Annotated in this window: 398 protein-coding genes, 12 tRNA genes, 1 other RNA gene and 3 pseudogenes; 183 read left to right on the top strand and 231 right to left on the bottom strand. The window is 72.8% G+C overall.

Annotated features, from left to right (window positions below; all coding sequences use genetic code 11):
- Positions 1 to 154: 154 nt before the first annotated feature.
- The 7 genes from ACVGV0_RS02070 to ACVGV0_RS02040 form a co-directional block, all read right to left on the bottom strand.
- Positions 155 to 1,804, bottom strand: coding sequence for an AMP-binding protein (locus ACVGV0_RS02070; protein WP_459158150.1), 1,650 nt, complete (start codon positions 1,802 to 1,804; stop codon positions 155 to 157).
- A gap of 185 nt (positions 1,805 to 1,989) precedes the next feature.
- A complete protein-coding gene (locus ACVGV0_RS02065; protein WP_459158149.1) occupies positions 1,990 to 2,382 on the bottom strand; it encodes a YccF domain-containing protein in 393 nt (130 codons plus the stop codon).
- Between the two features lie 30 nt (positions 2,383 to 2,412).
- Complete coding sequence (locus ACVGV0_RS02060; RefSeq protein WP_459159894.1) at positions 2,413 to 3,177, bottom strand: HAD-IIA family hydrolase; 765 nt, start codon at positions 3,175 to 3,177, stop codon at positions 2,413 to 2,415.
- A 22-nt stretch (positions 3,178 to 3,199) separates the two neighbouring features.
- Positions 3,200 to 4,300: a sulfate/molybdate ABC transporter ATP-binding protein gene (locus ACVGV0_RS02055; protein ID WP_459158148.1), complete on the bottom strand. Its 1,101-nt coding sequence runs from the start codon at positions 4,298 to 4,300 to the stop codon at positions 3,200 to 3,202.
- Entirely contained in the window at positions 4,297 to 5,112 is an 816-nt protein-coding gene (locus ACVGV0_RS02050; protein WP_459159893.1) for an ABC transporter permease, read from the bottom strand. Before ACVGV0_RS02050 ends, ACVGV0_RS02055 begins: the two co-directional genes overlap by 4 nt.
- Before the next feature lie 13 nt (positions 5,113 to 5,125).
- On the bottom strand, positions 5,126 to 5,908 hold the full coding sequence (gene modA, locus ACVGV0_RS02045) for a molybdate ABC transporter substrate-binding protein (RefSeq protein ID WP_459158147.1): 783 nt from the start codon (positions 5,906 to 5,908) through the stop codon (positions 5,126 to 5,128).
- Positions 5,905 to 6,297 carry a TOBE domain-containing protein gene (locus tag ACVGV0_RS02040; protein WP_459158146.1) on the bottom strand — a complete coding sequence of 131 codons (393 nt, stop codon included), beginning with the start codon at positions 6,295 to 6,297 and terminating at the stop codon, positions 5,905 to 5,907. The genes modA and ACVGV0_RS02040 overlap by 4 nt, the downstream gene beginning before the upstream one ends.
- Positions 6,298 to 6,435: 138 nt before the next feature.
- Here ACVGV0_RS02040 and moaA point away from each other — a divergent pair, with 138 nt between their 5' ends.
- The 3 genes from moaA to ACVGV0_RS02025 all read left to right on the top strand — a co-directional run bounded on the left by moaA (position 6,436) and on the right by ACVGV0_RS02025 (position 10,031).
- The gene (gene moaA, locus ACVGV0_RS02035; RefSeq protein WP_459158145.1) at positions 6,436 to 7,494 is read left to right on the top strand and encodes a GTP 3',8-cyclase MoaA; all 1,059 of its coding nucleotides are present in this window, start codon (positions 6,436 to 6,438) and stop codon (positions 7,492 to 7,494) included.
- A 4-nt stretch (positions 7,495 to 7,498) separates the two neighbouring features.
- A complete protein-coding gene (locus ACVGV0_RS02030) occupies positions 7,499 to 7,999 on the top strand; it encodes a MoaD/ThiS family protein (RefSeq protein ID WP_459158144.1) in 501 nt (166 codons plus the stop codon).
- A gap of 1,408 nt (positions 8,000 to 9,407) precedes the next feature.
- Positions 9,408 to 10,031: a transglycosylase family protein gene (locus ACVGV0_RS02025; protein WP_459158143.1), complete on the top strand. Its 624-nt coding sequence runs from the start codon at positions 9,408 to 9,410 to the stop codon at positions 10,029 to 10,031.
- A gap of 216 nt (positions 10,032 to 10,247) precedes the next feature.
- Here the strand turns inward: ACVGV0_RS02025 and ACVGV0_RS02020 are convergent, their stop codons facing one another.
- The 4 genes from ACVGV0_RS02020 to ACVGV0_RS02005 form a co-directional block, all read right to left on the bottom strand.
- Positions 10,248 to 11,267, bottom strand: a complete 1,020-nt coding sequence (locus ACVGV0_RS02020; RefSeq protein WP_459158142.1) for a molybdenum cofactor synthesis domain-containing protein — start codon at positions 11,265 to 11,267, stop codon at positions 10,248 to 10,250.
- Positions 11,268 to 11,416: 149 nt separating this feature from the next.
- Positions 11,417 to 11,908, bottom strand: a complete 492-nt coding sequence (moaC, locus tag ACVGV0_RS02015; protein ID WP_459158141.1) for a cyclic pyranopterin monophosphate synthase MoaC — start codon at positions 11,906 to 11,908, stop codon at positions 11,417 to 11,419.
- Between the two features lie 502 nt (positions 11,909 to 12,410).
- The gene (locus tag ACVGV0_RS02010) at positions 12,411 to 13,865 is read right to left on the bottom strand and encodes a malic enzyme-like NAD(P)-binding protein (protein ID WP_459158140.1); all 1,455 of its coding nucleotides are present in this window, start codon (positions 13,863 to 13,865) and stop codon (positions 12,411 to 12,413) included.
- A 174-nt stretch (positions 13,866 to 14,039) separates the two neighbouring features.
- Positions 14,040 to 14,216 (bottom strand): hypothetical protein, encoded by a 177-nt coding sequence (locus tag ACVGV0_RS02005; RefSeq protein WP_459158139.1) that lies wholly within the window; start codon positions 14,214 to 14,216, stop codon positions 14,040 to 14,042.
- A gap of 261 nt (positions 14,217 to 14,477) precedes the next feature.
- On the opposite strand from ACVGV0_RS02005, the gene ACVGV0_RS02000 reads away from it, so the two are divergent.
- Positions 14,478 to 16,727 (top strand): helicase-associated domain-containing protein, encoded by a 2,250-nt coding sequence (locus ACVGV0_RS02000; protein ID WP_459158138.1) that lies wholly within the window; start codon positions 14,478 to 14,480, stop codon positions 16,725 to 16,727.
- 81 nt (positions 16,728 to 16,808) lie between these two features.
- On the opposite strand, the gene ACVGV0_RS01995 is transcribed toward ACVGV0_RS02000, so the two are convergent.
- The 5 genes from ACVGV0_RS01995 to ACVGV0_RS01975 form a co-directional block, all read right to left on the bottom strand.
- Positions 16,809 to 17,018 carry a dodecin gene (locus ACVGV0_RS01995; RefSeq protein ID WP_459158137.1) on the bottom strand — a complete coding sequence of 70 codons (210 nt, stop codon included), beginning with the start codon at positions 17,016 to 17,018 and terminating at the stop codon, positions 16,809 to 16,811.
- A 176-nt stretch (positions 17,019 to 17,194) separates the two neighbouring features.
- Positions 17,195 to 17,824, bottom strand: coding sequence for a GTP-binding protein (locus ACVGV0_RS01990; protein ID WP_459158136.1), 630 nt, complete (start codon positions 17,822 to 17,824; stop codon positions 17,195 to 17,197).
- Positions 17,805 to 18,548 (bottom strand): DUF742 domain-containing protein, encoded by a 744-nt coding sequence (locus ACVGV0_RS01985; protein ID WP_459158135.1) that lies wholly within the window; start codon positions 18,546 to 18,548, stop codon positions 17,805 to 17,807. The genes ACVGV0_RS01990 and ACVGV0_RS01985 overlap by 20 nt, the downstream gene beginning before the upstream one ends.
- A gap of 33 nt (positions 18,549 to 18,581) precedes the next feature.
- Positions 18,582 to 18,989: a roadblock/LC7 domain-containing protein gene (locus ACVGV0_RS01980; RefSeq protein ID WP_459159892.1), complete on the bottom strand. Its 408-nt coding sequence runs from the start codon at positions 18,987 to 18,989 to the stop codon at positions 18,582 to 18,584.
- Positions 18,990 to 19,009: 20 nt separating this feature from the next.
- Positions 19,010 to 22,519 carry a sensor histidine kinase gene (locus tag ACVGV0_RS01975; protein ID WP_459158134.1) on the bottom strand — a complete coding sequence of 1,170 codons (3,510 nt, stop codon included), beginning with the start codon at positions 22,517 to 22,519 and terminating at the stop codon, positions 19,010 to 19,012.
- Positions 22,520 to 23,201: 682 nt separating this feature from the next.
- Between ACVGV0_RS01975 and ACVGV0_RS01970 the strand changes: the two genes are divergently transcribed.
- The 4 genes from ACVGV0_RS01970 (at position 23,202) to ACVGV0_RS01955 (ending at position 26,679) form a co-directional block, all read left to right on the top strand.
- Positions 23,202 to 24,221 carry an ABC transporter substrate-binding protein gene (locus ACVGV0_RS01970; protein ID WP_459158133.1) on the top strand — a complete coding sequence of 340 codons (1,020 nt, stop codon included), beginning with the start codon at positions 23,202 to 23,204 and terminating at the stop codon, positions 24,219 to 24,221.
- Positions 24,222 to 24,223: 2 nt separating this feature from the next.
- Positions 24,224 to 24,991 (top strand): ABC transporter permease, encoded by a 768-nt coding sequence (locus ACVGV0_RS01965; RefSeq protein WP_459158132.1) that lies wholly within the window; start codon positions 24,224 to 24,226, stop codon positions 24,989 to 24,991.
- An 83-nt stretch (positions 24,992 to 25,074) separates the two neighbouring features.
- The gene (locus tag ACVGV0_RS01960; protein ID WP_459159891.1) at positions 25,075 to 25,851 is read left to right on the top strand and encodes an ABC transporter permease; all 777 of its coding nucleotides are present in this window, start codon (positions 25,075 to 25,077) and stop codon (positions 25,849 to 25,851) included.
- A 36-nt stretch (positions 25,852 to 25,887) separates the two neighbouring features.
- On the top strand, positions 25,888 to 26,679 hold the full coding sequence (locus tag ACVGV0_RS01955; protein WP_459158131.1) for an ABC transporter ATP-binding protein: 792 nt from the start codon (positions 25,888 to 25,890) through the stop codon (positions 26,677 to 26,679).
- 330 nt (positions 26,680 to 27,009) lie between these two features.
- Here the strand turns inward: ACVGV0_RS01955 and mdlC are convergent, their stop codons facing one another.
- Together mdlC and ACVGV0_RS01945 are read right to left on the bottom strand one after the other, a co-directional pair.
- The gene (gene mdlC, locus ACVGV0_RS01950; protein ID WP_459158130.1) at positions 27,010 to 28,605 is read right to left on the bottom strand and encodes a benzoylformate decarboxylase; all 1,596 of its coding nucleotides are present in this window, start codon (positions 28,603 to 28,605) and stop codon (positions 27,010 to 27,012) included.
- Between the two features lie 159 nt (positions 28,606 to 28,764).
- Positions 28,765 to 29,466, bottom strand: a complete 702-nt coding sequence (locus ACVGV0_RS01945) for an LppU/SCO3897 family protein (RefSeq protein WP_459158129.1) — start codon at positions 29,464 to 29,466, stop codon at positions 28,765 to 28,767.
- A 223-nt stretch (positions 29,467 to 29,689) separates the two neighbouring features.
- Here ACVGV0_RS01945 and ACVGV0_RS01940 point away from each other — a divergent pair, with 223 nt between their 5' ends.
- From ACVGV0_RS01940 to ACVGV0_RS01925, 4 genes are all read left to right on the top strand, one after another.
- Positions 29,690 to 31,351, top strand: coding sequence for a DNA repair helicase XPB (locus ACVGV0_RS01940; RefSeq protein ID WP_459159890.1), 1,662 nt, complete (start codon positions 29,690 to 29,692; stop codon positions 31,349 to 31,351).
- Between the two features lie 116 nt (positions 31,352 to 31,467).
- Positions 31,468 to 32,061, top strand: a complete 594-nt coding sequence (locus ACVGV0_RS01935) for a suppressor of fused domain protein (RefSeq protein WP_459158128.1) — start codon at positions 31,468 to 31,470, stop codon at positions 32,059 to 32,061.
- Between the two features lie 165 nt (positions 32,062 to 32,226).
- Positions 32,227 to 32,508, top strand: a complete 282-nt coding sequence (locus ACVGV0_RS01930; RefSeq protein ID WP_459158127.1) for a hypothetical protein — start codon at positions 32,227 to 32,229, stop codon at positions 32,506 to 32,508.
- 94 nt (positions 32,509 to 32,602) lie between these two features.
- Entirely contained in the window at positions 32,603 to 33,598 is a 996-nt protein-coding gene (locus ACVGV0_RS01925; RefSeq protein WP_459158126.1) for an o-succinylbenzoate synthase, read from the top strand.
- Positions 33,599 to 33,666: 68 nt separating this feature from the next.
- On the opposite strand, the gene ACVGV0_RS01920 is transcribed toward ACVGV0_RS01925, so the two are convergent.
- The 7 genes from ACVGV0_RS01920 to ACVGV0_RS01890 form a co-directional block, all read right to left on the bottom strand.
- A complete protein-coding gene (locus tag ACVGV0_RS01920; protein WP_459158125.1) occupies positions 33,667 to 34,551 on the bottom strand; it encodes an SRPBCC family protein in 885 nt (294 codons plus the stop codon).
- A 220-nt stretch (positions 34,552 to 34,771) separates the two neighbouring features.
- A complete protein-coding gene (locus ACVGV0_RS01915; RefSeq protein WP_459158124.1) occupies positions 34,772 to 35,626 on the bottom strand; it encodes an FAD binding domain-containing protein in 855 nt (284 codons plus the stop codon).
- Positions 35,623 to 37,995, bottom strand: coding sequence for a xanthine dehydrogenase family protein molybdopterin-binding subunit (locus tag ACVGV0_RS01910; protein ID WP_459158123.1), 2,373 nt, complete (start codon positions 37,993 to 37,995; stop codon positions 35,623 to 35,625). The genes ACVGV0_RS01915 and ACVGV0_RS01910 overlap by 4 nt, the downstream gene beginning before the upstream one ends.
- A complete protein-coding gene (locus tag ACVGV0_RS01905) occupies positions 37,992 to 38,561 on the bottom strand; it encodes a (2Fe-2S)-binding protein (protein ID WP_459158122.1) in 570 nt (189 codons plus the stop codon). Before ACVGV0_RS01905 ends, ACVGV0_RS01910 begins: the two co-directional genes overlap by 4 nt.
- A gap of 424 nt (positions 38,562 to 38,985) precedes the next feature.
- The gene (locus ACVGV0_RS01900) at positions 38,986 to 40,101 is read right to left on the bottom strand and encodes an XdhC family protein (protein WP_459158121.1); all 1,116 of its coding nucleotides are present in this window, start codon (positions 40,099 to 40,101) and stop codon (positions 38,986 to 38,988) included.
- Positions 40,102 to 40,172: 71 nt separating this feature from the next.
- A complete protein-coding gene (locus tag ACVGV0_RS01895; protein WP_459159889.1) occupies positions 40,173 to 41,300 on the bottom strand; it encodes a vWA domain-containing protein in 1,128 nt (375 codons plus the stop codon).
- Between the two features lie 178 nt (positions 41,301 to 41,478).
- On the bottom strand, positions 41,479 to 42,366 hold the full coding sequence (locus ACVGV0_RS01890) for an AAA family ATPase (protein WP_459158120.1): 888 nt from the start codon (positions 42,364 to 42,366) through the stop codon (positions 41,479 to 41,481).
- 134 nt (positions 42,367 to 42,500) lie between these two features.
- On the opposite strand from ACVGV0_RS01890, the gene ACVGV0_RS01885 reads away from it, so the two are divergent.
- Positions 42,501 to 43,058, top strand: a complete 558-nt coding sequence (locus ACVGV0_RS01885; protein ID WP_459158119.1) for a suppressor of fused domain protein — start codon at positions 42,501 to 42,503, stop codon at positions 43,056 to 43,058.
- An 853-nt stretch (positions 43,059 to 43,911) separates the two neighbouring features.
- On the opposite strand, the gene ACVGV0_RS01880 is transcribed toward ACVGV0_RS01885, so the two are convergent.
- Entirely contained in the window at positions 43,912 to 44,112 is a 201-nt protein-coding gene (locus ACVGV0_RS01880) for a MerR family DNA-binding transcriptional regulator (RefSeq protein ID WP_459158118.1), read from the bottom strand.
- Positions 44,113 to 44,219: 107 nt separating this feature from the next.
- Here ACVGV0_RS01880 and ACVGV0_RS01875 point away from each other — a divergent pair, with 107 nt between their 5' ends.
- A complete protein-coding gene (locus ACVGV0_RS01875) occupies positions 44,220 to 44,423 on the top strand; it encodes a hypothetical protein (RefSeq protein WP_459158117.1) in 204 nt (67 codons plus the stop codon).
- A 139-nt stretch (positions 44,424 to 44,562) separates the two neighbouring features.
- Here the strand turns inward: ACVGV0_RS01875 and ACVGV0_RS01870 are convergent, their stop codons facing one another.
- Positions 44,563 to 45,138 (bottom strand): DUF3558 domain-containing protein, encoded by a 576-nt coding sequence (locus ACVGV0_RS01870; protein WP_459158116.1) that lies wholly within the window; start codon positions 45,136 to 45,138, stop codon positions 44,563 to 44,565.
- Positions 45,139 to 45,146: 8 nt separating this feature from the next.
- Positions 45,147 to 45,287, bottom strand: a complete 141-nt coding sequence (locus ACVGV0_RS01865) for a hypothetical protein (RefSeq protein WP_459158115.1) — start codon at positions 45,285 to 45,287, stop codon at positions 45,147 to 45,149.
- Positions 45,288 to 45,395: 108 nt separating this feature from the next.
- On the opposite strand from ACVGV0_RS01865, the gene ACVGV0_RS01860 reads away from it, so the two are divergent.
- Positions 45,396 to 46,493, top strand: a complete 1,098-nt coding sequence (locus ACVGV0_RS01860) for an IS630 family transposase (RefSeq protein WP_459158114.1) — start codon at positions 45,396 to 45,398, stop codon at positions 46,491 to 46,493.
- Here the strand turns inward: ACVGV0_RS01860 and ACVGV0_RS01855 are convergent.
- Positions 46,472 to 46,828: a hypothetical protein gene (locus ACVGV0_RS01855; RefSeq protein ID WP_459158113.1), complete on the bottom strand. Its 357-nt coding sequence runs from the start codon at positions 46,826 to 46,828 to the stop codon at positions 46,472 to 46,474. The two genes, ACVGV0_RS01860 and ACVGV0_RS01855, sit on opposite strands and share 22 nt — an antisense overlap.
- 333 nt (positions 46,829 to 47,161) lie before the next feature.
- On the opposite strand from ACVGV0_RS01855, the gene ACVGV0_RS01850 reads away from it, so the two are divergent.
- From ACVGV0_RS01850 to ACVGV0_RS01830, 5 genes are all read left to right on the top strand, one after another.
- Positions 47,162 to 47,533: a type VII secretion target gene (locus ACVGV0_RS01850; protein ID WP_459158112.1), complete on the top strand. Its 372-nt coding sequence runs from the start codon at positions 47,162 to 47,164 to the stop codon at positions 47,531 to 47,533.
- The gene (locus tag ACVGV0_RS01845; RefSeq protein ID WP_459158111.1) at positions 47,533 to 48,462 is read left to right on the top strand and encodes a hypothetical protein; all 930 of its coding nucleotides are present in this window, start codon (positions 47,533 to 47,535) and stop codon (positions 48,460 to 48,462) included. Before ACVGV0_RS01850 ends, ACVGV0_RS01845 begins: the two co-directional genes overlap by 1 nt.
- A gap of 14 nt (positions 48,463 to 48,476) precedes the next feature.
- Positions 48,477 to 48,965 carry a hypothetical protein gene (locus ACVGV0_RS01840; RefSeq protein WP_459158110.1) on the top strand — a complete coding sequence of 163 codons (489 nt, stop codon included), beginning with the start codon at positions 48,477 to 48,479 and terminating at the stop codon, positions 48,963 to 48,965.
- A complete protein-coding gene (locus tag ACVGV0_RS01835; protein ID WP_459158109.1) occupies positions 48,962 to 49,489 on the top strand; it encodes a DUF3558 family protein in 528 nt (175 codons plus the stop codon). Before ACVGV0_RS01840 ends, ACVGV0_RS01835 begins: the two co-directional genes overlap by 4 nt.
- A 310-nt stretch (positions 49,490 to 49,799) precedes the next feature.
- A complete protein-coding gene (locus ACVGV0_RS01830; protein ID WP_459158108.1) occupies positions 49,800 to 50,096 on the top strand; it encodes a PspC domain-containing protein in 297 nt (98 codons plus the stop codon).
- Positions 50,097 to 50,341: 245 nt separating this feature from the next.
- Here the strand turns inward: ACVGV0_RS01830 and ACVGV0_RS01825 are convergent, their stop codons facing one another.
- The 4 genes from ACVGV0_RS01825 to ACVGV0_RS01810 form a co-directional block, all read right to left on the bottom strand.
- Positions 50,342 to 52,369, bottom strand: a complete 2,028-nt coding sequence (locus tag ACVGV0_RS01825) for a beta-N-acetylhexosaminidase family protein (protein ID WP_459158107.1) — start codon at positions 52,367 to 52,369, stop codon at positions 50,342 to 50,344.
- A 190-nt stretch (positions 52,370 to 52,559) separates the two neighbouring features.
- Positions 52,560 to 54,218, bottom strand: coding sequence for a chaperonin GroEL (groL, locus tag ACVGV0_RS01820; protein WP_459158106.1), 1,659 nt, complete (start codon positions 54,216 to 54,218; stop codon positions 52,560 to 52,562).
- Positions 54,219 to 54,505: 287 nt separating this feature from the next.
- The gene (locus ACVGV0_RS01815) at positions 54,506 to 55,675 is read right to left on the bottom strand and encodes a serine/threonine-protein kinase (RefSeq protein ID WP_459158105.1); all 1,170 of its coding nucleotides are present in this window, start codon (positions 55,673 to 55,675) and stop codon (positions 54,506 to 54,508) included.
- 308 nt (positions 55,676 to 55,983) lie between these two features.
- Positions 55,984 to 56,187 (bottom strand): cold-shock protein, encoded by a 204-nt coding sequence (locus tag ACVGV0_RS01810; protein ID WP_459158104.1) that lies wholly within the window; start codon positions 56,185 to 56,187, stop codon positions 55,984 to 55,986.
- A gap of 300 nt (positions 56,188 to 56,487) precedes the next feature.
- On the opposite strand from ACVGV0_RS01810, the gene moeA reads away from it, so the two are divergent.
- The 5 genes from moeA (at position 56,488) to ACVGV0_RS01785 (ending at position 64,398) form a co-directional block, all read left to right on the top strand.
- Positions 56,488 to 57,726 (top strand): molybdopterin molybdotransferase MoeA, encoded by a 1,239-nt coding sequence (moeA, locus tag ACVGV0_RS01805; protein ID WP_459158103.1) that lies wholly within the window; start codon positions 56,488 to 56,490, stop codon positions 57,724 to 57,726.
- An 82-nt stretch (positions 57,727 to 57,808) separates the two neighbouring features.
- Positions 57,809 to 59,851: a M48 family metallopeptidase gene (locus tag ACVGV0_RS01800; RefSeq protein WP_459158102.1), complete on the top strand. Its 2,043-nt coding sequence runs from the start codon at positions 57,809 to 57,811 to the stop codon at positions 59,849 to 59,851.
- Between the two features lie 528 nt (positions 59,852 to 60,379).
- Positions 60,380 to 61,132: a phosphatidylserine decarboxylase gene (locus ACVGV0_RS01795; RefSeq protein WP_459158101.1), complete on the top strand. Its 753-nt coding sequence runs from the start codon at positions 60,380 to 60,382 to the stop codon at positions 61,130 to 61,132.
- Positions 61,129 to 62,082, top strand: coding sequence for a CDP-alcohol phosphatidyltransferase family protein (locus ACVGV0_RS01790; RefSeq protein ID WP_459158100.1), 954 nt, complete (start codon positions 61,129 to 61,131; stop codon positions 62,080 to 62,082). Before ACVGV0_RS01795 ends, ACVGV0_RS01790 begins: the two co-directional genes overlap by 4 nt.
- Positions 62,083 to 62,091: 9 nt before the next feature.
- Positions 62,092 to 64,398 (top strand): AAA family ATPase, encoded by a 2,307-nt coding sequence (locus ACVGV0_RS01785; RefSeq protein WP_459158099.1) that lies wholly within the window; start codon positions 62,092 to 62,094, stop codon positions 64,396 to 64,398.
- Positions 64,399 to 64,431: 33 nt separating this feature from the next.
- Here ACVGV0_RS01785 and ACVGV0_RS01780 read toward each other — a convergent pair whose 3' ends face one another.
- Together ACVGV0_RS01780 and ACVGV0_RS01775 are read right to left on the bottom strand one after the other, a co-directional pair.
- Entirely contained in the window at positions 64,432 to 65,082 is a 651-nt protein-coding gene (locus tag ACVGV0_RS01780) for a LytR C-terminal domain-containing protein (protein ID WP_459158098.1), read from the bottom strand.
- A complete protein-coding gene (locus tag ACVGV0_RS01775; RefSeq protein WP_459158097.1) occupies positions 65,079 to 65,540 on the bottom strand; it encodes a DUF3263 domain-containing protein in 462 nt (153 codons plus the stop codon). The genes ACVGV0_RS01780 and ACVGV0_RS01775 overlap by 4 nt, the downstream gene beginning before the upstream one ends.
- A 187-nt stretch (positions 65,541 to 65,727) precedes the next feature.
- Between ACVGV0_RS01775 and ACVGV0_RS01770 the strand changes: the two genes are divergently transcribed.
- From ACVGV0_RS01770 to ACVGV0_RS01755, 4 genes are all read left to right on the top strand, one after another.
- Positions 65,728 to 66,300, top strand: coding sequence for a peptide deformylase (locus tag ACVGV0_RS01770; RefSeq protein WP_459158096.1), 573 nt, complete (start codon positions 65,728 to 65,730; stop codon positions 66,298 to 66,300).
- A 563-nt stretch (positions 66,301 to 66,863) separates the two neighbouring features.
- On the top strand, positions 66,864 to 68,474 hold the full coding sequence (gene thiC, locus ACVGV0_RS01765) for a phosphomethylpyrimidine synthase ThiC (protein ID WP_459158095.1): 1,611 nt from the start codon (positions 66,864 to 66,866) through the stop codon (positions 68,472 to 68,474).
- A gap of 641 nt (positions 68,475 to 69,115) precedes the next feature.
- Positions 69,116 to 70,051, top strand: a complete 936-nt coding sequence (gene thiD, locus ACVGV0_RS01760) for a bifunctional hydroxymethylpyrimidine kinase/phosphomethylpyrimidine kinase (RefSeq protein WP_459159888.1) — start codon at positions 69,116 to 69,118, stop codon at positions 70,049 to 70,051.
- A 181-nt stretch (positions 70,052 to 70,232) separates the two neighbouring features.
- Entirely contained in the window at positions 70,233 to 72,230 is a 1,998-nt protein-coding gene (locus ACVGV0_RS01755; RefSeq protein ID WP_459158094.1) for an FUSC family protein, read from the top strand.
- Between the two features lie 4 nt (positions 72,231 to 72,234).
- On the opposite strand, the gene thiG is transcribed toward ACVGV0_RS01755, so the two are convergent.
- From thiG to thiO, 3 genes are read right to left on the bottom strand one after another with little or no spacing between them, the layout of a single operon-like run.
- Positions 72,235 to 72,999 (bottom strand): thiazole synthase, encoded by a 765-nt coding sequence (gene thiG, locus ACVGV0_RS01750; RefSeq protein WP_459158093.1) that lies wholly within the window; start codon positions 72,997 to 72,999, stop codon positions 72,235 to 72,237.
- A gap of 2 nt (positions 73,000 to 73,001) precedes the next feature.
- Positions 73,002 to 73,202, bottom strand: a complete 201-nt coding sequence (gene thiS / locus ACVGV0_RS01745) for a sulfur carrier protein ThiS (RefSeq protein ID WP_459158092.1) — start codon at positions 73,200 to 73,202, stop codon at positions 73,002 to 73,004.
- Complete coding sequence (gene thiO, locus ACVGV0_RS01740; RefSeq protein WP_459158091.1) at positions 73,190 to 74,314, bottom strand: glycine oxidase ThiO; 1,125 nt, start codon at positions 74,312 to 74,314, stop codon at positions 73,190 to 73,192. The genes thiS and thiO overlap by 13 nt, the downstream gene beginning before the upstream one ends.
- Positions 74,315 to 74,494: 180 nt before the next feature.
- On the opposite strand from thiO, the gene thiE reads away from it, so the two are divergent.
- Positions 74,495 to 75,169 carry a thiamine phosphate synthase gene (thiE, locus tag ACVGV0_RS01735; RefSeq protein WP_459158090.1) on the top strand — a complete coding sequence of 225 codons (675 nt, stop codon included), beginning with the start codon at positions 74,495 to 74,497 and terminating at the stop codon, positions 75,167 to 75,169.
- 4 nt (positions 75,170 to 75,173) lie between these two features.
- Here thiE and ACVGV0_RS01730 read toward each other — a convergent pair whose 3' ends face one another.
- Together ACVGV0_RS01730 and ACVGV0_RS01725 are read right to left on the bottom strand one after the other, a co-directional pair.
- A complete protein-coding gene (locus ACVGV0_RS01730; RefSeq protein WP_459158089.1) occupies positions 75,174 to 76,850 on the bottom strand; it encodes a hypothetical protein in 1,677 nt (558 codons plus the stop codon).
- A 358-nt stretch (positions 76,851 to 77,208) separates the two neighbouring features.
- Positions 77,209 to 77,964, bottom strand: coding sequence for a GntR family transcriptional regulator (locus tag ACVGV0_RS01725; protein WP_459158088.1), 756 nt, complete (start codon positions 77,962 to 77,964; stop codon positions 77,209 to 77,211).
- 173 nt (positions 77,965 to 78,137) lie between these two features.
- On the opposite strand from ACVGV0_RS01725, the gene ACVGV0_RS01720 reads away from it, so the two are divergent.
- Together ACVGV0_RS01720 and ACVGV0_RS01715 are read left to right on the top strand one after the other, a co-directional pair.
- Positions 78,138 to 79,187 carry an SIS domain-containing protein gene (locus ACVGV0_RS01720; protein WP_459158087.1) on the top strand — a complete coding sequence of 350 codons (1,050 nt, stop codon included), beginning with the start codon at positions 78,138 to 78,140 and terminating at the stop codon, positions 79,185 to 79,187.
- 149 nt (positions 79,188 to 79,336) lie between these two features.
- The gene (locus ACVGV0_RS01715; protein ID WP_459158086.1) at positions 79,337 to 80,338 is read left to right on the top strand and encodes an N-acetylglucosamine kinase; all 1,002 of its coding nucleotides are present in this window, start codon (positions 79,337 to 79,339) and stop codon (positions 80,336 to 80,338) included.
- A gap of 107 nt (positions 80,339 to 80,445) precedes the next feature.
- Here the strand turns inward: ACVGV0_RS01715 and ACVGV0_RS01710 are convergent, their stop codons facing one another.
- The 3 genes from ACVGV0_RS01710 to ACVGV0_RS01700 all read right to left on the bottom strand — a co-directional run bounded on the left by ACVGV0_RS01710 (position 80,446) and on the right by ACVGV0_RS01700 (position 82,278).
- Positions 80,446 to 81,111: a DUF3159 domain-containing protein gene (locus tag ACVGV0_RS01710; protein WP_459158085.1), complete on the bottom strand. Its 666-nt coding sequence runs from the start codon at positions 81,109 to 81,111 to the stop codon at positions 80,446 to 80,448.
- Between the two features lie 134 nt (positions 81,112 to 81,245).
- Complete coding sequence (locus ACVGV0_RS01705) at positions 81,246 to 81,983, bottom strand: ESX secretion-associated protein EspG (protein ID WP_459158084.1); 738 nt, start codon at positions 81,981 to 81,983, stop codon at positions 81,246 to 81,248.
- 34 nt (positions 81,984 to 82,017) lie between these two features.
- Positions 82,018 to 82,278, bottom strand: a complete 261-nt coding sequence (locus ACVGV0_RS01700) for a hypothetical protein (protein WP_459158083.1) — start codon at positions 82,276 to 82,278, stop codon at positions 82,018 to 82,020.
- Between the two features lie 2,152 nt (positions 82,279 to 84,430).
- On the opposite strand from ACVGV0_RS01700, the gene ACVGV0_RS01695 reads away from it, so the two are divergent.
- Positions 84,431 to 85,291: an SGNH/GDSL hydrolase family protein gene (locus ACVGV0_RS01695; protein ID WP_459158082.1), complete on the top strand. Its 861-nt coding sequence runs from the start codon at positions 84,431 to 84,433 to the stop codon at positions 85,289 to 85,291.
- Positions 85,292 to 85,616: 325 nt separating this feature from the next.
- Here the strand turns inward: ACVGV0_RS01695 and ACVGV0_RS01690 are convergent, their stop codons facing one another.
- A complete protein-coding gene (locus ACVGV0_RS01690) occupies positions 85,617 to 88,490 on the bottom strand; it encodes an AfsR/SARP family transcriptional regulator (protein WP_459158081.1) in 2,874 nt (957 codons plus the stop codon).
- 317 nt (positions 88,491 to 88,807) lie between these two features.
- On the opposite strand from ACVGV0_RS01690, the gene ACVGV0_RS01685 reads away from it, so the two are divergent.
- Both ACVGV0_RS01685 and ACVGV0_RS01680 read left to right on the top strand, forming a co-directional pair.
- Positions 88,808 to 89,842 (top strand): ADP-ribosylglycohydrolase family protein, encoded by a 1,035-nt coding sequence (locus ACVGV0_RS01685; RefSeq protein ID WP_459158080.1) that lies wholly within the window; start codon positions 88,808 to 88,810, stop codon positions 89,840 to 89,842.
- Between the two features lie 153 nt (positions 89,843 to 89,995).
- Complete coding sequence (locus ACVGV0_RS01680; protein ID WP_459158079.1) at positions 89,996 to 91,084, top strand: hypothetical protein; 1,089 nt, start codon at positions 89,996 to 89,998, stop codon at positions 91,082 to 91,084.
- Between the two features lie 322 nt (positions 91,085 to 91,406).
- Here ACVGV0_RS01680 and ACVGV0_RS01675 read toward each other — a convergent pair whose 3' ends face one another.
- The 4 genes from ACVGV0_RS01675 to ACVGV0_RS01660 all read right to left on the bottom strand — a co-directional run bounded on the left by ACVGV0_RS01675 (position 91,407) and on the right by ACVGV0_RS01660 (position 94,271).
- Positions 91,407 to 92,495: a phosphotransferase gene (locus ACVGV0_RS01675; protein ID WP_459158078.1), complete on the bottom strand. Its 1,089-nt coding sequence runs from the start codon at positions 92,493 to 92,495 to the stop codon at positions 91,407 to 91,409.
- 637 nt (positions 92,496 to 93,132) lie between these two features.
- A complete protein-coding gene (locus ACVGV0_RS01670; RefSeq protein ID WP_459158077.1) occupies positions 93,133 to 93,456 on the bottom strand; it encodes a DUF3099 domain-containing protein in 324 nt (107 codons plus the stop codon).
- Positions 93,457 to 93,718: 262 nt separating this feature from the next.
- A complete protein-coding gene (locus ACVGV0_RS01665; RefSeq protein WP_459158076.1) occupies positions 93,719 to 93,922 on the bottom strand; it encodes a DUF1059 domain-containing protein in 204 nt (67 codons plus the stop codon).
- Between the two features lie 276 nt (positions 93,923 to 94,198).
- Positions 94,199 to 94,271 (bottom strand) — tRNA-Thr (locus tag ACVGV0_RS01660).
- Between the two features lie 291 nt (positions 94,272 to 94,562).
- Here ACVGV0_RS01660 and ACVGV0_RS01655 point away from each other — a divergent pair.
- From ACVGV0_RS01655 to ACVGV0_RS01620, 8 genes are all read left to right on the top strand, one after another.
- Positions 94,563 to 96,023, top strand: a complete 1,461-nt coding sequence (locus ACVGV0_RS01655) for a threonine/serine exporter family protein (RefSeq protein WP_459158075.1) — start codon at positions 94,563 to 94,565, stop codon at positions 96,021 to 96,023.
- Positions 96,024 to 96,136: 113 nt separating this feature from the next.
- Positions 96,137 to 97,576: an alpha,alpha-trehalose-phosphate synthase (UDP-forming) gene (locus ACVGV0_RS01650; RefSeq protein ID WP_459158074.1), complete on the top strand. Its 1,440-nt coding sequence runs from the start codon at positions 96,137 to 96,139 to the stop codon at positions 97,574 to 97,576.
- 192 nt (positions 97,577 to 97,768) lie between these two features.
- Positions 97,769 to 100,318, top strand: a complete 2,550-nt coding sequence (otsB, locus tag ACVGV0_RS01645) for a trehalose-phosphatase (protein ID WP_459158073.1) — start codon at positions 97,769 to 97,771, stop codon at positions 100,316 to 100,318.
- A gap of 278 nt (positions 100,319 to 100,596) precedes the next feature.
- Positions 100,597 to 101,220, top strand: coding sequence for a DUF4178 domain-containing protein (locus ACVGV0_RS01640; protein ID WP_459158072.1), 624 nt, complete (start codon positions 100,597 to 100,599; stop codon positions 101,218 to 101,220).
- Between the two features lie 3 nt (positions 101,221 to 101,223).
- Positions 101,224 to 101,658, top strand: a complete 435-nt coding sequence (locus ACVGV0_RS01635; RefSeq protein ID WP_459158071.1) for a DUF4247 domain-containing protein — start codon at positions 101,224 to 101,226, stop codon at positions 101,656 to 101,658.
- Entirely contained in the window at positions 101,655 to 102,863 is a 1,209-nt protein-coding gene (locus ACVGV0_RS01630) for a hypothetical protein (protein WP_459158070.1), read from the top strand. The genes ACVGV0_RS01635 and ACVGV0_RS01630 overlap by 4 nt, the downstream gene beginning before the upstream one ends.
- A 42-nt stretch (positions 102,864 to 102,905) precedes the next feature.
- Entirely contained in the window at positions 102,906 to 103,328 is a 423-nt protein-coding gene (locus ACVGV0_RS01625; protein ID WP_459158069.1) for a DUF350 domain-containing protein, read from the top strand.
- 3 nt (positions 103,329 to 103,331) lie between these two features.
- Positions 103,332 to 104,987, top strand: a complete 1,656-nt coding sequence (locus ACVGV0_RS01620; RefSeq protein ID WP_459158068.1) for a polyamine aminopropyltransferase — start codon at positions 103,332 to 103,334, stop codon at positions 104,985 to 104,987.
- A 92-nt stretch (positions 104,988 to 105,079) separates the two neighbouring features.
- Here the strand turns inward: ACVGV0_RS01620 and ACVGV0_RS01615 are convergent, their stop codons facing one another.
- Positions 105,080 to 106,180 carry a LacI family DNA-binding transcriptional regulator gene (locus ACVGV0_RS01615; RefSeq protein WP_459158067.1) on the bottom strand — a complete coding sequence of 367 codons (1,101 nt, stop codon included), beginning with the start codon at positions 106,178 to 106,180 and terminating at the stop codon, positions 105,080 to 105,082.
- Positions 106,181 to 106,368: 188 nt separating this feature from the next.
- Between ACVGV0_RS01615 and ACVGV0_RS01610 the strand changes: the two genes are divergently transcribed.
- The 9 genes from ACVGV0_RS01610 to ACVGV0_RS01570 all read left to right on the top strand — a co-directional run bounded on the left by ACVGV0_RS01610 (position 106,369) and on the right by ACVGV0_RS01570 (position 115,627).
- Positions 106,369 to 107,469, top strand: coding sequence for an ABC transporter ATP-binding protein (locus ACVGV0_RS01610; RefSeq protein WP_459158066.1), 1,101 nt, complete (start codon positions 106,369 to 106,371; stop codon positions 107,467 to 107,469).
- A 374-nt stretch (positions 107,470 to 107,843) separates the two neighbouring features.
- Positions 107,844 to 108,935 (top strand): metal ABC transporter solute-binding protein, Zn/Mn family, encoded by a 1,092-nt coding sequence (locus ACVGV0_RS01605; protein ID WP_459158065.1) that lies wholly within the window; start codon positions 107,844 to 107,846, stop codon positions 108,933 to 108,935.
- A gap of 41 nt (positions 108,936 to 108,976) precedes the next feature.
- Positions 108,977 to 109,846: a metal ABC transporter ATP-binding protein gene (locus ACVGV0_RS01600; protein WP_459158064.1), complete on the top strand. Its 870-nt coding sequence runs from the start codon at positions 108,977 to 108,979 to the stop codon at positions 109,844 to 109,846.
- 26 nt (positions 109,847 to 109,872) lie between these two features.
- The gene (locus tag ACVGV0_RS01595) at positions 109,873 to 110,712 is read left to right on the top strand and encodes a metal ABC transporter permease (RefSeq protein WP_459159887.1); all 840 of its coding nucleotides are present in this window, start codon (positions 109,873 to 109,875) and stop codon (positions 110,710 to 110,712) included.
- 124 nt (positions 110,713 to 110,836) lie between these two features.
- Positions 110,837 to 111,028, top strand: a complete 192-nt coding sequence (locus tag ACVGV0_RS01590; RefSeq protein ID WP_459158063.1) for a PspC domain-containing protein — start codon at positions 110,837 to 110,839, stop codon at positions 111,026 to 111,028.
- A 442-nt stretch (positions 111,029 to 111,470) separates the two neighbouring features.
- The gene (locus tag ACVGV0_RS01585; protein WP_459158062.1) at positions 111,471 to 111,950 is read left to right on the top strand and encodes a GtrA family protein; all 480 of its coding nucleotides are present in this window, start codon (positions 111,471 to 111,473) and stop codon (positions 111,948 to 111,950) included.
- Between the two features lie 167 nt (positions 111,951 to 112,117).
- A complete protein-coding gene (locus ACVGV0_RS01580) occupies positions 112,118 to 113,041 on the top strand; it encodes a LysR family transcriptional regulator (RefSeq protein ID WP_459158061.1) in 924 nt (307 codons plus the stop codon).
- A 192-nt stretch (positions 113,042 to 113,233) separates the two neighbouring features.
- A complete protein-coding gene (locus ACVGV0_RS01575) occupies positions 113,234 to 114,283 on the top strand; it encodes an MBL fold metallo-hydrolase (protein WP_459158060.1) in 1,050 nt (349 codons plus the stop codon).
- Between the two features lie 9 nt (positions 114,284 to 114,292).
- Entirely contained in the window at positions 114,293 to 115,627 is a 1,335-nt protein-coding gene (locus tag ACVGV0_RS01570) for an MFS transporter (RefSeq protein ID WP_459158059.1), read from the top strand.
- Between the two features lie 203 nt (positions 115,628 to 115,830).
- On the opposite strand, the gene rlmB is transcribed toward ACVGV0_RS01570, so the two are convergent.
- From rlmB to ACVGV0_RS01540, 6 genes are all read right to left on the bottom strand, one after another.
- Entirely contained in the window at positions 115,831 to 116,787 is a 957-nt protein-coding gene (gene rlmB / locus ACVGV0_RS01565; protein ID WP_459158058.1) for a 23S rRNA (guanosine(2251)-2'-O)-methyltransferase RlmB, read from the bottom strand.
- Between the two features lie 3 nt (positions 116,788 to 116,790).
- Entirely contained in the window at positions 116,791 to 118,179 is a 1,389-nt protein-coding gene (cysS, locus tag ACVGV0_RS01560) for a cysteine--tRNA ligase (RefSeq protein WP_459158057.1), read from the bottom strand.
- A 525-nt stretch (positions 118,180 to 118,704) separates the two neighbouring features.
- Positions 118,705 to 119,385 (bottom strand): HAD family hydrolase, encoded by a 681-nt coding sequence (locus ACVGV0_RS01555; RefSeq protein ID WP_459158056.1) that lies wholly within the window; start codon positions 119,383 to 119,385, stop codon positions 118,705 to 118,707.
- 77 nt (positions 119,386 to 119,462) lie between these two features.
- Positions 119,463 to 119,933, bottom strand: coding sequence for a 2-C-methyl-D-erythritol 2,4-cyclodiphosphate synthase (ispF, locus tag ACVGV0_RS01550; protein WP_459159886.1), 471 nt, complete (start codon positions 119,931 to 119,933; stop codon positions 119,463 to 119,465).
- Between the two features lie 67 nt (positions 119,934 to 120,000).
- Positions 120,001 to 120,690 (bottom strand): 2-C-methyl-D-erythritol 4-phosphate cytidylyltransferase, encoded by a 690-nt coding sequence (ispD, locus tag ACVGV0_RS01545; RefSeq protein ID WP_459158055.1) that lies wholly within the window; start codon positions 120,688 to 120,690, stop codon positions 120,001 to 120,003.
- A 19-nt stretch (positions 120,691 to 120,709) separates the two neighbouring features.
- Positions 120,710 to 121,198, bottom strand: a complete 489-nt coding sequence (locus ACVGV0_RS01540; protein ID WP_459158054.1) for a CarD family transcriptional regulator — start codon at positions 121,196 to 121,198, stop codon at positions 120,710 to 120,712.
- A gap of 523 nt (positions 121,199 to 121,721) precedes the next feature.
- Between ACVGV0_RS01540 and ACVGV0_RS01535 the strand changes: the two genes are divergently transcribed.
- From ACVGV0_RS01535 to ACVGV0_RS01500, 8 genes are all read left to right on the top strand, one after another.
- A complete protein-coding gene (locus ACVGV0_RS01535) occupies positions 121,722 to 122,312 on the top strand; it encodes a copper chaperone PCu(A)C (RefSeq protein ID WP_459158053.1) in 591 nt (196 codons plus the stop codon).
- Positions 122,313 to 122,361: 49 nt separating this feature from the next.
- Entirely contained in the window at positions 122,362 to 123,762 is a 1,401-nt protein-coding gene (gene radA / locus ACVGV0_RS01530; protein WP_459158052.1) for a DNA repair protein RadA, read from the top strand.
- A gap of 22 nt (positions 123,763 to 123,784) precedes the next feature.
- Positions 123,785 to 124,288 (top strand): beta-class carbonic anhydrase, encoded by a 504-nt coding sequence (locus ACVGV0_RS01525; protein WP_459158051.1) that lies wholly within the window; start codon positions 123,785 to 123,787, stop codon positions 124,286 to 124,288.
- 74 nt (positions 124,289 to 124,362) lie between these two features.
- On the top strand, positions 124,363 to 125,184 hold the full coding sequence (locus ACVGV0_RS01520) for an HhH-GPD family protein (protein ID WP_459159885.1): 822 nt from the start codon (positions 124,363 to 124,365) through the stop codon (positions 125,182 to 125,184).
- Between the two features lie 26 nt (positions 125,185 to 125,210).
- Complete coding sequence (locus ACVGV0_RS01515; RefSeq protein WP_459158050.1) at positions 125,211 to 125,717, top strand: 2'-5' RNA ligase family protein; 507 nt, start codon at positions 125,211 to 125,213, stop codon at positions 125,715 to 125,717.
- A gap of 403 nt (positions 125,718 to 126,120) precedes the next feature.
- Positions 126,121 to 126,867, top strand: a complete 747-nt coding sequence (locus tag ACVGV0_RS01510) for an ATP-binding cassette domain-containing protein (protein WP_459158049.1) — start codon at positions 126,121 to 126,123, stop codon at positions 126,865 to 126,867.
- Positions 126,864 to 128,804 (top strand): YhgE/Pip family protein, encoded by a 1,941-nt coding sequence (locus ACVGV0_RS01505; protein WP_459158048.1) that lies wholly within the window; start codon positions 126,864 to 126,866, stop codon positions 128,802 to 128,804. Before ACVGV0_RS01510 ends, ACVGV0_RS01505 begins: the two co-directional genes overlap by 4 nt.
- A gap of 189 nt (positions 128,805 to 128,993) precedes the next feature.
- Positions 128,994 to 129,314 carry an antibiotic biosynthesis monooxygenase family protein gene (locus ACVGV0_RS01500; RefSeq protein ID WP_459158047.1) on the top strand — a complete coding sequence of 107 codons (321 nt, stop codon included), beginning with the start codon at positions 128,994 to 128,996 and terminating at the stop codon, positions 129,312 to 129,314.
- Positions 129,315 to 129,320: 6 nt separating this feature from the next.
- Here the strand turns inward: ACVGV0_RS01500 and ACVGV0_RS01495 are convergent, their stop codons facing one another.
- The gene (locus ACVGV0_RS01495; protein ID WP_459158046.1) at positions 129,321 to 130,358 is read right to left on the bottom strand and encodes an endonuclease/exonuclease/phosphatase family protein; all 1,038 of its coding nucleotides are present in this window, start codon (positions 130,356 to 130,358) and stop codon (positions 129,321 to 129,323) included.
- A gap of 167 nt (positions 130,359 to 130,525) precedes the next feature.
- Here ACVGV0_RS01495 and ACVGV0_RS01490 point away from each other — a divergent pair, with 167 nt between their 5' ends.
- Positions 130,526 to 131,500, top strand: a complete 975-nt coding sequence (locus ACVGV0_RS01490) for an ATP-binding cassette domain-containing protein (RefSeq protein WP_459158045.1) — start codon at positions 130,526 to 130,528, stop codon at positions 131,498 to 131,500.
- Positions 131,497 to 132,324, top strand: a complete 828-nt coding sequence (locus tag ACVGV0_RS01485; protein ID WP_459158044.1) for an ABC transporter permease — start codon at positions 131,497 to 131,499, stop codon at positions 132,322 to 132,324. Before ACVGV0_RS01490 ends, ACVGV0_RS01485 begins: the two co-directional genes overlap by 4 nt.
- A 348-nt stretch (positions 132,325 to 132,672) precedes the next feature.
- On the opposite strand, the gene ACVGV0_RS01480 is transcribed toward ACVGV0_RS01485, so the two are convergent.
- The gene (locus tag ACVGV0_RS01480) at positions 132,673 to 134,220 is read right to left on the bottom strand and encodes an SLC13 family permease (protein WP_459158043.1); all 1,548 of its coding nucleotides are present in this window, start codon (positions 134,218 to 134,220) and stop codon (positions 132,673 to 132,675) included.
- 298 nt (positions 134,221 to 134,518) lie between these two features.
- Here ACVGV0_RS01480 and ACVGV0_RS01475 point away from each other — a divergent pair, with 298 nt between their 5' ends.
- The gene (locus ACVGV0_RS01475; protein ID WP_459158042.1) at positions 134,519 to 135,280 is read left to right on the top strand and encodes a DedA family protein; all 762 of its coding nucleotides are present in this window, start codon (positions 134,519 to 134,521) and stop codon (positions 135,278 to 135,280) included.
- Positions 135,281 to 135,350: 70 nt separating this feature from the next.
- On the opposite strand, the gene ACVGV0_RS01470 is transcribed toward ACVGV0_RS01475, so the two are convergent.
- From ACVGV0_RS01470 to tilS, 22 genes are all read right to left on the bottom strand, one after another.
- Complete coding sequence (locus tag ACVGV0_RS01470; RefSeq protein ID WP_459158041.1) at positions 135,351 to 135,728, bottom strand: type II toxin-antitoxin system death-on-curing family toxin; 378 nt, start codon at positions 135,726 to 135,728, stop codon at positions 135,351 to 135,353.
- A complete protein-coding gene (locus tag ACVGV0_RS01465; protein ID WP_459158040.1) occupies positions 135,725 to 135,928 on the bottom strand; it encodes a DUF6290 family protein in 204 nt (67 codons plus the stop codon). The genes ACVGV0_RS01470 and ACVGV0_RS01465 overlap by 4 nt, the downstream gene beginning before the upstream one ends.
- Positions 135,929 to 136,205: 277 nt before the next feature.
- Complete coding sequence (locus ACVGV0_RS01460; RefSeq protein ID WP_459158039.1) at positions 136,206 to 138,770, bottom strand: ATP-dependent Clp protease ATP-binding subunit; 2,565 nt, start codon at positions 138,768 to 138,770, stop codon at positions 136,206 to 136,208.
- A gap of 451 nt (positions 138,771 to 139,221) precedes the next feature.
- A complete protein-coding gene (locus ACVGV0_RS01455) occupies positions 139,222 to 140,055 on the bottom strand; it encodes an ABC transporter ATP-binding protein (RefSeq protein ID WP_459158038.1) in 834 nt (277 codons plus the stop codon).
- Positions 140,056 to 140,063: 8 nt separating this feature from the next.
- Positions 140,064 to 141,143 (bottom strand): FecCD family ABC transporter permease, encoded by a 1,080-nt coding sequence (locus ACVGV0_RS01450; RefSeq protein ID WP_459159884.1) that lies wholly within the window; start codon positions 141,141 to 141,143, stop codon positions 140,064 to 140,066.
- A gap of 5 nt (positions 141,144 to 141,148) precedes the next feature.
- Positions 141,149 to 142,270, bottom strand: coding sequence for a FecCD family ABC transporter permease (locus ACVGV0_RS01445; RefSeq protein ID WP_459158037.1), 1,122 nt, complete (start codon positions 142,268 to 142,270; stop codon positions 141,149 to 141,151).
- Between the two features lie 650 nt (positions 142,271 to 142,920).
- Positions 142,921 to 143,280, bottom strand: a complete 360-nt coding sequence (locus ACVGV0_RS01440) for a histone-like nucleoid-structuring protein Lsr2 (protein WP_459158036.1) — start codon at positions 143,278 to 143,280, stop codon at positions 142,921 to 142,923.
- A gap of 537 nt (positions 143,281 to 143,817) precedes the next feature.
- Positions 143,818 to 145,272: a lysine--tRNA ligase gene (gene lysS / locus ACVGV0_RS01435; RefSeq protein WP_459159883.1), complete on the bottom strand. Its 1,455-nt coding sequence runs from the start codon at positions 145,270 to 145,272 to the stop codon at positions 143,818 to 143,820.
- A gap of 179 nt (positions 145,273 to 145,451) precedes the next feature.
- Complete coding sequence (locus tag ACVGV0_RS01430; protein WP_459158035.1) at positions 145,452 to 146,345, bottom strand: type III pantothenate kinase; 894 nt, start codon at positions 146,343 to 146,345, stop codon at positions 145,452 to 145,454.
- A 93-nt stretch (positions 146,346 to 146,438) separates the two neighbouring features.
- Entirely contained in the window at positions 146,439 to 146,957 is a 519-nt protein-coding gene (panD, locus tag ACVGV0_RS01425) for an aspartate 1-decarboxylase (RefSeq protein ID WP_459158034.1), read from the bottom strand.
- Positions 146,958 to 146,988: 31 nt separating this feature from the next.
- Positions 146,989 to 147,888, bottom strand: a complete 900-nt coding sequence (gene panC / locus ACVGV0_RS01420; protein ID WP_459158033.1) for a pantoate--beta-alanine ligase — start codon at positions 147,886 to 147,888, stop codon at positions 146,989 to 146,991.
- A gap of 45 nt (positions 147,889 to 147,933) precedes the next feature.
- The gene (locus ACVGV0_RS01415) at positions 147,934 to 148,869 is read right to left on the bottom strand and encodes a Rossmann-like and DUF2520 domain-containing protein (protein WP_459158032.1); all 936 of its coding nucleotides are present in this window, start codon (positions 148,867 to 148,869) and stop codon (positions 147,934 to 147,936) included.
- A 122-nt stretch (positions 148,870 to 148,991) separates the two neighbouring features.
- On the bottom strand, positions 148,992 to 150,326 hold the full coding sequence (locus ACVGV0_RS01410; RefSeq protein WP_459158031.1) for a PrsW family intramembrane metalloprotease: 1,335 nt from the start codon (positions 150,324 to 150,326) through the stop codon (positions 148,992 to 148,994).
- A 147-nt stretch (positions 150,327 to 150,473) separates the two neighbouring features.
- Complete coding sequence (locus ACVGV0_RS01405; RefSeq protein WP_459158030.1) at positions 150,474 to 151,652, bottom strand: DUF6779 domain-containing protein; 1,179 nt, start codon at positions 151,650 to 151,652, stop codon at positions 150,474 to 150,476.
- A 135-nt stretch (positions 151,653 to 151,787) separates the two neighbouring features.
- Positions 151,788 to 152,297, bottom strand: a complete 510-nt coding sequence (locus ACVGV0_RS01400) for a DUF3180 domain-containing protein (protein ID WP_459158029.1) — start codon at positions 152,295 to 152,297, stop codon at positions 151,788 to 151,790.
- Between the two features lie 216 nt (positions 152,298 to 152,513).
- Positions 152,514 to 153,008, bottom strand: a complete 495-nt coding sequence (gene folK, locus ACVGV0_RS01395) for a 2-amino-4-hydroxy-6-hydroxymethyldihydropteridine diphosphokinase (RefSeq protein WP_459158028.1) — start codon at positions 153,006 to 153,008, stop codon at positions 152,514 to 152,516.
- 13 nt (positions 153,009 to 153,021) lie between these two features.
- Positions 153,022 to 153,408 (bottom strand): dihydroneopterin aldolase, encoded by a 387-nt coding sequence (gene folB, locus ACVGV0_RS01390; RefSeq protein ID WP_459158027.1) that lies wholly within the window; start codon positions 153,406 to 153,408, stop codon positions 153,022 to 153,024.
- 100 nt (positions 153,409 to 153,508) lie between these two features.
- Positions 153,509 to 154,351: a dihydropteroate synthase gene (folP, locus tag ACVGV0_RS01385; protein ID WP_459158026.1), complete on the bottom strand. Its 843-nt coding sequence runs from the start codon at positions 154,349 to 154,351 to the stop codon at positions 153,509 to 153,511.
- Between the two features lies 1 nt (position 154,352).
- Positions 154,353 to 154,973, bottom strand: coding sequence for a GTP cyclohydrolase I FolE (gene folE, locus ACVGV0_RS01380; RefSeq protein ID WP_459159882.1), 621 nt, complete (start codon positions 154,971 to 154,973; stop codon positions 154,353 to 154,355).
- A 122-nt stretch (positions 154,974 to 155,095) separates the two neighbouring features.
- Positions 155,096 to 157,486 carry an ATP-dependent zinc metalloprotease FtsH gene (gene ftsH / locus ACVGV0_RS01375; RefSeq protein WP_459158025.1) on the bottom strand — a complete coding sequence of 797 codons (2,391 nt, stop codon included), beginning with the start codon at positions 157,484 to 157,486 and terminating at the stop codon, positions 155,096 to 155,098.
- A 253-nt stretch (positions 157,487 to 157,739) separates the two neighbouring features.
- The gene (gene hpt / locus ACVGV0_RS01370; protein ID WP_459158024.1) at positions 157,740 to 158,294 is read right to left on the bottom strand and encodes a hypoxanthine phosphoribosyltransferase; all 555 of its coding nucleotides are present in this window, start codon (positions 158,292 to 158,294) and stop codon (positions 157,740 to 157,742) included.
- Between the two features lie 80 nt (positions 158,295 to 158,374).
- The gene (gene tilS / locus ACVGV0_RS01365) at positions 158,375 to 159,364 is read right to left on the bottom strand and encodes a tRNA lysidine(34) synthetase TilS (RefSeq protein ID WP_459158023.1); all 990 of its coding nucleotides are present in this window, start codon (positions 159,362 to 159,364) and stop codon (positions 158,375 to 158,377) included.
- A 664-nt stretch (positions 159,365 to 160,028) separates the two neighbouring features.
- Here tilS and ACVGV0_RS01360 point away from each other — a divergent pair.
- A complete protein-coding gene (locus ACVGV0_RS01360) occupies positions 160,029 to 160,403 on the top strand; it encodes a hypothetical protein (RefSeq protein WP_459158022.1) in 375 nt (124 codons plus the stop codon).
- Positions 160,404 to 160,441: 38 nt separating this feature from the next.
- Here ACVGV0_RS01360 and ACVGV0_RS01355 read toward each other — a convergent pair whose 3' ends face one another.
- Both ACVGV0_RS01355 and dacB read right to left on the bottom strand, forming a co-directional pair.
- On the bottom strand, positions 160,442 to 161,500 hold the full coding sequence (locus ACVGV0_RS01355; protein ID WP_459159881.1) for a zinc-dependent metalloprotease: 1,059 nt from the start codon (positions 161,498 to 161,500) through the stop codon (positions 160,442 to 160,444).
- A gap of 97 nt (positions 161,501 to 161,597) precedes the next feature.
- Positions 161,598 to 164,081 (bottom strand): D-alanyl-D-alanine carboxypeptidase/D-alanyl-D-alanine endopeptidase, encoded by a 2,484-nt coding sequence (gene dacB / locus ACVGV0_RS01350; protein ID WP_459158021.1) that lies wholly within the window; start codon positions 164,079 to 164,081, stop codon positions 161,598 to 161,600.
- Between the two features lie 148 nt (positions 164,082 to 164,229).
- Here dacB and ACVGV0_RS01345 point away from each other — a divergent pair, with 148 nt between their 5' ends.
- Positions 164,230 to 164,721 (top strand): inorganic diphosphatase, encoded by a 492-nt coding sequence (locus ACVGV0_RS01345; protein WP_459158020.1) that lies wholly within the window; start codon positions 164,230 to 164,232, stop codon positions 164,719 to 164,721.
- 105 nt (positions 164,722 to 164,826) lie between these two features.
- Here ACVGV0_RS01345 and ACVGV0_RS01340 read toward each other — a convergent pair whose 3' ends face one another.
- The 3 genes from ACVGV0_RS01340 to ACVGV0_RS01330 form a co-directional block, all read right to left on the bottom strand.
- A complete protein-coding gene (locus ACVGV0_RS01340) occupies positions 164,827 to 165,819 on the bottom strand; it encodes a hypothetical protein (RefSeq protein ID WP_459158019.1) in 993 nt (330 codons plus the stop codon).
- Positions 165,820 to 166,046: 227 nt separating this feature from the next.
- The gene (locus ACVGV0_RS01335; RefSeq protein WP_459158018.1) at positions 166,047 to 166,850 is read right to left on the bottom strand and encodes an SLATT domain-containing protein; all 804 of its coding nucleotides are present in this window, start codon (positions 166,848 to 166,850) and stop codon (positions 166,047 to 166,049) included.
- Between the two features lie 631 nt (positions 166,851 to 167,481).
- On the bottom strand, positions 167,482 to 167,760 hold the full coding sequence (locus ACVGV0_RS01330; RefSeq protein ID WP_459158017.1) for a hypothetical protein: 279 nt from the start codon (positions 167,758 to 167,760) through the stop codon (positions 167,482 to 167,484).
- A gap of 470 nt (positions 167,761 to 168,230) precedes the next feature.
- On the opposite strand from ACVGV0_RS01330, the gene ACVGV0_RS01325 reads away from it, so the two are divergent.
- From ACVGV0_RS01325 to ACVGV0_RS01310, 4 genes are read left to right on the top strand one after another with little or no spacing between them, the layout of a single operon-like run.
- Positions 168,231 to 168,680 (top strand): YbaB/EbfC family nucleoid-associated protein, encoded by a 450-nt coding sequence (locus ACVGV0_RS01325; RefSeq protein WP_459158016.1) that lies wholly within the window; start codon positions 168,231 to 168,233, stop codon positions 168,678 to 168,680.
- A gap of 3 nt (positions 168,681 to 168,683) precedes the next feature.
- Positions 168,684 to 168,998: a type VII secretion target gene (locus tag ACVGV0_RS01320; protein WP_459158015.1), complete on the top strand. Its 315-nt coding sequence runs from the start codon at positions 168,684 to 168,686 to the stop codon at positions 168,996 to 168,998.
- Between the two features lies 1 nt (position 168,999).
- The gene (locus tag ACVGV0_RS01315) at positions 169,000 to 170,112 is read left to right on the top strand and encodes a WXG100 family type VII secretion target (protein ID WP_459158014.1); all 1,113 of its coding nucleotides are present in this window, start codon (positions 169,000 to 169,002) and stop codon (positions 170,110 to 170,112) included.
- Entirely contained in the window at positions 170,109 to 170,786 is a 678-nt protein-coding gene (locus ACVGV0_RS01310) for a hypothetical protein (RefSeq protein ID WP_459158013.1), read from the top strand. The genes ACVGV0_RS01315 and ACVGV0_RS01310 overlap by 4 nt, the downstream gene beginning before the upstream one ends.
- A gap of 336 nt (positions 170,787 to 171,122) precedes the next feature.
- Here ACVGV0_RS01310 and ACVGV0_RS01305 read toward each other — a convergent pair.
- Positions 171,123 to 171,196: transfer RNA gene (locus tag ACVGV0_RS01305), tRNA-Thr, on the bottom strand.
- A 132-nt stretch (positions 171,197 to 171,328) separates the two neighbouring features.
- Between ACVGV0_RS01305 and ACVGV0_RS01300 the strand changes: the two genes are divergently transcribed.
- Entirely contained in the window at positions 171,329 to 172,996 is a 1,668-nt protein-coding gene (locus ACVGV0_RS01300; RefSeq protein ID WP_459158012.1) for a hypothetical protein, read from the top strand.
- A 211-nt stretch (positions 172,997 to 173,207) separates the two neighbouring features.
- Here ACVGV0_RS01300 and ACVGV0_RS01295 read toward each other — a convergent pair whose 3' ends face one another.
- The 3 genes from ACVGV0_RS01295 to ACVGV0_RS01285 all read right to left on the bottom strand — a co-directional run bounded on the left by ACVGV0_RS01295 (position 173,208) and on the right by ACVGV0_RS01285 (position 180,283).
- Positions 173,208 to 174,425, bottom strand: a complete 1,218-nt coding sequence (locus ACVGV0_RS01295; RefSeq protein ID WP_459158011.1) for a DNA polymerase III subunit delta' — start codon at positions 174,423 to 174,425, stop codon at positions 173,208 to 173,210.
- A 59-nt stretch (positions 174,426 to 174,484) separates the two neighbouring features.
- On the bottom strand, positions 174,485 to 177,400 hold the full coding sequence (gene topA, locus ACVGV0_RS01290; protein ID WP_459158010.1) for a type I DNA topoisomerase: 2,916 nt from the start codon (positions 177,398 to 177,400) through the stop codon (positions 174,485 to 174,487).
- A 585-nt stretch (positions 177,401 to 177,985) separates the two neighbouring features.
- Complete coding sequence (locus tag ACVGV0_RS01285; RefSeq protein ID WP_459159880.1) at positions 177,986 to 180,283, bottom strand: sodium-translocating pyrophosphatase; 2,298 nt, start codon at positions 180,281 to 180,283, stop codon at positions 177,986 to 177,988.
- A gap of 546 nt (positions 180,284 to 180,829) precedes the next feature.
- Here ACVGV0_RS01285 and ACVGV0_RS01280 point away from each other — a divergent pair.
- Positions 180,830 to 183,319, top strand: coding sequence for a DEAD/DEAH box helicase (locus ACVGV0_RS01280; protein ID WP_459158009.1), 2,490 nt, complete (start codon positions 180,830 to 180,832; stop codon positions 183,317 to 183,319).
- A 137-nt stretch (positions 183,320 to 183,456) separates the two neighbouring features.
- Here ACVGV0_RS01280 and ACVGV0_RS01275 read toward each other — a convergent pair whose 3' ends face one another.
- From ACVGV0_RS01275 to ssd, 8 genes are all read right to left on the bottom strand, one after another.
- Positions 183,457 to 184,155 carry a bifunctional DNA primase/polymerase gene (locus ACVGV0_RS01275; protein WP_459158008.1) on the bottom strand — a complete coding sequence of 233 codons (699 nt, stop codon included), beginning with the start codon at positions 184,153 to 184,155 and terminating at the stop codon, positions 183,457 to 183,459.
- 266 nt (positions 184,156 to 184,421) lie between these two features.
- Positions 184,422 to 184,895, bottom strand: coding sequence for an Rv3654c family TadE-like protein (locus ACVGV0_RS01270; protein WP_459158007.1), 474 nt, complete (start codon positions 184,893 to 184,895; stop codon positions 184,422 to 184,424).
- 142 nt (positions 184,896 to 185,037) lie between these two features.
- Positions 185,038 to 185,397, bottom strand: coding sequence for a TadE family type IV pilus minor pilin (locus tag ACVGV0_RS01265; RefSeq protein ID WP_459158006.1), 360 nt, complete (start codon positions 185,395 to 185,397; stop codon positions 185,038 to 185,040).
- Positions 185,394 to 185,705 carry a DUF4244 domain-containing protein gene (locus ACVGV0_RS01260; protein WP_459158005.1) on the bottom strand — a complete coding sequence of 104 codons (312 nt, stop codon included), beginning with the start codon at positions 185,703 to 185,705 and terminating at the stop codon, positions 185,394 to 185,396. Before ACVGV0_RS01260 ends, ACVGV0_RS01265 begins: the two co-directional genes overlap by 4 nt.
- Positions 185,706 to 185,747: 42 nt before the next feature.
- Positions 185,748 to 186,458, bottom strand: coding sequence for a type II secretion system F family protein (locus tag ACVGV0_RS01255; protein WP_459158004.1), 711 nt, complete (start codon positions 186,456 to 186,458; stop codon positions 185,748 to 185,750).
- Positions 186,455 to 187,303, bottom strand: a complete 849-nt coding sequence (locus ACVGV0_RS01250) for a type II secretion system F family protein (protein WP_459158003.1) — start codon at positions 187,301 to 187,303, stop codon at positions 186,455 to 186,457. Before ACVGV0_RS01250 ends, ACVGV0_RS01255 begins: the two co-directional genes overlap by 4 nt.
- The gene (locus ACVGV0_RS01245; RefSeq protein ID WP_459158002.1) at positions 187,297 to 188,544 is read right to left on the bottom strand and encodes a TadA family conjugal transfer-associated ATPase; all 1,248 of its coding nucleotides are present in this window, start codon (positions 188,542 to 188,544) and stop codon (positions 187,297 to 187,299) included. Before ACVGV0_RS01245 ends, ACVGV0_RS01250 begins: the two co-directional genes overlap by 7 nt.
- A gap of 221 nt (positions 188,545 to 188,765) precedes the next feature.
- A complete protein-coding gene (gene ssd / locus ACVGV0_RS01240) occupies positions 188,766 to 189,872 on the bottom strand; it encodes a septum site-determining protein Ssd (protein ID WP_459158001.1) in 1,107 nt (368 codons plus the stop codon).
- A gap of 273 nt (positions 189,873 to 190,145) precedes the next feature.
- On the opposite strand from ssd, the gene ACVGV0_RS01235 reads away from it, so the two are divergent.
- From ACVGV0_RS01235 to ACVGV0_RS01215, 5 genes are all read left to right on the top strand, one after another.
- Positions 190,146 to 190,973: an HAD-IB family hydrolase gene (locus ACVGV0_RS01235; protein WP_459158000.1), complete on the top strand. Its 828-nt coding sequence runs from the start codon at positions 190,146 to 190,148 to the stop codon at positions 190,971 to 190,973.
- 827 nt (positions 190,974 to 191,800) lie between these two features.
- A complete protein-coding gene (locus ACVGV0_RS01230; RefSeq protein ID WP_459157999.1) occupies positions 191,801 to 193,570 on the top strand; it encodes a glycoside hydrolase family 3 protein in 1,770 nt (589 codons plus the stop codon).
- A gap of 5 nt (positions 193,571 to 193,575) precedes the next feature.
- Positions 193,576 to 194,811, top strand: a complete 1,236-nt coding sequence (locus ACVGV0_RS01225) for an exo-beta-N-acetylmuramidase NamZ family protein (protein ID WP_459159879.1) — start codon at positions 193,576 to 193,578, stop codon at positions 194,809 to 194,811.
- Between the two features lie 9 nt (positions 194,812 to 194,820).
- On the top strand, positions 194,821 to 196,545 hold the full coding sequence (locus ACVGV0_RS01220) for a serine hydrolase domain-containing protein (RefSeq protein ID WP_459157998.1): 1,725 nt from the start codon (positions 194,821 to 194,823) through the stop codon (positions 196,543 to 196,545).
- A gap of 107 nt (positions 196,546 to 196,652) precedes the next feature.
- On the top strand, positions 196,653 to 197,567 hold the full coding sequence (locus tag ACVGV0_RS01215) for an N-acetylmuramic acid 6-phosphate etherase (protein ID WP_459157997.1): 915 nt from the start codon (positions 196,653 to 196,655) through the stop codon (positions 197,565 to 197,567).
- 15 nt (positions 197,568 to 197,582) lie between these two features.
- Here ACVGV0_RS01215 and ACVGV0_RS01210 read toward each other — a convergent pair whose 3' ends face one another.
- Positions 197,583 to 198,536 carry a nucleoside hydrolase gene (locus ACVGV0_RS01210; RefSeq protein ID WP_459157996.1) on the bottom strand — a complete coding sequence of 318 codons (954 nt, stop codon included), beginning with the start codon at positions 198,534 to 198,536 and terminating at the stop codon, positions 197,583 to 197,585.
- Positions 198,537 to 198,707: 171 nt separating this feature from the next.
- The gene (locus tag ACVGV0_RS01205) at positions 198,708 to 199,451 is read right to left on the bottom strand and encodes a Fic family protein (RefSeq protein WP_459157995.1); all 744 of its coding nucleotides are present in this window, start codon (positions 199,449 to 199,451) and stop codon (positions 198,708 to 198,710) included.
- Between the two features lie 342 nt (positions 199,452 to 199,793).
- Here ACVGV0_RS01205 and acs point away from each other — a divergent pair, with 342 nt between their 5' ends.
- The 3 genes and pseudogenes from acs to ACVGV0_RS01190 all read left to right on the top strand — a co-directional run bounded on the left by acs (position 199,794) and on the right by ACVGV0_RS01190 (position 204,416).
- On the top strand, positions 199,794 to 201,779 hold the full coding sequence (acs, locus tag ACVGV0_RS01200) for an acetate--CoA ligase (RefSeq protein WP_459157994.1): 1,986 nt from the start codon (positions 199,794 to 199,796) through the stop codon (positions 201,777 to 201,779).
- A 621-nt stretch (positions 201,780 to 202,400) separates the two neighbouring features.
- Positions 202,401 to 203,627, top strand: a pseudogene (gene nhaA / locus ACVGV0_RS01195) (Na+/H+ antiporter NhaA); the annotation flags it as partial.
- Positions 203,628 to 203,903: 276 nt separating this feature from the next.
- Positions 203,904 to 204,416, top strand: a complete 513-nt coding sequence (locus ACVGV0_RS01190) for a phage holin family protein (RefSeq protein WP_459157993.1) — start codon at positions 203,904 to 203,906, stop codon at positions 204,414 to 204,416.
- Between the two features lie 219 nt (positions 204,417 to 204,635).
- Here the strand turns inward: ACVGV0_RS01190 and ACVGV0_RS01185 are convergent, their stop codons facing one another.
- The 4 genes from ACVGV0_RS01185 to nth all read right to left on the bottom strand — a co-directional run bounded on the left by ACVGV0_RS01185 (position 204,636) and on the right by nth (position 208,232).
- Positions 204,636 to 205,823, bottom strand: a complete 1,188-nt coding sequence (locus ACVGV0_RS01185) for a MarP family serine protease (RefSeq protein WP_459157992.1) — start codon at positions 205,821 to 205,823, stop codon at positions 204,636 to 204,638.
- 107 nt (positions 205,824 to 205,930) lie between these two features.
- Positions 205,931 to 206,647 (bottom strand): NUDIX hydrolase, encoded by a 717-nt coding sequence (locus tag ACVGV0_RS01180; RefSeq protein ID WP_459157991.1) that lies wholly within the window; start codon positions 206,645 to 206,647, stop codon positions 205,931 to 205,933.
- A 161-nt stretch (positions 206,648 to 206,808) separates the two neighbouring features.
- Entirely contained in the window at positions 206,809 to 207,480 is a 672-nt protein-coding gene (locus ACVGV0_RS01175; RefSeq protein WP_459157990.1) for a TlpA family protein disulfide reductase, read from the bottom strand.
- Complete coding sequence (nth, locus tag ACVGV0_RS01170; protein WP_459159878.1) at positions 207,477 to 208,232, bottom strand: endonuclease III; 756 nt, start codon at positions 208,230 to 208,232, stop codon at positions 207,477 to 207,479. Before nth ends, ACVGV0_RS01175 begins: the two co-directional genes overlap by 4 nt.
- A gap of 222 nt (positions 208,233 to 208,454) precedes the next feature.
- On the opposite strand from nth, the gene ACVGV0_RS01165 reads away from it, so the two are divergent.
- On the top strand, positions 208,455 to 208,709 hold the full coding sequence (locus ACVGV0_RS01165) for a hypothetical protein (RefSeq protein WP_459157989.1): 255 nt from the start codon (positions 208,455 to 208,457) through the stop codon (positions 208,707 to 208,709).
- A 93-nt stretch (positions 208,710 to 208,802) separates the two neighbouring features.
- Positions 208,803 to 209,477, top strand: coding sequence for a Crp/Fnr family transcriptional regulator (locus tag ACVGV0_RS01160; RefSeq protein ID WP_184725400.1), 675 nt, complete (start codon positions 208,803 to 208,805; stop codon positions 209,475 to 209,477).
- A gap of 917 nt (positions 209,478 to 210,394) precedes the next feature.
- Here ACVGV0_RS01160 and ACVGV0_RS01155 read toward each other — a convergent pair.
- From ACVGV0_RS01155 to ACVGV0_RS01130, 6 genes are all read right to left on the bottom strand, one after another.
- Entirely contained in the window at positions 210,395 to 211,201 is an 807-nt protein-coding gene (locus tag ACVGV0_RS01155; protein WP_459157988.1) for an MBL fold metallo-hydrolase, read from the bottom strand.
- Positions 211,202 to 211,249: 48 nt separating this feature from the next.
- Complete coding sequence (locus tag ACVGV0_RS01150) at positions 211,250 to 212,212, bottom strand: NUDIX hydrolase (RefSeq protein ID WP_459157987.1); 963 nt, start codon at positions 212,210 to 212,212, stop codon at positions 211,250 to 211,252.
- A gap of 74 nt (positions 212,213 to 212,286) precedes the next feature.
- Positions 212,287 to 213,660, bottom strand: a complete 1,374-nt coding sequence (locus ACVGV0_RS01145; RefSeq protein WP_459157986.1) for a hypothetical protein — start codon at positions 213,658 to 213,660, stop codon at positions 212,287 to 212,289.
- A gap of 44 nt (positions 213,661 to 213,704) precedes the next feature.
- Positions 213,705 to 214,400 (bottom strand): hypothetical protein, encoded by a 696-nt coding sequence (locus tag ACVGV0_RS01140; RefSeq protein ID WP_459157985.1) that lies wholly within the window; start codon positions 214,398 to 214,400, stop codon positions 213,705 to 213,707.
- Between the two features lie 294 nt (positions 214,401 to 214,694).
- Positions 214,695 to 215,153 carry a RidA family protein gene (locus ACVGV0_RS01135; RefSeq protein ID WP_459157984.1) on the bottom strand — a complete coding sequence of 153 codons (459 nt, stop codon included), beginning with the start codon at positions 215,151 to 215,153 and terminating at the stop codon, positions 214,695 to 214,697.
- A gap of 3 nt (positions 215,154 to 215,156) precedes the next feature.
- Complete coding sequence (locus tag ACVGV0_RS01130) at positions 215,157 to 215,315, bottom strand: DUF4177 domain-containing protein (RefSeq protein WP_152528303.1); 159 nt, start codon at positions 215,313 to 215,315, stop codon at positions 215,157 to 215,159.
- Between the two features lie 353 nt (positions 215,316 to 215,668).
- Between ACVGV0_RS01130 and ACVGV0_RS01125 the strand changes: the two genes are divergently transcribed.
- Together ACVGV0_RS01125 and ACVGV0_RS01120 are read left to right on the top strand one after the other, a co-directional pair.
- On the top strand, positions 215,669 to 216,670 hold the full coding sequence (locus ACVGV0_RS01125; protein WP_459157983.1) for an ArsA-related P-loop ATPase: 1,002 nt from the start codon (positions 215,669 to 215,671) through the stop codon (positions 216,668 to 216,670).
- 16 nt (positions 216,671 to 216,686) lie between these two features.
- Positions 216,687 to 217,823 (top strand): ArsA family ATPase, encoded by a 1,137-nt coding sequence (locus tag ACVGV0_RS01120; RefSeq protein WP_459157982.1) that lies wholly within the window; start codon positions 216,687 to 216,689, stop codon positions 217,821 to 217,823.
- A gap of 19 nt (positions 217,824 to 217,842) precedes the next feature.
- Here ACVGV0_RS01120 and ACVGV0_RS01115 read toward each other — a convergent pair whose 3' ends face one another.
- Entirely contained in the window at positions 217,843 to 218,157 is a 315-nt protein-coding gene (locus ACVGV0_RS01115) for a WhiB family transcriptional regulator (RefSeq protein WP_459157981.1), read from the bottom strand.
- Between the two features lie 261 nt (positions 218,158 to 218,418).
- Here ACVGV0_RS01115 and ACVGV0_RS01110 point away from each other — a divergent pair, with 261 nt between their 5' ends.
- On the top strand, positions 218,419 to 220,737 hold the full coding sequence (locus ACVGV0_RS01110) for a transglycosylase domain-containing protein (protein ID WP_459157980.1): 2,319 nt from the start codon (positions 218,419 to 218,421) through the stop codon (positions 220,735 to 220,737).
- 9 nt (positions 220,738 to 220,746) lie between these two features.
- Here ACVGV0_RS01110 and ACVGV0_RS01105 read toward each other — a convergent pair whose 3' ends face one another.
- Positions 220,747 to 221,217: a GatB/YqeY domain-containing protein gene (locus tag ACVGV0_RS01105; RefSeq protein WP_459157979.1), complete on the bottom strand. Its 471-nt coding sequence runs from the start codon at positions 221,215 to 221,217 to the stop codon at positions 220,747 to 220,749.
- 116 nt (positions 221,218 to 221,333) lie between these two features.
- Here ACVGV0_RS01105 and ACVGV0_RS01100 point away from each other — a divergent pair, with 116 nt between their 5' ends.
- From ACVGV0_RS01100 to ACVGV0_RS01090, 3 genes are all read left to right on the top strand, one after another.
- Positions 221,334 to 222,221 carry a metallophosphoesterase gene (locus tag ACVGV0_RS01100; protein ID WP_459159877.1) on the top strand — a complete coding sequence of 296 codons (888 nt, stop codon included), beginning with the start codon at positions 221,334 to 221,336 and terminating at the stop codon, positions 222,219 to 222,221.
- 242 nt (positions 222,222 to 222,463) lie between these two features.
- Positions 222,464 to 222,537 (top strand) — tRNA-Pro (locus tag ACVGV0_RS01095).
- Positions 222,538 to 222,714: 177 nt separating this feature from the next.
- Positions 222,715 to 224,559, top strand: coding sequence for a prolyl oligopeptidase family serine peptidase (locus ACVGV0_RS01090; RefSeq protein ID WP_459157978.1), 1,845 nt, complete (start codon positions 222,715 to 222,717; stop codon positions 224,557 to 224,559).
- Between the two features lie 200 nt (positions 224,560 to 224,759).
- Here the strand turns inward: ACVGV0_RS01090 and ACVGV0_RS01085 are convergent, their stop codons facing one another.
- Positions 224,760 to 224,945 (bottom strand): hypothetical protein, encoded by a 186-nt coding sequence (locus tag ACVGV0_RS01085; RefSeq protein ID WP_459157977.1) that lies wholly within the window; start codon positions 224,943 to 224,945, stop codon positions 224,760 to 224,762.
- Positions 224,946 to 225,551: 606 nt separating this feature from the next.
- Between ACVGV0_RS01085 and ACVGV0_RS01080 the strand changes: the two genes are divergently transcribed.
- A complete protein-coding gene (locus ACVGV0_RS01080; RefSeq protein WP_459157976.1) occupies positions 225,552 to 226,616 on the top strand; it encodes an NADH:flavin oxidoreductase/NADH oxidase in 1,065 nt (354 codons plus the stop codon).
- A 28-nt stretch (positions 226,617 to 226,644) separates the two neighbouring features.
- Here the strand turns inward: ACVGV0_RS01080 and ACVGV0_RS01075 are convergent, their stop codons facing one another.
- Positions 226,645 to 227,139 (bottom strand): Dps family protein, encoded by a 495-nt coding sequence (locus ACVGV0_RS01075; protein WP_459157975.1) that lies wholly within the window; start codon positions 227,137 to 227,139, stop codon positions 226,645 to 226,647.
- A gap of 213 nt (positions 227,140 to 227,352) precedes the next feature.
- Positions 227,353 to 227,910, bottom strand: coding sequence for an NADPH-dependent FMN reductase (locus tag ACVGV0_RS01070; protein WP_459157974.1), 558 nt, complete (start codon positions 227,908 to 227,910; stop codon positions 227,353 to 227,355).
- 163 nt (positions 227,911 to 228,073) lie between these two features.
- Between ACVGV0_RS01070 and ACVGV0_RS01065 the strand changes: the two genes are divergently transcribed.
- On the top strand, positions 228,074 to 229,150 hold the full coding sequence (locus tag ACVGV0_RS01065) for an alpha/beta hydrolase (RefSeq protein ID WP_459157973.1): 1,077 nt from the start codon (positions 228,074 to 228,076) through the stop codon (positions 229,148 to 229,150).
- Positions 229,151 to 229,298: 148 nt separating this feature from the next.
- On the opposite strand, the gene ACVGV0_RS01060 is transcribed toward ACVGV0_RS01065, so the two are convergent.
- A complete protein-coding gene (locus tag ACVGV0_RS01060) occupies positions 229,299 to 231,890 on the bottom strand; it encodes a helix-turn-helix transcriptional regulator (protein ID WP_459157972.1) in 2,592 nt (863 codons plus the stop codon).
- Between the two features lie 40 nt (positions 231,891 to 231,930).
- On the bottom strand, positions 231,931 to 233,361 hold the full coding sequence (locus tag ACVGV0_RS01055) for an Hsp70 family protein (RefSeq protein ID WP_459157971.1): 1,431 nt from the start codon (positions 233,359 to 233,361) through the stop codon (positions 231,931 to 231,933).
- A 326-nt stretch (positions 233,362 to 233,687) separates the two neighbouring features.
- On the opposite strand from ACVGV0_RS01055, the gene ACVGV0_RS01050 reads away from it, so the two are divergent.
- From ACVGV0_RS01050 to ACVGV0_RS01040, 3 genes are all read left to right on the top strand, one after another.
- Positions 233,688 to 235,937, top strand: coding sequence for an IniB N-terminal domain-containing protein (locus tag ACVGV0_RS01050; RefSeq protein WP_459157970.1), 2,250 nt, complete (start codon positions 233,688 to 233,690; stop codon positions 235,935 to 235,937).
- Between the two features lie 140 nt (positions 235,938 to 236,077).
- Positions 236,078 to 237,889: a dynamin family protein gene (locus ACVGV0_RS01045; RefSeq protein ID WP_459157969.1), complete on the top strand. Its 1,812-nt coding sequence runs from the start codon at positions 236,078 to 236,080 to the stop codon at positions 237,887 to 237,889.
- Entirely contained in the window at positions 237,886 to 239,343 is a 1,458-nt protein-coding gene (locus tag ACVGV0_RS01040) for a dynamin family protein (RefSeq protein ID WP_459157968.1), read from the top strand. The genes ACVGV0_RS01045 and ACVGV0_RS01040 overlap by 4 nt, the downstream gene beginning before the upstream one ends.
- Before the next feature lie 289 nt (positions 239,344 to 239,632).
- On the opposite strand, the gene ACVGV0_RS01035 is transcribed toward ACVGV0_RS01040, so the two are convergent.
- The 8 genes from ACVGV0_RS01035 to ACVGV0_RS01000 all read right to left on the bottom strand — a co-directional run bounded on the left by ACVGV0_RS01035 (position 239,633) and on the right by ACVGV0_RS01000 (position 251,502).
- Positions 239,633 to 241,087, bottom strand: coding sequence for a catalase (locus tag ACVGV0_RS01035; protein WP_459159876.1), 1,455 nt, complete (start codon positions 241,085 to 241,087; stop codon positions 239,633 to 239,635).
- On the bottom strand, positions 241,081 to 241,575 hold the full coding sequence (locus tag ACVGV0_RS01030; RefSeq protein ID WP_459157967.1) for a Fur family transcriptional regulator: 495 nt from the start codon (positions 241,573 to 241,575) through the stop codon (positions 241,081 to 241,083). The genes ACVGV0_RS01035 and ACVGV0_RS01030 overlap by 7 nt, the downstream gene beginning before the upstream one ends.
- Positions 241,576 to 241,841: 266 nt before the next feature.
- Positions 241,842 to 243,287, bottom strand: coding sequence for a GntP family permease (locus ACVGV0_RS01025; protein WP_459157966.1), 1,446 nt, complete (start codon positions 243,285 to 243,287; stop codon positions 241,842 to 241,844).
- A gap of 266 nt (positions 243,288 to 243,553) precedes the next feature.
- Positions 243,554 to 245,005, bottom strand: a complete 1,452-nt coding sequence (locus ACVGV0_RS01020; RefSeq protein ID WP_459157965.1) for a GntP family permease — start codon at positions 245,003 to 245,005, stop codon at positions 243,554 to 243,556.
- Positions 245,006 to 245,119: 114 nt separating this feature from the next.
- Positions 245,120 to 246,607: a gluconokinase gene (locus tag ACVGV0_RS01015; RefSeq protein WP_459157964.1), complete on the bottom strand. Its 1,488-nt coding sequence runs from the start codon at positions 246,605 to 246,607 to the stop codon at positions 245,120 to 245,122.
- Between the two features lie 210 nt (positions 246,608 to 246,817).
- Positions 246,818 to 248,866 (bottom strand): OPT family oligopeptide transporter, encoded by a 2,049-nt coding sequence (locus tag ACVGV0_RS01010; protein WP_459157963.1) that lies wholly within the window; start codon positions 248,864 to 248,866, stop codon positions 246,818 to 246,820.
- A gap of 315 nt (positions 248,867 to 249,181) precedes the next feature.
- Positions 249,182 to 250,237: an aspartate-semialdehyde dehydrogenase gene (locus ACVGV0_RS01005; protein WP_459157962.1), complete on the bottom strand. Its 1,056-nt coding sequence runs from the start codon at positions 250,235 to 250,237 to the stop codon at positions 249,182 to 249,184.
- Positions 250,237 to 251,502 carry an aspartate kinase gene (locus ACVGV0_RS01000; protein ID WP_459157961.1) on the bottom strand — a complete coding sequence of 422 codons (1,266 nt, stop codon included), beginning with the start codon at positions 251,500 to 251,502 and terminating at the stop codon, positions 250,237 to 250,239. Before ACVGV0_RS01000 ends, ACVGV0_RS01005 begins: the two co-directional genes overlap by 1 nt.
- Before the next feature lie 303 nt (positions 251,503 to 251,805).
- Between ACVGV0_RS01000 and ACVGV0_RS00995 the strand changes: the two genes are divergently transcribed.
- Both ACVGV0_RS00995 and ACVGV0_RS00990 read left to right on the top strand, forming a co-directional pair.
- On the top strand, positions 251,806 to 253,047 hold the full coding sequence (locus tag ACVGV0_RS00995; protein ID WP_459157960.1) for a mannosyltransferase family protein: 1,242 nt from the start codon (positions 251,806 to 251,808) through the stop codon (positions 253,045 to 253,047).
- A 267-nt stretch (positions 253,048 to 253,314) separates the two neighbouring features.
- Complete coding sequence (locus ACVGV0_RS00990; protein WP_459157959.1) at positions 253,315 to 253,938, top strand: nitroreductase family protein; 624 nt, start codon at positions 253,315 to 253,317, stop codon at positions 253,936 to 253,938.
- Between the two features lie 201 nt (positions 253,939 to 254,139).
- Here the strand turns inward: ACVGV0_RS00990 and ACVGV0_RS00985 are convergent, their stop codons facing one another.
- Complete coding sequence (locus ACVGV0_RS00985) at positions 254,140 to 254,490, bottom strand: hypothetical protein (RefSeq protein ID WP_459157958.1); 351 nt, start codon at positions 254,488 to 254,490, stop codon at positions 254,140 to 254,142.
- Between the two features lie 294 nt (positions 254,491 to 254,784).
- Between ACVGV0_RS00985 and ACVGV0_RS00980 the strand changes: the two genes are divergently transcribed.
- The 5 genes from ACVGV0_RS00980 (at position 254,785) to ACVGV0_RS00960 (ending at position 257,505) form a co-directional block, all read left to right on the top strand.
- Positions 254,785 to 255,180 (top strand): SAV_915 family protein, encoded by a 396-nt coding sequence (locus ACVGV0_RS00980; protein ID WP_459157957.1) that lies wholly within the window; start codon positions 254,785 to 254,787, stop codon positions 255,178 to 255,180.
- 10 nt (positions 255,181 to 255,190) lie between these two features.
- Positions 255,191 to 255,472 carry a hypothetical protein gene (locus ACVGV0_RS00975; protein ID WP_459157956.1) on the top strand — a complete coding sequence of 94 codons (282 nt, stop codon included), beginning with the start codon at positions 255,191 to 255,193 and terminating at the stop codon, positions 255,470 to 255,472.
- 8 nt (positions 255,473 to 255,480) lie between these two features.
- The gene (locus ACVGV0_RS00970) at positions 255,481 to 255,789 is read left to right on the top strand and encodes a WXG100 family type VII secretion target (protein ID WP_459157955.1); all 309 of its coding nucleotides are present in this window, start codon (positions 255,481 to 255,483) and stop codon (positions 255,787 to 255,789) included.
- A gap of 115 nt (positions 255,790 to 255,904) precedes the next feature.
- Entirely contained in the window at positions 255,905 to 256,630 is a 726-nt protein-coding gene (locus tag ACVGV0_RS00965; RefSeq protein ID WP_459157954.1) for a hypothetical protein, read from the top strand.
- 11 nt (positions 256,631 to 256,641) lie between these two features.
- A complete protein-coding gene (locus ACVGV0_RS00960) occupies positions 256,642 to 257,505 on the top strand; it encodes a hypothetical protein (RefSeq protein ID WP_459157953.1) in 864 nt (287 codons plus the stop codon).
- Between the two features lie 130 nt (positions 257,506 to 257,635).
- On the opposite strand, the gene ACVGV0_RS00955 is transcribed toward ACVGV0_RS00960, so the two are convergent.
- Both ACVGV0_RS00955 and ACVGV0_RS00950 read right to left on the bottom strand, forming a co-directional pair.
- A complete protein-coding gene (locus ACVGV0_RS00955; RefSeq protein WP_459157952.1) occupies positions 257,636 to 257,830 on the bottom strand; it encodes a DUF397 domain-containing protein in 195 nt (64 codons plus the stop codon).
- On the bottom strand, positions 257,827 to 258,675 hold the full coding sequence (locus ACVGV0_RS00950) for a helix-turn-helix domain-containing protein (RefSeq protein ID WP_459157951.1): 849 nt from the start codon (positions 258,673 to 258,675) through the stop codon (positions 257,827 to 257,829). The genes ACVGV0_RS00955 and ACVGV0_RS00950 overlap by 4 nt, the downstream gene beginning before the upstream one ends.
- A gap of 125 nt (positions 258,676 to 258,800) precedes the next feature.
- Between ACVGV0_RS00950 and ACVGV0_RS00945 the strand changes: the two genes are divergently transcribed.
- The 3 genes from ACVGV0_RS00945 to leuA all read left to right on the top strand — a co-directional run bounded on the left by ACVGV0_RS00945 (position 258,801) and on the right by leuA (position 262,380).
- A complete protein-coding gene (locus tag ACVGV0_RS00945; protein WP_459157950.1) occupies positions 258,801 to 259,121 on the top strand; it encodes a zinc finger protein in 321 nt (106 codons plus the stop codon).
- Positions 259,118 to 259,498 (top strand): hypothetical protein, encoded by a 381-nt coding sequence (locus ACVGV0_RS00940; protein WP_459157949.1) that lies wholly within the window; start codon positions 259,118 to 259,120, stop codon positions 259,496 to 259,498. The genes ACVGV0_RS00945 and ACVGV0_RS00940 overlap by 4 nt, the downstream gene beginning before the upstream one ends.
- 1,091 nt (positions 259,499 to 260,589) lie before the next feature.
- Complete coding sequence (gene leuA, locus ACVGV0_RS00935; RefSeq protein WP_459157948.1) at positions 260,590 to 262,380, top strand: 2-isopropylmalate synthase; 1,791 nt, start codon at positions 260,590 to 260,592, stop codon at positions 262,378 to 262,380.
- A 165-nt stretch (positions 262,381 to 262,545) separates the two neighbouring features.
- On the opposite strand, the gene ACVGV0_RS00930 is transcribed toward leuA, so the two are convergent.
- The 7 genes from ACVGV0_RS00930 to ACVGV0_RS00900 all read right to left on the bottom strand — a co-directional run bounded on the left by ACVGV0_RS00930 (position 262,546) and on the right by ACVGV0_RS00900 (position 267,231).
- Entirely contained in the window at positions 262,546 to 263,598 is a 1,053-nt protein-coding gene (locus ACVGV0_RS00930; protein WP_459157947.1) for an LLM class flavin-dependent oxidoreductase, read from the bottom strand.
- Entirely contained in the window at positions 263,598 to 264,095 is a 498-nt protein-coding gene (locus ACVGV0_RS00925) for an SRPBCC family protein (protein WP_459157946.1), read from the bottom strand. Before ACVGV0_RS00925 ends, ACVGV0_RS00930 begins: the two co-directional genes overlap by 1 nt.
- A gap of 57 nt (positions 264,096 to 264,152) precedes the next feature.
- Complete coding sequence (locus tag ACVGV0_RS00920; protein ID WP_459157945.1) at positions 264,153 to 264,653, bottom strand: winged helix-turn-helix transcriptional regulator; 501 nt, start codon at positions 264,651 to 264,653, stop codon at positions 264,153 to 264,155.
- A 210-nt stretch (positions 264,654 to 264,863) separates the two neighbouring features.
- On the bottom strand, positions 264,864 to 265,760 hold the full coding sequence (locus ACVGV0_RS00915) for a LysR family transcriptional regulator (protein ID WP_459157944.1): 897 nt from the start codon (positions 265,758 to 265,760) through the stop codon (positions 264,864 to 264,866).
- Between the two features lie 59 nt (positions 265,761 to 265,819).
- Positions 265,820 to 266,011 (bottom strand): hypothetical protein, encoded by a 192-nt coding sequence (locus tag ACVGV0_RS00910; RefSeq protein WP_459157943.1) that lies wholly within the window; start codon positions 266,009 to 266,011, stop codon positions 265,820 to 265,822.
- 202 nt (positions 266,012 to 266,213) lie between these two features.
- On the bottom strand, positions 266,214 to 266,813 hold the full coding sequence (recR, locus tag ACVGV0_RS00905) for a recombination mediator RecR (RefSeq protein ID WP_459157942.1): 600 nt from the start codon (positions 266,811 to 266,813) through the stop codon (positions 266,214 to 266,216).
- Positions 266,814 to 266,832: 19 nt separating this feature from the next.
- Positions 266,833 to 267,231, bottom strand: coding sequence for a YbaB/EbfC family nucleoid-associated protein (locus tag ACVGV0_RS00900; RefSeq protein WP_459157941.1), 399 nt, complete (start codon positions 267,229 to 267,231; stop codon positions 266,833 to 266,835).
- Between the two features lie 145 nt (positions 267,232 to 267,376).
- On the opposite strand from ACVGV0_RS00900, the gene ACVGV0_RS00895 reads away from it, so the two are divergent.
- A complete protein-coding gene (locus ACVGV0_RS00895) occupies positions 267,377 to 269,239 on the top strand; it encodes a S9 family peptidase (RefSeq protein ID WP_459157940.1) in 1,863 nt (620 codons plus the stop codon).
- Between the two features lie 8 nt (positions 269,240 to 269,247).
- Here the strand turns inward: ACVGV0_RS00895 and ACVGV0_RS00890 are convergent, their stop codons facing one another.
- Positions 269,248 to 270,744 carry a GAF domain-containing protein gene (locus tag ACVGV0_RS00890; protein WP_459157939.1) on the bottom strand — a complete coding sequence of 499 codons (1,497 nt, stop codon included), beginning with the start codon at positions 270,742 to 270,744 and terminating at the stop codon, positions 269,248 to 269,250.
- Between the two features lie 270 nt (positions 270,745 to 271,014).
- Between ACVGV0_RS00890 and exaC the strand changes: the two genes are divergently transcribed.
- Complete coding sequence (gene exaC, locus ACVGV0_RS00885) at positions 271,015 to 272,538, top strand: acetaldehyde dehydrogenase ExaC (RefSeq protein WP_459157938.1); 1,524 nt, start codon at positions 271,015 to 271,017, stop codon at positions 272,536 to 272,538.
- Complete coding sequence (locus tag ACVGV0_RS00880) at positions 272,538 to 272,915, top strand: DUF779 domain-containing protein (RefSeq protein WP_459157937.1); 378 nt, start codon at positions 272,538 to 272,540, stop codon at positions 272,913 to 272,915. The genes exaC and ACVGV0_RS00880 overlap by 1 nt, the downstream gene beginning before the upstream one ends.
- Before the next feature lie 157 nt (positions 272,916 to 273,072).
- On the opposite strand, the gene ACVGV0_RS00875 is transcribed toward ACVGV0_RS00880, so the two are convergent.
- From ACVGV0_RS00875 to ACVGV0_RS00855, 5 genes are all read right to left on the bottom strand, one after another.
- A tRNA-Ser gene (locus ACVGV0_RS00875) sits at positions 273,073 to 273,158 on the bottom strand.
- Between the two features lie 219 nt (positions 273,159 to 273,377).
- Positions 273,378 to 273,872 carry a DUF6346 domain-containing protein gene (locus tag ACVGV0_RS00870; RefSeq protein ID WP_459157936.1) on the bottom strand — a complete coding sequence of 165 codons (495 nt, stop codon included), beginning with the start codon at positions 273,870 to 273,872 and terminating at the stop codon, positions 273,378 to 273,380.
- Positions 273,873 to 273,931: 59 nt separating this feature from the next.
- On the bottom strand, positions 273,932 to 274,867 hold the full coding sequence (locus ACVGV0_RS00865; protein WP_459157935.1) for a WXG100 family type VII secretion target: 936 nt from the start codon (positions 274,865 to 274,867) through the stop codon (positions 273,932 to 273,934).
- Positions 274,860 to 275,201, bottom strand: a complete 342-nt coding sequence (locus ACVGV0_RS00860) for a type VII secretion target (protein WP_459157934.1) — start codon at positions 275,199 to 275,201, stop codon at positions 274,860 to 274,862. The genes ACVGV0_RS00865 and ACVGV0_RS00860 overlap by 8 nt, the downstream gene beginning before the upstream one ends.
- Positions 275,201 to 275,650, bottom strand: a complete 450-nt coding sequence (locus tag ACVGV0_RS00855; protein ID WP_459157933.1) for a YbaB/EbfC family nucleoid-associated protein — start codon at positions 275,648 to 275,650, stop codon at positions 275,201 to 275,203. Before ACVGV0_RS00855 ends, ACVGV0_RS00860 begins: the two co-directional genes overlap by 1 nt.
- Before the next feature lie 140 nt (positions 275,651 to 275,790).
- Here ACVGV0_RS00855 and ffs point away from each other — a divergent pair.
- The 4 genes from ffs to ACVGV0_RS00835 all read left to right on the top strand — a co-directional run bounded on the left by ffs (position 275,791) and on the right by ACVGV0_RS00835 (position 280,061).
- An RNA gene (gene ffs / locus ACVGV0_RS00850) (signal recognition particle sRNA small type) lies at positions 275,791 to 275,884 on the top strand.
- Positions 275,885 to 275,996: 112 nt separating this feature from the next.
- Entirely contained in the window at positions 275,997 to 278,333 is a 2,337-nt protein-coding gene (locus ACVGV0_RS00845; protein ID WP_459157932.1) for a DNA polymerase III subunit gamma and tau, read from the top strand.
- A gap of 339 nt (positions 278,334 to 278,672) precedes the next feature.
- Positions 278,673 to 278,888, top strand: coding sequence for a hypothetical protein (locus ACVGV0_RS00840; protein ID WP_459157931.1), 216 nt, complete (start codon positions 278,673 to 278,675; stop codon positions 278,886 to 278,888).
- A gap of 219 nt (positions 278,889 to 279,107) precedes the next feature.
- Positions 279,108 to 280,061: an alpha/beta fold hydrolase gene (locus ACVGV0_RS00835; RefSeq protein WP_459157930.1), complete on the top strand. Its 954-nt coding sequence runs from the start codon at positions 279,108 to 279,110 to the stop codon at positions 280,059 to 280,061.
- Here the strand turns inward: ACVGV0_RS00835 and ACVGV0_RS00830 are convergent.
- From ACVGV0_RS00830 to ACVGV0_RS00810, 5 genes are all read right to left on the bottom strand, one after another.
- Positions 280,056 to 280,140 (bottom strand) — tRNA-Ser (locus ACVGV0_RS00830). The two genes, ACVGV0_RS00835 and ACVGV0_RS00830, sit on opposite strands and share 6 nt — an antisense overlap.
- Before the next feature lie 122 nt (positions 280,141 to 280,262).
- Complete coding sequence (locus ACVGV0_RS00825; RefSeq protein WP_459157929.1) at positions 280,263 to 280,823, bottom strand: RNA polymerase sigma factor; 561 nt, start codon at positions 280,821 to 280,823, stop codon at positions 280,263 to 280,265.
- A gap of 172 nt (positions 280,824 to 280,995) precedes the next feature.
- Positions 280,996 to 281,223, bottom strand: coding sequence for a CsbD family protein (locus ACVGV0_RS00820; RefSeq protein ID WP_459157928.1), 228 nt, complete (start codon positions 281,221 to 281,223; stop codon positions 280,996 to 280,998).
- Between the two features lie 175 nt (positions 281,224 to 281,398).
- On the bottom strand, positions 281,399 to 281,869 hold the full coding sequence (locus ACVGV0_RS00815; protein ID WP_459157927.1) for a nucleoside deaminase: 471 nt from the start codon (positions 281,867 to 281,869) through the stop codon (positions 281,399 to 281,401).
- Positions 281,866 to 282,354 (bottom strand): tRNA adenosine deaminase-associated protein, encoded by a 489-nt coding sequence (locus ACVGV0_RS00810; protein WP_459157926.1) that lies wholly within the window; start codon positions 282,352 to 282,354, stop codon positions 281,866 to 281,868. Before ACVGV0_RS00810 ends, ACVGV0_RS00815 begins: the two co-directional genes overlap by 4 nt.
- A gap of 114 nt (positions 282,355 to 282,468) precedes the next feature.
- Here ACVGV0_RS00810 and ACVGV0_RS00805 point away from each other — a divergent pair, with 114 nt between their 5' ends.
- The gene (locus ACVGV0_RS00805; protein WP_459157925.1) at positions 282,469 to 283,437 is read left to right on the top strand and encodes a prephenate dehydrogenase; all 969 of its coding nucleotides are present in this window, start codon (positions 282,469 to 282,471) and stop codon (positions 283,435 to 283,437) included.
- Between the two features lie 61 nt (positions 283,438 to 283,498).
- Here ACVGV0_RS00805 and ACVGV0_RS00800 read toward each other — a convergent pair whose 3' ends face one another.
- Positions 283,499 to 284,827 (bottom strand): MFS transporter, encoded by a 1,329-nt coding sequence (locus ACVGV0_RS00800; protein WP_459157924.1) that lies wholly within the window; start codon positions 284,825 to 284,827, stop codon positions 283,499 to 283,501.
- A gap of 782 nt (positions 284,828 to 285,609) precedes the next feature.
- Between ACVGV0_RS00800 and ACVGV0_RS00795 the strand changes: the two genes are divergently transcribed.
- Positions 285,610 to 285,822 (top strand): hypothetical protein, encoded by a 213-nt coding sequence (locus ACVGV0_RS00795; protein WP_459157923.1) that lies wholly within the window; start codon positions 285,610 to 285,612, stop codon positions 285,820 to 285,822.
- Positions 285,823 to 286,504: 682 nt separating this feature from the next.
- On the opposite strand, the gene ACVGV0_RS00790 is transcribed toward ACVGV0_RS00795, so the two are convergent.
- A complete protein-coding gene (locus tag ACVGV0_RS00790; RefSeq protein WP_459157922.1) occupies positions 286,505 to 287,137 on the bottom strand; it encodes a DUF5313 family protein in 633 nt (210 codons plus the stop codon).
- 99 nt (positions 287,138 to 287,236) lie between these two features.
- Here ACVGV0_RS00790 and ACVGV0_RS00785 point away from each other — a divergent pair, with 99 nt between their 5' ends.
- The gene (locus ACVGV0_RS00785) at positions 287,237 to 287,704 is read left to right on the top strand and encodes a MarR family winged helix-turn-helix transcriptional regulator (protein ID WP_459157921.1); all 468 of its coding nucleotides are present in this window, start codon (positions 287,237 to 287,239) and stop codon (positions 287,702 to 287,704) included.
- A gap of 580 nt (positions 287,705 to 288,284) precedes the next feature.
- A complete protein-coding gene (locus ACVGV0_RS00780; RefSeq protein WP_459157920.1) occupies positions 288,285 to 288,761 on the top strand; it encodes a GtrA family protein in 477 nt (158 codons plus the stop codon).
- A gap of 271 nt (positions 288,762 to 289,032) precedes the next feature.
- Here the strand turns inward: ACVGV0_RS00780 and erm are convergent, their stop codons facing one another.
- A complete protein-coding gene (erm, locus tag ACVGV0_RS00775) occupies positions 289,033 to 289,851 on the bottom strand; it encodes a 23S ribosomal RNA methyltransferase Erm (RefSeq protein ID WP_459157919.1) in 819 nt (272 codons plus the stop codon).
- Between the two features lie 328 nt (positions 289,852 to 290,179).
- Between erm and ACVGV0_RS00770 the strand changes: the two genes are divergently transcribed.
- Positions 290,180 to 290,995 (top strand): ZIP family metal transporter, encoded by an 816-nt coding sequence (locus ACVGV0_RS00770; RefSeq protein WP_459157918.1) that lies wholly within the window; start codon positions 290,180 to 290,182, stop codon positions 290,993 to 290,995.
- 160 nt (positions 290,996 to 291,155) lie between these two features.
- Here ACVGV0_RS00770 and ACVGV0_RS00765 read toward each other — a convergent pair whose 3' ends face one another.
- Both ACVGV0_RS00765 and ACVGV0_RS00760 read right to left on the bottom strand, forming a co-directional pair.
- Positions 291,156 to 291,602, bottom strand: coding sequence for a VOC family protein (locus tag ACVGV0_RS00765; protein WP_459157917.1), 447 nt, complete (start codon positions 291,600 to 291,602; stop codon positions 291,156 to 291,158).
- A 1,743-nt stretch (positions 291,603 to 293,345) separates the two neighbouring features.
- Positions 293,346 to 293,573 (bottom strand): MerR family transcriptional regulator, encoded by a 228-nt coding sequence (locus tag ACVGV0_RS00760; RefSeq protein WP_459157916.1) that lies wholly within the window; start codon positions 293,571 to 293,573, stop codon positions 293,346 to 293,348.
- 107 nt (positions 293,574 to 293,680) lie between these two features.
- Between ACVGV0_RS00760 and ACVGV0_RS00755 the strand changes: the two genes are divergently transcribed.
- On the top strand, positions 293,681 to 293,914 hold the full coding sequence (locus ACVGV0_RS00755; RefSeq protein WP_459157915.1) for a hypothetical protein: 234 nt from the start codon (positions 293,681 to 293,683) through the stop codon (positions 293,912 to 293,914).
- Positions 293,915 to 293,940: 26 nt separating this feature from the next.
- Here ACVGV0_RS00755 and ACVGV0_RS00750 read toward each other — a convergent pair whose 3' ends face one another.
- Both ACVGV0_RS00750 and ACVGV0_RS00745 read right to left on the bottom strand, forming a co-directional pair.
- Positions 293,941 to 294,870 carry an SUMF1/EgtB/PvdO family nonheme iron enzyme gene (locus tag ACVGV0_RS00750; protein ID WP_459157914.1) on the bottom strand — a complete coding sequence of 310 codons (930 nt, stop codon included), beginning with the start codon at positions 294,868 to 294,870 and terminating at the stop codon, positions 293,941 to 293,943.
- Positions 294,871 to 294,930: 60 nt separating this feature from the next.
- A complete protein-coding gene (locus ACVGV0_RS00745; protein WP_459157913.1) occupies positions 294,931 to 295,707 on the bottom strand; it encodes an aminotransferase class IV family protein in 777 nt (258 codons plus the stop codon).
- Positions 295,708 to 295,907: 200 nt separating this feature from the next.
- Here ACVGV0_RS00745 and ACVGV0_RS00740 point away from each other — a divergent pair, with 200 nt between their 5' ends.
- Positions 295,908 to 296,105: a hypothetical protein gene (locus ACVGV0_RS00740; protein ID WP_459157912.1), complete on the top strand. Its 198-nt coding sequence runs from the start codon at positions 295,908 to 295,910 to the stop codon at positions 296,103 to 296,105.
- A 4-nt stretch (positions 296,106 to 296,109) separates the two neighbouring features.
- Here the strand turns inward: ACVGV0_RS00740 and ACVGV0_RS00735 are convergent, their stop codons facing one another.
- Positions 296,110 to 296,499 carry a GntR family transcriptional regulator gene (locus tag ACVGV0_RS00735; protein WP_459157911.1) on the bottom strand — a complete coding sequence of 130 codons (390 nt, stop codon included), beginning with the start codon at positions 296,497 to 296,499 and terminating at the stop codon, positions 296,110 to 296,112.
- A gap of 119 nt (positions 296,500 to 296,618) precedes the next feature.
- Here ACVGV0_RS00735 and ACVGV0_RS00730 point away from each other — a divergent pair, with 119 nt between their 5' ends.
- The 11 genes from ACVGV0_RS00730 (at position 296,619) to ACVGV0_RS00680 (ending at position 304,274) form a co-directional block, all read left to right on the top strand.
- Positions 296,619 to 296,975, top strand: a complete 357-nt coding sequence (locus tag ACVGV0_RS00730) for a hypothetical protein (RefSeq protein WP_459157910.1) — start codon at positions 296,619 to 296,621, stop codon at positions 296,973 to 296,975.
- Between the two features lie 303 nt (positions 296,976 to 297,278).
- A complete protein-coding gene (locus ACVGV0_RS00725) occupies positions 297,279 to 297,470 on the top strand; it encodes a hypothetical protein (protein WP_459157909.1) in 192 nt (63 codons plus the stop codon).
- Positions 297,471 to 297,559: 89 nt separating this feature from the next.
- Positions 297,560 to 297,820 carry a hypothetical protein gene (locus ACVGV0_RS00720; RefSeq protein WP_459157908.1) on the top strand — a complete coding sequence of 87 codons (261 nt, stop codon included), beginning with the start codon at positions 297,560 to 297,562 and terminating at the stop codon, positions 297,818 to 297,820.
- The gene (locus ACVGV0_RS00715; protein WP_459157907.1) at positions 297,820 to 298,002 is read left to right on the top strand and encodes a hypothetical protein; all 183 of its coding nucleotides are present in this window, start codon (positions 297,820 to 297,822) and stop codon (positions 298,000 to 298,002) included. Before ACVGV0_RS00720 ends, ACVGV0_RS00715 begins: the two co-directional genes overlap by 1 nt.
- Before the next feature lie 174 nt (positions 298,003 to 298,176).
- Positions 298,177 to 299,586, top strand: a complete 1,410-nt coding sequence (locus ACVGV0_RS00710) for an FtsK/SpoIIIE domain-containing protein (protein ID WP_459157906.1) — start codon at positions 298,177 to 298,179, stop codon at positions 299,584 to 299,586.
- Positions 299,587 to 299,679: 93 nt separating this feature from the next.
- Entirely contained in the window at positions 299,680 to 300,264 is a 585-nt protein-coding gene (locus tag ACVGV0_RS00705) for a GGDEF domain-containing protein (protein WP_459157905.1), read from the top strand.
- Entirely contained in the window at positions 300,261 to 300,449 is a 189-nt protein-coding gene (locus ACVGV0_RS00700) for a hypothetical protein (protein WP_459157904.1), read from the top strand. The genes ACVGV0_RS00705 and ACVGV0_RS00700 overlap by 4 nt, the downstream gene beginning before the upstream one ends.
- 19 nt (positions 300,450 to 300,468) lie before the next feature.
- Entirely contained in the window at positions 300,469 to 301,455 is a 987-nt protein-coding gene (locus ACVGV0_RS00695) for a hypothetical protein (protein WP_459157903.1), read from the top strand.
- An 88-nt stretch (positions 301,456 to 301,543) separates the two neighbouring features.
- Complete coding sequence (locus ACVGV0_RS00690) at positions 301,544 to 302,896, top strand: replication initiator (protein ID WP_459157902.1); 1,353 nt, start codon at positions 301,544 to 301,546, stop codon at positions 302,894 to 302,896.
- Positions 302,897 to 302,898: 2 nt separating this feature from the next.
- Positions 302,899 to 303,081: a helix-turn-helix domain-containing protein gene (locus ACVGV0_RS00685; protein WP_459157901.1), complete on the top strand. Its 183-nt coding sequence runs from the start codon at positions 302,899 to 302,901 to the stop codon at positions 303,079 to 303,081.
- A complete protein-coding gene (locus tag ACVGV0_RS00680; protein WP_459157900.1) occupies positions 303,081 to 304,274 on the top strand; it encodes a tyrosine-type recombinase/integrase in 1,194 nt (397 codons plus the stop codon). Before ACVGV0_RS00685 ends, ACVGV0_RS00680 begins: the two co-directional genes overlap by 1 nt.
- A 56-nt stretch (positions 304,275 to 304,330) precedes the next feature.
- On the opposite strand, the gene ACVGV0_RS00675 is transcribed toward ACVGV0_RS00680, so the two are convergent.
- The 4 genes from ACVGV0_RS00675 to ACVGV0_RS00660 all read right to left on the bottom strand — a co-directional run bounded on the left by ACVGV0_RS00675 (position 304,331) and on the right by ACVGV0_RS00660 (position 307,847).
- Positions 304,331 to 304,403, bottom strand: a tRNA-Arg gene (locus ACVGV0_RS00675).
- A 31-nt stretch (positions 304,404 to 304,434) separates the two neighbouring features.
- Positions 304,435 to 304,523: transfer RNA gene (locus ACVGV0_RS00670), tRNA-Ser, on the bottom strand.
- A gap of 576 nt (positions 304,524 to 305,099) precedes the next feature.
- Entirely contained in the window at positions 305,100 to 307,097 is a 1,998-nt protein-coding gene (locus ACVGV0_RS00665; RefSeq protein WP_459157899.1) for an acetoacetate--CoA ligase, read from the bottom strand.
- A gap of 57 nt (positions 307,098 to 307,154) precedes the next feature.
- The gene (locus ACVGV0_RS00660; RefSeq protein WP_459157898.1) at positions 307,155 to 307,847 is read right to left on the bottom strand and encodes a dienelactone hydrolase family protein; all 693 of its coding nucleotides are present in this window, start codon (positions 307,845 to 307,847) and stop codon (positions 307,155 to 307,157) included.
- A gap of 179 nt (positions 307,848 to 308,026) precedes the next feature.
- Here ACVGV0_RS00660 and hisC point away from each other — a divergent pair, with 179 nt between their 5' ends.
- Entirely contained in the window at positions 308,027 to 309,079 is a 1,053-nt protein-coding gene (gene hisC, locus ACVGV0_RS00655) for a histidinol-phosphate transaminase (protein ID WP_459157897.1), read from the top strand.
- 220 nt (positions 309,080 to 309,299) lie between these two features.
- On the opposite strand, the gene ACVGV0_RS00650 is transcribed toward hisC, so the two are convergent.
- Together ACVGV0_RS00650 and ACVGV0_RS00645 are read right to left on the bottom strand one after the other, a co-directional pair.
- On the bottom strand, positions 309,300 to 309,824 hold the full coding sequence (locus ACVGV0_RS00650) for a hypothetical protein (RefSeq protein WP_459157896.1): 525 nt from the start codon (positions 309,822 to 309,824) through the stop codon (positions 309,300 to 309,302).
- Positions 309,825 to 309,889: 65 nt separating this feature from the next.
- On the bottom strand, positions 309,890 to 310,714 hold the full coding sequence (locus ACVGV0_RS00645) for a L,D-transpeptidase (RefSeq protein ID WP_459157895.1): 825 nt from the start codon (positions 310,712 to 310,714) through the stop codon (positions 309,890 to 309,892).
- Positions 310,715 to 311,089: 375 nt separating this feature from the next.
- Here ACVGV0_RS00645 and ACVGV0_RS00640 point away from each other — a divergent pair, with 375 nt between their 5' ends.
- Positions 311,090 to 312,187: a hypothetical protein gene (locus ACVGV0_RS00640; RefSeq protein WP_459157894.1), complete on the top strand. Its 1,098-nt coding sequence runs from the start codon at positions 311,090 to 311,092 to the stop codon at positions 312,185 to 312,187.
- A gap of 55 nt (positions 312,188 to 312,242) precedes the next feature.
- On the opposite strand, the gene ACVGV0_RS00635 is transcribed toward ACVGV0_RS00640, so the two are convergent.
- The 4 genes from ACVGV0_RS00635 to ACVGV0_RS00620 all read right to left on the bottom strand — a co-directional run bounded on the left by ACVGV0_RS00635 (position 312,243) and on the right by ACVGV0_RS00620 (position 314,893).
- Positions 312,243 to 313,010, bottom strand: a complete 768-nt coding sequence (locus ACVGV0_RS00635) for a hypothetical protein (RefSeq protein ID WP_459157893.1) — start codon at positions 313,008 to 313,010, stop codon at positions 312,243 to 312,245.
- Entirely contained in the window at positions 313,007 to 313,519 is a 513-nt protein-coding gene (locus ACVGV0_RS00630) for a DUF6114 domain-containing protein (protein ID WP_459157892.1), read from the bottom strand. The genes ACVGV0_RS00635 and ACVGV0_RS00630 overlap by 4 nt, the downstream gene beginning before the upstream one ends.
- Positions 313,520 to 313,540: 21 nt before the next feature.
- On the bottom strand, positions 313,541 to 314,152 hold the full coding sequence (locus ACVGV0_RS00625; RefSeq protein ID WP_459157891.1) for a DUF6230 family protein: 612 nt from the start codon (positions 314,150 to 314,152) through the stop codon (positions 313,541 to 313,543).
- Between the two features lie 189 nt (positions 314,153 to 314,341).
- Entirely contained in the window at positions 314,342 to 314,893 is a 552-nt protein-coding gene (locus ACVGV0_RS00620) for a hypothetical protein (RefSeq protein ID WP_459157890.1), read from the bottom strand.
- A 241-nt stretch (positions 314,894 to 315,134) separates the two neighbouring features.
- On the opposite strand from ACVGV0_RS00620, the gene ACVGV0_RS00615 reads away from it, so the two are divergent.
- Complete coding sequence (locus tag ACVGV0_RS00615) at positions 315,135 to 316,781, top strand: cation:proton antiporter (RefSeq protein WP_459157889.1); 1,647 nt, start codon at positions 315,135 to 315,137, stop codon at positions 316,779 to 316,781.
- A 99-nt stretch (positions 316,782 to 316,880) separates the two neighbouring features.
- Here ACVGV0_RS00615 and ACVGV0_RS00610 read toward each other — a convergent pair.
- Together ACVGV0_RS00610 and ACVGV0_RS00605 are read right to left on the bottom strand one after the other, a co-directional pair.
- Positions 316,881 to 316,965 (bottom strand) — tRNA-Ser (locus ACVGV0_RS00610).
- Between the two features lie 71 nt (positions 316,966 to 317,036).
- Positions 317,037 to 317,549 carry a MarR family winged helix-turn-helix transcriptional regulator gene (locus tag ACVGV0_RS00605; RefSeq protein ID WP_459157888.1) on the bottom strand — a complete coding sequence of 171 codons (513 nt, stop codon included), beginning with the start codon at positions 317,547 to 317,549 and terminating at the stop codon, positions 317,037 to 317,039.
- Positions 317,550 to 317,774: 225 nt separating this feature from the next.
- Here ACVGV0_RS00605 and ACVGV0_RS00600 point away from each other — a divergent pair, with 225 nt between their 5' ends.
- From ACVGV0_RS00600 to ACVGV0_RS00560, 9 genes are all read left to right on the top strand, one after another.
- Entirely contained in the window at positions 317,775 to 318,749 is a 975-nt protein-coding gene (locus ACVGV0_RS00600; RefSeq protein ID WP_459157887.1) for an ABC transporter ATP-binding protein, read from the top strand.
- Entirely contained in the window at positions 318,746 to 319,519 is a 774-nt protein-coding gene (locus ACVGV0_RS00595) for an ABC transporter permease (protein ID WP_459157886.1), read from the top strand. The genes ACVGV0_RS00600 and ACVGV0_RS00595 overlap by 4 nt, the downstream gene beginning before the upstream one ends.
- 173 nt (positions 319,520 to 319,692) lie before the next feature.
- Positions 319,693 to 320,673, top strand: coding sequence for an NAD(P)H-quinone oxidoreductase (locus ACVGV0_RS00590; RefSeq protein ID WP_459157885.1), 981 nt, complete (start codon positions 319,693 to 319,695; stop codon positions 320,671 to 320,673).
- 236 nt (positions 320,674 to 320,909) lie between these two features.
- Complete coding sequence (locus tag ACVGV0_RS00585; RefSeq protein ID WP_459157884.1) at positions 320,910 to 321,452, top strand: bacterial proteasome activator family protein; 543 nt, start codon at positions 320,910 to 320,912, stop codon at positions 321,450 to 321,452.
- Between the two features lie 316 nt (positions 321,453 to 321,768).
- A complete protein-coding gene (wzm, locus tag ACVGV0_RS00580; RefSeq protein WP_459157883.1) occupies positions 321,769 to 322,620 on the top strand; it encodes a galactan export ABC transporter permease subunit Wzm/RfbD in 852 nt (283 codons plus the stop codon).
- A gap of 13 nt (positions 322,621 to 322,633) precedes the next feature.
- On the top strand, positions 322,634 to 323,542 hold the full coding sequence (gene wzt / locus ACVGV0_RS00575; RefSeq protein WP_459157882.1) for a galactan export ABC transporter ATP-binding subunit Wzt/RfbE: 909 nt from the start codon (positions 322,634 to 322,636) through the stop codon (positions 323,540 to 323,542).
- Between the two features lie 89 nt (positions 323,543 to 323,631).
- On the top strand, positions 323,632 to 324,576 hold the full coding sequence (gene glfT1, locus ACVGV0_RS00570; protein ID WP_459157881.1) for a galactofuranosyltransferase GlfT1: 945 nt from the start codon (positions 323,632 to 323,634) through the stop codon (positions 324,574 to 324,576).
- Between the two features lie 674 nt (positions 324,577 to 325,250).
- Entirely contained in the window at positions 325,251 to 328,604 is a 3,354-nt protein-coding gene (locus tag ACVGV0_RS00565) for an arabinosyltransferase domain-containing protein (protein WP_459157880.1), read from the top strand.
- A 123-nt stretch (positions 328,605 to 328,727) separates the two neighbouring features.
- On the top strand, positions 328,728 to 328,988 hold the full coding sequence (locus ACVGV0_RS00560; protein WP_459157879.1) for a hypothetical protein: 261 nt from the start codon (positions 328,728 to 328,730) through the stop codon (positions 328,986 to 328,988).
- 401 nt (positions 328,989 to 329,389) lie between these two features.
- Here ACVGV0_RS00560 and ACVGV0_RS00555 read toward each other — a convergent pair whose 3' ends face one another.
- A complete protein-coding gene (locus ACVGV0_RS00555) occupies positions 329,390 to 329,821 on the bottom strand; it encodes a GtrA family protein (protein ID WP_459157878.1) in 432 nt (143 codons plus the stop codon).
- Positions 329,822 to 330,075: 254 nt separating this feature from the next.
- Between ACVGV0_RS00555 and ACVGV0_RS00550 the strand changes: the two genes are divergently transcribed.
- Genes ACVGV0_RS00550 through ACVGV0_RS00540 form a run of 3 tightly spaced genes read left to right on the top strand, consistent with a single transcriptional unit; the run spans position 330,076 to position 333,553 of the window.
- On the top strand, positions 330,076 to 331,440 hold the full coding sequence (locus ACVGV0_RS00550; RefSeq protein WP_459157877.1) for an FAD-binding oxidoreductase: 1,365 nt from the start codon (positions 330,076 to 330,078) through the stop codon (positions 331,438 to 331,440).
- An 8-nt stretch (positions 331,441 to 331,448) separates the two neighbouring features.
- On the top strand, positions 331,449 to 332,801 hold the full coding sequence (locus ACVGV0_RS00545) for an FAD-binding protein (RefSeq protein ID WP_459160123.1): 1,353 nt from the start codon (positions 331,449 to 331,451) through the stop codon (positions 332,799 to 332,801).
- Positions 332,798 to 333,553 carry a decaprenylphospho-beta-D-erythro-pentofuranosid-2-ulose 2-reductase gene (locus ACVGV0_RS00540; RefSeq protein WP_459157876.1) on the top strand — a complete coding sequence of 252 codons (756 nt, stop codon included), beginning with the start codon at positions 332,798 to 332,800 and terminating at the stop codon, positions 333,551 to 333,553. The genes ACVGV0_RS00545 and ACVGV0_RS00540 overlap by 4 nt, the downstream gene beginning before the upstream one ends.
- A 410-nt stretch (positions 333,554 to 333,963) precedes the next feature.
- On the opposite strand, the gene ACVGV0_RS00535 is transcribed toward ACVGV0_RS00540, so the two are convergent.
- On the bottom strand, positions 333,964 to 335,550 hold the full coding sequence (locus tag ACVGV0_RS00535) for an alkaline phosphatase D family protein (protein WP_459157875.1): 1,587 nt from the start codon (positions 335,548 to 335,550) through the stop codon (positions 333,964 to 333,966).
- 385 nt (positions 335,551 to 335,935) lie between these two features.
- Between ACVGV0_RS00535 and ACVGV0_RS00530 the strand changes: the two genes are divergently transcribed.
- A complete protein-coding gene (locus ACVGV0_RS00530) occupies positions 335,936 to 336,388 on the top strand; it encodes a YbaK/EbsC family protein (protein ID WP_459157874.1) in 453 nt (150 codons plus the stop codon).
- 374 nt (positions 336,389 to 336,762) lie between these two features.
- Here the strand turns inward: ACVGV0_RS00530 and ACVGV0_RS00525 are convergent, their stop codons facing one another.
- The 4 genes from ACVGV0_RS00525 to glf form a co-directional block, all read right to left on the bottom strand.
- Complete coding sequence (locus ACVGV0_RS00525; RefSeq protein WP_459160122.1) at positions 336,763 to 337,719, bottom strand: decaprenyl-phosphate phosphoribosyltransferase; 957 nt, start codon at positions 337,717 to 337,719, stop codon at positions 336,763 to 336,765.
- Between the two features lie 196 nt (positions 337,720 to 337,915).
- On the bottom strand, positions 337,916 to 338,383 hold the full coding sequence (locus ACVGV0_RS00520) for a phosphatase PAP2 family protein (RefSeq protein WP_459157873.1): 468 nt from the start codon (positions 338,381 to 338,383) through the stop codon (positions 337,916 to 337,918).
- 162 nt (positions 338,384 to 338,545) lie between these two features.
- The gene (locus tag ACVGV0_RS00515; protein ID WP_459160121.1) at positions 338,546 to 340,441 is read right to left on the bottom strand and encodes a glycosyltransferase; all 1,896 of its coding nucleotides are present in this window, start codon (positions 340,439 to 340,441) and stop codon (positions 338,546 to 338,548) included.
- Positions 340,442 to 340,505: 64 nt separating this feature from the next.
- Positions 340,506 to 341,693 (bottom strand): UDP-galactopyranose mutase, encoded by a 1,188-nt coding sequence (gene glf, locus ACVGV0_RS00510; RefSeq protein ID WP_459157872.1) that lies wholly within the window; start codon positions 341,691 to 341,693, stop codon positions 340,506 to 340,508.
- A gap of 435 nt (positions 341,694 to 342,128) precedes the next feature.
- Here glf and ACVGV0_RS00505 point away from each other — a divergent pair, with 435 nt between their 5' ends.
- From ACVGV0_RS00505 to ACVGV0_RS00490, 4 genes are all read left to right on the top strand, one after another.
- Entirely contained in the window at positions 342,129 to 343,442 is a 1,314-nt protein-coding gene (locus tag ACVGV0_RS00505) for a glycosyltransferase 87 family protein (protein ID WP_459157871.1), read from the top strand.
- A 473-nt stretch (positions 343,443 to 343,915) separates the two neighbouring features.
- Positions 343,916 to 345,178 (top strand): MFS transporter, encoded by a 1,263-nt coding sequence (locus ACVGV0_RS00500; RefSeq protein ID WP_459157870.1) that lies wholly within the window; start codon positions 343,916 to 343,918, stop codon positions 345,176 to 345,178.
- Positions 345,175 to 346,038, top strand: coding sequence for a sugar phosphate isomerase/epimerase family protein (locus ACVGV0_RS00495; RefSeq protein ID WP_459157869.1), 864 nt, complete (start codon positions 345,175 to 345,177; stop codon positions 346,036 to 346,038). Before ACVGV0_RS00500 ends, ACVGV0_RS00495 begins: the two co-directional genes overlap by 4 nt.
- A gap of 1,089 nt (positions 346,039 to 347,127) precedes the next feature.
- A complete protein-coding gene (locus tag ACVGV0_RS00490) occupies positions 347,128 to 348,006 on the top strand; it encodes an LLM class flavin-dependent oxidoreductase (protein WP_459157868.1) in 879 nt (292 codons plus the stop codon).
- 67 nt (positions 348,007 to 348,073) lie between these two features.
- On the opposite strand, the gene serS is transcribed toward ACVGV0_RS00490, so the two are convergent.
- A complete protein-coding gene (gene serS, locus ACVGV0_RS00485) occupies positions 348,074 to 349,339 on the bottom strand; it encodes a serine--tRNA ligase (RefSeq protein WP_459157867.1) in 1,266 nt (421 codons plus the stop codon).
- Positions 349,340 to 349,472: 133 nt separating this feature from the next.
- Between serS and ACVGV0_RS00480 the strand changes: the two genes are divergently transcribed.
- The gene (locus ACVGV0_RS00480) at positions 349,473 to 350,474 is read left to right on the top strand and encodes a septum formation family protein (RefSeq protein ID WP_459157866.1); all 1,002 of its coding nucleotides are present in this window, start codon (positions 349,473 to 349,475) and stop codon (positions 350,472 to 350,474) included.
- A gap of 77 nt (positions 350,475 to 350,551) precedes the next feature.
- Positions 350,552 to 350,902 carry a metallopeptidase family protein gene (locus ACVGV0_RS00475; RefSeq protein WP_459157865.1) on the top strand — a complete coding sequence of 117 codons (351 nt, stop codon included), beginning with the start codon at positions 350,552 to 350,554 and terminating at the stop codon, positions 350,900 to 350,902.
- A gap of 16 nt (positions 350,903 to 350,918) precedes the next feature.
- Here the strand turns inward: ACVGV0_RS00475 and pheA are convergent, their stop codons facing one another.
- Entirely contained in the window at positions 350,919 to 351,854 is a 936-nt protein-coding gene (gene pheA, locus ACVGV0_RS00470) for a prephenate dehydratase (RefSeq protein WP_459157864.1), read from the bottom strand.
- A gap of 266 nt (positions 351,855 to 352,120) precedes the next feature.
- On the opposite strand from pheA, the gene ACVGV0_RS00465 reads away from it, so the two are divergent.
- The 3 genes from ACVGV0_RS00465 to ACVGV0_RS00455 all read left to right on the top strand — a co-directional run bounded on the left by ACVGV0_RS00465 (position 352,121) and on the right by ACVGV0_RS00455 (position 354,116).
- A complete protein-coding gene (locus ACVGV0_RS00465) occupies positions 352,121 to 352,741 on the top strand; it encodes a macro domain-containing protein (RefSeq protein ID WP_459157863.1) in 621 nt (206 codons plus the stop codon).
- A gap of 67 nt (positions 352,742 to 352,808) precedes the next feature.
- Positions 352,809 to 353,390: a DoxX family protein gene (locus tag ACVGV0_RS00460; protein ID WP_459157862.1), complete on the top strand. Its 582-nt coding sequence runs from the start codon at positions 352,809 to 352,811 to the stop codon at positions 353,388 to 353,390.
- Between the two features lie 84 nt (positions 353,391 to 353,474).
- Positions 353,475 to 354,116, top strand: coding sequence for a response regulator (locus ACVGV0_RS00455; protein WP_459157861.1), 642 nt, complete (start codon positions 353,475 to 353,477; stop codon positions 354,114 to 354,116).
- Positions 354,117 to 354,129: 13 nt separating this feature from the next.
- Here ACVGV0_RS00455 and ACVGV0_RS00450 read toward each other — a convergent pair whose 3' ends face one another.
- The 3 genes from ACVGV0_RS00450 to ACVGV0_RS00440 are packed head-to-tail and all read right to left on the bottom strand — an operon-like array spanning position 354,130 to position 357,116.
- Positions 354,130 to 355,284, bottom strand: a complete 1,155-nt coding sequence (locus tag ACVGV0_RS00450; protein WP_459157860.1) for a sensor histidine kinase — start codon at positions 355,282 to 355,284, stop codon at positions 354,130 to 354,132.
- A 54-nt stretch (positions 355,285 to 355,338) separates the two neighbouring features.
- Complete coding sequence (locus ACVGV0_RS00445; protein WP_459157859.1) at positions 355,339 to 356,247, bottom strand: serine hydrolase; 909 nt, start codon at positions 356,245 to 356,247, stop codon at positions 355,339 to 355,341.
- Entirely contained in the window at positions 356,244 to 357,116 is an 873-nt protein-coding gene (locus ACVGV0_RS00440; protein ID WP_459157858.1) for a LysR family transcriptional regulator, read from the bottom strand. The genes ACVGV0_RS00445 and ACVGV0_RS00440 overlap by 4 nt, the downstream gene beginning before the upstream one ends.
- Positions 357,117 to 357,220: 104 nt before the next feature.
- Between ACVGV0_RS00440 and bla the strand changes: the two genes are divergently transcribed.
- Positions 357,221 to 358,117 (top strand): class A beta-lactamase, encoded by an 897-nt coding sequence (gene bla, locus ACVGV0_RS00435; RefSeq protein ID WP_459157857.1) that lies wholly within the window; start codon positions 357,221 to 357,223, stop codon positions 358,115 to 358,117.
- A gap of 191 nt (positions 358,118 to 358,308) precedes the next feature.
- On the opposite strand, the gene cydD is transcribed toward bla, so the two are convergent.
- From cydD to ACVGV0_RS00405, 6 genes are all read right to left on the bottom strand, one after another.
- A complete protein-coding gene (gene cydD / locus ACVGV0_RS00430; protein WP_459157856.1) occupies positions 358,309 to 361,638 on the bottom strand; it encodes a thiol reductant ABC exporter subunit CydD in 3,330 nt (1,109 codons plus the stop codon).
- 217 nt (positions 361,639 to 361,855) lie between these two features.
- Positions 361,856 to 362,860, bottom strand: a complete 1,005-nt coding sequence (cydB, locus tag ACVGV0_RS00425) for a cytochrome d ubiquinol oxidase subunit II (RefSeq protein ID WP_459157855.1) — start codon at positions 362,858 to 362,860, stop codon at positions 361,856 to 361,858.
- A 28-nt stretch (positions 362,861 to 362,888) separates the two neighbouring features.
- The gene (locus tag ACVGV0_RS00420) at positions 362,889 to 364,385 is read right to left on the bottom strand and encodes a cytochrome ubiquinol oxidase subunit I (RefSeq protein WP_459157854.1); all 1,497 of its coding nucleotides are present in this window, start codon (positions 364,383 to 364,385) and stop codon (positions 362,889 to 362,891) included.
- A gap of 129 nt (positions 364,386 to 364,514) precedes the next feature.
- Positions 364,515 to 367,220, bottom strand: coding sequence for a glycosyl hydrolase family 65 protein (locus ACVGV0_RS00415; protein WP_459157853.1), 2,706 nt, complete (start codon positions 367,218 to 367,220; stop codon positions 364,515 to 364,517).
- A 226-nt stretch (positions 367,221 to 367,446) separates the two neighbouring features.
- Positions 367,447 to 368,652, bottom strand: coding sequence for a fumarylacetoacetate hydrolase family protein (locus ACVGV0_RS00410; protein WP_459157852.1), 1,206 nt, complete (start codon positions 368,650 to 368,652; stop codon positions 367,447 to 367,449).
- A complete protein-coding gene (locus tag ACVGV0_RS00405) occupies positions 368,649 to 369,515 on the bottom strand; it encodes a hypothetical protein (protein ID WP_459157851.1) in 867 nt (288 codons plus the stop codon). Before ACVGV0_RS00405 ends, ACVGV0_RS00410 begins: the two co-directional genes overlap by 4 nt.
- 240 nt (positions 369,516 to 369,755) lie before the next feature.
- Here ACVGV0_RS00405 and ACVGV0_RS00400 point away from each other — a divergent pair, with 240 nt between their 5' ends.
- The 3 genes from ACVGV0_RS00400 to ACVGV0_RS00390 all read left to right on the top strand — a co-directional run bounded on the left by ACVGV0_RS00400 (position 369,756) and on the right by ACVGV0_RS00390 (position 372,718).
- Complete coding sequence (locus ACVGV0_RS00400) at positions 369,756 to 370,538, top strand: DUF2470 domain-containing protein (RefSeq protein WP_459157850.1); 783 nt, start codon at positions 369,756 to 369,758, stop codon at positions 370,536 to 370,538.
- Positions 370,539 to 370,611: 73 nt separating this feature from the next.
- Entirely contained in the window at positions 370,612 to 371,412 is an 801-nt protein-coding gene (locus tag ACVGV0_RS00395; protein ID WP_459160120.1) for a CPBP family intramembrane glutamic endopeptidase, read from the top strand.
- Positions 371,413 to 371,542: 130 nt separating this feature from the next.
- Positions 371,543 to 372,718 (top strand): arginine deiminase, encoded by a 1,176-nt coding sequence (locus tag ACVGV0_RS00390; RefSeq protein WP_459160119.1) that lies wholly within the window; start codon positions 371,543 to 371,545, stop codon positions 372,716 to 372,718.
- Positions 372,719 to 372,745: 27 nt separating this feature from the next.
- Here the strand turns inward: ACVGV0_RS00390 and ACVGV0_RS00385 are convergent, their stop codons facing one another.
- The 14 genes from ACVGV0_RS00385 to ACVGV0_RS00320 all read right to left on the bottom strand — a co-directional run bounded on the left by ACVGV0_RS00385 (position 372,746) and on the right by ACVGV0_RS00320 (position 386,947).
- Positions 372,746 to 373,303 (bottom strand): ferritin, encoded by a 558-nt coding sequence (locus ACVGV0_RS00385; RefSeq protein WP_459157849.1) that lies wholly within the window; start codon positions 373,301 to 373,303, stop codon positions 372,746 to 372,748.
- 633 nt (positions 373,304 to 373,936) lie between these two features.
- Entirely contained in the window at positions 373,937 to 374,416 is a 480-nt protein-coding gene (locus tag ACVGV0_RS00380; RefSeq protein WP_459157848.1) for a SigE family RNA polymerase sigma factor, read from the bottom strand.
- A gap of 180 nt (positions 374,417 to 374,596) precedes the next feature.
- A complete protein-coding gene (locus tag ACVGV0_RS00375; protein ID WP_459157847.1) occupies positions 374,597 to 375,538 on the bottom strand; it encodes a DUF5926 family protein in 942 nt (313 codons plus the stop codon).
- Positions 375,539 to 375,987: 449 nt separating this feature from the next.
- Positions 375,988 to 376,812: a glycerophosphodiester phosphodiesterase family protein gene (locus ACVGV0_RS00370; protein WP_459157846.1), complete on the bottom strand. Its 825-nt coding sequence runs from the start codon at positions 376,810 to 376,812 to the stop codon at positions 375,988 to 375,990.
- A 63-nt stretch (positions 376,813 to 376,875) separates the two neighbouring features.
- Entirely contained in the window at positions 376,876 to 377,787 is a 912-nt protein-coding gene (locus ACVGV0_RS00365) for a DUF4328 domain-containing protein (RefSeq protein WP_459157845.1), read from the bottom strand.
- Positions 377,784 to 378,092 (bottom strand): rhodanese-like domain-containing protein, encoded by a 309-nt coding sequence (locus ACVGV0_RS00360; protein WP_459160118.1) that lies wholly within the window; start codon positions 378,090 to 378,092, stop codon positions 377,784 to 377,786. Before ACVGV0_RS00360 ends, ACVGV0_RS00365 begins: the two co-directional genes overlap by 4 nt.
- A 146-nt stretch (positions 378,093 to 378,238) precedes the next feature.
- A complete protein-coding gene (locus ACVGV0_RS00355) occupies positions 378,239 to 379,870 on the bottom strand; it encodes a solute symporter family protein (protein ID WP_459160117.1) in 1,632 nt (543 codons plus the stop codon).
- The gene (locus ACVGV0_RS00350; RefSeq protein ID WP_459157844.1) at positions 379,870 to 380,220 is read right to left on the bottom strand and encodes a DUF485 domain-containing protein; all 351 of its coding nucleotides are present in this window, start codon (positions 380,218 to 380,220) and stop codon (positions 379,870 to 379,872) included. Before ACVGV0_RS00350 ends, ACVGV0_RS00355 begins: the two co-directional genes overlap by 1 nt.
- A 288-nt stretch (positions 380,221 to 380,508) precedes the next feature.
- On the bottom strand, positions 380,509 to 382,275 hold the full coding sequence (locus ACVGV0_RS00345) for a sodium/solute symporter (RefSeq protein ID WP_459157843.1): 1,767 nt from the start codon (positions 382,273 to 382,275) through the stop codon (positions 380,509 to 380,511).
- Positions 382,272 to 382,679: a hypothetical protein gene (locus ACVGV0_RS00340; protein WP_459157842.1), complete on the bottom strand. Its 408-nt coding sequence runs from the start codon at positions 382,677 to 382,679 to the stop codon at positions 382,272 to 382,274. The genes ACVGV0_RS00345 and ACVGV0_RS00340 overlap by 4 nt, the downstream gene beginning before the upstream one ends.
- 24 nt (positions 382,680 to 382,703) lie before the next feature.
- Positions 382,704 to 383,543: a LytR/AlgR family response regulator transcription factor gene (locus tag ACVGV0_RS00335; protein WP_459157841.1), complete on the bottom strand. Its 840-nt coding sequence runs from the start codon at positions 383,541 to 383,543 to the stop codon at positions 382,704 to 382,706.
- A gap of 263 nt (positions 383,544 to 383,806) precedes the next feature.
- Entirely contained in the window at positions 383,807 to 384,718 is a 912-nt protein-coding gene (locus tag ACVGV0_RS00330) for a S49 family peptidase (protein WP_459157840.1), read from the bottom strand.
- Positions 384,719 to 384,902: 184 nt separating this feature from the next.
- Positions 384,903 to 386,336: a GAF domain-containing sensor histidine kinase gene (locus tag ACVGV0_RS00325; protein WP_459157839.1), complete on the bottom strand. Its 1,434-nt coding sequence runs from the start codon at positions 386,334 to 386,336 to the stop codon at positions 384,903 to 384,905.
- 173 nt (positions 386,337 to 386,509) lie between these two features.
- Positions 386,510 to 386,947: a DUF983 domain-containing protein gene (locus ACVGV0_RS00320; protein ID WP_459157838.1), complete on the bottom strand. Its 438-nt coding sequence runs from the start codon at positions 386,945 to 386,947 to the stop codon at positions 386,510 to 386,512.
- Positions 386,948 to 387,182: 235 nt separating this feature from the next.
- Here ACVGV0_RS00320 and ACVGV0_RS00315 point away from each other — a divergent pair.
- Positions 387,183 to 387,257: transfer RNA gene (locus ACVGV0_RS00315), tRNA-Gly, on the top strand.
- A 133-nt stretch (positions 387,258 to 387,390) separates the two neighbouring features.
- Positions 387,391 to 387,948, top strand: coding sequence for a TIGR03086 family metal-binding protein (locus ACVGV0_RS00310; protein ID WP_459157837.1), 558 nt, complete (start codon positions 387,391 to 387,393; stop codon positions 387,946 to 387,948).
- Positions 387,949 to 388,038: 90 nt separating this feature from the next.
- On the opposite strand, the gene ACVGV0_RS00305 is transcribed toward ACVGV0_RS00310, so the two are convergent.
- Complete coding sequence (locus ACVGV0_RS00305; protein ID WP_459157836.1) at positions 388,039 to 388,626, bottom strand: TetR/AcrR family transcriptional regulator; 588 nt, start codon at positions 388,624 to 388,626, stop codon at positions 388,039 to 388,041.
- A 66-nt stretch (positions 388,627 to 388,692) separates the two neighbouring features.
- Here ACVGV0_RS00305 and ACVGV0_RS00300 point away from each other — a divergent pair, with 66 nt between their 5' ends.
- The gene (locus ACVGV0_RS00300; RefSeq protein ID WP_459157835.1) at positions 388,693 to 389,244 is read left to right on the top strand and encodes a hypothetical protein; all 552 of its coding nucleotides are present in this window, start codon (positions 388,693 to 388,695) and stop codon (positions 389,242 to 389,244) included.
- Between the two features lie 333 nt (positions 389,245 to 389,577).
- On the opposite strand, the gene ACVGV0_RS00295 is transcribed toward ACVGV0_RS00300, so the two are convergent.
- Together ACVGV0_RS00295 and ACVGV0_RS00290 are read right to left on the bottom strand one after the other, a co-directional pair.
- A complete protein-coding gene (locus ACVGV0_RS00295) occupies positions 389,578 to 389,907 on the bottom strand; it encodes a hypothetical protein (protein ID WP_459157834.1) in 330 nt (109 codons plus the stop codon).
- Entirely contained in the window at positions 389,904 to 390,188 is a 285-nt protein-coding gene (locus ACVGV0_RS00290) for a zinc finger protein (RefSeq protein WP_459157833.1), read from the bottom strand. Before ACVGV0_RS00290 ends, ACVGV0_RS00295 begins: the two co-directional genes overlap by 4 nt.
- Positions 390,189 to 390,405: 217 nt before the next feature.
- On the opposite strand from ACVGV0_RS00290, the gene ACVGV0_RS00285 reads away from it, so the two are divergent.
- Positions 390,406 to 391,269 carry a helix-turn-helix domain-containing protein gene (locus ACVGV0_RS00285; RefSeq protein WP_459157832.1) on the top strand — a complete coding sequence of 288 codons (864 nt, stop codon included), beginning with the start codon at positions 390,406 to 390,408 and terminating at the stop codon, positions 391,267 to 391,269.
- Positions 391,270 to 391,289: 20 nt separating this feature from the next.
- On the top strand, positions 391,290 to 391,487 hold the full coding sequence (locus ACVGV0_RS00280) for a DUF397 domain-containing protein (protein WP_459157831.1): 198 nt from the start codon (positions 391,290 to 391,292) through the stop codon (positions 391,485 to 391,487).
- Positions 391,488 to 391,537: 50 nt separating this feature from the next.
- Here the strand turns inward: ACVGV0_RS00280 and ACVGV0_RS00275 are convergent, their stop codons facing one another.
- Together ACVGV0_RS00275 and msrA are read right to left on the bottom strand one after the other, a co-directional pair.
- Positions 391,538 to 391,846 carry a helix-turn-helix domain-containing protein gene (locus tag ACVGV0_RS00275; protein ID WP_459157830.1) on the bottom strand — a complete coding sequence of 103 codons (309 nt, stop codon included), beginning with the start codon at positions 391,844 to 391,846 and terminating at the stop codon, positions 391,538 to 391,540.
- A gap of 81 nt (positions 391,847 to 391,927) precedes the next feature.
- Complete coding sequence (gene msrA / locus ACVGV0_RS00270; RefSeq protein ID WP_459157829.1) at positions 391,928 to 392,593, bottom strand: peptide-methionine (S)-S-oxide reductase MsrA; 666 nt, start codon at positions 392,591 to 392,593, stop codon at positions 391,928 to 391,930.
- 274 nt (positions 392,594 to 392,867) lie between these two features.
- Between msrA and ACVGV0_RS00265 the strand changes: the two genes are divergently transcribed.
- Complete coding sequence (locus tag ACVGV0_RS00265) at positions 392,868 to 394,328, top strand: hypothetical protein (protein ID WP_459157828.1); 1,461 nt, start codon at positions 392,868 to 392,870, stop codon at positions 394,326 to 394,328.
- 271 nt (positions 394,329 to 394,599) lie between these two features.
- Here ACVGV0_RS00265 and ACVGV0_RS00260 read toward each other — a convergent pair whose 3' ends face one another.
- The gene (locus ACVGV0_RS00260; protein WP_459157827.1) at positions 394,600 to 397,839 is read right to left on the bottom strand and encodes a methyltransferase domain-containing protein; all 3,240 of its coding nucleotides are present in this window, start codon (positions 397,837 to 397,839) and stop codon (positions 394,600 to 394,602) included.
- A 166-nt stretch (positions 397,840 to 398,005) separates the two neighbouring features.
- Here ACVGV0_RS00260 and ACVGV0_RS00255 point away from each other — a divergent pair, with 166 nt between their 5' ends.
- The 5 genes from ACVGV0_RS00255 (at position 398,006) to ACVGV0_RS00235 (ending at position 403,457) form a co-directional block, all read left to right on the top strand.
- The gene (locus tag ACVGV0_RS00255) at positions 398,006 to 398,296 is read left to right on the top strand and encodes a hypothetical protein (protein WP_459157826.1); all 291 of its coding nucleotides are present in this window, start codon (positions 398,006 to 398,008) and stop codon (positions 398,294 to 398,296) included.
- Positions 398,274 to 399,761 carry a sensor histidine kinase gene (locus ACVGV0_RS00250; RefSeq protein WP_459157825.1) on the top strand — a complete coding sequence of 496 codons (1,488 nt, stop codon included), beginning with the start codon at positions 398,274 to 398,276 and terminating at the stop codon, positions 399,759 to 399,761. The genes ACVGV0_RS00255 and ACVGV0_RS00250 overlap by 23 nt, the downstream gene beginning before the upstream one ends.
- Entirely contained in the window at positions 399,758 to 400,420 is a 663-nt protein-coding gene (locus tag ACVGV0_RS00245) for a response regulator transcription factor (protein ID WP_459157824.1), read from the top strand. The genes ACVGV0_RS00250 and ACVGV0_RS00245 overlap by 4 nt, the downstream gene beginning before the upstream one ends.
- A gap of 278 nt (positions 400,421 to 400,698) precedes the next feature.
- Positions 400,699 to 402,258, top strand: a complete 1,560-nt coding sequence (locus tag ACVGV0_RS00240) for an SLC13 family permease (RefSeq protein WP_459157823.1) — start codon at positions 400,699 to 400,701, stop codon at positions 402,256 to 402,258.
- 35 nt (positions 402,259 to 402,293) lie between these two features.
- Positions 402,294 to 403,457 carry a glycerate kinase family protein gene (locus ACVGV0_RS00235; RefSeq protein ID WP_459157822.1) on the top strand — a complete coding sequence of 388 codons (1,164 nt, stop codon included), beginning with the start codon at positions 402,294 to 402,296 and terminating at the stop codon, positions 403,455 to 403,457.
- A 23-nt stretch (positions 403,458 to 403,480) separates the two neighbouring features.
- On the opposite strand, the gene ACVGV0_RS00230 is transcribed toward ACVGV0_RS00235, so the two are convergent.
- Positions 403,481 to 405,289, bottom strand: a complete 1,809-nt coding sequence (locus ACVGV0_RS00230) for a gamma-glutamyltransferase family protein (protein WP_459157821.1) — start codon at positions 405,287 to 405,289, stop codon at positions 403,481 to 403,483.
- Between the two features lie 205 nt (positions 405,290 to 405,494).
- On the opposite strand from ACVGV0_RS00230, the gene ACVGV0_RS00225 reads away from it, so the two are divergent.
- Positions 405,495 to 406,538 (top strand): NAD(P)-dependent alcohol dehydrogenase, encoded by a 1,044-nt coding sequence (locus ACVGV0_RS00225; RefSeq protein WP_459157820.1) that lies wholly within the window; start codon positions 405,495 to 405,497, stop codon positions 406,536 to 406,538.
- A gap of 51 nt (positions 406,539 to 406,589) precedes the next feature.
- Here ACVGV0_RS00225 and ACVGV0_RS00220 read toward each other — a convergent pair whose 3' ends face one another.
- Positions 406,590 to 408,245, bottom strand: a complete 1,656-nt coding sequence (locus ACVGV0_RS00220) for a TM0106 family RecB-like putative nuclease (protein ID WP_459157819.1) — start codon at positions 408,243 to 408,245, stop codon at positions 406,590 to 406,592.
- Between the two features lie 379 nt (positions 408,246 to 408,624).
- Between ACVGV0_RS00220 and ACVGV0_RS00215 the strand changes: the two genes are divergently transcribed.
- The gene (locus tag ACVGV0_RS00215) at positions 408,625 to 409,221 is read left to right on the top strand and encodes a DUF6474 family protein (protein ID WP_459157818.1); all 597 of its coding nucleotides are present in this window, start codon (positions 408,625 to 408,627) and stop codon (positions 409,219 to 409,221) included.
- A 33-nt stretch (positions 409,222 to 409,254) separates the two neighbouring features.
- Here ACVGV0_RS00215 and ACVGV0_RS00210 read toward each other — a convergent pair whose 3' ends face one another.
- The 5 genes from ACVGV0_RS00210 to ACVGV0_RS00190 are packed head-to-tail and all read right to left on the bottom strand — an operon-like array spanning position 409,255 to position 414,536.
- A complete protein-coding gene (locus ACVGV0_RS00210) occupies positions 409,255 to 410,247 on the bottom strand; it encodes a glycine betaine ABC transporter substrate-binding protein (RefSeq protein ID WP_459157817.1) in 993 nt (330 codons plus the stop codon).
- Positions 410,244 to 410,999 (bottom strand): ABC transporter permease, encoded by a 756-nt coding sequence (locus tag ACVGV0_RS00205; RefSeq protein ID WP_459157816.1) that lies wholly within the window; start codon positions 410,997 to 410,999, stop codon positions 410,244 to 410,246. Before ACVGV0_RS00205 ends, ACVGV0_RS00210 begins: the two co-directional genes overlap by 4 nt.
- Positions 410,996 to 412,225: an ABC transporter ATP-binding protein gene (locus ACVGV0_RS00200; RefSeq protein ID WP_459157815.1), complete on the bottom strand. Its 1,230-nt coding sequence runs from the start codon at positions 412,223 to 412,225 to the stop codon at positions 410,996 to 410,998. Before ACVGV0_RS00200 ends, ACVGV0_RS00205 begins: the two co-directional genes overlap by 4 nt.
- On the bottom strand, positions 412,218 to 412,865 hold the full coding sequence (locus ACVGV0_RS00195; protein WP_459157814.1) for an ABC transporter permease: 648 nt from the start codon (positions 412,863 to 412,865) through the stop codon (positions 412,218 to 412,220). The genes ACVGV0_RS00200 and ACVGV0_RS00195 overlap by 8 nt, the downstream gene beginning before the upstream one ends.
- The gene (locus tag ACVGV0_RS00190; RefSeq protein ID WP_459157813.1) at positions 412,866 to 414,536 is read right to left on the bottom strand and encodes a BCCT family transporter; all 1,671 of its coding nucleotides are present in this window, start codon (positions 414,534 to 414,536) and stop codon (positions 412,866 to 412,868) included.
- A gap of 275 nt (positions 414,537 to 414,811) precedes the next feature.
- On the opposite strand from ACVGV0_RS00190, the gene ACVGV0_RS00185 reads away from it, so the two are divergent.
- From ACVGV0_RS00185 to ACVGV0_RS00175, 3 genes are all read left to right on the top strand, one after another.
- Complete coding sequence (locus ACVGV0_RS00185) at positions 414,812 to 415,369, top strand: hypothetical protein (protein WP_459157812.1); 558 nt, start codon at positions 414,812 to 414,814, stop codon at positions 415,367 to 415,369.
- Positions 415,370 to 415,488: 119 nt separating this feature from the next.
- A complete protein-coding gene (locus tag ACVGV0_RS00180) occupies positions 415,489 to 416,217 on the top strand; it encodes a YcnI family copper-binding membrane protein (RefSeq protein ID WP_459157811.1) in 729 nt (242 codons plus the stop codon).
- Positions 416,214 to 416,777, top strand: coding sequence for a copper resistance CopC family protein (locus ACVGV0_RS00175; RefSeq protein WP_459157810.1), 564 nt, complete (start codon positions 416,214 to 416,216; stop codon positions 416,775 to 416,777). The genes ACVGV0_RS00180 and ACVGV0_RS00175 overlap by 4 nt, the downstream gene beginning before the upstream one ends.
- A gap of 241 nt (positions 416,778 to 417,018) precedes the next feature.
- Here ACVGV0_RS00175 and ACVGV0_RS00170 read toward each other — a convergent pair whose 3' ends face one another.
- The 3 genes from ACVGV0_RS00170 to ACVGV0_RS00160 form a co-directional block, all read right to left on the bottom strand.
- Positions 417,019 to 417,993 carry a phosphotransferase enzyme family protein gene (locus ACVGV0_RS00170; protein WP_459157809.1) on the bottom strand — a complete coding sequence of 325 codons (975 nt, stop codon included), beginning with the start codon at positions 417,991 to 417,993 and terminating at the stop codon, positions 417,019 to 417,021.
- Between the two features lie 49 nt (positions 417,994 to 418,042).
- On the bottom strand, positions 418,043 to 419,407 hold the full coding sequence (locus tag ACVGV0_RS00165; RefSeq protein ID WP_459157808.1) for a helix-turn-helix domain-containing protein: 1,365 nt from the start codon (positions 419,405 to 419,407) through the stop codon (positions 418,043 to 418,045).
- A gap of 1,068 nt (positions 419,408 to 420,475) precedes the next feature.
- The gene (locus tag ACVGV0_RS00160; protein WP_459157807.1) at positions 420,476 to 423,913 is read right to left on the bottom strand and encodes an L-tyrosine/L-tryptophan isonitrile synthase family protein; all 3,438 of its coding nucleotides are present in this window, start codon (positions 423,911 to 423,913) and stop codon (positions 420,476 to 420,478) included.
- Between the two features lie 967 nt (positions 423,914 to 424,880).
- Here ACVGV0_RS00160 and ACVGV0_RS00155 point away from each other — a divergent pair.
- A pseudogene (locus tag ACVGV0_RS00155) lies at positions 424,881 to 425,423 on the top strand (TetR/AcrR family transcriptional regulator); the annotation flags it as partial.
- Positions 425,424 to 425,723: 300 nt separating this feature from the next.
- Here the strand turns inward: ACVGV0_RS00155 and ACVGV0_RS00150 are convergent.
- The 4 genes from ACVGV0_RS00150 to ACVGV0_RS00135 form a co-directional block, all read right to left on the bottom strand.
- Positions 425,724 to 426,383 (bottom strand): NAD(P)H-binding protein, encoded by a 660-nt coding sequence (locus tag ACVGV0_RS00150; RefSeq protein ID WP_459157806.1) that lies wholly within the window; start codon positions 426,381 to 426,383, stop codon positions 425,724 to 425,726.
- Between the two features lie 89 nt (positions 426,384 to 426,472).
- Positions 426,473 to 427,102: a hypothetical protein gene (locus ACVGV0_RS00145; RefSeq protein WP_459160116.1), complete on the bottom strand. Its 630-nt coding sequence runs from the start codon at positions 427,100 to 427,102 to the stop codon at positions 426,473 to 426,475.
- Between the two features lie 288 nt (positions 427,103 to 427,390).
- A complete protein-coding gene (locus ACVGV0_RS00140; RefSeq protein WP_459157805.1) occupies positions 427,391 to 428,173 on the bottom strand; it encodes an IclR family transcriptional regulator in 783 nt (260 codons plus the stop codon).
- 489 nt (positions 428,174 to 428,662) lie between these two features.
- Positions 428,663 to 428,745, bottom strand: a tRNA-Leu gene (locus ACVGV0_RS00135).
- 258 nt (positions 428,746 to 429,003) lie between these two features.
- Here ACVGV0_RS00135 and ACVGV0_RS00130 point away from each other — a divergent pair.
- The 7 genes from ACVGV0_RS00130 (at position 429,004) to pknB (ending at position 438,841) form a co-directional block, all read left to right on the top strand.
- Complete coding sequence (locus tag ACVGV0_RS00130) at positions 429,004 to 430,410, top strand: DUF3662 and FHA domain-containing protein (RefSeq protein ID WP_459157804.1); 1,407 nt, start codon at positions 429,004 to 429,006, stop codon at positions 430,408 to 430,410.
- Positions 430,411 to 430,459: 49 nt separating this feature from the next.
- Positions 430,460 to 430,951, top strand: coding sequence for an FHA domain-containing protein FhaB/FipA (locus ACVGV0_RS00125; protein ID WP_459157803.1), 492 nt, complete (start codon positions 430,460 to 430,462; stop codon positions 430,949 to 430,951).
- Complete coding sequence (locus ACVGV0_RS00120) at positions 430,948 to 432,396, top strand: PP2C family protein-serine/threonine phosphatase (protein WP_459157802.1); 1,449 nt, start codon at positions 430,948 to 430,950, stop codon at positions 432,394 to 432,396. The genes ACVGV0_RS00125 and ACVGV0_RS00120 overlap by 4 nt, the downstream gene beginning before the upstream one ends.
- Entirely contained in the window at positions 432,396 to 433,829 is a 1,434-nt protein-coding gene (locus ACVGV0_RS00115; RefSeq protein ID WP_459157801.1) for an FtsW/RodA/SpoVE family cell cycle protein, read from the top strand. Before ACVGV0_RS00120 ends, ACVGV0_RS00115 begins: the two co-directional genes overlap by 1 nt.
- Positions 433,826 to 435,277 (top strand): peptidoglycan D,D-transpeptidase FtsI family protein, encoded by a 1,452-nt coding sequence (locus ACVGV0_RS00110; RefSeq protein WP_459157800.1) that lies wholly within the window; start codon positions 433,826 to 433,828, stop codon positions 435,275 to 435,277. The genes ACVGV0_RS00115 and ACVGV0_RS00110 overlap by 4 nt, the downstream gene beginning before the upstream one ends.
- Before the next feature lie 3 nt (positions 435,278 to 435,280).
- Positions 435,281 to 436,822, top strand: coding sequence for a serine/threonine-protein kinase (locus tag ACVGV0_RS00105; protein WP_459157799.1), 1,542 nt, complete (start codon positions 435,281 to 435,283; stop codon positions 436,820 to 436,822).
- 63 nt (positions 436,823 to 436,885) lie between these two features.
- Positions 436,886 to 438,841 carry a Stk1 family PASTA domain-containing Ser/Thr kinase gene (pknB, locus tag ACVGV0_RS00100; protein ID WP_459157798.1) on the top strand — a complete coding sequence of 652 codons (1,956 nt, stop codon included), beginning with the start codon at positions 436,886 to 436,888 and terminating at the stop codon, positions 438,839 to 438,841.
- A gap of 58 nt (positions 438,842 to 438,899) precedes the next feature.
- Here pknB and ACVGV0_RS00095 read toward each other — a convergent pair whose 3' ends face one another.
- Positions 438,900 to 439,556 (bottom strand): aminodeoxychorismate/anthranilate synthase component II, encoded by a 657-nt coding sequence (locus ACVGV0_RS00095; RefSeq protein ID WP_459157797.1) that lies wholly within the window; start codon positions 439,554 to 439,556, stop codon positions 438,900 to 438,902.
- A 49-nt stretch (positions 439,557 to 439,605) separates the two neighbouring features.
- A complete protein-coding gene (locus ACVGV0_RS00090) occupies positions 439,606 to 440,427 on the bottom strand; it encodes a class E sortase (RefSeq protein WP_459157796.1) in 822 nt (273 codons plus the stop codon).
- Between the two features lie 271 nt (positions 440,428 to 440,698).
- Here ACVGV0_RS00090 and crgA point away from each other — a divergent pair, with 271 nt between their 5' ends.
- Together crgA and ACVGV0_RS00080 are read left to right on the top strand one after the other, a co-directional pair.
- The gene (gene crgA, locus ACVGV0_RS00085; RefSeq protein WP_459157795.1) at positions 440,699 to 440,962 is read left to right on the top strand and encodes a cell division protein CrgA; all 264 of its coding nucleotides are present in this window, start codon (positions 440,699 to 440,701) and stop codon (positions 440,960 to 440,962) included.
- A 162-nt stretch (positions 440,963 to 441,124) separates the two neighbouring features.
- A complete protein-coding gene (locus tag ACVGV0_RS00080) occupies positions 441,125 to 441,553 on the top strand; it encodes a PH domain-containing protein (protein ID WP_459157794.1) in 429 nt (142 codons plus the stop codon).
- A gap of 114 nt (positions 441,554 to 441,667) precedes the next feature.
- Here the strand turns inward: ACVGV0_RS00080 and ACVGV0_RS00075 are convergent, their stop codons facing one another.
- Together ACVGV0_RS00075 and ACVGV0_RS00070 are read right to left on the bottom strand one after the other, a co-directional pair.
- Complete coding sequence (locus ACVGV0_RS00075; protein WP_459157793.1) at positions 441,668 to 442,579, bottom strand: rhomboid family intramembrane serine protease; 912 nt, start codon at positions 442,577 to 442,579, stop codon at positions 441,668 to 441,670.
- A 24-nt stretch (positions 442,580 to 442,603) separates the two neighbouring features.
- Positions 442,604 to 443,137, bottom strand: coding sequence for a peptidylprolyl isomerase (locus ACVGV0_RS00070; protein ID WP_459160115.1), 534 nt, complete (start codon positions 443,135 to 443,137; stop codon positions 442,604 to 442,606).
- 203 nt (positions 443,138 to 443,340) lie between these two features.
- Here ACVGV0_RS00070 and ACVGV0_RS00065 point away from each other — a divergent pair, with 203 nt between their 5' ends.
- Positions 443,341 to 443,931: a hypothetical protein gene (locus tag ACVGV0_RS00065; protein WP_459157792.1), complete on the top strand. Its 591-nt coding sequence runs from the start codon at positions 443,341 to 443,343 to the stop codon at positions 443,929 to 443,931.
- Positions 443,932 to 444,041: 110 nt separating this feature from the next.
- Here the strand turns inward: ACVGV0_RS00065 and gdhA are convergent, their stop codons facing one another.
- The 12 genes and pseudogenes from gdhA to dnaA all read right to left on the bottom strand — a co-directional run bounded on the left by gdhA (position 444,042) and on the right by dnaA (position 461,373).
- Positions 444,042 to 445,385 carry an NADP-specific glutamate dehydrogenase gene (gdhA, locus tag ACVGV0_RS00060; protein WP_459157791.1) on the bottom strand — a complete coding sequence of 448 codons (1,344 nt, stop codon included), beginning with the start codon at positions 445,383 to 445,385 and terminating at the stop codon, positions 444,042 to 444,044.
- A gap of 437 nt (positions 445,386 to 445,822) precedes the next feature.
- A tRNA-Ala gene (locus ACVGV0_RS00055) sits at positions 445,823 to 445,898 on the bottom strand.
- Between the two features lie 179 nt (positions 445,899 to 446,077).
- Positions 446,078 to 446,185, bottom strand: a pseudogene (locus ACVGV0_RS00050) (DLW-39 family protein); the annotation flags it as partial.
- A 75-nt stretch (positions 446,186 to 446,260) separates the two neighbouring features.
- Positions 446,261 to 446,334, bottom strand: a tRNA-Ile gene (locus ACVGV0_RS00045).
- 98 nt (positions 446,335 to 446,432) lie between these two features.
- Positions 446,433 to 447,299: a DUF3566 domain-containing protein gene (locus ACVGV0_RS00040; RefSeq protein ID WP_459157790.1), complete on the bottom strand. Its 867-nt coding sequence runs from the start codon at positions 447,297 to 447,299 to the stop codon at positions 446,433 to 446,435.
- A gap of 98 nt (positions 447,300 to 447,397) precedes the next feature.
- The gene (gyrA, locus tag ACVGV0_RS00035; RefSeq protein WP_459157789.1) at positions 447,398 to 451,165 is read right to left on the bottom strand and encodes an intein-containing DNA gyrase subunit A; all 3,768 of its coding nucleotides are present in this window, start codon (positions 451,163 to 451,165) and stop codon (positions 447,398 to 447,400) included.
- A gap of 94 nt (positions 451,166 to 451,259) precedes the next feature.
- On the bottom strand, positions 451,260 to 453,218 hold the full coding sequence (gyrB, locus tag ACVGV0_RS00030; protein WP_459157788.1) for a DNA topoisomerase (ATP-hydrolyzing) subunit B: 1,959 nt from the start codon (positions 453,216 to 453,218) through the stop codon (positions 451,260 to 451,262).
- A gap of 434 nt (positions 453,219 to 453,652) precedes the next feature.
- Positions 453,653 to 454,276, bottom strand: a complete 624-nt coding sequence (locus ACVGV0_RS00025) for a DUF721 domain-containing protein (RefSeq protein ID WP_459160114.1) — start codon at positions 454,274 to 454,276, stop codon at positions 453,653 to 453,655.
- 139 nt (positions 454,277 to 454,415) lie between these two features.
- Positions 454,416 to 455,594 (bottom strand): DNA replication/repair protein RecF, encoded by a 1,179-nt coding sequence (recF, locus tag ACVGV0_RS00020; protein ID WP_459157787.1) that lies wholly within the window; start codon positions 455,592 to 455,594, stop codon positions 454,416 to 454,418.
- Between the two features lie 221 nt (positions 455,595 to 455,815).
- The gene (gene gnd / locus ACVGV0_RS00015; RefSeq protein WP_459157786.1) at positions 455,816 to 456,700 is read right to left on the bottom strand and encodes a phosphogluconate dehydrogenase (NAD(+)-dependent, decarboxylating); all 885 of its coding nucleotides are present in this window, start codon (positions 456,698 to 456,700) and stop codon (positions 455,816 to 455,818) included.
- A gap of 106 nt (positions 456,701 to 456,806) precedes the next feature.
- Positions 456,807 to 457,931, bottom strand: a complete 1,125-nt coding sequence (dnaN, locus tag ACVGV0_RS00010; RefSeq protein ID WP_459160113.1) for a DNA polymerase III subunit beta — start codon at positions 457,929 to 457,931, stop codon at positions 456,807 to 456,809.
- 1,255 nt (positions 457,932 to 459,186) lie between these two features.
- On the bottom strand, positions 459,187 to 461,373 hold the full coding sequence (dnaA, locus tag ACVGV0_RS00005) for a chromosomal replication initiator protein DnaA (RefSeq protein ID WP_459157785.1): 2,187 nt from the start codon (positions 461,371 to 461,373) through the stop codon (positions 459,187 to 459,189).

Raw genomic sequence — 461,373 nt, 5'->3', positions numbered from 1 at the left:
CACCGCCTGGTGCACTTTCGCGAGAAATGTCCAAACCCCAGGTCAGCCACGCCCTTCCAGGACGCGGTTCACGCGGAGGTGCCATCTCGGCAAGTTCCCGGGAGGCCGGGGTCGCCCCCGAGCAGCCGCCGGGGCCGGGAGCCTCCAGGTCGAGTCAATCCAGGCCGAGCAGCTTCTTGGCCTCCTCGCGCATCTCCACCTTGCGGATCTTGCCCGTGACGGTCATCGGGAACTCGTCGACCACGTGCACGTACTTCGGGATCTTGTAGTGCGCCAGGTGGCCGCTGCAGAACTCGCGCAGGCCCTGCGCCGTGAGCTCCTCCGCGCCCTCGCGCAGCCGCAGCCAGGCCATGAGCTCCTCGCCGTAGCGCTCGTCCGGCACGCCGACGACCTGCGCGTCCACGACGTCCGGGTGCGTGTGGAGGAACTCCTCGATCTCGCGGGGGTAGATGTTCTCCCCGCCGCGGATGACCATGTCCTTGATCCGGCCGGTGATGCCGACGTAGCCGTGCTCGTCCATCACCGCCAGATCGCCGGTGTGCATCCAACGCGCCGAGTCGATCACCTCGGCGGTGCGCTCCGGTTGCCGCCAGTAGCCCAGCATCACCGAGTACCCGCGCGTGCACAGCTCGCCCGCCGAACCGCGCGGCAGCGTGCGGCCCGTCTCCGGGTCGACGACCTTGACCTCCAGGTGCGGGCCGACCCTGCCCACGGTGGACACGCGCCGGTCGACCGAGTCGTCGGGGCGGGTCTGCGTGGACACCGGCGAGGTCTCGGTCATGCCGTAGCAGATCGACACCTCGGACATGCCCATCCGGTCGATGACCTGCTTCATCACCTCCACCGGGCACGGCGAACCCGCCATGATGCCGGTGCGCAGCGAGCTCAGGTCGTACGAGTCGAAGTCCGGCAGGTCCAGCTCGGCGATGAACATCGTCGGCACCCCGTACAGCGACGTGCAGCGCTCCGCCTGCACCGCGGACAGGGCCGCGGCCGGTTCGAACGCCTCGCCCGGGATCACCATCGCCGCGCCGTGGCTCGTGCACGCCAGGTTGCCCATCACCATGCCGAAGCAGTGGTAGAAGGGCACCGGGATGCACACCCGGTCCTGCTCGGTGTAGCGGCACAGCTCGCCGACGAAGAAGCCGTTGTTGAGGATGTTGTGGTGCGACAGCGTCGCGCCCTTCGGGAAGCCCGTCGTGCCGGACGTGTACTGGATGTTGATCGGGTCGTCGGCCGACAGCTGCGCCTGCCGCCGACGCACCGCGTGCACGTCGGTACCCGCCGCCAGGCGTTCCCACTCCTCGGTGTCGAGGAACACCACCCGCTCCAGCTCCGCGCAGCGGTCGCGCACCTCGCCGAGCATGGCCGCGTAGTCGGAGCTCTTGAAGCTCCGCGCGGAGACCACCACGCGGATGCCCGCCTGCCCGAGCACGTACTCCAGCTCGTGCGTGCGGTAGGCGGGGTTGATGTTGACCAGGATCGCGCCGATCTTCGCGGTCGCATACTGCACGAGCGTCCACTCGGCGCGGTTCGGCGCCCAGATGCCGACGCGGTCGCCGACCTCGATGCCCGCGTCGAGCAGCCCCGCCGCGAGCGCCTCCACGTCCGCGAGGAACTCCCGGTACGTCCAGCGCCGCCCGGTCGAGCGCTCGACCAGCGCGTCCCGCTCGGGGAACGACGCCACCGTCCGGTCCAGGTCGGCGCCGATCGTGTCCCCGAGCAGCGGCGTGCCCGACGTGCCGGACGCGTAGCTGGGCGGGCCCTGCTCGGCCGGCGCCGCTCCCGTTCGCGTGCTCTCCATCCCGACGCCCTCCCGACAAGACGTGAACCGGGCGTGTGCCGCGGCCCCGGCGGCCCGGCGCGGCACCACCGCACCTCGCCGACCCGCTCCGGGGCCGATGCGGACATCCTGCACGCTGGCCGGGGCGGGCGAAAGAGGTGCGCGCGGCGCGGCGCGGGAGGACCGCGGCCGCCGGCCGGCGGAGCTCACCGGAACGAGTAGGGCGAGTCGCTGTCGACGATCCGCTTGCCCAGCGGCAGCAGCGACACCGGGACGAGCTTGAAGTTCGCGATCCCCAGCGGGATCCCGATGATCGTCACGCACATGAGGACACCGGTGGCGATGTGCCCGAGCGCCAACCACCACCCGGCGAGGACGAACCAGACGACGTTGCCCACGGCCGACATGGCCCCCGCGTCCGGGTCGTCGACCAGGCGCTTGCCGAAGGGCCACAGGGTGAACGCGGTCATCCGGAACGCCGCGATCCCCAGCGGGATCCCGATGATCGTCACGCACAGCAGGATCCCGGCCAGGCCGTACCCGAGGGCGAGCCACAGCCCGCCGAACACCAGCCAGATCAGGTTCAGCAGCAGACGCATCCCAGCGCCTCCTCTCACACGGCGAACGGGTCACACGGCGAACGGGTCGTCGACGTGGTCGACGAGGTCGGCCACCGAGCCGAGCACCTTCGTCGGCCGGTACGGGAACTTCTCGGCGGTGCTCTCGTGGGAGAGCCCGGACAGCACGAGGATCGTCTGCAACCCCGATTCCAACCCGGAGCGCACGTCGGTGTCCATCCGGTCGCCGATCATGAGCGTGTGCTCCGAGTGCGCCCCCAGCGCCCGCAGCGCCGAGCGCATCATCAGCGGGTTGGGCTTACCGATGTAGTACGGGCTGCGACCGGTCACCCGCTCGATGAGCGCGGCCACCGCACCGGTCGCGGGCAGCGTGCCCTCCGGGCTGGGCCCCTTCTCGTCCGGGTTCGTGGCGATGAACCGGGCACCCCCCTCGACCTGGCGGATCGCGCGGGTGATCGCCTCGAAGCTGTAGGTTCGGGTCTCGCCGATGACGACGTAGTCCGGATCCCGGTCGGTGAGGATGTAGCCGATGTCGTGCAGCGCGGTGGTCAGCCCGGACTCGCCGACGACGTAGGCCGAACCGCCGGGGCGCTGCTTGTCGAGGAACTGCGCCGTGGCCAGCGCCGAGGTCCAGATCGCCTCCTCGGGGATGTCCAGACCGCCGCCGAGCAGGCGCGCCCGCAGGTCGCGCGGGGTGTAGATCGAGTTGTTCGTGAACACCATGAACGGGATGCCGCGCTCGCGCAGCGCGGTGAGGAAGCGCTCCGCCCCGGGCACCGGGTTCTGCTCGTGGACGAGCACGCCGTCCATGTCCATCAGGTAGGTCCATCGCGGTGTATCAGTCACGCCCGCATGATCCACCGGACACGGGGTGGATGGCCACTTCGGTCGCCTTGATCGCGAACCACACCCGCTCCTCCGGCACCAGCCCCAGCTCGGCCACCGCCGCCGGCGTGACGTCCGCGGCCAGGGCGCGCCCCTCGGCGCGCGCCCGCACCCGCACCACGTCGCCGCGCGGCTCCAGCGCCGCCACCCGCACCTGGACGGCGTTGCGCGGGCTGCCCTCCGGCCGGTGGCGGTGCACCGCCACCGCGCTGGGCGCGAACACGGCCACCGCCCGCTCGGCGGCACCGAGCGGTTCGCCGAGCTGGCCGCGCAGCGAGGTCGGTCCGAACTGCACGCCCGCGCGGCGCACCGGACCGGGCACGAGGTTCACCCCGGCCAGCCGCGCGGTGAACTCGTCGGTGGGCCGCGCCAGCACCTGCCGCGTGGGGCCCTGCTCGACGACGCGGCCGTCGACGAGCACGGCGATCCGATCGGCGAGCACCACCGCGTCCAGCACGTCGTGCGTGACGAGCACGCTCGGCTGCGCGCGCTGCCGCAGCACCCGGTGCAGCAGGGAGCGCATCGCGGGAGCGGCGTCCACGTCCAGCGCGGCCAGCGGCTCGTCCAGCAGCAGCAGGCCCGGTTCGGCCGCCAGCGCGCGGGCCAGGGCCACCCGCTGCGCCTGCCCGCCGGACAGCGCGGCCGGCCGGTGCCGCGCGAGATCGCCCGCGTCCACCTCGGACAGCCACGCGCGGGCCCGGTGGCGCGCCCGCGCCCGGCGCGCACCGCGGACGCGGGGGCCGAACGCCACGTTGTCCTCGGCGGTGAGGTGGGGGAACAGCAGCGGTTCCTGCGCCAGCAGCCCCACGCCGCGCCGGTGCGTGGGCAGGTTCCGGCCGCCTCCGGTGTCCACCCAGGTCCGCCCGTCCACGAGCACCGAACCCTCGTCGGGCGCCAGCAGGCCGGCGAGCACCGACAGCAGCGTCGACTTCCCCGCGCCGTTCGGCCCGAGCACGCCGAGCACCTCGTCCGCGGGCACCCGCAACCGGGTGCGCAGCTCGAAGGCCTCCCGGCTGACCCGGACGTCCGCGGACAGGCCGTCCCGCCCGCTCATGACCGCCCCGCGACCGACCGGGGACGTGCCACCACGATCACCACCAGAGCCACCACCACCAGCAGCAACGACATCGCCACGGCCGCGTCCACGTCCGTCTGCGCCTCGGTGTAGATCGCCAGCGGCAGGGTGCGGGTGCTGCCCTGCAGGCTGCCGGCGAACGTGATCGTCGCGCCGAACTCGCCCAGCGCGCGGGCGAACGTGAGCACCAGGCTCGACCCGAGGGCGGGCAGCAGCAGCGGCAGCGTCACCCGGTGGAACGCCGGCCACGGTCCCGCGCCGAGCGTGGCCGCGACCCGCTCGTACCGCCCACCCGCGGTGCGCAGGGCCCCTTCCAGCCCCACCACGAGGAACGGCATCGCCACGAACGTCTGCGCCAGCACCACGGCCGCCGTGCTGTACGGCAGCTGCACGCCCGCCGCGTCGAGCAGCCCGCCGAGCGGTCCGGTGCGCCCCAGCAGGTACAGCAGCGCGAGCCCGCCGACCACCGGCGGCAGCACCAGCGGCAGCAGCACCACCGCGCGCAGCACCCGCATCCCGCGCAGGCGCGAGCGCGCGAGCACCACGGCCAGCGGCACGCCGAGCACCACCGACAGCGCGGTGGACGCGGCGGCCGTGAGCAGCGACAGCCGCAGCGCGTCCACGGCCGACGCGGACAGCAGCAGCTCCGGCAGCTCGGCCGGGGACACGCGGGTGAGCAGCCCGGCCACGGGCAGCGCGATCAGCGCCAGCGCCAGCGCGGCGGGCGGCCACAGCGCGCCGGGGACGGACGCGGGGCCGCCGCGGGGCGTGCGCCGACCTGCGGCCGCGATCACCACCACCCCCTCACGGCGCGCCGAACCCGTGCTCGGTGAGCACCTCCCGGCCGCCGCGGCCGCGCACGAAGTCGAGGAACGCGGAGGCCAGCTGCGGCTGCGCGGCGCCCTCCAGCGCGGCGATCGGGTACTCGTTGAGCGCTCCCCGGGCCGCGGGGAAGTCGATCGCCCGCACGTCCTCGCCGGCGCTGCGCGCGTCGGTGACGTAGACCAGCCCGGCGTCGGCCGCTCCGCTCTGCACCTTGCGCAGCACCGACTTGACGTCGTTCTCCTCGCTGTCCGGCTGCAGCCGGGTGCCGGCGATCTCGGCGGCGCGCTGCGTCGCCGCACCGCACGGCACTTCGGGGGCGCAGGTGACGACCGCCGGGCCGGGGCGGGCGAGGTCGTCCAGCGAGGTGATCCCCGCCGGGTTGTCCTTCGGCACGGCGATGACCAGGCGGTTCGTCGCGAAGGTCGCGGGCTCGCCCGCGACCGAGCCGGTCCTGGCGACCTTGCCCATGTTCCCGCGGTCGGCGGAGGCGAACACGTCGGCCTGCCTGCCCTGGCGGATCTGCTCGGCCAACGTGGACGAACCCTGGTAGTCGAACCGCACCCGCACCCCCGGGTGCTGCTGCTCGAACCGCTCGCCGAGCTCGTCGAACGACTCGGTCAACGAGGCCGCGGCGAGCACGGTGAGCGTGCGCTCGCCCGAGTGCGCCGCGCATCCGCCGGCCAGCAGGCCCAGCACGGCCAGCAGGGCGGTGACCAGCGCACCGGTGCGCGCGGGCGGGCGGATCCCCTCCGATCGGTTCACGGCGTTTCCACCACCACGTTCGTGGACTTGACGACCGCGACCGCGCGCGCCCCGGGCACCAGCCCGAGCTCCTCGACGGCCTCGGTGCTCATCAGGGAGACCACCCGGTGCGGTCCGCACTGCATCTCGACTTGGGACATCACCGCGTCGGACCGCACCTCGGTGACCAGGCCGACCCACCGGTTGCGCGCCGAACGCCCCACGGCCGAGGGGTCGGGGGCGCTCCTGGCCTGCTCCCGCGCGAACGCGGCGAGCTCCGCGCCGTCGACCATCAGCCGACCGGCGGAATCGCGCTCGACGGCCAGATGACCGCCTTCGGCCCATCGGCGGACCGTGTCATCGCTGACCCCCAACAGCTCGGCGGCCTCTGCGATCCGGAATTGCGGCATGAACTCCGAGGATACTTCCGCATACGCGGGAAGAACAGGGGTTTTTCCACGCATCCGCGGATTGCTCCGAACGGCCGCGTGGAGTGCGGTCCGCTGAGCACGAGCTGATCCGGGCATTGCCAGCGGCGTTAGGCTCGAATGGTGAGCGTGAACTTGGGCATTCCGGCCGTGAGCCAGGCGATCGACACCTCCGCGCGCCCGGACACCCCCTACCTCGTCGACCGGTTCGGCCGCGTCGCCACCGACCTGCGGGTGTCGCTGATCGACAAGTGCAACCTGCGGTGCACCTACTGCATGCCCGCCGAGGGGCTGCCGTGGATGAAGCGCTCGGAGATGCTCGACACCGACGAGATGATGCGCCTCATCCGCATCGCCGTGGAGCGGCTCGGCGTCGACACGGTCCGCTTCACCGGCGGGGAACCGCTGCTGCGCCAGGACCTCGTGGACATCATCACCGCCACCTCGGCGCTGCCCGGGCACCCCAAGACGGCCCTGACGACCAACGGGATCAACCTGGGCGCGCACGCCGAAGCGCTCGTGCGCGGCGGGCTCGACCGGGTCAACGTCTCCCTCGACACGCTCGACCGCGACGTGTTCAAACGGCTCACGCGCCGCGACCGCTTCGACGACGTGCTCGACGGTCTGCGCGCGGCCAAGCGCATGGGGCTCGAACCGGTGAAGGTCAACGCGGTGCTCATGCGCGGCATCAACGAGCACGAGACCTGCGACCTGCTGGAGTACTGCCTCGAGCACGGCTACGAGCTGCGCTTCATCGAGCAGATGCCGCTGGACGCCCAGCACGAGTGGGACCGCGACGCGATGGTCACCGCGGACGAGATCCTGCAGCGCCTCGGCGAGCGGTTCGCGCTCACGCCCGACTCCGCCGAACGCGGCTCGGCCCCCGCGGAGCGCTGGCTCGTCGACGGCGGCCCCGGCACGGTCGGCGTGATCGGTTCGGTGACCCGCCCGTTCTGCTCCACCTGCGACCGCACGCGGCTGACCGCCGACGGGCAGCTGCGCTCGTGCCTGTTCTCCACCGAGGAGACGGACCTGCGGGCCGCGCTGCGCGGCGGCGCGGACGACGAGGAGATCATCCGGCTCTGGCAGCGGACGATGTGGGCGAAGAAGGCCGGGCACGGCGTCGACGAGCCGGGCTTCGCCCAGCCGGACCGGCCGATGAGCTCGATCGGAGGATGAGGCGTTGACGACCGCGGCGCAGCCGGAGGAGGCCCGACCGGAGGGGGCGCGTTCTGCTGGGCCCCGACCGGAGGGGGCCCAGCCGGAGGGATCCCTCCAGGACGTGGATCTGCCGGAGGGGGCTCCGCAGGACGGGGCTCTGCCGGAGGGGGCTCTGCCGGAGGGGGCTCCGCAGGACGGGGCCGAGCAGGAGGGAGCCCTGCGGGACGGGGCCCTGCGGTCGTCGGCACCGCCCGCGGCGGAGACCACCACCGCGCGCGTGCGGTACTTCGCCGGAGCGCGCGCGGCAGCGGGCGGCGTGGCCGAGGAGGACGTCCCGATTCCCGCTGCGCGGGCCTGCGTGGCCGACGTGCTCTCCGCGATCGCCGAGCGCCACGGCAGCGAGCTGGAACGCGTCCTCGCGGCGTGCAGCTTCCTGCTCGACGAGGTGAGCACCCGCGACCGCGCGGCACCGGTGCCGGAGGGGTCCGTGCTGGACGTGCTGCCGCCGTTCGCCGGAGGCTGATCGCGGCTGCGGCGCTCCGGTGGCTGCCGGTGATCGGTCGCGACTCGGTGGTTCGGTGGCCGACCACGGCTGCGGATCGGTTGCTGATCGCGGCCGCAGCGGTCCGGGTTGGACGCGAGCGCTGCTCGCGGCCGCGGGGGCTCGGCGGAGCCGATGACGGCTGGTCGCGATGCGCAGGAGCACGGCCGGCCACCGCGGTGTCCACACCCACGGGTCACAGTGTGCCTCTCGCGCAGGCGCGCGCGTGCGCGCGCGTGGGCGTGTAGAGCGCCGCGGCGCATCGGCCTCGGCGCAGTCGGAGGCGCTCGTGCGAGCACGCGAGCGCTGCGGGCGCATCGGCCCCGCCGCAGCCGGAAGCGCGTGCGCGCTGCGAGCGGTGCGCACGCGCGGAGGTCCCGGGGCACCAGGCGCCCGACGCGTGTGCGTGGGCACGTGGTGCTCAGCGCGTGCGCGCTCGTGCGCGAGCGGATGCGCAGGGCCGTCCCGCGTCCACGGTGGGCACACGCGGCATCCGCAGCCCGCACCCGCCCGACTCCTCTCTGGACTCGTTCCAGAGAGCGCAATTTTCATGAAAATTGGAATCCTTCCCCACCCGTTTGCAGCACAAATGCTCCCCACGCGATCGAGCGCGAAGCGAGGTGTATCCCGGTGATCGCTCCGGTCGCCCGAGGGAGCGCGCGGTGCGGCCGGCAGCGCGGCACCCCGGCGGCGCGACACGCCTCGGCGTGTCGGGGAGTTCCGCATCGCGCCCGCAGAAGCAGGCACCCCTCCACCCCTCTCCGGCGCGAACCGGCGGAACGCGGACCCGCAGGAGGCGCACGTGTCCGCTCCACGCGAAACCCCCGCGGATCCGGGCTCGCGAACGACACCACCGGCGAACACGCTGCGCACCAGGCGTGATCACGCATCGCGTCGAACGGCGGACCCGGGCGAGCGCGCCGAGCGGCAGCGGCGGAGCCGCGCCGACCGAGCACGAGCGCGTGCGAGCCGAGGACGAATGACCGACACGCCCGGTAACGCGGTGATGCACGCCTCACTGACGGTGATCGATATCGGTCCGGATACGAACGAGTAACAACCCTCTGAGCTGCAGAAATTAGGCAATCGGAGAAGCATGATCCGTTGTTACTGTGACCAGCATCACATCAACAATCGTTTCCGATCTTGTTTTCGGTTACGTAGTGTCGCTCGCGGTCGGCCCCGAACCGATCAGCACAAGATCCGGGAAGCCCGCAGCGCCGAACCCCGTCCGGCGGGCTTCCTACCCCCGAAACACGGAACTGCGGACGGGGAACGGGACCCGCCGGGCCCCCCGAAGCCCGACGGACCCCCGAACGGCGAACCTCCGCGCCGGGTCCCCACCCGGTCGGACTCGCACGTGCCCGTCAGGCGCACGAGGAGAGAGGTCATGGCTCGCTACCGAGGCAAGCACCGAAAACCGTCCAACTCCAATCGCACCGTCGCCCGCGTGGCGGTCGCCGGCGCCGTGGTCGCGACCCCGATGGCGATCGCCGCCCCGGCCAACGCGGCCGACTGGGACGCTCTGGCGCAGTGCGAGAGCAGCGGTGATTGGAGCGCCAACACCGGCAACGGCTACTACGGCGGACTCCAGTTCGACCCGACCACCTGGTCCGCCTACGGTGGCGGCGAGTACGCCGCCAACGCCCACCAGGCCACTCGCGAGCAGCAGATCGAGATCGCGGAGAAGGTCCTCTCGGCCCAGGGAGTGAACGCCTGGCCCGGTTGCACCGCCAAGATCTCCTGGACCAGCGGCACCACGGACTACTCGGCGGAGACGAGCACCGACTCCGAGTCCTCCGCGTCCTCCACCCAGTACCAGGCCGAGCAGACCACCGAATCCACCGGTGCGGCCGCCTCCGGTTCGGGCACGTACACCGTGCAGAACGGCGACACGCTCGGCGAGATCGGCACGAAGTTCGGCACGGACTTCCGGGAGATCTTCGAGCAGAACCGCGATGTGCTCGACGACCCGAACCTGATCTTCCCGGGCCAGCAGCTGAGCATCAACTGACCTGGTCGGTCGGCCGCACCTCCCCCGACATGCGGCCGGCCGGCGCGGGGAACGCGCCGTTCACCCCCGACACGGCGCGTTCCCCGCACGAAGAACCGGGTCCCTGCCGCCCGCCCCCAGCGGCGGGGACCCCCTCCCAGCTGTCCCCGACCCCCTCCCCTCGACAGGGGCAGGAGGCCGGGGCAGCTGGGAACGCCAGAACGAGGAGCCCGCCGTCTACGGGCAGTTGACCCACTCCTCGGCTCCGTCGTCGAACACCTGCCGCTTCCAGATCGGCAGCCGGCGCTTGACCTCGTCGACGAGCTCCGCCGCTGCCGCGAACGCCTCGGCGCGGTGCTCCCCCGCGACGGCGCAGCCCAGCGCCACATCGCCGATGCCGAGGACACCGACCCGGTGCTGCGCGGCCAGCGCCCGCACGCCCGGGAACCTCCCGGCCATCTCCGCGACCACCTCACCGATCACCGTCGACGCGGTCGGATGGCCGACGTACTCGAGCTCGTGCACCGCGCGGCCGTCGTCGTGGTCGCGCACCACCCCGGAGAACGCGACCACGGCCCCGGAAGCGGCGCCTGCCACCGCGCGCTCCAACGCGGCCACGTCGACCGCTTCCTCGGTGACCTCCGCGCGGACCACCTGCGCCGGCCCGGCCGCCCGTTCCTCGGATGCCTGCCCGCACCCGGTGCGGCCGTGCTCGTGCGCACCGCTGCCGGAGCCCCCACCCCGCTCACCGGAACCGGCCTGCTCACCGGCACCGGTTTCGCGGGCGTGATCGCCGCCGGCGATCTGCTCCAGCGCGTGGTCGAGCACCCCGTCGAGCACCCCGAGCCCGTCCCGCACGCCGCCGCGCGATCCGGGCAGGTTCACGATCAACGTCCGCCCGCTCACACCCGCCAGGCCGCGGGAGAGCACAGCGGTCGGCACGTGCGGCAGCCCCGCGGTGCGGAGGGCCTCGGCCAGCCCGGGCACCGCGCGGTCGAGCAGCTGCGCCGTCACCTCGGGCGTGCGGTCGTTCGGGTTGAGCCCGGTGCCGCCGGTGGTGACGACGAGATCGACCCCGCCGTCCACCGCGCTGCGCAGGGCCTGCCCGACCGGCTCGCCGTCGGGCACCACGACCGGCGCGGGCACGTCGAACCCGCGCTCGGACAGCCATTCCACGATCACCGGGCCCGTGGTGTCGGCGTAGGTCCCGGCAGCCGCCCGGTTCGAGGCGGCGATCACCCGCGCGGTCCTGGTCATGCGACCTCCAGCTCGTCCTCGTCGCCGCGACGCGTCATGGGTGCGGCTCGGCGCGTGTGCATTGTCGCCCGGAGCGGGGCGGCGCCGGAGGTTCCTCCCGACCACCCGCCCCAACGGCCGATCCGAGGGCGCGCAGCCCCAGCGGAGCCCTACTCGGCCGCGCGCTCCCACAGGCCGGTCTTGCCGCCCTCCTTGCGCTCCACGCGGACCGCGTCGAGCACGGCGGCGGGGTCCACGGCCTTGATCATGTCGTGCAGCGCCAGCCCCGCGCCCGTCACCGCGGTGAGCGCTTCCATCTCCACCCCGGTGCGGTCTGTCGTGCGCACCGTGGCGGTGATGGACACCTGCTGCTCGCCGGGGGCGAGCTCCACGTGCACCCCGGACAGCGCGATGGGGTGCGCCAGCGGCACGAGATCCGGGGTGCGCTTGGCGGCCATGATGCCGGCGATGCGGGCGGTGGCGAGCGCATCGCCCTTGGGCAGCCCGTCGCGCTGCAACAGGTCCACGACCTCCGGGGTCGTGCGGACCACTCCGGTGGCCACGGCGGTGCGGGCGCTCGCGTCCTTGGCGGAGACGTCGACCATGCGGGCCGCGCCGGTGCGGTCGAGGTGGGTCAGGTCGTCCTGCGTGTGCTGCGCCATGCGGCAAGCCTAGCCGCGGCGCCGCCCCGCGCTGAACCTGCGGCAGGCCAGCCCGGCCGGACCCGGCGCTGCCGGCCTGGCCTGCCCCGCTGCCGGGCGGACCAGGCGGCAGGGCCCGGTGGCAACGCCGCCGCAACAGCTGCCGACTCCCCGAGCAGCACTCGCCCCGGGTCGCACCCGGTCCCGCCGCGGACGCCCCTCAACGGTCCCGGGCTTCCCGCCCCGCGCACCGCTCCCTAGTGGTGCTTTGTTATGTCACTGACACCTGCCGTCGCGGGGCAGCCGCGATTGCCTCCCCTTCGACACGGCAGTGTCGAAGCGTCACCTGAACAACCGGACCATCGGCGGGTTCTCCTGCGTGGCTCTCGCGAGGAAGGCGAGACGTGGTGTAGATCGCTACTCGAGGTCGAGCACCCGGAGCGAGAGCCGTGCAGGAGGTTCCTCCCATCTGCCCCCAGCCGCCCGCCCTCAACCGTGCGCAACACGACCTGACGAAGTCCTTCTAGTACTCGAAGTCCTCGGCCATGGCCCAGGGCAGCGAGGACCCCCCGGTCGGTTCCGGGTCCACCGCCTTCTCGGCGATCGCGGTGCGCTTGACCGCCTCGGCCACCGCCGGCGACACCGTGGAGTCGAACACGCTGGGCACGATGAACGAGGCGTTGACCCGCTCGCCGTCGACGACGTCGGCGACCGCGTTGGAGGCCGCGATCATCATCTCGTCGGTGATCTTGTGCGCGTGCGCGTCGAGCAGGCCGCGGAACACGCCGGGGAAGGCGAGCACGTTGTTGATCTGGTTCGGGTAGTCGCTGCGCCCGGTGGCCACCACCCGCGCGTGCTTCTGCGCTTCCAGCGGGTCGATCTCCGGGTCGGGGTTGGCCAGCGCGAACACCACGGAGCCGCTGTTCATCGTGGACAGATCCGCGGCGGAGAGCAGGTTCGGCGCGGAGACGCCGATGAACACGTCCGCCCCCCGGACCGCGTCGGAGAGCTCGCCGGTGCGGCCGTCGCGGTTGGTCGTCTCGGCGATCCGCCGCAGGTTCGGGTCGTGATCACCGCGTCCTGTGTGGACGATCCCGTCGACGTCCACGGCGGTGATGTCGGCGGGGGTCTTGTGCTGCAGCAGGCGGATGATGGCCGAACCGGCCGCGCCCACGCCGCAGACCACGACGCGGCAGTCGGCGATGTCCTTGTCCACCACGCGCAGCGCGTTGCGCAGCGCGCCGAGCACGACGATCGCGGTGCCGTGCTGGTCGTCGTGGAACACCGGGATGTCGAGCTTCTCGCGCAGCCGCTCCTCGATCTCGAAGCAGCGCGGCGCGGCGATGTCCTCCAGGTTGATGCCGCCGTAGACGGGGGCGATGAGCTCGACGGCGCGCACGAGCTCGTCCGTGTCCTGCGTGTCCAGGCACACGGGCCAGGCGTTCACCCCGGAGAACTTCTTGAACAGCGCCGCCTTGCCCTCCATGACGGGCAGCGCGGCCTCCGGGCCGATGTTGCCCAGCCCCAGCACGGCGGAGCCGTCGGTGACCACGGCCACCGAGTTGCGCTTGACGGTCAGCCGCCGCGCGTCCTGCGGCGTTTCCGCGATCGCGGTGCACACCCGCGCAACGCCGGGGGTGTAGGCGCGGGAGAGGTCGTCGCGGTTGGCCAGCGCGACCCGGGGCGAGACCTCGATCTTGCCGCCGAGGTGCACGAGGAACGTCCGGTCCGAGATCTTGCGCACCCGGACCCCGTCCAGTCCGTTGAGGACTTCGGTGAGGTCGTTGGCGTGCTCGGCGGAGAGCGCGTTGCACGTGATGTCGACGACGATGCGGTCCGCGTGGGACTCCACCACGTCGAACGCGGTGATCACACCACCGGCGCGGCCGACGGCGCTGGTCAGATCGCCGGCCGCGGAGGTCGAGGGCGGGGCCTCGACCCGGACGGTGATGGAATAACCCGGACCTGGAACCGGCATGGGTACACCCCTGTCAGGCAGTAATGCTGTGGACTCGGCGGGTGCCGTTCCCGGCTGGCGCCGGCGCGGACCGCTGATCCGGGTCGCAAGCCCCTGCGGCTCGCTCAGCGGTCAAAACTTCACCCAGGAGAAAAAGCCTAAAACTTTCTCCGCCGCGTTCCATCCCGGTGTGGGTTATTTGTTGATGCGTGTGACGGGATGCACATACGGAATGTCCTCCATCGGCAACGAAACGTCACCGAACGGGGACAGCGCGCCGGCCTTGTCGGCCGTGAACTCGCTGACCGCGTGCTCGTCCTCGCCGACGTCGGGCCAGCTCGGGTCGATGCGCTCGGGCTTGGACTTGGCCACGGTTCCTCCTGGGGCTCGGTTGCTGCTCGGTTCCAGTTTGCCCGAACGCACCGCACCCCCACAGCCGAGGGTGACGGCCTCGACACGCGGTCGGGGGAGGTCGCGGCCGCCGCGCGCCACGCGCCGTGCGCGAACTCACCACCGCCGGCGCCCGCGGCAGCGGCGGAAGGCCGGCGCAGCGCGGTCGGACGCCGCGGACCACCCGGCCAGCGGAGGCGAACGCGCGCAGGTGCGGCGACCGCGCTGGGTATCGTGGTCGTGATGGCCTCGCTCGCGGAATGGCTGCGCGAACGCAGCGACGAACAGCTGATCGCGCTGCTGCGCGCGCGCCCCGACCTCGCCACACCGCCGCCGGCGGACAGCTCGGTGCTCGCCACGCGCGCCGCCGTGCGCTCCTCCGTCGCGCGGGCGTGCGAGGGCCTCGACGCGTTCGCGCTCGCGGTGCTCGAAGCGCTCGTGCTCAGCGAGGCCGACACCGACCCGGTGGACCTGGAGGTGCCGGCGGCCTGGCTCGGCGCCGAGGTCACCCCGCAGCGCGCGCGGCGCGGCGTCGACGAGCTGCGCGCCCTGGCGATCGCCTGGGGCCCGGACGAAGAGCTGGCGGTCGTGCCCACCGCGCGCGAGGTCGTCACCGCCCACCCGGGCGGACTCGGACGTCCCGCCGAGGAGCTCACCGTCGACGGCGCCGAGGCCGCAGTGGCCGAGCTCGACGATGAGGAGCGCCGCCTCGTCGAAGCCCTCACCCGCGGATCCCCGGTGGGCAGCACCCAGCAGGCCGAGGAGGAACCCTCGACCGGGGCGACCTCGCCCGTCCCGCGGCTGCGCGCCAAGGGCCTGCTGCTGCGCGCCGACCGCAGCGCGGTCGAGCTGCCCCGCCAGGTGGGGCTCGCGCTCCGCGGGGACCACCCCATGGGCGAGGTGCAGCCGGAGGAGCCCGTTCCCGAGCTCACCGAACCGGGCAACGCCTCGGTCGACACCACCGCCGCGAACGAGGCGCTCGAGCTGCTCCGGCACGCCGAGGCGCTGCTGCGCGGGTTCGGCGAGGACCCGCCGGACGTGCTGCGCTCCGGCGGGCTGGGCATGCGCGACGCGCGGCGCACCGCCAAGTCCCTGGACGTCGACGAGTCCCGGGTGGCGCTGCTGCTCGAGCTCGTCCTGGCCGCCAACCTGCTGGCCGCCACCGACGACGAGGAGCCCCGCTGGGTGCCCACCACCCAGTTCGACACGTGGTCGATGGCGCCGCCGGAGCAGCGCTGGAGCGCGCTCGCGCAGGCCTGGCTGGACCTGCCGCGGCTGCCCGGGCTCGTCGGCACCCGCGACGAGCGGGAGCGCACGCTCGGCCCGCTGTCCGAAGGGCTGCGCCACCCCGGGGCCCGCCGCGAACGGCTCCGCACCCTGGCCTACCTGGACGAGCTGCCCGGCGGCTACGGCGTGCGGGCTGCGGACGCGGCCGCCGTGCTGGCCTGGCGGGCGCCGCGGCGCGGCGGCAAGGTGCGCGACGAGGCGGTGCACTGGGCGCTGGGCGAGGCGACCGCGCTGGGGATCGCGGCGCACGGCGCGCTGACCACGCACGGGCGGACCCTGCTGGAGGGTGACGTCGACGAGGCGGCGCGGGCGCTGGCGCGTTCGCTGCCGGAGCCGCTCGACCACGTGCTCGTGCAGGCCGACCTGAGCGTGCTCGCACCGGGACCGCTGGAACCGGAGCTGGCCCAGGAGATGCGGCTCGTCGCCGACGTGGAGTCGGCGGGCAGCGCGACCATGTACCGGGTCAGCGAGTCCAGCGTGCGCCGCGCGCTCGACGCCGGTCGCACCGCCGACGAGCTGCACGCGCTGTTCCGCGACCGCTCCCGCACCCCGGTGCCGCAGACGCTGACCTACCTCGTCGACGACGTCGCCCGGCGGCACGGCAAACTCCGCGCCGGCACCGCGACGGCCTTCCTGCGCTGCGACGACTCGGTGCTGATCACGCAGGTGCTGGCGAACCCGAACGTGCAGGAGCTGCAGCTGCGGCAGATCGCACCGACCGTGCTCATCAGCCCGCTGCCGCTGACCGAGGTCCTCGAAGGACTCCGCACCGCCGGTTTCGCCCCCGTCGCCGAGGGACCGGACGGCGGCGTGCTGGACCTGGCCGAGCGCGGCGACCGGGTGCGCGCCCAACCGAAGCGGGAGCAGCCGACGAGCAGCAGCACGCCCGGCGAGGAGCAGCTGGCGCACGTGGTGGGCCAGCTGCGCTCCGGCGACCACGCGGGCACCGTGCGCCGCGGGAGCACGGTGGTGCCGGAGCGGGGCCGCCCCAGCGCCGAGGCGACGCTGCAGCTGCTGCGCAGCGCCGCCGAGCAGCGGCGCAGCGTGTGGCTCGGCTTCGTGGACACGCACGGCGTGCGCAGCCAGCGCGTCGTGCTGCCGGTGCGCGTGGGCAGCGGCGTGCTGGAAGGCGTGGACACCGACCGCCGGGAGGAGGGGAGGTTCCCCCTGCACCGGATCACGTCGGTGGCATTGGTGGAGGATTGAGCCCGTGGCGGCCGCGGCGGGGTCCCCGTTCTCCCGCGCGGTGCGCGTTCTCGTGCTGGGCGTCGAGGAGCCCGGAGCGCTTCACTCCTCCAGCCGGAAGCCGATCTTGAGCCCGACCTGGAAGTGCGCCACCTCGCCGTTCTCGACGTGCCCGCGAACGGAGGACACCTCGAACCAGTCGACGTTGCGCAGGGTCTGCGAAGCGCGCCGCACTCCCTTGCGGACGGCGTCCTCGACGCTATCCGCCGACGTGCCAACCACTTCGGTCACGCGGTACACGTTGTCACTCATGCTTGCCCTCTCCCGGCTCGGCTTCGCTCGTCAACCGGGATACCCGCCGCGCCAGCTCGGCAATCCCCCGGACCGCGGCCGCGCTCGACTCCGGTCGTCCAGCGCGCACCCGCCGCGCAGGTGCTCCCGCAGCGGTTGAGGGACCCCGCACGCAGCGCAACCCGCCGATCAGCACCTCACTGCGCCGCGGCCATGTGGCGCCGCATGGCGTGCTGCACCAGCGTGATCAGCGTCTGCTTGGTCGACTCCCGGTGCCGGGCGTCGCAGGTGACCATCGGCACGTCCGCGCTGATGGTCAGCGCCTCGCGCACGTCCTCCACGCCGTGGTGCAGCTCGCCGTTGAACGTGTTCACCGCGACGACGTAGGGCAGACCGCGGTCCTCGAAGAAGTCGATCGAGGCGAACGCGTCGGCCAGCCGCCGCGTGTCCACGAGCACCACCGCCCCGATCGCACCGCGCACCAGGTCGTCCCACATGAACCAGAACCGGTGCTGCCCGGGGGTGCCGAACAGGTAGAGGATCAGGTCGGCGTCCAGGGACACGCGGCCGAAGTCCATCGCCACCGTGGTCGTGGACTTGCCCGGTGTGGCGGTGAGGTCGTCGACGCCGAGGCTGGCCTCGGTCATGACCGCCTCCGTCGTCAGCGGGACGATCTCGGAGACCGAGCCGACGAACGTCGTCTTCCCGACCCCGAACCCACCGGCGACCACGATCTTCGTGGACGTCTTCTGCGTGTCGGGCGATCCGCTCTGCGCCGCGCCGGACTGCTGCGGCGCCGACCGGGGATCAGAGCCTGCGAAGCCCACTGAGCACCCTTTCCAAGAAATCCAGGGACGGCCGATCGCCGACGACCATGCCACCGTCGTGAATCAGGACCAGGCCGAGACCGGCCATGTCGCCGATCAACACCCGCACGACGCCCAGCGGGAGCCGCAAGTGCGCCGAGACCTCGGCCACGGACCTGGCCTGCACGCACAGCTCGGAGATCGTCCGATGCTCGGGTTTGACCGGCGTGTTCTGCGCACGCCCGCTCTCGCTGGTGGTCACCAGCGTCTCGATCGCGAGCTCGTACTCGGTGCGCGTGCGTCCCCGCGTGCGCGCGTAGGGGCGCACGAGGGAACCACCACCGTCCTCCAGCTCGTCCGGCGAGGGCTGGAACTCGTTGACCGGGGGCAGCGATCCCGAACCGGTGCCGGGCTGGGACACCTCCGGCGGCCCGCCCGATCCCGACTGCCCGAGCGGCATCATCGACTGGGACACCGAGGGCATCGACACCGACGGCGGGCCCTGCCCGAAGCCCTCGTCCAGGCCGGGGGCGGCCGTCGCGCCGTCGTCCGCGCCGGAGCCGGAGCCGAACAGGTCGGCGCCCGGGCCGCCGAACAGCGCCCGGCCGTAGGCGTCCACATCGGATTCTGAACCACCGGCTTCCGCCGCGTCGGCGAAGTCGTCCTGCCACGAGTCCGCTCCGAGCCGCTTGTGGTACAGGCGGAACAGGTCACCATCCCAGCCGGGTTCGGAACCGCTGCTCACGACGAACTCCCTTCCGCGCGTCGCCGGCCGGCGTCACTGGCGCACCGAGCCCTGCAGCTGCGCCCGCAGTTCCGGCGTCAGCTGCCGCCCGACCCGTTCCACCAGCAGTGTCATCTCGTAGGCGATCAGCCCGATGTCCGCGTTCGGCGCGGCCAGCACGGCCAGGCACGAGCCGTCGCTGATGGACATGAGGAACAGGTAGCCCTGCTCCATCTCCACGACGGTCTGCGTGACCTCCCCGGCCTCGAAGCAGCGCGCGGCGCCCTGCGTGAGGCTGACCAGGCCGGAGGCCACGGCGGACAGCTGCTCCGCGCGGTCCCGCGGCAGCCCCTGCGAGCCTGCGAGTAGCAGGCCGTCCGCGGAGACCACCACCGAGTGCGCGACCCCGGGGACGCGCCGCACGAAGTCGGTGATCAGCCAACTGAAGCTGTTGCTGCTCATCGGTTGCTGCACGGACCCGTTCACTCCTGCTCCTCGTGACGGCTAGGCGATTCGTCCGACGCCGACTCGGGCCTCGCGTGCCGACCCCGCCGGATGCCCTGCTGGAAGTTGGACATCCGGCCGCGTACGGCATCGGCCGAGCGCGGCGTCGATGCTGCGGGCCGCGCCCCGGACTGCGAACGAGACTCGGCCGAACCGGGTACGAGGTTCGACTTGGGCACTCGCTTCGGCAGGCCCGCGGCGGTGGTTTGCTGCGGCTGCTGATTTTCCAGCAGCGCCTCGGCGGCCTTCCATCCGGCATCCGCATGACCCCAACCCGGGTCGTCACCGCGGTCGCCGGGTGCGTCGGTCGTCGGTTCGTGCCCGGTCGCCGGTTCGTGCCCGGTCGCCGGCTGGTGTTCGGCCGGCCCCTGGTCCGCGACCTCGAACGCCGGGGCGTTCTCCTCCGGGGGCTCCGGTGCCCGCCCGGCGCCGTCCGGGAACGGCGCGGAGGTCTCCGGGGACGACGCGGTCCTGTCCGGGAGCTCCGGGGCCGGCGCGGAGGTCTCCGGCACGGCACCCGGCGAGGGCGCGCTCGGGTAGGCGCCGAGCTGCTCACCGGTCTGCGGTGCGGCAGCACCGTTCACGCCGCCGGGGAAAGCGCCGTTCGCGGCCGAGGCGTCCCCGCTCGCGCCGTCGGGACTTCCGCCCTGCGCGGCGGACAGCATCGGTTCATCCACATCGGACTCCCGGAACCACTGGGACAGCACGGCCTCGTAGATCGGAAGCCGCTGCGTGGGCGTGTCGTCCCAGGACGCGCCCTGCGCGTCGGGATCCGCAGCGGGACCGGTCCGCTCGGTGGTCCCGCCGGCCATCGGGTGGCCCGCGCGCCGCGGGAGTTCCGGCGCGGCCGCTGCCCCCGGTTCGGCGGGGCCCGGTTCGGCGGGCTCGGCCTCGACGGCCGCCGACTCCGCGGTCTGCGGTCCGTCCGCGGGCGCCCCGTCCGGTTCGGGGACGTCCTCGGCCGGGACGCGCTCCATCAGCGTGGTCTTGTCCGCCTCGAACGGGTTGTTGAACAGCTCGTTGGACGCGTCCTCCGGCACCCCGCAGGTGCCGCCGATGCCCTCCGGCAGGTCCTCGCTCGGCCACAGCGGCGCTTCGGCCGGGGTGCCCGCGCTCCCGGCCGCACCGTCGGCCCCGTCGGGTTCGGCGGCGGGCCAGTCGGCCTCCCAGGAGGGCACGTCGGTGGCACCGATCGGGGCGTCCGCCGTGTAGTGCACCGAGTAGTCGGTGGGCGGCTCCGGGCTCCCGGCCGCCGAGGTCCCCTCCGCGGACTCGGCCGCTTCGGCGTCGGAGGACTGCTCCTTCGTCGGCGCGGGCGACAGCGGCGGCAGCTCCCGCGCCTCGACGGCCGCGGTGCCGTCCGGGTCCGCGCCGTTGTTCTGCGCCGGACCGCCGTGCGCGAACGCGGCGGCCAACCCCAGGTGCGACCCGGTCTCGGTGACCGAATCGCGCTGGTCCGGCCGCGGCATGTCCGGCATCGGCTTCGGACCCTCGGAGGTGAGCTGGTAGATGTACTCCCCCGGCACCTGGACGGTGGCGGTGGCGCCGCCCTCCAGGTCCTCGTTGTTGGACAGGAACACCCGGATGTCGTTGCGCTGCGCCAGCTGGCCGACCACGTACAGGCCCATGCGGCGGGAGGCCGCCACGTCGATCTCCGGCGGCCGCTGCAGCCGCTCGTTGATCTCCTCCAGGTCGTCCGGGTCGATGCCGACACCGCGGTCGCGGATCTCCACGACCAGCTGCTGGCGCCGGTAGGCGGTGCGCACCGTCACCTCGGTGTCCGGGTTCGAGTACACCGTGGCGTTCTCGAACAGCTCGGCGGCCAGGTGCACGAAGTCGTTGACCATGCGGCCCTGCAGCGCCAGGTCGGGCGCGTCGTCCACGGCGATGCGGGCGTACTGCTCGACCTCGGAGACGCCAGCGCCGAGGACCTCGTTGAACGGGACCGGGCGGACCATGCGGCGGGTGAGGTCGGTGCCGCCGAGGATGAGCAGGTTCTCGTTGTTCCGCCGCATCCGGGTCGCCAGGTGGTCCAGCTCGAACAGGCTGGCCAGCTGGTCCGGGTCCTGCTCGTCCTGCTCCAGCTGCTCGATGAGGGACAGCTGGCGCTGGACCAGCGTCTGGCTGCGCCGGGCGAGGTTGACGAACAGGTCGTTGATGTTGGCGCGCAGCAGCGCCTGCTCCGAGGCCAGCCGCAGCGCCTGCTGGTGCACCGCGTCGAACGCGCGGGCGACCTGGCCGATCTCCTCGTGCGAGTGCACCGGGACCGGGGGCACGGACACGTTCTGGGACCCGGCCGGGCTCTCGTTGACGCGGGTGATCGCCTCCGGCAGCTGCTCCTGGGCGATCCCCAGCGCGCCGTAGCGCAGGGTGCGCAGCGGCTGCAGCATCGACCGCGCGATGTAGGCGGCCACGCCGAAGGCGACCGCGAGCAGCAGCACCACGGCGACGGCGTCGCGGATGGCCGCCCAGCGCACCGAGCTGGTCAGCTCCTGGGCCTGGTCGTGGAACTGGGTCAGCGTCCGCTCCTCGACCTGGCGCACCAGGTCGGTGCGGGCGCTGGACTGCGAGGACCACTCGCCCGCGTCGATGGTGACCGCATCGCCCGGGGCGGCGGAGATGAGGGCGTTCTGCTCCATCTGCTCGCTGCGGTCCACCGGTTCACCGGCGACGGTGGCGTTGTAGCGCCCGAGCTGACGGGCCGTGGCGGCGCCGGTGAACTCGCGCAGCGCCGCCTCGTACTGCGCCTTGGCCTGGCGGATGGAGTCGGCCTCGCCCGCGCGGAAGACACCGCGCATGCTGGCGCCGAGCAGCATCGACCGCTGCTGGGCGAGCTGCTCCTTCGCGCGGCCGAGCGCCTCCGCGGCGCGCGCGACGTCGTTGACCTCGGTGTCGGTGGCGGTGCGGGCGACCGTGCTGCCGACGCCGAGCACGCTGGAGAGCACCGAGTTGTAGGCGTTGACCGCCTGCGGGGTGGTGAAGCCGCCGTTGACGGTGCTGCGCAGCGCACCGAGGCTGTCGACGCGGTGGGAGGCGCTGTCGTAGGCGTTGCGCACCCCGGGGGAGAACTCGTCCGCGGACCCTCCGACGGCCTCGAGCTGCCGCGCGGCCTGATCGACGCGCTGCGCCTGCGCGTTGTAGTCCTGGGAGGCCGCGGGCGCGTCGGAGGTCGTGCGGATCACGGCGAGATCCCGCTCACGCTGCAGTTCGTGCGCGAGGTCGGCGGAGCGCTGCGCGAGCTCGACCTCCGAGGTGAGCGCGCTGAGGCGCTGCGTCGTCGCGATGCCGTCGTAGACGCGCACGCCGCCCACCCCGAGGGCGGCGATCGTGGGGACGAGCAGCACCGCCGCCATCTTCCACCGCAGGCGCCAGTTGCGGAGCCGCCAGCGGCCACCGCGGTCGTCCATGCCCGAGGCCTCCGGCATCGGGCGAGCTGCGGCATCGGGGTCGTTGTTGAGCATCCCTGTTTCCTGCGCTGGGGCGGACATGTGCGGCCTCGTCACGGCCATGTTCCTGTCCGTGCCGAGGTGGTGTTCGCGTGCACGGCGCGGGCTCGGCGGGTGCGCGAACGCCCGATCCATACGGAGCAGTCGGTCATTTCCGACATGGCGGCCACATCGCCGCCAGCAGTGGCCGGAGCACTGACGGTCGGACCGTCTCCGTCAGTCCTACCAGTACGCCGGGGCGTTCCGATTGCCCGTCCCACCAGGCGTGCCATCACGCTCCTCGCGCACACTTCGCGGTTCCCCCGAAAAACAAGGCGGATCACCTCGACGGAGGAGACTATACTTAACTAGGAGTCACAAGTCAGCGCCCTAGCTTGAACTTTGTCACCCGGGCGGGCGCGTTGATCTCGCTCCGCATTCGTGATGTGACGCTGGCCTCGCCACGCCTTGTCGTTGAAGATTGCACCACCTAGGGTAGGAACGCTGCATCCCGCCACCTCTGTCCGCGCGGCGCACGCGCGCGTGCCGCCCGAGGAAACCGCAGGTGAATCGGGGTTAACCGCAGGACGCCTCGTCCTCATGACTGTCCGTAGTGGGCATACTGGACGGGCGTTGCCGCGCTGCCGCCCCTCCGGATGCACCGGTCACGACACGTACGCCGTGCGCACGCACGGCAGCAGTCGGCAAGCAGCCACGGACACCTTGCCCTCGAGGAGGACCACACATGCGCTCCGGCCAGAGCAGCGCCATCCCGCGACGCAACCTGTTCAGACTCGCGGGGACAGCGGCGACAGCCTCCGCACTGCTGGGAACCACCGGCTGCGGCCTGCTCGGCGGCTCGGAAGGCGCCTCCACCAGCAACGAGAAGGTGGAGAAGGCGAACCTCAAGCTCGGTGCGCTGCCCACCACCGAAGTCGCCCCGCTGCACCTGGCCAAGGAGCGCGGCCACTTCGACGCCGAGGGCCTCACCGACGTCGAGATCATCAACGCCTCCGACGGCTCGGCCGCGCTCAACAGCACGATCGGCGGGGACTACGACATTTCGTTCTCCAGCTACATGCCGGTTTTCAAGGCGCAGGCCCAAGGCGCGGCCGATCTGCGGATCGTCTCCGACTGCGCCTCGTTGTCCCCGCAAGCAACTCAGATCATGGCCTCGCCCGAAGCGGGAATCGAATCCCCGCAGGATCTGGCCGGAACGCGCATCGCGATCAGCGGACCGGGGACGATTTCCGAACTGCTCACCAAGGCCGCGCTCGCGGCGCACAACGTCGATTTCTCCGGCGTGGAGTGGGCGCCGCTCGGATTCGCCAACATGCCCAGCGCACTGGCGCAGAACCAGATCGACGCGGGCATCCTCACCGAGCCGTTCGTCACGCTCGCCGCGCGCGACGCCAACGCCCAGCAGGTCCTCGACGTGGCCACCGGCCCGCTGGAGAACTTCCCGATGGGCTGCTACGCGGCCACCGGGCAGTTCATCGAGGAGAACCCGCGCACGGTGAAGGCCTTCCAGCGCGCGATGCTGCGGTCCACGATGGAGGCCCAGGACCGCTCCAACGTCGAACCGCTGCTGCCGAAGTACGCCAAGATCGAGCCGGAGACCGCGAAGATCATCGAGCTGCTGGACTACGAGTCGCGCGCCGACGCGCGGCGCATCGCGCGCGTGCCGCGCCTCATGCGCCAGTTCGGGTACCTGAACAAGGACCTCGACGTGTCCAAGCTGATCGTCGACCAGCCGAAGAACTGAGAATGCGCAAAACGCTGCGCGGGGGCGCCGGACTGCTCGTCTTCCTGATCGCCTGGGAGGTCGTCAGCCGGTCCGGCTCCTTCCCCCGGGAGTACCTGCCACCGCCGTCCACAGTGTTCAGCCAGCTGTTCGCGCTGCTCGGCGACCGGTCGTTCCTGCTGGACGTCATCGCGACCATCCTCAACTGGCTGATCGCGCTCGGCCTGTCCGCCGTCCTCGCCGTCGTCCTCGGCCTGCTGCTGGGCAGCCTGCCGCGGGTGCGCATGGCGACGCGCGCGCTCGTCGAGTTCCTCCGGCCGATCCCGTCCGTGGCGCTGATCCCGCTGGCCATGGTGCTCATCGGGGCCGGACCGGAGACCAAGATCACGCTGGCGGTGTACGCGGCGATCTGGCCGATCCTGTTCAACACGATCTACGCGCTGTCCGAGATCGAACCGCTCTACCTGGACACGGCGCGGTCCTTCGGGCTCAACCGCGGCCAGATCCTCACCCGGGTCGCCCTGCCGAACGCGGCGCCGTTCGTGCTGACCGGGATCCGCACCTCCGCTGCCGTGGCGCTGATCGTCGTGGTCAGCACCGAGTTCCTCACCGGCGGCAGCAGCGGGCTCGGCACGTTCGTGCTCGACGCCAGCACCGGCGCCGGGCGGATGGACCTCGTCCTGGCCGGGACGCTCGTGGCCGGGTTCATCGGCTTCGCCAGCAACGCTGCGCTGGAACAGCTGCACAAACGCGGACTGCGGTGGAGCACGACCGAACCGGAGGGTGCCTGATGAGCGAACGCACCAGCACGGGCGTGCGGGAGAGCTCCGCAGCACCGGCCCGCCCCCGCCGCGCCCCCGCCTCGCCGGAGGAGATGTCGACCGCCTCCCGCTACCTGCACGGCTGGCTGGTCTTCCTCGGCTTCGTCCTCGTGTGGGAAGTGGTCGCACGGCTGGCCGGCAGCGCGTTCTTCCCGCCGCCGACGGCGATCCTCACCGCCGCGCGCGAGCAGTGGCTGAGCGGTCCCGCCTCCGCGCTGTTCCTCACCGACACGGCGATCGGCGACGTCCTCGGCAGCCTCGGGCGGATCGCGCTCGGCTGGGTCAGCGCCGCGGTCATCGGCATCGGCGCGGGCACGCTGCTCGGGCGCTCGCGCGCGGCCATGGACTACGCCGGACCGCTGATGGCGTTCATCCGGGCCGTGCCGCCACCGGTGCTGGTGCCCGTGTTCATCGTGCTGCTCGGGCTCGGGGTGACGATGCAGACCACCGTCATCGTCTTCGGCATCGTGTGGCCGATCCTGCTCAACACGGTCGACGGCGTGCAGTCCATCGATCAGACCAAGGTGGACACGGCGCGGTCGTTCCGCATCCCGCGCGGGCAGTGGATCTTCGGGATCGTGCTGCCCGCGGCGGCGCCGAAGATCTTCGCCGGACTGCGCGTGAGCATGTCGCTGGCCCTGGTGCTCATGGTGATCTCCGAACTCGTCGGATCCACCAGCGGAATCGGCTACCAGCTGATGTTCCGCCAGCAGGCCTACGACTTCCCCGGCATGTGGGCCGGCATCGTCCTGCTCGGCGTGCTCGGGTACGTGCTCAACACCGCCCTGCTGGCCGTGGAACGGCGCGCCCTCAACTGGAAAACCGCGTAGTAGACCGACACCGACGAGGAAAGCTGGCTTGAGCCGATGAGTGACGAGCGCATGCTGGAGGTCTCCCAGCTCGGCCACCGCTACGGCGGCGCGAACGGGCACCTGGCCATCGACGAGCTCACGTTCGACGTGCATCCCGGGGAGCTCGCCTGCATCGTCGGCCCGTCCGGCTGCGGGAAATCTACCCTGCTGCGCACGGTGTCCGGACTGCTGCGGCCCAGCCACGGCGACGTGCGGCTGCGCGGCGAAGCCGTCGACGGCGTGCCGACCGACCTGGCGGTCGTGTTCCAGGACTACAGCCGGTCGCTGTTCCCCTGGCTCTCCGTGCAGTCCAACGTGGAATTCCCGCTGCGGGCGCGCGGCATGTCCAAGGCGCAGCGCCGCGAGCGCGCCGGGGAGGTGCTCGACTGGGTCGGGCTCGGCGGCTCCGGGAAGAAGTACCCGTGGCAGCTCTCCGGCGGCATGCAGCAGCGCGTGTCCATCGCGCGGGCACTGGCCTGCCGGCCCGCCCTGCTGCTCATGGACGAGCCCTTTGCCTCGGTCGACGCGCAGACGCGGTTCGAGCTCGAGGACCTGCTGCTGCGCACGCGCAAGCAGTTCGACAGCACCGTGCTGCTCGTGACGCACGACATCGACGAGGCCGTCTACCTCTCCGACCGGGTGTTCGTCCTCTCCCAGGCACCGGCGACCGTCGTGGCCGACCTGCCGGTGGACCTCGGCGCCGAGCGCGACCAGATCGCCACCCGGGAGTCCGCGGACTTCGTGCGCCTGCGCGGCGAGGTCGCCCGGATGCTGCAAGCCAAGGACGCCCTCAGCACCCACGTCTGAGGAGGAGTTCGCCGGGGGTCTTCTCGCGCAGGGGTCGCGCAGCGGCGTGCCGGACGAACGCCATTCCGCTCGCGCACCTTCGGAGCGACAGCGTCGAGGACCCCCTGCGCAACCGGCCCAGACGCAGGTTCTCCTGTGCGGCTCATGCGAGGACGGTCCCTGAAGGTGCTGCCCCCGTCCGCTGTTCGGGGCGGGTGGTCGGGGGCAGCTGGGAGGGCGGTCGGGGGCAGCTGGGAGTAGGTGGCTACATGAGGAGGGGCACCCGCAGTCCAGGGAAGCGCTGAGGTCCGCTACGGGATCCGCTACGCAGAACGCTCCCGACAAGCCCCCTCAGTAGAGGTGGCGCTGGCCCTGGTCTACGGGCACGTGCAGCAACGACGGCCCCACCCGCGAGCTCATCTCCTCGGACAGCGCGGTGTCCAGGTCCTCCGGCTCGCGCACCACCCGCGACGGGCAGCCCATGCTGCCCGCCAGCGCGCCGAAGTCGATGCCGCCGAGGTCCACGCCCGGCAGCTTCTCCCCTCCACCGGCCTCGCCGAGAACCGCCACCGCGGCGTAGCGCGAGTTGTCCAGCACCACGAACGTCACCGGGGCCTGCTCCGCCACCGCCGTCCACAGTGCCTGGAGGCCGTACATGGTCGCCCCGTCACCGAGCACCGCGACGGTGCGCCGCCGGGAATCGGCCATGCCGACGCCCACCGCGGCACCGATGCCGTAGCCCAGCGCCCCGGAGAACCCGGTGAAGAAACCGCCGTCGGTGGAGCGGATCGGCAGGTACTCGTGCAGGTCGTTGCGGTGGCTCGGCGTCTCCTCCACGATCGCCGCGCCGTCCGGCAGGTTCCGCTGGATCGCGTCGAACACGTAGGCCGCGGTCAGCGGGGAGGTGGCGGCGGGCTGGCGCGGGCGCACGTACCCGTCCGGCTGCGCGCGGCTCAGCGGCTCCACGCGCTGCTCCACCTGCCGCACCGCGTGGTGCATCGCACCGAGCACGCCCTGCCCCCGCCGGGCGCGGGCGAGGACGTCCGGATCGTCGTGCACCACGAACGTCTCGGGCAGCTCGTGCTCCGCCTCGCCCCGGTAGACGTGGAAGGTGAACGCGGGGGCGCCCCACACGACGACGAGGTCGTACGCGCGCAGCGACTCGGTCAGCAGACGCTGCTCGGGCTGCAGGAACCCGGCGAAGAGGTCGTGGTCCTCCGGGAACGAGCAGCGCGGCGACATCGGAGCGGCCCACACCGCTGCCCGCGTCTTCTCCGCCAGCCGCACCATGTCGTCCACCACGCCGTCGGCGTCCACCTCGGGGCCGACGACGAAGGCGGGGCGGCTGCACTCGCGCAGGCGCGTGGCCAGCTCCGCCACGACCTCCGGGTCGGGGGCGAAGCCGGGCGTGCGCGGCCGCGCCTCGACCTCCGCGCCGGGTTCGTCCCAGTCGTCGGCCGGGACGGACAGGAACACCGGGCCGTACGGCGGGGTCGTGGCCATCTGGTGCGCGCGCACCAGCGCCGCCGGGACGTCGGCCGCCCGCGCCGGCTCGTAGCTCCACTTGACGTACGGCTTGGGGAACTGGGCCGCGTCGCGCGCGCCGAGGAACGGCTCGTCGAACATGAGCGTGCGCGTCTGCTGCCCGGCCGTGATGATCATCGGGGTGCGGTTGCAGGAGGCCGTGAACACCGCGCCGAGGGAGTGACCGACGCCACCGGCCGAGTGCAGGTTCACCAGCACCGGCTCCCGCCGCGCCTGCGCGTAGCCGTCGGCCATGGCCACGACGGCGGATTCCTGCAGGCCGAGGACGTAGCGGAAGTCGTCGGGCCATTCCGTCAGGAACGGCACCTCGGTCGTGCCCGGGTTGCCGAACACCGTCGTCAGCCCGAGCTGCCGCATCAGCCCCCTGGTGATGTCGCGCACGGTGCGGTGCTCACCGCTCATCGACTGCGCCCCTCCCTCGTTCGCGACCGCACGTGGTCATTCGTGAGAACACCACACTACCGAGGGGCGCAGCCAGATCACATTCGTCACGCCCCGCGGCCACCCGGCGGCGCTGGCCGGGGTCCTCCCGGCCCGGCCACGACCCGGCCGATCCGCGGCTCACTGGTCCTGCACCGGGCCGAAGCACACGGTCCGCGGCGGGTTGGAGAACCAGTACCGCCCCTCCTGCTCCCCGCACACGTTGTCCGCGTCGCTCCGGTTGGCGACCTTGGTGACCTGCTGCGCGCCCGGCTCGCCGCACTCCCGCGAGACCGGCAGGAAGCCCTGCTCCTCGCGGTAGGCGCTCAGGCAGTCGCCCACCACGACGTCCAGGGACATGCAGTAGGTGGTCTCCTCGTGGACGTTGTAGAAGCTGCCCGAGCAGCCCCGCGGATCGCGCCCGTCGAGCACGCGGAGCACCTCGTAGTCGGATTCGGGCGAGCCGCAGTCGGCCTCGCTCACCGCACCTCCGTACTCGCCCTCCAGCGAGACGCAGTCCCCCGCCTCGACGCCGCCCGAGCTCAGCGCCCAGAGCGCGCCGAGCACGGCTGCCAGCACGACGACCGCGGCACCGCCGGCGATGCCGAGGATCCACCCGAGGCGCCGCTTGCGGGGCGGTTTGCGCTGCGGACCGCCCGCGGCGACCTGGCGCCAGAAGTCCTGCCCGTCGCCCGCCCCGTACGGCCCGGTCGTCTGCGGGTGGCCCGGGTACTGCCCGGCCGCCTGCGGCTCCTGCCCCGGCTGCGGGTACTGCCCCCATCCCGGGGGTTGGTTCCATCCCTGCGGGGAACCCGGCGCCCCCGGGTGCGGCGGATAGGTCACTGCCCCCTCCTTCCGTCTCGCTGTGCGAAACCTAGCTCATCCTCCCGCGCGGGCGGAGGTGGATCGGGCGGAACCGGAGGGCCGCTCGGCCGGCGCTCCGCCGCGGCCCCGGGACGGGCGCTTCCCCGCCCTCGCGGGGTGGCGCGCGGTGGAATACTGGGCCCCGGACCTGCGCGCCGCGGGGGCGCGACCCGTTTCCGCTGATCACGTCTGGAGCGCACCGTTGACCGACGGCCCCCTGATCGTCCAGTCCGACAAATCGGTCCTGCTCGAAGTCGGCCACGAACGGGCCGATGACGCGCGGACCGCGATCGCGCCGTTCGCCGAGCTGGAACGCGCCCCGGAGCACGTGCACACCTACCGGATCACGCCGCTGGCCCTGTGGAACGCCCGCGCGGCCGGGCACGACTCGGAGCAGGTCGTGGACGCCCTGGTGTCCCACTCGCGGTACCCGGTTCCGCAGCCGCTGCTGGTCGACATCGTCGACACGATGGGCCGCTACGGGCGGCTGCAGCTGTCCAACGACCCGGTGCACGGGCTGATCCTCACCGCGCTGGACCGCGCGGTGCTGGAGGAGGTCCTGCGCAGCAAGAAGGTCGCACCGATGCTGGGGCAGCGCCTCGACCAGGACACGGTGATCGTGCACCCGAGCGAGCGGGGGCGGCTCAAGCAGGCGCTGCTCAAGATCGGCTGGCCGGCCGAGGACCTGGCCGGCTACGTCGACGGCGAGCACCACCCGATCGACCTGCGCGAGAACGGATGGCAGCTGCGCGACTACCAGCAGCAGGCGGTGCAGTCGTTCTGGGTCGGCGGTTCCGGCGTGGTGGTCCTGCCGTGCGGCGCGGGCAAGACGCTCGTGGGTGCGGCGGCGATGGCGCGGGCGCGGGCCACCACGCTCATCCTCGTGACGAACACGGTCGCCGGGCGCCAGTGGAAGCGCGAGCTGGTCGAGCGCACCTCGCTGACCGAGGACGAGATCGGCGAGTACTCCGGGGAGAAGCGCGAGATCCGCCCGGTGACGATCGCCACGTACCAGGTGATCACGCGCCGCAGCAAGGGCGAGTACAAGCACCTGGAGCTGTTCGACACCCGCGACTGGGGTTTGATCGTCTACGACGAGGTGCACCTGCTGCCCGCGCCGGTGTTCCGGATGACCGCGGACCTGCAGTCGCGGCGGCGCCTCGGCCTCACGGCCACGCTCGTCCGCGAGGACGGCCGCGAGGGCGACGTGTTCTCGCTGATCGGTCCGAAGCGCTTCGACGCGCCGTGGAAGGAGATCGAGGCGCAGGGCTGGATCGCCCCGGCCGAGTGCACCGAGGTGCGGGTGACGCTGACGGACAACGAGCGCCTCGAGTACGCCACGGCCGACGCGGACGAGCGCTACCGCGTGTGCTCCACCGCGCGCACCAAAGCCGGCGTCGTGCAGTCCATTTTGGACCAACACCCCGGGGAGCCGACGCTGATCATCGGGGCGTACCTGGAGCAGCTGCACGAGCTCGGCGAGGCGCTGGACGCGCCGGTGGTGGAGGGGTCCACGAAGAACAAGGAGCGCGAGGCGCTGTTCGACGCGTTCCGCCGCGGCGAGGTCAACCGGCTCGTGGTCTCCAAGGTCGCGAACTTCTCCATCGACCTCCCCGAGGCCTCCGTGGCCGTGCAGGTCTCCGGTACTTTCGGCTCCCGCCAGGAGGAGGCGCAGCGGCTGGGGCGGTTGATGCGCCCGAAGGCGGAGCAGCGGCAGGCGCACTTCTACTCCGTAGTCGCGCGTGACACGCTGGACACCGACTACGCCGCGCACCGGCAGCGGTTCCTCGCCGAGCAGGGCTACGCCTACCGGATCATGGACGCCGACGACCTGCAGGGCCCCTCCGTGGATTCGCGCGCGTGACATCGGCGAAGATGTTTCACGACGAGGAGCACCGGTGCCGCCGAACCGGTCCAACGCGGCCGGGCGAGCGGCTACGGTGATCAGCGAGCCGAAGAGTCCGCCAACGGGAGATCGGATTGACCACGGAACAGGAACGCGCCGCGCTGGGCGGCGCGCACCGGTTCAAAGGGCTCGCGGAGAACCTGGAGCACCACGCGGGTACGCCGACCGGGGCTGAACCACCGAACGTCCACGGCGGGGACCGGGGGTACGGCCTCGTGTTCTTCCACCTGGACCGGTACCACCTGAGCACCGTCATCAGCAGCGGGCTCCGCTTCCAGCCGATCGGTGCCGAGCCCGCGCAGGAGCTCGCGTGCAGCGTGTACAAGGAGCAGGCCGAGGCCGCCCGGCACCTGGTCGACATCACCGCGGAGCTGCTGGTGCAGAACGGCACCCACCTGGTGCCGGACCAGATCGTGCCGAACGAGCAGCCGCTGCTGCCGAACACGGAGTTCCACGGCGTGCTGGCCAGCGGCCACCCCATGTTCCCCCCGGAGTTCACGCGGTTCACCGACGAGCACGGCGCGGAGCAGCTGCAGGTGTTCACGCTGCTGCCGGTCACCCTCGGCGAGCTGAACTTCATCCTGGACAACGGGGTGACCCGGCTGCGGCAGGAGTGGGCGCGCTTCGAGGTCGACGTGTTCGACCTCGGGCGTCCGAGCGTCGCCTGACCCGGACCGCCCGTTCCGGCTCTCCCGCTGCTCCGGCTCCCCGCCGTTCCGGTGCTCCACCGAACCGCGTTCCACCGCGGACCCCGCGCGCACCGGCGGCCGCGCCGCAGCGCCGCGGTGCGGCTGCGGCGTTGCCCATCGGCCCGGGACGGGTAACCGTGAGGTATGGAACGCAAGTCGCGCCGGAACCGGTACGCCGAAGGTCTGCCCGGCTATCATGACGTGCTGGCCCGCCTCACCGGAGCCCCCTCGGGACGCAGCGCGCTGACGCTGCGGTTGTGGCTGGCCGGGCTGGGCTTCGTCCTGTGGGTCGCCGCCGCCGTGGCGGCGTTCACGCTGGTCCCCGACGCGCCCTGGCTCGGTTGGGTTCTCGTGCTGTTCGCGCTGATCGCGGCGGCGAACGTCGCCTGGGTCGCCTACCGCAAGCTGCGGGGTGAACCCGGCTGAACAGCTCCTGGGCGAGCACCGGTGTGCGGCCCGCTGGCGACGGGCGGGCGCAGGCGGCCCCGCTGCTGAGGAGCACACCGACGAAGGGATGAGCATGAGGGCGCAGAACGGCGTGACCGGTTTGGCCGAACTGGACGCGGTGCGGGTGTTCGGGCTGCCGATGCGCAACCCCTTCCGGGGCGTCACGATCCGCTACGGGGTCCTGCTGCACGGCCCGAACGGCTGGGGGGAGTTCTGCCCGTTCGAGGACTACGCGGACGCCCCGTCGGTGCCCTGGTTGCGCACCGCCCTCGAATCCTGCGCGGGCGACTGGCCCGCCCCCGTCCGCGACCGCGTCCCGGTCAACTGCACCGTGCCGGTGGTCGACCCGGACGCGGCCGCGCGCATCGTCGCCGCTTCCGGCTGCACCACGGCGAAGGTCAAGGTCGCCGACGCCTCCGCGGCGCCGCACGAGGACCTGGCGCGGGTGGAAGCCGTGCGCAGCGCGCTCGGCCCGTCCGGAGCGATCCGCGTGGACGCCAACGCCGCGTGGGACACCGACACCGCGGTGCGGCGCATCACCGAGCTCGACCGCGCCGCCGGCGGGCTCGAGTACGTCGAGCAGCCCTGCGGGGGCATCGACGAACTCGCCGCGGTGCGCCGGCGGGTGGACGTGCGCATCGCCGCGGACGAATCGATCCGCCGCGCCGAGGACCCGCTGCGCGTGGCCGTCGCCGAGGCCGCCGACGTCGCGGTCATCAAAGCCGCTCCCCTCGGCGGGGTGCGCACCGCGCTGCGCGTCGCCGAGGCGAGCGGGCTGCCCTGCGTGGTCTCCTCGGCCGTGGAGAGCAGCGTCGGCCTGGCCGCGCAGCTCGCGCTGGCCGGGGCCCTGCCGGAACTCCCGTTCGCCTGCGGCCTGGGCACCGTGGCCCTGCTCGACGGCGACGTCGTGGCGGAACCGCTGCTGCCGCAGGGCGGCGGCCTGCCGGTGCCGCGGCGCGCGCCGGAACCGGACCCGGCGCAGGTGGCCGCGGCGACACCGCCGGCCGAGGTGCAGCGCCGGTGGCTGGACCGGTTGCAGCGGGTCAACGCGCTCGCCGAGGCGCGGTGAGCGGTCGCCCTCCCGCGGTCCCGCTCACCGCGGGAGGGCGACCGCAGCCGCGGGCTCCGGCAACGGCCTCACTTGTTGCGGCGGCGCCGCAGCAGGCGCAGCAGCACGAACACCGCGGCCGCCCCGGCGAGGACGGGCGCGATCCGCTTGAGCATCGGCGTGCCCGCGGTGTCCAGCAGGTCGATCGCCTCCGGTTCCGGGGCGGCGTGCCGCGGGGTGCCGTTCGCGGTCGCCGAGCCCGCCGAGCCCGGCGCCGTCACCCGCCAGTTCGACCGCTCGCCCCGCTCGGAGGTCGCGGTCTCCGGTGCCGGGCGGTCGCCGTTGGCGCTCGCCCCGGCCGCGGCCGCGGTCGCACCGGTGGCCGCCGCACCGGCGGCGGGAGCGGCGCTGCCCGCCGCCTCGGTCGAGGCGGAGCGGGTCTCGGCGGTCTGCCCGCCGCTCCCGGACTCCGCGGAGCCCTGCGCGGCCGGTTCGGCGGTCGCGCCCTGCGCGGTCCCCTCGGCCGCGTCCGCACCGGCGAGCCGCTCGGACAGGCAGTCGGCGAACTGGTTGATGAGCTTGCCGCCGACCTCGGAGATGAGGCCCCGGCCCAGCTGCGCCGGCTTGCCGGTGATCTTCAGGTCGGTGTCCACCCGCACGGCCGTCGTACCGCCGTCCTCGGACAGGGTGGCCGTGACCGTGGCGGCCGCGGTGCCGTTGCCCCGCGAGTCCTTGCCGCTGGCGTCCAGGACGACCCGCCGCGCCGACTCGTCGACCTCGGAGAAGGTGCCGTTGCCCTTGTACAGCAGCGTGACCGGGCCGAGCTTGACCTTCACCGACCCGGAGAAGTCGCTGCCCTCGACGCTGCTGAGCGTCGCCCCGGGCATGCACGGGGCGACCCGTTCGGGGTCGAGCAACGCTTCCCAAGCCACGTCGACCGGCACCGGAACGGTGAAGTGGTGCTCCATCTGCACTGGCGAGTCCTCCTACCGATGGCGGCCGGCCCCTCCGGGCCGGCGTGGGATCCGTCGGATCGCAGCCGGCAACGCTCGTTGCCGCTGCATCACTGCAACCAGCATCATGCTTGCTCGCGCCGGCGCACAACAGTCTCCGCACCCACCGGCGAGCCGCCGCCGGGTGAACGGCGGCCGGGGCCCGCGCACGAGCCCCGGCCGCCGGAGTTCCGCTGCCGCGTCAGCCGCCCGCCGCGGCGAGCACGGCGCGTCCCGTGAGCACCTCGGCGAGCTGGCGGCGGTAGGCCGGATCCGCGTTGGCGTCCTCGGCCGGTTCGGTGCCCTCCGCGGCGTGCCGCGCGGCCTCCCGCACCGCCTCGGAGGTGGCGGGCTGGCCCAGCAGGGCCTGTTCGACCGCGGTCGCGCGCACCGGGGTCGGGCCCATGTTGGTCAGGCCGATCCGCGCCTGCTCGATCGTGCCCCGGTCCACCCGCACCGCGGCGGCCACGCCCACGATGGACCAGGCCTGCGCGACCCGGTTGAACTTCTCGTAGTGGCCCTGCCACCCCGTCCACTTCGGCATGCGCACCTCGACGAGGATCTCGTCCGGCTCGCGCGCCGTGGTGAAGTAGTCGCGGAAGAACTCCGCGGCGGCAACGGTGCGCCGGCCCGACGGACCGGCCAGCACCATCTCCCCGTCCAGCGCGAGCACCGGGGCCGGCAGGTCGCCCGCCGGGTCGGCGTGCGCCAGCGCGCCGCCGAACGTGCCGCGGTGCCGCACCTGCGGGTCGGCCACGGTGCGCGTGACCAGCGGCAGCAGCGCCGCGTGCTGGCGCACGAGCTCGTCGCGCATGACGTCGTGGTGCGTGGTCATCGCCCCGATGACCAGCATGTCGCCCTCCTCGCGGACGCCGCGCACCTCCGGGATGCGGCCGAGGTCGATGACCGTCCCCGGGTCCGCCATCCGCATGCGCAGCACCGGCAGCAGGCTGTGCCCACCGGCCAGCACCGTGGCGTCCTCGCCCGCGGACGCCAGCGCGGCGACCGCCTCGTCCACGGTGGACGGTGCTTTGTACTCGAATTGCGCCGGAATCACTGGGAACCTCCCTGCCGGGCCTGGTTGATCGCGTGCCACACCCGGTTCGGCGTGCACGGCATCGGTACGTCCTGCACTCCGTCGGGACGCAGCGCGTCCACGACCGCGTTGACCACCGCCGGGGTGGAGGCGATCGTGCCCGCCTCGCCCACGCCCTTGACGCCCAGCGCGTTCGACTCCGCGCGCGTCTCGGTGCGGTCGGTGGTGAACTCGGGCAGATCCATCGCCGAGGGGATGAGGTAGTCGGCGAACGTGGCCGTGGTCAGCGTGCCCGACTCGTCGTAGGCGGCCTCCTCGTAGAGCGCCTGCGCGATGCCCTGCGCCAGCCCGCCGTGCACCTGGCCCTCCACGATCATCGGGTTGACCACGGTGCCCACGTCGTCGACGCAGACGTAGGAGCGCAGCCGCACCCCGCCGGTCTCGGTGTCCACCTCGGCGGCGCACAGGTGCGTGCCGTGCGGGAAGGAGAAGTTCTCCGGGTCGTAGGTGGCCTCGGCGTCCAGCCGGGGTTCGGTGCCGTCCGGCAGGTCGTGCGCGGTGAACGCGGCCAGCGCCACGTCGGCCAGCGTCGTCGACCGGTCCGTGCCCCGCACCCCGAAGCGCCCGCCGGAGAACTCGACGTCGGCCTCGGAGCACTCCAGCATGTGCGCGGCGATCGGCTTGGCCTTCTCCAGCACCCTGTCGGCGGCCTGCACCACGGCCATGCCGCCCACGGCCAGCGAGCGCGAACCGTAGGTGTCCAGCCCGCGCGGCGAGCTCTGCGTGTCGCCGTGCAGCACCTCGACGTCGTCGAAGTCGACGCCGAGCCGTTCGGCCGCGATCTGGCTCCACGCGGTCACGTGCCCCTGCCCGTGCGGCGAGGTGCCGGTGACGACCTCGACCTTGCCGGTGGGCAGCACGCGGATCGCGGCCTCCTCCCAGCCGCCGGCGCCGTAGGACAGCGAGCCGAGCACGCGCGACGGCGCCAGGCCGCACATCTCGGTGAACGTGGACACGCCGATGCCCAGGCGCACCGTGTCGCCGCGGCGGTTGCGCTCGTCCTGCTCGGCCCGCAGCGCATCGTAGTCGAACAGCTCGGCGGCGCGGTTCGTGGCCGCGGAGTAGTCCCCGGAGTCGTAGGTCAGCCCGGCGACCGTGTCGTAGGGGAACTCGTCGATCCAGTTCTTCCGCCGCACCTCGAGCGGATCCATGCCGGCCTCCGCGGCCAGCTCGTCCATCATCCGCTCGATGCCGAACGTGGCCTCCGGCCGCCCCGCGCCGCGGTAGGCGTCGGTCGGGGTCTTGTTGGTGAACACGTTCGTGCAGCTGAAGTGGTACGCGGGGAACTTGTAGATCGCGTTGAACATGAGCGCGCCGAGGATCGGCACGCCCGGTGTGACCAGGCGCAGGTACGCCCCCATGTCGGCGAGCAGCTCCACCTTGAGCCCGGTGACCGTGCCGTCGGACCGCGCCGCCAGCGACAGCCGCTGCAGCTGGTCCCGGCCGTGGTGGGCCGACACCATCGCCTCCGAGCGGGTCTCGGTCCACTTCACCGGAACCCCGAACTCCTGCGCGGCGAGGAAGGAGAGCACCTCCTCCGGCGTGACCTGCAGCTTGCCGCCGAAGCCGCCGCCCACGTCGGGCGCGATCACGCGGATCTTCTGCTCCGGCACGCCCAGCGTCATCGCCAGCATGAGGCGCAGGATGTGCGGCACCTGCGTCGCCGAGTACACGGTGAACTGCTCCCCGGTGGGGTCGACGACGACCGAGCGGGGTTCCATGAACGACGGGATGAGTCGCTGCTGCCGGAACGTGCGGTCGACGCGGATGTCGGACTCGGCCAGGGCGCGTTCCACGTCCCCGCCGGTGCCGGCCTGGGCGGAGTCGAACGTCCAGGTCGCGTTGCGGTTGGTGCCGAGGTCCTCGTGCACCAGCGGCGAGTCCGCCCGCAGCGCCGAGTCCATGTCGAGCACCACCGGCAGCTCGTCGTAGTCCACGTCGATCGCGTCCATCGCGTCGTGCGCCTCGGCCGCGCTGCGGGCGGCGACCAGGGCCACGGCCTCACCGGCGAAGCGGACGGTGTCCACGGCCATCGGCGGTGCGGACGGGTGCGCCATGTCCTCGGTGATCGGCCAGGCGCAGGGCAGGCTGCCCTGCTTGTCGGCGAGGTCCCGGCCGGTGAGCACCGCGCGCACACCGGACATCTGCCGGGCCTCGGTGGTGTCGATGCTGGTGATGCGGGCGTGCGCGATCGGGCTGCGCAGGAGCGCCAGGTGCAGCGTGCCCGCGGGGGTGATGTTGTCGGTCCACCGGGTGCGTCCGGTGATGAGGCGGGCGTCCTCCTTGCGCGGGCGGGCGCGCCCGAGTTCCGGTTCCGCGACTGATGTCATGCCTGCCGACCTCCGGTGACCTCGTGCGATTCCTCGGCCGCCGGCGTGCGCGGCGAGGGTGTGGTGCCTTCAGCGGCGGGTTCCACCGGCTCCGCACCGCTGCCGCGCATGCGCTGGGCCGCGTCCGAGACCGCGCGCACGATGTTCTGGTAGCCGGTGCAGCGGCACAGGTTGCCCTCGAGCCCTTCGCGGATGCTCTCGGAGTCCGGATCGGGGTCCTCGGCGAGCACGTCGAGGGCCTGCATGATCATCCCCGGCGTGCAGAAACCGCACTGCAGGGCGTGGTTGTCGTGGAACGCCCGCTGCATCGGGTGCAGCTGGCCGTCGCTGGCCAGTCCTTCGACCGTGGTGATGTCGCTGCCGTCGGCCTGCACCGCCAGCACGGAGCAGGACTTCACGCTGCGCCCGTCCATGTGGACGGTGCAGGCTCCGCAGTTGCTGGTGTCGCAGCCGACGACGGTGCCTGTTTTGCCGATCCGCTCCCGCAGGTACTGCACGAGCAGCGTGCGGGGTTCGACTTCGTCGGTGTATCGCGTTCCGTCGACTGTGACGGTGATCCGCGGCATGGGGGCCTCCCTGGGTTCCGTCCGGGACGCGGACGCGAACGAGCGGTTCCCGGTTTGCGTGGTGGGAGCGGTGCGGACGAGCCGGACGAGTCCGGATCCGGGTCGGGCGCGCGGCGCGCCCGACCCGGATCGTCGACTCCCGACGGTGCGCGCTCCGGCACCACCGCAGTGGGTGGACCGCTGCCACCGACTCCCCGGACTCCTCCGCCCGAGTGACTCATGTCACTGGCTCCGAGCGTGCTACGGCCACCCGCTCGGAGCAAGTGAACACGCCAGATCGTCACCCACCTGGACGCCGCGGTTCGCGCAGCGACCGGGCCCGAGCGGAACCGCGCGCACCCGGACACCGCGGTCCGGCCGCAGCACCCGGTCCACGCGGGAGCGGACCGGTCGCGCGGGAGCGGGTCAGTCGCGCGGGAGCGGATCAGTCGTGGTGGATCGCGCCGGTGGTCTGCGACAGCCTGCTGCCGTCCCCGCCCCACCGGGTGGCGATGAGCTCCGCCGCGATCGACACCGCCGTCTCCTCCGGGGTGCGCGCACCCAGGTCCAACCCGATCGGCGAGGCCAGCAGCGCGATCTCGCCCTCGGTCATGCCGTTGTCGCGCAACCGCTGCACGCGGTCCTCGTGCGTGCGCCGCGAGCCCATCGCCCCGACGTAGCCGACCTCGTTGCGCAGCGCCACCTCCAGCACCGGCACGTCGAACTTCGGATCGTGCGTGAGCACCATGACCGCGGTGCGCCGGTCCAACCGGCCCGCCTCCGCCTCGGCGGCCAGGTAGCGGTGCGGCCAGTCCACGACGACCTCGTCGACCTCCGGGAACCGGCTGCGCGTGGCGAACACCGGCCGCGCGTCGCACACCGTCACCCGGTAGCCCAGGAACGAGCCCATGCGCGCCATCGCCGCGGCGAAGTCGATCGCGCCGAACACGAGCATCCGCGGAGCGGGCTCGAAGGAGTTCACGAACACCCGCATGCCCTCGCCGCGGCGCTCGCCCCGCGCGCCGTACTCGAGCGTGCCGCTGCGGCCGCTGGCGAGCATGCCGCGCGCGTCGTCGGCGACGGCGTCGTCGACGCGGCCGGTCTCGATCCCGCCGGCCGAGCGGTCCTCCCAGACCACGAGCCTGCGGCCCACCCAGCCGGGTTCGGGGTGCTCCACGACCGTGGCCACGGCCACCGGTTCCTCCTGCTGGACCGACTCGACCACGCCGCCCAGCTCGGGGAACGCCTCCGCGTCGATGCGCTCGACGAACACGTCGAGGATGCCGCCGCAGGTCAGCCCCACGGCGAACGCGTCGTCGTCGCTGACGCCGTAGCGCTGCAACGCCGGCTCGTCGCCCTCGAGCACCGCCCCCGCGCGTTCGTAGACCGCGCCCTCGACGCACCCGCCGGAGACGCTGCCCACCGCTTCGCCCTGCTCGGTCACCAGCATCGCGGCCCCGGCGGGACGCGGCGCCGACCGGAACGTGGCGACCACGGTGCCCAGACCCACCGACTCGCCGGCCTCCCAGTGCTTCGCCAATCGGTCGAGGACGTCACGCACCGCGCACCTCCAGTCGTCGAAACCGTCCGCGCGTCCCGGAGGAGTTCCCGAGTCGCGCACGCCGCGACACCCTAGCGACCGCGGGCCCCGCCGGCCACGGTGTTGCCGCCGTCGTCCGGGACCCCGGCCGCCGGAGCGACCGGTTCCCCACCAGAGTGCGCCAACCGGTGCACCCACGACCAGAGCTCGCGCAGCGCCTCCAGGCTGTGGCCGGCGATCATCCGGTCAACGTACGGCAGGGCCGCCGCGATTCCCGACTGCACCGGCCGGTACTCGGGGCTGCCCGCGTGCGGATTCGCCCACAGCACCGCGCGCGCCAACCGCCGCAGCCGCCGCGTCTGCGCACCCAGCTCACCGGCGTCGCCGCGTTCCCAACCGTCGGAGAACAGCACCACGACCGCGCCGCGGGCCAACCCGCGCTGCCCCCACCGGTCGAGGAACACGCGCAGCGTGTCGCCCAGCCGCGTCCCGCCGGAGAAGTCCGGGACGACGCGGGAGGCCGCCGCCAGCGCCGCCTCCGGATCGCGCTGCCGCAGCTGACGGCTCACCCGCGTCAAGCGCGTGCCCAGGGTGAACACTTCGGTGCTGCGCGGTGCGCGCCGCGTGACCACGTGCGCGAACCGCAGCAGCGCGTCCGCGTACGGGGCCATCGACCCGGACACGTCGACGAGCAGCACCACGCGCCGCGGCCGCCGCGAGCGGCGCTGGCGCGGCATGCGCACCGGTTCCCCGCCGGACCGCACCATCTCCCGCAGCACCGCCCGCGGGGACAGCTCGCCCCGCCGGGAGCGGCGCAGCCGCAGCGCGGGGCGGCTCGGCGGATCCGGCCGCAGCACCGAGAGCAACCGCCGCAGGTGCTCCCGCTCCGCCTCGCCGAGATCCGCGATGTCGCGGTTGCGCAGCACCTCCGCGTCGCTGGCCGCGGCGGCCAGCGGGTCGTCGGCCGCGCGTTCCTCCGCGTCCTCGGGCGCGGAGAGCGCGGCGATGCGCGCCGGCCGCGGCCGCGGCCGCTGCTCGACCGGCCGCGGCGGGGAGCTGCTGCCGAACCAGCTGGCGAACGCCGCGTCGTAGGTCGGCAGGTCGTCCGGCTCCGAGCACAGCGTCACCCGCCCCGCCCAGTACACGCCGCCGCGGTCGCCGAGCCCGACCGCGGCGGCCGCCTCGAGGAACGCCTGCACCCGCGTCGGTCCGCAGGCCATGCCGGCGTGCCGCAGCGCACGGGCGAACCCGAGCAGCCCGGTCAGCCCCGTCGGGGAGCCGTCAGCCGCGGCGGCGCCTGCGTCACCGGCGGCGCCGCCCGTCGGGGAGCCGTCACCGGCGGCGCCGGGCTCCCGGGCACCGTCCGCGGGCGCGTTCCCGTCCGCTCGCATGCGCCGGTCACGTCCCCAGCACGTCCGCGGCCCGCACGCGTTCGGCGTCCTCGCGGTACTTCAGCACCGCGCCGAGGGTGTGCGCCGCGGTCTCCGTGTCCAGCTCGGTGCGGTCCAGCGCCACCAGCGCCTGCGCCCAGTCCAACGCCTCGGCCACGCCCGGTGGTTTGAGCAGCTCCAACCCGCGCATCCGCTGCACGGCCCCGGCGACCTGCTCGGCCAGCCGCTGCTCGATGCCGGGCAGCCGGCGGCGCAGGATCGCGGCCTCCCGCTCCAGCGAGGGGTGCTCCAGCCAGTGGTACAGGCAGCGGCGCTTCAGCGCGTCGTGCACCTCGCGCGTGCGGTTCGACGTCAGCAGCACGATCGGCGGCTCCTCCGCGCGCACCTCGCCGAACTCGGGGATGCTCACCGCGTACTCGGACAGCACCTCGAGCAGGAACGCCTCGAACTCGTCGTCGGCGCGGTCGATCTCGTCGACGAGCAGCACGCACGGGGCCTCCCGCAGGGCGCGCAGCAGCGGGCGGTCCAGCAGGAAGCGCGTGGTGTACAGCGCGGACTCGGTGTCGTCCACGTCCAGCGGCTCCTGCGAAGCGGCCTCCACGGTCCGCAGGTGCAGCAGCTGCCGCGGGAAGTCCCAGTCGTACAGCGCCTGCGCGGCGTCGATGCCCTCGTGGCACTGCAGCCGGATCAGCCGCAGCCCCAGCGCGCCGGCCAGCGCCTGCGCCAGCGCGGTCTTGCCCGTGCCGGGCTCGCCCTCGCACAGCAGGGGGCGGCGCATGCGCATCGACAGGAACGCCGAGGTCGCGATCCCGTCGTCCGGCAGGTAGCCGGTGTCGTCCAACGCCCTCGCCACATCGGACGGGTTCTGCATCCCGAACGCGTCTTCCACCGCCATGCCGCCGAGCCTATGCCACGCACCGCGCCCGGGGCGATCGCCGCGGCGGCCGCGTCCGGGGAGAATCGGCGCGGAGCGGCCCCAGCGGGCGCCTCCCGACGACCGAACTCCCAGCGACCGGATCCCCGGGGACCATGAGCCGATTCGCAGCACTGCCCGCGCACGTCGAGACCCACCTCGGCCCGGTGCTCGGCGCGGACAGCAGGCAGACGGACCAGCGCCTGCGCGACTACCACCTGGTGCACTGCCGGCAACCGGACGGCGCGCACGTGTCGGTGCTGTCCAGCGGGCTGCGCGAGGAGCTGTGCGGTGCCCCGCTGCCGCAGGAGGTGCTGTGCACCGTGCGGGCCGAGCAGCGGCACTACGCGCGCCACCTGACCGGCGTGGTCGCCGAGCTGCTCACCGAAACCGGCAGCCGCGTCGGGTACGGCGCGCTGATCACCAACGACCGGCTGCTGCTGCCGGACACGGAGATCGCCGGCGCGCTGGCCGCGCCGCACCCGTACCTGGACGAGGAGTTCGACGTGCTGCTCGACGAGCACGGCGAGCCCGCGCTGCAGCTGGTCACGCTCATCCCCGTCAGCCGCGGCGAAGCGCAGCTCGCGGCGCGGGAGGGCGCGGACGCGCTGTACGACCGGTGGGAGCAGCAGCAGGTGGACCTGCGCGACGTCCACCGGCCCGCCGCGGCGTAGGCCGGGACGTCGGCGGGTCGCCCCCCGCGGGGCGAGCCCCTCCGGCAGGGCCGGCGCCGACGCGCTGCGCTGCCGCGGCGCGCTGCCCGGTCGTTGCGTGCGCGGGGTTGCGCGGCCCCTCCGGGTACCGCGTGGACACGCAAGGCTGGGAGCCCCCCGAACTCGGGGCCGCGGGGGCGTTGGACGCGCGGGACCCGAGTTCGAGGGGAGGTGGAGGCCGTCGGACAGCTCAGCACCAGCACCGCACGGGAGGAGCCCCGCGGAGCGGGCCGCGGGAGAGCCGTGCGGAGCTGAGTGCCGGAGCCGTGCGACGTGAGCTGCCTCCGGTCTACCGGAGTTGTGCCTTCGGAGGTCCACCTCGCGCAGGGTGTTACACCTGCGCCGGTCCGGGGGTTACGCGCAGAGCCGGGATGGTGGCCGGGGTGCCGCGAGCGTGTGCGTCAGGGCCTACGACCGACAGGGCCGGGTCCGCCTAGATCCTGCGTTGCCTGACGCGCGCGGTTCACGCCCTCTGACGGCGGTCCGCACGGCTGTGAACCGTGGCCACGACGTTCGTCCGTGCCCGCAGCGTGCGTGGGTCCGCTGTGGCGGGAGCACCTTCCGGGCGGTATGCTCAGCCCTAGCTTTTTTGTTTGGTCGCACTTACAAAATAGCAGGGTTGGCCCCGGGGAAACCCGGGGCCTTCTCGTTTCCCGGGGCGCCCGTCCCTCCCGTTTCCGCAGCGCACGCTGGGTGGAATGGGTTCTCGCGACCCGCGGCAGAGCCGCGCGGAGCTGCGGGAACGCCAGCGCGGCGATCAAAGTTCACACAGGAGTGCGAGTCCGGGTGTCGACCCCCGGTTCACCGCTTCCGCTCAGCCTTCCCGCTTGCGACGCGCGAGCTCGTGCATCTCCTCGACCACCGCGGACTTCTTCCAGCGGTACTGGCCGCCCGGCGTGACCAGCGCGGGAGTGATGAGCCCTTCCCGCGCGTAATGGCTGATCGTCCTGCGAGCCAAGCCCAGCTTCTCGGCGAGCTGCGAGCTCGTGATGAGCGGCTCTTCATCGTCCTCCACGCAACGAGAGTGCGTGCCTCCATTGCCTCCTCGCGCGGTATCCTGCCTAACTCGAACGAGTTTACCTTCATTGCCTACTATGCCTTGTTGTCTCTATTTTCGGTGCCATGAGGCCAAGGGAGCTGCTGCGAGAGGACCCGGCGGTCATCGCGCCACCCCTCCGGATGTCGCAGCCGGACGGGTGGCGCAAGGCCAGGCCGGAGGAGACCGAAACTCAGCGGATCGACCGGGTATCGCGGTCGTGCTGGTACTGCGGTCGGGAGTTCCCGCGTGCCGGGGCGGAGCTGGACGCGCACGAGGATCGGCATTGAGCGCTGGCGCCCGCGGCGTACTTCGACAGACACGTGCTCAGCGGCCGCTCCTCGACGATCCGCTGGGCACGTGTCGTGCGGCGCCCCGGCTCGGCACGTCCCACCAGATCGCGCCGGGCGAGACACGCGCAGGTGCAGCTCAGGCGTCGGGGATGTTCTTCAGGACCTCGCTGGCCATGGTCTTGGTGAATGCGCAGGAGTCCTGCATTGCAGGATCCTTGTCGCCGAAGCGTGTGAAGTTCACGGCGAAGGCAGCAGTTTCGGAGACGGCGAACTGGATCCGGCAGATGTTGTTCTGGTTGGTTTTGATCATGCCGGGGTACCCGTGGAGCTCGGTCGGGTTGAAGTCGCCGAACTTCTTGGCGTTCTTGTACATAGTCTCGACGCCGATCTGATTCTGCTGCGTCACGGCGATGATGCCGTTGTCGCTTTCCCACTCGCAGGACGCGTCTCCCCACACGGATTCGTCTGGCCTGGGAGTCCCCCCGAGGTTGTGCTGCTCCAGCTGTTCTGACGTGAACAGGTCACAGGCACCGGCGACCGCCTGCAGATTCTTCGGCTGCTCGACCGGAGGTGTGTCCGGCTGCTTCTGAGACGTCTGCGCCTGGCTGGTGGGCTGTACGGACGACGAGTCGGTGCCGGTGGACATGGCACAGCCCGCGAGACCGAGGGCGCAGAGCAAGGCGGCGGTGGCCAGGGTGGTGCGGCGGAGCACGGTAATCCTCACAGTTGTCGGGGAGTCGCTTCGTCGTCGGTGGCCCGGTAGTCGCGCTGAGCGGCTTCGAGCTGCTCGATTTGACCGTCCAAGCGCTCGATGGTCTTGGACACGACCCAGGTCAGTTTGCCCGGCTCGTCACCAGCCATGCTCGCCAAGGATTGCGCTAGTGGGTCGTCCAAGATCGTTGGTCGGTTAATTGATCTGCGTGGTGATGAGTCAGGCTGGTTCTCACGTGTCGAGTGTGGGAGGTGGCGATGGCTCGTCGTCCGGAGGTGTTCGTCCGGTCGCTGTCGATGGCGGAAGGCCATCAGCTGCAGCGGATCAGCCGGAGGGCGAAGGATCCGGTCAAGCTGCGCAGGGCGATCGTGGTGCTGATGTCCGCCCAGGGGCAGGCGGTTGCCGACATCACCTCGTTGATGCAGGTCAGCGACGACTATGTGCGTGATGTGATCCACGCGTTCAACGAGCGGGGGTTTGATGCGTTGCACCCAAAATGGAACGGGGGACGTCCTCGCAAGATCAGTGAGCAGCTTCGTGAGCGGATCTGCTTGATCGCCCGGACGTCCCCGGCTGACTGGGGTATCACGGCGTTTTCGACCTGGTCGCTGTCCAAGCTGCGCGAGCACCTGATCCAGCGGTGCGCAATCGTGGAGCTTTCGACCGAGACGTTGCGGCAGATCTTGCGGGCCGGTGGCGTGTCGTGGCAGGCCACAACCACGTGGAAAACCTCCACTGACCCGGAGTTCCTCACCAAGATGCACCGCATCCTCGCGCTGTATGACCAGCCGCCCGCCGACGGGCGCGTGGTCTGCGTCGACGAGTTCGGGCCGCTGAACCTGCTGCCCCGCAAGGGCAAGGCTTGGCGACCGTGCCAACAACCCCGACGCCAACGCGCGACCTACCACCGCCATGACGGGGTCATGCACATGCTGGCCGCTCTCGATCTGAACAGCGGAAAGATGCACTACCGCATCCGCAACCGCAAACGCCATCGCGAATTCCTCGACCTGCTCACAAGCTTACGAGCCCGATGGCCCGGCGAGAAGCTCTACATCGTCTGCGACAACTTCTCGCCGCATCGTCACCCCGCAGTGCGGACCTGGGCCGCTGCCCACCACGTCGAGCTCGTCTTCCTGCCCACCTACGGATCCTGGCTGAACTGGATCGAGTCCGAGTTCGCAGCCCTGCGCTATTTCACGCTTGATGGCACCGATCACCGCAGTCATGCCGAACAGAACGCTGCCATTCGCGCCTATGTGCGCTGGCGCAACGCCCGCGCTCTGCCCAAGACCGGATTCGCCACCGACTCACCCATCCGCACCTGGACCCATTACCCGGCCAAGGTTGCCTGACGCGCCACTAGCTTCTGGCTGACCTCGTCCTCGGCGGGACGAGGCTGTTCACGCAGTTGATCGGCTTTCCGTTGGATCGCCTGCAGCTTCTGCCGAGCCTTCTTGTACTGGGCGACGAGCTCCGGGATGCGTTCGACGTCGACGCTGAACGAGGCCTGCTCCACCCCGCCGCTTCCGTCGTTGACGTAGGTGTTCACCGTCGCCAACTGCTGCATCGCGATGCCGATGCCCGGCAACGGCTGCCCCGAACCCGCTGCGGTGGTGTCGCTGCTGAGCGTGGTCGGCAGTGGCAGCGGCGGTGCGGCGGCGTTCGGATCGGTCGCGTCCTCGGCCATCCTTCCCCCAAACTGGATCTCGATCAGTCCTGATCCGCAAGCGCACTCTACAGGCCCGCGCGGGCGCACGGGTGCGGAACCGGTGAAAACACCGCGATGAGAAGGGCCGCCGCGAAAGACGACGCGCTTCCGGGACACGCGCAGCGATCCACCTCTGAAACCGGGCTTGCGACAGTGCAACGCAACGGCTTTCAGTGCGGGTTCGGCGCGCCCCGGTGAGCGCAGCCGGTTTCCAGTGGCCAATGGGTCGGGACGATTCCCACGAACGGCCCCGAGCATCCGCGAGCGACTGCTACCTTCACCGGCCGCAATCGAGGGATGCGAGGAGCGAACATGACGGACAGCGGCACGGGGTTCGCCGTCGACCTGTACCGCTTGGAGAAGGTCGCCAAGGACCGCCTGCCGACGGTGTCCACCGTCTACGGCAGAGCCGTCGGCATGTGCCAGGACGCCGAATCCGCGCTGAGCGGCATCTCCGACGTGCCGGAACAGTTCCACGGCGCAGGAGGCTCGGTCTCGCACGCGTACGGCCAGCTGCACAGCGCGATCGTCGACGTGCTGAAGTCGACCAGGACCAGCCTGGACGACACGGCGGACGCGCTGCACGAGGCTGTGCAGATGTACGCGGACACCGACCAGGGCATCTCGGAGGAGCTCGACCAGCTGATGCAGCAGCGGGGCGCCCCGAAGCCGGAGGGGAACTGATGAGTCCCGAGGAGCTGATGCAGAAGGCGAAGGAAATCGAGCGGAGCGCCGCCGACGCGGAACACCGCCAACTGTCCCAAGCTGTTGGGCCGGAGCGGGGCGCACCGCCCATCGATTACGGGAGGATCCAGGAGAAGTACCAGAACTGCGCGCAGCCCCTGTTCGAGCCCTTCACCCGGATACCCCACCCGGGTTCGCACCAGAGCACGATCGACGACCTGCACGATGCGATGGGCTGCCTGTCGCACGGCGCGCACATGAAAGACCCCATCAGCGGGGACTCCATCGGCGCGAACAAGGACCTGCAGGCGATCGAAACGGCGGGCGATGACCTGAACGGCTGGAGCGGCGCGGCCGCGCACGCGTTCAAGGCCAACTTCCTCGACCCGTTCCCCGCCGTTGCGACCAACCAGTTCCTCGTGCTGGGCATCATGAAGGGCGCGGTCGAGGCGGATCAGGAGCTCTGGAGGAGAACGGAAACAGACATCCTCGATATCGCCAACCAGACTCTTCGTGCACTGGACAACGTGGGCAGCTGCGGCAAGAGCGACTTCGAGTTCACGTTGTCGGTGGCCAGCGCGGTGGCGGCGATCGGCGCCATCCCGTTCACCGGTGGTGCCTCGGCCGCCTTCGCGGCCGTGGGTGCGGCCTCGGCCGTGGGAGGCGCGGCCCAGAAGGGCTACGAAGCGGTGAAGGGAAGCGGCGGGTCGGCGGAGCAGGTCGTGAACTCGATGAAGAGCGCGATCGACAAGCTCACCGAGCACATCCGCGAAAAGCAGGGGGAGATCACCAAGGCGCTGAACGGATACGCGGGCGAGGTCGGCCAGCAGAACAGACCGAACTCGCCGTTCGTCTCGCCGCGGCCGGAACTCGCCGGCATCGAGGGCGAGGCGCTGACCAGCAACAAGGGTGTCGGCGGCCACGACTAGGAGGAACGACAGCAGTGGGTGAGCTGGCCGAGCGGCTGGACAACATCCGGGTGCGGGCGAATGCCCCGGGCATGGACGTCCAGGCCGAGCTGCACAACCGCGCCGAATTCACGCTCTCGTTCGGGGAGAGCGTCTACGAGTTCGCCGACGAACGCGCCCTGGAACGGGCGCTGGCGAGCATGGCCCGCCTGCTGTACGCGGGGTGGCAGCGGCAGTACCGGGAGGCCGTCGAGGCGGCGGGGCTGGACATCGACCCGCAGGATCAGCACGACTTCAACTTCCAGGAGGAGTGCCGGGCGGTCGAGTCGCACGGCGAGTCCAGCGACGGCCGCTTCGCGCTGTCCGCCGTGGGCATGGACGAGTTCTCCGCGCGGATCCAGCGCGGCACCGTGCGCGAGCTGGGCGAGGGCGAATTCGCCGCGCGGGTCACCGAGGCGGCGAACCTCCTGGTCGCGGACTACCAGGCGAAGACGACCGAGCTGAAGATGAGGTACTACGGATGACCGGGCGCGCGTTGCGGATCGCCGCCGTGCTGCTGGTGGGTCTCGGAGTGGTGTCGGCGTGTTCCTCCGACCGGCCGAGGGACATATCGATGGACGACGTGAAACCCTGCGAGCTGATCGACCAACCCTCAGTCGGACAACTGCAGATCAGCCAGGAAGCGCAGAAACTCGATTCCGTCCCGGGGATCGACACCGAAGGGAACACCTGCTTCTACAGTGTGGACACGGGTACCACCCTGTACGTCAGCGCGATCACGAATCACGGGATCGACCGGTGGACCGACCCGCCGTTCGACGATGCGAGGTCCGAAGAGTCTCCCCGCATTCGGGGGCATCGCGCGGTCAAGGTGTGGTACGACAACGAGCGTCCGGACCCGGATCACGAGTGCAGGACCTACGTCGACGTGGCCGACGGCCAGTCGCTGCGAGTCAGGGTTGATCGTTCCTTCAGCGAGGACGACCCACCGACCTGCGACACGGCCCGCCAGTTCGCCGAAGCGGCGATGAAGGGCCTCGCCGGCTGAGCACGGTGAGCGCCTCACCGCGCGGGGCACCGCGGCCGGGCGCCCACGCGCCCGGCCGCGACACCGCGCAGCGGCCTGCCAGCAACGTCATCGCTGCGGAACCGGGAACTGCTCGAGCGGCGTGCCCGTTCGAAGGCAGGTGGTCGCGGTCAGCCGGGACGAACCTCCCGGCCGGCCGCCCCTGCGGGCCGCACCTCACCGCGGGCGGCACCGAGCAGCCCCCGGTCAGGGGCGCCTGCGGGTCCGCTCGGGGGCGTCTCCGGGGCGCCACCGGACGTGCCGGCCCGGATCGCGGCGGCATGGTGCCGGTATGACCGAGAACGCGCACACCGCCCCCACCGCACCCCCGCACTCGACCGACGCGCACGCCGAGGCCTCGGCGACCCCGCGCACCGCCGACGCGCACACCGCCGGGGACGCCCCGCGGCGGTTCCGCCGCGACCGCGGCGACGCGATGCTCGCCGGCGTCTGCTCGGGCGCGGCGAACCTGCTCGGCATCGACGCGACGATCGTCCGCGTGCTGCTCGTCGTCGGCACCCTGCTCGGGTTCGGGACCGGGATCCTGCTCTACCTCGCCTGCTGGATCATCGTCCCCGAGCAGCGGTGACGGCCTCGTCGACCGCGCGGATCGGCGGCCGCACGCCCGGACGCGCCGGCCCGCCAGGCAAGCGGCGAAGCCGCTTCCTCGTCACGCACGCAGCCCGACCCACCGGGGTTCTCCGGCGCTGGGCCTCGCGAGGACAGCCCCGGCAGTGCTGCCCCCGTCCGGGGAGGGTGGTCGGGGGCAGCTGGGCCCCGCCGGAGGTTCCCCCACCCGACCCGCTACGCCAGCCACCCCGCGGACTCCCTTCTTCACAGCTGCGGCGCGCCGGCCACGAACTCGTCGAGCACCCCGTCGGCCAGGCGCACCGGCCCCTGCGGCCGCGTCTCGCCGGGGATCGTGCGCACCTGCTCGGCCTGCTGCTGCGCCCGCGCGGCCCGGTCGAACTCCGCCGCGGCCCGCTGCCGGTCGCCGCCCACCCGCGCCTGCAGGGCGTTGACGGTGTGCACGAGCGCATCGCCGGACAGGTCGGTGGCCCGCAACCACGGTTCGGCGTCGGCGACGAAGTTCGCATCGGCGCCCTGCCGGATCCGCTCGGGCGCGCCCTGGACGCGTTCGGCGTAGCGGCGCAGCTCGGCCACGGCCGCCGCCCGGTCACCCCGGTCCCAGGCCGCGCGGAAGGAGCCGATCCGCTCGGCCAGGCGCGGCGCGGGCGGCAGCCACGGCTCGCCGTCGGCCAGCGGTGCGCGGTGGTTCAGGTCGAAGAAGACCACGAGCGCCTCGGCGGTGCGCCGGTCGGGGCGCAACCCGGGCTCGCCGAGGAAGCTGTCCCCGGCGAGCTGGTCCGCGGCGGCGCGCCAGGCGCGCCGCGGGTCGAAGTCCTCGTCGTTCCAGGCGAAGGCGGCGGCGCCGACCTCCACGACCTTGCTGGCCGCCGCCTGGTTCATCGGGTTGACCACGACGCCGCTGATGTGCTCGGACAGCCCCTTCTCGCGCTCGGCGTACGGGCCGAGCATCAGCCGCCCCTCGGCCGCGTCGAAGTCGTTGACCGGGTAGTTGTCCCAGATCATCGGCGAGCGTCCCCAGACCTCCTCGGCCTGCCGCGCGTCGGCGGTGGTGATGCCGTCCGGGATGACGCCGTCGCCGGTCCACATCAGCTGCACGTCCGGGTCGAGCGCGCCGCGCAGCGCGGTCTTGTAGGGCGAGTCCTCGATCTCGGAGTACTCGGTCGGCACGGTCTGCAGCGGCTCCGCCCCCGGGTGCGTGGCGATGAACTCCCGCTGCACCCGGTTGAGCACCTCGGCCTGCGCGCGGCCGGCCGCCTCCGGTGACGCGGGCCCGTACGCGGCCCGGTCGCCGGCGCAGTTCCACGAGGCGTAGTCGATGTCGTCGAAGAGCACCTGGAAGTCGCGCACGCCGTTGTCGTAGAGCTGCTGCAGCTTGCCCTGCAGCTGCGCCACGTCCTCCGGGTCGCTGAAGCACAGCGACGTCCCCGGGTGCAGCGCGAAGGTGAACTTGACGTGGTGCCGCTGCGCCTGCCCGATGAGCTCGCGCAGTTCGCCGAGCTCGTCCTCCGGGTACGGCTCGTACCAGCGCTCGCGGTGGTACGGGTCGTCCTTCGGCGCGTAGACGTAGGTGTTGAGCTTGTTCTCGCCGTAGAAGGCGAGCTGGTCCATCCGCTCCTCGTGCGTCCACGGGCTGCCGTAGAAGCCCTCGATGGCCCCGCGGATCGGCGTCGCGGGGGCGTCGGTGACCTTGGCACCGGCGATCCGCCCGGGCGAGGTGAGCTGCCGCAGCGTCTGCACCCCGTAGTAGGCGCCCGGGGTCGCCTGCGCGCCGATGACCACCTGGGGCGTTTCCGCGTCGGCGATCACCGCGAGCTGGTAGCCCTCCTCCCCGAGCTTCTCGCTCGCGTCCATGCCTGCGCGCTGCAGGCCGCGCATGTTCGTGGCGCCCGCCCGGTTGCCGATGCGCACGCGCAGCGCGGCGCCCTCGGGGCGCTGGCCCGGTTCGCGCTCGAGCACCCGCTCGGCGCCGGCCTGCCGCAGCACGCGCTTCGCCAGCTCCCGGGTGGGGCGGTCGGCCAGCGGGTCGACGACGAGGTCGACCGTGCCGGTCACGCGGACGTCGTCGCCGAGGCGGGAGATCTCGCTGGGCTGCGGGGTCACGCGGGGCAGCGGGCCGGAGGCGGGCACGGGGTCCGGTGGCTGCGGGGGATCCGCCGTGCCACCGCCGCCCTGCGGGGAGCCGCCGGTGCACCCGGCGAGCACGGTGGCGCTGAGCAGCAGCGCCACTGCGCAGCGCCAGGAGCTGGGGCTCTGGAACCCGCGGTGGAACATCCCGCCTCCCAACCGGAGTCGTGCCGTCGTGCCTCGACGCGGAGACCGGATCATCCTCGCACGCCCGCCCGCCGGGACCGCGGTGGCGCGCCCCGGACGCGAAAGGGGCCACCCCCGCCGGAGCGGGAGTGACCCCTTCGCAGACAGAACCAGGCGGAATCCCACTCGGGGCGGGACGGCCGGGGCGGTCTTACATCATGCCGCCCATGCCGCCCATTCCACCCATGCCACCCATGGGGTCGCCGCCGCCGGCGGCTTCACCGCCGCCGCCGTTCTTCTCCGGCTTGTCGGCGACCACGGCCTCGGTGGTCAGGAACATGCCGGCGATCGAGCCCGCGTTCTGCAGCGCGGAGCGGGTGACCTTCGCCGGGTCGATGACGCCGGCGGTGAGCAGGTCCTCGTACTGGCCGGTCGCGGCGTTGAGGCCCTGGCCGGCCGGCAGGCCGCGGACCTTCTCCACGACGACGCCGCCTTCCAGGCCGGCGTTGACGGCGATCTGCTTGAGCGGGCCCTCGACGGCCAGCTTCACGCTGTTGGCGCCGGTGGCCTCGTCACCGGTGAGGTCGAGGTCGTCGAAGGCGTTCTGCGCGGCCTGCAGCAGGGACACGCCACCGCCGGCGACGATGCCCTCCTCGACGGCGGCCTTGGCGTTGCGGACCGCGTCCTCGATGCGGTGCTTGCGCTCCTTGAGCTCGACCTCGGTGGCCGCACCGGCGCGGATGACGGCGACACCGCCGGCGAGCTTCGCCAGGCGCTCCTGCAGCTTCTCACGGTCGTAGTCGGAGTCGGAGCGCTCGATCTCGCCGCGGATCTCGTTGACGCGGCCGGCGATCTGCTCGTCGTCACCGGAGCCCTCGACGATGGTGGTCTCGTCCTTGGTGATGACGACCTTGCGCGCCTGACCCAGCAGGTTCAGCTCGGCGTTCTCCAGCTTGAGGCCGACTTCCTCGCTGATCACGGTGCCGCCGGTCAGCACGGCCATGTCCTGCAGCATGGCCTTGCGGCGGTCGCCGAAGCCCGGGGCCTTGACGGCGACGGACTTGAAGGTGCCGCGCATCTTGTTGACGACCAGGGTGGCCAGCGCCTCGCCCTCGACGTCCTCGCAGATGATCAGCAGCGGCTTGTTGGCCTGCATGACCTTCTCCAGCAGCGGGAGAACGTCCTTGATGTTGGAGATCTTGGAGCTCAGCAGCAGGATGTACGGGTCGTCCAGCGACGCCTCCATCCGCTCCTGGTCCGTGACGAAGTAGGGCGAGATGTAGCCCTTGTCGAAGCGCATGCCCTCGGTGAGCTCCAGCTCCAGGCCGAAGGTGTTGCTCTCCTCGACGGTGATGACGCCTTCCTTGCCGACCTTGTCCATCGACTCGGCGATCAGCTCGCCGATCTGGTCGTCACCGGCGGAGATCGCGGCGGCCGAGGAGATCTGCTCCTTGGTCTCGATCTCCTTGGCGTTCTTCAGCAGCTGCTCGGAGATCGCCTCGGTGGCCTTCTCGATGCCCCGGCGCAGGGCGATCGGGCTGGCACCGGCGGCGACGTTGCGCAGGCCCTCGCGGACCAGCGACTGCGCCAGCACGGTGGCGGTCGTGGTGCCGTCACCGGCGACGTCGTCGGTCTTCTTCGCGACCTCCTTGACGAGCTCCGCGCCGATCTTCTCCCAGGCGTCCTCGAGCTCGATCTCCTTGGCGATCGACACACCGTCGTTGGTGATGGTCGGCGCGCCCCACTTCTTCTCGAGCACGACGTTGCGGCCCTTGGGGCCGAGCGTCACCTTGACGGCGTCGGCGAGGGTGTTCATGCCGCGCTCGAGACCGCGGCGGGCGTCCTCATCGAACGCAATCATCTTGGCCATTGCGGTGTGGTCCTCCACCTGTCTGGGAGCCGCGGAAGCGCCGGTGCGCTTCCCGGCAGGACTCGTGCTCGGCCAGGCCCGGTGCCCGCGACGGACGACCGCCCGACGACACCGCCCCGTGGTGTCGCCGCGGACGGCCTCACCGTCCCGACCTGGCACTCGATTTTCGCGAGTGCCAGTACCGTGTTTAGCACTCCCGCACAGTGAGTGCAAGCAAGGGTGGCGCGTCCGGCAGCGAACTCGACCGATGCGATGACAGCACCCGCAGCACCCCTCGGCAGCGCCCGTCAGCCCACGACCATGACGACGAACAGCGCGATGATGACCAGCACCGCCGCCCCGGCCAGCAGCGGCACGACCCACCGCGCCGCGCCGCCCCGGGACGACCCGGCGGACATCCGCGGAGGACCTCCCGCAGGCCCGCCGGACGTGCTCCCCGGCTGCGGCGGCGGGCCGGGCGTGCGCGGTCCCGGACCGGGCGCAGGACCCGTCCCGGCAGGCGGCGGAGCGGGCTGCCCCGGCGGCGTCGCCGGACCGGCCGCGGGTGCGGCCGGGTGCCCGGGCGCCGGCCCCGGAGCAGGACCGGGAGGAGCGCCGGGCACCTGGCCGGGAGCGCCCGGCGCGGGCTGCGGGGTGTCGAACGCGCGCCGCAGCGCCCCGATGAGCGCGCGGCAGGTGCCGAAGCGCTCACGCGGGTTCTTGGCCATGCCCGTGCGCACCGCCTCGTCCACCGCGGGCGACACCGGGACGGCGGCGCTGACCGCCGGTGGCGGCGCGCTCAGGTGCCCCTGGATGATCTGCTGGACCTCGCCCTGGAACGGAGCGCGCCCGGTCAGGCACGTGTAGGCCACGCAGGCCAGGGAGTACAGGTCGGTGCGCCCGTCCAGCGGGTCGCCGCGCAGGTGCTCGGGCGCGGCGTAGGTCGGCGAGCCGAGGAAGTCGCCGCTGGCGGTGCGGTGGCCGGTGGCGCCGCGGCGGGTCAGCCCGAAGTCGGCGAGGTAGACGTGCTCGTGCGACTCGCGGCCGGTGACCAGGACGTTGGCGGGCTTCAGGTCGAGGTGCACCAGGCCCTGCTCGTGCAGCGTGTCGAGCGCCTCGGCCACCTGCCCGAGCAGGTCGAGCGCGCGCGGCGGCGGGAGCGGGCCGTCGGCGACGAGGCTGGCCAGGTCGGAGCCGTCGACCAGCCGCATCGCGAGGTAGAGCACGCCGTCGATCTCGCCGAAGTCGTACAGCGGCACGATGTTCGGGTGGTCGATCGCGGAGGTGTTGCGCGCCTCGTCGACGAAGCGCTCGCGGAACTCCGCGTCGCCGGTGATGTTCTCGGCCATCACCTTCAGCGCGACCTTGCGGCCGAGCCGGACGTCGGTCGCGCGGTACATGACGCTCATCCCGCCGCGCCCGAGCACGCCGTCGATCTTGTAGTGGCCCAAGCGGCTACCGGTCAGGTCTTCCGACACGACCGCAGCCTAGGGAGTCCGCGGATCGGCCGGCGTAGCGGGTCGGGTGGGAGAACCCCCCGTCGGGTCGGTCTGCGCGCGCGGAGAAGAAGCGGCTGCGCCGCTTGCCCGACGGACCGCTGCGGCCAAGCACGCGGCCACCGATCCGCGCGGCCGCCCAGCTGTTCCGGCACCGGAGGGGCGGCGGGACGGCTCCGCGGGAAGGGCCGGTCCGCGGGAGGTCCCGGGCATGCGAGCGGGCCCGGCCCTCCCGCGGGAACCGCCTCCCGCGAGCGGACCGGGCCCGCCGATGACGCGCCTGCTCGGATTCAGACCTTGCGGACGCCGTCGGCCTGGGTCCTTCCGTCGCGCCCCGCCTTGACCTCGAACTCGACCCGATCGCCCTCGTCCAGGGTGCGGAACCCCGACATGTTGATCGCGGTGTAGTGCACGAAGACGTCCGACTCACCGTCGACGGCGATGAAGCCGTAGCCCTTTTCCGAGTTGAACCATTTGACCGTGCCTACCGCCACGGCGTCCTCCTAGAGAAGTGGTGCACGGCGCGCAGCGCCGTTGGAGCACCGGTCACGCTACCGGACATCCCCCGCGAAGTCGCGTCCGCGGCGCTGCTCCGTTCCCGCGATCCCGGCGCTCCTCCCCGGCCGGGTGACCACCCCCGCAGCGGACGGCAGCGGCCCGGCGCACCGGCGGTGCGCCCGGGAGCGCCACCGCACCGCAGCGCGCTCACCCGGGGTCGCGACCGCTGCTCCGTTCGCCGCACGACACGCGCCGCCCGACCGCTCCGGTGGCGACAGCGTGTTGCTCCATGGCGGATGATCGGAGGCGTGTCGAAGGAAACCCCGCTCTCCGAACTCGACTCGGTCGCCCGGCACCGGGACCGCGTCGCCGCCCTCCTGCCGAGCACCCCGGTGCGGCGGCGCCCGCTCGCCGACTGCGCCGGCCTCGCCCTCGCCGAGGACCTGATCGCGGCGCTGCCGCTGCCGCCGTTCGACAACACGGCGATGGACGGCTACGCGGTGCGCGCCGCCGACCTCGCGGAGGCGGGCCCGGAGCGGCCGGTGGCCCTGCCCGTGAGCGCCGACGTGCCCGCCGGGCGCACCGACGTGCCGGCGCTGGAGCCGGGAACGGCGCACCGCATCATGACCGGGGCGCTGCTGCCGGAGGGCGCGGACGCGATCGTCCCGGTGGAGCGCACCGACGGCGGCACCGCGACGGTGCGGATCGGGCAGGCGCCGCAGCCGGGCGCGCACGTCCGCCGGGCCGGCGAGGACGTCACCCGCGGCTCGGTGGTGCTGCCGGCCGGGACCGAGCTGCACGCGGCGCGCCTGGGCGTGGCCGCGGCCGTGGGCGCCGACCCGGTCGCGGTGCGCGAACCGCCGCGCGTGCTCGTGCTGTCCACCGGTTCCGAGCTCGTCGAACCGGGAAAACCCCTGCAACCCGGGCAGATCTACGAGTCCAACGGCATCATGATCGCCGATGCGGTGCGCGCGGCAGGCGGTTCCGCGCGGCTGCTGCGCTTCGTTCCGGACAACGTGGACGAACTGCACCGCGCGCTGGACGAGGAGCTCGACGGCACGGACCTCATCATCACCTCGGGCGGTGTGAGCGCCGGCGCCTACGAGGTCGTCAAGGACGCGCTCGCCGAGCACGGCGTGACGTTCCACAAGATCGCCATGCAGCCCGGCATGCCGCAGGGCTGCGGCCGCTACCGGGACCGCACCGCGGTGGTCACGCTGCCCGGCAACCCGGTCAGCGCGATGGTCTCGTTCGAGGTGTTCGTCCGGCCCGCGCTGCGCGCCGCAGCCGGGCACTCCGCGATCGAGCGTCCGCAGCGGCGGGCCGCGATCACCGAGGACCTGACGTCCACGGAGGGCAAGCGCCAGTTCCGCCGCGGCACCCACGACCCCGCGACCGGCTCGGTGACGCCGGAAGGCGGGCCGGGCTCGCACCTGCTGTCCGCGCTCGCGCGGGCGAACTGCCTGGTGGAGATCCCGGAGGACGTGACGTCGGTGCCCGCCGGGGCGCAGGTCGTGATCCGCGTGCTGGAGTGACGACCGCGACGGCCGCATTGACGCGCCCGGCCCAGCACCGGAAACTGCCTCAGCCAGCAACACCCAAACGGAGTACTCCCACGTGCGTGCTTCCTGGCGCGCCAGCCTGGCGCTGGTGCTGCACTTCAGCTTCTTCGCCGTGCCCCTCGGCCTCGTGCTCGGGTTGTTCGCCACCGCGGGCTACGTCGGGCTCCACGACCGGGGCAGCGGCGCGAAGGCCGCGTGCGCGGCGTTGTTCGTCGCAGCGGCGAGCGCGGTGGCGGCCCGCGCCCTCCGGCGCGCCCGCCCCCCGGTCCGCGGGGTGCAGATCGGCCGCGAGGAGCAGCCGAAGCTGTGGCGCCTGGCGACCTCGTCGGCGCGGGCCGGCTCCGCGCCCGAACCGGACGAGCTGCGCATCACCTCCGAACCGGAAGCGGCGGTGCGCGAGGACCGCGGTTGGCTCGGCTGGCACGTGCGGCGGCGCACCGTCGAGCTCGGACTCCCGCTGCTGGCCGGGCTCACCGACGACGAGCTGCGCGCGGTGCTCATCGGGGAGTTCGGCAGGCTCGCCGGCAGCAGGCAGGACGGCACGCTCCCGGGCCGCGGCCGCGCGCGGGCGCTGGCGCACCGCGTCGACGACGCCCTGGCGGTGAAGCTGTCCTGCATGCACAGCGGCCCGGTGAAGTGGCTGTTCGGCGGGTACGTCCGCGCCTACCGCGCCGTGGCCCCGAACGCGGGGCCGCTGTGGTTCGCCGCCGACGCGGCCGCGGTGCGCCTGCTCGGCCGCCGCGTGGCGACCACCGCGCTGCGCAAGCACGAAGCCGTCCGGATCGGCTGGCGCGAGTACGTCGACGAGTACCTGAGCATGGCCACCGAGGTCGGCAGCACGCCCGACGTCGTGCTCGGGTTCCGCGCCTTCATGGAGAACGCGACGCGCAAGCCGCGGTTGGCCGAGCGGGCCAAGCGCACCATCGCCGAGCAGGGGCTCACCGCCGAACGGGGCCGTCCGAGCACCCGGGAGCGGCTCGCCTCGCTGCGCCGCGCCCCCCGCACCGACGAGAGCTCCCCCTCCGACCGGCCCGCGTTCAGCGCGCTGCAGCAACCGCGGGAGAGCGTGCCGCAGCTGGAGGACCGGCTGCTGGCCGAGGGGCTCGGCGAACGGCTGCACTGGCCCGAGCTGGTGCGCCGCGCGGGCGCGGTGCGCGCCTCCGGGCAGGCGGCGCGGCTGGCGCTGGCGGTGCAGCTCAGCGGCGTGCCGATCGCGCCGACGATCGCGGGGGTGCTCGGCGCCGTCTACCACGGACAGGGACGCGACCTGATCAATCCGGTGCTCAACCCCGGGATCGATCCCGACCGGGTCGATCGGGCCGCGACCGACGCGCTGGTCGAGCTGCTCGGCGCGACCGTGGTGGACGCGCTGGTGAGCGCGGGCCTCGCCCAGCACGAGCTGGACTGGTCCGGCCCGCCGCGGGTGCAGCTGAGCGGGGGGCGTCCGCTGGACCCGGACCGCCTCGTCCGGCCCGCCGTGGCCGATCCGCGGCTGGTGCCCGGCCTGCACCGCGCCCTCGTCGGCCTCGGAGTGCCGCTGCAGCACGGGCGCGACCCGGCGACGCAGCCCGCCCCGGTCACGCGCGGGGTGGTCAGCCCGGTGCACTGCGGCGCGGAGGTCCACGACCTGGTCGTCACCGACCGCGGCCTGGTGCTGCTGCCCACCAGGGTGAGCACCCTGCGGCGCCTGGCGGCCGGCGCCGCGGCCCGGTTGCGCCGGGCGGAGCGCGCCGCGGTGGTCGAGCTGGGCCGCGGCGAGGCCGCGTCGCTGCTGGAGCGCGCGGGAGCGCAGTGGGTGGACACCCGGGACATCGCGGCCGCGCGGCTGTCCTCGCAGCGCGCGGGGTGGTCGGTGGCCATCGACCTGTACTACGACGACTACGCCGTCTCGGAACTCGACGAGACCCTCGTGGCGGGCGGCGCGGAGCAGGACGTCAGCGTGCTGGAGCTGCGCTGCGGGGCGGAGGTGATGGAGCACGGCGAGCCGTACCGCGGCCTGGGCGAGCTCTTCGGCGCCCGCATGACCGTGGACGGACGGCCGCACTCCGCCGCGGAGGAGGAACCGGAGCCGGAGCTCGCGGAGCGGGGAGCGGCCTGAGGTGCCGCGCGGTGGCACTGCGACGGGTGACACGTCCGTGCTCGCACCCTTCCAACCGACTACTCTGCGTGAGCAATATCGCAGCAACGTCAGCCGAACGAGGCTACGGTGTTCCTGTGAAATCCCTTACACTAGGAATCAAGGTAACGAATCGTCGATCATTACCGGCGTTGGGCCCGTGCGCCGTCGGGGGATGCACGGACCCGTCGGGGAGGTCGGGGCGCCTGTCGGGGAGGTGCCGCGGCCGGCATCGGGGCCGGTGAACAGTGCATCGGGGGCACTGCTCACCGGCCCCGATTCACGTTCGCGCCCGGGCGCGCGCCGTCGCCCGCCGCCGGGGACGCCCCGCCCCGGCCACCGGAACCGGCGCAGGCGCACAACCGGGACGAATCCGCCCCGACCGGACGCTTTCCATGATCAACTCCTCCCCCTGGGGGCCGGTAGGGTGACGCCATCCGCGATGCTGTACCGACGACACCGCGCGGACTCCCCCGCCGCGGTACCTTCGACGCAGGGGCTGGCACCTGGATGAGCACCGACGACACGGACACCCACCGCACGCGAGCGGCCCACCTGCGGACGCTCGTCCGCGAGACCATCCCGCCGATGCATCCCGCGGGCCGCCCGTTCGTCCTGGGCGCCGCCGCCGGCACGCTGCTGCTGCGCCGCCTGTGGCGCCCGGCGGGCGTGCTCGGCGGCCTGCTCACCGCGTGGTGCGCCTGGTTCTTCCGGGAACCGCGCCGCGCCACCCCCGAGCGCACGGGCATCGCCGTCGCCCCGGCCGACGGCACGGTCTCCGCCGTCGAAGCGGCCACCCCGCCGCCGGAGCTCGGCCTCGGCGACCGGCCGATGACCCGCATCAGCACCTTCCTGAGCATCTTCGACGTGCACGTGCAACGCGCTCCGCTGAGCGGCACGATCGCCGCGCTCGCCTACCGGCCCGGCACCTTCGTCTCCGCGGACCTGGACAAGGCCAGCGAGGACAACGAGCGCAACGCGATGCTCATGCGCACCGACGACGGCACCGAAGTCGCCGTCGTGCAGATCGCCGGACTCGTCGCCCGGCGCATCGTCTGCTCCGTCACCGAGGGCGACCGGCTGCCGGCGGGCCGCAGCTACGGGCTCATCCGCTTCGGCTCCCGCGTCGACCTGTACGTCCCCACCGGCAGCCACGTCCGGGTCGCCGCCGGGCAGCGCGCGATCGGCGGCGAAACCGTGCTCGCTGACCTGCCCGCGCGCACCGGCCGGGCCTCCCCCGCGACCGAGGCACCCACGTCATGAGCATGCGCACGACCCCCGGCGTACGTTTCCTGCCCAACGCCATCACCGTCCTCGCGATGTGCGCGGGCCTGTCCGCCGTGCAGTTCGCCCTCGCCGAGGAGCTCGTCGCGTCGGTCGCGGCGGTCGCCGTCGCCGCGGTCCTCGACGCGCTGGACGGGCGCATCGCGCGGATGCTGGACGCCACCACCCGCATGGGCGCCGAACTCGACTCGCTGTCCGACGCGATGTCGTTCGGCGTGGCCCCCGCGCTCACGCTCTACGCCTGGCAGCTGCAGGAGAACCGCGCCGGCTGGATCATCGCGCTCATCTTCGCCGTGTCCCTGGTGCTGCGCCTGGCGCGGTTCAACACGCTGCTCGACGACACCGAGAAACCCGCCTTCACCAAGGAGTTCTTCGTCGGCGTGCCGGCGCCCGCGGCCGGGCTGCTCGCCCTCGTCCCGCTGGTCCTCACCGCCCACTTCGAGCACGCCGGCTGGTGGGCCTGGCCCCCGGTCGTCATGGCGTGGATGCTGCTCATCGCCGTGTGCGCCGTCAGCCGCGTGCCCACGCTGTCGCTGAAGACGATGCGCGTGCCGCCGAAGATCCTCCCCTGGCTGCTGGTGCTGGTGGCCCTGCTGGCCGCGGCCGTGGTGCTGTTCCCGCTGGCCTCGCTGGCCGTGCTGCTGCTGCTGTACCTGGTGCACATCCCCTACGCCGTCTACCGGTACCGCTGGTTGGCCAACCACCCGGAGGCCTGGTCGGCGCCCCCGCGGGAACGCCGCGCGATCCGCCGCCGCAGCCAGCGCCACCTGGGGCTGCGCCCGCCGCTGCGGCGCGGCGTCGCAGGTGCCGCCCGGCGCGTGCGCCTGCCCCGCCGCCCGGTGCGGCCCGGCGGGCCGCGGCGCAGCTGGCGCCGGCTGTCGCTGCGCACCGGCCGCGAGGAAGCGCCCTGGCGCGACGGTCCCCGATAGGCTCGGGACGTGACCTCGCTGAACCTGACCGCGCAGGTGTCGAGCTCGATCATCGACACCCGCCGGGGCCTCGTCCGGCTGCACCCGGAAGTGCTCGACGCGCTCGGGCTGCGCCCGTGGAGCGCGATCCGGCTCTCCGGCGCGCGCAGCACGGTCGCGCTGGCCGCCCCCGCCGAGCGCAGCGCTCCGACCGGTGTCGTGCTGCTCGACGAGCTCGTCCTGCTCAACCTCGGCTGCACCGACGGCTCCCGCGTCGCGGTGAGCCCCGCCGAGGTGCGGCCGGCCAAGCACGTGACCCTCAGCGCCTCGCGGATGGCGCGCGCGACGCTCTCCGCGCAGACCGCGCGGCAGGCCCTGACCGGCAAGGTGTTCCAACCGGCCGACGCGGTCTCCCTGCTGCCCCAGGACGTGGCACCCGCTCCCGGCAGCAGCCCCGAGCAGGTGCGCCGGACGCTGAGCAACACCGTGGGCCGCACGTGGACCAGCGAGCTGCTCACCATCGTCGACGCCGCGCCGAGCGGACCCGTCGCGATGCAGCCCTCCACCGTCGTCACCTGGCACGACGGAGCGGAACCGGCCGCCGCGGGCACCGCACCCGCGCCGGCGCCGCCCGCTCCGGCTGGACCGGGGGCTCCGGCGGCCCCGGCGGGTTCGACCGGTCCGACCTCCCCCGCGGCGCAGCAGCCGGAGGCGGGCCCGGCCCAGGACGGCGCGGACGCCGCTGAGGAATCCGCCGCGCGGGAGGTCGGTCTCGACGACCTCGTCGGCGCGCGCTCCGCGGCCGACCGGCTGACCGAGTGGTTGCGCCTGTCCTTCGAGCAGCCCGAGCTGCTGCACCGCCTCGGCGCCGACGCCCACCTGGGTGTGCTGATCAGCGGGCCGTCCGGCGTGGGCAAGGCGACGCTGGCCCGCGCCGCGGCGCGCGAGGTGGGGGCGGGGCTGGTGGAGCTCGCCGCCCCGAGCATCGCGGCGCTCGAAGCGCGCACCGCCGCGGAGCGCCTGCGCGCGGCCGTGGACCGCGCGGCGCAGGCCACGCCGGAGCACCCGCGCGTGCTGCTGCTCACCGACGTCGACCAGCTCGTGCCCGCCACCGACGCGCCGCCGCTGGCCACGGTCGCGGCGGACACGCTGCGCGCGGCGATCCGCACGCCCGGGGTGGCCGTGGTGGTCACCAGCTCCGCGCCCGCCGGGATCGACCCGCGGCTGCGCGAACCCGGCGCGGTGGACCGGGAGCTGACGCTGTCCGCGCCGAACGCCCGCGACCGGGCGGCGCTGCTGCGCGTGCTGCTGCGCCCCGCCCCGCTCGACGACGACGTCGATCTGTCCACTGTGGCATCGAAGACCCCCGGGTTCGTCGCCGCGGACCTCGTGGCGCTGTGCCGCGAAGCCGCGGTCAACGCGGCGCTGCGGCAGCGCGACGCCACCGGAGAACCCGTGCTGTGCCACGACGACCTGGCGGGCGCTGTCGACGCGGTGCGCCCGCTCTCGATGTCCTCTTCGGACGAGATCCACACCGGCGGGATCGCGCTGGACGACGTCGGCGACATGGCGGAGGTCAAGCAGTCGCTGACGGAGACGGTGCTGTGGCCGCTGCGCTACCCGGACTCGTTCTCCCGGTTGGGAGTCGTGCCGCCGCGCGGTGTCCTGCTGTACGGGCCGCCGGGGTGCGGCAAGACGTTCCTCGTGCGCGCGCTGGCCGGCAGCGGCCAGCTGAACGTGCTCTCGGTCAAGGGCGCCGAGCTCATGGACAAGTGGGTCGGCGAGTCCGAGCGGGCCGTCCGCGAGCTGTTCCTGCGCGCCGCCAACGCCGCCCCGGCCCTGGTCTTCCTCGACGAGATCGACGCGCTCGCCCCGCGACGCGGCCAGTCCTCCGACTCCGGTGCCGCCGACCGCGTCGTCGCGTCGCTGCTGACCGAACTGGACGGTGCCGAACCGCTGGGCGACGTCGTCGTGCTCGGCGCGACCAACCGCCCCGAGCTGGTCGACCCCGCGCTGCTGCGCCCGGGCCGCCTCGAACGGCTCGTGCACGTGCCACCGCCGGACGCCGCGGCGCGCGCCGAGATCCTGCGCTCAGCGGCGAAGAACACCCCGCTGGCCTCCGATGTGGACCTGGAGGACCTGGCCGCCGAGCTGGACGGCTACTCGGCGGCCGACTGCAGCGCGCTGGTGCGCGAATCCGCGCTCTCGGCGATGCGCGAGTCGCTCTCCGCGCCGGAGGTCACCGCCGCGCACCTGGACGCGGCGCTGCGCGCGGTGCGCCCCTCGCTCGACCAGGCGCAGCTGGAGGAGCTGCGGCGCTTCGCCGAACAGCGGTGACCGGCGCGCCCGCGCGTGCCGCGGTTCCGGTGCTCAGGAGCGGTAGTCCTTGGTGACGATCACGATCACGCCCGGGTCCGAACCTGCGAGACCCTCGATCCGCGGCTCGGCCGCGATGTCGAAATCGCGCGCCACGCGCCGGGCCTGCTGCTCCTCCGGCGTGCCCGGGCGGTAGTAGGCCGTGGTGTGCGCGACCACGCCGCGGGCGTAGTTGCCGACCGCGGCCACGTCGTAGCCCTCGTCCTCGAAGTCCCCGCCGGCCTCGTGCGCCAGTCCGCGGATCGTGCTGTTGTTCAGGATCCGCACGGAGATCCCGTTCGCGGAGCCCTGCGTGCCCGAACCGGTCCCGGACCCCGGCTCGCCCCCCGGTGCGCGGGTCTCCCGCGGCGGTGTGCCGGACCCGCCGGGTTCCGCCGGCCCCGTCGGGGACGGCTCCTGCTCGGACGTCCCCGGCGCGGTGGTACCGGGCTCCGCGGTGCCGTCGCTCGTCGCGGGCGGTCGCGGGTCCTCCTCGCCGGGATCGGGGGTGACGACCGCACCGGTCTCCGGTGGCGGGGGTGCCGCTTCGTCCGAGGAGCCGGTCCACCCGAGGGTGGTCACCCCGAGGACGGCCGCAACCGCACCGACCCCGATGAGTCCGTAACCGGTCGCGCGCAGTTTCGACGGCGGTTCGGCTGGCGTCATCGCGGCCACTCGCTTCCCGTTCGACGAGCAGGCTGGTCACCGGAGCGCAGCCTGCGCAACCTCTTCAGCAACATCGGGTCGTACCGCCGCGCGGCGGGATGGTCCACCAACGCGTTGAGCAGCCGGTAGTACTGCGTCGGCGTGAGGTCGAAGAGCTCACGGATCGCGCGTTCCTTGGCACCGCCGCGTTTCCACCACTGCCGCTCGAAGGCCAGCACGCTGCGGTCCCGTTCGGACAGCTCCCCCTCCGGCGCGGGCGGTTGCACCTCCGGCTCCTCCTGCGGCACCGGCTCGGCCACGCGCGGCAGCGGTTCGGTGAGCGCTTCCACCGGACGCAGGCGCCGCCCGCGCTCGTCCCGCTGCTGCCCACCCTGCTGCTGCGCGGCTTCCGCGGAGCCGGCCAGCTGCCGGCACTCGCGGGCGATCCGCTGCGCGGTGAGCATCTGCGCGGCTTCCATCTCGCTCCTCGTCGTGGTTGCAGGCGGCGGCGCACCGGGCGCTCGCGGTGCCGTTCCCCGCGGCCCCATTACACCACGTCGGCGACCACGCGCTGCGATGATCACGACGCGCGCCGGAGCTCCGCCGGCGGAGGCCGTTCGCCGCAGCGCTCGCGGTGCTCCGGGGCGGGACCGATACAGTCGGTGCATGGCCATCCACCCGATCCGCATCGTGGGCGACCCGGTGCTGCGCACGTCGGCGCGGCCCGTCGAGCAGTTCGACGCCGACCTGCGCACCCTCGTCGACGACATGTTCGCGACCCTCGAGGCCTCCAACGGCGTCGGCCTGGCGGCGCCCCAGATCGGCGTGGACCTGCGCGTGTTCGTCTACGACTGCCCGGACGACGACGGCGTGCAGCACAGCGGTGTGGTGGTCAACCCGCAGCTGGAGACCTCCGAGGTCCCGGAGACCATGCCGGACCCGGACGAGGACTGGGAGGGCTGCCTGTCCGTTCCGGGCGAGTTCTTCCCGACGGGGCGCGCGGACTGGGCCAGGGTCACCGGCAGCGACCCGCAGGGGCACGACGTGCGGGACGAGGGCACCGGGTTCTTCGCGCGGTGCCTGCAGCACGAGGTCGACCACCTCGACGGCCACCTCTACCTGGACCGGCTGACCGGACGGCACGTGCGCGCGGCGAAGAAGGCCGTCAAGCGCAACGGCTGGGGCGTGCCCGGGCTGTCCTGGGACCCGACGGTCGAGGAGGACCCGTTCGCCGACTGATATCAGCAGGACGTTGTTGAATCGTTCTGCGCGTGGATTTCCGCGGCGGAACCTCCCGCGGTCGGTCCGGCTGCGATCGGAGTCGGCCGTCGAGGCAGCCACAGCTGCGAGCTGTCGTGCCGAAATGTTGAAGGGCTTGCGGTCTCCGGGCACCGGCCGGCAGGGACGCAACACAGCGCTGTTGGCGCTCTGCAAGCCATTTTTCGTTCGTGCTCCCGTGCACCCGTGCCGAGTGGCGGTGGCGCAACAGGACCCCGTCGGGTCGTTCGCCGACTGGTCCGGGAGCACCCGCTCGGGGCAGAACTCCGCTGCGCGGTTGCCAGCGGCGCGAGCGCGGGCTAGTGTCTGGCGCGACAACTTCAACCGCGGGAGCTCGCACCGGAAGCGAGCTGAGAGGGCGGCTGGACCAGCGATCCGGCGCCGCCGACCGCAGAACCTGAACGGATAATGCCGGCGTAGGGAGCGTGACCGCAGTGGTCGATCTGTATCAGAACGCGTCCAGCAACAGCTCCACCTCCACCGAACAGTCCTCTTCGGACTCCGATCCGTCCGCTTCGCCCGGTGTGACGACCGGTCCGATCCCCGGTTCGCGCAAGGTCTACGCGGACACCTCCGCCGGGCTGAAAGTGCCGCAGCGGCGGGTCGAGCTCACCAACGGCGAACACCTCGACGTGTACGACACGTCCGGTCCGTACACCGACGAGACCGCCACCATCGACGTCCACAGTGGACTCCACCGCACCCGCGCCGGCTGGATGGACGGCAGTTCGCGCAACACCCAGCTCGGCTGGGCGAAGCAGGGCGCCATCACGCGGGAGATGGAGTTCGTGGCCGCGCGCGAGGGCTTCTCGCCGGAGTACGTGCGCGACGAGGTCGCCAGCGGCCGGGTGGTCATCCCCGCCAACCACTACCACCCCGAGACCGAGCCGATGGCCATCGGCAAGAACTTCCTGGTGAAGGTCAACGCCAACATCGGCAACTCCGCCGTGACCTCCTCGGTCGAGGAGGAGGTGGAGAAGATGGTGTGGGCCACGCGCTGGGGCGCCGACACCGTCATGGACCTGTCCACCGGTGACGCCATCCACGAGACCCGCGAGCGGATCCTGCGGAACTCGCCGGTGCCGATCGGGACCGTGCCGATCTACCAGGCGCTGGAGAAGGTCGACGACCCGGCGGACCTGACCTGGGAGATCTACCGGGACACGGTCATCGAGCAGTGCGAGCAGGGCGTGGACTACATGACCGTGCACGCCGGAGTGCTGCTGCGCTACGTGCCGATGACGGCCCAGCGCGTGACCGGCATCGTCTCCCGCGGCGGGTCGATCATGGCCGCGTGGTGCCTGGCGCACCACAGGGAGAGCTTCCTGTACACGCACTTCTCCGAGCTGTGCGAGATCCTGCGCGCCTACGACGTGACGTTCTCCCTCGGCGACGGGCTGCGCCCCGGTTCCATCGCCGACGCGAACGACCGGGCGCAGTTCGCCGAGCTGGAAACGCTCGGCGAGCTCACGCACATCGCCCGCGAGCACGACGTGCAGGTGATGATCGAGGGCCCGGGCCACGTGCCGATGCACCGCATCACCGAGAACGTCACGCGCGAGGAGGAGCTGTGCGGTGAGGCCCCGTTCTACACGCTCGGCCCGCTGACCACCGACATCGCCCCCGGCTACGACCACATCACCTCGGGCATCGGCGCGGCCGTCATCGGCTGGGCCGGCACGGCGATGCTCTGCTACGTCACGCCGAAGGAGCACCTGGGGCTGCCGAACCGGGACGACGTGAAGACCGGCGTGATCACCTACAAGATCTCCGCGCACGCCGCGGACCTGGCCAAGGGGCACCCCCGGGCCCAGGAGTGGGACGACGCGCTGAGCAAGGCCCGCTTCGAGTTCCGCTGGCACGACCAGTTCCGGCTCTCGCTCGACCCGGAGACGGCGCAGGCGTACCACGACGAGACGCTGCCGGCCGAGCCGGCGAAGAAGGCGCACTTCTGCTCGATGTGCGGGCCGAAGTTCTGCTCCATGCGCATCACCCAGGACGTCCGGGCCTACGCCGAGAAGCAGGGCCTGACCTCCGTCGAGGCGATCGAGGCGGGGATGCAGGAGAAGGCCGCGGAGTTCAACTCCCAGGGCGGGCGGGTGTACCTGCCGGTCACCGACGCCTCAGCGAGCTGAGCCGGGCGGGGCGGCCGGCCGCCCGCGCGGCCTGCTCCGCAGGGGCGGCTCGCCGCGGTGCCCGGGGAGTGCGCAGCGCGGCGCGTCGCCGGTGGGGCGGCTTCCGGTCGCCCGCGGGCCGCGCGGGTGGGCGCTGCCGCCCTCCCGCGCGGCCGGGACCACCGGCCGGGCCACGAGCAGGATCACCGGCCCGACCCTGACCGGGGACGGCCAGGCCACCGGCCCGACATCCCCGGTCACCACGGATCCCGCGGGATGCACCCCGATGGGGTGGTGATCGTTTGTCCCCCGGTCGCGTGGGGAAAACTTACAATTTTCATGAAAATTGCGCTCTCTGGAACGGTTCCAGTCTGAGGCGACCTGGTGTCCGCCCCCGGGAACCGCGGCCCCGCTCCGCCCCGGTGAGCTGCGACTCCGCGGGAACCGGGTGCGGCGCCAGGCGCCGTAGCATGAGGGCGATGCGAGAGACCTCCGGCGAACGCGAGAACGACTCCGAGCACAGCACCGCGCCCGCGGCGGACGCCGCCCCGGCGGGCTCGGGAGCCGCGGCGAGTCCTGCCGCCCCGGTGAACCCCGCAGCCTCAGCGGACGCCCCGGTGAGCGCTGCCTCCCCGACGAGCGCGGAAGGCTCGGGCGCCGCGGTGGGCACCGCGCCCCCGACGGCGCTGACGATCGCCGGCTCGGACTCCGGCGGCAGCGCCGGCATGCACGCCGACCTGCGCGCGTTCTTCGCCAACCACGTGCACGGCACGACCGCCGTGACCGCGGTGACCGTGCAGAACTCCCGCGGCGTCAGCGACGTGGTGCGCATCCCGCCGGAGCAGGTGGCCGCGCAGATCGACGCCGTGGCCGGCGACATCGGCGTGGACGCCGCCAAGACCGGCGTGCTCGCCGCGGCCGACACGATCGAGGCGGTGGTGGCGGCCTGCGACCGCAACGGCATCGGCCGCTCCGGGGCCACCCCGTTCGTCGTCGACCCGGTCGCCGCCTCCCGCGCCGGCGAGCCCCTGCTCGACCCCGACGCGCTGGACGCCCTGCGCAACCGGGTCTTCCCCCGCGCCACCCTGGTCACGCCGAACCTGGACGAGGTCCACCTGCTCACCGGCGTGACCGCGCGCAGCCGCGCCGACCTGCTCGACGCCGCCAAGGCGGTGCACGACTTCGGCCCCCGCTGGGTCCTCGTGAAGAGCGGGCACCTGCCCGACGACCCCGAGTGCGTGGACCTGCTCTTCAACGGCTCCGAAGCCATCGAACTGCCCGGTCCGCGCTACCCCACCGCGCACACGCACGGCGCCGGGGACGTGTTCGCCTCCACGATCACCGCGTTGCTGGCGCGCGGCGCGACCGTGCCGGACGCGGTCCGCATCGGCAAGGCGTTCGTCACGCGCAGCGTGCGCGACGCCTACCCCCTCGGTTCCGGATTCGGCCCGGTGTCGACGTTCTGGCGCGTGCGCTCCACCCCGGTGGAGGAGGACGCCGTGGAGGAGGACGCCGCGGAGGAGGGCTCGCCCGCGGAGGACGCCTCCGCGGAGGGCGGTGCCGCGGCGGACCGGAGCACCCCGGACGGTTCCGCGTGAGCCCGCCGCGGCCGCGATGAGCGCCATCGAGTGATATTCACCGGCGATGCGGCCGGTGACGTCCCAACATCGTGGGCAGCTGCGGCGGAGTCGGGTAAACAGGAAGCACGGCGCGGACCGGTGCCGGCGGCCCGGTTCGGCACTGCCGGGACGAAGCGAGGACGACAGAGGACGCGGCGGCGTGGCGAAGGCATCGACGGCGGCTCGTGCAATGTGGGCGCGGATCACGGGGACGACCGAGGCCGGAGCGCCCGACCCGCGACAACGCCAGTACGCGATCCTCGTGCTGTGCGCCGTCGCGCTGGGCAGCGCGCTCGGCTGGTGGCTGGACGCGACCACGCCCGCGCTCATCGCGGCGCTGACCGCCGTGCTGACGCTGATCGCCGCCGGCGGCCAGTCGCTGCGCTCGGACCTGCACCGCCTCAGCCGGTTCGCCCCGGCGCTGGTCGTGGTGATGGCCTGCGGGCCGCTGCTGCGCGGCATCCCGTTCGCCGCGGGCGCGCTGGTCGCCGTGGTCATCTTCGGCACCGGCATGCTGCCCGCGCTCAGCGAGCGCTACCGCGCCGGCGCGCAGACCGTCGCGGCCGCGACGCTCGCCGCGACCAGCGGCATCGGCCGGGACGACCCCTGGTGGACGCTGCTGTGCGCGAGCGCCGCCGGGGTCGTGTTCGCGCTGGTCCTCCGCGTCGTCACCGGGCTCGGCGATCCGACGCGCGCAACCCGCCTGGCGGTGGCCCGGACGCTGCTGCAACCGGGTCCGGGCGTGCTGGAAGGTGCGATGGCGGCCTGGCGCACCGACGGCGCCCCGCGCTGGCTGGGCGAGGTCCTCGCCGGCCTCGCCCGCTTCCGCGCTGCCCGGGAAACCCTGCTGACCCGGGCGAACCGCGCCGACCGGGCCGAAGCAGCGCGGTTGCGGGCGATCGTCGACGAAGCCGACCGGGTGGCCGCCGAACTGGCGCGGGCGGTGCGCGCCCGCGCGTGCACCGGCCTGCCACCGCTGGCCCGGCGCGACCCGGTCGTCGCGCACGGCGGGTACCACGGCTCGCTGCCGCACGCGGTGCACGGCCTCAACGCGGGTTTCGACCGGATCCGCGCCGCCGTGGTGAACCGGTCCGAGGACCCTGTGCCCGTCACCGCCGCCGGACCGTGGCGGGAGCGGCTCCGGGACGCGGCGCGCGCCCACCTGTCCACGCGTTCCTCGCTGTTCCGCCACGCCCTGCGCTGCGCCCTCGCGGCGACGATCGGCATGGTCGTGGTCGCGCTGCTGGACGACCCGTCCGCGTCGACGCTGCTGCTGGCGCTGTACCTGGTGCTGCAGCCCGCGGCGCGGGACAGCATGACGGGAGCGCTGGAGCGCACCGGCGCGGCGGTGCTCGGCGTGACCGCCCTGGCGCTGGTGATCACCCTCGTACCCGGTGCGCTGCTGCTCGGGCCGCTGCTGATCGCGGGGATGCTGCTGCACGTCGACCAGCTGCGCGCGCACTACCAGGCGCTGCTGGTGTGCCTGATCGCGGTGCTGGCGGTGGAGCAGACGCTGCTGCTGGACCGCCCGCTGGTCAACGTCGGCATCGCCTTCGCCGCGAACACGGCCGTCGGCGCGGCGATCGCGCTGTGCATCGGGTTCGTCGGCTACCTCGTGCTGCCCAGCAGCGCCCTCCCGGACGTGCGCGGGGCCGTGCGCTCCACGGTCTGGGCCATGACCGACCTGCTGCGCGGGGTGCGCGCGACGGCCGCCGAGGACTCCGCCCGGGACGAGTGGCGGGCCCTGCACGTGCTCACCCAACGGCGGACGCAGGACCTGCTGGGCATGCCCGCGCTGCTGGACGGCACCGGCGAGCGGGCCGCCGAGGACGACTCGGCCGCGGAGGCCGCCGCGGCCCTGGAGGCGCTGCGCCAGGACCTCGCGATGCTCACGCTGCACGGCCCGGAGCGACGCGCGGCCGCCGAGCCCGTTCTGGCCACTGTGGACGAACTGCTCAGCGGGCGGCAGAGCACGAGCATCCCCGAGGTGCACGGCGGGGGTTCGGTCGTGGTGGACGCGCTCTCCGGGATGCTGCTGGAGAACGCGCTGCACGCGCGCACCGCGGTCGACCGCGCGCTCGGCGACGGCACCCCGTGGAAGAGCTACACGATCACGTTCCTGGACAACGGGCAGCAGGAGCACCTGCGCCTGCAGTGAGCGCTCACCCCATCGGCCGGCCCGGGCTGGAGGCGTTGGCCCAGAACCGCTGGGGGATGCGCCCCGCCTGCACGGCCAGCCGACCCGCGGTCACGCCCGAGCGCATCGCCTCGGCCATGCGCTCCGGCTGCTCCGCCCGGGTGACCGCCGAGGCCAGCAGCACCGCATCGCAGCCCAGCTCCATCGCCAGGGCGGCGTCCGAGGCGGTGCCCACGCCCGCGTCGAGCACGATCGGCACCGACGCGCGGGAGACGATCATCCCGATGTTGTGCGGGTTGCGGATGCCCAGGCCCGTGCCGATCGGCGAACCGAGCGGCATGACCGCGGCGCAGCCGAGCTGCTCCAGCCGCAGCGCCAGCGCCGGGTCGTCGTTGGTGTAGGCGAGAACCACGAAACCCTGGTCCACGAGCTGCTCGGCGGCGTCGACCAGTTCGACCGGGTCGGGCAGCAGCGTGTCCTCGTCGGCGACGACCTCGAGCTTCACCCAGTTCGTGCCGAGCGCCTCCCGCGCCAGCTGGGCGGTGAGCACCGCTTCTGCCGCGGTGCGGCAGCCCGCCGTGTTCGGCAGCGCGTCGATGCCCAACCGGTGCAGCAGCTCGAGCACGCCTGTCTGGCCCTGCGCGTCGGCGCGCCGCATCGCCACCGTCGTCAGCTCGGTACCCGACGCGATGAGCGCCTGCTCCAGCACCGACAGGTTGTTCGCCCCGCCGGTTCCCATGATCAGCCGCGAGCCGAACTCCCGGCCCGCGATCACCAGGGGATCGTCCATGGTCATCCTCCTTGCACGGCGGTGAGCACTTCGACGGACGCGCCGTCGGCCAGCCGGGTCCGCGCCCAGTCGGCCCGCGGCACGACCGAACCGTCCACGGCCACGGCCACACCGCGCTCCGGCACTCCGTAGTCGGCGAGCACGTCGTCGAGGCTGGCCGCCTCGGCCACGTCCCTGCCGGTCCCGTTGATCACGACACGCACCGTTGTTCCTCCCATCGTCCGGGGTCGGCGACGCGGGCCTCCACCGGCGGTTCCTCCTCCCGCAGCATCGCGAGCACCGCCTCCGCGGTGATCGGCGCGAGCAGGAAACCGCCGCGGTAGTGCCCGGTCGCGGCGAGCACGCCGGGTTCGAGCCGGCCGAGCACCGGCAGGTTGTCCTCGGTGGTGGGGCGCAGCCCGGCCTCCGCCTCCAGCAGCGCGTACTCGGACAGGCCGGGGAGCAGCTCCTCGGCGTCGACGACGAGGTCGCGCACACCGCCGAGGGTCACGTCGGTGTCGAACCCCGCCTCGTACTGCGTGGCCCCGAGCACCACTCCCCCGTCGTCGCGGGGCACGAGGTAGACGGGACGGCCGTGCACCGGCCCCCGCACGGTGCGCTGCGGCGGCGGCAGCGCACCGGTGCGGGCGCGCAGCCGCAGCACCTCCCCCTTGACCGGGCGGATGCGCCCGGCCAGCGCGGGGTGCAGCTGCGCCGAGTGCGCCCCCGCGGCGATCACCGCGACCGAGCAGTCCACCGCGGACCCCTCGGTGCGGACCTCGCCCGCGCGGACCTCGGTGGCCCGCTCGGCCCGGAACACCACGCCGGCCGCCTCGGCCGCGGCGCGCAGCGCCGCCAGCGCGGCGCGGTTGTCCACCGCGAGATCGCCGGGGACGACGAGCCCCCTCCGCACGCCCGGTCCCAGGGACGGTTCCAGCCGGCGCAGCTCGCGCCCGTCGTAGCGGGTGACGCTGCGCCCCATCCGGTCGAGGTACTCGGAGAGCCGGTCGAGATCGGCCCGATCCGCGCTGTCCACGCCGACGACGAGCGTGCCCTCGGTGCGCAGCCCGGCGGGGCGCCCGGCAGCCGCGGCCAGCTCCTCGGCGAAGGCCGGCCAGCGCCGCAGCGAGGCCGAACCGAGTTCCAGCAGCTCCTCCTCGCCCGGCCAGGCCTCGGCGATCGGCGCGAGCATCCCGCCCGCCACCGAGGAGGCGCCCGCGGCCGGGGCCGGATCGATCAACTCCACGCGGAATCCCGCCGCCGAGGCTCGCCAGGCGGCGGACAGACCGATCACACCGCCGCCGACGACGGCGACACGCGCACTTCCTTCGCTCACCTCACGCTCCCTGCGCCGGCATGACCCGGATCAGGTTCGACGGTCGGGGCTGCGCCCCCTCTCAGTCCACCGCTCTCCGGTCGCTCGGCGGACTCCCGTGCTCACCGGTGTCCACCGTACTCCGATCGAGACGGGCCGCGGCAGGGCGCACCGCGGACGTCAGTCGTTACGCTGTGCGGCATGCCCGGATACGACGGATTCGGTATTCGCGCCCGGTTGGACGAGGCCCGGCTGTACCTGTGCACCGACGCGCGCTCGGAGCGCGGGGACCTCGCCGAGTTCGCCGACGCCGCCCTCTCCGGCGGCGTCGACATCATCCAGCTGCGCGACAAGGACGAGAACGGGGCACCGCTGGAAGCGCGGCACGAGCTCGACGCCCTGGAGGTCCTCGCGGACGCGTGCGTGCGGCACGACCGCCTGCTGGCGGTGAACGACCGGGCCGACCTGGCGCTCGCGGCCGAGGCCGACGTGCTGCACCTCGGGCAGGACGACCTGCCGGTGCAGCAAGCCCGGCGCATCCTCGGCGAGCACGTAGCGCTCGGCCGGTCCACGCACGACCTCGCCCAGGCGGACGCGGCGGCGACCGAACCCGGCGTGGACTACTTCTGCACCGGGCCGGTGTGGACCACGCCGACCAAACCGGGCCGCCAGGCCGCGGGGCTGGAGCTCGTGCAGCACGCCTCCGAGCACCACGGGCACGGCCGCCCCTGGTTCGCCATCGGCGGCATCGACGAGGGCAACCTCGACGAGGTGATCGCGGCGGGCGCGCAGCGCGTCGTCGTCGTGCGCGCGATCACCGAAGCCGAGGACCCGGCGGCCGCCGCCCGCGAGATGCGCTACCGGCTGAGCGGGTAGCGCCTCAACCCCCGTCCGGGGCGGTCTCCCCGCTCGGCCCGTCCAGGACGCCGCCGAGCGGTGCGGTCTCCGTCCCGCCGGTCGGCCCCTGCTGGGGCTGTTCGGTCGGGCCCGGGGCGGTCGTGGTGGTCCCACCGCCCGCGGACTCCCCCGGCTGCTGGCCGGTGGGTGCGGGCTCGGATGTTCCCGTGGTCTCCGGCGCTCCCGTGGTCTCCGGTGCGGTCGGCTCCCCGGTCTCCGTCGGCGCCGGTTCCGACGTGGACGGCTGCGGGGCCCGCTGCTCGGAGGGGCCGCTCGGGTCGGCCGGCTGCGGCCGGAACGCGCGCCCGACCGTCGTGCCGCCGTCGCCCCCGGACAGCGGCGAACCGGTGAGCGCCTCGTACCCGGTGACGACGAGCATGCCGAGCACGAAGATCACCAGGCTGGTGATCCCGAACGTGATCCACCGCAGCGGGAAACGCCGCCCGGACGCCGGGGCGACCGCTCCGCCGGGCTGCCGGGCGCTGCGGTGCCCCTCCTCCCCGCGGAGGGGTTCGGCCGTGCCGGTCCCGGCCCCGCCGGCTGCGGCGGGGTCAGCTGCGGCACCGCGGGCTTCCCGCTGGTGGGAGGGCCGCTGGCCCGCGGCCTGCTCCGCCCGCCGTTCGTCGGGACGCCGCACCGGTCCGTCCCCGGTGCGGTGCGTCGGCGCCGCACCGGGGAACGGGGCTGTCCGTCCCTCCGGCGCGGGCTGGGCTGCCCCCCTCCGGATCGCTCCCTCCTGCGCGGTTCCCTCGGCGGGGACCGCTCGGGGGGAGGAAGCCGCGGGCCGCGCCTCCTGGGGGACGAACCGGGTGCCGTCCCAGCGCAGGCTGCGCACCGCGTCGTCGCGGGTGACGCGCGCGGTGCGGTCGACCGCCCGGTCCTGCCGGCCACCGGACGAGCGGCAGGTGCGCTGCTCCGGGTCGGTGTCGACGACGCGTTCGCCACCGGGCCAGACGGCGCCGCGGGCGGCCTCGTTCCCCCGCGTCGCCTCTTCGTGCGCTCCCCCGGACGGTGCACCGTTCCGCCGCGGAGCCGGGTTCCCCTGCGGCAGCTCCGGGGAGTTCCGCTGCGCTGCGGCCGCTGCCGCGCTGGCCGCCGGCGTGCCGGCCGCAGGCTCGTTGGCCACGGGCGTGCTGGCGCCGATCGCGTTGGTCCCGGGCTCACTGGCCGCTGCCGCGCCGGCCGCCGGCTCGTTGGCCGCGGGCGCGCTGGCCCCGATCGCGTTGGTCCCGGGCTCACTGGCCGCGGGCGCGCCGGCCGCGGGCTCGTTGGCCGCCGGCTCGTTGGCCGCGGGCGTTCCGGCCGCAGGCGTCGCGCTCCGGCGCGCTGACGGGTCGACCACGGTGGTGCGGGCGACGCGGTTGCGCTTCTCGGCCGCCCGGCTCGCCGCGACCTTCGCCTTCTCCCGGCCCTTCTCCAGGGAACGCTGGTACAGCGCTCCTCCCACGGTGATGACCACGCTGGTCAGCCCGGCGCCGACGAACGTGCCGGCGACTCCCAGCCGAGAACCGAGGAACGCTGCCGTGACCGAGGCGAGCGCACCTCCGGTCACCTGAGCCGGGGAGACGTCGGACAGCAGCGTGCGGTTGCCGCCGTCCTGGTCGTCCCCGTTGCTCGCAGCGCTGCTCCGCCCCTCGGCGCGTTCGTCCCTGCCGCTCACATGCTCCCCCCACGCGCGCTCCCGGGTTCCTTCTCCGCTCACACAACGGGCGCCGACCTGGGATTTCTCCCGATCATGGGCGATGCGTGAGTACTCCCACGGGCGGCTAACACGCTGGGCTGAACAGACGAAGGGAAGGCGAACGCGCTCCGTGCGCAGCACGCAGCTCTCGTGATCGCGCAACGCTCGTGGCTGCGCAGCGCAACCCCCTTCGGCGCAGATTGGAACTATTCCAGAGAGCACAATTTTCATGAAAATTGTGCCCTGTCCCCACGCCACTGGGGGACGAATGATCCCCACGCGATCGTGGTGCATCGGGGAACGAGGCCTCGTCAGGGCGGGTCCGAGGTGCGCGGCCTCATTCGGGCGGGTTGATGCGGGTGACGAACTTGTACCGGTCCCCGCGGTAGATCGACCGCACCCATTCCACCGGTCGCCCTCCCGCGTCGAAGGAGTGCCGGGACAGCAGCAGCATCGGCAGGCCGACGTCGGAGCCGAGCATCTCCGCCTCCTCCGGACTGGACAGCGCGGTCTCGATGGTCTCCTCGGCGTGGCCGAAGCTGACCGCGTACCGCTCCCGCAGCACCTGGTACAGCGAGGCGCCCTGCTCGAGGGGCTCGGCGATGCCGGGGAACCGGGGCAGCGGCAGGTGGGTCGTCTCGATCGCCATCGGTTCGCCGTCGGCCAGCCGCAGCCGCCGCAGCCGCAGCACCTGCGAGCGCGGGTCGGTGTCCAGCAGCCGCGCGAGTTCCGCCTCCGCGGGGAGTTCCAGCACTTCCAGCAGCTTCGAGGCGGGCTGGCGCCCCTGGGCGCGCATGTCCTCGGTGTAGCTCGACAGCTGGAGGCGCTGGGCGACCTTGGGCGTGGCCACGAACGTCCCCTTGCCCTGCACCCGCAGCAGCCGCCCCTCGACGGTGAGCTCGGCCAGCGCCTGCCGGACCGTGGTGCGCGAGACGTCGAACCTCGAGGCGAGGGAGCGCTCGGTGGGGATGGGCGTGCCCGCGGGCATGGCCCGCAGCATGTCGAGCAGGTGCTGCTTCAGCCCCCAGTACTTCGGTTCCCGCTGCTGCCGCCCGGGGACGTCGGCGTCCCCGCCCGGGCCCGCTTCGACCATGGTCCCTCCAACTCGCCGGCCGCGCTGCTCGTGGCCGGGAATTCTGCCACGCGACGGTCGCACTGCCCGCCCAGCAGCGCAGCGGCCCGGTGTCATAGCGCTGCCCGGAGTGCGGGTACCCGCAGGGCGCACCAGGTAGGATTGGTCTAGACCGACGTCGGAAGGACCACGCGATGAGCGAGCCCGCCCCAGCGCCAGGCCACCACATGCGCACCGAGATCTCCGAGCAGCCGGACGTCTTCACCGCGCTGCTCGAGCACCGGGCGGACATCGCCGAGGTGGCCGCGGAGATCCGGCAGCGCCGCCCCCGCTTCGCGCTGCTGGCGGCGCGGGGTTCCAGCGACCACGCCGCGCAGTACGCGAAGTACCTGGTCGAAGTGCTGCTGCAGATCCCCGTGGGGTTGGCGTCGCCGTCGACGACCACGCTCTACGGCGCCGAACCCGACCTCACCGACGTGCTGCTGATCTCGGTCAGCCAGAGCGGCAGTTCGCCCGACCTGGTGGAGGTCACCGAATCCGGCCGGCGCCAGGGCGCCACCACCGTGGCCGTGACCAACACGTCCGAGTCCGCGCTGGACGAGGCGGCCGAGTTCGGCGCGCACATCCGCGCGGGCAGCGAGAACGCCGTGGCCGCCACCAAGACCTACACGGCCACGCTGTTCGCGCTGTACCTGCTCATCGACGCCCTCCGCGGTGGCGGCGGCGAATCCGCGGCCGAGATCCCCAGGCTGGCCCGCCAGGCCCTCGACGAGACCACCGGTGCGGTGGACGCGATGGTGCAGCGCTACCGGTTCGCCGAGCACCTCGTCACCACCGGGCGCGGCTACTCCTCGGCGACCGCCTCCGAAGCGGCGCTGAAGCTCGCCGAGACGAGCTACCTGCCCGCCCGCGCCTACAGCGGCGCCGACCTGCTGCACGGCCCGGTGGCCGCGATCGATCCGGAAACGGCCGTGCTGGCGCTGTGCAGCCGCGGCAACGGCGGCGAGGCGATGCGCGACGTCGTCGAGGCGGTGCACGCGCGCGGCGCGGACGTCTGCGCGCTCGGGTCCGCCGCCGAGTCCGTCCCCGCGACGACGCGGGTCGTGCTGCCGGAGACGGCCGAGGAACTCGCGCCCGTGCTCGAGGCGCTGCCGGTGCAGCGCTTCGCGCTGGAGCTGGCCGTCGCCCGCGGCGAGGACCCGGACCAGCCACGCGGCCTGCGGAAGGTCACCCGGACCCGCTGACGCGCCGCCCGGCGGCACCGGGCCCGGCACCGAGCACAATGGACGCGAAGGCCCGCCTCACCGAGGGGGGCGGGGCGAGGCGGGCAAGGCCAGCGTACGCCGAGCCGGGCCACCCGCAACCGATGGGGCGGCGCGCCCGGGGAGGACCGATGAGCACGACGACGCTGGTGCTCGGCATGGACATCGGGGGCACCGCCACCCGGGCGGTGCTCGCCGACCTGGACGGCCGCGTCCGCGGCACCGGCAGCGCCGGGGGCGGCAACCCGCACTCCCACCCGCTCGACACCGCCCTGGGCAACATCGGCGCGGCCGCGCGCGCCGCGCTCGGCTCCGCCGAGACCTCCGCCGTGGGCGCGGTCGTGCTCGGTCTCGCCGGATCGACCGTGCTCACCAGCGGCGACACCGCCGAGCAACTGCACCGGACGTGCGCCGAGCTGGGGCTGCGCTGCGACGTCGCGGTGCTCACCGACTACGAGGTCGCCTTCGCCGCGGGCACCCCGGCGCCGCGCGGTGCGGTGCTCATCGCCGGAACCGGTGCGGTGGCCGCACGCGTCGAGCAGCACCGCGCCGCGGCCACCGCCGGCGGGCACGGTTGGCTGCTGGGCGACGAGGGCTCGGCGTTCTGGATCGGCCGCGAGGCCGTGCGGGTGACGCTGCACGCGCTCGACGCCGGATCCCCGCTCGGCGCGCTGGGGCGTTCGGTGCTGCGCGCGCTCGGCGCCGCTCCCGGCACCGAGGCCGCACCGGGGAGCGCGGCCGCTTCCGCCGCGGTGGCCGCGGTGCACGCGGCACCGCCGATCCGGCTGGCCGAGCTCGCCCCGCTGGTCACCGATGCCGTCGCGGAGGACGCGGCCGCGCGGGACCTCGTCGACCGCGCCGCCCGCGCGCTCGCGGACACGGCCCGGCTGGTCGCTCCGGCCGCGACCGACCTGGTGCTCGCCGGCGGGCTCACCGGCCCGGACAACCCGGTGGGCGCGGCCCTGCGCGCGGAGCTCGCCGAACCCGGCGGCCCCGTGCTGCGCACCGCCGGTTCCGGCGCGGCAGGCGCGGCCTGGCTCGCCGCGCACCGCACGTCCGCGGCCGAGCGGGCCGACCTGCCCGCGCTGCACCGCCGCCTGGTGGGAGGGACCGCGGAGCGGCTGACGTCGTGACCCCGCGGGGAACGGGGCGGCCTGCGCCTGGGAGGAGCGGCTCCGCGGCCTGCCCCCGCCGCCTCGCGGGCCCCGCTCGCAGCGGAGGAGGTTCCGGCGCGGAGTTCTCACGCGGCAGCGGGGTCGCGCGGGTGGCGCACCCCCGGGTGCTCCGCGGGCAGCGCCCTGCGCAGCACCCACCAGCTCGCGACCACGCACAGCGCGACCAGCGGCCAGGTCAGCACCGCCTGCGCGACGGTCAGCGCCACGACGTGGTTCATCATCCACAGCGGGATGAACACGAGCAGGCGCACGGCGTACTGGCCGACCCACACGAAACTGGCCAGGCCGTAGGCGCGGCGCAGGTCGGGATCGCGCCGCCACCGCCTGCCCTGGCCCAGCACCGCGCCGACCACGACCCCGAGCAGCGGCCACCGGAGCGCGATGCTCGCCATCCAGACCAGCGCGCTGGCCGCGTTGCTGACCAGGCGGACCAGGAAGAAGTCCACGGCCTCCCCGGTGTGCAGCGCGATGAGCGCGCCGCAGCACACGGCGAGCATGCTCACCAGCACCGCCAGCGGGCGCGCCCCGCGCTTGAGCCGCCACGCCCCGATCACGGCACCCGCGAGGATCGCCAGACCGCTGCCGACGGCGATCGACTCACCGCCGAGGAACCAGCCGAGGCCGAACACCAGCGGGGGAACGCTCGCGTCGAGCGCGCTGGTGCGGTTGCCGAGCAGCCGCGTCAGCGAATCGGGGGTCTCCTCCGGTGGATGGGTCCGCTGCCGCTGCACGTCCCCCAGCCTGCCTTACCGCGGACGCGTGACGCACATGAGGATCGGTCACACCTCACGACCCCTCCGGACGCGGCCTGCGCATCGCCGCGTCCGGGCGGCGCCGCGGAGCCCCGCCCCCGGCGGTTCCGGAGTCATCCCAGCGCAACCCCGGAATCGGTGTGCTGCACCAGCCCGGCGAGGTGCTCGGCGAGCCGGTGGCGATCGGCGGGTTCGGCCTCGACGACGTCGGCCTGACCGCGCTCCCCCCGCAGCGCGTAGCGCCCCCGGGCCGTGTCGAACCAGATCACGTTGCCCGCGCGGCGGCGCTGCCCCCGGTCGTCCCCGCTGGTCACCAGGAAGTGCCCGAGCCGCGTCTTCGGCGCCGCGGTGAGCGCGCTCAGCGGCCCGAGCCCCTCGATGTCCTCGTCGGCGGGCACGCCCCGGGAGCGGTCGGCGACCGCGCGCGCCCGCTCCCCCGGACCCGCGGGCGCGTCCGGCAGCAGCTCGACGCACGCCCACGGCACGCGTTCCGGGTCGATGAAGGTCATCCGCAGCCCCCGCGGGCCGAGCACCCCGACCAACCCCACCTCACCGGTGGCGACCACGCGCGCGGCGAGCCGCTGCCCGCGGGAGGCGTCGAGCAGCCCGGCGGCGGCGACGGTGATCTCCGCGCCGGAGAGGAGGTAGAGCGCGTCCTCCACCTCCGGCTCGGTCCGGCCCTGGCGGGCGAAGCCGCCGCGCTCCAACTCCTCCCACACGCGCGGGCGCGCTCGCGCGCGTTCCTCCTCCCCGCCGCGCGGCACGTCGAAGGGGTACTGCCGCACAGCCAGCTCCAACTGCTCGGCCAGCACGTCCACGGCGGGGATGGACAGGGTGATGGTGTCGACCATGGAAGGTCCCGCTCCGTCGAAGGTTCGAGGCTGTCTAGAAATCGCGGTAGCCGGGGGGCGCTTCTCCCAGCACGGGGGGAGCGGCCAGGCGGCTCTCCCCGCCGTCCTCGTCGAAGGGCTCATCGGCCTCCACCAGGAACTGCGGCACGGCCCCCTCGGCCTCCTCCGGCCGGTACCCGGAACCGCTGCGGAACTCGACGGATCCCCTGCGCTCCTCCGCGGGTTCCTCGCCGCTCCACAGCACCGGATCGCGCGGCGAGGGCCCCGCCGCGGCGGGCACCGCGGAGGAACCCATGGGGCCGAAACCGCCGTCGCCGCGCGGGGTGAACCGCTGCGCACGCGCCGGTGATTTCTGCTGCGCCGAACGCCGCTCGCCGTCCTCACCGGCGGAGCCGTCCTCCCCGGCGGAGCCGTCCTCCCCGGCGGGTGAGGCGCCCCGGGAGGAGCGCTCCCCGGCGACCTGCTGGTCGGCACCGGGAGCGGGCCGCCCGCGCCCGGTGCCCCCGGAAGACGCGGGCTGCTCGGGGCTCCCGGGCTGCTCGGGGCTCCCGGGCTGACCGGGGGGTGCCGCCTGCCCTGGGGGACCTGCCGGTCCGGGCCCGGCCGGCGGCGGCCCCGTCGCGGGCCGGGGCGGTGCCGGATGCGCTCCCCCGTGCTGCGGCGTGGCCGGGGACGGCTGCCCGCCGCGCTGCGCAGGCTCCGGTCGCTGCCGCTCCGCGGGCCGGGGTGGTGCCGCCGCGGCGCCGCCCGGGGGTGAAGTCGGCCCCTGCTCCTGCGCATGCGGCTGCCCCTGGGCGGGGCCGGGCACCGGCGCCTCCCCCTGCGACGGGACGTGCGGCGCCGCCCCGGGGGATCCGGGGTGCGGCGGAGCGTGCGGCGGGGCGGGTGTTCCCGGCGGTGTCCCCGGACCACCGGGCGCGCGGTGCTCCGAGCCGGGCTGGCCGGGTGAGCCGGGCTGCGGTGCGTTCGGCGGTGCGTCCGGGCGCGCCCCGGCGGGACCCCCCGGAGGAGGTGGGCCCGCGGGCTGCCCCGGCGGCGGTGTGCCGGGAGCGGGGGCGGTGCCGGGCTGCGGAACCGACGGCGGCGGCCCGGCCGGGGGCTGGGCGCCGGGGTGGTGCCCGGAGGCCGGTTCCGCGGGAGGCACGGGAGCCTCCGCAGCGGGATCGGGCGGAGGCGCCGCCGGCAGCACTCCGTTCAGGTGCGCAGCACCTCCGGACCCGCCCGCTCCGGCGGGTCCCGGGGCGCCACCGCGGTCCGCTTCCCCCGCGGAGGCGGGGATTTCCCCGTGCTCCGGGGCGGCACCGTGCTCCGGGATTTCCCCGAACGTCGGGGCGGCGCCGTGCTCCGGGGCGGCTTCCTCGTCCCGGCCCCCGTTCGGCTCAGCCGCGTGCTCCGGGCCCGCCGCGGGAACGGCGGGCTGCACTCGGGTGTGCGCCTCGCCCTCCTCGGGGTGTTCCGCAGCCGGGGGGTGTTCCGCAGCCGGTGAACGCCCGGCCGGGTCGCGCCCCGTCCCGTCCGGGCGACTCCCGTCCGATCGGCCGAACGGGGCGTCCCGGTCCTCCCCCGCCGGGCGGTCGGGTCCCTCCGGCAGGGCACCCGCGAAACCGGCCGGGCGCGCCCCGCCGCCGGATGCGCCGCCCTCGGGCGAACCGCCACCGGGCGCTCCCCCGCCGGGGGCCTCCCCGCCGGGCACGCCCGCGGGCGGGGTCAGGTCCCCGGCCAGCGCGGTGACCCCCTCGGCCGGTGCGTCCCCGGAGCGGGCCGGGGCAGCGGCCCGCTGCTCCCGGTCGAACCGCTCCGGTAACCGCTCGATCCGCTCCCACAGCGCGAACGGGTGCTGCTCGGCGGCGAGGGAGGTGAATTCGGCGGTCTGGTCCAGCCGCACCGGCTCGCGCGGCCCTCGGTCCGCGGGAGCCGGGGACGCTCCGGGATGCTCTGCCGACGTCACGATTCCCCCAGCTGGTCACTGCAGTCCGAACGTCCGCGAGCTCGCCGCGGACGCGTGAAACAGGTTGCGCGGGGCATCGACGCGCACGGACGTCGTGTTACCAGCACGCGGCCAACCCCCTTCGATTTCGGATTTGTCGCCGCCGCAGGACGGTAGCAGTTGATCAGGCGCCACACGGGCGATTCCGCACAACGCCCCCCGATCACGGGCGCGGGCCGACGACACGCCGGGCGATCACGTGAACAGCGCCACTGGAGAAGACCTCGCAAAACGAACTCCCTGGACACGAAGCCTCCATTGCTGAACTCAGCGGTGCAGTTAGTCCGGTGAACGGAACCGACGGTGGCGTAGGTCCGCGCCGCAGCGGCAACGTGGATCAGCCAGCCGCCGACTCCGGCGCGGCACGCGCGAACCGCCGGACCACCCGGCGCTCGCCGCCAGCTCCCACGCGCGACCCCGGGCCGGCGCGAACCGAGGAACGAGATGGAAAGGCAGTGCGATGGCTGATGCCCCCGAGCGCGGCGACTCACCGAGCAGCGCGCCCACCGAATCCGAGCGGCCGCACGTCCCGGCGGACTCCGGATCCTCCGGGAGGGCGCCCTGGAGCGCGTTCCTCGCCGTGGGTGACAGCTTCACGGAGGGACTCCAGGACGTCGACGAGTCCGGCGACGTGCGCGGCTGGGCCGACCGCCTCGCCGGGCACCTCGCGGAGCGCAACCCGGGCCTGCGCTACGCGAACCTCGCCGTGCGCGGCAAGCTGATCTCCCAGATCATCGCCGACCAGGTCCCGCGGGCCACCGAACTGGGCGCCGACCTCATCGCGTTCAACGCGGGCGGCAACGACATCATCCGCCCCGGTTGCGACCCGGACGAGACCGCCGCGCAGTTCGAAGCGGCCGTGCGGCAGCTGCGCTCCACCGGCGCGGACGTGCTCATCGGAACCGGTTTCGACACCCGCGGAACCCCGGTGCTCAGCGCGGTGCGCGGCAAGGTCGGCACGTACAACTCGCACCTGCGCGCGATCGCCGACGCGCACGGCTGCCACGTCCTCGACCTGTGGTCGATGCACGTGCTGCGGGACCCGCGGGCGTGGAGCGAGGACCGGTTGCACCTGTCCGCCGAAGGCCACCGGCGCGTGGCGCTGCGGGCGTGCGAAGCGCTGGGGGTCCCGGTCGCGGAGGACTGGCGCGCGGAGTGGCCGCCGATGCCGGAGCAGCCGTGGAGCGCGCAGCGGGCCGAGGACCTGCGCTGGGCGTGGGAGCACCTGGTGCCGTGGATCGGCCGCCGGCTGCGGGGCCGCTCCAGCGGGGACGGGCGGCGCGCGAAGCGGCCGCGCTACGAGCCGTACCTGCGGGTCTGAGAACGCCGGCGGCGCAGCGGGGTCCCGCTGGTCGACGCGCCTGGGCCGGAGCCCCGGGACGAAGCACGGCCCCGGCCGCACGGGTTCGGCGCAACGCCGAGCCCGTGCGGCACGTCCGGTCGTGACCGGGTGTGCGAGCCGGGGCCGCACCCACCCCCATCGTCCGGGCGAACCCGAATCACACCGCACCCGGGGCGCGGCCCGGACGCGGCCGGGCGACACTCCCCCCTCTGGATCCCCCAGAGCCACCCGGGCGCGGTTCGGCCTGGCCGAACCGCGTGGTGATCACGTTCGCAACGGGTACTCACCACGCACTAATCGCTCACTAAACGCGCCGGTGATCGGTGTCGTCCGGCCCGCTGAAGCGCGCGAGCCGCGCGCGCACCTCCCGCCCCATCGGGGACCCGCCGGTGTCGAAGACGATCAGCGCCGTGTTCCACCGGGTGCGGGCGACGGAGGCGTCCCCGCGGTGCCAGGCCACGTCGCCGAGCCCCACGTGCGCCGCGGCCTGCCGCATCGCCGAACCGCAGCGCAGCGCCACTTCGAGGGCCTCGCTGTGATAGCGCTCGCCCTCCTCGAGCCGGCAGAGCTCGATGTGCACCTCGCCGCAGTTGTTCAGCACCATCGCCAGGGTCTCCAGGTCGTCCATCTCCCGGTAGAGCTCCTCGGCCTCGCGCAGGTGCCGCAGCGCCAGCTCGGGCCGGCCCGCGGCCTGCTCCACCTGCGCGAGGTTGTTCAGCGCGCCCGCCCCGAAGTACCGGTCCAGCTGCTCGCAGCGTCCCTCCAGCGCCGCGCGGCAGTGCTCCCGCGCCTGCTCGTGCCGGCCGAGGCGGATGAGCACGCTCGCCAGGTTCACCCGCGCCATGGCCAACCACGAGGAGTTCGCGGCCCCCTCGGCCACCCGGTAGGACTCGCGGTAGTGCTCCAGCGCCGCCTCCGGGTCGCCCGAACGCGAGTGGGCCACCCCGAGGCCGGCGGACATGAGCACCTCGCCCTCCGTCTCGCCCGCGCTGCGCGCGGCCCGCAGTCCGATCCGGTAGAGGGCGATCCAGTCCTCCCAGGGGCAGCGGACCATCAGGTAGTTGAACTGCATCCGCACCAGCCGCCACGCCAGCTCGCAGAACCCCGCGTCGGCGGCCCGCCGCACGAGCGCGACCAGGTTCGACCACTCCGCGTCGAACCACCCCAGCGCGTCCGCGCGATCGGCCAGCTGCGGCCGCTCCACCGCCGCCCGCTCGGCGAACCGCAGCTCGTCGCGCGCCGGCCGCAGGTAGCGCCGCGCGTGGTCGGACACGGCCAGGTAGTAGTGCACCAGCCGGCGCAGCGCCTCGACGCGCTCGTCCCGCTCCGCGGCGGCGTCGCACTCCTCCGCGGGCAGCGGTTCGGCCTCCCGGGCGTAGACGCGCAGCAGGTCGTGCATGCCGAACCGGTCCGGTTCGCTCTCGCCGACCAGGTGCGCCCGCCCCAGCGCGCGCAGCGCGTAGCGCGCCTGGCCCAGGTCGGTGCCGCACAGCGCGGCCGCGGCGAACGCGCTCACCGAGGGCCCCGGCACCTGGCCGAGCAACCGGAACGTCCGCGCCAGCGGCGCGGGCAGGCTGCGGTAGGACACGTCGAACGCGCCGCGCACGCTCGTCTCCCCGTCATCGGTGTCGAGCACGCGCAGCCGGTTGCGCTCGTCGGCGAGCTCCTCGACGACCCCGGCCGCGCCGCCACCCGGGTCGGCCTGCACCCGCGCGGCCGCGATCCGCAGCGCCAGCGGCAGGCCACCGCACAGCTCGGCCAGCCGGGTCGCAGCGGCGTCCGCCGCCACGTCCCCGGCGTGCGCGAGCACCTCCACCGCGGCGGGAGCGGGCAGCGTCTCCAGGGGGAACACCCGCGCCCCGCCGCGCACCACGAGCCCGTCGAGCCTGCGGCGGCTGGTCACCACCACGGCCGAGGCCGAGTTCCCGGGCAGCAGCGGCCGCACCTGCTCCGAGTCGCGCGCGTTGTCCAGCACGAGCAGCACCTGCCGCTCGGCCAGCATCGACCGGTACAGCGCGGTGCGGTCGTCCAGGTCCACCGGGATCGCGTCCGGAGCCATGCCCAGGGCCTTGAGCACGCTCGTCAGCGCTTCGCCCGCGGCCAGCGGCGGGCGCTCCGGGTCGAACCCGCGCAGCGGCACGTGCAGCTGGCCGTCCGGGAAGGCGTGCGCCGCGCGCCGCCCCCAGTGCACGGCCAGCGCGCTCTTGCCCACGCCCGCGGTTCCGGTGATCACGGCGATCGGGCTGACCGCGCGCGTCCCGGAGGCGTCGAGCATGCCGTCCAGCTCGGCGATCTCCTCGTCGCGGCCGACGAAGCCGGCCGGGGCGGGCGGGAGCTCCGCCGGAACGGGCCTGCGGTGCGCGGTCTGCGCGCGCTGCCGCGGACCGAGCAGCGCCGCGTCGTCGCGCAGCATGCGCTCGTAGAGGTCGCGCACCTCCGGGCCGGGGTCGATGCCCAGTTCCTGGGACAGCCGGATCCGCAGCGCGTGGAAGCAGTTCTGCGCCTGGGCGCGCTGGCCGCAGCGGTAGTGGGCGAGCATGAGCTGGGTGGCGAGCCGCTCGCGCAGCGGGTGCCGCGCGACGAGGGCGGGCAGTTCGCGCACCAGCTGGGCGTGGCGCCCCAGTTCGAGGTCGGCGGCGGCGCGCTCCTCCAGCGCGGCCAGCCGCAGTTCCTCGGCCTGCGGGGCGGTGGTGCGCCCGAGGGGGGTCTCGGCGAGGTCGGCGAGCACGGGCCCGCGCCACAGCCGCAGCGCCGCCGCTAGCGAGCGCGAGCGCTCCTCCAGCTGCAGGCCGTGCGCCTGGTCGATGAGCGCGCGGGCGCGGTGCAGGTCGATGCGGCCGGGGTCGACGTGCAGCGCGTAGCCGGGCGCGCGGGTGGCCAGGCGCGGCGGGTCGGCGTCCGCGGCGGGGGTGCTGAACAGCCTGCGCAGGCGGGAGACGCAGCCCTGCACGATCGTGCGCGCGGTGGCGGGCGGTTCCTCGCCCCAGAGCATGCTGATGAGGCGTTCGACGGGCACCACCTGGTTGGGTTCGAGCAGCAGCGCCGCCAGCACGAGCCGCTGGTTGGCGCTGCCGACGGTCTGCGCCGCGCCGTCGACGAGCACTTCGACCGGTCCGAGCAGGCGGAATGCGAATCCGCTGCGCGCGCTCGGGTTGCTGGTGTCCAGTGGCGCCGTCATGCCGAAAACCGATCCCTGTTCCGCGTCCGCCCGGAGCGCCGCTCCGCCGCCCCCACGACCCGCCTCCGCGCACGGCGGCGGGGCCGTCACACGTTAACCACTGCGCGCGGGGAACCCCGTGATCTCCCGGCGCGTGTCACCCGAACAGATCTCACGGGAGCGGACATCCAGGGGCGGATCTGGCATACATCGCATCTGCGACAGCCCCTGGCGCGCGCCCTCATTCCCCGAAAGGGTGATAAGAATCCGAGTAGAGTCGGAGAGCGTCGATCGCCCCGGGCGCCGCCTCGAGCAGTGTGGAAGGAGAACCGCACCCCGTGTCCACGACGTCCGCAGTGGTCGACCGCGCCGTCGGGTGCCTGCTCGGCGGCGCCCTCGGCGACGCCCTCGGCACGCCGGTCGAGTTCGCCCAGCTCGCCGACATCCGCCACGAGCACGGCCCGCAGGGCGTCACCGAACCACCCGCGCAGGCCCTGCTCGGCGACGCGGCGCAGATGACGCTGTTCACCGGCGAGGGCTACCTCCACGCGTGGACGCTGGGGCACAACGGCGGCGGCTGGCAACCGGTGGACCTCGTCGCGGCCGCCTACCGGCGGTGGCTCACCACCCAGCAGGACGAGCGGCCGCAGCCCGGGGTCACCGGCCTGCTCGCCGAGTCCGCCCTCTACGCCAACCGCGCCCCCGGTCTGACCAGCCTGCGCGCGCTGCAGGAACCGGCGCTCGGCACGCCCGACCAGCCGCGGAACACCTCGCAGGGCTGCGGTGGGGTCGATCGCGCGGCGCCCGCCGGGTTCGCCCCCAGCTCCGAGCTCTGCTACCAGCTCGCCACCCACTTCGCCGCGCTCACCCACGGCGGCGTCGGCGGCTGGGCCCCCGCGGGCGCGCTCGCGCTCACCGTGCACCTGCTCGCCGTGCAGGGGCGCTCCCTGTCCGCCGCCGCCGACCAGGCCGCGGGGCGGGTGCTGCGCGAGGACCAGCCCACCGCGCACGCGCTCGCCGAAGCCGCCACGCTGGCCCGGCTCGGCGCGAGCACCGGGCACATCGAACGGCTCGGCCAGGGGTGGATCGGCCCCGAGGCGCTGGCCATCGGCGCGTACTGCGCGCTGGCGCTGCCCAAGCCCGAGCAGTTCACCGACGCGCTGCGGCTGGCCGCCAACCACTCCGGCCACAGCGACTCCACCGCCGCGATCACCGGCTTCCTGCTCGGAGCGCGCCACGGCACCGACGTGCTGCCCCGGCAGTGGCTCGCGCGGCTGGAGCTCGCCGACGTCATCGAGCGCATCGGGCACGACCTCGGCAAGTCCTGCACCGGGGAAGGCTTCAACGAGCGCCGCTACCTGTCGTTGAGCTGACCCGCCGAGCTCCACGACCGCGGCAGACTCCGCGCGGTCCCGTACACCCTCCAGCGGACTTCCGCACGCCGGGAAGGTCCGTGATCACACGATCTTCCGAGACCCGAGCGGCGGTGCCCGAACAGCCCGCCGCGCCTCCCTAACCTCCGAGCCATGAAGCGATTGGCGGTGTTCGGCGCGGCGCTCGGCAGCACGGTTCTGCTCGGCGCGGCGCTGGGCGCGTCCTGGCAGGCCGCGGCCCAGCAGGAGGACGTCGCCGCCGAGAGCACGCTGCTGCAGGTGAGCCTGCCGGACATCGCCGGGGTCGGGATGCCCGGGTTCAGCGGCTCCCTCGGCCACCTCGAAGAGGACCCCGGCACCCACGTGGCGACCTGGGACCAGCAGGACCCGGAGGGGGTGCTGTCCCACGTGGGCGGTTGGCACGGCGGGCCCGCTCCGCCGGGGACCACCACGGTGCAGGTGACCGATCCCGCGGGCAGCAGGCAGGCCTCCGCGAACTGGAGCGGTTTCGGCGTGCGCCTGTCCGCGGACTCCGAGCGCAACGTGATCAGCTTCGGCGCGCTGAGCACCTGGGCCCGCTGCACGCACTCCCCGCTGGCCCCGACGGCGGAGGCGTCCGCGGCCACGGACAGCAACGCGGTGTACCTCTTCGACGACCCCACCCGCCCGCTCGCCGAGGGGCCCAACGAGGTCACCGCCACCGGCGAGGAGCTCGGCCTTCCCGGTGTGTCCACGGCGGACCTGACGATCACCGTGCGGCACGCGGCGGAGAACGACGGGACGACCGCCCGCGCTGCGGTCGTGGTGGAACTCGCGGGGGTGCTGCGCGGACCCGACGGCGGAGTCCTCCACGAGGGCCCCCTGGGTTCGATCGCGGCGGGGGGCCTTCGGGTGGACTGCTCGGACCAGGAGCCGCCGACCACCACGCCCCAACCACCGCCGGGTCCGACGACGACTCAGCCGCCGACCCTGACGCCGCACCCGCCACCGACGAGCACAACGCACGAACCACCGAGCACGACACCTCGGCCGCCGAGCACCACGACCGAGCCGGAGGGACCCGGACCCACGGGGTCCGGCTCCGCGGAACCGGGGGTGCCGACCTCGGACGGGCCTCCGCCGCACGAGCAGCAGCCGGAGGAACTGGCGCAGACCGGTAGCACCCCGTGGCCGTGGGCGCTCACCGCCCTCGTCCTGCTCCTCCTCGGCACGACAGGCGTGGTGCTGGGCCGGCAGCGCTGACACGGCGTCGGCAACCCTGCGACGACACGGCAACCCTGCGACAACACCGACAGCCCTGGACCACGCGGGCAGCCCCTGCGAGCACCCGGGCAGCCCCGGACCACACCGGCATCTCCGCGACGACGCCGCTCCGCGGCGCACGCACCCTCCCTCCCAGGGGTGATGGGGTCCGCCCGACGCGCTTCGGGCGGACCCTTTTCACGTCGGCGCACCGGCCCCACCACGACTGCGGACCGCCCCTACCACGAGTGCGTGCCCGCACCGCGAGACCGCGCCGCCGGGTGTGTCTTTCGCGCGAAATGCACACCCGGCGCCCGCGGGATCACCGGGAGAGCAGCGCCGGCACGTCGAGGTCGATCAGCTGCTGGGCGTTGCGCTCGAGCCACACCCGGAACAGCTCGTCCCCGCGCTCGGTGCGCTCGACCGCGAGCGGGCCGCCGATCGTGAAGATCAGGCCGCGGAAGCACCACCGGCGGTACTCCTGCCAGCACCGCTCCCAGTCGAGATCGCGCACTCCGCAGCGCACCAGCTCGTCGTGGTAGGCGCGCACCAGCTCCTCCTCGTGCGCGCGCCGCTCGTCGACGTCGAGGCAGCCGCCGAGGAAGAACGCGGCGTCGGACAACAACGGCCCCCAGCCGACCGTCTGCCAGTCGATGACGCGGCAGTCGTGCTCGCGCAGCAGGAGGTTGTCCAACCGGTAGTCACCGTGCACGAGCCCCATGGGCGTGTCCGCCTCGGGCGTCCACGCGTGCGCGGCGCGCATGACGAACTCGCACACCTCGAGGTGCTCGGGCGCGACCCGCTCGTGGTAGCGCTCGCGGAACCGCTGGAACAGCGCGTCCATCCTGTCCGGATCGACCTGCCGGGAGGTCGGCCGGAGGTACTCGCGTTCGGGCAGGGACGGGTCGCGCAGCGCGGGCACCTGCAGGTGCGCGAGCGTGCGCAGGACCATCCGCGCCGTGCCGACCGAGCAACCCGCGATGTGGTCGCCCTGGCCGGCACCGGCGACGTCCTCCAGCACGAGCGTGAACGCGCCGTCGCCCTCGTCGTACTCGGCGAAGTGGCACCGGGGCGCGATCCCCTCCAGCTCCCCGCCGAGATCGCGGTAGAAGGCGATCTCGCGGTGGTAGATGCTCAGGTCCACGCCCAGGGAGCGGCTGGACTCGTCGGCGGAGGCGAACTTCACGACGACGCTCTCCGCCCCGCCGGATCCCGTGCGCAGCGTTGCGCGGTAGCACCGTCCCATCTGGCCGGTCCCGATCGGCCGCGCCGACACCAGCGACAGGTCCGGGCGCCGCAGCACCGCGCCCAGCCACTCGGCGGTGATCTCCTCGGGAGTTCTGATGAGGCCCGCCCGTCCGTCCTGCACGCCCCTCTCGTCCTGCACGGCGTCACGCACGCCAGAGCACATACCGCTCCTTTCCTCCCGGCAGGTGCTGCGTCGACCCCCGGCCAGCTGCGCCGTCCCGCCGAGGCCCCCGACCGCGCCACGCGCCGGTGCGCGGCTCGCGCCGTGCAGCGCACTCGCTTCCACAGCGGACGCGAACTCCCCGGCGCCGGAAGGCACCGCGGACGCACCGGTGCGCCGAGGCGCGCACCACCTCCAGCAGCACCCCGGATTCCCCGGGTCGCGGGGCTCCCCGCGGAGCGGAGCCGCTACCGCGGTCAACCCGCTCCGGGAGCACCGCCGGCCGCTGCCGCCGGAGCGCGGGACGCGAGCGCAGCGACCCCGCGGCGGGGTGCCGTTCGGCGAGCCGACGCACTCGAACATGATCAGCATTCGCATTTTTAGTTGTAGCACACAACTACATGCGCGAACACGGGGTGGCCCCGCGGTGAACGGCAGGTTCGCGCAGCAGCGGCGGAACGACCCGGGCCGGCGGAACCCAGCGGAATCAGTGACCGCGCGGATCGGCGGTCGTGCGCTCGGGCCGCACCGGCCCGTCAGGCGGGCGGCGCAGCCGCTTCCCTCCCGCGCACGCAGGGCGGCCCGCCGGCGCCCGTCGCAGGCACCCGGCCACAAGCGCCCCCGCCACAAGCGCCCCCGGTCACAGCAGCGGGGGCTGCCCACCGCGCTGCTCGAGGCCGCGCTCACCGCCGCCCCGGGTCTCCCGCTGCCAACGGCGGGCGAGCTCACCGCCGATCAGCCGGTTGTTCGCGATCACGACCGCGATCCACGGCAGCGGGACGGTGATCAGGATCAGCACGACCGCCAACCACCAGATGTGCGCGATCAGGGCGGCGGCGACGAAACCGGCCAGGTGCACCGCCATCAGCACCGCGTACACGCGCTTGCGCACGCGCTGCTCCGCGGCCAGCGACGGGGCCGCGTCCGTGATCACCACCGGTTTTCCGCGCCGGGCCTGCCGCATCGCGACCTCCTCACCCGGCCGCCGCGGGGAGCCGCGCTCACGCGCAGCGGTCGTGCACCGCTCGCGAGCACAGCGCACACCCGGGCGGACCGGATGTCAACCTCTCCCCGGGCGGCTGCCCCCCCGAAGCGCTCCAGCGCGGAGGACGACGACCGGGGCGACGGGAAGCTGCGCCCCGGTCCTGGGCCGATCGGCCCGGTCCTGAGCTGATCGGCGACCGCAGATGCGAACCGCTGCACCGGACGCGTCGGCGAGCGCGGGCTCAGGTGGACTGGTGCGACAGCGCTGCCTCGTCCTCGAGGGCCGCGCGGATCTCCGCCCGGAACGCGTCCGTGTCCTCGTGCCCGTGCACCGAGGCCGCGTGCTCGGCCGCGGCGCGGACGACTTCTTCCTGCTCACCGCTGATGGTCAGCGTGCAGTTCATCTCGCTCGGGGATTTGCGGCAGTCCGCGACTTTCCTGGACACGTCGACTCCTCTCAACGAGCCGCGCCGACCTCCGGACCAACTGCCCAGCTCCCGACCCGGAGGCCAGCAGGGCGGGCGGCGCCCGCCGCCCGCTTCCACCGTGCGCACTCGCGGGGCGACTTCCCAGAGGATTCGGTCCTGCCCCGGCACCAGCGGCCGCAACAGCCGCCGCGGAGGGCGGCGGCGCACAGGTCCGGCGAGGCCAGGTGAGAACTGCTCGGCGGGAGCGCCCGCTCCCGAACGGCGGACCGCGCGACGCGGCTTCGGTAGGCTCGGAGCCGCCGAGGGGACTCGAACCCCTGACCTTCCGCTTACAAGGCGGGCGCTCTGCCAACTGAGCTACGGCGGCCTGCGCACCGCAACGGGTGCGCACCGCACATCGTAAGCGCCCGAACCACCGATGCCGCAGCGGGCCACCCGACTCGCGGGGACGGTCCGCCCCTCCCACAGTTGGCACGCGCCGGAGGCGGGATCGGGTCTCCCGGGACCCCGCGCGGCCGGGCGATCCTCGGTGCGCCGAGCCCACGTGACCGACGACATAGCCGAGAGGTGCAACGGTCGCTCTATGACAGCCGATGATCGAGAGGGAGATCACGCACGGCACGCCCACAAGGCGGCCAAACATTGGAGGAATCCAGCGGTGGGCATCACGCAGCGTGCCCGGGGAGCGCTGTGGCGCCGCGGCCCGGAAGCGACCCATCCGGCCGGCATCCGCAACGTCGTCTACGGCCCGCACCTCCCGGACGAGTCCACGGTCCACCTCGTCCTCGACCTCGGCCTGCGCATCGGTGAGGTGCAGATGGCCAGCGGGGCCGGCGCCTCCGACGTGACGGCGACGATCATCGCGGTCACCAACGCCTACGGGCTGCCGCACTGCGAGGTCGACGTGATCTACACGTCGATCACCGTGTCGTGCCACCGGGGGACGGAGCAGTCGCCCATCACCTCGGCGCGCGTCGTCCGCAACCGGTCGACCGACTACACGCGGCTGGCCGAGGTGGAAAGCCTCGTCCGGCGCATCACCGCGGGCGAGATCACCTCGGCCGACGCCTACGCCGAGCTCGACCGGATCACCACCGCACCGCACCCCTTCCCGCGCTGGGTCGCCACCCTCGCCTGGGCCGGCATGGCCGCCTCGCTGGCCGTGCTGCTCGCCGGCGGCAGCCTCACCAGCTCGGAGGACCGCGCGCTGCCGATCGTCGCCGCGGTCGCCACCGCGCTCATCGACCGCATCGGCCGCTACGTGAACCGGCGCGGGCTGCCGTTCTTCTACCAGCAGATCATCGGCGGGGGCATCGCCACGACCGTGGCGCTGGTCAGTCACGGCCTCGGGATCCTCGGCAACCCCGCGCTGGCCGTGGCCTCCAGCATCATCGTGCTGCTGTCCGGCATGACCGTCGTCGGCGCGATGCAGGACGCGATCACCGGTTACAACGTCACCGCGGCCGGACGCATCGCCGAGATCGCGCTCATGTCGGCCGGGCTGATCGCCGGCGTCGTGCTCGCGCTGTACGGGGGGCTGCAGATCTTCGGCGAGAACGGGTTCGTCGGCGGGCTCGACGTCCGCGACATCGGGCGCGCCACCATGCTCTCCCCAGCGGTGCACCTGCCCGTGCAGCTGCTCGCGGGCGCCTCCACCGCGACGTGCTTCGCCCTGGCCAGCTACGCGCAACCGCGGCCGTGGATCGCCGCCGGGATCGGTGGCGCCATCACGGCGATGGTGCACGCGCTGCTGATCATGGTCAACGTCGACTCGGTGCTCGCCAGCGCCGCGGCCACCACCGTCGTCGGTTTCATCGGCGGCATCGTCGCCCGGCGGCTGCGCGTGCCGCCGCTGGTCGTCGCCGTGTCGGCCGTCGTGCCGCTGCTGCCGGGCCTGGCCACCTACCGCGGGCTGTTCGAGCTGTCCGTGCTCGGCGACCCCGCCGGGCTGACCACGATCATGCTCGCGGTCGCCACCGGGCTCGCCCTCGGCGCCGGCATCGTGCTCGGCGAGTTCCTCGCCCAGCCGGTGCGCACCCGCCTGGGACGCCTGGAGCGCAAGCTCGCCGGGCCGCGGATGTCCGGACCGCTGCGCCCCGCGAACCGCCGCCTGGACTGAGCGCGCACCCGCTCGGCCCACGCCGCCGAGATCGATTTCCGCCACACGCGGCACGCACGTCCCGCGCGCTCCGGATAGCCTGCGGCGTAGTGCCCACGTGCGAAGGAGAACGGGTGAACAACGGCAACCAACCCGTCCGAGCGGACTTTGTCGTGGTCGCGAACCGTCTGCCGGTGGACCTGGTGCGCGCCGAGGACGGCACGCAGCAGTGGCGGCACAGTCCCGGAGGACTCGTCAGCGCCCTCGAGCCGTTCCTGCGCGCGCGGCGCGGCGCCTGGGTCGGCTGGCCCGGCGTCGCCGACGTCGCCGTCGACCCCTTCAGCGACGGGGAGCTCCAGCTGTGCCCGGTGCAGCTGAGCGCCACCGAGCACCGCGAGTACTACGAGGGGTTCTCCAACGCGACCCTCTGGCCGCTGTACCACGACGTGGTGGTGCCGCCCGTGTTCGACCGCTCGTGGTGGCAGACCTACCGGCAGGTGAACCGGCGCTTCGCCGAATCCGCCGCCGAGGTCAGCGCCGAGGGCGCGACGGTGTGGGTGCAGGACTACCAGCTGCAGCTCGTCCCGGCGATGCTGCGGGAACTGCGGCCCGACCTGCGCATCGGTTTCTTCCTGCACATCCCCTTCCCGCCGGTGGAGCTGTTCATGCAGCTGCCGTGGCGCACGGAGATCGTGCAGGGGTTGCTGGGCGCCGACCTCGTCGGCTTCCACCGCCCGGGCGGTGCGCAGAACTTCCTGTGGCTGGCCCGCCGGCTCGGCGGGTTCGAGCACAGCCGCGCGCAGGTCGGGGTCCGCTCCCGCCCGGGCGTGGTGCGCGTCGGCGACCGGCCGGTGCGCGTGGGCGCGTTCCCGATCTCCATCGCCTCGGCCGACCTGGACCGCCTCTCCCGCACCAGGGAGGTGCAGCAGCGGGCCCGCGCCCTCCGGCAGGAGCTCGGCAACCCGCGCCGCATCGTGCTCGGGGTGGACCGCCTCGATTACACCAAGGGCATCGACGTCCGCCTGTCGGCGATGCACGAACTGCTCGCCGAGGAGCGCATCACACCCGAAGAGGTGACGATGGTGCAGGTGGCCACGCCCAGCCGGGAGCGCGTCGAGCACTACCAGCAGATGCGCGAGGACATCGAGCGCAAGGTCGGCCACCTCAACGGGGAGTTCGGGCGCGTCGGCCACCCGGCGGTGCACTACCTGCACACCTCGGTGGACCGCAAGGAGCTCGTGGCGCTGTACTGCGCCGCCGACGCCATGGTCGTCACGCCCGTGCGCGACGGGATGAACCTGGTGTGCAAGGAGTACGTGGCCTGCAGGCACGACCTCGGCGGGGCATTGCTGCTCAGCGAGTTCGCCGGTGCGGCCGCGGAGCTCACGAGCGCGTTCCTGGTGAACCCGCATAACCTGGACGGGGTGAAGGACGCCCTGCTCGCTGCCCTGGACGTGGCGCCGGACGAGAGACGCCGTAGGATGCGCGCACTGCGTAGGCAAGTGCTCACGCACGATGTCGACCGCTGGGCGCGGTCGTTCCTCGAAGCACTGGGCACGTCCCTCGCGGAGTGAGCGGGCACCCGGACAACCGGCGTCAGCGGCGAACCGCCGTGCGTCCATACTGGTCGAGTCGGAGCTCGTGCGCGGCCGCGGCCGCACCGCGAGCGCGAATCGACGCCCGCCACAACACGTTCGGTCGACCGCGCGTTCGGCCGAAGCCTTCCGTCCGTACCGACCGATCACGGCCCCCAGAGGAGTGTGGCGTTGACCGCCGAAGCCCTGCCCGCTGACCTCCGCCGGGCGATCGTGCAGCTCGCGCGCGCACCGCGTCTCCTGGTCGCCTGCGACTACGACGGCACCCTCGCGCCGATCGTGGCCGATCCCACACAGGCCAAACCGCTCCCCGAATCGGTGCACGCGCTGCGCTCGCTGGCCGCGCTGCCGGCCACCACCGCAGCGGTGATCTCGGGGCGGGCCCTGCGCGACCTGGCGACCCTGTCGCGCCTGCCCGCGGAGGTGCACCTGGTGGGCAGCCACGGTTCCGAGTTCGACGTGGGATTCGTCCACGAGCTCGACACCGAGACCACGCAGCTGCGCACCGACCTGCAACGCAGCCTGCAGGGGATCACCTCCAGCAGGACCGGGGTGACCCTCGAGGCGAAGCCCGCCAGCGTCGCGGTGCACCTGCGCCGCGCCGACCCGGAGACGGCCCAGGCCGTGCGCGCGGAACTGCGCACCGGGCCGGCCTGCTGGGAGGGCATCCACGTCACCGAGGGCAAGTCGGTCGTCGAGCTGTCGGTCGTGCAGACCGACAAGGGCAGCGCGCTCGACGCCGTGCGCCACCAGGTCGGGTCGACCGCGGCGCTGTTCCTCGGCGACGACGTCACCGACGAGAAGGCGTTCGCCCAGCTGCACGGGCCCGATCTGGGCATCAAGGTCGGCGAGGGGGACACGCTGGCGCACCACCGCATCGGCGAGACCGCCGACGTGGCCACCGTGCTCGCGCTGCTGATGGAGGAGCGCCGCACCTGGCTGTACGGCGAGCAGGCGCCGCCGATCGAACGGCTCACCATGCTGGCCAACGAGCGCACCGTCGCCCTGCTCACCCCGGAGGCGCGGGTGACGTGGATGTGCCACCCCGGGCCGGACGCGGCTTCCGTGTTCGCCGACCTGCTCGGCGGGGCCGGCGCCGGCCACTTCAGCGTCCACCCGGACAGCGACGGTTCCGGCGCCCAGCGCAGCCCGCTGCCGCTGGGGCAGCGCTACGTGCCCAACACGATGACCGTGGAAACCCGGTGGTCGCGGCTGCTGGTCACCGACTACCTGGCGCACGGCACCGAGGGGCACCGCACCGAGCTGGTGCGGGTGCTCAGCGGCAGCGTGCCCGCTGTCGTCGAGTTCGCCCCGCGTCCCGAGTTCGGGCAGGTTCCCGTGCGGATGACCCGCGAGGACGGCGGGCTGCGCGTGCAGGGCACCGCCGAACCGATGGTGCTGTACTCGCCGGGGGTGGAGTGGGCGATCACCTCCGACGGCATGCACGAGCAGGCGCACGCCGTGGTGCACCCGAACGAGGACGAACCGGTCGTGCTGGAACTGCGCTGCGGCACCGCGGAACTCGCCACCCAGGGCGCGCCGGAAGCGCACCGCCGCGCCGAAGCCGAGCGGTACTGGTCCGAGTGGTTGGATTCGCTGGAGCTGCCGGAGGTGCAGCGGGACCTCGCGGCCCGCTCGGCGCTGACGCTGCGCGGGCTGTGCAACTCCGACACCGGGGGGATCATGGCCGCGGCCACCACCTCGCTGCCGGAGGAGATCGGCGGTGTCCGCAACTGGGACTACCGCTACTGCTGGCTGCGCGACGGTGCGATGACCGCGCAGGCCCTGGCCACGCTCGGCTCCCCCACCGAGGCCGAGGCGTTCCTGGACTGGCTGCACCGCGTGCTCGAAGGCCTGCCCGGTCCGGAGCGGCTGCACCCGCTGTACTCGCTGCAGGGCACCAGCCTCGGCCCGGAGGCGGTGATCGACAGCCTGCCCGGTTACGCCGGTTCCCGGCCGGTGCGCGTGGGCAACCTCGCCGACCAGCAGGTCCAGCTGGACGTGTTCGGACCGGTCGTGGAGCTCATCGCGCACCTGGCCGAGACCACCGGACGGCTGCGCGACCGCGACTGGGAGCTGGCCACGGCGATGGTCCGCGCCGTGGCGGAGCGCTGGCAGGAACCGGACCACGGGATCTGGGAGGAGCGCGACGTCCCGCGCCACCACGTGTACTCCAAGGTCATGTGCTGGGTGACCGTGGACCGCGCGCTTAAGCTCGCCGAGGCGCACGACCGCAGGATCGATCCCTCGTGGACGGCGCTGCGCGACGAGATCGCCCAGGACGTGCTCAAGAACGGCTGGCACCCGGACGTGCAGGCGTTCACCACGGCCTACGAGGGCTCCGACCTGGACGCCGCGTCGCTGCACGTCGGCCTGTCCGGGCTCATCAGCCCGTCCGACGACCGGTTCCGCGCGACGGTCACCGCGATCGAGGCCGAGCTGCGCAGCGGTTCCACCGTGTACCGCTACCGGCGCGACGACGGGCTGCCCGGCGACGAGGGCGGTTTCCACCTGTGCGCGGCCTGGCTGATCGAGGCCTACCTGCTGACCGGGCGGCGCACCGAAGCCGAGGAGCTGTTCCAGCAGATCGTGGACACGGCCGGCCCGACCGGGCTGCTCTCCGAGGAGTACGACCCGATCGCGGAGCGCTCGCTCGGCAACCACCCGCAGGCGTACTCGCACCTGGGGCTCGTCCGCTGCGCCCAGTTGCTGTCCGCTTAGGGAGTCCGCGGATCGGCTGTTGAGGGCGGGTGGATGGGGGTAGCTGGGAGGAACCTCCCGCGGCGGGGCGCTCCGCGCACGTGGCGATGAAGCGGCTGCGCCGCCCGCCTGACGGGCCGGTGCGGTCGAGCACGTGACCGCCGATCCGCGCGGCCCCTCAGGACCGGTCGGAGCACCGCGCCGGGCGATTTTCCCGAACCCGCACAACGGAACCGATCGCACCCCGTACCCTCATCGGGCAGGTGCGAGCCGACTTCCGAATCGAAAGGCGCAGCAGGGTGACCTTCCTGTACATCATCATCGCCGTGCTGGTGATCGTGGCGGTCGTCGCGATCGTGCTCGGCGTTCGGGCGCGCAGAGCCGCCGCCCAGCCGCCCGCGCAGGCGGCCCCGACCGACCCGTTCGGGACCGGTGACCAGGACGCGCTGCGCGGGGACCCGCGCAAGCTGCGCGCCGGGGACATCGTGGAGATCCGCGAGCACACCTACACGGTCCGCGGCAGCCTGCGGTTCTCCGAAGGCGGCTGGACCTGGGACTCGCACCTGCTCGACGACGCCAGGGGAACCCAGGTGTGGTTGGAGGTCGAGGAGGACCCGGACCTGGAGCTGTCGCTGTGGACCGATGCCCCCGACGCCCCGGAACCGGGTGCGCGCCAGCTCGAGCACGCCGGCCGCACCTTCCGCCGCGAGGAGTCGGGGTCCGCGGAGTTCCGCAGCGAGGCGACCACCGGTCTGGACGAGGCCGGCACGGTCCGCTACTACGACTACGAGGCCTCCGACGGCACGATGCTCGGCTACGAGTCCTACGGCGAAGCCGAGGGGTCCGGCGGAGCCGAGTGGGAGGCCAGCACCGGGGAGGAGCTCACCCGGTACGAGGTCCGCGTCTACCCGGCTGCGGGCTGACGCATGAAGCCGGGTTGCTGGTTCACCATCGCCGGGATAGCCGGGGTGTTCGCGCTGATCCTCGGACTGACCACCGCGTTCTCCACCGGGCTGAGCCCGCGTTCCTACGTGCAGCACAACTACGCGCGCGCGGAGCGGATGGACCCGCCGGGGCGCAACAGCCGCGCGTACACGAGTCCGCGGCCGCCCACGCAGGTCGCCGCGGACATCAGCGACCACTGGCGGCCGCAGAACCGCTACGCCGACGGCTCCGGGATCTACCTGCGCTACCCCGATGACGCGATCGTGGTGAAACCGCGCGGCCGCGGCTCCCGCATCGATGTCATGGACGCGCGCCGCGCGTACCACCACTACTACGGGATCATCGGCGGCGCCTGGGGGTGGAACAGCACCTACGGGGAGAGCTTCCGCGGACGCGGCCCGGGGGTGGGCAAATGAACCGGCACTCAGCCCAGAACCGGAGCTCGCTGAGCACCAACGACAAGCGGACCCTGTTCGGCCTGCTGGCCGTGCTCGGCGGCGGCCTGCTGATCTGGGTCATCACCAGCGGCATGCTGCCGAGCTCCGACCAGGACACGTTCACCTCGGACGACACCGAGCGCTACAACGACAGCGACCTCTACACCGGCGCGTCGATCCCCGGTTTCACGCAGCAGGACGCGGAGGAGCTCTCCCGCGCCCTCGACGAGGCGGCCCGCCCCCACGGCGACCTCTGCCTCGGGTGGCGCCTGCTCGACGGCACCGGGACGCCTGATCCGGAACCGCGCGGCGTCGGCTCCAGCGAGGGCCCGAACGTGCCGGCGGACCGGTGCTCGCGGTGGGCCGAGGTGGTGGTCACCGTGGCGTACGGGGACAACAACGACTGGGACGCCGCGGAGATCGCGGTGAACACCTCGCCCGACCTGCACGCGCTGATCACCGAGGACGACTTCGTCAGCAGCGGCATCACGGCCGACGCGCTCGTCGCGGAGCCGGTCGGGGCGACGGGGCAGGCCGCGCTCCTGCTGCCGCTGCTGCTGACCGAGCAGGGCGAGCTGGAGCCCGCCTCCCCCGCGGACTCAGCAGCCGAGCCGCCGGACGAGGCGGCCCCGCCCACCGGCGGCGGCAACGGCGCGTGGATGGTGGTGGCCTGGCTGGGCGTCCTGGTGCTCATCACGATCGGCGCGCTGCTCGGCGGGTTCCTGACGCGCGCCAGGATGAAGCGGGAATCGCGCGGGGACGGCCCCGGTGGTCCTGGTGAGCCGGGTGGTCCCGGTAGTCCCGGCGGTCCCGGTGGACCCGGTGGGCCCAGCGGTCCGGGCGGCCCCGGTCCGTCCGGTGGGCCGGGCGGGCCGGCGGGGCCGCCTCCGGGGGTCCCGGACCCGTCGATGCCGAACCAGCCCATGCCCGGTCAGGGACGGCCCGCGTCCGGGCAGTTCACGCCGGGCCAGCCGGCCCCTCCGGGCACGCACGGCCAGCCGCACCCCGGGGCCTCGGGTCAGCAACCACCGTGGCCGGGGCAGGCCGCCGCTCCGCAGCACCCGGCGGCGCCACCCGCGGACCCGGGCCAGCAACCACCGCGGGCCGGTCAGGACGGCGCCGTCCCGCGGCCCCCGGCGGGACCGTCCACGCCCCCGCCCGACACCGCGGACCCGCCGCGGTGACCCCGCGACCACGACGACGAAAAGGACACGCACCCCGTGCTCGTGAACGATCTGCTTTTCGGCCTGCTGTCCGCAGTCCTCTACGGAGCGGTCGGGCTCGCCATGATGGCCCTGGGCTACGTGCTCGTCGACCTCGGCACCCCGGGCCGCCTGCGGAACCTGATCTGGCGCGACGCCAACCCGAACGCGGCGCTGCTGCTGGTCTCCGGGCTGCTCAGCGTCGGGATCATCCTGACGACGGCGATCGCGGCGAGCGCGCACGACCTCGCCGCCGGGCTGGTCGGCACCGTGACCTACGGTCTGCTGGGGCTGCTCATGATGAGCCTGTCGTTCCTGATCATCGACGTGATGACCCCGGGCAGGCTCGGTGAGGAGCTGTCCCAGCCGCGCCTGCACCCCGCCACGTGGGTGTCGGCCGCGGCGCACGTGGTCATCGCAACCATCATGGCCGCCGCGATCTGGTGATTCATGTCCGTCTCGCAGGAGTCCGCCGAAGCACCCGCTGACGCGGACCGCGCACAGCGGGAAACCGCACCGAGCACCGAACCGCCCACGTCGGACGACGCGGGCGGTGCTGCGCGTCACCGCGGGAAGCTGGCGCGCACCGCCGTGCTCGTGGCCGTGTTCGTCTGCGCCGCCTGCGGACTGGTGTACGAACTCGCGCTGGTCGCCCTGGGCAGCTACCTCATCGGCGACACGATCGGCCAGGCGTCGATCGTGCTGTCGCTGATGGTGTTCGCGATGGGCGTCGGCGCGCTCGCGGCGAAACCGCTGCAGCGCTTCCCCGCCGCGGCCTTCGCGAGCATCGAGATCGCGCTGGCCCTGCTCGGCGGGTTGAGCGTGCTCGGGCTCTACGCCGCGTTCGCGTGGCTGAGCCTGTACATGCCCGCGCTGATCGTCACCGCGCTCATGCTGGGCGCGCTCGTCGGGGCCGAGATCCCGCTGCTCATGGTGCTGCTGCAGCGCATCCGCAGGCAGGACGCGGGCAGCGCGGTGGCCGACCTGTTCGCCGCCGACTACGTGGGCGGGCTCGTCGGCGGGCTCGCGTTCCCGTTCCTGCTGCTGCCGCTGTTCGGCCAGCTGCAGGGCGCGCTGGTCGTCGGCATGGTCAACGCGGCCGCCGGCCTGGGGCTCGTGCTCGGCGTCTTCCGCCGCGACCTGCCGCGGCGCGCGGTCGTGCTGCTGTCGCTGGGCTGCGTGCTCGTCGGCGGCGTCCTCGGCGGGGCCTACGCCTTCGCCGACCGCTTCGAGGTCACCGCGCGGCAGGCGCTGTACTCCGATCCGATCGTGCACGCGGAGCGCTCGCGCCACCAGGAGGTCGTGCTGACGGAGTCCCGCTCGCCGACCGGACCGAACGACACGCGGCTGTTCCTCAACGGGGACCTGCAGTTCAGCACCGTGGACGAGTACCGCTACCACGAGGCGCTGGTGCACCCGGCGATGGACGGCCCGCGGGGCAACGTCCTCGTCCTCGGCGGCGGGGACGGACTGGCGCTGCGCGAGATCCTGCGCTACCCGGACGTGCGCCACGTGACCCTGGTGGACCTGGACCCGGCGGTGCTGCGCCTGGGGCGCGACGACCCGCGGGTGTCCACGGTGAACGAGCACGCGTTCGACGATCCGCGCGTCACCGCGATCGCCGACGACGCGTTCGGCTGGCTGCGGGAGCACCGCGGGCAGCGGTTCGACACCGTGTTCGTGGACATGCCCGACCCGGACTCGGAGTCCACGGCGAAGCTGTACTCCGCCGAGTTCTACGCGCTGGTGCGGCACGCGACCGCGCCGCACGCCCGGGTGGCGGTCCAGGCCGGATCGCCGTACTTCGCCCCGAAGGCCTACTGGGGCATCGAGGCGAGCATGCGGGAGGCGGGCTTCCGCACGGTGCCGTACCGGGTGCAGGTTCCGAGCTTCGGCGAGTGGGGGTTCCACCTGGCCAGCGCGGAGCGCACCCCGGAACTGGGCCTGCCGGACGACGTGCCGCGGCTGCGGTCGCTCGACGAGCCGACGCTGCAGGCCGCGGCGACGTTCCCGCCGGACCGGGCGCGCGTCGAGGACGTGCAGCCCTCCACGCTCATGCACCCGCGGATCCTGCAGTACTCCCAAGGCGCCTGGAAGAACTACTGACCATCACGGCCCGAACCAGCGGTGGTCGCGCGTCCTCCACCTCGACGCGGCAGCGTCGAGGGACCGCCCGGGCAATCAGAAAAATCCTGTTGTCACGGCCCGAACCAGCGCTCCTCGAGGGACCGGGGCGAAGCCGCGGTCTGCCCCTCGAGGAGCTCGGTCTCCAGGGTGACCTGCCCCGGGCGCCCGGGTTCGGCCTGTTCGAGCAGCAGCCGCCCCGCGGCGCGCCCCTTCTCCAGCACGGGCTGCCGCACCGTGGTCACCCCGGCCCGCTCGGCCTCGGCGATGCCGTCGAAGCCGGTGACGGTGACGTCCTCCGGCACCCGGCGCCCGCGGTCGCGCACCTCGTCGAGCGCGCCGAGCGCGAGGATGTCGGAGGTGCACACCAGTGCCGTGACCTCCGGGTCGTGGTCGAGCACCTGCGCGGCGGCCGCGGCGCCCGATTCGACGCTGTGGTCGAACCGCTCCACGACGGGCACCCGGGCCCAGTCCACCCCGGCTTCGCTGAAGACCTCGGCGAGCGCGGTCAGCCGGGCCTTCTGCACGTGGAAGCTGGCGTGCGCCTGCCGGTGCGGTGCGGCGAACCCGTCGTTGCGGCCGCGGGCCAGCCGCATGCAGCACACGCCGATGCGCCGGTGCCCCAGCTCGATGAGGTGCCGGGCCATGCCCCGCATGGCCGCGGCGTCGTCGGGGCCGACCCAGTCGAGGTTGTCGAGCCGCGGCTGGTCGGAGATCACCACCGGCAGGGGCCGCTCGAGCACGGCCGCCAGGTGCGGGTCGTCCTCCGGCACCGAGTACACGACGAACCCGTCCACCCCGGCCCGGTGCACCGCGGCGATGTCCTCGCGCTCCGGGTTGGCCGGGATGAGCGTGAGGCCCTGCCCGGCGTCCTCGCACGCCAGCGCGAGGCCTTCGAGGAAGCCGAGCGCCCCCGGGTCGCGGAAGGCGTAGGAGAGGTTCTCGGTGAGCAGCAGACCGACGGCGCCGCTCTTGCGCGTGCGCAGCGAACGCGCCACCGGGTCGGGCCCGGGGTAGCCGAGCCGACGCGCGGTGTCCAGCACCCTCTTGCGCAGCTCCGGGGAGAGCTGGTCGGGCCGGTTGTACGCGTTCGAGACCGTCGTCCGCGACACGCCCAGCTCCGCGGCGAGGGACGCCAGAGTCGCAGGGCGTCGGGCATTCGTTGGCCGAGCCATGCGGGAACCGTAACGGTTCAGATCGGCGTGGTGAAGCGGGCGTGAGGCGCACGACACGTCCGCGCCGAATCGGTCACGGTACGCGACCGCGATGAACACGGAGTGAATCGCACTCCGGTGAGGTCTATCTCACGTCGCGTTCGGCGGTTAGCTTGTGTGAGCCGGTTCAGGTGAAAGGTGAGTCACACATGGCCGAGGTCGCTTTCCGGAACGCTTCGCGAGTTTACCACGGCACCCCTCCGGTCCGGGCCGTGGACCAGCTCTCCCTCGACATCGCCGACGGCGAGTTCCTCGTTCTCGTGGGACCCTCCGGGTCCGGCAAGTCCACCGCGCTGCGCATGCTCGCGGGACTGGAGGACGTGGACGAGGGCGCGATCACGATCGGTGGAACGGACGTGACCGACGTTCCGCCGAAGTCGCGGGACATCGCGATGGTGTTCCAGTCCTACGCGCTGTACCCGCACATGACCGTCGCCGAGAACATGGGTTTCGCGCTGAAGCTGCGCAAGAAGCCGAAGGAGTTCATCCGCGAGAAGGTGACCGAGGCGGCGCGGATGCTGGACCTGGAGCCGTACCTGGACCGCAAGCCGAAGGCGCTGTCCGGCGGGCAGCGGCAGCGGGTCGCGATGGGACGGGCGATCGTGCGCGAACCGAGCGCGTTCCTCATGGACGAACCGCTGTCCAACCTGGACGCCAAGCTGCGCGTGGAGACGCGCGCGAACATCGCCGCGCTGCAGCGCAGCCTGGGCACGACGACGGTCTACGTCACCCACGACCAGGTCGAGGCGATGACGATGGGCCACCGGGTCGCGGTGCTCCAGGACGGCCTGCTGCAGCAGGTCGCCACCCCGCGCGAGCTCTACGAGAACCCGGCGAACGCGTTCGTGGCCGGCTTCATCGGTTCGCCCGCCATGAACCTCAAGACGGTTCCGCTGAGCTCGGACGGAGCGGTGCTCGACGGGCACACCGTCCCGCTGCCGCGCACGGCGATCTCGGCCGCCGGGAGCCTGCAGGAGGTGACCTTCGGCGTGCGCCCCGAGTCGCTGCGCCTGACGTCCTCAGAGGACCCGGACAGCCTGACGCTGACCGTGGAGCTCGTGGAGGAACTCGGCGCCGATGCGCTCATCCACGGCAGCATCGACGTGGGCGGCACGCCGCAGCGGTTCGTGGTGCGGGCCGACGGGCGGACGCCCCCGGCGCTGGGCGACCGCGTGCACGTCACGTTCCGCGACTCCGACGAGATCCACGTGTTCCACCCGGAGACGGGCAACCGGATCGCCGCCGCGTAGCGCCGGCGCGCTCGCGGCCCCACCGGCACCGCACCGGGCGCTCCGGTGCGGTGCCGGTGCGCGTCCGCCCGGATTCCGCCCGAATTCACCGGCCGGCGGACCGTGAAAATATGCGAATGCGCGCATGCGGAATGCGGGAATCGCGCCGGACCCGCGGAGTCCCGCCGCCCGAAAAGCGGAACGCATGCCGAAGTGCGCATGCGAAATGCGTTGACCGGGCATTTCCCCGCGAGTTGTGACACGAAATACCTCGATCGGATGGCGCCAGCGGCCAGCAGAGCCCTAAACTGCACATGACAACGATTTCCGTTTGTCGTGTCGTGGCATGTTGCTCAGCCATTCGTGGCGATCTCATTCGATCGAGGAGCCCAGTGATGACCGTCCGTGCGCACATGGCGCGCCGCAGGTACCGACTCACCACCACGGCCCTGGCCGGCGTCACCACCACCGCACTGGTCCTGACCGCCTGCGGCAGCGGCGAGCAGGGCGGCGGCTCCGACGGCAAGCCGTCGGTGGTGACCTCCACCGACGTGTGGGGCAGCGTGGTGCGGGCGGTCGGCGGCGAGCAGGTCGACGTCGAGTCGATCATCGACGACCCGGGAACCGACCCGCACTCCTACGAGAGCACCCCGCGGGACGCGGCCGCGGTCAGCGATGCCGACCTCGTCCTGTTCAACGGCGGCGGCTACGACGAGTTCATGCCGCAGATCATCTCCTCCACCGGTGAGCAGAAACCCACCATCCAGGCGTTCGACGGCGAGAGCGGCCACGACCACGGAGGCCACGACCACGGCGCCGAGCAGCAGGACGAGCACGGCCAGCCCGACGGAGGGGACGGCCACGGGGAGCGCTCCGCCGAGCAGCAGGGCCACGGCGAGCAGCAGGGCCACGGTTCCCACGAGCACGGCGGCCACCAGCACGGCGGCCACGACCACGCCGGCGGGAACGAGCACATCTGGTACGACCCGCACGCGGTCGCGGACGTGAGCAACGAGGTCGCCGCGAAGCTCGGCGAACTGCGCCCGCGGTCGGCCGAGCAGTTCCGGCGCAACGCCGAGCAGTTCCGCCAGCAGATCGACGGGCTCAACGACCGCATCGCCGAGATCCGCGAGGCGCACCGGGGCGAGCAGGTCATCGTCACCGCGCCGATCGCCGACCACCTGGTCGAGGAAGCCGGCCTGCGCGACACCACGCCGCAGGAGTTCGTCAACGCGGTCGAAGCCGGCAACGACCCGTCCGCGGCCGCCGTCGCCGCCATCGACGACGCCGTGTCCTCCGGCCGCGCCTCCGCCGTCATCCACAACCCGCAGACCGAGTCCCCCGTGACCCGCGACGTCCGGCAGAAGGCCGCGGACAACGGCATCCCGGTGGTGCAGATGTCCGAAACGCTGCCGCAGGAGCGGTCCGAGTACGTGCCGTGGATGCGGGGGCAGGTCGACGCGCTCGTCCGCGCGCTGAACGCGTGACCCCCGCACCGGCACACCCCGCGCACACCGAAGGGACCCGAGTGACACGCTCCCGACCACTGGCGACCACCGCGCCCGCGGAGAGCACCACCGCGCCCGCCGTCCGGCTCCGCGGTGCGGGCCTGCGCTACGGCGCCCGCACCCTCTGGGACGACCTGGACCTGGACGTGCATCCCGGCGAGTTCGTGGCCGTCCTCGGCCCGAACGGCACCGGCAAGACGAGCCTGCTGCGCGTCCTGCTCGGGCTGACCGGGCTGAGCAGCGGCACCGCCGAGATCGCGGGCGGGCCGGTGCGCCGCGGCAGCGACCGCATCGGCTACATCCCGCAGCAGCGGGCCGTGGACACCACGGTGACCATCCGCGGCCGCGACCTCGTCGGCCTCGGGCTGGACGGGCACAGCTGGGGCCTCGGCTGGCGCAACCGGCGCCGGCGCAAGCAGCGCGTCGACGCGGCCCTGCGCGCGGTGGAGGCCACCGCCTACGGCCACGTGCCGCTGGGTCTGCTCTCCGGCGGGGAGCAGCAGCGGCTGCGCGTGGCGCAGTCCCTCGTCGGCGATCCCGACGTGCTGCTGTGCGACGAGCCGCTGCTGTCGCTGGACCTGGCGCACCAGCGCAAGGTCAGCGAACTCATCGCGCGGCAGGCCCGCGGGACCGGTGCCGCGGTCCTGTTCGTCACCCACGAGATCAACCCGGTGCTGCCGGTGGTGGACCGCGTGCTCTACCTCGCCGACGGCCGGTTCCGGCTCGGCACGCCCGACGAGGTGATGAACTCGGCGACGCTGTCCGAGCTGTACGGAACCGACGTGGAAGTGGCCCGCGTCGGCAACCGGCTGGTGATCGCCGGTGCGGAGGACACCGCGGCGGCCGAACCGCACGGCGCCGCGCACCACGTGCAGCAGGAGGACGCGTGAACTCGCTGGGTGAGGACCTCGGCGGCATGTTCGACTTCGCGGTGACCGGCGAACTGCTCGCCTACCCGTTCGTGCAGCAGGCGCTGCTCGCCGCGGCCGCGCTGGGGCTCGTCTCCGGTTGCCTGGCCCCGCTCGTGGTGGCCCGCAAGATGTCGTTCGCCGTGCACGGCACCGCGGAACTCGCCTTCACCGGGGCCGCGGCCGCGCTGCTGCTCGGGATCAGCGTCGGCGTGGGATCGCTGGTCGGCGCCGTGATCGCCTCGCTGCTGCTGGGGCTGCTGGGGCAGCGCGGCACGGAGCGCGACTCGGTGATCGGCGCGATCCTGTCCTTCGGCATGGGCGTGGGCGTGCTGCTGCTGTGGCTCAACTCCGAACGCACGGCCAACAAGTTCAGCATCCTCATCGGGCAGATCGTCGGCGTGAACTCGTTCGACGTGGCCCTGCTGAGCACCAGCGCCGCGGTCGTGCTCGTCGTGTTCGCCTGCCTCTACCGGCCGCTGCTGTTCACCAGCGTCGACCCGGACGTGGCCGGTGCGCGCGGTGTTCCCGCCCGGGTGCTCACCCCCGTGTTCGCCGTGCTCGTCGGCGTGGCCACGGCCCTCGGCGTGTACACCGTCGGCGCGCTGCTCGTGATGGCGCTGATGGTGACACCGGGGGCGGCGGCCGCGCGCGTGACCGCCAACCCGGTGGTGGCGACGGTGCTGTCGGTCGTGTTCGCCGAAGCGGCCGCGCTCGGCGGGATCGTGCTCTCCCTGGCCCCGGGGGCGCCGGTGAGCGCGTTCGTCACGAGCATCTCGTTCATCATCTACCTGGTCTGCCGCGGGCTCGGGACGCACCGGCTGCGGCGCCTGTCCCGCGCGGCGTGAGGGCGCCGCGGCGCGTGCCGGGGCCCGGGGTGCACCGGTGCCGCGGCGCGCTGCGGGCTGCGCCGGGGTGTTCTCAGGGTTCGTCCCGGATCCCCGACCACCTCAGCCGCGGGAGGATGGGGGCATGACGGCACGTGCGAACGAACTCATCCGCCCGCGCTCGGGAGCGTGGATCGCCGGCGTGTGCGCCGGCCTGGCCGACCGGTTCGGCCTGCCGCGCGGACTGGTGCGCCTGGCATTCGTGCTCTCCTGCCTGCTGCCCGGCCCGCAGTTCGTGATCTACCTGGTCCTGTGGGTGATGATCCCGCGCCGCTGAGGCCCGGCGGGTCGCTGAGGGCCGGCGGGGTCGCTGCTGCCTGGTCGGTCCCCGCCCTCCGGCCGGCCGCCGCCACCCGATCGTGGGGTGCGACACAGCGGCGATGCTGATCACACCCCGGCGCAGCAGCCGGCTCGGTGCGCGGGGGCGCTGCGCACCGCCGGTGGTCGACGGACGGCGCGCGCACGAGCGGCCGGCGCCGGGAGAATTCCCCGCCGCTCCGCGAGATCCAGCACCCGGCCGGACACGCGCGGGCACCTCCGGACCACCGCGCGACCGGGCCTTCCGGGCACGGTGCGCACCGGGGCGGTCACAGGAGGAATCCGGACGAGGAGGACACGAGGCGGGGGGAATCCTTACCCTGACCCGGAGCGCGTCCTTCCGGTACGCCGACCGCGGCACCGCGGCCCGTCGCGGCGGCACGGGTGAGCTGGAGGAGAGGTTGACAACGGACACCAGGGCCCCGGCGCGCGCCGGGGCGTCGGGCACCGCCGCCGCTCCGACCGCGCGGCTCGGGCTGGTCCGCCAACTGCTCCGCTTCGGCCTCGCCGGCGCCGTCGCCGGCATCACCGACTACAGCAGCCTCCAGCTGCTCACCCGCGCCGGGTTGCTCTCCGAACTGGCGAAGGCGATCAGCTTCGTCCTGGGCAGCACGGTCGGTTACGCGATCAACAGCAACTGGACGTTCGCGGCCCGGCGCGACGCGCGCGAAGTGGTCAGCGTGACCGGCGCCTACGGCCTGGCCTTCTGCCTCAACGTCAGCGCCTACGCCGCGCTGCGGTACTCCCTGCCGGAGATGCCGTGGAAGATCACCCTGTGCTGGTTCCTCGCGCAGGCGCTCGCCACCTCGTGCAACTTCGCGGTGCAGCGGGGCCTGATCTTCCGCCGCGGCCGCAGGGCCGGGCGCACCGCGCGGAGCTGACCACCCCGAACCGGCCGGGCCGGTCCGCCTGATCCCGACTCGCGCACCGCTCCGCACTGCGGTGCTCGACGCGCGGCCGCAGACCCGCCTGCCGCCGGCTCCGAGGCGAGCTGCCGCGCGGGAACCGAACGCAGCGGGGGCGCTCCGCGATCGGGTACGTTCGCGCGATGCCGACACCGCCGTCGGGGCCGAGCAGTTCGTCGGGGGCTCGAGTGGAACGCCGTCAGATCGAGTACTTCACCGCTGTCGCGGACCACGGCAGCTTCACCGCTGCGGCGCACGCGCTGCACGTGGCCCAACCATCCCTGTCCCGGGCGATCAAGACCCTGGAGCGCGAGCTCGGAACCGAGCTGTTCCACCGCCTCCCCCGCGGCATCCGCCTCTCCGCGGCCGGGGAAGCGTTGCTGGACTCCGCCCGCCACGCGCTGCGCGAGTTCGAAGTCGGCCGCGCGCTGGTCCACGAAGTCGCCGGGGTGCGGTCCGGGCGGTTGGACATCGCGAGCCTGCCCACGCTCGCGCTGGACCCGCTGGCACCGGTGATCGGCCGGTTCCGCACCGCACGACCGGGCATCACGCTGCGCCTGGTGCAACCGGAGGAGCGCGCCGCCGTCCGGGACAGCGTGGCCTCCGGGCAGGCGGAGCTCGGCGTCGCCGACGCCGCCGGGGAACCCGACCCCGAACTGGCCACCGAACGGATCGGCGACCAGGACTTCGTCGCGGTCCTGCCGCCCGGTTCGCCCCCGCCGCCCACCGGGGAGATGCCCTGGGACGAGCTGCTGGCGCGCGATTTCGTCACCGGAGTCCCCGGAACCGTGGGGCGGGACATCCTCGAGGAGCAGGCCCGGCGGCGCGGCGCGTCGCTGCGGCTCGTCGTCGAAGTCTCCCACCGGGAATCGGCGCTGCACCTGGTGGTCGCCGGCGCCGGATGTGCGCTGCTGCCCGCACCGCTGGCGGACATCGCCGCGCTGAAGGGCGCCGTGACGGCCCGCACCTCGCCCCCGCTGCACCGCGAGCTGCGGTTGCTGCGCCGCGCCGGACGGCTGTCCCCGGCCGCCCGGGAGTTCCGGGAGCTGCTGCTGCGCGGCGAGTAGCGGTCCCGGCGCCGCGCGGTGCCCGCCCGCCATAGCGAACTGCTATCCGGAGGGGCGCCGAACCGGTCTTTGTGCCACCGCAGCGCCGGCTGTGCAATGGATCACGTCGTTGTCCGGTGGTGCGGACACCGGAGCGTGCGCCGCGCGCTCAGCGCCGGCGGTCCGCGCCACCCCGCTGCTCCGGGAGGATTCATGGCATCCGCGCTCACCGGCGAAACCCGCGCACCCCACGTGGTCACCCTCGGCACCGTCGGGGGGCCGCGGTGGTGGGAAGGCATGACCGAGCACCACTCGGCGGGGATCGCCACGGCGGTCGTCGTCGGAGACGCGGTGTACCTGGTCGACTGCGGGCGCGACGCGGGGCACCAGCTCGTCAGGGCGGGACTGCCGATCTCCGCGCTGCGCGCCGTGTTTCTGACCCACCTGCACTCGGACCACACCGTGGACCTCGACGAGCTGGCCGTGTTCGGCCTGTTCTACCGGGCCGACCGGGGACTGCCACCGGTGCACGTCCGGGGGCCGGGCGAACGGGGCGCCCTGCCACCGGTCTCCGCCCGCGCGGCAACACCTCCGGAACCGCTGTTCCCGGAGAACCCCACGGGCGGCACGGTTTCGATGTTCCACCACTTGATGGCCGCGCACGCGACCGACCTGAACTACCGCGTGCTCGGCGCGCTGCGCCCCTCGCCGCTGCAGTGCTTCGACTGCGCAGACATCGCGCTGCCGGAGGGGTGCGACTTCGACCCCGATGACCGCCCGGATCCGCCGATGGAACCGTTCGAGGTCTACCAGGACGAGCGGGTTCGGGTCACCGCGATCCTGGTGCACCACCCGCCGGTCGCGCCCGCGTACGCGTTCCGGTTCGACACGGACGCGGGATCGGTGACGATCTCCGGCGACACCGCCCCGTGCGAGAACCTCGTGCGGATCGCGGAGGACACCGATCTGCTGCTGCACGAGGCCATCGACTTCGACTGGGTGCGGCGCACGTACGCCGCGCACGCGGACGAGTTCAGCCAAGCGTCGATCGACCACCACCACCGCTCGCACACGAGCCCCGAAGACGCGGCAGCACTGGCGAAGCGCGCCGGTGCGAGGGGGCTGGCGCTGCACCACCTCGTCCCGGGCAACGCCTCCCGCGCCGTGTGGTGGAAAGCGGCCGGGCACTTCGACGGAGCGTTCCACGTTCCGTCCGATCTGGACGTCCTCCCGATCGGCTCGACGACCCCGGCACCGAAGTGAGGCCGCACCATGACGCAGAATCCCGTTGAAACGAGGGGAACGCGCCCGGACAGCGTCAACACCGGACAGCTGCGGCGGATCCTGGCATCGAGCTTCATCGGCAGTTCCATCGAGTACTACGACTTCATCCTGTACGCGATGGCCGCGAGCATCGTGTTCAACCAGGTGTTCTTCACGGCTCTGACGCCGGGAGTGGGGTTGTTCGCCTCCTTCGGGACGCTCGCCGTGGGGTACGTGGCGCGCCCGCTCGGCGGCGTCGTCCTCGGGCACTTCGGTGACCGCGCCGGCCGCAAGACGGTCCTGGTGGTGTCCATGGTGCTGATGGGCGCCGCGACGATGGCGATCGGACTGCTGCCGACGACCGCGCAGATCGGCATGGCCGCTCCCGTGCTGCTGGTGCTGCTGCGGATGCTCCAGGGAGTCGCGGTGGGCGGCGAGTGGGGCGGAGCGATGCTCATCGCCCTGGAGCACGCACCGGACTCGCGCCGCGGCTTCGCGGCGAGCTTCGCGAACATGGGCGGTCCCGCCGGTGCGGTGCTGGCGACCCTCGCGGTGTCGGCGTTCTCCACGCTGCCCGACGAGCAGTTCCTCGCGTGGGGCTGGCGGATGCCGTTCCTGCTGAGCGCCCTGCTCATCATCGCGGGGCTCGTGGTGCGCCTGAAGGTCGTCGAGAGCCCGCTGTTCGCGGAGCTGGAGAAGACCGCGGAGCAGCGCCGCATCCCGCTGACCGAAGTGGTCACGACCTACCCGCGCAACTGGGCCCTGGGCGTGATCGCCGGGATGAGCTCCTACACCGTGCAGGGGTTGATGACGGTGTGGGCGGTGTCCTACGTCATCGACGCGGGGTTGGACCGCACCGCCGTGCTGAACGTGAAGGCCGTCGGTGCGACGTTGACCGCCGTGCTGGTGTGGTTCGCCTCCCGCGCCAGCGACCGGCGCGGGCGCAGACCGGTGATGTTCAGCGGCATGCTCGCCGGGGCGGTACTGGCCTTCCCGATCCTGTGGCTGCTGCAGACCGAGGCGCTGTGGGGCTTCGCCCTCGCCCTGTTCCTGGCCAACAGCGTGATCCAGGGCGTGATCTTCGGGCCCTTCGGCGCGTTCGTCGCCGAGCTGTTCCCCACCCGCGTCCGCTACACGGGCGCGTCGCTGACGTACCAGACCGCGTCCACGGTGGGTGGTGGCTTCACACCGATGATCGCGACCGCACTGGTCCTGCTGGCCGACGGGCAGCTGTGGTTGCTGGGAACCGCGTGGGCGCTGTCGTTCCTCGCCGCCGGGGCCTGCGTGCTGGCCACGCGCGAAGGTCGCGACCTGGACCTCCGCGGGGACATGCGCGGCACGTAGTCGGCACGTCGCGCCGGTGCACCGCCCGAGCGGGGCGCCCTCGGGCGGTGCCGCGCCCCGGTGGGGTGGCTGCGCCGGGGTCCCGCGGAGCGCGGCAGCACCCGCGCCGCTTCCCGAATCCGCGACCGCTCGCCGGGCCGGTCACGCCGGGCGGGGGCCGCCCGGCGCGGGGCGGTCCCCGCACCGACCCGGCCCCGCACCGCTCAGCGGGTGCGGCGGCGGCGCGCCACTTCCGCCAGCACCACGCCGGAGGCCACGGAGGCGTTGAGCGATTCGACGCTGCCGGCCATCGGGATGGACACGGTCTGGTCGCAGGTCTCGCGGACCAGGCGGGACAGCCCCCGACCCTCGGAACCGACGACGACGACCAGCGGTTCCGTCGCCAGCTCCAGATCGTCGGAGCTGATGTCCGCGTCGGCGTCCAGGCCCACGCACATCAGCCCGGCCTTCTTCAGGTCCTTCAGCGTGCGCGTGAGGTTGACGCACCGCGCCACCGGCAGCTGCGCCGCAGTTCCCGCGCTGGCGCGCCACGCCACGGCGGTCATGCCCGCGCTGCGCCGCTGCGGCAGGATCACGCCGTGCGCACCGAAGGCGGCCGCGGAACGCACCACGGCGCCGAGGTTGCGCGGATCGGTGACGCCGTCCAGCGCGACGATCAGCGGGGCCATGCCCGAGTTCTGCGCTGCTTCGAGCACGTCCTCCGGGTCGCCGTACTTGTACGGCGGCACCTTCAGCGCCAAGCCCTGGTGGTTCGCCCCGCCGGTGAGCTTGTCGATCTCGGTCCGCGGCGCGTCGACGACGGCGATGCCGTGCGTGCGCGCGGTTTCCACGGCTTCGGTCACGCGGTCGTCGGTGTCGATGCCGTAGGCCACGAACACGCCCGTGGCGGGCACTCCCGCGCGCAGGCACTCCACCACCGGGTTGCGGCCGGCGACGATCTCGGGGGCGTTCTCCTTCTTCTCGCGCCGCTGCTCCTTGTCGCGCTCGGCCGCGACCTTGGCCTGCTTGCGCTTGTGCGCGGGGTGGTTGGCGCGGTCCTCGGCCTTCGGGACCGGCTTGCGCCCCTTGCTGATCTGCTTGCGCTTCTGGCCGCCGGAGCCGACGACCATCCCCTTCTTCTTCTTGCTCGTGGCACCGCGGCGCCTGTCGTTACCTGCCAAGTCCTACCCGTCCTTCAATGTCCACATCGGACCGTCAGGAGTGTCCTCGACGGCGATTCCGCACGCCTGCAACCGGTCCCGCACCGCGTCGGCCGTGGCGAAGTCCTTGTTCTGCCGGGCCTGCTGGCGCTGCTGGAGCAGATCGTCCACGAGCTCGCCCAGCGCTCGGCGCGCGGCGTCGTCCGCGCGCGCCTCGGCCCACTGCGGCGAGAGGGGGTCCAGGCCGAAGACGTCGGTCATGGTCCGCACCGAGGCGGCCGCCCCGCGGGCGGCGCCCTCGTCACCGCCGTCGAGCGCCGCGTTGCCGTCGCGCAGCGCGTTGTGCACCACCGCGATCGCCTGCGGCGTGCCGAGGTCGTCGTCCATCGCCGCGCGGAACTCGTCCGGAACCGGGCCGAAGTCCACGGCGCCGGTGCGCTGCACCACGCGCCGCACGAACGACTCGATCCGCCGGTACGTGGACACCGCCTCGGCCAGTCCGGCCTCGGAGAACTCCACGGTCGACCGGTAGTGCGGCGTCACGAGGTAGTAGCGCAGCTCCGACGCGCGCACGCGCTGCAGCACCGCCGGGATCGTCAGCGTGTTGCCGAGCGACTTGGACATCTTCTCGCCGCTCATCGTGACCCAGGCGTTGTGCATCCAGTAGCGCGCGAACCCGTCGCCCGCGGCGTTGGACTGGGCCAGCTCGTTCTCGTGGTGCGGGAAGACCAGGTCCAGCCCGCCGCCGTGGATGTCGAACTCCGAGCCCAGGTAGTACGTGGCCATCGCCGAGCACTCCAGGTGCCACCCGGGCCGGCCCGCACCCCACGGGGTCGGCCAGCTCGGTTCGCCCGGCTTGGCGGACTTCCACAGCGTGAAGTCCCGCGGATCGCGCTTGGCGCCGCCGGACTCCCCCTGCTGCATCTCCTCGAGCCGCTGGCCGGACAGGCTGCCGTAGCGGTCGGCGAAGGTCTCCACCGCGAAGTACACGTCGCCGTCGGCCGCGTAGGCGTGCCCGGCGTCGATCAGCCGCTGGACGAGCTCGACCATCTGCGTGATGTGCCCGGTCGCCCGCGGCAGCGCGGACGGCGGCAGGCAGCCGAGCTGGTCGTAGGCGCGTTCGAACGCGCGCTCGTGCGTGGCGGCCCACTCCCACCACGGCCGGCCCGCGTCGGCGGCCTTGGTGAGGATCTTGTCGTCGATGTCGGTGACGTTGCGGACCAGCCGCACGTCGTAGCCGGTGTGCTGCATCCACCGGCGCAGCACGTCGAAGTTCAACCCGCTGCGGACGTGGCCGACATGCGGAATGTCCTGCACAGTGGCACCGCACAGGTAGATCGACGCCACTGAGTCCTGGCGCGGTTGGAACTCGCGCGTGGTCCGCGTCGCGGTGTCATGCAGGTGCAGGCTCACAACCCCGATGGTACGGGGCGCGGACGCGGGCATCGGCGCCCACCACCGCACGGCGCCCGCCCGGCAGCGGCAGCGCCCCACCCGCGACCACGGGCCCCGTCGGGAGACCACGACCCCGCTCGGAACCACGACCCCACCCCGAGCCACGGCCTCGCCGGGAAACCGCGGCCCCACCGGCAACGGCGGGCAGCGGGGGCAGCGGGGACAGCGTCCCCGCTCGCCGGCGGGCACCCGCTCACCTCAAACTGGAACCGTTCCAGAGAGCACAATTTTCATCAAAATTGTGAGCTGTCCCCACACGAGTGGAGCACGAGTTATCCCCACACGATCGAGATCAATCAACACGATCGAGGTCAACTTGTCGGATTTCTGTCCGGATTCGCCGGATCCTCGAGGTCCAGCGGGCCGACCCGACTCGGCGGGCCGGCTCAGCTCGGCGGGCCGGCTCAGCTCGGCGGGCCGGGCCGGCACCCGACGCGGGGCGGGCTCGGCGGGGCTCGTCAGGGGCGGGAGCCGCCGGGGAGCTCAGGCGAGGACATCGGCGAGGGCGGTGCGCAGGGCGTCGGGGCGCTCGGAGGTCGGGGCGGGCTCGACGAGCTCGAAACGGCACCCGAGCGCGGTCGCACCGCCGTCCGCCTCGGCGCTGTCCCCGACCATGACCGCCTCGGCCGGGTCGACGCCCAACCGCTCGCAGGCCCGCAGGAACAGCTTCGCGTCCGGCTTGACCAGGCCCTCCTCGTAGGAGAGCAGGAACTCGTCCACGTACTCGGCCGCACCGGTCCGCTCGAAGGCGGCGCGGAAGTCGAACGCGATGTTGCTGACCACGGCCACGCGCAGCCCGGCCTCCCGGCAGCGGCGCAGCACCTCGACCGCGTCCGGGTACGGAGTCCACTGGTCGGGGTCGATCAGCCTGCTGTACAGCGAGGCGGCCTGCTCCTCGTCGAGGCCCGAGTGCTGCAGCACCGCCATGTAGACCTTGCGGTGCAGCACCGGGTCCAGGTCGCGGTTCTCCCACGCGTCCTCGAACTCCTGGCCGAGCTGCACCACCTGCCCCGCCGGGGCGGTCAGCCGCCGCATGATCTCGGCCTGCTCGGAGGTGTCCAGCGGCCGGCCGGAGTCATCGGTGAAATCGGCCGACCAGGACTCGTCCTCCTCCAGGCGGAACAGCGTTCCGGAGAAGTCGAACAACACCGCGCGCATCGTCACGAGATCCACGATACGGGCACCGCGGGTCCGGACACACGCCAATGTGCGCCAGCTTGCACCCCGCGGCCCGGGGCCGCTCACTCCGCTGCGATCACCAGCGCCGTCGCGATCGCCGCGATGCCCTCGCCGCGCCCGGTCAGCCCCAGGCCGTCGGAGGTCGTCCCGGACACGGACACGGAGCCGCCGAGCGCCCCGGACAGCACCCGCTGGGCCTCCTCGCGCCGCGCACCGATCCGCGGCGCGTTGCCGACCACCTGCACCGTGGCGTTGCCCACGCGGGAGCCGGTCGCGGCCAGCCGCGCCCCGACCTCGGCGAGGAAGTCCACCCCGTGGGCCTCGCCCCAGCGCTCGTCGTCCGTGCCGAACACCGCGCCGAGATCGCCGATCCCGGCGGCCGCGAGCACGGCGTCGCACAGCGCGTGCGCGGCGACGTCGCCGTCGGAGTGCCCGACGCACCCGTCGGCCCCGGGCCAGTGCAGCCCGGCCAGCCAGCACTCCCTGCCGGGCTCGATCCGGTGCACGTCGACGCCCTGGCCGACGCGCGGCACGAGGACGCTCGCCCCGGCGGCGCGCCCCTCCTGCACCGGGCTTTCCGCGTAGTCCGTCACGACGTGCTCACCCACCGTGGTCCGTGGTCGCCAGGACCGCTTCCGCGACCGCGAGGTCGAATTCCGTGGTGATCTTCAGCGCACGGGGGTTCCCCCGCACGGTCACCACGGGCTCCCCGAGGCGCTCGACCAGCCCCGCGTCGTCCGTGGCGACGTCCTCGGCGACATCGTAGGCGCGGCGCAGCACGTCCAGGGCGAACCCCTGCGGCGTCTGCACCGCGCGCAGCTGGGAGCGGTCGACCGTGCGCAGCACCGCCCCGTCGGTGCCGATCTCCTTGACGGTATCCGCGACGGGCAGCACGGGGACCACCGCGGGAGCTCCGCGCTCGACCGCGTCCACGACGTCGCGGACCACTCCGGGCGGGGTGAAGGCGCGCGCGGCGTCGTGCACGAGCACGGTGCGCGCGCCGGGGGCCAGCTCGTCGACGCTGGCGAGGGCGCGGCGCACGGAGTCGGTGCGCTCGGCCCCGCCGACCACGGCGTGCACCCCGGCGGCACCGGGCAGTTCCGCCAGCACCGCGTCCCGCTGCTCGGCGGGAGCGGCGACGATGACCTGCCCCACTCGGCCCGAGGCCAGCAGCCCCCGGACCGAGCGGGACAGCAAGGACTCACCTTTCACCGGTACCAGCGCCTTGGGCTTGCCCGCGCCCAAGCGCACCCCGCGGCCTGCCGCGGGGACCAGCGCGACAACACTCACGCTCGTCCGGTCCCGGTGCTCACACGGCGGTGGCGAGGACTTCGTCGAGCAGGCTCTCGGCCTTGTCCTCGTCCGTGCCCTCGGCCAGGGCCAGCTCGCTCACGAGCACCTGCCTGGCCTTGGCCAACATGCGCTTCTCGCCCGCGGACAAGCCGCGGTCCTGTTCGCGTCGCCACAGATCACGCACCACCTCGGCCACCTTGTTCACGTCGCCGGAGGCGAGCTTCTCCACGTTGGCCTTGTACCGCCGAGACCAGTTCGTGGGCTCCTCGGTGTGCGGTGCGCGCAGCACGTCGAAGACGTGATCGAGACCCTCCTGGCCGACGACGTCCCGCACGCCGACAATTTCGGCATTGTCAGCGGGGACGCGGACAGTGAGGTCACCTTGTGCGACCCGGAGGACGAGGTACTGTTTTTCCTCACCCTTGATCACCCGGTTCTCGATCGCTTCGATCGTTGCGGCACCGTGGTGCGGGTAGACGACGGTCTCTCCGACCTTGAAACCCATGTGTCCTCTGCCCCTTTCGCTTCGTCCAGCCTAGCACGGCCGAGCAACTCCACCACCGGCGGCTCGGCGTTCGTCGTCGCAGGTCAGAAGGCGAACAGGGGTTGACAAACCCTTCGTGATCGTGCAAGCAACGAGAATCCGGCAGCAGTTTTAATCCACAGTAGACATTGAGTGAACCGGACGATTGCCCACATCGGATCCTCCGCGCGCGCCCGGCTCCGGGCGGCGAACGCGCTGATCAGCGCGCGGCAGCACCCCGCGGTAGCGCCCCGGGGGGCACCCCGGTCGCCGCCCCCGGCTCCGTCCGCATTGCGGGAAATCGCCACCTCCCGGGCGAACCCGGGCCGGGGGCGCGGCGGGGAGGAACCGCGGCGGTGCCGAACGCCCCGGCCGTCCCGGGCGCGGCAGCACCCCCGCTCACCGGCGCCTGCGCGCCGCCCTCGGGACCTGGCACCACCACCCCCGCACCGGGGGTCTAAGCTCGGTCCGGGTTGTCCGGCTATCAGGGAGGGACGCTGCAACCGTGATCCGCCCACAGCACCACAAGAGCGCACGCCTGCGACTGGTCCCGGCCGCACTCGGACTCGGCGCCGCCGTCGTCCTCGGAGGATGCAGCGCCGGTCAGACCACGGAGACGGAGACCCAGGTCGCGGCAGTCAACGGCGCCTCGAAGGAGAGCGGCGACATCGCGATCCGGGACGCGCAGTTCACCTTCCCGCAGGACGGCACCGCCTACCCCCAGGGATCGTCCGCGCCGGTCCAGCTCATGATCGCCAATTCGGGTGAGACCAGCGACCGCCTCGTCGGGGCCTCCAGCCCGTACGCGGCCTCGGTCGACATCAGCGGCACCACCGAGCTGCCCGGCGACACCGCCCTGCACGCCTACGGCGAGCAGGCCCCGGGCGCCGAGGGCTCCGGCTACGTCCAGCCGACGTCGAACTCCGACCAGCGCGAGGTCGCGATCACCGTCAACGGCTTCACCGAGGAGATCGACCCCGGCGTGACCATCCCGGTGACCTTCCGGTTCGCCGAGGCCGGGGAGATCACGGTGCAGGTGCCGATCGGGCAGGACCACCGCCCGCGGCCCGAGCACGGCAGCCCGCAGCCCGAGTGATCCCTCCGGCGCCGACCGGACCGTCGGTGCCGCCTACTAGTCTCGGGCCGTGCCACCGAAGAGCGCTCGCGCCGCGCGCCCCGTGTACCGGTGCGCGGACTGCGGCCACGAGGTCGCGAAGTGGGTCGGCGTCTGCCCGTCCTGCCAGGCGTGGGGGACGATCGACGAGTCCCGCCCGGCTCGCGCGGAGACCAAGCAGGTCGCGGCGGGCGCGCCGAGCACCCCGGCGCGCCCCATCGCCGAGGTCGACCTGGAATCGGCCCGCGCGGTCGCCAGCGGCATCGACGAGCTCGACCGCGTGCTCGGCGGCGGGATCGTGCCCGGTTCGGTCGTGCTGCTCGCCGGCGAGCCGGGCGTGGGCAAGTCCACCCTGCTGCTCGAGGTCGCGCACCGCTGGGCGGCCCAGGGCAGCTCACCCGCGCTGTACGTCACCGGCGAGGAGTCGGCCGGCCAGGTGCGGCTGCGCGCCGAGCGCACCAGCTCGGTGCACCCGGAGCTCTTCCTCGGCGCCGAGAGCGACCTGGCCGGGGTGCTCGGGCACGTCGACGGCGTCGCCCCCGGGCTGCTCATCGTCGACTCGGTGCAGACGGTGCAGTCCTCCGAGACGGACGGGACACCGGGCGGAGTCACCCAGGTGCGCGCGGTGACCACCGCGCTGGTGGCGCTGGCGAAGGAGCGCGGCCTGCCCGTGGTCCTCGTCGGGCACGTCACCAAGGAGGGCGCGGTCGCCGGCCCGCGCGCGCTCGAGCACCTGGTGGACGTGGTGCTGCAGTTCGAGGGCGAGGAGCACTCGACGCTGCGCATGCTGCGGGGGGTGAAGAACCGCTTCGGCCCGGCCGACGAGATCGGCTGCTTCGAGCAGCAGGACGAGGGAATCGTCGAGGTGCGCGACCCGTCGGGCCTGTTCCTCAACCGGCAGGAGCTGCAGGTCGAGGGCACCGCGATCACCGTCATGGTCGAGGGCAAGCGCCCGCTGCTGGCCGAGGTCCAGGCGCTGACCACGGAGAGCCAGCTGAGCATGCCGCGGCGCAACGTCAGCGGGCTCGACTCGGCGCGCGTGTCGATGATGCTCGCCGTGCTCACCAAGCACGGCAACGTGCACACGGGCAACCACGACGTGTTCGCGGCGACCGTCGGCGGCACCAAGCTCTTCGAGCCCGCAGCGGACCTGGCCGTGGCGCTGGCGATCGCCTCCTCGCGCCGCGGGGTGCCGCTGCCGTCGAACCTCGTGGCGCTCGGCGAGGTCGGCCTCGCCGGCGAGATCCGCAAGGTCACCGCCCTGCGCCGCCGGCTCTCCGAGGCCGCGCGCATGGGCTTCACGCACGCCCTCGTGCCTTCGGGAGCGGGCAAACCGCCGGAGGGCATGCGGGTCACCGAAGTCGACGACATCCGGGGCGCGCTGCGCCGCCTGCGCCGCGCGGAGGCGGCCGAGCCCGACCGGGCATCGTGATCACAGTAGGAGGGCAACACCGATGAGCACCACTGACGAGCTGCTGCACCGCAACGCCTCCGCGCCCGCGGGGGATCCGACGCTGCCCGCCCCGCCCTCGCTGCGCGTGGCGATCCTGACCTGCATGGACTGCCGCATCGACGGCTACGCCACGTTCGGGCTGCGCCCGGGCGAGGCGCACGTGCTGCGCAACGCGGGCGGCGTCGTCACCGACGACGTCGTGCGCTCGCTGGCGGTGAGCCAGCGCAAGCTCGGCACCCGGGAGGTCATGGTCGTGCACCACACCGGGTGCGGGATGCTCGGCTTCACCGACGAGGACTTCGCCGCGGAGCTCGCCGCCGACGCCGGAGTCCGTCCACAGTGGAGCGCGCGCACCTACACCGACACCGCCGAGGACGTCCGCCGGTGCGTGCACGAGCTGCGGACGAGCCCGTTCCTGCTGCCCGAGATCGCGGTGCGCGGGTTCGTGCTGGACATCGAGAGCCTGCGCCTGACCGAGATCTCCACGGCTGGAGCCGAAGGTTGACCGCGACGCCCGCCACGGACCCGACGTTCGAACCGACCGAGCTCGTCGACTGGTTCGAGCGCAACGCCCGCCACCTGCCGTGGCGCGCGCCCGGCGTGACCGGCTGGGGCGTGCTGGTCAGCGAGACCATGCTGCAGCAGACACCGGTCAACCGGGTGCGGCCGATCTGGGAGGAGTGGATGCGGCGCTGGCCGAAGCCCTCCGACCTGGCCGCGGAGAGCCCGGGCGAGGTGCTGCGCGCCTGGGGCAAGCTCGGCTACCCCCGCCGCGCGCAGCGCCTGCACGAGGCGGCGGGCCGGATCGCCGCCGAGCACGGCGACGTGGTGCCCGCCGATGTGGACGCGCTGCTGGCACTGCCCGGCATCGGCACGTACACGGCGCGGGCCGTGGCCGCGTTCGCCTACGGCCGCCGCGCGCCGGTGGTGGACACGAACGTGCGGCGCGTCGTCGCGCGCGCCGTGCACGGCGAGGGAGACGCGGCTCCGTCGGCGAGCAAGCGCGATCTGGACGACGTGGACGCGCTGCTGCCGCGCGACGACCGCACGGCGGCGCGGATGTCGGCGGCGCTGATGGAGCTGGGGCAGACGGTGTGCACCGCCCGCTCGCCGGCGTGCGAGGTCTGCCCGGTCGCGCACGGCTGCGCCTGGGTGCACGCGGGCAAGCCGGAGTACGCGGGCCCGCCGAAGAAGGTGCAGAAGTTCGCCGGCACGGACCGGCAGGTGCGCGGCAGGCTGCTCGACGTGCTGCGCGGCGCCCCCGGACCGGTCGAGCGCTCCGCCCTGGACGCCGCGTGGTCCGAGCCGGGCCAGCGGGACCGCTGCCTGCACTCGCTGCTCGTGGACGGTCTGGTGGAGCAGACCGAGGACGGCCGCTTCGCCCTGCCCGGCGAGCACTGAGGACGCGGCGAGCACCGAGGACGGGGATGGCCGACGCGCTGGAGCTGCTGCTCGACGAGACCGCGGAGGAGGCGATCCGCTCGCTGCGGGGACGCCTCGTGGACGCGGGGGTGCCGGCGGGCGGCGGGCGCCCGCACGTGACGCTCGCCGTGGCCGGGTCGATCCCCGCGGCCGCGCGGCGCGCGCTGCGCTCCGAGCTCTCCGTGCTGGCGGTGCCGCAGCTGTGGCTGTACACGCTGGGCACGTTCCCCGATCCGGACAACGTGCTGCTGCTGGCGGCGGTGGTGGACACCGAGGTGCTCGCGCTGCACTCGGCGGTGCACGACGTGCTCGCCGGCAGGGTGCGCGCCCCCTCGGCGCACTACCTGCCGGGCGCGTGGATCCCGCACTGCACGCTCGCCCGCGGGCTGACGAGCGCGCAGCTGGCCGCCGGTGTCACCGCGCTGCACCCGGTGGAGCCGGTGCGCGCGGGCATCCGGGACGTCGCCGTGGTGGACACGCGCTCCGGCGAGCACGAGTCGCTGCGGGGTTAGGGAGTCCGCGGACCGGCTGGTGCAGCGGGTCGGGCGGGGGAACGGGGCCTCGCTGCGGGATCCCCCACCTCGGGCAGCCACCTGCTCCCAGCTGCCCCGACCTACCAGCTGCCCCGACCTCCCGCCCCGGACAGCGGTCCGATCGTCCGGTCTCATCCTTTCGGGTTCCTTCAGCAGCACGCCGGCCCCGGTTGCACCCCGCTGCGCACGGCGCGGTCGATACTCCACTGTGGAATGTTGCCGCCCGGAGCGCCTGCTGCCGCCCGCGCCCGGCACTGCCGACTCCGCCCGGCACTGCCGACTCCGCCCGGCACTGCCGCCCCTCCGGACGGCGTCCCGCCACCGCGCCCGCAGCGCGGTGGCGGGCGAGGGCGCGCAGGTGCCACCCGGGGAGAGGAACGCGATGGAGATCGACGGGATCGCCGCCCTCGGACGCGGGCTCACCGCGAAGGGGCCGGAGGGCATCGTGTTCGCCAACGTCGACCTGCAGGTCCGGCCCGGTGATCTCACCGTGATCACCGGGCCGGGCGGCACCGGCCGCACCACGCTGCTGCTCGCGCTGTGCGGGCGGATGCGCCTCCTCGCCGGCCACCTGGAGGTCGCCGGGAAGATCCTGCCCTCCGGGGCGCGCGCGGTGCGCCGCCTGGTGCTCCCGGCGCGCGCCTCGCCCGGGTTCGAGCTGGAGCCGAACCACCGCGTCCGCGAGGCGGTGGCCGAGCACCGCTCGGTCAACCGGATCGCGGACGCGGACCTCGACCGGGCCTGCGAGCTGGTGGGGCTCGAGCTCACCCCGCGGGCGCTCATCCGCGAGCTGTCCGCGGTGGAGCGCACGCTGCTCGCGCTCGCGCTGTGCGCGTCCCGCCGGCCCGCCGGTCTCGTCCTCGACGACGTCGAAGCGGGACTGCCGCTCGGGCAGCGGGCGCGGGTGTGGGGCGCGCTGCACACGCTGACCCGCACGGGCATGACCGTCGTGGCCTCGGCCACCGACCCGCCCGCCACGCCGGTGGACGTGGTCCGCCTCCCCCCTCCCGCCGACGTGTTCGGCCCCGGCGGCGCGGACGAGCGCACCGAGGCGCCGGTCCCGGACGCCCGGCCGCGGGGCCGGCGGGGGGACACCGAGGTGCTGCCGACCGTCGAGGACCCCCGATGAAAGCGTTCACCCTCGCCCGGCTGGAGCTGCTCAGGTTCCGGGGACCGCTGCGGCGGCTCGTCCCGGTGGTGCTGGTCCTCGTGCCGCTGCTGTACGGCGCGCTGTACCTGTGGTCGAACTGGGACCCGTACGGGCGGTTGGACCGCATCCCGGTCGCGGTGGTCAACGACGACCGCCCGGTCGAGTACCGCGGCCAGGTCATCGACGCCGGCAACCAGTTCGTGGAGCAGCTCAAGATCAGCGACACGTTCGACTGGCACTTCGTGGACGGCGACCGGGCGCAGCGGGGCCTCCGGGACGGCACGTACTACTTCACGATCTCGGTGCCGCGCGATTTCAGCGCGAAGCTCGCCACCGCCGGCGAACCCGATCCGCAGCGGGCGCAGCTGCACATCACCAAGAACGACGCGAACGGCTACATCGCCGGGATCATGGCCGACACGGTCCGCTCGGAACTGCAGAACCAGGTCAACGCGGCCGCGCACACCAGCTACGCGCGGGCGCTGTACGGCGAGCTCGACCGCATCCGCGACCGGCTCAACACCGCTTCCGAGGCCACGCGCGGGCTCGTCGACGGCACGAACCTGGCCGAGCAGGGCACGAGCAACCTCAGCGAGGGCCTCGGCGACATCGTGGACGGCACCGGACGGCTCTCCGACGGGGTCAGCACCCTGGCCCGGGCGAGCAGGCAGCTCGACCAGCAGATGACCGAGCTGACCGACGCGGCCGCCGGGGAGCTGCCCCGCGCGGTGGACGCGATGGCGCGCACCACCGACACCGCGGCCAGCGGCATGTCGGCGGTCAAGCAGGCGACGGGAACGGTTCGGCCGCGGGCGCAGCAGTCCGCGGACGCGTTGGAGCGCCTCGGCCAGCGCCACCCGGAGCTGCGCGAGGACTCCGCCTATACCGCGGCGCTCGACCGGGCGCGCGAGGCCGCCGCGGCCGCGGCGCGCGCCGACGAGCGGGCCGCGCAGGGGCTGCGCGCCGCGCGGGGGGCCAACGAGCGCGCCGTCGCCATGCAGAACGGGATGGACCAGCTGCAGGCGAAGGTCCGCTCCGTGCGCGCCCCCGTCGACACGATGACGACCGGGACGTCGCAGCTGGCCGGAGGCATGCCCGGCATCGTCAGCGGTCTGCAGACGCTGCAGTCGCAGGGGCGGACGCTGCACACCGGGGCCCAGCAGATGAGCGAGAGCGCGCAGCGGCTGCACGAGCTGGTCACCGACAGCCTCGACCGCATCCCGCCGACGGACCCGTCGCAGGTGGCGCGGGCCGCGGACGTGCTGGGCTCGCCGACCACCATCGAGGAGCGGAACCTGAACCCGGCGCACGTGTACGGGCGCGGGCTCGCGCCGTTCTTCTTCGGCATCGCGCTGTGGGTGTTCGGCCTGTTCGCCTACCTGGTGCTGCAACCGTTCAACGCGCGCGCGCTGGCCGGGCGGGCCTCGGTCCTCTCGCTGGCGCTGGGCGGTTTCCTGCCCGCGGGGGCGCTGGGCGTGCTCGGCGGGATGGTCCTCTACACCGCGGTGGACTTCGGGCTCGGGCTGAACCCCGTGCACGCGGGGTGGACGATCGGCCTGGTGAGCCTGGCCGCGCTGGCGTTCGTCGCCATCGACCACTTCCTGCGCACCGCCTTCGGCGCGGTCGGCAAGCTGCTGTCGCTGGTGCTGCTCATCCTGCAGCTGACCGCCTCCGGGGGCTTGTACCCGATGGAGACCACCCCGGCCCCGTTCCAGGCGATCCACCCGTACCTGCCGATGACCTACCTCGTGGACGGCCTGCGTGTCACGATCTCCGGCGGGTTGACCGAGCACCTGGTGCGCGATCTCGTCGTGCTCGGCTGCGTGCTCGTGGTCTTCCTCGGGTTGACGACGCTGACCGTGCTGCGGCGCCGGATGTGGACCCCGGGGCGGCTGCACCCGCAGATCGAGGTCTAGCAGGACATCGTCGGGTCGTTTTGCACGGGGGCTTTCGCAGCGGGACCTCCCGCAGCGGGTTCGGCTGCGTGCGGCCCTTCGGTGCTGGCGCGCCGGCACGAGGAAGCTCACAGTCACCCGGCTGAACAACGTCCCCGGACATCACATCTGGGCGGCGCAGGTGCCGCCGCGGGTGCGTAGTCTGGGGACATGGCAGTCGTGAAGATCAACGCGATCGAGGTGCCCGAGGGATCCGAGGCCGAGCTGGAGCGGCGCTTCAGCGAGCGCCAGGGCGCCGTGGACAACACCCCCGGCTTCCTCGGCTTCGAACTCCTGCGTCCCACCAAGGGCGACAACCGCTACTTCGTCTACACCAAGTGGGAGTCGGAGGAGCACTTCCAGCAGTGGTTCAACGGGCCGGGCAAGGAGGCCCACGCGACCGAGCACCGGTCCCCCGTCTCGAGCGGTGCCTCGCTGCTGGAGTTCGAGGTCGTGCTCACCTCCGGCCCGGGGACGAACGCCGAGGGCTGAGACCGCTCAGCCACCGCTGCCCGAGCGCGCCCCGGGGGCGCTGCCCGACCGCTCCCCGGTCAGGGACAGCTCGACCAGCAGCGCCCGGTGGTCCGTACCGGCGATGCGCTGCGCGCGGTAGCCGGACGCGCTGACCGGCCCGCTGGTGAGCACGTGGTCGATCGTCACCGGCGGGGCGAGCCGCCCCACCGGCCAGGTCGGGACGAGGCCGTTGCCGGTGGCGGCACCGGCGTCCCGGTAGCCGCGGCCGAGCAGCTCCCGCAGCGGCGAGTGGTCCAGCGTCGCGTTGAAGTCCCCGGCGAGGACCAGCGGCACCCGCCCGCGCGCGGGCGGCGGCAGCGCGCCGAGGTCGCGGTTCCAGCGCGCGACCGTGCCCGCCCCCATCGGGTAGAGCGGGTGCACCGACACGAGGTCCACCTGCCTCCCACCGGGCATCCGGATCCGCGCGGCCGGGTGCGCCATCGTCGTCGCGCCGGCGAGGTCCCGCTCCCGCAGCGGGAACCGCGCGGCGATGCCGGATCCGCCGGCACCCGCGGCCGGGTGCCACACGCGGTGCGGCAGCGCCGAACGCAGCCCCGCGCGGTCCAACCGCCCGGCCAGCCGCGGGGTCAGCTCCTGCACCGCGAGCACGTCGACGTCCCCGGCCCGCACCGCGCGCACGATCCGCTCGGCTTCGGCGCGGCCGAAGAAGGCGTTGACGGTCAGCACCCGCAGTTCACCGGAGGCGGCCTCACCAGCGGCGGCGTCGGGCGCGGAGTCGCCGGCCGCGGCGGTGTCGGGCACGGCGCGCGGGAGCACCGCGGCCAGCAGCAGCGCGGTGACCACGCCGAGCGCCGCGGCGCACGGCCACCGCCGCAGCAGCAGCGCAGCGATCAGCAGCACCGCGCCGAGCAGCACCGCGTACTGGGTCAGCGCGGTCGCGGCCACCAGCCAGCGGCTCGCCGCGTCCCACCCGAGGCGGGGCGCGCCCAGCCACACCAGCAGGGCCGCGGCGCCGGTCCACAGCACCGCGGTGGTGGTCCGCCCGCCCGCTGTTGCTTGCATGCCACCTCCCTACCACCCGTTCCGCGCGGCTCCGCCGGCGCGCTCGCCCCCGCCGCAGCGGGGTGCTCTTCGGGCGCCGGATCCGAAAAATCACGGGCGTTCACCGCCGGCGCCGTGGATACTCGGCGGTTGGGCGGACGCCCGCGGAGCACGACGAGGAGAGGGGCATGGACCACGCGATTCGCGCCCGAGGGCTGATCAAGCGCTTCGGCGCGCACACCGCGCTGTCGGGTGTGGACCTGGAGGTTCCCGCGGGCACGGTCCACGGGGTCCTCGGCCCGAACGGCGCGGGCAAGACCACCGCGGTGCGCATCCTGGCGACCCTGCTGCGGGCCGACGGCGGTTCCGCTTCGGTCGCCGGCTTCGACGTGGCGCGGCAGCCGTTCGCCGTCCGCGCGCGCATCGGGCTCACCGGCCAGTACGCCTCGGTCGACGAGGAGCTCACCGGCCGCGAGAACCTGGTGCTGCTGGGGCGCCTGCTGGAGATGCGGCGCCGGGACGCGCGGGCCCGCGCCCGCGAGCTGCTCGACCGGTTCGGGCTGGCCGAGGCGGGCGACCGCGCGCTGAAGACGTACTCGGGCGGCATGCGGCGCCGCCTGGACCTGGCTGCGAGCCTCGTGGCGCGACCGGAGGTGCTGTTCCTGGACGAGCCGACCACGGGGCTGGACCCGCGCAGCCGCAACCAGGTGTGGGACCTCGTGCGCGGGCTGACCGCCGACGGGGTCACGGTGCTGCTGACGACGCAGTACCTGGAGGAGGCGGATCAGCTGGCCGACCGCATCAGCGTGATCGACCACGGTTCCGTCGTCGCCGACGGGCGCGCTCCCGAGCTCAAGCAGCGCGTCGGCGGTCAGACGCTGCAGGTGCGCCCCGCCGACCCGGCCGACATGCCGCGCGTGCGGCGGATCCTCGCCGAGGAGGTGCGCTCCGAACCGACCGCGCACGAGGAAACCGGTCTGCTGGCGGTGCCCGTCGACGACTCCTCCGTTCTGTCCACTGTGGTGCGAAAGCTCGACGACCAGGGGATCACCGCGAGCGAACTGGCGCTGCGACTGCCCAGTTTGGACGACGTGTTCCTGTCGATCACCGGCCGGCCGAGCACCGACGAGCACTCCGCTGAGGATTCGGGAGAGGCGGCATGACCAGCACGTTACAAGTCGAGTCCCGCGCGGCGGCCGGGAACGTGCCGTCCACGCGCCGGGTCGGCTTCCTCCGCGGACTGCGGCACGGGTTCACGCTGTCGTGGCGCAGCATCCTGAAGATCCGCAAGTCCCCGGAAGCGCTCATCGACGTCACGATCCAGCCGATCCTGTTCCTCGTGATGTTCGTGTACCTGTTCGGCGGGGCGATCACCGGGGACACGGGCGCCTACCTGCAGCGCACCTTGCCCGGCGTGCTGGCGATGAACATGGTCTTCGCCAGCCTCGGCACGGGCATGCAGCTGAACACCGACATCAGCAAGGGCGTGTTCGACCGCTTCCGCAGCCTGCCGATCGCGCGCAGCTCCCCGCTGGTCGGAGCCGTCCTCGGCGACATCTTCCGCTACCTGCTGTCCATCGCGGTACTGCTCGCCGTGGCCACCCTCATGGGCTTCCGGGTGCAGACGGGGCCGCTGGCCGTGCTCGGCGCCGTGGTCGTGGTCATCGCCTTCGCCCTGGCCATGTGCTGGATCACCGTGTTCCTGGGGATGCTGATCCGCAGCCAGCAGGCGCTGCCCGGCGTGGCCATGTCGTTCATGTTCCCGCTGACCATGGCCAGCAACGTGTTCGTACCCGCCGAAACCATGCCCGGGTGGCTGCAGGCGTGGGTCGACGTCAACCCGGTCACGCAGCTGGCCGACACGGCCCGCGGGCTCATGATCGGCGGCCCCGTGGCCGGCCCGCTCGGCGCGACCGCGGTGTGGATGCTCGGCATCGTGGCCGTGTTCCTCCCCCTGGCCATGTACGCCTACCGCAAGCGGGCTTAGAGAGTCCACGGATTGGCCGGCGTCGTGGGGCCGGTGGCGGAACCTCCGGCGGCACCTCGCTCCGGGATCCCCGACATCGGGTAGCCACCTACACAACGTCGGGGCTGTCCTCGCGAGGCGGCGCCGGAGAACCCGCGGCGGGGAGCTCTGCGTACGTGGCGATGAAGCGGCTGTGCCGCTTGCCTGACGGGCCGGTGCGGTCGAGTACATGGCCGCCAATCCGCGCGGCCCCTTAGGAGCCGCGCGGATCGGCCGACGCGGTGGACCTCCAATGGCGTCTCGCTCCGAGAGGAGTGCGCGAGGTCCTGCTGCCGGAAGTCCGTGCGCAAACGACCTGACAAGGTTCGGCTACAGGGTGATGCCGAGGACGAGCAGCCCCAGCGTGTACACCACGGCGGGGATCAGCACGATCGAGGCCAGGTTCAGCCAGACGCCGGTGCGGACCATCTGCGGGATGGTCACGTAGCCGGAGCCGAAGACGATCGCGTTCGGCGGGGTGGCCACCGGCAGCATGAACGCGCAGCTCGCCGCGAGCGCGGCCGGGACGACCAGCAGCAGCGGGTCCAGCGACAACCCCAGCGCCACTCCCGCCAGGATCGGCAGGAACGTGGCCGCGGTGGCCGTGTTGCTGGTCATCTCCGTGAGCACGAGCACGGCCAGCGCGGCGATCACGACGAGCACCACGAGCGGCACGCCGCCGAACGCGCCGACCGTGTCGCCGATGAACGAGTCCAACCCGCTGTCGGAGATCCCGCCGGACAGCGACAGCCCGCCGCCGAACAGCAGCAGCACCCCCCACGGCAGGTGCGCCGTCGAGGACCAGTCCAGGGCGAACACGCCGGAGCGGGGGTCGACGGGCAGCAGGAACAGCACCACGGCCGCGGTGATGCCGATGCCCGCGTCCGAGATGTTCAGCCACGGCAGCAGCGCGTCCAGCGGTTCCCGCGTCATCCACAGCAGCGCGGTGCAGGCGAAGACGACGAGGACGATCCGCTCACCGCGGCCCATCGGCCCCATGGTGTGCAGCTGCTCGCGGAACAGCTCCCGCCCGCCGGGGATCTCGCGCAGCGTCGTCCGGTACAGCACCCGGGTGAGCAGCAACCACCCGAGCAGGAGCAGCACCACCGACAGCGGCAGCCCGAACAGCATCCACTGGCCGAAGCCGATGTCGATGCCGTAGTTGTCGGACAGGAAACCGGCCATGAACAGGTTCGGCGGCGTGCCGATCAGCGTGGCCAGCGAGCCCATGCTCGTGGAGTAGGCGATCGCCAGCATCAGCGCGGTGGCGAACCGGCCCGCCCCCGGGTCGGACGGGTCGAAGCGGGGCGCGGAGTGGCCCTCCACCCGCTCGAAGACGAGCCGGAGCACCGACAGGCCGATCGGCAGCATCATCACGGCGGTGGCCGTGTTGCTGATCCACATGGACAGGAACGCGGTGGCGAGCATGAACCCGCCGATCACCCGGTTCGGCTTCGTCCCCACCGCCAGGACGGTGCGCAGCGCGATCCGCCGGTGCAGGCCCCAGCGCTGCATCGCCAGGGCGAGCATGAACCCGCCCATGAACAGGAAGATCGTGTCGCTGGCGTACGGCGAGGTCGCGTCCTCGACGTCCATGCCCGCCAGCGGCGGCAGCAGTGCGATGGGCAGCAGCGCGGTCGCCGCCAGCGGCATCGCCTCGGTCATCCACCACACGGCCATGAGCACGGCCAGCGCGGCCACTCCGCGGGCGTCGTCGCTGAGCCCGTCCGGCCCGGTCGGGAGCAGGAAGTACGCGGCGAGCGCCAGCGCGGGGCCGAGGAACCGCCCGATCCAGGCCCGCCGCGACACCCTCGCCGGCTCGAAGGTCTCCCCGATCTCCGGGCTGAACTGCGCGCCGGTCCCGCCTGGTCCGTTCATCGACGCTCCCTCGCAGTGGCCCACCGTGCGATACCGGACGATCTTCCGCCACGCCCGTCGTGGCCGCAAACGTTAACCGATCCGCCTGGTCTCGGGAACCGCTGCGCGCCGTGCGGGCCGGGGGCGGGCGAGACCACCGCGCGTGCCCGCCGTGGTGCGCATCACGCCGTCCGGGGCGGGGAGGTATCCCCAGGTCGGCACCAATCCGGACGATCGTGGCGCGCTCCGCTGGAACGATGGGTGCTGCCGGATGCCTCGCGCCCGGGCCGCTGCGCCGTTCCCCGATCACGGAGCACCCATGGACTCGACCGTTCCGCTCGCCGCCGGCTCCGCCGGGATCGCCGACCGGATCAACGGCGCGATGAGCGCGCTGGGGGCGCCCGGCGCGGGAGCCGCCATCGCGCTCGAGAACGTCTTCCCGCCGCTTCCGAGCGAGTTCGTCCTGCCGTTCGCCGGGTTCGCCGCCAGCCGGGGCGGGATGTCGCTGCTCGCGGCGATCGTGTGGACCACGGTCGGCTCGGTCGTCGGCGCCCTCGCGCTGTACTGGCTCGGCGCGAAGCTCGGGCGGGAGCGCACGCGGGCGCTGGTGCTGCGCCTGCCGCTGCTGAAGGAGTCCGACGTGGACCGCACGGAGGCGTGGTTCCACCGCCACGGCGGCAAAGCCGTGTTCTTCGGCCGGATGCTGCCGATGTTCCGCAGCCTCGTGTCCGTGCCCGCGGGTGTGGAGCGGATGCCGCTGCCGCTGTTCGTCCTGTTCACCGCCGGCGGCAGCGCCGCGTGGAACGCGGCGTTCATCCTGCTCGGCTACCGGCTCGGGGCGAGCTGGCACCTGGTCGAGCGCTACGCCGGCGCGTTCTCCCGCGCGGTCGTGCTCGCCGCCGCGGCCGCGCTCGTCGCGTTCGTCGCGCTGCGGCTGCGCCGCAACCGGGCGCAGGCGGAGGACCGGACTCACGCGGAGGAGGGGGCGCAGGCGGGGTGGCAGCCGGGGGCGAGCGCTCAGCTGCCCGCGCTCGGCGAGGCGGGCGAAGCGGGCGGCGAGCGGGACGAGCGGCCCCGCTGAGCAGCCCCCGCGGCGCGTTCGCCGCACCGCCCGAGCAGCCGGGGTTCCGCGGCGCGGAGGTCGCGGCGGCTCACCGCTGCTGCACGCCCCCGGCGAGGCGTTCCGCCAGTGCGGCCACGTCGTCGAGCTCACCTGAGGCGACCGCGATGACCAGGTCATAGGCCTGATCGTTGTCGAACGTCAATCGCCACCCGTTGATACCGAGAAAAGCCAGTGTCGCGGCCAGGGAGAGGCGCTTGTTGCCGTCGACCAGGGCATGGTTGCGCGCGAGCGAGTGCAGCAAGGCCGCGGCCTTGTCGACGACGCGTGGATACGCTTCCCCACCGAAGGCGGTGGCCTGCGGTCGAGCCACTGCCGCTTGCAGCAGACCGACGTCGCGCACCGCGGGGCGGCCCCCCAGCGTGCGTTCGGCGACGTGGAACAGGTCCTCGAGGCCGAGGTAGATCACTGCGCGAGACGTTCCAACGCCTCGGCGTACCGCGGCAGCTCCTCGTCGAGGACCTGGTCCAGCAAATCCACGCGGCTGTGGTTCTCGACGTACTCCCGCACGGCTTGCCGCGCCACTTCCTGCATCGAGCGGGATTCGAGATCGGCGCGCTGGCGCAGTGCTCGCGCTTCCTCGTCCGACAGTCGCAGCGTCATGGACATGCCACAACGGTATCACTCGCGATACCAGTGTTGTGGGGATGTTCAGCGCGAGCACCGGGGTTGCCGCACAGCACCTGCCTCCCGCGCCGCACGACCGGCCGGTTCCTCGGCGCGGAGGCCGCGACGGCTCACCGCTGCTGCACGACCCCGGCGCTCCTGCCGCGGTGCCGAAAACCCCGTCGAACGCGCTGCGGCCCCCGCACCGCGCAGGTGCGGGGGCCGCCAGCAGGGATGCCTCGCGCGTCCGCCCGTCAGCGGCGGAGGTGCGCTCCGCAGCTCACTCCTCGTTCTCCTCGTCGGAGGTGGTGCCCTCGGACTGCTCGTCCGAGGAGGAGCGGACGCCCACCGGCGGGGCGTCCGGGACGGCCGCGGGCTTGCTCTCGCCGCGGAAGGTGAAGGTGGCGTCCTCGTCGGAGCCTTCCCCGTCCCAGCCGTCCACGTCGATGACGACGATCTGGCCGGGGTCGATCTCGCCGAAGAGGATCTTCTCGGAGAGCTTGTCCTCGATCTCCCGCTGGATCGTGCGCCGCAGCGGCCGCGCACCCAGCACCGGATCGAACCCGCGGCGGCCCAGCAGGCTCTTGGCCTTGTCGGTCAGCTCCAGCGACATGTCCTTCGACTTGAGCGCCTTCTCCACCCGGCTGGTCAGCAGGTCCACCATCTGCACGATCTCGTCGCGCGTGAGCTGGTGGAACACGATCACGTCGTCGATGCGGTTGAGGAACTCCGGCCGGAAGTGCTTCTTCATCTCCTCGTTGACCTTGGACTTCATCCGCTCGTAGTCGGTCTCCTGCTCCGCCCCCGAGGAGAAGCCCAGGCCCACGGTCTTGGAGATGTCGCCGGTGCCCAGGTTCGAGGTGAAGATCAGCACCGTGTTCTTGAAGTCCACCGTGCGGCCCTGCCCGTCGGTGAGCCGCCCGTCCTCCAACACCTGCAGCAGCGTGTTGTAGATCTCCTGGTGCGCCTTCTCGATCTCGTCGAACAGCACCACCGAGAACGGCTTGCGCCGCACCTTCTCGGTGAGCTGACCGCCCTCCTCGTAGCCGACGTAGCCCGGGGGCGCGCCGAACAGCCGCGAGGCGGTGTAGCGGTCGTGGAACTCGCCCATGTCGATCTGCACCAGGGCGTCGTCATCGCCGAAGAGGAACTCCGCCAGCGACTTGGACAGCTCGGTCTTGCCCACCCCGGAGGGGCCGGCGAAGATGAACGAGCCGGACGGGCGCTTGGGGTCCTTCAGCCCCGCGCGCGTGCGGCGGATCGCCTGCGACACGGCCTTGACCGCGTCGTCCTGGCCGATGACCCGCTTGTGCAGCTCGTCCTCCATCCGCAGCAGCCGGGAGGTCTCCTCCTCGGTCAACTTGAACACCGGGATGCCGGTCCAGCTGGCCAGCACCTCCGCGATCTGCTCCTCGTCGACCTCGGCGACGACGTCGAGGTCGCCGGCCTTCCACTGCTGCTCCCGCTCCTCCTTCTGCGTGATGAGCTGCTTCTCCTCGTCACGCAGGCGAGCGGCGCGCTCGAAGTCCTGACCGTCGATCGAGGACTCCTTCTCGCGGCGGACCTCGGCGATCTTCTCGTCGTACTCGCGCAGGTCCGGCGGAGCGGTCATCCGGCGGATGCGCATCCGCGCACCGGCCTCGTCGATGAGGTCGATCGCCTTGTCCGGCAGGTACCGGTCGTTGATGTAGCGGTCGGCCAGGCTCGCCGCCGAAGCCAGCGCCCCGTCGGTGATGGACACGCGGTGGTGCGCCTCGTAGCGGTCGCGCAGCCCCTTGAGGATCTCCACCGAGTGCTCCAGGGACGGCTCGCCGACCTGGATCGGCTGGAAGCGGCGCTCCAGCGCCGGGTCCTTCTCGACGTACTTGCGGTACTCCTCCATCGTGGTGGCGCCGATGGTCTGCAGCTCACCCCGCGCGAGCATCGGCTTGAGGATGCTGGCCGCGTCGATCGCGCCCTCGGCCGCACCGGCGCCGACGAGCGTGTGGATCTCGTCGATGAACAGGATGATGTCCCCGCGGGTCTTGATCTCCTTGAGCACCTTCTTCAGGCGCTCCTCGAAGTCGCCGCGGTAGCGCGACCCGGCCACCAGCGAGCCGAGGTCCAGCGTGTAGAGCTGCTTTTCCTTGAGCGTCTCGGGAACGTCGCCCTTGACGACCTGCGCGGCCAGGCCCTCCACGACGGCGGTCTTGCCGACGCCGGCCTCGCCGATGAGCACCGGGTTGTTCTTCGTGCGCCGCGAGAGCACCTGCATGATGCGCTCGACTTCCTTCTCCCGGCCGATGACCGGGTCGAGCTTGCCCTCGCGCGCGTTCTGGGTGAGGTTGCGGCCGAACTGGTCCAGCACCAGCGACGAGGACGGGGTGCCCTCGCTGCGGCCGCTGCCGGACTCCGCCGGCTCCTTGCCCTGGTAACCGGACAGCAGCTGCAGCACCTGCTGCCGCACCCGGTTGAGGTCGGCGCCGAGCTTGACCAGCACCTGCGCGGCCACGCCCTCGCCCTCGCGGATCAGGCCGAGCAGGATGTGCTCGGTGCCGATGTAGTTGTGACCGAGCTGCAACGCCTCCCGCAGCGACAGCTCGAGGACCTTCTTCGCCCGCGGGGTGAACGGGATGTGCCCGCTCGGTGCCTGCTGGCCCTGGCCGATGATCTCCTCGACCTGCTGGCGCACGCCCTCCAGCGCGATTCCCAGCGACTCCAGCGCCTTGGCGGCGACACCCTCACCCTCGTGGATCAAGCCCAGGAGAATGTGCTCGGTGCCGATGTAGTTGTGGTTGAGCATCCTGGCCTCCTCCTGGGCCAGGACGACCACCCGCCTCGCGCGGTCGGTGAACCTTTCGAACATTCGCACTCCCTGACTGCTGCGCCGGCGGTCTCGTACCGGGACACGGCCACCGCCTCCCGGGGTCGACTACCGAAGGTCGACGAGCCGATGTCCACGACGGGTATCAGCGTTTCCTGCGACCACTGTAGTAGGCCGGCCCGGTAGCGGTCCGTGCCCGACGGCGGCTGACAGCACACATTCTGCTACGACGACGCGAACAACGGCCCACTGACCAGCGGCATTCCCGCAGGTTCCAGGAGCGGACCGCGATGTCCGCCCAGCGCGAACAGCACCCGCGTCGCGGACGTGCCGTCCGCCCGCTCACCCGCCGCACCGCACGACCCCGACCGCGGCCCGACCCGGGCGGGTGCGGGGCCTCCGAAGAGGGCAGCTCTCCGCCGAGACTACGCGCGCACCCCCGCCGGAGGCCCGCGCATCGCCCGATCGGAGCAGTCCCGAGCGCCGGGCGCGATCACCCGCTCGCGGACCGGCGCCCCGCGACGGGCACCACCAGCGGGCCGCCCGCGACCGGATCGGTGATCACCCTGGCCTCCAGCCCGAACACCTCGGCCAGCAGCGGCTCGGTGATGACCTCCTCCGGAGCGCCGGCGGCGACGACCTCCCCGTCGGCCATGGCCACGAGCCGCTGCGCGTAGCGCGCGGCGAGGTTCAGGTCGTGCAGCACCATCGCCACCGTCCGCCCGCTCCCGGCGTGCAACGACTCGATCAGCTCGAGCACGTCCACCTGGTGCGACAGGTCCAGGTACGTCGTCGGCTCGTCGAGCATGAGCAGATCCGTGCCCTGGGCCAGCACCATGGACAACCAGGCGCGCTGGCGCTGCCCGCCGGAGAGCTCGTCCAGCGGGCGGTCGGCCAGCTCCGCGATGCCGGTCAGCTCCAGCGCCTCGGCCACCGCCCCCTCGTCGTCGGAGGACCACTGCCGGTACCACGCCTGGTGCGGGTGCCGGCCGCGCGCCACCAGGTCCGCCACCGTCAGACCCTCCGGGGCCACCGGCGACTGCGGCAGCATGCCCAGCACCTTCGCCACCTGCTTGGTGGACATGCCGTGGATCTGCGCGCCGTCCAGCAGCACCTGCCCCGACCGGGGCCGCAGCAGCCGCCCCAGGGCGCGCAGCAGCGTGGACTTGCCGCACCCGTTCGGCCCGATGATCGCGGTGATCGCCCCGTCGAGGACGTCGAGGTCGAGCCCGTCGACGACGACCCGCTCGCCGTAGGCCAGCTGCAGGTCGCGGGCGCGCAGCCGCGCGTCGGTGGTCGTGGCCGCGGCCACCTGTTCGGATGCCATCGAACTCGTCATACTCGGGCCTCCCGGTACCGGCGAACGAGCAGGTAGATCAGGTACGGCGCGCCGAGGACCGCGGTGACGACCCCCACCGGCAGTTCGATCACGCCGAAGGCGGTGCGGGCGATGAGGTCGGAACCGAGCACCAGCACCGCACCGAGCACCGCCGAGGTCAGCAGCGGCGGCCGGGGTGCGCGCGCCAGCCGCAGCGCGATCTGCGGCGTGGCCAGCGCGACGAACACGATCGGGCCCGCCGCGGCCGTGGCCACCGAGGCCAGCGCCACCGCGCCGAGCAGCAGCGCCCCGCGCGCGGTGTTCATCCGCACCCCGAGACCGCGGATGGTGTCGTCGTCGAACTGCAGCGCACCGAGCACGTGCGCGCCGACGAGGCTCAGCGGGACGATCACCGCGAGCGCCAGCGCGACCGGCCCCACGTCCTCCCAGCCGCGCGCGTTGAGGCTGCCGGTCAGCCACACCATCGCACGGCCGGCGTCGTTGACGTCGCCGAGCGAGAGCAGCCAGAACGTGGCGTTGCCGGTGAACGCGCTGGCGCCGACGCCGACGAGGACGAGCCGGTAGGAGTCCACCCCGCGGCGGTAGGCCAGCAGGTACACCGCCAGCCCGGTGCCGAGACCGCCGAGCAGCGCCACCGCGGGCAGGCCGAACGTGGCCACCAGGCCGGTGGCGGTGCCCGCGCTGCCGCCGAAGACGATCACCGCGGTCGCGGCGGTTCCCGCCCCCCAGGTGATGCCCAGCATGTCGGGGCTGGCCAGCGGGTTGCGCAGCAGCGCCTGCATGATCGCGCCGGACAGGCCCAGCGCCGCGCCGACGAGCAGCCCCACCAGCGACCGCGGCAGGCGCAGCTCGGTCACGATGACCTGCGAGGCCGGGTCTCCCCCGCCGAACAGCGCGAGGAACACCCGCCCCGGACCGAGGGGGTAGTCACCGAGGCCCACGTTGAGCAGGAACACCAGCAGCAGCACCGCGGCCGAACCGAGCAGCGCCAGCAGCGGGCGCCAGCGCAGCACCCCGGACAGCGCGCCGAAGCGCACCGGGCGCCGCCCGGGCACGCGCGCGGCCTCCTGCACCATCCGGGTCACAACCGCACCAACTTCCTGCGCCGAACCAGGGCGATGAAGAACGGGGCGCCGACCATCGCCAGCATCACGCCGACCTGCACCTCGGCGGGCCGGGCGACCACGCGGCCCACCACGTCGGCCAGCAGCACCACCGCCCCGCCGAGCAGCGCGGAGAACGGCAGCACCCACCGGTAGTCGGCGCCGGTGAAGAACCGCGCGACGTGCGGCACGATCAGCCCGACGAAGCCGATCGGCCCGCACAGGGCCACGGCCCCGCCCACGAGCACCGCGATCGCCAGGATGCCGAGGCGGCGGGCCCGGGCGATCCGGTGTCCGAGCGAGCGGGCGACGTCCTCGCCGAGGGACAGCGCGTTCAGGGCGGGGGCGTTGCCGAGGGCGATCACGATGCCCACGAGCAGCAGCGGCAGCACCTGCAGCGCCACCTCGGGGTTGTCGATCGCGATGGAGCCGACCTTCCAGAACCGGTAGGCGTTGAGGCTCTCCTGGTCGGTGAGCACCAGCCCCGAGGTGATGCCCTGCAGCAAGTAGCTGATCGCCATGCCCGCCAGCGCGAGGGTGACGGGGCTGGGCGCGCCGCGACCGCCGAGCGTGCCGATGATGAACACCGCCACGGACCCGAGCAGCGCCCCGGCGAAGGCGAACCACACCGAGCCGAGCAGCGAGCTGATGCCGAAGACGTAGGTGGCGAGCACGACGCCGACCGCGGCGCCGTGGGTGATGCCGAGGATGCCGGGGTCGGCGATCGAGTTGCGCGTGTGGCCCTGCATGAGCGCACCGGCCAGCCCCAGGCACGCCCCGACGAGCGCGCCGAGGAGCGTGCGCGGGACGCGGAGCTCCCGCACGATCAGCACGTTCTCCGCGGAGACGCCGGCGCCGCCGGTCAGCGCGCGCCACACCTCGGCGACCGGGATCGTCTTCGCGCCGATGGCGATGCTGAGCACCGCGCCGAACGCGAGCAGCAGGGCGAGGACGCCGAGGCCGGTGAGCCGTCGCCGCCGCCGCTGCTGCACCCCCGACCGGTCCGGTTCCGGTCGCGCGCGCCGCTGCTCCGGCTCCGGTTCCGGCGGGGACTCCACCGGCCCTCGTTGGTGCGCGCCGGCGGCCACGCTGCGCTTCACATCCGTCTCCTGACCACTCACCGAACTCGCCCCGGTTAGGTTAGGCCCACCTAACGGACACCCGACAGGGTGGGTGAGGATGTCGGAGATCACACCCCGGTCACGGGATCCGCGGGAGCCGGATGCGAGCACACCGCCGGCACCTGCGGCCCGCCCCGCCTGAGCCGCCCCGCCTGAGCCACGGAGCACCCGGAACGCCCCCGCGGGAGCACCCGGAACACCCGGGCCGGGAGCGCGGAACGGAACCCCGGGGGCGGGGAGCGCGGAAAGCAGCGGGGTCCGGGCGTGCAGCCCACCACGCGCGGAGAGATCACCGGATCGGGTGGTGTGTGCATTTCTCGAGAAATGCACACACCGCTGGTCAGCGGGCACTGAGCGCGACCGCGGAGGCGGGAGAGCGGGATCGGATCACGCGGTGGAGGGGCGGGCGCGGCCGACCGGGTGCGACTGGCCGGAAGGACTGGCCGGGTGCGACTGGGCGGGTGCCGGCCGGAGGGACGTGCGGCGCGCACGTTTCGCGGGTGGGAGGCGCCCCGGAGGATCCCGGAACGCCTCCCGCCCGCCGGTGGCCCGCCGGGGAAAATGGCGTGACGACGAGCGGACCGCGGCGGAGACGGCCGCGGCCCGCTGTTCGATTCAGCGCACCGCGCTCAGTGCGCCTTGTGGTACTGCTCCACGATGTCGGCGGGAATCCGGCCGCGATCCGAGACCTTCAAACCGCGCTTGCGCGCCCATTCCCGAATCGCCTGATTCTGCTCCCGGTCGGCCGTGGTGGCCGAGCCGCTGGACTTGGAGCGGGAAGGGGTCGACGGCTTCGGCCCCGGCTTCTTCCGCCCGCCGGCGCGCCGCGCATTGGAGACGTAGTTCGCCAGGGCGTCCCGCAACTCGGCGGCGTTGTCCTCGGACAGATCAATCTGGTAAGAGACACCGTCCAAACCGAACTCCACGGTTTCCACGGCCTCGCCGCCGTCCATGTCGTCCACCAGCTGGACCGTGACCTTCTGTGCCATCCTCGAAGTCCTCCCCGGGTTATTTCAGCAATAGCGGGACAGCGACCATCTCCTCGGGACATCTCCGCGGGAAGGCGCTCCCGGAGATGCGCGCCCGAGGCAGATCTCCCTCGCAGGGGTGGCAAAGCCGTCGCCGACGATTATTCGTACGGCTAGGCTAGCGCAAGAACTCCGATTACGCACTCACCCGGGGCGGATTCCCCGCCCGCCGGCTCCGTTCCCATTCCGCCGCCGCGGCGGCCGCGGTGTTTCCCGCCGCGTTTTCGCCCGCACCTTTCCTCCCCCGCGGGCGGCACCCCGCCCGCGGACCCCTTCCCGCACCCGGTCCTGCCGCGCCGCAGAACCTGCGGCGGAGCACGCGCACTCCGCCGGGGATCTCGCAGTTCCGCCGGGCCGGCGCGGATGCGCCGACCCGGCGGTGCGCGTGCCGACCCGGTGCAGCTGAAACCCGGTGCAGCTGAAAGCCCGCGCGGGCGAAACCGGCGCGGAACCCGGAAAACCGCGGAACGGCCCGTCCCGCCCGCGCCGAGGGGACCGCTACTCCGGCCGCACCAGCGGGAACAGGATCGTCTCGCGAATCCCGAGTCCGGTCAGCGCCATCAACAACCGGTCGATGCCCATGCCGACACCACCGCTCGGCGGCATCCCGTACTCCAGCGCGCGGAGGAAATCCTCGTCCACCGGCATCGCTTCCTCGTCACCCGCGGCCGCCAGCCGCGCCTGCTCCTGGAGGCGCTGCCGCTCCACGACCGGGTCGACGAGTTCGGAATACCCGGTGGCGAGCTCGACCCCGTGCACGTAGAGGTCCCATTTCTCCGCGACGCCCGACCGCTGCCGGTGCTGCCGCGTCAGCGGGGAGGTCTCCACCGGGAAGTCGCGGACGAACGTCGGCACCGTGATGTGGTCACCGATGAGGTGCTCCCACAACTCCTCGACGAGTTTGCCGTGCCCGTGCTGCGGATCGACCGACATTCCCCGCGCCGAGGCGTGCTCGCGCAGCTCCTGCACGGAGGTTTCCGGGGTGATTTCGGTTCCGAGCTCTTCTGACAACGATCCGTACATGGTCAGCCACGGCCACTCCCCGGAAAGGTCCACCTCGGTGCCGTCGAACCACGTCACCCGCTGACCGCCGGTGACCGATTCGGCGGCCTCCTGGATGAGTTCCCGGGTGAGCCGGGCCATGTCCCAGTAATCGCTGTAGGCCTCGTAGAACTCCAGCATCGCGAACTCCGGGGAGTGGGAAGAATCACTCCCCTCGTTGCGGAAGTTCCTGTTGATCTCGAAAACCTTCTCGATACCGCCGACGACGCACCGCTTCAGATACAACTCCGGCGCGATGCGCAGGTACAGGTCCATGTCGAACGCATTTGAATGCGTCACGAACGGGCGCGCGGCCGCACCCCCCTGCAACGTCTGCAACATCGGGGTTTCCACTTCGAGGTAGCCGCGGCTGTGGAACGAATCGCGCAGCGCCCGCTGGGTCGCGGCCCGGATGCGCACGGTGTCGGCGGCCTGCTGCCGCACGATCAGGTCGACGTAGCGCTGCCGCACCCGGGTCTGCTCCCCCAGGTCCTTGTGCATCACCGGCAGCGGCCGCAGCGCCTTGGCGGCCATCCGCCACTCGCCGACCAGCACCGACAGCTCCCCGCGGCGGGAGGTGATGACCTCGCCGCGCACGAAGACGTGGTCGCCCAGGTCGACATCGCTCTTGAACGCCTCGAGGTCCTCCTGGCCGACCTGCTGCAGGCTGAGCATGGCCTGCAGCTCGGTGCCGTCCCCGGCGCGGAGCGTGGCGAAGCACAGCTTGCCGGTGTTGCGCATGAAGATGACCCGGCCCGCCACGCCGACGAAGTCGCCGGTGGAGGTGTCCGCCGGCAGATCCGCGTGGGCGGCGCGCACGTCCGCGAGATCGTGGGTGATCGGCAGTTTCACCGGGTACGGGTCGACCCCGGAATCCAGCAGTCGCTGGCGCTTCTCCTGCCGGACGCGCATCTGCTCCGGCGTGGTGTCGGCGGCTTCCGCGGCGGCCTCGTTCGCGGGCTCCTCGGCGGTGGGACGGTCCTGGTCAGTCACGCCCCAAGGGTACGTTTCGGCTCGCGCACGGCCGTAACCAGGAGGGCCCTCCCCGCCGGCCCCGACCACCCGCCCGCAACGGCCGATCCGCGGAGCCCTCACGCACCGAAGTTGCGCTCGTAGACCAGACGCAGCCCCAGCAGTGTCAGCTCCGGCACGTTCGCCGAAATCGTGCGCGATTCCGACACGACCAGCGGGGCCAGGCCGCCGGTGGCGAGCACGGACGTCGAGCCGCCGTAGGTGCGCTCCAGCTCCGCCACGATGCGCTGCACCAGCCCGTCGACCTGGCCGGTGAACCCGTAGAGGATGCCGGACTGCAGCGCCTCCACCGTGTTCTTGCCGATGACCGACCGCGGCGGCTGCAGTTCCACCTTGCGCAGCTGGGCGGCGCGCGCGGCCAGCGCGTCCAGGGAGATCTCCACACCGGGCGCGAACGCACCGCCGAGGAACTCGCCCTTGGCCGAGATCGCGTCGATGTTCGTCGACGTGCCGAAGTCGACGACGACGCAGTTGACGTGGTGCAGGTGGTGCGCGGCCAGCGTGTTGATCACGCGGTCGGCGCCGACCTCCTTCGGGTTGTCCACCAGCAGCGGAACACCGGTGCGCACACCCGGTTCCACGACGACCCGCGGCAGGTCGGGCCAGTACCGGTCGAGCATCACGCGCAGCTCGCGCAGCAGCGCGGGCACTGTGGACAGCGCGGCCACGCCGGTGATCCGCTCGGCGTGCTCGCCGAGCAGGCCGCGCATCGTCAGCGCCAGCTCGTCGGCGGTCATCCGCGGCTCGGTGCGCATGCGCCAGGTGCGCACCGGCCACCCGGACGGTTCCGGACCGGCCGTTCCCCCGCCCGCGGTGCTGCGACCCCCGACGTCCCGGCCCGCGGTGCCGCGGTCCACACCGGATGCCCCCGACCCGGCGGGCTGTTCCGCCTCGCCGTCGGCGAACGCCCCGAGCATGATGTTCGTGTTGCCCACGTCGATGGTCAGCAGCACCCGTGTCCTCCCGCTCCTGCCGCGGTCCTCCGCCCGCGGGAGCCTCCGGCCTGCGGCGGCTCCCGCGGATGATCTCGTCGTCCGAGGTCCTGCTTACTGCTCGCGCGGCAGCGCGTCCAACCGGGCGGCGCCCCCGGCCAGGCCGCCCGCCTCCGGACCGGTGGCACCGGGCGGCGCGACGGCCTCGCCGGACTCGGTGCGAGCACCGCTGCGCAGGCCGGACTCCACCGCTCCCGCCGGCACCGCGGAGGGGTCCCCGCCGCGGTCGACGATCCTGTTGTCCGCGTCGACGAACAGCACGCGCGGGCTGCGCGTGCGCGCCTGCTGCTCGTCCATGACACCGAACGCCAGCAGGATCACCAGGTCACCGGGGTGGATCAGGTGCGCAGCGGCCCCGTTGATGCCGAGCACGCCGGAACCGGCCTCGCCGGTGATCACGTAGGTCACCAGCCGCGCCCCGTTGGTGACGTCGACGATCTGCACGAGCTCGCCCTCGAGCAGGTCGGCCTCGCGCATCAGGTCGGCGTCGACGGTCACCGAACCGACGTAGTGCAGATCCGCCTGGGTCACCGTCGCCCGGTGGATCTTGGATTTCAGCATGGTCCGCCACATGACCGGCACCTCCCAGCCGAGCCCCGCGGGCTCACTCCATCCCGCCGCCGAGGGTCGCGCCCACGTTGTCGATCAGGCGCGTCCCGCCCGCGCGCACCGCGGCGAGCAACCGCGCTTCGCCCTCCTCCGGGGTGGGGCCGAGATCGCGGGAGCGCAGTTCGAGGTACTCCACCTCGAGCCGCGGCTCCTCGGCCAGCACCTCCCGCGCGGCCGAGAGCACCGCCGCGGCACCGCCCGACCCGGCGTGCGAGCCGGCCGCCAGCGCCGCCGAGAGCACCGCCGCGGCGGAGCGGTGCTCCGCGTCCAGGTAGGCGTTGCGCGAGGACAGCGCCAGGCCGTCGGACTCGCGCACCACCGGCACGCCGAGCACCTGCACGTCCAGGTTGAACTCGCGCGCCATGCGGTTGATCAGCACCAGCTGCTGGTAGTCCTTCTCCCCGAAGAACGCCTGGGCGGGGCGGACGATGTTGAGCAGCTTGAGCACCACGGTCAGCACACCGGCGAAGTGCCCGGGCCGCGCCGCGCCCTCCAGCTCCTCGCCGAGCGGTCCCGGGTGGACGGACAGCTGCGGGTCCGACCCGTACATCGCCTCGGTGTCCGGGGCGAACACCAGCTCCACGCCCGCTTCGCGGCAGGCCTCGACGTCGGACTCGAACGTGCGCGGGTAGCGCTCGTAGTCCTCGCCCTCGCCGAACTGCAGCGGGTTGACGAAGATCGACACCACGGTGATGTTGCCGGGCACCGCGCGTGCGGCGCGGATGAGCTCCATGTGCCCCTCGTGCAGCGCCCCCATGGTGGGCACGAGGGTGATCGTGCGGCCGGTGGACCGCAGCGCCCGGGTCACCTTCGCCAGCTCCTCCGGCCGGCGGTGCACCGTCACGTCGTTCGGGGTGTACCCGGGACCGGCACCGACCTGGTGCGACGCCTTCATTTCTCGCTCCTGCTCATCGGGTGTCAGCGGGGATCGGGGACGTCCTCACTCCGGATCTGCGCCGGTGCCGGGCGCCGCGCCCGGCCCGTCGAGCACCGCCCGCACCGCGTCGGCGTCCTCCGCGCGCAGGATCCCGGCGCGCTCGGTCCGCCGGGCGGTGCGCCGGGCCAGTTCCCGGTACCCGGCGAGGACCTCCGGATCGGCCTCGCCCAGCGCGTCCAGGTGCGCGGCCACGGTGCCCGCGTCGCCCCGCACCACCGGACCGGTGGTCGCGCGGTCGCCCAGCCGCAGGGAGTTGTCCAGCGCGGCCGACAGCAGCGGGCCGAGCAGCTGCTCCGCCGGCTCCACCCCGGCGGTGCGCAGCAGTTCGACGCACTCGTTGACCAGCGTGACCAGGTGGTTCGCGCCGTGGGTGAGCGCGGCGTGGTACAGCCCGCGGGCGTGCTCGGGCACGCGCACGGGTTCCATGCCGGTTTCCAGGGCGAGGGCCTCGGCGACCGGCCAGCCCGGTGCGTCCTCCTCCGCCCCGGCGTCCGCGGCGGTGATCGCCATGCACGCCGACGGCAGGCGCTGCACGTCCTCGGCGCGACCGGTGAACGTCATCGCGGGGTGCATCGCCACGGGCAGCGCGCCCGCCTCCGCCGCGGGGTCGAGCACGTGCACGCCGTGCGCACCGGAGGTGTGCGCGACGATCTGCCCCGGCCGCAGCGAGCCGGTCGCGGCCAGACCGCGCACCAGGCCGGGCAGGGCGTCGTCGGGCACCGCCAGCAGCACCAGGTCGGCCGCGCCGACGACCTCGTCGGGCGAGCGCACGGGCACGCCGTCGAGCAGTTCCGCGGCGCGCCGCAGGGAAGCGTCCGAGACCCCCGACACGCCGGTGATCTCGTGACCCGCCCGGCGCAGCGCCGCACCGAGCACGCTGCCCACGCGTCCCGCGGACACGATGCCGACCCGCAGGCGGGGTCGCTGCGCGTGACCCACGTCGTCCTCCTCAGCCGTTCCAGTCCCATCCGGGTACCGGACGTCCACTGCGAGCGTAGAGCGCACCCGGCGGTGCACCGGGCCGGGGGTGTCGCATCACACTGATCGGCGGTGCCCGCGGGTCACTGCGGGCGGCGCGGCTGGCGCGGTCGCTGCACCCGCATCTGGGTCAGCTCGTCCAGCTTGAGCTTGGCCGTCCGGATGGCCTGCTGCGTGCCGGCGGCGGAGCGCCGCGCCTGCTTCAGCTCGGCGACGAGCTGCTCGCGCCGTTCGCGGCGGGCCGTGCTCGTCGTCCACCCCTGCTGGGCGCGGTGCTGCAGGAACGCCAGCTCGGTGACGGCGATCTGGTAGTCCCGCACGCCCTTGGCGGCCTCCTTGCCGGCGCTGCGCCGGACCGTGCGCAGCCACCCGCGGCGGGCGGCGAGCGTGACCAGCAGCTCGCGCTCGTTCTCCACGATCAGCCCGGCGCGCTGCAGCACCGGCAGCTGCTCGACGACGATGCGCTGCTCGCGCTTGCGCTGCCACCACACGAGCCACCCGGTACCGGCGAAGACCGGCACCATGATGAGGAAGTAGATCACGAGGAAGCGCTCCCCGCCGAGCGTGGTGGAGGCGTTCCACACCGCGTGCAGCGCGACCGCCAACAGGTAGCCGGCCGCGGGCCAGAGCACCCGCGGGGCCCGCGCGCGGCTGCGGGCCGCCAGCCCGATCCCGATGCCCACCATCGCCGTGAACAGCGGGTGGGAGAACGGGGCGAGCACGCCCCGGAGGATGAACACGGCGACCACCCCGCCGCTGACGCTGCCGAAACCGCCCTCGGCGAAGGCCTTTCCGAAGTACAGGATGTTCTCGATGAACGCGAAACCGGCTGCGGTCAGCGCGGCGTAGACGATGCCGTCGACCATGCCGTTGAACTCGGAGCGGCGGCGGAACCACAGGGCCACGACGAACAGCGCCTTCGCCCCTTCCTCCACGACAGGCGCGGTGAGCACGAGGGCGAAGAACCGCTGATCGCTCCGCGCGAAGAGCATGTCGCCGAGGTCGGTGACGGCGTCGTTGAGCAGCAGCGCCGAGGCGGTCGCCCCGCCCGCGCCCCAGAGGAACGCGCCCAGCAGCAGCTTCGGCGGCTCCGGTTCCCACCGGTCGATCCAGATGGTCGCGGCGAAGACCGCGCCGACCGGCAGCAGCGCAGCGGTCGCGCCCACGAGGCCGGGCAGCAGGCCGACGCGGGAGGTGGTGACGCCGAGCATCGCCAGCCCGCACAGGGACAGGACGAGCAGCCCGGCGACCGGCCAGCCGACCTGGTGGTGCTTGCGCTGCTGCAACCGGCGCGCGGCGGAGACGTCGTGCTGGGCAACGCCGAGATCCCCGGAACCGCCGGCGGAATGCGCCGGGCCCGCCGGGTGGGGATCGTGGGCGTTCCCGCCTCCGGGAACGTGACGATCACGGTGTGGCACGTCCCAAACCCTAGATTGCTCCCCCCGCAACGGGACGTGCGCCCGCGCGGGGACGCCGCGGTGCCGCGCCGGGGTGGTGAGCACTCCCCGCGCGATGTCCACCCCGGAACCGCGGGAGCGGCGCGCGTCCCTCCGGGGAGGCGGGTCTCAGCCGCGCCGGCGTCGGCGGCCGGGGCGCGTGCCCGCGTCGCCGTAGGCGGCGAGGAGCTCGGTCACCGAGGTGCCCGCCGTGTGCGCGCCCGCCTCCGGATCGTCGGCGGAGTTCCCACCACCGCTCGCCTGCGCCTCGACGTCGTCCGTCCCGGTACTGCTCGAAGGGGCCGCGGTGCTGCTCGGCTGCGCCCCGGTTCCACTCGACTGCGTCCCGGTGCCGCTCGGCTGCGCCCCGGGCGACTCCGCGCCCGGACCGCGGGCGCCCGTGCCCGCCGGGAAAGCCCCGGCAGCGGACGCGCCGGCAGCGGCACCGTCGTGACCGGGTGCCGCGATCCCCGGGTACGACCACTCGTTGCCGACCGCCTGGCGCGGCGGCTCCGGCACCCGCCCCGGACGCCCCGGAGCCGGGTGCGCCGGGGGTGCCGCTGCCTGCCCCCGCGCCCCCCGCTCCGGGGGCGGCGCGACCGGGACCATCCCGCTTCCCGAGGCCTCCGCGCTGCGCGCGCGGCCCTCCGCTCCCGGGCGCGCCTCGGCGAACGGGGGTGCCTGCGCCCGCGGGACCGCCTGCGCCCGCGGGGCCGCGTCCGCGCGCCCCGGCACAACGGCCGGCAGTTCGTGCGTGTCCGCGGCGCGCACGACGAGCGCGTGCCGGTCGGCGGCCGCACCGTCACCGCTGCGCTGCCCATCCGCCTCGGCGGGCAGCGCCAGCCGCACCCGGTCGTCCCCGCCGACGTGGTGCGCGGCCTCCCGGAACCGCTGCAGCTCGCGCAGCTCCTCCTCGTACTCGGCCGCGACCTCCCTGCGGGCCTCCTCGGCCACGCGGGACTCGAACTCGCGGCGCGCGGCGGTCTCCCGCTCCAGCTCGCGCTCGTAGGCGCGGCGCTGCTCCGCCACCCGGCGCTCCTGCGCGGACAACCGGTGGCGCGCACGCGCCACGGCGAACGCGCAGAGCAGTGCGGCCCACAGCGCGGTGACCACCCCGAGCCGCAGCAGCCGCACGTCATCGCTGAGGATCAGCACCCCCGCGGCCGCCGCCGCGAGGAACACGGCGGCCACCTTCGGCGCCTGACGGCCCCTCGGTGTCTGGCGACGCAGCCCCGGTCCCGGATCGGGATCGCCGCCCGCGGCTGATCCCGCCCCGGATTCCGCAGGGGGGTGATCACGCTTCGCCATGGCCTCACGATACCCGCGCGGCCTCGGCACGAGGACCCGCATGACCCGTCCGAACCGTCCGCGAGCGCGGTGAAACCGGCAACAACGCCCGGTCTCCGCAGGGCACACTCACCACTTCGGACGAGTGGAATTCGATCACTCGCGGTAACCCTCCGGGTCGGACTCCGCCTCGTCGCGGTCCTGCGGTTCGTCCGGGTTGCGCAGCCGGCGTTCCAGGAACAACCCGGCACCGAGCAGCAGCAGCGCGCTGATCAGCCCGACCACCGCCGCGCCGCTGTCCGAACGCGCCTCGGCCACGCTGGAGGCCTGCGGCACGAGGTAGCCGAGCATGCCGACCCACACGCCGCTCATGACCGCGCCCGCCGCGGACGACGCCTTCGCCAGCGCGAGCGCCCGCGCGGCCGTGAGCGCGTCCTCCGGGCCCCGGGCCTCGCGCCGCTGGATCCGCCCGCCCAGGGTGAACGCCACGCCCAGGTCGACGGCCGCGACGACGAGCAGCGTCGCCCCGGCGAACAGGGGCAGCGGCGGGAGCGAGCCGTAGGACACCCGGACGAGCCCGAAGACGACGATCGCGGCGATGGCTCCGGCGAGGACCAGGTGCCGCGCCTGGGTGTAGGTCATGCCGTTGTGCTGCCGAGGTGCCACGCGCCCAGGATCGCACCCGCGGCCGCCTCCGCCCAGGCCGGCCGCGGGAGGCGGCGTCTCCCGGCGGCACCGACGACCGGAGCGGCCACGGGTGCAGGCGCTACCGGGTCACTGAGCACCGCCATCAGTCACTCGCCTGGTCCGGCTCGTCGATCTGTTCGCTGCGAACCCGTCGGCTCGGACGCCGACGGCGGCGAGCACCAGCCACCGCGAGTGCTAGACCAACGCCAGGTCGTCGCGGCGGTGCACCCCGGCGCGCTCCTCCTCCGACAACCGCTCCAGCAGCTCGGCCACCGGCCCGTGCCCCGGCAGGTGCGCCTGCGGATCCGCGGCCAGCCACGGGACGAGCACCGTCGCCCGCTGCGGTGTGCCCGGGTGCGGCAGCAGCAGCTGCGGGTCATCGCTGCGCACGTCGTCCACGGTGACCACGTCGACGTCGAGGGTGCGCGGGCCCCACCGCTGCTCGCGCTCGCGCTCGGCCCGCTGCTCCAGCTCCTGACCGCGGCGCAGCCAGTCCCACGGGCCGAAGTCCGGCGAGGACACCAGCAGCACCGCGTTGAGGAAGTCCGGCTGGTCGGTCACCCCCCACGGCGCGGTCTCGTACACCGGTGAGGCGGTGCGCAGCTCACCGGCGAACCCGTCCGCGGCGAGCTGCAGGAAACCCAACCGGTCGCCCAGGTTGGACCCCAGCGACAGCACCGCTGCGCTCATCGGCAGCCCCCTCTCAGCACTGCCCGCCGCGGCCGCCGCGGCGGGAGCGCCGGATCGTCACCGCGACATCGCCGAACGGCACCTCGATCGGCGCCTGCGGTTTGTGGATCGTCACCTCGGCGGCGTGCACCTGCCCGTGCGTGGCGAGGACGTCGTCGGCCGCCTCGGCCGCCACCGACTCGATGAGATCGCGCGGCTTCCCCCCGACGATCCCGGTGACCCGGTTGGCCAGCTCGCCGTAGTGCACCGTGCTGCGCACGTCGTCGGTCGCGGCCGCCTCGCCGAGGTCGACCCACAGCGTCACGTCGACGAGGAACTCCTGCCCGTCGCGCCTCTCGTGCTCGTGCACCCCGTGCCGGGCCCACACCCGCAGGCCGGTCAGTGCGATCCGGTCGGCCACCTGTCCTCCTCGTCCTCGGATGTCACGGCTCCCGGAGCCCCCGGATCCGACGGGCCCTCGAGGCACCCCGGCCTCGGACACCACGCCGCGGTCGCGGCGGTCACGCCACCCCGCCCGCGTTCCACGCCGCGGTCACGGCGATCGCGTCCCGGGAGGCCCGCACGTCGTGCACCCGCACGCCCCAGGCCCCGCGGTCGGCCGAGAGCGCCGAGATCACCGCGGTCGCCGTCTCCCGCCCGGCCGGCGGCCGCGGGTTGCCCTCCGCGTCCGCCAGCAGGCGCCCCAGGAACCGCTTGCGGGAGGCGCCGACGAGCACCGGGTACCCCAGGTCCAGCAGCACGTCCAGCCGGTTGAGCAGCTGCCAGTCGTGCTCGCCCGTCTTGGCGAACCCCAGACCGGGGTCGAGCACGATGCCGCTCTCGTCCACGCCCGCCTTCACCGCGGCCTCGACGCGCTCGGCGAGCTCGGCGCGCACCTCGCCGACCACGTCCTCGTAGCGGGCGAGCTCGTTCATGTCGCGGCTGTGCCCGCGCCAGTGCATGAGCACGAACGGCGCGCCGGCCTCGGCCACGACCCGCACCATGTCCGGATCGGCCAGCCCGCCGGAGACGTCGTTGACGATGGCGGCACCGGCCTCGAGCGTCCCCTCGGCGACCCGCGCCCGCATCGTGTCGACGCTGACCGGGATGCCGCGGTCGACGAGCTCGCGCACCACCGGCAGCACGCGGTCCAGCTCCACCTCGGCGTCCACGCGCTCCGCGCCCGGGCGGGTCGACTCGCCGCCCACGTCGACGATGTCCGCACCGGCCTCGACGAGCTCCTCGGCGTGCCGCACCGCGGCCCCGTGGTCCAGGTAGCGCCCGCCGTCGGAGAACGAGTCCGCGGTCACGTTGAGCACGCCCAGCACGGCGCACCGGCCCGGCGTGGCCAGTCGGGAATGCATGTCAGTTGCCCCTTATCAGTGACAGAGCCTCGGAGCGCGAGGACGCCGAGCTGCGGAAGATGCCGCGCACCGCGGAGGTCGTCGTCGTGGAACCGGCCTTGCGCACGCCGCGCATGCCCATGCACAGGTGCTCGGCCTCGATCACGACGATCACCCCGCGCGGTTCCAGCCTGCGCGCCAGCGCATCGGCCACCTGCGAGGTCAACCGCTCCTGCACCTGGGGGCGCCGCCCGTAGAGGTCCACCAGCCTGGCCAGTTTGGACAGACCGGTGACGCGGCCCTGCTCGTTCGGGATGTAGCCGACGTGCGCGTAGCCGTGGAACGGCAGCAGGTGGTGCTCGCAGAAGCTGTACACGGGGATCTCGCGCACCAGCACGAGCTCCTCGTGCGCCTCGTCGAAGGTCTTGTCCAGCACTTCGTCCGGGTCGGTGTAGAGCCCGGCGAACAGCTCCTGGTAGGCGCGCGCCACCCGCGCCGGGGTCTCCTGCAGGCCCTCGCGGTCCGGGTCCTCACCCGCGGCGAGCAGCAGTTCGCGGATCGCCGCCTGCGCCCGCGCGTGGTCGAACCGCGGAGCGGCGGCAGCCTCCTCCGCGAACCCGTCCGGGTCCGCGCTGCCCGAGATGGGCTCCGGAGCACCCGGGTCCGGCGGGCCGTCGATCGTGGACACTCGCTCTTTCCTCCACCCCTGGCCCCGCCCCCGGCCGAGGAGCGTGCTCGGTCACCGGGTGCGGGGCTCGCCGCGGGTCAACGGTTCGCGGAACCGTTCCCGTTCTCCTGGCCGCCCTCGGCGCCGGAGGTACCGTCCGAATCGGACCCGCCGCCCGCGGAGTCCTGCCCCGGCGTCCCGTCCGGGCCCGGTGCGGATCCGCGGTCGGCCGGCGCCGGGCCCTGCTGGCCGCGCTCCCACGAGGGCAGCCAGTTGTACTGCTGGGACTGGCCGCTCGACGGGTAGTTCGCCCCCGGCGAGGTGGCCGGGGTCCACCCCGGCGGCGCGCCGTAGTTCGGCGGGACCGCCGACGCCGGCCCGCCGGACTGGCCGGAACCGTCGGACTGGCCCGACTGCTGACCGGGCGCGGGGAACTGCACCGTCCCCTGCGTCGCGCCCGCGCCGGCCGGCTGCTGCTCCTGCTGCGGGCCGGAACCGTTCGTCGGCTGCCACACCTGGTCCGGCGCGGGACCCTGCGGCTGCTCCTGCGCGGGCTGCTGGTCCGGATCGTGCTGCTTGGACAGCTCGCTCGGGATCGTCACCGGCGGCTTCTCCGAGGGGGTGCGGCCGCCGAAGTCGTTGAACGCCGTGATGCGCGGGCGCTTGGTGACGTCGGCGAAGATGCGCTCCAGGTCGCGCCGGACCAGGGTCTCCTTCTCCACCACCTCGAGGACGAGGTCGTCCAGCACGTCCCGGTAGGTGTTCAGGATCTCCCACGCCTCGGTGTGCGCGGCCTCGATGAGCTTGCGCACCTCCTCGTCGATCTCGTGGGCCACCTCGAGCGAGTAGTTCGGCTGCTGCCCCGCGGTGCGGCCGAGGAACGGGTCGCCCTCCTCCTTGCCGTACTTGACCGCGCCGAGCCGCGCCGTCATGCCGTACTCGGTGACCATCGACCGCGCGATCTTCGTGGCCTGCTCGATGTCGCTGGACGCGCCGGTCGTGGGCTCGTGGAAGACCAGCTCCTCCGCGGCTCGGCCGCCCAGGGCGAACACCAGCCGGGCGATCATCTCCGAGCGGGTGAGCATGTCCTTGTCGTCCTCGGGCACGGTCAGGGCGTGCCCGCCGGTGCGCCCGCGCGGCAGGATCGTCAGCTTGTACACCGGGTCCAGGTCGGGCATGGCCCACGCGGCCAGCGCGTGCCCGCCCTCGTGGTAGGCGGTGATCTTCTTGTCCTGGTCGGAGATGACCTTGGTCTTGCGGCGCGGGCCGCCGATCACGCGGTCGACCGCCTCCTCCAGCGCGGGGCCGGTGATCTGCTGCTGGCCCTCGCGGGCGGTGAGCAGCGCGGCCTCGTTGACCACGTTCTCCAGGTCGGCACCGGAGAAGCCGACCGTGCGCTTGGCCAGGCCCTCCATGTCCGCGCCCGGGGCGATCGGCTTGCCCTTGGCGTGCACGTTCAGGATCGCGCGGCGGCCGCGCAAGTCCGGCGCCGGGATCGGGATCTGCCGGTCGAACCGGCCCGGGCGCAGCAGCGCCGGGTCGAGGATGTCCGGTCGGTTCGTCGCGGCGATGAGGATGATGCCGCCGTGCGAGTCGAAACCGTCCATCTCCACCAGCAGCTGGTTCAGCGTCTGCTCGCGCTCGTCGTGGCCGCCGCCCATGCCCGCGCCGCGCTGGCGGCCGACCGCGTCGATCTCGTCGACGAAGACGATGCAGGGCGCGTTCTGCTTGGCCTGCTCGAACAGGTCCCGCACGCGGGAGGCGCCGACACCGACGAACATCTCGACGAAGTCCGAACCGGAGATCGAGTAGAACGGCACGCCGGCCTCGCCCGCCACGGCCCGGGCCAGGAGGGTCTTGCCCGTACCCGGGGCGCCGTAGAGCAGCACGCCCTTCGGGATCTTCGCGCCCAGCTGCTGGTACCGGCCGGGCTGCTGCAGGAAGTCCTTGACCTCGTGCAGTTCCTCGACGGCCTCGTCCGCACCCGCGACGTCCGGGAACAGCGTCTGCGGCATGTCCTTGGTGAACTGCTTCGCCTTGGACTTGCTGAAGTTCAGGATGCGGTTACCGCCGCCCTGCATGTTGCTCATCATGAACCACAGCAGCAGCAGCACCAGGCCCAGCGGCAGCAGGTAGATGAGCAGCGTCGACCAGATGGACTCCTGGGTGACCTTGGTGTTCCAGTTGTTCAGGTCGCCGTCCTGGATGGCGCTGACCAACTGGTTCGTCTCACCGGCCGGGTACTCGGCGATGAGCATGTTGTTGCCGTTGAACTCCTGCCCCTCCTTGAGGGTCAGGCGAACCCGCTGCTCCTTGTCCTCGATCGTGGCCTCGGCCACCTTGCCCTGGCGAATCTGGCTCAGGGCGTCCGAAGTGGAGACGTCCTCGTAGGCGCGGGTCTCGTCCATGAGCATGCTGACGCCGGTGACCAGCAGCACGACGACGAGTATCCACAGCAGCGGGTTGCGGAGCAGGCGCTTTCGGTCCATTCACTTGCGGCCGGCGAGCGGCCTCGACCCTCCCTGACTGTCACTTGGGCAACGGCACGCTCGGCTGACACGGACATTCGGGTGGCCGTCGACCCTTCCGACCAGCGTACCGGCAGACGCGACCGCGCCACCACGCCGAGCACGACGCGGGACGGCCAGCCTACTCCCGGCGAGACACCGGTCACGCGGTCAGCCCCCGAGCGCTCGCGCACGAGACCCGCGCGAGCACGCTCCGCGGTCAACCGTGACCGCCTCACACACCCGACGTATACACCTTCGGGTCCAACGTGCCGATGTACGGCAGATCGCGGTAGCGCTCCGCGAAGTCGAGGCCGTAGCCGACCACGAACTCGTTCGGGATGTCGAAGCCGACGTACTCGACGGGCACGTCCACCCGCACCGCGTCCGGTTTGCGCAGCAGCGTGCACACCCCCAGCGAGGCCGGGTCGCGCGCCTGGAGGTTCTTCAGCAGCCAGGACAGCGTCAGCCCCGAGTCGATGATGTCCTCCAGGACGAGCACGTGCTGGCCCGCGATGTCCCGGTCCAGGTCCTTGAGGATGCGCACCACCCCGGACGAGGACGTCGACGATCCGTACGAGCTGACCGCCATGAACTCCAGCTGCGACGGTCGCGGGAACGCGCGCGCGAAGTCCGTCATGAACAGGACCGCGCCCTTGAGCACACCGACCAGCACCAGATCCCCCTGGGAGCCCTGGTAGTCCGCGGCCACCCGCCCGGCCAGCTCGGACACCTTCTCGCGGATCTGCTGCTCGCTGATGAGCTCGGACGCAATATCGCCGTCGTACACGGCCCGGGTTCCCCTCTTGTCTTGATTCGCTCTCTGCACCCCGCACCCGCGCGAGCGCCGCGGCCGCACCACCGCGATGATCACCCGTTCGGCGGCTTGCGGTCCGCTCCTTCCACGAAGAGCGTGCCATGTTCCCTGCGGACGACCAAGCCGCCGGGGAGGGGGTGGCCCCCCTGGCCCCGCCAGTCTCCCACCAGCCGGTCCGCCGCGCGCAGGTGTGCGTCCGTCAACGCGCCCGCACCGCGCCCGCGGAGCCAGTCCCGCAACACCCTGCGCCGCAACGCCGCTGGACAGCGCGCCAGAGCGAAGGCGTCGAGGCCGTCGTCCGTCGCCACCCGCCCGAGCGTCTCGGCCGCCCAGGCGTCCAGCGCGTCGGCGTCCTCGCGCAGCTGCTCCGCGGTGCGCCCCAGCGCCGCGTGCACCCCGCCGCGGAGGATCCCGTCCAGCAGCGGCAGCGCCTCTGTGCGCAATCGCACTCGGGCGAAACGGGCGTCGGCGTTGTGCGGGTCCTGCCACGGCCGGATCCCCAGCGCCGCGCACGCCGCCGCCGTCGTCTCCCGGCGCACCCCCAGCAGCGGCCGCACCCACGGCGGGTCCCACGCGCGCATGCCCGCCAGCGACCGGGCCCCGGAGCCGCGCCCGAGCCCCAGCAGCACCGACTCCGCCTGGTCGTCCAGCGTGTGCCCCAGCAGCACCAGCGAGCCCTCCGGCCGGGCCCGCCGCAGCGCCGCGTACCGGGCGCGCCGCGCCGCCGCCTCCAGCCCGCCGGAGCCGGTCACCTCCACCGGCAGCACCCGCACCGCGGTGCACCCCGACTCGCGCAGCTGGTCGGCGGCGCGCTCGGCCACCGCGGCCGAACCGGACTGCAGGCCGTGGTCCACGACCAGGCCGTGCACCTCGCGGCCGCGCGCCTCGTGCACCGCAGCGGCCGCCAAGGCCAGCGAGTCCGCACCGCCGGAGCAGGCCACCGCCAGCGGGGCGGTGCGGTACTCCGCCGGGACGCGGGAGCGGCCGAGCAGGCGGCGCACGGCCGTGCGGATCGCGCTGACGGACGCGGCTGGAGCAGGCACGCGACCATTCTGGCGCGGCGGTCCGGCGCGGATGCGCGGGGCGGCGCGGCAGGACAGCAGCCGCCCCGGCCTCCCACGGAGGGCCGACCCGAAAACGGCGCGAAGCCGGCACCCGCCCGGTCAAGCACGCCCGCGGAGCAGAAAAACCCCGGTGCGTGCCCACGAGGGCAGTGCTCGCGGAGGCAGAGGCTGGCCGGGGGACTTCGCGGATGGCGCTAGCAGACGGCGATGATCGGTGACGACCGGAGCGGTGATAAAACGCCCCAGGGGCCGCGCGGATTGGCGAGGGGCCGCGCGGATTGGCGGCCATGTGCTCGACCGCACCGGCCCGTCAGGAAAGCGGCGCAGCCTCTTCATCGCCCCGCTGCTGAGCGCCGAACGGTTGGCCACGTACGAACGGCACGCCCCGCAGTGGGGCTGCGGACCGGTGCAGCTCTACCTCGTGGGGGTGAGTTTGCTGCCAGCGTGCACGCGGACCTGGCGCTGCTGGAAGTGCGTCTCCGCAACAGCACGGACCGCGAGCTGACCGCGACCTACGGGGAGTTCTGGTTCGCGGGGAGCGGACTGCTGGACGAACGAGCACAAACCGCGGTCAGCGAAAGCCCGGGCCGATGCCGGGTCTCGTACTTGCGATCCGCCGGGCGGAACGCTCGCCCGGCTGCCGATGGGCTTCTGGATCCACTTGTTGGAGGCCGGCGGCCACGTCGGCCGCCCGCCGCACCGCAGTCGCCGCAACTACGACGAGCTGCTGTGGAAACCCGCACTGCACCGCGCGTTCCCCGGGGCGAGGGGAACGCGCACCGGAGTGCGTGCTGCGCTGCACCGGCTGCACGCCCTCCGCAACCGGATCGCGCACCACGAGCCGATCATCCACGGCCTCCGCCAACCCGGTGCCGCTCGTTCGGCACCGGACGCCTACAGCGGGCCCGATGAGCTCCACGGCGACCTGGTCACGATGCTGCGCTGGATCTCCCCTGACGTCGGGGAGTGGCTCGCCACCTGTTCACGCACGTCGAGCATCCTCGATCGCTCTCCCTGACGCAGGAGCGGTCGCCGCACGGGCGGCGCGGTCCGCGCTCAGCCGTGGACCCGGCTGATCCACCGCTCCGGCGCGACGATCTCGGCCCGCGTGGGCAGGTTCTCCGGCCCCTGCCACACCGCGTTGAAACCCGCCATGCCCACGCGGTCCACCACGTTGCGGGTGAACTCGGCGCCCCGGGCGTACTGCTGGATCTTGGCGTCCATCCCGAGCAGGCTGCGCAGCAGGCGGTCGAGCACCCCGCCGCCTTCCCGGCGGCGCGTGAACCGCTCGCGGATCGTGGCCACGCTCGGGATCACGCGCGGCCCGACCGCATCCATGACGTGGTCGGCGTGCCCCTCCAGCAGGGTGGACAGGGCGATGATGCGGTCCAGCGCGGCCCGCTGCTCGGGGGTCTGCAGCACTTCCAGCACGCCGAGCACGCCCGGGCTGGCGCCCGCGGAGTGGCGGCCGGAACGCAGCTCGCGCACCGCCGAGGGCAGGCGGCTGAGCACCTGGGAGGCGGAGTCGGTCATCTCGGACAGCAGCTCGCCGAGGCTCGTCGCGAAGTGGTCGCGCAGCCACGGCACCGCGTTGAACTGCAACCGGTGCGTCGACTCGTGCAGGCAGACCCACATGCGGAAGTCCTCCACCGGCACGGCGAGGGCGCGCTCGGCGGCGACGACGTTCGGCGCCACCAGCATCAGCCGCCCGTGCTGGCCGGGCACGCCGGACTGCCCGAACGGGTCGAACTGCCCCAGCACCTTGCCGCCGAGGTAGGCCAGCACCACGCCGGTCTGCACACCGGCGCTGCGCGCGCTCCACCCGGGCAGCAGGCGGTCCTGGGAAGCACCGCGGGCCTCCGCGATCGCGGCCGCGGTCCCGGTCAGCTCGTTCAGCCCCTGCGCTGCGGCGCGCACCCAGTCCGGCCGGTCCAGCACGGCGCCCTCCAGCACGGGGAGCTCGCGCCCGAGCCCGGTGATCTCGCGGACGTGGGCCTCCGCCTCGGTGCTGAACCGCCGGAGGTCGCGCACGGCGCGCTCGGCCTCGTCCCGCGGTACTTCCGGACCCGGTTTGAGCAGCCGGGTCCCCGTGGCCACCGCCGTGTTCCAGTCCATGGTGGCGGGGCCGGTGCGCGTGTCTACCGGATGAGCCTGCACACAGCCGACCGTACGCCGTCAGCAGCCCGCGCGGGCACCTCACCGTTCGGGTGTTTCACCGGCAGCCGCAGCCGCGCAGCCCCGCCGCCACCGCGTCCAGCGCGGGGCGCGCCTCGGCCGGGCTGGGGCCGTTCGACATGAGGGCGAACACGAGCACGCGCCCGTCCGCGGTGAGCACCGTGCCCGCCAGGCTGTTCACCCCGCTGAGCGTGCCGGTCTTCGCGCGCACCCAGCCGCGGCCGTCGCTGCCCTGGTAGCGGTCCTCGAGGCTGCCGCTGCCGCCGGCCACGGGCAGCCCCGGAAGCAACCCGCGCAGCTTCGCCGTGTCGGCGGGCACCGAGCCGTTCCGCCCCGGCCGGGCGAGCAGGTGCAGCACGCTGCCCAGCGTCCGCGGGGTGATGCGGTTCTGCGTGGACATGCCGCTGCCGTCGGCGAGGTCGGTCCCGCCGAGGTCGACGCCGTGCCGGGCGAGCACCGAGCGCACCGCCTGCGTAGCCCCCTCGAAGGAGGGCTCGTGCCCCGTGGCGATCGCGACCTCGTGGGCCATGACCTCGGCCATGATGTTGTCCGAGTGCTGGAGCATGTTCTCCACCAGCTCGCGCACCGTCGGCGAGCGCACCTCGCCCAGCACGCGGGCGTTCTCCGGCGCCTCCCCCTCGCTGACCTGCAGCCCGTGCAGGCCCAGGCGGGAGGCCAGGCCGTGCGCCACCTGCAGGGCGGGCTGCTGGGTGCGCCTGCTGCTCTCCGCGGTCGGGTCGGCGCGCCCGCCGTCGAGCATCATCGGCTCGATCGGGGTGATGTAGCCGCCGGCGATGTCCGCCGGGTCCCAGGCGGGCCCCATCGGATCTCCCGCGTAGCGCGAGGTGTCGAACCGCACCGACTCGACGTCGCCGCCGGCGGCCCGCTCGACCTGCGCGGCCAGGTCGTCGAGGTGGGCGACCTCGCCGTAGACCGACTCGCGGCCCGCGGGCAGCTTGCTCAGCGTCGGATCGCCGCCGCCGACGAGCACCACGCTGCCCGGCTCGCCGCCCTGCACGACCTTCGTGGTGAAGCGGTGGTCCGGGTCGAGCGTGAGCAGCGCCGCCGCGGCGGTGAGCACCTTGGCGGTGGAGCCGGGCACCATCCCGCGCCCCGGTTCCCGCGCCCACAGCGTCTCGCCCGTGCGGGCGTCGACCACGGTGCCGGAGAAGGTCCCGAGCGCGGGGTTGCGCAGCTCCCCGGACAGCTGCGCCTCGATGCCCTGCCTGGTCGGCGTGGGCGCTCCGGCGCCGTCGACGGGGTTGACCGCCGGGTTCAGCTGCACCGGCGCCGGAGGTGGTGCCGCCGGGCCGGAGCCGAACAGCCCGGGCAGGAAGGCCGCACCCAGCACGAGGACCGCCACGAGCGCCGCCGCGCCGACCAGCAGGACGGGGCGCCGCTTGCCCGCGGCGGGCTCGCCCTGCGCTGGTGCGGCCTGGGGCGGCTCGTTCTGGGGCGGATCGACCGGGTCAGGCGCGCCCGTTCCGGGACCCGCCGCTTCGCCCGCGGGCCGGGAGGCCGGTCCGGCCGGGGAGTGCGCCGCGCGCTCCGGCGGGCTCGCGGGCTCCGCGGGCGGGGTGCCCTGCTCGCCGGTGCGGACCTGGGCGCCGGTGTCGTCCCGGGCCGCGGGACCGGCCGGCGGAGCGCTCGCGCCGAAGCCGAAGTCCTCCGGGCGCGCCGCGGCGGGCGCGGCACCGGGGTCGAGGCGCGGGATGTACTGCGTCGGCTGCGCATCGCCCGGGGGCTGCTGGTCCTGCTGCTGGGGATGGTTCCGGGGCTGCGACGCGGGAGGTCGGACGGCGTGCGGCTGGGTGCCCCCGGATCCCGGCTGCTCACCCGGCACGACCGGGATGTTCGCCGTGCGCTCGGCGTCCGACTCCTCCCCCGCCGGTCCTCCCCCGACCGCGCTCCCGGCCGCCTGCGGGGCGGCCGCCTCCGGCGGCACGACGGGGATGCGCCGGGTCTGCTCGGACGAGCTCTCGTCCTCCACGCCCGCCCCGGTCTCGCGCGCCGCGTCCTCGACGGGCGCGATGCTCCGGGTGCTCTCCGCCGCCGCCTCGGCGGGCGCCCCCGGCGCACCTGGCACGTCCGCCCCCGGGGTTCCGCCCGCTCCGGCGGAACCAGCCACCGCACCGCCGGAGCGGCCTGTGGCGTTCGTCTCACCCGCGCCCGTCCCGGCGGCGTCGATGGCGAGGCGATCCGTCCCGGCGGTCAGGCCGCTCGCATCTGGTCCGGTCTCGGCCGCGCGGGCGGTGTCCTCCTCCGTCGGCCACACCACGCCCTCATCGGCGGCCCCCGCGGTGCCGTCCTCCGAACCGGCGCCGGTCGGGGTCGCGCCCCCGGGAACCGCACCCGCCTCACGCGTCCCACCGGAGTCCTCGCCGCCCTGGTCGGCCCGCTGCTCCCCGGAATCGTTCGAGACCTCGTTGACCTGCTCGGACGCTTCGCCGCGGGCTGCTTCCCCCGTGTCCGGAACGCTGCCGTCGGGCCCGTCGCCCCCGGGGACCTGGGGTTCGGCCACGTGCTCCTCCTTGCCCGGTCGCCACCCTGCCGGATTGCGAGCTGTCACACTGCGGTGGCGCCCACGGCGCCACCGTGGTCCACACTAGACGTGGCCGCGCGCGGGAAGACCGCGCCCGCATTGCACACCGAGGACTAGTGAGGAACGCGTGGACTTCGACGTCGTGATCGAGATACCCAAGGGGTATCGGAACAAGTACGAGGTGGACCACGAGTCCGGGCGGATCCGCCTGGACCGGACCCTGTTCACGGCCACCCAGTACCCGGCGGACTACGGGTTCATCGAGCACACGCTGGGCGAGGACGGCGACCCGCTGGACGCCCTGGTGCTCATCCAGGAACCCACGTTCCCGGGCTGCCTGGTCACCGCCCGCCCCATCGGCATGTTCCGCATGCGGGACGAGAAGGGCGGCGACGACAAGATCATCGCGGTGCCCTCCGACGACCCGCGTCAGGAGCACCTGCGGGACATCCACCACGTGCCCGAGTTCGACAAGCTGGAGATCCAGCACTTCTTCGAGGTGTACAAGGACCTCGAGCCGGGCAAGAGCGTGGAAGGCGCCACCTGGGCCGGCCGCGCCGAGGCCGAGGAGGAGATCAACGCCTCCTACAAGCGCGCCAAGGACCAGGGCGCGCACTGACGCCGACGGCGCACGCCCGGGAGCTCGCTCCCGGCACGACGAAGACCCCGGCCAGCTGGCCGGGGTCTTGTTCGTCCGGACCCGAACGAGTAGCGCGGTGGTTCGTCAGCCGAGGCTGTTCAGCGGGCCGTTCTGCACGACGTCGCCGACCGCACCGACCGCGTCGGTGTGCAGCGGGCTCTCGCTCTTCGGGGCGTCCACCGGCAGTTCGCCGGTGAGCCGCTGCGGGACCTCGCTGACGCTCTCCGGCGTCGGGTTGTCCACCGGGATCTCGCCGGTGACCCCGCCCACCAGGCCCTCCTCGCTGGTCAGACCGTTGAGCGGACCGACCTGCGGCTGCTCCGCGCCGTCGGTCTCCGAGGCCTGCGCGGGCGCGGGCACGCTCTCGGCGCTGTGCTGCGCGGTGTCGACGGCCTGCTGCGCGGTTCCGGTACCGGGCACCGACCGGGGAGCGGAGCGCTCGCCCTGCTCGGCGGGCAGGGTCGGGCCGACCGGGGCGAGGTCCTCGACCGGCAGGTCACCGGTGATCTGGTCGGTGGGCAGGCCCGGGCTGCCGAGGCTGCGGCTGTCGCTGCCACCGAGCGCCTCGGTGAGGCCGGTGACGGGGCTGTGCCCCTCGCCGAGCAGGCCGTTGACCTCGCCGAGGGGGTTGTCGAGGGGGTTGCCGAGGCCGCTGCGGGGCGCGGAGTCGCCGGTCAGCTGGCCGGCCACCTGGTCCACCGCCGGTACCTGCGAGGTGGCCGAGTCCAGCGTGCCCGTCACCTCGTCGGGCAGCGCGTCGGCGGACTTCTGCTGCTGTTGCTGCGCGAGGCCGGTGACGGTGCCGACGACCTTCTCGAGCAGGCCGGTCACGGGGGCCAGCGGGTCCTGCGCCTTGGCGCCGGTGGCCAGCTCCTCCGGAGCCGAGACGACGTCTCCGACGGTCTGCGTCGCGGAGTGCACGGCACCTGCCGTGTGCAGCGCCGCCCCGGTGGCGTTCTGGGCGGCGACCTCTTCAGCGGACTGGTCGGCCGGTGCGGCGAGGGCCGCGGCGGGGAAAGCGACCGCGCCCGCGCCGCCGACCACCACCGACGTCGCCGCGCTCAGCGTGCGTTTCATCGCCTAGCTCCTTCCTGCAGGCGGTTAGGTGTGCGCGGCGCCGAAGATTACGGAAACTCGCTCGGACACCATTCAGCGATCACGTACTCGGCGAATTCGCACGCACCGTCACGAATCGCGCGGGATACGCATCGCACTTTCGGGGACATGCGGCGGATTTCACCGTTCAGCCACTCCGCTGCGTCATGTCCCCTGTTGCCGCCCCCGTCGCTGCCACCGCGCCGCCGTCACGTGACGTCGACATCGGCACCCGGCGAGCGCAGCGCCGGACCGCGCAGCGCGAGGACCGCGTCGGCGAACTCGGCGTAGGCGTCGCGCTCGTCCCCGAACCGGCGGTAACGCCCGACCCGCAGTTCCACGGCCTCGTACTCGCGCTCCAGCGCGTCGGCCGTGCGCTGCCACGTGGACGCGCGCTCGCGGAACTGGCCGTGCCCCGCGAAGGCCGCCGCCACGGCGACCAGCAGGCTCAGCACCACTGCCCCCCAGTGCGCCCCGGCCAGCGACAGGGACAACCCGCTCGTGGTGGCCGCGATGATCGAACCACCGATCACCACGCTCTGCAACAGGGCGTCCTTGCGCCGGTCCTCGCGGGCGGCCGCGCGGTACCGGCCGATGATCTCGGGCAGTTCCGCGCGGTAGCGCTTCTGCGTGCCGAGCAGGTCGTCGGAGTCCACCTCGGCCAGGCGCTGCTCGCGGTAGGCCGTCTCCAGCGTGCGCAGCTCCGCCCGCACCGAGCGCACCCGCAGGTGCTGCAGGTAGGCCAACCGCCCACCGATCGCGCCCGAGACGACCAGCACCGTGAACCCGGCGACCGGCAGGAGTGGCGAGGGCCAGGTCATCACCGTGCCGATCAGCGTGCACAGCACCAGCAACGCGTTGCCCGGGTACACCCAGAGCAGGAGGAACCGGCGCAGCAAGCGTGCGCGGTACAAGCGCTCGGAGCGCTCGGCGATCCGCCGTTCCCAGTCCTGCGTCGTGACGTCCTCGGTGATTAAGCCACCACCGACGATTCCCGCGTCCACTCGCTCCATGGAGTTCGATCCTTCCGGCATCACTGCGATCGAAATGGTCCCCGAGCACGGCGACAATCGGCCATGGGGGTGATGCCCGGGTAGGCCACACGGGGGCTGGTCCGCGTGCCGCGGATGAAACGGACACGGCAGACGAGACCGCAACACCGCCAGCGCTCGGTCGGACACGGCCACACGCCGCTCGATTCGGGGGCTGCCACTGTGACAGCACGCCGGATCCGGCTCGCAACTGGGTGCATCCGCCCTGCGAGTGATCGCTGACACGGAGTAAGTGGAATATTCCGCGGGCATGATCGTTCCGCGGAGCTCGCGGGGTTGACACGCACGGTGACCGAACCCGCCCGCGGATGCCGTGCGGACGCGGGCGCGGAGGCGCCGCGAGCACCGTCGCGCGGGCGGGCGGGCATGCGGGCGAGCGTCGGCCCGGCGGATCGGGAGGGCGCGGAGTGGCGCGCACGCGCCGGGCCGGGGGAGGTCGGTCCCGGCGTCAGGCCGGGGAGAACGCCGCCGCGCGGCGGGGGACGAGGCGCCGCCGCGCGGCGCTTCCGCACTGCGCCGACCGCCAGCCGCGGCTCTGCGCTGTCCACTGTAGTCGATCGGGGGCGTTCGCCTCCCCGCTGCTCGCGGGTGTTCACGCCTCCGCCGGCCCGACGAGTACCGCCGGTTGACCGGACACAGTGGAAGGAATCGTTCGACACCCCGGAACTGCGGATCCGGAATCCCCGGGGCAGACGACGGTGGAGAGCACGGACCGCTGCACGTGCTGTTCCGACGTGGACGGAGGTAACTCGACAGCGGCGAACCGCAAGGCGATCAGCGGCCACGCGATCGCAGCTCCGATGCCGCACAGCAGCACGATCATCGCCGATGCGGCCAGCGCACCGAGCACTCTCTTCCGCTTTTCCGCCATCGTGGAGTTCACTCCTCGGGCGTCGAACGGGTCTTCGTCCCGCGACGGGAGGGACGTTGCCGCGGCCGCTCCAGCGACCACAGTGGACCTTAGGAACACCCGCGACGGCGCGCACTTCGATCGCGCGCCGAACGGGTCGGATCCGGCGCGCCGCCCCTTCCGCGGGGGAGCGAGCGCTCGCCCACAGGAACACGCCGTTTCCCGGTGCGGACACGCTACGCGCACGACGCGCCGCAGCGTCAGCCGCCGGAACCAGACCGCGCAGCGGCAGGCGGACATTTCGCCCTACGGCGCGTCACTGCCCCATCGTGTGATGACGCAGCACTGGCGCGAAAACGAGCGCTCCTCCCTCCCCGAGTCGAACGGCGTGACCCGCGCCACTCGCGCACCCGGTGCGCGCGAACCCGTCCAACCGGCCTCCCCGATCCCTTAGAGTCCCCGGAAGAACGACCCGGAACCCCGGAGGCACGATGTCCGATCCGACCGATCCCGACCAGTTGCTGGCGGACTACCAGGACAAACTGCGCGAAGCGGAGGCGAAGAGCCAGCGCATCAACGAGGCGATCGGGGGCGTGCAGGTGACCGAGCGCAGCGGCGACCGCGAGGTCTCGGTCACCGTCAACAGCTCGGGCAACCTCGTCGACCTCTCCTTCGGCAGCGGCATCAAGCGCCGCGACCCGGAGGGACTGGCCCAGGAGGTCCTCGACTGCGTCAACCGCGCGCAGACGCGGGCGAGCGAGCAGCTCCGCGAGGCCGTCCAGCCGGAGATGGGCGACGGCGCGGCGTTCGACTTCATGCTGAACAGCGTCACCAGCGCTCCTTCCGGCAGCGACCAGGGCGCCCAGCAGGACACCCGCCCCGGTCCGGAGGACCCGGACGAGGACGAGGACTTCGGCGACGGCACGTGGCTGCGGGGGTGACCGGTGGGCGAGAACGGATTCCAGGCCTCCCCGGAACAGCTGCGGCGGCACGCGGGGGCCGTCGACGACGTCGCCGGCACGTTCGACGCGGCGGCGCAGGCAGCTGGGCAGACCACGCTCAACACCGACGCCTTCGGCGTGATCGGCCAGTTCCTCGCCTCGGCCGTCATCGCCAAGGAGGCCCAGGTGACGGGCATGGTCCAGCAGCTCGCGGAGTCCACGAAGTCCCTCGCGGACGACGTGCGCAGCACCGCCGAAGACTACGAGAACTCCGACGGCGCGGCCGTCGACGCGCTCAACCAGGTCCGCGGGGTGTGAGATGAGCGAGAACGACCTGATCGAACAGCCGCGCAGCAAGGGTGACGGCTGGGTCGTCGGCGGGGAATCCACGACCAACGGGGCGGGCCCCATCGACTCGGCGTCGAAGACCGTCGACGCCTTCGGCAGCGGCGACTGGGCCGAGGGGCTCGCCCAGGGCGCCGGCACGGCCCTCGACGGGGTCGCCGGACTCGCCGATCCCCTCGCCATGCTCGCGTCCGCCGGCGTCGGGTGGGCGATGGAGCACGTGTCCTTCCTGCGCGAACCACTGGACTGGCTCGCCGGGGACCCGCCCGCGATCGACGCGATGAGCCAGACGTGGCAGAACATCGGCCAGGAGATCGACGACGGCTCCCAGCAGTTCCAGCACGCGGTCAAACAGGCCACCGGCGACTGGGCCGGCCCGGCGGGCGAGGCCTACCGGGCCACGGCCGATCAGCAGAAGCAGCTGCACGCAGCCGTGGGCGCAGCGTGCTCCTCGATGGCCGCGGGTGTGAAGACCATCGGCACGGTCATCTCCGTGGTCCGCGGGATCGTGCGGGACATGATCGCCCAGGCCGTCGGCGAGATACTCGCCGCCATCGCGGAGTGGGCTGTCGCCGGCTTCATCAGCGCCGGTCTCGCGGCACCCGCGGCCATCGGTGACATCGTGCGCCGGGCCACGAAATGGGCCGGCAAGATCAGCGAGTGGGTCTCGAAGATCGTCTCCGTCTTCAAGAAGGCCTGGAACGCGCTCGAGGAGTTCGGGCACGGCATCGGCCAACTCGCCACCGGCATGCGCAAGGCAGCCACCACGACGAAGGACATGGCCGCCAAGACGACGGACATGACGGGGTTGCACCGGGGCAAGTTGGACGCGCCCGGTGTCGGTTTCCAAGGCCGGGGCTCCCTCGACGAGAGCGCCGCCGTGGGGAAGTTCTCCGCGCCGACACCGTTCGGTACTCGGCAGGAATTCGGCTGGCATGTGAACCCCAGCAACGACGCGGCCAAGCTCGGTTGGGAAGGCGTGAAGAAGACGACCGAGCTGGACAACGCCCCACCGGACGAAACGGGCCAGCACGACGGGACGAAGCGCCCGGAGAACAAACCGACGGGTTGGAGCGGAACACTGTGACGGACCCCCAACAGCAGAACACGCCCTCGCTCGCCGCACGGCAGAACGCGGTCACCATCACCTTCGGCGGACCCCCGTCGACGTTCATTAAGGCAGGTCTGGGTCTCTCCCTCCTCCTGGGCACGGCGCTCATCGTCACCGCCGTCTACGGCTTCGCCACCGGTGACGGCCAGGGGTTCCCGCCCACGCCCAAGCAGACGGGCGCGGCGATTGTCACGCTGCTCATCGGCCTGTTCCTCGGAGCTCCGGGCTACATCACCGTGATCTTCTGGAAGGCGATGACCGGCAAACGTCACCTCACCTTCGACCGCACCGGCGTGCGGTTCCAACCCCCGACGAGGCCGGGTTTCGCCGTGCGCTGGGAGGAGCTCTCCGCCGCGCGGATCCGCGTTACCCAACCCCTGCGGGTCAGCAACGTCGAGCACCCCGTCTACTTCAAAGCCGACCGGACAGGGGCGTCCCTCGAACTCCAGGCCCTCAACCCCGAGCACTTCGCCCAGGTCCACCCCGAGATGAAGCGCTTCTGGAGTTGGAAGGGAGAACCCGGCCTGTACTTCCTCCCCTTCAACGGGGACGTCAGCCAGCAACTGCCGCACATGGCCGATGCCATCTTCACCTACGCACCCCAGACCTACGGCGGCGTCGTCTCCGGGAAGCGAGGGCCCCTCTCGTGACTCCGGAACTCGTCCCCGCCACACAGCACCACGCATAAGACCGCGTTCAACGCGGCAGAAACGAGCAGTCCGAACAGGACGGACTTCGGGAACGCGCGGTTGCCCGCCACACCTGTCCGCGCCCCGGAGAAACGACCACCGGCCGCTGAGGACGTCGCTGCGGACACCAGCAGCGGCGGGCACCCGCCACACCGGGGAGACGCTCGGGACGCGCACCGGTCGGGCGCGAGGTCGAGCGGGCCGATCAGCCGCGAGACCCCGGACGCACCGGGCGAGCGGTGCCCGAAACGCGAGCAGGCCCCTCCCGACTCGCGGAAGGGGCCTGCTCGACACCGGAGCCGCCGAGGGGATTCGAACCCCTGACCTACGCATTACGAGTGCGTCGCTCTGACCGTCTGAGCTACGGCGGCGTTGCGCGCACGAGTCTACCCGGCCGCCCCGCGGCGCCGCGCACCACCCCCTCGCGTCACCCGCGCGCCCCCGGCTCGTTGTGAGATCACGTGACGCTCGTCACCGTGCCGTCCGTCATGGAGGGGAGCCGGATGAGCGCAAACCGGTCCGCGCGGAGCCATCGCACCACCGCACGTCACCTCGTCGCCCTCATCGCCGTCCCGGTGGTGTGCGCCGCGCTCGGCGCACCAGCCGCTGCGGCCCAGTCCGCCCCGCCGACGACCCCCGTGCCGGAGCCGGCCGATCCCGACCAGCCGCCGGCCTCCGAGCCGCGGACGCAGCCACCGGTGCTCGGCGAGACGGGCGCGATGCTCGGCGGGGTGCGGATCCTGCCGCGCACGGTCACGCCGGACACGGTCATGAACGACCCGGAGTTCGAGGGGACGCTGCCGAAGCAGTCCGTCGCCGCAGTCGGGTTCGGCATCACCAGCGCCACGGCCAACTCGGAGGCCTTCCTCGCGAGCGAACGCGCCAAGGCCCGCGCGGCACCGGTCGCGGTCGGGCTGGGCGGCAGAGCCCCGCGACTGCCCGGCACGGTCCTGCAGGCGGCGGTTCCCGACAACGCGCAGCCGGAAGCCACCGGGCTGCGGATGCCGGAGCAGGCCCGCGGCGAGGTCGATGCGGCCGGGTTGTCCGGCAGGGCGCACGCGCGCTGGAGCGAGCAGCGCGGGCCGTGCGTCGACCCGATCGCCGACGCTCGGTTCTCCCTGGGCCAGGCGGCGGCGGTGAACGAGCTGCCCGCGGCGCAGGGCGTCGATCCGCGGTTGCAGGACCTCGGCGGGCTGCTGGGCGCGCCGTCCGGATCGCTGGTGCGCATCCCCGACGTCGCGCACAGCCACTCCACGGTGCGCCTCGTCGACAACCCGGCGGGGCCCGGCAAAGCCGTGCGGTCCACCTCGCGGATCAGCCTGGGCAGCGTCCGCCTGTTCGCCGGCACGGACCGGGAGATCGGCGTGGACGTCGTGCACCGGCCGGTGCTGTCGGTGACCGCCACCGGCGACCCGGAAGAATCCACAGTGGACTACGAGGCGCCGGTGCTGCGGATCACCCGCGGTGGCGAGGAGGTCGCCACGCTCGACGCGGCGAACCCGAGCGCCGAGCTGCCGATCGGCCCCGCGCCGCGCAGCGGCCCCGGCCTCCCGCCGCTCGACCTCGGGGTGCTCCGGTTGAGCATCGGCGAGCTGCGCGAGGGCGCGCTGGGCGACGGGCAGACGGGCGCCGCGGCGAAGCTGCTCGACCTGCGCGTGCTGCCGCACCTGCCCGCGGACCGCGCCGCGCTCGCGCAGGTCACCATCGGCGAGCAGACCGTCCGCGCGAAGGCCCCGGAAGGCGGCGTGCGCTGCGGAGAACCCGGGACCGCGACGGGCTCGCGTTCCGGCGGCGGTGCGCCCACCCCCGGCCCCACCGCGGATCCGGACCCCGGTCCCGGCGGGGGCGCGGTGAACCGGCCCGCCGAGGAGCGGAGCAGCACACCGCCCGGTGCCGCGCCGGAACCCGGCGACATCGGCGGCGCCGAGCGGGCCGACGGCGGGGCGCCCGAGGCGGCCGGTGGCACGAACCCGAGCGGTGCGCACCGGAACATCGAGGCGCAGGGCGAGCTGCGCCCCGGCGCCTTCACCGACGAGGGTGCCCAGCAGCGCAGCGCGGTCTCGCCCGCCGCCAGCAGCGGCCTCTCCCCCACCCCGCTGTTCTGCGCCGGCGCCGCCCTGCTCGTGCTGAGCACCGCCCTCGTCCTCGCCCTGCGCCCCCGCCGCGGGTGACCCGTGACCGCGTGGTGACAGCTCCTGCTGCAAACGTGTGGGGACAGTTCGCAATTTTCATGAAAATTGCGAACTGTCCCCACGCTGGTAGGTGGAAAACGCACCGCTCACCGATTCGTCCGCGGGGCGGTGCATCACCCCCGGCGGCCCCTCGGGGCATCAAGGGGGCCGCCGAGGGGCGCGGTGGTCACGAGCACGGCCGCCGGACGGCTCAGCCGCGGTGGAGGGCGGCCACCATGGCCTCGACGGCCACGACGGGTTTGACGTTGCGCCCCAGCGCGCCGCGGCACTCCAGCACGGCCTCCAGCCGCCGCAGCGCCGACTCCGAGGTCCACTCGTGCGCCGCGCGTTCCGCGTCCCCGCGGAAGTCCGGGTGGTTCAACGGCACGTCCGCACCGGCCCGCAGCACGAGCACGTCGCGGAAGAACCCCGCCAGATCCACCAGCGCCAGGTCCAGCGCGTCCCGCTGCGAACGCGTCGCCCGCGACTTCTGCTTCTTCTCCAGCTCCTTCAGCGCCGCGTTCGCGCCCTTGGTCGCCTGCGCCGTGCCCTTGCCGGTACCGCCGGCACCCATCGCGGTGCGCAGCTGCTCCTTCTCCTCCTCGTCGCGCTCGGCGTTCGCCGCCTGCGCCTCGGCCTCGGCCGAGCTCACCAGCTCACCGGAGGCGGCGAACACCTCGGAGAAGCGGTTCAACCGCGCCGGGACCCGCAGCACCCGCTCGCGGCGCTCCCGCGCGTCCGCGTCCGTGGCGAGCCGCCGGGCGCGCCCGATGTGCCCGCCGCACACCGACGCCGCCCACCGCGCGCGCTCCGCGTCCACCCCGTCGCGCTCGCGCAGCACCTCGGCGATCGCCCCCGGCAGCGGGGTGCGCAGGTGCACCACGCGGCAGCGGGAGCGGATCGTCACCGACACGTCCTCGGGGTGGTCGGACGGGGCGCACAGCAGGAACACCGTCCGCGCCGGCGGTTCCTCCACGACCTTGAGCAGCGCGTTCGCCGCTCCTTCGGTGAGCCGGTCGGCGTCCTCGATGAGCACCACGCGCCACTGGCCGGTGGACGGCCTGCGCGCCGAGGCCTGCACGAGCGAGCGCATCTCCGAGACCGAGATGGACAGTCCTTCGGGCACGACGACGCGCACGTCCGCGTGCGTGCCGCCCTCCGTCGTGCGGCAGGCGGAGCACTCCCCGCACCCGGGCCGCTCCGGATCCGTGCACTGCAGCGCGGCGGCGAACGCGCGCGCCACCACCGAGCGGCCGGAGCCGGGCGGCCCGGTGAACAACCACGCGTGCGTCATCGCACCGCCGACGTCCGGTCCACCCGCAGCGGCGCGCCGCGCGGCCCGCACGGCGGAGGTCAGCGTCGCCACCGCGTCCGGTTGGCCGACGACCTCCGCCCACACGCCACCGGCCACCTCCGTGCCGGTCGTCATAGGTTCGCGCTCCCTCCGCTCCGGCACCCCGCGCGGCTGTCACCACGCGCACCCGACCGTCAGGCCGACTGCGCGGTGCCGGTCCTCGCTGAGCCGGAACTCTTCGACGACTTCCCGCCCGACGACTTTCCGTTCGGGGACTTCCCGCTCGACGACGTCGACGAGCTGCCCGTGCTCTTGGCCGAGCCACCGCCGCTCTTGGTCGACCCGCTCGCCGACTTCGACGACCCGGACTTGGCGGAGGACGAGGACGACTTCGACGACGTGCTCTTCTTGCCGGCGGACTTCTTCTTCGGCGGCGCCTTCGCCCGCCGCTCCTGGACCAGCTCCACCGCGCGCTCGAGCGTCAGCGACTCCACGTCATCGCCCTTGCGCAGCGAGGCGTTCGTCTCCCCGTCGGTGACGTACGGGCCGAACCGGCCGTCCTTGACGACGAGCTGCTTGGACGTGTCCGGTTCCTCGCCCATCTCCCGGAGCGGGGCCGCCGGGGCGCGCCGCCCGCGCTGCTTCGGCTGCTGGTACAGCTTCTTGGCCTCGTCCAGGGTGACCGTGAAGATCTGCTCCTCGGACTCCAGCGACCGCGAATCGGAGCCGCGCTTGAGGTACGGGCCGTACCGGCCGTTCTGCGCGGTGATCTCCTCCCCGGAGTCCGGGTCGGTGCCCACCACGCGCGGCAGCGACAGCAGCCGCAGCGCGTCCTCGAGCGTCACGGTGTCCAGCGACATCGACTTGAACAGGCTGCCCGTTCGGGGTTTGCTCCTGTCGCCCTCCGGCAGGACCTCCGTGACGTACGGGCCGAAGCGGCCCTCCTTGGCCACCACCTCGTGCCCGGTCTCCGGGTCGGTGCCGAGGCTGCGGCCCTCCATCGGCGTGGCGAACAGCTTCTCCGCCACCTGGGCGGTGAGCTCGTCCGGCGGCAGGTCCTCCGGCAGGTTCGCCCGCTGCGCGGAACCGTCGGCCAGCGGCCGCTCCAGGTACGGCCCGTAGCGGCCCACCCGGACGTAGACCGTGCGGTCCTCCTCGTCGGTGAACATGGGGATCGAGTTGACCTCGCGGGCGTCGATCTCCTCCACGCCGGAGCCGACGAGCTTCTTCAGCCCGCCCGCGCGGCCGATGGACCCCTCCGGGCCCACGTCGCCGCCGAAGTAGAACCCGTTCAACCAGCGGCTGCGCTCCTGCGCGCCCTCGGCGATGCGGTCGAGCTCGTCCTCCAGCGCGGCGGTGAAGTGGTAGTCCACGAGCCGGCCGAAGTGCTTCTCCAGCAGGCCGACCACGGCGAAGGCGATCCACGAGGGCACCAGCGCCGAGCCCTTGCGCCACACGTAACCGCGCTCCTGGACCGTGCTGATGATCGACGCGTACGTCGACGGGCGGCCGATGCCCAGCTCCTCCAGCGCCTTGACCAGGCTCGCCTCGGTGTACCGGGCGGGCGGGCTGGTCGAGTGCCCGTCCGGGTCCATCCCCGCCGCGGTGATGGCCTGGTCCTGCACCAGCGCGGGCAGGCGGGACTCCTGGTCATCGGCGACACCGCCGGCCTCCGAGTCCACCGACTCCACGTAGGCCTTGAGGAACCCGGGGAAGGTGATCGTGCGGCCCGAGGAGGCGAAGGTGCACTCCTCCCCGCTGGAGGCGGTGCCGGTGACCCGCACCGACAGCGTGGTGCCCTTCGCGTCGGCCATCTGCGAAGCGATCGTGCGCTGCCACACCAGCTCGTACAGCTTGTACTCGTCGGTGTCCAGCTCGGCGGCGACCTCCCCCGGCGTGCGGAAGGTGTCCCCCGCCGGGCGGATCGCCTCGTGCGCTTCCTGCGCGTTCTTGACCTTGCGGTTGTACTGCCGCGGCTGCCCCGACAGGTAGCTGTCGCCGTAGAGGTCGCGCGCCTGGTTGCGGGCCGCCGCGAGCGCCGTCTCGGACAGCGTCGTCGAGTCGGTCCGCATGTAGGTGATGTAGCCGTTCTCGTACAGCCGCTGCGCGGTGCGCATCGTCCGGTCCGCGGAGAACCGCAGCTTCCGGCTCGCCTCCTGCTGCAGCGTGGAGGTCATGAACGGCGCGTACGGCTTGCGGGTGTAGGGCTTCTCCTCGACCCGCGAGACGTGCAGGTCGGCCTCGGCGAGCGCCCCGGCGATCCGGCCGGCCTCCGCCTCGGTGAGCACGACCGCGTCGTCGCTCTTGAGCTGCCCGTCCGGGCCGAAGTCGCGTCCCGCGGCGAGCTTGCGGCCGTCCACGGAGACGAGGCGGGCGCTGAAGCGCCGCGGGTCGGCCTGCGCGCCCGCGTCCAGGGTGGCGGCGATGTCCCAGTACTCGGCGGGGACGAAGCTGATCCGCTCCCGCTCCCGCTGCACCACGATGCGCGTGGCCACGGACTGCACCCGGCCCGCCGAGAGCTTCGGCATGACCTTCTTCCACAGCACCGGGCTGACCTCGTAGCCGTACAGGCGGTCGAGGATGCGGCGGGTCTCCTGCGCGTCGACCATGTTCTGGTCCAGTTCGCGCGGGTTGGCCGCGGCGGCCCGGATGGCCGACTCGGTGATCTCGTGGAACACCATCCGGTGCACCGGGACGTTCGGCTGCAGCGTCTCCAGCAGGTGCCAGGCGATCGCCTCGCCCTCGCGGTCGCCGTCCGTGGCGAGGTAGAGCTCTTCGGCGCCGTCCAGCGCCTCGGACAGCTCCGAGACCGTGCCCTTCTTGTCGGCCGTGACCAGGTAGAGCGGTTCGAAGTCGTTGTCCACGTCCACGCCCAGCCGCGCCCAGGACTGGCCCTTGTACTCGGCGGGGACGTCCGCGGCTCCGCGCGGCAGGTCGCGGATGTGCCCGCGCGAGGACTCAACGACGAAGTCCGACCCGAGATAGGACGCGATCTTGCGCGCCTTCGCCGGGGACTCGACGATCACCAGCCGGTGACCGCCCGCCCCGTTCTGGGATGCGGAGGTCCTCGGAGTACCCCCGTTCTTCTTCGTCCGTGTCGACCCAGCCACGCTTACCTGCTCTCTTCTCGCGGAGGCGTTCGATCCTCCCTGTACTCAGCGGCATCATCGCCCGTCGGAGTGCGAGGCCCCCGGCTGCGGGGAGCGGTGCACCGGCGCATCCGTCGAATACCGCATGTCCCTTCCGTTCACTCGAGCGCACACCCGAACCACGAGTGCCGCGCGACCACGCGGGCGCCTCGACGGTCCTCAGTGTGCCCTCGCCAGGTGTGCCCCACTCTGCCGGGAACGCACAGGGTTGCACACAACACGACCCACGTCGCGCCCCGTACGAACGTAACGGGACACGTTCGGATTCCGATGCGTGACCCAGCGTGATGTGCGTCAAAGCGCGCCGGCCGCGGCCGGGTGCACCGCGGCGGTCGTGCAGCGCGGTGCTGCCGCCCGCCCCGCCGGGCCGCAACCGCGCGAGCGGGACGCGCCCGCCGGCTACCGCAGCGGGCCGGCGCCGAAACGCGCGAACCCGCCGCGGCACGGCGCGCGTGAGCATCCGCGCAGCGCAGTCGTACCACTGCACCACGCGGCGGCCCCGCGTGCGGGACACGCGGGGCCGCCGGGAGTGCTGCTCGCAGGACGTTACGCCGCCCCGTCGGGGAGCCGGTTCGGTGACTCCTCGTCGATCGCGGTGCTGCGCCGCTTCGACACGACGATGGCGGCGAGGATGACGAGCACGGCGACGACGGCGATGCTCACCCGCAGCGGGACCGAGGCCGCGTCACCGACGGTGACGGCCACCACGGCCGGCGCCACGAGCACCGAGACGAGGTTCATCACCTTCAGCAGCGGGTTGATCGACGGACCCGCGGTGTCCTTGAACGGGTCCCCGACGGTGTCGCCGATGACGGTCGCGGCGTGGGCCTCGGAGCCCTTGCCGCCGTGGTGGCCGTCCTCGACGAGCTTCTTCGAGTTGTCCCAGGCGCCGCCCGAGTTCGCCAGGAAGATCGCCATGAGCGTGCCGGTCGCGATCGCACCGGCGAGGTAGCCGGCCAGGGGCCCGACGCCGAGGCCGAAGCCCACGGCCACGGGGGCGAGCACGGCCAGCAGGCCCGGGGTGGCGAGTTCGCGCAGCGAATCGCGGGTGCAGATGTCCACCACCCGGCCGTACTCGGGGCGCTCGGTGCCGTCCATGATCCCGGGCTTGGCGTGGAACTGCCGCCGCACCTCGTAGACGACCGCCCCGGCCGCGCGGGACACGGCGTTGATCGCCAGACCGGCGAACAGGAACACCACACCGGCGCCGATCACCACGCCGACGAGCACGTTCGGCGCGTACACGAGGTACTCGCCGGGGCTGAGCGCACCGCCGATGCCGGCCAGCGCCTGCCCGATCGCGTCGGTGTAGGAGCCGAACAGCGCGGTCGCGGCGAGCACGGCCGTGGCGATCGCGATGCCCTTGGTGATCGCCTTGGTCGTGTTGCCGACGGCGTCGAGCTCGGTCAGCACCTGCTCCCCCTCGCCCTCGAGCTCGCCGGACATCTCGGCGATGCCCTGGGCGTTGTCGGCGACCGGGCCGAAGGTGTCCATGGCGACGATGACGCCCACCGTGGTGAGCAGGCCGGTACCGGCGAGCGCCACGGCGAACAGCGCCACCGCCAGCGACCCGGACAGCAGGAACGCGGCGAACACGGCCGCTGCGATCACCAGCGCGGTGTACACGGCCGACTCGAAGCCGACGGAGATGCCGGAGAGGATGACGGTCGCCGGTCCCGTCCGGGAAGCCCGACCGACGTCCCGCACCGGCCGCGTCTCGGTGGCGGTGAAGTAGCCGGTGAGCTTGAGGATGACGACGGCGAGCACGATGCCGATGACCACGGCGCTCAGCGCCACCACCGCGGGGTTGCCGGCGGTGGCGGTGATCTCCGGGGGCACGCCGGTCAGCCCGGAGAAGGAGTGCGGCAGGTAGATCAGCGCCGCCGCGGCCGAGGCCACCGCCGCGATCGCAGCGGAGATGTAGAAGGAGCGGTTGATCGCGGTCAGCGCTCCCTCGTCCCGGCGCGCCCGGGTGATGTACACGCCGAGCACGGCGGTGACGACGCCGATCGCCGGCACGATCAGCGGGAACAGCAGCCCGTGCATCCCGAAGGCCGCGGTGCCGAGGATCAGCGCGGCCACCAGCGTCACCGCGTAGGACTCGAACAGGTCGGCGGCCATGCCGGCGCAGTCGCCGACGTTGTCGCCCACGTTGTCGGCGATCGTGGCCGCGTTGCGCGGGTCGTCCTCGGGGATGTTGTGCTCCACCTTGCCGACGAGGTCGGCACCGACGTCGGCGGCCTTGGTGAAGATGCCGCCGCCGACGCGCATGAACATGGCCAGCAGGGCGGCGCCGAAGCCGAACCCTTCCAGCACGCGCGGCGCGTCACCGGCGTAGACCAGCACCACCAGCGCCGCGCCGAACAGCCCGAGCCCGACGGTGGTCATGCCGACGACACCGCCGGTGCGGAAGGCGATCCGCATGGCGCGCTCCCGCGCCCCCGCGGACTCGCGGGCCGCCGCGGCCACGCGCAAGTTCGCGCGGGTGGACAGCCACATGCCGAGGTAGCCGATGAGCCCGGAGAAGGCGGCACCGGCGAGGAAGAACAGCGAGCGGCCGATGCTCTCGGCCACGCTTTCGGCGGGCAGCGCGAACAGCGCGAAGAACACGATGACGGCGAAGACCGCCAGGGTGCGGAACTGCCGGTTGAGGTAGGCCGAGGCGCCTTCCTGGACGGCCGTGGCGATGTCCTGCATCCGCGGGGTGCCCTGGCCGGCGGCGAGGACTTCGCGGATGAGCAGGTACCCGAGGGCGAGGGCGCCCAGCGCGATGACCATGACCACGCCGACGATCGTGTAGTCGGCACCGCCGAGGGCGATCGGTGCGTGCTGGGCGAGATCCATCCGGGGGTGCGAACTCGGTGGTGCAGCGCCCTGAGCCCAGCCATCGAGGCCCGCAGCGGGGCCCGGCCACGGCTCGGCCGGCATCAGCAGGGACATCCGTCCTCCTGGTTCGTGCTCGGTTCGGTGCCGGTGTCGCACGTGCGCGGCGCTCGCCGGCGCGTGCGAGACGGCCTCGCCCGGTGCGACCGCAGGTCGACCGCGGCGACGTCGTGATCGCGCAGTCTATGCCGGAATCAAGTGTCGTACCTCACCGTGTGATAGCTCACTCGCCCTGACGTGGGCATTCAACCGCAATTGATCGATTCAGCACCGCCGCTTATCCCTCGAAAGCAGTGCTCGTGATTTGGTCCGAACGGGTGTCATGAGGTATTGAGGGCCGCTCCGCGTGTCCGCGGAGGCTCGGACAGCGCGTCCGCACCCCCGCAGCGCCGGCCCGCACCGACCCCGCCGCGGCGCGAACAATGCCGGATCGAGTGAGTTCCCGCGTCCCGCACCGGCCGCCCGGCGCCGCACACCGCGCACCCCCGCTGTGCGAGGCTGCTGACCGTGCGCACGACCAGCGACGAACACGGCCGGCGGTTACTGGACCGCGTCCTCGCCGGGGCCCGCGCCGAGGACACCGCCGAGGCGGAGGGCCCGCTGCGCCACGTCGCCGACCTGCCCCCGCGCCCCGCCCGCCACGCCGACTGGCCGGACTGGGCGCCCGCCGAACTCGTCGACGCGCTGAACGCCCGCGGCACCGCACGCCCCTGGACCCACCAGCGCGCCGGCGCGGACACCGCCCGGGCCGGGCAGCACGTCGTCATCGCCACCGGGACCGCGTCCGGCAAATCCCTCGCGTACCAGCTGCCGATCCTCTCCGCCCTGCACGACGACGAGGCGGCCACGGCGCTGTACCTGGCCCCCACCAAGGCCCTCGCCGCCGACCAGCTGCGCGGCGCCCGCGAACTCGACCTGCCCGGAACCCGGCCCGCCGCCTACGACGGCGACACCCCGCGCGGCGAGCGCGACTGGGCCCGCGCGCACGGGCGGTGGATCTTCACCAACCCCGACATGCTGCACCACGGCGTCCTCCCGGGGCACCAGCGCTGGGCGCGGTTCCTGCGCAACCTGCGCTACGTCGTCATCGACGAGTGCCACGGCTACCGCGGCGTGTTCGGCTCCCACGTGGCGCTGCTGCTGCGCCGCCTGCGCCGCGTGGCCCGGCACTACGGCGCCGAGCCGGTGTTCGTGCTCGCCTCGGCCACCGTGGCCCGGCCCGAGGAGATGGCCGCGCGGCTGACCGGCGTCGACTGCACCGCGATCACCGAGGACGGATCACCCCGGGGACAGCGGACCGTGGCCTTCTGGGAACCGCCGCTGCTGCCCGACGTCACAGGGGAGAACGGCGCACCGGTGCGCCGCGGGTCCGGCACCGAGGCCGCGCGGCTGATGACCGATCTCGTCGTCGAGGACGCGCGGACCCTCGCGTTCGTGCGCTCCCGGCGCGGCGTGGAGACCGCCGCGCTCACCGCGCGCCGCGCGCTGGGCGAGGTGGCACCGGAACTGCCCGAACGCGTCGCCTCCTACCGCGGCGGCTACCTGCCGGAGGAGCGCCGCGCGCTCGAGCGGGCGCTCGTCTCCGGCGAGCTCCGCGCCGTGGCCACGACGAACGCGCTCGAGCTCGGCGTGGACATCGCCGGGCTCGACGCCGTGCTCATCGCCGGCTACCCCGGAACGCTCGCCTCCTTCTGGCAGCAGGCCGGACGCGCCGGCCGCGAAGGGGCCGGGGCGCTGGTCGTCTTCATCGCCCGGGACGAACCGCTGGACACCTACCTCGTCGGCAATCCGGGCGCGATCCTGGACCGCCCGGTGGAAACCACCGTGCTCGACCCGACCAACCCGTACGTCCTCGAACCGCACGTGGTCTGCGCCGCCGCGGAGCTGCCGCTCGGGCGGGAGGACCTGGCCGTCCTCGGCGGGGAGGCCGCGGAATCCGCGGTGTCCGCGCTCACCGCCGACGGGGTGCTGCGCGCCCGCCCCCGCGGGTGGTTCTGGACCAGCCGGAAACGACCGCACGGCGACGTCGAACTGCGCGGCACCGGTGGGCAGCCCGTCGCCGTCGTGGAAGCCGACACGGGGCGGATGCTCGGCACCGTCGACCCCGGATCGGCCTGCTCCACGGTGCACGAGGGCGCGGTCTACCTGCACCGCGGCGAGTCCTTCGTCGTCGACGAGCTCGACCTCGACGAGGGCATCGCCCTGGTGCACGCGGAGAATCCGGAGTGGACCACCTCGCCGCGGGAGACCACCGACATCTCCGTGCTGCGCACCGTGGACAGCCGCGTCCCCCGCCGCGATGCGCGCGCGGGGGCGAGCGCCGGGGAGGGCGCCCGCAGCGCGGCCGCGCCGGAGGGCAGCGCCGGTGGGGGCGGTGCCGCCGCGGACGGCGTCACCGAGGAGGGCGCCGCCGGGGAGGGCGCGGTCGCGGTGAGCCTCGGCGAGGTCGACGTCACCTCGCAGGTGGTGGGCTACTTGCGGAAGCTGCCGTCCGGCGAGGTGCTCGACCAGGTGGCGCTCGACCTGCCGGAGCAGACCCTGCGCACCCGAGCCGTCTGGTACAGCGTTCCCCAGGAGCTGTTGATGAGCAGCGCGCCGGGGGGCGCCGGTCTGGAACCGGCGCGCCTCCCCGGCGCGCTGCATGCCGCCGAGCACGCGGCGATCGGCCTGCTACCGCTGTTCGCGACCTGCGACCGCTGGGACATCGGCGGAGTGTCCACCGCCGTGCATCCGGACACCGGGGAGGCAACGGTGTTCGTGCACGACGGGCATCCGGGCGGTGCCGGATTCGCCGATCGCGCTTACGCAGCGATCGTCCCGTGGTTGGCCGCGACGCGGGAGGCGATCGCCTCCTGCGAGTGCCCGGCCGGCTGCCCGTCCTGCGTTCAGTCGCCGAAGTGCGGAAACGGCAACGAACCGCTGGACAAGGCAGGGGCAGTGGCCGTCCTCGACACGGTGCTGGCCGCTTGGGGAGAGCCGGTCGCGTCCGGGGGCTGAGTCACCGGTGTGCGGCTCCGTGGCCGTTGCGGCGGAATGAGCACGGGAGGGGAAGCGCGTTCATCCCGCATCGGCCACGTCGGGGGTGAGCCGGGTGCGCGGTGTCATCGGCGACTCACGCGACCGACCGGTCCCCGTCAGCGACCTGCCATGAGGAGGTCGACCACATCGGTGGCCTGTTCTGTTGTGGATGGGTTCATGGCCGCGCACAGCGCGTTGCGCACGTACTCCGCGGAGGGCAGCTGCCACCCGCACAGCTCCGGCTGGACGCGCCAGTGCACGACCCCGTGCGGGAAAGCACTGGGAGGCAGGGGGATCCAGCTGCCTCCCCCGTGGATGCCGATCCGCTCATCCCGTTCCTCGGCCAGCTCGTCCAGCAGGTGCCCGACGAGCTCCTCGTCGCGGGTGAGGAAGTACCACCGGCCCAGCGGGTTCGCCGCGATCGGCGCCGGCGAACCGGCGGTGCGCAGGTACCCCGCGGCGCGGCGGCCGAGATCGGCGTCGACCTCGAACGCGTTGGCCCCCCGCCCGGTGGCCAGCAGCAGGCTGTACGGACGTTCCGCCCACCACTCGGCCAGTTCGGTCGCGGACAGCTCGGGGAAACCCGCCCAGTCCGCGTGCACCGGTTCCGGGAGGCCGGCCCGGCTGCTTCCCGCCGGGGAACCGGGGTTCCCGCGCCGCTCGCCGTGCTGCGAGAGGGTTCCCGGCCGGATCGCCCAACCGCGCGTCGCCAGTTCGATGGCCTGGACGCGCAGCTCGATCCGGTCCGAGGTCAGCCCGGCCGGGGATGCCGGGACGCTGCGGACGGCGTGCTGCCACTCCGCCGACGAATCCATGTCTTCCAGCCTCCTTGCGCGAAAGCGCACCCCGCCGGTGGTTCGACGCCCCGCGCGGTGCCGGGGCGGCGTCGGGGAACCACCTCGCTGCGACGTCGTTGTCGCACCTTCCAACGGCGTGCCCACACCCTTACTGAACGGCATCGGCCCCGGGCCTGTGTAGAGGCCCATCGACGACCGGTCGGGTTCCCGCGACGAATGCGCCCGGCCGCTCAGACGCGCCGAAGAGGCGCACCGCGGTTCAGCGGCGGAGCACTCACCGTTCATCACGGCCTCCTCGGCGTCCGCGACCGTTCATCGTCGTCACCCGCCCGCTCGTCGTGGCCGCGGCGGTGCCCGCCCGGTCTGCCGTGCGGTGCACCTTCGGGCCCTCCGATCGGCTGCGCCCGCACCGGTCCGGCTCGCGCTCGCGCGCCGATCAGGCCCCAGTCTCCACCCGAGGAGCCCCGCTCACCGCGCACGTGCACCCGCGCGTCCCGGGAGGACACCGAGCACTCGGTGAGCACCCCGCCCATCCGGTCCACCACCCCCGCCGCCCGCGCGCAGGCCAGCTCGGGCCCGAACGGGGCGTGCGCCGCCGCGGCGATCGCGGCCAGGTCGGCCGCCCCCGCGATGCGGTGGCGCTGCCACAGCGCCGCGGCCGCGTGCAGCACGAGCACGAGAACACCCGCCATCGCGAGGGCGAGCACCGCGGCGACGACCGTGGCCGCGCCGCGGTCCCCGCGCAGCGTCACCTTCACCTGCAGCACACTCCTTCCGTTGCAGTACGCGTGGCACCGCGCCCGCGCCGACGCGAGCGCGGTGCGGGCCCTGCGGTGCGGGGCTGCCGTGCGGGCCCCGCGGTGCGGGGCCGCAACTGCCCGGACGGGCCCGCCCGCCGCGCTACGGGGAGGGCGCACCCGGTTCCCGGGCCGCCACGGCCTCGGCGGTCACGCGCAGGTCCAGCACCCCGGTGGGCGCTGGTACCACCACCTCGGCCCGCACGTACTCGGCATCGCCGGAGAAGCGGAGGCTCGCCCCCTTCGGAGCGAGCTGCGCGAGCGCCGCGTGCGCGCGCTCGCGGTCCCCGCGCGCCGCCATCCGGGCCGCCTCGACGGCGGCGTCGGTGCACCGCAGCTGCGCGACGGCGGCGCCGACGCCCAGCAGGAGCAGCGCGAAAACCGCCACGACGGCGCAGATTCCCACCGCCGCTTCGACGGTGACCGCGCCGCGGTCGGAGCCCGCTGCTGCGCGGCGCGTCATACCGGCACGTCCTGCAAGCCGCGCTCGATCAGGGAGGTCACCGCATCCCGCACGCCGTCGCTGGTGACAACCGCGTAGAGCACGGAGGCGAAGGCCGCCGCGGCGATGGTCCCCATCGCGTACTCCGCGGTGCTCATGCCCGCGTCCCCGCGCAGCGCACCCGCCGCGGCGCGCACCGCGGACCGCCACCCGGCGATGATCGTCCACAGCGGACGGATGCGGGCCTCCGCCGCGGAGCGGTGGATCCACCTCGCGCTGCGCGAACGCGCGCGCACAACGCGCACTCCACGCACATCCCGAACGTTCACCTCGTCCTCCTCTTCGGACTCCTCGTCACGACCTTCGAGCTCTCACAGCTCACCCACGCGCCGAAGCATGCCCAGCACCGCGGGAGCGATGCCGAGGCAGAAGAAGCTCGGCAGGAAGCACAGCCCCAGCGGGGCAGAGACCCACACGGCGGCGCGCCGCGCGCGGGCGTGCTCGCCGTCGTGCGCACGCGCCCGGGCGCGTGCGGCGAGCTCGGTGACCACCGCGGCCAGCGGACTCCCGGTGCGCGCGGTGCGCCGCGCCGCCCGGGCGATCTCCGCCGTGTCGCGGCACCGCAACGCCGGTTCCCACGCCTCGGCCGCGTCCGCTCCCAACGCGATCCGCTCGGCCACGGCGCCCAGCGCCCGGCGGGCGGGCCCGGCGAACTCCCGGGCCACCGCGGTCAGCGCCGCGGGCGCGCTCAGCCCCGCCCGCAGCGCGGCGGCAAACAGCTCGTACCCCGTGGCCAGGTCCATCGGGCCGGTGCCCTCCTGCCGCCGCCGGGCCCTGCGGACCAGCGCGGCGCACGTCCCGCCGGCGACGAGCACCGCGAGCCCGACCGCGGGTCCCGCCGCCAGGGCCACCGCACCGAAGGAACCCCCCGCCGCGACCCCCAGCACGCGGCGGGGTGGAACCCCCGGTGCGCCCCGTCGCCTCCGCCCGGCCGGCGCCAGGCGCACCACCCGCCTGCGCACCGGCGCCTCCGGCACGAGCAGCAGGCCCACGCCCACCAGGGCTGCGCACACGGCGATCACGAGGCACCCGCCTCGGTCAGGCGCAGCGTCCACGCGGCCCCGCAGCCGGCCAGCGCCACTCCGAGCACGAGCAGCAGCTGGCCCCAGGGCGTATCGCGGAGGACGGCGAGCGGCTCGGCGCCGGAGGCCTCGCCGAGCGCGAGGCCGAACACCGGCAGCACGGCCAGGACGAGCGCCGTCGCGCGCGGGCCCGCCATGTCCGCCTGCGCCCGGTGCTGGAACGCAGCGCGGTTCTCCAGGTCGCACCGCACCGCGTCGAGCAGTTCCGCCAGCCCCGCTCCGTGCCGTTCCGCCAACCGCCACGCCCGCGCCATGCTCGAGCACGGACCGCCGAGGGAGCCGGTGCGGTGCTCGGCGGCCAGGGCGGTGGGGACGTCCCCGCCGAGCCGCGCGGTCATCGCGATCTCGCGGAACAGCGCACCGGTGCGACCCGGGGACTCGGCCGCGACCCCTTCGGCCGCTCGGGCGGGGTGCGCGCCCGCCCGCAGCTGCGCGACGAACAGGTGCAGTCCCGCGGCCAGCTCCTCCCACCCGCGGCCTCGCCGGCGCTGCCGATCCCACGCGCGGTAGCAGTGCCCTCCGGCTCCGGCGGCGAGGAGCGCGGCGACCGCTCCACCTGCCCCCGCGGCCCAACCGCCGAGGAGCACCAGGGCAGCGGCGAGCGCGGCCGCCCCGCTCCGACGCGGACTGCCGCGGAACCACCGCAGCACCGGGAGACCCGCGCTGCGGGGAGGAGCGCCACCGGCCGCACCCCGGCGGCGGAGAGCGGCGAGGCGCGAACGCGGTCCCCGGCCGGGCCAGCCGAGCAGCGCGAGCGCGGCGAGCGCGCAGGCCGCGGTCACCACCCCGCCTCCTCCGCCGTCGCCCCGGTGAAGGCCGCCCGCTCACCGCCGAGCAGGTGCACCAGGTGCTCGCGCCCGGGCTGCCACCCGCCGTCGTGGCGCCACGCGGGTTGCACCTGCACCTGCCCACCGGTGCGCCGCACCACGCCGATCTCGGACAGGCAGCGCCCCGGTCGGGCAGCGCTGCCCTTCCGGACGTGCAGCACGAGGTGCACGGCGGGGCCGAGCTGGCTGTGCAGCGCCTCGCGGGAGAGCCCGCCGAGCGCGGCGAGCGCTTCCATCCGGGCGGGCACCTCGGCGGGGGAGTTGGCGTGCAGCGTTCCCGCGCCGCCCTCGTGGCCGGTGTTCAACGCGGCGAGCAGCTCGCACACCTCCGACCCGCGCACCTCCCCGACCACCACCCGGTCGGGCCGCATCCGCAAGGCCTGGCGCACGAGGTCGTGCAGGTGCACCCCGCCGACGCCCTCCACGTTCGCCGGGCGCGTCAGCAACCGCACCACGTGCGGGTGGCGCGGGTGGAGTTCGGCGGCCTCCTCCACGCTCACGATGCGCTCGTCCGCCGGAACCTCCCCGAGCATCGCGGCCAGCAGCGTGGTCTTGCCCGCCGCCGTGCCACCGACGACGAGGAAGGCCAGGCGCGCGGCGATGATGCGGCGCAGCACGCCGGTGATCGCCGGGGGGAACATGCCCGCCGCGGCGAGCGCGTCGAGGTCGTGGTCCGCGGCGCGCAGCACCCGCAGCGACACGCAGGTCCCGGCGGCGGCCACGGGCGGCAGCACGGCGTGCAGACGCACGGGGCTGTCCGCGCGTCCCCGCGGCAACCAGGCGTCCACCCACGGCTGGGCGTCGTCGAGCCGGCGTCCGCTGGCGAGCGCCAGCCGCTGCGCCAGGCGCCGCACGCTCTCCTCGTCACCGAAGGCCACGTCCGCGCGCACGAGGCCGTGGCCGCGGTCGACCCAGACCTCGTCGGGGGCGGTGACGAGCACGTCGGTGACCGCGGGATCGCGCAGCAGCGGTTCGAGCGCACCGGCACCGAGGAACTCCTGGTGCACCCTCCGCAGCGCGGTGAGCACGTCGCCGTCGGCGACGAGACCGCGGGTCTCGGCCCGCACGGCCTCGGCGACCGAGTCGGGGGTCACCTCCTCCCCGCTGTCGACGATCCGGTTGCGCACGCGCTCCAGCAGCGCCTCGTCGATCGGCCCGGTCGTCGGGCCCGCTGCGGCGGTGGGAGGGATGGGGGACATGCCGTGCTCCGTGGAGGTCGTCACCGGCTGCCCGCGGCCTGGGCGGCCGCGGGCGGTACCGGCGGGGCGGGGGTGGACTCGGGGTTCGGAGTGGGCTCGGGGTTCGGAGTGGGCTCGGGGACTGGGGAGGACCTCGCAGCCGGAACGCACCGGACCCGGTGGGGACCGGAGCGGTGCCGGACGGCTCGGGCGGTGCCGACGGCTCGGGCGCCGCGGGCGACTCAGGCGGCCTGCCCGTCGACCTCGGCGTCGAGCAGGTCGAGCACCGCGGCCGCGCTGCGTGGTAACGGCCCGCGGGTGGACGCGGAGGAGGTGCCGATGCCGCGCCGGTCGGCGGCGGCCGCGAGTTCCGGCTGGTCGCGGACCACGGCGAGCGGCTCCACCCCCACCACCTGCCGCACGTCCCCGGCGCGCATCCCCGCGGCCGGCCCGGAGCGCACGAGCAGGCACGCGGGCGCGGAAGCGGCTCCGCGCACGCGCCCGAGCACCGCGGCCGCGGCCGCGCACGCGCGCAGCTCGGCCCGCGCGACGAGGCAGACCAGGTCGGCGTGCCGCAGCACGGCCTCCGCCGCGTCCGCGAGGTGGCGGGAGACGTCGCAGACGACGGTGTCGCCGGCCTGCCGCGCCGCGCCGAGCACGGAGCGCGCGGCCGCGGCGGTGAACCCGGAGTCCGGGTTCTCGCGGTCGCAGGCGAGCACGGCCAGCGTGCCGGCCCCGAGCTGCTGCGCGGGCAGCGCCTCGTGCAGGGTTCCCGCGGTGACGCGTCCGCTGCCGATGCTGACGTCGCCCCAGCGCAGTCCGGGCACGTCCTCCCAGCCGAGGACGACGTCGAGGCCGCCGCCGACGGGGTCGCCGTCGAGGAGCAGCACCCGGCCGCCCCGCCGCGCCGCGGTCGCGGCGGTCTCCGCCGCCAGCAACGAGGCCCCGGCCCCGCCGGACCCCCCGAGCACGGCCAACACGCGGCCGACTGCCGCGGGGCCGGCGGAGCCGTCCGCCTCCGGTGGCGCGGTGAGCAGGTCGACGACGCGGTGCTCCTCGCTCGCCAGGTCGACCACGTCCTGCGCGCCGAGGGCGAAGGCCGCCTGCCACGTCCCCTCCGCCGGTGCCCGGACCAGGAGGTAGACCTCGCGCCTGCAGGGCAGCCCCGACTCCAGCGCGGCCCGTGCGGCCGGCTCGTCCAGCAGCACGCGCGGCGCGGTCGCCCAGGAACCCTCCACTGTGGCGGGTTCGGCGGCGGTGCGCGCGGCGGTGCCGCAGGCCGCGGCGATCCGTTCGAGCTCGCAGCGCAGCTCGTCGTCGGCGGCGATGATGAGCGAGGTGGGCGTCATGGTGTCGGCCTTTCGGTGTTCGCCGGTGGCTCGGTTCCGCGAGCGCTGCGATCACCGTGACCGGGTTTTCCCGCTGCGCCAAGCACCCTCAGCGCTACTTGTGGACAACTCAGCCCCCTGTGGACGAGGTGCCGGTTCCAGCCCGGATTGTTCCCCCGTTCCGGGGTTCAGCACCCCGGTGAACCACACCCCTCGGACGGGCGAACGAGCGGCATCGGCGGCACGGCGGCGCAGTGCGGCACGTTCGCGCCCGCCGGCCCGTATGCTGTCCGCGTGACGGAGTCCGCGAACCCCCCGCCCGCACCGGAAAGCCACGTGGCGGCCTTCTTCGACCTGGACAAGACCGTGATCGCGAAGTCGAGCACGCTCGCGTTCAGCCGCCCGTTCTTCCAGGAAGGACTCATCAACCGCCGCGCGGTGCTCAAGAGCGCCTACGCCCAGTTCGTGTTCATGCTGGCCGGTGCGGACGCCGACCAGATGGACCGGATGCGCGCGCACATCACGTCGCTGTGCGCCGGCTGGGAGGTGGAGCAGGTCAGCGCGATCGTGGAGGAAACGCTCAACGACATCGTCGACCCGCTGGTCTACAAGGAGGCGACCCAGCTGATCGACGAGCACCACGAGGCCGGTCACGCGGTGGTCGTGCTCTCCGCCTCCGGCCAGGAGGTCGTCGCACCGGTGGCCACGATGCTCGGCGCCGACCACTGGGCGGGCACGCGCATGGTCGTGGCGGACGGCCGCTACACCGGGGAGATCGAGTTCTACTGCTCCGGGGAGAACAAGGCCCGCGCGGCGCGGGAGCTCGCCCGGCAGCAGGGCTACGACCTCGACGCCTGCCACGCCTACAGCGACTCGATCAGCGACATGCCGCTGCTCGAGGCGGTGGGGCACCCGACCGTGGTGAATCCGGACCGGGCGCTGCGCCGCGAAGGGGTGCAGCGCGGCTGGCCCTCGCTCACGTTCGACCACCCGGTGTCGCTGCGCGCCCGCCTGCCCACCCCGTCCCGCACCGCGGTGACCGCCGCGGGCGTCGGCATGGGCGCGGTCGCCGCGGCGGGCGCGGCCTGGTGGGGGCTGCGCCAGTGGCGCAAGCGCCGCTGACCACCCAGGACGGGCTCTCCCGGACGAGCATTCCCGGACGAGCACGAACACCACCGGAGGAGCCCTACCGGGTGATCACGACACGTGCGCGCGCGAACTCTTGCAGTAACCGCTGCGGGCGCTCCACAATGAGGGTGCGGACCCTGCAGGCCAGGGACGTTACGGAGGAGAAGTGACGTCTCCCCCTCGCAGGCTCCGCACGCGAGCAGCCGGTGAACCCACGCGCTGCCCCCACAAGGAGGCGAGTCGTTCAACGGGGTTGCGTACCGGGACGCCGGACGCCTAGCCCACAACGGTACGACCGAGCCAGCAGCTTGGTAACCCGGTTCCTCGCGTGGAGGTGGCGCCCGTCCCCGGGACGGGCGTCGCCGCATGTCGGCCCCCGTTCGGGCGCCTTTCCGGGCACCGCGCCCCGATCCCACCGGAGCCCGGCCCCCGAACCCGGCCTCCGGGAAGCCTCCGCCCTCCGCGACCCGACCCCGCGCGCCCCGGTGCGGCCGCGTCGGGACGGCACCGCCGAGGCCGAGCGGGGCCGCCCGCGTGGCGCGTTGTCGCCACGTCCGCCGTGTCGCGTTGACCGACTTCCGCGCGGTGGGTAGTTTTTCGGATCCGCAGAGTGATCGTTCGTGCACACCGGGTTCGCACGCCCCGGGTTCGTGCACAGCGGGTCTCCGCGGCACCGGCAGGGCGGCCCCGCCGCCCGGCCCCCGGAGCGGGAACCCGGCGGCACTCCGCACCTGCTGCCCGCTCCGGTCGTTGACCAGCCCCGTCGTTGGCCAACCCGGTTGTTGACCGGCCCGGTCGTCGACCAGCGCAAGGAGGCCGCCGTGCCCCGGACCATCGGCCGCCGCACCATCGTGCTCGGAGCAGCCGCAGCAGCGGGCTCAGCCGTCACGGCCTCCACCTACCCCCGATCGCAGGCCGCCCGATCGAGTGCCGCGGATCTGGTGCGGGACATGACCCTGGACGAGAAGATCGGGCAGCTGTTCGTCGTCCCCGCCTACGGGCGGGACGCGCACGGCCCGCACCCGGACAACCGCGCGGAGTTCGGCGTGGACACACCCGCCGAGGTCGTCCGCACCTACCACCCGGGCGGGCTGGTCCACTTCTCGTGGACCGACAGCCTGCGCACCCCGCGGCAGATCGCCGAGCTGTCCAACGGCACGCAACGGGCCGCGCTCGACTCCGGCGCCGGGATCGCCCTGCTGGCCTGCCTCGACCAGGAGCAGGGCGCGGTCACCCGGATCGGCCCGCCCGCGGCGCAGTTCCCCGGCAACATGGCCCTCGGGGCCTCGCGCAGCGCGGCGGACGCGACGCGCGCCGCCGAGGTGACCGGGGAGGAGCTGCGGGCGATGGGCTTCAACCTGAACCTCGCCCCCAGCGGCGACGTCAACGTCAACCCGGCGAACCCCGTGATCGGGGTGCGCTCGTTCTCCTCCGACCCGGACCTGGCCGCCGAGCTCACCGCCGCGCAGGTGCGCGGTTTCCACCGCGCCGGGATCGCCGACTCGGTCAAGCACTTCCCCGGGCACGGGGACACCGATGTGGACAGTCACACCGGGCTGCCGGTCATCGAGCACGACCGGCAGCAGTGGGAGGAGCTCGACGCACCGCCGTTCCGCCGCGCCATCGCCGCCGGTTCGGACTCGGTGATGAGCGGGCACCTGCTCGTGCCGAAGCTGGACGACTCGGGCGAACCCGCGACGCTCTCACCCGCGGTGCTGACCGGGATGCTGCGCGAGGAGCTCGGTTTCGGCGGAGTGGTGGTCACCGACTCGCTGCGGATGGACGGGGTGCGGCAGCAGCACCCGGACGCCGAGATCCCGGTCCTGGCGCTGCAGGCAGGTGCGGACGTGCTGCTGATGCCGATCGACCTGCGCCTGGCGATCGACGCGGTGCGCGCCGCCGTCCGCGACGGACGCCTGTCCGAGCAGCGCATCGACCGCAGCGTGCGCCGCGTGCTCGAGCTGAAACGGCGGCGCGGCGCGCTCGGCGACCCGTTCACCGATCCCGACCGCGCGGAGCGGTTCGTCGGAGCCGCGGAGCACGTGCGCACCGCGCAGGAGGTCACCGACCGCACGACGACGCTGCTGCGCAACGACGGCCCGGTGCTGCCGCTGGACCCGGTGCCGGGCAGCGTGCTGGTCACCGGGGCCGGCGGGTCGGCCACGCGCGCCCTCGCCGACCGGATCGCCGCCCGCGGGCCGCGCACCCGCGCGCAGGGCACCGGCCGCAACCCCGATCAGCAGCGCATCGACGCCGCCGCGGGGGCGGCGCGGCAGCACGAGGTGACCGTGGTGCTCACCAGCGGCGCCTGGGAGGACGACAACGCCGGGCAGCGGGACCTGCTGGCCGCGCTGGCCCGCACCTCGCGACCGGTGATCGCCGCCGCGGTCGAGGACCCGTACGACGCGGGCCACGACGAGCAGCTTCCCGCGTGGCTGGCGACCTTCTCGGACAAGGACGTGGCCGTGGAGGCGCTGACGCGCGTGCTGTTCGGTGAGCGCACCCCGCGGGGGCGGCTGCCCGTGGCCGTGCCGGACCCGCGGCGGCCCGGTGCGGACCGCTACCCGTTCGGCCACGGCCTGGGCTGGTGAGCGCCGTGGACGTCAACCGCAGGCACTTCGTCACCACCGCCGCGCTGGCCCCGGCCCTGCTCCCGGCCGCGAGCGGCGCGTCCGGGACCGCCTCCGCCGGCGCCGGGCCGGTGCGCACCGGGGCCGACGTGCTCGCGGCGCAGCACTGGCGCCCGCTGCGCGGGAACCGCGTCGGGGTGCTGACGAACCCCACCGGTGTGCTGTCCTCGCTGCAGCACGTCGTCGACGCGATGCACGAGCAGGACGTGCCCGTCGTCGCCGCGTTCGGCCCCGAGCACGGGTTCCGCGGCACCGGGCAGGCCGGGGAGTCGGAAGGCGACGCGCGGGATCCGCGCACGGGCCTGCCCGTCTACGACACCTACGGCGCCGACGCCGACGCGATGGCACGGATGCTGCGCGAGGCGCGGGTGGAGCACCTCGTGTTCGACATCGCCGATGTCGGCGCCCGCTTCTACACCTACATCTGGACGATGTACACGGCCATGCGGGCGGCGAGCCGCGTGGGCGCGGCGTTCACCGTGCTCGACCGGCCGAACCCGATCGGCGACCGGGTCGCGGGGCCCCTGCTGGACCCGGCGTTCTCCTCCGGGGTGGGTCTGCTGCCGATCGCGCAGCAGCACGGCATGACCGCGGGCGAGCTGGCGCTGCTGTTCGACCGGGAGCACCTGCCGCGGCGCCTGGACCGGTTGGAGGTGGTGCGCGTGACCGGCTGGCACGGCCGCACCGCGGACACCGGCCTGCCGTGGGTCCCGCCGAGCCCGAACATGCCGGCCCGGAGCACCGCAGCGGTCTACCCGGGTACCGGGCTGTTCGAGGGCACGCTCCTGTCGGAGGGGCGCGGCACCACGACCCCGTTCGAGCTCGTCGGAGCCCCCGGCATCGACTGGCGCTGGGCGGAGGAGCTGAACGCCGCCGCCCCGCCCGGGGTGCGCTTCCAGGAGGCCTTCTTCGCGCCCGCGTTCTCCAAGCACGCCGATCGCACGTGCGGCGGGGTGCGGGTGCACCACGAGGGCGAGCCGCCCGCGGTGGACGCGGCCGTGGCCATGCTCGTGACCGCCCGGCGGCTCTACCCCGACGTGTTCGGCTGGCGCCCGGACCTGATGATCGACCTGCTGGCCGGGACCGACCGGCTGCGCCGCATGATCGACGCCGGTGCCGATGCGGCCGAGGTGGTCGGCTCGTGGCGCGAGGAGGAACGGCGGTTCCGCGACCAGCGGCGCCCGCACCTGCTGTACGACTGAGGAGGGGGCATGGCCGGAAGGCTGCGCGGGCTGCTCGTGCTGTCGGTGGCCGCGGTGGTGGTGTGCACGTCCGCGGCCGCACCCGGTGGCAGCGGCCGGTTCGATCGGCCCCGCCCGGGGTTCAGCCCGCCGACGACGGAGCTGCGGCCGGCGGAGCCCGCCGACGTGGGCATGGCCGCCGAGCCGCTGGACCGGGCCTTCGAGCGGCTGCGCGCGTGGACCGGCCCCACGCCGGACCGGCAGCACCCGATGTACGCGGGCGCGGTGGGGCTGGTGGCGCACGACGGGAGGATCGTGCGCCACGAGGCCAGCGGGTACGAGCTGCGCTACGCCGACGGCACGGGCAGGGAGCTGCCCCGCGGGCAGTGGGAGCCCGCCCGCCGCGGCACGATCTTCGACATCGCCTCGCTGACGAAGCTGTTCACCTCCATCACCGCGCTGCAGGAGGTGGAGCGCGGGAACATCCGGCTGGACGCCCCGGTGGCCGACTACCTGCCCGCGTTCGCCGAGCACGGCAAGCAGGACATCACCGTGCGGCAGCTGATGACGCACACCTCCGGGCTGCCCGCCGAGGTGCGGCTGTGGACGCTGCCACCGGAGGAGCGGATCCCGGCGGTGCTGGGCATCCGGCCGGAGCACGAACCGGGCACGCACTACACCTACTCCGACCCGAACATGATCACGCTCGGGCTGCTGGTGGAACGGGTCTCGGGGCGTTCGCTCGACGAGGTGGTCGCCGAGCGCATCACCGGGCCGCTGGGCATGTCCGACACCGGCTACCGCCCCGCGGAACGGCTGCGGCACCGCATCGCCGCCACCGAGTACCAGCGCAACCCCGACCGGGGAATGGTGCGCGGCCGGGTGCACGACGAGAACGCCTGGTCGCTCGGCGGGGTCGCCGGGCACGCGGGCGTCTTCGCCAGCGCCCGCGACCTCGCCGTGCTCGGGCAGGCGCTGCTCAACGGGGGCACCTACGGCGGCCACCGCATCCTGTCCGAGGCCGGCGTCGAGGGCATGCTCGCCAACGAGAACACCGAGTTCCCCGGTTCGGCCCACGGCCTCGGGTTCGAGCTCGACCAGCGCTTCTACATGGGCGGGCTGAGCGGCCCGCGCACCGCCGGGCACACCGGTTTCACCGGCACCTCGCTCGTGCTCGACCGCGACTCGCGGACGGTGGCCGTGCTGCTGAGCAACCGCGTGCACCCCACCCGCGAGTGGGGATCGAACAGCCCGGCGCGGCGCGCCCTCGCGAGCGGGGTCGCCGAGGCGCTGGCCGTGCGCCCGCGGCACGGCGCGGACTCGTGGTTCGCCCGCCGGGACGGCGTGCTGCGCACCGCCGAGCTCGGGCCCGTGCGCGGCGACGTGGCGGTGCGGTTCGACGCGTTCGTGGACACCCAGCAGGACCCGGACGGCACCGATGCCCTGCGGCTCGAGGCCTCCGCGGACGGTCGGGACTGGCGGCCCGTGCCGCTGCGGGCGCGCGGCGGGGGCGCGCCGGCGGGGCCGACCGAGCAGCTGGCCGGCGCGGGCCACCGCTCCTGGTGGGAGGTGACCGGCCGGGTGCCCGCCGAGCGGGGCGAGAGGGTTCGGCTGCGCTGGCGCTACGTCACCGACGAGTCGTACTTCGGCCGGGGTGTCAACCTGGACGGGGTGCGGGTGCGCGACCGCGACCGGGTGCTCCTCGACTCCCCGGAGGAGCTGCAGCCGCAGGGCTGGATCCGCACGCCGCGCTGACCGCCGCGGCGGGCGGAGGCGGCTTGCGCTGCGCGGATCCCACCGGACAGAGTGGATCTCGCGGACGCGGGCGGCGCGTTTGCGAACGCGACGAGGAGGACCTGGCGATGAGCCAACGCGCACGGCTCGACATCCCGACCGAACGCGTCAACCCCCGGACCACCGACATCGACCTGCTGCCCACGCTGGAGGTCCTCCGACTGCTCAACTCCGAGGACCGCACCGTGCCCGAAGCCGTGGGCCACGCGCTGCCGGAGCTGGCGCACGCCGTGGACCGGGCGGTGGAGGCGCTGCGCGCCGGCGGGCGAGTGCACTACGTCGGTGCCGGCACCTCCGGCCGGCTGGCCGCGCTGGACGCGGCGGAGCTCGTGCCGACGTTCAACATCTCCCCGGACTGGTTCGTCGTGCACCAGGCGGGCGGCGCGCAGGCGCTGCACCGCCCGGTGGAGAACGCCGAGGACGACGAGGACGCGGGTGCGGCGAGCCTCCGCGAGGCCGCGGGCACCGGGGACTTCGTGCTCGGCCTGGCCGCCTCCGGGCGCACGCCGTTCGTGCTCGGGGCGCTGCGCGCGGCGCGGGACCTCTCGCTGCGCACCGCGCTGGTCACGTCCAACCCGGACAGCCCGGGCCACGACATCGCCGAGACGGCGGTGGTCACCGCGACCGGTCCGGAGCCGATCGCCGGGTCGACCCGCATGAAGGCGGGCACCGCGCAGAAGCTCGTGCTCACGGCGTTCTCCACGGCGACGCTGATCCGCCTGGGTTACACGTACTCGAACCTCATGGTGAGCCTGCTGGCGACGAACGCGAAGCTGCGCGGCCGCACGCTGAGCATCCTGCGGGAGACCACCGACGCCTCGGAGCAGGAGTGCGCGGCCGCGCTGGACGCCGCCGAGGGTGACGTGAAGACCGCGCTGGTGCACCTGCTCGGGGACGTCGAGGTCACCCGCGCGGCCGAGCTGCTCGCCGAGCACGACGGGCACGTGCGCCACGCGCTCGCCGCGGCGGTCCGCGAGGACTGAGCCGGCCGGCACCGGTCAGGGCAGCTGCTGGGCCACCCGCGCGTAGGCGTCGGTGACGAGCTTCCAGAAGCGCGCCACGTCGATGCCGGTGGCCACGACGGCGTTGTGCCGTTCCGGCGGTTGCCCGGCGGAGCCGGCGTCCGGGTCGCGGAAGTCGACCACGGTCATGCCCGAGGTGTACCTGCCCTGGGTCTCCACGGCGACGTGGGCCGGCGCGGTCTCCAGCAGCCCCGGGTCGATCGCGTAGGCCACGGCGCACACGTCGTGCACCGGCGGCCCGCCGTCCCGGTACTCCTCGGCCGTGCCGTACAGGTCGAGGCTCGGGGTGATCAGCTCCGCGTCCAGCCGTCCGAGTTCGGCGAGCCCGGCGCGCACCTCGCCGGTGGCGCGGGCCTGCAGGGTCAGGTCGAGCCCGATCATGACCGGCTGCCAGGGCGCGTTGAACACCGCGGCGGCCGCTTCCGGGTCGGCGGCGATGTTGAACTCGGCGGCGGGCGTGTTGTTGCCGCGGGTGTAGGAGCCACCCATGAGCACGAACTCCCGCGCCCACTCGGCCACGCGCGGCTCCTTGGCCAGGGCCAGCGCGATGTTCGTCAGCGGGCCGACGGCCACGAGGCTGATCTCGCCGGGCGCGGCGGCGAGCGTGTCGATGATGAGGTCGACCGCGTGCTGCCCCACCGGGGCCGTGGTGGGCTCCGGCAGCACGGCGCCTCCCAGGCCGGAGGTGCCGTGCACCTCCGAGGCGGTGCGCGGCGGCCGCACGAGCGGTACGCCCGCGCCGCGGGCGACGGGGGCGCCGCTGCCGAGGAAGTCGACCAGGCGCAGCGCGTTGTCCGTGGTGACCTCGATCGGCACGTTGCCGCCGACGGAGGTCACCCCGACGAGTTCCAGGTCGGGACTGCCGTGCGCCAGGGCCAGCGCCAGCGCGTCGTCGACCCCGGGGTCGCAGTCGATCAGGATCTTCTTCACCGTCGCGTCCTCCCTCGCCCCACCGGGGCCGTCTCTCCTCCCGCCGGCGCTTCCCACCTGCTCTTCCCACCGGGGGGTGGGGCCGTCGCCGCCGTCGTTCCGGGAACGTCCGTTCCGCGGTGCCGGTTCCTCGCCGGCACCCGGTCCCTCGCCGTCACCCCGGGGTCGCCGTCATTCCGGGGTCGCCGCGTCCGCGATGGACCGCGCTTCGCGCGCACCGCTTTCCAGGGCGCTGCAGCAGTGCTCGATCCACGCGGCGACCTTGTCCGGCTCGCCGGTGGTGAAGCCCTGCGCGGCGTCGCCGTATTCCCGCTGCCGCCGGAAGTGGGCGACCTCGGGAACGACGAGCCCCTTCGGGTCGAGGCCGCTGCCGATCACGCACAGCCGCGCGGCCGCGCGGGCGATGACACCGGTGGTCGCGCCGAACGCGTCGAGCGCGAGCAGCTCCCCGTGCACCACCGCGGCGAACACGGGGCCGGGGCCCTGCGCCTCGGTGTCAGTGACGATCTCGGAGAGCAGGTCGAGCCGTTCGGAGACCTCCGGATCGACCCGGGGCCGCCCGAGCTGGTCCGGGTCGCTGACGAGGTCCGCGGCGGCGAGCACGTGCATCCGGGCCAGCGCCTGCAGCGGGGCGCGCTGCCAGGTCGGCAGCAGCGTGCCGAGCGCTTCGGCCACGCGCAGGGAGCCGGCCAGCAGCGGCTCGTCGACCGATCCGCTGTCCGGGATCTCGGCGGCGCCGCCGGCGACGGCGGCCGAGGCGCGCGCGGCGCGCACGGAGGCCTCAGCCGCCGTGGTGGGCCAGCCGCGCCGGTTCATCGGGTGCTCGTGCACCTCGTCGACGGCCGCGCGGGCGCGGGTGACGGCCTCGGCGACTCCGGGGAGCTCCGCGAGCGGAGCCAGCGATGGCTTGGGCACGTCCCTGCACGCTACCGGGCGGTGTTCGCACGACCGAGCTCCCCCGGTGAGCTCGTCCCCGACCGAACGCCCGGCCGAACGCGCCGGCTGACCGGTTCTGCGGCCCGTCCTGCCGGGTGGGTGCCCCGCGCGGACCGCCCCCGATGCCGCACCCGGGGCCGGGGCGGGCGGTGATATACACGCACCGCACCGCGGGCGCAGCGGGTCCCGCGGTGCGCCGATCGCCGGCTACGAGAAATTGGTCTGTACCAATTTTGGCTCGCCCCCTGTCGCCGTGCGCTCCATCGCATTACGGTGCTCATTGAACGAGGTGTCCCACCAGCCAGGGAGGTCTTGAAGGAGATGAGCCAACCCGACGGGCAGTCCAACAAGTTGGACAACCTGCTCTCCGAGAGCAGGACGTTTCCGCCACCGGCGGAGTTCGCGGCCCAGGCGAACCTCTCCGCGGAGGCCTACGCCGAGGCCGCCGCGGACCGGGAGGCGTTCTGGGCGAAGCAGGCCGAGCGGCTGCACTGGGACACGAAGTGGGAGCAGGTCCTCGACTGGTCCGGCGCGCCGTTCGCGAAGTGGTTCGTCGGCGGGCGGCTCAACGTCGCCTACAACTGCGTCGACCGCCACGTGGAGGCGGGCAACGGCGACCGCGTGGCCCTGTACTGGGAGGGCGAGCCGGGCGACTCCCGCACCGTGACCTACGCCGAGCTGCAGCGCGAGGTCTCCCGCGCGGCCAACGCCCTGGCCTCCCTCGGCATCGGCGCCGGCGACCGGGTCGCGATCTACCTGCCGATGCTGCCCGAGGCCGTGATCTCGATGCTGGCCTGCGCCCGCCTCGGCGCGCTGCACAGCGTCGTCTTCGGCGGCTTCTCCTCGGAGGCGCTGCGCACGCGCATCGACGACGCCTCGGCCAAGGTCGTCATCACCTGCGACGGGCAGTACCGGCGCGGCAAGCCCATGCCGTTGAAGCAGAACGTGGACGAGGCCGTGGCCGGCGCGGAGAGCGTCGAGCACGTGCTCGTGGTGCAGCGCACCGGCGAGGAAGTCGACTGGCAGGACGGCCGCGACCTGTGGTGGCACGACGTCGTGCCGCGCCAGTCGGAGCAGCACGTCCCGGAGGCGTTCGACTCCGAGCACCCGCTGTTCATCCTCTACACCTCGGGCACCACCGGCAAGCCCAAGGGCATCCTGCACACCTCGGGCGGCTACCTCACCCAGGCCGCCTACACCCACCACGCGGTGTTCGACATCAAGCCCGACTCGGACGTGTACTGGTGCACCGCCGACATCGGCTGGGTCACCGGGCACACCTACATCGTCTACGGGCCGATGGCCAACGGCGCCACCCAGGTGCTCTACGAGGGCACGCCGAACACGCCGCACGAGGGCCGCCACTGGGAGGTCGTGGCCAAGTACGGCGTCTCGATCTACTACACCGCGCCGACGACGATCCGCACCTTCATGAAGTGGGGATCGGACATCCCCGAGCAGTACGACATGTCCTCGCTGCGGCTGCTGGGCACGGTCGGCGAGCCCATCAACCCCGAGGCGTGGATGTGGTTCCGCCAGCACATCGGCGGCAACCGCTGCCCGATCGTGGACACCTGGTGGCAGACCGAGACCGGCGCGATCATGGTCTCGCCGCTGCCCGGGGTGACCGCGACGAAGCCGGGGTCGGCGCAGCAGCCGCTGCCGGGGATCTCCGCCGCGGTCGTCGACGAGTCCGGCAACAAGCTCGGCAACGGCGAGGGCGGCCTGCTCGTGCTGGACGAGCCGTGGCCGGGGATGCTGCGCGGCATCTGGGGCGACGACCAGCGGTTCCGCGACACCTACTGGTCCCGCTTCGCCGAGCAGGGCTACTACTTCGCCGGCGACGGCGCCAAGTACGACGAGGAAGGCGACCTGTGGCTGCTCGGTCGCGTGGACGACGTCATGAACGTCTCCGGCCACCGGATCTCCACCACCGAGGTCGAGTCGGCCCTGGTGTCGCACTCGAACGTGGCCGAGGCCGCCGTGGTCGGCGCCTCCGACGCCACCACCGGCCAGGGCATCGTGGCCTTCGTGATCCTGCGCGGCGGTGCCGACGACTCCGCCGCGGGCGACGCGGCCCTGGCGGAGCTGCGCGAGCACGTCTCCCGCGAGATCGGCCCGATCGCCAAGCCGCGGCAGATCATGGTCGTGCCGGAACTGCCCAAGACGCGCTCCGGCAAGATCATGCGGCGACTGCTGCGGGACGTGGCCGAGAACCGCGAGGTCGGCGACGTGTCCACGCTGGCCGACTCCTCGGTCATGGACCTCATCACCCAGGGGATGCAGTCCTCCTCGTCCGACGAGTGAGTCCGCGCGGACAACCGCGGCGGGCCGATCGCACGGGTCGGCCCGCCGCGGTGCGCGTGCACCCGTCCGGCACCCCGGCGAGCACGTCCCCGCTCAGCGGGTCTCCGGCCAGCAGGTCCCCCATCGCCGGGGTCCTGACCGCCGGGCCGGGGTCGCGGTCGCCAGGGCTGGACCCCACCGCGGGGTCGGGTCTCGCGGGGTCGGGTCGCACCGCGGCGCAAGCCCGCACCGCGAGCCCGCAACGGGCGGAAGCGGACTGCAGCAGGCAGCCCCGGGCAAGCAGTGCTGGCGACGCTCCGTGGTCAACCGCACCCGGTCACGGCACCCCGGAGGCGCTCAGCCGGATCGGGAGCGGCGAGCCCCCGCTGCGACGAGAACTCGATCCGAACGGAAATCCCTGCGCACGAGCTCCGCTTCGCGCCGCTCGCCGCGCGCGGCGCACCCCGCCGGCGGAGCGTTCGCACCCGCCCGCGAGTCACGTGGAGTGACTCACGGAACGCCCGGCCTATGAGCGAAGCGACAGCTCGTGCACCGATTGAGTGTTAAGCTTCAACGAATGGTGTGCCGGGAAGTCTGGTCGGCGTTCGCAAGCACGAATTGAATCGCATCGGGGGAACTCGCGTGTCCAATGCCGCTCGGAACCAGGCCGGGACCGAGGAGACCGAACCCGAACCGGGTACCGCGATCGGGAACTTCTTCCGCAAGGACGTCGTCGGCGGTCTCATGCTCATCCTCGCCGCGGCCCTGGCGCTGGTGCTGGCGAACTCGCCCCTGCAGGAGGCCTTCACCTGGCTGCGGGAGTTCGAGGTCGGACCGCACGTCCTCCACCTGGACCTGAGCCTGGCGGAATGGGCCAAGGACGGGCTGCTGGCCATCTTCTTCCTCTACGTCGGGCTCGAGCTCAAACGCGAAATCGTCACCGGCGAACTGGCCCACTGGAAGAGCGCCACGCTCCCGATCATCGCCGCGGCCGGCGGGATGATCCTGCCGGCGATCATCGCCTACGGCATCGGGCACACCGAGCCGCACGCCGGCAGCGCCTGGGCCATCCCGATGGCCACCGACATCGCCTTCGCGGTCGGCGTGCTGTCGCTGTTCGGCTCGTGGATGCCGCTGGCCGGACGCGTGTTCCTGCTCAGCCTCGCCGTGGTCGACGACCTCGGCGCGATCGCGATGATCGTCGTGCTGTTCACCGACGGGTTGAACCTGGTCGCGCTGGCCGCGGCCGTGCTGCTCGCCGTCGCCTACTGGTACCTGCAGCACCGGCGCGTGACCACGTCGTGGCTGTACATCCCGCTGGGCGTGGCCCTGTGGGTCGCGGTGCACACGACAGGTGTGCACGCCACGATCGCCGGCGTCATCCTCGGCCTGCTCACGCGGGTCAAGCGGGACGCGCACGAGACGAGCTCCCCGGAGGAGCGCCTGGAGCACCGGCTCTCCCCCTGGTCAGCGAGCCTCGTGGTGCCGATCTTCGCGTTCTTCGCCGCGGGCGTCCCGGTCAACGGCGAGGCGCTGCGGGAGATCGCGCACGACCCGGTCGCCATCGGCGTCATCGTCGGGCTCGTGGTCGGCAAGCTGATCGGCGTGGCGGGCGTGTCCTGGTTGGCGATCAAGGTCGGCCTGGCCCACAAGCCGCGCGGGGTCACCTGGCCGGACATGCTGGGACTGGCCATGCTCGCCGGCATCGGCTTCACCGTGAGCCTGCTGATCGCCGAGCTGTCGCTCACCGGCGCCGCGGCCGAGCGCGCCAAGGCCGCGGTGCTCATCGCCTCGGCCATCGCCACGGTGCTGGCGGGGGTGACGCTGTCGCTGCGCGGCAAGCTCGTGCGCGGTCAGCGCGCCGCCGCAGCTGCCGGCGCCGGGCCGGGTGCGGAGGAGGCGACCGGTGCGGAGGCCGCGGTGGCGCCGGCCGAGCCGGGTGCGGAACCGGACCCCGCTGCGGGGCCGGACTCGGCGCCGGGGTCGAGCGCGGTCGAGGCGGACGCCGAGCAGGACACGAGGCACGACACCGGGCGGGCCGCCGGGCGGGAGTGAACAGGCGGTCCGCGCCGGGCGCCTGCGCGGATCCCGACACATCGGCGAGTCCGACGTTCGCCCGGAGATCGCGCGTGGCACGATGGGCCCGTGAACAGCGCCCGGGAGAGCAACGGTCAGCACACCAACGGCAAGGACGACGTCGCGGGGCAGTCCGCGGTCCCGTCCCTCCCGCTGTCCGAGGAGGGAACGGACTCCGGTCAGTCGATCGGAGCGCTCGCCCGCGACGTGACGGCCCACCTGTCCACCCTGGTGCGCGCCGAGGTGGAACTGGCCAAGTCCGAGATCACCAGCGAGGTCAAGAAGGGCCTCAAGGGCAGCGTCTTCTTCATCCTCGCCCTGGCCGTGCTCGTGTTCAGCACGTTCTTCCTCTTCTTCGCGCTCGCGGAGGGGCTGGCCCAGCTCGGCCTGTGGCGGTGGGCGGCGTTCGGGATCGTGTTCCTGCTGATGCTCCTCGTGGCCGGCCTGTTCGCGCTGCTCGGCTTCCTGCGGGTGCGCAAGATCCGCGCGCCGAAGCGGACGATGGCCACGTTGCGCGACACCAAGCAGATCACCCGGCGGCACTCCGCGGAGACGGCGGAGGCCTCGCAGAGCTCCGCGTGAGATCCTCCGCTCGACGGCCCCGGCGCACCCGATGAGGGGGCGCACCCGATGAGGGGGCGCACCCGGCGAGGTGGGCCCGGGGCGCGCCGACGCGGTACCGCGCGGACTGGTGATCGCGCGCTCGGCCGCACGGGCCGCCCGGCCAGCGGCGCAGCCGCTTCCCGGTCACGCGCGCAGACCGGCCCGCTGCACCAGCCGGCCCGCTGACCCCTCGGTCGGCTACTCCGCGGCGCACTTCCCGGTCGGCACCGGCTGCGACAGGGAGGGCGCGGCCTGCACCTCGTCGGCGACCTCCTGAGCGGTGAGCGCGAACCCGGTCTCCGGGTCGTCGACGGCGGCGCCGAAGACCACCCCGACCACGTCGCCCTCGGGATCGATGAGCGGACCGCCGGAGTTCCCGCTGCGCACGTCACCGCGCACGGTGTAGACGTCCCGCTCGACACCGCTCTCGCCGTAGATGTCCGGGCCGTTGAGGGCCACGCGCTCCCGCACGCGCCCCGGGGAGGCGTGGTACGGCCCGTCCAGCGGGTAGCCCAGCGCGATCACGTCGTCGCCGGAACGGGCGGGCTGCTGCTCGAACGACATGGCCTCGGCGTCCAGGTCGGGCACGGACAGCACGGCCAGATCCGTCCGCGGGTCGAACATCACCACCTCGGCCTGGAACTCGCCGCTGCCCATCTCGATGGCGACCTGGTCGGTGCCCGCCACCACGTGCGCGTTCGTCATCACGCGGTGCTCGGAGACGACGAACCCGGTGCCCTCCAGGGACCGCCCGCAGGAGTAGGCCCGACCGCGCACCTTGACCACGCTCTGCTGCGCCTCGCGCACCACGGGGCTGCGCGCGAGCTGCCCGTTCGGCGGCTGCGTGCTGGTGACCGGGGTTTCCGAGAACGGTTCCAGGGCCTGCGGGAACTGGTCGAAGCCGATGATGCGGCGCAGTTCGGCCGGGATCTGCTTGGCCTGCGGCGGCATCACCTCGTCGACCGCGCTGAGCACGTTCGACCGGTTCAACGCCGCGGCGAGGCCGGGGGTGGCGGTGGCCGAGGTGAACGGCAGGGCGACGAGCCAGGCCACCACGAACACGGCCACGCCCTGCAGGACCGCCCCCAGCACGTTGTCCACCCCGGTCAGGCCGGTCGCGGTGATCCGCTCCCGCAGTTCGCGCCCGGCCCACATGCCGCAGGTCTCGCCGAGGGCCACCAGCAGCACGACGATGCCGACGCCGAAGGCGATCCGCGCCAGCGGGTCGTCCAGCCGTTCCAGCAGCAGCGGCGCGAGCTTGAGACCCACGATCGCGCCGACGAACACCCCGAGCAGGGAGAACAGGGCGGTGACCAGCCCGTTGCGCGCCCCGGACGCGGCGCCGAGCAGCGCGAGCAGCACCACCAGCAGGTCGACCCAGTTCACGGCTCACCCCGATCCGCGCGGCATGCGAACTCGTCCTCCGGTTCGGCACCGGACCGGGCCGGCCCGCCGAACACCAGCCTATTGTCCCGACCCGCCCGGGCGATGCTTCAGCCCTCCGCGTGGTCGACGGCCCCTGCGCGTTCGGCCTGGTGCCACGCCTCCGTGAGCTCCCACACGTCTCCGCTGTCCCACGGCCGCGTCCAGCCCGCGAGGTCCAGCACCCCCGCCAGCACGCCCGCGGTGAACCCCCAGACCAGCATGCCCGGCACGAGGAACGCCGGTCCGGCCGGAGCGCCGGCACGTCCCACGCGCACCCGGTACGCCGGGTCGGTGAGCCGGGCGATGGACACCCGCGCCACCGCCGCGGTCTCCCCCGGGTCGACCGGCCGCACCTCGGACGGTTCCTCCCAGTGCGCCACGACCGGACTCACGCGGAAACCGCTGTGCGGCACGTGCAGTTCCGGCAGCAGTGCCAGGGGGCGCACGCCCGCGGGACGCAGCCCCACCTCCTCCGCCGCCTCGCGCAGCGCCGCGTCGACCGGGCCGCGGTCGGTGGGGTCGATCCCGCCTCCGGGGAAGGCGACCTGCCCGGGGTGCGAGTTCAACCCGTCGGCGCGGCGCAGCAGCACGATGTCCGGCCCGCGCGTACCCGCGCCGAACAGCAGCAGCACCGCGGCGGGGCGCGCGTGCGCGGGCGGACGGCTCCGGGGCCAGCCGAAGGCGGTGGCCTCGATCTCCGCGCTGTCGACCACCAGCGGGTGCAGCCAGTGCGGCACGTCCTCCAGCGGGCACAGCGGACCGGGCCGCCAATCCACGTCGTTCACTCCGACCCCCTTCGCGGGTTCGACAGCGGGCGGCGCCGCGCCTGCGGGTCACCCACCTGGAGTGTGCCTACTCCGCCGCACCCGGGCTGTCCAGCACCGGCCTCGACGCCTTCCCGCAGTGCGGGAATCCGCGGGGCCGGGCCGGCGAACCGCGGAACGGATCAGGAGCTCCGCCTGGCCTCGTCCACGGCCGCGCGCACCTCATCGACCGAGCGGAACACGGTCACGTCGAGGCGGTGCACCGCGCCGTCCTCGGTGACCAGGTAGCTCACGGGCAGCACGTTCGGGGCGGACAGCGCGGAGCGGAGCTCGCCGCGCGGGTCGTGCACGTTGGGGAAGTGCACGCCGAGCTCGCGCAGCATCCCGAGGCCGGCGGACTCCCCGCTGCGCACCTGCACGCCGAGCACGTCGACCTCGTCCTGCGCGCGGGCGTACTCGGCGAGCACCGGCAGCTCCTCGCGGCACGGCGCGCACCAGGTGGCCCACACGTTGATCACCGCGGGCCCGTCCCCGACCGCTTCGCCGAGACCCACCGGGCTGCCGTCGGCCATGCAGGTGCCGCGGGCCCCGGACAGCTGCCCAGGACCGGACCGCTGCCCGGCAGCGGGGCCCTGCTCGCGGCAGGACCGCAGGTCGGCGGCCGCGCGCTGCGCCGGGTCCACCTCGGTGCTGGCGGGCGGCCGATCCCGCTGCGGGGCGTCCGCGTCCGGCGCGGGCTCCTGCCCCCCGCGGGGCCACAGGGCGATCACGCCCGCGGCGGCCAGCACGAGCACCACGGCGGTCCAGCGGATCTCCGTGCCGTACTCCCGCCACCCGCTCGTCCGCCGGCTCACGCCGTCGGCTCCTTCGCGGCGGCCTGCTCGACAGCGGCTTCCGGGACCTCCTCGCGCACCCCGGCCAGGGACAGCAGGTGCGGCGCCTCGGGCCCGCGCACGAGCTTCGCCGCGGTCACCGGGTCGGTCGGGCCCGCGCCGTAGGAGGGGCAATCCGCGGCGAGCAGGCAGGCACCGCACGCGGGTTTGCGGGAGTGGCACACGCGCCGCCCGTGGAAGATCACGCGGTGCGACAGCATGGTCCAGTCCTTGCGGGGGATCAGCTCGCCGACGACCTGCTCGACCTTGTCCGGGTCCTCCTCGGCGGTCCAGCCCCAGCGCCGGACGAGGCGGCCGAAGTGCGTGTCGACGGTGAGGCCCGGGACGTCGAAGGCGTTGCCGAGGATCACGTTGGCGGTCTTGCGCCCGACCCCGGGCAGCTTGACGAGCTCGTCGAGCGAGCCGGGCACCTCGCCGTCGTGCCTGTGGACGAGCTCGGCGCCGAGGCGCTGCAGCGAGCTCGCCTTGTTCCGGTAGAAGCCGGTGGAGCGGATCATCTCCTCCAGCTCGGTGCGGTCCGCACCGGCGTAGTCCGCGGCCGTCGGGTACTGTGCGAACAGCGCGGGTGTGACCGCGTTCACGCGTTTGTCCGTGCACTGCGCGGACAGGATGGTGGCCACGGTGAGTTGCAGCGGTGTCTCGAAGTTCAGCTCGCAGTGCGCGTCCGGGTACGCCTCGGTGAGCGCGCGCAGGATGCGCCGCGCCCTGCGCACGAGCCCGAGGTGGGTCTCCGCGCGCCGCTTGCGCGAGCGCCCGGCGCCGCTGCGGCGCGCGGGCGCGCCGGCACTGCCCGCCGCGTCGGCTCCGCTTCCAGCTTGGTCGGCCACCCCTCCAGAGTACGGGCCCGGTCACCACGGCAGGTGACCACCGGTACGCACCGCACACCGACCCCCGGTTGCAACGACCACGAAGGGATGAGCGAGGATTTCACCGTTATGACTGCCTGGTTCGTGATCCTCGTGCCGCTCGTGATCATGTTCTTCACGCTGTTCATGGAACGCGTGGAGGCCCGTCTGCGGCATGTGGCCGTGCAGGAGAACGAGGTGGAAGAACTGCTGGAGAACGCCCGTCCGGACGAGGTGCGGGCGCTGTTCCGGCAGGGCATTGGACGCGCGTTGGAGCTGTTCAGACTTCGCAGAGTGGGACGCGCCGGCAGGCTGCGTACACGCCGTTCCCCGGACCAGTCGTAGAATTACTGGTAGTAACGGCGGCGTACCGCCAGACGCGCAAACGCGGGTCCGGCATGAACAGACCAGCCGCCGCGTCTCAGCAGGAGGGACGAGGTGGACGAGACCCTGGCCCGGGCCGGCATCTTCCAAGGGGTGGAGCCGGCTGCGGCGGAGGCACTAGCACAGTCGCTGGAACCGGTCGAGTTCCCGCGGGGACACGTGATCTTCGCCGAGGGCGAGCCGGGAGACCGGCTCTACATCATTCAGTCCGGCAAGGTGAAACTCGGGCGCAAGTCGCCGGACGGCAGGGAGAACCTGCTGGCGATCATGGGCCCATCGGACATGTTCGGTGAACTGTCGATCTTCGATCCGGGTCCGCGGACCTCGACGGCGACGACGGTCACCGAGGTGCGCGCGCTCAGCATGGACCGCGCCGCGCTGCGGCAGTGGATCGCCACGCGACCGGAGATCGCGGAGCAGCTGCTGCGGGTGGTCGCGCGTCGCCTGCGCCGCACCAACGGCATGCTCGCCGACCTGATCTTCACCGACGTTCCTGGCCGTGTCGCCAAGGCGCTGCTGCAGCTGGCGCAGCGGTTCGGCAGCCAGGAGGCGGGCCTGCTCCGGGTCACGCACGACCTGACGCAGGAGGAGATCGCCCAGTACGTCGGCGCTTCCCGGGAGACCGTCAACAAGGCGCTGGCGGACTTCGCGCACCGGGGTTGGCTCCGGCTGGAGGGCAAGAGCGTGCTCATTCTCGATCCGGAGCGGCTGGCGCGCCGCGCCCGCTGAGCGGATCGGGGTACCCCGAGAGGCAGGACGACGCGCGTCGGCCGACGGCTCCAGGGAGCCCCTGGGGCCCTCAGTCGACGCGCGCGTCGTGCCATTTAGTTCGCACACTTACTTTTGCTCGCGGCAAACTCGGCTTGCCGCCGCGCGCTTCTCCCCCGTGCGCTTCTCCCCTGCGCAGTCCCCGCGAGCCGGGCACCTGCGCCGCGCTGTCCTCCGATCGCGTGGGGATGCTCTGTACTGCACTCGTGTGGGGACAGCTTCCAATTTTCATGAAAATTGCGCTCTCTGGAAAAGGTCCAGATTGGCGGGCGACGCGCGAAGGGACGAGGCAGCGCAGGGGAGCCGGGCAGTGCGGGAAGTCGGGCCGCGCGGAGGGGGCGGGCAGAGTGAAGGGGCTGAGACGCCACCCCCGACGCGGCATCGCAGCCCCTTCACCTTCGCGTGGTTCGTCCCCCGACGACCAACCACGCTCCCCCGATCCTCCGATGCGTGGCCCCGAATCCATTGCACCGGAGGGCTGTTGTCGCGGTAGCCGGTCGGCGACCGGCCCCGGAAGTCCTTCAGTCCGGAAGTCCTTCACTTTCCGACGATGCGGCACGTTCGCTCGCGCCTTCAAGACCTCTCACCTGACAGGACGCGGCACTGGGCGTTCTGGTTGCATCTTTCACCCGAATTAGTGAACCTCATTCGGGCCGTCCGCAGACTGCCCCGGCGCCGGTCCAATCCAGTATGCGTCACGGACCCGGCTTGCGCGCCAGTCCCGGAATCACCAACAACGGGGTGATTCAGCGCACGCTCCCGCCCAGCGCACCACCGGTCATCCGCGGACGCCGGAGAACGCGGGCGGCACCCCGGCCGCAGCGAACCCGCGCTGCCCAGCGCGCACACCGGCGCTGCCCAGCGCACAGCCCCGCTCCTCACCACCGGTCCGCGGCCAGCTCCCCCCGCTCGGCCAGGTAGGTCAGCTGCGCCCGCACCGTCTGCTCCGCAGCAGGCCACACCGCCGGATCCACGTCGGCGTAGACGACCTCCACGACCTGCCGCGCGGTCGGCGTCGCGGCGTGCTCCGCCACCGCGGCGCGCACCTGGTCGAGGCGCTGCTCGCGGTGGCGCAGGTAGCCCGCCGCGGCTTCGGCCACGTCCGGCAGCTCCGGCCCGTGCCCCGGCAGAGCCCAGGTGCCCTCCGCGAACCCCGCCAGCTCGCGCAGCGAGGACAGGTACGAACCGAGGTGCCCGTCCGGGGACGCGACGACCGTGGTGCCCCGGCCGAGCACGCTGTCCCCGGTGAGCACGGCCGGTTCCTCGCCCGCGATGTGCAGGCACAGCGAATCAGCGGTGTGCCCGGGAGTGGCGAGCACCCGCAGCGGCACGCCGGCCGCCTCGAGCACCTCCCCGTCGCGCAGCGGCGCAGCGGAGCGGCACAGGTCCGCGTCGAGCGCGCGCACCGGCGCGCCCGTGCGGGCGGCCAGTTCCGCGACGCCCTCGGTGTGGTCCGGGTGGTGGTGGGTGAGCAGGATGAGTGCGACGGGCCCGTGCGCGCGGACCCGTTCCAGGTGCTCGGGATCGCCGGGACCGGGATCGACGACCGCGCACTCCCGCACCCCCGGGGCGCGCACGATCCACGTGTTCGTGCCCTCCAGCGTCATGCCCGACGGGTTGTTCGCCAGCAGTACCGAGGCGCACGCCGTGACCGCGCGCAGCTCGCCGTAGGCCGGGTGGGACATGCCGTTCCTCCTCCTCGTCGCGTGTCACCGGTCCTCAGGTGTCACCGGTCATCGCGCGTCCGCCGGACCGGCGCCCTCGTCCGCGCCGCCCTCCGCACCCGCCGTCCCGGACGGCCCCGCCCATCCCGACGGCTCCGCCAGCCCCGACGAGCCCTCCCCGGACAGGTCCACTCCCGAGAAGCCCTCCTCCGCCGCGCCGCGCAGCACCACGTGCCACCGCCCGTCGCGGAACTCCATGCGCGGCACGACCTTGGTGAGGCGTTCGCGCATGCGATTGGAGCGGCTGGCCAGCGCCTCGGGTGCGCTCGCGTACTCGGCCACCTCCGCCAAGGTCGCCCAGGTCGGCGGCATCAGAGCGCTGCGCCCCCGCTCTGCGTCGTCGAGCGCCGCAGCCGGGGCGCGCCAGTAGGCGTCCGCGGCCTCCGAGGTGACCGCGTCGGCGCGCTGCCCCTCGGGGATGGCGGCGAGGAAGAACCGCGTGTCGTAGCGCCGCGGCTCCCGCTCCGGTGTCACCCAGTTCGCCCAGGGACGCAGCAGGTCGGCGCGCAGGACCAGCTCCTCGTCCGCCAGGAACTCGGCCAGCGAGAGCTCGCGGGAGACCAGGGACGAGCGGGCTTCGGCGAAGCCCGCGGTGTCGCCGACCACGGTGTCCGCGTCGGCCCCGGCGAGCAGCACGCCGGATTCCTCGAAGGTCTCGCGCACCGCCGCGCACACGAGCGCGCGGGCGGTCGCGGTCGTGCAGGAGAACCGCCGCGCCCACCACTCGGGCGGCGGGCCGGCCCAGGGAACGGTCGCCTCGGCGTCGCGCGCATCGACGCCGCCGCCGGGGAAGACGGTCATGCCGGCGGCGAAGGCCATGGCCGTCACCCGCCGCTGCAGGAACACCTCCAGCCCGGACGCCCCGTCGCGCAGCAGGACCACGGTGGCCGCGTCCTTCGGCGTCGCGGGCACGTCCGGGGGCGGGTCCGGCACGAACCCCTCGGGCAGCGACATGTCAGGGGGCAGGCGCATACGCGCCACCCTATGCACCGCGGAGCCGCGCGGAAACCGAACGGTCGGCGCCAACCCGCACGAGCGGGCGGTGCTCAGCGCGGGTTGATCGGCGGGAAGCCGCCCGTGCCGCCGGCCGATCCCTGCGACCACCCCTCGGCGCGGCCGGGCTGGGCACCGCCGGCCGCGACGGGGGCCCCGCCCTCCTCACCGGTGCGGTCCTGCTCCCGCTGCGCGAGCTCCTCGTGCAGCTTGCGCAGGAGGTTGCGCTCCCGGTCGGTCAGCTTGGCGTCGACGGCCGCGGGCACGCCCACGGAGGCATCGTCGTCGGGGTCCGCGGATTCCTGCTGCGCAGCGGGGTCCGCGGAGACCTCGGCCGGGGTCTCCGCGGAGGCATCCGGGGAGGTATCCACCGGGGTCTCCGCGGGGAGGTCCGCGGGGACCTCCGCCGGTGCAGCCGCAGCGGCGGGGGTCTCGGCAGGAGCCGGCTCCTGCACCGCAGCGATGTCCACCGCAGCTGCGTCCGCACCGGCAGCGGGGTGCTCGGCGAGCGCCGCGGGCGCGGGTGCCGCCTCGGCCCGCGGGGACTCCGGTTCGGCTTCGGCGGCGGGAAACTCCTCCGGCGAGATCCGCGGGAAGACGGGTTCCGGCACGGACCCCCCGGCGGCCGCGCTCACGTCCGGGTCCGGCGCGGCGTGCTGGGGTTCGGAAGCGACCTCAACGCGGTGTGGAGCACCCTCCGCATCCGACTCGCGGGAGGTCGAACGCGGCATCCGCTCCCGCGGCGTCGCTTCGGGCACCGCGGCGGGCATCGTGACCGCCTCGGTGCCGACGGCCGGAACCCCGGTCTCCACCGGGGTCTCCAGGTGCACCCGGTGCGCGGCGGCGAGCGCTCCGCGGTGGTACTCGGGCAGCTCGGCGCCGCTGGCGAACACGTCCACCGAGCAGTCGAGGCCGGCCTGCCGCAGCGCTTCGAGCAGCTGGTAGCCGAGAGCGGCCGGCGAGCCGTCGGCGCCGACCTCGGCGAGCAGCACGCGGCGGGGCAGCGCTCCGGAGTTGTCCCCGGCCGGGGTGGTGCGCCAGGTCGTCCACAGCCCGCGCAGCCCGGTGAGCCGGTGCGCCACGGGGGCGAGGGCGCCGGTGAGGGCGTGCTCGGGCTCGGAGCTCGCGTCGAACCGGTGCGCGGCGGGCTCCTCGGGCTGGTCCACCACGGACAGCCGTTCGGCGAGCTCGGCGTCCAGGTGCAGGTCGGACAGCGTGCGCCGCAGCTGGTGCTGCTCGGTGGCGCTGACGCGGATGCGCCCCGCCAGCAGGCATCCGGTGAGGAAGTGCGCGGCGGTGTCGGCCTGCGCCGCTCCGAGCAGTTCCCGAGTGCTGTTGACGGCGTCGTCGTCGACCCTCCCGGTCATCGCCAGCAGGAGCGTGTGCAACCGCTCCCCGGGACCGGCTGTTTCGGCCACATCCAGCACGCGTGCCCTCCTTCGACGTGTTCCGCGGACAGTGGCGGCCGAGCTCAGCCGCGCGCGTCCGCGATGGATCCAGCGGTGTGCTCTCCGTGCTCGTGCGCTGCGCGGGCCGCTTCCGGACCCGTGCAGACGAGTTCCGCGGCCGCCAGCGCGGCCCGGTGGTGGGCCCCGACCGCGGCCTCGGTGGGCAGCACTTCCACGCGGGGCGCGGAGTCCCCGAGCGCGCGCAGCACGCGCTGCACCTCACCGGCGAGCTCGATGTGGTCCGCGGTGGCGGTGATCAGCACGACGCGCTTCGGCTCCGGCCCGTGCCGCCAGCTGGTGCGCACCTCGCGCACCCCGGCGCGGCCGCGCAGCGTCGCGGCGAGGACGAGGACGTCGGAGTGGCCCGCGCCCGCGGTGCTCGCCGGGGGCTGCGCGCTGAAGTGCACGTCCGGTTCCGCGGCGACCGACCGCGGCAGGATCGCGTTGACCAGCGCGGGGTCGGCCCCCAGCGGGATCAGGGCTTCGGCGAGGAGGCGCTGCTCGTCGTCGGGCAGGCTGATGCGCTCGCGCACGAGCGCCGCCGGCAGCACGCGGGCCAGCACGTCGGCCGCCCCGCCGGCGAGCCAGTCGCGGTAGCGCCACAGGTACCGGTCCGGCAACCGGTCGGCCAGCCGCAACAGCAGCTCGTGACACCGCACTTCCGTTTCGCGCACCGCCACGTCGCCCCTCCCCAGGCTCGACTCCCTCGGCGCGGGCATCCGCTCCACCACTCCTCCAGGCGAAGCCTGGTCGTATCAGCCCGTGCTCATCAACCCCGAACGATGAACACTGCGGATACAGTCGGCCGAACGATTGCTCGCTGTATCACCTGTTCGAACCACACCAGGAAGCACCTCCGAACAGGTGGTGACCGCAGCCTACTGGTTGGCCATCGCGCACACCGGTGCGGGCGCGAAATTTCCCGGCACATGCGAAAGCGGGCCCGCCCGAATCGGACGGACCCGCTGCAACACGACACCCCGCTCGCAGCGGAGGGGGCGAGGAACAGGTGCTCAGCCGACCTCGGCGATCAGCTCCACCTCGACGGGCGCGCCCAGCGGCAGCTCGGCCACGCCCACGGCGGAGCGGGCGTGCCGGCCCGCGTCGCCGAAGACCTCACCGAGCAGTTCGGAAGCGCCGTTGAGCACCGCCGGTTGGCCGCCGAAGCCCTCGGCCGAGGCGACGAAGCCGACCACCTTCACCACCCCGGTCACCGCGTCCAGGCCCACGACCGAGTCGACCGCGGCCAGCGCGTTGAGCGCGCAGGTGCGGGCGCACTCGGCGGCGCGCTCCGGGTCCACCTCGCCACCGACCTTGCCGGTGGCCGCGAGCTTGCCCTCCACCAGCGGCAGCTGGCCCGCCGTGTACACGTGGGACCCGGTGCGCACCGCGGGCTGGTACGCAGCGACGGGCGCGGCCACCTCCGGCAGCCGCAGCCCCAGCTCAGCGAGGCGATCAGTCCACCGTCCCATGGCTCAGCCTTCCTTCGGCCGCTTCATGTAGGCCACCATCTGCTCGCCGGTCGGGCCGGGCAGCACGGCCACGAGCTCCCAGCCGTCCTCGCCCCACTGGTCCAGAATCTGCTTGGTCGCGTGGCTCAACAGCGGAACCGTCGCGTACTCCCACTTCTGCATACGCGACACCCTAGTAGTGCCGCCCCGGCGCGGAAGGGCAGGCGCGGGCTCCCGCCCCGGGTGCGCCTCCCCACCGGCCGGGGAGTCCACCGCCCCCAGGTCTCCTAAGGGAGCCGCGGATCGGCTGTCGTCGCAGGCCGGGTGGGGGGAACCTCCGGCGAGGCCTCGCTGCGGGATCCCCGACATCGGGTAGCCACCTACACAACGTCGGGGCTGTCCTCGCGAGGCGACACCGGAGAACCCCCGTTGGGTCGGTCTGCATGCGTGGCGAGGAAGCGGCTGCGCCGCTTGCCTGACGGACCAGTGCGGCCAAGCAAACGGCCACCGATCCACGCGGCCACTAAGCTGGCCGCGTGACTGAATGGGACCGGGAGCTCAACCGGGCTCGACTGCACGTCGTCAGCGGCAAGGGCGGCACGGGCAAGACCACCGTGGCCGCCGCGCTGGCACTGGCCCTGGCCACCGGAGGCCGGCGCGTGCTGCTGATCGAGGTCGAGGGGCGCCAGGGCATCGCTCACCTCTTCGACACCGCACCGCTGCCGTACTCCGAGGAGCGGATCGCCGCCGCACCGGGCGGCGGGGAGGTGCGCGCGCTCGCCATCGACGCCGAGGCGGCGCTGCTCGAATACCTGTCGATGTTCTACAGCCTCGGCTTCGCCGGCCGCACGCTGCGCAGGATGGGCGCGATCGACTTCGCCACCACCCTGGCGCCCGGGATCCGGGACGTGCTGTTCACCGGCAAGATCAAGGAGTGCGTCGGGCGCACCGACGACCGCGGGCGCCACCTGTACGACGCGGTCGTGGTGGACGCTCCACCGACCGGACGCGTGGTGAAGTTCCTCGACGTCACCCGCGCCATGGCCGACCTCGCGAAGGTCGGCCCGGTGCGCGAGCACAGCGACGGCGTGGTGCGCCTGGTGCACTCGCAGGACACCGTCGTGCACCTGGTGACGGTGCTCGAGGAGCTGCCGGTGCGGGAGACGCTGGAGACCGTCTCCGAGCTCAACGCCGCCGAGATCCGCCCCGGCGGGGTGGTGCTCAACCGGGTGCGGCCGGACCGGCTGCCGAACCGCTCGGTCGACCCCGCCGCGGACGGGCGGCTGGACACCGAGCGCGTGCGCGCGGGGCTGCGGACCGCCGGGCTGGACGTGGACGAGGACGCGCTGGCCGGGCTCGTGCAGGAAACGACCGAGCACGCCGTGCGCGCCCGCGTCGAGCGGCGCGCCCGCGAGCAGCTCGACGCGTCGGAGCTGCCCACCGTCACCCTGCCGCACGTCACCGAGGGCATCGACGTGACCGCCGTGTACGAGCTGGCGCAGGACCTGGCCGACCGCGGCGTGCGGAGCGCCCGGTGACCCCGAGGGAGGAGCGTTGACCGACGCACCGCTGCGCCCGCCCCGGCTCGACGTCGACGGACTCGTCGACGATCCCGGCACGCGGATCGTCGTCTGCTGCGGATCCGGCGGCGTCGGCAAGACGACCTCCGCGGCCTCCGTGGCGCTGCGCGCCGCCGAACGCGGCCGGCGCGCCGTCGTGCTCACCATCGACCCCGCGCACCGGCTGGCGCAGGCGCTCGGCATCCGGGAGCTCGAGAACCACCCGAAGAAGGTGGCGCTTCCGCAGCAGGGCGGTGAGCTCTCGGCGATGATGCTCGACATGCGCCGCACGTTCGACGACATGGTGCTGGCGCACGCCGGGCACCAGCGCGCCGAGCAGATCCTGAACAACCCCTTCTACCAGACGATCTCCACGTCGTTCTCGGGCACGCAGGAGTACATGGCCATGGAGAAGCTGGGCCAGCTGGCGGCGTCCGAGCAGTGGGACCTCATCGTCGTGGACACGCCGCCGAGCCGCTCCGCCCTGGACTTCCTCGACGCCCCGCAGCGCCTGTCGGCCGCGCTGGACGGGCGGGTGATCCGCATGCTGTCCAGTCCCGCGCGCGCGAGCGGCAAAGGGCTGCGCAAGCTCGTCGGCACGAGCTTCGGCATGTTCACCAAGGCGATCTCCACCATCGTCGGCAGCCAGATGCTCACCGACGCCTCGGCCTTCGTGCAGGCCTTCGACTCCACCTTCGGCGGGTTCCGGGAACGCGCCGAGCACACCTACCGGCTGCTGCGCTCGCCCGGCACGGCGTTCGTCGTGGTCGCCGCACCCGAGGCCGACGCGCTGCGCGAGGCCTCCTACTTCGTGGAGCGGCTCTCCGGCGAGCGGATGCCGCTGGTGGGCATGATCGCCAACCGCACGCACCCCGTGCACGCGGACCTGTCGGACACGCGCGCCCGCGCCGCCGCCGAGGAGCTCGAACGCACCGGTTCGGCACCGCTGGCCACCGCGGTGCTGCGGGTGCACGCCGACCGGGTGGCGCTCGCGGAGCGGGAGAAGCGCCTGCTCGGGCGGTTCACCCGCGCGCACCCCGAGGTGCCGCTGATCGGCGTGCCCGCGCTGCCCGCGGACGTGCACGACCTGCCGGGCCTGCGGGAGATCGGGCGGCGGCTCGCCGGCGAATGACCGGCGAACGCGGCCGCCGTCAGCCCGCCTGGTAGTGCCGCGAGGCGTACTCGCCCGGTTCGGCGTGCTCCTGCCGCGCGGCCTCCAGCAGTTCGCGCCAGTTCCGGACATCGGGGCGCCGCCGCAGCAGCGCGCGGCGTTCTCGCTCGGTCATTCCGCCCCAGACCCCGAACTCGATGCGGTTGTCGAGCGCTTCGCTCAAGCACTCGGTGCGGACGGGGCAGCCGAAGCACACCCGGCGCGCCTTGCGCTGCTCGGCCCCCCGAACGAACAGCTGATCGGGATTCTCGTCCCGACAAGCGGCGCGAACGCGCCAATCCCCCTGCTCGGACATCAAGCTTCCCCCCAGCTCCTCACTGGCATCGTCGGCGACGTACTCGTCCGGAGGCCCCCCGGCACCGGATGCCGCGCCCCGGACGACCGCGGGTCGACGGGGACGCGACTGTGCTGTCGCTGGACGTGGACGCACTGTAGAGGGTGTTGGTTCCAGCAACCAACCTGCATTTATCAATCGGTTGCCTTGAGGCTCATCACATCGAGCGGCAGCGCCGAACGACGCGCTGTGAGGCGTCGCACGCGAACTTACTCTGGGCCGGTGCGCGCTCGACACGGGTTGTTCAAGCTCTTCGGCCTCTGCGTACTGGCCGGCGTTCTCGTCGCCGGCATGCTGTTCCCCGTGGTGGGGTCGCTCGGCGTGGTCTCGAACCGCGCCAGCGACGCGGTGAACAGCCTCACCCGCGACATCCTCACCCAGCAGGCCCCGCTGGTGACGACCATCACCGACCGCAACGGCGAGCCGATCGCCCACTTCTACGAGCAGGACCGCACCCCCGTCGCGCCGCAGCAGATCTCGGACGCGATGAAAGCGGCGATCATCTCCATCGAGGACCGCCGCTTCTTCGAGCACGAGGGCGTCGACTGGACCGGCACCGCCCGGGCCGCCGTCACCAACCAGGCGTCCGGCGAGGTCACCCAGGGCGGTTCCACGCTGACGCAGCAGTTCGTCAAGAACTACCTCATGCACGTCGTCGCCGGCGAGGACCCGGTCAAGCAAGCCGAGGCGGTCGAGCAGACGCCGGCGCGCAAGCTCCGCGAGATCCGCATCGCCCTGCAGCTCGAGCAGCGCATGGGCAAGGAGGAGATCCTCGCGCGCTACCTCAACGTCGTCCCGTTCGGGAACCGGTCCTACGGCGTGAGCTCGGCGGCCCGGACCTACTTCGGCACCACCCCCGGCGAGCTGACCATCGCGCAGTCGGCGCTGCTGGCGGGCATGGTCAACATGCCCAGCGCGCTCGACCCGGTGACGAACCCGGAGGACGCCGAGCACCGGCGCAACACGGTCATCGACGCGATGGAGCAGCAGGGCCGCATCAGCCGCGAGGCCGCCGAGCGGGCGCGGCAGGCGCCGCTGGGGGTGGTCAGCCCGCTGCAGCAGATCCCGAACGGCTGCGTCGGCGCGGGTCCGGAGCACGGGTTCTTCTGCCAGTACGTGCTCGACTACCTGCAGCGCCGCGGTTTCACCGAGGAGCAGCTGAAGAAGGGCGGGTACACCATCCGCACCACGCTGGACAAGGAGGTCAGCTCCGAGGCGAAGCGGGCGGCCGAGGAGCAGGTGCCCAAGGACACCAAGGGCATCGCCAACGTGATGAGCGTGGTCGAGCCGGGCGAGGACAAGCACCCCGTGCGCGCGCTGGTGGCCAACCGCGACTACGGCTTCGACTCCGAGGAGGGCCAGACCGCCTACTCGCTGCCCAGCAGCGTGGCCATGTTCGGCGCGGGCTCGGTGTACAAGGTGTTCACCGCAGCCGCGGCGCTGGAAGAGGGCATGGGGATCAAAACGCAGATCCCCGCGCCCGGGTCGTACACCTCGCAGACGTACAAGAACGGCACGGCGCCCTACACCGTCAGCAACGCCGAAGGCGTCTCCCCCGGCCCGCGCAGCATCCAGGAGGCGCTGAAGACCTCGCCGAACACCGCGTTCGTCGCGCTGCAGGAGCGCGTGGGGCTGGACGAGACGGTGAACATGGCCAGCCGCCTGGGCATGCGGCAGACGCTGAACCAGCACAGCGCCACCGGGAAGAAGATCTCGCCGAACGGCTCGGACGGCATTCCCCAGGCCAAGGAGGTCAAGCAGAAGCAGATCGGCGCGTTCACCCTCGGCTACGCGCCGACGAACCCGCTGGAGATCAGCAACGTGGGCGCGACGATCTTCAGCGGCGGCACCTGGTGCCCGCCGACACCGGTGAGCAAGGTCGTGGACCGCAACGGCGATCCGGTCCAGTTCACGGAGAAACCCTGCGAGCAGGCGGTCCCGAGCGGACTGGCCGACGCGCTGGCCGTGGGGATGAGCAAGGACGACCAGCCCGGCGGCACGGCGCACCAGGCCGCGCAGAGCGCGGGCTGGACCCGCCCGCTCGCGGCCAAGACGGGGACCACCGAGGCGCACCAGTCGGCCGGGTTCCTCGGGGCGACGCCGCACCTGTCCGGAGCGGTGCTCACCTTCAGCGACGGCGACTCGCCGCAGGGGATCTGCGACACGACGCCGCCGACGCTGTGCGGTGTCAACGGCGGCAACATCTACGGCGGCAAGGTGCCCGCGCGCACCTGGTTCGGGGCGATGAAGCCGCTGCACGAGGGCCTGCCCCAGCAGCCGCTGCCGGACGTGAACGGCCGGTACTCCAGCGGCGGCGAGGAGGAGCACGTGCCGTACCTCGTGGGCACGCCCGGTGACCAGGCGGAGAAGGCGCTCACCGAGGCCGGCTACCGCGTGGAGCGCAAGGCGACGCACAGCGAGCGCGAGCAGGGAACGGTGGTCTCGCAGTCCCGCTACGGCGCCGTGCCGCCCGGGGAGACCATCGAACTCCGGGTCAGCACCGGCTACATCCCCTCGCCCGGCGGGGCCGGCAGGAAGTGAGCGGCCCGATCAGCCGCCGAGCCGGCCCTTGACCAGCGCGGCCACCTGCGAGCCCTCGGCGCGTCCGGCCACCTTGGCGTTGACGGCCTTCATGACCTGCCCCATCTGCTTCATGCCGGGCTCTTCGCCCAGCTCCGCGGCGACTTCGTCGACCGCCTGCCGCACCAGCTGCTGGAGTTCCTCCTCCGACAGCGGCTGCGGCAGGTAGCGGCGGAGGACCTCGGCCTCGGCGCGTTCCGAGGCGGCCTGCTCCGCGCGCCCGGCCTCGTCGAACGCGGTGGCCGACTCGTCGCGCTTCTTGGCCTCCTTGCTCAGCACCCGCTGCACTTCCTCGTCGCTGAGCTCCCGGGACTGCTTGCCGGAGACCTCTTCGTTGTTCACCGCGCTCAACGCCATCCGGAGCACGCCGGTGGTGGCGGTGTCGCGCTGCTTCATCGCCGCGGACAGGTCCGCGCGCAGTTGCTCTTTGAGATGCGCCATGCCGTCGATTGTCCCGCGCCTCCTCCGGACCGGGCAGGCAGCACACCGATCGGGGCCGCAGCGGCACGCCGGCGCGCGGCGATCCGCGCGACTCCTACCCTGGTGGGGTGAAGACTCTGGGCAGGACCGTACTGGCAGGGGGCGCGCTGAGCGCCGGGATGATCGCCTACGCGGCCACCGTCGAGCGGCGGCGCTGGACCCTCCGGGAAGCGACGTTGCCGGTGCTCGCGTCGGATGCGCAACCGCTGCGCGTGCTGCACGTCTCCGACCTGCACCTCACCCCGAACCAGCGCGACAAGCAGGAGTGGGTGGCCGCGCTCGACGCGCTCGAGCCCGACCTCGTGGTCAACACCGGCGACAACCTCGCCCACCCCAGGGCGGTCCCGGGAGTGCTGCGGGCGCTGGGGCCGCTGCTGGACCGCCCGGGGATCTTCGTGTTCGGCAGCAACGACTACTACGCGCCGAAGCCCAAGAACCCCGCGCGCTACCTGCTGCCCGCCCACCGCGCCAAGCGGGTGCACGGCGAGGCGCTGCCCTGGCAGGACCTGCGCGCCGCGCTGACCGAGCACGGGTGGGTCGACGCGACGCACCGGCGGCGGACCCTCAGCGCCGGCGGCAACGAGGTGCACGTCGCCGGGGTGGACGACCCGCACCTGCAGCTCGACGACTACTCCGCGATCGCCGCCCCGGCCCCGCAGGAGGCCGACCTGCGCCTGGGGGTGACGCACTCGCCGGAGCCGCGGCTGCTCGACCGCTTCGCCGCCGATGGTTACGACCTGGTCGTGGCCGGCCACACGCACGGCGGCCAGTTGTGCGTGCCGGGTTTCGGCGCGCTGGTGACCAACTGCGGGCTCGACCGCACCCGGGCGAGCGGCGCCTCCACCTGGGGCGAGCACATGCGGCTGCACGTCTCCGCGGGGCTGGGCACCTCGCCGTACGCGCCGGTGCGGTTCGCCTGCCCGCCGGAGGCGACGCTGCTGACGCTCATGCCGCGCGAGCCGTGACCGCAGGCCCGGCGGGTGGGTGGTCACCGCACGAGCCGGTGCCCGCAGCAGGGGGCCGGCGCAGCGGCCGCTGGCTGCGGCAGCGAGCCGGTGATCAGCGCGGGCGTCGGTGACCGGCGAAAACGGCGGCACCACCCCCGGTTCCCGAGCCGCTGCGCGGGTTCGCTAGACTGTTCATCAGCGGTCGGCAGCGACCCGATGTCCGGTTCACCGGTGGTGATCGGAGCCGACCGCGGAACGATCGGGGTGTAGCGCAGTTTGGGAGCGCGCGTCGTTCGGGTCGACGAGGTCGTGGGTTCAAATCCCGCCACCCCGACAGCCGAGGGCCAGGCCAGCACAGCTGACCTGGCCCTTCTGCATGCTCCCGACTCCCCCGACCGAGCGGCCTGGTGGACACTTCGCGGGAAATGCCCACCGGCCCGCCCCGACGCGCGCCGCCGCGTCGGGCCTTCCCGCGCGGCGGGTGCTCGGGCGAATCAGGCACGATCGCATCGTGAGCACCTATCCAGAGGCGAAGGTTCCCGCGAAGCTGTTCGACGACCCGCAGGTCCAAGCGCGGTGGCAGGCGCGCTTCCGGGCACCGCGGGTGTCGTTGCCCAGCTGGGCGCGGGACGCACCGCAACGCAACGTCTACATCTCGAACGCCAGCGGCACCTGGGAGATCTACGCCTGGGACCGCGGCAGCGCCGAGCACCAGCGCGTCACTGACCGTCCACAGGGGACTTTCCACGCGGCGCTGCCCCCCGACGGCGGGAACATCTGGTGGTTCGACGACACCGACGGCGACGAGTTCGGCCGCTGGAAGGTGCAACCGTTCCGCACCGCCGGTGCCGGGCCGCAGGCCGCCGATGCCGTCGCCGGGGTGCACAGCGGCTACCCGGCCGGCCTCGAACTGGGTGCGCACGTCACCGCGCTGGGCATGTCCACCGACGAGGGCGTGACGATCTGGGTCCGCGAGGACGGCGGCGAACCGCGCGTGCTGTACCAGCACGAGCAGGACGGCGGTCTGGCAGCCCTGTCCTGGGACGAGTCGCTGGCGGTCGTGTCGCACTCGGAGCACGGCGACAGCCGGCACCCCGCGCTGCGCGTGCTGCGCGTGGACGGGACGCCGGTCGCGGAGAAGTGGGACGGCCCCGGCAAGGGCCTCGACGCGCTGGAGTTCGTCCCCGTGCACGGGGATCCGCGGCTGCTGGTGGTGCACGAGCGGCGCGGCCGCGAAGAACTGCTCGTCTGGGACGTGCTCGCCGACACCGAGACCGAGCTGCGGCTCGACCTGCCGGGCGAGGTCTCCGCCGACTGGTACCCGGACGGCAAGGCGCTGCTCATCGCGCACACGCACCACGCGCGCACCGAAGTGTACCGCTACGACCTCGAAACCGGCGAGCTGTCCGCGCTGCCCACCCCCGCCGGCACGGTCGGCGGCGCCTCGGTGCGCCCGGACAGCGCGGTGGAGTACGTCTGGTCCTCGGCGGCGAGCCCGTCGATGGTGCGGGCGCTGTCCGCCGACGGGTCGGACGAGGTGCTGCTCACCCCGCCCGGCGATCGCTCCCCGGAGTCCGAACCGGTCTCCGACGTGTTCGTACCGGCCCCCCACGGCCCGAACGACACCGTGCACGCGCTGGTCTCCCGGCCGCCGCAGGCCGGCGACGGGCCGCTCCCCGCCGTGTTCAACCTGCACGGCGGGCCGCACGCGGCCGACGAGGACCGGTTCTCCTCCTACCGCGCGGCGTGGTTGGACGCCGGGTTCGCCGTCGTCGAGATCAACTACCGCGGGTCGACCGGGTACGGCTCGGCCTGGCGCGACGCGATGGAGGGCCGCCCCGGCCGCACGGAGCTGGAGGACGTGGCGGCGGTGCACGACTGGGCGATCGAGCAGGGGCTGACCACGCCCGAGCTCAGCGTCGTCGCCGGCGCCTCGTGGGGCGGGTACCTCACCCTGCTCGCGCTGGGGACCCAGCCGGAGCGGTGGGCCGCCGGCGTCTCCGGCGTGCCCGTGGCCGACTACGTCACCGCCTACGCCGACGAGATGGAACCGCTGCGCGCGTTCGACCGGTCGGTGTTCGGCGGGTCGCCGGAGGAGGTGCCGGAGACCTACCGGGACTCCTCGCCGATCACGCACGTCGACCAGGTGCGCGCGCCGGTGCTCGTGCTGGCCGGGGACAACGATCCGCGCTGCCCGATCCAGCAGGTGCTGAACTACCTGGACCAGCTGGCGCGGCGGGACGTGTGGTTCGAGTTCTACCGCTACGACGCGGGGCACGGCTCGCTGGTCGTCGCCGAGACGCTGCGGCAGGTCGCTACCGAGATCCACTTCGCGCAGCGCGTCCTCGGCGTGTGACGGGATTTTCGCGCCGTCGGGCTGTTCCGGGCGGGCCGCTGCGCGGTCCGCCCGGGCCCGCGCGGTGGCCGATCCGCCGCGGGCGGTGGAGCACCGCGGGCAGCGCCCCGGCGCTCGGCGCCGGGTCGACTGCTGCGGCGCTCCGCCCGGACCCGCGGCTTCCGGCTCAGCTGCTGCTCGTCCGGAGTGCCGTTGACGAGTCACAGCTTCACCGCCGGGTGCCACGTCCACCCGGAACCCGTGGCGGCGTTCTTCAAGGGCTTCTTCAGCTCGCCGGTGTTGAACCGGTAGTCGTACACCTCACCGAACTGGCCGTGCTCGGTGAACGCGTGCTCGCTGCTCCAGGAGGACTCCCACTTCCTCCCCCGGAAAGCTTCGGTATTCACCGACAGATGCGGAACACCTGAAACCCAATCGACGCTCCGCTCGTCGTCTACGGCGCGCACCTCGCTGTTCTCCGCGTCCAGACGCATCTTGACCCGAAACGCCTTGGTGAGCCCCGCGTTCGCGAAGACCTGCCACCACTGGGCGTCGACGATGCGCCACTCCGCGACGAGGTCGGGCTCGCCATCCCGCCCTCGCGGACCACGAACGGCGCGGTGGGGCGGTTCACCCCCAGAAGCGCCGAACGGACCTGGTCCGGCGGCAAAACCGGGACGTCACCGTCCGGCCTCTTGATACCGCGGAAGAAATCCAACAAGCCCATCGCCGAGCTCCTCTCGAGCGGTCCGCAATGATCGCGGCAGACCGTAGCAGCAGCCGCGTGGAACTCGGTCCCGTTCTGCGAAAACATCTCGCTGAGGTGAGGGCGATCTCAACGGGTTGGAACACGCGCTCCGGGCGGTCGAACTGCTTCCCGGAGCACGTCCGACCACCGACCGCAGCAGCGAGGAGCCCTGCGACGCCGCCCGTTTCGCCGCTTCCGCCGCCGCGCCCTGTGAGGTACCTGACGCGGCGGAATCTTGCGCGCGAGCGGGTTGTTGCGAGGGGACGTGAGCCGACTATTCGAACCGTTCAAGCTGCGAGACGTCGAGATCCGCAACCGCGCCTGGGTCTCCCCGATGTGCCAGTACTCGGCGACCGACGGCGTGCCGAACGACTGGCACCTCGTCCACCTCGGCCAGTTCGCCCTCGGCGGCGCCGGTCTGGTCATCGCCGAGGCCTCCGGTGTCGTGCCGGAAGGACGCATCAGCCCGGCCGACACCGGCATCTACAACGCCGAGCAGGTCGCCGCGTGGCAGCGCATCACCGGTTTCCTGCGGGAGCACGGCGCCACCCCGGGCATCCAGCTCGCCCACGCGGGCCGCAAGGCCTCGACCACGGCCCCGTGGGACGGCGAGCGCAGCGTCTCCCCCGCCGACGGCGGCTGGGAGGCGGTGAGCTCGACGGCGCAGCCGTTCGGCGAGCTCGCCGCACCGCGCGCGCTCACCACCGAGGAGGTCGCCGCGGTCCCGGAGCAGTTCGCCGACGCCGCCCGCCGGGCCGACGAAGCCGGCTTCGACGTGGTGGAGCTGCACTTCGCGCACGGATACCTGGCGCACCAGTTCTACTCGCCGCTGGTCAACGACCGCACCGACCGCTACGGCGGGGACTTCGACGGCCGCGTGCGGCTGCTGCTGGAGATCACCGAGGCGGTCCGCGCGGTGTGGCCGGAGGGCAAACCGGTGCTCGCGCGCATCTCCGCGACCGACTGGGTCGAGGGCGGCTGGACCGGGGACGACTCGGCGCGCCTGGCCCGGATGCTCGCCGAGCGCGGTGTTGACCTCGTGGACGCCTCCACCGGCGGTGCCGTGCCGAACGCGTCGATCCCGGTGAAGTCCGGCTACCAGGTGCCGTTCGCGCGCCAGATCCGGATGGACTCCGACGTGCCGACGGGCGCGGTCGGGCTGATCACCTCGCCGGAGCAGGCCGAGGAGATCATCTCCGCGGGTTCGGCCGACGCCGTGCTGCTGGCGCGGGAGCTGCTGCGCGATCCGCACTGGCCGATGCGCGCCGCCGACGCGCTCCGCGCCGACGGCCTCTGGCCGAAGCAGTACCAGCGCGCACGCCCGAAGTGACGCGCGCAGCGCTGCGCTGAGACCCGCTTCAGTCCGCGAGCTTGGCCTCCCACATCCAGTGGGCCTTCTCCAGCTGCTGCGCGACGGCGATCAGCAGGTCCTGGGTGACCTGGTCGGTCCTGTCGGTCTCCTCGATCCGAGGGCGCAGGCGGCCGATCAGGTCGGCCAGGATCTGCACCACGGCTTCCTTCACCTCGCGCGTGGTGCGCCACCCGGACTCGAAGCGGGTCACCCCCGAGGTCTCGGCGAGCGTGGCCGAGCGCCCGTCCGGCGGGTAACCGATCGTGGCGGCGCGTTCGGCGACGTCGTCGGCCAGCGAGCGGGCCGTGGTCACCAGCTCGTCGAGGTGCAGGTGCACGTCCCGGAAGAACTCGCCGACCACGTTCCAGTGCGCCTGCTTCGCGGTGAGGTGCAGGTCCACCAGGTCCACGAGCGTCGCCTGCAGCGCCTTGCCCGTCGCGTCCCGGTCGGAGTCCTTGAGCGGTCCGGTGATCGGAGTTTTCGCAGCCGTCCTCTGGGCCATGAGCAGGTCCCTTCCTCGTACCCGAGCGGTCGGTGACGAGGATGCGCGCTCACCGCAGCGCCCGCACGGTGAACCACCGCCCACCGCTTGTGGACAACTCCTCGTCCATCCACAAGCAGTTGTCCACAGGGGTTGTGCACAACTCCCCTGCGCTGCGGATTTCAGAGTCGAACGGATGATCGGTCCGCGCACAGGGGCGCCGGCGGCGCGTGTTCAGGAACCGTTCCCGGCGAACTCCACGACCTGCTGGCCGATGGTGCGCAGGGTCGTGGTCACCTTCTGGTCGGCGCACTCGCCGCCGGGGCCGAACCGCGTCTCGGCGGAGTTCACCGCCCCGCCCAGCGGGGTCGGCCAGCCGCGCAGCGCGTGCGCGACCGAGCGCAGCGACTGCAGCGTGAGCACCGTGGCCTGCCAGCCGTAGGCGATGCCGATGCAGCCGACGGCGCGCCCGGTCAGGTAGGGGCGGCTGTCGTCGCGGAGGTCCTCGACGTAGTCGAGGGCGTTCTTCACCAGGCCCGAGATCGTGCCGTGGTAGCCCGGGGAGGCCAGCACCACGCCGTCGGCCGCGCGCAGCGCCGAGACCAGCTCCACCGCCGCGTCCGTGCGCTCGGCCAGGTCGGTGTCGTAGAACGGCAGGGACAGGTCCGCGCCGGTGATCGCCTGCACCTTCGCACCGGCGTCGGCGGCGCCGCTCAGGGCCACCTGCATCGCCCGCTCAGACTGGGAGTCCGGGCGGACCGATCCACCGACCCCGACCACGGTCACCGTCATGCGTCGCTGGCTCCTCACTCGTCGTCCGGTTCGCCCGGCCCCGAAACGGCTACCGGCTCACGCTACGACTTCGAGCGCACTCCAGGTCAAAGTTCCGTGTCCCGTTCCACACCTACTTAGCGGTAACCTGCGGGCACCAACCGTCCCTGGAGGTCAAGGTCACATGCCGAAGGCACTGGAACGCGCGCAGCCCGCGGTGGAAGCGGGCGCGCTGCGCGGCGTCATCTCGCTGCCCCGGACCGCCCGCCGCTGGATCGCGGGGGCGCCCGTGCGCCTCGACGGGCAGGAGCTCGCCCTGGACGCGCAACTGCTGCTGCGGATGCAGCGGCTGGCCGGCAAGGACCAGCTCAGCGCCGACACCCCCGAGCTGGCGCGCGCCGCCATGCGCCAGGCGATCGGCCTGCTCGGCACCGGCGCCGTTCCGGGCGTCGTCGCGGCCGAGCGTCGGATCGACACGCCCGACGGTCCGCTGCCCGCGCGGCTGTACCGGCCGCGCGAGGTCACCGGGACCGGGCCGCTGCTGGTGTTCTACCACGGCGGCGGCTGGGTGATCGGCGATCTGGACACGCACGACGACCTGTGCCGGTTCCTGGCCAAGCACGTAGGGATCCGCGTGCTGTCCGTCGACTACCGCCTCGCCCCGGAGCACCCGTTCCCCGCCGCCTACGACGACGCGCTGGCCGCCTACCGGTTCGCCGTGGAGCAGGCCGCTGAGCTGGGCACCACGCGGGACGCGATCGCCGTCGGCGGCGACAGCGCCGGAGGCAACCTCGCCGCCGCGGTCGCGCTGCACGCCCCCGGAGCGGGGCTGCCGCACCCGCGGATGCAGTTCCTGCTCTACCCCGCGGTCGACGCGACGGAGCGGCGGGCCTCGCGGCAGATGTTCGCCGAGGGCTTCCTGCTCACCGACGCCGACATGGACTGGTTCATGGACTCGTACGTGCCGGCGGAGCAGCAGCGGAAGGACCCCCGGTTGTCGGTGCTGCTGGCCGAGGACCTCGGCGGTCTCGCCCCGGCCTACGTGGTCACCGCGGGGTTCGACCCGCTGCGGGACGAGGGCGAGGCCTACGTCGAGCGCCTGACCGAAGCCGGGGTCTCCGTGGTGCACCGCCGCTTCGACGACCTGATCCACGGTTTCGCCACGCTGCGCGGTGCGGGCGCGCGCTTCGAGCAGGCCCTGTTCGAGATGGTCGGGTCGCTGCGCGCCGGGCTGGCCACCGCGCCCACCTCCGCGGTGTGAAAGAGCTCGTTCCCGGACCTCGCTCGCAACGGGGGATCCGGGAACAGGACCCGGCCACCCGCGGGGGTCGGCCTCCTGCCGGCTCCCGCGGGGCCTCGCCTGAGGTTCCCCCACCCGACCCGCTACGCCAACCGATCCGCGGAATTCCTCAGGAGAGCAGCTCGCGCAGCCGGTCGAGCAGTTCCTGCCGCGAGCTGCACCCGAGGCGCTGCTTCATCCGCCCCACGTGGTGCTCCACGGTCTTGGCGGAGATGAACAGCCGCGTCCCGATCTCCTTGTAGGTCCTGCCCGCCAGCACCAGGTCGGCCACCTCGCGCTCGCGCGCGGACAGCACGTGCTCCTCGGACGCGGCAGGCCCGGTGACCGCGCGCGGGCGCGGTGGTTTTCCCTGCAGCGTGCGCGCCGTTTCCAGCAGCTGGAGCATGTCCCGCCGGTCGGCGGTGTGCAGCGCGACCTGCCCCGCCAGTCGTGCGCCTTCCCAGGCGAATCCGGCCGCGTGCAGCGACATCGCCGCCTGCCGGGCTTCTTCGGCTGCGACCTCGCCCTCCAGCGCGCGCAGCCACACCTCGGCGCCGGCGGCCATGGCGGTGGCCAGCGGGTTGTGCCCGGAGGCCGCCCGCAGCGCAGCGGCGTGCTGCCAGGCTTCGTCGTGCTCGCGCACGACGATCGCCGCCTGCAGGCACTTCCACCGCAGCGGAGCTGACCACAGTGGAGGGTCATCCAGGCGTTGCAGCAGGCGCAGGGCCTCCTGCTGGTAGGGGGCGATCCACGTGCGGTCGCCGAGCCGCGCGGCGGCCACGATCGCCTCGCCGAGCGGAACGAGGCTGAACAGGTCGACGGGGTGCTCGGCGACCGCCTGCCGCAGCGCCCCGCGGACGGAGCCGAGCGCGGTCGTGTCGTTGTCCCGACCGGCGGCGCCGGCGCGCAGCGCGGCCGACCACAACCGGTCGCGCCCGCGCAGGAAACCGCGTTCCAGCACGTCCAGTTCACTGTGGACCATAGCGGTGTCGCCGCGGGAGAGCACCAGGAAGGTCGACAGCAAGCGCATCCGAGTCCACAGCGGATCGTCCCTGCCGGTGATCTCGCCGCCCCGCTGCAGCACGCCGTGCGCCACGTCCGGCTCCCCCGCGTGCAGCGCCACGAGGGCAGCGATCCCGGAGGGGCTGTCGGGCAGGGTGTCCGGGACGTCCGCATCGGCCAACGACGCCGCGCGCGCGGTCGCGGACACGGCCGCCGCGGCCGAACCTGCAGCGGACTCCCACACGCCCGCGGCCAGCTGCTCGAACACCCCCGCCCGCAGCGACGGCGGCCCGTCGCCGCCGGCGGGTTCCCACATGCCCCGCGCGCGCTCGCGCTCGCCGGTGCCGAGCAGCGCCACCGCGGCGAAGGCCCAGTCACCCGGCCAGCGCGGACCGCGCACCGACCACGCGCACATCTCCGCGCAGCGGTCCAGCAGGCCGCGGTGGGCCAGGGCGGTCGCGGCGATGCGCGCCGCGTCGGCGCGCCCCGCTGCCGCCTCGTCGGCCAGCACCCGTTCGGCGTGCCGCAGCGCGGTGTCGAAGTCCCCCGCCGCACCCGCCGCCCGGACCCGCAGCGCGGCCGTTTCCGATTCGGCGGCACCGCAGTGCGCCGCCGCGTCGCACAGTTGACCGGCCAGGGTGGACGCCCCGGAGATCAGCGCCTCGGTTGCGGCCCGCGCGAAACCGCGCGCCAGGGAGGCGTCCGGCGCGGTGCCGTGGTGCTCGGCCACCACGCGCATCACCGGCAGCAGCGCCGCCTCGCCGTCGAGCCGCTGCTCGATCAGCCGCCGCGCGATCCACAACCACGCCTCGCGCGGCAGGATCCGGGTGACCGCGCAGCGCACGACCGGAACCGGCGCGTCACCGGCGGTCAGGAGGCCGCTGGCGCGCACGTGCGCCAACGATTCGTCTGCAGTGGATTCATCGGTGGTGAGCAGCCGCGCGAGCGGAGCAGCGCCCGAGCTCGCGCCGAGGGACAGCGCGACGAGCAGGTCCCGCCCCACCGGGCCGAGCCGGTCCAGCTCCGGGTGGAACCGCTCCAGCACCGCGTCCGGAACCGCTCCCCCCGCGACGACCCCCCGCCCGGCGGCCTGGAACAGGCGCACCGCCAGCCGCGGCACGCCGCCGCTGTGCTCCACGGCCCACCGCAGGCGCTCGTCATCGGCCGGGCCCGCCGCCTCGCGCCCCGCGCAGGCGGCGAGCTCGGCCGCGCCCCACCCGGGCAGCGTCAGCGCCGTGCGCACCTCCGCCAGCAGCGCGTCGAGCTCGGGCGGGCGCGGATGCGGCCGGTAGGTGAGGACCACCCGCGCACCGGCCTCGCGCGCCCGCTCGCGCAGGTGCCGCAGCGCGTCCTCGTCGAGTCGGTGGGCGTCGTCGACCAGCACGGCCGCGTCGCGCCACTGCTCGACCGGGTGCCCGACGTCGCGCACCGCGACCCCGGCAGCGGTGTAGGCCTGCGCGATGCAGGACAGCACCGTGCTCTTGCCGAACCCGCCCGCGCCGCGCACCGCCACGGTGCGCCCGCTGTCCGGGGCGTCGCCGATCGCGCGGCACAGCGCCGCGATCTCCCCGCCGAGCAGCTGCTCCAGCACGCGGCCGACCCCCGCGCGGCCGACCTCCGCGGGACCGGCCTCCGCGTCGGCGGAGGCGCGGCCGAGCACGGCACCTCGCGCCGCGGCGCCGCCGCTGACGGAGCGCGGCAGGGGCACTTCTCGGTTCACGACTTCTCCCACCCTGGACGGACGGTGCGGCGCGGGATGTTCATCGGGAGCTCCCGAGCGCACCCAGCACCCCGCCGAGCGGGCTGTTCGGCGGGAAGACGAACATCAGCACGATGCCGACGATGATCAGAACCGCCGCGGCGGACAATTTCAACACCTTGATCCTACGAGCGCGCGCTTCGTCCGGTGGATCCAAGGGCATCGGGTCGACCGCGACCGGTGGGCGCTCCGGCGCCGCTTCCTCCGCCGCCGGTTCGGGTTCGGCGTGCGCGGCCTCGGGGATGACCACGTCCGGGTCGGAGGGCGGGTCCGGGCGCGGCGCCGGCGGCGCGCGGTGCTCCGCCTCGGGTGCCACGGTGCGCACGGCGGCCACCGCGGCACCGCTCGCGGCGACGAGCTCCGGATGCCGGTCGACCAGCGGCGTGCGCCCCATGCGGTCCCCGACGAGGCGCCGCAGCAGCGGGGTGTGCGCGGTACCGCCCGCCAGCAGCACCGTGCCGAGCTCCTCCACGGGCACCGGACTGGACTGCACGGCCTGGTGCAGCACCTCCGGCACGCGTTCCAGCCGCGGGCGCGCGCGCCACTCGTAGCGGTTGCGGGAGAGCCCCACCTCGGTCGTGGTGCTCGGCGAGCGCACCGGCACGCGGGTTTCCGCGTGGTAGGACAGGGCTTCCTTCGCGCGGGCGCAGGACTCGCGGAACCCGAGCAGCGCCGCGCGCGCCGCGGGGTCGCCGGTGTCCTCCGGCAGCGCGGTTCCCTCCGGCAGCTCCGCGTCGAGCTCTTCGCGCACGAGGTCGGCGACGACGTCGTCCAGGTCCCACCCTCCGGGGTGGGCGGCCTCCAGCGGCGGTGCGACGAGGTCGAAGGCGAGCTCACCGGGCCGGCGGCGCAGCACGGTGACGTCGAACCCGCTGCCCCCCGCGTTGCCCACCGCCAGGGAGAGGTTCTCGGAGAGCTCCTGCTTGGACGCGTAGTCCAGCGCCACGGCGAGGGGTTCCGGCACAGCGGTCACATCGGACAGACCGATCCGGGCGAGCTCGGCCAGCACGAGCCGCACCCGGTGCGGCCCCCAGGTGGCGCGGTGCGCGAGCGCGATGTGCTCGGGCGGGTGCCCCTGCCGCTGCGCGGCGAGGTCGGCGACCCACTCGACGACGGCCGCGGCGAGCCGCTGCGGGGAGGTGAAGTCGTTGCCGAGGGCGATCGGCGCGTCCTCGCCGATCCGGTGCGGGAAGTCCCGGCTGACCCACTCGTGGTGCGCGGCCTGCTGGTGCAGGGCGGCGTCCCCGGCGAGGAAGCTCCCGTCGGCGGTGCGGCAGACCGCGGTGGGCGTGGTCAGGCCGGGCGGCCCGGCGGGTCCTCCCCGGCCGAGCGGCAGCGGGGTCGCCGTGCTCGCCCAATCACCACCGTCGCGCCGCACGATGGCCGCCGAGGTCATCGTGGCGCCGAGGTGGACGCCCAGGACGTATGGCATGGCTCCTCTTCGCGTTGCGCGGCTGCGGCTTCGTACCGATCACACAGCTCACACGGAGCGGCGCCAGGTGTCGCCCGCACAGGGCGCACCCTCCGGTGTGAAGTGACCACAATTTAGCGTCTGGTTAGTTACGCAGAGACCTCTGTTGCCATATCCCACCCCCTAATGAGCTACCAGATCGACCCCCTAATAGGTGCACCCCTGACTAGGAGTCGCTCCCGATGTCCCGGACGGCCCCCGCTGCCTAGGCTGCAGCACGAGCAAGTGCGGGAGACCGGGAAGCCGTCCCGGGCGCCGAGCGAATCGCCGAGCGAGGGAGCTGGAGCATGACGAACCCTCAGCACACGCAGCATTCGGCGTTCCCCACTGGCGACTCCGAGGCCCAGTCCGGCGCAGCGTCCGAACCGACGGTGCACGAGTTCCTGACCCGGCTCGCCACCGACCCGGCAGCCCGCTCCGCGTTCGACAGCGACCCCCGTGGCGCACTGGACCGCGCAGGCCTCGGAGACATGAGCGCGGCAGATGTGTCCGATGCCACATCGCTGGTCCTCGACTACGCACCGGTCGAAGCCGTGGCCGAGTACCGCACGGTGCAGAGCAGCGTCGACCAGTTCGTGACGAACACCCAGCACGCCGTGCTCCAACTGCACTCCCCGTACTCAACCGAGCAGGAAGAACTGAGCATGCTGCAGAACAGCCCCGAGCAGAACCAGGACTTCTCCCAGGAGAGCGACGTCGACGTCGACATCGAGCAGAACGACTCGCACAACGTCGTCAACGCCCACGACGTGCTCAACGGCAACGAGGTCCTGAGCGGCAACACCGTCGTGGGCGGTGACGCCGCCGCAGGCGTCAGCAACGTGGTGAACTCGACCGTCGGCGCCGTCGGCGAGGCCGTCTCCGGCGCGGTCGGCGCTGTCACCAGCACCGTGGACAACACCGTCGACGCGAGCACCAACCTGGTCGGCAGCGCGGGCGCGACCGTGCACCAGGACGTCGGCAACCTCGCGCAGGGCGTCGGTGTCGGTGACGTGGCCGGCAACGTCGGCGGCCTCGCGGGCGGCGACGTGACCAGCACCGTCAGCGGTGTCGCCGGCGGCGACGCGAGCGGCGTGCTCGGCGACGTGACCGGCCTCGTGGGCGGCGTGGCCGGCGGCGACGCCAAGGCCGGCGCGCTCGCCGAAGGCCCCGTCTCCGAGGTCGCCAGCACCGCGACCGGCCTGGCCGGCGGCTTGACCGGCGGTTTGACCGGTGGCCTCACCGGCGACGTGACCAGCACCGTCGGCGACCTCGGCAGCGGTGACGTCAGCGGCGTCGTGGGCGAGGTGACCGGCACTGCCAGCAGCACCGTCAGCGGCGTGGCCAGCACCGCGACCGGCCTGGCCGGCGGCCTGGCGACCGGCGACGTGACCAGCACCGTCGGCGACCTCGCGGGCGGTGACGCCACCAAGACCATCAGCGGTGTCGGCGGCGGCGACGCGCTCGGCGGCGTGACCGGCCTCGTGGGCGGCGTGACCGGCGGTCAGGCGACCAGCGCGGTCGGCGAGGTCACCAGCACGGTCGGCGACCTGACCGGTGGCGACGTGAACGGCGCGCTGGGCGGCGCCACGGGCGTCGTGGGCGGCGCGACCGAGGGCGATGTGACCGGTGACCTGACCGGCGGCCTGACCGGCGACCTCACCGGCGGCCTCACCGGCGAGGTCACGGGCACCGTGAGCGGTGCCGTCAGCGGCGTGGCCGGCGGCGACGTGAACGGCCTGCTCGGCGGCGTGACCGGCTCGCTGAACGGTGAGGCCGGCGGCGACGCCTCCGCCAAGTCGGACGCCTCCGCCGAGGGCCCGGTCGGCGACCTCACCGGTGGCCTGCCGCTCAACGGCGTCACCGGCCTCGCCGGCGACGCGACGGCCCCGGTGGACGGTCTGGCGGGCAACGCCACGGCCCCGGTCGAGGACGTCGCGGGCACCGCGACGCAGCCGGTGGGCAACCTCGCCGGCGACGCCACCGCCCCGGTCGACGACCTGGCGGGCAACGCCACCGGCACGGTCGGCGACGTGGCCGGCAACGCCACGGCCCCGGTCGAGGGCGTCACGGGCGACCTGCCGGTCGACGACGTGACCGGCACCGTCGGCGACGCCGCGGCCCCGGTCGGCGACGTGGCCGGCAACGCGACCAAGACGGCCACCGACGTCGCGGGCGACGCCCCGGTCGTCGGCGACCTGCCGGCCAACCTCGAGAACCCGACCGACGCGGTCCCCGCCGCCGAGCAGGCCACCGCTCCGGTCGAGGACGCGGTCGACAACGTCGAGGACACCGCGGGCAACGCCACCGCCCCGGTCGAGGACGCGGCGAGCAACCTGCCGGTCGACGACGTGAGCAACACCGTCGGCGACGTGGCCGGCAACGCCCCGGTCGCCGGCGAGGCCGCCGAAGCGCTGCCCACCGAGGAGGCCACGGCCCCGGTCGAGGACGCGGCCAACCACCTGCCGGCGCCGAGCGACGTGCCGGTCGCGGGCGACGCCGTCGGCGGCACCGTCGAGCAGGTCAGCGGCGACCTCGGCGCGGAGGGTCTGCTCTGACCGCTGCGCGCTGAACGCTCGCCCACGGGGGCGCGGGGCCACGCTCCGCGCCCCCGTTCGCGCGTGCGCGCGTTCCGGACATTCCGCGGGAAACCCAGTGGGGTGGTCGGCACGGAGAGCGAGACGACACAATCACCCGTGTGATTGACACGGCGCTGGTTGAACTCATCGACCGCGCGAGCGCGGAATGTGCCGAGCAGGACCGCTCCGACCTGCACGGACGGCTCCGGCAGATCCGCACGCGCGTGCTCGACCCCAGTCAGCTCGTGCTGCTCATCGGTGAACCCGCCCAGGGCAAGAGCGCGCTGCTCAACGCGATCGTCAACGCACCGGTGTGCGCCGCCGGGGAAACCACCAGCACGCGCGTGCCCACGCTCGTGCGGCACGCGGACACGCCGAGCGCGCACCTGGTGGAGCAGGAGGCGGCCGACGGCCCGCCCGCGCTGGAGCGCGTGCCCGTTCCCCTCGAGGAGCTCACCACGCGCCTGCAGGAGGCCGTCGACCGCGGACGGCCGGTGCGGCGCGGCGAGGTCGCCGTCCCGCGGGGGGTGCTGCGCAACGGGCTCGCGCTGATGGACACCCCCGCGTTCGGCGGGCCCTCCTCCGCGGGCACGGACACGACCCTCGCCATCGCCGCGGAAGCGGACGCGCTGCTGATGATCTCCGATGCCACCCAGGAGCTGACCACCAACGAGATCGGCTTCCTCAAGCAGGTCGCCGACCTGTGCCCGAACATCGCCCTGGTGCAGCCGAAGATCGACCGCACCCCGCACTGGCGCCAGGTCGTCGAGGTCAACCGCAAGCACCTGAACAACGCGGGCGTGTCCGCGAAGATCTTCCCGGTCTCGTGCACCGTGCGCGCGCACGCGATGCGCACCAAGAGCAGCAACCTGAACAAGGAATCGGGGTTCAGCCCGCTGCTGGAATACCTCAAGTCCGAGCTCGCCGGGCAGCACGACCAGCTCACCCGCCGCCTCGTCTCGCACAACCTCGGCGAGGCGATCACCCAGATCAGCAACGACCTGCGCGCCGAACTGGCCGCGCAGAACCCGCGCACCGCCGCGGAAACGCTCGTGGAGCTGGAGAGCGCGCAGCGGCGCGCGGAAGAGCTGCGCCGCATCGCGAGCCGCTGGCAGAAGACGCTCAACGACGGCGTCCAGGACCTCAACGCCGACGTCGAGTTCGACTTCCGCGAACGCTGCTGGGCCGTCCAGCACCAGGTCAACGAGATCTTCGAGCAGGCCGATCCGCTCGAGGTCTGGGACGAGTTCCGGTCCTGGTTGGACGAGCAGATCACCGCCGCCATCGACACCACGTTCGCCTGGATCGGGCAGCGGCGGCAGCACCTGGTGCGGCGCGTTTCCGAGCAGATGCCGGACGAGGCCCGCGGGGAGGAGCCCGACCTGGAGCGCCTCGAACCGCCGCGGCCGCTCGACGCCGTCCCGGAACCCGCGCTACCGCGCGGCAGCGACTTCCGCCGCTTCGACCGGCTCCTCACCGGACTGCGCGGTTCCTACGGCGGCGTGCTCATGTTCGGCCTCGTCACCAAGATGGCGGGCCTGCCGCTGCTGAACGTCCTGTCGCTGTCGGCGGGCATCCTGCTGGGCAGCAAGAGCCTCCGCGAGGAGAAGGACACCCGGTTGCGCCGCCGCCAGACCGAGGCGAAGAACGCCGCGCAGCGCTACATCGACCAGGTCGTGTTCCAGGTGAACAAGGAGTCCAAGGACGCGATCCGCGCGATGCACCGCTCGATCCACGCCCACTTCAACGGAATCACCGAACAGGCCCAGGTGGACGTCAACTCGTCCATCCAGGACATCAAGCGGGCCGCCGAGCGCAGCGCGGTGGACCGGGACCAGCGCGCGCGGGAGATCAAGCAGAAGCTGGAGGACCTGTCCGTGCTGCGCAAACGCGTCGGCATGCTCACGCAGAACCGGATCGCGGCATCATGAGCACGCTGCTGGAACGCGCCCGCGAACTGCTCATCCGCACCATCACGTGCTACCGCGACGACCCGCGCACCGCCGCCTGGTTGCGCGGCCGCCTGGAACGCATCGAGCAGCCGCTGCGCATCGCCGTCACCGGACGCGTGCAGTCCGGCAAGTCGACGCTGATCAACGCGTTCGTCGGCGAACCGCTGGCACCGACCGCGACCGAGGAGAACACCCAGGTCAACACGCTCTACCAGTACGGTCCCGAGCCGAAGGTCCTGGTGCACACGCCGCATGGCTCGGTGCAGACCATCCCGATGAGCACAGTGGACGACGAGACCATCCGGCGGCTGCAGCACTGGCGCCCCGACGAGGTCTCCCGGCTGGTCGTCGAAGCGCCCTCACCGGGGTTGCGCGCGGTCAGCCTGCTCGAAACACCGGGCGTGGCCTCCACGGCCGTGCGCGAAACGGGGCAGACCGCGCTGGCGCAGGTGCTGGCCGAGGCGGACGCCGTGCTGTACCTGACGCGGCACCCCCACGAAGCGGACCTGCAGTTCCTGCAGGCCGCCCACGAGCTGCGCACCGCGCGGCGCGCCCCGATCAACACGCTGGTGGCGATCTCCCGCGCCGACGAGGCCGGGGCGAGCGGCTCGGAGGCGCTGACCGCTGCGGAGGGCGTCGCCGAGCAGCACCGCACCGATCCCGCGCTGCAGTCCTACGCGCAGCACGTGGTTCCCGTGATCGGGCTGCTCGGGCAGGCGGTGCACGCGATGACCGAGCAGGACATCGCCACGCTGCGGGAACTGCTGAAGCTGTCCGAGGAGGACCTGCAGTCGCTGCTGCTGTCCGCCGACCGGTTCGCGCACGGCAAGGCCCCGGATTCGCTGCCCACCGAGCACCGGCAGGCGCTGCTCGTCCGCTTCGGGCACTACGGGGTGCAGCGCGCCCTCGTGGCGCTGCGGGAGGGAGCCGAGGACGCGGCGCAGCTGCGCGCGGAGATGCTCGAGGCGAGCGGGATGAACGCGCTGCAGGGAGCCGTGCACCAGCAGTTCGTGGAGCGGCAGGACGCGCTGCGGGCCCGTTCTGCGCTGCTGGCGGTGGACATGGTGCTGCGGGCGAACCCGAAACCCGCGGCGCAGCGGCTGCACGGCGAGTTCGAGTGGGTCCTGGCCAACGCCCACGAGTGGGACGAGCTCCGCCTGCTGTCCGCATTGGACTCCGGGCAGCTGCGGTTCGCCCGCCCGCTGCAGGCGGCGGCCAAGCGTCTGCTCGGGGCCGGCGGGGCCGACCCGGCCAGCAGGCTGGGGTGCGACGAGGACGCGCCGGCCGGCGAGCTCGCGCAGGCGGCCGCGCGGGCGCTGGCGCAGTGGCGGGAGCAGCACGCGCACCCGCTGCACGACCGCGCGCACCGGGAAGCGGCGCGCACCGTGCTGCGGACGTGCGAGCACCTCACCACCGAGCTCGCCGCGGGTTGAGCTCGGCGCGTCCGACGCAGTCGTCACCGGTGGCCAGGCGTGCCGCGATCGCATCACGGCGGGGGTCGTCGGCGGCGTAGAAGGCGGTCAGGACGCCGTTGGTCAGTGAAGACCGCGGGCACGCGAAAGGGCCCGGAACGGCGGGGTTCCGGGCCCTTCGCATGTGGTGGTCGCCGCAGTCAGCAGGTGCCCCGCCGCGGAGCGGCGAACCGCGGCGGAGGGGAAACAGCGCGACGCCCGGGCCGCGCGGCGGCCCCGGCGCGCTGCGCCGGGGCCCACGGCGAGGAGGTCAGCCCTGGGAGCCCTTGACCTTCTCGGCGATCTTGTCGCCGGTGTCCTTGTCGACGTTGCGCCAGTAATCGAGCGCGCGGTCCAGGACCGGCTGCTCGACGCCGTCGAGCAGGTGGCCGGAGACGTTGTTGACGAAGCGCTCGCGCTCGGCGTCGCTGAAGACCTCGCGCACCAGCGTGCCGGGCTGGCCGAAGTCGTCGTCCTCCGCGTGCTTGGCGTAGGCGGAGCGGATGACCTCCTGCTCGACGCCGGTCGCCGAGTCGTCGCCGTCCGTGCTCGCGTCGGCGTGCGGACCGCCGTAGGAGTTCGGCGCGTACACCGGGTCCTGCCCGAAGTTGTACCGCATCGGACCGTCCTTGGCGTAGCTGTTCACCTCGGAGACCGGGCGGTTCACCGGCAGGTCGGCGTAGTTGGCGCCGATGCGGTAGCGGTGGGCGTCCGGGTAGGCGAACAGCCGGCCCTGCAGCATCTTGTCCGGCGAGGCACCGATGCCCGGGGGCATGTTCGTCGGCTCGAAGGCGGCCTGCTCGATCTGGGCGAAGTAGTTCTCCGGGTTGCGGTTGAGGACGAACCGGCCGACCTTGATCAGCGGGTAGTCGCCGTGCGGCCACACCTTGGTCAGGTCGAACGGGTTGAACCGGTAGTCGGCCGCTTCCTCGAAGGGCATGATCTGGACGTAGACGGTCCAGCTCGGGTCCTCGCCCTTCTTGATGGCGTTCCACAGGTCGCGGATGTGGAAGTTGGAGTCCGCACCGGCCATCCGGTCGCCCTCGTCCTGGGAGAGGAAGTCGTGGCCCTGGTCGGACTTGAAGTGGTACTTGACCCAGAACTTCTCGCCGGAGTGGTTGATCCAGCTGAAGGTGTGCGAACCGTAGAGGTTCATGTGCCGCCAGGTCTTCGGCAGCCCGCGGTCACCCATCAGCCAGGTCACCTGGTGCGCGGACTCGGGGCACTGGGTCCAGAAGTCCCACTGCATGTTGTTGTCGCGCAGGTGGTTGTCGGCGCGGCGCTTCTGCGAGCGGATGAAGTCGGGGAACTTGATCGCGTCGCGGATGAAGAACACCGGGGTGTTGTTGCCGACGAGGTCGTAGTTGCCCTCGCTGGTGTAGAACTTCATGGCCGTGCCGCGGGGGTCGCGCCAGGTGTCGGGGGAGCCCAGCTCGCCGGCGACCGTGGAGAAGCGGATCAGCGCGTCGGTGCGGGTTCCGGGCTGGAACAGCTTGGCCTTGGTGTACTGGCTGACGTCCTCGGTGACCTCGAGGTAACCGAAAGCGCCGCCGCCCTTGGCGTGCACCACGCGCTCCGGAACGCGCTCGCGGTTGAACTGCGCGTTCTTCTCGATCAGGTACTGGTCCTGCAGCAGGACCGGACCGTTCGGGCCGGCGGTCAGGGAGTGGTCGTCACTGGCGACCGGGATGCCGGTGTTGGTCGTCGTGGGTCGAGAACTCACGATCGTCCCTCCTCGTGGTGGTTTGCGTCCTCGGGCTGCGCGGCCGAGGACCGACAGTCTGGGCAGTAGCCCCAGAAGACGACTTCCGCTTCGTCGACCGCGAAGCCTTCCACACTCGCCGGGGCCAGGCAGGGTGCGGCTCCGTGCACGCAGTCCACATCAGCCGTCCTGCCGCAGGCACGGCACACCAGGTGGTGGTGGTTGTCCGCGGTTCGGGTCTCGAACCGGGCCGGGTGCCCGGCCGGCTCGATGCGGCGGAGCAGGCCCACGCGCGTGCAGGAGTTGAGCACGTCGTAGACGGCCTGTGTGGACACGGACCCCAGCTGGCCGCGCACGGCACCGGCCACCTGCTCGGCGGTCGAGTGCGGGTGCCCGGTCAGCCACTCCAGCACGGCGAGCCGCGGTTTCGTCGCTCGCAAACCGGCGGCCCGCAGCTGCTCGGCCGGGGCGAGCCCCTCGGTACCGCTGGCGGAGGTTGCGCTGAGGTTCATGATGCCCCGAGTATGCCACACCCAGATTGGAACGAGTCAAGAAAACTTCTCGCGGTTCGCCGGAACGCCGCCCGCAGCAGCGTGCCCAGAAGGAAGGCGCTCACCGCGAGGACCACGGCGAGCGCCGCAGGAGCGAGCAGCACGACCACGTCCGCGGCGAGCACCGCCCGTTTCCCGCTGCTGATCACCCGCCCGGAGGCGGCACCGCGCGGGTCGGCGGGACTGATCGGGGGCCGCTGGTGACGCGGGCGCGAGGCGTGCCCCCCTCAGAACACCACCCACAGCAGCGCGGCCAGCAGGAACCCGATCGTGCCGATCAGCGTCTGCATCACGGTATACGTGCGCAGCGCGGTCGGGACATCCATGCCGAGCAGCCGGCTGGTCATCCAGAACCCCGAGTCGTTGACGTGCGACAGCGTCGTCGCACCGGCCGCGATGGCGATCACGACCAGGCACAGCTGCAGCTCCGACAGCCCGGGCGTCGCCTGCACGACGGGAGCGATGAACCCGCCCGCGGTGGTCAGCGCCACCGTCGCCGAGCCCTGCGCCACGCGCATCACCATCGCGATGAGGAACGCGGCCAGCAGCAGCGGAACGCCCAGGCTCTGCAGCATGCCCGCCAGCGCCTGGCCGACACCGCCCTCGTTGAGCACGGCGCCGAACATGCCGCCCGCACCGGTGACGAGGATGACCACGGCGATCGGGCCGAGGCAGTCCGACAGGTGCCGCTCGATCTCGCCCAGCCGCATCCCGCGACGCACGCCGAGCACCACCACGGCCGCCAGAACGGCGATGACCAGCGCAATCGGGCTCTCACCGATCAACTGCACCGCCTGCACCGCGGTGCTGTCCGTGTTCACCGCGCCGGCTTCGCCGAGCGTTTCCAGCCCGGTGTTGGACAGGATCAGCAGCAGCGGCAGCACCAGCATGGACAGCACGGCCAGCAGTCCCGGCGGATTCGCGGGTTCCTGCGCGGAGTCCTCCCGCGCGGCCAGCGACACCTCCGGCACGGGCAACCGCACCCGGTCGCCGACGCGCCGGCCGAACACGTACCCGGCCAGCAGCCAGGTGGGCACGGTGACCACGAGGCCCACCACCACGAGCAGGCCCATGTCCGCGCCGAGCATGCTGCCCGCGGCCACGGGGCCCGGGTGCGGTGGGACGAAGACGTGGATCGCGGCGAACGCCCCGGCCACCGGCAGTCCGTAGCGCAGCACCGAGCCGCCGAGCGCCTTGGCCACGGAGAAGACCACCGGCAGGAAGATGATCAGCGCGGCGTCGTAGAAGATCGGGAAACCGAACAGCAGCGCGGCCACGCCGAGCGCGAACGGGGCGCGCCGCTCGCCGAAGGCGCGCACCAGCGAGTGCGCCAGCACGCTCGCCCCGCCGGAGACCTCCAGCATCCGGCCGAGCATCGCGCCCAGGGCCACGAGCAGGGCCACTTCGGCGAGCGTGTCACCGATCCCCTCGTAGAGGGTGTCCATGACCTCGCCGACCGGTACGCCCAGCAGCAGCGCGCTCGCCAGGCTCACCAGCAGCAACGCCACGACCGGCTGCATCTTCGCGCCGATGATCAGCGCCAGCAGCGCGGTGATCGCCCCCACGGCGATGGCCAGGGCGGGCCCCGTCCCCACTGCCGGGGACTGGGCCTGCGCGAGTTGCTCTGCGAGGACGAGGCGCTCCGGAGGCAGCGACACGGGAAACGGCGACACGGGCGGATCCCCTCCCAACGGGTGCGCTCGGCGCACCGCCGCGGATTCGACGCACGGGACAGCGGCGGACGCACGAGTGCGACCGCCTGAACAGCGTTCGAAATCCTGGCAAGGAGATCCACGTCACGGCCAGACGTGCGATCGGCAGCGCCGGCAACGAGACCGAAAAGCAACGGGCCGGGGGTACGCGCGCACGCCCGTTCGGACCAGCAGGTTCCGCACATCGGCCGGGTGCGCCGGCGCACGCCGGAGGTCGGGGAACGACCTCAGAGCACCGTCCAGAGCCCGCAGGCGATGAGGAAGCCGACCACGCCGATGAGCGTCTCCTGCACCGTCCACGTGCGCAGCGTCGTGCCCACGTCCATCCCGAACAGCCGGCTGACCAGCCAGAAACCCGAGTCGTTGACGTGCGACAGGACCGTGGCACCGGCCGCGACGGCGATCACGACCAGGCACGTCTGCGCCGGGGAGATGTCGCCCGCCGCCTGCACCGCCGGGGCGATGAACCCGCCGGCCGTGGTGATCGCGACCGTGGCCGAGCCCTGCGCCACGCGCATCACCACGGCGATGAGGAACGCGGCCAGGATCAGCGGCACCCCGAGGTCCTGCAGCGTGCCCGCGAGCGCCTGCCCGACACCACCGGTCTCCAGCACCGCGCCGAACATGCCGCCGGCACCGGTGACCAGGATGACCGCCGCGATCGGGGCCAGCGCCCCGGTGAGGTTCTTCTCGATGTCCTTGCCGGTCATGCCGCGCGCCTTGCCCAGCACGAGCGAGGCCAGCAGCACGGCGATCGCCAGCGCGATCGGGCTCTCGCCGACGAGCATCAGCGCCTGCACGACGCCGTTGTCCTCGCCGACCACCCCGGCCTCGGACAGCGTGCTCAACCCGGTGTTGAGCAGGATCAGCACCACCGGCAGCAGCAGCATCGACAGCACGGTGGCCATGGACGGACGCGCGCCGCCCTCGCCGGTGGAGCCGCTCCCCCCGGTCGTGCCGGCCTCGCCGGAGGTCAGCGACATCTCCGGGATCGGCAGGTGGACCCGGCGCCCGGTGAAGGAGCCGAAGGCCAGCGCGGCGACGAGCCACGTCGGGATCGCCACGACCAGTCCGATCAGCAGCAGCAGGCCGATGTCCGCTCCGAGCATGCCGGCCGCGGCCACCGGGCCCGGGTGCGGCGGGACGAACGCGTGCATCACCGCGAAAGAACCGGCCACGGGCAGCCCGTAGCGCAGCACCGAGCCGCCGAGCTGCTTGGCGACGGAGAACACGATCGGCAGGAAGATGATGATGCCGACGTCCAGGAAGATCGGGATGCCGAACAGCAGCGCCCCGACACCGAGCGCGAACGGGGCGCGCTTCTCGCCGAACCGCCGCACCATGGCCTCGGCGAGCACGCCGGCACCGCCGGAGACCTCCAGCATCCGGCCGAGCATCGCGCCCAGGGCCACGAGCAGGGCCACTTCGGCGAGCGTCTCCCCGATCCCGTCGTAGAGCGTGTCCATCACGTCGCCGACCGGCACGCCCAGCAGCAGCGCGCTCGCCAGGCTCACCACCAGCAGCGCGATCACGGGCTGCATCTTCAGCCCCATGATGAGGACCAGCAGCACCGCGATCGCACCACCGGCGACCGACAACGCCACTGCCGGTGAATTGTGGATCACCGGATTGTCCGCCGCCAGCACTCCTCCGGCGGCGAGATTGATCGCAGTGGACACAGGTCCGCCCCTAACGTTCACCTCGTTGTGCCACGGTTAGTGGGAAACCATGCCGCAGAATTCCGCGATTCAGGCGCACTCCGCGGCATGGATCACAGTGGACGGTGCAGCGGGTCACGACCCGTGCAACCCGAGCAACGCCTCGTGCAGCGCTTCGACACGAGGCCGGTGCCGTTCGTAGAACTCGGCGCTCGAGGGGTCCGCTTCGGCCGTTTCCTCGACGCGCACCAGGTCGGCCGCGCTGTCCAACGTGCTCAGCTCGCCGAGCGCGTACCACGCGAGCAGCGCAGCGCCCACGCCCGAACCACCGCTGGATCCGGGAAGCTGCAGATCGCACCCCAGGGCCGCAGCGACCGTGCTGCGCCAGACCTCGCTGCGGAACCCGCCGCCGGTGGCGCGCACCGCGTCCACCCGCGCCCCCGAGTCGACCACCGCGTCGCGCACCAGCGCCAGCTGCTGCGCGACCCCCTCGATGACGGCGCGCGTGATCTCGGCGCGCCCGTGCGAACGGCGCAGCCCCAGCAGCGCACCGGTCAGCCCCGACCGCCACCACGGAGCGCGCTCCCCCAGCAGGTACGGCAGCGCGACCAGGCCGTCGGCCCCGGGCTGCACGGCCAGCGCCTCGTCGAGCACCGCGGACATCTCCACGCCGAACGTCTCGGCGGCCCACTGCCCCACGACCGCCCCGTTGCTCACCGCGCCGCCGAGCACCCACATGTCCTCGGTGAGGGCGTAGCTGAACGTGCGGCACCGCTCGTCCACGCTCCCGACGCCGCTCACCACGCGCAGCGCCCCGCTCGTCCCGAGCGAAACCGCCGCCGCGCCGGGGCGCACCGCGCCCACGCCGAGGTTGGCCAGCGGTCCGTCACCGCCGCCGAGCACCACCGGGGTGCCGGACGGCAGCCCCACGCGGGAGGCCGCGCTCCGCGACAGGCCGAGAACGTCCGTGGGCGCGGCGATGCGCGGCAGCTGTTCGGCGCGCACGCCGGCGACCGAGAGCGCGGGAGCGTGCCAGTCCCGGGTGCGCATGTCCTGCAGACCGCTGCCGGAGTTCAGCGAGAAGTCGGTGACGAAGTCGTCGACGAGCGCGCCGACGACGTAGTCCTTCAGCGCGCACCAGCGGGACGCGGCGCGGGCGAGGTCGGGGCGCTGCTCGGTCAGCCAGGCGAGCTTGACCATCACCGACTGCGTGTGCACCGGGGTGCCGGTCTCGCGGTGCAGCTGCCGGCTCCGCGGGTCCTCGCGCAGCCGCGCGGCCACGTCCTGGGCCCGGGAGTCGCCCCAGGTGAACGCCGGCGTCACCGCGGACCCGGAGCCGTCCACGCCGACCAGCGTGTGCATCGCGGTGCTGAACGACAGCGCGGCGACCGCGCACCCCTGCTGCTGCGCCCAGCGGACCCCGTCAACGAGCGCCGCGATCACCGTCTCGCGCACTTCGTCCGCGTCGTGCACGGCGGCACCGCTGTCGTCGGAGTACAGCGGGTACTCGCGTTCGAGCCGGTGCAGCATCCGCGCATCGCGTGCCGTCACGACGATCTTCACGGCCGTGGTTCCGGCGTCGATGCCGAGGACCACATCGGTCGCGCTCGCAAGTGCGCTCATGCCGCACAACTTAAACCCGGCTGAATCGGAGCACGGGACGTGGTCTAGTCCACGCGCGGTCCGGAACCGGCGATGTGCCCAGAAATCATCGCCCTGCGCGCACGCGCGGTCGCGCTGCGTCGACGTCGAGCTCGAAAGGTCGGACTGTGAGATATCTGTCCGCGGTGCATGCCTCGACCAGGTGCTCCCCGCCCTCCGGGCGGCACGCGGTCAGCCGCGACCCCGGGCCGCCACGCGGTACAGCCAGAGCACGAAGAACACGAACGCGGCGATGCCGAGCACGTTGCTGCCGGCGGTGAACGCCCCCTCGGACACGCCCAGGGCCTGCGGACCGATCATGAACACCTCGGCGCTCTGCGCCGCGGCGAACGGGATCGCCAGCAGGATGCCGACCAGCGCCTCGCCGGTGATCAGCCCGGAGGCGAACAGCACCCCGCGGCGTTCGGAACCCTCGGCACCGCGGCGGCGGCGCGCCCGCGCCGTGGCCACGGCCAGCAACCCGCCGATGAAGATCGGCACGGACAGCTCCAGCGGCAGGTACAGCCCGACCGCCACGGCCAGCACCGGGGTGCGGAACGACGCCCCGCGGCGCGCGAGGAGCTGGTCCAGCGCGATGAGCGCGACCGCCACCAGGGCGCCGAGGCCGATCATCGTCCACGGCAGACCGCCGAGGAACACGCCCTCGGAGACCGAGCTCATCAACGTCGCCTGCGGTGCCTGCAGCGCCTGCGACGGGTCCATGTCCGGCCGCGGCAGCGAGTCGCCCAGCCCGTAGGCGGTGTAGAGCACCGACAGGGTCGGCGCGAGGCACACCGCCGCCGAGACCACGCCGATGATCTGCATGATCTGCTGCTTCCACGGGGTGGCGCCGACGATGTAGCCGGCCTTGAGGTCCTGCATGTTGTCCCCGGCGATGGCGGCGGCGCTGGCCACCACCGCGGAGATGATGACGGCGGTCGCCGCCCCGACGGTCGCCTTGGCCTCGTTGCCGGTGAAGTCGATCTGCGTGCCCAGGATCCCCAGCAGCACCAGCGAGCTCGTCAGCAGCGTCAGGATGGACACCCCGGAGATGGGGTTGTTCGACGAGCCGACCAGACCGGCCATGTACCCGGCGACCGAGGAGAAGACGAACCCGGCGACCAGCGCGAACAGCAGCCCGAAGGTGATCGTGGCGAGGAACACCCCGCCGCCGATCTGGAGCCGCTCGGCGTCCACGTTGAACAGGAACACCAGGAACACCGGAACGGCCAGCACGAGCGTGCCGTAGCCGAGGAAGTTCGCCGGGATGTCGCGCTCGGTGCGCGCCAGCCCGCCGGACTTCCCGGAGCGGCTGTCGCGCAGGGCCCGCACCGAGGAGACGATGCTGTCGCGGATCGGCCGCAGCACCGCCAGCAGCGCCCAGATGCCGCCGACGGCCATCGCCCCGACGCCGAGGTAGCGCACCCGCTCCTCCCAGATCGCCTCGGCCGCGGCGTACCCGCTGGCGCCCCCGGTCAGGCTCGTCAGCTGCGCCGGGTCGGTCAGCAGCATGTACAGCGGGATCGCCACGAACCAGGCCAGCGCGCCGCCGGCGAACACGAGCACGGCGATGTTGATGCCGACGATGTAGCCCACGCCCAGCAGCGCGACGCCGAGTTCGCTGCCCAGGCCGATGACCGCGCCGCCGGCCTTGACCGCTGTGGACACCGAGGAGGCCGCCACGCCCAGGCCGGTCTGGCAGAACTTCAGCAGCCCGCCGGCGACACCGGCGATCGCGATGGAGCGGGCCTCGCCGCCACCGGACTTGCCCGCCTTGAGCACCTCACCGGTGGCCACGCCCTCCGGGAACCGCAGCGGCTTCTCGACGATCAGCGCCCGCCGCAGCGGAACGGTGAACAGCACCCCGAGCACGCCGCCGCACAGGGTGATCGCCATGACCGGCAGGTACGGGAAGTCCGCCCAGTAGCCCAGCAGGATCAGCGCGGGCAGCGTGAAGATCATGCCCGCGGCCAGCGACTCGCCCGCCGAGGCGGCGGTCTGCACGATGTTGTTCTCCACGATGCTGGACCGGCGGAAGAACCGGAAGATCCCCATGGAGATGACCGCTGCCGGGATGGACGCCGACACGGTCATGCCGACCTTGAGCCCGAGGTAGGCGTTCGCGGCGGAGAGCACGACGGCCAGCAGCACCGCCAGGACCACCGCCTTGAGCGTGATCTCCCGGGGGCGGGAGCTCGCCGGTGCCGCGACCGCGTCGACGTCCTCGTTGCGCGTGCTCATCAGGACCTTCTTCTCGGGTGCTCCGGACGCCGCGCCGCCGGCGCGGCGCGCAACAACGTATCCCGCTGCGAAAACCGTGGCCAGTCCCCACGCGTGGCGGGAACCAGACAGACGGCGGCCCCGCCCGGAGCGGTGCGGCAGGCGCCGAGGAGAGGGGCGGGCGCGGTCGCGCCCCGTTCAGCGCCCCGCACGACGACGGGCTCCCCGCCGGCCGAGAGCCGGCGGGGAGCCCGTGCCGAGTTCCGCGCGCCGAGGCGTCAGCCCGCGAGGGCCTCAGCGCCTCAGCGCAGCAGCGCAGAACGACCCGATGAAGTCCTACTGCCCCGCGAGGGTCTCCGCGATCTCGTAGGTGTTCAGCGCGGCCCCCTTCCGGAGGTTGTCCCCGCAGACGAAGAAGTCGAGCGTGTTCGGGAAGTCCATCGCCTGCCGCAGGCGGCCGACGTAGGTGGGCTCCTCGCCGACGACCGCGGCCGGGGTGGGCCACACCCCGCCTTCCGGGTCGTCCTGCAGCACGACCGTGGACTGCCCGCCGAAGACCTCGCGGGCGCGCGCCACGTCCACGTCGGAGGCGAACGTCGCGTGCACCGCCAGCGAGTGCGTGGTCAGCACCGGCACCCGCGCGCACGTCGCCGAGACCTTCAGCTCCGGGATGCCGAGGATCTTGCGGGACTCGTTGCGGACCTTCAGCTCCTCCGAGGACCAGCCGTCCTCCTTCAGCGAGCCGGCCCACGGCACCACGTTCATCGCCAGCGGCGCCTTGAACGGCGTCTCCGGCGACAGCCCGGCCGCGCCCAGCGCCTCGGCCACGTCCCCGGACCGCACGCCGACCTGCTTGCCGCCCACGGCTTCCAGCTCCGCGTACAGCCGGTCCACGCCTTCCTGCCCGGCGCCCGAGGCCGCCTGGTAGGAGGCGACGACGAGCTCGCGCAGCCCGAACTCGTGGTGCAGCGCCCCCAGCGCGGCCATCATCGACAGCGTCGTGCAGTTCGGGTTGGCGATGATGCCCTTCGGGCGGTCGTGCACCTTCTCGGCGTTGACCTCCGGCACCACCAGCGGCACCTCGGGGTCCATGCGGAACGAGCCCGAGTTGTCCACGGCGACGGCGCCGCGCTCCACCGCGACCGGCGCCCACTCCGCGGAGACCGCGTCGGGCACGTCGAACAGCGCGACGTCCACCCCGTCGAAGGCCTCCGGCGCCAGCTCGACGATCGTCGTCTCGCGGCCGCGCACGGTGACCTTCCTGCCCGCCGAGCGGGCCGAGGCGATGAGGCGGATCTCGCCCCACGGCACGGACCCGCGCGCGTTGATGATCTCGGTCATGACGGTGCCCACCGCTCCGGTGGCACCCACGATCGCCAGCGTCGGCGCCATCAGCGACCACTCCCCGCGTACACGACGGCCTCCTCGTCGCCACCGAGCTCGAACGCGCGGTGCAGGGCGGCGACGGCGTCGTCCAGCTGCGACTCGGCGATCAGCACGGAAATCCGGATCTCGGAGGTGTTGATGATGTCGATGTTCACACCCGCGTCGTACAGCGCCTCGCAGAAGGTCGCCGTCACGCCCGGGTGCGAACGCATGCCGGCGCCGACCAGGGACACCTTGCCGACCTTGTCGTCGTAGACGACCTCGGAGAAGCCCATCTCGGACTGGATCTCCTCCAGCTCCGCGACGGCGCGCGGGCCGTTGCTGCGGGAGACGGTGAAGGTGATGTCGGTGCGCGCCGAAGCGGTGCTGGACACGTTCTGCAGCACCATGTCGATGTCGATGCCGGCATCGGCGACGACGCGGAAGATGCGTCCCGCGATCCCCGGGTTGTCCGGTACTTCCCGCACCGTGACCTTCGCCTCCGACCGGTCGTGCGAGACGCCGGTGATCATCGCCTGTTCCACGGAAAGGTCCTCCACTGAGCCGGAAACCAGCGTTCCCGTCTTGGCCGAATAGGACGAGCGGACGTGCAGCGGAACGCCGTACCGGCGGGCGTACTCGACGGCGCGCAGGTGCAGCACCTTCGCCCCGGTGGCGGCCAGTTCCAGCATCTCCTCGTAGGTGACGTTGTCCAGGTGCCGGGCGTCGGGCGCGATGCGCGGGTCGGCGGTGTAGACGCCGTCGACGTCGGTGTAGATCTCGCAGACGTCGGCTTCCATCGCCGCGGCGACCGCCACCGCCGTCGTGTCCGACCCGCCCCGGCCGAGCGTGGTGATGTCGTGCGTGTCCTGCGCCACTCCCTGGAAGCCCGCGACCAGCACGATCTGCCCCTGGTCCAGCGCCTCGCGGACGCGGCCGGGGGTGACGTCGATGATGCGGGCGTTCTGGTGCGCCGCCGTGGTCAGCACGCCGGCCTGCGAGCCCGAGAAGGACCGGGCCTCCGCGCCGAGCGCCTCGATCGCCATGGCCACGAGCGCGTTGGAGATCCGCTCACCGGCGGTGAGCAGCATGTCCAGTTCCCGCTCCGGCGGCGCCGGGTTGACCTGCTGGGCGAGGTCCAGCAGCTCGTCGGTCGCGTCGCCCATCGCGGAGCAGACCACGACCACGTCGTTGCCGGCTTTCCGGGTCTCCACGATGCGCTCGGCGACGCGTTTGATCCGGTCGGCACTCTCGAGCGAGGAACCGCCGTATTTCTGGACGACGAGCGCCACGTGAACAAACCTCCTCGAGCCGTGCGGTCACTCCCGTTGCGACCCCGCACCGCACCGGCCCGGCAGTCAGCCCCGCGGGGTCCGCGGACCCCGCTCGGTGCCCCCAGTTCCGGTGGACCGAAGCGCCGCGCGCCCGCCAACGCCGCGGGGGTCGCCTCCGGGAACCGGCCGTCACCCAGCCGGGTCGCTGGCCGACCGGTTCACTGTGAGCACAGCGTACCGAACGAGGACCGGCGAACCCCAATCCACCGCTCGTCACTACCCTGGTCAACACCGGTTGTGCCGACGGTTGGAAGGAGCGGGGTGCCCACCACTGCGCGCACGCTCGGCCCGCGCCGGGACGACGGGTCCGCACTCGCGGATGCGCAGCGGAAACCGCTGCTGGACGGACTGCGCGCGGTCCTCGCCGAACGGTTCGACCGGCACCGCCGCGCCGCGCTGGTGCTCGCGCCGGCTGTGGTGTACCTCGCAGTCCGCGGAGTGGGACTGCTGCTGCTGGGCTGGCTCTCCGCCGCCAACGACCAGTCCGTCGGTGAGAACCTCGCGTCCTGGGACGGCGAGTGGTACCTGGAGATCGCCGCCCACGGTTACGGCGGGGTCGACCCGGGCATGGTCGACGGCCGCGGCGAGCGGCACCCCGAAACCCCGCTGGCGTTCTTCCCCGGGTTCCCGCTGCTGGTGCGGCTCGTCTCGGTGCTGCCCGGGCTCGGCGTGCTCGGCGCGGGCATCGCGGTCAGCCTCGCCGCGGGCGTCGCCGGTGCCTGGGGGCTGGTCCGCATCGGGCGGGCCGTCAGCGGCAGCCGCGCCGTGGGCCTGCTGCTCGTGGCGCTGTTCGCCGCCGCGCCCATGTCGATCGTGCTGTCCATGGCCTACTCCGAGGCGCTGTTCTGCGCGCTGGCGATCTGGGCCATGGTCGGCGTGCTCGAGCGCGACTGGCTGCTGGCGGGCCTGTGCTGCACCGCGGCCGGGCTCGTGCGCCCCACCGCGGCGGCGCTGATCGGCGTGGTCGCGCTCGCCGCGATCACCGCCCTGCTGCGCGGACGCGACTCCTGGCGCCCCTGGCAGGCGGTCGTCCTCGCACCGCTCGGGATGCTCGCCTACGTCTGCTGGGTCGGCCTGCAGACCGGCAACCCCACCGGGTACTTCGCGCTGCAGCGGCAGGGGTGGTCCTCCGAGTTCGACTTCGGCGCCGCCACCGGCTCCTTCGCGCTGGACACGCTCAGCACCGAGAGCTCGGTGCTGGAGACGCTCACCGTGTGGATCCTGCTGGTGGCGCTCACCCTGCTCGTGCTGTGCCTGCGGACGCGCATCCCGTGGCCGCTGGTGCTGTTCGCCGCCGCCGTGCTCGTGCTCGACCTCGGCACGGACGGGCTGATGTACTCCAAGGTGCGGCTGATGCTGCCCGCGTTCCCGCTGCTCGTCCCGGTGGCGATCGGGCTGGCCCACCGGCGGCGGACCACCGCGGCCGCCACGATCGCGTTCGTGGTGCTGTTCGGCTCCTGGTTCGGCGCCTACTCCCTGACCGCCTGGTCCTACGCGATCTAGCCGGATCCGACACCGGCAGCACCCGACACCAGCAGCCCCGATCCGGCGGAATCCGCTCTGACTGAATCCGATCCGGCAGCGCCCGATCCGGCGGAATCCGGCGCGACGTCTCACCCACCTGCACGAACTTCCCGGGAGGGTGGTGGGCATTTCCCGCGAAGTGTTCACCACCGCAGCCGCGGTTCCGACCGGACCTCGCCCGCGCACCGCGTGCCAGACTGGGCCGACGAGATTCAGACCGGGCCGAGGAAATTCACAGGAGGTGCCGTGACCACGCAGGAATCCGAAAGCACCGGACCACTGGCGAAGCCGGCCGAAACCGCCGTGCCGCTGCACCCGCTGCTGGCCGGGCGCTGGAGCCCGCGCTCGTTCGACCGCTCCGCCGAGCTGAGCGACGAGCAGTTCAAGGCGCTCTTCGAAGCCGCGCGCTGGGCCCCCTCGTGGGGCAACACCCAGCCCGCCCGGTTCATCGCGGGGCGGCGCGGCGAAGACGCCTACAAGCGCATCTACGACACCCTCGCCCGCGGCAACCGGTCCTGGGCCGATGCCGCCGCGGCCCTGGTGCTCGGCGTCGCGCGCAGCGCGGGCGACGAGGGCGATCCCATGCCGTACGGCGAGTACGGCCTCGGCCTGGCCGCGCAGAACCTCGTGCTGCAGGCCGAGGCCGAAGGCCTGGTGGCGCACCAGATGGCCGGTTTCGACCGGGAGGCCGCGCGCGCGGCCTTCGCCGTGCCGGACGACCACGAGCCGCTCGTCGCGATCGCGGTCGGCCCGCAGGGCCCGGTCGAACAGCTCGACGACCGGCTGCGGGAGAAGGAGGCCGCGCCGCGCTCGCGCAAGGAGCTCGGCGAGATCGTCTTCGACGGGACCTGGAACTCCCCGCGCTGGTGATCCGGGCGCCGGTGACCTGGTGATCCGGTTCCCACCGCCCGCGCCCGCCGGGCGACACCCCGGCGGGCGCGGCGCGTCCGCGGGAGCCGCCGCACCGCGCGGCCTTTCGCTCCTGCTCTGCGCGGTCCTGCTGCTTCCGCCCCTGCTGTTCCCGGCCCGGCGGCGGGAACGACCCCGGCGGGTTCGCTCGCCGCGGGCGGGTCACGCGAGGGAGCGGAGGATGCGCAGGGCGATCGAGGTGATCAGCAACCAGAACAGCGCGGCGATGCCGTAGTTGAGCAGCACGGCCAGCTGCGGGTCCGCTGGCGTGAACAGGTTCTGCAGCCCCAGCGCGAGCGGATCGGCGCAGGAGGCGACGAACCTGGTCACGGCGTGGTCCGGGTTGGCGCCGCCGAGCACGAGCACCACGTGCAGGGCGAGCAGCGCCGCGAACACCGATCCGACGACGCGCACGAGCGTGCTGAGGACGCCGATGAACCGCGTCCACGCGTGCTTGCGGTCGAAACGCGGCCTCCCGGTCGACCTCGCGGTCTCACCACGCGGCTCCGTCATGAGTCCGCCTCCCTTCCCGTGCACCGCGATTTTCGCACGGGCGGGGTCCCGGTTCCTAGCGGCGAACGGACGAACTCCATCCGTTGTGCGCAGGTCGGGGATCCGGCCGAGCATCCCGGGCAGTCAAGATCACCAGTGCGCTGGAAGGCTCTTGCCCGGCTCACGAGCACGTTGCTCACGTTCGTTCGCGCAGATCGCCCCACGCTCACTCGTCCGTGTGCAAGACTTCGATGTTGCGCAGGTAGCCGTGGATCGCTCGCGCTGCTCGCGAGGGCGTGCGCAGGGGGACGTGGGTTGAGCGGGAACGACGAGTTCTTCGCCCCTCCGCAGTCGGCGGCCGAGGCCGTCCTGGGAGGGCGGAGCACCGGGATCGGCGACTCACCCCAGTCGCCCGGGCCTGCGGCTTCCGCTGCTGCCGACGGGGTGCAGTTCCCGCCCGTGGTGTACGTGCCGTGCAACGTCTCCAGCCCGGACGAGGGGGAGTTGTCACTGGACATGCGCACGATGCGCGATGGGCGGACCGCGCTGCTCGTCTACTCCGCGCTCGACCGGCTCGTGCACTGCTGCGGCCGGCAGCAGCCGTGGGTCGTCGTGTGGACCGCGCAGCTGGAGGAGTTCGACGAGGCGCAGCCGTTCGACGTGGTCCTGCTGGACGTGGAGATCCCGCCGGAGCACCAGCGCGGAGCGTGATGGAGGGACCATGGGTTACGAAGTCGACGACGGGACTTTGCGGGGTGTTGCATCGTCGTTGCGCAGCGGCAGTCAGTCCGTTGCCGATCTCGAAGGTTCCGTGCCTTCAGCGCCCGACGCCGGCGCGGTCAGCGGGCCGCTGGGGCAGCTGCTCAGCCACTTCGCGGATCAGGCGGGGGAGCTCGCGACCGGTGTCGCAGCTGCCGCTGATGCTGTCGAGGACAGCGGCCGCACCTACGCGAGCACGGACGACGAGAACAGCCAGCGCTTCCAGCGCGTCAATCCGTCGTAGGGGGATCGGTGTCGGTCAACGTCCGATTCGAGGGCAACCCGGCGAGCATTCGCGCATCCGGCGAGTGGATGCGCACGAAGCTCGCTTCCGGAGTGCACGACTGCGTCAGCCAGATCCACAAGGGCCGCACCAGCGCTGAAGCCGGCTGGACGGGCGCCGCCAGCGAGGGCTTCCGCGGCACGATGCGGTCCGGAGCTCCCAAGGGGGATGACCTCGCCACCGAGGCGGAAGAGATGGGCCGCTCGGTCGAGCAGTACGCAGACCAGCTGCACACGGCTCAAAAGGGGGGCGGAGCGGGCGAAGCAGATCGCTCGTGACGGTGGGCTGACGGTCACGGACACGCAGATCCTCTCCCCCGGGCCCGCGCCGTCGCGGCCGGCCGGCCTCCCCGCGGACGCGACGCCCCAGGCACGTGAGGCGCACGGCAATGCCATGGCAGCCGTGCAGGCGCACGAGAAGAAGGCCGCGGCCTACGCCGCTGCCAAGCAGGAGGCCGACCGCGCGAACTCCATACACGAGCAGGCGAAGAAGCGGGCCCTCAACGCGTGGCAAACTGCTCGACAAAAGTGGATTGTCCATGCTGGCGAGTTCGTTCAAGGATCCGGCGGCGGGCTCATCAAGTTCCACCAAAAGATCCTTAGAGCTGAGGCTGACCGGCTGCTCCAGGAAAGCAGAAACGCACACGCGCGCTACCTCAAATCCCCCGGTGGAAGCACTGAAGCGCAGTTTCATGCGCAGCAACAGCAGACCAAGGTGATGCAGGCCGAAGAGGCCAAGGCCCGAGCTGCTCATGCTGAACGCGGTGCTGCAGGCATTGCAGTGAGAGCCGCAGGACGTGGTCTCGCCGTGGGCGACGTCGCCTGGGACATCAGCCATGGAAAACCCCCTGGCAAAGCCATCTTCTCCGGGGCTTTGGCTTATGGCGGCGGGGTTGCCGCGACCGCCGGAGTCACCATGCTCGTCTCAAACCCGGTCGGTTGGGCCGCTGTGGGGATTGGAGCGGCCGGTGTTGGCGGTGGAATTCTTGTCGGGATGGCTGGCGATGCGCTTTGGGACGCTATGCCAGACGGCGTCACGAACAAGATCAATGAAGGTGTCGAAGCCGCGGGTAGTGCCATCGGAGACGCGGCAAAGTCAACATGGGACGCTCTCTTCTAAAACATCGACCCGTGCTCGTGCGTGAGGAGTACAAGCCAATGGCGCAAACAAGCGGGGAGGAAGCAGAACTTCCTCCGTGGCCGTCCGAGTGGGACGCACCGGGTGGAGTTAAGCCAACGGCAGTTGTCATTGCGTTTGGGATTTTTGGTTTGGCCGCCGGGATAGTGGGGGTTGCCCAGGTTGGCACCGGCGCCATCGATGGTTCCACCATCATCCTGCTATCCGGGGGAATATTCGCGATAGCCCTTTCGTCGGGGACGGCACTGCTGCGTCTGCGCGTGCGTCGACGCAGTGTTGCAGCCGTCCACATCAGTCAGACCGAGCACGGCTCAGCCACAGTCGTCCCGAACTCACGCGGCGTGTGGGCAGTGGTCGTCGCAGCACTTTCCGCGGGATTGCTCGGCTTCGGCTTCATCGCCTTGATGTCCTGGGGCTTAGTGCTCTTCGGTGGCGACACGGGCGGATGGGTAATTTTCCAGACCCTTCTTTCGACCGCGTTCGTCGCGGGGATCATCTGGTTCCTCTGGCGGACGCAGCGAGAACCCACCGCACAGGGGTCCCTGCGACTCACGCCCACTGGAGTCGCCTACAAGTCACTGGGACCTGAAGAATCGGCACCTTGGGATGCTCTGGCCCACATCTTCCCTTCGTGCGGAGATTCGCCCGATATTGCTATGGGGGTCGATTCGAGCCGAGCTTCCTCCACCTCCATCAAGAAGGGCAACGTTCTACGAATATCGGGAGCCTTCCTCTCCGTCGACCCGGCGTTGGCCTACCACGCGCTGGTGTACTACCTGGATCATCCGGGGGCGCGGTCGGAGCTGGGAACCGAGCGCAGTGTCGAGCGCATCCGCCGGGCCGACTTCCCCGAATAGCCCCCGGTCCGCGCGGGCGCGTGCTTGGGGCGACGTGCGCTCGCGGGTTCGCGCGCACGTCGGGGCGCATCGAGCGGACGGGACGGGCCATGCCCACCGGACCCGTGAGCACGGCCCGCGGCACTACCGCTCAGCGGTCGAACGTCCCCGACTTCAACGAAGCTAAGAAGTTCGACCACTGCGCCGTGCCCACCGTGATGTAGCCAGCGCCCCGATCCTTCGTGTCCCGCACGGCCGCGCCGCCAACGATGCGACCGACTTCGACGCACGAAGTCTGTTGCTGCGAGTAAGTCGACTTGCGCCAACTTTCAGCGTGCACCGTCATGCCTGCCCCTCCATCTCGTCCTTCAACTTGGCGATGAGCCCGGCTGAGTCTTCCGGGGACATCGCCGACTCTCGCAGGGTAGACGCCGCCGTTTGATATCCGGCGACTTCCTTCTCCCTGTGCAGGAAGGCCGACGAATTGAAGTGCTCGACATGCACGATCGGCGCTGACTTCGGGAACTCGAACAAGATGAAGGCCCCTGCGTGCGCAGGGTGCCACCGCATGCTTCCTGCAGGGAGGACGCAGACGGTGATGTTCGGCCGTTCTGCCATCCACAGGATGTGATGCAGTTGGTCAGCCATCGTCCGGTACCCGCCGAGAGGTTCTCGCAACGCTGGTTCCCAGATGATCGCCGCAAACTCGGGGGCGTCTCGACGCACCAACACATCCCGACGACCGACGCGCATCGCAACCCGCGCGTCGACGTCACTGCTGCTCTCGCCGAGCACAGCCCGCGCGTAGTCCGATGTCTGCAACAGGCCGGGAACAACGCTCGTGGCCGTATCCGTGATCCGCTGCGCGGAGCGCTCGAACTCGATCAGGGTGGTCAGCTCGCGTCGAATGCCGGTGTGCCCGGTATCGAGCCAGTTGGGCTGGTCGGCATCACGTGCCATGTCAACGAGTTCGTCGTACTTGGACCCCACCACGCCGAGGGTCGCGAGTACCTGCGCGACATCCTCCGGCTTGGGCGTGCGCGCACCCGTCTCGTAACGCGAGATCGTCACGTAGCTCACGTCGAGCTGCTTTGCCAGCTCGCGTTGCTTAACACCCGCCGCAACCCGACATTCTCGCAGCTCAGCGCCGAGCGCACGGGCCTTCGGCGGGTGTTCACCGTTACCAGCCATGAAACACAGCGTAAGCAGCGTCCGGTTACCAGACAACACTCGATAGCGGTATTGCTGGTTTGTTACCGGTAATCGATGATTACCAGTAATCAAATAACTCTGGTAACAAGCTCAGGAGCCTTGCGATGCCCTATCCGTTCACGTGGGTGCCTGCCGAGGGGCACCGGCACGCCAGCCGGGACGACGTGCCGCCGCCGGGACGGGAATTCCCGCCGGACATGTCGGTGACGACCCTGTGCGGCCGGCAGCTGACCACGGCCACCGGCGAGGTGGCCTGGTTCTGGCCGACCTGCTTCGACTGCGACGAACGCGTCCGCCCACTCGCCGGCGTGCCCGCACGCACCACGCGCACGCCCGACCGCAGCGCCCGCGAGGAACACGCACCCGCGCAGAGCCGTACCCGGCCCAGCACGAGCAGCGAGCACAACACGGGAGGTGGCGCATGAGCCGACGCACGGCCATGGCAGTACTGCTGCGCCGCGGGCAGTGGCTGCTGGACGAGGCGGCCTTCGAAATCGGCGGCGACCGCTACACCCCCGAGTGCTGCCGCGACACGGCCCACGCCCTCACCGAACTCGCCGCCGCCCTCGACGAGTACTCCCACGAGATCACCCCCACCGGCGAGACCACCGCACCAACCAGCGCACCGACCAGCGCAGACGCGGAACCGGACGCAGCTCCCGAAACGGCGCCGCACACCGCGGCGACGGCACGCACTGCAGCAGCGCCGCGCACCGCGACCGCCCCCGGCGCGCAACCAACCCCGCCCGCACCGCACCAGCTGCCGCGAACTCCGCACACCCCGGGAGGCGCCCCGTGCTGACACCGCTGCTCGAACCGAGCCTGCACCTCGGCCTCGTCCTCGGCGCCGGCCTGTCGACACTGCTGCGCATGCCCGCGCTCCTGGGCCTGGCCACCCCGCAACGCCCGCGGGCACGACACGCCCGGCACACCAGGCACCGCCCCTTCAGCGCACGGCAGCGCAGCAGCGAGTCCGAGCGCCCACGAACGGGCGAGTCCGAGCGCCCACGCGCCAGCGCGCCCGGACTCGCCCGAACCGCGCAGCACTCTCCCCAGATCCCTCCGGTACGACTCCCGCAGCACCCTCCGGCCACGCCCGCACCGGCCGCGGCGCAGCGAGCCGAGCACGAGCAGCACCGCTGGCCGGGAGCGTCGGAGCCGCCACTCCGCCGCACCGCGCACCAGCCGCTCGGACGGCCCGGCCGCCCGAGCCGCCACCCCGGCACCGGAGCCTGGCCAGCACCACCCGTCTCGACGCCGCCGGCCCCGGCCCCGGCCGCTCCGGCATCGCCCGCCCCGATACCGTCCGCCTCGACACCGCCCACGCTGGCGCCGCCCGCCCCGGCACCGGCCACACCGTCACCGCCCGGGCCGGCACCCCGCGGCGCGGCGCACGAGGGCGCCCCGCGTCCCACCAACCGGAACACCTCCGCCACCGCGCACCGCGCCGCAGCAGCACCGGCCACCGCGGCCCCGGCGGGCACCCGCACCACCGCGGCCGCCGCCGCGAACACGCCCCACCGCGCGCGCGTGCGCCCGCACGCGCCCGCGAAAGCACCGTCCGCGCAGCGCACAGACACGGAACCACCTCCGGAGATGCCGTTCGACCGCGCACTGCTGGAACGTGTCCTCGCCGGACTGCACCGGCTGTGACCCGCCGGCGCGGTGCCCTCCGCACGGGTGATCACCCCTTCCTCTCCACCAGCGCCTTCCCAGAATGCGAGAAGACGGGTTTGCCAAGCGGGCGCGGCGTGTGGTTACTCTTGAGCACCATGGCGCGCTTCCTCCTGCTTATTCGCCGCGACGGGGTCCACTGAGACCGGCCCCTCGTCGCGGGGAACCAACGCGCCGGTCGTTCCGAACCGGCAACGCAGAGCAGGAGCTTCCTTTCCGATGACCTTCCCGGAACAGCCGCAGTCCCCGACCTCCGGACGCATCAGCACGCCCGCCAAGCCCGCACCGGCCGACCAGCCCGCGTGGAACCCGCAGCGCGGCAGCTCGATGCCGGTGCACCGCTACCGGCCGTTCTCCGAACTGGTCGAGGACATCTCGCTGCCCGACCGCACCTGGCCGGACCAGCGCATCACCCGGGCGCCGCTGTGGTGCGCGGTGGACCTGCGCGACGGCAACCAGGCGCTGATCGACCCGATGTCGCCCGCGCGCAAGCGCCGCATGTTCGACCTGCTCGTGGCCATGGGCTACAAGGAGATCGAGGTCGGGTTCCCCGCCGCGAGCCAGACCGACTACGACTTCATCCGCGAGATCATCGAGGACGACGCGATCCCGGGTGACGTGCGCGTCCAGGTGCTGACCCAGTGCCGCGCCGACCTGATCGAGCGCACGTTCGCAGCGCTGGAGGGCGCGCCGCAGGCGGTCGTGCACTTCTACAACTCCACCTCGATCGCCCAGCGCCGCGTCGTGTTCGGCGAGGAGCGCGAGGGCATCAAGAAGATCGCCACGTCCGCCGCCGAGCTGGTCAAGGAGTACGCGGCGAAGTACCCGGACACCGACTTCCGCTTCCAGTACTCGCCGGAGTCCTACACCGGCACCGAGCTCGACTTCGCCGTGGAGATCAGCGACGCGGTCTCGGAGATCATCCAGCCGACACCGGAACGGCCGATGATCATCAACCTGCCAGCCACGGTCGAGATGGCCACGCCGAACGTCTACGCCGACTCGATCGAGTGGATGCACCGCAACCTGGCGCGGCGCGACTCGATCATCCTGTCGCTGCACCCGCACAACGACCGGGGCACGGCCATCGCCGCGGCCGAGCTCGGCTACCAGGCCGGCGGCGACCGCATCGAGGGCTGCCTGTTCGGCAACGGCGAGCGCACCGGCAACGTCGACCTGGTCGCGCTGGGCATGAACCTGTTCAGCCAGGGCGTGGACCCGCAGATCGACTTCTCCGACATCGACTACGTCAAGCGCACCGTCGAGCACTGCAACCAGCTGCCCGTGCACGAGCGCCACCCGTGGGGCGGCGAGCTGGTCTACACCGCGTTCTCCGGCAGCCACCAGGACGCGATCAACAAGGGCCTGGATGCGCTGCGCAAGGACGCGGAGGACGAGGGCGGCCCCTTCGAGGACTACCCGTGGGAGGTGCCGTACCTGCCGATCGACCCGAAGGACGTGGGCCGCAACTACGAGGCGGTCATCCGGGTCAACTCGCAGTCCGGCAAGGGCGGCGTCGCCTACGTGATGAAGACCGAGCACCAGCTGGACCTGCCGCGCAAGCTGCAGATCGAGTTCTCCAAGGCGGTGCAGCAGCGCACCGACGGCGGGGGCGGCGAGGTCGCCCCGGAGGAGATGTGGCAGGTGTTCTCCGAGGAGTACCTGCCGGAGCAGCACCCGCTGAGCGTCGTGCGCCAGCAGGTATCCGGTGACGGCGGCGAGGAGTCGATCAGCGCGACGGTGCTCGTGGACGGCGCCGAGCGCGAGATCACCGGCACCGGCAACGGCCCGGTCTCGGCGTTCGTGGACGCGCTGTCGACGATCGGCTACGACGTGCGCGTCATGGACTACCACCAGCACGCGATGACCGCCGGGGACGACGCGCGCGCCGCGGCGTACCTGGAGTGCTCCATCGACGGCGAGGTCCACTGGGGCGTGGGCATCGACGCCTCGACCGTCGCGGCCTCGCTGCGGGCCGTCGTGTCCGCGGTGAACCGCTCGCAGCGGTGAGTCCCACCGCGGGGTGAAGCCGGGCGCGGGTGGTCCCCGCGCCCGCCCTGCCGCGGAGGGGTGGTGGGCGTTCCTCGGGAAGCGTCGCCGACGTTCCCCGAGGAACGCCCTCCCCTGCCGGTGCTCGGCTCGGTCCTGCCGACGGCGGAGCGGTGTCCTGGCCGCTCAGGACTCGCCGTCGATCCGGCGGACGAGGTCGATGGCACGGCCGAGGGTGTCGAGCTTCTCGTGCGTCGTGTCACCGGCCGGGTAGAGGCGGACGGTGTCCACACCGGCATCCCGCCACGCCCGCAGGCGCTCCCGCACCCCGTCCTCGGTGCCGATGAGGGTGGTGGCCAGCACCATGTCGTCGGTGACGAGTTCCGCCGCGCCTTCTCGGTCGCCGGCCTGCCAACGCCGGTGCACCTCGGCGGCGACCTCGGCCCAGCCCTGGCGGGCGTAGGCGCGGTGGTAGAAGTTCGTGCTCGCCGTGCCCATGCCGCCGAGGCTGAACGCCAGGCCCTTCTTGCGCCGGGCGAGCATCGCCGGCAGCGCCGCCCCGTCCGGGGCGAAGGCGACCTCGGCGCCCTGGCAGACGTCGAGGTCGGCACGGGTGCGGCCCGCCTCGGCCAAGCCCCCGTCGAGGTGCTCGAAGTAGGCCTCGGCGCCCTCGGGGACGAAGCTCGTGCCCAGCCAACCGTCCGCGATCCGCCCGGTCAGCCGCAGCATGTTCGGCGAGAGCGCGGCGAGGTAGATCGGGATGTCGTGCCGCGGCCGTGCCGACAGCCGCATGGGTTTGGACTCGCCGGGCAGTGGAACGGTGAACGCGCGACCCGCGTAGTTCATCTTCTCCCCGCGCAACGCCTGCCGGACGATCTCGACGGTTTCGCGCGTGCGGGTGGCCGGGCGCGCGAACGGCGTTCCGTGCAGGCCCTCGATGACCTGCGGACCGGAGGTGCCGAGGCCGAGCAGGAACCGCCCCCCGGAGAGGTTGGACAGGGTGATCGCGGTCTGCGCGAGGGCGACCGGCGTGCGGGTGCCCAGCTGCAGCACGCCCGACCCGAGCAGCATCCGCTCGGTGCGGGCGGCGTAGTGGCCGAGCGCGGAAGGCGCGTCCGAGCCCCACGATTCGGCGACCCAGCAGATGTCGAGGCCGAGCTTCTCCGCTTCGGCGACGAAGCGGGTGGTCTCGTCCCAGTCCTCGGCCGCGGAGGCTTCGACCGTCGTGGCCGTGCGCATCACGCCTCCACCAGCGCCGCGACCCGGGCGAGCGTGTCGGTCATGTACTGCTCGAACTCCCGCAACCGGCCGGCGACGATCTTGGTCTCCTTCTCCGGCGTGCGGTCGATCGCCAGGGACAGCCCGGAACGCCCCGGGCCGAGCTGGGCCCGCTGGGTCAGCCGCGTGCCGCCGTCCACCGGTTCGAGGTGGAACCGCCAGCTCGCCGCGGGCGCGTCGGGGTCCTCCACGGCCCAGGCGAAGACCCGCCCGGCTTCGCACTCGACGACGTGGGAGGTCGTGCTCCATTCGCCGAGCGCGGAGTGCCGGCTGCGCCCGCGGAACGTCGCGCCGACGGCGGGGCCGCCCGCTCCGAGCCACTCGGCCTCCTGGAGCTCATCGCTGAGCTCCGGCATCCGCCGCACGTCGCTGATCAGCTCCCACACGCGCTCCGGTGTCGCGGCGATCCACCGCGCCACCTCGACCCCCGGCGCGTCTGCGTAGCGGGGTTCTTCCATGATCCACCTCTCGAAGTCGCTTTGACCTCCTAAGTTGTTCTACGAGACTCGACAGTGTCAAGACTGCTCCCCGAAGCGCCACCGCACCTGGGGGCGCTCGGCCAGCGCCGGCGGGTACCCCGGGCCCATCCGCTGCTCGGTGTCCTCGGCGCGCAGCGGCTCACCGCAGGAGGCGCAGACCACCTCCGCACTGGTCTCGCTGCCGCAGCTGTGGTGCAGCACCACAGGCGGGCCCTCGTCCCCGGCCAACCACCGGTCCCCCCAGCGGGCCATGGCCGCCAGCACGCCGAAGAAGTCCTCGCCCTTGTCCGTGAGCACGTACTCGTGCCGCACCGGTTCGTGCTGGTAGGCGCGCTTGTCGAGCAGCCCCTCGTCGACCAGGCGCCGCAGCCGCTCGGTCAGCGTGTTGCGGGCGATGCCCAGCTCCCGCTGGAACTCGTCGAACCGGCGCAGGCCGTAGAAGCACTCGCGCAGCACCAGCGGCGTCCACCAGTCGCCCAGCAGGTCCATCGTGCGCGCGATCGAGCAGGGCCACCCCGCAAATGACGTCCGCTTCATGCCCTTCAGGGTAGGGACGGCGGCCGGACGCGCCGGCGAGCTGCGCACCCCGGGCCGGCGCGCGGGCGGTGGACGTTCCTCGAGGAGCGCCCGCCACCCCGGCCGGGCCCGGCACGCCGCGCACCTCGCCGCCCCGCGTCGGGCTGCGCCGCGTCGCGGCAGGTGGCCGCGCTCCCCGGCTGGCCGCCGCCTCCGACCGCGCTCCGCTCGTCAGGTGGCGATCGCGGCGGCCTCGGCGGAGAGCTCCTGCAGCACGGGGCGCACGGCGGCGCGCTGCACGGCACCGCGACGCGAGACCACCTCCAGCTGACGCCCCGCGCGCACGCCGGCCAGCGGCCGCAGCACCACCGCGGACCGGTCCACCGTGTACCGCGGGAGCAGGGCGATGCCGTGCCCGTCGGTCACGAGCCGCTCGATCACGCGGAAATCGTTGACGCGCTGCACCACGTGCGGACGCACCCCGGTGCGCACCGCCAGCGACCGCAGCACGTCGTCCACCGGGAACCCCACGTCCACGCTGATCCACGACTCACCGGCCAGCTCCCCGGGGGCCACGCGCTCCCGCCGCACCAGCGGGTGCTCCGGCGGCAGCGCCACGTCCAGCGGCTCGCGCAGCAGCGGCGCCACGTCCCACCGCGCCTCGTCGAACGGCGCGGCGTGGTCGTCGCGGTGCGTCACCACCAGGTCGAAGTCCGCCACGAGCCCCGCCAGCACCGACGGCGAGCTCTCCAGATCCCGGCACTCCACCCGCACCTGCGGGTACTCCGCGAGGCGCCGCAGCAGCCCGGGGAACAGCAGCGCCGCTCCGGAGGGGAAGGCCGCCACGCGCACGGTCCCGCGCGGGGTGCGGCGGTAGGCGTCCATCTCCGCCTCGGCCGCGTCCAGCGCGGCCAGCACGTCGTCGGCCCGCGCGGCCAGCGCCCGCCCCGCGTCGGTGAGCCGCAGCCCGCGGCCCGCCGCCTCCGTCAGCTGCACCCCCGCCTCCGCCTGCAGGGCGCGCAGCTGCTGCGACACGGCCGACGGCGTGTACGACAGCGCCTGCGCCACCGCGTGCACCGTGCCGCGGTCCGCGAACTCGCGCAGCAGGCGCAACCGCTGAACGTCCATGCGGGAATGCTAACGGGGGTGCGCAGGGGCGTCCGTGCTGACAACCCGGCCGCACCGGGTCAGGGCGAGTCCACCCCGGGGACCATGAGCCGCTCGAAGTCCGGGTTCCAGACGTGCACCCCGTAGCCCGCGGGGCACTCGTAGCCCACGAGCAGCCCGGCGGACTCGGCAGTCAGGCGCTCCGCGGTCCGCCGGTCCAGAATCGCCCGGTTGTCGCAGTTCGTGCACCGGGGCGCACCGCTGTAACTCACGTCTCCACTGCCTCCGACTGGGTTCCGCGCACGGCCCCGGGGACGACACCGCGCCGGTGCGCGCGGGTGTCCGCGCACCCAACCGCCGTCGAACCGCACCTGAGCCGACCGGTCCCCAGGGTAAACGCCGCGCCCCACCGCCCCGGCACCGGCGCACCGCGCGGCCCGGGCGCCGCGGACCGCCCGGGCCGCACCGGTGACCTCAGCTGGCGTCGCGCCGACCGGACAGCGCGCGCCCCAGGGTAAGCTCGTCGGCGAACTCCAGGTCGCCACCCATCGGCAGCCCGGAGGCCAGCCGGGTGACGTTCAGGCCCGGGAACTCCTTGAGCATCCGCGTCAGGTAGGTCGCCGTGGCCTCGCCCTCGGTGTTCGGATCGGTCGCGATGATCACCTCGGTGATCCCGTCCGCGCCGATGCGCCGCATCAGTTCGCGCACCCGCAGCTGGTCCGGGCCGACGCCGGACAACGGGTCCAGCGCACCGCCGAGCACGTGGTAGCGGCCGCGGAACTCACCGGTCCGCTCGACCGCCAGCACGTCCTTCGGCTCCTCCACGACGCACACCAGCGCCGGATCGCGGCGCGCGTCCTGGCAGATGCGGCAGCGCTCCTGCTCGGAGACGTTGCCGCACACCTCGCAGAACTGCACCCCGTCGGAGACCTTCTGCAGCGCCTCCTGCAGGCGGTTCACATCCGCCGGTTCCGACGCGAGCAGGTGGAAGGCGATGCGCTGCGCGCTCTTCGGACCGACCCCCGGCAACCTGCCGAGCTCGTCGATCAAGTCCTGGACGGGCCCCTCGTACACGGCTGTCTCGCCTCACCTCTCAGCCCAGGCCGGGCAGTCCCAGACCACCCAGGTCGGCCGGGCCCTGGCCACCGCCCTGACCGCCGAGGCCACCGGCCAGCGGTCCCATCTTCTCGGCCTGCATCTCCTGCGCGGACCGGTTGGCGTCGCGCACCGCCGCCACGACCATGTCCGAGAGGGTCTCGGTGTCCTCCGGGTCGACAGCCTTCGGGTCGATCGTCATCGACTGCAGCTCACCGGTGCCGTTGACCACGGCCTGGATCAGGCCACCGCCCGCGCTGCCGGTCACCTCCGCGTCCGCGAGCTCCTGCTGCGCGCTCATCAGCTTCTGCTGCATCTCCTGCGCCTGCTGCAGGATCTCCTGCATGTTGGGCTGACCGCCCGACGTCCCTCCGGGCTGCCCCGCTCCAGGTTGCACTTGGTCCTCCTCGCCGAGTCCGCTGGCGCGAAGCGGTGTCCGCGCGGCTACGCCTCCAGCGTAGCCGGGAAGGGCCACCCGCACGGCACCCGCCGCGCACGCGCGCGTCCTTCGCAGACCGCCTCGCCCGTGCCATGGTGATCGCATGCCCCTGGACATCGCGGAGCTGCTGCGCCTGGTCAGCCGGCGCGCCCTCGACCTCGACGCGGCTGGCCGGGTGCTGGCCGGGTCGGACGAGTCCGGGTCGGTGCAGCTCGTCGAGATCGACGCGGGCGGCGGGGCCGCCGCGTCCCGGCGGTTGACCGCGCTGCCCGGAGCCGTCACCGGCCGCTACCTGCCCGACCGGCGGGCCGTGGTCGTGCAGCACGACGCCGACGGGGACGAGCGGACGCAGCTGTCGCTGCTGCCCGTCGAACCGGGCGCGCCGCCGGCCACCAGCGGCGACCTGGCACCGCTGGTGCGGGACGCGCGGTACGTGCACCGGCTGGTGGACGTGCTGCCCGGCCGCGTGGTGTACGCGACGAACCGGCGCAACGGCGTGGACTTCGACGTGGTCGTGCACGAGGTCGACACCGGCGCGGAGCACGTCGTCTACGCCGGCGGCGGCATGGTCGCCGAGGCGGCCGCCGCGCCGGACGGCCGCCGCGTGGCGGTGACCGTGCCCGCCGAGCCCGCGCTGTCCGAGCAGCTGCTGCTCGTCGACACCGCACCCGCCGGGACCTTCCGCGCGGTCACCGGTGCCCGCGAGCACGCGCGGCACACCAGGCCGGGGTGGACCCGCAGCGGCGAGCTGCTGGTGACCTCGAACGCCGGGCGCGACCGCACGGGCATCGCCCGGACGGCCCCGCGCGGCGGCGAGCACCGGTGGCTCGTGCCCGACGCGGACGGCGCCGCCGACGCCGCGGCGGGCCCCGCCGCGGAGCACGACCTGACCGGCTGGGTCTCGCCGGACGGCTCGACGCTGCTGGTGCACGACAACGCCGGCGGCACCTCGCGGCTGACGCTGCACGACGCCGACGACGGGCGGTTCCTGCGCGCCGTGCAGCTGCCCGGCGCGGGGTGGTGCGCGCACCCGCTGCCGGAGCCGGCGTTCTCCCCGGACGGGCGGCAGTTCGCGCTGTCCTGGAGCTCCGCGTCGTCCCCCGGGGACGTGCTGCTGGTGGACACCGCGACCGGGCGCTGCCGCGCGCTGACCGACTCGGCCGGTGAGCGCGCGGCGGCGCTGGCCGAACCGGTGCAGCACCGCGTCCCGGCGCGCGACGGCCTGCACATCCCGTGCCTGGTGTACCGGGGCAGCACCGCCGGAACCGCGGTCCCCGCCGTGCGCGGTTCCGCCGTCGTCATCGTCCACGGTGGACCGGAAGGGCAGTCGGTGCGGACGTTCAACCCGATCGCGCAGGCGCTCGCCGCGCGCGGTCACACCGTCGTCCTGCCGAACGTGCGGGGCTCCACCGGTTACGGCAAGCAGTGGTACTCCGCGGACGACGGGCGCGCGCGGATGTCCGCTGTGGACGACCTGGCCGACGTGCACGCGTGGCTGCCGCAGCTCGGCTGCGATCCCGGGCGCGCCGCGCTGTGGGGCGGGTCCTACGGCGGCTACATGGTGCTCGCCGGCCTCGCCTTCCAACCCGAGCTCTGGGCCGCGGGCGTGGACGTCGTCGGGATCTCCTCGCTGCTGACGTTCCTGGCGAACACCGCCCCCTACCGGCGCGCGCACCGGGAGCGCGAGTACGGATCAGCGCACGAGGACGCCGAGTTCCTCCGCTCCATCTCACCGCTGCACCACGCCGAGAAGATCCGCGCGCCGCTGTTCGTGCTGCACGGGGCCAACGATCCGCGCGTGCCGCTGTCCGAGGCCGAGCAGATCACCACCTCGGTGCGCCGCAACGGGGTGGAGTGCGAACTCGTCGTCTACGGCGACGAGGGGCACGGCCTGGCCCGGCGCGGCAACCGGCTCGACGCCTACCCCCGCGCGCTGGACTTCCTCGCCCGCCACCTGGCGGTGTGAGCGCCGCTTCAGGCCTCGGCGCCCTCGGCCCGGGCGAGCCGCGCGCGCACGCTGCCACCGCGCCAGTCGCCCGCCGGCAGCAGCCGCCGCAACCGCTCCAGGGCCTCCACGTCCTCGGCACCGGACTCGCCGGTGACGTAGTCCCACAGCAGGTCCGGGTCCTCGCTGTGCAGCACCGCCGTGCGCACGCCCACCGCCAGGTCCTCGCGTTCGGCCACGATGCCCGGGGCCTCGGAGTCCGGCAGCAGCCCCGCTCCGTGCAGCTCGAACGCCTCCCGCACCTCTCCGCGCCGCAGCGCCTCCCGCACCTGCTGGAAGTCCGCCCGCACCTGGGCATCGAGCCGGTACGGCTTCGTCCGCACCAGGTCGCCGCCGAGGTGCGCGCGCAACCGGTGGATCTCGGCGCGCACGGTCACCGGGTTGCCGCGCTCGCCGTGCACCAGCAGCGCCAGCCGTTCGGCGTTGACCCCGTCCTGCCGCACCGCCAGCGCGGTCAGCAGCTCGGCGTGCCGCATGCCCAGCGGGACCGCGCGTCCGTCCAGCTCCGCGGTCGGCCGACCGCGCCCGAGCAGCCGCAGCCGCAGCACGGGGTGTTCCCCGCCCTGCCTGCGGCTGCGCTGCGGCACCCGCAGCAGGTACCCCTCGTCGAGGGGCTCCACCACCGCCTCGCGGCCGTCGGCCAGCACCACCGCCCCCGAGGAGCCGTCCGGCAGCACCCGCTCCGGCAGGGCGAGGTCGCCGGGCCCGGACTCGATCACCCGGCCGGTGGAGCTCAGCAGCGCCGCGGGCTCCCCGGGCTGCGCGCGCAGCACGTCCCGGTGGCGCTCGCGGATGCGCTCGTCGCGCAACCGGACGTCCTGCTCGATTCGGCCTTCGGCCAGCCGCGCGCTCGCGGTCACCAGCGCCCGCAGCGCCGGGTGGGCCGTGTGCGCGGGGCCGCTGATGTCGAGCACGCCGAGCAGTCGCCCGGTCTCCGGGTCGCGGATCGGGCTGGCCGCGCAGGTCCACGCGTGGTACGTGCGCACCAGGTGCTCCGCCGAGTGGATCTGCACGGCGTCCCCGGTGGCCAGGGCCGTGCCCATCGCGTTCGTGCCGATCACGTTCTCCGACCACCGCGTGCCCTCGGACAGCAGCACCCGGTCGGCGGCGCGGCACACCCGCGAATGCCCCTCGCGCCACAGGATCGTGCCCTGCTCGTCGGTGACGATCATGATGTAGGGCATGTCGCCGACCGAGTCGAACAGCATCTGCCGGAACGTCGGCACGCTCCGCGACAGCGGGTGCCGGTCGCGGACGCCGAGGAGCTGATCGGTGTTCAGCGCGACCGGGGGCTCCTCCGCGTCCGGATCCACCTCGGCGGCCAGGGAGCGCTGCCACGAGGCGTGGACGAGATCGCGCGGCCGCGCGGCGGCGCGCCGGCCCGACAGCACGTCGTCGTGCACCTGCCGGAGCAGGTGCCCCTGCCCCGGCCGCTCACCCGTGCCGCCCTGGTCCGTTCCTCGCATCGCCGCGCGCACCTCGGTCGATCAACGCGCCCTTCGCCGCGAACCATCGCGCGGAGCGCGATCGCGGAGCTGACCACATCGCCGTCGTTGATCCGGTCAAGGATGCGCGTGATCGACCTCGCGAACAACCCCCACCGCGCTGCGCCGCGTTTGCGCAGCGCACGCGATGCAACGCGGATGCAACGCAGGTGTTCGCAGGATGTGCGCCACATGTGAACGCCGACACGTCGCCGCGCGGCGGCGTGCCGATGCCCGCGAGGAGGCACATCCATGACGGTGTACACGGCACCGGGCACCACCGGTTCGATCGTCGACTACGCCACCCGCTACGACCACTTCATCGGCGGCGAGTACGTGCCCCCGGCCAAGGGCCGCTACTTCAGCAACCCCACACCGATCACCGGGCAGAACTTCACCGAGGTCGCCCGCGGTACGAGCGAGGACGTCGACCGAGCGCTGGAGGCCGCCGAGGCCGCCGCGCCGCGGTGGGCGAAGACCTCGACGACCGAGCGCGCGAACACGCTGCTGGCGATCGCCGACCGCATCGAGCAGAACCTGGAGAAACTGGCCGTCGCCGAAACCTGGGAGAACGGCAAGCCTGTGCGGGAGGCGCTGGCCGCCGACCTGCCGCTGGCCGTCGACCACTTCCGCTACTTCGCCGGAGCCCTGCGCGCGCAGGAGGGCTCGATCTCGCAGATCGACGAGGACACGGTCGCCTACCACTTCCAGGAGCCGCTCGGCGTCGTCGGGCAGATCATCCCGTGGAACTTCCCGCTGCTCATGGCCATCTGGAAGCTCGCCCCGGCGCTCGCCGGCGGCAACGCCGTGATCCTCAAGCCCGCCGAGCAGACCCCGGCGTCGATCCACGTGCTGCTCTCGGTGATCTCGGACCTCGTCCCGGCCGGCGTGCTCAACGTCGTCAACGGGTTCGGTGCCGAGGCGGGCAAGCCGCTGGCGGCGAGCCCGCGGATCGCCAAGGTCGCCTTCACCGGTGAGACCACCACCGGCCGGCTGATCCTGCAGTACGCCAGCGAGAACATCACCCCGGTCACCGTGGAGCTCGGCGGCAAGAGCCCGAACATCTTCTTCGACGACGTCGCCGCGAAGAACGACGCGTTCTACTCCAAGGCGCTCGAAGGCTTCGCGCTGTTCGCCCTCAACCAGGGCGAGGTGTGCACCTGCCCGTCCCGGGCGCTGGTGCAGGCGTCCGTCTACGAGGACTTCCTCGCCGACGCCGTGGCGCGCACCGAGCGCATCCAGCCGGGCAACCCGCTGGACACGAGCACGGAAATCGGTGCGCAGGCCAGCAACGACCAGCTGGAGAAGGTCCTGGCCTACATCGACATCGGCAAGCAGGAAGGCGCCAAGGTCCGCACCGGCGGTGAGCGCCTCGACCTGGGCGGCGAGCTCGCGGGCGGCTACTACGTCGCGCCGACGGTCTTCGAGGGGCACAACAAGCAGCGGATCTTCCAGGAGGAGATCTTCGGACCGGTCGTGTCCGTGGCGAGCTTCGACGACTACGACGACGCGGTGAAGATCGCCAACGACACGCTCTACGGCCTGGGCGCCGGCGTGTGGTCCCGCAACGGCAACACCGCCTACCGCGCGGGCCGGGACATCCAGGCCGGTCGGGTGTGGGTGAACAACTACCACAGCTACCCTGCGCACGCGGCCTTCGGCGGCTACAAGCAGTCCGGCATCGGCCGCGAGACACACAAGATGATGCTGGACCACTACCAGCAGACGAAGAACCTGCTGGTGAGCTACTCGGAGAATCCCCTGGGGCTGTTCTGATGGCCGAACCGGAGCGCGTGGACGTGACCGACGAGGCGGTGGAGATGCTCCGCTTCCTGCGGTCGGAGCACGGACCGTTGATGTTCCACCAGTCCGGCGGGTGCTGCGACGGGAGCTCGCCCATGTGCTACCCGCGCGGGGAGTTCCGCACCGGTGACTCGGACGTGCTGCTGGGCAGCCTGGGCGTGCCCGGGGTCGACGAGCCGATCCCGGTGTGGATGTCCGGCGCGCAGTTCGAGTACTGGAAGCACACCCACCTGACGATCGACCTCGTCCCCGGGCGCGGCAGCGGGTTCTCGCTGGAAGCCCCGGAGGGGGTCCGGTTCGTCATCCGCTCGCGGCTGCTGACCGACGAGGAGTACCGGCGGGCGGTGTGAGCCCGCGTGATCCGCGGTGGGGGCGGGCGGTCGGTGCGCTCGCCGCGGCCCCGCGGCGCACCGAGCCGCGGGGCCCGCCGACACGGGCGCTCCCGGGAGCAGCTGGCCGCGAACGCACGACGGCCCCGGAGCTCGCGAGCTCCGGGGCCGTTCCGAGCGGAGGATACGGGATTCGAACCCGTGAGGGCTGTTAACCCAACACGATTTCCAATCGTGCGCCTTAGGCCGCTCGGCCAATCCTCCGCGCAGAAGCGTAGCAGCGCCGCCCCTTCCGCCGGTCAGGGGGTCGGGCGCCGGACTCGGGCCGTCGGTGCCCCGCCGACCGGCGGCGAGGCCGGGGGTGCGCGGGGAGCTCGCGCCGAGGAGCTCGGCGCGCACGCCGCGAGCGGCCCGAGCGAGGCCGAGGGCAACGACCCCGCACCGGGGCGGGAGGGTCCCGGACGGGAGCCCGCTCGCTCGCCGTCACCGCGCTCCCTCGCGCCTGCGGTGCTTGTACAGCATCCGGAGATAGCTCGGGAAAGCCAGGGACAGCGAAAGACCGATCACCACGCAGGCGATCAGTCCCGCGCCGGCCAGAATCGGTGAAGGCTCGTAGTCAGCACGAAACACTTCGGTGCGTCTCCCGCCCGCCTCGTCGATGCTCACTTCACGCCCCACAACGCGGATCGACTGCCCGATGTCGGCCGGCTTCAGCTGGGACTGCTTCACCTCGCGCATCCGCACCTCACCGCTGTCCCAGGTCACCTTCGCCCAGCACACCCAACCGAGCCCGGTGATGTTCCGATCCGGATCCTCCTCGGAGTCCGAGATCAGGACCGAATAACGGCATCGCTGCGCCTCCGCAGCTCCTTTCTTGCTCACCTCGGCGCCTGCAGCGTTCGCACCGAACCACGGCATGACCACAAAAGGCCCGCTCAAGAGCATGACGGCCCCAACCAGCGAGAACACGAGGCTCACGACTCCTGCAGCGCACCCCGGCTTCGACTCAGCTGCGTTCCGCTCCGTCCCCTTCTCAGTCACGATGTTTGGCTCTCCCCGTCCGTGGAGTACTCGTGGTCGTCGTAACCAGCACCCACGGACGCGGAGTCCCGCACCGTGTGGAACACGGCCTCTTCCGTGCGCGAGAGGTTCGTCAGCGGCTTGCCCACGCTGTTCGCGCCAGAGACAAGCTTGCCGCCCCCGCTCTTCAGCGGCTGCATCGCCTCGTCGACCTTGGACAGCGCGGGTTTCACGCGTTCGACGATCTGCGCCAGGTTCCGGAAGCTCTTGACGATCTTCTCCAGCCACTCGGAGACCCGGTTGGCCCACTTCGCCACCACGCGGATGCCGTCGGCGACGAGCAGGGGCGTCGCGGCGCCCAGCGTCACACCGGCCGCGATCGCCGAGCGCCCGAGGTACTGCACCAGGTCCGACATCGCCGAGGCGATGAGGTCCCGCACGATGGTGCGCACGATCTGCACCGCCACGCCAGCCCCGGACACGGCAGCGCCCACGGCGTCCGCCGCGGTTCCCGCGCCCTCGAGCAGCTTCGCCTCCCCGAGGCCGACCTTCCGGTAGACGTCGCTGGCCGCCCCGGACCACTCGGCCGTGTCCGACTGCACGACCTGCTGCATGTCGGCGGCCGCGTCGGAGAGGTGCCGGGAGATGTTGCCCCAGGTCTTGGCGTTCGACTGCACCACGTCCGGGTCGCCGGCCAGCGCGTCGAGCATCTCCGGCAGCGGCGAGACGTGCTCCATCATCCAGGCGAACACCGAGGACAGCAGCGTGCCGAACGGATCTGCCACGGCCATCGCTCCATCGAGCGCAGCGGCCCCGGTGTTGATCCCGGCTTCGCACCAGTCCCCGCGATCGGCGGCGTCCCACGCATCTTTACCGAAGTCGTAGACGGCGATGCCGTCCTCCTCGCTGACGACCGGATCCACCTGCTCGACCAGCGGATTCCCCTCAGCCATGCCCGATCCCCCGCAGTTCTTCCAGGATCGCCTCCAGCGATGCCACGACCTCTTCGTCGACGGAGTCGTACTCCTCCGCCGCAGCTTCGAGCCCCGCGGCCGTGCCCTCCACGGCCGCCTGCGACGTGCCGATCGCCGCGCTGCCCATCGTCTCGATCATCCCCATCAGCGGGATCAGGATCGGGCTGCACAGGATGCCGTAGGCCTCGCCGCCGTTGAGCGAGACCTCGCCCGCCGCGTCTTTCGCCGTGCCGATCCGCTCGGCGACTCCGCGGACGCGCTGCGCGTGCGAGCGCATCTCGTCGGTGTGGATCGCGAAACCGTCCTGCGCCATCAGCGACCACCGCCCTCGAGCCAGCTGTCCCCGCTGAAGTCCTCGTCGTCCGCTGCGGGCTCAGCGGAGGGCCGGGCCTGCGCGGACTCCTCGGGGAAGCGCTCGCGGGTGCCCTGCAGCACGGCCTCCAGCGTCTCCGCGTCCGAGCCGAGCAGCGGCTCCACGGCCGCGCGCATCTGCTCGGTCAGCGTGCTCTGCGCCGACCGCACGGTGTCGAGGATCGCTGCGGAGAGCTCCTCCGGGCGTTGCCGCATGGCGCGGTCGGTGAGGTCCAGCTGGGTGAGGCACCCGCCCTGGTCCACGGCGACCGTCACACCGCCGTCCTCGCTGGAAGCGGTGCCGCGGATCTCGGAGGCCGCCTGCTTCAGCTGGTCGGCTCGCTGCAGCTTGTCCTCGATCTGCTGCCGGAACCCGGCGAGCATCGCGTCCGGGTCGCGAGGTGCGGTCACGGGTCTGCTTCCTTCCATCAGGTGATCACGTGTGCGCGGAGCAGTCTGGCACGCGCTCGGGGGACACCACCCCGGTTTCCGGGAGATTGCCCGGCTCGCCACCCCCGTTTCCGCGGCGTCGGTCGGCCCGTTACACTGTCCGTGGACCTCGTGCGGCGTCATCCTGCGAACTCCCCCAGGGCCGGAAGGCAGCAAGGGTAAGCGGGCTCTGGCGGGTGCACGAGGTCCCCTTTGCGTTCGGGGCCGTTCCGGAGAGCGCGCGGGGCGCGGACGACCGCCGCCGGCTCGCCGTCCGGCCCGCCAGGTCGCACCCGCACCGTCAGTCCCACCGCGTAGGGTTGCCACCGTGGCGCTCGCCCTTTACCGCAAGTACCGGCCGGCGACCTTCGCCGAGGTCGTCGGGCAGGAACACGTCACCGCACCGCTGCGCACCGCGCTGGCCTCGGGCCGGATCAACCACGCCTACCTGTTCTCCGGGCCCCGCGGGTGCGGCAAGACCACGAGCGCGCGCATCCTCGCCCGCTCGCTGAACTGCGCGCAGGGCCCCACGCCCGATCCGTGCGGCGAGTGCGACTCCTGCGCGGCCCTGGCCCCGGAGGGCGGCGGCAGCGTCGACGTCGTCGAGCTCGACGCGGCCAGCCACGGCGGTGTGGACGACACGCGCGAGCTGCGCGACCGCGCCTTCTACGCGCCGGCCCAGTCGCGCTACCGCATCTTCGTCATCGACGAGGCCCACATGGTCACCCCGCAGGGCTTCAACGCCCTGCTGAAGATCGTGGAGGAGCCCCCCGAACACCTCGTGTTCATCTTCGCCACCACGGAACCGGACAAGGTGCTGACCACGATCCGGTCGCGCACCCACCACTACCCCTTCCGGCTGCTGCCGCCCTCGACGATGCGCGAACTGGCCGAGCGCATCTGCGCCGAGGAGGGCGTGGCCGTGGAACCGGCCGTCTACCCGCTGGCGATCCAGGCGGGCAGCGGTTCGCCGCGGGACACGCTCAGCGTGCTCGACCAGCTGCTGGCCGGTGCCAGCGAGCGCGGCATCACCTACGACCGCGCCGTCGCACTGCTCGGCGTCACCGACGTCGCCCTGATCGACGACGTGGTGGACGCGCTCGCGGCGGGCGACTCGGCCACGGTCTACGGCACGATCGACCGGCTCGTCGAAGCCGGCCACGACCCGCGGCGCTTCGCCTCGGACCTGCTCGGGCGGCTGCGCGACCTGGTGCTGCTCAACTCGGTTCCCGACGCGGCCGACCGCGGCCTCGTGCAGGCCGGCCCGGACGAGATCGCCAAGATGCGCACCCAGTCCGAACAGCTCGGCGCCGCGACGCTGTCCCGGTTCGCCGACATCGTGCACACCGGGCTGTCCGAGATGCGCGGGGCGACGGCCCCGCGGCTGCTGCTGGAACTGCTGTGCGCGCGGATGCTGCTGCCCGCCGTGTCCGATGCGGACACGGCCCTGCTGCAGCGGCTGGAACGGGTCGAGCGGCGCATGACCATCGCCCCGGTCCGGGGGGAACCGACCGCGGCGGAGCAGGAACACGCTGCCCCGTCCGCGCCGGCGGCGGAGCCCGCGCGGGAGTCCGCGCCGCAGCCCCCGGCGGACGAACCGGCCGCCGCAGCGGCGGCCCCCGCGAAGGCCTCCGGCGCTCCGCCCGCGGAGGAGGCGTCCGCACCGGCGGAGTCCAGAACCGCGCCGCACGCGGGTTCTCCGGCGCCGGAACCACCTGCGACCCCGGCGGAATCGGCACCGGTGGAATCGACCCCGGCCGAACCCGCTCCGGCGGAACCGGCCACGAACGGCGGTTACGACGCCGCCGTGGTGCGCCGCGTGTGGGAGGACCTGCTGCGCGCCGTGTCGCAGCGCAACCGCCCCACGCAGGCGCTGCTGCTCAACGCCAAGGTGCACGACCTCGCCCAGGGCACGCTCGTGCTGACGATGCCGACCGCGCCGCTGGTCAAACAACTGGCCCAGCAGCGGCGGCTGGACTTCGTGCACGACGCGCTGCGGGAGGTCCTCGGCGGCGAGTGGGAGGTCCACTGCGTCGAGGAGGGCTCGGCGGCGACCCCGCCGAACGGTGCGAAGCAGGGCGGCTCCGCGGCGCAGCCGCAGAGCGCTCCCGGCCGGCAGAGCACCGCGAGCGCACCGGGCACCGCGAATGCGCCGGGCACCGCGAATGCGCCGGGCACCGCGAGCGCACCGGGCAGCGCCTCGGGTACTGAGGACGCCTCCGCTGCGCAGCGGGGCCCCGCGGCCTCCGGAACGCGCACCGCGTCCGCGGAACCGCCCACCCCTGCCGCGAACGACGGCGCGGCACCGCGAACGTCCGCGGATCCCGCTCCGGCGGAACGGCAGGCGGCACCTCAGCAGTCCCCGCAGGAGGGGGACTCGCGGACCTCCACCGCCGATGCCGATCGTTCCGCGGCCGCGTCCGTGCCCGCGCCGCCCGAGCCGGACACGGCGCCACCCCCACCCGAACCGCCGGACGAGCCCGAACCGGACGACGTCCCCCCGCCGCCGGAAGAGCCCGACGAGGTGCCGGAGGACGTCGCGGAGACGCTGCGCGGATCGTCCCCTGTGGACGGATCGGAGGCGGCTCCGGTCGACCCCGACGAGCGCGCCGAGCAGCTGTTCACGCGGGAACTCGGCGCGCAGCGCGTGGACGACCCGCGGTGAGCCGCGCTCCCGCCCGGCAACTCCGCGGTCCTGCGGCACCGTTCGCGCGCGGATCCGCGGAGAGCTCCGGGCGGCTCCCCGCGCTCCCCGCCGCGGCCGGTACGTTGCCGTGCGGGCACGACACGAGGAGGGCGCCGCGTGGCGGAGACGGCCGACCGGTCCGGACAGCACGAGTGCGCAGGTTGCGACGGGACCGGAACGGTGCGGCAATCGCGCGCGTACCGGTCGTTGGCGACGGGCGAAACATCGACCATGATCGGGTTGACGCGGTGCGCGCACTGCCGTTCCGACCCGGGGCGGCAACGGCACCCCGGACCACCGATGTGAGGGAACCGCACGATGTCGGAGAACGAGGACGTCACGCCGCCGAGCGCCGGTCAGGGGCCGAACAGCGTGTGCCACTCCTGCGGTGGTCTGCGCTCGCTGAGCGAACCGCGGCTGTACGTCATCCAGGCCACCGAGGACCTGTGCACCGGCATGACCATGGCCCAGTGGCGCACCTGCCCGCACTGCTCGGGGAAGGGGTACGTGCCCGGCATTTCCCCGCCCGGCTGAGGGCGCGCCCCGCCCCGCGCGGCTGAGGAGGCCCCGCTGCGGACGGCTCCGGACACGCCCCCGCCTGCGCCGCCCGGCCCGGGCACCTCACCCGAGCGGGGGTGACGGCACCTCCCGGAGAGGTTCCGCCCCTGGGCACGCCGCGCAGGCCGAACGCGCGTCCACCCGTCCCGGCACAACCCGTTGAGCACGGGGCCCGAGCCGCGCATCCTCGATCACATGCAGTCCACGCCGCGTTGCGCATTCGTGCCCCTGGCGGACGGTCGACGGCTGGCCTACTACGAGTTCGGCGATCGCGCGGGGGTCCCCTGCGTCTACACCCCGGGCTGGCCCGCTTCCGGCCTCTCCGGCGCCTTCCACACCACCGCCGCGCAGCACGCGGGCGTGCGGTGGATCGCCGTGGACAAACCGGGAACCGGCGCGTCCGACCCGGACCCGCGGCGTTCGCTGTCCCGCTACGCCGCCGACGTGCGCGGGCTCGCCGACCACCTGGGGCTGGAGCGGTTCGCCGTGGTGGGCGAGTCCGCGGGCGGCCCGCACGCGCTGGCCGCGGCGCACGAACTGCCGCACCGGATCACCACCGCGGTCGCGCTCGCGAGCGCGGGAGCCCCGGACACCCCGGGAGGTCGCCGGGCCGTGACGCCGACCGCGCGCCTGCTGCTGCGGATGGCGCGGCGCTGCCCGTGGCCGGCGCGCCTGCGCGCCGCGCAGCTGCAGCGCGCGCTGCACCACCCGGCCCGGGCGCGGCGCTGGGTGGCGGGGCTGCGGCACGCGGCCCCCGAAGCTGATCAGCAGGCCTGGGAGCGGCTCGACGTGACGACGCTGCTGTCCTCGGCGAGGGGCGCCTTCACCCAGGGCAGCCGCTGGGTGGCGCAGGAGCTGGTGGTGCTCTCCCGCCCGTGGGGGTTCTCGCTGTCCGGCATCGAAGCCCCGGTGGAGGTGTGGCACGGCACGCAGGACACCGCGGTGCCGCTGTCGGCGGCGCGGGCGCTGGCCGCGCGGATCCCGGGGTGCACCACGCGGATCTTCGACGGCGAGGGGCGCTGCCTGGGCGTGAGCCGTCCGCACGAGCTGATGCGGGCGATCCGCAACGCGGCCTCGGACGACGCGACCGCCCCCGGCGAGAAGACGGGCACCCCGCGCCGAACGCGGGGTGCCCCGTCTGCGCGGTAGCGGTGGGATTCGAACCCACGGAGGGTCGCCCCTCACACGATTTCGAGTCGCGCTCCTTAGGCCGCTCGGACACGCTACCGCCCGCTAGGGTAGCGAACCCCGTTCCGGCTTCCCGACGGGGGCCCCGCTCCGGTTGCCGGCCGGGCAACCCGGCCGCTCGGTCGCTCGAGGGTCCCGCCGCTCGGGGCCGACGAGCGGTGCTCAGGCCCAGTCGCGCAGCTCGTCGGCCAGGGCGGCTCGCGCGCGGGAGAGCCGCCCGCGCACCGCCTGCTCCCCGGCGCCGACGCGGCGGCCGATCTCCCCGCAGGAGAGGCCGTCCACTTCGGCCAGCACCCACGCGTCGCGCTGCCCTCGGGGCAACCCGGCCAGCGCCCGGCGCAGTTCCAGCGCGGCCGCACCGGCCAGGGCGAGCCGCTGCGGGTCGAGCACGCACCCCGCCCCGGGGACGGAGCGGCGGTGCTCGGGCACCCGCCCGACCGGATCGGTGCGGCGGATGCGCCGGCGGCGCAGCACGATCAGGCAGTTGCGCCGGGCGATCTGGAACAGCCACCCGCGCAGCGCGGCGGGTTCGACCAGCTCGGCGATGCGCCGCCACGCGGTGACGAACACGTCCTGGGTGACGTCCTCGGCCTCGATGCGGTCGTCGAGCATGCGCAGCGCCAGCGCGCGCACGCCCGGGGCGTAGCGGTGCACGATGATTTCGAACGCGGCCGCGTCACCTGCCGCGATGCGGCGCGCCAGTGCCGCGTCGGTCGCCTCCACGCTGCTCCTCCCGCGCTCGGGTCGTCCTCACCCGGCCCTTCGCCGGAGCCGCACCGCGGCGACGGCGGTGGCGCGCAGAGCCGGGTCCGCCCCGAAGCGCTCGGGACGGACCCATGGTCACAGCCGGCGATCCCGCCCGCGGGGCGAACAGATCGCCGGATCAGGCGTTCTTCTACTTCTGCTGGTCGCCCTGCCCGCCCTGGAAGCGGTCCTTCACGTTCTCCGCAGCGCCGGCGGCCTTGTCCTTGATGTCCTGGCCGGCCTCCTTGACCTTGCCGCCCATCTCGTCGCGCTTGCCGGCGTCGCGCATCTCCTCGTTGCCGGTGGCCTGGCCGGTGGCCTGCTTGGCCTTGCCGACCAACTGCTGCGCCTGTTCCTTCGCCTTGTCGAAAACGCCCATGGCGGACTCCTTCGCTGCTTTCGCTCCGGCGCTCGCGGCACCGGGTCCGCTCGGGACGTACCCGACACGCGCGCAGGCAAACGGAACCCCGACCGCGTTGTGACGCGTGTCACAACGCGGTCGGGGTTCCCCGCGGCGGGTGGCTGACCAGCGGACAGCGGGCGGCTGGCGCCGCTCAGTCGCGCTGCTCGGTGAAGAAGCCCTCGAGCAGCGCGGCGCACTCCTCGGCCAGCACCCCGCCGACGACCTCCGGCCGGTGGTTGACCCGCCGGTCGCGCACCACGTCCCACAGCGAGCCGACCGCGCCGGTGCGCGGTTCCCACACGCCGAACACCACCCGGTCGATCCGGGAGAGCACCAGCGCTCCGGCGCACATGGTGCACGGCTCGACGGTGACGGCCAGGGTGCAGCCGGTCAGCCGCCAGCCGTCGCCGTGCTCGGCGGCCGCGGCCCGCAGCGCGAGGACCTCGGCGTGCGCGGTCGGGTCGAGCCGGGCCTCGCGCTGGTTGTGCGTGCGGGCGAGCACGCGCCCGTCCGGGCCGGCCACCACCGCGCCGATGGGCACGTCGCCGGTCGCCAGCGCGCCGGGGGCCACGTCCAGCGCGGCCCGGACGAGACCGACGTCCGCCCGGGAGTGACCGGTCACTGCTCGAGCTTCTCCAGCACGTTGCCGAACTCCTGACCGAACCCGCAGCGCCGGGCGATCATCTCCAGCTGCTCGTCGGGGTAGAGGTCGACCTCCTCGATGATGACCAGCATCTCGCCCTCCGGCAGCCCCAGGTCCGACAGGATCGACAGGCTGCCCTCCGGCCAGATCTCCTCGTCGTCCTCGTCCGGCGTCTCCGCCCGGAGCAGGTCCAGCACATCGGCGGCGATGTCGTAGTCCAGCGCCGCCGCCGCGTCCGACAGCAGCAGCTCCACCCCGTCGGGCACCGGGCGGAGCAGCACGAAGAACTCGTCGTCCACATTGCACATGCCGAACAACGCGCCGGTGGAACGCAGTTCGCGCAACGCGGTGATGGCCGAGTCGAGACTGCTGAGCACCGAGCTCGCCAGCGGGCTGCAACGCCACCGCCCGTCCTCACGTACGACGGCGACGGCGAACCCCTCCACCGGGTCCTGGACCGTCATGGGGACACCGTAGAGCGTGTGGAAGCCACCCGAAAGCACCATTGCCCCTTCGTGACCTTCGCGAGTCGGCTTCCCGCCCGACCGGGTGCCGACCGCGTGGGGCAGGATGGGCCCATGCGCGGCGTGTGCGTCATCGGACTGGGACTCATCGGCGGATCGATCCTGCGCGCGGCCGGCCGGGCCGGCCGCGCGGCGTGGGGGGCGACCACATCCGAAGCGGACGCCGCCGCGGCCGAGCGCGACGGGTTCACCGTGCTCGAGGCGGAAGCGGCGCTGCAGCGCGCCGCCGAGCAGGACGCCCTGGTCGTGCTGGCCACGCCGATGGGCGCCCTGCGGCAGGTGGGCCGCCTGATCGCCTGGCACTCCCCGGAGGTGCTGGTCACCGACGTGTGCAGCGTCCGCGAACCCGCCACGCAGGAGCTGCGCTCGCTGCTGCCCGGCGCGAAGCACGCGGGGAGCCACCCGATGGCGGGCACCGCCGAGTCGGGCTACGCGGCGGGCAGCGCCGAGTTGTTCGACGGTGCGGCGTGGGCGGTGACCACCGAGGACGACACGGACACCGCGGCGTGGCGCGCGGCGGCCGAGCTCGCCCTGGACTGCGGCGCGCGGGTGGTCCCCGCCTCGGACGCGGCGCACGACGCGGCCGTGGCGCGGGTGTCGCACCTGTCGCACCTCTTCGCCGCGGCGCTGGCCGCGACCGCCGCCGACGGCGGTCCGCTGGCGCTGTCGCTGGCCGGCGGGTCGTTCCGCGACGGCACCCGCGTGGCCGGCAGCGACCCGGCGTTCGTCGCCGCCATGACCGAGGGCAACCGGACGGCGCTGCTGGACGCGCTGGACGACGCGCTCGGCAGGCTGGGCGCGGCGCGCGGCGCGCTCGCCTCCACCGGATCGCTGAAGTCCACTGTGGATGCCGGGCACGCCGCCCGGCAGAGCTGGCACGACCTGCTCACCAGCGAGCACGCCCGCCGCAGCGTCTCCCTGACCTCCCCCGGCGCCCTCGGGCGGTTGCGCGAGCTCGGCGAGCGGGGCGCCCGCGTGGTGGGCGTGGACGCCGACGAGGCCGTCGTCGAGGTGCCTGAGTAGCCCGCGACCGCACTCCGCGCGCGGACCCGGGCTCGTGCAGCCGCCCGGGCCGCAGTGCTCGTCAGGACTGCCGCACGGAGCTCGCGAAGGCCACGTCCTCCGGTGCCGGGCGCGCCCGTTCCGGCTCCCGCGGGGCCGAGGCCGGGGGCGTGGCAGCCCCCGCCTGCCCGACATCCGCGGGCTCGACGTCCGCGGCCCGCGCACCGGCTCCCGCCACCGGGGCGGCGGTTTCCGCCGGGGCTGCGGGGTGCAGCGTGGCGCGGCGCGTGGCGTGGAACAGCAGCAGCGCCACGACGGCCACAACAGCCGAGGCCGGGCCGAGCACTCCCCAGCCCCACCGGGCCACGACCGCGCCACCGGTGATTCCGCCGAAACCCATCCCCAGGTACAGCGCGGAGGAGTTGAACGCGACGACCACGCTCGCCATCGCGGGCCCCAGCGTGATCAACCGGTGCTGCACCGCGGGCATGATGCCCCAGCCGCCGAAGCCCCACAGCACCAGCAGCACGGCCATCCCCGGCAGCGAGGCCCCGGCCAGCGGCAGCAGCGCCAGCCCCGCGGCCAGCACGACGAGCGAACCGGCGATGCCGAGGGTGGAACCGAACCGGTCGGTGACCCGTCCGACGACGACGTTGCCCGCGGCGCCGGCGACGCCGTAGACGAACAGCAGCACGCCGAGCGCGCCCGCTCCCACCCCGGTCAGCGCGCCCAACATCGGTGCCGCGTAGGTGTAGGCGGCGAAGTCGGCCAGCGAAGCCAGCGCGGAGACGGTCAGCACGATCACGATCGGGCGATCGCGCAGCACGCCGACGCGTTCGCGCAGCCGCACCGCCGGCGGCGCCGGCACGGCGGGCAGCACGCGCAGCGCCGCGGCCGCCCCCGCGGCCAGCACGGCGACCAGCCAGAACAGGCCCTGGTACCCGAGCCACCCTTCCAGCAGCACCCCGAGCGGCACGCCGATCACGGTGGCCAGGGTCAGCCCGGACAGCACCACCGAGACGGCCCGCCCGCGCTTGTCGAGCGGCACGAGATCGGTGGCGATGACCACGGCGGTCGGCGTGAACAGGCTCGCGCCGACGGCGCCGAGCACGCGCGCGGCGGTGAGCGTGGCGAACTCGGGTGCCAGCGCGGTGGCGACGTTGCTGGCGACGAACAGCGCCAGCGACAGCCACAGCAGTCGCCGCCGCTCCCAACGGGCCACCACTGTGGACAGCACGGGAGCGCTGATCGCGTAGGTCAGCGCGTGCACTGTGACCAGCTGCCCGGCGGTGGTCACCGACACCCCCACGTTGTCGGCGATCGCGGGGAGCACTCCGGCCACGAGGTACGAGCCGGTGTTGATGACGAAGGTGCCGACGGCGAGCACCAACAGCCGGAAAGACATGGGCATCCTTCGCAGCGTTGCGACGTGGGCGGGGCAGCACGTGCCGCGCGGTCCGCCCGGGGCGGCCGCGGAGCACGACAGGACTGTGCCCACCGGGGCGGGCACGGGATCCGCTCCCGGCACTCGCCGGAGGACGCCGGTGCCGGTTGCGGTGACGGGATGTTCGGGGCGAGGAGCCCGCAACCGCGACCGGCCCCGAGGGCCGGACCCGTTCTCGGATCAGCTCGCCGGCGCGGTCCGCACGGGACCGCACCCCGCATTTCGTCACACGCCCGGATGGCGTTACGCCGCGTGCTCCGCATCACAGGAAGCAGCGCACCGACCCCGGGGAAACCTCATCGCGAACTCCGCTCGCATTCCTCAGTGGATTGATCGCAACTCCCGAGCGCGCGGATCATCCGATCAGATGGAAAATCTTGCGCTCCGCAATGGCCGAAACCCGTTCGTGAAGCCGGTTCGCGCACCTCCAAACCCCACGTTCGGTGCATCAACTCCGGATCTCGCGCACGGGCCAGCGCGTTGCGCAGCGCAATCCACACAGGACGCACCCGTGCGCGGGACGCCGCAGCACGACGAACTCCGATCGGAAATCAGTGCGTGTCCACCGGACCCGCACGGACGCACGGCCAGAGCAGCGCCGGAACACCTTGTGGTGAAACCCGGCCGCGCCACTCGGCGAACTCCAGGACGAATCGGTAGACAAGGGGCTGCGCCGCGATGCGGTCTCGGAGCGGTTTCCGACAATCCGCCGGCGCGGTCGAACCCAGTGACACAGAAAGGAACCCCCCATGCGTTCTCTGGTTCGCGGAGCCGTAGCGACCACCTTCGGACTGGCCCTCGCGCTCGGTGGCGCCGGTGTGGCCGCCGCCGGCGGCGGTGGCGGACACCACGAGCACGTCGACGTCGACGCCTGCCAGGTGTTCAGCTGCAACACCTGGAACTGGAACTTCTCCGACGACGACAACCAGGGCATGAACTTCGGTTCGGTCCTCAAGAGCTGAGCACGCTCCCCGCGGCGGCCCTGCCCGAACGGATCCTGCCCGAACGGATCCAGGTTCGAGCCGGGCCGCCGGTGCGCGCACGCACCACCGACCGCGGGGCTCCGAGCGCTCCGCACCACCACCGCGGCACGTTCGATCGATCCGCGTTCCCGCCGCACCGGCGCGCGACCGATCAATCCGCCCCACGCGTGCGCGGGCGCGCCGTGCGATCACGCGCGCGAGGAACGCACGAGACAGCCGCGCCGACGACGGCGCCCGGGACAGCGGCACGCACGACGAGGACGCCACGATCAAGGCGGCCGTGATCAGCCGCCGCGGAGCGATCCTCGCCGCCGCCATCACCGGTATCTGCTCCCTGATCGTCGGCTTGGCCACCACCTACGTCACAACGCGCTCCACGCAGTCCCCGCCCGCGGCGGAAACGGTCACGCGCACCGCGACCGAGACCGTCACCACCTCCGGGAGCGCCTCGCCCGGCGGTGAACCGGCGAGCCCGCCACCCGCAGGCGCGGTGCACCTCGCCGATCTGGTGGCGCACCGCGGGAACCTGCCCGGCCACGACGACGAACACCGCGGCCGCCAGCAGCAGCACCATCGCGGCCTGCACCCCGGAACTGACCCGCGCCCGCACGGCTCCGGCGGGGCGCTCCGCGGCCGCCGCACCCGGTGCGGGCCGGAGCACTCACCCCCCAGCTGCGTCCCGGGAGCTCCCGTCCTCGACGGCGTGCTCGTGCGCCGCGGTCTCCGCGGACCGCGCACCACCCGGGGCGTTCCCGTCCGCTCGCCCGCCCGCGGGGCCGGCCGTCGAACCTCCCGCGGTCGCCGCCTCGCCCTCGGCCGCGGGACCGCTCTCCTCGCCCGCGTGACCCGCGGTACCGCCACTCGCTCGGGCGTCCTCGCCGCCCGCCGCGGGCTCCGACGCGGGCGCGCCCGAGTTCCGCGGGCCCGCGCCCTTGCGCGCGGCTTCCCGCTCCGCCGCGAGCCGATCCCTCACCGCGCGGGCCGTGCCGATGCCGTAGCCGTGCTTGTGGACGCGGTGCTCGATCGTGTGCTCCATGTACGCCGCGGAGAACCACAGGGCGAGGATGACCCCGCCGAGCAGGGCCATGCCCTTGATCCACAGCGGTCCGGGCACGAGCAGGAACAGCAGGCCGGGGCTGAGCTGCACGAGGCCGCGGCCGAGGTGGCGCAGCACCCAGGTGCGGCACGTGACGTCGTGCAGCACCCACTCGTGGAAGCGCTCGGGCAGGCGCCCGCCGAACGCGTACCAGACCCACAGGGCAGGATTCGGCCGAGGCGCTCGGCTGTCTCGCACGTCGGCTCCTTCACCGTACTGGGTTCTCCCTGTGGAGACCGGCGGGAGAGAGCGTAACGTATTAATGTTTAGTGCACTAATGAAGTCGGGAGGTTCGCGTTGGAGCACGTCGACCTGGGTGACGACCCCCTCAAACTGGACCGCCAAGTGTGCTTCGCGCTCTCCGTGGCCTCGCGCAACGTCATCTCGATCTACCGCCCGCTGCTGGCACCGCTGGGGCTGACGCACCCGCAGTACCTGGTGATGCTGGCGCTGTGGGAACGCTCACCGCGCTCGGCGAAGGAGCTCAGCGAGATCCTGCACGCCGAGCCCGCCACGCTCTCACCGCTGCTCAAACGCCTCGAGACGATCGGCTACGTCGTCCGCGCCCGCGGGCGGCGGGACGAACGCTCCCTCGACGTGGACCTCACCGAGACCGGGGCGGCGCTGCGCGCGGAAGCCGAGAAGATCCCCTACGAGGTCGTGGAACTGCTCGGGCTCGACGTCGCGGAGCTGGAGCACCTCAACGAGGTGCTGGGGCGGCTCATCACCAGCAGCGCGCAGGTCCTCGACGAGGGGCACGGCTGACGCGGCACCCCTCCACGCGCTCGGAGCTCAGCCGAACCCGCCCCGACCGGGGATTTGCGCATTTCGCGCGACATGTCCGCCCACTCGTTTCGGTGAGGAGTTCGACAACGGCGCCGGAGCCGGTCCGAGCACCAACCCCGCATCCGACCGCCGCACCGCCCCGGACGCGGAACCACCGGGGTGCCCGGGCAGGAAGACCGCGGGGCACCTACCGTGCGGGTGTGGAGCTCCTGGCCGGCGAAGGACGGCCCGCGAAGCGGCGGCCCGCGGGCCGCACGGGGCAGCGCGCTGCGAGCACGACGGGAGCCGGTGCTCCGGCCCTGCTGCACGCGGTCGCCGGCGGCAGAGCGTTCTGCGGCGCCGAAATCACCGCGGTCCGCCGGGAACCCTGGGACGCGAACGCCCCGCGGGCCTGCCCCGACTGCGTTGCCCGCGCCCCGGCCGGAGCGGAGTGATCGGCACGGCGCGCGCAGGCGCCGAGGATCCCGCGGCATCACCGCTGCGCCGCCGAATCCGGTGCGCACGACAGTGCTGGTACGGTCACGCGCAGCCCGCCGGAACGTGCTGACCAGGAGATGACGTGGACGCGAACGGCGCGCCGCAACACCGGACGCAACCCCGGTCTCGGCAACCCGGCTTCTTCGCGCAGGCCTTCCGCTTCGGGCTGGTCGGCGCCGGCGGTGCGATCGTCGACTACGGCAGCCTGCAGGTGGTTCTCGCCTCCGGGGTGCCACCGGACCTGGCCCGGGTGCTGAGCTTCGCTGTCGGCAGCACGTTCGTGTACCTGATCAACCGCCGTTGGACGTTCCCCTCGCAGCGCGACCTCCGCGAGGTGGTCTCGCTGGCGATCGTGCTCGCGTTGACGTTCGGTCTGGTCGGTGGCGTCAACGCACTCGCCCTCCGGGGCCTCCCCGACTCGTCGTGGACGATCACGCTGGCGTGGGCGATCTCGCAGGCGGTGGCGACGACCTTCAACTTCCTCGCCCAGCGCAGCTTCGTCTTCCACCGCCGCACGGCGCGCGCAGGCGCCGAGGACCCCGCGGCATCACCGCGGTGACCCGACCGCGCAGCCGCACCCGCCCGTCCCCCGAGGACGCACCTCCTGCCGCTCCGCTGCTGACCGGTAGGAGGTGCGGCTGCGGCACCTGCCGCGTGGTGGGGACGAGCGGTGCCTCCTGCGTGGTGGGGACGACCGGCACCTGCCGCCGTCGGCGGCGAGTCCCCGGTCGCTGGGGGCGAGCTCGCCGCCGCCCAGCACCGGCGGTGTCCACTAACGACGGTCACGGACCCCGGAAACCCGGCGAGCGACCGGAAGCGCGTCCCCGGGATCACCACCGCCCGCTGCGAGGGCCCCGCCTGCGCGCAGCCGCGCGAGAGCCCGGGGCCGGTTCGCGGGTCTGCCCCCACAGAGCTGCCCACTGCTCGGCGGTCAAGTCCTTGGGCAGCGCCCGCGGGGACACGCGCTCGGCGCGCAGCCACGCGTCGAGCGCACCGCGGTGGACCCGCCCCGTCCGCTCCAGGACCTCCCGCAGTCCGCGCCCGCGGCCGGTGAAGACCTCCCGGACGAACGCCTGGTACGCCGCTCGATCGGTCACCAGCGGACGAGGACGGCGGTGCACCGCCAGCAGCCCACCGTCGACAGCGGGCACCGGCCGGAACGAACGTGCCGGGATGCGCCGGTGCAACGTGAACTCGTACCACGGCCACCAGGAGGCGGTGAGCATCGTGGCGCCGCCGACACCCGCTCGCCGGCGGGCCACTTCCCACTGAACCACGAGAACCGCCGTGTGCCAGCGCGTCTCGGGAAGCAGGCGTTTCAGCACGGCCGTGGTGATGTGGAACGGCAGGTTCCCGACGAGCACGTGCGGCTGCTCCGGCAGCCGGAACCGCAGGATGTCGCCGTTGACGACCGCGACGTGTTCCGGAGTTCGACGCCGCAGGCGCCCGGCCCGCTTCGGGTCGAGCTCCACGGCGGTGATCGGCCGCTGCGAGCGGCTCAACCGCGTCGTGAGGGCGCCGTCGCCGGCCGCGAGTTCCACGATCGGGCCGTCCGTTGCGGCGACGAGGTGCTGGATCGCATCTGCGACCGCGGGATCGACGAGGAAGTTCTGGCCGAGCTCGTGCGGCCCGCCCGCGTATGAGGACATGAGTGCGCTCCGCGCTGAGAGATCGTCGAGCCGACGCGGCGACACCGCGCCGGCGATTGCCCCGAAGCGCGGCGGAGTTGACGACGTGCGCTCACCTCCGCCGCTACGCGCGGCGGATGCGGATGTAGAACGCGGTGCTCATGAGACCCATCGCTCGCGACAGTAGCAGCGCGCAGCCGCGGGTCGAACCGATTTTTCGGGGCGGAAGGCGCTGGGCGATCGCGTTTCCGCGCCCCGGAGGTCCCAGACAATTGAAAATGATTGTCTTTTTCTGTAAGGTCCGGGCGGATCTGCCGAACGAGCCAGGGAAAGCGCGCTGGTGGGAGACATGACGCTGACGTCAACGGAGGGGCGGCTCCGGTCGGGCGAGCACGCGGTGACGATCGGAGTGATCGGCCTGTTCGCCGGGGCGTGCATCGCTGCGGGGGTGGCCGACCTGCGGAAACTGCTGATCATCGCAGCGGTTTCCTGCCTGGCCATGGTCGCCGGCGCCGCGCTCGCCCCGCGGGGGATCGTGAACAGCAGCACGCTGACTTGGGCGCACGGCCTCGCCGCCGGAGCGATGGTGGCCAGTGCGTGCGGGTTCCTGCTGCCCACTGCGATGGAGCGGAACCCGACGCTCGGGGGCTTCGGCATCGCAGCTGGTGTGCTCGCAGGATTCGCGGTCCACATCGGAGGCGCCTGGTTCGGTTCCCGCGCTGCACTGCTGGACGACTACGTGGTTCGCCTCACCGCGCACTCCGTGGCCGCGGGACTCGTCATGGGAGCGATCTACGCCAGCATGCCGAGCATCGGGCTGCTGCTGGGCCTGGCGATCATCTCGCACAAGGCCCCCGCCGGGTACGTAGCGGCGCGGTCGCTGCACGAGTCCGGTCGATCGGTGGTTCCGGTGGTACTGCCCGCCTGCGGTGTCGGCATCGCGGCGATCGTGGTCGGATTGCTGGGCTGGCCCCTGTCCCCACCCGTGACAGCCTCGGCGTTCGGCGCGTCAGCGGGACTCTTCCTGCACGTCGCGCTGGACTTCCTGGCGCACCTGGAGAGGAACCGCGCAGCAGGAAGCCCGCGGCTGGCCGCGCACGCGACCGCGAGCGCGCTGACCGGTGCCGCCGTCGTCGTGTGCGCCTGGACGATCACCGGAGTTTAGCGCGGGGGAGCTGACCGGGCCGACGCGAAAAGTGGCAACGAAGTGGCAACGCGAGCCGCCGGGGTGGCCTTGAACTGGTCCGCCTCGGGCGATGCCTGCGCTCGGGCTCCGTCGCCAGGGCTGCTCGCCTCGAGGCCGCGGGCCGGTCATCACGAGCCAGCTAGCTCGTTTGCCGATCGGCAAAGATCCCTTCCAGCATGCCGGTGGCCTGGCCGATCTCGATCAAGTATCCATCAGGGTCACGCATGTAGCAGCGGATCTCGGCCTTGCGGTCGAGGGGCTCGGTGAGGAACTCAGCCCCCTTGCTCCGCGCCTGATCGTAGAACGCGGCGATGTTCCCGACGCGCACGTTCATGAAGGTCGAAACGCTCTCGGATCGCTCGGGCGGCTGCAAGGTGACACCCGGCTTGTCCGGGGTAGGGCCACCGCCGGGGTTCATGATGATCCAGGTGTTGGCCACTTTAACGATGCAGGGGTTCTCCTCGAGGACAACCTTCCCGCCGAAGACGTCCACGTAAAACGCGCGAGAACGCGCCACGTCCCGCACCGTCAGGAAGTGCGTGAAGATCAGACCTTCCTCTGGTACAGGCCACTCGTCTCCTTGCATCGTTCACCTCCCGGCCTCACACGGGGCGTACCGGACACGAGGAGGGTAGTGCCGCCTTCGTCCGCTACGCATGCCGAGACGGGACGGTGGGCCCCGAGAAAACAGCCAGCTAGCGCAGCCCGACGCACCCACAAGGTGACGAGCCAGCACGCCCGGATCAGCGTGGCCGCCCGTCGGTCGTGGTCCCGGTGACCCAGCTGCGCAGCGCAACCACACTTTCCTCGGGACGGCGCGCCCAGGTCAGGAGTCGCGGGCCAGCGCGGAGTCCCTGGACGCCCTGAAGCGTCGAGCACTTCACGCGAAAAGTGGCAACAAGTTGGCAACGGGCTCGAGCCGCGGGCCGCGCAGGAGGTGATCGACGAACGAAAACCCCCTGCTTACACAGGGGGTCTCGGAGTGCGCCCGGAAGGATTCGAACCCTCAACCTTCTGATCCAGGCTCCGTGCTTGCCAGCGTCTTCAACGTTTGACGCCAGCTGCCATGACCTGCGATGAAGCTCTGGGCGCGCCTCACGTCGCTTGCCGTTGCCTTCGTCGTTTGCCGTTGATTAGTGGCAATAAAGTGGCAACGTACCCCTCAGGGGGCAGCGCAAGCACGTCCCGCGCTGGCCACCCTCAGCCGCGGGGACGCGGGGCTGCGTGATCTCGCTTAGGGTAAGTCCAAAACGGCCGCAGGGTTAGTCCATCCGAGTGAGTTTTCCAGGCAGAGCAAGGGTCACTGTTCGTCCTTGAGGTGCGATCTTGACGGAGCGCCAACAATGATGTATATTAGTAAAGGACACAAGTGAGCTTGCGCTGATCCAGTTGCCGCTTCTAATGTTCGGGACATGTTTAATATTCCAAACATTACTCCTTTGAAGGCGCTGGTTGCGCTCACGGCAGTCCTCAAGTTTGCTTCGCTCTACGTTGCAGAGGACGTCGTCACTACAGCCGGTTGTGTCGGGGTGGTCGTGATCGTGGTGGTGACTGTCCTGATGGGATCGCCGGCACGATGGGAAGTCCGACCGTCTCCCTGCGCTTCGTGACTTGTCTTCGTGGATCTTTCTATGCATGCATCCACAAGCAGGTGAGCCAGTACGCCCGGGCCAGCATGGCCGCCCGTCGGTTGTGGCCCTGGTGACCCAGCTGAGCAGAGCGACCACACTTCCTTGTGAGAGCGCGCCCAGGCGGCCACCCGAGCCACGCAGGGATCCGGCCGCCCACCGGGCCACCTACGAGGCTCGACGGCAACTCGGCTGCCAGCAGCAAGCGAGCGTGTCCACTCGACCCGCACGGCGGACCCTGCCGTGGACACACCGCCTGCCTTCCGCCTGCGGCCGGTGACGCCGCCCGCCCTCCGCTCGCGCTCGGCCGCCGGGGACCGCCGGGACCGGCGCCAGCCGCAGCCCGGCGGGACCCGGCCTGGCCGCAGCGCACAGACAAGCGGGCGGGCGGCTCTCACCGGACGCACCAGCAAGCAGGCAGGCGGCCCCGGCACCGCCGGGACCGGCGCCAGCCGCAGCCCGGCGGGACCCGGCCTGGCCGCAGCGCACAGACAAGCGGGCGGGCGGCTCTCACCGGACGCACCAGGCAAGCAGGCAGGCGGCCCCGGCAGGGGCCGCCCTTGATGCAGTAGAGAAATTCTGAACACACGCACTCTGAGGCTGTGCCCTGGCGCTAGTGCTCCCCTCCCACGATCCTCGGTGCTTCTGCACGAACTGGTGCAGCTCGTCGGCGACGTTCTCGCTCGGACAGCACTCGCTGTCTATGAGCTGGCGGACTCGTCTTCTTCGGAGCCTTGTTGCTTCCTGCGTTGCCCAAGCCGATTGATCTCGGCGTAGGCGTTCTCGTACCGCCAGCGGTACTGCCCGCCCGGAGTGATGAGCGCAGGTGTGATCCAGCCTCGCTGCGCGTAGTCGGTGATGGTCCGCGATGCCAGACCCAAGCGGCGCGCGAGTTCAGAGGTCGTGATCAGGGGCTCATCGGTGCTCACCTCCCTCAGCCTGTTCGCTCATCGTGCTCTCCGCTCCCTTGCATGCTGACAACGAGTTGATACGCTCATATTGCTGCAAATGCTTTGATGTCCGATTTGAAGGAGCCATGGCGAGCGGAGGGAGTTGGACGTGCCGCGTGGGGTTGCACGTATTCGTGTGGCCGCAGGGGACGTTCGTGCAGATCTACGGCCTGCCGCACTGGCAACGGCGGCTGGCCGGTGAGACGCGGGACGCGCATCCGGATCGGGTCGTGACGGTGGCCGGGTTCTCGACGTACGCGGAGTTCTCCGCGTGGTGCCGCAGCGTGAATCCGTGGACCGGGACGCCGGCGCGGACGTGAGGCCCCGGTTGGCGTGCCGGTGTGGCCTACCGTCCGAGCAGGCGCTCCATCTCCTCGGCGGTCACGACGCAACGGAACCCGGTGTCGTCATCGCACATCGTCTCGGCGGCGTCGTTGAACGAGGACGGCGTGGCCCGCTCGAACGGACTCGTCCACGCCCCACCGCGCAGCTCCCGCCGGCCCGGCCGGGAGGAGGTCGAGAACCACTCCCACACGTTGCCGCACAGGTCGTAGACCCCGTACGGACTCGCCCCGCTCTGATACCGGTCCACCGGCGTGCTCGCCCCGATGCCGCTCTCGCGCACGTTGCACTTGGCCGGCGTGGGCTGATCACCCCACGGGTAAACCGTGCCGCGGGTACCGCGGGCGGCCTTCTCCCACTGCTGCGCACTCGGCAACTCCTTGCCGGCCCACTGGGCGTAGGCGGCGGCGTCCTTCCACGTCACGAACACCACCGGGTGCTCGGCCAGCTCGGCCGAATACGTGCCGCCGGTCCAGTGCTGCGGCGGGCTGTGACCGGTCGCGGCGACGAACCGCGCGTACTCGACGTTGCTCACCGGATGCACGTCGATGTAGTACGCCGGCACCCACACAGGCTCGTTGCTCGGCCCGGACAGGAACACGCTGGCATCGACCTTGACCATGAGGCTGCCATCGGCGGGGTGGCGCACCTGGGTGCTGCCGATGAGCTCGGTCTCCTCGGTGGCGCCGCCGACCAGGCGCCCGTCTGTGAGGTGCTTGAACCGGGCCTGCGTGTCGGAGTCGCTGCGCTGCAGGCACGTGTCCAGGGCTGCTTGGTTCACCGGCCGCGGGGTGATGTCCTCCCCGGCTGCTTCCCACTTCGAGATCATGCGCTCGCTGACGCCGAGATGAGCGGCGAACTCCCGGATGCTCATCCGCATGGCGTCGCGCAGCGCGCGAACCTCGATGCCCGTCCACTGCTGAACCGTTGCCACTTGCCGCCTCTCCCCTGCGCCGCTGTTCCACAGGGGAGAGTAACGGCTTGATCGCTCGCGTCACACCTGTTCAGGCGGGATATCCGCGTACAGCTCGCGGATCTCGCGCATGACCTTGTGATCCGTGTCCCACTCGACGCCCTCGATCGAGGCGATCGGCCGGATTCCCGTGGCCGCGTTCGTCGCGAAGGCCGCATCCATGCCGGGGAGGTCGGCGATCGTCACCGGCTCGGTGGTGACCGGCTCGTCGAGGGCCTGGTTGATCAGGCGCATGGTCACGCCGGGCAGCATCTCGGAGCGCGGCCAGATGACCTGGCCGTCCCGGATGAAGCCGATGTTCGACGTCGCGATCTCGGAGATCGAGCCGTCCGGGTTGAGGAACAGCACGTCGTCGTAGCCCTCGCGCTGGGCGGTGCGGCGGTGCCGCATGGAGCCGTAGAGCCCGACGTGCTTCACCGCAGGTTCCTCGCGGCGGTACGACGTCGCCTGCAGCCGCCACGGTTTCGGTTCCCCCTGGCCCGCTTCGCGAGTCGTCACCAGTACCTGGGGCTCGGCCTCGGCCCCGATCGCCCCCATGCCCAAGTCCGGGTCGTAGACGGTCACCCGCACCACGGTCCGCCGGCCTGCGGCGAGCACGTTCCGGACGTAGCTGCGCACGCGTTCCGTGTCGAGCTCGGCGCCGAACAGGTGGCTGCAGTCGCGGGACAGCCGCTGCATGTGCAGCGACAGGCCGCGCACCTCGTCGCCCTCGACCAGCATCGAGGTGAAGTGCCCGTAGTTCGTCAGCGCCAGGGCCTTGATCTGCTCGAGCGTGGCCGGGGTGCCGTTCAGTTCCATGCCCGCCACCCTGCCACTTCACGCGCGCGGACTGAAGCTGCGCTGCACCGAAGTTCAGGGAAAGTTCAGCAGCTCAGGTTCGGCAGAAGTTCGGCGCAGGGGTGGTTGCAGGGCAGTACCCAACGCGCGGTTCAGGGCGCAGTCTTGAGATGTGACCGACGACGGCTCAGCCGAAAGCCGCCACACGGGAGGGAAGACTGATGGCCAAGAACATCGCTCGCGGAACCACGGCGAACGACTGGGTGCTGCCGAAGCTGGTCTTCGCGGTGGCCCTGGTGGGGTTCATCGCCCTGGTGATGACCAGCCCGGCCGAGGCCGCCACGCTGGTGAAGACCGGCGGTGCCGGACTCAGCAGCGCCACGGAATCGCTGGCGACGTTCATCAACGACCTGAGCTGAGCCCCTACGCGGGACGCTCGTCCGCGCGTTCAGCGAGGGCAGTCATGCGCGCCTCGAGCTCGGACAACGAAGCTTCGAGCCGCTGGGCGTCCTCGCGCAGGCCGGCGAGCTCCTCCCTGGTCCGCATCAGCTCCGCGGAGAGGTCGACGTCCTCCGAGCTGTCCCGGACCTGGGCTCCGGCGTTCGTCCTGATCGAGACCGCTCCCCGGTCCCGCAACAGGCGAACCGCGCTGAGAGCCGTGTTGACCGCCACCTCGTACTCGCCGGCCAAGCTCCGATAGGTCGGCAGCGGATCGCCGGGCCGGAACTCACCGGCCTCGATGCGGGCCAACAGGGCATCCGCTACGCGGTGGCTCGCCGGGCGCTTGTCCTCGGGATCAGTGCTCGCGGTCACGCGCCCCATCGTACCCAAAAACGTCTTGAGACACGCCGGGTTGACAGCCCCGACGTCTTGTCATATGTTCTAAAACATCAGCGATGTATTGCGACATCAAGCGACACGAGGAGGTACCCATGCTGCGGAACATCCCGGTGCTGCTGGACGGCTACAAGCTCCAGGTCTCGGAGGAGCCGACGGTGAAGACGCGTGAGGACGAGAACGGCAACGAGGTCGTGGTCACCGACTACCAGGGTGCGACGCAGTACCTCGTCAGCTTGTTCGTGAAGCCCGTCGGCCAGGACGGCAAGCCTCGCGGCAAGGGCGACGAGATCAAGGTGACGGTGGCGACCGAGCCGGAGGAAGAGGTTACCGAAGGCTCTCGGGTTGAGTTGGTCGATCCGCGGGTGTCGCACTGGCAGAACGACTTCGGCAATGGGGTCACCTCGGGCCTGTCGTGGAAGGCCACCGGCATCAAGCCGATCAGCCGCTGAGCTGACCTGTCCAGCCCTCTTCTCCGTGTAGTTCTTTCACGCCCTGCTCGGGCGGGGTTCTTTGACAATTCCACAGTGGGCCGAGCTGTGTCTGACACCGGCGCAGATGCACTGCGCTGGGGACTTTCTTGACCCCCGAGTCGGCGTTGCGTCTCGGGGGTCTTGATGGCCTCCATTGTCGACGCTCAGGAAAGGATGATGCGTCGTGTCGTTGGCGTATTGCCCGGCGTGTCACTGCGACCGGTGGCGCTACGGCCACTCGGAAGACCAGTTCTGCACGCACAACCGTTGGAGGTGGGTGCGGTGACTGCTCCTCGGATCTTTCCGCTCGAGGCAGCCGAGAACGATCCGCGGTTTTCCTTCGGGCTGATCGCAGACGTGGCTGCTGCGATGGAGCAGCACGGCTATCCGGCGCTCGCGGAGTACACGCCGCTGGATATCACCGAGCTGCACTTGGCGCTGTTCCGGTTCCTCTACTGCGGAGGTGATCGCTGATGGTGCTGGTGGATGTGCACGGCGAGGGCTGCCTTGGGCCCTCGCCGGTGTCGGTGTTGATGAACGAGCAGGGAAGGGTGTGATGCGTCGTGGCCAACCTGGCGGATGTGGTGAGCAAGCAGCTACCGATGCGGACTGAGCAGGTCTCGCGGATCCACGTGCTCGGGCTGATGCTCGATGAGCTCAAGCGCAACCTCGACCGGATCGAAGCCTTGGAAGATTCGATCGTGGAAAAGCGCAAGTACCGCGAATTGCAGGAACTGAAAGGCAAAGCCGAAGCGTCCGTGACGCGGTTGCGGGATGCGTTGGCCAAGCAGGGCGGGCAGTCGATCGCGAAGGGATACAAGTAATGCGCAACAACGGACAAGACGTGCACAAGACCGCCCAGCGGATCGATCGCTCGATGTGGAGCGTGAACAAGATCGTGCGCCGCTTCGGCGCCCCGAAAGGCGTGAGCCACGAACTGACGGCGACGAAGAAAGCGGTCGGGAACGTGATCGCGAAGATGGAGATGATCGAGCGACGCCAGTAACCGATGCCAAGCACCGTGTGTCCAGCGCTCGGCCCCTGATCGGGGTCGGGCGCTTTTTCATGCGCACCCGTCGACGTCGAGGGGGATACCGTCGTGAACAGCCATGACCAGCACAGAACACCAGCTCGGCGCCTGATCCGGTGGGTGGCACGCCACCCGCGCACTTGCGCCCCCATGGCGGGCTTCGGCACCGCCGCGGGCTACTTCGGGGTGTACCCGACCGCATTGGCCACGGGTACGGCGGTTCTCGCGGCCCTGGGTGCGGGCCTGTCGTGGCGGTTCCTCGATCACCCCACCTTCGACCGGTTCGCCGGCCGGATGCTGCGGGCGTGGTGGCGCCGGTGGTTCGTCTACTACCGCCAGTGGTCCGTGGTCACCAGCAACACCGGGTTGACCACCACCGACAAGCGCGGCACCACCCGTGCTCCCCGCATCCGCCGGGTGCGTTCGGATTGGTGCTGGGACTCGGTGACGGTGCGCATGACCCCGGGCCAAGAGCAGAAGGACTACGAACAGGTGCTGGCCCGGTTGGCGAACACCTACCGGGCGCGCAACGCCACCCTGCGCACCCTCAAACCCGGCTTGGTGAGCCTGGATTTCCAGCGGTTCGAGCCCTTCGACGCCATGTTCCTCCCGCTTCCGGCGCTGCCGGAGACGACGGACGCGGTGGACCTCTCGCGCCTGGTGGTGGGCAAGGACCAGTACGGCCGGGACTACGCCATCAATCTCTGGGAACAACTGCACATCCTCTTCGCCGGAGCCACGGGCTCGGGAAAGGGCTCGTGGATGTGGGGCCTGCTGCGGGCCCTGGCCCCGCTCATCCGTGACGGCTCGGTGCGGCTGTGGGTGATCGATCCCAAGGGCGGCATGGAGTTCGGCGCCGGGCGGGCGATGTTCCACCGCTTCGCCGAATCCGCCGAGGAAGGGTTGGACCTCACCCGCGAATACACCGAGGTCCTCGACCAGCGGAAGGCCGAGCTCGGGCGGCAAGGCGTGCGTCAGCACACCCCCTCGCCAGAGCAGCCGTTGGAGATCCTGCTGTGCGACGAGTTCGCGGGCATGACCGAGTTCGCCGACAACGCGATCTCCAACGAGTTCGAAAAGCTCATCGGCAAGGCCATTACCCAATATCGGGCTGTCGGTGGCCGCGTGATGGGTGCGGTGCAGGAGCCGAGCAAGGACAACGTCCCGGTCCGCGGGTTGTTCCCCACCAAGATCGTGCTCCGCGTGGAGGAAGCCGGGCACGTGGACATGACCCTCGGCGAGGGTGCCCGCGAGCGCGGAGCCTTCGCGGACCAGATCTCCGAGTCCCTGCCGGGCGTCGGCTACGTCAAACACGAAGGCCGCGAGCCGCTGCGCGTGCGGGCTGCCTACACCTCGGATGACGACATCGCCGAGCTGGTTGCTTACTGCACCACTCCGGAGGCCACGGTGACGACGCTGCCCACCGCCTGGGCCACCGATGACGACCAGGACGAGGAGATCCCCGAAGACACCGAGGACGGGGACGTGCTGCTCGACCTGGCCGAGCTCGAACACATCGAGGTCTTTGACGGCGACGACGAAGACGAGGACGTCGCCTGACTGTTCCAGGGCCGTTGCTGCCCTGCTGTTTTCCCATTGTTCGGCCCGTCCCAGCCGGCGGGCCGTATTCATGTCTGAGAGGAGCTGCTGACCGTGTTGACCGAACTGGCCTTACTGGCCACCTCGCTCATCGGTGGAAGTGCTGCCTTCTACGCCCGCACCCTGTTCCGCCGGTTGCACACCGACGCCCTGACCGGACTGGGCAACCGCGCCGAGCTCTACCGCCGCTTCGCCCGCCTGAGCTTCCTCGCCCGCAACCGAGAACCGGTCGCACTGCTGCTCGGCGACGTGGACCGCTTCAAGGCGCTCAACGACACCCACGGCCACCGGTTCGGTGATCGAGTGTTGCAGACCCTCGCCACAGAACTCGACCAAATACGCACATTGGGTGAGCTGGCCGTGCGGCTGCACGGTGACGAGTTCGCCGTCCTCATCACCGGCGACGGCGCCGAGCAGGCCGAGTCCCGCGCTGTCGAGATCACCCGCGCGTTGTCCGGCACCCGCGTCGTCGACGGCCAACCGGTCGAGGTGGCCACCTCGTGGGGCGCGGCCACCATCCCGATCACCCCGCACGCCGCGCTGACACACGTGCTCTCCCGCGCCGATGCGCGGATGTATCAGGCCAAACCCACCCGTACTGCTGCTGCCCGCTCGAACTCCGTGGAGGCTGCTCGATGAACACGCTGCTCTTCGTCCACGTCACCGGCCGGGGCATCGCCCTGACCCTGCTGATCACCCTGCTCACCCTGGCCGGCATCGCCGGGGTCTGGCTGATCTTCGGCCCCGGACCCGCGGTGCTCGCCACGTTGTCGGTCATCGGCCTGATCCGCGGGTTGATGGCTCTGTTCACCCCGCCGCAGTGATCGGAAAGGACGCTGTGCCATGGCATTTCGCGATGCCAAGAACGCCGATGGGCGCACCCGGCGGGTAGCCGACCTCGAATACGACATCGCCGAATCCCGCCGTCTGCGCCCGCTGCTTTCTGATCCGGATCATGTCGCGGTGGTGATGCAACGTCACGCCCGCCGCACCCTGACGGGCTTGTGGATCTTCCTCTGCCTCGGCTTGGTGTTCACCACCACCGGGGTACAGCGCTTCCTTGCCGGTGACACCGCCATGGATGATCCGCTGTGGTGGGCCGCCTGGTGCGTCGAGCCGATGTTTGCCGGGCTGCTGGTCACGCTGCTCAACTTCGAAGCGGTGATCCTCTCCCATGGGGTCAAGCCGGAGCACGCCTGGTGGGGCAGGCTCAAGCACACGCTGCTGGCCTCGACGCTGGCCATGAACGTGATCCCCCAACTGGCCCCACTGCTCGGGGAGGGGGTGTTCAACCTGGGCTCGCTGGCGGTGCACGCGATCGTGCCGATCATCGTCTACGGCGTCGCCGAAGTCATCCCCGTCATCCAAGCCCGCACACGGCAGATCATCCACCAGGTCAACGACCAGGCAGCCGCACCGGTCGCATCCGGCGAACCGGTATCCGCAGATGCGGCGGACTCGGAAGACGCACCCCCCTCGGTCGCCGAGACCGCACCCCGCTCGCCCTCCGAGCCCGCTTCGCTACATTATGACACTAGTTTGCAACGGAAAGTAGTCGGGGTTGATGATGCATCCACGACCACGGAGACGACTCCGCAGACACCGACTCCGGCGCGCCCGGACGTAGGCGATCTCGCGGCAGTGCGCTCGCTGAAGCTGCCCGAGTCCGTGGTGGCCAAGCTCCGCGAGGTCTACCAGGGCGCTGCTGCCCAGGGGCGGGAGATCACCACCGCCGACGTGCAGCAGGCGGTGAAACTGCCCGACGCGATGGCCCAGCGCATCGTCACCGAACTCACTGGCCACAACGGCCACCCGGTGGCCACCCCGTAATCGACTCCGCATCAGCTCGGCGGGAGCACTCCCGCCGGCCACCTGGCGGTGCCTCCCGCCCTCGACGTTTGGGAGGTGACCGCTCCTCGTGGCCCTACCGCCGCTTTCCACCACCGACCCGCTGACCCGCCGTCTCCAGGCTCCCGACTACGACTCGTGGCGGGCCAAGGTGCAGTCCACCGGCGGGTGCCTCAACCCGGTGCACCTGTCCGGCCGGTGGGCCATCACCGACGCCACCACGGGGGCTGAGCTCAAGTCCACTCAGGGGCAGATCCTCGCCCCCTGCGGCAACCGTCGCGAGTCCGTCTGCCCCGCCTGCTCCGACCGCTACGCCGCCGACGCCTTCCACCTGCTGCGCGCCGGCCTCGCCGGCGGCTCCAAAGGGGTCCCTGAGGAGGTGTCCGGCAAGCCCCGGCTGTTCGTCACGCTCACCGCCCCGAGTTTCGGAGCCGTGCACAACCGTCCCACCACGAAGACCGGCAAGCCCCGCCCGTGCCGCTGCGGCACCTCCCACCACGAGGCGGACTCGCGTCTTGGACAGCCGATCGACCCGGCCTCGTACGACTACACCGGCCACGTCCTCTGGCAAGCCCACGCGAGCAAGTTGTGGCACCGCTTCACCATCGCCCTGCGCCGGCACCTGGCCCAGACCGTCGGCCTGCGGGTCCGGGACTTCGGTGAACACGCGCGGTTGTCCTACGCCAAAGTCGCCGAGTTCCAGAAGCGCGGGCTCATCCACTTCCACGCCGTCATCCGCATCGACGGACCCGCCGGCCCCGACGATGAGACCCCGGCCTGGGCGACTACCTCGCTGGTCACCGAGGCCATCCGCGGGGCCCACCGCGATGCCCGGTTGCCCGCACCGGACATCGATGGTCAGGCGCGGGAGTTCACCTGGGGCGAGCAGCTGGACATCCGCCCCGTCCAACCCGTCGAAGCCGACCAGTTCGAAGAGGCAGACGGGGCGATCTCGGATGACCGCATCGCCTCCTACGTGGCCAAGTACGCCACCAAGGGCACCGGCAAGTCCGAGGCGGCTGATCGACGGCTGCGCTCGCGCTCGCACATCGAGCTGATCCCCACCAGCGAGCACCACCGGCGGATCATGCGCACCGCCTGGGACCTCGCCGAGAACGAGGACCTGGCCGAGCTCAAGCTGCGCCACTGGGCGCACATGCTCGCCTTCCGCGGCCACTTCCTCACCAAATCCAAGCGCTACTCCACCACGTTCAAGCGCCTGCGCGGCGACCGCCAGCGCTTCCGCCTGGAGGAGAACCTCACCGAACTCGGCGTCGCAGAAGACTCCGTGCTCGTGGTCAACCACTGGGAAATGACCCACATCGGCCACGCCAGCGACGAGGAACGTGAGTTGGCCGAAGCCATCGGCGAGCGCACCCGCGAACTACGAAAGATCAAGTACGCCAACGAAAGGAGAGACTGAGCATGCTGCGCACCCTCTGGGGCCCGTCCGAGGTCGCCGACTACCTCGGCGTGCCCGTCGGCACCATCTACCAATGGCGCAGCCGTGGTTTCGGCCCACCAGGACGCCGCATCGGCAAACACGTCCGCTACAAGCCCGACGACGTCGAAGCCTGGTTCGAAGCCCAGTCCGAGGGGGTGGCCTGATGGGGCGGACACCGTTGCCGCCGGGAAGTGCAGGCACGATCACGACGAAGAAGCAAGGGGCTACCTGGGTGGCTCGCTGCAAGTACCGCCGGCAGGACGGTGGATACGCAGATATTCGGCGCCGCGCTGCCACCAAGGAGAAGGCTCGGCAGTCGGTACGTGACGTGCTCAACGAGCTGAACATGACCGTTCCCGGCGCCCTGCTGGCGCCGAAGACGCTGTTTTCGGACGCGGCGCAGCTGTGGTTGGAGCAGTATCGTTCTGACGCTGAGAAGGGGATCTACTCGCTGAGCTCGGTCGACACCTACAGCGACCACCTGCGGAAGCACGTGCTGCCGTCGCTGGGCAACCTGCGGCTGTCCGAAGTGAAGACCCCGGTGGTCAACGCTCTGTGCCAGGACAAGCTGACGAACAACAGTCTCAGCCTGGCCAAGCACACAAAGGCCGTGATCAGCAACATCATGACCTTCGCAGTCCAAGCCGGTGCCATCGAGGAAAACCCCGTGAAGCACATGGCGCCGCTGACGGAACGCCGTGCCAAGACGAAGCGCAAGAAGGCGCGCGCTCTCACCGCTGATGAGGTGGTCGACTTCCTCGGCAAGCTCGACGCCGACGAAGAGGCTCGCGACCGCGACTTGCCCGACCTGGTGCGGTTCTTCATCGCCACCGGTGAACGCCGCGGCGAAGCCCTCGGTGCCCACTGGGCGGACTTCGACGAGCAGACGGCGAGCTTGACCATGTCCGGAAACATCATCGAGGCACGCGGCAAGGGCATCGTCCGCAATCCGGGGAAGTCGGATACGGCGCAGCGCACGATCCCGCTGCCGCGGTGGTGCGTGCAGATGCTCGCGGAACGGCGCTCGGCGATCGGGGACGTGGATCCGGACACCCCGATCTTCCCGAACAGCCGCGGCGGCTACGTCAACGCGTCGAACCTGACGAACCGGTACTGGGTGCCCTTCCGCCAACGCGCGGGCTACGAGTGGGTGACTTTCCACACCTTCCGCAAGACCGTCGGCACCCTGCTCGACGAGGCCGGCCTGTCGGCTCGGCAGATCGCCGACGTCCTCGGCCACTCGCACCCATCCATGACGCTCAACACGTACATGGGTCGAGGTCAGGAGTCGCGGGCCAGCGCGGAGGCTCTGGACGCCCTGAACCCGTCGAGCAGTTCACGCGAAAAGTGGCAATAAAGTGGCAACGACCCGATCGAAAGGAAAAGCCCCAGGCCTGTGACCTGGGGCTTCGGTGCGCCCGGAAGGATTCGAACCCTCAACCTTCTGATCCGTAGTCAGACGCTCTATCCGTTGAGCTACGGGCGCGTGTTCAGTTGTGACTCCCGGGGGAGTCTAGCGGAGGCTCCGGGATTTGAACCCGGGAGGGGCGTAAACCCCTACCGCATTAGCAGTGCGGCGCCATAGACCAGACTAGGCGAAGCCTCCCGGTAGTCCTTCTCGCTGCCACCGGAGATAAGACTACACGCCCGCTCGATCGTCTCCGAAAGGGGGGTCCCCTTCCGCGGCCTCAGCGCTCCCGGCAGGCGGTGGGGGCCGCTGTCCAGCGCCCTCCTCCCGCCCTCCACCTGGAACCGGGGAGCGGGAGGCGGACGGAGCCGGGACCCGGATCCGCCGGGCGGAGGCGGAGGCGGGGACACCGCGCGGAGCCGCCCCGGAACGTCGCGAGGCGGATGCGGGACCCGGAGACCGAAGCACCGCGGGCCGGGTGCGAGCGGGCGCGGGAACCTGGCCCGGGTGCGGGGTCGGTGCCCGCCGGTGACCGCAGACCGCCAGGCGGGCACCGGCCAGGCCCCTCCCGGCACCGATCCGCCCCCGCGGGGCACCCCGACCAGCTCCCGCCGACCGCGGCCCCGTCAGGCGCCCAGTGGACCCGCACCCAGCCGCAGCGCAACCTGGAACGATTCCAGTTTATTCAATTTTCATGAAAATTGTGAGCTGTCCCCACACGGATGGAGCACAAGTTGTCCACAAGGCGGCGAGTTGTCCACAGGTGCGGCGCCCTCACCGCGCCCACTCGTCGCGCAGGCCGATGAACTCGTCCAGCGCCTCCGGGTGCTGCAGCGACTCCCGGCTCACCGCCTTCTCCGGCTGCGTGCCGGCGAAGATCTTCTTCACCGGCACCTCGAGCTTCTTGCCGTTGAGCGTGCGCGGGACCTCGGCCACCGGGATGTAGCGGTTCGGCACGTGCCGCGGCGACAGCTGCTCGCGCAGCTGCTCGGTCAGCCGCGGCCGCATCTCCTCGAGGCTCGCGCCCTCGGCCAGCACCAGGAAGCACAGCAGCTCCCCGTCCGGCCGCTGCGTGCTGGAGGTGTCGATGACCAGCGAATCCAGCACCTCGCCGAAGCCCTCGACCACCCGGTAGAACTCGGCGGTGCCCATCCGGATGCCGCCGCGGTTCAGCGTCGAATCGCTGCGCCCGTGGATCACGAACGTGCCCCGCGACGTGCGGGTGACCCAGTCGCCGTGCCGCCACACGCCCGGGAAGGTGTCGAAGTAGGACTCGCGCATCCGCGAACCGTCCGGGTCGTTCCAGAACTTCACGGGCATGCTCGGCATCGGCCGGGTCAGCACCAGCTCCCCGACCTCGTCGCGCACCGGCTTGCCGTCCTCGTCGAACGCGTCGGCCGCGGCACCGAGCATCGGGCAGGACAGCTCCCCGAGCCACACCGGCACGTCCGGCGAGGCCCCGAGGAACGCGGTGCACAGGTCGGTGCCACCGGAGACGCTGGCGACCTGCACCCGCGGACCGACCGCCTCGGCCACCCAGCGGAACCCGTCCGAGGTCAGCGGCGCTCCGGTCGATCCCACGGTGCGCAGCGCCGAGAGGTCCAGCTCCGCGCCGGGACGCAGCTCCTGCTTGCGGCAGGTCTGGATGAACGGCGCCGAGGTGCCGAAGTAGCTCACCCGCCACTCGGCGGCCAGCCGCCACAGCGCACCCGCGTCCGGGTAGGCCGGGTGGCCGTCGTAGAGCACCAGCGGCGAACCCACCAGCAGGCCTCCGACGAGGAAGTTCCACATCATCCAGCCGGTGGTGGTGAACCAGAAGAACCGCTCGCCCGGTCCGAGGTCGCAGTGCAGGCCGATCGCCTTGAGGTGCTCCAGCAGCACGCCCCCGTGCCCGTGCACGATGCCCTTCGGCAGCCCCGTGGTCCCCGAGGAGTACAGCACCCACAGCGGGTGGTCGAACGGCACCGCGTCGAACTCGAGCGGCGCGTCGGCGTGCCGGTCCAGCTCCTGCTCCCACGAGTCGGTCCCGGGCAGGTCCGCCCCCGTGCCGAGGTGGTCGACCAGCAGCGTGCCCCGCAGCGTGGGCAGCTCCGCGCACAGCTGCTGCACCGTGTCCCGCACGTCGAACCACCGCCCGCCGTACGGGTAGCCGTTCACCGCCACGAGCACGCTCGGCTCGATCTGGGCGAACCTGTCGGTGATCGCCCGCAGCCCGAAGTCCGGCGAGCAGGACGACCAGACCGCGCCGAGGCTCGCCGCCGCGAGGAACGCGACGATCGCGTCCGGGCTGTTCGGCACCAGCGCCACCACCCGGTCGCCGCGGCCCACACCGCGGGCCGCGAGCGCGGCGCGCGCCGCCGCGACCCGCCCGCGCAGCTCGCCGAACGTGATCTGCTCGCGGTGCCCGTCCTCGCGGGCGAACAGCACGGCCACGTCCTCGTCACCGCGGCCGTCGAGGTGGCGCAGCGCGTGCTCGGCGTAGTTCACCGTCGCCCCGGGGAACCACTCCGCAGCGGGCATGACCTCGGCCCCGAGCACCTCGCGCGGCCGCTCGTGGAAGTCGACGGCGAAGAAGTCGGCGACGGCCTGCCAGAACCCCGCCAGGTCCGCGGTGGACCACTCCCACAGGGCCTGGTAGTCGACCACGTCGTGGCCGCGCTCGGTGCGCAGCCAGGAGCGGAAGGCGGCGATGCGGGTGCGCTGCACCTGGTCGGGATCGGGCTGCCAGAGCAGTTCGGGGGTCTCGGTGTTGCCGGACGTGTTCGCGGTCATGGCCCGTTCTTAGCGCACGAACACCGGTCGCGGCCATCCCCCCTGCGGGAACGCGCGTCAGCGCAGGTGCATGTCGAACCAGCTGCGCACACGGCGCCACGCGTCGGTGGCCGCCTCCGGGTCGTGGTCGAACCGGTGCCCCACTCCGGAGAAGCGGACGACGTCGGTGACCGCGGGCGCGCGGTCCGCCACCTCGGCCAGCTTGTCGACGTCCGCGCGCGGGTCGTCCGAGCCGTACAGCCCGAGCCACGGGCAGGACAGCTCCCCGACGACCTCCACCAGCGAGGGCAGCGTGGTCGACAGCTGCTCGTGGATGCCGGACGCGCCGACGCTGACCGCGGCGCCGAGCCGGCGGTTGGCCGCCACCACGGCCGCGGCGGTACCGCCCACGTCGAAACCGATGATGCCGAGCTGGTCGGTGCGCACCCCGCGCTCGGTCAGCCACAGGAACGAGGCGTCGGTGTCGTCGAGCACGGACTCGCCGGACAGCTGCCGGACCTGCGCGTGCACGGCTTCCGCGGAGTCCGCGAGGACGTCCTCGGCGCCGTCCCGGTGGTACAGGTGGGGCGCGACGGCCAGCCAGCCCTCCTCCGCGAGGGAGGACACGAGCTGGCGCACCCGCTCCGTGACACCCCGTGCTTCGTGGAGCACGACGATTCCACCCCGCACCACGCTGTCCGGTTCGGCGACCGTCACCCGGAGCCGGTTCCCGTCGGTCAGCGCGAGTGTTTCGGTTCGGGGTTTCGTCATGCATGCAGGGAACACGCCGCGATCAGCGCAGTCAACACGCTCACCGGGGCGTGCGGGCAAGTGTGCGCGAGGACTCACTGGATCGACGCAGCACCCCGGTGGTACCGGTGGCCGTCCGGTGATCACCGCGGGCGAGCTACCGTCCGCGCAGGGGACTCGACCACAGCAAGGAGCCAGGCATGACCGTGCGTCCGCGCGCAGATCTCGACCAACTCCCGGCGTACGTCGCCGGCCGCAGCATTCCCGGTTCGATCAAGCTCGCCAGCAACGAGGTGTCCGCGGGCCCGCTGCCGACCGTGCTGCAGGCGATCAACCGGCACGCGGCGCAGGTCCACCGCTACCCCGACATGGGCGCTTCGGAGCTGACCGCGCGGCTGGCCGACTGGCTCGGCGCCGCCCCGGAGCGGATCGCCGTGGGGTGCGGCTCGGTCTCCCTGTGCGAGCAGCTGGTGCAGGCCATGTGCGCGCCGGAGGACGAGGTCGTGTTCCCGTGGCGCTCGTTCGAGGCCTACCCGATCCTGACCCAGATCGCGGGTGCTCGGCAGGTGCGCGTGCCGCTGACCGCCGAGCACGAGCTGGACCTGGAGGCGATCCTGTCCGCGATCACGCCGCGCACGCGCGTGGTGTTCGTCTGCACCCCGAACAACCCGACCGGCACCGCGCTCTCGCCCGGCGCGCTGGAGGCGTTCCTCGACCGCGTGCCCGAGCACGTGCTGGTGGCCCTGGACGAGGCGTACTTCGAGTTCGACGACGCCACCGACGCGATCGACGGGGTGGCGCTGGCGCTGCGGCGCGACAACGTGCTGGCGCTGCGCACCTTCTCCAAGGCGTACGGGCTGGCGGGGCTGCGCGTGGGCTACGCCGTCGGTCCGGAGCGCGTGGTCGAGGCGGTGCGCAAGGTCTGCATCCCGTTCAGCGTCAACGCGCTGGCCCAGGCCGCGGCACTGGCCTGTGTGGACGCCGGGGAGGAACTCGGCGCGCGCTGCGGCGAAGTCGTCGGGGAGCGCTCGCGCGTGCTGCACGCGCTGCGGGAGACCGGCTACACCGTGCCCGAGTCGCGGGCGAACTTCGTGTGGCTGCCGCTGGGCGAGCGCACGGAGGCGTTCAACGAGCACTGCATGCAGCACCGCGTCGTGGTGCGCGCGTTCCAGGGCGACGGCGCGCGGGTGACGATCGGCGCGACGGCGGAGAACGACGCGTTCCTCACCGCGGCGCGGTCGTTCGCGGGCTGAGCGCGCGCCGGTGAAGCGCGGGAGGCCGACGCGGCGCTCCCGGGCTGCACCGGATGAGTGGTGTCCGGCGAAGCGAGGGGGAGCACTTCGCCGGACACCGCACATGTGCGGGCTGGTGCGGAACCGGACCCGCGGAGCGCGTAGTGATCTACGCGCTCGTGAACCTATCCAAGATCAACTGCTCGGGCCAAGGGGCCCCGGCACCCCGGCGGGCGTGCCGTCAGCCCGTGACGGGGAGGTGCCCCTTCATCACGGTGGGCGCGGGAGCCGAGGGCAGGTCCTCGTCCGGAGCACCGCCCTGACCGCCCGGCTCGGGCGACTGCGGCTCCTCCGGCCGGGGGTTCTCCGGCACGTCGGGCACGTCGGGCTCGGGCACGTCGGGCACGTCGGGCTCGGGCACGTCGGGCACGTCGGGAACGTCGGGCTCGGGCACGTCGGGAACGTCGGGCTCCTCCGGTTCGTCGACCGGGGGCTCCTCCTCAGCCGGCGGCTGCTCCTGCTCCGGGTGGTCGGCCACCGGCGCGTTGGTGCACGAGGCCTCCTGCGGCGAGCCCACCGGCAGCACGGCGCCGGCGACGGCGATGTTGTTGTTGCACAGCTGCACCTGCAGCACCTGGATGTTCGCGTCGTTGAGGACCGTGACGCCGTCGTTGTCCTCGCTGTCGGCGAGCGCGGCGGAACTGCCCGCGGCCATCATCCCGGCCGTCGTGGCAGCGACACCGAGCACGGATGCTGTCTTCTGCATGTCTCCTACCTCCCGAATTCGCATTTCGGTGTTCCGTGTGCTGGACACGCCTGTCGGCCGCGGGGTCAGCGGAGCATGACCGTGGTTCCCAGCGGCAAGTTCCGCAGCAGCTGCAGTGCGTCGGCAGGCACCCGCACGCACCCGTCGCTGCTGGCTCGTCCGAACACCTGCGGATCCGGCCACCCGTGCAGCGCCACTGTGCCCGGTCCGCCGCCGTAGGTGCTGTAGGTGTCCGAATGCACCCCGAGCGGCAGCACGATGGGGCTGTAGTCGATGACCTGGTCGTCGATCGCAGCCATGATGAACGTGCGCCCGCGCGGGGTCGGGCTCCCGGAAGCGCCGACACCGACCTCCCACGAGGCGATCTGCTCCCCGTTCTCCCGCACCAGCAGGGTGCGGTCGTCGACGTCGACCTCGACCTCGTAAGGCGAGTGCGCCTTCTCCACGCGCGCGGAGCTCGAAACCGGGACCCACCCGGTCGAGCCGTTGGGGCGCGAGGGCAGCATCACGTGCGCCCAGTCGCCCTGCTCCGCGATGACCGGCACCCACGTCGGCGATTCCATCTGCTCGGCGGGCAGTCGGGCGAAGACCTGACCACCGGGCGAGTCGTACACCGGCAGGTCCTCCTTGGCCCGCAGCACGACGCCCGACGTGCGCTCCTGCGGGGCGGGGTCGTGCGGGGCGCCGGAGATGTCGGTGTACGTCGTCGATTCGGGGTACTGCGCGAGGTCCACGGCGTAGGCGTTCTGCACCGCCTGCGGTTCCGACGGCCCGCCGGGCGGCTCGGCACCGGAACCGCCGCAGGCGGTGAGCCCCAGCAGCAACGCACCGCAGGCTGCGAGCAGGCGCCCGCGCGGCGCGCGGCGCGGGGAAGCGGCGACTGACCGCATCGCGACTCCTGACTGCAGCTCGGCGTTTCGCTGGTCACGCGTCCTCGCCGACCGCGGGACTCCGTCCGCCCCGCACGGCAGCGGCCACCGCAGCGGCGACAACGCTGCGTGCGAACGCGAACACGCGGGGCGGACAGTAGCCCGGACAAATCACCGCGATGAGCTGAGCCGGCAGCGGGTCCTGCCGCCGGAAACGGCGTTGATCAGGGGAAACGCCTCGCGTTACAGGAACAGCCGGGGAACTCCCGGTCGGGAGTTCACACTTTCGTGTTGATCAAAACGTTCGATCAGGTGATATCGAAGATCTCGGATCGATCGCGGCGGACCTGCCGTTCCGGGTGTCCCCACCGGGTGAGCGGACGGCACAGTGGGGGCATGCTGATCCGCATCCCGACGCCCGGCGCGGTGGTCGGCTTGGCCAGAACCACGGCGAACCGGGCGGTGGACTCCGCCGCGGCACTCGCCACCGCCCCGATCCGCGTGCTCGGACTCATCGGGGAAGCGGAAGCGCTGCTCGCACGCGTGCGCGGCACCGTCGAGCGCGCCGAGGGCATCATCGAGCGCGCCGAGGACCTCACCCGGGACGCGCGTTCGGCCGTGGACACGGCCGGCGACGCCGTCGACCGGGCCCACCGCATCGTGGAGCGCGCGGACGCCCTGATCGCGCGCGTGGACGCGGTGTCGGACTCGGCCGAGACGACGGTCCTCGAGGTCCGCGACATCATGGCGAACGCGGAAGCGCTCATCACGCGGGTCGGCTCCGTGTGCGAGCGGGCCGAGCGGACCGTGGACGCGGCCGGCGGCGCGGTCGACTCGGCCGACGGCCTCGTCACCCGGGTCGGCGCGGTCGCCGACGACGCCTCCGCGATCGTCACCAACGCGCGCAACGTCGCCGCGGGCGCGGAAGAGCTCGTCGGCACGGCCAGCGGTGTGGCCGGCGACGCCTCCCGCACCGTGGCCGACGCCCGGCGCATCGCCGAATCCGCCGAGACCCTCGTCAACCGCGCCGGCGGAGTGGCCGACGAGGCGGCGCGGACGGTCGAGAGCACGCAGAAGACGGCGGCCACCGCCGACGAGCTGCTCGCGGCCTACGAACCGGCGCTGCGCCGCGGCGCTCCGTTCCTGCAGCACTTCGTGGCGGAACTGTCCGAGGAGGAGGTCACCGCCGCCGTCCGCATGGTCGACGAGGTGCCCGTGCTCACCGAGCACCTGCTCTCGGACATCCTGCCGATCCTGCGCACGCTCGACCACGTCGGCCCGGAGCTGCACGCGCTGCTCGAGGTCACGCAGGACCTGCGCCAGGCCATCGTGGGCATCCCCGGATTCACGTTCTTCCGCCGCCGCGGCGAGCGGAGCGAGTCGCGCGCCCGCGACGACGCCGCGGACGGCGCGGAAGCCGCGGGAACCGTGGAAGCCGCGAGAACCGCGGACCGCCCGGCGGCTGGCCCGCCGCCGCACGAACACCGCACCTGAGCGGCGGGGAGCATTCCCCGGGAGGGTTCACGGGGTCGGGCGCTCGGGCAGCGGGTCAGCCGGCGGGCCGGAGACCGGTCCGGGCGTCGGGGACGTGCAGCTGAGCTGCGCTCAGCTCCACGGTGCGCACGGTGACGTCGTCGAAGGTGAGCGCGGGAAGGCGCAGGAAGCTCAGGTCCACGTCCGGCGGGGCGAGCGCCCCGGCCGACAACACCACCGGAACGAGCGGGAACCCGGCCACGTCGAGCGTGCCGCTGAGCTCGCGCACCTGCATCTCGACCGGTCCGGACACCGTGGACACCGCACCGGGGGCGCTGGCCACCCGCAGTTCGCGGCCGTTGCCCAGGTTCGAGCGCTGCACGAGGCCCGTCACCTCCAACCTGTCCGCGGTGAAGTGCAGCGTGGTCACCGTCCGGCCGGCGACCTGCTCCTGCGAGGTCCCGTGGAACCGGGAGCCCACCAGGGTCAGCTGCTCGGCCGTCATCGTCCAGGTCCGCCCGGGGCCCGGTGCGGCACCGGCGGAGTCGCCGGTGGGCAGCTTCCCGGGGGAACCGCCCCCGCCGGGAGCCCGTTCAGGCGGGGGCTCGGACGCCGGATCCCCCTGCGGTGGCTCCTCCCGCGGCGTTTTCCCCGGCGCGGGCTCCTCCGACGGGTCCGGCGCCGCGTCCCCGGAGCCCGGGGAGGGGTTCTGCGCGCCGCCGTCCGGGGCCGATTCCTCCTCGGAGCCGCCGAAGAGCGGCCCGAGCACGGGGAGCTCCGCCTGCGCCGAGGCCGCCGGCGCGAGCAGCAGCACGACCACCAGCGGCAGCAGCGCGCGTCTCACGACTCACCCCGCCCGCTGGACGCGGAGACCTCCGCGGGCCGGGGCGGACCGGTGCGCTCCTCGGCGGAGGGCTCGGCCTCGGGTCCCGCGCGCCGCTCGGCCGCGCGCCCGCGGCGGCGCCGCTCGGCCGCCCGGGCGCGCGGCGTCGGCGACCAGGAAATCCCGAGCGCAGCACCGGTGATCCCGAGCATCGTGGCGATGAGGAACGTGCCCAGGTTGGCCGCGGAGATCGCGGCCAGCGACAGCAGCAGCGTGACGATCCCCGCCGCGAGGCGGAACTGCGGCCGCGCCAGGAACGCGCCGCCGCACACGAGCAGCACCACGCCGATCACGCTCGCCGAGACTCCGCCGACGGTGTTCAGCGTGATGACCGCATCGCCCAGCCGCAGCGAGGCGAACGGCGGGAACAGCACCGCCAGGCCGGCCAGCAGCGTGCACACCCCGGCCCCGAACGGCCGGGCGCGGCGCCAGTTCCGGAATGCGCGCCAGGTGTTCTTCACCGCAGCCATGGGAACCTCCCGGACGAGGGGTCAGAAGCACTCGTTGCGGCCGGGTTCCGCCGTGATCTGCACCTGGTTCATGCGCAGGGTGGAGGCGGTGGTCGACCACGCCTGCTGCTTGAGGTCGGACAGGTGCATGGCGCCGGCCTGGATGCCGAAGTTGCCGGTGGTGGCGTGCTCGCCGCCGCTCGGACCGACGTCGAACGTCCCCGCGTCGCGGCCGATCTGCACGTCGTCGAGCGTGAGGTCACCGTTGACCTGCTCGACGCCGAGGACCATGTTCTTCGCGGTCATCCCGTCCTCGCCCGGCGCTTCGATGCGCAGGGTCATCTGGCCGACGCCGGGCATGTCGTCGAGCAGGATCGACTGGCAGAAGTTGTCCAGCCGCGCCTCGCTGAAACCGTTGACCATCACCGGGTGCGCCTGGTCGGCGCTCTGGTCGACCGATCCGTACTGGACCACCCCGCTCGCGTCCAGCTGGTCGGCCGTGGCCTTGTAGGTCGTGCCCGACACGGCGAAGGACGCGGCGAGCGCGCCGCTGGACAGCCCGGCGAACATCACTCCGATCCCGGCGAGACCGAGCACGAACACGAGCGCGAAGATCAGCCACCGAGTCCGCCCGGAAGACACCTCACCCGCCATGACGCCTCCCCGCGAGTGCTGGTGAGCCACCCAACCCCAGAAGTGACCCGCATTACCGTACTGGCGAGTAACTCTAGGGGACGCAAGCCACCGAACGCTGTGAAATGGTTCACCAATTCAGATTAATTCCGTGATCAATTCGCATGTCGATCACTACCGCCCGTGCACAATCCCGCAGCGGTCGTACCCTCAACCGCCCGCTCCCGGACCCGCCTCGGACCCCGGACCCGCCTCGTGCCCGGGCAGCGGGTTCCCGTCGGCGTCCACGCTGCGCTCGCGCTCCTTGAGCTCGGCCTCGTGCACGTGCCGCTGCCCCGCGCACAGCTGCTGCCGGACGCGCTCCTCCTCGGCGCGGAAGCTCTCCCAGTACCCGTCGTCGAACTCCTCGACCACCTGGAACGTCCACCGCCCCGGCAGCACGTTGCGCCCGACGAGCACGCTCTCCAACCGCTCGGCGGTCTCCTCCTGGCCCGCGCGGCGCAGCTGCGCCACGGCCTCGCAGAGCTGCTCGTCCGCGGAGCCGATGAGCTGGTGGAAGTCGTACAGCCGCCCGCGGGCGCGCTCCACCTTCTCCAGCGCCTCGGTGACCTTGCCGACCGCGGCGGCCGTGTCCTCGTCCACTCCCTCGGGGCGCCGGCGCAGCGCAGCCGAATCCACCGCTCTCCACGGCCGCGCGGGGCCACCGCTCGACTGCTCGGGCACGGGCACCTCACCGGCAGCTCGGCCTTCGACCTCGGTCACCCCCGCAGTCTGCCGCACGCGTCCGCGGCGCGCCGCCGGGCGGCGGGATGGGACGCGGCTCGGTGCAGTCCGTTCGCCGGGCCCGCGCACCCCCGTTCGAGTTCACGGCCAGCTGCAACACCAGCTACCGTCTGAGCACGGACGTCCGTTTTGCCTAGTGAGCGGGGTTCGTGCACCGTGTGCTCGCACGGGCGCGGGGCCTCGTCGCTCATGTGGAACTGGAGCTGGAGCGGAGTCACCGATGAGCGTGCACGACTTCTACACGTTCGCGGTGATACTCGCCGTGGCCGCAGCCGTGGGCCTGCTGGCGACCCGCCTGCGCCAACCCCTGATCGTCGCGTTCATCGCGGTGGGCATCCTCGCCGGTCCGGTCGGCGCCGGATGGCTCCCCGGCGGCGAGCGGATCGACCTGCTCGCCCAGCTGGGGATCGCGGTCCTGCTGTTCCTGGTGGGGCTGCGGCTCGATCTGCACCTGATCCGCACGACCGGCCCCGTCGCACTGGCCACCGGCCTGGGGCAGGTGCTGTTCACCTCGATCGTCGGGTTCCTCATCGCCCTCGGGCTCGGCATGGACCCGGTGACCGCGCTCTACGTCGCGGTCGCCCTGACGTTCTCGTCCACGATCATCATCGTCAAACTGCTCTCCGACAAGCGCGAACTGGACGAGCTGCACGGCCGCATCGCCGTGGGTTTCCTCATCGTCCAGGACCTGGTCGTCGTGCTGGCGATGATCGGGCTGACGGCGTTCGAACGGCAAACCGGCTCCACGATCGCCGTCAACGTGGCGACCACCGTCGGCAAGGGGCTCCTCCTGCTGGCGGGCCTCGCGATCGTGATGCGCTACGTCCTCCCCCGGCTGCTGCAGCACGTCGCCCGTTCGCAGGAACTGCTCGTCCTCTTCGGGGTCGCCTGGGCGGTCGCCCTGGCCGCGCTCAGCGACCGGCTCGGGTTCGGGACCGAGGTGGGCGCGTTCCTGGCCGGAGTGGCGCTGGCCTCCACCCCCTACCGCGAGGCCATCGGCGCCAGGCTGGTCAGCCTGCGGGACTTCCTCCTGCTGTTCTTCTTCCTCAACCTCGGCGCCCAACTCGAATTCGCGAACGCCACTCGCCAGCTCGCCGAAGCGGTGGTGTTCTCGGCGTTCGTGCTGATCGGCAATCCGCTGATCGTCGTGCTCATCATGTGCACCATGCGCTACCCGGTGCGCGTGGGATTCCTCGCCGGTCTCACCGTGGCCCAGATCAGCGAGTTCTCGTTGATCCTGGCCGCGTTGGGTCTGAGCCTCGGCCACATCGGCACGGCGACGGTCAGCCTGATCACGATCGTCGGGCTGATCACCATCACCGCCTCGACCTACCTGATCCTGTACTCCAAGCCGCTCTACGAACGGCTCAAGCGGTGGCTCGTTCCGCTGGACCGCTCCCACACGCGCACCGCCGAAGCCGGCGAACTCCCCGCCGACATCGACGTGATCCTCTACGGGCTCGGCCGTTTCGGCAGCAGAGTCGCCCACCAGCTCACCGCCGCCGGATACCGCGTCCTCGGCGTCGACTTCGATCCCAAAGCGGTGGCCGTCTGGAACAACGACCGGACCACAGCCGTGTTCGGCAGCGGCGAAGATCCCGACTTCCTGCACTCCCTGCCGCTGCACCAAGCCCGGTGGGTCATCAGCACGATCCCCGGCATCGACACGAACCTCGCGCTCATCCACGGGCTCCGGAACCACCAGTACCGAGGTCGCATCGCGCTGACCGCCCACACCCAGCACGAGGCCCGCCGCCTCGACCGCGCCCAGCCCGACATCGTCCTGGAACCGTTCACCTCCGCCGCGAGCGCCACCCTGTCCTTCGTCACCGACGACCTCGACCCACCAGGAGTCGGTCGATCATGAGGGCGCCTCGTGGTCCCGCAGCGTCTCCGATCCTGCCGACGCCCGCGGCGCCGGTCGGTCCGCGTCCGGCCCGACCGGCGCCGCGGCTGCGCACGGCGGCGGAGGCGGAGGGATTCGAACCCCCGGAACCTCGCGGTTCGCTCGCTTTCAAGGCGAGTGCATTCGGCCGCTCTGCCACACCTCCTCGGCACCGCCAGCCTAGCGGGCGCGCCCGCGCGGAAGGCCGCCCGGGCCGGAACGGGCACGCCGCGGGGGTCAGTCGACGGCAGCAGCGGCCCGGGCACCCCCGGCGGAGTCCGTCGCCCGCTCGTGCTCGATCAACCGGCCGAACACGCGCGCCAGCACCTCCTGCTCCTCCTCGGTCAGCAGGTCGATCATGTGCTCGCGCACCCCGGCCACGTGCCACGGCGCAGCGCTGCGCAGCTTGTCCCACCCGGCCTCGGTGAGGATCGCGAACACGCCCCGGCCGTCCTCCGGGGAGTCGCGGCGGACGACCCAGCCGGCGCGCTCCAGCCGCCGCACCTCGTGCGAGATCCGGCTCTTCGAGTGCGCCACGTCGTCGGCGAGGTCGCGCATGCGCATGCGCCAGTCGGACTGCTCGGAGAGCCGGACGAGGATCTCGTACTCCGCGATGGACAGGTCGTGCTCGGCCTGCAGCTCGCGGTTGAGCCGGTGCTCCAGCAGCGCGCTGCCGACGATGTACGAGCGCCACGCCGCCATCTCGCGCTCGTCGAGCCACTCGGCCCGCCGCTCGTTCCCGTACCTCACCCGGCCAGGCTACCGTTACGCGCACATCGCCCGGACGAGCGGAGCTTTTCACGTGCGCGGGACCTCGCGGCGCCCGTGCAACGCGGTGCACCGGCACGGCTGCCGCGGTGCACCGGCCGCGAACGCGCGGCACCCCGCGCACGCGGTGCGCTGCCCCCGCCACCTCGGCGGCATTAGGCTCGACCGCAGCACCCGCATCCCGGAGCGCCCCGGAAAGAAGGAACTGTGACCGCCGCGGTTGAGATCGTCGACCTGGTCAAGCGCTACCCGAAGAGCGGCACCACCGCCGTGGACGGCCTGACCTGCACCGTGCACCACGGCGAGATCTTCGGCCTGCTCGGCCCGAACGGCGCCGGCAAGACGACCACGGTCGGCATCCTCACCACGCGCGTCGTCCCCACAAGCGGCGTGGCCCGGGTGGCCGACGTCGACGTGGCCCGCGATCCGGTGGGCACGCGCCGGCACGTGGCCGTCGTGCCGCAGCGGGTCAACCTCGACCGCTCGCTGAACGTGCGGCAGAACCTGCTCTGGCACGCGACCTACCACGGCGTGGACCGGCGCACCCGGCGCCGCCGCGCCGACGAGCTGCTCGACCGCCTCGGCATCGCCGAGAAGGCCACCTCCCGCGTCGACCACCTCTCCGGCGGGCAGTCCCAGCGGGTGATGATCGCCCGCGCGCTGATGCACTGGCCCGCGGTGCTGTTCCTCGACGAACCCTCCACCGGACTCGACCCGCAGGCCCGGCTGTTCGTCCACGAGCGCATCGCCGAGCTCCGCCAGGCGGGGGTCACGGTCGTGCTCACCACGCACGACATGGACGAGGCCGAGAAGCTCTCCGACCGGGTCGGCATCGTCGACCACGGCAAGCTGCTCACCCTCGACACGCCGCGCGCGCTGATCAAATCGCTGCCCGGCAGCGGAGCCGTGCACGCGAGCCTGCGGGCGGACGGGCACGACGCCGCGGAGATCTGCGCCCGGCTCGGCGAGGTGGACGGCGTGCACCGGTGGGAGCGGATCGACGACGGCGACGGCGCCGAGGACCTGCGGCTGCGCCTGTACGTGGCCGAGGAGCCGGCGACGATGCTCGCCCCCATCGCGCGCACGCTCACCGCGCACGACGTGGACATCCTCGAGCTGTCCCCGGCCAGCGCCACCCTCGAGGACGTGTTCATCGAGCACACCGGAAGGGAGCTGCGTTGACCTCGGTCCGCGCGTTCTTCGCCGTCCTCGGTCGCGACGTCGTGGTCACCGGGCGGGAACTGCCCAGCTTCCTCGCGCAGGTCATGATCCAGCCGGTGTTCATGCTGTTCATCTTCGGCAACGTGCTCGGCCAGCTCGGCTACGTGCAGCCGGAGTACGCGCGCATCCTGCTGCCGGGCATGATCGCGCTGAACTCGTTCCTCGTCGCGCTGCAGACCACGTCGTTCCCGCTGGTCGTCGACTTCTCCTACACGCGCGAGATCGACGACCGGCTGATGGCGCCGCTGCCGACGCCGTGGGTGGCGCTGGAGAAGATCCTCTTCGGCGCCACGCGCGGGTTGTTCGCCGCGGTGCTCATGGTGCCCATCGGATTCCTCATGCTCGGGCCGATGCACTGGGAGTTCGGCGTCGCCACGCTGCCCGCCGCGGTGTGCCTGCTGCTCGGCGCGGTCACCGGTGGAGCGACCGGGCTGACCTTCGGCACCGCCGTGCCGCCGCACCGCATCAACATCATGTTCGCCGTGCTGCTGGCCCCGCTGATGTTCACCGGGTCCACGCAGTTCCCCTGGGCGCAGCTGCACGACCTGCGGTGGTTCCAGGTGGTGTGCGCGGTCAACCCGCTCACCTACGTCAGCGAGGGCCTGCGCGGCGCGCTCGTGCCCGGGATCCCGCACATGCCGCCGTGGATCTGCGTGCTCGCGCTCGTGCTCGCCTGCGCGGTGTTCACCTACGCGGGGATCCGGTTCTTCCTCCGCCGCGCGCTGGACTAGCAGGACGTCGTCGAGCCGTTTCGCGTGCTGATCTCCGCAGCGGAGCAGGCAGCGGAACCTCCGATGTCGCTCCGCGCGGGGAGGAAGCGGCCTCGCCGCTCGCCCGGCGGACCGCTGCCCCCTCCGGCGGCCTCCCCGGCGCACCTCCCGGGAGCAGTCCTAGTGTCGGGGACATGTACGCGATCGAGATCCGCGAACCGGGTTCCCCGGACGTGCTGGAATGGACCGAACACCCGGATCCGCGCCCCGGCGCGGGCGAAGTCCTCATCGAGGTGACCGCCAGCGCGGTCAACCGCGCCGACCTGGTGCAGCGCCAGGGCTCGTACCCGCCGCCGCAGGGCGCCAGCGAGATCCTCGGTCTGGAGTGCTCGGGTACGATCGCCGAGCTCGGCGAGGGCGTGACCGGCTGGTCCGTCGGCGACGAGGTGTGCGCGCTGCTCGCCGGCGGCGGCTACGCCGAGAAGGTCACCGCACCGGCCGAGCAGGTGCTGCCCAAACCCGACGGGGTCGGGCTGACCGGCGCGGCCGGGATCCCCGAGGTCGCCTGCACCGTGTGGTCCAACGTGGTCATGCACGCCGGACTGCGGCGGGGCCAGCTGCTGCTGGTGCACGGCGGTTCCGGCGGGATCGGCAGCATCGCCGTCCAGATCGGCGTCGCCCTCGGCGCGCGCGTGGCCACCACCGCCGGTTCCCCGGAGGGCCTGCGCCACTGCCGCGAGCTCGGCGCGGAACTCGCCGTGAACTACCGCGAGGAGGACTTCGCCGCGGCGGTGAAGGAGCTCGGCGGCGCCGACGTCGTCCTCGACAACATGGGCGCGTCCTACTTGGACAGCAACCTGGCGGCGCTCGCGCCGGACGGGCACCTGGCCGTCATCGGCATGCAGGGCGGCAGCACCGCCGAGCTGAACATGGGCAAGATGCTGCTCAAACGCCTCAGCCTCTCCGTGCTCGGGCTGCGCGGACGCCCGGTGCACGGCCCGCACGGCAAGGCGGCCATCGTCGCCGACGTGCGCGAACGCCTGTGGCCGCTGATCGGTTCCGGGCAGGTGCGCGTGCACGAGCACGCCCGCGTGCCGATGCCCGAGGCCGCGCGCGCCCACGAGATGCTCGAGGCCGGCGGGGTGCGCGGCAAGGTGCTGCTCGAGCGCCCCTGAACGCGAGTACCTCACCCGCCCGAGGGGTGTGTACCTCTCGCGCGAAACGCGCGCACCCCTTCGGGAGGGCAGCAGGTCCGCAGCGCCTGCCCGCGGGCCTGCCCGCAGCTCCCGCCAACGGTCTGCCCGTGGTCCCGCGGGAACGCGCGTCGGGAGCACGGCGGGCCGGCGAGCCGGGCACAATGGTGCGCGGGAAGGAACCGCGCACCGGCGGGACCGCCGGACCGGGAGGAACGATGTCGCAGTTTTTCCTCAGCCAGGACGAGCAGGGTGAGCCCGAGCACCGTTCGTCCGTCTTCGTCGTCGGGGACGACGCGCAGGCCGGCGGCGGGGACGCCGAGGAGCCCGAGCACCAGGGCGAGGACCTGCGCGGCATGGTCGAGCAACCGGCGAAGGTCATGCGGATCGGCACGATGATCAAGCAGCTGCTCGAGGAGGTGCGGGCGGCACCGCTGGACGAGGCCAGCCGCGGTCGTCTCAAGGAGATCCACCGCAGCTCCATCCAGGAGCTCGAGCAGGGCCTGGCTCCGGAGCTGGTCGAGGAGTTGCGGCGGCTGTCGCTGCCGTTCACCCAGGAGGAGACGCCGTCCGAGCCGGAGCTGCGGATCGCCCAGGCCCAGCTCGTCGGCTGGCTGGAGGGGCTGTTCCAGGGGCTGCAGACGGCGCTGTACGCCCAGCAGATGGCCGCGCGGGCCCAGCTGGAGCAGATGCGCCGCGGCCTGCCCGCCGGTCAGGAGCAGCAGCAGGAGTCGGGGCCGCGCACCGGCCAGTACCTGTGACTCCGGCACCCCGGGAAGCACAGGACCTGCGGAACCCGGGCCCGCGGAACCCGGCCCCTGTGCAGCGCCGCACGCCGGGACCGCGTTCCCGGCGGTGGCGGCCCAGCACCGCGGTCGTGCGGATTCGTGCAGCGCGGCCGCGGGACAGCGGACACCGGGCGGCCCCGCGGACACCGGGGACAGCACGGCGGACATCGGGGGCGAGAGCGGGCGCGCCGGGCGGGGATCTCCCCACCGGTGCCGGAAAAGTACGATCACCGGAGGTGAGCGACGCCCCGAGCAGGCGCCGCGCCGACGGTCGGTAGTCTGACGCATTGTGCAGGCGACAAGCACGCAGGAACACGTTCCGGCTCCCCCCGCGAGCTCGCCGCGCTCCTGGCGCAAGGGCATCGGCGACGTCACCAGTGCGCTGCAGCAGCGCGAGCTGTGGGCGCACCTCGGCTGGCAGGACATCAAGCAGCGGTACCGCCGCTCCGTGCTCGGTCCGCTGTGGATCAGCTTCGGCATGGGCGTCACCGCCGCCGGTCTCGGGGTGATGTACTCCACCATCTTCGGTCAGGACCCCTCCGAGTACGTGCCGTACATGGCCATCGGGTTCATGATCTGGTACTTCATCCTCGGCTCGCTGACCTCGGGCTGCGAGGTGTTCATCCAGAACGAGGGGCTGATCAAGCAGCTGCCCGCGCCGGTCACCGTGCACGTGCTCCGCACGGTCTGGCGGGAGTTCCTGCTCTTCCTGCACAACTTCGTCGTCTACTTCGCGATCCTCGCCATCTTCTGGCCGCCGATCGACTGGACGATCATCACCGCGGTGCCCGCGCTGGGGCTGCTGCTGCTGAACGGCGGCTGGGTCGTGCTCCTGTTCGGCGTGGCCAGCACCCGCTTCCGGGACATCCCGCCGGTGGTCAACAGCCTCACCCAGCTGCTGTTCTTCATGTCGCCGATCGTCTGGCCCATCGAGGTGCTCAAGGAGAACGCCGGCCCGCGGGCGTGGCTGGCGCAGCTCAACCCGGTCTACCACTACGTGGAGATCCTCCGGGCCCCGCTGCTGGGACAGCAGCAGGTCTGGCACCACTGGTTCGTGGTGCTGTGCCTGACGGCGGCGGGGTGGCTGCTCGCGCTGCTCGTCCTCCGCAACTACCGCTCGCGCGTGCCGTACTGGGTCTGATCGGGAGGAAACCGTGGTCAGCATCGACGTCTGGAACGCTGCGGTCGACTTCCCGATCTTCGACGCGAAGTCCCGCTCGCTGAAGAAGGCCGTCCTCGGCAAGACCGGGGGCAAGATCGGCACGGACAGCAAGGTGCCGATCATCGAGGCCCTGCACGACATCAACCTGTCCCTGCGGCACGGCGACCGGGTCGCGCTGGTCGGGCACAACGGCGCGGGCAAGTCCACGCTGCTGCGGCTGCTGTCCGGCATCTACGAACCCACCCGGGGCAGCGCCCGCGTCGTCGGCCGCGTGGCCCCCGTGTTCGACCTCGGCGTGGGCATGGACCCGGAGATCTCCGGTTACGAGAACATGCTCATCCGCGGGCTGTTCCTCGGCATGAGCCGCAAGGAGATGCTCAAGCGGGTCGACGAGATCGCCGAGTTCACCGAGCTCGGCGACTACCTGGAGATGCCGCTGCGCACCTACTCCACCGGCATGCGGGTGCGCCTGGCGCTGGGCGTGGTCACCTCGATCGACCCGGAGATCCTCATCCTCGACGAGGGTCTCGGCGCGGTCGACGCGGAGTTCATGGAGAAGGCCCGCAACCGGCTGCACGCCCTGGTCAAGCGCTCCGGGATCCTGGTGTTCGCCTCGCACTCCGACGAGTTCCTCGTCGAGATGTGCGACACGGCCCTGTGGATGGACCAGGGGGGGATCAAGGAGCGCGGCGACCTGCGCCACGTGCTCACCCACTACAAGGGCTACGACCCGTTCCCCTACCTCAGCAAGGAGGCCCAGCAGCGCCTGGGCAGCGCCGAGACCTCAACCAACGGCGCGAACCGCTCCGACCTGGAGTCGGCGGCGCGCACCAGCTCGGCCGGAGCCGCGGCCGAGGGGGCGTGCGCGCAGTCGAGTTCGGAGAACGACGCGAGCGCGTGAGCACCGACCCCGCCCGGAGCGAGCCGACCCAGCCGGAGCCCACCTTGTCCGAGCCCGCCAACCCGGATCCCACCCAGCCGGAGCCCGCCTTGCCCGAGCCAGCGCATCCCGAGCCAGCGCAGCCCGAGCGCACGCTGCCGGACGACGCCGTCGTCGCGGTCGTGGTCACCCGGCACCGGCGCGAGCTGCTCGCGGAGTCGCTGAAGGTGATCGCCGGGCAGACCCGCGCGCCCGACCACCTCGTCGTCGTGGACAACGGGCCGGACCAGCCGGCCGCGGACGTGGTGGCCGAGGCGCCGATCCCGGCGACGTACCTGCCCGCGCACCGCAACCTGGGCGGCGCCGGCGGCTTCGCGCTGGGCATGCTGCACGCGCTGGCGCTCGGCGCCGCGTGGGTGTGGCTGGGCGACGACGACGGCCGCCCCGCCGACGAGCACGCGCTGCGCACGCTGCTGGACGAGGCCGAAGGGCGCGGGCTGGCCGCGGTGTCGCCGGTGGTGGTCAACATCGACACCCCGGACAGGCTCGCGTTCCCGCTGCGGCGCGGTCTGACGTGGAAGCGGCGCCCGGAGGAGCTGCGCGGCCCCGACGGCGCGGACTTCCTGCCGGGCATCGCCTCGTTCTTCAACGGCGCGCTGTTCCGCGCGGGCACGCTCGACGTGATCGGCGTGCCGGACTACCGGTTGTTCTTCCGCGGGGACGAGGTGGAGATGCACCGGCGCGTGGTGCGCTCCGGGCTGCCGTTCGGCACCTCCCTGCGCACCCGCTTCGTGCACCCGGACGGCTCGGCCGAGTTCAAGCCGATGCTCGGCGGCCGGCTGCACGCGCAGGACCCGGCGGACGCGAACAAGCGCTACTACACCTACCGCAACCGGGGCTACCTGCTCTCCCAGCCGGGGATGCGCAAGATCGGCGCCCTGGAGGTGCTGCGCTTCGGCCTGTACTTCGTGGGGCACCGGCGCGATCCGAAGGCGTTCCGCGACTGGCTGCGGCTGGTGCGCCAGGGGCGGCGGGAGCACTTCTTCCGCCGCTGAGGGAGTCCGCGTATTGGCTGTTGAGGGCGGGCGGACGGGGGCACCTCCGGCGAGACCTCGCTGCGGCATCCCCGGCATCGGGTAGCCACGCGCGGACGCTGAGCAGGTCCTGCGCGGCCGGAGCCCCCGCGCAGGACCGCCACCGCGCAGGACCTCCGCCGCGCGGAGCCCCGCGCGGTGCTCCGGCCCCGCTGCACCGCGGCCCCGCGGTCCTTCCGGGGCGCGCGGATCCTCCGAGGGGACGTTGCGGCCCCGCTCCCCGCTGGGCGCTCCCGGTCGCGGTGCTCCCGCCCACGGGGTTGTTCCGACGGCGGGGTTCGCCCCCGCTGGGCGCTCCCGCCCAGGTCTTTCGAGAACACCGGCCGGACCGCGGAACCCTCGCGCAAAACCGACGATCCGCGCACCGCCCGGTCGCATGAGGACAATTCGTGTTTCCGCGAGAATGCCGCGCACTCGGCGCCGATCCGACATTCCGCGGGCGCGCTCCGCGCGGAAGAGCCGCCGAAACCCTGTGTCATTCCGGGGGAAAACAGATCACCGACCGGTCACGGAACGCTGAGACGGAACTGAGAGCGCGCTGAGCTCCCAGCGCACGGCGTTACAGGACGTGGCAGCTCGCACAAGCACCGCACTCGGGGGAAGGGCCCGCGCACCCGGCTACTATTCTCGCTTCCGTGTTCACCGGGCATGATCAGCAGCAGCACTCGGACGGGCAGGAACCGTCCGCCACACCCCGCGGCGGCCCCGGGGCGTCGCCGCGACGGGTCACGCTCCTGGCGACGCTGCTCGGCCTGCTCGGCGCGCTGCTCTCGCTCGCCGTGCCGTTCATGCCGGTCAACCACGAGATCACCACGCTGAAGTGGCCCACGGCCGAGGGCACCAAGGCCGTCTCCGCACCGCTGGTGTCCTACCAACCGGTGTGGCTGAAGTTCGACATGTCGTGCGAAACCGCGCGGAGCCTGGACGCGCGGACCCCCGGCACCGGCACGCTGCTGGCCACGAACCCGCCGAACTCCGATTACGGCAAGCTCACCGGGCTGAACCTGGAGATCAGCAACGGGCAGCTCTCCCTGCTGACCGCCGGTGAACGCGTCGGCAGCGCGGACCTGCCCGCGGGCGACTGCGCGATCTCGATCGACTCGGACGGCAGCAGCACCACGGCCAGCGTCGGCGACGCGCAGCTGGCCCAGCTCAACGGCGACCAGCGTCCGCAGGTGACCGGGGTCTACTCCGACCTGGACGAGAGCCAGGACCCCGTGTCCGGCACCTCGTTCCAGGCCCGCGTGGACGACCGGTACGAGAGCTCCCCCACCGTCCTCAAGATCGCGGTGATGCTGCTCGCCGTGGCCTGCTTCATCGGCTCGATCGTGTGCGTGCGCCGGCTCGACGTGCGCGCGGGCAGGAGACCGCCGCGGCTCGTGCCGCGCGGGTGGTGGCGGCCCACCTTCCGGGACACCTCCGTCATCGGCGTGCTCGCGCTCTGGTGGATCGGCGGCGCGATGACCTCCGACGACGGTTACATCCTGTCGATCGCGCGAGCACGCGAGTCCGCCGGCTACGTGATGAACTACTACCGGTGGCTCGGCTCGCCCGAGGCGCCGTTCGGCTGGTTCTACGAGCTCTACGCCTTCTGGGTGCAGATCTCCACGGCCACGCCGTGGGTGCGCCTGCCCGCCCTGATCATGGGCATCCTCAGCTGGATGCTCATCAGCCGCGAAGTGCTGCCGCGGCTGGGGCAGCAGGTCCGCCGCAGCCACGCCGCCGGCTGGGCCGCAGCGGCCGTGTTCCTCGCGTTCTGGCTGCCCTACAACAACGGGCTGCGCCCGGAACCGGTCGTCGTGCTGTTCTCCCTGCTGGCGCTGTGCGCGGTGGAGCGCTCGGTGGCCACCGCGCGGCTCATGCCGGCCACCCTCGGCCTCGTCGTGGCCGCGCTGTCGGTGGCGGCCAACCCGCACGGGCTCGTGTCCGTGCTGCCCTACATCGCCGCGGCGAAACCGCTGGTGCGCCTGCTGCGCAAGCGCATCAACGCCTACGGCTGGCTGCCCGTGCTCGCGCCGATCGCGGCCTCCGGCTTCGTCATCCTCGCGCTGATCTACGTCGACCAGACCTGGCAGTCGGTGCTGGACGCGACCTCGATCCGCACCGAGATCGGCCCGAGTCAGAGCTGGTTCGAGGAGTTCAACCGGTACGTCCTGCTGTTCAGCTCCTCCTCCGACGGGTCGATGACCCGCCGCTTCCCCGTGCTGCTGGTGATCCTGTGCATCGCCACCTGCCTGGTGATGCTGCTGCGGCGCGGGCGGATCCGCGGGGCGTCGCTGGGGCCGAGCCGGCGCCTGCTGGCGATCACCGCGATGTACTTCGTGGTGCTCATGCTCACCCCCACCAAGCACACCCACCACTTCGGCATCTACGCCGCGGTGGGCGGCGCGCTCGCCGCCCTGACCGCGCTGGCGACCAGCAGCACCGTGCTGCGCTCGAAGCGCAACCGGGCCGTGTTCATCGCCGGGCTGCTGCTGATCCTGGCGTTCTCCACGACCGGCCCGAACGCCTGGTGGTACGTCTCCGGGTGGGGCGTGCCCTGGTTCGACAAACCGCCGCAGCTGTTCGGCAACGGCGTGAGCACGTACCTGCTCGTCGCCGCCGGCATCGCGCTGGTCGTCGCCTTCATCGAGCACCTGCGCATCGACGAGAACAACCCGAAGGTCGTCGACGAGAGCTTCACCAGCTACGAGAAGCGCAGCCGCGCGCTGCGGCTGGGCACGGCTCCGCTGTCGATCCTGTGCGCGCTGCTCGTGCTGTTCGAGGTCGCCAACTTCGCCAAGGTCATCCAGAAGCAGTGGGGCAGCTACTCGATGGGCGCGGACAACGTCCAGCAGGTCGCCGGGGCGAGCTGCGGCCTGTCCGACTACGTCTACGTCGAGACGAACCCGAAGAACAGCATGCTGCCGGTCTCCGACAGCCAGCCGGCGCGGGCGGCGCCGCTGGAGGAGGACTCGAAGCTCGACATGCCCCCCTCGCGGCTCGAGGAGCAGGAGAGCCCGGACGAGTACCTGCAGGCCAAGATCACCGGGTTCGACCGCGGCCGGCTCCCCGACGGCGACGGCACCGACCCGACCGAGCCCGACTGGACCCCGCCGCACAGGTTCGGCACCGACGACGCACCGGTGTGGGGCAGCTACGACAAGCAGGGCCTGAGCACCGGCGAACTGCGCACCCAGTGGTACGACCTGCCCGAGCGCGCCGCGCAGGGCGAGGTGCCCGTGGTCGTCTCGCTCGCCGGCAACGAGGTCGGGGCGAACTCGCTGTACCTGGAGTTCGGCCGGGAGACCGAGGACGGCTTCGAGGTGCTCGACCGCCAGGGCATCGCGCAGAAGGGCGCGCCCAGGTGGCGCGACCACCGCTACACGATCTCCGGGGACGCCGAGAAGGCCACGAAGGTCCGCGTCGTCGGCGTCGACCAGGCGATCGGGCCGAACGGGTGGCTGGCGTTCAGCGCACCGCGGGTGCCGCAGCTGGTCAACATGACCGACTTCGTGCACGACCAGCGCACGTTCGTGGAGTGGCCGGCGGCGCTGGTGAACCCGTGCCTGGACTTCCCGGGCAGCCACAACGGCGTCGCGGAGATCCCGCGGTTCCGCGTGGCCGGGGGAGCCGAGGTGCGGGAGATCGGCCAGGGCTGGTCCTCCCCGGACGCGGGCGGGCAGTTCGGCTGGCTGAACGTGGTCGCGAGCATGCGGGAACTGCCCACGTACCTGCGCAACAACATCCACCGCGACTGGGGCTCGCTCTACGCGGTGGACCCGTACCAACCGGACGCGCTGCCGGCGCAGGCGGCGATGCAGGTGCACTCGGAGACGCACTGGGGCACCTGGCGGCCCGGCCCGCTGCCGAACCCGGTGCACCTGCCGGGCGACGTTCCCAACTCGAACGACCGCAACAACATCCGCGTGTTCAACGAGAACGACAAGGACCAGAACTCCCAGTCGGACGACGACCAGGATTCGAACAGCCCGGCCGGCGGGCAGTAGGGGCGGCGCGCGGCGGCCCTCCCGCCGTGCGGGGACCACCCGCCCGCGCGTCCGCCCGCGGCGAACTCCGCCGACAGCGGACAGCGGTGTCGCTGCCCGGGTCCGGTGTGCTGCGCTCGAGGCATGACCACGAACACGCGCCCGTGCCTCGTCCTGCACCTCACCGGTGGGAGCTCGCCGATCCGCATCGCCCTGGACGGTGACGAAGCCGACCTGCTCGCCGACGCGCTCGAAGACGTCGTCACGTCCGGGCAGACGCGCTCGCTGACCATGGCCGACGGGAACCGGTTCCTCGTGAACTTCGGGCACGTCGCCACGGCGCACATCGAGGCGTCCCGCCCCGACGGGGCCTACGGCGCACCGAGCGGCACGACGGGGTTCTGAGGGACGTTCCAAGCGCGAGCCGCCCACGACCCCTGCAGCGGAACCTCCTGCACGTCCCAGCTGCCCCGCCCAGCTGCCCCGGACAGCGGACATCGAGCAGCCACTGCACACCGTCTCGCCGTCCTCGCGAGAGCCGCGCAGGAGAACCCGCCGATGGAAGCGCTGCTCAGGTGCCCCCCTCGGCGCTGCGCCGGGGAGAGACGGGCGACATCGGACCGCCCCGTCAGCTCCCCGGCGGTAGCTCCGCGGAGACCGCCGGCGGGTCGGTCCGCGCAGGCGGGGGAAGCGGCCGCGCCGTTCGCCTGACGGGGCACCGCGGCCGGGCACGCGGCCGGGCCACCGGTCCGCGCGGGCTCCGGCGCGGGGGCACGAGGGGGCGGGGGCGCGGCGGGCTCACCTGCTCAGTCGCGGAAGACGACCCACTTGAGCATCACGAAGTTGATGAGCGTGCCCAGGCCCTGGCCGATGACCCAGCACAGCCCGAGCAGCACCGCGCTGCCCTCGGCGTTCAGCAGGATCACCGAGGCCTGGTTCGTCCCGATGTTCACGAAGAACGTCGCCACGTAGACGACGACGAACCCGCCGGCCTTCAGCGCGGTGTTGCCGGTGTTCGCCCCCCGGAAGGTGAGCCTGCGGTTGAGCAGGTACGAGGTGCCCGTGCCCAGGACGAAGCTGGTCGAGCGGGCCAGCCAGATGGGCAGGCCCAGCGAGAGCAGGAGGGCGTAGCTGCCGATGTCGATGAGCGCGCAGCCACCGCCGATGACGATGAAGCGGAAGAACTGGCGGAACAGCCCCAGCTTTCGCCGGCCGGCTTCGACTGCTGATTCGGCCACGGCCACGATTCACCTCAGCGCTCGGTACGACGGGAGGCCGGCCTCCGCGCACACGGGCGGTGGCGGTGACCGCCTGCGGGCGGTGAGACCCGCTTCCGGACACGGCGTGTCCCACGGGAGTGTACCGGCGTCTCCGCGGGGTGCATCGCACCGCCGACCTGCGGTGTCGTCTTTCCTCCCCGCCGGGGGTTCTGCCCGGATCCGCGCACGAGCCCCGCGTGGCGGGCACCTCTGCCGTGGCTAGACTCGGCGAGGTGGAACCGGCAACAGATGAGCTACGCACGCTGACCGGCTGGGGACGCACCGCGCCGACCCAGTCCCGCGTGATCAGCACCCCGGACGTCGAGGTCCTCTCCCGCGCGGTGCGCGAAGCCGGGGAGCGCGGCGTCATCGCCCGCGGCCTCGGCCGCAGCTACGGCGACCCCGCGCAGAACGCGGGCGGCACGGTCATCGACATGACCGCGCTGAACCGGATTCACCGCGTCGACGCGGACGAGGCGGTCGTGGTCGTCGACGCCGGGGTGTCACTGGACACCCTGATGCGCCGGCTGCTGCCGTTCGGCCTGTGGATCCCGGTGCTGCCGGGCACCCGCCAGGTCACCGTCGGCGGCGCCGTCGGCGCCGACATCCACGGCAAGAACCACCACTCGCAGGGCTCGTTCGGCAGCCACGTGCTGGCCGTGGACCTGCTCACCGCCGACGGCGAGGTCCGCACGCTCACCCCGGACGGCGAGGGCAGCGAGCTGTTCTGGGCCACGGTCGGCGGCATGGGGCTGACCGGGATCATCCTCAACGCCACGATCCGGCTCAAGCGCGTCGAGACGGCCTACTTCCTGGTGGACAACGTCCAGACGAAGAACCTGGACGAGCTGCTGGAGCTGTTCACCGACGGCTCGGACGACAACTACACCTACTCGGTCGCCTGGTTCGACTCGCTCGCCCGCGGCGAGAAGATGGGCCGGGCGCTGCTCACCCGCGGCAACCCGGCGAAGGTCGAGGACCTGCCGAAGAAGCTCCGCGCCGAGCCGCTCAAGTTCGACGCCCCGCAGCTGGCCTCGCTGCCCGACGTGTTCCCGAACGGGCTGCTGAACCAGTTGACGATCAGCGCGTTCAACGAGGTGTGGTGGCGCAAGGCACCGACCAAGTACGGCATCGTCCAGAACATCACCCAGTTCTTCCACCCGCTGGACCTCGTGGGCGAGTGGAACCGGGTGTACGGGTCGAACGGGTTCCTGCAGTACCAGTTCATGGTCCCGTTCGGGCAGGAGGACGCCTTCCGGCGGTCGATCGACAGGATCTCCGCCTCGGGCCACGTGTCGTTCCTCAACGTGCTCAAGACGTTCGGCGAGGCCAACCCGGCGCCGATGTCCTTCCCGCGCAAGGGCTGGACGCTGACCGTCGACATCCCGATCACGCCGGGCCTGGACCGGCTGTGCCAGCAGCTCGACGAGATGGTGCTGGAGGCGGGCGGCCGGCTGTACCTGGCCAAGGAGTCGCGCACCTCGGCCGAGATGATCGAGCAGATGTACCCGCGCATCGACGAGTGGCGCAAGATCCGCGCCTCCGTCGACCCGGAGGGCGTGTTCCGCTCGGACCAGGCGCGGAGGCTCGGCCTGTGACAGCCGCGCTGTCGACCCGCACGCTGACGGGCTGGGCCCGCACCGCGCCGACGCGGGCGCGCGTGCTGCGCACGACCGATCCGGACGCCGTCGCCGAGGCGGTGCGCACCGCCGACGGCCGCGGGGTGATCGCCCGGGGGCTCGGGCGCAGCTACGGCGACGTCGCGCAGAACGCCGGTGGCGTGGTCGTCGACATGACCGCGCTGAACCGCGTCCACCTCATCGACGCGGACAACGCGCTCGTCGACGTCGACGCCGGGGTCAGCCTGGACCAGCTGATGCGCACCGCGCTACCACACGGCCTGTGGGTGCCGGTGCTGCCGGGCACCCGCCAGGTCACCGTCGGCGGGGCGATCGCCAACGACATCCACGGCAAGAACCACCACAGCGCCGGCAGTTTCGGCGACCACGTGGTGTCGATGGACCTGCTCACCGCCGGGGGTGAGATCCGGGAGCTGACTCCGGACGGCCCCGGGTCCGAACTGTTCTGGGCGACGGTGGCCGGCATCGGCCTGACCGGGATCATCCTGCGCGCCCGGATCCGGATGACCCGGACCGAGACGGCGTACTTCATCGCCGACGCCGACCGGACCGCCGACCTGGACGAGACGATCGCACTGTTCCAGGACGGCTCCGACGAGAAGTACACCTACTCCTCGGCGTGGTTCGACTCGATGTCCACCGGGGCCGAGCTGGGCCGGGGCGCGTTCGGCCGCGGTTCGCTGGCCACTGTGGACCAGTTGCCGAAGAAGCTGCGCGCGAACCCGCTCAAGTTCGACGCCCCGCGGCTGCTGACCCTGCCGGACGTCTTCCCGCCGCGGCTGGCCAACAAGCTGACGTTCGGCGCCATCGGCGAGCTGTACTACCGCAAGACCCCGAAGCGGGGGCGGGGCCTGGTCCAGAACCTCACCGCGTTCTACCACCCGTTGGACATGATCGGCGAGTGGAACCGGGCGTACGGATCGCAGGGCTTCGCGCAGTACCAGTTCTCCCTGCCCTACGGCGAGGAGGAAGGGCTCAAGCGGATCGTCCGCGAGATCGCGAACTCCGGGCACGTCTCGTTCCTCAACGTCATCAAGAAGATGGGCGAGGGCAACCGGGCGCCGCTGTCCTATCCGCACCCGGGCTGGCTGGTGTGCTTGGACTTCCCGATCGTGGACGGGCTTGGCCGGTTCCTGACCGGTCTCGACGAGGACGTGCTGGCAGTCGGTGGCCGGCTGTACACCGCGAAGGACTCGCGCACCACGGCGGAAACGTTCCACGAGATGTACCCGCGGGTCGACGAGTTCCGCAGGATCCGCCGATCCGTTGACCCCGAAGGCATTTTCGCCTCAGACATGAGCCGGAGGCTTGACCTGTGATTGACGCGGTAGGTAACCCCCAGTCCCTGCTCGTGCTCGGCGGCACGTCGGACATCGCGCTGACGACCGCGGAGAAGTACGCGCAGAAGCGCCCGCTGCGGATCGTGCTGGCCGCGCGGGAGGGCGAGCGCCTCGAGGCCGCCGCCGAGCGGCTGCGCGCCACCGGCAGCACCGTGACCACAGTGGACTTCGACGCGCGCAGGGAGGACACGCACGCCGAGGTCGTCGACAAGGCCTTCGCCGACGGCGACATCGACATCACGCTGGTCGCCTTCGGCGTGCAGGGCGACAACGAGCAGGGCTGGACCGATGTGGACGCCGCCCGCGAGGTCGCCGAGGTCAACTACGTGGCGCCGATGACGCTGGGCGTGCGGTTGGCGGAGAAGCTGCGCAAGCAGGGCCACGGCCACCTGGTCGCCATGTCCTCGCCCGCCGCCGAGCGCGCCCGCAGGTCCAACTTCGTCTACGGCTCATCGAAGGCCGGCATGGACGCCTTCTACACGGGGCTGACCTACGCGCTGGCGGACTCGGGCGTGAAGGTCACCGTGGTGCGGCCGAACTTCGTGCACACCAAGCTCACCGAAGGCCTCAAGCCCGCCCCGATGGCGCAGAAGCCCGAGCAGGTCGCCGACGTGATCGTCGACGCGGTGCGCAAGGGCAAGGAGCAGGTGTGGGCCCCGGCGCAGATGCGCTGGGTGATGTCCGCGCTGCGGCACGTGCCGCGCGTGCTGTTCCGCCGCCTGTCGTTCTGAGGAGAACTTCTGCAACGTTGTGCTGAGGTGGGTGCTCGGCAGAACCTCCAGCGCCGCTCGTGCCCCGGGGTGCTCGACATCGGGTAGCCACCTGCACGACGTCGAGCCTTCCCCGCATGAGCCACCCCGGAGAACCTGCGGCGGGCCCGATTGCGATGAGGCCCCTTCGGCGCTGGCGCACCGAAACGAGAAGACGGGGTTCACGCTGGTCAGCGCGCCAACTGCGGTAGCCACCGGTTCACGTGGAACAGGCCGCCGATCCGGTTGCTGATGGACGATTCGGTCGGTGCCGACCCGACCGACCTGAGGCCGACCACTCCCGCGGGAGGCGGTGTGGTGCCGCCGCCCACCGCCGGAGGGTCCGGTGCGGTGCGCGGGAGGCACCGCGCACCGCCGCGGGACCTGCCCGCTCAGGCCTCGTTCAGCCCCGGCGTGCCGTCGGAGATGACGAACGAGGCGTGCGTTTCCACGTCCGCGCCCCGCTCCGTCACGTACGGCACGATCCGGTAGTCGGCGCGGATCTCCTCGGCGCTGATGCGGGTGCGCACGTACCCGCGCTGGTTGTTGTACATCTGCACGTGCGGGTTCTCCCGCAGGTAGCCCTTCTCCTCGTCGGTCAGCTCGTCCGAACCGTCACCACCGCTGGTGATCGACGTGGTGACCAGCTCGCTGCCGATGGTGCGGGAGCGCTCGGCGTCCGGGATGTTGTTCGCCCAGTTGGCGTGCACGTCGCCGGTGAGCACCACCGGGTTGCGCACCTGCGCCTGCTGCCACCCCTGCTTCACGCGCTTCCGCGAGCCGACGTAGCCGTCCCAGCCGTCCGGGTTGTAGCCCTCGTCCGACCCGTTGACGTAGTCGATCTCCGAGAACATGACCTGCTGGCCGAGGAGGTCCCAGCGCGCCTGCGACTGGCGGAAGCCCTGCAGCAGCCAGCGCTCCTGCTCCGCACCGGTGATGCTGCGCTCCGGGTCGTGGCGCTTCGGGTCGTCGGTGCCGAACTCGTCGCCGCCGACCTGGTCGTCGCGGTACTGGCGCGTGTCGAGCATGTGCAGCGTGGCCAGCCCGCCCCAGTGGATCCGCCGGTACAGCCGCATGTCGATGCCGGAGGGCACGGAGCGGCGGCGCAGCGGCATGTTCTCGTAGTAGGCGCGGAACGCGGCCTTGCGCCGCTCGAGGAAGGCCGGTCCGGGCTTGCCGGGTTCCTCGGGGATCTCGTCGGCCCAGTTGTTCTCCAGCTCGTGGTCGTCCCACACGACCACCCACGGGGCGGCGGCGTGCGCGAACTGCAGGTCCTGGTCCGCCTTGTACTGGGCGTGCCGCTGGCGGTAGTTGGCCAGCGTCTTCGTCTCCGGGCCGACGTGCTCGCGCGGGTTGCCGCCCGGGATCTCGTAGTCGCCCGCCTTGTACTCGTACTGGTAGTCGCCGAGGTGCAGCACCAGGTCCGGCTCCTCCTCGCCCAGGTGCCGGTAGGCGGTGAAGTAGCCGTGCTCGTACTGCGCGCAGGAGGCGAACGCCATGGTCAGCGGGCTCATCGCGCCGGGCAGCGGGGCGGTGCGGGCGCGGCCGGTGCGCGACAGCGATCCGAGCGCGCGGAACCGGTAGAAGTACTCGCGGTCCGGCCGCAGGTCGGAGAGCTCCACGTGAACGCTGTGCCCCATCTCGGGAGCGGCTTCGGTGCGCCCGCGGCGGACCACGCGGGTGAACCGCTCGTCCTCGGCGAGCTCCCACTGCACCGGGATGGTCTTGTCGGGCATGCCGCCCGTGCCGTCCTCGGCGAGGGGTTCGACGGCCAGCCGGGTCCACAGCACGAACCCGTCCGGCGCCGGGTCGCCGGAGGCGACCCCGAGGGTGAACACGTCCCCGCGGCGGGGGGAACCGGCTCCCGGGGTGGACGCGGCGGCGGTCCCGGACAGGGCGATGACACCGGCGGTCGCCGTACCGCCGATGAGCACACCGCGGCGGGTCACCGCGGAAGACGGCGTGGTGGGGTGGGACACGTCAACCTCCCAAATCGGTTCGGGCCGCGAATCACTCTCGCGGGGACCTGTGAAGATCCACCGGCGTGCACGTGAGCACAAGATGAACACGCCGAAGAAGTCTTTTCGGGCATCATCGCCACTCGTGCGGCGGATCCCGGCTCGTCCGGTGCGCGGAGAGTAGGAGGCGAGACGGCCTGTCGCGGCGTCCTGCCGCGCGGACCTCCGGTGCGGGCGCGCTCTCCCGGCCTCGGAACTGGGGTCTCCGGGTGCTGGGGTGCTCCGGGGCGGGTTGCGCGGAAGGCGGGAAGGGCGCGCGGGAGGATGGGCCCCGCGGGGCGAGGCGTGCGGGGCAACCGCACCGCGCCCGGCCCGCGTGCCGGAGACCGGAGCGGAGGAGGACCGCATGGGCGAACTACCGGAACGCAGTCGACTGGTGGCGAAGGCCCTCGCAGCGGCAGGTGCTGGCGGCGAGGTCCGAGAGATGCCGGATTCGACGCGCACGGCCGCGGACGCGGCGGACGCGCTCGGCTGCGCCGTCGGCGCGATCGCGAACAGCCTGGTCTTCGGCACCGAGCGCGGGCCGGTGCTCGTGCTCGCCAGCGGTGCGCACCGGGTGGACACGTCCGTCGTGGCCGATCACATGGGGTGGCCCCCGCTGCAGCGGGCCGCGACCGGGCAGGCGATCGGCGGTGTGGCCCCGCTCGGCCATCCGGAACCGCTGCCCACCGCGATCGACGCGAGCCTGGCCGAACACCCCGTGGTGTGGGCCGCAGCGGGCACGCCGCGCACCGTGTTCCCCACGAGCTACGAGGAACTGCTGCGGATCACCGCGGGCACCGGCGTGGCCGTGCGCTGAGTGGTCGTGCGCTGAGTGGCCGCGGGCCCGGCCGCGTGCCGGCTCGGGCGGTCCCCGCCGCGGAGTCAGCACCCACCCGGTCACCACCCGCCCCAGTCTGGACTCATTCCAGATTATTCAATTTTCATGAAAATTGGAAGCCATCCCCACGCGAATGGAGCACAAACCATCCACAGGGGGGCGAGTTGTCCACAGGTGGGGGTGCCGGGGGGTTGCGCAGCGACTCCGCGCATGGCAGGCCCCGCGGTGCGCAGAGCTGGCTCCCCAGTCGCATGATCGTGCGCATGACAACGCCCCCGCCGCGGGGGCGGGGGCGTTGGGCCTCCGGGGTCGGTGCCCGGCCGTGCGCCGGGCGGACGTCGCGCGGGAAGCGGCTACAGGTAGAACGCCAGGAACAGGCACCCGGCGAGCATGACGCCGAGGACCATGAGGACCTTGTCCTTGAGCACCACTTCCTCGGGCTCGCCGGCCACGCCCTTGTCGATGTCCACCGCGTACCGCAGGATCGCGATCACCATCGGGATGATCGCCAACGTGCCCCAGCGGGACTGCTCGTACTCGCCGATGTCGTAGGCCCACAGCGCGAACGACATGATCGAGATGGCAGCCGAGATGGCCCAGACGAACCGCAGGTAGGACGGCGAGTACGCCTTCAGCGACTTGCGGATCTTGGCGCCGGTCTCGGTGGCGAGCTTCACCTCGGCGTAGCGCTTGCCCGCCACCATGAACAGCGATCCGAACGAGACGACCAGGTAGAACCAGGACGTGATCGCCAGGCCGGCCGCGGCACCGCCCGCCAGCGAGCGCAGCAGGAAGCCCGAGGCCACGATGCACAGGTCGATCACCGGCTGGTGCTTCAGCCCGAAGCAGTACCCCAGCTGCACCGCGATGTAGACGGCCATCACCGCCAGCAGCATCGGGTGTGTGACCGCGGAGATGGCCAGCGAACCGACCAGCAGCAGCGCGCACACCGCGTAGGCCACGGGCACCGGGATGAGCCCGGCGGCGATGGGCCGGTTGCGCTTCGTCGGGTGCGCGCGGTCGGACTCGACGTCGATCGCGTCGTTGACGAAGTAGATGCCGGAAGCCGCCATCGAGAAGGTGATGAACGCGACCACCGCGTCCAGCAGCACCGGCACGTTGAGGATCTGGCCCGCCGCGAAGGGGGCGGCCAGCACCAGGACGTTCTTGACCCACTGCTTCGGCCGGAGCTCCTTGACCAGTCCGCTGGCCAGGCCGGAAAGGGTTCCCGCCTTGGCGGTGACCTTCGCGTGGTACTCGTCCGAGGCCTTCGGGTCTTCGGTGGCCGTGCTCTCGGCACCGTTGAGCACCTCGTCGCCGAACTCGGCGCCGATGCTGCCTTCCCCGTCGGTTTCGAGTTCTTCCTGCGCTTCCGCGTCCGCCGCGGTGCGCTCCGCGCCGTCCGACCCGTCATGCCCGGATGCGGTCGCGTCCTGCTCCACATCCGCGGACGAGGACGCGCCGGCGTCCACGTCCGGGCTGACAGCCGCGGCGCTCTCCTTCTTGTCAGCCACGGTTCCTCCGCCGTTTCACGAATCGCCGAAAGCCCCACGCCACGGCGCCGCCGAGCGCGGAACCGGCGAGCACGTCGCTGGGGTAGTGCACCCCCAGAACCACGCGACTGACCAGCATCGGCGGCACCAGCACCGGGGTCAGTCGCCGACCCGTCAGCCCACCGTAGAGCACCGCAGCTGCGGTGGTGGACGTCGCGTGGGAGGACGGGAAGCTCAACCTGCTGGGTGTTCCCACCAGTACGCGCACCTCGGGATCGGTGGGCCGCTGCCGCCGCACCACGCGCTTCACCGCGATCGAGGCGGCGTGCGCTGCGGCCACACCCGCGGACGCGGCGACCCACTCGCCGCGGTGCTCGCGGTCGACCAGGGCGCCGAACGCGCCCGCGGCCAACCACCCGGCGGCGTGCTCGCCGAACAGCGACATGGTCTGCGCGGTCTTCACCACCGGGGGTGTGGCCATGACACCTTGCACACGTCGCAGGGCGACGGTCTCGTACGTGACCCTGCTCGCGTCCGGCTCGCCGCCGGACGCCTCCTCGCCTGTGGCCGGCTGCTCAGCCGGCACGCTCACATCAGCAGCCACATCTTCTCCGGGGATCGGGGTTTGCGGCGCGGCAGCGGACTACCGCTGTTCGAAGACCTGCTTCCACGACTCGGGGCTGGTCAGGTCGGGCAGCGCCGCCCGGTACCGCTCCCGCAGGCCGGACCACGACTGGCCCAGCTTGCGGTACAGCGCCAGCGCCCGGGTCCCCAACCTACGGAACTCGGCGGGGTCGCGGCGGCGGAACGCCACGCCGCTGCCGTCGGCGGTGGACACGGTGGCGCTGTCGAGGTTGCCGAGGAGGAACCAGCGCGCGCTCGCGGCCGGGACGTTCAGCTGCGGACGCTGCTCCGCCTCGTCGTCCGGTTCGGTCAGGTTGTGCAGCAGCGCCCTGGCGGCGCGCTTGGCCATCGCCGGCGTGCCCACGGGCGGGTTGAGCAGGCCTTCGGCCATGATCGGGTCGGCCGTCGGCGGGGGGACCTCGCGCGCGGAGGACAGCGTCGTGGCGTCGTCGTAGCCCTCGCGCAGCGCGCGCACCTCCGGCAGCGCCGTGCGCAGGCTGTCGAACAGCCCCTCGGGACCGGCCATGAAGTCCTCGACGGCCTTGAGCTGCACCGCGACCGTGGAGTACTCCATCGACAGCAGGTGCCGCAGGGTGAGCTTGAGCTGCTGCTTGACGATGCTGTGCTTGACGTCGTCCGGGCTGTGCAGCGCCGCGAGGATCAACCGGTTGCGCACGTGGAAGTACGCGGTCCAGTCGGTGGCGTCGTTCTTGTCGGTCCACGGCATGTGCCAGATCGCCGCGCCCGGCAGCGTCACCGTCGGGTAGCCGTGACCCGCCGCGCGCAGCGAGTACTCCGAGTCGTCGTGCTTGAGGAACAGCGGCAGCGGCAGCCCCGTGTTCTCGACGACCTCCCGCGGGAACAGGCACATCCACCAGCCGTTGTAGGTGGCGTGCACGCGCTGGTGCAGCTTCGGCGACTTGCGCAGCGGTTTCTTGGCGAAGTCGTGGTCTGTGGCCGCACCGGGCGCGGCGCGCCACATCGCGGCGCCCAGGTCGACGACCTCGCCCATCGTGTGCAGTCGCGAGCGCGCCTGCAGGTTGAGCATCTGACCGCCGACGATGAGCGGCTGCGCGGCGGCGCGGGAGAACGCGTTGACCCGCAGCACGCTGTCCGGTTCCAGCGCGATGTCGTCGTCGAGCAGCAGCACCTGCGCGGCGCTGGAGTTGTGCACCCCCTCGTACATGATCCGTCCGAACCCGCCGGAGCCGCCGAGGTTGGGCTGCTCGATCACGCGCAGGCGGTCGCCGAGCACGGCGGCGGCCTCGTCGAAGCCCTCGGTGTCGCGGATGCGCTGCTGCCCCTGGTCGGCCACGACCACGGTGTCGACGAGGTTCATGACCTCGGCGTCCTCGCCCAGCGCGCGGAGGGTGAGCACGCAGTCCTGCGGGCGCATCGTGGTGGTGCCGACGACGACGTCCTGCCGGGGCAGCTCGGTGTCGGTGGTCCAGGCGGCCTGGTCGACCTCCAGCTCGGCGTCCTCGGTGGACACGTCGAACCAGATCCAGCCGCCGTCCTCGAACGGCGTGAGCGCGACCCGGAACTCCAGCGCGCTGGTCTCCTCACCGGAGGAGATCGGCGTGCCCTGCAGGTGCACGCTGTCACCGTTGGGCTTGGAGCGGTACAGGTCGAGGCGCCCGGTGCCCCGCACCCGCAGGCGCAGCACGACCTCGTCGACCGTGGTCCACCGCTTCCAGTAGCTGGCGGGGAAGGCGTTGAAGTACGAGGCGAACGACAGCGAGGCGTGCTCGGCGACCCGCAGGCCCCGGCGCGAGGTGATCGTCGCCGCACGCCCCTGCCCGGCGGGTTCGTCGAGGTAGAGCACCCGCACGTCCAGCGGGTCCTCGCGCCGGGGCAGGACCACGCGCTGCAGCACCTGCTCGGGGCGCACGTCGCTCGTCCCCACCGAGCTCATCGAGGTCACGTCGCTGAGCTTGCTCTCACCCGCGGTCGCGGAGCGCGGAGTCCGGTCGGTCACGTCAGTCCTCCAGGGAGCCGTCCAGCGAACGGCCCTCGGTGAAATACGGGGCGATCTTGTTGTCGAACATGCTCAGCGCCGAACCGATCGCCATGTGCATGTCGAGGTACTTGTAGGTCCCCAGCCGACCACCGAAGATAACCTTGCGCTCCTTGGCCTCGCGCTTGGCCAGTTCCCGGTACGCGGTGAGCTTGGCGCGGTCCTCGGCGGTGTTGATCGGGTAGTAGGGCTCGTCGCCGCTCTCGGCCGCGCGGGAGTATTCGCGGACGATCACGGTTTTGTCGTCCGGGTAGTAGTCCCGCTCCGGGTGAAAATGCCGGAATTCATGAATCCGGGTGTGCGGGACGTCCTCGTCCGCGTAGTTCAGCACGGGCGTGCCCTGGAAGTCGCCGGTGCCGACGACCTCGGTGACGAAGTCCAGCGTGCGCCACCCGAGCTCGCCCTCGCGGTAGTCGAAGTAGCGGTCGAGCGGGCCCGTGTAGACGACCGGGACCTGCGGCAGCTGGTCCCGCACCGCGAAGTAGTCCGTGCCCAGCACGACGTCGATGTTCGGGTGCTCGGCCATGCGCTGCAGCCAGGCGGTGTAGCCGTCGACCGGCAGGCCCTCGTAGGTGTCGCTGAAGTAGCGGTTGTTGAACGTGTACCGCACCGGCAGCCGCGTGATGATCGACGCGGGCAGCTCCTTCGGGTCCGTCTGCCACTGCTTGGCCGTGTACCCGCGGACGAACGCCTCGTACAGCGGCCGCCCCACCAGGGAGATCGCCTTCTCCTCGAGGTTCTGCGCGTCCGCGGTGTCGATCTCCGAGGCCTGCTCGGCCACCAGGGCGCGCGCCTCGTCCGGGCTGAACGCCCTGCCGAAGAACTGGCACAGCAGCCCCAGGTTCATCGGGAAGGAGTAGATCTGGTCCTGGTACTTGGTGAACACCCGGTGCTGGTAGTCCGTGAAATCGGTGAACTGGTTCACGTACTCCCACACCCGCCGGTTCGACGTGTGGAACAGGTGCGCGCCGTAGCGGTGCACCTCGATCCCCGTTTCCGGTTCGGGCTCGGAGTACGCGTTCCCCCCGATGTGTTCCCGGCGGTCCAGCACCAGCACACGTTGGTCCAACTGGCTGGCGGCGCGTTCAGCGATCGTCAGTCCGAAGAATCCGGATCCCACAACGATCAGGTCATAGCCTGCGAAGCTCACACACGCGAGGGTAGCGGGCTCGCGCGGGGCGCCCGAAACCGCGGTGCGCCGAACCACGCAGCGCTCTGCACGCCGTGTCAGCAGCACCTCCTCCGCCGAGGGCGGACGGCTTTCCGAATCACCGCACCGGGTGTCGATTCCGGCACGATATGCATTCGATTCCCGGATGAAATCCGAGCTCGGCGATCTCGATCGTCCGACCCCGCCGGCGTGTCGGGTTTCGCTATGATCCCACGGTGCCGCGCCCGCGGATCCACCGCGGAGGAAAACGGTAATTCGAACACTTTTCGCGCGGATGGGCCGGACCCGGACGGACCGAGCCGAACGGGACGCGCCCGGGGCGGGCACGACCACGGCCGACCCGGCCAGGAACCGGCGCGGCCGGGACAGGCACGACCAGGACAGGGACGCAGGGACAGGGACGCAGGCGGACAGATGGCGACGAGCGGCACGAACCCCGGCACCGCGCGCACCCCGGCTCGGCGGTCCAGCAGCGCGGGACCCGCCCGCGACTGGCGCCCGCTGCTGATCGTGGCGATCGTGCTCGAGATCTTCGCCGTGTGGCTCGTGCACTGGATCGACACCCGCGGCTACGTCGACACGCAAGTCTACCAGCTCGGCGGCCGCGCCTGGCTCAGCGGTTTCGACCTCTACGGCGACCTCACCCCGGAGAGCCCGGACTCCAGCACGCTGCCGTTCATCTACCCGCCGTTCGCCGCGCTGCTGTTCGCCCCGCTGAGCCTGGTGCCGACGAGCGCGGCCGTGCTGGTGGTCTCGCTCACCTCGCACCTGTCGATCCTGGTCACCGCCTACGCGCTGGCGCGCCGCTCGCCGTACTTCGCCGCCCGGGCACCGTTCGTCGCCGCGGGCGCGGCGGCGCTCATGCCGTGGCTGACGCTGATCGAACCCGCGCGCGAGACGCTGAACTACGGGCAGATCAACCTGCTGCTCATGGCGCTGGTCGCGGCCGACTGCCTGCTGGGGCGCACCCGCTGGCCGCGCGGACTGCTCGTCGGCCTGGCCGGGGCGATCAAGCTGACCCCGCTGGGCTTCCTGCTGTTCTTCCTCCTGCGCCGGGACCACCGCGCGCTCGGCACCGCGCTGGCCACGTTCAGCGGCACCGTCCTGCTCGGCGTGCTCGCCGCGCCGCGCGACTCGGCCACCTGGTGGCTGGAGCAGATGTTCGACACCGGCGGTTCGATGGGCGCGGTCTACGCCGGCAACCTGTCGCTGCGCAGCCTCATCGCCAAGCAGGACATCTCCGGGGCCGGCCTGAACCTGCTGTGGATCGCCGGGGCCATCGCCCTGGTCGGCATCGCGGTGTGGGCGATGCGCTACGCCCAGCAGCAGGCCAACACCGCGCTGATGCTCGCGTTCAACGCGGTGCTCGTCGTGCTCATCTCCCCCATCTCCTGGTCGCACCACTGGGTCTGGGCCGGACCGACCCTGGCGCTGCTGCTGACCATGGCCGTGCGGCACCGCTGGTACGGGATCCTCGCCGCGGTGCTGCTGGCCGGGGCGACCGTGCTGTACGGGCCGCAGTGGCACCTGCCCTACACCGAGAACCGGGAACTCGACTGGACACCGCTGCAGCAGGTCATCGGCAACGCCTACACGCTCTGGGGCATCGCGCTGCTCATCGGCGGTGCGGTGGCGTACTGGCGCTGGACCGCACCCGCCGAGGACGCCGCCGGAACGCGCGGGAGCCCCGCCGCGGGGAACGGCTCGGCGGCCGCGCGCAGCAGATGAGCAGCGCCCGCGACGCTCACGAGCGCTGCGGTGCGGCACCTGCCGTTCCAGCCCCGACACCTCGGTGCGCCCGGCGCGAGTCCGCAACCCCGTCGGAGCGGGCGCGCTCCGGTGCTTGACCCGACGTCGCCGCGTTGGCATGGTGATCCACAACACCGGCGGACGACGAGGGGAGCGAGGATGCGCCGTCACGGCACGACATCGCCGCTCGCCCGCGTCCGCCGCAGCGCGCCGCTGCCGCAGGGTCCGAGCCTGCTCGGCCGCGTGAACCGCGCGCACCCGTTCTGCCGCATCCGCACCGGCCCATCCGCCTGAGGCCTCCGGCCCAGGCGAGTGTGTCCGCGGCGCCCGCGCGCCACCGATTCCACCGCTCCTCTCCGCCGGGAGGCCACCCCGCGGCGTGATCCCGGCGAGCACGCGTGCCCGGCCGATCCGCGCCGCCGCCGTGCCCGCCACGTCCGAGGAGACCAACCGTGCCGCTCACGTCGCTGCACCACCGCATCGGAATTCCGTTCTCCCTGCGCTGGGGATTCGTTGGCCTGTTCGTGTTCATGGTCGGCGACGGCGTGGAGACCGGGTACCTGTCGAAGTTCCTGCACGAGCAGCAGGGGTTCCCGGAGAACCAGGTGGCCCTGGTCTTCACCATCTACGGGGTCACGGCCGCCGTGTCGTACTGGCTGTCCGCAGCGCTGTCGGACATCTGGGGCCCGCGCCGCGTCATGTACGCCGGAGCGGCGATCTGGGTGGTGTTCCACGTCCTGTTCGTCGCCGGCGGCATCATGGCGCACAACTACCCGGTCCTGCTGCTCAGCTACGCCGTCCGCGGGTTCGGCTACCCGCTCTTCGCCTACGCGTTCCTGGTGTGGATCACGTCGAGCACCGCCGCGCCACGCCTCGGCACGGCGGTGGGCTGGTTCTGGTTCGCCTACAGCGCCGGGTTCGCCGCGCTGGGGCCGCAGTTGGCGAACCTGTCCATCCCGCTGCTCGGCGAGTTGAACACGCTGTGGCTGAGCCTCGGGGTGATCGCGGTCGGCGCGCTGCTCATGCTGCTCGTCCGCGACCCGTACGGCGACCGCCCCACCGGCCACGCCGATGAACACCCGCTGCGCAGCCTGCTGTCCAGCATCACCGTGCTGTGGCACCGGCCGCCGCTGTTCGCCGGGCTGGTCGTGCGGATGATCAACAGCATCCCGCAGTACGGCTTCATCGTGTTCATGCCGATCTTCTACACCCGGCAGCTGGGGTTCGAGCTGTCGCAGTGGCTGACGGTCTCCTCGGCGATGTTCATCAGCAACATCTTCTTCAACCTGGTCAGCGGCGCGCTCGGCGACCGGCTCGGGTTCGCCGTCGTGGTCCGTTGGATGGGCGGGGTGGGCTGCGCCGCGACCGTGCTGCTCTTCCACCACGTCCCAGCTGCCACGCACAGCTACGCGCTCGCGCTGGTGACCTCCGTGCTTTTCGGCGCCACGCTCGCCGGATTCGTGCCCATGTCCGCGCTGATGCCGACGATGGCTCCCGACCGGCGCGGTGCGGCGATGGCCGCGTTGAACCTCGGCGCCGGACTGGCCACGGCGGTCGGCCCGGCCATCGTCGGCGTGGTGCTGCCGCTGTTCGGCGCCGCCGGGGTCATGTGGGTGTTCGCCGCGCTGTACCTGCTCGCAGCCGCGCTGACCTTCGTGCTGCGCATCCCCGCACCCGCCGCGGAAACCCGGCAACAGGAAGGAGTTCTGGAATGAACCCGATCGGCATCCACGCGGGAGTTTGGATCGGCGACTGGAGCCCCGAACGGACGCGGTTCGCGATGCGGCGCACGGCCGAAGCCGGCTACGACCTCATCGAGCTCAGCGCCAGCGACGTCACCGCGATCGACCCGGTGCTCGTGCGCGAGCAGCTCGTCGAGCACGGCCTGCGCGCCGCCGCGTCGCTCGGGCTGAGCTTCGACGCCGACGTCAACAGCGAGGACACCGCCGTGGTCCGGCGCGGGCAGGACAAGCTCGCCACGGCCCTCGACCTCGTGACGGACATCGGTGCGCACCACCTCGTCGGCGCGCTGCACTCCGCGCTCGGCAAGTACCCCGGTCAGCCCACGCGGGCGGCTCGGGCGAACGCCGTCGCCGCGATCCGCGAACTGGCCGCGCACGCGGAGCAGCGCGGTGTGCTGCTCGGCCTGGAGATCGTCAACCGGTACGAATCGAACCTGCTGAACACCACGCGGCAGGCGTTGGAGTTCCTCGACGACGTGGGCGCGGACAACGTGACCGCGCACCTGGACACGTATCACATGAACATCGAGGAACCGGACTTCACGCGTCCCGTCCGCGAGGCCGGTGACCGGCTGGGGTACGTGCACGTCGGGGAGAGCCACCGCGGTTACCTCGGCTCGGGCACGGTCGACTTCCGCCGGTTCTTCCAGTCCCTCGCCGACGCGGGCTACGCGGGTCCGATCACGTTCGAGAGCTTCTCCTCCGCGGTGGTCGACCCCGTCCTGTCGGACACCTTGGCGGTCTGGCGCAACCTCTGGGACGACAACGTCGACCTGGCCCGCCACGCGCACCGGTTCATCACCGATGAACTGCACGCGGCTCGGCAGCGGTGACCGCCGCCTGCGGAGCCCGGTCGGTGCCCTCCACCGATCGGGCTCACCCGAGTGCGCCCTCGGCAGAACCACAACCGATGCCCGGCCGGTGTTCCCCGGGCGTGCTCCAAGCCTGGTCGAGGTACATGAAGCAACCGGACGACCTGGTGGCGAGCGGCAGTCCAGCCGGGGCCCGAGCGCACGGGGGCGTTCGATCCCCCTCGCTCGAGCACGAGGCGACAGCAGAGCCGGGTGATCGAACGGGGGAGGTGACTGCCGTGCACCGGTCGGAACGGTCGGCCGTCACCCGCGAGGCTTGTTACGGCCTCGCAGCGCCGGGGTCGGCCCCGAGACTGCGATGGCGGGCATGATCAGGGCCTCTCGCGCGCAGCGCTTCCAAGGGCGGTAGCGGGGTGCTCCGAGAACCACACGGCTGCGCGCTCCGGCTGCACCGGCTCTGACCCGGGTACGCGGCGCTGTGAGCGTCGGCCAGGACTCGACCCCCGCCCGCGGCCTGCCTGGAACAGCCGTGGAGGGAGCGCACTTCCGGGTGTTACGCTGACCCTGTTAATCGAACCTTGGCGGTAGTAGATTAACAGCGGCCTCCGATCCGAGCGGTCGGGGGCCGTTTTCACGCCCGTTCCAGCGCACGCCCGCAGCAGCGGGCTCGCGCGGGAACGAGCGCCCGCGCGCGAAGGTTGCATCCACTGTGGACGCACAGGGGCCAGGCCAAGCCCTCGTGGACAGATCAGAGCTCCCCGGTCGCCAGGCCTCCGGTCGCCAACCCCCGGTCGCCCCTGATTCCCGAGACCCGGAACGCGGAGGGGTCGCGCCCTGCCCCTCGCGCTGGCGACGCTCCCGCAGCTCTCGAGTGACGTCCTCCAGGCGGAATCGAGCCTGCCCCCAACCGTCACCGTCGCCACTGTGTCCCCGCACACCCGCACCCGCGCGCTCGGGCGCGAACGCGCGGGCAGCACCCGTTCGGGCGCGTGCGGGACACGTCCGCACGGAGCACCGCCACCACTCCATCCGGTCGCCGGGCGCACCGCGTCCGCCACGCGCGGGCAGATCGGGTCGATACCGGGGGATCCGGACCGATACGGTCTCGGTGTGCGCATCGGGATCGTGATTCTGCCGGAACATCGGTGGTGGGCGGCCGAACCGCTGTGGCGGATGGCCGAGGAGTACGGCTTCGCCCACGCCTGGACCTACGACCACATCGGCTGGCGGTCCCTTGTGGACAAGCCGTGGTTCGACGCGGTGCCGACGCTCACCGCCGCGGCGACCGCGACGTCCACGATCCGCCTGGGCACGCTGGTCACCTCGCCGAACTTCCGCCACCCGGTGCACTACGCCCGCGAAGTCACCGCGCTCGACGACGTCTCCGACGGCAGGCTCATCACCGGCCTCGGCGCCGGCGGCCCCGGTTTCGACGAGAGCGTCCTCGGTGCCGAGGAGCTCACCCCCGGGCAGCGCGCCGACCGGTTCGGCGAGTTCCTCGCACTGCTCGACCGCATCCTGCGGCAGGACACCACCGACTACTCCGGCGAGTACTACACCGCCGCGGGAGCGCGCCGCAGCCCCGGCTGCGTGCAGCAGCCGCGCGCACCGTTCCTCGTCGCCGCCAACGGACCGCGGACGATGCGCCTGGCCGCCCGCTACGGCGACGCGTGGCTGACCAACGGCATCCGCGACGCCGCCGACGACGAGAGCTGGTGGCGCTCCATCGCCGAGAAGTCGCTGCAGTTCGACGACGCGCTCGCCTTCGAGGACCGCGACGGGCCGCTGCCCCGCTACCTGTCCGTCGACGCCGCGCCCACGTACTCGATGTCCAGCATCGAGCACTTCCGCGACGTGGTCGGCCGCGCCAGCGAGCTCGGCTTCACCGACGTGATCACCCACTGGCCGCGCTCCGACGCGGGCCCGTACGCCGGGTCGGAGGCGATCGTCGAGCAGATCGCCTCCGAGGTGCTGCCCGAGCTGAATTGACGGAAAACGGCTTCGCCGCTTGCCTGACGGGCCGGGTGCGGCCAAAACCTCGCCGCCTCGGCCCGCATCACTCGGCCGGTTCGAGCACCTCGCGGCCGCCGAGGAACGGGCGCAGCGCCTCCGGCACCCGCACGGAGCCGTCCGACTGCTGGTGGTTCTCCAGGACGGCCACGATCCAGCGGGTCGTGGCCAGCGTCCCGTTCAACGTCGCGGCGGTGCGCGGCTTGCCGTCCGCGTCCCGGTGCCGCGTGTTCAACCGCCGCGCCTGGAACGTCGTGCAGTTCGACGTGGAGGTCATCTCCCGGTAGGTGCCCTGGCTGGGCACCCACGCCTCGCAGTCGAACTTGCGGGCCGCGCTGGCCCCCAGGTCGCCGGCCGCCGTGTCGATCACCCGGTACGGCAGCTCGAGCTTGCCCAGCATCTCCTCCTCCCAGGCCAGCAGCCGCTCGTGCTCGGCGCGCGAGTCCTCCTCGGCGCAGTAGACGAACATCTCGAGCTTGTTGAACTGGTGCACGCGGATGATGCCGCGGGTGTCCTTGCCGTACGAACCCGCCTCGCGGCGGAAGCACGTCGACCAGCCGGCGTAGCGCAACGGGCCGCGGGAGAGGTCCACGATCTCGCCGGAGTGGTACCCGGCCAGCGGCACCTCCGAAGTGCCCACGAGGTACAGGTCGTCCTCGGCCAGGTGGTAGATCTCGTCGGAGTGGGCGCCGAGGAAACCGGTGCCGTCCATGACCTCCGGCCGCACCAGCACCGGCGGCACGACCAGGGTGAACCCGGACGCGGTGGCCTGGGCGGCGGCCATGTTCAGCAGCGCCATCTCCAGCTGCGCGCCGACGCCGGTGAGGAAGTAGAACCGGGCGCCGGAGACCTTCGCGCCGCGCTCCACGTCGAGCGCGCCGAGATCCGTGCCCAGCTGCAGGTGGTCGCGCACCGCGAAGTCGAACTCGCGCGGCTCGCCGACGTGCCGCAGCACGGCGTAGTCGTCCTCCCCGCCGTGCGGCACCTCGGGTTCGACGAGGTTCGACAGCTGCCGCTGCAGGCGCTGCAACTCCTGCTCGGCCTCGTCCTGCTCGGCCTCGGCCTGCTTCACCCGCGCGGCCAGCTCCTTGGCCTGCGCGAGCAGGGTCTCGCGCTGCTCGCCGCTGGCCCCGCCGACCTGCTTGCCGAGCTGCTTCTGCTCCGCGCGCAGGTCGTCGGCACTGGACACGGCGGACCTGCGACGCTCGTCGGCGGACAGCAGCGCGTCCACCAGGTCGGGGTCCTCCCCCCGGGCGCGCTGGGACACGCGCACGGCTTCCGGGTCCTCGCGTAGCGTCTTCAGGTCGATCACAGCTGGTCAGCCTAGCGTCAGCGGCGGTGCTCGACCGCGCGGGGGTTGCGGCGCGCCGCCCACCCGCGCGGTCGCGGTGCGGGATCGGCACGGTGCGGGCGCACTTCCGGCGGACACGGCATGATAGACGGCGATGGCCGAAACCGACTCCCCCCGATCGCAGCAGCGGCGCAGCCGCAACACGCGGCTGATCATGGTGTCCGCAGCGATCGGCGCCCTGCTGATCCTGCTCATCTCCACCCTGCTGAACTGGCCGACCGGTGAGGACGAGGGCTCCGGCGGCGGCCCGGGCGGGATCGGTGCGGCCCCCACGCCGCAGGAGTTCAACGCCCCGCGCGGCGCGTGCCTGAACTGGACCCAGGTCAACGCCTCCGACCTGGAACAGGTGCGCTGCGACCAGCCGCACCTGTTCGAGATCACCGGCAAGGCCGACATCGGCGGCGACTTCCCCCCGAACGCGCCCTACCCGAGCACCGAGCAGTGGCAGCAGCTCAAGCAGCAGCGCTGCGCCGAGGTCTCCACCGCGTACCTGCAGGGCGCGTTCGACCCGGACGGGCGGTTGGCGGTCGGCGCGTTCACCCCCAGCGAGGAGGGGTGGGGCAACGGCGACCGGACCCTGCACTGCGGGCTGCAGCAGCCCGGGCCCTCCGGGGAGCTGTACCGGATGAGCGAGCGGGCGGCCGACATGGACCAGTCCAACGTCTACGACGTGGGCCGCTGCCTGGGGATCAACGGCACGGCCGTGTGGGACCCGGTCGACTGCTCCCGCCCGCACGCCGCGGAGATCACCGGAACGGTGAACCTGGGCGACGAGTTCTCCGGCGAGTACCCGCCCGCGGAGGAGCAGGACAACTACCTCGCCACCCGCTGCCGGGAGATCACCGCGGAGTACGCCGGCGGTCCGCAGGTGGTCGAGGACAAGGGCCTGGTGACGTACTGGGACACGCTGTCCGAGGAGAGCTGGGCCGCCGGTTCGCGCCTGGTCAACTGCAAGGTGAGCGCCCAGCTGCCGGACGGCAGCGGACTGGCGCCGGTCACCGGCGGCGTGCGCGGCGAGGTCAGCATCGGCGACGAGCCGGCGCCGAAGAAGACCGGCCAGGCGCGGCCCGGTGCCCCGGCCGAAGGGCAGCGGTGATCACCCCTTCGAGAAGCCGGTGGCCCCGCGCCCCCGCGTCCTTTTCGCGCGGAACCCCGCTCGGGTACAACGGCGGCATGCCCGTGGAGATGCCCCGCGCCCGGTTCGAGGAGCTCGTCTCGGACGCGCTCGACCGCGTCCCGGAGGAGTTCGCCTCCGCGATGAGCAACGTGGTGGTGCTCGTCGAGGAGCGCGACCCCGAGGACCCCTCGCTGCTCGGGCTCTACGAGGGCGTCGCGCTGACCGAGCGCGATCACACCTACGCGGGCGTGCTGCCGGACACGATCACGATCTACCGGGAACCGCTGCTGGACATGTGCGACAGCGAGGAGCACCTCGTCCAGGAGATCGCGGTGACCGTGGTGCACGAGATCGCGCACCACTTCGGCATCGACGACGCCAGGCTGCACGCGCTCGGCTGGGGGTGAGCGGCGGTCGAGCGCCTCACGCCCGGCGGCCGGCGCGCACCTCCTCGAGCCACTGGCGGGACTGGCGGAAGGCCTGCTCCGAGTCGGCCGGCCGCACGCTCGTCGGTTCCCGGTCGGCCCGCGGGTAGGAGCCGAGGAAGCGGACCTCGCTGCAGCGGCGGCGCAGCGCGGTCAGCACGTCGCCGATGCGCGCGTCGGCGACGTGCCCGTCGAAGTCGAGGAAGAACCGGTACTCGCCGAGCCGGTCCTTGGTGGGGCGCGACTCGATGCGGCTGAGGTTGATGCCGCGCAGCGCGAACTCGGCGAGCATCTCGGCGAGCGAGCCGACCTCGTCGCCGATCACGGCCGCCACCGAGGTGCGGTCGGCCCCCGTGGGCTCCGGGAGCGAACCGGGCCGCCGCACGAGCAGGAACCGCGTGAGCGCGTCCTGGACGTCGGCGACGCCCTCGACCAACCGTTCGACGCCGGAGTAGTGCTGCGCGGCCAGCGGGGCGGAGATCGCCGCGTCCACCTCGCCGGCCTGGACCGAGGCGGCCGCGGCTGCCGTCGACGCCGCCGGGCGCACTTCGGCGTCGGGCAGGTTCTCGCCCAACCACCCGCGCACCTGGGCGAGCGCGTGCGGGTGGCTCGCCACGGACCGCACGGTGCCCAGCTCGAGCCCGGGGCGGGCGAGCACGTCGAACCGCACCGGCAGCGTGACCTCCGCGACGGAGACCACCGGCTCCCCGGTGACCAGCGAGTCCAGCGTCGCCGGAACGGCGCCTTCCACCGAGTTCTCCACCGGCACGCCCGCTGCGGAAACCTCGCCCGCGCGCACCGCCCGCAGCGCCAGCGGCACGGTCTCGTAGGGCACGAGCTCCGTGTCGAATCCGGTGGGGAACCGCTCGGTCATCGCGTGCACGGCTTGTTCGCTGAACGTGGCCCACGGCCCGAGAAACCCGATCTGTGGCACGAGCCCACCCCAATCGCCGTCCGGTTCCGTCCGAGCGTCACCGTACGCAACCGGTGGGACCGGCCGACGCGCCCCGACGCAGCCGACCACTCCGGCGCGGCTCGCCCGACCTGATTACACGCGGCGAGCAAAGTCGATCAACAACTGGGAGGATTCGGAAGATGCAGGAGGCAATATCACCCGAATGCGCTTCGGTTCTCGATCAGCGCCACGTTGGGACATCGCGGTGTGACCTACTCAATCCCACGGTCGAGAATGTTCCTGCGATGCTGTGGGGCGTGACTGCGCACGCGGAGCATTCACCGGAAGGAGCGGAACCGCATCAGCTGCGGCTGGTGCTGTGCGCGTTGGACGACGACCTCGCCGCGGCCTGGCAGGAGGTCGCCGAAGGTCGGCCGGGGGTGCACGTGCACCCCGGGTCGGTGCTGGACGTGCCGGCGGACGCGGCCGTGAGCCCGGCGAACTCGTACGGCTGGATGCGCGGCGGCGTCGACGAGCGCTACGCCCGCGCGTTCCCGGGCATCGAGGAGCAGGTCCGCAGCGCGGTGCTCGCCTACCACGGCGGTGAGCTCCCGATCGGCGAGGCGCTGCTCGTCCCCACCGGATCGCGCACCCCCATCTGGCTGATCAGCGCGCCGACGGTGCGGGACCCCGCGGAACGCCTCCCGGAGGACACGGTCCACCCGTACCTCGCCGCGCGGGCCGTGCTCCGGCTGTGGGCCGAGGGCGTGCTCGAGGACGGCGAACCGGTCCGCAACGTCGTGCGGTCGATCGCCATGCCCGGCCTCGGCACCGGCGTCGCCGGTCTCGACCCGCGGCTGTGCGCGCGGCAGGTCGCCGCGGCGTGGGACGAGGCGTTCGCCCCCGCGGACCACCCGCAGCGTTGAACGAGCGCGAGCGGCGGCTTATCAGTACGGTCAGGAGCAGGGACGATCACTGCGAGGAGGCCCACTCATGCTCATGCGCCGTTTGGCTCGTCCGCTGCTCGCGAGCATCTTCATCTACGGCGGGATCCAGGAACTGCGCAACGTTTCCGCCCACGCCCCGGCCGCGTCGCACCTGCTGCAGCAGACCGCCGGCCAGATCGACGAAACGCTGCCCGACCAGGTGCCCACCGACGCCGAAACGCTGGCCCGCATCGACGGATCGGTGAAGGTCGGCGCCGGCGCGCTGCTGGCCCTGGGCAAGTTCCCCCGGCTGTCCTCGCTGCTGCTGGCGGCGAACATCGTGCCGACGACGCTGGCCGCGCACGCCTTCTGGGAGCACGCGGACGCGGAGCAGCGCGGCGCGCAGACCATCCACTTCCTGAAGAACCTCGGCGTGCTCGGCGGCCTGCTCGCCAGCGCCGCGGAGACGGGCGGCAAGACCAAGCACAACCGGTGCCCCCGCAAGGCCCAGCAGAAGGCCAAGGCGCAGCACGCGGTGGTGCACACCCCCAAGGCCCAGCAGGTGGCGCACGCCCCCAAGGGCGGCAGGGGCGGCAAGGCGGGCCGGTGCGCCAAACCCGGCAAGAAGGCGGCGAAGGCCAAGCGCTGAGCCGCGTCCCCGTTCGACCGCCGGCGACTCCGCACCTCGGGGCGGGTGCTCGGCGGCGGTCCACCGCGTCGTAGCGTGTTGACCGTGCCGGTGAAGGTGCTGCTCGTGGACGACCACGAAGTCGTCCGCCGCGGCTTGCGCGAACTGCTGAACATCGAGGACGACCTCGAAGTCGTCGCCGAGGCCGGCGGGGTGGACGAGGCGCTGGTGCGCGCCCGCGCCACCCGGCCGGCGGTCGCCGTCGTGGACATGCGCCTGCCCGACGGCGACGGGTTGGACCTGTGCCGCCGACTGCGGGAGCTGCCGTCCGCGCCGCGCTGCCTCGTGCTCACCGCGTTCGATGACGAGCAGGCGCTCGTCGGCGCGATCAACGCGGGCGCGTCCGGCTACCTGCTCAAGCAGGTCCGCGGGCAGGACCTGGTCAGCGCCGTGCGGGAAGTCGCCGCGGGCCGGTCGCTGCTCGACCCGGTGACCACGACCCGGGTGCTGGACCGGCTGCGCCAGTCCACCGCGCCCGAACCGGAAGGGCTCGCCGCCATGACCGAGCGGGAGCGGCGCGTGCTCGAGCTCATCGGCGAGGGCATGACGAACCGGCAGATCGCCGAGCGGCTGTTCCTCGCCGAGAAGACCGTGAAGAACTACGTCACCTCCGTGCTGGGCAAGCTCGGCATGGAGCGCCGCACCCAGGCGGCCGCCTGGGTCGCCCGCCACAACAGCGAGTCGTGAGCGCTCCGGCGGATCACACCCCGACCAGGGGGACTTCCCAGGTCACGGTCGTGCCGGCCTCCGGGGAGGAGTCGATGTCGCAGTGGCCGCCGGCGGCCGCGGCGCGCTCCTCCAGGTTGCGCAGGCCGCGCTTGCTCACGTCCCGCGGGATGCCGCAGCCGTCATCGGCGACCTGCAGCGACAGGCCGCCCTCCCCGCGGCGCACCCGCACGGACACCGCGCGCGCCCCCGCGTGGCGCACCACGTTGGACAGCGCTTCGCGCAGCGCGGCGCGCGCGTGGTCGGCCACCGCCACCGGCACCTCGGAGAGATCGCCGGTGATGTCCAGCTGCGGCTCCCGCCCGAGCAGTTCGCCGGCGATGCGGACCTCCGAGCGCATCGACTCGTGCAGGTCCGCCGCCTCCCGCGAGGACTCGGGGTCCGCGGAGCGCAGCGTGCGGGCGGTCGTGCGCACCTCGTCGATGGCCTGGTCGATCTCCTGCATCGTGTCGGTCAGCCGCTCGCTGTCGGCCGGCGCCAGCTGCCCCGACAACCGCCTGCCGAGCACCTCCAGCTGCATGCCCGCGGCGTAGAGGCGCTGCACGATGACGTCGTGCAGCTCGCGCGCGATCCGCTCCCGCTCCTGGTACACGGCGATGCGCTGGCGCGCCGTCGAACCCTCCGCGAGCACCAGCGCCAGCCCCGCCTGGGCGGCGAACGAGGTCAGCACGTCGACCGCGCTGCGGGCGAAGGACGTCGCACCCCGCCGCCGGTACACCGCCAGCGCGCCGAGGCGGCGCTCGTTCGTGCCGAACGGCGCGACCGCGAACGGTCCGTACACGCGCAGCTCGGCGGGCACGTAGGGCGCGGTCAGCGGGTCGTCGACGAGGTCGTCCACCACCACGGGCACACCGCTGCGGGCCACGCGGGCCGCAGCCGAGTTGGACGAGAGCACCGTGCCCACCGGGTCGCCGAGCGGTGCCGTGTCGTCGGAGGCGCCGTGCACGGCCTCCACCGTGACGCGGCCGTCGTCGCCGCGCGCCGTCACCACGCCGAGATCGGCCCCGACGAGTTCGGCGGCGCGGCGCACCACGAGCGGCAGCACCGCGTCCGGGTCGTCCGCCGCGAGCGCGGCCTTGGTGATCTCGGTGGACGCGTCGAGCATCCTGCCGGCGAGCGCGGAATCCATGGCGCACTCGACACTACCGGCCGCACGCGCAGCGGACCGCCGCCTCGCCGCACGTCACAGCGGACCGCGCCGGAGGTGGTCCCGCAGCACCCGCGCCACCCTGCTCATCAGCACCTCGGCCTCCGGCTGGTTCACCGCGGGCACGCGGGACTCGGTCAGCGCCGCGACCGCGAACGCCTGACCGTCGGCGTGCTCGACCACGCCCACCTCGTGCCGCAGGTTCAGCAGCGTCCCGGTCTTGGACGACCAGGTGGCCGCGTCCGAGGTGAAGTCGGGCGCGAGCCGCTGCCGCAGCACGTTGGCGCCCATGAGCTCCCGGACCCGTTCCGCCGCACCGGCACCGAGCCGCGACGGCCGCCACAGCTCCTGCAGCAGATCCGCGAACGCCCGCGCCGAGCCGGTGTTGGCGCGCGTGACGTCCAGCTGCGGGATGCGGTGCCCGCGCCCGCCGGTGCCGGCCTCGATGGCCAGCGAGTGCGCGAGGTGCGCTGCGCCGGAGGGGAACCACTCCGCCGGGGTGCGCACCAGCTGGCCGAGCAGGTGCCGGGCGGTGATGCCGCGCAGCTCCCACTCCCGCAGCTTCCGCGTGACCGCTGCCGGCGGGGTGAGCCCGAACAGCGCGTCCGCCGCCGCGTTGTCGCTGATCGCCAGGCTCAGGTACAGCAGGTCGTCGACGGCGATCCGCGCCGGATGCCGGAAACGGGTCACCCCGGTCGGACCGGGGGTGTCGACCCGGCCGGGCCGGACCGTCAACTCCGCCGAACCGTCGAGCTCCCCGCCCGCGATGCGTTCGGCCGTGACCGCGGCCAGCGGCACCTTGATCAGCGAGGCCACGGGGAACAGCAGGTCCGGCTCGATGCCGACTTCCCGCCCGCTGCGCAGGTCGCGCACCAGGAACGAGCCGCGCAGCCCGCCCTCGTCGAGTTCGGCGCGCAAGTCGCCGACGAGTCGCGCGGAGTTCACTCCCCGCCACCTCCGAGGCACGCCGCGACGGGTTCCCGCAGCTTCGCGCGGAGCCGTTCGGCCTCGTCGCCCACGTCGGCGGTGATCTCGTAGCCGCGCACCGGGCGGAGCTCGACGAGCGGCCGCCAGTGCAACCCGAACTCCGCGGCCTGCGCGGCGGAGCACAGCAGCAGGTCGGCCGAGCCGTAGGCGGTGGCGACCGCGGAGGTGAGCGATTCCGCCACACCGACCTGCGTCGGCCGCAGCCCCACGTGATCCCGCACGCGCATGAGCGGGTCGCGCACGTGCGGCACGTCGTCCTCCGGCTGGATCCACACCCGCCGCGGTGCACGCCCGGAACGGCCGACCCGCAGCGCCTCGAGATGCACGGAACCGCTGCGCAGCGATACCGCGCAGGCGACTCCCAGCGGCACGGTCCAGCTCGCCTCGTCGGCGGGCACGGCGACGAGCGCGGCGCGGACCTCCCCCGCGCGCACGAGTTCGGCGCGTTCGGCGGGGCACGCCGCGCGGAATTCCAGGAACAGCTCGTGCGCGCGGGCCTGGACGTCGAGTTCCGCGAGATCGCGGCGCCGGCAGAGGGCGGGCACGGCCATCCGCAGCGGCCGCAGCCGGGAGCGCTCGGCGTCCTGCTCCATCGCGTCGGCGAAGTGCACCAGCCGCTGCGCCCACGGCAGCATGTCGCGCCCGAACGGGGTGAGGTGAGCGCGGCGGGCGGAGCGGTCGAAGAGCCGGTCGCCGAGGTGCGCCTCCAGGGCCGCGACGCGGCGGCTGGCCACCGGTTGCGGGATGCCGATGCTCGCTGATCCGCCGGTGAAGCTGCCGATCTCGGCGACGCTCACGAACGCGCGGCAGCCGCTGACCAGGTCCACGCGCTCATCCTATGCGATCCGGGCATCGAAGTTCCGGTTCGCGTCTTGGAAAGCATGGCGCCGTCCGGTCGAGACTCGCGGCAACCGACCGGAGAGGACCTTCCATGCGATTCCTGCCACGGGCCGCGGCGGCCCTGCTGGTGCTGTGCGCGCTGCTCGGCTGCACACCCCGGGACGGGCAGCGGGCAGTGCCGCCGACGCAGGCCTCCGCGGAGGCCGAGGAGCCGGACTTCGCCGGGCTGGAGCGCCGCTCCGACGCCCGGATCGGGGTGTACGCGGTGGACACCGCGACGGGCGCGGAGGTCACCCACCGCGCCGACGAGCGGTGGGCGTTCGCCTCCACGATGAAGACGTTCACGGCCGCTGCCGTGCTCCGGGACAACGGCGCCGGCGGGTCGCGCGAGCGGGTCCACTACACCCGCGGGGACCTGGTGGCGCACTCCCCGGTGACCGAGCAGCACGTGGACACCGGCATGACGCTGCGCGGGCTGCTGCGCGCCGCCGTCCGGGACAGCGACAACACCGCGCAGAACCTGCTGCTGCGCGAGCTCGGCGGGCCGACCGGGCTGCAGCGGTGGCTGCGCGCGATCGGGGACACCACCACGCGCGCGGACCGGTTCGAACCGGCGTTGACCGAGACGACGCCCGGCGACCTCCGGGACACCAGCACGCCCCGGGCGCTGGCGGCCGATCTGCGCTCCGTCGCGCTCGGGGACGTGCTCCCGCCGGAGGAGCAGGAGGTCCTGCTCGCCGCGATGCGCGACTCGCCGCTCACCGCGGACCTGATCCAGGCGGGCGCGCCCGCGGGCTGGCGGGTCGAGGACAAGTCCGGCGCCGCCGACCACGCGACCCGCAACGACATCGCGGTGCTGCACCCGCCGAACCGCGCGCCGATCGTGCTGGTGGTGATGTCGGACCGGCCGGAGGCCGAGGCGGGAGCCGAGCACGAGGACGCCCTCGTCGCGGAGGCCGCGCGGCGCGCGCTCGCCGCGCTCCCCTGAGGCAGCGCGCCTGCCCCTTGCCGAGCACCTCACCCGGAAGGAGGGTTTGAACATGTCGCGGGAAGTGCGCAAATCCCTGGGCACGGGTGCGGCGACCGCGAAGGTGCGGGCGGGAGCGCAACGGGAGTGCGCACCGCAGGGCGGCACCGCGCGGTGCAGCGGGAGCGCGGCGCGGGGCGCTGAGCTCCGCCTCAGGTGAGCGCCGCGGGGGCGCTCCGGTGCGGGTCGTGTCCCGGTGCGGCTCCGGTGCCGGTGCCGGTCCGGTCGCGGAGCACCGCGACCTGACCGTCGGCCACGCGGAGCACGACGTCGGCGTGCTCGGTCTCGGCCCACCGGTGCGTCACGTGCACCACGGTGCGGTCGCGCAGCGCCCGCCGCAGGCAGGTGACCACGGAATCGGCGGTCCCGGTGTCCACGTGCGCCGTCGGCTCGTCGAGCAGCACCAGCGCGGCCTCCTCGTCGAGCAGCGCCCGCGCCAGGGCCAACCGCCGCGCCTCGCCGCCGGACACGGCCAGCCCGTCCGCGCCGACCACCGCGTCCAGGTGCTCGGACCAGCCGGCCAGCCCGGCCAGCCGCAGCGCCCGGCCGAGGCGGGCGTCCGAGGCCTCCGGGTCGGCCACGCGCAGGTTCTCCCGCACGGTCGTGGACACCAGCTGCGGTTCCTGCGGGCACCAGGACAACCGCGGCGGCGCGGCGACCGCGCCGCCCTCCGGGACGAGGTGCCCGAGCAGCAGCGCCACCAGCGTCGACTTGCCGCCGCCGGACGGGCCGACCACGGCCACGTGCGTGCCCGCCGGGATCCGCAGGTGCACATCGCGCAGCGCCGGTTCGGCGGCCCCGGGCCACCGCGCCGTCACCCCGCGCAGCTCCACCGACTCCGCCGGCTGCGGCGCGCAGCGCTGCTCGGCGCACTCCTCGGCGGCCGCGAGCACCGGCGCGACCCGCCGCTGCGCGGCGCGCAGCGCGGAGGCCTGCTGGGCGGCGGGCGGGAACAGCCCCACCGCTTCCGCGGCGGCCAGCGGCACCAGCCCCAGCACCGGTGCCAGCTCCGGGGCCAGCGCCCCGCTGGAGACGGCCGCGGCCCCGGTCCAGACCCCGCCGAGCACGGCCACCCCGATCGCCAGGGTCTGCACCGCGGTGGCCGCGCCCGATCCGAACGCCGCCCGCCGCGAGCGCCGCGTCAACAGCGCGTCCGCCGCGGCCAGTTCCCGGCGCTGCCGCGCGTCGGCCCCGAAGGCCACGTGCTCGGCGATGCCGTCGAACAGGGCGAACACCCGCGCGGCCACGCTGCGCCGTCCCGCGGCCGCGGCCGCGGTGGCGCGGCGCTCCGCAGCGAGCGCGACGAGCGGTCCGGCCACCGCCGCGGTGATGCCGCCGCCGGCCAGCCACCACCCGGCCGCGGGCAGCACCGCAACCTGCACCGCGATCGCCCCGAGCAGCACCACCCCGCCGACGGCCGGGGGGAGCAGCACGCGCGGGACGAGGTCGCGGATCGCGTCCACGTCGTCGACGAGCCGGCGCAGCCCCTCCCCGCGGCGCAGACCGGCGGTGCGGGCGGGTCCGAGCCGCACCAGCGCGTGCCACAGCTGTTCGCGCAGCCGGCCGGACAGGCGGAACGCGGCGTCGTGGCTGACGACGCGCTCCACGTAGCGCAGCACCGCCCGGGACAGCGCGAACGTGCGCACGCCGACGACGGCCACGGTCAGCGCCATGATCGGCGGCTGCTGCGAGGCCCGCGCGATCAGCCACGCGGAGGTGGCGGTCAGCGCGAGACCGGACAGCAGCGACAGCGCGCCCAGCGCGATGCCGGCGAACGCGCGGGGCGTGAGCAACCGCCGCACCCGCCGCGCGCGGGGTCCGTCCACATCGGATTCACCGGCGATCTCGCGGGTCCCGCCGTCCGCCGCGTCCGCGGCCGGTGCCGGTTCCTCGGGGCGGTGGCTGGCGAGCACCACCACGTGGCCCGCTCGCGCGGCGCGGTGCACCGCCGCGTCGACCCGCCGCGCCGCGTCCACGTCGAGGTTCGCGGTGGGTTCGTCCAGCAGCAGCACGCGCGCGTGCCCGCGCAGCCGCAGCAGCGCCCGCGCGACCGCCACGCGCTGACGCTCCCCCGTGGACAGCCGGTCCACCGGGCGGTGCAGCAGCGCCGCGGCGCCGATCTCCGCGAGCACGGTTCCGGCGGCCTCGCCGGTGCCGGGCGGCTGGTCGGACACGGCCAGGGCGAGCTCCTCGGCCACGGTGCCGCCGCTGAACGCGGGCCGCTGCGGCACCCACGCCACGCGCTGCCGCCAGGCCGCCGGGTCGAGCTCGTCCAGCGCGGTGCCGCCGTAGCGGACCTCGCCCTCGTCGGCGCGGGTGAAGCCCAGCAGCACCGACAACGTGGTGGACTTGCCGCTGCCGCTCGGACCGAGCCCGCCGAACCCGTCGAGCCGCAGGACCTCGCCGGGGCGCGCGGTGAAGCCGACCCCGTCGGGCGCGCTGCCGGCGCGGCGCAGCACCCGCAGGTCGCGCACTTCCAGGGGGGCGGCTTCCCGCGGGGGCGGGGTGGTGCCGCCGCGGTGCTCCGCGGGCTCGTCGCGCAGCGCCTCGTCCACGCGCCGCACCGCCTCCACCCCGTCCTCGCTGGCGTGGTGCGCCGAACCGACGGAGCGAAGCGGCAGGTACACCTCGGGGGCGAGGACGAGCACCATCAGCCCGGTGGCCAGGTCGAGGTCGCCGCCGGCCAGGCGCAGCCCGATGCCCACCGCCACTACGGCCACCGACAGCGAGGCCAGCAGCTCCAGCACGAGCGCGGACAGGAACGCGATGCGCAGCGTGGCCATCGTCGTGCGCCGGTGCTGTTCGCTGACCCGCCGGACGACGTCGCCCTGCTTGCGGGCGCGGCCGAAGGCGGTGAGCACGCCGAGCGCGCGGACGAGCTCCAGCAGCTGGGCCGAGAGCCGTTCGACGGCGCGGGCCGCGCGGCTGGTGCGGTGCTCGGTGTAGCGGCCGACGAGCCAGCCGAACAGCGGGATCAGCGGCACGGTGAGCACGAGCACCAGCGCCGAGATCCCGTCGTGCAGCAGGATCCACGCACCGATCGCGGGCGGCACGACGCCGGCGGTGATCAGCGCCGGCAGGTAGCGGGTGAAGTACGCGTCGAGCGCGTCCAGCCCGCGCGTGGCCACTGTGGACAGTTCGGCGCGACCGCGCCGGTCGACCCACTCCGGTCCGCGCCGCACCGCGGCGTCCACCAGGTTCCGCCGCAGCTCCGCCTTGGCCCCGGCAGCGGCGCGGGCGGAGACCGCCTCGGTGGCCCAGCCGATCGCGGCGCGCGCGGCGATCGCGGCGGCCAGCACCACCAGGTGCGCGGTGACCTCCGCCGGTGCGGCGGCGCCGGTGACCACGGCGGCGAGCGCGCTCGCCAGCGCCCACGCCTGCACCACGAGCGCGGCGGCCTGCGCCGCCGCCAGCGCGCCGCCGAGCACGAGGGCGCGCCGCGCGGACGTCGACAACCGCGGCAGGGCTCCCAGCGGGGACATCGGCCTCCTGGTCGCTACTCGATGTCCGCTGTCCGGGGCGGGCGGTCGGGGGTAGCTGGGAGTGCAGGAGGTTCCGCTACGCATGCGCAAACGCCCTAACAAAGTCCTACGGCCTGTTTCATAAGCGGTGTAGCCGCTTGTCCTTTCACCACCCGCGCAACGTGCACCGCCGCCACGGAAGCCCGTACGCAGCCCACATGTGAAACTCTTCCTGGTGTCAGTGCGCGTGCACGGGGATGTGGTGCGTGCCGATCCGCTTGCGGAACACCCAGTACGTCCAGCCCTGGTAGATGAGCACGGCCGGTGCGCCGATCAGGGCGGTCACGCTCATCACGGTCAGCGTGTACGGGCTCGACGAGGCACCGGCGACCGTCAGCGACCACTCCGGGTTCAACGTGGACGGGATGACGTTCGGGTGCAGCGCGCCGAACAGCGTGACGACCACCGCGGCCAGGCTGATCCCCTGCAGCGCGAACGCCTGGCCCTCGCGCCAGGCCGCCATCCTGGCCAGTGCCGCCAGCGCGGCCAGCAGCGCGATCGCCAGCGGCACCCAGGTCCAGGCGCCGCCCTCGGCGAGCTGCGCCCACAACGCCAGCGCGACCACCGGCGCCAGCAGCGGAACGCCGCCGTAGACCGCCAGCCGGTGGGCCCGTTCGCGCACCTCACCTTCGGTCTTGAGCGCGAGGAACACCGCACCGTGCAGCACGGAGAAGGCGCACACGGCCACGGCGCCGAGCACGGCGGGACCGGTGAACACCCCGTACCACGGTCCGACGCGGTCACCGATCGCGTTCAGCGGCATGCCGAACACCGACAGGGTGAGTATCAGGCCGACGACCAGCGGCGAGATGTAGGACGACAGCACGATCACCACGTCCCAGGTGCGGCGCCAGCGCGGCGAGTCGACCTGGTGGCGGTACTCGAAGGACACGCCGCGGCCGATGAGCGCCAGCAGCAACAGCAGCAGCGGCAGGTACGCGGTGCTGAACAGCGCGGCGTACCAGGCCGGGAAGGCGGCGAAGGTGGCGGCGGCGGCGACGATCAACCACACCTCGTTGCCGTCCCAGACGGGTCCGATGGTGTTGATGAGCACGCGCCGCTCCTGCTCGTCGCGCCCGAGGATCGGCAGCAGCATGCCGACCCCGAAGTCGAAGCCCTCCAGGAAGAGGTAGCCCAACCAGAAGAAGGCGATGACGATGAACCAGACGGTGGGCAGATCCATGGGTCGTGTCCTCGCTTGACGGTGCGTCTCAGTACGCGAACGACAGGGCTTGGTCCTCGCCGTCCCCTCCGGAGCCGGACGACTCCTCCTCGGTGATCCCGCCGCGCACGACGCGGACGATCAGGAACAGCTCGACGACGAGCAGCACTCCGTAGACCGTGCCCAGCGTGATCAGCGAGGTGAGGACCTCGCCCGCGGCGAGGTTGCCGGACACGGCCTGCGCGGTGTGCAGCCAGACACCGTCCACTCCGGACGGATCCGGGTTGGGGGCCACGACCCACGGCTGGCGGCCCATCTCGGTGAACACCCAGCCGGCGATGTTGCCGAGGAACGGCAGCGCGATGCTCAGCACGGCGCCGAGCGTCCAGATGCCGTGCCGCGGGAACCGCCGCTTGCGGGTGAGCACGAGCACGAGCACCGCGCCGAGCGCGGCCAGGCCGCCGAAGCCGATCATGAGGCGGAAGCCCCAGTAGGTCACCGGCAGGTTCGGCACGTAGTCGACGGGCTGGCCGGCCAGCGGGCCCAGCCGCGGGTCGTCGGGGTAGTGCGTGCCGAAGTTCTCCTGGTACTGCGGGATGAGCGACTGCACGCCCTCGACCTCGCTGCTGAAGTCGCCCTCGGCCAGGTACGACAGCACGTAGGGGACGGTGAAGCTCTTGACTTCCTCGCAGTCGGGCCGGCTGACGTCGCCGACGGCGAAGATGGAGAACGACGCGGGGGCTTCGCTGTGGCACAGCGCCTCGGCCGAGGCCATCTTCATGGGCTGCTGCTGGAACATGAGCTTGCCCTGGAAGTCACCGCTGATCGCCAGGCCGATGAACGCGACCAGCCCGACCCAGGCGCCGAGCCGCAGCGAACCGTGCCAGGCGCGGTAGTTCTCCTCCTCGCGGTCCGAGCCGCGGTGGTGGCGCCACAGCTGCCAGGCGGAGATGCCGATGAGGAACGACCCGGCCACGGCGAAGCAGCCGAAGATGGTGTGCGGCCACGCGGCCCACAGGGTGCTGTTGCCGAGCACGGCTCCGATCGAGGTCAGGCGCGGGCGCCCGTCGACCATCTCCACGCCGACGGGGTGCTGCATCCACGAGTTCGCCGCGAGGATGAAGAACGCCGAGAGCACCGTGGCCAAGGAGAACGCCCAGATGCAGGCGAGGTGCACGCCCTTGGACAGCCGCCCCGCCCCGAAGATCCACAGGCCGAGGAACACCGACTCGACGAAGAACGCCATGAGGCCTTCCATGGCCAGCGGCGCGCCGAAGACGTCCCCGACGAACCGGGAGTAGGCGTTCCAGGCCATGCCGAACTGGAACTCCTGCACGATGCCGGTGACGACGCCCATGGCGAAGTTGATCATCATCAACTTGCCCCAGAACAGCATCATCTTGCGGTACCGCTGCTTACCGGTGCGGTACCACGCTGTCTGCATCGCGGCGACGAGGATGGACAGTCCGATCGTCAGCGGGACCATCACGAAGTGGTAGACGGTCACGATGCCGAACTGCCAGCGGGCGATGTCGAGCAGGTCCACGACTCCACCCTGTCTCGGTGACGATCGACTGCGCAGAGTCAGATGTCCCGATTCCCACGGTCGGAGGTCGCCGGTTCGGCGGGACTTTCGTCCCGCGAACCGGCGACCTCCCGGTGAGCGGACATGCGATCACTCGACGCGCAGTTCGCGCAACCCCGCGTGCTTCTCCGCATCGGCCGGCCCCGTCAGCTCCACCCGGACGAACCGGGCCAACCGGGGGTTTTCCGGCTCGGCCGGGGTGGGCGTGAAGTGCTCCCCGTCCAGCGAGGTGGACAGCCGCACCTGCTCCGGCCGCACCTCGGAGAACTGCGCGACGATCCTGCCGACCTGCTGCGGCCTGCCCAGGTCCGCGGTCAGCGCGCCGGAGCGCTCGTCGAGCACCCACGCCGTCGCCTCGCTGCCGTCCACGGCGGCCTCCGCGTACTTGCCCGGCTCCGCCGAGGTGGCCTGAGCCGGCTGGCAGCGGGCCACGTTGTCCGTGGGCACCCGGTCGGGTCGCCGCGTCTTCATCGTCAGCGGCGCCCCGTCGCTGACCACGCGCTCGCCCTCCGGGGTGCGCACCGTGAACGGCTCGCCCGAGCGCAGCTCGACCGTGCTCGTCTCGCCCCCGAGGCGGACGTCGAACGTGCGGCCCTGCCAGTGCAACCCGGTCAGCTCCACACCGCCCTCGGCCAGCTGCGGCGGCAGCATCGGGTCCAGCTCCACGGCGTCCTCGCGCAGCCGCAGCCCGGTCAACCCGTGCGTGAACGCCTGCTGGAAACCACCGCCACCGGTGAGGAAGTTCAGCGCGGGAGCGCCCGCGTCCTCGCCCGCGGTCTCCCCGCGCGCCTCCGAGAACTGCGCGAACGGCTCCTCCATGAACGGACGCACCGAGCGCTCGAGGTACGTGTTCGTCACGCACCCGGGCTCGCCGATCTCGGCGGCGTCGATGGCGTGCACCGCGTCCGTCATCGCCGGGCCGTCCGGATCGGTGCGCTGCGCGTAGTAGTCGAGCGTGTTGCGCGCCACCTCGTCGGACATCGGCCACTCCAGCGGGTACTGCAGCAGCACCGTGTCGGCCTGCTTGATCTCGTGCCCGTCGTAGCCCGCGTACTGCACGAACCGCTCGTTCTGCGCGTCGAACGGGATGCGCAGGTTGTCGGCGATGTGCCGCCACTCCTGCGGCGCGTCGGCACCGATGACCTGCGCCGCGCGGGCGGCCTTGCGCAGCGCGATGGCCGCACCGGCGTTGGTGAACACGCCGTCGTCGACGCCGTTGCTGTACTCGTCCGGTCCGGCGACGTTCTCGATCGAGTAGCTGCCGTCGTCGTTGGGCGTGACGCGGCCGGCCCAGTACCGGGCGATCTCCCGCATCACCGGCCAGCCGTGCTCGCGCAGCCACTGGCGGTCGCCCGTGGCCAGGTAGTACTGCCACGCGGCGAAGGCGACGTCGCTCTGCAGGTGGTTCTGCGTCAGGCAGTGCGGCGGGTCCCAGCTGTGGCAGTCCTCCTGCAGGTCACCGCTGTTGGCGCTGGTCCACGGGTAGAACGCGCCCTGCTGGCCGATCGCGGAGGCGTTCCGCTTCGCTGCCGGCAGCAGCTTCTCCCGGTACTCCACCATCGACTTGGCGATCTCCGGGTTCTGCAGCAGCAGGTTCGGGTACATCCACAGCTCGGTGTCCCAGAACGCCAGGCCCGCGTAGTTGTCGCTGCTCAGACCGGCCGGCCCGAGGGCGTGGGCCCCCTCGGCGCGCGTGCTCGACAGCACCGCGTAGCGCGTGGACCGCAGCCACCGCTGCATGTCCTCGCGCCCCGGCGTGCGCACGTCGCTGCGCCACAGCTGCAGCCACTTGCGCACGTGCTCCTCCCACACGCCGTCCCAACCGCGGTCGGCGGCGCTGCGGGAGTGCTTCGCGGCGGCGTCCGCGTGCTGCCGGCCGGTGTCCACGCCGACGAACTTCGTCAGCTGGTAGCTGCGGCCCTGCTGCACCGGGAACGCGACCCGCTGCCGCGCGGTCAGCCCGTCCCGGCCGTGCCCGGCCGGTTCGGCCCGCACCCCCGGACCCGCCCGCAGGGTCGAGGCGAGGCTGCCGGTGTCGCCGACCTCGGTGGTGCTGAAGCTGACGTGCTGGGTGGAGCCCGCGCGCCCGCCGCCGGTGGCGTGCATGCGCCGCGCACCTCGGCCGTCGAGCGCGTCGGTGACGCGGACTTCGCCGCTGTAGTGCGGGGTCACCGTCACCCGCACCGCCCCCACGTGCCGGTCGGCGCGGTCGGCGAGGACCTCGTAGACGAGGTCGGTCTTCCTGCCGTCCGGTGCGGTCCACGTCAGCGAGGTGCTCAGCAGTCCGCAGCGGACGTTGAGGGTCTGCTCGAACCCGGAGATCCGCCCGGCCGGTGTGTCCGAAGTGTACTGGTGCTCGCCGGTGCCGACGTTGAGCGTCGACCACGTCGGCAGCGCCGCGATCGCGCGGCGCTGCCGAGGGGACTGCGACGTCGGCGCCTTGCCGTACGTCCCCGCCACGAAAGCCCCGTCGTAGCGCGGAGTTTCCAGCGGGAAGCCGGTCTCCTCCCCGGTGGCCGCGTAGCCCATCCCGTTCGGCGGCACGCGCTGCGACAGCAGGCCGTTGCCGACGAAGGCGTGCCGGGTGTACGCGTCGTCGAGGCGCCGCGTCGACATCTCCCACCCGGGTCCCGCGGCGCAGCGCGGGTCCTCCGCGGCCGCCCCGGCGGCGCGCGCGTCCGAACCGCCGGGGGACGCGTCGGCGCGGGACGGCCCCGCGGACGCCGGTGGAGCCCCGGCCAGCGTCGCGGCCAGCAGCGCGCTGCCGAACAGCCCCGCAGTGCGTGAGTACCTCATCCGATCACCCCGGAAGATCGCATCCGAATCGATTGACCGGGGAGCTAAATCTCTTTCGCCCGTTCAGTCAACCGAGACGCGGGATCTCCGGCGGATCCGCCAGAACCCGCTTCCGGTGATCGGAAAAGCGGTGGTGGGGCTTCCGGAACCACGGCCGCGACGGCCGCCCCCGAGCACCCGCCCCGCAGCGCAGCGCTCCGGCCGCGAACCGCGCGCGCAGCGCTCCCTACCGCCGGGGCGCGGCGAGCACGGTCCCGGTGACCTCGCCGAGCCCCACGACGGAGCCCTCCGGCCCCGGAGCGCTGCCGGTGAGCGTCACCCGGTCGCCGTCCTGCAGGAACGTGCGCTGCTCGCCGTCGTCGAGCGTGACCGGCTCGGCCCCGCCCCAGGTGAGCTCGAGCAGGCACCCGCGCTGGTCCCGCTCCGGACCGGAGACGGTTCCCGAGGCGTAGAGGTCGCCCGGCCGCACCGACGCGCCGTTGACCGTCAGGTGCGCCAGCTGCTGGGCCGGCGACCAGGACATGTGCACGAACCGGGGCTGGGCGACGGGGGTCTCGTTGCACCGCACCGCCAGGCGCAGGTCGAGCCCCCACGGCTCGTCCTCCACCAGGTACTCCTGCAGCGGGTGCTCCGGCTTCGGCACGTCCACCCGGGCGTGCTCGAACGCCTCGAGCGGGGTGATCCACCCGGACATGGACGTGGCGAACGACTTCGACAGCATCGGCCCGAGCGGCTGCGACTCCCACGCCTGGATGTCCCGCGCCGACCAGTCGTTGACGAGGACGACGCCGAAGACGTGCTCCGGCAGCTCGCCGGGGCGCAGCTGGCTGGCCGGTTCGCCGCCGCAGACGAACCCGACCTCGCACTCGAAGTCCAGCCGGCGCGTCGGGCCGAACGCCGGCTGCGCGTCCCCGGAGGCGCGGCGCTGGCCGCACGGGCGGTGGATGTCCGTGCCCGACACGCACACCGTCCCCGCACGCCCGTGGTAGGCCACGGGCAGGTGCGTCCAGTTGTCCGTCAGCGGGCTCGTGGCGCGGCGCAGGATCCGCCCGACGTTCTCCGCGTGGTGCCGGGAGGAGTAGAAGTCGACGTAGTCCCCGACGGTGAACGGGCGCACCAGGGTGTGCCAGTCGGTGCGGACCAGTTCCGCACCGCGCGGCGCCCGCTCCGCCGCGACGATCTCGATCAGCCGCTCCCGCAGTTCCCGCCACCGCTCGCGGCCCGCGGCCAGCAGCGGGTCGAGCGAGTCCCCGCTGACCAGCTCGGCGAGCCGCGGGGAGAGCTGGTCCGCGATGCCGCGCAGCGGCAGGGCGTGCCGCCCCACCCGCACCGCGACGACCGGTCCACCACCGGTCACCAGCACCCCGTAGGGCAGGGTCTGCGGCCCGAAGGGCTTGTCCGCGGCGAACTCGGGATCGTCGATCCAGCTCACAGCAGTTCCAACCTTTCCAGGTCGGTTACCGGATCAGTCGGCGAAACAGCACCGCAGGAGGCGAACACGTCCCGCACCGCGCTCGCCGCCGCCTCGGACAGGGACCGGGCCTCCTCGGCGAGCGCAGCGCCGTCCGTGCTCTCCAGGGCCGCGCGCACGTCCTTGCCGGACAGCGAGCGGGCCGTGGCGACCAGGAGGTTGAGGAAGCCGTGGCACACGGTTCCGGTCCCCTCGTCGGCGCCGCGCACCGCGGCGTGCATGCCTGTGGTCGTTTTGAACGGTACGTCCAGGCTGCTGGCCACCGCGAGGAACTCGGCCACGACGTCCACCGATGGCACCGATTCGGGGGTGTGCCCGGCGCACCGGAGCTTCGGCCAGCACCCGTGCTCGGCCACCCGGCGAACGCCCTCGAGCCACTCGGCGCCGCCGCGGCGCGGCTCCACGACGCGCACGACCTCCTCGGGCACGAACTCGGAGACGCGCTCCAAGAACTCGTCGTCGACGTCGGACGGGGCGGGCATCTCCACCATGCGCAAGTCCAGCAGCTCCTGTCTCCCCTCGATGATGGACAGGGCCTTGGGTACCCCGCCGAGCCCGCTGTCGCACACCAGCGAGAGGGGCACGGGGCTGCTGGGCTTGATCTTGGCCAGTTCGGTGATCAGCTCGGGAAGTCTGGACGCGGGGCACAGCAGCGGCCCCAGCACGCCGGCGTACTCCCCGCCGCGCACGTCGAGGTGCGCGGACACCGCACCCGGGGCGGAAGCGGTGTCGCTGGAGAACAGCGACGCGTCATCGACCAGACGGGCGAACAGGGGCGGGATGCCGCGCGGACCGGGCGCGCGTAGCTCAACAGCGCTTGACACGGCAGACACGCTAATGCCGCGGCGATGAGTGAACAAAGTTGCCCGATACACGGGCGTCTGCGTCATTCGAATCGGCTGGAAACGGGCACGACACCCCACCGATCAGCCACGCTGAGTAGCAGTTCCCGCAGCGTGAACATCCCGTGAATCTTCTCGGTGATCACCCGGCCGCCGCCTTTCTCCACCACCCCCGATGAGTTAGGGTCGCCTAAGTCGGAGGTGAGCAGAGCAGTGGGCAACATGACGACATCGACATCCCGCCGACCCGCTACCCCGAGCCCGGCGGAGCGGGCGCGCACCATCGCCAAACGCGTCGGATGCGCAGAACTGCTGTCCTGCGGTGTGGAACCCGAGCGCAGCACCCCGCTGCTGCACCACGTGCACGCGGACGGCACCGCCACGGTGCTGCTCGACGACGACCACGCGTTCGTCGACCTCGCCCGGCGCTCCCCCAGGCGGGAGGTCGGCGCGGTGCTCGAGATCACCGACTCGGCGCCCGTGCCCGTGCGCGAACCCGTGCGCGGGCTGCTGTGGCTCACCGGGTGGGTCCGGCTGCTCGAGCACGAGGCCGCCGCGCGCGACGCCGTGCTCGCCGTCGCCGAGGAGCGCCCGGACTCCCGGCTGCTCGACGTGGGCCACGGCGCGTCCGTGCTGCGCGTCGAGTCCGCCTCGCTCGTCCTCGCCGACGCCGAGGAGAGCGGCGCCATCGCCCCCGCGGGGTTCCGCGCCGCCGAGCCCGACCCGTTCTGCCTGCTCGAGAACGGCTGGCTGCGGCACCTGGAAGTGGCCCACCGCGACGTCGTCGGGCTGCTGACCCGGCACCTGCCGGAAGAGCTGCGCGGCGGCCACCTGCGGCCGCTCGGCATCGACCGCTACGGCATCCGGCTGCGCGTGGAGTCCCCCGACGGGGACCACGACGTGCGGCTGGCCTTCTCCCGGCCCGCGACCACCACCGAGCACCTCAGCCACGAGCTGCGCCGCCTCGTCGGCTGCCCCTTCCTCGCCGCCCAGCAGAGCGGGTGAGCGCACCGGCGGAGCAGCACCCCGCCGGTGCACCGGCACCGCGTGCGCGATCGGTACGGTTCCGGCCGTGAGCCTGCGCGCCTGGCTGGCCCCGCCCCGCCCCGCACAGCCGGAAACGATCACCGGCCGGGCGGAGCGCCGCGCGATCCTCGCCGAGCTGCTGCTCGTGCTCACGATCACGCTCGGCCTGTCCGCGGCGCAGAGCCTGCTGTCGCTGGTCGACTCGCTGCTGACCCCCGAACCGCTGTCCGAGCAGCAGGTCGCCCTCAACGCCCCGGGCGCGCGGGTCGGCCTGCTGGACCTCGCGCACCAGCTGCTCGGCGCGCTGCGCCTGCTGGCCTGGGGAGCGCTCGGCGTGCTCCTGCTGTGGCGCAGCGGCCTCGGCCCGCGCCGCATCGGGCTGGACCGCACGCGGCCGCTGGCCGACGGCGCGGGCGGTGCCGGACTGGCAGCGCTGATCGGCCTGCCCGGTCTCGCGTTCTACCTCGCCGCGCACGCCGCGGGCCTCGCGCTGACCGTGCAGCCCTCCACGCTCGACGACACGTGGTGGCGCGCGCCGGTGCTCGTGCTGTCGGCCTTCGGCAACTCCTTCGCCGAGGAGGCGCTCGTCGTCGGTTACCTGCTCACGCGGCTGCGGCAGCTGGGCCACTCGGAGAACGCGGCGCTGTGGACCTCCGCGGTGCTGCGCGGGGCCTACCACCTCTACCAGGGCTTCGGCGGGTTCGTCGGCAACGTCGTCATGGGCCTCGTCTACGGCCGCGTCTGGCAGCGCACGAACCGGCTGTGGCCGCTCGTCCTCGGCCACGCCCTCATCGACGTGGTCGCCTTCACCGGCTACGCCCTGCTGCGCGGCCACGTCGGCTGGCTGCCGTGACCGGCGCGGCCGCGCCTCCGGAGGCCGCGCTCGCGGAACGCGCGGAACCCCGCGACCGCGGGATCCGGCGCGCAGCACTACTGGGGCCGCGGCAGCGCTACTAGGCTGTGGCGGCGTGACGCGCGCGCAGGTGGACAACGAGGTCGAACCGCTGCGAACGGTGCTGCTGCACCGCCCGGGCCCCGAGCTGAAGCGGCTCACGCCGCGCAACAGCGACCAGCTGCTCTTCGACGCGATCCCCTGGGTCGAGCGCGCCCGCGAGGAGCACGACGCGTTCGCGGAGCTGCTGCGGCAGCGCGGGGTGGAAGTGCTGCTGCTGCGCGACCTGCTCGAGGAGACGCTGCGGGACGAGCGCGCCCGCGCCGCGGCGGTGCACGCGGCCGTGCGGGAGCGGGAACTGGGCGAGCACGTGGCCGACGTGCTGCGCGCGCACCTGTCCGGCGCGGACGAAGCGGGACTGGCGGAGGTGCTCACCGCCGGGATGACCTTCGAGGAACTCCCGGACGGCGAGGAACGATCACTGGTGCGGCGGATGCGGCACCCGCACGACTTCGCCGTCGAGCCGCTGCCGAACCTGCTGTTCACCCGGGACTCCTCGGCCTGGCTCGGGCCGCGCGTGGCGATCGCCTCGCTGGCGATGCCCGCGCGGCGCCGGGAGTCGGCGCTGACCGATCTGATCTACGCCTACCACCCGCGGTTCACCCGCGCCCCCCGCGCCTACGGCGCCCACTCGGCACCGGTGGAGGGCGGCGACATCGTGCTGCTCGCACCCGGCGTGGTGGCGATCGGCGTGGGCGAGCGCACCACCCCGGCAGGTGCGGAGTCCCTGGCGCGCTCGCTGTTCGCCGACGGCCTGGCGCGGACCGTGCTCGTGGTGCCGATCGAGCAGGCGCGCGCGTCGATGCACCTGGACACGGTGTGCACGATGGTCGACCGGGACGCGGTGGTGATGTACCCGGCGGTGCGGGATGCGCTGCGCGCCTACACGCTGCGTCCGGCGGGCGAGGACGTGCGCATCGAGGGGCCCGCACCGTTCCTGGGCAGCGCCGCCGAGGCGATGGGCATCGAGCGGTTGCGGGTCATCGACACGGGGCTGGACCCGGTCACGGCCGAGCGCGAGCAGTGGGAGGACGGCAACAACACGCTGGCCCTGGGCCCCGGGGTGGTCGTGGCGTACGAGCGGAACGTGGAGACCAACGCCCGCCTCGAGGAGGCGGGCATCGAAGTCCTCCGCATCCGGGGATCCGAGCTCGGGTCGGGCCGGGGCGGACCGCGGTGCATGTCCTGCCCGGTGCTGCGGGGATGACCGCGGCCGCGCCGCGCGTCCCGACCGTCACACGGCGCCGCCGGCCGCTTCCGGCGCCGTCGGGTCCTGCCCGCCGTCGCCGAGCTGCTCGCGGGACAGGAAGGTCTCCACGTCGAACATGTTGCCGCGCGAGCGGTCCACGACGTTGAGCAGCGTGGACATCTGCGAGACCTCCTCGACCTGCTCCTTGAGGAACCAGTGCATGAACTGCTCGCCGATGTAGTCGTCCTCGGAGCGCGCGGCCTTGGCCAGGGCCTCGATTTCCCGGGTGACCTCCTGCTCCTGCTCCAGCGCGAGAGCGACGAGTTCGCGCGGTTCGCCGAATTCGTTGCGCACCGCCTCGATGGCCGGGATGCTCGGCGAGATCCCCCGGTCCAGGAGGAACTGGACGATCATCATGGCGTGGTTGCGCTCTTCCAGGGACTGCTTGTAGAAGTGCTGGGCCAACCGCGGCATGTCCTCGTTGTCGAACCAGGTCGCCACGGCGATGTACTGCTGCGACGACGTGAACTCGTTTTTGATCTGCTCCTGCAGAAGCTGGCGGAACTGCGAGTCCTGCTGTTGGAACTTCTCTGCTGTGGTCATGCCGCCAGCGTACTCTGGAACAAATCAAGATACATCCAAGGCAAGCCTCATGGAACTTTGGTTCGCCTTTCCTGCCGCCCGGGAAAGAAAGGCAAACCTCACCTTTCCCCACCGGCGCCCCGAATCCCGCGGGAGCGCTCTTTCCCGCCCTCGGGAACGCCCGCCCGGGCGCCCTCCGGGGCTCTCCCGGGGGTTTGCCGGGAACCCTCCCAGGCATCTTCCCAGGCATCCTCCCGCGGCGGAAGAATTGCGCGAATCACAGCAATCATGGCACAGATCATCAGAAATGTTCCATGCCACCACACCGAGCTTCCCGGTAACCGCCGACACGCGAAGAACTCCCGTTACCTCCTCCGAGAGGAGGACACTGGCAGCGCCGCACGCACTCCTCCGGAGCTGCCCCCCGCACTGCACCTCCCCGCCCCGGCCTCCCACCTCCCCGCACCTGCGCACTCTGGACTCGTTCCAGAGAGCGCAATTTTCATGAAAATTGCAAGCTGTCCCCACCCGTATGGAGCACAAACTGTCCCCAAGGGGGTGGGTTGTCCACAGGGAGACGGGTGGGGGATTGACGCCGGCGCGGCACCGTCAGGTCCTCCGGACGAGGCGAGGAGCTCGGTCGGGGCTCAGGCCTCAGGGGGTCTCGGCCTCCAGGCGGCGGCGCAGGGTGCTCAGCGCCTTGCTCGACTGGCTCTTCACCGTGCCGCAGCTGACGTCGAGCAGCTCGGCGATCTCCCCCTCGGACAGCCCGTCGAAGTAGCGCAGCACGAGCACCGCACGCTGGCGCTCGGGTAACGCCCGCAACGCCTGCCGGACCGGCTCGTCGTCCCACCGGTCCCGCTCGGGCTGCGCCGGAACCTCCGGGCACTCGGCGAACAAGGTCTCCCTGCCCGCGCGGCGCCACCGCGAGATGTGCGCGTTGACCATGGCCCGGCGGACGTACGCGGCCGGGTCGGCACCGCCGCGGATCCGCCCCCACTGCGCGCCGACCTTCTCCAGCACGGCCTGCACCAGGTCGGCAGCGTCGTTCGGATCCCCCGTCAACGCGTGGCCGTAGCGGAGCAGCTCGGGCAGACAAGCCCGGACGAACTCCGCGAACTCCTCGTCCCCCATGTCCCCTGCCGTTCCCGCCCCGGCACCACCGGGGGCTCGACGGGGCGCCCGTCCGCACCGGGAGCAGCGGCCGAAGCACCGCTGCTCCCCCTCAGCCGAGTGCCGACGGAACACGCCGGTTCACCGACTCAGCTTGCCCCCGGTGGAGGATGAACGCCCGACGGGCGGGAACGCCGCGACTCAGCGCACGGTGACCTGGCGGCCGCGCAGCCCTTCGCGGACGCGCCGCTCGTCCGCGGACAGCGGCGCGTCGTCCAGCGAGGCCAGCGCCTCCTCGAGCCGCGCCCCCAGCGCGGCCGCGGAGTCCTCCCACTCGCGGGCGTGGGCTTCGCGGTCGACGTCCCAGACCGGAACGAGCAGCCCGTGCGCGCGGAACGAACCGGCGTAGCGGGTCCCCTCGCCGAGGTCGAGCTGATCGCGGTGGCTCAACCGGGCCAGCGCCGCCACCAGCCGGTCCTCCGGCTCGGGGCGAACCCAGCGCACGTGCGCCTTGCTGCCGGTGTCCACCCAGTACGCCGAACGCACCCCGCGCAGCCGCACCGTCGGTGTGATCGCCGCGTTGGCGCGTTCGAGCGACGTGGCGATCTCGCCGGTGGGCTCGACGCCCTCCGGCAGCCACCAGGAGAAGTCCTCGTGCGTGACGACGTCCAGGTCCGCCGCGGGGTCGAGCAGGTCCTGCAGGCGCGTCGGCACCGCATCCGCGGCGGCGTCCTCCGGTCCGACCACGGACAGCGTGGACCCGGCCGCGGCCTCGCGGACCCACTGCACCGCGCGCGCCACGTCACGGCTGACGTCACCGGAGCGCGTCTGCACCTGCATGCCCACGAAGGCCTGCCCGTCGGTGCGGCACATCGCCGCGGCGGCCACCGGGAGCACGCTGGCCGCGGTGACCTCGCCGCCCTCGACCAGCGGGAGCCGCGCCGTGGCCGCGGGCACGAACTCGCGCAGCGCCACCAGCTCGCACTCGGCCGCCAGGCCTTCGAAAGGCCTGGTCACGATGACGTCGGCAGCGCCCTTCCGCTTGCCGTGGCACGCCTTGTACCGCTTGCCCGAACCGCAGGGGCAGGGCTGCCGGGGGCTCACTCCGCCGGAGGGGGTCTCGGAGGTGGTTCGCTCGGGCACCGGGATCTCCCGCCTTGTGCACGCGCGGCCGCGCGGACGACGATCATTGCTCCCCGCACGGTATCCCAGGCGTTCGGGCAGCCGACGCGGCGGAACCAGCCGCAGCCGGCGCGCAGCACCGGCGCGCAGTCTGACCTGCCGGGGAATGCAGCAGCGGCCTCAGCTGTCCTCGCACTGCTGCCCGCTCTCGGAGTGCCACCGGGGGCGGACGGCCCCGAGCGCGCTGCTCAACACCCCTCCTGACCAGGGGTTTGGACATTTCTCGAGAAATGCGCAAACCCCTCGATGCGGTGAGGCGCTTGCGAAATGGCCGCCATCGTGCCAAGCGGCTCGATCGAGCGGGCCACGCGACCTCCGGAGCTCCGCATTTCCACGCCGCAAGCGGCCACGAGTCGGCCCGCCGCGCCGTCGGTCCGCCGCGATGCCACCGCCGCAGGCCGGCCGCACCGTCAGGCGGCCACGCGCTCGGCCGGGGCGAGCCGGTTCAGATGGCTGCGGGTGGCCGCGGGCGCGTTCGTCGCGAGGTACCGCACCCCGGCCTGCCGGCACAACGCGACGTCGTCCGGGGCGTCCACGGTCCAGCAGTAGGTGCCGTGCCCGTGCCGCGCGGCGCGGGCGACGAACCCGGGGTCGGAGCGGACGACGTCGATGCCCGGCCCGGCGTGGTCGACCCACGGGGGCAGGGCGCCGGAGCGCCAGCGCCGCCCGCCCTCGAACAGCAGCACCGTCGGCACGGTGGGGGCGAGCCCGCGGAAGCGGCGCACAGCGGCGGAGGAGAAGGACATCATCACCGCCGAGGGATCGTGCTCTCCTGCGGTGAGCATGCCGTGGCGGTGCAGTTCGCCCGCCAGGAGCCGCTCGACGAGACCGCCGTAGCGGACCGGGTGCTTGGTCTCGACGAACAGCCGCACCGGCCGGGCGAAGTCGCGGATCATCCCGAGCAGTTCGGGCAGCGTCAGCACGCCGCGCTCGGGGGCCGGCGGGTCGCACAGCAGCCGGTCCGCCGAGGCCGGCCAGCGCCGCTGCCAGCTGCTGAAGTCCCAGCCGGACATCGCGGGAACGGTCAGGGTGCTCACCACGCCGCTTCCGCTGGACGTGCGGTCCACGCGGCGGTCGTGCACGAGGACGAGCTGGCCGTCCCTGCTCACGCGGACATCGCACTCGACGGCGTCGGCGCCCTGTCGCATGGCCAGTTCGTAGGCGCCGCGCGTGTGCTCGGCGCGGTCGGCCGAGGCTCCACGATGCGCGACGACTTCCGGGGTCGACTGCGGCACACCCTCAGTGTGCTGACGCAGCGTGAACAGTGTCCGCCAACTGTGACCTACACGGCGAAAGTGTCACCGAGGTGAGGTACGGGGGCGTGCACGCCGCGGAGGCAGTTCGGCCCCGCGCACCGCGACGACGCGGTCGCGCCGCAGCTCGGTCGGGTCGAGCGGCGCGAGCAGCCGCCGCAGGTGCAGCACCACCCGGGACGACAGCACGGCCACTGCCGCGGCCACCGCGGCGATCCACGCGTGCAGCAGCACGCCGTCGGCCTCCGCCTGCACGCCGTCGCGGAAACCCCAGGCGATCCCGGTCCAGCCGAGCAGCAGGCTCGCCGACCAGCACGCCCACCACACGCGGACCAGCGGCGACGGCACCGGCCGCCCGGACGAGCTGCGGTCGCCGGTGCCGATCAGCGCGGTGTGCTCCAGCTCCGCCAGCGCGGCACCGGGCACGATCAGGTTCCACCCGGGCACGAGCGTCCCGAGCACCACGGTCCAGTCCGAGCGGGCGTTGCGCACCCCGGCGCCCCGGGCCGCCGCGGTCCGCGCGCGCACCAACCACACCAGCGCGTACCCCGCGCTGATCACCGCCGCGACCAGCAGCAGCGTTTCGCTGAGCACCACGAGCGCGTCCGAGGCGGCCACCACCGCCGCCGACAACGTGCCCGAGCGGCTCATCAGCAGCAGCCCGTAGCGCCACAGCTCGGCACCGAGGGCCAGCAGCGCCACGACGGCGGTGCACCGCAGCCACAGGGCGGTCGGCCGCGTGATCGCGGCCGTGCGGGCGCCCGCGTCCGCGCGCAGGTCCGCGGGCACGCCCCGCGGCCGCCGCCACGCCACCCGCGGGAAGCCCCACCGGGGCGGGGCGGCGTACGCGGGCGGACCGGTGTAGCGGTGCGGGCCGCGGCGCACCGGCCGGGAGCGCGGAGCTCCCGGCGGTGTGGCGACCCACCGCACCGGTGGGCGCTGCGGCTCCGCGGTCACAGCACGTACGGCTCCGCGTCCGGGTCATCGGAGACCACGCTGCGCCCGTTCGCGGCCCAGCCGTTCATCCCGCGCTCGACGTTGACCGCGTCCCAACCGTTGGCGTTCAGGTACGCGGTGACCTTGGACGACCGGCCGCCGGAACGGCAGATGACGTACAGCTGGTCGGCCTCGGGCACCTCGTCGAGCCGCTGGGGGACCTCCGCCATGGGGATGTGCACCGCCTCGGGGGCGTGGCCCGCGGTCCACTCCTCGTGCTCGCGGACGTCCAACAGGGCGCTGCCCTCAGGGATCTGCGCGGGCATGTCCTCCGGCTGCACACCGGGAATCTGACCAGGCACTGGAGTAGTCACGCCCCGATGCTGCCACGCGGGCCCGGCCGCGCGCCGCCGGGTCGGCGGGCGCGGGCCGGGCCCGCTGCCGGTGTTCCGGTCGCTCAGCGCTCGAGCGCTCAGTGCTCGGCCGTGGCCTTCTCGGCCCCGGCGCCGGTCAGCGACCGCACCTCCATCTCCGCGTACTTCTCCGCGTCGTGGGGCTCCTTGCTCAGCACCGTGCCCAGGTAGCCGAGCAGGAACGACAGCGGGATGGACACCAGGCCCGGGTTGGACAGCGGGAACCAGGCGAAGTCCGCGCCCGGGAGCATCGCGTCCTCCGAACCGGACACCGCCGGCGAGAAGACGATCAGCCCGACGGTGCTGATGAGACCGCCGTAGATGCTGCACAGCGCACCGGTGGTGTTGAACCGCTTCCAGAACAGCGAGTACAGCAGCGTCGGCAGGTTCGCCGAGGCGGCCACCGCGAAGGCCAGCGCCACGAGGAAGGCCACGTTCTGCCCGTTCGCGGCGATCCCGCCGAGGATCGACACGAGGCCGATGACCACGGCGGTGATCCGGGCGACCTTGACCTGCTTCTCGCTGTCCTCCTCGCCGCGCTTGATCACGTTGGTGTAGATGTCGTGCGCGAACGAGGCGGAAGCGGTGATGGTCAGGCCGGCCACCACGGCGAGGATCGTGGCGAAGGCGACCGCGGAGATGAACCCGAGCAGCAGCGGGCCGCCGATCACGAAGGCCAGCAGCGGCGCCGCCGCGTTCTCCCCGCCCGGCGCGTTCTCGATCGTCTCCGGGCCCACCAGGGCCGCCGCGCCGTAGCCGAGCACGAGCGTGAACAGGTAGAACAGCCCGATCAGCCAGATGGCCCAGACGACCGAGCGGCGCGCCTCCTTCGACGTCGGCACGGTGTAGAAGCGCATGAGCACGTGCGGCAGACCCGCCGTGCCCAGCACCAGGGCCACGCCGAGCGAGACGAAGTCCAGGCGGCTCATCGCCGACTCGCCGTACTTCGCACCCGGGTTGAGCAGCGCCTCACCGCCCGGGCCCGCGCTGTCCACGGCGGAGCCCATCAGCCCCGAGAGGTTGAACCCGAACATGGCCATGACCCACACGGTCATGACACCGGTGCCGGCGATGAGCAGCGCGGCCTTGACGATCTGCACCCACGTGGTGCCGCGCATCCCGCCGATGAGCACGTACACGATCATGATCATGCCGACGATCGCGATGACCAGCGACTGCCCGGCGCGGCTGCCGATGCCGAGCAGCAGCGCGACGAGCCCGCCCGCACCGGCCATCTGCGCCAGCAGGTAGAAGAAGGTCACGGCCAACGTGGACAGCGACGCCGCGGTCCGCACGGGGCGTTCCCGCATGCGGAAGCTGAGCACGTCGGCCATCGTGTAGCGGCCGGTGTTCCGCAGCAGCTCGGCCACCAGCAGCAGGGCCACGAGCCACGCGACGAGGAAGCCGATCGAGTACAGGAACCCGTCGTAGCCGTAGACGGCGATGGCCCCCGCGATCCCGAGGAACGAGGCGGCCGAGAGGTAGTCACCGGAGATGGCGATGCCGTTCTGCGCGCCCGAGAACGCGCGCCCGGCGGCGTAGTAGTCGGTGGCGCTGCGCGTGTTGCGGCTGACGCGGAACACGATCACGAGCGTGGCCACCACGAACAGGGTGAAGATCGCGATGTTCAGCCACCGGTTCTCCGAGGTGGGGCTCTGCGCGAGCGGGGAGAGCTCGAGTGCGGGCCGGATCACCGGTCGTCTCCTTCCACTTCCTCCCGGATGCGCTCGGCAGCCGGGTCCAGCCGTCGGTTGGCGAAACGCACGTACAGCGTGGTGATCGCGAAGGTCGACACGAACTGCAGCAGGCCCAGCACCAGGCCGACGTTGATGTTGCCGACCAGCTTGATGCTCATGAACCCGTGCGCGTAGTCGGCGAGCAGCACGTAGATCAAGTACCACGCCAAGAACAGCGCGGACACCGGGAAGACGAAGCGGCGCAATCGCCGCCGCAGGTCCGCGAACTCGGAACCGGCTTGCACGTCGGCCCAGGTCTCGGGAGGATTTCCCGCCCCGGGCTCGTGCTCGTCAGTCGTGCTCACTGTGCTCCTTCCACATAGCGGCTCCCCAACTCGGAACCGACGTCGCTGTCGCCCCTGGACAGTCGATTCGGCCTGCGAACGCTACGGAGGCGTGCAGGAATTGTGAAGGGACGCCGGAAGGCGCGGGTCTAACGATCGAGTGACGCCGGCGGGGGTTCCCGCACATTCCACAGGGGACTGCACCCGTTCAGCGGTTGACCCGGGAATTCCCGCCGCTCGGCGAGGTGGTTCCGCCGCTGTCAATGCTCCGCGCGGAGCATTTCCGCGCGCGGAGGTCCCGTGGGCGGGCTACTCGCGGTGGTGCCGCCCGCCGCGCCGCGGGACCTGCGCGTCGTGCCGCGGTCCCGGTTCCCGCTCGTGGAAGCCCAACCGGTCCGGCGCGTGCAGCCGCAGCATCACCCGGCCCGCGCGGGGCGGCACCCGGCCGCGCGTCGCCGCGCTCACCGCCCAGGTCACCGCGAACGCCAGCGGGACGGTCACCAGCGCGGGCTGGCCGAGCAGCGCCGACCACCACACCTCCGCACCCGCCCCGGCGAGCACGTGCGCCACCAGCGACACCAGCACCAGCACCCCGCCGGTCACCATGCCGCTGAGCGCGCCCGCCGCGGTCAACCCGCGCCACCACACCCCCAGCACCAGCACCGGGCCGAACGTCGAAGCGGCCAGCGCGAACGCCATGCCCACGCTGCGCACCAGGTCCTGCCCGCCGACCACCAGCGCCACCAGGGCGGCCACCAGGCACGCCGCCACCGCCATCGAGCGCACGTCCCGGAAGCGCTCCGGCACCACGTCCACCGCCAGCACCCCGGCCAGGCTCACCACCAGACCGGTCGATGTGGACAGGAACGCCGCGAACGCACCGGCACCCGTCACCGCAGCGAGCAGGCCGCCCACCCAGTTGTCCAGCATCGCCTGCGGAAGCAGCAGCACCGCCGCGTCCGTGCGGCCGGTGACGAGCAGCTGCGGCACGTACAACCGGGACAGCAGCCCGAACACCGCGGGGAACAGGTAGAACGCGGCCAGCAGCGCCAGCACGTACAACGCGGTGCGCCGCGCCGCATGCCCGTTCGGGTTCGCGTAGAAGCGCGCCAGCACGTGCGGCAGCCCCATCGTGCCGAAGAACGTCGCCACCAGCAGCGAGTACGTCTCCACCAGCTCGCCCGCACCACCGCTGAACGGCCGCAACCACTCCGCGTTGGTCGCCTCCGCACCGAGGACGACCGGCGCCGGGCTGCCCGCCGGGAACCGCAGCTCGCTTCCCGCGCTGATCTCGTGCTCGCCCGGCTGCAGCTGCACGGTGCTCACCTGCCCGCCGGTGCGCTGCTCCAGCCGGGCCGGAGCGGTGACGCGCAGGAGCACGTCGGTGTCCACCGACACCGTCGTGGCGTGCTCGAACACGGGCGGCGCCGGTGCGTCCAGCTCCTGCGGCACGTCCGCCCGCGCGCCCAGGAACACCACGAACAGGGCGAACGCGGGCAGGGTGACGGCGAAGAGCTTCACCCAGTACTGGAAGGCCTGCACCACGGTGATCGCCCGCATGCCACCGGTGAGCACGCTGGTCACCACCACCGCGACGACGACGGCCAGGGCCGCGGCGAACCGCAGCCCCGTCGCCGCGGCCAGCGTCGACCCCGCTCCCTGCAGCTGCGGGACGAGGTACATCAGACCGGCGAGCACCACGAACGCGGTGCACACCCGCCGCAGCCGCGGCGAGTCCAACCGGGCCTCGGCGAAGTCCGGCAGCGTGTACGCGCCGGAGCGGCGCATCGGGGCGGCCACGAACAGCAGCAGCGCCAGGTACCCCGCGGCGAAGCCGACCGGGTACCACAGCGCGTCCGCGCCCTCCTTGACCACCAGCCCCGCCACGCCGAGGAAGGAGGCGGCGGAGAGGAACTCGCCCGAGATCGCCGCGGCGTTGCGCTCGGCCGGCACGAGGCGGCGCGCGGCGGACGGGTCCGTCGTCGTGCGGGCCGAACGCACCGCCCACAGGCCGATCGCCAGGGTCGCACCGGCGATGGCCACCATGCCGGTCAGCGACCACGGGTCCGGCGTCACTGCTGCTCCACCATGTGCACGAACTCCCGCTCGTGGCGTTCGGCGAACCGCGTCGCCACGACGCCGACCAGCAGCAGGAACGGGTAGATCAGCACTCCCACCAGCAGCCACGGCAGCGGGACGCCGAGCACGCTCGCGCGCGCGAACGCCGGGAACGCCCACAGCAGCAGCGGCAGGGACAGCAGCACGAGCGCGGGCAGCCCAGCGGCCGCGAGCACCGTGCGCAGCTGCGCGCGGACGAGGTGGCGCACCAGCACCTCACCGACGCTGGTCTGCTCCTCCAGCTCCATCATGGTGCGCGCGACCTGCCGGGTCCGCCGCCGGTCGGCCAGCACCACGCGCTTCCGGCGGGGTCGGGAGGACGTGGCGAACCGGCCGCGCCGGTCCGCGATCTGGCGGGTCATGCGCTCGCGGACCATGACGTCGCGCTACTCCCAGCCCTGGCGCGGGGCCCGCACCAACCGGTCCTTCAACTCCCGCGTGTGCCTGCGGCTGACCGGCAGCTCCTCCTCGGGGTCGCCGAGCACGACCGAGTACCCCGAGGAGGACATGCGCAGCTCGGTCACCTGCGCCAGGGACACCAGGTACGAGCGGTGGATCCGCAGGAACCCGGCGTCGCCCCACCGCTCCTCCAACTGCGCCAGCGGGATGCGCACCAGGTGCGAGCCCTCCGCGGTGTGCAGGCGGGCGTAGTCGCCCTGGGCCTCGACCCAGCGCACCGACCGGCGCGGCACGAGCTTCGTGGTGCCGGCGAGTTCGACGGGGATGACCTCGTCGTCCTCACCGGGGTCGGAGGAGGTCAGCGCCTCCTGCTGGGTGCCGGGCTCGACCGCCGCGTTCACCCGCGCGTCGCGTTCCACGGCCCGCAGCGCGCGGTCCACGCGCTCGGTGTCCGCGGGTTTCATGATGTAGTCGATCGCGCCGACCTCGAAGGCCTCCAGCGCGTTCTCCTCGTGGCCGGTGATGAACACCAGCGCCGGCGGGCGGCGGAACGCGGAGAGCACGCGCGCGAGCTCCATGCCGCTGAGGCCGGGCATGGACACGTCGGCGAACACCACGTCGACGGGGGGTAAGTCCTCGGCCACCCGCCGCGCGAGCTCCGGGTCGTCGCCGCGCAGCACGCGCAGCGCCTCCGCCGCGTCGAACACGCTGATCACGCGCCCCACGCGGGGATTCGACTCCAGCAGGTACTTCGTCTCGTCGAGCCCGGCCACCTCGTCGTCCACGGCGAGGACGACGAGTCCGGAAGTGTGCTCTCGGGTACTCACTGCACTGCCACACCCTGCCGCGCCGACGGCGCACTGTCCACGTCTCCACCCAGCCCCGCACTGCGCGGTCCACGCCGCGCGATCCCGCACCGCGGTCAGCACCGCTCGGTGATCCACGACATGCGCTGGGTGTTCAAAAGTACGTGCTCACGCAACGCACAGAACACCGGGGCAGCCCCGGAGGTCGTGACGCGCCGCAGTGACCGGTCCCCGCGCCCGGAACGCGGGCGCCCGCACCGGCCCCGCTGGTGCTCGCAGCCGGTTCACAGCCCGAAGCGCGACCACAGCGCCCGGTGCTCCAGCGCCTCCACTGTGGACATGACCGGGTCCGACCCGCCGAGCAGCGAGCCGAGCCCGGTGGACGCCGGCGAGGACACGCCCAGCCGCGCCAGCAGCGGTTTGCGCGGCTCGACGGAGACCAGGTGCGCGTCCGGGAACTTCTCGCGCACGACCGAGCGCATCGTGCCCAGGCCGTCGAGCAGGCCGAGGTCGACCCCCTTGCGCCCGGTGTAGACCTCGCCGCTGAACAGCTCCTCGCTGTCGGCGAGCCGGTCCGCGCGGCGCGCGGTGACCCACTCGCGGAACTGCTGGTGCAGTTCGTTCTGCATCCCGGTCAGCCACTCGACGTCGTCGTCCTTCTCCGGGCGGTACGGGTCGAGCCGCACCTTGTTCTCACCGGCCGCGTGCACGCGGCGTTCCACGCCGATCCGGTCCAGCAGGCCGTGCAGCCCGAACCCGGCGGTCACCACGCCCACCGAACCGATCATCGAGGTGCCGTGCGCGTAGATCTCGTCGCCCGCGCAGGCCAGCCAGTACCCGCCGGAGGCGGCGACGTCCTCGCAGAACGCCAGCACGGGCACGTCCTTGTCCTTCGCGAGCTCGCGGATGCGCTCGGCCACCAGGGCCGACTGGGTGGGCGAACCGCCGGGCGAGTTGATGGCCAGCGCCACCGCCTGCAGCCGGTCGTGCGCGAACGCCCGCGACAGCGCGGTCTCCACGTTCTGCATCGAGATCGTGGGGCGGCTGACCGGCGAGGGCGTCGAGGTGATCACGCCGTGCAGCCGGACGGCGGCGACCACCGGTCCGCGCTCGGCGCGCTCGCCCAGCTTGCCCGGCAGCTTGCTCGGCAGGCCGGTGAGCACATCGCTGAACTTCTGCGGAGTCTTGTCGGTCATGCTCCGCACGCTACCGAGCCGCGCCGCCTCGTCCCACCGGCCACGCCAGCAGGTGTGGACAGCTCGCAGGGCTGTGGATCACCAACCGCAGTCTTCACCACAACGGATGATCACGTGCCTGCCGTTCCTTCCCCGTCCAGGTGATCCCGCCATCCGGGTGATCGCGCTCGTGCCGCGGGAAGCCTCAGTGCAGGGGCGCGGCGGTCCGCGAGGACCCCGGCCCGCCGCGCACCCGCCGCTCGTTCGAGCGGGTCCGGGCCTGCTGCTCGCCAGATGACCGCTCGCCGGTCTGCCCACCAGCATCCTGCTCGTCACCGGCCTCCTCCCCGGCGGCCTCCGCCGCACCGGACTCCGGCTGCGCCTCGTCCTCGCCGGGCGAGTCCGACTCCCCACCGGGCGAGTCCGGGTCCCCGCCGGGCGACTCGGGGGACACGCGCACTCCCGGGGCGAACTTCGGCACGCGCATCAGGACCTTCATCCCCGCGCCCTGCTCGGTCTCCACCACGAGCGCGTAGTCGTTGCCGAACGTGGCCCGCATGCGGTTGTTGATGTTGCCGAGCCCCACGTGCGCACCGGTCATGTGCGCATCGGCCAGCTCGGCGTCGAGCCGGTCCGGATCCATGCCCACGCCGTCGTCGTCGACGCTGATCAGCGCCTCCGCGCCGTTGTCCTCGGCGATCAGCGTGACCGTCCCGCCGCCGGGCTTGTCCGCCAGGCCGTGCCGCACCGCGTTCTCCACCAGCGGCTGCAGCGCCAGGAACGGCACGACCACGGGCAGCACCTCGGGCGCGATCTTGAGCTGGACCTTGAGCCGGTCCGGGCCGAACCGGGCCCGCTCCAGCGTGAGGTAGCGGTCGATGTTGCGGATCTCGTCGGCCAGCGTGGTGTACAGGCCGGTGGTGCGGAACGAGTACCGCGTGAAGTCGGCGAACTCCTGCAGCAGGTCCCGCGCGTGGTCGGGGTCGGTGCGGATCAGCGAACTGATCGTGTTCAGCGCGTTGTAGATGAAGTGCGGGGAGATCTGCGCCCGCAGCGCGCGCACCTCGGCCTGGGCGAGCTGGCGCCGCGACTCCTGCAGCTCGGCCAGCTCCAGCTGGGTGGCCACGTGGTGGGCGACCTCCCCGCTCGCCCGCAGCAGCCGCTTGCGGTCGCCGTCGGCGATGATCACCAGCGCACCGCGGGTCTCGCCCTCGACGTCCAGCGGCACGACGATCGCGTGCCGCATCGGGCAGGAGCGCTGCTCGCAGGGGACGTCGGAGTGCTCGACGTACTCGCGCTTGCCCGTGCGCAGCACCTGCTCGATCGTGCCGCGCAGGTCCTCGTAGTGGTGGTTGGCCCCGCCGTCCCAGCTGAGCAGCTGCCCCTCGGCGTCGACGATGCCGACGGCGCCGCAGGAGAGCAGCTCCCGCAGGTGCGGGGCGGTCCTGTCCGCCGACTCCTGGCTCAGGCCGTCCCGCAGGTGCGGGGCGGCGCTGGTGACGCGGTGCAGCGCGGCGAGGGTGGCGTCTTCCACGGAGGTGCTCACCCGGCGGGCGCGGCACAGCAGCACGAACATCCCGAGCACTGCCAGTGCGGCGAACGCCGTGAGCACCGTGCGCTCCGTCAACAGCTCCGGCACGGGCTTCACTATTTCCGATGGCCACCGGCCGGGACAAGGTAACCACGTCGGGTGCACTTCGTGCGTCGACGAGCGGTAGCCGCACTTCCGCTGAGCAGAACGAGCGCGGCCGAACTCCGCCGCGCGCCCGGGGGACGCGGGAGTCCGCGGCCGGCCGTTCGACCGGTCGCGACCTACTCGACCGGTTGCAGCTCCCCGTTCATGTCGGGCTCGGCGTACAGCTCGATGTGCCGGGCCACCTGCGCCGCCTGCTGGCGCACGTTGACGGGGCCGCGCACCGACCCGGTCCACTTCTCCGGCGGGTGCTCGTCGGCGTCGCCCGGGGTGCTCGCGGTCAGCTGCCAGGGGCGGCGCATGATCCAGCGCACCGGGAAGAACAGCACCAGCACGGCCAGGGCCGCGATGAGCCACACCGGCACGACGACACCGTCGGGCGTCCACAGCACGAACAGCACCACGAGGAACAGCAGCGCCGAACCCATGAGGATCGGCGGCATCGAGCCGCCGTTGATGTCGTGCTCGAACTCGTCGGGAGCCAGTGGGTTGGACCACTCGACGTGGGCCTCGATGGTCCACTCCCGGCCATCGGATCCCCGTACGACCCGGTTCATCCTCGCCTCCCGCCAGGCGGTCCGCACACGTGTGCACGTTGATCATGCGCGGGCCCACCGTACCGCGCGGAGCCCCGCCGCGGAGAGGGAAGCGCGGTCGAACCGCCCCCATCGTTGGAGCGGACGCACCGCGCCGAGCCGGCGGCGGCTCCCGGCGAGGACCCCCCGTCGGGGCCCGCGCGGGGGTGCGTTAGTGTGGTGGCACCGGCGAACGAGGCCGGGACGAAGAGAACATGCGGATGTAGCGCAGCGGTAGCGCATCAGCTTGCCAAGCTGAGGGTCGCGGGTTCGAATCCCGTCATCCGCTCCACCCGAAACCCCCGGTCCGCGGACCGGGGGTTTCGTCGTGCGCCGCCGGCAGGAGCTGCCCGGGGGAGGTCCTCGCGGCGAGGTGCGCCTTCCCGGGAGATGTGCGCACCGCTCCCACCGGCTACGTTGCCGCCATGGACGTGAAGCGGACCTTCTTCGACGGCTTGGAACTCTTCGGCGGGGCGGTGCGCGCCGTGCCCCCGGACGCCTGGGACAGGCCCACCCCCTGCGCCGAGTGGAACGCGCGCCAGCTGGTGGGACACCTGGTGAGCGTGCTGGAACTGGCCGGCGCCACCATCCGCGGCGACGAGAACCCGCCCGGTTCCACCGCCCCCGCGGAGCTGGGCGCGGACCCGGCGGCCGAGTGGCCGCGCGCGGCGGCACGCACCCGCGCGGAGGTGGAGCGCGCCGATTTGGACGAGGTGCGCACGACCATGTTCGGGGAGGTCCCGCTGCGGCAGGCGCTGGGATTCCCCGCGGTCGACCTGTACCTGCACACCTGGGACCTCGGCCGCGCCCACGGGCGCCGGGTCGCACTCCCCGACCACGTGCTGACGTGGGCGGAGCAGTTCCTGCGGCAGATCCCGGAGGAGGCGCTGCGCTCGCCGAACGCGTTCGGGCCGGAGCAGCCGGCTCCGGAGGGGGCGGACGCGACGGAGCGGTTGATGGCGTTCCTCGGCCGCACGCCCTGAGGAGCGGGGTCCGCTCCCCGTCCCGGAGCCGGCGCGCCCGAACGCGGTCGCGTCCCGAGCTCCGGTCCGCCCGAGTCCCGGCTCGTCCGCTCAGCCGCTCGCGATCGCGGCGAGTTCGCGGTCCAGCTCCGCGCGCACCTCGGCCTCGCCGATCCGCCCGAACAGCAGGTGCAGCGACAGCCCGTCGACGAGGAGGTGCAGGCGGCGCGCGGAGACCTCGACGTCCTGCGCGCCCCCACCCGCCAGGTGCTCGACGACGTCCCGCAGGAACGCGCGGAGCTCGTCGAAGTGCCGCCGCTGCTGCTCGGCGACGCCCGGATCGACCCGCGCGAGGTCGAGGAACGCGAAGGAGATCGCGGCTTCGGTGCTGCGCTCCGCGTCGAACGGCAGGACCTCGCCGATCAGCTCCCGCGCGGCCGCGCACCGCGTCCTGCCCCCGAAGCCGCGCTCCATCCGCTCGCGGAGGCGGGCGGCGACGCGTTCGGCGACCAGTTCCGCGGTGAAGGCCAGCAGCTCCGCCTTCGTCGCGAAGTAGTGGCGCAGGGCTCCGGTGGACCAGCCGGACTCGGCGGCGACGGTGCGGATGCTCACCGCCTCGGCCCCCTCGCGCGCGACGAGCCGCTGCACCGCCGCGCCGATCTCGGCGCGGCGCTGCTCGTGATCGACCACCTTGGGCACGTGGCTTTTATATCACGACCGTGCTACAAAGGTTTCAACACAGTCGTGCTAAAAAATGGGGGAGCCATGCTGGTCGGACTCATCATCGGCTGCGAGATCGGCTTCTGGGCGCTGCTGCTCGCCGGGCTCGCCGCGCGCTACCTCGCGCGGCGCAACCGCCTGAGCACGGCGCTGCTCGCGGCCATCCCGCTCGTCGACGTGGTGCTGCTGCTCGCCTCGGTCGCCGACCTGCGCACCGGTGGCGCGGCGAGCCCGGTGCACGGCATCGCCGCCATCTACCTGGGCGTGACGGTGGTGCTCGGCCCGGCGATGGTGCGCCGGGCCGACGAGCACTTCGCCCACCGCTTCGCCGGCGGCCCGCCGCCGACCCGCGCACCCCGCACCGGACGCGCCAGGGCGCGGCACGAACGGCGGCAGTGGCTGCGGCACTTGGCGGCGTGGGCCCTCGGCGCGCTCATCGGCGGCGTGTTCCTGCTGCTCATCGGGGACCTGCAGGCGGCGCTGCCCGCCCTGCAACCGCTGAAGGTGTGGACGATCGTGCTCGCGGTCGACGCGCTCATCACCCTGAGCTACCAGCTCGCCCCTCCCCGCCGGGAGCGGGAGCCGCAGCGCGGCTGAGACGACGCGGCCCGGGCCCGCGCACGCGGGCGGCGTGATCTGTTCGCGCTGGTCCAGCCACCACCGGGCAGCCCGGGCCCGCGCACGCGGGCGGCGCCGATGCCCGATCGACCCGCGCATCCGCCGTCACGCGCGGTGAGCGAACCCGGGAGCGCAGGAACGGTCCGGGCCGGCAGCTGGTCCTCCGGCGCGACGCCGTGCCGCGCGATGAACGCGCTCACCCGCGCGGACGGCTGCGCCGCGGGCGTGGTGGTCGCTGCAGCGACCACCACGCCGCCGCCAGCCCCGCGACGTCCACGGTGACCACGAGAGCGATGACCAGGAAGAACGGGATCACGCGGCGCCTCCCGCGGTGCACCGGTCCTCGTGCGCGTCCAGCTCCTCCGCATCGGTGGAGTACCAGCCGCAGCGGTAGCACGACCGCGACAGCCGCTCCCGGTACTGCTGCTGGGTCTCGTCCGGGCGCCTGCGCATGTGCGGAGGCCGCCCGCTCGACCGCCCGGTGCTCGGGTCGGCCGCCCGCACGCTCGGCTGCGCGCTCGGTCGCCCGGGGGCCAGGCCGGCCGTCCGGTCAGCCGCCTGCTCGGTCGGCTGCCCGTTCCCCTGCTCCGCCGCCGGACCGTCCGCCCGCCCGCTCGGCGGGCCCGTCCGCCGCCCGGTCACCGCGCCCTCCCGGTGGACCGCCGCTGCGCACCGGCATCCCGCCGGTGCGCGCGGATCTCGGCACGCGAGCGGGCCCCGACCAGCGCACGGGCGCGCTCGTCGCAGTCCGGGCAGGTCTCCCACAGCCACGCGACCTCCCCGGCCGCCGCGGGCACCCGCTTCCCGCAAAGCGTGGACACGCCGGTGTCCTCGGGGTACGCCCGACCGCTGCGCGGCGGGCGGGGATCGGTCGTGGCGTGCCGCGCTCCCTGCGCCGGCACCCATGAGAACGGATGGGGCATGTCGGGGCTCCGCCTTCCTGCGCTCCTGTCCTCCGGGTTGCCGCTGAGCCGATATGCGGGCTCGCGATCTTGAGGAGACATTCACAAAAGACATGTCCCATATCAAGTTTTCGAAGGACTATTCCCTTGAGATGCATTCGAACGGTGTACAACGATCACGGGAGGATGCGCGTGCCACACTGCTCGAGCGCCAAGTAGCTGCTTCGAAAGGTCAGCCATGACACGTACTCCGGGGCCGAGCGTCCGCCGCCGGCAGCTCGGTGCCATGCTGCGCCAGCTGCGACAGGAGTCGGGATACACGCTCAAGGACGCGGCCGAGTGGCTGGGCATGGGCGAAAGCGGCGTTTCGAAGCTCGAGAAGGCCAGGTCCGTCATCAAGGCGCAGACCATCCGAGCGCTCGGCCAGTTCTACGACGTGGACGCCGCCAAGCTCGACTACCTGCTCCGCCTGGCCAACGAAGCGAACCAACGCGGTTGGTGGGCGGCCTACCGCGACACGGTCCCCGAGTGGTTCAGGACCTTCGTCAGCCTCGAGGCCGACGCGCTCGATCTCTGGAACTACGAGGCCGAGCACGTCCCGGGGCTGCTGCAAACATCCGGGTACGCCAGGGAACTCCTCCGCGCGAATCGTCCCGACCTTTCCGAGGACGAGATCGAGCGCCAAGTGCGGGTGCGGCAAGAACGGCAGACCCGGATCGACGACGAGGAACCGCCGAGGCTGCACTTCTACATCAACGAAGCCGTCATCCGCCGTCCGACGGCCGACCCGTCCGTCTGGGGTGAACAGCTCGACTTCCTCGTGAAAGCGTCCCAGCTCGAGCACGTCTCGCTGCGCATCCTGCCGTTCACCGCCGGCATTCATCCCGCCATGGCCGGAGCGTTCGTCATGATGCAATTCCCCGAGGAGGATGCGGCCGCGTTCGTGTACGTCGAGAACGAACGCGGTGGGATCTACCTGGAAGACCCCGGCGACATCCACCGCTACACGTTCATCGTGCACACGCTCGACGAGCAGCAAGCGTTGAGCTGCGCGGAATCGCGCACGATGCTGGTGGAAGCAGCTGAAGAGAACAACACATAGGCGGAAGGGCGAACACGACCATGTCCGGCATCAAGCCAACCCATTGGCGCAAGCCTGAACGTTCCGGCAGCAACGGCGGCAACTGCGTCGAAGTCGGCCGCGTCGGCGGCGGCGCCGCCGTGCGCGACACGAAGAACCGCGCGGCCGGCCACTTCACCACCAGCCGCGCCCAGTGGCAGGCGTTCATCGCGGCCCTGAAGACCGACCGCTTCACCTGAGCACGAGCGCAACGGCGTCCCACCAGCCGGCGGGGCGCCGCGCGCGCCGACTACACCGCCGAGGTCCGTGCGGTGAAGCGAACGTCCAGCTCAGCACCGAGCGCACGGGCGAGGCGTTCGAGCACGGGAATCGTCGGAACGGTGCCGCCGGCTTCGAAACGCGCCACTGCCGGCTGGGTCATGTCGGCCTCTTCAGCGAGCTCGGCCTGGGTCCGCCCGAGTCGCTCGCGCATCTCGCGAACCCGCTCGCCGAGTTCGAAAGTCAGGCGTGCGGCTTCGCAGGCCTCCTCCGCACCGGGCTCGCTCATGCGCCTGTCGCGGAGCTCGCGCCAATCAGCCCGCTCGGCCACCTGCCTCACTCCCCGTATTGCTCCTCGACCGTGTGCGCTTCCGCCGTGCAGCGCTGCACCGCCCTTCGAGGGCGTTCCGCTCCGCGCGGCTCACTCCGCGGTGACGCCGAGGCCCGCCGGGCAGGCCACGCCCGTCCCCGCGATGCCGCAGTAGCCGAACGGGTTCTTCGTCTCCGCCAGGTACTGCTGGTGGTAGGTCTCCGCGTAGTAGAACTCGCCGAGGTGGGCGATCTCCGTGGTCACCTCGCCGTGGCCGGCCTGGCGGAGCGCGTCGGCGTAGGCCTCGCGGCTCGCCTCGGCCTGCCGCAGCTGCTGCTCGTCGGTGCAGTACACCGCCGAGCGGTACTGCGTGCCCACGTCGTTGCCCTGCCGCATGCCCTGCGTCGGGTCGTGGTTCTCCCAGAACACGCGCAGCAGGTCGGCGTAGCTGATCAGCTGCGGGTCGAACACGACGAGCACCACCTCGGCGTGCCCGGTCAGACCGCTGCACACCTCTTCGTAGGTGGGGTTGGGGGTGTAGCCGCCCGCGTAGCCGACCGCCGTGGACCACACGCCCCCGGTCCGCCAGAACACGCGCTCCGCGCCCCAGAAGCAGCCCATGCCGAACACGGCGGTGCGCAGACCTTCCGGAAACGGCGGCGCGATCCGGCGGTCCGGATGCACCTCGTGGTGCTCGGCCACGGGCATCGGCGTGGACCGCCCCGGCAGGGCCGCACCGGGCTCGGGCATCGTGCTCTTGTTCCCGAAAAGCGCCATGGGACCGAGGATACGCCCGCGACGCGGCCGCGCGTACCCGTGCGGGCACCCCCGCGCGGACGCGCGGCCGTGCCCGCGGACGACCCGGCGCGCGTGCGCTGCAGCACACCTGCCCGCGATCGCCGGCGGAGCGGCTCCGGCTGGCCCGTCCGGGAGCACGATTTCGCAGAGCTCACACCTCGGGTGGTGTACCCGGCGAGGAGCGCGACGTGCAGAATGACGACTGGTCGCGTGCCGGTTTCGCGTGGCCGGAAATCCGGAAAGGGAATCATCCGTGACCTGGCAAGACGAGCTGCAGCAACTCGACGCCGAGTTCGAGGCGGGCCGCATCTCCGCCGAGGAGCACCGCCGCCGCCGCGAAGCGCTCCTCGGAGCCGGCAGCACCGCCCAGCCGGACGCGTCCGAGCAGGACGCGCCGGAGCAGTCGCAGCACGGTCCCGCCGGAGCAGGCCAGGAGCCCGCCGCGGGCGGGGTCGACCCCTTTCCGCCGCCGTTCACCTGGCCCGGCTCGAACCGGAGCGGCGAGCAGGGCCGGAACGAGCAGCCGCATCCCCCACCGGCGCCGCAGTCGCCGCGACCCGCGCAGCAGCACGGCCCGGCACCCCGACCCCAGCAGCCGGCACAGCCCCAGCAGTCGGTGCAGCCGGGCCCGCAACCGCAGCAGGACCAGTCCCAGCAGCCGGAGCAGGCCACGGAGCAGAACGCGCCGGTGAGCCCCGCGGCGCAGCTGCCCCCGGAGATGGGCCGCGCGCAGTCACCGGCCGACGCCAACAGCACCCAGATCGTCGACCCGCAGCAGCTCGGCCAGGTCCAGGCAGCCCAGCAGGGCCAAGCGGCCCCGCAGGCGCCGCCGCAGCAGCCGCCCGGTCCGGGTCAGCCGCAGCCGGTGCAGCAGCCCTGGCCGCAGCAGCCGTGGGGAGGTCAGCACCCGCAGCAGGGCTGGGGCGTGAACACCGCGGGCACCCCGTGGGGGAACGCCGAGATCCCGCCGCCGGACGGCGGTGCGCCGTGGCTGCGCCACACCCCCGGCGGCTTCGAGGAGCCGATCGAGCGCAAACCCAAGCGCGGCAAGCTCTACGCCTGGCTCTCGGTCGTCGGCGTGCTGGTGGTCGCGGGGGCGGTGGCCGCGGTGGCGCTGTTCGTGCCGCTCGGCAGCGGTGACGAGCAGGCGCAGCAGCCCACCTCGCAGCCGGCCCCGCCCCCGCCGTCACCGACGCCGACGACGAGCGCGCCGCCGGAACCGCCCGCGCCGAAACCCGCACCGAAGGACTCGGGCCAGGTGCTCGTGCCCCCGCCGAAGCCACCGCACCCGTGGTCCGGCGGATTGGACCGGCGCGCGTGGGCGAGCCCGAAGGGGCAGGTGCTGAAGCCGCGCCAGGTGCGGGACTTCGCCCTGAACAACGGGCTGCGCGGGGGTTGGTTCTCCGGCAGCGAGGGCTCCGGCCCGCGCGTGACGATGCTCGCCCTGCGGATGCCGAACGAGCGCACAGCGCGTTCCGTGGCCGACCGGTACCTGCAGGCCCAGCGGGACCTGTCCCCCGTGGACGAGATGTCGTACCAGGGGGTCGAGGTGCTCGGCGGCGACTCCACGTACCGCACCGCCTACGTCGCCCACGACTGGGCCGTGATCGTCGACGTCAGCGGCGAACCGGAGCAGAGCAAGCAGGCCGACTCGCTGTTCTCCCGGGTGCTCGACGCGCAGCTGGCGAAGACCCCGCCCACCGTCCGCGACTGACCCCGAGCGGGGCGATCACCCCTCCCCGCGAAGCTCCCGAACGGGACGATCACCCCGCCCCGATTGACCCCGCCTTCCGAGCTCCAGCGAGTGGCGAAGACCACCCGACACGCGGAAACCCTGTGGACAACTCAACCCCTTGTGGATGGATCATGCTCCATTCGCGTGGGGACGGCTTACAATTTTCATGAAAATTGTGCTCTCTGGAACGGGTCCAGAGAGGAGCACCCCTGCACGGGGCGGGGCGGGGAGACAGGGGCCGGCGGGGTGATCACCTCTCCGCGGGGATCTTGCCGAGTTCGAGCAGGCCCCGCACCGCCGCGCGGTGGGCCTCGGGGCCGCACTGCTCGGCCACGGCCTCCTGACCGGCGCGGGAGAGCTCCCGCCACTCGGCGCCGTCCGCGAGCAGGCGCACCGCGGCCTCGGCCAGTTCCGCGGGCGTGCCGCCGACGCGGATGCCCTCGCCGTCGCCGAGCAGCAGCCCTTCGGGCGCGATGCCCGTGCCCACCACCGGAACTCCGCACGCCAGGCTCGCGCCGACCACCTCCGCCGCCCCGGTGCCGAACCGCAGCGGCGCCAGGGTCACCCGGGCACGCGCGCACCACCGGGCGAGCTCGCCGCTGAGCTCGTGCACGGCCACGCCGGGCTGTTCCAGGTCGCGGACCTCGCCGGCGGGACCGGTGCCGACGATGTCCAGCCGGACCTCCGGGAACCGCCGCCACACCAGCGGCATGATCTGCTCGACCGCCCACCGCGCCGCGTCCACAGTGTCCTCTTCCGTGAAATCTCCTGCGAGGAGTACCCCCTCGCGATCACCAGGATCATCCTGGACGGACTCGATTACCTGCACGGTGGACAGAACATGGACCTCCGGTTCCGGTGCCTCCCCGGTCAGCGCCCGCCGGTGCGCCGCCCCGGCGACGAGGACGGCATCCGCCGCCCGCACCGCGGCCAGCTCCCGCTCCCGCGCGGCGGCGCTGCGCCGGCGCAACGCGCTCGCCGCGTCCGCGTCGCCGAGTTCCGAGGCCAGCTCGGCCCGCCTGCGCAGCCCGAGGAAGGCCGGTTCCACCGCGTCGTGGACGACGACCGCCCCGGGCGCGCTGGTGCGCAGCTGCTCCAGCAGCGCCCACGTCGCGCGCGAGCGGGACAGCACGGCCAGCGCGACCTCCGTTCCCACCTCGCGCAGGAACGCCTGCTGCGCAGCGGCCCGCGGCAGCACGAGCACCCCGAGCTGCCGCAGCTCGCCCGTGTCCGGCTCGGGCGTGCCGTGGTCGTCCGGGAGGAACACCACGCGGCAGCCGAACTCCCGCAGCTGCTCCAGCAGACCGCGCATCCGCCGCGCCCCGGCGTCCACGCCCGGCCGCGGCACGCGCTCGCCCGCGACCAGCACCACGGGGCCGTGGTGGCCGTGCGTGCCGCGCTGCCGCGCCAGCCACAGGTCGCGCGCACCGGACCCCGCCAGGTGCTCGCGCTCGAGCACCTCCGCCCACTTGCCCGCGAACGCCGCGCGGTCCTGCTCGAGGCGCTGCGCGCGGTCCTGCTCGCCCCGGGGCTGCGCCGCACCCGGCTCCTGCGCACCGGTATCCCCGACGTCCCCGGCCGCGCGGTCCCAGCCCCCGGCGTCCTGAGCACCGACCTCCGGGGCACCGAGGTCCCCGGCCGCGCGGTCCTGGGCGTGCTGCACGACGGCGGCGCGCGGCTGCACCACGGTGCGGAAACCCGCCGCACGCGCGGCGAAGGACAGGTCCGCCCCGGCGTAGTCCGCCGAGGTGAAGCGCGCGTCGAACCCGCCGAGGCGGCGGAACAGCTCCGCCCGCACCAGCAGCGCCGCGCCGGAGCAGTAGTCCACATCGCGCAGCACCCCGGACACGGGGTCCTCGTCCGCACCGGAACCCGGTGAGCGCGCGGTGCCGTCGGAGAAGACGACGCCGCCGGCCTGCCGCAGCCGACCGTCCGGCGCGAGGAGCGCGGCCCCGACCAGCCCGACGCCCCCGTCCGCGCGCAGCACATCGACGAGACCGTCCAACCAGGACTCGGTGACCCCGCCGGTGAGGAACAGCAGGAACTCGCCCCGCGCGTGCTCCGCGCCGAGGCCGCAGGCGCCGGCGAACCCGAGGGGGCGTTCGCCGCGCACCGCCCGCGCTCCGCCGCACTCGGCCAGGCGCCGGGTGGTCTCCTCGGACGCGCCGTCGTCGACGACGATCACCTCGAACGGCGCGGAGACCACGTGCCCGGCCAGCAACCGCAGGCGCTCGCGCGTGCGCGCCCACGCACCGCCCGCCGGGACGATGACGCTGACCTGCGGATTCCGCGAGCGCGGCACGTCGACCGGGCCGCTGCCGCCCCCGGCGGGACCAGGACCACCCCCGGGACCACCACCGGGACCGCCCCCGGTGACGGCACCACCGGCACCGGGCAGGTGCCGCAGCGCGCCGTCGACGAGGTCGCGGCGCCGCGTCCCACCGGGGGCGACCCGGTCGACGGCGCGCCGCACCAGGGCGCTGCGCTGCTGCTGCTCGGCCTCCCGCGCGGTCAGCTCCGCCGCCACCTCCGCGACCCGGCTCTGCGCCGCGGCGGCGCGCCCCTCCAACCGCGCAGCCGTGTCACGCAGCCACTGCACCTGCTCCTCGGCCCGCTCCGCCCGCTGCTCAGCACGCTCCGCCCGCTGCTCGGCCTCGTGCCGCTGCCGCTCGGCCTCGGCGCAGTCGGCGCGCAGGCCGGCCGCCTCGTCCGCACCACCGCGCACCAGCTCCAGCTCGGGGTCGAGCAGCACCGCGGCCGCGGGCAGCTTCGGCAGCTGCCGGTCGGAGGCGAACCCGATGAGACCGGTGTGCGGCAGGCCCTGCCGCACCTGCCAGCCGGTGGCGGTGCGCTGCGCCGTCTGCAGCCGCACGCCCTCGATCGCCGCGTCCGGGTCCCCCGGGTCGCTGGGCACGACCAGCGAACCCGCGGCGGGGTTCTGCTGCAGCACGGCCACGTGGCGGAACGCGCCTTCCAGCAGCGAACCGAAATCGGGCGCGGTGAGCCGGCGAGCGGGGTCGACGGCCCCGCCCTCCCCCGCGGACGCCGCTTCCCCGGTCTCCCCGGCAGCGGCGTCCGGGGTGCTGATGAGGACGAGCCCGCCGGGCGCCAGGCGCGAGCGGATCGCGTCGAGGACGGATTCGTGGTCCTCGACGCGCTCGAGGACGTGGAAGCAGACGATCACGTCGAAGGGGCGCTGCTCGGCCAGCAGCTCCGGGTCGGTGACCGCACCGGCCTGGAACTCCAACCGCCGCCCGCCGCGGGCGGCGCGCGCGTGCTCGACGGTGTCCGCGTCGTCGACGCCGACCACCTCGTCGGCCTCGGCGGCGAGCAGCGCGGAGCCGCGGCCCTCGCCGCAGCCCAGGTCGAGCACGCGCCTGCCCCGCGCGTAGCGCGACGCCACCGCGTACCGGTGGTGCTCGCAGACCAGCCGCGGGTCGTCGCCGGCAGCGCGGCGCCGTCCGCTCGGCTCGCTCGATCCGTCCTGCATCTCACCGCCACGATCCGCGCGCGTCAGTCCGGTTGTGCGCACACTAGCGGTTCCCGGTCGCGGGGATCGACATCTCGCCCGCCGGGAACGTCGCGACGGGCGCGGATGAAGGCTTCTTCATCCGAGTTTCACGTCCGTTCCACCGCTGATCGCCATGATGGGGCGCATGAAGCCAGCTTCCAAGGTGGCGCTGCTGCTCACCGCGATGGCGCTGCCGCTCGGTGCCGTCCTGGTGAGCTTCGCGCTCACCGACGAACCCCGCGCCCCGCAGGTCCCCGGTCGTGTCGAGGTGCGCACGCCCGAGGGAACGGCCCCGCCGTCCGGAGCGGGGGCTCCCGAGCCGTCCCCGGGGCGGGCACCCGGCAGCGCGACGGGACCGAGCGACCTCCCGCCCCCGCCGCCCGCGCACGACGACGACGCCGACGACCGGTTCGATGACGACCAGCGCGACGACTGACCCGGCCGACCGCTCGCAGCAGGCCTCGCGCCGGCGCACCGGCACGCGCATCCCGGCCCGCGCGCAGATCATGGGGTGGCTGCTGCTCGTGCTCGTGGTGGTGCTGCTGGCGGTGATCACGCTGACGCGGCAGTTCCTGCACACCGACGTGCTCAACAAGACGAGCGCCGCGCTGGAGCAGCAGGCGCGCGAGTTCAGCGCCTTCGCCGAGCAGGGCCGCGACCCGGCCACGGGGCGCGCGCTGGACGACCCCCGCGCGCTGTTCGAGACGTTCCTGTCGCAGCAGTACCCCGACCCGGAGGAGGCCCTGGTCGGCGCGTGGCGCACCCCGCAGGGCCCGCGGGCGCTGTCCCAGGAGCAGTCCCCGGCGGTGGAAGCCGTTGCGCAGGACCCCGCCGTGCTGCAGCGCCTGCTCGACGACCCGCGCACGAGCGGGCGCACGGACACCGCCCACGGACCGATGCACTGGGTCAAGATCCGCGCGGACACGGCGCAGGGGCCGGCCTGGTTCATCACGGAGCGGTTCACCGGGCAGGACGTGGCCAACGCCGACCGGACGGTGCGGCTGATCATCGGGGTGAGCGCGGTCGGCGTCGTGCTCGCCGCGGTGGCCTCGTGGATCATCGCCGGGCTGATCCTCGCGCCCGTCCGGGACGTGCGGCGCACCGCCGCGGAGATCAGCGAGCACGACCTGACCCGCCGCATCCCGGTGCAGGGCCGCGACGACATCGCGGCCCTGGCCGAGCAGTTCAACGCCATGCTGGACCGCCTGCAGGACGCCTTCGCCACCCAGCGGCAGTTCGTCGACGACGTCAGCCACGAGCTGCGCACGCCGATCACGATCGTGCGGGGCAACCTGGAGCTGCTGGGCTACGACCCCGCCGAGCGGCAGGAGGTGGTGCGCCTGTGCACCGACGAGCTGGACCGGATGACGCGCATCGTGGAGGACCTGCTCGTGCTGGCCAAGGCCGAGCGGCCCGACTTCGCCGCGCCGGCGACCGTCTCGCTGGCCGAGCTGACCAGCGACGTGGAGACGAAGATCCGCTCGCTGGGTGATCGGCGGTGGGTGCTGGAGCACCTCGGCGAGGGCGAGGTCGTGGTCGACGAGCAGCGCGCGACCCAGGCGATGGTGCAGCTGGCGCAGAACGCGGTGCAGCACACCGAGGTGGGCTCCGAGATCCGGATCGGGTCGCGGCTGCGGCAGGGGGCGGCCCTGCTGTGGATCACCGACCACGGGCCGGGGATCGATCCGGAGCGGGCCGAGCGGATCTTCGACCGCTTCGCGCACGGCGACGGCCAGCACGCCGGGGGCGCGGGCCTGGGCCTGGCGATCGTGCGCGCCATCGCCGATGCGCACCGCGGCCGGGTGCACGTGCGGTCGCGCCCGGGCGAGGGGGCCACGTTCACCCTGGAACTGCCGGTCGCCGGACCGGACGAGCGGGAGGAGGAGCCGCAGCAGGCATGAGCAGGATCCTGATCGTGGAGGACGAGGCCCGGATCGCCGCGTTCATCGAGAAGGGGCTGCGCGCGAACGGGTTCACCCCGACGGTGGTCGCGGACGGCCCGACGGCGCAGGACCACCTGGTCACCGGCGACTTCGACCTGGTGGTCCTCGACCTGGGGCTGCCCGGCCGGGACGGGTTCGCGGTGCTGCGCGCGGCGCGGGAGCAGCGGGTGACCGCGCCCGTGATCATCCTGACCGCGCGGGACTCGGTGCACGACACGGTCGCCGGCCTCGAAGGCGGTGCGGACGACTACATGACCAAACCGTTCCGCTTCGAGGAGCTGCTGGCCCGGGTGCGCCTGCGGCTGCGCTCCACCGACGGGGCGGGCGAGGCGACCGTGCTGCGGGCGGGCGAGCTCTCGCTGGACCTGCGCAGCCGCCGGGCCGGCACGCCGGAGGGCGCGGTGGAGCTGACCGCGCGGGAGTTCTCGATCCTGGAGGTCTTCCTGCGGCACCCGGGCCAGGTCCTGGCGCGGGAGCAGATCCTGTCGCACGTGTGGGGCTACGACTTCGACCCGGAGTCGAACGTGGTGGACGTCCACGTGCGCGGGCTGCGCCGCAAGCTCGGCGCGGAGCGCATCCGCACGGTCCGTGGCATGGGGTACCGCCTCGACGGGTGACAGGAGCACACACCTGTGGACAACTCCCTCCACAGGTGTGCACAACTCGCGTCGATCAGTCGTTTTCGCAGATCAACTCCTGTGGACAACTGCGGAACACCCGTTCGCGCGGCCGCCGCGGGAGGAGTTGTCCACAGGCCGTACCGGCCGGGGACGCGTTCCGGGAGGACACGCGCGCGCCCCGGCTGAACGCGCTCCCGCTGCTCGTCCCGGCCGGATGAAGAAGCCCTCATCCCGGTTTCACGATCCGCTCAGCCGCCCCCGGGAACGTGGGGACCATGCAACGCGCGCACGAGGCCGGGGCGCTCGGCACCGCAGGGCCCGCGACCGGTGACCCCGAGACCGGACACCCCGGCGACGGGGCGGTCGAGTACGCCACTCCCCTGCGGGCGGCGCGGGGCGCACCGGAACCCGGCACCGACACCGGCTGGGGCGTCGGCGTGACGCTCGGGGCGCTGGCCGTGCTCGGCGCCGCCGCGCTGCTCGTCGGGCCGGCACCGCCGGCACCCTCCGGGGGCGGGCTCGACCCGACCGCCCTCGGCACGATCGCCGTGTTCGCCGCCGCGATCTGCGGCTGGGTCAGCCGCCACACCGACGACACGTTCGTGGCCCTGGCCGCGGCCGCGGCGGTGGTCGTGCTCGGCGCGCTCGACGCGGAGGACCTCTTCGAAACCCTCGGTTCCGAGCAGATCTGGCTGCTCGTGGCCGCGTTCGTGCTCGCCGCGGGCATCAACCGCACCGGCCTGCCCGCGCGGGTCGCGATCGGCCTGGCCGCCCGGGCGCACCGGCCCCGCGGACTGGTGCACCTGCTCACCGCGGGACTGGTCGTCACCGCGCTGCTCGTGCCCAGCACGAGCGGCCGCGCCGCCCTCGCGGTGCCGATCCACCGGGCACTGGCCGGGGCCTTCCCCCGCAGACCGCAGCTGGTCCGCGGGCTGGCGCTGCTGATGCCCACCGCGGTGCTGCTCTCCGCGGTCGCCACCCTCGTCGGCGCGGGCGCCCACCTCATCACCAGCCAGATCCTGGACAGCACCGTCGACGGTGGCATCGGCTTCGCCGCGTGGCTGGCCTGGGGCCTGCCGCTGGCCGTGGTGAGCTCCCACCTCGCCGCCGAGATCGTGCTGCTGCTCAGCGCGGACCGCGCCGAGCGGCGCACCCCGCTGCGCGTGGACGCGGCGGTGCTGCGCGCCGAGCTCGGGGTGCCCGCGCGGATCACCCGCTCCGAGCAGCGGGCCCTCGGCCTGCTGCTCGCCGTCGTCCTGCTGTGGTGCACCGAAGCGGTGCACGGCCTTCCGCCGGCCCTCGTGGCCCTGGCCGGCGCCCTGCTGGTCACCCTGCCGCGGACCGGCACCGTGCCGTGGAACACCGCCATCGCCGAGATCCCCTGGTCGCTGCTGCTGTTCATGGCCGCCACCACCGCGCTCGGCACCGCCCTGCTCGAGTCCGGCACGGCGGAGCGGGCCGCGGCGCTGCACGAGGGCCTCCCCGGCGGGGCGCTGCTGGTGAGCGTGGTCGTGCTCAGCGCCGCGGCCCACCTGGTGCTGCAGTCCCGCTCGGCGCGCTCCTCGGTGCTGATCCCGCTGGTCATCCCGGCCGCGATCGGCGCGGGGCTCAACCCCGTGTCCGTCGCCTTCGCCTCCACCGCAGCGGCGGGCTTCTGCCACACGCTGCCCGCCTCGGCCAAACCCGTGGCGATCTTCGCCCGGCTCGACTCCGCCCCCACCTTCGCCACGCGCGACCTGCTGCGGCTGTCCGCCGCGCTCGGCCCGGTGCTGGTGGGGCTCGTCCTCGTCTTCGCCGTGTTCATCTGGCCGGCGCTCGGACTCCCGCTGCGCTGACCCGTCCCGTCCACCCCCGACCGATGGAGCGATCCATGCGCGTGCTCATCGCCCCCAGCGGCTTCAAGGAGTGCCTCGAGGCCGAGGACGTCGCCGAGGCGATCCACCGCGGCGTCCGACGCACCGAACCGACCGCCGCCGTCGACGTGCACCCCGTCGTCGACGGCGGCGAGGGATCGGCCCGGCAGCTCGCGCGGACCACCGGCGGCGAGCTCGTGCCGGTGGCGGTCACCGGCCCCACCGGCGGGCCCGTCGCGGCGCACATCGCCCTGCTCGGCCCCGCGGGACCGCTCGGGGCCGCGGGGACCGCGTACGTGGAGCTCGCCGCCGCGGCCGGGCTCTCGCTCGTGCCCCGGCACCTCCGCGATCCCGGCGCGACCACGAGCCGCGGCGTGGGCGAGCTGATCCGCGCGGCGCTGGACAGCGGCGCCCGCCGCGTCCTGCTCGGCTGCGGCGACTCCGGGGTGTGCGACGGGGGCGCGGGAGCGCTGCGCGCCCTCGGCGCCCGCGTGCACGACGCCGGCGGCGCCGAGCTGCCGCCGGGCGGGGCGGCGCTGGCCCGGGTGGCCGGCATCGACCTCAGCGGGCTCGACCCGCGGCTGGCGGAGGCGGAGATCGAGCTCGCGGTCAACCCGAACAACGTGCTCTGCGGGCAGCGCGGCGTGGCCCGCGTTTTCGGGCCGCAGAAGGGAGCGGGTCCGCAGCTCGTCGAGCAGCTCGACGCGGCCATGCGCGCCTGGGCCCGGGCGCTGGCCGCGCGCGGGGCCGGTGATCTCGCCGCGGTCGCCGGCGGTGGCGCCTCCGGCGGCCTCGGCGCCGGTCTCGCCGGTGCGCTCGGCGCCCGCCTGCGCTCGCGGTTCGACGTGTTCCTCCCGGAGTCCACACTGGACGCGCGGGTGGCCGCCGCGGACCTGGTGATCACCGCGGAGGGCTCGGTCGACGCCTCCACCGCGGGCAAGGTCCCCGCCGAGGTCGCCCGCCGCGCGAAGCGGCTCGGCACACCGGTGATCGCCCTGTGCGGCACGATCGGTCCGGACGCGGAGGCCGACCTCCACGCCGGAATCGACGCCGTGGCCAGCATCCTCACCGGACCCGTCGACCTCGGCGCAGCCATCGAGCGGGCGCCGGACCTGCTCGCCGGCGCCGCGGCCCGCAGCCTGCGGATGGTCATGGTCGGACGGCAGCTGCCCGCAGCATGAGGCGCGCGCCGGCCGCTGCGCGCTCAGCGGCCGGCGGCGTAGCCCTGCGCACCGCGCGGGTTCGCCGCCGCGCGCAGCACCCCCGTGTCGGGCTCGCGGGAGACCGCCGAGAGCCGCCCCAGCGCCCACGACCCCGCGTCGACGACCTCGTGGCCGCGCTCGCGCAGCGCGGCGAACCGCTCCGCGCCGAGCCGGGACTCGGCCACGACCCGGCCCGGTTGCCAGGACCGCGGGAAGAACGACCCGGGGAAGGCGGTGGTGTGCCAGGCGGGCGCGTCGATCGCCTCCTGCAGGTTGAGCCCGCCGTGCACGTGCGCCAGCCAGAAGCACAGCTGCCACTGGTCCTGCTGGTCCCCGCCCGGCGTGCCGAACGACAGCACCGCGTCGTCACCGCGCAGCGCCATCGACGGGCTCAGCGTCAGGCGCGGCCGCCTGCCCGGGGCCAGCGAGTTCGGCAGGCCCTCGTCCAACCAGAACATCTGGGCCCGGCTGCCCAGGCAGAACCCGAGCTCGGGGATCCACGGGGAGGACTGCAGCCACCCGCCGGACGGCGTCGCCGAGACCATGTTCCCCCACCGGTCGACGACGTCGAGGTGCACCGTGTCGCCGCGGGTCGCGCCCGTGGCGGCCACCGTCGGCTCACCGAGGCCGACACCGCTCGTGTCGATCGCCGCACCGCGGCCGCGCTCCTCGGCGATGTGCCGCGGCAACCGGACCGCGCGCCCGCCCGGGTTCCCGGGCCGCAGCTCGAACGAGGCCCGCTCGCCCAGCAGCGCGCGCCGCTGCCCGGCGTACTCGCGGGAGACCAGGTCCGCGGCCGCGGCCGGGTCGGCCGAGTCGCCGTAGAAGGCCTCGCGGTCGGCGAAGGCCAGCTTCGCGGCCTCCAGCGCCAGGTGCACCGCGTCCGCGTCCGGCACGCCGTCGACGTAGCGCAGGCGCTCGCCGGACCCCTCCAGCAGGCGCAGCTGCTGCGCCAGCACCGGGCCCTGCGTCCAGATCCCGAACTTCGCCAGCGTCCACCCGCCGTCCAGGTCGGTCAGCAGCGGGTCCTCGTAGCTCGCCCGGAAGGAGGCGAGGTCGTGGGCGGTGATGACCCCGGCGTGCTCGCGCCCCGAGTTGTCCCGGTGCGGAGTGCGCGCGAACTTCTCGACCGCCTCCGCGACGAAGCCCTCCGCCCAGGCCCGCCGGGCCGCGTCGATGCGGTTCTCCCGGCTGCCGCCCGCGCCGTCGGCCGCGGCGAGCAACCGCTCCCACGTGTCCGCCAGCACGGGGTTGCGCAGCATCGCCCCCGGCCGCGGGGCCTCGCCCCGGACGAGCCACTGCTGCGCCGAGCTCGGCCAGTGCTCGGTGAACAGCGCGCGCACCGCCTCGATCGTGGTGCTGATGCGCTCGACCGCGGGGAACCCGCCGCGGGCGTAGCCGATGGCGTGGCGCAGCACCTCCCGCAGGGACTTCGTGCCGTGGTCGCGCAGCAGCACCAACCACCCGTCCCACGCGCCCGGCACCGTCGCGGCCAGCAGCCCGGTCCCGGGGACGAGGTCGAGGCCGAGCTCGTCGCGGTAGTGCTCGATCGTCGCCCCCGCCGGCGCCGGTCCCTGCCCGCACAGCGCGCGGGTGCGGCCCTCGCGCGCGCTGTGCAGCAGCGCGGGCAGCTCACCACCGGGGCCGTTCAGGTGCGGCTCGACGACCTGGAGCACGAAACCGGCGGCCGCGGCCGCGTCGAAGGCGTTGCCGCCGTCCTCGAGCACGGCCATCCCGGAGGCGGAGGCGAGCCAGTGGGTGCTGGCGACCATGCCGTGCGTGCCGACCAGTTCGGGGCGCGTGGTGAACATGGGCTCACCGTACGTCGAGATCACACGGCATCACACGGCCGGGCGATACCCGCGCGCGGACCGGCGCACCCGCCGGGAGCCGGGGCGCGCCCGCGCATCTCCCGTGCGCCGCACCGCCGCCGCGCGGAGGATGGCCGCAGCAAGGGCCGCGCGGCGGGCCGGAACGCGCCGGCGCAGGCAGGACCGAGCGGAAGGGAACCGGTTCATGAGAGCCGTGCAGTACACCGAAGTCGGAACGAAACCCCGCGTCACCGAGATCCCCGCACCCGAACCCGGCCCCGGTCAGGTGCTGCTGCGCGTCACCGCAGCGGGCATGTGCCACTCCGACCTGGCCGTGATGAACTGGCCCGCCGAGCAGTTCCCGTACGAGCTGCCGCTGACGCTGGGCCACGAGGGCGCCGGCACCGTCGCCGCCGTCGGAGACGGGATCACCACCGTCGCCGAGGGCGAGGAGTACGCCGTGTACGGCTCGTGGGGGTGCGGCCGGTGCCACTCGTGCTCGCTCGGCCGGGAGAACTACTGCACCCGCGCCGAGGAGCTCGGCATCCACCCGCCCGGCCTCGGCGCGCCCGGCGCGATGGCCGAGTACCTGCTCGTCGACGATCCGCGGCACCTCGTCCCGCTGGACGGCCTCGACCCGGCGCAGGCCGCACCGCTCACCGACGCCGGGCTGACGCCGTACCACGCGGTGCAGCGCTCGCTGCCGAAGCTCGGCGGCGGCAGCACCGCCGTCGTCATCGGCGCCGGCGGTCTCGGCCACCTGGCCGTCCAGATCCTGCGCGCCTGCACACCCGCCCGGGTGGTGGCCCTGGACGTGGCCGACGAGAAGCTCGAACTGGCCCGGGAAGTCGGCGCGCACGAAGCCGTGCGCGCCGACGACGGCGCGATCAGCAGGGTCGCCGGGCTCACCGGCGGCCGCGGTGCCGAAGTGGTGCTGGACTTCGTCGGCGCGGAACCGACGGTGCGCCTGGATCCGCGCCTCGTCGCCGTGGAGGGCGACATCACCATCGTCGGCATCGGCGGCGCCTCGGTGCAGGTCGGGTTCGGGCTGCTGCCGTTCGAGGCCTCCGTGACCGCCCCGTACTGGGGCACGCGGGCGGAGCTGATCGAACTGCTCGCGCTGGCGCGCAGCGGCGACGTGCGCGCCCACGTGGAGACCTTCGCCCTGGACCGCGGCCCCGAGATCTACGAGCGGTTCGAGCGCGGCGAGATCCGCGGCCGCGCGGTGCTGCTGCCGGACGGCGGCTGAGGAGCGGGCCCACCGCTCGCCGGGACCGCGCTGTTCACGGGCACGCGCGGTTCACAGGTCCGCGGCGGCGGGGACGTCGTAGACCCCTTCCGAGGTCATCCACTCCCGGACGGTCCACGTCGCCCGCACGTCGTCCTCGTTGTAGGTGAGCAGGCGCGTCCGCTGCTCCGGCGCGGCGGGCGTGCCGCCGAGCCCGACGGCCGCGCGGTACCAGCGCATCGAGTTCGCCCCGCCGGCCTCCGCGTCGCGCCAGGAGAAACCGGCGCACGGGGCCACCACCTTGAGCCCCTTGCCGTTCGGGCACAGGAACTGGTCGCGCACCACGGCGAACAGGTCCACCCACTCGTGGGACCTGATGAACCTGCGCACGTCCTCCACCGGGGGCACGCCGGGCTTGCCGGCGAACCGCTGCGCCGAGGAGAGCAACCACCGGTTCTCCGCGAGCTCGTTGTAGCAGTACGCGCGGAAGCTCAGGCCGCGCTCGGAGGCGAGCTGCCGCACCCGGCGCAGCCAGGTCCAGAACTCGGCGAACGAACGGGCCTCGTCGTCCGACGGCAGCGGGTCCCACGTGGCGAAACCGTGGTAGCCGCGGCGAATCCCGACGTCCACACCGGACAACCAGCAGCCCCACAAGTAGGCGCCGGAGTCGGCGTAGCTCTCCATGTCCACATCGACTTCCACGTCCGCACGCGGCACCTGGACGGTGCGGTTCCGCCGCACCATCGGGAAATCGTTCAGCCACGCCTTCGCCAGCAGCACCACGTCCGCGCTCTTGCCGTTCGCCAGCGGCAGCTCGGAAGCGCGGCTGACGGGAAGCGCCGCGAGGTCGTCCACTGTGGAAACACCGTGCTCGCGCAGGGCCGCCGCGTCCTCACCGCGCACCACGAGGCTGACGTCGCGGGCGGCGTGCAGCTGCTGCGCGCACACCGGCCACCACGGGCACGTCTTGCACTCGTTGATCCGCGACGGCTGCGCCAGCGGCTCCGCCCCCGCCGCGGCCGCGGCGGCCACGGCCACCCGGTCGGCGAACCGCCGGTCGTACTCGGTCAGCGCCGTCCGCCCGTCCGGCCACGTCGGCGCACCGAGGTCGTGCCAGAGCACGGCATCGGCCTCCACCCCGATGACGCCGCCGGCCGGGCCGTGCAGCGGCGGGACGGAGGTCGCGGCACCCATGCCGCACGCCTGCAGCAGCCGCATCGCGTGCGCCAACCGCAGCTGGTCCCGCGCGTTCGACCGCGGCTTGCGGGTCTCGTCCACCCACGCCGCACCGGGCACCGGCTTGTCCACAGCGGAAACGCGCGCGCCCCGGCCCGGGTTCGTCGTCTTGTGCCGCACCACCAGCACCGGCACGTAACCGTCGCCGAAGCGGACCAGCAGATCGATCCCGCCGGTCGCACCGCGCTGCCCGTCGGTCGGCAGCTGGGCGTCCGAGATGTAGGCGGCACCCGCGCGCATCGCCGCGGCCGTGGCCTCCTCCCGCGCGGCGCCGCCCCCGCCCCGCGGGATCACGACGAGATCGGAGCCGAACAGGTGGCCGAGCCGCTCCGCGACGAGCGAGCGGTGCTCGGCCGCATCGGCGATGCGCTGTTCCGCGCCCGGGTCCTGCGGCGCGGTCACCGCACCGCGCATCCCCGGGTCGTGGTCCAGGTGCACCCGGCGACGGCAGCGCGAGACCTCAGCGGCCTCGAGCAGCACCTGTTCGTTCACAATCCGCAGCGTAAGCCCCACCTCCAGGGGGTGCGGAGTGCACCCCGGGCGCACAGTGCGTGATTTCACCCCTTCACGAGTGGTGTGACCCGGGTGGCGGCGTGGTCCGGTGGCAGAACCTCGGGCGGATTCCCGCTCCGGGTGCTCGACATCGAGCAGCCGCGCTGATCGGGCAGTTCGCATCCGACTGTCCCGTTTCGGCGCGGCAGCGCCGAGGAAGTCTCGCCGCAGATCCACTCACCTCACATGCCCCCCGACACGCGAGGAGGGGTCGGCGCTGAGTCGTGCGTGACCGCCCGCCGACGTACAGTGATCGCCGAGGGGTGGCGAGCGCACGGCACCACCGGCCGCGAGCGAACGATCAGGGAGGTCGGCTGCGATGACACGAGTGGGGCGGCGGACGCCGGGCGGCGGCAAGCACAGCACCGCCGTGGAGTCCGCGAAGGAGCAGCGCAAAGCGGCCGCTGAGCACCGCAAAGCAGCCAAGGTCGAGCAGCGGGCGCGGCAGGCGGAGCAGAAGGCCCGCGAGAAGGGCGAGCACGGCCGGATGACACCCGGCAACGCGAAGAAGCTCATCGGCGTGGCCAAGGTCGTCGGCCCGGTCCTCGCGCCCTACCTCGCCGCTGCCGCCGGGACCGCCCGCGAACGCTACGACCGCATGCGGGCCCGCCACCTCGGCGTGGCCGTCGAGGACGTCGGCCACTACACCGGCCACGGCGCCGCGCTGCACGCGCGCATCGCCGGGGACCACCGCGCGCTGACCGACCTGCGGCAGCAGGCCGCGCGTTCGGGCGCGGAGGAGAAGGCCGCCACCGAGCAGTTCGCCGAGCGCACGGACGCGCGGCTGGAGCAGCTCACCGGAGCCGTCCGCGCTGCCGAGCGGCTGCCCGCCGCCCGCCGGCGCTCGGCCCACCGGGCCGTGGCCGAGGACCTCGCCCGCATCGAGGACGAACTGCTCGGCAAGTTCGGCGTCTGAGCCGCGGATTCGGCTGGCGCGGTGGCCCGGTGCTCAGGGGATGCGCACGAGCCCCTTCGCGGCGAGCCACTCGCGCGCCACGTCCGCCGGGTCCCGGCCGTCGACGTCGACCCGGGCGTTCAGGCGCATCAGCTCGTCGTTGCTCAGCAGCTCCGAGATCCTGCCGAACAACCCGGACAGCTGCGGGTAGCGCTCGAACGTGGGCACCCGCATGGTCATCGCCAGGTTGTACCGCGGGAAGAACGACCGGTCGTCGACGAGCACGCGCAGGTCCATCGCCCGGATCCGGCCGTCGGTGGTGAACACCTCGCCGAACGTGCACGTCCCGTTGGCCGTGGCCTGGTAGATGCTGCCGGTGTAGAGCGTGCGGACCCGCTGCGGATCGGCCCGGAACCCGTAGGCCCGCTGCACCCCGGGGAAACCGTCGTTGCGGCTGGCGAACTCGGTCTCCACGCAGAACGTGGCCTCCTCCGGCCGCTCGCGCACGATCCGCGGCAGGTCGGAGAGCTCGTGCACGTCGAGGCGGCGCTGCGCCTCGGCGCTGACGGCGAAGCCGTAGGTGTTGTCCACGGCGAAGGCGGGCGAGGTCCACGCGATGTCGTTGCGCAGGCGGTCCTGCCGGCGCACCGCCCGGTACTGCTCCTGCGGGTCCGCGATCGGCTCGGTGTTGCCGTTGTAGTTCACCCAGGCGACGCCGGTGTACTCCCACATGAGGTCGATCTGGCCGCCGACCAGCGCGTTGCGCGCGCTGGACGAGCCGGTGATGTTGCTCAGGTCCCGCACGCGCGCCCCCGCGGCGCTGAGCGCGAACTCGGCCAGGTAGGCGAGCACGACCTGCTCGGTGTAGTCCTTCGACCCGACGGTGAACGTGACGCCCTCCAGCTCCGGCACCGGGCGGATCCGCCCCGGCCGCACCGGCAGCGGCAGCGCCGATCCGGAGCTCAGGCCGCACCCGGCCAGCGCCGCGCCCGCGGCGGCGGCCCCGGCCAGCCGGAGCAGACCCCTGCGCGGCACGCCCGCCGTCATCGCAGCCCCCTCGGCGACAGGTAGGTCTCGGCCAGCGCCCCGAGCCAGTCCACCAGCAGCGCCAGCGCCATGGACAGCACGGCGCCGACGCCGAGCACCGTCCAGTTGCTCAGCTTGTAGCCGGTGTCGATGAGCTCGCCGAGGCCGCCGGCGCCGACGAACAGCGCCAGCGTCGCCGTGCCCACGGCCAGCACGAGAGCGGTGCGCAGCCCGGCGAGGATGAACGGCACGGACAGCGGCAGCTCGATGCGCAGCAGCACCCCGGTCGCGGACATGCCGATGCCGCGCCCCGCGTCGACCAGCTCGGGATCCACCTGGCGCAGCCCCACGATCGTGTTGCGCAGCACCGGCAGCAGCGAGTACAGCGCGATCGGCAGCACCGCCACCCAGAACCCGGTGGAACCGCCGGTGAGCAGGAAGAACAGCACGATCAGCCCGACGGCGGGCGCGGCCTGGCCGACGTTGGCCACGCCGATGACCAGCGGCGCCAACCTGCGCGCCCGCGGGCGGCTGAGCAGCACGCCCAGCGGCACGGCCACGAGCACCACGATCAGCGCCACGGCCGCGCTCATCAGCAGGTGCTGCCAGGTCAGGCTCAGCAGCGTGGGGGCGTTGAGGCTGCGCGCGGTGACCTCGTCCACGCCCCGGCCGAAGGCCCACCCGAGCACCGCGGTGACGAGCACGACCGCGGTGACCGGCTGGACGAGCAGCCGCCACCGGTTCGACCGGGCGCCCGCCGGCGCGCCGCTCACCGCGCCCCCTCGGAGCTGCCGGCCCCGCCGGCGGCACCGCCCTCGGCGGGGTTGCCGGGGCCGTGCTCCTCCTGCAGCGATTTGATCGTGGCCATCACCGTGTCGATGTCCACCACCCCGACGTACTCGCCGCGGGACCCGGTCACCACCGCCACCCCGTCGTCGTCGGTGAGGATCGCCTCCAGGGCGTCCTGCAGCGTGGAGGCGGGCGAGACGCTGTCCTCCACGGCGCGCCCCGCCGCCGACAGCGTCCGCACCGAGGCCGCCTCGCGCGCGGTGGCCCAGCGCACCGGGCGGTCGCGGCGGTCGAGCACCAGCCCGATCGCGCCGCGCCGACCGCCGAGGCGCTCGCGCAGCGCCGCCGGGTCCTCGTCGAGCTTCGCGGTCGGCACCGCGCCGAGGCTGATCTCGCGCACGCGGCGCAGCGTCAGCTGCTTCAGCGCGGCCCCGGCGCCGACGAACCCGGCCACCGTGTCGTCCGCCGGACTGGCCAGGATCGCCTCGGGCGCGTCGTACTGCAGCACGCGCGAGCGCTCGCCGAGCACGGCGATGCGGTCGCCGATCTTGACGGCCTCGTCGAAGTCGTGCGTGACGAACACGATCGTCTTGCCCAGGTCGGCCTGCAGCCGCATGAGCTCGTCCTGCAGCACGCCGCGCGTGATCGGGTCGACCGCGCCGAACGGTTCGTCCATGAGCAGCACCGGCGGGTTCGCGGCGAGCGCGCGGGCCACCCCGACCCGCTGCTGCTGCCCGCCGGAGAGCTGCCGCGGGTACCGGCCGCGGTACTCGGCCGGGTCCAGCCCGACCAGGTCGAGCATCTCGTCGACGCGCTCGGGGATGCGGGCGCGCTCCCAACCGACCAGCCGCGGCACCATGCCGACGTTGTCGCCGACGGTCAGGTGCGGGAACAGGCCGCTGTGCTGGATGGCGTAACCGATCTCGCGGCGCAGCCGGTCCGGGTCGAGCCCCAGGACGTCCTGGCCGCCGATGGTGATGCGCCCGGACGTGGGCTCGATCAGCCGGTTGATCATCCGCATCGTGGTGGTCTTGCCGCTGCCGGAGGGCCCGACCAGCACGACCGTCTCGCCCGCCGGGATCGTCATCGTCACCGACTCGACGGCCGGCTCCTTCTGCCCGGGGTAGTGCTTCGACACCGACTCGAGGCGGATCTCCACCCCGTGGCCGCTCACCGGCTCGCCGCCGGCCTGCTCGCGTCCCTCAGCCACGCAGCCCCCTCGGTGTCGTCGCCCTGCCGACGAGCACGAGCAGCGCGTCGAGCACGAGCGCCAGCACGATCACGCCGATCGTGCCGGTCAGCGCCATGTTCAACGCGTTCGCCCCGCCCAGCCGGGTGAATCCGCTGAAGATCAGGTTGCCCAGGCCCGGGCCCTTCGCGTAGGCGGCGATGGCGGCGATGCCCATGAGCATCTGCGCGCTCACGCGCATGCCCGCGAGGACGGCCGGCCAGGCCAGGCGCAGCTCCACGCGCAGGAGCACATCGGCCCGGCTCATGCCGATGCCGCGGGCCGCGTCCACGACGGGGCGGTCCACGGCGGCCAGGCCGACGATCGTGTTGCGCACGATCGGGAGCAGCGCGTAGAGGACGAGGGTCACCACCGACGGGGCGACCCCCAGGCCCAGCGCGGGGATCAGCAGTCCGAACAGGGCGAAGGACGGGATCGTCAGAACCGCGCTGGACAGTGCAGTAGCGATCGCCGCCCCGGCGGGGCTGCGGTAGACCGCAACCCCGACCAGGACGCCGAAGAGCGTGGCCAGCGCGACGCACTGCACCACCATGCTCGCGTGCTGGTAACCGTCGACCAGCACCTGCTGCCACCTGGATGCGAGGTAATCCAGGAAATTCACTCAGCGACCGCTCCCCGCGGAGGGGTCGCTGCCGGAGGAGTCGCTGCCGGAGTCCTCCGAGCTCTGGTCGTCGTCGCCGTTCTCGACCGGCGTGGTCACCAGCTCGAAGTCGCCGTCGTGCTCCTCCGTGCCGGCGATGACCGCCCGCTCGAGCACCTCGGCACCCTTCTCGCTGCGCAGCATCATCGGGTCGCTGCGCAGGTCCTTGACCAGGGAGGCGCACAGGAAGATCAACACGATCACGAACGGCGAGGCCGCGATGATCGTCGTGTTGTTCAGCCCGTCGAGGGCGTCCTCACCACCGATGAGCAGCATGGCCACGGCCACACCACCCATGACCAGACCCCACATCACGACCACGAACTTGTTCGGCTTCGTGCTGCCGCGCTGCGACATCGAGCCGACCACGACCGAGGCGGAGTCCGCGCTGGTGATGAAGAAGTTGATGATCAGCAGCATGGCCAGCACGCTGGCGATCAGGCCGAACGGCAGCTGGTCGAACATCTGGAACAGCTGCGCCTCGGCGCTGCCGGCACCGGCCAGGTCCGCGCCCGTCCGCTGCTGGTACAGCGCGGTACCGCCCATGATCGCGAACCAGACCAGGCTGATCACGCTGGGCACGAGGATGACGCCGCCGACGAACTGGCGGATCGTGCGGCCGCGGCTGATCCGCGCGATGAACATGCCGACGAACGGCGACCAGGAGATCCACCAGGCCCAGTAGAAGATGGTCCAGGAGGACAGCCAGCTGGACATGTCCTCACCGCCGGTCACACCGGTGCGGGAGACCATCTCGCCGAAGTTCTGCAGGTAGGAGCCGGCCCCCGTGGGCAGCAGGTCCAGCACGAACACGGTCGGGCCGACGATGAAGACGAACAGCGCCAGCAGGAACGCCAGCACCATGTTGCTGTTGGACAGCAGCTGGATGCCCCTGGCCACGCCCGACACGGCCGAGGCGATGAAGATCGCGATCAGCACCGCGATGATCCCCACCAGGACCGTCTGCGTGACGTTGCCGACCCAGCCCACGTGCTCCAGGCCGGCAGCGATCTGCGTGGCACCGATGCCCAGCGAGGCCGCGGTGCCGAAGATCGTGGCGAACACCGCCAGCGAATCGATGAGCTTGCCGATCGGGGTGTCGTTCGCGCGGCTGCCGAAGAACGGCACGAACGCGGAGCTCAGCAGCTGCGGCCGCCCGCGCCGGTAGCTGGCGTAGGCGATCGCCAGGCCGACGACCGCGTAGATCGACCACGGGTGCAGCGTCCAGTGGAACAGCGACGTGGACATCCCCGTCATCAGCGCGGCGTCCGTACCGCCCTGCACCGATCCCGGCGGAGGGGAGGTGAAGTGCGTGAGCGGCTCCGAGGCCCCGTAGAACATCAGGCCGATGCCCATGCCCGCCGCGAACATCATCGCGATCCACGAGCTGGTGCGGAACTCCGGGCCCTCGTCGTCCGCACCCAGCGGGATCCGCCCGTAGCGGCTGAACGCCAGCCACAGGGCGAAGACCACGAAACCGGTGCCCGCGAGGACGAACAGCCAGCCGCCGTCGGTGACGAGCACCTCGATCGCGGAGCTCGCGAACGAGGTCAGCGACTCGGTGCCGAGGACGCCCCAGGCGATGTAGGCCACCGCGGCGACGCCGGCGATGGTGAACACCACCCAGTCCATGCGTCCAGGCCGGTCAGCGGCGCTCTGGACCGTTTCCTGCTCTTCGGTTCTGCGCTTCTCGGTTATTTCTGTTTCAGTCGACACAGATGCTGGCGTCGGATCGCGACGCCCCTCCTTTCCGACGTCAGTGGCGAACACCCGTCCACGGCCGCCCGGCAGTGCCGGCCACCGAAGCAGGTCCGGGTGGCGCACCGCCTAGACAGTGGCCCAAACGGGTGAAGATGGCAAGAGCACCTGCGCTCAGCGTGTTGGAACCGACACTTAGACTCGCCACCGTGTCCGTTCAGCTCGCTCCTGCGCAAGGCCTCCTTCGCTGGCTGCGCGGTGTTGGGCTGGCCACCACCTCGGCTGCACTCTCCGTGGCCGCGCACGCGGCCGCCGGAGGCGCGCTACCCGACCCCGGGGTCACAGCCGTTATCACCGCCCTCCTCGCAAGTGCCGGTGTAGCGCTCGCCGATCGCCAACGCGGACCGCTCGGGATTCTAAGCGCTCTCGCCGCGAATCAAGTGGCGTTTCACGTATTTTTTCAACTCTCCGGCGCGCACGCGGCCCACCCGGTGCATCCGGTCACACCGTTCGCACCGGTGCAAATGGCGTTCGGCCACATCGCCTCCGCAATCTTGACCGGATTGTTACTGAGCAGCGCCGAGCGCGCGCTGTTCGGGGTCGCGCGCTTTCTGCGCCGCGTCCTTCCGCGAGTTCCCCACCGTACCCCGCCGCCCGCGCGGGAAACGTGCGTCGCGTGCATTCCCGCACGTTCCCGGCGGCTCATCGCGCAGTTGACCGCCCAACGAATTCACGCGCCCCGCGGCCCGCCGGCGCCCGCTCGGTAACGCATTTCACGCGACGGCGAGCGGAATCACCGGCGCTCGATTGTTGCGCTTTCGTCATTCGCGGCGCGAATCCAGCGCGATTCGCGCCGAAACCCGGACCGCGGAGAACGATCGCAAAGTTGTCAACAAAAAGACTTATCACCCGATCAGGTGTACTTCTCGGGACGTGCGGGCTCACCGGCCTGCTCGGCGCGCCGCTGGCCGCGGCGCACGTCACGGTCGAACCGGACACCGCCGCGCGGGGGGACAGCGCCGACGTCACCTTCACCGTGCCCAACGAGCGACCCGACGCCGGCACCGTGCGCGTCCGCGTGCGGTTCCCGCAGGAGGCCCCCATCAGCTCGGTGCGCACCAAACCGGTGCCCGGCTGGGACGCGCACGTCGAGAAGCGGCACCTCGACCGCCCGGTCGAGGTCGCCGGCAGCGAGGTCACCGAAGTCGTCCGCAGCATCACCTGGACCGCGCAGGGGGGCACGCGGATCGGCCCCGACCAGTACGGCGAGTTCGAGGTCAGCATCGGCGCGCTCCCGACGAGCACCGACCGGGTCGTGCTGCCCACCGCGCAGACCTACGACAGCGGGGAGGTCGTCAACTGGGACGCGCAGCCCGCGGGCGAAGGCCGGCCCGAACCGGAGCACCCCGCCCCCAGCGTGCAGCTGACCAGCGGCGGCGGAGGTGGTGAGCAGGAGCGCGGCACGGCCCGGGCCACCGGATCCGGCGAGTCCGCGGGACAGCCGGCCACCGACACCACCGCCCGCTGGGTCGGCGGTGCCGGGCTCGCCGTCGGCGCGCTCGGTCTCGGCATCGCCCTCGGCACCCTGCTGCGCATCCGAGGAGGCAAGCGGTGACCCCGAGCGCGCGATCCACCCGGACGGCACGAGTCCCGCACCGCCCGGCCCGCCTGCTGGTCGTGGCACTGGTCACGCTCCTGGCCGGGCTCGGCGGCGCGGGAACCGCCTCCGCGCACAACACCCTCGTCGACAGCGACCCCGCGGACGGTGCGCAGCTGCGCAGCGGACCCGGCGACGTGCGGCTCGTCTACGACCAACCCGTGCGCGAGGGGTACAACACCGTCAGCGTCACCGGCCCGCACGGCGGGCACTGGACCGGCGGCGAGGCGCGCGTGCGGGGCAACGAGGTGACCGTCCCCGTGCGGGAGCTCGGGCCAGCCGGGGAGTACACCGTCGGCTACCGGGTGCTGTCCAACGACGGGCACCCGGTGACCGGCGAGATCACCTTCCGGCTCGCCCGGGAGCAGGGCGGCAGCCCGGCACCACCACCGGAGAGCTCCGCGGACGGCGCCGAGGCCGGCGGCGGCGCGCCCGCGTGGCCGTGGATCGCCGGTGCCGCCGTGCTCGTGGCGATCGGGGCGGGGCTGGCGCTGCGCCTCGGGCGCCCCGGCAGATGACGAGGACCTGACCCGGGCTCCCTCAGCGGATCGGCTGGCGCAGCGGAGCGGGCCTCGGGCAGCCACCGGAAGGGCCCGCTCCCGCCTCGAACTGGCGGGCGAATTCGGCCGCGCCGAAGACCGGACGATCCACCTGGGATTTTCCCGCTGAGCGGAAGAACGCTCCGGCTGTCGCCGAGCGGTGCCCCAGCGGCGGTGAATCGCAGCCGGCATCACCCGGGCGGTCAACTCCGGCGCGCGGTCAGCACGAGCGGTACGGCGCCCACGCGGTGTCCAAGTCCCCCGCGCGCATCGTGCGCAACCGGTGCCGCAGCTGCTCGGCGATCCGCGGATTGCTGCGCAGCACCGGCAGCGCGCTCGCCGTGATCTTCAGCTCGCGCAGCGCGCGCAGCAGCGGGAACTCCGGCCGACCCGTGACATCGGTGCCGTAGGTGGCCGCGAAGCGCCGGTACCGCTCCGGCGGGTGCCCCATGCGCAGGTGCCCCACCGCCAGCGGTGTCATGTCCCACTCGGGCGGGCCCGCGCACATCGAGTCGAGATCGCACAGCACCGGTCCCCGCGGGCCGAGGATGACGTTGCCCAGGTGCGCGTCCCCGTGCACCGCCGCGCGGGTGAGCCGCGCCCGCTGCGCCGAGAGCCGGTTGCGCAGCGATTCGCACCGGTGCAGCAGGAACGCGCGGTCCTCGGCCGAGAGCTCCTCGGCATCGGCGACCTTGCGCCGCACGTCGGCGATCGGGTCCCACTCGGGCAGCTCCGGCGCGGGCGCGACGGTGTGCAGCTCCCGCAGCAGGGAACCGAGGTGCTCCGCGCTCGGCTCCCCCGCGTCGGGGACCGCCCGCCACAGCGTCGCGACGTAACCGCCCGCCACCACGGGCTGCGGCACGTCCGGCAGCAGGCGCACGGCGGGGACGTCGTTCTCGGCGAGCCAACGCGCCGCCACCACGACCGCGCGCGCCCGGTGCGACAACGAAGGCGCCAGCACGATGCGAACGACGACATCGTGCCGGCGCAACCGGAAGACCGCGTTGTTGACGAACCGGAGCAGCCGCGCACCGCGGGGGTCCAGCCCCGCCTGCGCGCACACCTGCGCCAGAGCGATCGACAGCCGCGCGCGCGAGCGGCGGTTCCGCGTCACCGGCCGCGCCGGTGACGCGGAACCGCCGCCCCCAGCGGAGACGGACCTCCCGTCGGACCCGAGGCGGGTCTTGGAAATCATGTGCTCCAAACCGACGTCCGGCTGCGTCGGGCGCGCCGCGCTGGCCCGATCAGCTCCGGAACTGCTGCACTTCCTCCGCGAAATCGCGGGCATCCGCGTTCATGCGGTGCTTGGTGGCCTCCACCTGCAGCGGCTTCAGCCGGTCGACCACCCGCTGCGACTTCACCTGCTCGCCGACCTGCAGCGCCCGGCGGCCGACCTTGATCCCCTCCTGCAGGTCACCCGCGCGGATGTGGTTGGTCGCCTGCATGCCCAGCCCGAAGGTGTGCGAGCGCTGCATGTCCGAGCCGTACATGGAGTTGGCCTTCATGGTGTGCGCGACGGCGATCGGGGCGTGCTTCTTCGGGTCGAACACCGCCAGCGCGTCCTGCGCGGAGCCGATCATGCAGTGCAGGTCGTGCTCGTCGAAGAAGCGGACCCAGTCGGGGGCCTCGGCGAGGTTCGCGCGGGTGAACTCGTCCTTGGTGCGCCCGAGCATCTCCTGCACCTGGTTCGGCCTGTTCAGCATGCCGTAGGCCCACGCCTCGTTGGCGCACAGCACCGCGACCGTGAGCGGGGATCCGGAGTCCTGGGCTGCGAGCTGCCCCAGCTGGAACAGCTTCAGCGCCTCGTTCGGCTCGTGGTAGTGCAGGTAAACCCGGCCCATCCGGTAGAGGATGCCGGCGGCCAAGCTGTCGTCGCTGGCCTGCTTGGCGAATTCCAGCGCCTTCCCGAAGTGCCCGCGGGCCGGATCCAGCAGGCCCGTGTCGAACGAGGTCCACCCGGCGAGGCTGTGCATGTCGGCCAGTGCCCGGAACAGCTGCGTCCGGACCTTGTCGGCCGCGCTCGTCTCTAACAACTGCTGCGCCCAGGACAGCTGGGCGACCACCGCATCGCGGCAGGTCCCGCCGCCATAGCGGTAGTCCAGGTCGCGCAACGCCTTCGTCGCCGCCTGGATCTGCTGCACGTCGGTCATGCCGATGCGGGACGGAGCGGGCGTCTGCGCGTAGGCAGGCGTCCAGTTGGCGCTCTCCGCTCCGAACACAGCCGCACCCATGGTGACGGCCGCGGCATGGGACAGGAAGTTCCGCCGCTTCACCGACTCGTCCTCCTCAACCTGGGAGTCGCTGGTGGTAGCGACCCGCCCGACCATCGCCCCTTCGTAGGCGAGGCCCATGTAGCCCCTGGGAATCCCCAGCCCGTCGGCGATCCGCGCGAGCACGTCGTAGGCGATGACCTGCCGGCCCTTGAGGATCTCCGACACCTCGGACTGCGACTGCCCGGTGGAGGCCGCGATCTGCCGCTGCGAGACCCCGTGTCGACGCAGTTGCCGGTAGATCGCGCTGACGTCCCGATTCGCCAGTGCCTCTCGCATGGGATCTCCGTCCCACACGTCCGGTGTAACGGGCGAGTCGCCGGTGTCGATGGAACTCATTACGGGCCCCCTCACGCTCAACGGGCGTCAGTCGCAGGGTAAGGGCACTTCAGCAAAGCGGTGAAGTGCACTTCGGTCGGGGTGATCGGCAGCGGTGAACTCCGCCGACCGCTCGTCGTCGCGGTCCGCCCGGTTATCGCCTCCGGGCTAGGCGAACCGCCACGCACTGTTCCAATCTAGTCACCACGGGAACACCCCGGGCGGTGCCGATCCCGGCGAGACGGGACGGGGCCGCGACAGCGGAAACACCCCGACGCGGACGGGAACTGGAGGGATGCGCGGCACGCACCCCCTGCGAACCCTGTGAACCCAACACCCGTGGTCCACGAACTGCGACCCCGCGATCCGTGGCACCACCCCCTGCGAACCCCGCGAGGTGGCCCTCGCAGGAACACGATCCAGGCAAAGCGACCCCGGCCGGTTGCCCGCCGGCGAGCACACGACCGTCCACATCGCACACCCCGACGCGATGCGCGGTCGCGGTTCCCGCCGGAGAACCGGGAGAGCACGACAACCGGACGCGGACAAGCCCGACAACCCCGAATCCCCGACGAACGACCGGCTACCCCGGCCGCCGTTCCGCCCCGGACGGGGCGACACCCCGAACAGCACACCCCGAACGACCGCCCCCGAGCGGGCACGCGGAGCGCCCGGCGCCACCGGCGGCGAGCGCTCCGCACCCCCGACCGACCAGAACCAGGAAAGACAGGACGCGAACCGCGCGTCCCCGGCCTCCGCGGGCCGGTGCTGCCGCACTCCCCTCCCCCGACCGGCACCGGTCCGCGGACTCCACCCCTCCGGTCCGCGCCCCCCGAACGAGACCGGAGATGGCACGGCCCTGGTGTGCGGAGTGCCTCGCAACCCCGAGCGAGGTGCGCCGCCGCACCAGGGCCCTGCCGCGCTCAAGGCTCTGTTGGGCCGTTTTGCGTACGGCCACCCGCAGCGGAGCCTCCCGCGTCGGGTCGCTCCGCGTGCCGCGGAAAGCGGCCCCGCCGCTTGCCCGACGGACAGGTGCGGCCGAGTGCACGAGCACCGATCCGCGGGCTCCCCAGCACCGCGCGCTTCAGCTCATCCGCGGCGCAGGCGCACCCTGGCGGCGAAGTCCTCCTCCAACCGCATCCCGCCACCCTGCTCCTCCGCGCGCGGCGCGGGCACGAGCGTGCTCAGCAGGTCCGACTCGTCGAGCCGGGTGCGCTGCGCCGGAACCATCATCCACGGTTGCCGCGGCCCCAGCAGCGGGGAGAACACGGGCACGAAACCCCGGTCGAGCAGGGAGATCGCGAAGTCGACCGCCACGTGGCCCCGGTCGTCCACCACGCCGGTGCCCTGCCACGGCAGCAGACCGGAGCCGCCGAGGTAGGTGAACCCCAGGCAGCCCTCGCGGCCGGCCGTGACGGTCAGGCGCACCCGGTTCGGGAACATCCGCTCGTAGCCGAACTCCTCGTCCACCTGCAACGTGGCCAGGTACCCCAGCACGGTCTGCCACGCCCGGCGCAGCACCCCGGCGCGCGCCTCGCGCACGCGCGCCGGCACCGACGGGTCGGTCAGGTTGTACACGTCGGCGTAGACGGCGGTGGACCAGCTGATCCGGTCCGCTCCCGGCGGCACGACCACGGGAACGGAGTACACCAGCGACATGAGCATCTCCCGGAACAGCCCGGCGATGCGCGGTTCGAAGTCGCCGATCGAGCCGGCGACGGCCTGCACCCTGTCCAGGGTGCGCAGCGGGTTGTCCGTGATGTCGAATCCCCGCAGCGCCTCGGCCAACCGCTTGCGGTGCCGGGAGATCCGCGCCGCCCGCTCCGCCGGGAGGCCGGGTCCCAACCGGTTCGCCGCCACCGCGTCGATCTCCTCCACCGCGGTCCGCTCGGTGATGCCGAGCAGCTCGATGTACTCCTGGAGCTTGCGCCGGTAGGACTCGGTGATCGCGTGGGGGCGGGTGCGGAAGTGCCGGCCGTCGGCGAGGATGTTGAACCGCACCCCGGGCGGGTGCACGGCGGAAACGGCCTGGGACAGCTCGCGCAGCCGGGCCAGCGCGCCCAGCTCGGCCAGGTCCGGCAGCGGCCCGAGCGCCTTGAGCCGGTTCAGGCACTGCTTGACCGGGAAGCCGAACAGGACCACGTCGATCGGCGCGCCGTCGCGCAGGAACGGCTCGACGTCGGCGCGCAGGTGCTCCGCGCGGTAGTTCGAGCGGGAGCCCTTGAGGAACTGCTTGCGGGTGAACACGTGGTGCAGCGCGCGCAATCGCCGCTCGGTGCGCTCCTCCGGATCGGCGGCCTCCTGGGGGGCGAACTTGTCCAGCGCGGTGCGCGCGGTCCGCTCGGCGCAGCGGTCCACATCGGTCACGATGCGCCGGACCAGCAGCCGGGATTCGTGCTCGCTGAGCCGGACGGCCCACTGCTGGGCCAACCGGTTGCGCCGCAGCGCCCCGACCTGGAGCTCCTCCAGCGAGTGCGTGTTGGACAGCCGCGCAGGAGCCACCGTTCCCGGCGGCCGCGGGGTCGTCTCGAAGGTGGCGACGGCACGGTCGGTGTCCGGCAGCGCCCGCTCCGGGTGCCGCTCCCCCGCCAGTCCCGGCACTTCCACGGCCACCGGCTCGGCACCGGGGAACTGCTCGACCACGGCAGCGCGGTGGGCCCGCCGGCCGTCGAACACCGCGAGAACCTCGGAATCGGGCAGTTCGCGCAGCTTCTCCACCCGCAGCTGCCAGCCCGGCCCGCTGCGCTCGTCCGGCAGGAACAGCAGCGTGCTGTCCGGCACTCCGGCGGTGGCGAGCACGTCCTCGACCGCGCGGCGGCAGCGCTCGCGGCGGCCGGTGGAGAACACCACGTGCCCGCCCGCGTCCCGCACGTCCCACACGAAGCGGGCGAGACCGGCGTTGACCGTGTCCGAACCGGTGCGCTCCCGGCTGCGGGCGTGGAACGCGCGGCGGAACTCCGCGTAGACGGCCCACCAGTCCACCTCCGGGTAGCGGCGGGCGAGCCCGCTGCGCTCGAGGAAGTGCGGCCAGGTGGAGCCGGCGTGCGTGGGCAGCAGCGGCAGGGAGTCCGGTCCGGCCAGTTCCACGATGCCCTCGGCCGCGCCGGGGCGCGGTCCGGAGACCGCGCGGACGGCCTCGCGGATGCGGTGCAGCGGCACCAGCCCGCACAGGTCCAGGTCGACGACCACGACCGGCCGCGGCAGCCGGGAGTCCCACCGCCGCGCACGGGTGCGCTCCTGGACCCGGTTGAGCACGCCCTTCAGGACCGCGTCCTGCTCGGCGGGGACCGCGTGGGCGATGTCGTGCAGCGGTTCGGAACGGCGCAGCAGCTCCGCCGTGCGCGGCTCGAGGTAGCGCAGCTCCTCGTTGCGGATGCGCTCGGCGCTGCTGCGCACCTGCTCGGCCTGACCGTGGCAGGCTTCGAAACCGGTGCACAGCGCGTCCACGACGGAGTTCAGCGTGTTCACCCCGCCGGTGATCTCCGGCTGGTGCGGCGGCAGGCTCATCGGTTCGTAGTCGCCGAGCACGATCCGGCCGGTGGCCTGCAGTTCCGGGGAGAGCTCGAAGCCGATGTCGGCCTCGTGCACGCCGAACAGCCCGATGCGGTGGGTGTCCAGGCCGAGCCGGAAGGACCGCAGCAGCGGGCGGACGAAGTGCTCGAGGAAGTACGGCAGCACGGGTTCGCGGTGCTCGAACCGGTTGGCGAGGACCTGCCGCAGCAGGGCGGGCTCGCCGTCCGGGCCGGGGCGCAGCAGCGCGGACAGCGTGCAGCGCACCGTTCCCGCCGGGTATTGCGGGTGCCGCGGTGCCGGCTCGGGCACGCGCGCCAGCGCGGCCCGGCCCGTGCTCGTGTCCACCACGGCGGCGGGTGCCGGTTCGGCGGCGCAGTGCATGCGCAGCATCGGGTCCTCGGCGATGGCGCGGCTGAGGCGGGACCAGCCGCGCAGCTGCCGGCACACCCCCGCCCGGTCGAGCTCGCCCGCGGAGCTGCGGCTGAGCAGGCGGATCGCGCGGTTGCCGCGCAGCAGCGTCCCCCCGCAGGCGGTCTCGCCCGCCGCGGGGAAGTGCACGCCGCCGTCGGTCCTGGTCAGCGCGATCGCGCAGCGGCGGGACAGCGCCTCGTTGTCGGCGGGGAGCACGTCGGCGCGTTCGGCGGGCAGGCTCCGCGGAGCCGCGTCCGGCGGGTCCTCGGCGTGCAGCGTGCGCATCAGGTCGTACAACCACGCGGCGTCCCGCAGGCGCCGGGTGCGGCGCAGCCGGATGAGCGTGCGGTACAGGTCGGCCCAGCTGGGGTCGCTGCCCAGCGGGATCCCGGTTCCGGCGCCGCGCCCGACGAGGACGAGGCGCTCGCCGCGCCGGGTCACGCGCAGCCGGTACCCGCCGTCGCCGAGCACGGCGTTGGCCTCGGTCGCCGCGAGCGGCTCCCACGGCGCGGCGGCGGTGGCCGGGACCGCCCGCGCGTCGGGATGCGCGTCGGACCGGTTGCGGGGAGCGGACGGCGCACCGGTGAGGACGTTGCCGGACACGGGGCTCAGATGCCGGCGGCGCCGGGGACGGCCCTGCGACCCGGCGCTGCCCTGGTGCCTCGGGCTGCTCTGGTGCCCGGCGCTGGCCTGCTGCCCGGCGCTGGTCGGGTGCGCGGCGCTGGTCGGGTGCGCAGCGCTGTTCCGGGGCGCGAGGCACTCCTCGACGCAGCGACCGCACCGCCGGGACGCTCCGCAGGGTGGCAACGACAGCACTCCGATGGCCCCCTCGTCACTGCTCGCACGCCCACCGCCGGTTGACCCGTGCTGCGGAGCACGCCGGCCGCGTTCGGCGACTTCGCGCGGGACCGAGCGGCTCGCCGAGCTGGTCCGTTCAGCCGAGCGGGGTCTCGAGGAAGCCACCGCGGGGGTGTGCCCTCCGGTGCTGCAGCGTTCGGCGGATGCACCCCCGCCGATCGCGCGGCTCGTCGCGTCCCGGCGCCCCGTTCGTCGAGCGCTCGTCGATGCGTGACAACCGCGCGTTCACCCACGATGACCTTTCTCACGGAGCACACCGATCTGCTTCACGCTAGATAGTGACCATGTGCTCTGACAACATGACGGACCGCATACGCACAAGGCGTAACGCCAACGGCCCGATGAACGACGGACAACTCTTTCCGGTGGAATCCCCGCCACGGCATGCTGTCTTACTGGCGCCACAGCATCAGGGACCACCGTCAAATGGACCCATTCGTGCTCACCCCTTCGGACCACATCGTTTTCGGCATGTCACATGTCACTGGCAGCTTGATCACCGAGAGACTTGATCCGGCGCCGCAACGCGGACCGCGGAAACGCCCGTTCGTCCGTCCGGTCCGCCCGTTCCGGTACTGATCGCCCTGCAGACCACCGCGGTTCGCGGTCCGCCGCGAACCGCGCGACGACCAAGGAGAGACCCGTGCCCGCCGAAGTGGCTCCACTGCGCCGCAAGCCGGTGCAACAGCGCAGCGCGCAACGCGTGGAGAAGATGCTCTCCGCCTGCGCGGAACTCATCGAGGAAGTGGGCTACGACGGGGTGACCACCACGCTGATCGCCGAACGCGCCGGCGTCGCCGTGGGCTCGCTGTACCAGTTCTTCCCGGACAAGCGCGCCGTCGCGCAAGAGCTCACCCGGCGCAACGTCGACCGGTTCGTGCACACCCTGTCGCAGCACTTCGCCGAACTCGAGATCACGCACTGGTGGGACGGGGTGGACGCCGTGTTCGACGTCTACCTCACGATGCACCGCGAGGTCCCCGCCTTCAGCCAGCTGCACTTCGGCGATGTCATCGACCCGCGCCTGCTCGACTCGAACAAGGACAACAACGTCGTCATCGCCGAGAAGCTGACCACGCTGCTGAGCGAGACGTTCGGCTTCGACCCCGCGGAGGTGCACACCCCGCTCGTGGTCGCGGTCGAAGCCGCGGACGCGGTGCTGCGCCTGGCCTTCCGCCGCGCGCCCGAGGGCGACGACGTGCTCGTCGCCGAGGCCAAGGAACTCGTGCGCGGCTACCTCGCCGCTCGCATCCCCCAGTCGCACACGACCGCGGACCCTCCCCACCCCCGCACCGAGGAGCCCCGCACCGGCGGATCCCGCGCCGACGAGGACGCGCAGGACCTGCCGAACGCCCCCTCCGAGGTGGAGGAGGGGTCGGGTTCGGACGGCGCTCCACCGCGACCGGTGGAGGTGCCCGCCGGGCGCTGCTGAGCCCGGCGGGCCGAACCGCGACGAACGCCGCGGATCCGCGCACCGGCGGCGCGCGCCCCGCGGCGGCGCACGCGCGGCCTTCCCGCGAGCGGGGGCGGCCGCAGGGGGTGCGTCTCGCCGCGATCAGCGCGCCACCGCGGTGCGCAGGGCCTCGACGATCGGCGTGGCGCCGTTGACGACCTCCAGCGCCTTGCGCACCGAGCGCCGCTCGTCCAGCACCGCGACCGCGGTCGCGGCGACGTCGGCGCGCGTCACGTCATCGCGCGCGACGGAAGCCGCCAGCTCCACCAGCCCGGTGGGTTCGCCGTCGGTGAGCCTGCCGGGGCGCAGGATGGTCCAGTCCAACTGCCGGCTGCGCAGGTCGGCTTCGGCTTCCCGCTTCGCGTCCAGGTAGGCGCCGAACACCTCCCCCACGTCCGGCGGGTTCGGCCGCGTCGTCCCCATCGCGCTGATCTGCACGAAGCGGGCGACGCCGGCGGTCTCGCAGGCCTCGGCCAGCAGCACCGAACCGGCGCGGTCGACGGTGTCCTTGCGCGCGGCACCGCTTCCCGGCCCCGCACCGGCGGCGAACACCGCTGCGTCCACACCGGACAGTTCACCTGCCACCGTGCGGGCGTCGGCGTTCTCCACGTCCACCACGCGGGGCAGCGCTCCGTCCTCGATCACGTCGGCCACGTGGTCCGGGTTCCGGACGAACCCCGTCACTTCGTCCCCGCGCCGCACCAGCTCCCTGGTCAGGTGCCGCGCGATCTGTCCGTGCGCTCCGGCGATCGCGACTCGCATGCGCCCCACCGTATCCAACGGAGCTCAACCGCGTGCGGTGTCGCGGCGAGCGGAGTGTCGCAGCGCGGTCGTGCTCACCGAGCCGGCGGTCACGAGCGCGGGGCCGGCTCGGTCAGCTCGACGAGCTGGGCGTAGACGACCTCGTTGATCCACCGGGAGACCGCGGTGTGCTCCATCGGCGGTTCGTCGTGCCAGCACCGGCCGGCGAGCTCGGTGCGCACCGCGTCACCGTCCACACTCACCACAGCGGTGCCCGCCTGCCGCGCGCGGAACAGGCAGTTCTCCACGAACCCCTGCTCGGCGGCGACGCCCTGCGACACGACCATCGCCGTGTCCGCGTAGCGCGCGAACGGCGCTGCCGCGGTCAGCGCGCTGCGCCAGTGCCGCGCGGGCGCCAGCACACCGCTCAACCGCACCGCGGCGGGCGGAACGCGTCCCGCCATCTCCGGCCACACCCACGTGGCCACCTCGCTGCGGTCGAGCACGGGGCCGCTCCCCAGGCACAGCCGCTCGGCGTGGGCCTCGGGGACGAGTTCGGCGACCGGGACCACGTGCCGCCCCAACAGGCGCGTGGGGTGCAGCACGGTCCCCGTCCATCCCAGTTCGCGCGCCACGGTCTCGGCCACGCTGCCGACGGTGCTCGACGTTTCGAAGGGCGCGCGGGCCTGCGGCGCGCAAGGACGCGGCGCGTCGGTCTCGGCCGCGGCGCGTCCGGGCATTCCGGTCACGGCTCTGTGCCTCCCTCTTCCTTGCCGGGGTCCCCGCGCGGTCGGCCGTCGCGGACGTGCGCAGGGCTCGACCTGACTTAAACACCTCGGCAGGCTCACTGGGCGGGCTTGGCAGGCGCGTTGCGACCGACGGCGCGCGGTCGTCGGTGGCCGGTCGGTGAACGGTCACGGGGTTTCGGTCCCGCCATGCGGCCATTCAGGTGATCCGACCGGCGGACCGCCCGCGGCGCCCGCGCAGCGGGAATCAGCCTCGCACCGCCGCGGAACTGCGGCACCGCCTCACCGCGATACCGCGTTCACCTCGAGCTGGTCCTGCTCCAACCGCTGGCGGATCGCCTCGGCCGCCGGAAGCAGCGGTTTGACCAGTTTCGGCACATCGGCACGAGCGCTGTGCGCGACCACGCCGAGCGCCGCCACGACGCCGCCGCCCTGGTAGACGGGCACGGCCACCGAGCAGTTCCCCAGCGTCATCTCCTCCTGGCACTGGGCGAAGCCGCGGTGCCGCACCGAGCGCAGCTCGCGCGTCAACCTCCCGGGCTCGGTGATCGTGAACGAGGTGTGCCGCGAGAGCCCCTGCGCGCAGCACTGCTGCAGCACCGAGCTCGGGGAGTGCGCCAGCAGCACCTTGCCCACGCCCGTGGCGTGCAGCGGCAGCCGGCCGCCGGCGCGGGAGACGATCGGCACCGCGCGGGGCGCGCTCAGCTTCTCCACGTAGATCGCCGACAGCCCCTCGCGCACGGCCAGGTGCACGTTGTGCCGGGTGTTCTCGCACAGTTCCTGCAGGTAGGGCATGGACAGTTCGCGCAGCCGGCTGTTGACCGGGGCGAGCAGCCCGATCTCCCACAGCCGCAGTCCGATCGTGTACTGCCCGTGGGCGTCCCGCTGCAGCGCGCCCCACAGCTCCAGTTCGCGCACCAGGCGGTGCGCGGTGGCCAGCGGGATCGAGGCGCGGCGCGCGATGTCGGTGAGGGTGAGCCGGGAGTGCTCCATGTCGAAGGCCGTCAACACGCTGAGCGCACGCGCTGTTACCGAGCGCCCGGGGTCGCGACTGTTTCCCGCCATCGCCGTCCTCCCTGCGGATTCTGCGGTGGAATGTGCATCACCTCAGCACAGGTGAGCGGCCCGGCCAAGAGGTCGCAACGGAACTGTTCACCCAGGACCGGACCCGGCCGGGAGCGGGCGGGCAGCGCCGCCCGCGGACCACCCGGCAGAGGCGGAAGGAATTCCTCCGTCCTCTCGCGCGCGGGCGCGCGAGAGGCCCGACATCCCTACCCGCACCGAAGCGCCGCCTCCCGCACGCGGGAGGAAGGCTCGCGGAAGTCGGGCCAACGGGCGCGCGGTTCGGTGGCGCGTGCTCCGCCGCGCCGGGCCGCCCGGCGAGCGGCGACGCTCACAGCCGCGCGGGCGTGACATTCACCTCGACCCCGCGCGCAGCTCGACGGCGCGCCGGCGGTGTCCGCCGCGCGCTGAACCGGAACAACCGCGCGTCGCGGGCGGCGGTGCACTGCCCGGACATGAAAAGTCCCCCCGGCACTGCCGGGGGGACCTCGGTGGGCGAGGAGGGAGTTGAACCCTCACGTCCTTCCGGACACACGGACCTGAACCGTGCGCGTCTGCCTTTCCGCCACTCGCCCGTGGCTCGAAAAAGCCTACCGGATGGCTTCTTCGGCGTACCGTGGGGGGTGCTCACGTTCCCGATCAGCGACCGGCCGGCCACCAGCCGTCCGTGAAGTCGCCCTCCGCGGTAGCTGTTACACAGCTTAGCAGCCGCCGCGAACGGGGTTTCCCAGGGGGTGGCCTTCCCCCCGGGGAAGTTGGGAACTGGGCAGTGTCAGCGCACGTTGGCACGGATACGATGGTCGTCGGGAGTCGTACGCGTGGAGGGAGATGCCGTGGGCCTCGTGCAGCGCTTCGAGCGCCGACTCGAAGGCATCGTCGGTAACGGCTTCGCGCGTGTATTCGGGGGGAAGGTCGTTCCCCAGGAGATCGCGCAAGCCCTGCAGCGGGAAGCCGATCTGCAGGTGCGCGAGCTCGCTGGTGGTCGACTGCTCGCGTGCAACCACTATGTTGTGCAGTTGAGCCCATCGGATCACGATCGGCTCACGGAGGAGGAATACCGCGTAACCGACCTCCTCGCCGAGTGCGTGCAGGAGCATCTCACCGAACAGGGGTGGGACACATATGGTGACGTCGTAGTCTCCCTGGAGCGCTCTGAGACGCTGCACACGGGACAGTTCCGAATCAGCTCGACCGTCGACCCCGACGTGACTCGACGGCCGGCACAACCTCGTACCGCAGGAGACCGACCCATGAGCCAGCCACCAGGCCAGTACCCCCAGGGAGATCCGTACGCCCAAGGGCAGTACGGCTACGGCCAAGGGCAGGACCCCAACTACGGGTACGGGCAGCCCGGTTACGACCAGGGCTACGGGCAACCCGGCTACGGCCAGCCCGGCTACGGCCAGCCCGGTTACGACCAGGGTTTCGACCCTGCGTACGGCCAGCCCCCGGGCTACGACCAGGGTTACGGCCAGCCGGGCTACGGACAGCCCGGGTACGGCCAGCCGGGCTACGGACAACCCGGTTACGACCAGGGCTACGGGCAGCCGGGCTACGGACAACCCGGTTACGACCAGGGCTACGGGCAACCCGGCTACGGCCAGCCCGGATTCGACCAGGGCTACGGCCAGCCCGGGTACGGTCAGCCCGGCGCCTACGACCCCGGCTACGGGCAGCCGGGCTACGGACAGCCCGGTTACGGGCAGCCGGGCTACGGACAACCCGGATTCGACCAGGGCTACGGCCAGCCCGGCGCCTACGACCCCGGCTACGGCCAGCCGCCGTTCGACCCCGGCTACGGCCAGCCCGGCTACGGGCAGCCGCAACCGGGTGCCTACCCGGGATCCGGCGGGTTCCCCGAGCAGCCGTACCCGCAGCAGCCCGGCGGTGCCTACCCGCCGAGCGGTCCCGGCGGCTACCCGCAGCAGCCCCCGGCTCCCCCGCAGCAGCTCACGGCGACGCTGCACCTCGACGACGGATCGAACCGCTCGTACACGCTGCAGCACGGCTCGAACATCATCGGCCGCGGCCAGGAAGGGCAGTTCCGCCTGCCCGACACCGGCGTGTCGCGCAAGCACATCGAGATCACCTGGGACGGTCAGAGCGCGATGCTCGCCGACCTGGGCTCCACGAACGGCACCACGGTCAACGGGACTCCGGTGCAGACCTGGCAGCTGGCTGACGGGGACGTGATCAGGGTCGGGCACTCCTCCCTGGTCTTCCGCTCGCAGCCGATGTGAGATCGGGCGGGCCACCCGTCCCCGGAGGAGAGTAGGAGCGTCACAACAGGTGCCAGAGCTGGTGATTCAGCTGACCAGAGCAGGGTTTCTCGCCCTGCTCTGGTTGTTCGTGCTGGCCGCGCTGCGCGTGGTGCGTTCCGACCTGTTCTCGGCCTCCGGGATGCGTGCCCCGGTGCCCGGTTCGGGCAAGCTCGGCGGCAAGAAGCAGCCGAAGCAGTCCCGAGGCCGGAACAAGGCACCGCGGAACAAGGCACCGCGGAACCTCGTGGTGACCCACGGCGCGTTGGCAGGCACTCGCATTTCGCTGGACGGCCGACCGATCCTGATCGGCCGAGCCGACGACTCCACGCTGGTGCTCGACGACGACTACGCCTCGACACGACACGCGAGACTGTCGCTCCGTGGCAGCACGTGGTACGTGGAAGATCTAGGCTCTACCAATGGCACATACCTCGATCGGGCGAAGGTCACAGGGCCAACTGAGGTCCGGCTCGGAGTTCCGATCAGAATCGGCAAGACGGTGATCGAGCTGCGCTCATGACCCTCGTCCTTCACTACGCAGCCCGCAGCGACCGGGGTCTGGTTCGCTCCAACAACCAGGACTCGGTCTATGCCGGCCCACGACTACTCGCCCTCGCGGACGGTATGGGTGGCCATGCCGCCGGTGAAGTGGCCAGCAAGGTCGTCGTCGCGGCGCTCGCGCCACTGGACGACGACGAGCCCAGCGACGACCTGCTCGGCCAGCTCCGCGACGCGGTGCTGGCCGGCAACAGCGCCATCTCCGAGCTGGTGTCCGAGGACCCCGAGCTCGAGGGCATGGGGACCACGCTCACCGCGGCGCTGTTCGCGGGCAGCAAGCTGGGCCTGGTGCACATCGGCGACTCGCGCGCATACCTCGTGCGGGACGGCGAGCTCACGCAAATCACGCACGACGACACCTTCGTCCAGTCGCTGATCGACGAAGGCCGGATCACCGAGGAGGAGGCCGCCAACCACCCGCAGCGCTCCCTGCTGCTGCACGCGTTGACCGGCCACGAGGTGGAACCGAGCCTGGCCGTGCGCGAAGCCCGCGCCGGAGACCGCTACCTGCTGTGCTCCGACGGGCTCACCGGCCCGGTCAGCACCGAGACGATCCGGGAAGCCCTCCGCATCCCCGACCCGCAGCAGTGCGCTGACCGGCTCATCGAGCTGTCCCTCAAGGGCGGCGCGCCGGACAACGTCACCGTGATCGTCGCCGACGTCGCCGACGTCGAGTTCGGCGAGAACGCCCCCATCGTCGGGGGGGCCGCGGGAAATGGCGATGAGCACCCGCAGCCGGACTCGTCGGCAGCCCGGGCCTCCGCGGTCACCCAGCCGCAGCAGGCCCACACGCCGCAGTCCGCACCCACCGCACCACCGCCGGAGGCCGGCCGCCGCCGCAGGCGCTGGCTCGCCCCGCTGCTGGTGCTGTGCGGTGTGCTCGTCGCCCTGGCCGGTATCGCCCTGGTTGGCCGCTGGTGGGTCACCAACCAGTACTACATCGGCGTGAACCGGTCCGACGAAGTCGTCATCTACCAGGGCATCCAGGGCAGCGCCTTCGGCATGTCGCTGAGCAGGCAGGTCGAGGGCTCCTGCCCCGCGGACGCCCCGCCGGACTGCGAACCGATCGAGGTCGGCGACGTGCAGGAGGCGCAGCGCCCGGACCTGCGCAACGGGATCACCGAGGTCGGCGACCTGCAGGCCGCCCGCGAGGCGATCGTGCGGCTGCGCACCACGGCCCTGCTGCCGGAGTGCCCCACGCCGAAGCCCCCGGAGCAGCAGCAGCCCGGTGACCGGCCCCCCAACGGGGATCGGAACGGTGGCGACCGGCCGCAGAACGGCACGGCACCCCCGCCGGAGCCGGGTCAGCAGGACCCGCGGGCCCCGGACCCGAACGCGGCCGATGAGCCCACTCCGCTGCAGACCGAGGAGTACAAGCCGGGCGTCACGTGCCGGACGGTGAGCTGATGTCCGAAGCCGCTGCCGGAACCGATGCGCAGACACCGGAGGAGTCCGCGGCGCCCCGGCCCAGCACCCGGCGGGGCGTCGAACTGCTCATGCTGGTCTTCGCCAGCTTCATCATGAGCATCGCGCTCATGCTGGTCGAGCTCAGCCAGGAGCAGGCGGTCACGGCGGAGCTCGCCTACTACGGGCTGGCGTTCCTGGCGCTGTACCTCGCGGCGCACTTCGCCGTCCGGCGCTGGGCCCCGCACGCCGACCCGCTCATCCTGCCGCTGGTGGCGCTGGTCAACGGGCTCGGCCTGGTGATCCTGCACCGCCTCGACTACGCGGGGGTCGTGGGCGCGCCCTACACGGGCAAGCAGATCCTGTACACCACGGCCGGCGTCGTCGCCATGGTCCTGGTGCTGGTGCTGCTCAAGGACCACCGGGTGCTCGCCCGCTACAGCTACACCAGCGGGTTCGTCGGTCTGGTGCTGCTGGCGCTGCCCGGCCTGCTGCCGTCGAGCATCTCCGAGCGCAACGGCGCCAAGCGGTGGCTGCTCCTCGGACCGCTGTCGCTGCAGCCGAGCGAGTTCGCCAAGATCCTGCTGCTGGTGTTCTTCGCCGCGTTCCTGGTCACGCACCGGGAGCTGTTCACCACCGCGGGACGGCGCTTCCTGGGCGTGGACCTCCCGCGGGCGCGCGACCTCATGCCGGTGGCCGTGGCGTGGTGCCTGTCCGTCGGCATCGTCGCGCTCGAGCGCGACCTGGGCACCTCGCTGCTCATGTTCGGGATCGTGCTGGCGATGATCTACATCGCCACCGGACGCATGGTGTGGGTCACGCTGGGCCTGGGACTGTTCGCCGGCGGCTGCGTCATGGGGTACTACCTGTTCTCGCACGTCCGCGTGCGCGTGCAGACGTGGCTGGACCCGCTCGCCCAGGCAGCGGACGGCTACGACCCCGGCTACCAGTTGCGCACGGGTCTGTTCGGCCTGACCAACGGCGGTATCTTCGGCACCGGTCTGGGTGAGGGCATGCCGGGGCTCACCCCGTGGGCGATCAGCGACTTCATCACGGTGGCCGTCGGTGAGGAGATCGGCCTGGTCGGCCTCATGGCGCTGTTCATGGTGTACCTGCTGATGATGATGCGGGGCCTGCGCACCGCGCTGACCGTGCGGGACTCGTTCGGCAAGCTGTTCGCCGGCGGCCTGTCGTTCACGATCGCGCTGCAGGTGTTCGTCGTCGTCGGCGGCGTGACCGCCCTCATCCCCATGACCGGCCTGACCGCGCCGTTCCTCGCCTACGGCGGTTCGTCGATGCTGGCGAACTACATCCTCATCGGCCTGCTGCTGCGCATCTCCGACGCGGCCCGCAGGCCCCAGGAGCCGGCGCGGCCGAAGCAACCGCAGACGCCGATCGCGGAAGCACATACCGAACTGGTGGAGCGTCCCCGATGAACAAGCCCCTGCGCCGGGTGGCGCTGGCGATGATGGCGATGGTCGTGCTGCTCATGGGCAACGTGACCTTCAAGCAGGTCATCCAGGCGGACGAGTACAACAACGACGCGCGCAACAAGCGCAGCCTCTACGCCGAGTACTCGCACCAGCGGGGGCAGATCATCGCCGACGGCCAGTCGCTGGCCAACTCGTCGAAGACGGGGCAGGAACCGCTGGAGTACGCGCGGAACTACCCGGAGGGACCCGCGTTCGCCCCGGTCACCGGGTTCTACTCGTTCATCTACGGTTCCAAGGGGATCGAGCGGGGCCAGGACGACATCCTCAACGGCACCGACGACAGCATGGCGTTCAACAGGCTGTCCGACACGATCACCGGCAAGGAGCCGCGCGGCGGGAACGTCGAGCTCACCATCGACCCGGACATGCAGCGCACCGCCTACGAGCAGCTCACCAGCAAGGGTTACCAGGGCTCGGTGGTCGCGCTGAACCCGCAGACGGGGGAGATCCTGTCGATGGCCAACGCCCCGTCCTACGACCCCGCGAAGGTGTCCACGCACGACCGCGACGCGGCCGTCGACGCCTGGCAGAACTACGAGGACGACCCGGACGGGCCGATGGTCAACCGCGCCGTGGACGAGACCTACCCGCCCGGGTCCACGTTCAAGCTGATCACCACGGCCGCGGCGCTGGAGAACGGCTACACGCCGAAGAGCCGGGTCCAGGACGCCGCGGAGATCACCCCGCCCGGCACGAGCGTGCCGCTGCCGAACTACGGGAACCTGCAGTGCCAGGGCAACACGCTGACCGCGGCGCTGGCGCACTCCTGCAACACCGCCTACGCCGAGATCGCCGGCGACGTGGGCGCCGACGCGCTGCGGCAGAAGGCCGCCGCGTTCGGGTTCGGCAAGGACCTGAGCGTGCCCATGGACGTGGCCCAGTCGAGCATGGGCGAGATGCCCGACCAGGCCGCGCTGTACCAGAGCGGCATCGGCCAGCGCGACGTGCGCGTCACCCCGCTGCAGAACGCGATGATGGCCGCGGCGGTGGCCAACGACGGCGAGGTCATGAAGCCGCAGCTGGTCCAGAGCACGCGCGCGCCGAACATGTCCGAGATCGACGGTTTCCAGCCGGAGAAGCTCGGCCGGGCCACCTCGCCGGAGGTCGCCCACCAGATCCGGGACATGATGCTGCAGTCGGAGGAGAACACCTCGGGCTCCGGCAAGATCTCGGGCGTGGAGATCGCTTCCAAGACGGGTACGGCCCAGCACGGCCAGGGTTCCGATCCGCACGGCTGGTACGTGGCCTTCGCGCCGGCGGAGAATCCGCAGATCGCGGTCGCCGTGCTCGTGGAGAACGGCGGCGACGAGGGCGCCGAGGCCACCGGCGGCTCGATCGCCGCCCCGATCGGACGCGAAGTGATCCGAGCCGGACTGCAGGGAGGTGGCTGATCGGTGCTCACTTCCGGGCAGCTGCTCGCCGACCGGTACCGGCTGCGCCACCGCATCGCCGTCGGCGGCATGGGCGAGGTGTGGCAGTCGGTGGACGTCCGGCTGGACCGCGCGGTCGCGGTCAAAGTGCTCAAGCCGGAACTGTGCGGTGACGCCGAATTCCTGCACCGGTTTCGCACCGAGGCGCGCACCACCGCGGCGCTGAACCACCCCGGCATCGCCGCGGTCCACGACTACGGGGAGACCTCCGCGGCCGAGGACGGGGCGGAGGACACCGCCTACCTGGTCATGGAGATGGTCGAGGGGGAACCCCTGGCCGCCATCCTCGCCCGCGAGGGCCGGGTGCGCACCGAGCACACGCTCGACATGCTCGAGCAGGCCGGGCGCGCGCTGCAGGCCGCGCACGAACGCGGCCTGGTGCACCGGGACGTCAAGCCCGGCAACATCCTCATCACCGCCGACGGAACGGTGAAGCTCACCGACTTCGGCATCGCCAAGGCCGCCGACGCCGCCCCGGTCACGCGTTCCGGCATGGTGATGGGCACGGCGCACTACATCGCCCCCGAACAGGCCCTCGGCAGCGACGCCACCCCGTCCAGCGACGTCTACTCGCTGGCCGTGGTCGGTTACGAGTGCCTCATGGGGCACCGGCCGTTCCTGTCCGACAACGCCGTGACCGTCGCGATGATGCACATCCGCGACGTGCCGCCGCCGCTGCCGCCGGACGTGCCCTGCGGCGTGCGGCAGCTGGTCGAGTCCACCCTGGTGAAGGACCCGCGCCAGCGCTACGCCGACGGCGGGGAGTTCGCGGGGGCGGTGGCGGGCGTGCGCGCGGGCGGGCCCGTGCCCGCGCCGGCAGCGCTGGCCGCCCCGCCCCAGCCCGGACCTCCGGTGCAGTCCGCGCCGGTCCCCCCGGGTCAGGCGGCACCCGGCCAGGCGGCGCCCGGCCAGGCGGCGCCCGGTCAGGCGGCGCCCGTGGGATTCACCGCACCCGGCCCGCACGTACCGCAGCAGCAACCGGGACAGCAGCCGGTGCCCCAGCAGGCTGCACAGCCGCAGGCGACCCCCCAGCAAGCCGCCCCGCCTGCGGCGGGGCGGCACCCCGCTCCCCCGCCTGCGGCGGGGGGTTATCCGGCGGGGGTGGTGCCCGGCCAACCACCGGCTCCCCCGAACCCGGGTGCCGGGCCTCCGCGGCACCCGGCTCCACCTCAGCCGCGGCAGGTGAACCGGGCCGTATTCTGGGTGGCGATCGTGTTCGCCGCACTGGTACTGGTCGTTCTCGGAAGCACCGCGCTGCTGTGGCTGCGCGGCGGATCCGCGCGGGACGCCCTCCCGTCGCCGGTTTCGTCCGAATCCCGGATCGCACACACCGACCTGGTTTCGACGGCGGCAGTGGGTCACACTGCGCAACGGCATACTGACACGGACGGGTTCACCGTTACCGCCGATAGTGGGACGAGGGACGTCACGGTCACGACCGGACGGACACGTGACGAGGTCGGGGGAACCGTACACACCGCCGAAACGCACCGTGGCAGCCCTTAGCAGGGGCGCACGGCGAGTCGGCACGATGGGACGATCATTGACACGGATCGGAACGACACTTCGATGAGTTCACCGCGACTTCTTTCCAACCGCTACGAGCTCGAGGACACCCTCGGGTACGGCGGAATGTCCGAAGTGCACCGGGGCCGCGACATCCGACTCGGCCGGGACGTGGCGGTCAAGGTCCTGCGGGCCGATCTCGCCAACGACCCGACGTTCCAGCTGCGGTTCCGCCGGGAGGCGCAGAACGCGGCAGCGCTGAACCACCCCGCGATCGTGGCGGTCTACGACACCGGGGAGACCGACTCGGAGAACGGCCCGCTGCCCTACATCGTCATGGAGTACGTGGAGGGGCGGACCCTTCGGGACATCGTCAAGACCGAAGGGCCGCTCAACCCGCGCCGGGCGATGGAGGTCATGGCCGACGCGACCGCGGCACTGGACTTCAGCCACAAGCACGACATCGTCCACCGCGACGTCAAGCCCGCGAACATCATGATCACCGAGTCGGGCGCGGTCAAGGTGATGGACTTCGGCATCGCCCGCGCGCTCGCCGGGGAGCAGGCGGCGGTCACGCAGACCGCCGCGGTCATCGGCACCGCCCAGTACCTCTCCCCCGAGCAGGCGCGCGGCGAGGCGGTCGACGCGCGCAGCGACGTGTACTCGGCGGGCTGCGTGCTCTTCGAGCTGCTCACCGGCGAACCGCCGTTCACCGGCGACTCCCCGGTCGCGGTGGCCTACCAGCACGTGCGGGAGCAGCCCCGCAAGCCGTCCGACCTCAACCAGAGCGTCCCCCCGCCGCTGGACGCGGTGGTGCTCAAGGCGCTCAGCAAGAACCCGGAGAACCGCTACGACTCGGCGGCGGACATGCGCTCCGACCTGGTGCGCGTGCTCTCCGGCCAGCGGCCCAACGCTCCGCTCGTCATGTCCGACGAGGAGCGCACCGCGATGTTCGCCGACGCCGACCCGGAACCCGAGCACACCGCTGCGCAGGAACCGGTCCCACCGGAGGAGGTGGCCGACGGCGAGCACCGGCGCAAGCGGCGCAAGGGGTGGCTCATCGCCCTGACCACCGCCGCGTGCGTGGCCGTGCTGGCCCTGGTCGGCTGGTTCGCGGCGACGACGCTCACCTCCGACGAGCCGGAGCGCATCGCGGTTCCGAAGTTCGAGGGCAGGGCCAAGGGCGAGGCCGTCAACCTGGCGAACCAGCGCAACTGGCAGCTGAACCAGACGGACTGCTACTCCTCGCCCCAGCAGATCAACCGGGTCATCAAGCAGGACCCCTCCCCCGGCGCGCAGGTGGTCAAGGCGAACACCACGGTCACCATCTGCTCCGGCGTCGGACCGAAGAAGGTCCCGGTGCCCGACCTGACCGGGCTGAGCATGGACCAGGCCGCGCAGAAGCTGCAGGGCCAGGGCCTGAAGATGGGCTACAACCCGGAGTACCGGGAGACCGAGGACCCGAACCTCGTGGACAAGGTCGTCGACTGGAACAACCGCGGCAGCGAGGTCAACACGGGCACCACGATCCAGGTCACCATCGGCACCGAACCGCAGACGCAGGAAGTGCCCGACGTGCAGGGCCAGCCCTTCGACACGGCGAAGGCCTACCTGGAGGGCGCCGGTTTCAAGGTCGTCCGCCAGGACCGCGAAGCCGACCAGTCGCAGGGCACCGTGATCGAGCAGTCCCCCTCCGGGGGCTCGCAGGCCCGCCCGGGCGAACAGGTGACGCTCCACGTCTCCACCGGCAAGAAGATCACCATGCCGCAGGTGCGGGGGTCCTCGCCCGAGGAGGTGGAGCAGCAGCTCAGGAGCCAGGGCTGGCAGGGCGACATCAACGAGCAGAACAGGAAGACCGGCAACGAGGACATGGACGGCAAGGTCATCGGGTCCTCGCCCTCGTCCGGGCAGAAGCTGGACAAGAACCAGTCGGTGACGCTCCACGTCGGCGACTACGACGAGAGCGCCACCGGCACCAGTTCCGACCAGCCACCGAGCGGCATCTTCCCGTTCGACTGAGCCGAGCCGGGTCGGGTCGAGCCGGCGCGCCGCGAGGCCGCCGGCACCGCTCGGCGGGTCAGCTCCGCCGAGCGGTGGCGGCGACCCGGCGCATCTCGCTCTCCAACCCGCCGACGACGCCCTCGGCGACGGGGTGGCCCGCCGCGGCCATCCAGTTGGCCAGCATCCGGTGCCCGGCGTCGGTGAGCACCGACTCGGGGTGGAACTGCACCCCCTCCACGGGCAGTTCGCGGTGGCGCATGCCCATCACCAACCGCGTCCCGTCATCGGCCGCGGCCCACGCGGTCACCTCGAACGGCTCCGGCACGCTGTCGGCGGTGACGATCAACGAGTGGTACCGCGTGGCGGGGAAGTCCTCGGGCAGGCCGGTGAACACGCCCCGCCCGGTGTGCTCGATGCCGCTGACCTTGCCGTGCAGCAGCTCCGGCGCCCGGTCGACGACACCGCCCCACACTGCTCCCATGGCCTGCATGCCGAGGCACACGCCGAACACGGGCCGCTGCTGCCCGGCGCACCACCGGACGATCTCCATCGACCGGCCGGCGCGCTGCGGCGTGCCCGGGCCGGGGCTGAGCAGCACCCCGTCGGCCGCCGCGAGGTCCGCGTCGGTGACGACGTCGTTGCGCCGCACCACGCACTCCGCGCCGAGCTGGGCGAGGTACTGGACGATGTTGTAGACGAAGCTGTCGTAGTTGTCGACGACGAGTACGCGCACACGGCCACTGTAGTGGCAAACCGCAGGTGACGCCGGGACCGGGCGGGCATCACCCCTCCCCGGGCCCCGGTGGCCGCGTCCCGGCGGATCCCCGCCCCTTCGGGCGCTCGTCCACGAGCACGCCGTGCACCACCAGGCGCTCGGCGGCGGAGAACTCCGGGTGGCAGGTGGTCAGCGTGATCGGCCTGGCGCGCCGCCGCTCCGGCAGCGCGCCGCGCGGTCTGCCGGGAACCGGGTGGAGCACGTCGCGGCGCTCCGGTTGCACGACCCGCCTGCCGACAGCGCCGCCGTAGGCGGCGCCGAGCGGGTGCACCCGCGCGCAGCGCCCGTCCTCCGCCGGGGGCGGCTCGCCGGGCACCGGCAGCACCCGGTAGACGTACCAGCGCGTGCCGGTCTCCACGACGAGCGCGTCGCAGGTCGAGAGCTGGTCGAGGTCGTTGAACGCGGCCCCGCGTCCGACGCGGTGACCGGCCACGGCGAAGTTGCCGCGCCGCCCGGGCAGCTGCGTGGCCGCGTAGTGGCCCGGGCCGGAGCGGAGCGTGCCCGCTCCGGTGCCCTCGAACACGGTGACGGCGAAGTCCGGGCCGAACGCGGGCACGTGCAGCCGCGCGAAGGCCCGCCCCGGCTCCGGCCGCTGCTGCGCAGCGGGAGGGGCGCCGCCGGGCGGAGGTGCCGCGCCGCGCCACCGCTGCTGCAGCCGCGCCGTGGCCTCGTCCTGCTCGCGCGCGGTGAACCAGTCGGTGACGTACAGCGCGTGGACCACGACCAGCAGCGCGGCGAGGCCCGCGAGGATCAGGAGCTCGCCGAGCACGCGCAGCGCCCGCGCGCGGGAGCTGCCCCGGCGGGCTCGCGTTCCGGCCGTTCCAGGCATGCGGCGTCCTCCGTCGCACCCGGCGGGGCGGAACCGGGGCTCACGGGCTGATCGGTGATTACGTTAACGTAGTCCCCGGGGAACGACCCGTCACGAACGCTGCCGCGTCACCGCTCGTTCCACCGCCGCGGGTCACGGCGGCGGCGCGTCGGTGATCCGCTCACCAGCACGGCCACGGTCCGTTCCGCACACCGGTCCCGCGACCTGACCCGACCCCCGGTCTGGCCCGACCCCGCAATCCGGCCCGGCCGCACGACCTGGCGAGGACACCATGCCGAAGTCCAAGGTGCGCAAGAAGGATCGCTCCGCCCAGACCACTGCCGGTGCGCGCACGCCGGCGAAGCTCAAGGGGCCGACCCATCCGCTGTATCTGGGCGTCATGTTCGGGCTCATGCTCCTCGGCCTGCTGTGGCTGATCGTCAACTACCTGGCAGGCGACAAGATCCCGTTCATCGCCGAGATGGGGGCGTGGAACTTCGCGGTCGGCTTCGGTCTCATGATCGTCGGGCTGATCATGACGATGGGATGGCGCTAGTCGCTGATAATATCCGCTGGCACCAGCGACTCCTGCCCGCCGGCCGCGGCCCCCGGCCCGCCCACCGGGACGGAGCGCGTCCCTGCCCAGCAGAACGACACGGACGTAAGTCATCCCCATGTGGACAGCCCCTGTGGACAACTCGGATCCTCGCAGGTGAGCATGGGTGAACCGAACGAGACCCGCAGCTGGTCGACCCCGCTCGGGATGGTGGTCACCGGCTGGGTCCTCACGGCCGCTGCCGCCGCCTGGTGGCTGCTGTCCACCAACGCGGTGGACCGGCTGTTCATCGGCGTGGTCGCCCTGGCGCTGCTGGCGCTGACCGGTCACGCCACGGCCTTCCGGCCGCGGTTGAGCGCCGACCCGCACGGCGTCACCGTCCGCGGGCTGCGCGGGCGCCGCCGCTTCGGCTGGTCCGAGATCACACCCCGCGCGCACGAGCAGCGCCGCCACGGGCGCACCACGCGCAGCGTGGAGCTGGAGACACCCGACGAGCGGCTGATCGTGCTCGGCCGCTTCGACCTCGGCGCCGATCCGGAGGACGTCGCGGCGGAGCTCGAACGCCTGCACCGCGAGCACGGCGGCACCTGAGGGCAGGCCCGGTGACCTCGGTGGCCGCCCGGATCGGTGGCCGTGTGCTCGGCCCCGCACCGGCCCGTCAGGCAAGCGGCGCAGCCGCTTGCTGAGGGATGGCGCCATCCGCGGTCAGGTGGAGGTCATCCCCGGCAGCACCGCGGCCGCCTGCGCCAGCTGCGCGTCCCGCGTGATGATCATCGCCACGAGCAGCACGAACAACCCCCCGAGCGCGCTCGCCTGCAGCAGCGTGCGCCGCTGCTGCGGCGCGTACACCAGCGCCGCCGTCGCCGCCGAACCGATGACCAGACCGCCCAGGTGGCCGTACACCGAGATCGCCGGGATCGTGAACGTGATCAGCAGGTTCAGCACGATCACCGTGATCACCGGGCGCAGGCTGATCTTCAGCCGCAGCGCCACCAGCGCGATACCGCCCATCAGCCCGTACACGGCACCGGAGGCGCCCGCCATCATCGACAGCTGCTGGCCGAAGGCGAACACGGCGACGCTGCCACCGAGCAGCCCCAGCACGTACACCGCGAGGAACCGCAACCGGCCCAGCACCACCTCCAGGTCCCGGCCGATCACCCACAGGGCGATCATGTTCATCGCCAGGTGGGCCACCCCGAAGTGCAGGAAGCCGGAAGTGACCAACCGCCACCACTGGCCCTGCGCCGTCAGCAGCGGGACCATCGCCAGGTCCGCGCCGAGCTGGGAGTTGAGGTTGCGCTGCGCGCTGCCGGCCACCACGGCCGTGAGCACGAACATGCCCACGTTCAGCACGACGAGCGCGAGGACCACGAACGGCTTGCCGAGCTGGTACTGCGCCCCCGCCACGGTCCTCGGCGTGCGCTGGCGGCGCCGTCCCTCGTCGACGCAGTCCACGCAGTGGTAGCCGACCGAGGCCTCGCGCAGGCAGTCCGGGCAGGCCGGCCGCTCGCACCGCGTGCAGCGCAGGCCGGTCGGCCGATCGGGGTGACGCGCGCAAGCGGGTAACTGCTGCCCCGCCTCAGGCTGCGGCGGCGTCCCGGGTGGCACGCTCACGATGCACCTCGCCGGGCCGTGGGGTCACTGAGCAGCGTTCTCGCCGCGCTCGATGGTGACCTTCTCGATCACGATGTCGTTGATCGGCCGGTCGCCCTGCCCCGTCGCGGTGTGCGCGATCGAGTCCACGACCTCCTTGGAGGCCTCGTCGGCGACCTCGCCGAAGATGCTGTGCTTGTAGTTCAACCAGCTCGTCGCCGCGACCGAGATGAAGAACTGCGACCCGTTGGTGTTCGGCCCCGCGTTGGCCATCGCCAGCAGGTAGGGGCGGTTGAACTGCAGCTCCGGGTGGAACTCGTCGGCGAACTCGTACCCCGGTCCGCCGCGGCCCGTGCCCGTGGGGTCACCGGTCTGGATCATGAAACCGTCGATCACGCGGTGGAAGATGACCCCGTCGTAGAACGGGCCGGAGCGTTCCCCGCGCGCGTTCGGCGCGTAGTACTCCTTGGTGCCCTCCGCGAGCCCGACGAAGTTGGCCACTGTCTTGGGAGCCTTGTTCGAGAACAGGTTGAGCCGGATGTCCCCCTGCGTCGTGTGCAGGGTCGCGGTCAACGTCATCCCGACGAGCGATCCGTTGTCTTCAGCCACCCGACCATCCTGCCATCGCAGAGCGGGCACACCGTGTTCGGGTGCACGATAGGGCGTGGCTGCCCGCCGACCAGGCGTCCTCCCGCGGCAGTCGGCGGGCCATCACCAACCACCGGGGACCACCTCCGGTGGAAGTCCGGCCGGCCGGTCCCCACCGGCCAAGGAGGAAGAACATGGACGAAGTCACCACGATGGCCCGTGCCGGAGAGAACATGGGCAAGGCCGTCGGCACCGGCATGCGCACCGCGCGGCACGGAGCCAAGCGCGCAGGCCACGTCGGGCTGGTCGTGTCCAAGCAGGCAGCGGCGCGGGCCGACCGCGAGCTCGCCCAGCGGGGCCTGTCCACCGCCGAGATCCAGGACCAGCTCGCGCGCAGGACCACCGGCATGTCCCGCAAGGAGCTGGCCAAGCGCAGCCGCAAGATGCGCAAGGAGTGGGACAAGCGCACCAAGCAGCAGCGCAAGCAGCTCGCCCGCAACACCGAAGCGGCCCGGCGCGAACTCGCCGCCCGCATCGACCCCGGCAAACCCAAGCACCGCACGTGGCGGTGGGTGGTGCTGGGCGTGCTGGCGGCGGCCTGCGCGGCCGGTGTGGCGCTGCTGCTGACCCGCCGCCCGGAGGAAGTCCCCCTCGGCGGCGAGAAGGACGAGTACCCCGAGCCGAACGGCTCCGAGCGCCGCGCGGACACCGACACCGCCGCGGCGACGCCGAGCCCCGCGGCGGGCGCGGACGGTCCCGGCGTCCGCCCCGGTCCGACCGGCTGAGCCGCGCCGGGTGCGCCGGGCCGGCCGGCGCACCCGGGCAGCGCGGCCCGGGTGCGCGGACCGGCGGTCGCGTGCTCGGCCGCACCGGTCCCGGCGAGCGGCGCAGCCGCTCAGACCAGGCCGAGCGCCAGCATCGCGTCGGCCACCCGCAGGAACCCGGCGATGTTCGCCCCGGCCACGTAGTCCCCGGGCATGCCGTACTCCTCCGCCGTGCGGTAGCAGCGGTCGTGCACGTTGCTCATGATCTCGCGCAGGCGCTGCTCGCTGAACTCGCGCGACCAGGAATCCCGCGAGGCGTTCTGCTGCATCTCCAGCGCCGAGGTCGCCACGCCACCGGCGTTGGCGGCCTTGCCCGGGCCGAACGCCACACCGGCGTCCCGGAACACGCGCACGCCCTCCGGAGTCGTCGGCATGTTCGCGCCCTCCGCGATCGCGATGCAGCCGTTGCGCACGAGCTGCTCGGCCTCCTTGCCGGTGATCTCGTTCTGCGTGGCGCACGGCATCGCCACGTCCGCCTCGACGTCCCACACCTGGCGGTCCTGCCGGAACCGGCCGGAGGAGCGCCGCTCGGTGTACTCGGACAGCCGGGTGCGCTCGACCTCCTTGAGCTCCTTGACGAGATCGACGTCGATGCCCTTCTCGTCGTAGAGCACACCGCCCGAGTCCGAGCAGGCCACCACCGTGCCGCCGAGCTCGTGCACCTTCTGCATCGCGTAGATCGCCACGTTGCCGGAGCCGGACACCACCGCGGTCTTGCCCGCCAGCGAGTCGCCCCGCGCCGCGAGCATGTCCTGCACGAAGAACACGGTGCCGTAGCCGGTCGCCTCGGTGCGGATCTGCGCCCCGCCGAAGGCCTCGTTCTTGCCGGTCAGCACGCCGGACTCGTACCGGTTCGTCAACCGCTTGTACTGGCCGAACAGGTAGCCGATCTCCCGGCCGCCGACCCCGATGTCCCCGGCCGGAACGTCGGTGTGCTCACCGAGGTGGCGGTACATCTCGGTCATGAAGCTCTGGCAGAACGCCATGATCTCCCGATCGGACTTGCCCTTCGGGTCGAAGTCCGCACCGCCCTTGGCCCCGCCGATCGGCAGGCCGGTCAGCGCGTTCTTGAAGATCTGCTCGAACCCGAGGAACTTGACGATCCCCAGGTACACGCTCGGGTGGAACCGCAGTCCGCCCTTGAACGGGCCCAGCGCGCTGTTGAACTCGACGCGGAACCCGCGGTTGATGTGCACCTCGCCGTTGTCGTCCTGCCACGGGACGCGGAAGATGATCTGCCGTTCCGGTTCGCAGAGGCGCTCCATGATCCGGGCCTGGGTGTACTGCGGGTGCTTGCCCAGCACCACGCCGACGCTCTCGAAGACCTCGCGCACCGCCTGGTGGAACTCGCTCTCCCCGGCGTTGCGCCCCACGACCTCCTCGTAGACCGGCTCCAGGGTCTCGTGCAAGAACATGTGCCACTCCGCTCTCATCTCGAACCGCACGCGAGGAATCTCCGACCGGCCGGGCGTGCCAGGCGTGCGGCGTCACAACAGTAGGTGATCATCCGCGCACTGCTGGGGGAAGCGACTGCGTCGGAAATCATCGCGGGCCGCAGGCATCGAGACCGCGGCACCGCGGTGCTGAACGCCCGGTCGCGCTTCGGTCGGCTGCGGTACACGCCATCGCCACCCGCCAGTTCCGCCAACGCTGCCGGAACGGGGTTCCGCAGTCCATGGTGTCCGGAATGTGGCACCGGACGACCATCCTGTGCAACCGCGCTGACGGTACCCGAGCGCCCGCGCGCACGACTACTGCGCGCACGGATTGAGCAGGTCACACCGAAGGTGATCCAGATGTGATCCAGCGTGGATCATGAAAAAAGACCAGGCCTTCTGACCTGGTCTTTCGGTGGTGGAGACGAGGGGAATCGAACCCCTAACCCCCGCCTTGCAAAGGCGGTGCTCTGCCGATTGAGCTACGTCCCCAGCAGGACGGAATCGCGAGCCGGATTCACGAGGTCTGGACCTGCGGATCCCGCGCCCGCGGGAGGAACTCGACCGCGGAGAACCGGCGGAACACCTGCCGGGCGCTCAGGGGCCGCCCGAAGACGAAGTCCGCGGGGACCCGCCGGGCCGGTCAGCACCGCGCGGCGTCGTCACGCCTCAGCGGTCGCCTCGCGCCACAGGTCGGCCTCGGCCTTGGCGGCACGGTTGCGCCGAATGACGAAAAACACGACGCCGGCAACGGCGGCCAGTGCGATCAGCTTCTTCATTGCGGACGCCTCCCTATGACGGCATCAGTGCCGTGACGCTGGGCCATCCCACGGCGCTGGAAAAGCCTGGGATCGTGGGCCTAGCTGGACTTGAACCAGCGACCTCTTCGTTATCAGCGAAGCGCTCTAACCGTCTGAGCTATAGGCCCTCGGTGCGCCACACACATTACAGGACCCCGCGGCACACCGTTCAACGGGGGGTGCCCCGCGATTCACGACGCCGTCGCCGCGGGGCACCCGACCGGCCTCACTCCCGCTCGGACAGGGTGACCTCCAGACCGCCGGCGAAGTCCGCGGCGACGTTGTAGATGAACGCCGCGACCGTCGACAGCGCCGTGACGAGCACGATGTTGATCGCCCCCACGATCAGCGCGACGCCGAACACGCTGCCCGCGCTGATGAGCGGATCGCTCAGCGTGTTGTCCGTCTGCGTGAGGTCCGAGATGCCGCTGTTCAGGTTGTCCCAGACGCCCATCCCGTCCAGCACGCCGTACAGCACCGCGACGGCGATCATCCACACGATGAAGGCCGCGACGCTGAGCACCAGCGCCAGCTTGAGCACCGACCAGGGGTCGACCCGCTTGATGTGCAGGCTCGCGCGCCGCGGTCCCCGGCTCGGCCGCCGGGCGGAGCCCGCCGAGCTCGACGCCGGCTCGGCACCGGCGCCCGCACCGCGGGCGGCCCCGTCGTCCCGAGCGGTCCCGGTGTCGAACGACACCGGGCTGCGCTGCTGGTCCTGCGGCAGCTGCGTGCGCACGGTCTCCTGATCGTGCACCGCACCGGCTGCGGCGGCGCCACCGGCCCGCACGGTCGGCTGCTCCGCGGTGGCCGCGGTGGCCGCCGCCGAGGCGGAGTTCTCCGCGGTGCCCGCACCCGCCGCGGAGGCACCCGCCGCAGGGGCGGAGGTGTCCGCGGCAGCGCCCCGCTGCCACGGCGGCGGGGCCTCCGTTCCCTCCTGCGCGGCGCCCGCCTGCTCGGTGGCGTCCGCTCCGCCCGCACCGGCGGCGGATCCGGCGGTCTCGGAGTCCTGCGCCGCGTCTGTCATGACCACGCTCCGGTCCGCGTCCTCCTCCGGGCGCGAATCCGATTCCTCCGGCTTGTCGGAAGCTGTCACGAGCGATCCCTTGTCGAGCGTCGACGTGGTCGGCGGCCCACCAGGAGACCCCGGAGGGGTCAGCGAGCGGACCGCCCCACGATGTGTGCTGGCCGCTTTCAGTTCTGCTGGCCGGTGCTGCCCGGCTGACCGGCGGTGTCCGGATCGGCGGCCTCGTCCGCGTTCCGCGCGATCGCCACCAGGCTGGTGCCCTCGTCGAGGTTCATCAGCCGCACACCCTTGGTCTGCCTGCCGGCCTTGCGCACCTCCCCGGCGGTGGTGCGGATGACCCCACCGGTCGAAGTGATCGCGTAGAGCTCGTCGTCGTTGTCGACGATGAGCGCGCCCACAAGCCTGCCACGTTTCTCGTCGTGCTGAATGGTCAGCACGCCCTTGCCGCCCCGGCCCTGCAGCGCGTAGTCATCGATCGGAGTGCGCTTGGCATAACCCCCGTCCGTGGCGACCAGGACGTAGCGGTCCGGCCGGACAACGCCCATGGAGAGCAGTTCGTCCCCCTCGTTGAAGCGCATGCCGAGCACCCCGGAGGTGGCCCGGCCCATCGGCCGCAGCGCCTCGTCGCTGGCGCGGAACCGGATGGACTGCCCTTCCTCGGAAACCAGCAGCAGGTCGTCCTCCGCCGAGCAGAGGACCGCCCCCACCACCTCGTCGGTGTCCTTGAGGTTGATCCCGATCAAACCACCGGAGCGGTTGGAATCAAAGTCGGTCAGACGCGACTTCTTGACCAAACCGTTCTTCGTGGCCAGGACCAGGTACGGCGCGACCGTGTAGTCCTTGATCTGCATGACCTGGGCGATGTGCTCGTCCGGCTGGAAGGCCAGCAGGTTCGCCACGTGCTGACCGCGCGCCGTGCGGTTGGCCTCCGGCAGCTCGTAGGCCTTCGTCCGGTAGACCCGCCCCTTGTTCGTGAAGAACAGGATCCAGTCGTGCGTGGAGCACACGAAGAAGTGCGACACGATGTCGTCCTGCTTCAGCTGCGCGCCCTGCACGCCCTTGCCGCCGCGCTTCTGCGCCCGGTACAGGTCCGTGCGCGTCCGCTTGGCGTACCCGGTCCGGGTGATGGTGACCACGACGTCCTCGTCGGCGATCAGGTCCTCGATCGCGACCTCACCGGAGTACGGCACGATCTTCGTGCGCCGCTCCTCGGCGTACTGGTGCACGATCGACATCAGCTCCTCGCGGATGATCGCGCGCTGCCGCTCCGGCTTGTCCAGGACGTCGCGCAGGTCGGCGATCTTCTCCTCGATCTCGGCCAGCTCGTCGAGGATCTTCTGCCGCTCCAGGGCCGCCAACCGGCGCAGCTGCATCGCCAGGATCTCGTTCGCCTGCGTCTCGTCGACCTCGAGCAGCTCGATCAGCCCGGTGCGGGCCTCGTCGACCGTGGGCGAGCGGCGGATCAGCGCGATCACCTCGTCGAGGTGGTCCAGCGCCTTGGCCAGCCCGCGCAGCACGTGCGCGCGCTCCTCGGCCTTGCGCAGCCGGTAGCGGGTGCGCCGCACGATCACGTCGACCTGGTGCTTGACGTAGAGCTTGATCGCCTGGTCCAGCCGCAGCGTGCGCGGCACCCCGTCGACCAGCGCGAGCATGTTCATGCCGAACGTCGTCTGCAGCTGGGTGTGCTTGTACAGGTTGTTCAGCACGACCTTCGGGATCGCGTCCCGCTTGAGCGTGATGACGATCCGCATGCCGCGGCGGCTGTTCGACTCGTCGGCGATGTCGGCGATGCCGGAGATCTTGCCGTCCCGGTGCATCGTCGCGATGCCCTCGATCAAGTTGTCCGGGTTGACCTGGTACGGCAGCTCGGTGACGATCAGCGAGTTGCGCCCCTTGCGGTCCTCCTCGACGTTGACCACCGCGCGCATCTTGATGGAGCCGCGGCCCGTCCGGTAGGCGTCCGCGATCGAGTTGGTGCCGAGGATCAGCCCGCGCGTCGGGAAGTCGGGGCCCTTGATCCGCTCGATCATCGCCTCGAGCAGCTCCTCGTCGGTGGCCTCCGGGTTCTCCAGCGCCCACACGACGCCGTCGGCCACCTCGCGCAGGTTGTGCGGCGGGATGTTCGTGGCCATCCCGACCGCGATCCCGCCACCACCGTTGACCAGCAGGTTCGGGAACCGCGACGGCAGCACGTCCGGTTCCTGGGTGCGGCCGTCGTAGTTGTCCGAGAAGTCGACGGTCTCCTGCTCGATGTCGGCGAGCATGTGCATCGCCACCGGCGCCAGCCGCGATTCCGTGTTGTGGCTGACGAAACCGTCCGTGATGAACGAGTGGTCCTCGCTGTCCACGCGCAGGCTGTAGACGTCCTGCACACCGGCGTCGCTGACCGACTCGACCGCGGCGTAGTGGAAGCGGCCGTCCACGAGCGGCTCGACGACGTCGAGCACCTCGGGGTTGGTGATGTGCGCGCGGATCTCCTCGCGGTTGTGCTCCCAGCGCTCGATCCGGTCGACGTTGTGCCGGCGCAGCCAGTCGCGCTCGGTCCACCGCTCGGCCCCGTGTTCGCGGATGTACTCCGCCACGAACGGGACGTGATCGTGCGACAGAGCCCGGCTCTTCTCCGGAATGCCCTCCAGGATCTCGGACAACTTGCGCTGCTTCTCCTGTTCGAACCCGATCCGCTCGGCGAACAGGCGCGCATTCCGCCGGTTGGTGATCACGACCTTGCGCTCACCGTCGGCACAACTGGTGATCTTGGTGGCGATCCCGAACTCCAGCAGCAGCTGCTGAACCTCTCGGGCCAGACGATCGCTGTAGGTCGAGTACGAAATCTGAACTGTGTTGCGCGGAAGGCCCGAGCACGAACCATCGCCCGTGAACAACCAGGACAGGAAGGCGCGCTTGGTGCTCGTACCACCCCGCCAGACGAACTCGGGCACGTGCTTGTCTGCGCTGCGCTGACCGGCGAGCCTGCCGAGCACGCTCTCGCGCAGTGCGGAGAGGTTCTGCACGTCCAGCTCGTGGACGATCGAGCCCGACTTGAGCTGACGGGAGTACACGTAGCGCGGACCTCCAACGAGCGTGTCGTACAACTCGACCACGCGGTTGAAGAAGTCCTCGTCGATGTTGTTGAAACCCGCTCGGCCTTCGGAGACGAACCCCTCGCTGACGAAGGCGCCGGCGAGCAGCGCTGCCTGCCGCTCACGCTCGTCGACGGAGTTCTCCTCCGGCTGCGTGCGCTGCATGACGACCCGGTCACCCGGCTGGATCTCCGCTAGGAGCTTCCAGACGAGAGTCGGCACGCCGAGCAGCGGGACGAGGCACAGCACCGGGTGGTTGTGCGTCCCGGTGAGCTCGTGGCCACCGCTGGTGCGCAGCTTCAGCGTCGGGTGCTGGCCGGAGTGGAACAGCTTCTCGGCCAGCACCGGGTCACCGTTGCGGCCCTGGACCTTCAGCTCGATGTCGTTGTCGCTGTTGGACTCGGCGTTCGGAACGATGTCGGCGATCCGCACCGATGCCCCGTCCGCCAGTTTCACGCGGGTGCCGCCGGTCACGCAGTACCTCATGGCGGCGGCCGGATCGTTGCCGGGCGAGCCGAAGTTGCCCTGGCCGTCGACCAGCTTGTGCCGCATCGCCCAGGGCTGCGCCAGGCGGACCAGGGTGTCGTAGATGGCCGAGTCGCCGTGCGGGTGGTAGTTCCCCATCACCTCGCCGACGACGCGCGAGCACTTCACGTACGAGCGGTCGGGCCGGAAGCCGGAGTCGTACATCGCGTAGAGCACGCGGCGGTGCACCGGCTTGAGCCCGTCCCGGACATCCGGCAGCGCCCGCGCCACGATGACGCTCATCGCGTAGTTGATGTAGGAGTTCTGCATCTCCTGCTGGATGTCGACCGGTTCGACGCGGCCGCTCTCCGGAGGCAGGGTTTCGGTCACGGTCTTGGATTCCTTTCACGCGGTCAGGCGAGTCTGGCGCTGCGGCGCGGGCGGGTCCGCCGCGCGTCGCGCGCGAACGCGGTGCGGGCGCGCCTCACACGTCCAGGAAGCGGGCGTCCTTGGCGTTGCGGTTGATGAACGACCGGCGCGCGTCCACGTCCTCGCCCATGAGCACGCTGAACAGCTCGTCGGCCGTCGCCGCGTCGTCCAGCGTGACCTGCCACAGCAGCCGGCTGTCCGGGTTCATCGTGGTCTCCCACAGCTCCTGGGCGTCCATCTCGCCCAGTCCCTTGTACCGCTGGATGCCGTCGTCCTTGGGGACCTTGCGCCCCTCGGCGACCCCGCGCTCCAGCAGGGAGTCGCGCTCGCGGTCGGTGTAGGCGTAGTCCGGCTCCGAGCGCGGCCACTTGATCTTGTACAGCGGCGGCTGGGCCAGGTACACGTGCCCCGCCTCGATGAGCGGACGCATGAAGCGGAAGAACAGCGTGAGCAGCAGGGTGCGGATGTGCTGGCCGTCGACGTCGGCGTCGGCCATGATCACGATCTTGTTGTACCGCAGCTTGGACAGGTCGAACTCGTCGTGGATGCCGGTGCCCAGCGCGGTGATGATCGACTGGACCTCGTTGTTCTTGAGCACCTTGTCCAGGCGGGCCTTCTCCACGTTGATGATCTTGCCGCGGATCGGCAGGATTGCCTGGAACCGCGACTCGCGGCCGTCCTTGGCCGAGCCGCCCGCCGAGTCGCCCTCGACGATGTAGAGCTCGCACTCCTCGGGGCTGTTGGACTGGCAGTCCTTGAGCTTGCCGGGCAGCCCGCCGATGTCCATCGCGCTCTTGCGCCGCACGAGCTCCTTGGCCTTGCGGGCCGCGGTGCGCGCCTGCGCCGAGGACACGGCCTTGTTCACGATCGCCTTGGCGTCAGTGGGGTTGCGCTCGAACCAGTCCGTCAGCCACTCGAAGGCGGTGGTCTGCACGAAGGACTTGACCTCGGTGTTGCCGAGCTTGGTCTTGGTCTGGCCCTCGAACTGCGGCTCGGCGACCTTGACGGAGATGATCGCCGCGAGGCCCTCGCGCACGTCGTCACCGGTGAGGTTGCCGTCCTTGTCCTTGAGCATCCGCTTGTCCTTGGCGTAGGCGTTGACCACGCGGGTCAGCGCCGCCCGGAAGCCCTCCTCGTGCGTACCGCCCTCGTGCGTGTTGATCGTGTTCGCGAAGGTGTAGACCGACTGGTTGTAGCCGGAGTTCCACTGCATCGCGATCTCGACGTCGTGGCCGGGACCGGAGGCGCTGAAGGAGACGATCTTCTTGTGGATCGGGTCCTTGGTGGCGTTGATGTGCCCGACGAAGTCCTCCAGCCCGCCCGGGTAGTGGAACGTCCGGTGCCGGGTCTCCTGCTCCTCACCGGTGGTCTCGTCGACCAGGTGGCGCTCGTCGTGCAGGACCAGCGTCAGGCCCTTGTTGAGGAAGGCCATCTCCTGCATGCGGCGGGCCACGGTCTCGGCGTTGAACTGCGTGGTCTCGAACAGCTTCGGGTCCGCCCAGAAGGTGATGCTCGTGCCGGTGCGGTCGGTCCGCTCGCCGCGCTCGACGTCGTGCACGGGCTTGGAGTCCTCGTAGCGCTGCCGCCAGACGTAACCGTCGCGGTGCACCTCGGCCTCGAGCACCGAGGACAGCGCGTTCACCACCGACACGCCGACGCCGTGCAGGCCGCCGGAGACGGCGTAGCTGTCACCGCCGAACTTGCCGCCGGCGTGCAGCATCGTGAGCACCACTTCCAGCGTGGGCTTCTTCTCCACCGGGTGCTCGTCCACCGGAACACCGCGGCCGTCGTCGGTGACCCGCACAGCGCCCTCGGGCAGCAGCGTCACCTCGACCTGGCTGGCGTAGCCGGCCATCGCCTCGTCGACGGAGTTGTCCACGACCTCCCAGACGAGGTGGTGCAGACCGCGCTCCCCGGTGGAGCCGATGTACATGCCCGGGCGCTTGCGAACTGCCTCAAGGCCCTCGAGAACGGTGATGGATGAAGCGGTGTACTCGCTCTTCTTCGATGTCACGGGCCTCGATGTCTCCTTGGGCCGGTTGTCGTTGGTCTGCCGGAGGCTCGCTGCGCGACAGCCGCCTGCCGTCGGGATCCGACGGATCGGCACTCCGGCTGGTGGAGCTCACCGCACGCGTCTGCCGCACACCGTCCTTCGAACGGGGGCGCGGCGCTGAGGTGGTCTCGCTCGGCGTGCGGACCCGCGCCGCGGATCCGCGCCCGCCCCGCAGCCGATTCTACTTCCCTGGAACGACAGAAGCGGGGCAAGGACACCCCTGGTTTGCTCACAGAGCGAAAAACTCGACCCAGGGACCCCGGCGAACACCCCCGCATCGCCTCCAACGGCTCCAACCGGCACTCGGCGGGCACCGCGGTGCGCGGTCGGCGGCCCCGGGGAAACCCGGCCGGGACGACCCGGAGGCGGCTCCCCGCACGGCCCGGGACCGGTCGTCAGCCGTACGTGTCGCGGGGACCCCTGCCCCGCACGTGCCGCGGCCCGCGCCGCCAGCTCGGCGCCGCCGGGCCCTGCACGCGGATCTTGCGCACGACGTCCTGGCCGACCCCGTCGGCGATGCGCCCCAGCAGCTGCCGCTGCAGCAGGCGCAGCTGGGTCGCCCAGGCGGTGGACTCGGCCCGCACCGTCAGCACCCCGTCCTGCAGGCTCACCGGCTGGGTGTGCGCGGCCACGTCCTCGCCGACCAGCCCGGCCCAACCGGCGAACACGCGGCCGCCGGCGATGCGGTCGCCCCAGCCGCGCTCGCTGACCAGCCGCGAGGCGAGCCGGCCGAGCGCCTGCGGATCGCGGTCGTCGGAGCGGGCCCCGGACCAGCCGCGGCGCTTGCGCTGCCCGGTGCGCACCCGCGGGCGGGAGTCCCGCCGCGCGGCCCGGCGCTGGGACGAGCGCTCCCGGGCCGCCTGCAGCGCGGCGCGCGCCAGATCGGGGCCCTGCAGGTCGCCGAACTCGGAGAGGTCGCTCCCCGCGGCGCCGTCCTCGTCCTGAGCGGGTGTTTCACCCGCCCCGGTTCCGTCCGGTTCGCCGGTGCGTGCGGCATCCGAGCGCGTGGAGTTATCCACAGTATCCACAGGGCCATCCCCAGTAGCCGAATTTCGCTGAGCGGAGTGCTGTGCGCGGTCGGCTTGCTCACCCTCCGCGTTCGGAGTGCTCGTCCGCTCCGCTGCGCTCCGCCCGCGCGCCCGCGCGGAGGTCGAACGCCTAGTCGACACGCTGCACCTCGCCTTCGGCCACGCGGAAGCGGACACCGGTGAGCTCCTCGGGAACGTCCTCCTCCACGGCTGCGGTGACCAGCACCTGCTCGGCGCCGGTCACCAGCTCGGCCAGCCGCGCGCGGCGCCGGCGGTCCAGCTCGGCGAACACGTCGTCGAGGATGAGCACCGGCTCGGCGCCGTCCGCCGTCAGCAGCCGGTAGGCGGCCAGGCGCAGGGCCAGCGCGAAGGACCACGACTCGCCGTGGCTGGCGTAGCCCTTCGCCGGGAGGTCGCCGAGGAGCAGGTCGAGGTCGTCCCGGTGCGGCCCGATCAGCGACACGCCCCGCTCGATCTCCTGCCGCCGCACCTCCCGCAGCTGCTCGGTCAGCACCTCCTCCAGCACCGCCGGGTCCGCGGCCGGGCCGTGCGGCTGGCCGTAGCCCGCGGGCAGCGCCTCGTCGATCCCGCACCGGTAGCGCACGTCCGCCACCCGCCCGGCCGGCGCGTCCGCGGAGCCCGGCGAGGCGGCCACGCTCGCGTACTCGCTGGTCACGTACGGCGCCAGCGCGGCCACCAGGTCGAGCCGCCCCGCCAGCAGCTGCGCCCCCAGCCGCGCGAGGTGGCCGTCCCAGACCTCCAGCGTGCTCAGGTCGGCCGACTTCCCGCCGCGGGCGGCCGCCCCCGCCGTCTTCAGCAGGGCGCTGCGCTGCCGCAGCACCTTGTCGTAGTCGGAGCGCACCCCGGCGTAGCGCGGTGCGCGGGACACGAGCAGGTCGTCGAGGAAGCGGCGGCGCTCACCGGGGTCACCGCGCACCAGCGCGAGGTCCTCCGGGGCGAACAGCACGGTGCGGAGGACGCCGAGCACGTCGCGCGGTTTGCCCGCCGCGCCGCGGTTGATCCGCGCGCGGTTGGCGCGCCCCGGGGCGATCTCCAGCTCCACCACCAGCTCCCGGCCCTGGTGCACGACGGCCGCGCGCACGATCGCGCGCTCCGCGCCCTCGCGGACGAGCGGCGCGTCCTGGGACACGCGGTGCGAACCCAGCGTGGCGAGGTAGCCGAGCGCTTCGACCAGGTTCGTCTTGCCCTGACCGTTGGCGCCGACCAGCACCGCCGTTCCCGAACCGAGCGCCAGGTCCGCGTGCTCCCAGCAGCGGAAGTCGGTCACTTGCAAGTGGCGGACGTACACGGTGGTCGACGGTATCGCGGAACCTCCGGCGGCCCGCGGGACGGCGCGGGGAGCGGCGGTGGCAGCGGTTCCGCCGCCGTGCCACCGCCCTCGGGCCACCGCCGTCGGCGCGCGCCCGGGAGCACCGGCCGGGCGGCTCCCGACGCCCGCCGCCCGGGTGGGTGCCCGAGCAGCGGGCAACCGGGAGTCCCCCGGGCACCCCGGCCGGCCCGCGGGCTCCCTCAGTCGCTCGTGGCCACCGAGTGGCCGCCGAACTGGTTGCGCAGCGCGGCGACGGCCTTCATCGCCGGCGAGTCCTCCTGCCGCGAGGAGAACCGGGCGAACAGCGAGGCGGTGATCACCGGTGTCGGCACGGCGTTGGCGATGGACTCCTGCACGGTCCAGCGCCCCTCGCCGGAGTCGCTGACCCAACCGCGCAGCTGCTCCAGCTCGGGGTCCTCCTCGAGGGCGCGGACGAGCAGGTCGAGCAGCCAGGACCGCACGACGGTGCCGCGGCTCCACGCCTTGACCGTGGCGGGCACGTCGGTGACCACATCGGACGCGGCGAGCAGCTCGAAGCCCTCGGCGTAGGCCTGCATGAGGCCGTACTCGATGCCGTTGTGCACCATCTTGGCGTAGTGGCCGGCACCGACCGGCCCGGCGTGGGCGAAGCCCTCGTCGCGCGGTCCCTCGGGGCGCAGCGCGTCGAAGATCGGCATGGCGCGCTGCACGTCCTCCGCGGCGCCACCGGCCATCAGCCCGTAGCCGTTCTCCGCGCCCCAGACCCCGCCGGAGACGCCGACGTCGACGTAGCGCACCTCGTGCTCGGCCAGCAGCGCCGCGTTGTCCTGGTCCTCGGTGAACCGGGAGTTGCCCCCCTCGATGACGAGGTCCCCGGGGCTGAGCGCACCGGCGAGCTCCTCGATGGTCTGCCTCGTGGGGTCGCCGTGCGGCACCATGATCCAGACCGCGCGCGGGGCGCTGAGCGACTTGACCATGTCCGCGACGGACGCGGCGTCACTGACCTCCTGGTTGCGGTCGTAGCCGACGACCTCGTGCCCGGCGGCGCGCAGCCGCTCGCGCATGTTGAAACCCATCCGGCCGAGGCCGACAAGTCCGAGTTGCACCGGAACTCCCTCTTCGCGAGCTGATGTGATTGCCGATTCGGTGGTCGGCACCTCGAATCGCCATGCCGTCGCGGCCGGGGCGCTCGTGGCGGGCGCGCCGCGCGGGTCAGCCGGGCAGCCGCACGGGCATGAGCAGGTACAGGTAGCCGTCCGCCACCTCCCCATCATCCCCCACGGGTTTGAGCAGCGCCGGTCGATTGGCTGTGGTGAACAGCATCTGTGCGCGATCGCTCTTGAGCGCGTTCAGACCGTCCTGCAGGTAGCTCGGGTTGAACGCGATCGTGATCGGCTCCCCGGTGAACTCGACCGGGAGCTCCTCCTCGGCGCTGCCCTCGTCGTCGCCGCCGGCGGTCAGGCGCAGCGCGCCCTCGGAGAACTCCAGCCGGACCTGGGTGCCGCGCTCGGCGACGAGGGAGACGCGCTTGATCGCGTCGAGCAGCGGCGACACGTCCACGGTGGCCTGGATGGGGCTCTCCTCCGGCAGCAGCTGCCGGTACTTGGGGAACTCCGCGTCGAGCAGGCGGGTCGTGGTGCGGCGGGCGTTGCCGGACAGCCCGAGCAGCCCGTCGCCGGAGGCCAGCGACAGTTCCACGGTGCTCGCCGGGCCGCCGAGCGTTTTCGCCGCGTCAGCAAGGGTTTTCGCAGGAACGAGCACCGAAGTGTCCGCTGTGGACGAACCGGGCTCCCACGTGATCTCGCGCATGGCCAGCCGGAAGCGGTCGGTGGCGACCATGGTCAGCTTGTCGGCGTTGATCTCCATCCGCACGCCGGTGAGCATCGGCAGCGTGTCGTCCTTGCCCGCGGCGACCGCGACCTGGGCCACCGCCTCGCTGAACACGTCACCGGGCACCGAACCCGCGTGCTCCGGCATGCCGGGGAGTTCCGGGTAGTCCTCGACCGGCATGGTCGGCAGGCTGAACCGGGAGCTGCCGCAGGTGATCGTGACCCGCTGGCCGTCCACGGTGAGCTCCACGGGGCGGGCCGGCAGGGCCTTGGTGATGTCGGCCAGCAGCCGCCCGGACACCAGGGTGCGCCCGGCGGTTTCGATCGCCGCTTCGGTGCTGACCTGCGCCGAGACTTCGTAGTCGAACCCGGACACGGTGAGCGCGTCGCCGGAGCTGGCATCGAGCAGCACGCCGCCCAGCACCGGTACCGGAGGCCGCGAAGGCAGGCTGCGCGCGACCCAGGCCACGGCGTCGGCCAGGCCGTCCCGTTCCACGCGGATCTTCATGGGTGTCCTTTCGGTTTCAGCCATGAGCTGGAGTGGTGCGGCCCGAACCCCGGCCGGTGGAGGCTTGCGCGGTCCGCGGCTCGCACACCGGGATGTGCCGGGCGTCACGGCGCCGCAGCAGCGAGCCTTCGAAACGGGTGAGGACCGGTCCGCGGTTCGCGGGCTTTCCACGGTAGAGCGTGCCGCTGGATGTGCAGAACCGGGGGCCGGGGCCCTCCCGGCGCTCGTCCGTCCACTTGTCCACCGCCCCTACCCCTCTTCTCCCTTCTTTCAAAGAAAGAAGAAGGACAGCAGGCGCAGTAGGACTTGTGGGCAGTGGGGACAAGTCGCTTTTTCGCAGCGCACTACGAGTGACCGGGTGTGGAGGACCTGGGGGTTCCCTCGGGACGGAGCTTGGGATGAATCGTGGACAACTCGCGGGTGTCATCCGGGTGTCCCCAACGTGGCCGAGGCGTCCACACCCGGATCCACAGATCTCCCCCGAGTTGTACCCAAGCGCTGTTGACGTCCGGGCGGGCGCGGCGGCCTGTGGGTCGTGCTGTGGGCGACCTGTGGTCAACTCCCGGACACCTGTGGGCAACTGCGCGGTAGTTGTGTACAGCTTGTGGATCCTGTGGATGAATTCCCTGCGCAGCCCTGTGGAGCAGCAGCTCGGGGGCAGCTGTGGACAACCGGCGGGACCGGCGGTTTTTCTGCGCGACCGGTGCGATGAAGACCACCCGGGCTCGTGGAAAAGTTTCACCGGTTCGTGGGGCTGCTTCCGCCCGGTGGGGGTCCGGCTCGCCGGTGCGCGCGGGGCGGTGGACGTTTCCGCGCGGCCGGTCGGACCGCGCCGCACCGGGTTCGCGGAAAGGTCGCGGCGGGTCCCCACCCGCTCGCCGCGGGGCGGGACGCGGGGCAGGGCGGCGGGACCGGGGACGGCGGCACCGGACAGCGGGATCGGGATCGGGACGGCAGCACCGGGGTCGGTGGGGCCAGAGCGGGAACAGGTGCGCGCCGCAGCGGCAGCCTTGCACGGCGCCGCGCAGCGGGGTCGCGGACACGCCGCGGGGGCGCTGGTCCGGTACCGAAGGCGGGCACGGCCTCGCTCCGGACTGCGGTGCAGCGGGACGTCCCGCTGCACCGGCACGTCCGCCCCGACCCCGGGGCGGACGGGATCACGGCTACCCGGGAGGGGTCCGGAGCGGGGCGACGTCGGAGGTTCCTCCCAGCTGCCCCCGGACAGCCGCCCCGGCGGCCAGTCCGCCGACCCGCCTCAGCGGGACTGCTGCTTGATCCGGGCGGTGAGCTCCTGCACCTGGTCGTAGACGCGGCGGCGCTCGGCCATCTCCTTGCGGATCTTCTTGTCCGCGTGCATCACCGTCGTGTGGTCGCGACCCCCGAAGGACTGGCCGATCTTCGGCAGCGAGGAGTCCGTCAGCTCCCGGCACAGGTACATCGCGATCTGCCGCGCCTGCGCCAGCGCCTTCGTCTTGCCGGGGCCGCACAGGTCGTCGACCGTGACGCCGAAGTACTCCGCGGTCACCGACATGATCGTCGGCGCGGTGATCTCCGGGTTCGGCTGCGAGTCCTCCGGGATGAGGTCGCGCAGCACGATCTCGGCCAGTTGCATGTCCACCGGCTGCCGGTTGAGCGAGGCGAACGCGGTGACGCGGATGAGCGCGCCCTCCAGCTCCCGGATGTTGCGCTCGATGCGCGAGGCGATGAACTCGAGCACGTCGGCCGGTGCGTTCATCCGGTCCTGCGCGGCCTTCTTGCGCAGGATCGCGATCCGCGTTTCCAGCTCGGGCGGCTGGATGTCGGTGATCAGCCCCCACTCGAAGCGGGTGCGCAGCCGCTCCTCCAGCGTGCGCAGCCCCTTCGGCGGCCGGTCGGAGGAGACGACGATCTGCTTGTTCGAGTTGTGCAGCGTGTTGAAGGTGTGGAAGAACTCCTCCTGGGTCCCCTCCTTGCCCTCCAGGAACTGCACGTCGTCCACGAGCAGGACGTCCACGTCGCGGTAGCGCCGCTGGAAGGCGACCTGCCGGTCGTCGCGCAGCGAGTTGATGAAGTCGTTGGTGAACTCCTCGGTGGAGACGTAGCGCACGCGCATGCCGGGGAACAGCCGCTGCGTGTAGTGCCCCACCGCGTGCAGCAGGTGCGTCTTGCCCAGCCCGGACTCGCCCCAGATGAACAGGGGGTTGTAGGCGCGGGCCGGGGCCTCCGAGGCGGCGACCGCTGCGGCGTGCGCGAACCGGTTCGACGAGCCGATGACGAACGTGTCGAACGTGTACTTGCCGTTCAGCCGCGTCTGCGAGGTCGGCGGGCCGTGCTTCGGCGCGGTGTACGGCTGCCCCGGGGTGCCGTCGGCGGAGGTGTCGCCGGAGCTCTCGACCTCGTCGGGCTCCTCCGCGTCGTCCTCGGCCTGCTCCTCGTCCCGCGTGCGGTGCCGCCCGCTGCTGGCCTGGGGGCTCGCGCCGCGCGCGGCATCGCCGGTGTCGCCGTTCGGCTCGGGGTGGGCGACCGGCTGGATCGCCCCGAACTGCTGGGTCTGCTCGGCGCTGGTCTCCAGCGGAGGGGGCGGAGCGCCCCCGGGCCAGCGGAACTCCGTGGTGGGCAGGTCGGAACCGCGCGTGTCGGACGGCGGGATCGACCCGGTGTGCGCGACGTGGCCGAACGTCTCCCGGTCCCCCTCGGCGGCGTGCTGCGGACCCGGTCGCCGGTCCTGCTGTGTGTGGCCCTGCTGGGTGTGGCCCTGCTGGGGACGGGGCTGCTGGTCCTGCGGTGGCAGCGGGAGCTGCTGCTCCTGGGGCCACGCCGGTGCGGCGGGAGCGGCTCGCGCGGCCGACTGCTCCCAGGACCGGGAGCGTGCTTGTTCGGGTGCGGTGCCCTCGTTCCGGGCGGGCTCGCGCCCGGCCGGCCGCTCGGGGGCGGTGCCGGTGCTTCCGGTGAAGTGCAGCGGCAGACCGGCGGGGGCGCTGCGCCCCTCCTGCTCAGTACCGGGCTGCTGCGACCCGGGCTGCTGCGACCCGGGCTGCTGCGACCCGGGTCGCTGGGGGGATTCCTCGTGCGCAGCCGGCTCCTGCGGAACGGGGGCGGGCGATGGCGCGGGGGGTGCGGAAGCCGCGGCGTCCGCAGCTGCGTCCTCGTCGGCGTCCTCGTCGTCCCCGCCGGCGGCCACCGGCCGGGTGGGGGCGGGAACGGCGGTGTCCACCTTCACCGCGAGGGAGACGTCACGCCCGAGCCGGCGGGAGAGCGCATCGGTGATGGTCTCGCGCAGGGCGCGCTCGATGGCTTCCTTGGCGAAGTCGCTGGGCGCTGCCAGCAGCGCCGTCCCGTCGAGCAGGCCGATCGGCCGCGTGACGCGCATCCACGCCCGCTGCTGCGGGGAGAGCGTGCCGGAGGACAGCTCCTGCACCACCTCTTCCCAGACTCTGCCGAGATCGGTTTGGTGCTCGGACAA

This window comes from Salinifilum ghardaiensis, from assembly GCF_054491345.1.
Note: the sequence above shows the minus strand (reverse complement) of the source record. Positions and strands in the feature narration are given on the sequence as shown.

Coding starts and splice junctions, on each gene's coding strand:
- ACVGV0_RS02070 (WP_459158150.1), bottom strand. CDS start 1,804: ATGGAGAGCACGCGAACGGGAGCGGCGCCGGCCGAGCAGGGCCCGCCC.
- ACVGV0_RS02065 (WP_459158149.1), bottom strand. CDS start 2,382: ATGCGTCTGCTGCTGAACCTGATCTGGCTGGTGTTCGGCGGGCTGTGG.
- ACVGV0_RS02060 (WP_459159894.1), bottom strand. CDS start 3,177: ATGGACATGGACGGCGTGCTCGTCCACGAGCAGAACCCGGTGCCCGGG.
- ACVGV0_RS02055 (WP_459158148.1), bottom strand. CDS start 4,300: ATGAGCGGGCGGGACGGCCTGTCCGCGGACGTCCGGGTCAGCCGGGAG.
- ACVGV0_RS02040 (WP_459158146.1), bottom strand. CDS start 6,297: ATGCCGCAATTCCGGATCGCAGAGGCCGCCGAGCTGTTGGGGGTCAGC.
- moaA (WP_459158145.1), top strand. CDS start 6,436: ATGGTGAGCGTGAACTTGGGCATTCCGGCCGTGAGCCAGGCGATCGAC.
- ACVGV0_RS02025 (WP_459158143.1), top strand. CDS start 9,408: ATGGCTCGCTACCGAGGCAAGCACCGAAAACCGTCCAACTCCAATCGC.
- ACVGV0_RS02020 (WP_459158142.1), bottom strand. CDS start 11,267: ATGACCAGGACCGCGCGGGTGATCGCCGCCTCGAACCGGGCGGCTGCC.
- moaC (WP_459158141.1), bottom strand. CDS start 11,908: ATGGCGCAGCACACGCAGGACGACCTGACCCACCTCGACCGCACCGGC.
- ACVGV0_RS02010 (WP_459158140.1), bottom strand. CDS start 13,865: ATGCCGGTTCCAGGTCCGGGTTATTCCATCACCGTCCGGGTCGAGGCC.
- ACVGV0_RS02000 (WP_459158138.1), top strand. CDS start 14,478: ATGGCCTCGCTCGCGGAATGGCTGCGCGAACGCAGCGACGAACAGCTG.
- ACVGV0_RS01995 (WP_459158137.1), bottom strand. CDS start 17,018: ATGAGTGACAACGTGTACCGCGTGACCGAAGTGGTTGGCACGTCGGCG.
- ACVGV0_RS01980 (WP_459159892.1), bottom strand. CDS start 18,989: ATGAGCAGCAACAGCTTCAGTTGGCTGATCACCGACTTCGTGCGGCGC.
- ACVGV0_RS01975 (WP_459158134.1), bottom strand. CDS start 22,519: ATGTCCGCCCCAGCGCAGGAAACAGGGATGCTCAACAACGACCCCGAT.
- ACVGV0_RS01970 (WP_459158133.1), top strand. CDS start 23,202: ATGCGCTCCGGCCAGAGCAGCGCCATCCCGCGACGCAACCTGTTCAGA.
- ACVGV0_RS01965 (WP_459158132.1), top strand. CDS start 24,224: ATGCGCAAAACGCTGCGCGGGGGCGCCGGACTGCTCGTCTTCCTGATC.
- ACVGV0_RS01960 (WP_459159891.1), top strand. CDS start 25,075: ATGTCGACCGCCTCCCGCTACCTGCACGGCTGGCTGGTCTTCCTCGGC.
- ACVGV0_RS01955 (WP_459158131.1), top strand. CDS start 25,888: ATGAGTGACGAGCGCATGCTGGAGGTCTCCCAGCTCGGCCACCGCTAC.
- mdlC (WP_459158130.1), bottom strand. CDS start 28,605: ATGAGCGGTGAGCACCGCACCGTGCGCGACATCACCAGGGGGCTGATG.
- ACVGV0_RS01930 (WP_459158127.1), top strand. CDS start 32,227: ATGGAACGCAAGTCGCGCCGGAACCGGTACGCCGAAGGTCTGCCCGGC.
- ACVGV0_RS01925 (WP_459158126.1), top strand. CDS start 32,603: ATGAGGGCGCAGAACGGCGTGACCGGTTTGGCCGAACTGGACGCGGTG.
- ACVGV0_RS01910 (WP_459158123.1), bottom strand. CDS start 37,995: ATGACATCAGTCGCGGAACCGGAACTCGGGCGCGCCCGCCCGCGCAAG.
- ACVGV0_RS01905 (WP_459158122.1), bottom strand. CDS start 38,561: ATGCCGCGGATCACCGTCACAGTCGACGGAACGCGATACACCGACGAA.
- ACVGV0_RS01895 (WP_459159889.1), bottom strand. CDS start 41,300: ATGGCCTGCGGACCGACGCGGGTGCAGGCGTTCCTCGAGGCGGCCGCC.
- ACVGV0_RS01890 (WP_459158120.1), bottom strand. CDS start 42,366: ATGGCGGTGGAAGACGCGTTCGGGATGCAGAACCCGTCCGATGTGGCG.
- ACVGV0_RS01885 (WP_459158119.1), top strand. CDS start 42,501: ATGAGCCGATTCGCAGCACTGCCCGCGCACGTCGAGACCCACCTCGGC.
- ACVGV0_RS01875 (WP_459158117.1), top strand. CDS start 44,220: ATGAGGCCAAGGGAGCTGCTGCGAGAGGACCCGGCGGTCATCGCGCCA.
- ACVGV0_RS01865 (WP_459158115.1), bottom strand. CDS start 45,287: ATGGCTGGTGACGAGCCGGGCAAACTGACCTGGGTCGTGTCCAAGACC.
- ACVGV0_RS01860 (WP_459158114.1), top strand. CDS start 45,396: ATGGCTCGTCGTCCGGAGGTGTTCGTCCGGTCGCTGTCGATGGCGGAA.
- ACVGV0_RS01855 (WP_459158113.1), bottom strand. CDS start 46,828: ATGGCCGAGGACGCGACCGATCCGAACGCCGCCGCACCGCCGCTGCCA.
- ACVGV0_RS01850 (WP_459158112.1), top strand. CDS start 47,162: ATGACGGACAGCGGCACGGGGTTCGCCGTCGACCTGTACCGCTTGGAG.
- ACVGV0_RS01845 (WP_459158111.1), top strand. CDS start 47,533: ATGAGTCCCGAGGAGCTGATGCAGAAGGCGAAGGAAATCGAGCGGAGC.
- ACVGV0_RS01835 (WP_459158109.1), top strand. CDS start 48,962: ATGACCGGGCGCGCGTTGCGGATCGCCGCCGTGCTGCTGGTGGGTCTC.
- ACVGV0_RS01830 (WP_459158108.1), top strand. CDS start 49,800: ATGACCGAGAACGCGCACACCGCCCCCACCGCACCCCCGCACTCGACC.
- ACVGV0_RS01825 (WP_459158107.1), bottom strand. CDS start 52,369: ATGTTCCACCGCGGGTTCCAGAGCCCCAGCTCCTGGCGCTGCGCAGTG.
- groL (WP_459158106.1), bottom strand. CDS start 54,218: ATGGCCAAGATGATTGCGTTCGATGAGGACGCCCGCCGCGGTCTCGAG.
- moeA (WP_459158103.1), top strand. CDS start 56,488: ATGATCGGAGGCGTGTCGAAGGAAACCCCGCTCTCCGAACTCGACTCG.
- ACVGV0_RS01795 (WP_459158101.1), top strand. CDS start 60,380: ATGAGCACCGACGACACGGACACCCACCGCACGCGAGCGGCCCACCTG.
- ACVGV0_RS01790 (WP_459158100.1), top strand. CDS start 61,129: ATGAGCATGCGCACGACCCCCGGCGTACGTTTCCTGCCCAACGCCATC.
- ACVGV0_RS01780 (WP_459158098.1), bottom strand. CDS start 65,082: ATGACGCCAGCCGAACCGCCGTCGAAACTGCGCGCGACCGGTTACGGA.
- ACVGV0_RS01775 (WP_459158097.1), bottom strand. CDS start 65,540: ATGGAAGCCGCGCAGATGCTCACCGCGCAGCGGATCGCCCGCGAGTGC.
- ACVGV0_RS01770 (WP_459158096.1), top strand. CDS start 65,728: ATGGCCATCCACCCGATCCGCATCGTGGGCGACCCGGTGCTGCGCACG.
- thiG (WP_459158093.1), bottom strand. CDS start 72,999: ATGGACGATCCCCTGGTGATCGCGGGCCGGGAGTTCGGCTCGCGGCTG.
- thiE (WP_459158090.1), top strand. CDS start 74,495: ATGCCCGGATACGACGGATTCGGTATTCGCGCCCGGTTGGACGAGGCC.
- ACVGV0_RS01725 (WP_459158088.1), bottom strand. CDS start 77,964: ATGGTCGAAGCGGGCCCGGGCGGGGACGCCGACGTCCCCGGGCGGCAG.
- ACVGV0_RS01720 (WP_459158087.1), top strand. CDS start 78,138: ATGAGCGAGCCCGCCCCAGCGCCAGGCCACCACATGCGCACCGAGATC.
- ACVGV0_RS01715 (WP_459158086.1), top strand. CDS start 79,337: ATGAGCACGACGACGCTGGTGCTCGGCATGGACATCGGGGGCACCGCC.
- ACVGV0_RS01705 (WP_459158084.1), bottom strand. CDS start 81,983: ATGGTCGACACCATCACCCTGTCCATCCCCGCCGTGGACGTGCTGGCC.
- ACVGV0_RS01700 (WP_459158083.1), bottom strand. CDS start 82,278: ATGGGTTCCTCCGCGGTGCCCGCCGCGGCGGGGCCCTCGCCGCGCGAT.
- ACVGV0_RS01695 (WP_459158082.1), top strand. CDS start 84,431: ATGGCTGATGCCCCCGAGCGCGGCGACTCACCGAGCAGCGCGCCCACC.
- ACVGV0_RS01690 (WP_459158081.1), bottom strand. CDS start 88,490: ATGACGGCGCCACTGGACACCAGCAACCCGAGCGCGCGCAGCGGATTC.
- ACVGV0_RS01680 (WP_459158079.1), top strand. CDS start 89,996: ATGAAGCGATTGGCGGTGTTCGGCGCGGCGCTCGGCAGCACGGTTCTG.
- ACVGV0_RS01675 (WP_459158078.1), bottom strand. CDS start 92,495: ATGTGCTCTGGCGTGCGTGACGCCGTGCAGGACGAGAGGGGCGTGCAG.
- ACVGV0_RS01670 (WP_459158077.1), bottom strand. CDS start 93,456: ATGCGGCAGGCCCGGCGCGGAAAACCGGTGGTGATCACGGACGCGGCC.
- ACVGV0_RS01635 (WP_459158071.1), top strand. CDS start 101,224: ATGAAGCCGGGTTGCTGGTTCACCATCGCCGGGATAGCCGGGGTGTTC.
- ACVGV0_RS01630 (WP_459158070.1), top strand. CDS start 101,655: ATGAACCGGCACTCAGCCCAGAACCGGAGCTCGCTGAGCACCAACGAC.
- ACVGV0_RS01620 (WP_459158068.1), top strand. CDS start 103,332: ATGTCCGTCTCGCAGGAGTCCGCCGAAGCACCCGCTGACGCGGACCGC.
- ACVGV0_RS01615 (WP_459158067.1), bottom strand. CDS start 106,180: ATGGCTCGGCCAACGAATGCCCGACGCCCTGCGACTCTGGCGTCCCTC.
- ACVGV0_RS01610 (WP_459158066.1), top strand. CDS start 106,369: ATGGCCGAGGTCGCTTTCCGGAACGCTTCGCGAGTTTACCACGGCACC.
- ACVGV0_RS01605 (WP_459158065.1), top strand. CDS start 107,844: ATGACCGTCCGTGCGCACATGGCGCGCCGCAGGTACCGACTCACCACC.
- ACVGV0_RS01595 (WP_459159887.1), top strand. CDS start 109,873: ATGTTCGACTTCGCGGTGACCGGCGAACTGCTCGCCTACCCGTTCGTG.
- ACVGV0_RS01590 (WP_459158063.1), top strand. CDS start 110,837: ATGACGGCACGTGCGAACGAACTCATCCGCCCGCGCTCGGGAGCGTGG.
- ACVGV0_RS01580 (WP_459158061.1), top strand. CDS start 112,118: ATGCCGACACCGCCGTCGGGGCCGAGCAGTTCGTCGGGGGCTCGAGTG.
- ACVGV0_RS01575 (WP_459158060.1), top strand. CDS start 113,234: ATGGCATCCGCGCTCACCGGCGAAACCCGCGCACCCCACGTGGTCACC.
- ACVGV0_RS01570 (WP_459158059.1), top strand. CDS start 114,293: ATGACGCAGAATCCCGTTGAAACGAGGGGAACGCGCCCGGACAGCGTC.
- ACVGV0_RS01540 (WP_459158054.1), bottom strand. CDS start 121,198: ATGGGTTTCAAGGTCGGAGAGACCGTCGTCTACCCGCACCACGGTGCC.
- ACVGV0_RS01525 (WP_459158051.1), top strand. CDS start 123,785: ATGAGCACCACTGACGAGCTGCTGCACCGCAACGCCTCCGCGCCCGCG.
- ACVGV0_RS01515 (WP_459158050.1), top strand. CDS start 125,211: ATGGCCGACGCGCTGGAGCTGCTGCTCGACGAGACCGCGGAGGAGGCG.
- ACVGV0_RS01510 (WP_459158049.1), top strand. CDS start 126,121: ATGGAGATCGACGGGATCGCCGCCCTCGGACGCGGGCTCACCGCGAAG.
- ACVGV0_RS01505 (WP_459158048.1), top strand. CDS start 126,864: ATGAAAGCGTTCACCCTCGCCCGGCTGGAGCTGCTCAGGTTCCGGGGA.
- ACVGV0_RS01500 (WP_459158047.1), top strand. CDS start 128,994: ATGGCAGTCGTGAAGATCAACGCGATCGAGGTGCCCGAGGGATCCGAG.
- ACVGV0_RS01495 (WP_459158046.1), bottom strand. CDS start 130,358: ATGCAAGCAACAGCGGGCGGGCGGACCACCACCGCGGTGCTGTGGACC.
- ACVGV0_RS01490 (WP_459158045.1), top strand. CDS start 130,526: ATGGACCACGCGATTCGCGCCCGAGGGCTGATCAAGCGCTTCGGCGCG.
- ACVGV0_RS01485 (WP_459158044.1), top strand. CDS start 131,497: ATGACCAGCACGTTACAAGTCGAGTCCCGCGCGGCGGCCGGGAACGTG.
- ACVGV0_RS01480 (WP_459158043.1), bottom strand. CDS start 134,220: ATGAACGGACCAGGCGGGACCGGCGCGCAGTTCAGCCCGGAGATCGGG.
- ACVGV0_RS01475 (WP_459158042.1), top strand. CDS start 134,519: ATGGACTCGACCGTTCCGCTCGCCGCCGGCTCCGCCGGGATCGCCGAC.
- ACVGV0_RS01465 (WP_459158040.1), bottom strand. CDS start 135,928: ATGTCCATGACGCTGCGACTGTCGGACGAGGAAGCGCGAGCACTGCGC.
- ACVGV0_RS01460 (WP_459158039.1), bottom strand. CDS start 138,770: ATGTTCGAAAGGTTCACCGACCGCGCGAGGCGGGTGGTCGTCCTGGCC.
- ACVGV0_RS01455 (WP_459158038.1), bottom strand. CDS start 140,055: ATGGCATCCGAACAGGTGGCCGCGGCCACGACCACCGACGCGCGGCTG.
- ACVGV0_RS01450 (WP_459159884.1), bottom strand. CDS start 141,143: ATGGTGCAGGAGGCCGCGCGCGTGCCCGGGCGGCGCCCGGTGCGCTTC.
- ACVGV0_RS01440 (WP_459158036.1), bottom strand. CDS start 143,280: ATGGCACAGAAGGTCACGGTCCAGCTGGTGGACGACATGGACGGCGGC.
- lysS (WP_459159883.1), bottom strand. CDS start 145,272: ATGCGCGTCCGGCAGGAGAAGCGCCAGCGACTGCTGGATTCCGGGGTC.
- panD (WP_459158034.1), bottom strand. CDS start 146,957: ATGTGGCGGACCATGCTGAAATCCAAGATCCACCGGGCGACGGTGACC.
- panC (WP_459158033.1), bottom strand. CDS start 147,888: ATGAAGGCGTCGCACCAGGTCGGTGCCGGTCCCGGGTACACCCCGAAC.
- ACVGV0_RS01405 (WP_459158030.1), bottom strand. CDS start 151,652: ATGGCGAAGCGTGATCACCCCCCTGCGGAATCCGGGGCGGGATCAGCC.
- folK (WP_459158028.1), bottom strand. CDS start 153,008: ATGAGCGCAGCGGTGCTGTCGCTGGGGTCCAACCTGGGCGACCGGTTG.
- folP (WP_459158026.1), bottom strand. CDS start 154,351: ATGCATTCCCGACTGGCCACGCCGGGCCGGTGCGCCGTGCTGGGCGTG.
- ftsH (WP_459158025.1), bottom strand. CDS start 157,486: ATGGACCGAAAGCGCCTGCTCCGCAACCCGCTGCTGTGGATACTCGTC.
- ACVGV0_RS01360 (WP_459158022.1), top strand. CDS start 160,029: ATGGGCTTCTGGATCCACTTGTTGGAGGCCGGCGGCCACGTCGGCCGC.
- ACVGV0_RS01355 (WP_459159881.1), bottom strand. CDS start 161,500: ATGGACTGGAACACGGCGGTGGCCACGGGGACCCGGCTGCTCAAACCG.
- ACVGV0_RS01340 (WP_459158019.1), bottom strand. CDS start 165,819: ATGAAACGCACGCTGAGCGCGGCGACGTCGGTGGTGGTCGGCGGCGCG.
- ACVGV0_RS01335 (WP_459158018.1), bottom strand. CDS start 166,850: ATGGAGCGAGTGGACGCGGGAATCGTCGGTGGTGGCTTAATCACCGAG.
- ACVGV0_RS01330 (WP_459158017.1), bottom strand. CDS start 167,760: ATGGCGGAAAAGCGGAAGAGAGTGCTCGGTGCGCTGGCCGCATCGGCG.
- ACVGV0_RS01325 (WP_459158016.1), top strand. CDS start 168,231: ATGTCCGATCCGACCGATCCCGACCAGTTGCTGGCGGACTACCAGGAC.
- ACVGV0_RS01315 (WP_459158014.1), top strand. CDS start 169,000: ATGAGCGAGAACGACCTGATCGAACAGCCGCGCAGCAAGGGTGACGGC.
- ACVGV0_RS01300 (WP_459158012.1), top strand. CDS start 171,329: ATGAGCGCAAACCGGTCCGCGCGGAGCCATCGCACCACCGCACGTCAC.
- ACVGV0_RS01295 (WP_459158011.1), bottom strand. CDS start 174,425: ATGACGACCGGCACGGAGGTGGCCGGTGGCGTGTGGGCGGAGGTCGTC.
- ACVGV0_RS01285 (WP_459159880.1), bottom strand. CDS start 180,283: ATGGATCTCGCCCAGCACGCACCGATCGCCCTCGGCGGTGCCGACTAC.
- ACVGV0_RS01275 (WP_459158008.1), bottom strand. CDS start 184,155: ATGGATTCGTCGGCGGAGTGGCAGCACGCCGTCCGCAGCGTCCCGGCA.
- ACVGV0_RS01265 (WP_459158006.1), bottom strand. CDS start 185,397: ATGACGCGCCGCGCAGCAGCGGGCTCCGACCGCGGCGCGGTCACCGTC.
- ACVGV0_RS01245 (WP_459158002.1), bottom strand. CDS start 188,544: ATGTCCCCCATCCCTCCCACCGCCGCAGCGGGCCCGACGACCGGGCCG.
- ssd (WP_459158001.1), bottom strand. CDS start 189,872: ATGACGCCCACCTCGCTCATCATCGCCGCCGACGACGAGCTGCGCTGC.
- ACVGV0_RS01220 (WP_459157998.1), top strand. CDS start 194,821: ATGGCCGGAAGGCTGCGCGGGCTGCTCGTGCTGTCGGTGGCCGCGGTG.
- ACVGV0_RS01215 (WP_459157997.1), top strand. CDS start 196,653: ATGAGCCAACGCGCACGGCTCGACATCCCGACCGAACGCGTCAACCCC.
- acs (WP_459157994.1), top strand. CDS start 199,794: ATGAGCCAACCCGACGGGCAGTCCAACAAGTTGGACAACCTGCTCTCC.
- ACVGV0_RS01165 (WP_459157989.1), top strand. CDS start 208,455: ATGACTGCCTGGTTCGTGATCCTCGTGCCGCTCGTGATCATGTTCTTC.
- ACVGV0_RS01155 (WP_459157988.1), bottom strand. CDS start 211,201: ATGTCCCACCCGGCCTACGGCGAGCTGCGCGCGGTCACGGCGTGCGCC.
- ACVGV0_RS01150 (WP_459157987.1), bottom strand. CDS start 212,212: ATGCGCCTGCCCCCTGACATGTCGCTGCCCGAGGGGTTCGTGCCGGAC.
- ACVGV0_RS01140 (WP_459157985.1), bottom strand. CDS start 214,400: ATGCCCGCGCCGAGGGAGTCGAGCCTGGGGAGGGGCGACGTGGCGGTG.
- ACVGV0_RS01135 (WP_459157984.1), bottom strand. CDS start 215,153: ATGGGACGGTGGACTGATCGCCTCGCTGAGCTGGGGCTGCGGCTGCCG.
- ACVGV0_RS01130 (WP_152528303.1), bottom strand. CDS start 215,315: ATGCAGAAGTGGGAGTACGCGACGGTTCCGCTGTTGAGCCACGCGACC.
- ACVGV0_RS01115 (WP_459157981.1), bottom strand. CDS start 218,157: ATGTCCGAGCAGGGGGATTGGCGCGTTCGCGCCGCTTGTCGGGACGAG.
- ACVGV0_RS01105 (WP_459157979.1), bottom strand. CDS start 221,217: ATGGCGCATCTCAAAGAGCAACTGCGCGCGGACCTGTCCGCGGCGATG.
- ACVGV0_RS01075 (WP_459157975.1), bottom strand. CDS start 227,139: ATGGCCCAGAGGACGGCTGCGAAAACTCCGATCACCGGACCGCTCAAG.
- ACVGV0_RS01070 (WP_459157974.1), bottom strand. CDS start 227,910: ATGACGGTGACCGTGGTCGGGGTCGGTGGATCGGTCCGCCCGGACTCC.
- ACVGV0_RS01065 (WP_459157973.1), top strand. CDS start 228,074: ATGCCGAAGGCACTGGAACGCGCGCAGCCCGCGGTGGAAGCGGGCGCG.
- ACVGV0_RS01055 (WP_459157971.1), bottom strand. CDS start 233,361: ATGCCATACGTCCTGGGCGTCCACCTCGGCGCCACGATGACCTCGGCG.
- ACVGV0_RS01050 (WP_459157970.1), top strand. CDS start 233,688: ATGACGAACCCTCAGCACACGCAGCATTCGGCGTTCCCCACTGGCGAC.
- ACVGV0_RS01040 (WP_459157968.1), top strand. CDS start 237,886: ATGAGCACGCTGCTGGAACGCGCCCGCGAACTGCTCATCCGCACCATC.
- ACVGV0_RS01030 (WP_459157967.1), bottom strand. CDS start 241,575: ATGAACCTCAGCGCAACCTCCGCCAGCGGTACCGAGGGGCTCGCCCCG.
- ACVGV0_RS01015 (WP_459157964.1), bottom strand. CDS start 246,607: ATGAGCGCACTTGCGAGCGCGACCGATGTGGTCCTCGGCATCGACGCC.
- ACVGV0_RS01010 (WP_459157963.1), bottom strand. CDS start 248,866: ATGAGCACGCGCAACGAGGACGTCGACGCGGTCGCGGCACCGGCGAGC.
- ACVGV0_RS01005 (WP_459157962.1), bottom strand. CDS start 250,237: ATGGCGCCGACGCTGGCGATCGTGGGTGCCACCGGAGCGGTGGGCACC.
- ACVGV0_RS00985 (WP_459157958.1), bottom strand. CDS start 254,490: ATGACGGAGCCGCGTGGTGAGACCGCGAGGTCGACCGGGAGGCCGCGT.
- ACVGV0_RS00975 (WP_459157956.1), top strand. CDS start 255,191: ATGGGTTACGAAGTCGACGACGGGACTTTGCGGGGTGTTGCATCGTCG.
- ACVGV0_RS00965 (WP_459157954.1), top strand. CDS start 255,905: ATGGCAGCCGTGCAGGCGCACGAGAAGAAGGCCGCGGCCTACGCCGCT.
- ACVGV0_RS00955 (WP_459157952.1), bottom strand. CDS start 257,830: ATGACGGTGCACGCTGAAAGTTGGCGCAAGTCGACTTACTCGCAGCAA.
- ACVGV0_RS00950 (WP_459157951.1), bottom strand. CDS start 258,675: ATGGCTGGTAACGGTGAACACCCGCCGAAGGCCCGTGCGCTCGGCGCT.
- ACVGV0_RS00945 (WP_459157950.1), top strand. CDS start 258,801: ATGCCCTATCCGTTCACGTGGGTGCCTGCCGAGGGGCACCGGCACGCC.
- ACVGV0_RS00940 (WP_459157949.1), top strand. CDS start 259,118: ATGAGCCGACGCACGGCCATGGCAGTACTGCTGCGCCGCGGGCAGTGG.
- leuA (WP_459157948.1), top strand. CDS start 260,590: ATGACCTTCCCGGAACAGCCGCAGTCCCCGACCTCCGGACGCATCAGC.
- ACVGV0_RS00930 (WP_459157947.1), bottom strand. CDS start 263,598: ATGCGCACGGCCACGACGGTCGAAGCCTCCGCGGCCGAGGACTGGGAC.
- ACVGV0_RS00925 (WP_459157946.1), bottom strand. CDS start 264,095: ATGGAAGAACCCCGCTACGCAGACGCGCCGGGGGTCGAGGTGGCGCGG.
- ACVGV0_RS00920 (WP_459157945.1), bottom strand. CDS start 264,653: ATGAAGCGGACGTCATTTGCGGGGTGGCCCTGCTCGATCGCGCGCACG.
- ACVGV0_RS00915 (WP_459157944.1), bottom strand. CDS start 265,760: ATGGACGTTCAGCGGTTGCGCCTGCTGCGCGAGTTCGCGGACCGCGGC.
- ACVGV0_RS00895 (WP_459157940.1), top strand. CDS start 267,377: ATGCCCCTGGACATCGCGGAGCTGCTGCGCCTGGTCAGCCGGCGCGCC.
- ACVGV0_RS00890 (WP_459157939.1), bottom strand. CDS start 270,744: ATGCGAGGAACGGACCAGGGCGGCACGGGTGAGCGGCCGGGGCAGGGG.
- exaC (WP_459157938.1), top strand. CDS start 271,015: ATGACGGTGTACACGGCACCGGGCACCACCGGTTCGATCGTCGACTAC.
- ACVGV0_RS00880 (WP_459157937.1), top strand. CDS start 272,538: ATGGCCGAACCGGAGCGCGTGGACGTGACCGACGAGGCGGTGGAGATG.
- ACVGV0_RS00865 (WP_459157935.1), bottom strand. CDS start 274,867: ATGGCTGAGGGGAATCCGCTGGTCGAGCAGGTGGATCCGGTCGTCAGC.
- ACVGV0_RS00860 (WP_459157934.1), bottom strand. CDS start 275,201: ATGGCGCAGGACGGTTTCGCGATCCACACCGACGAGATGCGCTCGCAC.
- ACVGV0_RS00840 (WP_459157931.1), top strand. CDS start 278,673: ATGTCGGAGAACGAGGACGTCACGCCGCCGAGCGCCGGTCAGGGGCCG.
- ACVGV0_RS00835 (WP_459157930.1), top strand. CDS start 279,108: ATGCAGTCCACGCCGCGTTGCGCATTCGTGCCCCTGGCGGACGGTCGA.
- ACVGV0_RS00820 (WP_459157928.1), bottom strand. CDS start 281,223: ATGGGCGTTTTCGACAAGGCGAAGGAACAGGCGCAGCAGTTGGTCGGC.
- ACVGV0_RS00810 (WP_459157926.1), bottom strand. CDS start 282,354: ATGACGGTCCAGGACCCGGTGGAGGGGTTCGCCGTCGCCGTCGTACGT.
- ACVGV0_RS00805 (WP_459157925.1), top strand. CDS start 282,469: ATGCGCGGCGTGTGCGTCATCGGACTGGGACTCATCGGCGGATCGATC.
- ACVGV0_RS00800 (WP_459157924.1), bottom strand. CDS start 284,827: ATGCCCATGTCTTTCCGGCTGTTGGTGCTCGCCGTCGGCACCTTCGTC.
- ACVGV0_RS00795 (WP_459157923.1), top strand. CDS start 285,610: ATGCGTTCTCTGGTTCGCGGAGCCGTAGCGACCACCTTCGGACTGGCC.
- erm (WP_459157919.1), bottom strand. CDS start 289,851: ATGTCCTCATACGCGGGCGGGCCGCACGAGCTCGGCCAGAACTTCCTC.
- ACVGV0_RS00770 (WP_459157918.1), top strand. CDS start 290,180: ATGACGCTGACGTCAACGGAGGGGCGGCTCCGGTCGGGCGAGCACGCG.
- ACVGV0_RS00765 (WP_459157917.1), bottom strand. CDS start 291,602: ATGCAAGGAGACGAGTGGCCTGTACCAGAGGAAGGTCTGATCTTCACG.
- ACVGV0_RS00755 (WP_459157915.1), top strand. CDS start 293,681: ATGGCGAGCGGAGGGAGTTGGACGTGCCGCGTGGGGTTGCACGTATTC.
- ACVGV0_RS00745 (WP_459157913.1), bottom strand. CDS start 295,707: ATGGAACTGAACGGCACCCCGGCCACGCTCGAGCAGATCAAGGCCCTG.
- ACVGV0_RS00740 (WP_459157912.1), top strand. CDS start 295,908: ATGGCCAAGAACATCGCTCGCGGAACCACGGCGAACGACTGGGTGCTG.
- ACVGV0_RS00730 (WP_459157910.1), top strand. CDS start 296,619: ATGCTGCGGAACATCCCGGTGCTGCTGGACGGCTACAAGCTCCAGGTC.
- ACVGV0_RS00715 (WP_459157907.1), top strand. CDS start 297,820: ATGCGCAACAACGGACAAGACGTGCACAAGACCGCCCAGCGGATCGAT.
- ACVGV0_RS00710 (WP_459157906.1), top strand. CDS start 298,177: ATGGCGGGCTTCGGCACCGCCGCGGGCTACTTCGGGGTGTACCCGACC.
- ACVGV0_RS00700 (WP_459157904.1), top strand. CDS start 300,261: ATGAACACGCTGCTCTTCGTCCACGTCACCGGCCGGGGCATCGCCCTG.
- ACVGV0_RS00695 (WP_459157903.1), top strand. CDS start 300,469: ATGGCATTTCGCGATGCCAAGAACGCCGATGGGCGCACCCGGCGGGTA.
- ACVGV0_RS00685 (WP_459157901.1), top strand. CDS start 302,899: ATGCTGCGCACCCTCTGGGGCCCGTCCGAGGTCGCCGACTACCTCGGC.
- ACVGV0_RS00680 (WP_459157900.1), top strand. CDS start 303,081: ATGGGGCGGACACCGTTGCCGCCGGGAAGTGCAGGCACGATCACGACG.
- ACVGV0_RS00665 (WP_459157899.1), bottom strand. CDS start 307,097: ATGACCGCGAACACGTCCGGCAACACCGAGACCCCCGAACTGCTCTGG.
- ACVGV0_RS00660 (WP_459157898.1), bottom strand. CDS start 307,847: ATGACGAAACCCCGAACCGAAACACTCGCGCTGACCGACGGGAACCGG.
- hisC (WP_459157897.1), top strand. CDS start 308,027: ATGACCGTGCGTCCGCGCGCAGATCTCGACCAACTCCCGGCGTACGTC.
- ACVGV0_RS00650 (WP_459157896.1), bottom strand. CDS start 309,824: ATGCAGAAGACAGCATCCGTGCTCGGTGTCGCTGCCACGACGGCCGGG.
- ACVGV0_RS00645 (WP_459157895.1), bottom strand. CDS start 310,714: ATGCGGTCAGTCGCCGCTTCCCCGCGCCGCGCGCCGCGCGGGCGCCTG.
- ACVGV0_RS00640 (WP_459157894.1), top strand. CDS start 311,090: ATGCTGATCCGCATCCCGACGCCCGGCGCGGTGGTCGGCTTGGCCAGA.
- ACVGV0_RS00630 (WP_459157892.1), bottom strand. CDS start 313,519: ATGGCTGCGGTGAAGAACACCTGGCGCGCATTCCGGAACTGGCGCCGC.
- ACVGV0_RS00625 (WP_459157891.1), bottom strand. CDS start 314,152: ATGGCGGGTGAGGTGTCTTCCGGGCGGACTCGGTGGCTGATCTTCGCG.
- ACVGV0_RS00615 (WP_459157889.1), top strand. CDS start 315,135: ATGAGCGTGCACGACTTCTACACGTTCGCGGTGATACTCGCCGTGGCC.
- ACVGV0_RS00590 (WP_459157885.1), top strand. CDS start 319,693: ATGTACGCGATCGAGATCCGCGAACCGGGTTCCCCGGACGTGCTGGAA.
- ACVGV0_RS00585 (WP_459157884.1), top strand. CDS start 320,910: ATGTCGCAGTTTTTCCTCAGCCAGGACGAGCAGGGTGAGCCCGAGCAC.
- ACVGV0_RS00560 (WP_459157879.1), top strand. CDS start 328,728: ATGACCACGAACACGCGCCCGTGCCTCGTCCTGCACCTCACCGGTGGG.
- ACVGV0_RS00530 (WP_459157874.1), top strand. CDS start 335,936: ATGGGCGAACTACCGGAACGCAGTCGACTGGTGGCGAAGGCCCTCGCA.
- ACVGV0_RS00520 (WP_459157873.1), bottom strand. CDS start 338,383: ATGGCCACACCCCCGGTGGTGAAGACCGCGCAGACCATGTCGCTGTTC.
- ACVGV0_RS00515 (WP_459160121.1), bottom strand. CDS start 340,441: ATGAGCTCGGTGGGGACGAGCGACGTGCGCCCCGAGCAGGTGCTGCAG.
- ACVGV0_RS00505 (WP_459157871.1), top strand. CDS start 342,129: ATGGCGACGAGCGGCACGAACCCCGGCACCGCGCGCACCCCGGCTCGG.
- ACVGV0_RS00495 (WP_459157869.1), top strand. CDS start 345,175: ATGAACCCGATCGGCATCCACGCGGGAGTTTGGATCGGCGACTGGAGC.
- ACVGV0_RS00480 (WP_459157866.1), top strand. CDS start 349,473: ATGGCCGAAACCGACTCCCCCCGATCGCAGCAGCGGCGCAGCCGCAAC.
- ACVGV0_RS00475 (WP_459157865.1), top strand. CDS start 350,552: ATGCCCGTGGAGATGCCCCGCGCCCGGTTCGAGGAGCTCGTCTCGGAC.
- ACVGV0_RS00465 (WP_459157863.1), top strand. CDS start 352,121: ATGCTGTGGGGCGTGACTGCGCACGCGGAGCATTCACCGGAAGGAGCG.
- ACVGV0_RS00460 (WP_459157862.1), top strand. CDS start 352,809: ATGCTCATGCGCCGTTTGGCTCGTCCGCTGCTCGCGAGCATCTTCATC.
- ACVGV0_RS00450 (WP_459157860.1), bottom strand. CDS start 355,284: ATGGATTCCGCGCTCGCCGGCAGGATGCTCGACGCGTCCACCGAGATC.
- bla (WP_459157857.1), top strand. CDS start 357,221: ATGCGATTCCTGCCACGGGCCGCGGCGGCCCTGCTGGTGCTGTGCGCG.
- cydD (WP_459157856.1), bottom strand. CDS start 361,638: ATGTCCCCGCTGGGAGCCCTGCCGCGGTTGTCGACGTCCGCGCGGCGC.
- cydB (WP_459157855.1), bottom strand. CDS start 362,860: ATGGATCTGCCCACCGTCTGGTTCATCGTCATCGCCTTCTTCTGGTTG.
- ACVGV0_RS00415 (WP_459157853.1), bottom strand. CDS start 367,220: ATGAGGTACTCACGCACTGCGGGGCTGTTCGGCAGCGCGCTGCTGGCC.
- ACVGV0_RS00400 (WP_459157850.1), top strand. CDS start 369,756: ATGACGACATCGACATCCCGCCGACCCGCTACCCCGAGCCCGGCGGAG.
- ACVGV0_RS00385 (WP_459157849.1), bottom strand. CDS start 373,303: ATGACCACAGCAGAGAAGTTCCAACAGCAGGACTCGCAGTTCCGCCAG.
- ACVGV0_RS00380 (WP_459157848.1), bottom strand. CDS start 374,416: ATGGGGGACGAGGAGTTCGCGGAGTTCGTCCGGGCTTGTCTGCCCGAG.
- ACVGV0_RS00360 (WP_459160118.1), bottom strand. CDS start 378,092: ATGCCCGCGCAGATCCCTGAGGGCAGCGCCCTGTTGGACGTCCGCGAG.
- ACVGV0_RS00340 (WP_459157842.1), bottom strand. CDS start 382,679: ATGACCCGCCAGATCGCGGACCGGCGCGGCCGGTTCGCCACGTCCTCC.
- ACVGV0_RS00330 (WP_459157840.1), bottom strand. CDS start 384,718: ATGACCGACAAGACTCCGCAGAAGTTCAGCGATGTGCTCACCGGCCTG.
- ACVGV0_RS00320 (WP_459157838.1), bottom strand. CDS start 386,947: ATGAACCGGGTCGTACGGGGATCCGATGGCCGGGAGTGGACCATCGAG.
- ACVGV0_RS00310 (WP_459157837.1), top strand. CDS start 387,391: ATGGACGTGAAGCGGACCTTCTTCGACGGCTTGGAACTCTTCGGCGGG.
- ACVGV0_RS00300 (WP_459157835.1), top strand. CDS start 388,693: ATGCTGGTCGGACTCATCATCGGCTGCGAGATCGGCTTCTGGGCGCTG.
- ACVGV0_RS00290 (WP_459157833.1), bottom strand. CDS start 390,188: ATGCCCCATCCGTTCTCATGGGTGCCGGCGCAGGGAGCGCGGCACGCC.
- ACVGV0_RS00285 (WP_459157832.1), top strand. CDS start 390,406: ATGACACGTACTCCGGGGCCGAGCGTCCGCCGCCGGCAGCTCGGTGCC.
- ACVGV0_RS00280 (WP_459157831.1), top strand. CDS start 391,290: ATGTCCGGCATCAAGCCAACCCATTGGCGCAAGCCTGAACGTTCCGGC.
- msrA (WP_459157829.1), bottom strand. CDS start 392,593: ATGGCGCTTTTCGGGAACAAGAGCACGATGCCCGAGCCCGGTGCGGCC.
- ACVGV0_RS00260 (WP_459157827.1), bottom strand. CDS start 397,839: ATGCAGGACGGATCGAGCGAGCCGAGCGGACGGCGCCGCGCTGCCGGC.
- ACVGV0_RS00255 (WP_459157826.1), top strand. CDS start 398,006: ATGAAGCCAGCTTCCAAGGTGGCGCTGCTGCTCACCGCGATGGCGCTG.
- ACVGV0_RS00250 (WP_459157825.1), top strand. CDS start 398,274: ATGACGACCAGCGCGACGACTGACCCGGCCGACCGCTCGCAGCAGGCC.
- ACVGV0_RS00245 (WP_459157824.1), top strand. CDS start 399,758: ATGAGCAGGATCCTGATCGTGGAGGACGAGGCCCGGATCGCCGCGTTC.
- ACVGV0_RS00240 (WP_459157823.1), top strand. CDS start 400,699: ATGCAACGCGCGCACGAGGCCGGGGCGCTCGGCACCGCAGGGCCCGCG.
- ACVGV0_RS00235 (WP_459157822.1), top strand. CDS start 402,294: ATGCGCGTGCTCATCGCCCCCAGCGGCTTCAAGGAGTGCCTCGAGGCC.
- ACVGV0_RS00230 (WP_459157821.1), bottom strand. CDS start 405,289: ATGTTCACCACGCGCCCCGAACTGGTCGGCACGCACGGCATGGTCGCC.
- ACVGV0_RS00225 (WP_459157820.1), top strand. CDS start 405,495: ATGAGAGCCGTGCAGTACACCGAAGTCGGAACGAAACCCCGCGTCACC.
- ACVGV0_RS00215 (WP_459157818.1), top strand. CDS start 408,625: ATGACACGAGTGGGGCGGCGGACGCCGGGCGGCGGCAAGCACAGCACC.
- ACVGV0_RS00210 (WP_459157817.1), bottom strand. CDS start 410,247: ATGACGGCGGGCGTGCCGCGCAGGGGTCTGCTCCGGCTGGCCGGGGCC.
- ACVGV0_RS00190 (WP_459157813.1), bottom strand. CDS start 414,536: ATGGACTGGGTGGTGTTCACCATCGCCGGCGTCGCCGCGGTGGCCTAC.
- ACVGV0_RS00170 (WP_459157809.1), bottom strand. CDS start 417,993: ATGATTTCCAAGACCCGCCTCGGGTCCGACGGGAGGTCCGTCTCCGCT.
- ACVGV0_RS00165 (WP_459157808.1), bottom strand. CDS start 419,407: ATGAGTTCCATCGACACCGGCGACTCGCCCGTTACACCGGACGTGTGG.
- ACVGV0_RS00150 (WP_459157806.1), bottom strand. CDS start 426,383: ATGCGAGTCGCGATCGCCGGAGCGCACGGACAGATCGCGCGGCACCTG.
- ACVGV0_RS00145 (WP_459160116.1), bottom strand. CDS start 427,102: ATGCCCGGACGCGCCGCGGCCGAGACCGACGCGCCGCGTCCTTGCGCG.
- ACVGV0_RS00140 (WP_459157805.1), bottom strand. CDS start 428,173: ATGGCGGGAAACAGTCGCGACCCCGGGCGCTCGGTAACAGCGCGTGCG.
- ACVGV0_RS00120 (WP_459157802.1), top strand. CDS start 430,948: ATGACCCTCGTCCTTCACTACGCAGCCCGCAGCGACCGGGGTCTGGTT.
- ACVGV0_RS00115 (WP_459157801.1), top strand. CDS start 432,396: ATGTCCGAAGCCGCTGCCGGAACCGATGCGCAGACACCGGAGGAGTCC.
- ACVGV0_RS00110 (WP_459157800.1), top strand. CDS start 433,826: ATGAACAAGCCCCTGCGCCGGGTGGCGCTGGCGATGATGGCGATGGTC.
- pknB (WP_459157798.1), top strand. CDS start 436,886: ATGAGTTCACCGCGACTTCTTTCCAACCGCTACGAGCTCGAGGACACC.
- ACVGV0_RS00090 (WP_459157796.1), bottom strand. CDS start 440,427: ATGCCTGGAACGGCCGGAACGCGAGCCCGCCGGGGCAGCTCCCGCGCG.
- crgA (WP_459157795.1), top strand. CDS start 440,699: ATGCCGAAGTCCAAGGTGCGCAAGAAGGATCGCTCCGCCCAGACCACT.
- ACVGV0_RS00080 (WP_459157794.1), top strand. CDS start 441,125: ATGGGTGAACCGAACGAGACCCGCAGCTGGTCGACCCCGCTCGGGATG.
- ACVGV0_RS00070 (WP_459160115.1), bottom strand. CDS start 443,137: ATGACGTTGACCGCGACCCTGCACACGACGCAGGGGGACATCCGGCTC.
- ACVGV0_RS00065 (WP_459157792.1), top strand. CDS start 443,341: ATGGACGAAGTCACCACGATGGCCCGTGCCGGAGAGAACATGGGCAAG.
- gdhA (WP_459157791.1), bottom strand. CDS start 445,385: ATGTTCTTGCACGAGACCCTGGAGCCGGTCTACGAGGAGGTCGTGGGG.
- dnaN (WP_459160113.1), bottom strand. CDS start 457,931: ATGAAGATCCGCGTGGAACGGGACGGCCTGGCCGACGCCGTGGCCTGG.